The sequence below is a fragment of the Variovorax sp. 278MFTsu5.1 genome (assembly GCF_048305045.1).
Classification (GTDB): Bacteria; Pseudomonadota; Gammaproteobacteria; order Burkholderiales; family Burkholderiaceae_C; genus Variovorax; species Variovorax guangxiensis.
The window spans coordinates 3,194,260-3,641,558 of sequence record NZ_CP157622.1 but is presented as its reverse complement, the minus strand read 5'-3'; the positions used below and the strand labels follow the sequence as shown (position 1 = coordinate 3,641,558).

Here is a 447,299-nt window from a genome sequence, read left to right as displayed (position 1 = left end):
GGGCGCTGCTGCCGCTGCGGCTGATGTGGGGCCTGTGCTTCGCGGCGCTGAACCTGTCGACGCAGGCGCTGGCCACGGCCGATCCGGTGGGCGCCGCGCGGCGCAACGGGCGTTCTCGCGCCTTCATCGCGATGGGGCCGGTGCTCGCGCTGCCTCTGGGGGCGCTGCTGGCGCAGTGGACAGGGCCGCGCGCGATCTTCGGCGTCCTTGCGGTTTTCTCGCTGCTGGCGTGCTTCGTCACGCGGCGGCTGCCGGCGGCGCCGCATCCAGTGGCCAGGCCGGTGAAGCGCTTCAAGCTGCCCAACAGCCTCGACGGCTGGTCGTTCATGGAAGGGCTGGCGCTCGACGGGCTCTTCATCGTCGGTCTCTCCTACCTGGGCAAGGACCTGCTGCCGGGCGGCGCCGTGATCGTGGCCGGCGTGCTGATGGCGCTGCGCTATCTCGCGGAGATCCTGCTGAGCCCGGTCGGCGGGCGCATGGCCGAGCATTTCGGCGCCGAGCGCCTGCTGGTGAGCCTGTCGCTGGTCACCGCCATCGCGCTCATGGGCTTCGGCCTCGGCTGGCTATGGAGCTGCGCGGCGCTGATCGTGGTGCTGCGCGCCTTGCAACTGCCGCTGCTGCCGCCCATCGTGGCGCGCCGCACGCCGGGGCCGGAGCGCGTGCAGGCGCTGGCGGCGCGCTCGGTGTGGCGCGACATCGGCGCCGGTGCCGGGCCGCTGATCGCGGGGCTGCTGCTGCCGGTCGCCTCGCCGCCCTGGATCTACGGCGTGGCCGCCTTGCTGCTTGCGCTCGCGGCGCTGGCCTGCGGCTGGGGCGCGTCGACACAATCGACCAACATCCAGCAAGGAAGTGCATGACGACCTCTCACACCATCGAAACCGTCTCCCAGCTCGAAGCACTTTTCGGGGTGCCCGGCGACGCCTCACTCAAGAAGGAGGTGCCGTACCTGCACCCGAACTATCAGGCGCTGATCGCCGCTTCGCCCTTCGCGGTGCTCGCCACCATCGGTCCGGGCGGGCTCGATGCCTCTCCGCGCGGCGACCCGCCGGGGTTCGTCGTGGTACAGGACGAGAAGACGCTGCTGATGCCCGAGCGGCGTGGCAACAACCGCATCGACAGCCTGCGCAACATCGTGGCCGACCCGCGCGTGGCGCTGCTTTTCCTGATCCCGGGCGTGGGCGAGACGCTGCGGGTGAACGGCAGGGCGCAGATCTCGGTCGAGCCGGCGCTGCTGGAGCGCTTCGCCATGGAAGGCAAGCTGCCGCAATGCGTGATCCGCGTGACGGTGGAGACGGTGTTCTTCCAGTGCGCGCGGGCGATCCAGCGTTCGAAGCTGTGGGCGCCGCTGCCGCCGGATGCAAAGCGAGAGGTGCCGACGCCGGGCGCGATCCTGTCGGCGCTGACCGAATCCGCCTTCGACGGGGAAGCCTACGACCGGGAGCTGCCGGCGCGGCAGCGAGCGACGCTCTACTGAGCCGGCGCCATGACGAAAAAAGCCCGCGGAAGCGGGCTCTTTCCTGCGGTCCGTGGACCGATGGGGCGGATCAGCGCACCCAGTGGCAGACGCGGTGGTGATGGCGCGCGTCCCACTTGCACACCTTGTGCTTCTTGGGATGGTGGTACGGCGCGGCGGAGGCGGCCGGTGCCAGCAGGGCGAGGCCTGCGAAAGCGAGGATGCTGGAGAGGATGAAATGCTTGGTCTTCATGGCGTTCTTTCTAGGCAATGACATCGATGGACGGGAAATGCGTAGCTGAATGGGCGCCCTTGCAAAACGGCTGTGGGCAACATTCAGATGACGTTTGTGCTGCGCGGCGCGTGAAAAACCTCACCAACCGCGGCACATGGAATAGCGCCCGGGCAGCGTTGTTCGATCAGGCCCTTCCAGGCGATGCCGCCTGTTCGGTGCGCGCGTCGTGCCCGATGATCAGCACCAGCCCGACGGCCACCGCCGACAGCATCGCCAGGAAGAGCACCGCGTAGAAGTCGTTGCCCGTCCTGTCCTTCAGCGTGCCGAAGATGGTCGGGCCGATGTAGCCGCCCAGGTTGCCGATGGAGTTGATCCACGCGATGCCCGCCGCGGCGGCGGTACCGCTGAGGATGGCGGTGGGCAGCGTCCAGAAGGTGGGCAGGGCGCTGAAGATGCCGAAGGCGGCCAGCGTCACGGCGGCCATCTTCGGCACCGGCGCGGAGGTCTGGGCGGCCAGCACCAGGCCCAGGAAGATGCAGGCCAGCGGAATCAGCAGGAACCACTTGCGCTCCTTGCGCGCATCCGATGCCCGCGTCCAGAACAGCATGGCAATGGCGCCCACCAGGTACGGGAAGGCATTGATGAAGCCGATCTCCACGTTGCCCAGCCCGCCGAAGCCCTTGATGATCTGCGGCAGGAAGAAGCTCAGGCCGTACAGCGGCACCGTGATGCCCATGTAAACGAAGCCCAGGCCGATCACGCGCGGGTTCAGCAGCGACTGCTTCCACGAGATCTTGTTGATCGACTCGCGGTTGGCGCGCTCGGCGTCCAGCGTGCGCTGCAGCCAGTTGCGCTCCTCGTCGGTGAGCCACCTGGCGTCCTTCGGGCCGTCGGGCAGGTACATCAGCACGAAGAAGGTCAGCACCAGCGAGGGCACCGCCTCCAGGATGAACAGCCACTGCCAGCCGTGCATGCCGCCGATGCCGTCCATGTTGAGGATGTAGCCCGAGATGGGTGAGCCGATCACGGTGGAGATGGGTATGGCGAACATGAACCAGCCCACGATGCGCGCCCGGTACGCCGCCGGAAACCACAGCGTGATGTAGAAGATCACGCCAGGGAAGAAGCCGGCCTCGGCGATGCCCAGCAGGAAACGCACGACATTGAAGCTGGTCGAGCCGCCCACCCAGGCCTGCGCGGCCGAGAGGATGCCCCAGCTGAACATGATGCGGGCGATCCAGCGGCGCGCGCCGAAGCGCTCCAGCGCCATGTTGCTCGGCACCTCGAAGAGGAAGTAGGCCAGGAAGAAGATGCCGGCCGCGCTGCCGAACACGGCGGCGGTGAAGCCCAGGTCCTTGGACATGGCCGCGCCGGCGAAGCCGAGGTTCACGCGGTCGAGGTAGGCGATGAAGTAGCTCACCATCAGAAGCGGCAGCAGTCGCCAGCTGATCTTCGAGATGGTTCTCTGTTCGACGGGATTCATGGTTGGTTTGTCTCCTGTGTTGGATGGTTTTGTGGAGGCTGGTCGGAGGAAAGGGGGGAGCGGCCGCGGCCGCCGGCGTCACGCTTGTTGTTGCTGCTGTTGCTGGGCCCTCATGATCTGGTGGCGCCGCCAGTAGTGGCCGACGACGCCCTTGAAGTTCTCTTTCTGGTTGCCGAGGCCCGATAGCTTCACCTTGGTGGTGCGGGCGCCCAGCATGCCCTTGTCGTGGTGGGTGACGATGAGGGTGTCGCCGAAGCTGCCGTCCTTGTAGGTCAGGCTCTTGACCTCGTCCCACGAAATGGTGGAACCGCCGTCCGCGCTGGGGTGCATGCCCTCGTAGCTGATGTCGACGCGCTCGCCGTTCTTCAGTTCGAAGCCCACAGGCGGGAAGTGGCGCAGCACCACGGCGCGTTCTTCCTCCGTCGCCGGCTCGTAGCGGTAGGCCAGGCTCAGCTCGTGGTTCTGCACGAAGCGCTGCTCGTACTCGCTCCACAGGCGCTGCTCGATGGCGCCGGCGGTCTCGATCTCGTCGGCCCACGAGGTCTGCGGCGCGGTCGCGACGATGCCGCCGTAGGCGCTCTCGGGCACGTGGTGGCCGACGTTGCGCATGCGCTCCAGCAGCGGCGGGTGGCTGTCGTAGGGGTGCGGCACGCCGGCCGTCTTCATCGCCTCGATGAATGCTTCGGAGTTGGCGTAGGGCGGCAGGCCGTCGGCGACGAAGCGGGCGATGCCGAGCGCGCCGTCGTGCTCGCGGTCCTGCTCGAAGAGCTTCTGCTCCACGTCGTTGCGGTAGCTCGCGTAGGCCGAGATCTTGATGAGCGACTGCACGATCGCGTGCGGCGCCGTGAGGCCGGCGGCCACGCGGTCGGCCCTGTACTCGCGCTCGCGGCTGTCGCGGGCCAGCGCGAAGGCGAAGATCATGCGGTACAGCCGCAGCAGGTAGTGCGCCACGATGGTGAGGCCGCCGCTTCGCATCTTCCAGGTGTACTGGTCGAACTGCAGCAGCTTGGGGCCCAGCGCCGCGCTGCTGCGGGTGTCGCCGCCGCCCAGGTGGGCGAGCTCGTGCGCGAGCACCGCGTCGGCCTCGGTCTGGTCGAGCACGCGCAAGAGAGGCAGGCTGACGAAGAGCGTGCGCCCATGCAGCGTGCGGCCCTTGACTTCGCAGGGGGCCTCGGTCACGAAGAAGTTGGTGTCGATGCCGGCCACGATCTGGTCGGGCGGCGCCGTCTTCACGCGGCCGGCGAGCTGGCGGATGCGCTCCCACAGGCGCGGCGCGTCGGCCTGCGAGACCAGCTCGCCCTCGATCTCGTTGCCCGAAGGCAGCTTCTTGAACAGCGTGTAGATCGCATAGAACACCGCCGCGCCCGCTGCGATGCCCGCCAGCGCGATGAGCTTGACGTAGTAGCTGTGCCAGAAGTACGCGGTGAGCCAGAACGACAGCCATACCAGCATCGCGCTCTGCAGCACCACCTCGACCGCGCACGACACCGTCATGAGCCGCCAGCCCGCGACGAAGCTGGCGTAGCGCAGGCCCCGGTTGGCGAAGGCCAGCGCGCCCAGCACCAGTGCCGCGGCGAGCAGCGCGGCGCCCAACGCGATGGTCCAGATGGCGGCGCGGTCGGCCCAGTGGAACTGCCACTGCATCGAATAGGGGCTGCACACCTTGTCGTGGAAGTTCCTGTCCTCGGGCGCAGTGGCGTCGCAGGCTTTTGAGAGCGGATGGCTGCGGTAGAACGCGGTGGCTTCGGCCTTGTCGGCGGCGGACAGCCTTGCATCCTTGGCGATGCGGTTTTCCATCGCCTGCAGGAACTCCGCGTCCTGCGAGCGCAGCGCGTATTCGGTGAAAGCGAGCGTCGCCGCCGGAATGGCGAAAAGCGACACGAGCGTGAGGACGAACACGCGCAAGAGGTCGGCGTGAACCGTGCGGGCGAGGGCCATGGGCGATCTTCTCCTGGATGACGAATGCTGCGAGTTGTTATGGACTCTCCGGGAAGCCGATAGCGTAGCGGGCACGGCGCATGCAGTGAAGCCGGGTGCTGCGTCAAGCGCGACAGGGCACCACCTGCCGCCGAATATGGTTATCTCCTTTGTTTCGTTCCGCGCGCGATGGCGCGGGTATAGCCTCTGCATTCGCTTGCAGAGGAACCGTTTCGAGGAGTCACGTCGCATGAGCGTTGGGTCCAATGGACAGATGCTGGCCGCCAACCTGCCTTCGGTGGAGGCCGAGCTCAACTACCTGAAGGCGGGCCAGGGCCGGCCCGTGAGCTACACATTCGAGCCTCCGTCCGGCACGCCCTGGGTGACCGGCGAACTGGAAGCGCGCCGCGTGACCATCCGCGACGGCCGCCCGCTGGTGGCGCTGAACGAGCTGACGCTCGACCGCAGTGGCTTCACGCAGATCTCGCACCGCAGCGTGCTCGCCGATTTCTCGCAGGATGCCGCGATCCGCGACATCTACTACCGCGAGGCCGAGGCGCTGCTGCGCGACGTGACCGGCGCCGAGAAGATCGTCGTGTTCGACCACACGCTGCGCGACAGCGCACAGGGCTCGCGCCGCACGGCCGAGCTGCGCGAGCCGGTGCGCCGCGTGCACAACGACCAGACCTTCGTCTCCGCGCCGCGCCGCGTGCGCGACCACCTGCCGCCGGAAGAGGCCGAGGAGCGGCTGAAGAACCGCTTCGCGATCGTCAACCTGTGGCGCCCGCTGGCCACGGTGGAGCGCCTGCCGCTGGCACTGTGCGACGCCCGTTCCATCTCGCCGAACGACCTCGTGCCCAGCGACCTCGTCTATCCCGACAAGGTGGGCGAGACCTGGTCCTTTACCTGGAATCCGGAGCACCGCTGGTACTGGTTCCCGAGGCTTCGACCCGACGAGGCGCTGCTGCTGAAGATCTACGACTCGCTCGAGCAGGGCGTGGCGCGTTACACCGCGCACACCGCCTTCGAGGACCCGACGGGTTCGCAGGAGGCGCCGCCGCGGCGCAGCATCGAACTGCGCGCGCTGGTGTTCTGGCCCGCGGGCAAGCCGCCGCAAGGCAAGTAGCAGTAAGACGAAACGGCTCATGCACGCTGTGTTCTACAGCGCTGTGCCCGCGCGATTCTTTGCCAGGAATTAGCAAGGGCAGGGCGCACGCCGGCACAGACCCCACGCCTGCAGCGATTGCCGTGCTTCGCGACAATCGCTGCAATGCGTTCTTCCCCCTTCTTCAAGATGGCCCTGCTGCTGGGCCTGCTCTCGGCCATCGGGCCATTCGCCATCGACATGTACCTGCCGGCGCTGCCCGCCATCGGACAGAGCCTGCACGCCGACATCGGCGCGGTGCAGATGAGCCTCACGGCCTTCTTCCTTTCACTCGGCGCGGGGCAACTGCTCTACGGGCCGATCTCCGACATGGTGGGCCGCAAGCCGCCGCTGTACGCAGGGCTGTTGCTGTTCGCACTCGCCAGCATCGGCTGCGCGCTGGCGACCGACATCCAGACGCTGATCGTGCTGCGCTTCATCCAGGGCCTGGGCGCTGCGGCCGGCATGGCGATTCCGCGCGCGGTGGTGCGCGACCTGCACACGGGCACCGATGCGGCGCGGCTGATGTCGCTGCTGATGCTGGTGTTCAGCGTGTCGCCGATCCTCGCGCCGCTGGCAGGCAGCGCGGTCATCGCTTTCTCCGGCTGGCGCGGCGTGTTCTGGGCCGTGACCGTCGCCGCCGTGGCGGGCCTGGCCATGATGGTGAAGATGCTCGACGAGACCCGTCCGGCATCGGAGCGAGTCGAAAGCAGCCTCGGCAGCGCGCTCTCGGCCTACTGGCTGCTGCTGCGCGACACGCACTACCTCGGGCTGGTGTTCATCGGCAGCTTCGCGATGGCGGGCTTCTTCACCTACCTCGCGAACTCCTCGTTCGTGATGATCGACCACTACGGCCTCTCGCCCGCGCTCTACAGCGTGGCCTTCGGCGTGAACGCTGCGGCCTTCATCGGCGCCTCGCAGTTCACCGGCACGCTGGGCGAGCGCTACGGGCTGGTCAATCTCGTCAAGTTCGGCGTGGTGTGCTGCGGCGCCGCGATGATCGCGATGTTCGCCTACTTCGCGATGGGCGGCGACAGCATCTGGGTGCTGATCGTCCTGTACTTCATCGCCTCGGGCTTCATGGGCCTGGTGATCCCGACCACCGGCGTGCTCGCGCTGGAGATGCACGGCGCCATCGCGGGCACGGCCTCGGCGCTGCTGGGCACGCTGCAGATGCTCACGGGCGCGCTGGCGATGGCGGTGGTGGGCCTCTTCACCGACGGCCGGCCGCTGCCGATGGTGGCCGGCATGGCCGGCGGCGCGCTCATCGCGCTGGTGCTGACCTGGCTCACGCTGGGCGGCCTGCGCTCGGAGCCCACGGGCAAGGCAGCAAAGACAGAAAGGGCGCAGCGAGCCTGATGAACACGGTACGCGCAGGCGCCGCGCTCCCGGCCGCCGAAGACAACGACAATGGCGACAACCGCGGCGGCAACGCGGGGCCCCGGCCCGTCGACGGGCTGTCCCAGCCGGAGCGCGGCTGGGCGATGCTGGTCATCATCCTCGGGCTGATCGTGGCGGTGCTCGACGGCACCATCGTCAACCTGGCGCTGCCGGGCATCGCGCGCGAGCTCAACGCCAGCCCTTCGCAATCGATCTGGGTGGTCAACGCCTACCAGATCGCCACGCTGGTGATGCTGCTGCCGCTGGCCTCGCTGGGCGATCTCGTGGGCTACCGGCGCGTGTACCTGGTCGGCATGGCGGTGTTCACGCTGTCTTCGCTGGCTGCCACTTTTGCCAACTCGCTGGGCACGCTGATCGCGGCGCGCGCGTTCCAGGGCCTGGGCGCGGCCGGCATCATGAGCGTGAACGCGGCGCTGGTACGGCTCACGTACCCTTCGTCGCAGCTGGGCAAGGGCATGGCGATCAATTCGCTGGTGGTGGCTACTTCTTCTGTGGCGGGGCCTTCGGTGGCGGCGGCCATCCTGTCGGTGGCTTCCTGGCCCTGGCTCTTCGCCATCAACGTGCCGCTGGGCCTCGTCACCTTCGCGCTGGGCATGAAGGCGCTGCCTTTCAACCGCGTGCCGCCCGCCGCGGGGCTGCGCTTCTCGCCAGTCGACGTGGCGTTGAACGTGCTGATGTTCTCGCTGGTGTTCCTGGGCGTCGACCGGCTCGGCGTGCGCGAAGGCGCGGTTCAGGGCGGCGGCTCGCAGGCCTCGGCCTGGGGCATCCTGCTGGCGGGCCTTGTGGTGGGCTTCATCTACCTGCGCCGCCAGCGCAGGGAAGCGGTGCCGCTTTTCCCGATCGACCTGCTGCGCATTCCGGTGTTCGCGCTGTCGATGAGCACCTCGGTGGCCGCCTTCTGCGCGCAGATGCTGGCCTACATCGCGCTGCCTTTCCTGCTGCTGGAGGTGTACGGGCGCAGCCACATCGAGGCGGGCTTGCTCATCACGGCGTGGCCGCTGGCCATCGTGGTGATGGCGCCCATCGCAGGGCGGCTGATCGGCCGGTACCCCGACGGGCTGCTGGGCGGCATCGGACTGGGCCTGCTGGCCACGGGCCTGGCCCTGTTGGCGGCGCTGCCGGCGCATCCGGGCAATGCCGACATCGCCTGGCGCATGGCGCTGTGCGGGCTTGGCTTCGGGCTGTTCCAGTCGCCGAACAACCACACCATCGTGACCTCGCCGCCGGCGCACCGCAGTGGTGCGGCCAGCGGCATGCTGGGCACGGCACGGCTCACCGGGCAGACGCTGGGTGCCGTGGTGCTGGCGGGCGTCTTCAGCATCTGGAGCCCGCACGGGGGCCACGGGCCGGTGGTCGCGCTGGTGCTGGCCGCCAGTTTTGCCGCGGTGGCGGCGGTTTTCAGCAGCCTGCGGCTCAAGACGACAAGCCACGGCGGCTGAATGAGTTAGGGTACTCACCCATGACGGAAGTACCTGAAACCGTGGTTTGCCCGGGTTGCGATGCGGTCTACGGCCGCACGCCCCTGCGCCCGCGCGACGTGGCGCGCTGCCCGCGCTGCGGCACCGAGCTCGACCGGCATCCGGGCGAGCAGGAGCGCCGGATCCTTCCTCTGACGGTGGCCTGCCTCATCATGTTCGCCATCGCGAACCTGTTTCCCATCGTCGAGATCGAGCTGCAGGGCTTGCGCAGCCAGACCACGCTGGCCGGCGCGGTGGTGGCACTGAGCGCCGAAGGCATGTCGGTGGTGGCGCTGCTGGTGCTGGCCACGACCATCCTCTTTCCCTTCCTGCAGCTTTGCATCCTTGCGTACCTGCTGGTTCCGCTGAGCCGCGAGCACCGGCCCGTGGGCTTCGCACTGCTGGTGCGGGCGATGCAGTCGCTGCGGCCCTGGGGAATGATCGAAGTGTTCCTGCTCGGCGTTCTCGTGGCCATCGTCAAGCTTTCGAGCATGGCGACCGTGGTGCCGGGGCCGGCGCTGTGGGCCTTCATGGCGCTCACGGTGATGCTGACGGCGGTGCTGTCCTTCGACCCGGGTGCGTTCTGGGGAATGGCGTTCAGGCCGAAGGGCGAGGAACCTGGTGAAGAAGAGAAGGGTGGAGCATCGGCATGAAGAAGCTGCAGGGCCACCTCCGGCAGCGCCTCGGCAGCCTTGCGGCTTACGGCGAGCATTACCACCACGAACACGAGGCGGATGCGAAGGTTCCCACCGCCGCCTCGATGGGCTACATGGCCTGCCGCCATTGCGGCGCCGTCTGGAAAGACGCCGAGGAGGGCGAACCCTGCGGCCGCTGCGGCACGCACCTGCATACGCGCAAGCCGCAGAGCCTGAAGCTCACCTGGGCCTTCCTGATCGCGGCCTGCATGATGTACATCCCGGCCAACCTGCTGCCGGTGATGATCACGCGCACGCTGTTCGGCACGCAGAACGACACCATCCTGAGCGGGGTGATCTATTTCTGGGTGTCCGGCGCCTACGGGCTGGCCGCCATCGTCTTCATCGCGAGCTTCCTGGTGCCGCTGTTCAAGCTCGCGGTGCTGCTGCTGCTCGTGGTGCTGGCTCAGCGCGGCAGCACCTGGCGGCGGCGCGAGCGGGCGAAGCTCTATCACATCATCGAGATCATCGGCCGGTGGTCGATGCTCGACGTGTTCGTGGTATCGCTGCTGACGGGGCTGGTGCAGATCCAGGGCTTCGCGGTCATCACCGCGGGCGTGGGCATCGCGGCCTTCGGCTCGGTGGTGGTGCTGACCATGCTGGCCTCGCTGAGCTTCGACCCGAAGCTCACCTGGGACAGCAGGAAGGACCAGGCCATCCTGCGGGACAACGAAGAAGGCGCACAACCTGAGCAACGTGTACAGGGACATGAAAACAGGGACGAGAAACCAGCATGAGTGAAGAAGACCGACCCCAGGACAAACCGGAGCCATCCGGCCAGCCCCCGCTGCCGAAGCCACGCGTGGTGCGCCGCCGCGAATGGCTGCCGTCGCTGATCTGGCTGATTCCCATCGTGGCCGCGCTGGTGGGCATCACGCTGGTGGCGCGCATCATCATGGAGCGCGGTCCGGAGGTGGTGCTGACCTTCAAGACCGCCGAGGGCCTGGAGGCCGGCAAGACCGCCGTGAAGTACAAGGACGTGCAGATCGGCCTGGTCACCAGCCTGCGCCTGGCGCGCGACCGCTCTCATGTGCGCGTGCTGGTGCAGTTCAACAAGGACGCGCAGAGCTTCACCGCCTCCGACTCGCGTTTCTGGGTGGTGCGCCCGCGGCTGGACACCTCGGGCATCTCGGGGCTCAACACGCTGCTGTCGGGCGCCTACATCGGCGCCGACGCGGGCGTGTCGCAGGAAACGGCGGGTGAGTTCACCGGGCTGGAGACGCCGCCCACCGTCACGCGCGACGACTCGGGCAAGCAGTTCCTGCTGCGTGCCAACGACGTGGGCTCGCTCGACGTGGGCTCGCCCGTGTACTTCCGCCGCATCAAGGTCGGGCAGGTGGCGGCCTACGAGCTCGACGGCGACGGGCGCGGCGTGACGCTGCGCGTCTTCATCAATGCGCCGTACGACAAGTTCGTGGGCATGAACACGCGCTTCTGGCAGGCCAGCGGCATCGACGCGCAGCTCAGCGCCAGCGGCTTCACGCTGCGCACGCAGTCGCTGGCGACCATCCTGCTCGGAGGCATCGCCTTCCAGGCGCCCGACGACGCGATGGGACCGGTGGCCAAGGAGAACGCGTCGTTCACGCTGGCGCAGGACGAGACCACGGCCATGAAGGAGCCCGACGGGCCCTCGCAGACCCTGCTGATGTACTTCAACCAGTCGCTGCGCGGCCTGACGCCGGGTGCGCCGGTGGACTTCCGCGGCGTGGTGATCGGCGAGGTGAAGTCGATCGGCGTGGAGTTCGACCGCGCCGAGCGCGAGTTCCGCATGCCGGTGCTGGTGCAGGTCTACCCCGACCGCCTGCGCCGCCGCGCGGGCGAGAGCGGCACCGAGTCGCGCTCCACCCAGCAGGAGCGGCTGCGCTTCCTGGCGGAGAAGGGCCTGCGCGCCCAGCTGCGCAACGGCAACTTGCTGACCGGGCAGGTCTACGTGGCGCTCGACTTCTTCCCGAAGGCGCCGCCGGCGAAGATCGACCTGGCGAAGAACCCGATCGAACTGCCTACCGTGCCCAACAGCCTCGACGAGATCCAGTCGCAGGTACAGGAGATCGCGACCAAGCTCAACAAGGTGCCCTACGAGCAGATCGCGGGCGACCTGCGCACCACGCTCGCTTCGCTCAACAAGACGCTCACGGCCGCCGAGCAGACGGTGAAGCGCATCAACAACGACGTCACGCCCGAGCTGGCCGCGGCCATGAAGGACGTGCGCAAGACCGTGAACACGGCCGAACGCACGCTGGCCGACGACTCGCCGCTGCAGCAGGACATGCGCCAGACGCTGCAGGAGCTCACGCGCGCCGCAGGCTCGGTGCGCGTGCTGACCGACTACCTCGAGCGCCATCCCGAATCGCTGCTGCGCGGCAAACCGGACGACAACAAGAAATGAAGAAGAACCACCTTTCATCCGTGGCGCTGGCGGCGGCGGCCGCAGCGCTGGCGGTGCTCGCGGGCTGCGCGAGCAAGCCCGACAGCTACTACACGCTGGCAAGCCCGGTGGCCGCGGCCGATGCCGCGCCTTCGACGCTCGGCAGCGCCGCGCCGCTCTACATCGAGCTCGCGCCCGTGGCCGTGCCCGAGCGCTTCGCACGGCCGCAGATGGTCGTGCGCCAGCCCAACGGCAGCGTGCAGGTCGAGGTGCTGGAGCAGCACCGCTGGGCCTCGTCCTTCGAGAACGAGCTGCGCGACGCGCTGGCCAGCGGCATCGCCGGCCGGCTCGGCGCGCTCGACGTGACCAAGGGCGGTCGGCAGAGTTCGCAGCCGGTGTGGCGCATCGCGGTGCAGCTGCGGCAGTTCGACGCGGTCGAGGGCGGCCGCGTGGACGCGAATTTCAGCTGGACGCTGCGGCGCTCGGACGAGGCGCGCACCGTGGTCTGCCAGTTGAGCCTCGGCGAGGCGGTGGGCAGCGGAATGGACGCGGTGGCGCAGGGGGCACAGCGCGTGACCTCGGCGGCGGCCGCCGCGATGGCGCGCAGCGTGAGCGCGGCGCGGGCGAATCCGTCGGCGACCGCCTGCGCGACCTGAGTTTTCTTCTCTCCCCTTGAAGGGGCAGTGCGAGACCGGAATCCCATGAAAAGGAGACCCCATGGCACAGATCGGCAAGGCGCCCTGCGACGAGACGCTGATTCTTCATGGCCTTCATGGCTCCCGCGCGGGAGAGGGCGAGGGGAGCGACTGTCCTGAAGCCGCCAGGCCATGGGTGCTGGCTGCGGCCATCGTGGGCTCGAGCATGGCCTTCATCGACGGCACGGTGGTCAACGTGGCGCTGCCGGCCATCCAGTCCGACCTGCGCGCAACAGCCTTCCAGGCGCAATGGGTGGTCGAGTCGTATGCCTTGCTGCTGGCGGCGCTGCTGCTGGTGGGCGGGGCGCTGGGCGATCACTACGGCCGGCGGCGCATCTTCGCGATCGGCGTCGGCATCTTCGCGCTGTCGTCGGTGGCGTGCGCGCTCGCGGGCAACGTGCAGCAGCTCATCGCGGCGCGGGCGGTGCAGGGCGTGGGCGGCGCGCTGCTGGTGCCGGGCAGCCTGGCGCTCATCAGCGCGGCCTATCCGGAGAAGGAGCGCGGCAAGGCCATCGGCACATGGTCGGGCTTCAGCGGCATCACGGCTGCGGTGGGGCCGGTGCTGGGCGGCTTCCTGGTCGATCATTTCTCGTGGACCTGGGCCTTCCTCATCAATGTGCCGATGGCGCTGCTGGTGCTGTGGATCGTGTGGCGCCACGTGCCCGAGAGCCGCGGCGCTTCCGCCAGCGGCGGGCTCGACCTGTGGGGCGCGCTGCTGGCGACGGCCGGGCTCGGCGGCATCGTCTACGCCTTCATCGAGGCGCCGACGCAGGGCTGGGGTTCGGCGGCGGTGCTTGCGGCGCTGGCCATCGGCGTGCTGGGCAGCGTTGCCTTCTTCGTTGCCGAGCGCAAGGCGCGCACGCCGATGCTGCCGCTGGAGCTGCTGCGCATCGGCAACTTCAGCGGCGCCAACCTGCTGACGCTGCTGCTCTACGCGGCGCTGGGCGGCGGGCTGTATTTCTTTCCGCTCAACCTGATCCAGGTGCAGGGCTACTCGGCCACGGTGGCGGGAGCGGCGCTGCTGCCGTTCATCTTCATCATGTTCGCGCTCTCGGGCTGGGCCGGGCAGCTGGTCGACCGCTTCGGGCCGCGCATGCCGCTGGTGATCGGGCCGGCGATTGCCGCCGTGGGTTTCGCGCTGTTCGCGCTGCCGGGCGTGGGCGCGAGCTACTGGAGCGGCTTCCTGCCGGCCGTGGTGGTGCTGGGCTTCGGCATGACGGTGACGGTGGCGCCGCTGACGACCACGGTGATGAACGCGGTCGGCGCAGACCTGGCGGGCGTGGCCTCTGGCGTGAACAACGCGGTGTCGCGCGCGGCTGCGGTGCTGGCGATCGCGGTGTTCGGCGCGCTCATGGCCTGGGCCTTCGACACCGCGTTGGCCGGGCATCTGCGCGAGATGGGCGCGACGGCGCAACTGACGGCATTTCTCGAAGGCGAGCGCAGCAAGCTGGCGGGCGCGGCGATCCCTCCGGGCGCGGACGCGGCCACTGCGGCAGCCGTGAAACGCGCGGTGGCCGAATCCTTCGTCGCGGGCTTTCGCTGGGTGATGCTGTCGAGCGCGGCGCTGGCCGTGCTCAGCGCATTGAGCGCGTGGCTGATGATCCGGAGCACTCCACTGGCGGCAGGAGGCACGGACGGCAAAAAGTGAAAGGGCACGACCGATGCGGGAAGAGAGCGAGCAACAGCAGCACTTCGACGTGCTGATCGTCGGCGCCGGCCTCTCGGGCATCGGTGCCGGCTACCACCTGCAGAAGCACTGCCCGGGCCGCAGCTACGCGATCCTCGAAGGGCGTGAGCGCAGCGGCGGTACCTGGGACCTGTTCCGTTATCCGGGCGTGCGTTCGGACTCCGACATGTACACGCTGGGCTATTCGTTCCGGCCGTGGACGCAGGCGAAGTCCATCGCGGACGGGCCGTCGATCCTGAAATACCTGCGCGAGACGGCGGCGCAGCACGGCATCGACCGCAGGATCCGCTTCAACCACCGCGTGGTGCGAGCCTCGTGGTCGACGCCGGAGGCCTGCTGGAGCGTGGACGTGGAGCGCGGCCCCGAGCGGCTTCCGCTGCGCCTGCGCTGCAACTTTCTCTTCCTGTGCAGCGGCTACTACAGGTACGACGCGGGCTACACGCCCGACTTCGCGGGCATCGGCGACTACACGGGCCGCATCGTCCATCCGCAGCACTGGCCCCAGGACCTGGACTACGGCGGCAAGCGCGTGGTCGTCATCGGCAGCGGCGCGACCGCGATGACGCTGGTGCCCGCGATGGCGAAGACGGCCGGCCACGTGACTCTGCTGCAGCGCTCGCCTACCTACGTCGTCGCGCGCCCGGCGCAGGACCCGATCGCGCGAAGGCTGCGCGGCATCTTCCCGGCCGGGCTGGCCTACGGCCTCACGCGCTGGAAGAACGTGCTGCTGTCGATGTACTTCTTCCGCCTCGCCCGGCGCAAGCCCGACTACGCGAAGAAGATGATCCTCGGCGGCGTACGGCAGGCGCTCGGCCCCGACTACGACATCGCCACGCATTTCGCGCCGCGCTACAACCCGTGGGACCAGCGCCTTTGCCTGGTTCCCGACGGCGACCTGTTCGCGGCCATCAGGGCAGGGCGCGCTTCGATGGTCACCGACCACGTCGACACCTTCACGCCGGGCGGCATCAGGCTGAAGTCGGGCAGGGAGCTGGAGGCCGACGTGGTGGTCACCGCCACCGGGCTGGAACTGCAGGTGCTCGGTGGCGTGCAGCTCGAGGTGGACGGCCGTCGCGTGGAACCGGCCGCGACCTTCAGCTACAAGGGAATGATGTACAGCGACGTGCCCAACCTGGCCTCGTCGTTCGGCTACACCAACGCCTCGTGGACGCTCAAGAGCGACCTGACCTGCGTGTATGTCTGCCGGGTGCTCAACCACATGGAGAAGCAAGGCTGGAGGCAATGCACGCCGCGCAACACAGACCCGGCGCTGGCGCCCGAGCCCTGGCTCGACTTCTCTTCGGGCTATGTGCAGCGCGCGGTGGACAGGTTTCCGAAGCAGGGCTCGCGCGCGCCGTGGCGCGTGTACCAGAACTACGCGCGCGATCTGGTGAGCCTGCGCTTCGGTTCGGTGGACGACGGGGTGATGGAGTTCACGAATCGGCGTGCTGGTTAGCTATTGCCGGAGTTCGAGGAAAACGAACTGGAATTCATATGGCGTCATGCGCCAGCTGACATCACACCGTCGGCCGTGGGCTGCCCTTGCTCGAACTTGCGAGACTCAAACGAACGGCGTGTAGGGCTGTTGAGGCTGCACGTAGATTCTTTTTTCGTAGACGGTGGGGACTTTGGTTCCGCCTTCGATCGTTTTCTCGATGTGCGCGACGCTGCCCATATAGATCGCCGCACGGCTGAACAGGTGGGCTTTCCATCCATCCGGGTGAATCACGGTGATGTGGAAGTAGTCCTGCCCCCTGAAAGTCTGACGTTGGTGGAAGCCCAGTTCCACTGTGACCTTGAGCCTGTCGCTCAATACGGCAACGGCCAGTTCGTGCAGTTCGACGGCGTGCCCATTGGCAATTTCTCTGTCCGCCCATGTATTCAGCATGGCGGTTATCTGCTGGTAGCTGGCATCGCCCAGGGTGTTGTATGTGTCCTCATACCAATCGCCATGTTTTGCCCTGAGTCCATCGATGTTGTCCCAGTTTTCTGCAAACACAATGCCCATTTAGCCCTCCAGTTTCGATTGATTGCGTTACTGAAATGGATGTACCCGACTTCTTCCGGATGCGTGCCCGGGGTAGGGGGGCTGCCAGCAACCTGACCCCTTTCTGGCTTTCCGGAGAACTGAAGTCGGTGCACTGTGGCGTCCATTCGGGCACCAATCAATTTCGCACCATTACAGGCTCGGGCTGGCCGGCGCAGGGCGCGTGGCCCGTCTGTCCGGACCACGACGAGCGCCTTGCCCTCGAAAGATCGCTCGCCTGTCTGGGGCGAACCAACCGGGCGCGGCCCTTGTCAGGGCGTCGCTGCTGGGGCGCTAGAGGGCGAGAGCAGCGTGTCGAGCTCGCTCCACAGCGCATCGCATTGCCCAGCCCTGAACGCAGCTGCCCTGAAGGTAGGGTGCTCGCCGTGGTACGTGTCCCACAGCGCGCGCTGGCCGTCGGCCACGCAGGCGCGCACGTTGGCCAGCCGGTCGGCGGCCTTCACCAGCAGCGCGAGTTCCTCGTCGCCTTTCACCTCGGCCAGCGCCGCATAGGTCCTGGCCTTGCGCTCCTTGCGGTTGGCGCCGGGCGCATCGGTCAGCAGCGCGACGCAGGATGCGACCAGGTCGCCGAAGCGCGAGCGCACGTCCGCCACCGTCGCTGCCGTGTCCTCGACCACGTCGTGCAGGTAGCCGACGACGCGCGCCTTGTCGCCATAGGGCTGGAGCAGGGCGGCGACGGCGTCGAGGTGGTGCACGTACGGATGGGTGCCGTATTTCTGGTCGCCATGCATTTCGACGGCGTAAGCGCGAGCGGCGTCGGGTGTCTGCGAGGTTATGGTCATGCTGCGTCCTGTTGATTTTTCCATTCTGCCTTCGTGGCGGCGCACGGTCCTGGCGCTTGCAGCAGCATGATGCTCGCGGCCAGTCTTTCTTCCCGAACAGAAGTTTTTTCATGACCACGGTTTTCGTCAGCCATCCGCCAGCCAAGCTGGCCAACTACTTCGGCGACCGCGCCACCGCCGCCCTTCGGGCCATCGCGCAGGTTCGCCTCAATCCCAGCGACGCCGAACTTTCCTCGCGCGAGCTCGCCGATCTGGCGCAGGACTGCGACGCGATCATTTCCTACCGCCAGACGGTGGGCGACGAGGCGCTGTTCGCGGCGCTGCCACAACTCAAGGCCTTCGTACGCTGCGCCATCGACATCCGCAACATCGACGTGGCTTCCGCCAGCCGGCATGGCGTGCTGGTGACGCAGGCGAGCGCAGGGTTCATCACCTCGGTGTCGGAGTGGATCGTAGGCGCGATGATCGATCTGGGCCGGGGCATCAGTGCCTCCGCCGCGAGCTACCACGCGGGCCGCCCGCCGCCGCCCGCGATGGGGCGCGAACTGCGCGGCAGCACGCTGGGCGTGATCGGCTACGGGCAGATCAGCCGGTACCTCTGCGATGTCGCGCTGGCGCTGAACATGCGCATCGTCGTGCACGACCCGTACACGGCTACCGATCGAGCGGAGTTCGAGCAGGTGAGCTTCGAGGCGCTGCTGGCGCAATCGGACTTCGTGGTCTGCCTCGCGCCCGCCACCGAGGCGACCGAGAACATGATGAATGCCCGGGCGTTCGCCGCGATGCAGCCCCACGCCTTCTTCATCAATGCCTCGCGCGGAAACCTGGTGGATGAGCGTGCGCTGCTCGCGGCGCTGGACGCGGGCGTGATCGCTGGATGCGCGCTCGACGTGGGCCGCGCACCCGACCAGATGCCTTCGCCGGACGTGGCGGCGCATCCGCGCGTGATCGCCACGCCCCACATCGGCGGGCTCACGCCGCCGGCGGTGGAGCACCAGGCGATGGAAACCGTGTCGCAACTCGCGGAGATCTTCCAGGGCAGGGCGCCGAAGGGCGCGGTCAATGCGGCCGAGGCCTATCGCTGGCGGAAGGCCTTCGGGGCAGGCGCCTCGAAAGCCGGGCCCATGGGAACTTCCCGCTGACAGGCGTCGCACGGGTTGACAGGGGGCCTGCGACGCCTGGATACTGAACTATCAGGTTCATCGTCAGAAGCGAAGGAGTCCCATGCAGAAGATCGTTCCCTGTCTCTGGTTCGACACCAACGGAGAAGAGGCGCTGAAGTTCTACAGCAGCATTTTTCCGAACTCGCGCGTGACCGACACACTGCTGTGGGGCGACGCCAACCCCAGCCGCAAGGGCTCGCTGCTCACCGCGACCTTCGAGCTCGACGGGCAGGAGTTCATGATTCTCAACGGCGGCCCGGAGTACAAGTTCAACCCGGCCATCTCGATGTTCGTGCCGTGCGAGACGCAGGCCGATGTCGACTACTACTGGGACAGGCTGCTCGAAGGCGGTGGCCAGCCGGTGCAGTGCGGCTGGCTCACCGACCGCTACGGCGTTTCGTGGCAGGTCGCGCCCAAGGCCATGATCCGCATGTTCCAGGACAAGGACGCGGCCAAGGCCAATCGCGCGATGCAGGCCATGATGAAGATGGTCAAGCTCGACCTCGCGCAGGTGCAGCGGGCCTTCGACGGCAAGTAGCCGGCGCGCCGGCTACACCAGCCGGTGGATCGACTTCTTGCGCCACACCAGCTGGTAGTAGGCAGTCTGCAGCAGCAGCATCGCCCCGAAGGTCACCGGGTAGGCCACCCAGACCCCATCGAGCCCGATGCGGTGGCTCATGACCCAGGCCACCGGCACCTCCACGCCGAGAATGCAGAAGATCGAGATCAGCGTGGGCACCAGCACCGAGCCGCTGGCGCGCATGATCCCCGACAGCGCCGAAGCCATGCCGAAGACCACCAGGCTCCACAGCATGATATGCAGCAGCGTCTGCGCGATCTCGATGACCGGCGCGCTGGTGATGAAGAAGCCCATCAGCGGCCGTGAGAACAGGTAGCCCAGCAGCACCAGGCCGCCGGTCAGCACCAGGTTCATGAGCAGCGCCGTCTTCGCGATGGCGCCGAGCCGGTTGGCCCGGCCCGCGCCGATGGCCTGCGCGCCGAGGATCGACGCGGTGATCGCGATCGAGATCGCCGGGAACTGCACGTAGGCCACCACCTGGTTCACCGCGCCGTAGGCGGCCGTGGCGTTCGAGCCGAAGCCGTTGACCATCGACAGCAGCACCACCTCGGCCAGCGCCACCACGATCATCTGCACTCCCGTGGGTACCCCGATGCGCAGCACGGCCTTCAGCAGGTGCGGCTGGATGCGCAGGTTGCGCATGAATTCCGCGTCGGGCGCGAGCGGGCTCTTGCGCTGGTGCAGGCGAAAGCCCAGCCAGGTGGTCGCCACCGCGAACGACAGCACCGACGCCCACGCGCCGCTGGCCACGCCGAGCTGCGGCAGGCCGCCCCAGCCGCGGATGAGCGCGGGCGTGACCACCAGGCCGATCAGCGTGGAAATCAGCAGCGTGAGCAGCGGCGTGACGGTGTCGCCCACGCCGCGCAGCATCGCGGTGGCCAGCAGGAAGATGAACACGCCGGGCATCGCGATCAGCATGATGCGGGCATAGCGCGTGGAGTCGGCCAGCACGTCGGGGGGCGTACCCAGCGCGGCCAGCATCGGCGTGGTGAACGCGCCTCCGAACACGGCGATCACCAGCCCCATCAGCACGCCGACGGTGAGCGTGGTGCCGGCCACGGCCTTGGCCTTGGCGACGTCGCGCGCACCCCATGCCTGGCCGATGAGCACCGAGGCGCCGGCCCCCAGGCCGATGATGAAGGCGATGAAGAAGAACATCACCGGAAAGAAGCTCGACACCGCCGCGAGCGCGCCCACGCCGAGCATCTGCCCCACGTACACGTTGTTGAGCGTGCCGGAGAGCGACTGGAGGATGTTGCTGAGCAACATCGGCGCGAGGAAGAAGAGAAAGACCTTCCACAGCGGGCGCGGCGCGTTGACGGGCGACACGGGCACGCCCTGCAGGCCGCTCTGGCCGGCACCGGGGCTGTTGCTGCTGCCGGTGCCGGTCGTCTCGGTTGTCGTTCTCATCGATGGTTCCAGCCGGCGGCCGCGAGTTTCTGCAGATGGGCGCGCACGTCGGTGGGCCAGGGGTCGATCAGGGTGGCAAAGCGCTGCTCCTCGCCGGCGAAGAGCGCGCGGGTGGCTTCCTCGAAGCCGGGCAGGTTGCCGGCGATCGCGGTCATGAAGCGGTAGGCGGCTTCCTGCGCTGCGCGCACGGTGTCGCGCTCGGCGTTCACGCGGCGCGCGTCTTCGACCAGCTTGCGCAGCGCGACCGAGGCGCCGCCGGGCTGGCGGCCGAGCCAGTCCCAGTGGCGCGGCAGCAGCGTGACTTCGCGAGCGACCACGCCGAGCTTGGGGCGGCCCACGCCGCGCGGGGCATCGTCGCGATGCGGCTCGGCCTCGGGGTAGCGCAGCTCGGGCGGAAGCTCGCGCATGTCGAGGTCGAGCTGGGCGCCGGTCTGGTCATCGAACACGAGATACGGGCCGGGGTCGTCGCGGCGGCTCAGCTGTTCGAGCACTTCGGTCTTGCTGCCGTGTGCCACGCGCTGGAAGCCGAAGAACACGGTCAAAGTGGTTGTCGGGGTGTCGGAAGACATTCGGATGTTTGTTTGTTCCTGGGGGGTACCAAGCGAAACGAGGTGCGTAATCTACTCGCTGCCGCGCTTCGATGCGCGCCATCTCGTCGCCATGTGTCGCGCATGCGCTCAGGGTGTGTTGTAGCCGTTCGCGCCGAAGCATTGAAGCTCTTCCTGCCATAGCGAAAGAAGCTTCTCGAGCTCGGCCTTGCGATCGAAACCGGGGTCCTTGCGCTCCTTGATGCGGTCGACCACCTCGAAGCTGAAATGTTCGGCGCCATGCGCGATCCAGTCCTGGCCGAGCGCCTTGCTGCGATGGGAGCGCATGTTCAGTTCGAAGCGCGCGCGGTTCATCGCGCCATCCACATCGAGGCTGCCGGCCACGTAGACGCGGCCGCTGAGCTTGTTGCGGATCGCGTAGACGCCGGCCGGGCGCGGGTTTTCCTTGTATTGCCGGATCAGGGCGCGGCGGTTTTCCGTGGACAGGTTCATGCCTCAAATATTACCCGGATTAAATTAGAACGGCAATACATCCGGGTAAAAATGGAGTTCAGCTTTCCCTGAACCGCCGCCAGCCGCGAGCCATGCGCCTGTTCAGTGCTCGCACAAGGCGCCAGGGACGGCTCTGCCGGACGAGGTCGAGCACGCGGTCCTTCCAGGCTTTCCACCGCGGATACCAGCGGGCGAACCACGGAATGCGCATCAGCGGCCCTTCGACCAGCTGGAAGATCCGCGCCACGATGGCGGTGCCCACCAGCTTGGCCAGCACCAGCACCGTGAGGGCGGTCGCCGCATGGCCACGGCTGAAGAGAAAGAGCGCCAGCACCTTCACCGGCAGAAGCAACAGCACCGGCACGAAGAAGGCCAGGAGCGCACCCCACGGCGGCAGCCGGCGCAGCCGTTCCTCGAGCGCGGCCCAGAGGGGGAGGCGGGACAGCCGCGCAGCAAGGGCCGCGAGCGGCTCCCAGCCCCACTCCTCGAAGAGCAGCAGCGCAACGATGAGCGCGGTGCCGATGGCGCGGAGCAGGGCACGCAGTACGCGCAGCACGCGCGCAAGGAATGTCATTGCGCGAGGGTAAGGCACGCAAGGGGCCGCGGGCCGCTTCGCGATCAGCCGGCGATCAGCGAGGCGGTCCGGAATGGCCGGATATCAGCCGAAATGCTTCTTCGGCGCCCGGGAAACGGGGAGGAAAGGGCCCTGCTGGGTAGAGCGAGGCTATGGCAAAAGACATGTCGAGCAGCGCTTCAAGAGGGCAGCGGGCTGGTATTACATGCGCCGCCCAAAGGGAGAATTACTACTTTTGCTTGACACGAGTAGTCAATCGCAACAAGATGCAACCAAAGTAATCAAAAAAGCTGAAGATAAAAATCTGAGTAGAAATGAATTAACTTTTGGAAACGAACAAGATGGACTAGTTGTCACAAAGGGGCTGAAATGGAAAGCGATCTCGACGTTTCGTTGACAGATTCAAGCAACTCCGCTAGGAAATACACCAACCCTGGCCAGTTCGGCGGACTACTTTCACCGTCCGCGGATACCCTCCCTTGGCCCGACTTCCTGACCGGGCAACAGACCAAGCCGGTGCGCGTCCTGCTGGTGGACGACGACCCCTTCGTGCGCCGCGTCATCGCGCAGGAATTGCTGGGCGATCTGCGCATCCAGCTCGAAGGGCAGGCAGGCACGCTGCGCGAAGGACGGCGGCTGCTGATGCAGCACGAGTTCGACGTGCTGATGGTCGACATCCGCCTCGGAGACGGCAGCGGATTCGAGCTGATCGAAGAGGCCAAGCGCCATCGCAGCGCGGCGGAGATCATCGTCATTTCCGCCCTCGAGGACGAGCCTCAGGTGCTGCATGCCTTCGAGCTCGGCGCCTCCGGCTACCTGGTCAAGAACGCGTGGTTCCAGAGCTATGCGCAGGCCGTGCTGCAGGTGGTCAATGGCGGTGCCGCCATCACCCCGCGGCTGGCCCGCCGGCTGCTCGTGCACCTCGATCACAAGCGCTCCAACGTGAACCCGGTGCGCCCGCCGGACAGCAAGGCGACGTTATCCGCCAGGGAGCGCGAAGTGTTGCGACTTGTAGCGACGGGCTACGTAACCGAAGAGATCGCTTTGCAGCTAACCATCAGTGCCCAGACGGTTAACGCGCACGTCAAGAACATCTACCGCAAGCTGCATGCGCACACCCGCGCGCAGGCCGTGAGCTTCGCTTCCCATCGGGGACTTCTCTAGGCCATGCCATGCTCGCGCCGCAGGTCCTTCAGCTTCCGCATCTTCTGGAAGACCAGTTCGTGTGGTTGTCGATCGGCTCGTGGTGCGTACTGCTCGTCTGGCTGCGCCAGCACGTCTCGCGACGCCGGCTGCTGGCATGGGCCGCGCTCGCGGGCGCGCTGCACCTGACGCCGGTCGCAGCGCAGGCCATCAGGGCAGGCTCCGCTGTCACTGTCATGGCCAGCGACATGCCGTTCGCCTTCTGGGCCCTGCAGGCGGCCAACGTGCTGGTGCTGGGAATGATCCTGGGCATCTGGTACGTCTCGCAGCGTCGGGCCGCGCGCTTTCGCCAGGCCCAGGCGGTGATGGCCGAGCGCCGCCGCATCGCCAACGACCTGCACGACGGCGTCGGTTCCCGGCTCGTGGCGCTGCTGGCCAGCCAGGACCCGAAATCGGGCGGCCCCGGCAGCCTCTCGATGGCGCTGCAGGCCTGCCTGCTCGAACTGCAGATGACGGTGGACGACCTCGACGACCAGGGCGACAGCACCGTCGTCGAGCGGCTGGGCCACCTGCGTTACCGCCTGCGCCCCGCGTTCGAGCGCATGGGCGTCGCCTTCGAATGGAACATCTCGGCCGAGACTGAAAGCTTCCCGATGCCGGCGGAGACCGCGTCGCAGGTCTGCCGCGTGGCGCAGGAGGCTTTGTCGAATGCCTTGCGCCACTCCCGCGCGACCCGCGTCGAGCTGCGCGTCGCGCCGCAGGAGCAGGGCCGGGCGATGGTGCTCGAGGTGAGCGACAACGGCAGGGGGCTGGGCCCGGCCGGGAGCGCGCCGGCCGGGGACGCGGGCCCCTCCGGCAGTCTTGGCAAGGGGCTGCGCAGCATGCATTTGCGCGCCGAGGCGATCGGTGCCGAGCTCGACATCGGCCCCGTCGCGCCGCACGGCCTGTGCGTGCGCCTCGTGGTGCCGTGCGAAGCCGAGGCAAGGCAGGAATCCGAAAGCAAGCTGTAACACGCCCGCCGGCTTGCCCGGGGCGGATGCCGTCCCCGCCTATGGCAAACTCCCGCGCTTTGCCAGGGACGCGCTCAAGACATGCAGAAAATCATTCGCCAGCTCGCCGTCGAGATCAAGGTCGGCGAGAACCAGGTGAAGGCCGCCGTCGAACTGCTCGACGGAGGCGCCACGGTTCCATTCATCGCCCGCTACCGCAAGGAAGCCACCGATGGCCTCGACGACACCCAGCTGCGCGAGATTGAAGCCCGCCTTTCCTACCTGCGCGAACTCGAGGACCGCCGCGTGGCCGTGCTCAAGGCCATCGACGAGCAGGGCAAGCTGACGCCCGAGCTGCGCGCCGCCATCGAGCTGGCGCCCACCAAGCAGGAGCTCGAAGACCTCTACCTGCCGTTCAAGCAGAAGCGCCGCACCAAGGGCCAGATCGCCCGCGAATTCGGTATCGAGCCGCTGGCCGACAAGCTGCTGGCCGACCCCACGCTCGACCCCGCCGTGGAAGCCAAGGCCTTCCTGCAGCCCGCCACCACGCTGGACGACGGCAAGCCGGGCCCCGATTTCTCCTCCGTGCCGCTCGTACTCGACGGCGTGCGCGACATCCTTTCCGAGCGCTGGGCCGAGGACGCCGCGCTGGTGCAGAGCCTGCGCGAATGGCTCTGGAACGAGGGCCTGCTGCGCTCCAGCCTCATGGCCGGCAAGGACGAGAACAACGCCGACGTCGCCAAGTTCCGCGACTACTTCGAGTACGACGAGCCCATAGGCCGCGTGCCTTCGCACCGCGCGCTGGCCGTGTTCCGCGGCCGCGCGCTCGAGATCCTCGACGCCAAGCTGGTGCTGCCGGTGGAGCCCGAGCCGGGCAAGCCCAGCATCGCCGAAGGCCGCATCGCGCTGCACCTGGGCTGGAGCCATTCGGGCCGCCCGGCCGACGACCTGATCCGCAAGTGCGTGGCCTGGACCTGGCGCGTGAAGCTCGCGCTTTCCACCGAGCGCGACCTGTTCACCCGCCTGCGCGAAGACGCCGAGAAGGTCGCCATCAAAGTGTTCGCCGACAACCTGCGCGACCTGCTGCTGGCTGCGCCCGCCGGCCCTCGCGTGGTGATGGGCCTGGACCCCGGCATCCGCACCGGTGTGAAGGTGGCCGTGGTCGATTCCACCGGCAAGCTGGTCGAGACCGCCACCGTGTTCCCGCACGAGCCGCGCAAGGACTGGGAAGGCTCGCTGCACACGCTGGGCAAGCTGTGCGCCAAGCACGGCGTGAACCTGATCGCCATCGGCAACGGCACCGCCAGCCGCGAGACCGACAAGCTCGCCGCCGACCTCATCAAGCTGCTGGCCAAGATGGCCGCGCAGGCCGGTGCCCCTGAGCTCAAGGTCGACAAGGTGGTGGTGAGCGAGGCCGGCGCTTCGGTGTACTCTGCCAGCGAGTTCGCCTCGCAGGAGATGCCCGACGTGGACGTGAGCCTTCGCGGCGCCGCCTCCATCGCGCGCCGCCTGCAGGATCCGCTGGCCGAACTCGTGAAGATCGACCCCAAGAGCATCGGCGTGGGCCAGTACCAGCACGACGTGAACCAGAGCGAGCTCGCACGCACCCTGCAGGCCGTGGTCGAAGACTGCGTGAACTCGGTGGGCGTCGACCTGAACACCGCCAGCGTGCCGCTGCTCAGCCGCGTGTCGGGCCTGTCTGCCAGCGTGGCGAAGGCGGTGGTGCGCTGGCGCGAGGCCAACGGCGCGTTCTCCACCCGCAAGCAACTGCTCGACGTGACCGGCTTCGGCCCCAAGGCCTTCGAGCAGAGCGCGGGCTTCCTGCGCATCCGCGGTGGCGCCGACCCGCTGGACATCACCGGCGTGCACCCTGAAACCTATCCGCTGGTCGAGCAGATCATCGTCAAGACCGGCAAACCTATCGCCGAGCTGATGGGCCGTGCCGACATGCTCAAGACGCTGAAGCCCGAACTCTTCGCCAACGAGAAGTTCGGCGTCATCACCGTCAAGGACATCCTGGGCGAACTCGAGAAGCCCGGCCGCGACCCACGCCCCGACTTCAAGGTGGCGCGCTTCAACGACGGCGTGGAAGACATCGCCGACCTGAAGGAGGGCATGGTGCTCGAAGGCACCGTGAGCAACGTGGCCCAGTTCGGTGCCTTCGTCGACCTCGGCGTGCACCAGGACGGACTGGTCCACGTGAGCCAGCTGAGCCACAAGTTCGTGAACGACGCGCGCGAGGTCGTGAAGACCGGCGACATCGTCAAGGTCAAGGTGATGGAAGTGGACGTGGCGCGCAAGCGCATCGGCCTGTCGATGAAGCTCGACGCCGCTCCGGCGCGCCGCGACGGCCCGCGTGACAACCGCTTCGAAGGGGCAGGACGCGGCCAGCAGCAGCACGGCCGCCGCGACAGCTCGCCGCAACCGGCGGGGCAGATGGCCAATGCCTTCGCCAAGCTGCAGGGGCTGCGCAAGTAAGTCCTGCCGAAAGAACGATTGCCCATTAAACTAGTCATCTAACTAGTTATGAATGGGTGGTCCGCCATGAAAACCTGGCCGGTACAAGACGCCAAGGCGCGTTTCAGTGAATTCCTGGAGGCTTGCCTGGTCGACGGGCCTCAGATGGTGACGAAGCGCGGCGCCGAAGCAGCCGTGCTCGTTCCGGCGGCTGAGTGGCGGCGCCTGCACGCGAGCGCCAAGCCGTCGCTCAAGGATCTGCTGCTTTCGGAAGAAGCCCGCACCGAATTTCTCGTCCCTCAGCGGGGTAGCGCTCGCAGGCGCCGCGTCATCCCGATGCGCTGAGGTCGGCATGTACCTGTTGGACACGAACGTCATTTCCGAACTCCGCAGGCCCCGCCCGCACGGCGCGGTGCTCGCGTGGATCGCCCCCATCGCGGACGGCGACCTGCATCTCTCGGCGGTGACGCTCGGAGAGATCCAGGCCGGCATCGAACTCACGCGCGAGCAGGACGCAGCCAAGGCCGACGAGATCGAGCAATGGGCGGCCATGGTTGCCGTCTCGTACAACGTCCTGCCCATGGATGCGGAAACCTTCAGGCTCTGGGCGAAGCTGATGCATCGCAGTTCGGACACGCTGTACGAGGACGCGATGATCGCCGCCACCGCCCGGCAGCACGCGCTGACCGTGGTGACCCGCAACGTCAGCGACTTCGCCGGATTCGGCGTCGAGGTTCTGAATCCTTTCGAGCAGCCGAAGGCATGAAAGCCCTGCGGATCTACGCCGGCCCCGCGGCCCGCAAGCACATCGCGCAGCACGGCCTGCGTCCGCAGGACGTGCGCACCATCCCCGGCGCGGCGGGCGGGCCGAAGGGGCTGATCCTCGGGCCGCTGGACCGCTTCATCTTCGGCCGCTGGCTGCCGCAGTCCAGCCAGCAGGTGCACCTGGTGGGTGCGTCGATCGGCGCGTGGCGGCTGTCGACGGCCTGCCTGTCGGGTTCCGACGCGGCATTCGAGCGCTTCGAGCACGACTACGTGCACCAGCAGTTCGAGGTACCGCCGGGGCAGAAGAAGCTCAGCCCGCGCCAGCTCAGCGAGCGCTTCGCCGAGAGCCTCGAAGCCTTCTATGGCGGACGTATCGCCGAGGTGCTGAGCCATCCGCGCTACCGGCTGCACGTGGTGACATCGCGCGGCCGTCACATCCTCGGGCGCGAGGGCAGGGCGCGCACGCCGGTGGGTTACCTGGGCGCCTTCGCCACCAACAGCCTTCACCGCAAGAGCCTGGGCGCGTGGCTGGAGCGCTGCGTGTTCTCCACGCCCGGCGCGGCATTGCCTTTCGCCACGCGCGACTTCCGTACGCGCCAGCACGCGTTGAGCGAGGCCAACTTCAACATGGTGCTGCAGGCCTCGTGCTCCATTCCGTTCCTGCTGGCGGCGGTGCACGACATTCCCGGCGCGCCGCGCGGCGCCTACTGGGACGGCGGCATCACCGACTACCACCTGCACCTGGACTACCAGCCGGCCGACGAGGGCATCGTGCTGTATCCGCATTTCCAGCAGGCGGTGGTGCCGGGCTGGCTCGACAAGGGCCTGCGCTGGCGCCACAAGGCCAGCGGTTTTCTCGACCGGATGGTGGTGCTCGCGCCCGACCCGGAATGGGTGCGCACGCTGCCCAACGGCAAGCTGCCCGACCGCAAGGACTTCATCCACTTCGCGAATGACGCGCAGGCGCGCATCGCGGCATGGGGCCGCGCCACGCGCGAGGCGCGGCGGCTGTCGGACGAGTTCGAGGGCTGGCTTCAGCGCGACGGCGTGCCCGAACTGCTGCCGCTCTGACCCGGCAGCGCCAGGGGCAGGGCGCAGTCGAGCACGTTCACTTCCACCGCATCGCCTACATTGAGCCGGGCGCCCGCAGGCCATCGCCCGGTGCCCAGTGAGCGGCTGTGTACGCCACCGTTGCGGTAGCGCACGACGGCGTAGGGCACCGCGGCACCGCCGTCCGAGCCGCAATCGCGATCGACCGTGGCGGCAAGCTCGCCCGCGCGCCCGACACTGACGACCTCGGCAGCGCGCCAGCCGGCCGAGCGGTCGAACGAGTGCGCATCGAAGGCCGAGCAGCCGCCCAGCATCAGCGCGCAGAGGAGGGCCGAGCGCATCACGGCACCGGCCCTGTCGCAGCGATCGCCGCCGTGGCCTGGATCTCGACGCGGTACTCGGAGTCGATCAGCTTCGCGCCCACCGTGGCGCGCGCGGGGGTATGGCCGGCGGGCACCCATTCGTCCCACACCGAGTTCATCGCGGCGTAGTCGCCCACGGTGCGCAGGTAGATCGTCACGCTTACCAGGTCCTGCTTGGTCGCCCCCTGCGTGGCGAGCAGGCGGTCGATGTGGCGCAGGATCTCGCGCATCTGCCCGGTGATGTCCAGCGAGGGGTTCTCGGCCACCTGGCCCGAGAGGTACAGCAGGCGCGCAGCGCCCAGGTCGACGGTCACCATCTCGCTGAAGCGGGGGCCCATGTCGTGGCGGATGATGTTCATGGCGATGCGGGAGAGATGGAAGAAGACGAGACGATGGCAGCTTGGGGTGCATTCCACCAGCCACCGCCCAGCGCCTGGAAGAGGGCGGCCGCGTCGGTCAGCCGCAGCGCGCGGGCCTGAACCAGATTCAGCAGCGCCTGCTGCTGCGCCTGTTGCGCGATGCGCAGCGAGAGCGCGCTGGCGTCGCCCAGCCGCACCTGCGCCTGGGTGCGCGCCAGGCTCTGCGAGGCCGTGCGCTCGGCCTTCATCGCCGCCTGCAGCGCGCGGGTGTCGGCGTCGATGGCTTCGAGCGTGTTCGCCACGTCCTGGAAGGCGGCGAGCACCGTCGCACGGTACTGCGCGGCCGCCTGGTCGAACGATGCGCGCGCGGCGGCCTCGCGATGCTTCAGCGCGCCGCCGTCGAAGATGGGCTGCGTCACGCTCCCGGCTACGGTCCAGAAGAGCGAGGAAGCCTTGAACAGGTCCGACAGCTTGTAGGCCGACGAGCCGTACGAGTTCACGCCTAGCGTCACGCTCGGCAGCCGTGCCGCGACCGCCACGCCGATGGCGGCGCTCGCCGACTTCAGCTGCGCCTCGGCCGCGCGAACGTCCGGGCGGTGCTCGACGAGGCTGGAGGGCAAGGTCAGCGGCAATTCCGTCGGCAGATGCAGGGCATCGAGATCGAAGCGCGCCTCCACGCCCTGGCTCGGGAAGCGGCCGGCCAGCGTGGCCAGCAGGTTGCGCTGCTGCGCCAGTTGCCGGTCGAGCGGCGGCAGCGTCGCTTCGGTGGCGGCCAGTGCGGCTTCCTGAGCGTCGACGTCGGCCGGCGCCACCTGACCCAGCGTCAGTTGCTTGCGGTAGGCCTGCAGCACCTCCTTCTGGCCCGCAATGATGGTCAGCGTGGCGCTTTGCTGTGCGCGCAGCGAGGCTTCGGTGATCGCGGCGGTCACCACGTTGCTGCTGAGCGTGAGCTTCGCGGCCAGGCTCTCGAAGCGCTGCTCCTCGGTTTCCGCCTTCGCGCCTTCCACCTGCCTGCGGGTGCCGCCGAACACGTCGGGCGTGTACGACACCGTCACCTGCGCCGTGTGCAGCGTGTAGAGGCTCGCGTTGGACGACACCGGGCTCGCCACCGCGCTGGCCACGCGCTGCCGCGTGGGCGAGTAGCCCAGCGCCACGCTGGGCCAGAAGGCGGCACGGTCGGCGGCTTCGTTCTCCTGCGCCGCGCGCAGGGCGGCGTCTGCCGCCTCGATGGTCGGGTTGCCGGCGAGGCTCTGCGTGACCAGCGCGTTCAGCGGCTCGCTGCGGAAGGCCTGCCACCACTGGGCCGGCACGTCGAGCTCGGGCGACAGGCGCGCCAGCGGCACGCCTTCGGCTTCCTTGCTCGCGGATGGTGAGGAGGTATATCGCTCGGGCAGGTTCAGCTGCGGGCGGGCGTAGTCGGGGCCGGCCGCGCAGCCGGCCAGCAGCATCGCCGCAATGCCGGCCGCCACGGGCGTCGCCAGGTTTGTCTTCGTTGTCTTCACTGGTTGTTCCGCTTTCCTAGCGATCGCGCCGCGAGCGCGTGCCCCAGCCCTTGCGTTCGAACACGCGTTCCATCGCGAAATACAGCGTGGGCAGGATGAAGAGAGTCAGCAGCGTCGACACCACCAGCCCGCCGACCACCACGGTCGCCAGCCCGCGCTGCACGTCGGTGCCCACGCCGGTGGCCAGGGCTGCGGGCAGCATGCCGACCGACGCCACCGTGGCCGTCATCAGCACCGGCCGCAGCCGCTCGGTCGCGCCTTCGAGCACCGAGGCCTGCAGCGCCAGCCCTTCGCCGCGCACGCGGCGGAAGTTGGCGACCATGATGATCCCGTTCTGGATCGACACGCCGAAGAGCGCGATGAAGCCCACGGCCGTCGCCACGTTGAGCGTTTCACCCGCCGCGTGCACCGCGATCAGCCCACCCAGCGTGGCCATGGGCACCACGCCGAGGATCAGCGCCACCTGCCGGATCTTTCCGAACTGGAAGAACAGCAGCACCGCCATGATGCTGACCACGATCGCCAGCGACACGCCCAGCCGCGCCTGCGCGCGCTGCTGGTTCTCGAACTGGCCGGCCCACTGCAGGTGGAATTTCGCCGGGTCGAACTTCACTTCCTTCGCTATGCGATCGCGCGCCTCGTCGAGGTAGGAGGCGAGGTCGCGGTCGCGGTTGTCCACGCGCACCGTGATCTGCCGCTCGTTCATCTCGTGCGAGATCGTGCTTTCGCCGGTCTGCAGGCGGATGTCGGCCACCTGCGCGAGTGGCACCTTGGCGCCGCTGGAGCTGTTGAGCAGCAGCGAGCCGATGGCCTCGGTGTTGCCCTTGGCGCTCCTGGGCATCTTCACCGACACGTTGTAGGTGCGGTTGCCCGAGTAAACGGTGATGACGGGCGCGCCGCCGATGCCGGTCTGGATCAGGCTGGCCACGTCGTTCGCGTTCACGCCGAAGCGCGCCGCCGCTTCGCGGTTGAGCTGGATCACCACCTGCGGGATCGGCGGCTCCTGGAACAGCGACGCGGAGGCCGTGCCGCGCACCGTCTGGAGCAGGTCGACGATCTGGTTGCCGATGCGCCGGCTTTCCTTCAGGTCGTCGCCGTAGATGCGCAGCACCAGCGGGCTGTGCGCACCGCCCACGGCGTCGTTCACGCCGTCGATGATCGGCTGGCTGATACCCACGTCGAAGCCCGGCATGCGCGCGAAGCGCTCGGTCAGGGTGCGCACGAAGTCGGCCTTCTTCACCCCGGCCGGCCACTCGCCGTACGGCTTGAGGCCTACCGGCACCTCCATGTGCGAGGGTGTCCACGGGTCGGTGCCGTCGTCGTTGCGCCCGAGCTGCGTCACCACGTACGAGACCTCGGGGTATTCGAGCAGCACATGCCGAAGCTCGGTCGCCATCTCGCTGGCCTTGTCCAGCGACAGGCCCGAGGGCAGCTGCACCTGCAGCCACAGGGCGCCTTCGTCGATGTCGGGCAGGAACTCGCGGCCGGCCGTAGCACCCAGCACCACCACCGCGGCCAGCGCCGCGACGCTCAGCCCGTAGGCGATGGCCGGCACCTCCAGCAGCCGCGCCAGCACCCGCCGGTACGCGCCCGTGAGCCACACCAGCGGCTTGTTGACGAAGGGCTTGCTCGGCTTGCGCAGCGCCACGTAGGCCAGGCTCGGAATGAGCGTCAACGCGCAGAGCAGCGCGCCCACCAGCGCATAGCCGACCGTGAACGCCATCGGCTTGAACAGCTTGCCCTCGGCCCGCTCGAAGGCGAAGAGCGGGAAGTAGGCCGTGATGATGATCAGCGTCGCGAAGAAGATCGGCCCCGACACATGGCTCACCGTCTCGAGGATGTTGCCCTCGGTGAGCGTGGCGTGCGGCTCCTCTTCGCGGCGCCGCAGGATGGCCTCCATCACCACGATCGCGCCGTCCACGATGATGCCGAAGTCGATCGCGCCCAGCGAGAACAGGTTGGCCGGCATGCGGGTGAAGTGCATCACGATGAACACCGTCACCAGCGACATCGGAATGGCCACCGCCGCCACCACCGCGCTGCGCGGGCTGCCCAGGAAAAGAATGAGCACGAAGCACACCAGCGCCATGCCTTCGAGCACCGTGTGCGTCACCTTGTCGACGGTGAGCTTCACCAGGTCGTCGCGGTCGATGTAGGGCACGATCTTCACGCCCATGGGCGCGAGCTCGGCCTGCAGATCGTCGATCTTCCTGTGCACGCCTTCGAGCACGCGCGAGGGGTTCTCGTACTTGAGCATCAGCACGATGCCCTCGATGGTGTCCGGGTTGGTGTCCTTGCCCAGGATGCCGCCGCGCTCCTGGTGGCCGAACTGCAGCCGCCCCAGGTCGCGCACCAGCACCGGCGAGCCGCTGCTCTGCGCCACCACCACCGAGCCCAGGTCGTCCAGCGTGCGGATCTGGCCGATGCCGCGCACCACGTAGCTCTGGTCGCCGCGCGCGATGCGCCCGCCGCCGGCGTTGGCGCTGTTGTTGTTGATGGCCGTGACCACGTCGTTGAGCACCAGTCCGTACTTCTGCAGCCGCGCCGGGTCCAGCTCCAACTGGAACTCGCGGGTGAAGCCGCCGAAGTTGTTGATGTCGACCACGCCGGCCACCTGCTTGAGCGCGGGAATCACCTTCCAGCGCTGCAGCTCCGACAGCTCCATCAGGTTCTTGCTGTCCGACTCCAGCGTGTAGCGGTAGATCTCGCCGGCCGGCCCCGCCACCGGCCCCAGGCCGGGCTGCGCGCCCGAGGGCAGGCTGACCTGGCCGATGCGCTCGGTCACGCGCTGGCGTGCGAAGTAGTCGTCGGTGCCGTCCTTGAAGGTCAGCGTGATCAGCGACAGCCCGAAGGTGCTGCTGGAGCGGATCGAGGCCAGCCCCGGCGTGTTGCTCAGTGCGCGCTCCAGCGGCGTGGTGATCTGCTGCTCGATCTCCTCGGCGGCCAGGCCGTTGACCTGCGTGGTCACCTGCACGTTCACGTCGCCGAGGTCGGGATAGGCCTCCACCGTCATCTGCGTCCACGACCACGCGCCGAAGAGCACGAGCGCCACCGACATCGCCCAGGCCAGGTGCCTGCGGCGAAAGAACTGGGTGATGACGAGATTAATCATTCAGCAGCACACCACCACGGACCACCACGCGCTCGCCCGCGGCCAGGCCGCTGCGGATGCGGACCTTGTCGCCGTCTTCCCGGCCCAGCTCCACCGTGCGGCGCACGAAGGTCCAGGGCTCGGCCTCGACGAAGACGCTCACGCTGTCGTTGTTCATCAGCAGCGCCGATGCCGGCACCTGCGGCTGCGCGCCCTGCGGCACGCCCAGCACCGCCGTCGCGTACATGTTGGGCTTGAAGATGCCTTCGGGGTTGGCGAACATGATGCGCGCGCGGGCGCGGCGCGTGTCGGCGTCGAGCACCGCGCTCACGAAGGCCACCTTGCCGCTGAAGCTGCGGCCCGGGTAGGCGGCCAACGTGACCACCACGTTCTGCCCGGGCGCGACCGTGCCCACGACGCTCTCGGGCACGTTGACCGTGACCCAGACCGAATCGAGGTTCGACACCGTCATCAGCGCCGCGTTGGCGTCGTTCAGGTTCGCGCCGGCGGCCGCGTTCAGCGCGGTGATCGTGCCCGACGTGGGCGCGACGATCTTCAGCACCGGGCCGGCCTGGGCTCCGCTGCCTTCCGCGCCGAGGCTGCGCAGGCGTGCCTCGCTGCGCTGCAGTTCAGCCTTCTGCTGGGCGACGGCGCTCTGGGCCGCTTCCACGTCCTTCACGGCGTTGGAGCCGGCCTCGTTCACGGCGCGTGCACGCACCAGTGCGCGCTGCGCGAGGTCGAGTGCGTCGCGGGCCTTCTGCGCGTCGGCTACGGCCTGCGCGAGGTCGGGCGAACTCATCGTCGCAAGTACCTGGCCGCGCTTGACGGTATCGCCCAGGCGCACCTTGAGTTCGAGCAGCCTGCCGGTCAGCGGCGGGAGGATGTTGACGGTATTGGCCGGGTTGGCCTCCACCGTGGCGGGCAGACTCACCTCGTGCGGCAGCGTGTCCTGGCCCACCGTGGCAACGAGCAGCCGGTCGCGCAGCGGCGAACCGGCAGGTACGCTCAGGCGGTTGCCCTGGCGCACGAGCATCGGCGCGGGAGCGGCGACCACCGTGGTGGCGGCATGGGCGGCGCCGTCGAAGGAGTCGACGCACAGGGCCGCGCAGGTCATCACGCCGAAGACGATGCGCGCGGGAGTGATCTGGTAGAGGGATTTCTTCTTCATCGCGATACGGATCTCGCGGGACGGGCGCGCCGTGCACGGGACGCCTTCCCATGCCCTCGATCCGCTCCCGTCTCCTGCCGGGGAGCGTAAGAAAAGGCGCCTGAAGAAGCTCCCAAGAAATCCTGAAGTTCGCTTAAGGATCGGTCCGGTGGCCGGAAGTCAGGAACGCGCGGCATGATCCGCGCCATGAGAATTCTGCTGATCGAAGACGACCGCAAGGCCGCCCGGCTGCTGGCCCGGGGCCTGCAGGAAGAGGGCTTCGTGGTCGACGTGGTGCACACCGCGGAGGAGGGCGACGAAGAGGCTTTCGTCGTCGCCTACGACCTGATCGTGCTCGACTGGATGCTGCCCGGAAAGGACGGCCTCACCCTGTGCCGCGACCTGCGCCAGCGCGGCTGCAAGACGCCCGTGCTCATGCTCACCGCTCGCGATGCGCTGAGCGACCGCGTGGCTGGCCTGAACACCGGCGCCGACGACTACCTCACCAAGCCCTTCGCCTTCGACGAACTGCTGGCACGCGTGCGCGCGCTGTTGCGCCGCTCCGAACTCGTGCGCCCGACGGTGCTTGCGCTGGCCGACCTCAGCCTCGACCCGATGAGCCAGCGCGTGCTGCGTGGCGGCATGGTGCTGGAGCTGACCCACAAGGAGTTCGCGATCCTGCAGATCCTGCTGCGCCACGCCGGCGAGGTGGTCAGCCGCTCGCGCCTGGCCGAGCAGGTGTGGAAGGACGACATGATTTCCATCGACAACCTGATCGACGTGCACATCAGCAACCTGCGCCGCAAGGTCGACGCGCCGCCGGCCGCGCCGCTGATCCAGACCGTGCGCGGGCGAGGCTTCAGGCTGGCGCTGGCGGACGACGGCGCAGGTGGCGGCGGAAGCGTCGCGCATGCTTAGCTTCCGCAAGCGGCTGGCGCTGGCACACGTCAGCGTGATCGTGGTGGTGATGGCGGTCGCCGCCCTCGGCTCGTACCTGGTGTTCTCGCGCAACGTGCACCGCGAGCTCGACGCCGCGCTGCTGGCGCTGGCCGAGACCGAGATGGGCATGCTGCTGTCGGCCGGCGAGAGTGACACCGTCATCGTCCACGAGGCGCCACCCGGCCCCGGCGCGCCTTCTTTCGTGCGACTCGACAGGCTGGTGCAGATCATCGACGCCGATGGTCGCGTGCTTGCGCGCAGCAGCAACCTCGGCGAGGCGCAGCTGCCCATTCCGGCCGCGCTGCGCGAGCGGCTCGCGGCGGGCGAGACCGTGTTCGAGACGCTCGACGGCTACGGCGAGGAGCCTACGCGAATGGTCTCGGTGCCCGTGCCCGGTCGCGCCTCGCTGCTCGCGGTGCAGGTGGCGGGCTCGCTGGACGACGTGAACCGCACCGTGGCCATGGCCAGCGCGCTGTTCATCATCCTCGGCGGTGCGCTGCTGCTGGCGCTGGGCGCGGCCGGCGCGCTCATCACCCGGCGCGCCTTCGGCGCCATCGACGACGTGGTGCGGCAGGCCCACCGCATCGGCGACGCGAACCTCGGCGAAAGGCTGCCCCACCCCGGAACGCGCGACGAGATCGGACGGCTGGTCGACACGCTCAACGACATGCTGGCGCGCATCGAGCAGGGCATGGAGGCGCAGCGACGCTTCACGGCCGACGCCTCCCACGAGCTGCGCTCGCCGCTGTCGCGCCTGCGCACGGAGCTGGAACTGGCTCTGCGCAGGCCGCGCGAACCGGCCGCGTACGTGGAGACACTGCGTTCGTCGCTGGAAGAAGTCGAGTCGCTCACGCTGCTCGTCGAGGAACTGCTGGTGCTGGCCCGGCTCGACGCCGGCCAGGAACGCGATGCGGTGGAAACGGTGTCGCTGAACCAGCTCGCCGAGGAAACATTGAGACGGCTGGAGCCGCTGGCGCGCGAGCGCCGCCTTGCCCTGTCGCTGGAACCTGCACTGCCAGTGGCTGCGCGGGTCGCCCGTGGCGCGGCCAGCCTTGCACTTGCCAACCTGCTCGACAACGCCCTGAAGTTCTCGCCGCCAGGCACCACCGTGCGCGTGAGCCTGCGCGCGGACACGGAGGCGAACGAGGCGGTCATCACCGTGTCTGACAGCGGCCCGGGCATTCGCGGCGACGAGATGCCGCACCTGTTCGAACGCTTCTATCGTGGCGCCACGGCGCGCTCTGACGAGAAGACGCCGGGCCTGGGCCTCGGGCTGGCGCTTTCGCAGGCCGTGGTGCACGCGCATGGCGGGCGGATCGAGGCGGCGAACGAGAGCGGGGGAGGGGCGCGGTTCGACATGAGGTTGCCGCTGGCGGTGCCGGGCAAACCCTGACCGGGCACGCGAATGGCGCTTCGAGAATGACCCGGTCCATTCCCGAAACGACGCAATGAAAGGGTCCCCGCCGCCATGTCCCAAGCCACGCTGTCCCGCCGCCGGTTCACGCTCGCCACCGCCGCCGCAAGCCTTGCCTTGCCGTCCTTCGCGCAGACCGCATGGCCCACCAAGCCGATCCGCGTGATCGTGCCCTACACGCCCGGCGGCTTCACCGACCAGATGGCGCGGCTGGTGCAGATCGGGCTGCAGACGAAGCTCGGGCAGCCGGTGCTGGTCGACAACAAGCCGGGCGCCAACAGCCTGATCGGCGTCGATGCGATCGCGAAGGCGGCGCCGGACGGCACGACCTTCGGCGTGGTCATCGCGGCCTATGCGGCCAACACCACGCTGTACCCCAAGCTGCCCTACGACCCGCGCAAGGACCTGACGGGCGTTTCGCTGATGGGCGTGTCGCCGCTGCTGGCTGCAGTGAATGTCGATGCGCCGTTCAAGACTGCGCGCGAGCTCATCGACTATGCGCGCGCCAATCCGGGCAAGGTGAGCTTCGGCTCCTCGGGCAACGGCTCGGCCGCGCACCTGACCACCGAGCTGTGGAAGTCGCTGACGCAGACCTACATGATCCACATCCCGTACCGCGGCGCGGTGCCGGCGCTGACGGACCTGATGGGCGGGCAGATCCAGCTTTTCTTCGACGCGCCCACGGGCCTCATCAACCAGGCCAAGGCCGGCAAGGTGCGGCTGATCGGCGTGGCGGGCGACAAGCGGCTGGCGGCGGCGCCCGATGTGCCGACCTTCATCGAGCAGGGTTTCGCGGGCTTCACCGGCAGCACCTGGGCCGGCATGCTGGCGCCGGCGGGCACGCCGCGCGACATCGTCAGGCGCATGTCGCAGGAGGTGGCGAACATCATCAGGAGCGACGACACGCGCGCCAAGCTGGATGCGATGGGCACCATTCCCGCAGGCAGCACGCCGGAGGAATTCGATGCGTTCATCACCGCCGAGACGGCGAAATGGGGAAAGGTGATCCGCACCGCGGGCGTGAAAGCCGAATAACAAGCGCAGTAGCGCTTTCAAGGTAATTCAGTCGTTCAAGACAGGTTCCGAGGTCCGGAAGGTCATTCGGATGGCGCTGCACGGATAGTGCGGCCCATTGCAGGGCAATCGAGAATTTCACTGCCTCAAAAGAAGGCACGGGTCCATCCGCGCTGATTCGGAAAGAAGAGGCGGCGGCGGTGGGTTTGTGAAATCCAAATCGATACCCTGGAGACAAATCTTGAACAAGACGAAGATTTCCGGCTTTCATGGAGCAACACGGTGGCCGGGGCGGCTGCTTCGGCCATTTCTCCTCGCAATGGCCTGCGGCGCGTTCATTTCATCGGCACACGCGGCCAACGACATTTCCGGCACGCTCATCAGGACCTGTTCCAACCAGTTGAACAGCTCGCGATATGCCGATGCGGTGCTGGACGATTTCCGCGGCACCCGCTTTCCTTCGCCGAGAACGGGCGGCTTCACGGTCACTTCCGTCGAGCAGGTCTGGCTCGCATTGCCGGCCTATTGCCTCATCAAGGGAACGATCCAGCCGACTTCTCCGGGCGGTGTCGATCCGGCGGTGAAGGACCCGAGCTACCGCGTGTCCGACATCAATTTCCAGATCTATGTCCCGTCGCAATGGAACGGCAAATTCGTGCAACTCGGCGGTGGCGGATTCGCCTGGAAGACCGACGTGGTCGCCAACGGCATCCAGACCAATCTGCAGTATTCGCCCTCGCTGCAGGGAATTGCGCTGTCGAATTACGCGGTGATCCTCGCCGATGCGGGCGTCGGCGATTCGGGAAAATCCTTCGACCCCGAATTCGTGCAGGCCGGCAGGAAGCTCAGCGACGTCGCGAAGCAGGAAATGGTGAAGAACTTCGGCCAGGACTCCATCAAGAAATCGCTGGACGTCGGGCTCTATCTATTGAAGAAGCTCACGGGCAGCAAGCCGACCGACACCTATTTCGTCGGCATTTCCACCGGCGGCCGGCAGGCGTTGAAGGCCATGGCGAACTGGCCCGACGCCTACGACGGCATCGTCGCCGGAGCACCGCCCGTGGACGAGACCAACCTGCTCAAGACGATCGAGGTACCGGCGGTGGTCAACGACTGGGTGGTCAACTGGGCCGGCGCTTCGGCAATGATCATCAGCCTCTTCGGCCAGCAGGTGTCGCAGCAGACCCTGAGCGACGGGCTGGGCGCGGTCTCGCGGCACCTGGCGGACGTGGCCATCGAGTCCGGCGCGGACTACGACGGCTACAACAGGCTGCTCGACGAACTCGCGCCCGTCTGGAACGTGCGGCCCGCCGAACTGCTTGCGTTCTTCGATGCGGCCGCAAGCCAGAAGAAGGCGGGCGGAAAGGGCAAGAAGATCATCATCTACCAGGGCACCTCGGACTTCCTGGTGCCTTGCACGCAGGCCGGAGAGTTCGTCAGCAAGCTGGCGGCCTTGCCCTCGGGCGGCAAGGTGACGGCGGGCGACATCAAGGGCTCGGTGCGTGCCTATTTCATCGAGGACTACAGCCACGGCTTCTACAACACCAACTCGCTGCTCAGGCGAGTGGGGCTGACGCCGCTGCAGCTGGCCTGGAATGCCGTTGCGGATCTCGACAACTGGGTGCATGACGACCAGGCCCGCTATGGCGCGCCATCGCTTGCGAGGAATGCGACGGGCGAGATTCCGGCGAACCAGTCGCTGGGCGCGTGGAAGTGCATCGCGACACCCTGAGGCCGGGAGCGCTTCCGGGCGCCCGGAATCAGGGTGCCAGCACCAGCACCTTGAACTGGCTCGGCACGATCCGCATGCCGACGATGTTGCAGCGGTTCTGCACCGACAGGCTCGTCATGCGCGTGCACGGCGTGCCCTTCAGCAGCACGGTGAATGCACCGGTGATGTGGCGCGAGGGCCCCATCACCGTCTGCGACACCACGCCCATCAGCACCCCGGCGTTGTCGCCGTTGGTGATGGGCGTGACGGTCGCCAGGTTGTGCGCGGGAGTGCCCCCGTAGAGGATGTTCCAGGCGTTGGGGATGGCGGTCGGCCCCAGCGCGAAGTTGGGATAGGGAATCGGCAGCGCCGGCGGCGTCTTGCAGACGTCGGGAAAGGCGAGGTCGACGCCCATCATCTGTGCATTGGCGAACATGGCAACGGCTCCTTCGTTCGGGGTCAACCCATGTGGATCTGCTCGGCATCGACCTTGACCAGCCCCTTGCTGGTGAGCAGCGTGTTGTTCGAATGCAGGCGCAGGGTTTGCTCGGCCTGGATGTCGAGCTGGCCGGCACGCACCTGTTCCACTTCCTCGGTCAGGCGGAAGCTCGAGCGGGTGAGCAGGTTGAGGCGCTCCAGCACCACCTCGCAGGCGCGCCCGACGAAGCGCGACACCAGCACGTTGAAGCGGACGCGGGCGCCCTGGTAATCCATCTCGCCGATCTCGCAATGGGCCTGCCGGGCCTGCGTGCGCCACTCGGGCGCCTGCATGGCGATCGAGGTGTCCGACTCCAGCGCCATGGGGCCGGCGCTGCGCGCGCGGATGCCCCCGGAGCGCGAGACCAGCGTCAGGTCGCCGTCCACGGCCAGCGTCGCCTGCCTCGGGTCGGCCTGGGCGACCACCGCGATGACGAAGCTCTCGCCCTGGCGGGTGGAGGTGATCAGCACCGTGTCGCCCGGCGCGGGCAGCAGCAGGCAGCTGGCGACGCGGCGGCAGCGCAGCGATCCCTGGCCGTCGTCGAGGCCGACCTCGAACCAGGGATCGCCATCGCTGGCGATCACCGTGGCGGTCCGCGTGCCGGAGTCCGCGCGGGCCGCGTTGGAAGGGCGTTGCATCAGCGGATCCAGCACGCCTTGCGTTGCATGGTGTGCGGCGGCGACCGTGTCGCCGGCCGTGTTCCGTGTGGAGTTCATGGGTTGTCTTTCTTGGGGCGCCGGCCATGGATGTCGCGGTCCAGGCGGGATGCGCGCTCGGGCTGCTCCAACGCCACCATCTCGGCTTCGTGCAGCGCGGGGTCACGGTCCAGCGTACCCACGCGGGTGCTGAACCTGGCGCCGTCCAGGTCGGCGCGATGGAATACGGTGCGCAGGAAAGCAGCGTCGCGGAAATCGGCCTGTACCAGAAGGGCGTAGGAGAAGTCGGCGTAGTCCAGCCGGCTGCCGGCGAACGAGGTCTGCCCGCAGTGCGCGCGATGGAAGACGCCTTGCTCGAGCCGCGCCTGCGAGAAGTCCGCGCCGTCGAGATGGGCGTCGACCCAGATGCTGTTCTGGAAGTTGCCGCGCCGCGCATCGGCGCCGCGCAGGTCGGCTTCGGGAAAAAGGCACTGCATGGCCTGCGCCCCTGCCAGCACCGCGTTGCGCAGGTCGGCGCCCTTGAAGTTGCACTGCGTGAGGCGTGCATCGCGAAAGCGGCACGCCGTCAGCACCGCATCGATGAACTGGCAGAGATGGAACTGCTGGCCGGAGAAGTCCTGCCCCGCAAGATCCGCCTCGCTGAAGATCGCGTTCGTGAAGCTGGCTCCGGCATAGCGCGTGCCCGTCAGCGTTGCGCGGAAGAAGATGGTCGACGAGAAGGCCACCTCGTTGAAGGACGCGCCCGTCAGGTCGCACTCGGAGAACACGGCCTTTTCGAGGCTGGCACGGTCCAGGCAGGCGTCGTGCAGCTTGCTCTGGTGGAAGTTCGCCTGGTCCATGAAGGCCTCTTCCAGCCGGACGCCCGAAAGGGTGCAGCCGCTGAACACCGAATGCGGCACGGAGGCCGAATCCAGCACCGCGTCGTGCAGGCTGCACTCGTGGAAGGCGGCTCGCGTCAGTTCCGCCGCCGGCAGCTGCGCCTGGTCGAAGCGGCACTTCTCGAAGATGGATTCGCCCAGCTGCGCGGCATCGGCCCGAACACCCCTGAAGCTGCATTCGCTGAACACGCCGCCGCGCAGGTCGATGCCCCTCAGGTCCATGTCGCTGAAGTCCTTCTCGCGGATCGGCTCACCGTTGCGGACCTGGGCTGCCAGAGTCTCGGCGTTCACGCTCTGCCCGCCTCGGGGCGCCGGGGCAGTGTCTTCATCTGGTCGATGTGGGCGCCCAGGGTGAGCGTGCCCGGGCTGATGAAAACCTGGGCGACATCGGCACGGAACAGGTTGGCCTCGCCAAGATCGGCATCGACCAGGCAGGCCTTCTGGAGGTTGGCATTCATGAGATTGGCGAGCCGCAGGGAAGCACGCGTGAAATCGGCGCGGATGAAGAGGCTGTCGGGCGCAGCCGCCGCGCGCAGGTCCGCGCCCTTGAGCGACGCGGAGGAGAAATCGCAGGTGTCGAGCGTGGCCCGCCTGAAGTTCGCGCCATCGAGCGGCAGCTCGCGCAAGGTGCAGTGCACCAGCGTGGCGTCCTCGAAGTCGGCCTCGCGAAGATCGGTGGTGCCGACGAAGCTGGTGGTCTTGAGCAGGGCATGCCGAAAGCGCGTGCCCTTGTGCAGCGGCGTGTGGGCCCAGCTGCAGGCTTCGACGGTGGCGCCGGAAAAATCCACCGACTCGAATTCGGCCTGTACGAACAGCACCTTTTCCAGGCGCGCCTCGCCGAAGTCGCAGCGCGTCAGGCGGCAGCGTTCGGCCATGCTCAGGTAGCTCAGGTCGGCGTGCCGCAGGCTGCAATCGGCCAGCTCGATCCCCTGCAGCAGCAGATGGCTCCAAGTCGCTTCGTCGAGGCAGCAGCGGTCGAGGCGCAGCTTTTCCATCTGCGTGCGCTCGAAGCGGGCCTTTGCGAAGTTGGTGTTCTCGCAGCGGGCGAGGCTGAGGTTGGCGCGCTCGAGGTTGCAGCCTGTCAGCGAGGCCTGGCGCAGGTCGGCGCGCACCAGCACCGATTGGCTCAGGTCGGCGCCGTCCAGGCGGGTGCCCTGGAGGCTGGCGCCTTCGAGCAGGGTCTGGTGCATGCGGGCGCCCCGCAGATCGAGGCCCGAGAGGTCGCAGCCCGTCAGGTCCATGGCGGACAGATCGCGGTCCGCGGCCATGGCGGCGAGCACGCGTTCGCGCGCCTGCGCATTCTGTTCGGCGGCCATCGGATCGGCGGCCGCCTGGTGGTGGGCCCCCATGCGGTACAGCGCCAGCATGTCCTTCTGGCCCCGCTGTCCGAGGGCCTGCAGCTCGGAGTGCTCGGCGGCGCTCATGGCCGGGGTGCCCGTGGCCGCGGCGATGCCGCCCAGCCCCTTGAGGATGGTTTCGGCCTCGAATTTCGGCGGGCCCTTGAGCTGCGCGTTCCGGCTTTCTTCGATGATCCGGCTGCTGTCGAAGCCCGCCTTGCGCGATTCGGATGCGTTCTCCAGGGCCGCCTTCGCGACCTCCTGCCTGGCTTCCTCCAGTTTGCGTTCCTGCTCGCGCTGGTAGGCGCGCGTCTTCTCGATGAACTCGGGCAGTTCGGCCAGCGTGGGCATCCTGTCGAAAGGCTTCGGCAGCGGGCGTTCCCGGAAATGGCGCGGCTTGTGGCCGGCCTCCAGGCCGCGCGCCGTCAGTTCGGCGCGCAGGCGCTCGCCCTTGTCCTTGATGTTCCTTGCCAGGATCGATTCGCGCGCGTCGATCTGGTCCAGCCAGGGGCCGATGGCCGAGACCGGAAGCAGTTCCTCGTCGAGGAACGCATGGATCGCGCCTTTCTCGAGGTTGCAGCGGTTCTCGAAGACCGCCCCGTAGTGGGAGAGGGGGCGCGGCGGGCTGTCCGCCGACTCCATCGCCGGCATGACGTGCGTGATGTCCGCGGCGTCGTCCTCGGCGATGAGCGTCTCGCCGTGAAAGATCAGCATGACCTGCTCCACGTGCGGGAAGAACCAGGCCGTGGTCAGCCGCAGCGGCACCTCTTCCAGCGCAAGAGGCTGCGCAGACTTTCGTGCGACGAAGCCGCGTGCGCGCAGGTCCGGAAGCCGTCCGCGCAGCACCGCGTGCTCCGGGTGCATGTTCCAGATCTCATAGGGCGCGGCCGCGGGGATGGACAGTTCGTCGTTCCAGCGTTGTTCGGCAGCCGCGGCGTTGAAGAACTGCCAGTCCATGTCGCGTGCGAAGCCGGGGTAGAGCGTCTCGCGCCACTGGTCGCCGTAGTCCGTTCCGAGCAGCTTCATGCGCTCGGGCAGGTCGACGTCCATCGCACCCGGGCAGGCAGGGGCCGGACGCCGGTCGGGGCGGTCCATGCCATGGCCCGGGCGTTCGACGTTGGGAAGCCGCTGCACCAGCAGGCCGTTGACCATCTCGGGGGCGTAGCCCATGCCCGCGGGGTTGGCGGCGAAGCCTGGGCCGCCGAATGCGTGCTGCCAGTCCAGGCGCATAGTGTCGAAGGCCTGCGGCTCGGTGGCACGGCCGTCCAGCCAGTAGCGGTCGCCCGAAACGAGGAACTGGCGCCGCAAGGCGCCTACGCGCACGTCGACCGCGCAGCGCGTCTTGTCCTGCTGGTGGCAGGTGTAGGCCTGGCCGCTCACCAGGAACTCGGGCCGCAGCTTGGGAATGCCGAGATCGATCGCGGACTGGGTTCCCACTTCGGCGGAAACGGTCTTCCAGAGCTCCGTCTCCGGCAGCAGCACGCCCCCTTCGCCGAGGGTGTGCATGCCGATCACGGTGATCGCCAAACGCTGGCTTTGCCCGCGCAGGAAGGGCCGCGTCAGGACGCTCAGGCGCAGGGGTTTGATGGTCTTCACGGCTGGATCAGCGCCTTGCGCCGCGGATCACCAGCGGGGTGCGCGCGCGGTCGATGGCCAGCCGTGACGGGTCCTGCGGGTCCTGCAGCAGATGAATGTCGGGCCGGCCCGCGGAAAAGTGGGCCAGCAGATCTTCGTCGATGAGTGTCCGCAAGGTGGTCTGCTGCTCGACGCCGGCGGCATCGGTGTAGGCGACGCCCAACTGCACGGCCGTCAGGCGCTGTCCGACCGGGCCGCGCCGGGAGTAGCCGCTGGGCGAGCGCAGCACGGAAACCGCAACGCCCTGCAGCGGGCGGCCGTCGGCCTGCAGCTGCTGCCACAGCCGGCCTTCCTCGGCGTAGGCACGATGGCTCATCAGCGACACCGCCAGCACGACCCCGGCAAGCGCGATCACGCCCAGGCTGACGACGCCGAACACACCCCACAGAACGATCTCGAGCACGCTTCCCACGCCTCAGAGCAGGACCTTCAGCGCCTGGATGCCGGCGCGCAGGCCGCCCGTCCTGATCTCCGTGCCCACGAGCTGGATGAGCGCACCGGCGTCGCCCAGCGACATGGCCTTGTTCTTCCACTCCGCGCCCACGGCCTCCAGCTTCACGCCGATGGCCTGCGCCTGCACGCCCATGGCCATCGAACGCACGGCCAGCACGCCCAGCGAAATGCCCGACACGTCCATGTTCAGGCCGGTGCCACCCAGGCGGAACCACCTCCAGTCGCTGCTCTTGGAGTAGTTGTTGGTGTAGGTGGCGGAGTTGTTGGTGTAGTTGACCGTCAGGTTGTTGTACGTGTTCGACGTCGTGTTGTAGACGTTGGTGTTGATGACGTGCTGCGTCGTGTTGTGGATGTGGTTGGTCGTGTTGAAGGTCACGTCCGGCGAGGTGTGCACCGTGGGGCCGGTAACTGTGGTGGTCGACGGCCCGTTGACCAGCACGTCATTCGACGTGTTGATGGTGTCGTTGCGGCCGTCGCTGACGAAGCGGATTTCCTTGCCGTCGATGGTGCCGTGGAAGCCGCCGGTGATGGCCAGCTCGACACCGCCGGTGATGGTGTCGTTCAGTCCGCCGCTGAGCATGCGCGTCTTGCCGCCAGATATGGTCTGGTTCACGCCGCCGGTCACGGTCTCGGTGAAGCCACCGGTCACGCTGCGGGTGTCGCCGCCGGTGATGGTTTCCTTGGCGCCGGCGGTGATGTCGCGCGTCTCGCCGTACTGGTAGGTGGCCGATTCGTGGCCCTTGATGAGGGTGGTGCGGGTGCCGTCGGTGGTGTGGGTTTCGTCGGCTTCCACTTCGACGTCGAGGTTGCGCTCGGCGTGCAGCAGGATCTGCTCGGCCCCCGTGCGGTCCTCGAAGCGCAGCATGTTGGCCTGGTTGGCCGCGCCGCCGGTGCTGGAGCGCGTGAGGATGCCGCTGGCCGTGGCGTTGGCGGGCAGCTCCCACGGCGGCATCTGGTCGCTGTTGTAGACGCGGCCGGTGACGATGGGGCGGTCGGGCTCGCCGCCGATGAAATCGACGATCACTTCCTGTCCCACGCGCGGCATGTGCATGGTGCCGTAGTTGGCGCCGGCCCAGCTGCTGGACACGCGCACCCAGCAGGAGCTGTTCTCGTTCGACTGGCCGTAACGGTCCCAGCGGAACTGCAGCTTCACGCGGCCGAAGCGGTCGGTCCAGATTTCCTCGGGGCCGACCACCGTGGCGGTCTGCGGGCCGTTGGTGCGCGGGCGCGGCGTCTTGCGCGCGGGGCGGTAGGCCACGGAGGAGGGCAGCACGGTGAAGTCGAACTCGCACACCGATTCGCTGCTGCCGCCGGTGGAGTACTCGGGCTCCTGCAGGTCGTAGCGGGTCTCGGTGACGAGGTATTCGCGGTTGTCCGACTCGCGCGGGCAATGCGTCATCTGGAACAGGTAACCCGGTGCCATGCCCACCACGTTGGTGTGGCCCGAGGCCAGCTCGTGCGCGCACTGCAGTTCCTGCAGGCGGATCTTGGCGTAGGCGTCGCCCTGCTGGTGCTCCGTGTAGCCGCCGAGCCATTCGTAGACCTCGTAGGTCGAATGCTCGTGAGGCTTCGGGTCTTGCTGCACGCTCTGCAGCGACGCACGCGACTTCCTGAAGTCGAAGTCGTCGAGCATCACGCGGCCGGAGGTGATCTGCTCCGTCACGCGCCACTGGTCGATGCAGGGCTCCAGCGCATTGACCACGCGGTCGCGCGGACGGTAGGCGATGCTGGCATGGCCGGGCAGCGGCTGGTAGCTGCCCGAGTCGTCGGCCAGCACCAGCAGGTGCGAGCCGTTGCTGTGCTCGAAGTGATAGGCGATGCCTTCGTGCTCCATGAGACGGCTCACGAAGGCGAAGTCGCTCTCCTGGTACTGCACGCAGTATTCCCAGGCGGGATAGCTGCCGGTGAGGCGCTTCTCGAACTGGAAGCCGTACTTGCCCAGCACTTCGTCGAGCACCTCGGGCACGCTCTTGTTCTGGAAGATGCGGCAGTCGGTGGTGCGCGTGAGGTACCACAGCCATGGCTGCACCAGCGCGCGGTAGATGTAGTGGCGGCCGGTTTCGTTGGCGCGGCCCACGAGCTCGAAGCGCACCACGGTGCCGTTGAGAAAGCGCGGCGCGCCTTCGTCGGCCAGCTCCAGCGTGAGCGAAGTGCCGAGCAGCTGCTTCAGGTCGAGGCTGAAGCTGCTGCTGACCATGTCCACCTCGAACTCGAAAAGTTGAGAGAGGCCCTCCCGTCCACGCATCGAGCGGAACTTGAGCTGTTCGGTGCTCAGGACGGTGTGGACTTGGACTGTGCGCTGCATTCGGAACTTCCCTGACCCTTGGGTTTCTGCGGCTGAGAAACCTTCGGTGACAGTCTAGAAATCCCTTATGTCACATAAATGACGTGAGGGGCGCAGGGAGCGTCTTTTCCCTCTGAAAACGCCTCGAAAACGGTCACTGAAACAATGTGTAGAAGAAGCCCTTACAGGCCTCTTACGCGAGCCTTACATGGAGGCTTCGAGCATCGCCTTGTAATCTTCGCGCGTGGCCAGCCGGGGGTTGGTCTTGTGGCAATGGTCGGCCATGGCGCCATCGATGATCTGCTCGAACATCGCCGGCGTCACGCCCACTTCGGCCAGGCCCCTGGGCAGGCCCAGGCGCGCGTTCATGTCGCGGATGGCATCGCCGAGATCGCCGGCCGAATCGAGGTGCATGGCCTGCGCCATGCGCTGCAGGCGCTGTTCCTTGCGCACCGACTCGGCGCCTGAATTGAAATGGATCACCGCGGGCAGGAAGAGGGCGTTGAGCGTGCCGTGATGCAGTCGTGGATCGACCCCGCCCAGGCTGTGGCTCAGCGAGTGCACGCAGCCCAGTCCCTTCTGGAACGCCATCGCGCCCTGCATCGACGCGCTCATGAGGTTCAGGCGCGCCTCGCGGTCGCTGCCGTCTTTTGTCGCGCGCTCGATGTGGCCCCATGCGCGCTCGAGGCCGTCGAGGCCGATGCCGTCGGCCGGCGGATTGAACGCGGCCGACATGAAGGTTTCCATGCAGTGCGCGATCGCGTCCATGCCGGTGGCGGCCGTGAGCTTCGGCGGCAGGCCCAGCGTGAGCTCCGGGTCGCAGATGGCGGCCTTGGGCATCAGGAACCAGCTGTGGAAACCGAGCTTGCGGTGGTCGTCGACGATGACGATCGCGCCGCGCGCCACTTCGCTGCCGGTGCCGCTGGTGGTGGGCACCGCGATCAGCGGCACCACGCGCTCGGTGATGCGCGGCGAGCCGCCTTCGATGGTCGCGTAGGTCTTGAGCGGTCCTTCGTGCGTGGCCGCGATGGCGACGCCCTTGGCGCAGTCGATGGCGGAGCCGCCGCCCACGGCGATCAGGCCGTCGCAGCGGCCGCTGCGGTAGAGCTCCACGGCCGCGCGCACCGCCGCTTCGGTGGGGTTGGAGGGCGTCTGGTCGAAGACCGAGACCTCGAGGTCGGCGATGGCGTCGAGCGCCTTCTGCAGCACGCCGGCCGCGCGCACGCCGGCGTCGGTCACGATCAGCGGGCGGTTGATGCCGATGCGCGCGCATTCGCTGGACAGCAGCTTGATCGCGCCGAATTCGAACTGGATCTGGGTGAGGTATTGGATGAGGGCCATGGATGTGGGGATGTCCCGGTAGGCACGGGGCAGTACGATTGCCGACCAGCCAAATCTAACAAGAGCGAACCGTCTTGCACACGAAAGAAACCCTTGCCGCTGTCGCGCCCGGAACACCGGCCGGCACGCGGCTCACGCCGAAGATGGCCAGCGTCGTCGAACGCATGGCCCGCGCAGGCCACCCGCCACTCGACAAGCAGACGCCCGAGGAGGCCAAGGCCTCCTACGAAAAGGGCGCCGGCGTGCTCGAAGTGCCGAAGCCCGAGCTGGCGCGCGTCGAAGACTTCACCATCGCGGCGCGCGACGGGTATGCGATTCCCGCGCGGCTGTACGCACCATCGTCAGCGGTGCTGCCAGTGCTGATCTATTTCCACGGCGGCGGCTTCACGGTCGGCAACATCCGCACGCACGACACGCTGTGCCGCGTGCTGAGCGCGAAGAGCGGCTGCGCGGTGATCTCCGTGGACTACCGGCTCGCGCCCGCGCACAAGTTCCCGACCGCGTCGAACGACGCTTGGGATGCCTTCCAGTTCATCGCGAAGGAGGGTACGGGCCTGGGCCTCGATCCGTCCAGACTGGCCGTGGGCGGCGACAGCGCGGGCGGCACGCTCGCGGCAGTCTGCGCCATCCTCGCGCGCGACGCGGGGTTGCCGCTGTCGCTGCAGATGCTGATCTACCCCGGCACCACCGCGCACCAGGACACGGCCTCGCACCTGCGGCACGTCGACGGCCCGCTGCTGACCAAGGCGATGATCGATTTCTTCTTCGCGCAGTACGTCAACACCCCGGCCGACCGCGATGACTGGCGCTTCGCGCCGCTCTTGGCCGACGACGTGGACGGCGTGGCGCCGGCCTGGATCGGCCTGGCCGAATGCGACCCGGTGGTGGACGAAGGCATCGCCTATGCAGACAAGCTGCGCGCGGCGGGCGTGCCGGTCGACCTGGAGATCTACCGCGGCGTGATCCACGAATTCATCAAGATGGGCCGGGCGATTCCGGAGGCGCTGCAGGCGCAGGACGACGCGGCCCGTGCAATCAAAGAGGCACTACTGGCACCATGAGCAACACGACGACAGCTACCGAACGCAAGGACTTCCGCTTCTTCCACCGCCTGCGCGTACGCTGGGCCGAAGTCGACATGCAGAAGATCGTCTTCAACGCGCACTACCTGATGTACTTCGACACCGCCATCGCCGACTACTGGCGCGCGCTGGCGCTGCCGTACGAGGAGTCGATGCACGCGATGGGTGGCGACCTGTACGTGCGCAAGGCGACGGTCGATTTCCGTGCTTCGGCGCGCATCGACGACGTGCTCGACGTTGGCATGCGCTGCGTGCGCATCGGCAACTCGTCGATCGTGTTCGAAGGCGGGCTGTTCCGGCAGGACCAGTTCCTGGTCGGCTGCGAGTTGGTCTATGTGTTCGCCGACCCGGCGACGCAGACCTCGAAGCCGGTGCCGCCGGCGCTGCGCGAAGTCCTGCTGGGCTACGAGGCTGGCGAGGCCATGCGTACCATCGAGACGGGCGACTGGGCCACGCTCGGCGAAGGCGCCGGCGCTTTGCGGCGGGCGGTGTTCATCGAGGAGCAGAACATTCCCGAATCGCTGGAGTGGGACGAGCAGGACGCCGTGGTGCTGCATGCGGTCGCGCGCAACCGGCTCGGGCAGGTCATCGCCACGGCCCGGCTGCTGCCGGCCGAGAACGGCATCTCGCACATCGGCCGCGTGGCCGTGCATCGCAATCTGCGCAGCGGCGGCCATGGCGCCGCGGTGATGCAGGTGCTGGAGGAGGCTGCCAGGGAGCGCGGCGCCAGCGTGGTCGCACTGAACGCGCAACGCAGCGCCGAGCGCTTCTACGCGCGGCTGGGCTATGTGCCGCATGGAGACGGCTTCGAGGAGGCCGGCATTCCGCACATCGAGATGCGCCGGCCTCTTCGGTCCTCTTCTTCTCAGTAACGGCTCGGCGGATCGGGCACATAGCCCGGGTCCGAGCCGGGGAAGGGCGACGGCCCTGCGGGACGCGGCCAGCGCGGAGGGGGCGGCACCGGGATCACGCCTGCGGCGACGAGGTTCTCGCGGCTGTCGTAGCGGATGCGGACCACCTCGTCGGGCGACGACTGCGCGCGCTCGAAGGTCGTTTTGCCAACGTATGAGGTTTCGCGGCGGCCGTGTGCGGTGCCGAGGCTCGGGCTGGGCGCGGATTGGCGGGCCAGGCTGCCGGAAGATTCGGCGGTCGCAGCGGGAGCGGCGTTGTCGGCTGCGCCTGCCTTGGCTCGCGCGTCGCCCTGGGGCGACGACGATTCGCCGCGGCGCTCGCGCTCGGGGCCGTATCCGCCGTATTCATCGCGGCGCGGGAACGGCGTGACCGGCGCAGGCGGCGGTTCGGGCATGCGCTCGCGGAACATCGCGACGCCGATCACGCCCACGTCGTCCGGCCGGCCGGTGCGGCTGGCGTACGAGTTGCCGGCCGCGGCGAACTCGAAGGCGGCGATCTGCGAATCGCTCTTGCGCCAGCCGGTGATGTCGCTGCGCTCGCGGGCGCCGAAGACGTAGCCGTTCTGCCCGACGCCAGCGGTTTCGCCCGTGACCACGTTGACGCCGTCGACGGACATCACGGCCATGATGCGCTCGCCCATCGCGTTGCGCGCCCGGATGGCGTAGCGCGCGCCGGGGCGGCCGGCCACCCAGTATTCGCCCCGATGGCGGTAGATCGGCAGTTCGGCGCCGCTGCCGCGGTCGACCACACTGATCTGCATCAGCGAGCCGATGCGGCTGGGCGGCGTGGAGGGAACGTAGGGCCGTTCCGAGGTCTGCGCGCAGGCCGGGAACGACGAGGCCACCGCGCTCAGGGCCAGGGCGGTGGAAAAGAGTCTGCGCTTCATGGTGTTTCCTTGCCGGAGTTGATCGGTGCCGGCTTCTACGGCTCGGCAACGGCAACGGGGTTAGGAGACGCGCAAAAAAATGGCGCCGTCGATTTTCGACAGCGCCAAACACCCGCTTTGAGGGCGTTGGGGGTTTAAAGGGTGCGCAGGCTCAGATGTCTTCGAGCAGCGGGTAGGGCAGCGGCTCGACCGTGAGCGCCGGGCCGTCGGCCGCGCCGGCGCGCAGGCCACCGGCCTCGAGCGCGGCGATCTGCATGGAGATCAGCGCGGACCAGCCGCCATCGGGCGCCGGCGCGGCCTGCGCCACGGTGCCCACCGGCTGCTCGGCGTCGCCGGCGGCGAACACTTCCTGCCCCACGGCCACCGGCGCATCGGCCTGGACGAGGTAGGTGCGCCGCTTCAGCGTGCCGCGGAACTGGCTTCGCGCGACCACTTCCTGGCCTGGATAGCAGCCTTTCTTGAAGTTCACGCCGCCCACGGATTCGTAATTGATCATCTGCGGCACGAAGGCGTCGATGACGGGCGTGGTCAGCGTCACGATGCCGCTGCGCACCTCGCTCCATTGCCACAGGTTGTCGTCCAGAGCCGGGCCCGTGGGCGCGGCATGCCCGGCCGGCGCGATCCAGAGCGCGCGAGGCACGCCGTCGGCCGGATAGAGCGACACGGCACTGGCTTCGTCGCCGACAGCCGTGCGCTTGCCGGGCGGGGCCGCCGCGTCGAGCCCGTTGGCGGTAAGGGCGGTGCCGGCGAGGCCGTACAGCGCGTACTGCTCGGTGGCGTCGCTCAGCTTGGCCTTGGCGCGCAGCACATACATCGACAGGCGCTTGAGCGTGGCGGCAAGGATGTCGCGGCTGCACACCAGCAGGATCAGTTCCGGTTGCGGCTTGATGCCGATGAAACTCGCGATCACACGGCCCTTGGCGGTGCACAGCGCGGCCAGGCGGGCGTCGGAGGCTCCGAGCAGGGAGAAGTCCTGTGTGAGCTGGCCGTGGAGGAAACTGGCGGCGTCCGGACCTTCGGCACGGATCACGCCGAGATGGGAGAGGGCGGTCACCCCATTGAGAACGACAGTGGTCATCGCTGAATTATCATGGCCGGGCCTGTTCCTTCGAGGCGGCAGGGGCTCCAGCCCTTCGGTTCGCAAGGGCACCGTTTTTTGATTGCCTCCGGCTTTTTCCCCGTCATCCCCACATCGGACTCGTGCGCAGTTTCTTCCTCACGCTCTTCCTGCTCGCCGCCCTGGCCGTGCTTGCGCTCGGCGGCGCCGGCCTTTGGTGGGTGCATCAGCCGCTCAAGCTGCCTGCGCCCAGCGTCGACCTGTCGGTCGAGCCCGGCACCACGCCGCGCGGCATTGCCCAGGCTGTGGCCGACACGGGCGTCGACGTGCAGCCGCAACTGCTCTACCTGTGGTTCCGCGTCTCGGGGCAAGACCGCCAGATGCGCGCCGGCAGCTACGAACTGGAGCGCGGCGTCACGCCCAAGCTGCTGCTCAACATCCTGGTGCGCGGCGAGGAAGCCACCCGCAGCGTGGTGCTGGTGGAAGGCTGGAACATCCGCCAGGTGCGCGCCGCGCTGGCCAAGGCCGATCAGCTCAAGCCCGAGAGCGTGGGCATGACCGACGAGGCGCTCATGGCCAAGCTGGGCAAGCCCGGCTTGCACCCGGAAGGGCGCTTCTTCCCGGACACATACACCTACTCGAAGGGCTCGACCGACATCGCCCTGCTGCAGCGCGCGATGCGGGCCATGGACAAGAAGCTGGAAGCTGCCTGGGCCGCCCGAGCCTCCGACTTGCCGCTGAAATCGGCCGATGAGGCGCTTATTCTGGCCAGCATTGTCGAAAAGGAGACAGGCAAGGCCAACGACCGCGCGGAAATCGCGGCCGTGTTCTCCAACCGCCTGCGCATCGGCATGCCGCTGCAGACCGACCCGACCGTCATCTACGGCATGGGCACCGCCTTCGACGGCAACCTGCGCAAGAAAGACCTCCAGACCGACACGCCCTGGAACACCTACACGCGCGGCGGCCTGCCGCCCACGCCGATTTCCATGCCCGGCAAGGCGGCGCTGCTGGCGGCGGTGCAGCCTGCGCAAAGCAAATCGCTGTATTTCGTGTCTCGCGGCGACGGCACCAGCCAGTTCAGCAGTTCGCTCGACGATCACAACCGCGCGGTCAACCGCTACCAGCGCGGCGGCGACACCAAACCGAAGGCGACGACCCAATGAGTGACCAAGGCTTGTTTCTGACGCTGGAAGGCATCGACGGCGCGGGCAAGTCGAGCCATCTCGACGCGCTGGAGGCGCTGTTCAAGGCGCAGGGCCGCACGGTCGTCCGCACGCGCGAGCCCGGCGGAACGCCATTGGCCGAAACGCTGCGCGGGCTGGTCCTCGAGAAGCCGATGGACCCGCTGACCGAATCGCTGCTGGTGTTCGCAGCCCGGCGCGACCACATCGCCCAGGTCATCGGCCCGGCGCTGGCGCGCGGCGATGTGGTGCTTTGCGACCGGTTCACCGATGCCACCTTCGCCTATCAGGGCGCGGGGCGCGGTTTCGACAACGCCGTGTTGTCGACTCTCGAGCAATGGGTCCAGGGGCAGGCGGGTGGCACGAAGCTGTTGCAGCCACGGATCACGCTGTGGTTCGACCTCGCTCCCGAGATCGCCGCACAGCGGCTGGCCGGTGCTCGCGTGCCCGACAAGTTCGAGGCGCAACCGGTCGAGTTCTTCCGCCGCGTTGCCCAGGGCTATGCGGATCGTGCAAGCGCCGACGCGCAGCGCTTCGTGCGCATCGATGCCAGCCAGACGCGCGAGCAGGTCTGGCTGCAGATCGAGTCCGAGCTGAGGGCGCATGGCGTGCTGGCCGGAGGTCGCGCCGGATGAGCGCCGAGGCACTGTCTCCCTGGCTGCGCCGGCCGCTGACCGAACTGCTGCGCCAGCGCGGCCACGCCTGGCTGCTGCAGGGCCCGTCGGGCATCGGCCAGTACGAGCTGGCGCTGGCACTGGCGTCCGCCTGGCTGTGCGAGCAGCCGACGGAGGAGGGCACCGCCTGCGGCAATTGCCCGAGCTGCCATGCCATCGAGGTGCGCACGCATGCCGACCTCTGCGTGCTGATGCCCGAGGTGGCGATGCAGGAGCTTGGCTGGCCGCTCGACGAAAAGGCGCAGGCGGACATCGACGACAAGAAGCGCAAGCCCAGCCGCGAGATCCGCGTGGAGGCGATGCGCGACGCGGTCGGCTTCGCCCAGCGCACCAGCGCGCGCGGCCGCGGCAAGGTGGTGCTGGTGTATCCGGCCGAGCGCATGAACACGATCACGGCCAATGCGCTGCTGAAGACGCTGGAGGAGCCCGTGGGCGACGTGCGCTTCGTGCTCGCCAGCGAGGCCGCGTGGCAGCTGCTGCCGACCATCCGCAGCCGCTGCCTGGGCTTCACGCTGCCATGGCCCGCAACCGCCGAGGCCGAGGCCTGGCTCGCCGCGCAGGACGTGCCCGCCGCCGACGCGGCCGCCTTGCTGCGCGCCGCCGGTGGCCGGCCCAGCGATGCACTGAAGCTCGCGCGCTCGGGACAGTCGCCCAAGGCCTGGGCACTACTGCCCAAGGCCATGGTGCGCGGCGACGTCGGCGCGCTGGCCGATCACGCGCCCGCGCAGGCTGTCGGCGCGCTGCAGAAGCTCTGCCATGACCTGATGGCCGTCGGCAACGGCGCCGCACCCCGTTTCTTCGAGGCCGCCGATCTGCCCACTGCACCGCCCCGGCTGGCGCTCGCGCGCTGGTCGAAGTCGCTCGCAAGCGCCGCGAGAACCGCGGAGCACCCGTTCAACGCCGGCCTCATGCTCGAAGCGCTTGTGAGCGAAGCGCGAACCACCCTAAACTCTGCCGCTCGTCGCCGACCATGAACCAACCTGCCGCATCCGCTGCACCCGCAGCATCCTCCACACCCGCCCGGCCGAGCGTCATCCAGCTCGCCATCAAGGAAAAGGGCGCGCTGTACGCGGCCTACATCCCGCTGTTCGCCGAGGGTGGCATCTTCATTCCGACCACGCGCGAATACCGGCTCGGCGACGACGTCTACGTGCTGCTGACGCTGCCCGAAGACCCGCAGCGCTACCCGGTGGCCGGCAAGGTCGCCTGGATCACGCCGCCGCGCGCCGCCGGCAACCGGGCGCCGGGCGTGGGTATCCGTTTTCCTTCCGACGAGAAGTCGCGCCAGCTGAAGGCGCGCATCGAGGCGGCACTCGGCGGTTCGATGGCCTCCGACCGCCCCACGCAAACCATCTGAGTTTTCCGCCCGTCCTCGTGACGCGGAACTCGATCGACGGCGCCTACCTCCCATACGAAACCCGGCAGTCCGGGCCAGACAAGGGGGTGCGCCTCGCATCCCACCATTTCCGATGTTCACAGACTCCCACTGCCACCTCACCTTTCCCGAATTCGCGGGCCAGATGCCGCAGATTCGCGCCGCCATGGCCGCGGCGCAGGTCGACCGGGCGCTTTGCATCTGCACCAAGCTCGAGGAATTCGACGAAGTGCAGGCCTTGGCCGCCAGCTACGACAACTTCTGGGCCAGCGTGGGCGTGCACCCCGACAACGAGGACATCGCCGAGCCCTCGATCGAAGATCTGGTTCGGCTTTCGCAGCGGCCGCGCGTGGTCGCCATCGGCGAGACCGGCCTCGACTACTACCAGATGGAAGAGCGCAAGGGCGGCCGCAGCATTTCCGACCTGGAATGGCAGCGCGACCGCTTCCGTGTGCACATCCGCGCCGCCCAGCAGACGCGCAAGCCGCTGATCATCCACACCCGCGAAGCCTCGGCGGACACGCTGGCGATCCTGAAGGAAGAGGGCGAAGACGGCTCGCCCGGCGCTGCCGGCGGCGTGTTCCATTGCTTCACCGAGACCGCCGAGGTGGCCCGCGCCGCGCTCGACCTGGGCTTCTACATCTCGTTCTCCGGCATCCTGACCTTCAAGAAAGCGCAGGACCTGCGCGACGTGGCCGCCTTCGTGCCGCTGGACCGCATGCTGATCGAGACCGACAGCCCGTACCTCGCGCCGGTGCCGTACCGCGGCAAGACCAACAACCCGTCTTACGTGCCCTATGTGGCGCAGCAGATCGCCGAACTCAGGCAGATGGCCGTAGAGGCCATCGCCAAGGCCACGAGCGACAATTTCGAAGCATTGTTCAGGGAAGTCAAATCATGAAAAACTACTTCAAGAAATCTATCTATCTTATTGTCATTGCTGCATCTTTTGCAGCGAACGCCGGTTCGTTCGAAGACTTCTTCCGCGCCGTTCGCGGCGACAACGCCAGCGGCGTCAGCAACCTGATCCAGCGCGGCTTCGACCCCAACACGCGCGACGAGCACGGCCAGACCGGCCTGCTGATCGCGCTGCGCGAGCCCTCGCCGAAGGTGATCAAGGTGCTGATCGAAGCGCCGCAGACCGACGTGGACATCGCCAGCCCGAAGGACGAAACCCCGCTGATGCTCGCTGCGATCAAGGGCCAGCAGGACGTGGTCGCCCAATTGCTCAAGCGCGACGCTGCCGTCAACAAGACCGGATGGACGCCGCTGCACTACGCGGCCACCAGCGGGCAGATCGCGATCATGAAGACGCTGCTCGAGAACTTCGCCTTCATCGACGCGCAATCGCCCAACGGCACCACGCCGCTGATGATGGCCGCCATGTACGGCTCCAACGATGCCGTGAAGCTGCTGCTTGAAGAGGGCGCCGACACGACCATGAAGAACCAACTGGGCATGACCGCCGTCGACTTCGCCAACAAGGCAAACCGCTCGGAAGCCGCCTCGATGATCGCCGCGGCCGCCAATGCGAAAGCCAGCGCGGCCAAGGCCGTTCCCAAGGACGGCAAGTGGTGAACTTGGTTCTTCCTCGGCGCTGCTGCTGGTGAGTCGTGCAGTGGATGCCGCCGCATGCGGCGATGGCCGGTTGAGCTAGCTCCCCGCGCGGGATATTCACACAATGTGCGTTATGTTAAATAAGGCGCGCATGAGGCAACCAGGATTTCTGCCCCATTGCCGGCAAGCTACCCGGTAGAGCCTACGCGCCGTAGGCCGTCATGAAGACCCGAACAGCCTCTTGCAGAAGAGCCTGGTTCTCCCGGGTATCCGGCATCTCGAGCTTCAGCATTCCGCGGATGTGGCCGGAGCCCAGGAACATCGACAGGAACAGGTCCGCTGCCTGGAGCGGATTCCGCACCTTCAGCGTGCCCGCCGAGCTGGCAAGAAGCAGATATGCAGCCAGTTCGTCCATCACACGCTCCGGACCCTCCTTGTACAGCGCGCGACAGACTTCCGGTTGCGCCCCCGCGACGCCATAGACGGCGCGCAACGCGCCCAGGGCGTCCCCGCGCGCCAGCGCGAGAAACCGCTCCCCAATCACCAGCAGCACCTTCTCCGGCTGGTTCGGGTCCAGCGCCCCGGCCCCGGGGAAGCCAGCCATCACGGCTACCGTCCTGTCGCGCACGACCGCCTCGAACAGCCCCTCCTTGGAGCCGAAGTTGCTGTACACGGTCATCTTGGAGACGCCCGCGTCGGCAGCGATGGCATCCACGCTGGCGCGCTCCAGACCATGCCGATCGAAGTGCGTCTGCGCCGCCTCCAGGATGCGCCGGCTGCGCTCAGGATCGCGCGGCCGCCCGCGTTGAGGCTTCGGAGCAGGAATTGGAGATCGGGTCATGGGCATATTTATTGGACTTGACAGTCTACTATATGTGTTCCACATTGCTGTACTTGAAAGTCCAGTAATAACCACCCCACACGGAACCCATCACCATGAATGACGTCATCATCATTGGCGGCAGCTTTGCCGGCCTCGCCGCGGCCCTGCAGCTCGGCCGTGCCCGCCGCAAGGTCACCGTTCTCGATACCGGCCTGCCGCGCAATCGCTTCGCCGGCCATTCGCATGGCCTGCTCGGCCATGATCACAAGCCACCGCTGGACATCCTCGCCGAGGCGCGGCAGCAGCTGGCGCGGTATCCCGCGATCAAGCTGGTCAATGCACAGGCCGACAACGTCTCCGGCGTCATCGACGATTTCTCCGTTCTCACTGACGATGGCGAAAGCCTCGGAGCGCGCCGCGTGATCCTGAGCTACGGCGTCGCCGACCAGATGCCAGACGTCCCAGGCTTCGCCGAAAGCTGGGGCACGTCCATCGTGCCCTGCCCCTATTGCGACGGCTTCGAAGTCGCCGACCGGCACTGGGGCCACGTCTGGTCCGGCCCGCAGTCGCACAATCAGGCCAGGCTGTTCCGCGATTGGACCGACAAGTTGACCGTCTTCGCTGACGGTCGCGACATTGCGCCCGATATCCGGGCCGATCTGGTGAATCGCAACATCGCTGTCGTCGACGGCCGGATCATCGATATCGCCCATCACAAGGGCCGCATTGCCACAGTCAATCTCGATAGCGGCCGCAATGTCGCGGTCGACGTCCTGTTCGCCAGCCCGCGCAACAAGCCGTCCGCAAGCCTGCATGAAGCATTGGGCCTCGCCACGGCCGATACGCCCACCGGCATCGTGCTGAAGGTCGACGAGCGCCGCCAGACCAGCGTGCCCGGCATCTACGCCGCCGGCGACCTCGCCACGCCCTTCCTGCCCTCGGTCACCCAGGCATCGTCGCAGGGTGCGATGGCGGGCATCTTCGCCCAGCAATCGATGCTGGCTTGAACTCTTGAGGCGCTCGTCCGCGGAACGTGAACCTCACCCATGAAACGCCATGAAGGCGGCACCGGGCACTGCGTTCAAGCTCAACGGAGGGTCTTGCCGGCCTTGATCCGACTTTCGAGGAAATCGAGGAACGCCCGGTGAACCGCGGTGCTGTGGCGTCTTTGCAGGTAGACGGCTGAAAGCCACATGTCACTGCGCACGAAATCCGACAGCGCGGGAACCAGCCGGCCGCTGTCGAGATAGGGCTTCAGCATGACCGTCGGCAAGTACAGCACGCCAGCGCCTTGCAGTGCGGCCTGGATGAGCGGGCTGGCCTCGGTGGCATCCAGCCGGCCACGCACCGCGATCTCCAACGGTTCGCCGTCGACCTGGAAGCGCCACTTGGACGATGGATTCAGGTGGGTACTGATCAACGCATCGTGGTTGGCGAGTTCGCTGGGGTGGGAGGGGACTCCTCTGCTTTTCCAGTACATCGGGGCCGCGCACACGGTCAAACCCATCAGAAGCAACTTGCGAACGATCAGGTTTTCGTTCGCGATCGGCCCAAAGCGCAACGCAATGTCGACCCCCTCCTCTGCCAGGTCGACAAGGCGATTGGTCAGCAAGAGACTGATGCTGGCATCGGGGTAGTGACCCAGGAAGGTGTTGAAGAGCGCCGGCAACTCGGTCTGGTCGATGCCGTGGGGCGCGGAAATGCGCAAACGGCCGCTCGGAGTCAACGCGCGATCCTGCAGTTCTGCACGGGTTGCTTCCACCAACTCCAGCATGGGCTTGCTCCGCTCGAGCAAGAGCACGCCGGCATCCGTGAGGCTGACGGCGTGGCTGTTCCTGTTCAGCAGTCGCACACCGAAGCGCCCCTCGAGCTTCGCGACGTACTTGCTCACGGTGGCTCTGGACAGTTCGAGGTGCTTCGCGGCGCGCGAGAAGCTGCCCGACACTGCGACTTCGTTGAAGGTTCGCAAGAGTTCCAAGCTGTCCAAGGCCTCTCCTTCCTTGCAAGACGGTGCCAGACACCGGCCAGGCCGGCTCCGGCGGGTCGATGTATCAGGCGAGACCGAGCTTTTTTCTCAAGCTCGCGTCGACCGGGCCCGCGGGCATGAAGCGGCGAAGCTTCGCCAGGACCGAGGCCTCGCCGGGCGGCGTGCAACGCATGCGCCAGGGACCGAGCGCCGCTTCCACGATGGTGTTGGCCACGCCCTGCGGCGGCGGCGCGTTGTTGACGCTGTCGGCCACCGCGCGCTCGACCAGGCCGCGTTCGCGGTCGTAGTCCGCGATCGGCGCCTTGGCACGCGGCGCATTGATGTCGAGGTTGGTCCGGGTGAACGCCGGCTGCACCAGCGTCACGCGAACGCCGAACTGGCGCACCTCGTGGTCCAGCGACTCCGAGAGGCCCTCGAGCGCATGCTTGGCGGCCGCATACATGCCCATGTAGGGCGCCGGCATCACGCCGAACAGCGAGCTCACATTGACGATGCGCCCGCGATGCTGCTTGCGCATGGAGGGGAGCACGGCGCGCGTGACGCGCAGCACGCCGAAGACATTGGTGTCGAACAGCGCCGCGGCTTCTGCCGTCGCCGTCTCTTCGACCGCGCCGAGCATCATCATTCCCGCGTTGTTGACCAGCACATCGATGCGCAGGCCCTGCTCGATGATGGAGTCGATGCCGGCCTGCACCGACTCCTCCTCCCGGACGTCCATTTCGACGAACTCCACACCGGGCACCACGGGCGCCTTGCGCAGGTCGCGCACGGTGCCGAACACCCGGCAGCCGCGCGCGACGAAGATTTCCGCGGCAACGCGCCCGATGCCCGATGACGCGCCGGTCACGACGACAACCGATGAACTCGACATGATGTTTTCCTTCGATCTGAACAAGTGGTGAAAGCGTTGTCAGTGCGCAGCGGCTGCGGCGTCGCCGGGCCTGATCCTGAACCAGATGGAGTACATCGCCGGCAGGAACACCAGCGTCAGGACCGTGCCCGCGAGGGTGCCGCCGATCAGCGTGTACGCGAGCGCCCCCCAGAACACGGAATGGGTCAGCGGGATGAACGCCAGGATCGCCGCCAGCGCGGTAAGGATCACCGGTCGCGCACGCTGCACGGTGGCCTCGACGACCGCGTGGAACGGATCGAGCCCGTCCTGCTGGTTGTGGTGGATCTGGCCGATCAGGATCAGCGTGTTGCGCATCAGGATGCCCGAGAGCGCCACGAGGCCGACCAGCGCATTGATGCCGAAGGGCTGCTGGAAGACAAGCAGCGTCGGCACCACGCCGATCAGCCCCAACGGGCTCGTCAGGAAGACCATGACCATCGCGGAGATCGAACGCACCTGGAAGATGATGATCAGCAGCGTGGCCGCCAGCATGATGGGGAACAGCGGCAGCATGGCCCTGGTCGCCTTGCCCGATTCCTCGATGGAGCCGGCCTCGTCGATACGGTAGCCGGGGGGCAGCTTGTCCATGACCGGGCGCAACTGAGCGGTGATGGCCGTCGACACATCGGGCGGCTGCAGGCCGTCGGCGATGTCGCCGTGCACGGTGATCGTCGGCACGCGGTCGCGCCGGCGCATGACGGGTTCCTCCATGCGCACCTCAACTTCGCCCACCTGCGACAACGGAATGCGTTGCCCGTTGGCACCCGACAGCGTGAAGTCGGCGATCCTCGACGCGTCGAGGCGACTGGCGCCGGCCGAGCGCGCCACCACCTGCACCGTGCGGATGTCCTCGCGCACGGCGGTGACGGGCACACCGCTCAGGAAGAACTGCAACTGCTGCGCCACCGCGCTGGAACTCAGCCCCACGGCCTGCAGGCGGTCCTGGTGCAGGGTGAAGTGCAGCGTGGGCGTGCGCGTACCCCAGTCGGTGTTGACCGTGCGCATCATCGGACTTGCATCCATCACCTGCTGTACCTGCGCCGCGATGTCGCGCAGCTTGTCGGGGTCCGGGCCCGTGACGCGGTAGGCGACGGGGAACGGCGAATACGGGCCGAACACCAACTGGGTGACGCGCACGCGCGCTTCGGAGGCCAGGCCGCCAGCGATGGCCTCTCGCAGCCGGTGCTTCAAGGCCTCGCGCTCTTCCTGGCTGTCGGTGCGCACCACGATCTTGGAGAACGACGGATCGGGCAGCTCGGGGCCCATCGCGAAGAAGAAGCGCGGCGCGCCCTGCCCGATATAGGACGTGACGATGTGGGCCTCCTTCTGTCCGGCCAACCACGCCTCCACCTTCGCCGTGGCCTCGCTGGTGCGAGTGATCGAGGTGCCATAGGGCATCTGCACCTCTACCAGGACTTCGGGCCGGTCCGAGATCGGGAAGAACTGTTTTTTGACAAGGCCCATGCCGAGGACCGCCGCCACCAGAAGGCCGACCACCGCACCGGCCACCGCCCATTTGCGTGCGATGACGCGGCCGAGCATCCCGCGCAGCCGGTTGTAGCGCGGCGTGCCGTAGATCGCGGTATGGCCGCCCTCGATCTTCTTGAAATCGGGCAGCAACTTGACACCGAGATAGGGCGTGAAGACCACCGCGACCACCCAGGACGCGATCAGCGCGATGCCGACGATCCAGAACATGTTGCTGGTGTATTCCCCTGCGCTTGATGGCGCGAAGCCGTTGGGCATGAAGCCGACGGCCGTGACCAGCGTGCCCGAAAGCATCGGCGCGGCCGTGTGGCTCCAGGCATAGGCGGAGGCGGCGACGCGGCTGTAGCCCTCCTCCATCTTCACCACCATCATCTCGATGGCGATGATCGCGTCGTCCACCAGCAGGCCCAGCGCGAGGATCAGGGAGCCGAGCGTGATGCGATCGAAGTCCTTGCCCGTAGCAGCCATCACCACGAAGACGATCGCCAGCGTCAGCGGCACTGCGGCGGCGACGACGAGGCCTGCGCGCCAGCCCATGCTCAGGAAGCTCACGAGCATGACCACCAGCAGCGCGGCGAAGAACTTGACCATGAACTCATCGACCGCGGCGCTGATGTTGACGGCCTGGTCCGTGACCTTGGTCAGGCTCATGCCCAGCGGCTGCTCGGCATTGATCGCTCCCACCTCGCGCTCCAGCGCCTTGCCCAGGTCGAGCCCGTTCCAGCCTTCCCGCATGACCACCCCCAGCAGCAGGGCCGGCTCGCCGCCGTTGCGGATCATGAAGCTCGCCGGGTCTTCATAGCCCCGCTTGACCTCGGCGATGTCCGACAGCTTCAGGGTGCGGCCTTGCGAGGTGACCGGCGTGTCGCGGATCTTGCGCAGCTCGTCGAACGGCCCGTCCAGGCGGATGAACACCTGGGGGCCCTTCGTTTCCACGGATCCCGCCGGCGTCAGGGCATTCTGGCCGTTGAGCGCCGCGAAGACGTCCTGCGCACTGACGCCCAGGGTCGCCAGGCGCTCGTGCGAGAACTCGACATAGATGCGCTCGGACTGCTCACCGGCGATGTTGACCTTCTTCACGCCCGGCACATGCAGCAGGCGCTGGCGCAGCGTCTCGGCGTCGCGCACCAGCAGGCGCTGCGCCTCGCCCTTCGCCTTGAGGGCGTACAGCGCGAAGGTGACGTCCGCGTACTCGTCATTGAGCATCGGTCCGATCACGCCCACAGGCAGGTTGCCCGCCTCGTCGCCGACCTTCTTGCGGGCCTGGTAGAACTGCTCCTGCACCTGCGAAGGCGGTGTGCTGTCGAGCAGGGTCAGCGTCGTGAAGGCCAGGCCGGGCCGGGTGTAGGTCTCGGCGCGGTCGTAGTAGCGCAGTTCCTGCAGCCGCTTCTCGAGCTTCTCGGCAACCTGGTCCTGCATTTCCTGCGCGGTCGCGCCGGGCCACGCGGTGACGATGGTCATCACCTTGATGGTGAAGGCCGGGTCTTCCGCCCGGCCCAGCTTGAAGAACGAAACCAGGCCCGCCAACGAGATCAGGCAGATCAGGAACAAGGTGACCGAGCGCTCGCGCACCGCGAGCGCCGAGAGGTTGAAGCGGCCTGCGCTCACGGGCGGACTCCGCGCGCCGCGGTGGCGCCCGCCTGGTCGGCCACCCGTACCTGCTCGCCCTCGCGCAGCAGATGCGCCCCGAGCGCGACGATCCGGTCGCCCTGCTGGAGAGACCCGGTAACGCGCGCGCCATCGTCATCCAGGCGTTCGACCACGACCGGCCGCCAGTTGACCCTGGCCGGCTCGCCACTGACGAGCCACACCCCCGGCCCCTTGCCGGCGTCGAAGAGCGCGCCGATAGGTACCTGCAGTCCTCCCGACGCGGAGGGAAGGCCCTGAGGAATCCGGATGGTGACCGTCGCACCCAACGGCGCATCGGCGAGCTCACCCCTGAGGACATAGCGCGCCTCGAAGGTGCGCGTCTGCCGGTCCGCGGCCTCCGAGAGCTGCCGCAGCGTGGTCGCCACGCTCACGCCCTCCCTGCCGAAGAGCGTGGCCTGCCCCACGGACCCGACCGCGGGGCGCAGGGTTTCCGGCAACTGGACCACGGCTTCGCGCGGGCCGGCGCGGGCCACACGGACCACCGTCTGACCAGCGCTCACGACCTGACCGGGCTCGGCCAGCGTTTCCATGACCACCCCGTCGCCGTCGGCCACGAGTTCGGCATAGCCGCTCGCATTGCGCGCGACATCAGCCTGGGCCTCGGCCGCGCTGACCTGGGCCTTGGCCGCGTCCGCGGCCGCCTTGACCTGGTCGTAGGCCGATGCCGAGATCGCACCGGTGCCGCGCAGATCGCGGTAGCGGGCCTCGTCCTGCGCTGCTTGCTGCAAGCGCGCCCGTGCCGCGGCGACTGCCTCCTGCTGCGCATGGGCCGCAAGCTTCAGGTCGATGGGGTCGATGCGCATGAGCACCTGGCCGCGCCTGACGCCCTGCCCTGTGTCCACCAGCCGCTGCAGGACCTTGCCCGAGACCCGGAAGGCCAGGTCGCTCTGGATCCGGGCGGCTACGGTGCCCGTGAACGCACGCGACGCGGCGCCGGCGCCTTCGACGACCGCGACGCGAACCTGCGGCGCCTGGGTTCGAGGGTCGGGAGGCGCCTTCTCGCCGCAGGCGACCAGCGCGAGCGGCAATGCACAGGTGACGATGGAGATAGCAAGGCGGCGCCAAGGCATGAGAGTCCCGGTATCGAAATGATCAGGACCCGCATTCTGATACCTGTGACCAATTCAGTCAACAGTCACAGACAAATCGGCTTCACGGAGACAGGCTGCGCAGCACCAGGCTGGACAGTTGGACGGGCGCTTCAGCCGTGTGGTCGAAGCTGTACTGCAGCAGCAGCGGATTGATGTAGGGGTGCATGACGAGGTAGATGGCCGAGACTGCCTCATCGATCGGCGTCTTGCGCTCGAACTCCCCCGTCTCCCGGCCTTCGCGCAGGATGTCCTGAAGCAATTGCCGGATGTGCGCTTCGTGCGCAAACGCCACCTGCCAGCGCTCGGTGGCGGCGGAGCTCGCGATTTCGTAGAGCTTGCGATCCTCGGAGAACAGACGAAGGCTCGCCTCGACCACCGACTTGAACATCCGGCGCAGCTTCTCCGCAGGACGATCTGCCCCCTCGACCGCAGCCCGTACCTCGGCGTGGATCTCGCTCAGGCAGTTTGCGCAGATCATTTCGCCGATGGCCTGCTTGGACTCGAAGAACTTGTAGATGTACGCCTTGGAAAAGCCGATGGCTTTGGCGAGATCGGAAACGGTCGTCTTTTCATACCCGTACCGGCTGAAGTGCTCGGTCGCCGCGGCAACGATCTGGTCGCGCACGTCATGGTCGACCGGCCCGCGCGCCACGCCGGCAGAGGAGATTTCTTTGCTCATGCCTGACAGCTTACCGCGCGCCGAATGATTGAACAACGAGTGACCATTTTGATATATAGTCACAGCCCAATCGACGTTTCCTCTCCCGCTCAGGAAGAACACCATGCTCCAGCGCATCCTTGTTCCGCTCATTGCGACCGGCCTTCTTGCAGGTTGCGCGGTCGGCCCCGACTACGCACGGCCCGACATGGCGATGCCGCAGCAGTACCTGGGCCGGCAGGGCCTCGAGCAACGGACCGCCGCGGGCAGCGCCGATCTCCGCGCCTGGTGGACCGGCTTCGGCGATCCACAGCTGGTTGGGTTCGTCACGCTCGCGCTTGCGCAGAACCTCGATCTCGCCCAGGCATCCGCGCGCGTCGCGCAGGCGCGTGCTGCGTTGGGCGCGGCGAATGCCGCCCTGCTGCCTTCGGGTAACGTCAGCGCACAGGCAGCCCGGGCCTACCAGTCCGTTGAAACGCCGCTGGGACAGGTGCTGAACTCGAGGCCTGGCCTCGACCGCTACGGCAGCGCCTACGAAGCCAATCTGGGTGCGAGCTGGGAAGTGGACCTGTTCGGAGGCTTGCGCCGCGGACGTGAAGCGGCGCTCGCCGAATACCAGGCCTCGGAGGCCTCGGCCGTCGCCACGCGGTTGGCAGTGGCGGCCCAGACCGCCGATATCTACATCAGCATCCGCGGCCTTCAGACGCGCCTCGGCGTGGCGCGCCGGCAGGTGCAGACGCAGCAGCAGCTGCTGTCCACGGTCAACCTTCTCTACGGCAAGGGGCTGGCCGCCGAACTCCAGGTGCGGCAGGCCGAAGGTGCTCTGGCCCAGGTCCAGGCCTCCGTCCCGGTACTGGAGGCGGGCCTGGACACAGCGATGAACGCGCTGGATGTGATGCTGGGCGCCTCGCCGGGCACGCACCGGGCCGAATTGGCCGAGGCCGGCGCCATTCCCGTCGCGCCGCAGATCCATGACTCGGGCACACCAGGCGACCTGCTCAGGCGACGCCCCGACCTGATTGCGGCCGAGCGCCGTCTCGCCGCGTCGAACGCCCGCATCGGCGTGGCTGTCGCCGAGTACTACCCCAAGCTGTCCCTGAGCGGCATGCTGGGCAGCGCGACGTCCGTGGCGAGCGGCAATCTCTTCACCGGCGGCGCCAGCCAGGCGGCTGCAGTGCTGGGCCTGCGCTGGCGCCTCTTCGATTTCGGCCGCATCAATGCACAGATCGATCTCGCCAAGGGCCGGGACGCGGAACTGCTCGGCGCATATCGGCTGGCCGTGCTGCGCGCCACCGAGGATGTCGAGAACGCACTCTCGGCCCTCGCCAAGCGCGAAGAGCAAGCCAGCACGCTGGCCCGGGGCGTGGACTCGCTGGGCCGCGCGCGCAGCGCTTCCTTTGCGGCCTACCAGCAGGGCGTGGTGAGCCTGATCGAAGTACTGCAGGCCGACGACAGCCTGCTGCGCGCCTCCGATGCGAAAGCCCAGGCGCAGACCGAAGCGGCACGCGCCGCGGTCACGGCCTTCAAGGCGCTGGGTGGCGGCTGGGAGCCCAACGAGAGCCGCGCGATCGCAAGTCGATAGCCGCGCTTGGCCGGCCTCGTCTCATTCGCACGCGCCATGCGCCTGAAGCTGGCGAAATCGGTCCGCTAGACCTTCCTGGCCCAAGCACTACACCAGCCTTTGGCGTTGACTTGCTTGCCGGCAAACAGTGCGCAGTTGCCTTGCGCATCCGTCGGCTTGGATTGCCAAAGCGCACAGCCGTTGCACAGCTGCGCGTTGTCATGCTTCGGGAACTTCTTCACGTCGGCCTTCGCCGAGTCGGCTACATAGCTCAAGGCCACGGCCTGCGGGTCTTTTTCATCGAGCCGAGCCTGTGCGAAAGAGCCGGTGGCGGTAACGGCCGCCCCCGTTGCGGCAAGCGTGAGCATGAAAGTTCTGCGGTTGGACTTCATCGTGAGTCTTTCGTTGTGTGCGAGATGGTTTCCAGGCCGTTCGGCGAAGAATTCCGTTCATTCAAACCCGCCAGCACGAGGACACCAGTTGCCAGCAGCGTTGCGATGCAGAACCCCAGGATTTGCAGGGCTGCGTTCAAGGTGATGTTCATGGAGCGACCTCGTGATGGTTTTTCGGGAACGGCCTGCGGTCATTCTTGAGCGGCCGGCTGCGCGCGGCTTTGCGCAGGATCAACTGCGCGAAAGCCGTGCGGCCCGGGTGCAACATCGACCGGCCCCACTTCGTAGAGCAATTGCCCGTGGATGGCTGCCAGTGACAACGCCTGCGTCAGCACCGCGGCAAGGCTGGGCGCACAGAGCCGGGGCAACTGCTCGAAGGTGGCCCAGCGGAACGCGTCCATCTCGGGACGCCGCCGTCCATGGCGGTCGGTGTAGAAGCTGGAACACACGCAGCTCTTCGCCTCGAAGGGCCGCACCAGCGCCGCGAAGAGCCGGAGATCCTTGTCCTTGCGATAGGGGAAGCGCCCCAGTTCCCGCAGTTGCTCCGGTGACAGGCGGAGACCGCATTCCTCGGCCGCCTCGCGCGCAGCCGCTTGCGCGCCCTCCTCCTGCCCTTCGGCGGCGCCCTTGGGAATGTCCCAGTAGCGGCTGTCGCTCGCGTGGCACAGCAGCAACTGCCCTGCCATGTCAAACACCAGAACGCCGCAGCTGCTCGTCTTTTCCATCGCGAAAGCCTCAGGGCACAGGCGCGGCCGCCTCGCTTGCGTGCCGCGCCACCGGAGCGCGCGCGGCACTGCGCGGGAGGATCGGCACATAGCTTCGAGCCGAGCCACGCACGACGAGCAGCGCAACCGTGTCGCTCTCCGCGACGGAGCGGATCACCGTGTCGAAGTCCGCCAGGCTGGCCACCTCCACGTCGTTGACCGCGATCAGCATGTCGCCGTATCGCAGCCCCGCCATCTGGGCCGAACCGGAGACCGATTGCACATACAGCCCCGGGGACGGCAGGCTGATGCCCAGCACACCCTTGCGCTCGATGAGTTCGAGCCCGAAGCGCGTTTCCTGCTGCGCGGCGGCGCGCGTGGCCGTACGGGGCGAGGCATCGGGCGGGTTCTCGACCACGCCCACCTGCACCGTCAACGGCGTCTTGTGGCGCCAGATCTTCAGCGCGATCCGGCTGCCCGCGCGGGCAGCGGCCACGCGATTCTGTATGTCGGCGTAGCTCATCGCGGTGTCGCCTCCGGCGGCCAGCACCACGTCGCCGCTGCGAAGCCCCGCCTGCGCGGCCGGGCTGTCCGGGTCTACCCGCACGATCAGCGCTCCCTGAGTGGAGGCAAGGCCGAAGGCCGGTGCCAGCTCGGCCGTCAGGGGCTGGGTGCGGGCGCCGAGGTGCCCTCGCCTCACGTGCCCGGTCGCGCGGAGTTCATCCGCGACACGCATCGCGGTATCGATGGGCAGGCTGAACGACATGCCGAAATATCCGCCGCCGGGCGAATAGATCATCGAGTTCATTCCCACCACCTCGCCCCGTTCGTCGAACAGCGGCCCGCCCGAGTTTCCTGGGTTGAGCGCCACGTCGCTCTGGATCAGCGGCACGCCGCTTCCTCCAGGCATGTAGCGCGGATTGGCGCTCACCACGCCGGCAGTCACGCTGCGCTCGAAGCCGAACGGCGCGCCCATGGCGGCAACGCGCTCGCCGGGGCACAGCTCGCTGCCGCGGCGCGGAACGACGACCGGCAGGCCCGAAGCCGCGACCTTCAGCAGCGCGACATCGCTGAGGCGGTCGGTTCCCACCACTTCGGCGTCGAAGCGGCGCTGTTCGGCGGTGACGATGGAGATCGCCCGGGCGCCGGTCACCGCATGGGCGCTGGTCAGGATGTATCCGTCGCTGCCGATGATGAAGCCCGAGGCGAAGCCACGCGCCCACGCCCGATCCCATGGCATGGAGGGTCGCACGTCGCCGATGGCGGGCCGGTCGCCGCTGCCTTCCGTGACCATGATGCTCACCACCGCGGGCGACTGCCGCGCGGCGGCGGCCGCGAAGTCGACGGCCTGCGATGCCGGCTGGCCCCGCTCCAGGCAGGAGCGCGCCTGCGGCCACGCATTCGTTCCGCCCGCGAGCGCGAATGCGCCGAGGGCCAGTGCGGCCACGCCTTGCGCGAAGGCGGTGGTTTTCATCAGCGCACCAGCAGTACCGGCACCGTGCACGCGGCCAGGACCTTGTTGGCCACCGAGCCCAGCACCAGGTTCGTCAGGGCACCATGGCCCCTCGAGCCCATGATCACCAGGTCGAACTTCCCCTTCTGCGCAAACGCGGCGATCTCCTCGGCAGGATGTCCGATGCGGTGTTCGAAGCGCGCCTCGATGCCGTTCCTGGCCAGCAGGCCGCGCACAGGTTCGAGCACCATCCGCGCATCGTCCTCGTAGTAGCCGTGCACGATCTCCGGCCCCGCGAAAGCCGCGGCGCGATGCGGCACGGGCAGTACCACGTGGAAGACGGTGAAGTCGTGGCCCGCGCCCGACCATTCCTTGTGCGCGGTTAGGTAGGACAGCATGCGGTCCGTGTAGTCGCTGCCGTCGACGGCAAGCAGGATTTTCATGATGGTTCCTTCAGCCGGGGAGCTCCCCCGATGCAAGGATGGTCGCCGCGCGCACCGCACCGGCCCTTGATGCAGCGCAAGGCATCGGGCCCGCCCGCTGCCTACATTGGGTTTCCATGAACGCAGCAGAGGCAAGCATGAACAACGTCCTGGTGATCGTCTATTCCTACACGGGCACTTCCCGCCGCGTCGCGGAGCTGCTGTGCAGCCAGCAGAACTGGCAGCTCGCGAACATCATCGAGACGCGGCCTCGCGCGGGCGACCTGGGCAGCCTGCGCTGCATGATCGATTCCCTGCTGCGCCGCGAGCCAGCCATTCGCTACGACGGCCCGCCGCCGGGCGACTTCGACGCCGTGGTGCTGGTGTCGCCGATCTGGATGCTGCAGCTCGCCGGCCCCATGCGCAGCTTCGTCGCACGCCAGCGCGCCCGGCTTCCCGATGTCGCCGTGCTCTCGGTGATGGGCGGACAGGGAGCGCCGAACGCGGCCGCCGAGATCGCAAGGATTCTCGGCCGCGCGCCCATCCTGAGTTCCTCGGTCACGATGCGCGAGGTGGACGACGGCAGCTGCGCGGCGCGGCTGCAGGCCTTCGGCAACGCCGTGCGCGAAGCGGAGGGCCCACAGGCCGTGGTGCGCCCCGTGACGCTGTCGCCGCAATCGAGCTGAAGCCCGGCGCCGGATCGACGTGAACACGCCTTCCGTTCGCGCGAATACGCTGCCGCGCGCCGCCCGGCTCGCCTGGGCGCTTGCGGCCGGCACCACGTTGCTGTGCGCCTGCGCGGCGCCGATATCCGCGCCCGTGCCTGTGCCTGCGCCTGAGCCCGCGTCTCCTGCTCCCGCCGCCGCGCAGGCCGTCCCGCCACGCCCCGAAATGGCGGCAGGTACGGGCGACTTCTCGTCGCTGGTCGCCAGCCGCAGCAGGTCGGTGGTCGACATCAGCACCCTGCGCATCGGGCGCGACCTGAACCCGGAAGACATCGAACTCGAGATCGCACCCGAGCACGATTTCGCCGACCGCCTGGCCTGGCCCCTGCCCGCGAGCGCGCGCATCAGCCAGATCCGCGACCTCGCTTCGGGCCTGATCATCCGCAGTGACGGCCTGATCCTCACCAGCGCGCACGTCGTCACCAACATCGACGAAGTGCAGGTCCGGCTGGACGACGGCCGCCGCTTCACGGCGCGCGTGGCCGGCGTGGACCGGCGCACCGACGTCGCGCTGCTGAAGATCGATGCGACCGGCCTGCCGGTGGCCGTCATCGGCGATTCCTCGGCGCTCGCGCCCGGCGACTGGGTGGCCGCGATCAGCTCGCCCTTCGGCTTCCACGGCAGCGTGACGGCCGGCGTGGTGAGCGCGGTCGGGCGCGTCATGGCGGGCGCGGGCGAGATCCCGTTCATCCAGACCGACGTCGCGATCAACCCGGGCAGCTCGGGCAGCCCCCTGTTCAACAGCCGCGCTGAAGTGGTGGGCATCAACTCGATGATCTACAGCGGCAGCGGCGGGTACATGGGCCTGTCCTTCGCCGTGCCGATCAACCTGTCGATGCGCATCGCAGGCGAACTGCAGGAGCATGGCAGCGTGCGCCGGGCCTACCTGGGCGCCGAGTTCCAGGAAATGACACCCGCGTTGGCGCAGTCCTTCGGGCTGCAGGCCGCGACCGGTGCCCTGGTGGTCCGCGTCGAGCCCGGCAGTCCGGCGCAAGCGGCCGGCCTCGCGCAGGGCGACGCCCTGCTAGCGCTCGACGGAAAGCCCGTCGAGCGCTTCGCCGACCTTCCGCAACGGATCACCCAGCGCCCGCCCGGCAGCCGGGTACAGCTGGAGGTGTGGCGGCACGGCGCGCCTCAGGTACTGCGGGCGACGCTGGCCGTACAGCCGGCCGCTGCCGGTACATCCTTCACGGCCGCGCCCCTCGAATGGAACGACGGCCTGGGCCTGAGCGTGGGAGAGATCTCATCCGCCCAGCGGTTGCAGCTGAACATCGACAGCGGCCTGATGGTGCGCGAGGCCGGCGGCCTCGCCCGCAGCGAAGGCATCCGCGCGGGCGACGTGGTCGTGGCGGTGAACACGACGAAGCTCTATCGCGTCGAGGACCTCGGGCAGGCCCTCGCCCGCATAGCGGCCGGAAACACGGTCGCGTTGCTGGTCATGCGCGACCGCCGGCTCGCCTACGTGGCGGTGCGCATTCCAGCCTCGCGCCGAGGCCGCTCATGACCACCTGCGACCGCCAAAGCGGGGGTGCAGAGAGTTCATCCGCAGTTCATCCATCTCAATCAAGGACAAACGACCATGAAACACCTCGATGCCACCGACCGCCGCGCCCTGCACCGGCAGCTCGAGTCGATGAAGCGGCAGGTTCTCGACGAACTCCGCGCCTCGGCCCCCAGTGCCGAACTCCTGTCCGCCGGGGACGCGCGCGATGTGACGACCCATGCCGACGAAGCCGAAGCGGAGCGTGCGGCTGACGTGCGCCTGGCCGAAATCGAGATCGACCGCAACAGGCTCGATGAGATCGACCAGGCGCTCGCACGCCTGTCGGACGGCCGCTACGGCGTCTGCGCGGACTGCCGCGCCGAGATCTCGCGTGCCCGGCTGTTCGCGCAGCCCACGGCCATCCGCTGCGCCGCCTGCCAGTCGGTGGTCGAGGCGCACCGGCGCCGTTGAAAGCCAGTGGCAGGCCGCGTCGATTGGAGCCCTTCAGCCCCGAGGCTCTTCACTGGTGGCCGCCAGCGCGGCGGACCTTGGCTGCCTTCTTCGCCTTCCGGCCCTTGGCCTTGCGCCCGGACGACGGCTTCGCATCCTTGACCTGCTGGCGATTCGCGCGGTGCAGCAGCGTCTTCTCGACATTCCCGGTCGCTGCCTCGTCACGCGCGTAGCTCACGACCCGATACACCGAACGATCGGCCGCGCCGCTGCCCATGTTGCAAATCACTGTGTCGCTGCCGCCCTCGCTCACGAACTCGGGCGCCTCCTGCTCGAGCCAGTCGTGGTTCTCGATGGTTGTTTCGATCCGGCATTCGCCTGGCACCACGATGCCCAGCCTGTGCAGGAAATCGCGCGGCCGTCCCAGGTATGCCCGGAACTCGGCGGGCGTGCATTGCCAGAAGTGCGCGTTGAAGGGTTCGTCCCGGATCACCTTGGACCGGGCGGAGAAATCGACGATCTTGGCTGGCATGTTCGGCTCCGATGGATTGAAAGGGGTTGAAGGGACAAGGCGTCGAAAGCGTAAGAGCGCCGCTTCGGCAAGACCTTGACGCCGCGCAAGGGCAAGCGGCGCGCGAGGCAGCAGACTTCGGCGCGCGACACCCGTAAACCCCGCCGTCTTCACGGAAGGACCTGAAGTGACCCGCGAGCACAACGAATTCGACCGCCTGCTGCACGCTACCTGGGGGCGGTTCGGCGGCGGCATGTCGCCAGCGGCGCTGATGCTGGCGTGGTCGGACTGGGCCCTTCACTTCGCGAGCCAGCCCGGTCGCGGCGCCGGCCTGGCGCTGCACCAGGCCCTGCCCTGCGCCGATCCGCGGGCGCATGACCCGCGGCTGACAACGGACGACTGGGCGGCCTGGCCCTTCTGCGTGTACCGCGACGCCTTCGAGGCCGGCGGACAGCGGCTGCTAGAACTGGTCCGCGACGTTCCCGGCGTGGACCGGCACCACGGGCAGCTTGTCGCCTTCACCATGCGGCAATGGCTCGAGATGGTTTCGCCCGCCAACTTCCCCGCGACCAATCCGCAGGTTCAGAAGAAGACCGCAGCCACTGGCGGCATGAACCTGCTCACCGGTGCCGCCCAGGGAGCGGAGGCCATCTTCCGCGGCGCCCTCGGTGCGCCTGCGGTCGGCGCCGAGGCTTTCAGGCCAGGGCACGAGGTGGCGCTCACGCCGGGCAAGGTCATCATGCGCAACGAGCTCGTCGAGCTCATCCAGTACGCGCCTTCGACGCCGACGGTGCATGCCGAGCCGGTGCTGGTCATCAGCGCCTGGATCATGAAGTACTACGTGCTGGATCTCTCCCCGCACAACTCGCTGATCCGCTACCTGGTCGGCCAGGGCCACACGGTGTTCGCCGTTTCCTGGAAGAACCCCGGCGCCTGCGACGCCGGCTTCGGCATGGACGACTACCTGCGGCTGGGCATCCGCGCCAGCCTCGACGCCGTCGAGGCCGTGCTGCCCGGGCGCCGCGTGCATGCGGTCGGCTACTGCCTCGGGGGTACGCTGATGGCCATCGCGGCGGCGGCGATGGCGCGCGACCGTGACGACCGCCTCGCCTCGCTCTCGCTGCTGGCCGCGCAGACCGACTTCACCGAGCCCGGAGAGATCGGCCTGTTCATCGACGAAAGCCAGCTCGCCTTCCTCGAGGACATCATGGCGTACCAGGGCTTCCTGGGCGCGGCCCAGATGGCGGCGGCCTTCCAATCGTTGCGGCCCGGCGAGCTGGTCTGGGCACCGCTGGTGCGGACCTGGCTGCTCGGCGAGCGCCCCGCGCTGAACGACCTGATGGCATGGAACGCGGACGGCACGCGCATGCCCTATCGCATGCACGCCGACTACCTGCGCAGCCTCTTCCTCGACAACGCACTGGCCGAGGGCCACTACCTCGTCGACGGACGGCCGGTTTCGCTGGGCGATATCGACGTGCCGGTGTTCCTGCTCGGCACGCGGACGGACCATGTGGCGCCCTGGCGCTCCGTCTACAAGTTCAGCTTGCTGTGCGACGTTGACGTGAGCTTCGTGCTCACCGAAGGCGGCCACAACGCGGGCATCGTGAGCGAGCCCTGGCACGCGCACCGCGGCTACCGCATGTTGCGCCGGCGCAGGCATGGCGCATACGTCGCGCCCGACGAGTTCCTCGACGCTTCGGGCGAAGTGGAGGGGTCGTGGTGGCCAGCGTTCCAGCAATGGCTCGCGGCGCATTCGGGGCCCAGGCGCCGCCCGCCCGCCATGGGCGCCCCGCGGCGCGGGCTGGCTCCGCTTTGCGAAGCGCCCGGCACCTACGTGCTGATGCGCTGAGCGGGAGGCGGGAGAAAGCAATAAAAGGGAGAGCCGGCCCTACAGCGCCGGCCCCAGCCCGATGGGTGCGGGAACGATGTTGACGATGCGTGTGAAGAGCGCGTTGTATTCGAGATCGGGCACGTGCCCGGTCATCGGGTCGCGGTTCTCCGAGAAGGCGTCGTCCAGGTCGCGCCAGTCGTCCTCGGTCAGCACCCGCTCGGCCAGCGGCAGGATCTCGCGCTCCTCCAGCGCCATGTGGTCGAGATAGAAATCGACGTACTCGCCGACGGTTCTTTCGAATTCCTCGCGTCGCGGCTCGCCGAGCATCTCGAAGGCCAGCAGCGCGTGCTCCACGTTGCGGATCCGGCGTTCGCCCTTGGCATGGTCGCTGTCGAGCCTGTCCAGCAGCTCGCGCGAGATCGGCGTGCGGGCACGCAGCCTGGGAAACAGCAACTCCGTCTCCTTGCGGTGGTGGCGCTTCTCGGGGAATTCGTCCACGTAGAAAAGCATGGCCCTGAGCGTCGCGAAGTCGGGCAGCGTGCCCTTCTTGCGGTGCTGCTCGAGCAGCATGACGATGGACCGAAGCATGGCGGCGAGCGCGGCGTGCTCCTGGCGGATGATGCGGACGGTGGCGTGGGGCATGAGAGTCTTCCTGTGCATGCCCCGAGGGTCGCGCTTTCGCCGCGCGCGGGCTTGTTCCAGATCAAGGCCGCTCCTGCCGGGGAGCTGAGCGTTTGATCGATATCAAGCCGTCCGAGGCGCCCGTCCGGATACTGGTCCGACTCTTTCAACCCTCCGGAGTCGAGCCATGTACCAACGCATTCTTGTTCCCATCGACGGCAGTTCCACTTCCAGCCGCGGGCTGGACGAGGCCATCCAATTGGCCAGGCTCTCCGGCGGACGCCTGCGCCTGGCGCACGTGATCGACGAACTGTCGTTCGCGCTGGCCATGGATGCCTACGCCGGCTATGCCGGCAACTGGCTGGAGGAACTGCGCGCCAACGCGCATAAGCTGCTCGCGAACGGGTGCGCCAGGGCCGCCAAGGACGGCGTCGAGGCCGACAGCGTGCTGCTCGACAGCTTCAAGGGCAGCGTCCACGACCAGGTCATCGCCGCCGCGCAGGCGTGGAAGGCGGAGCTGATCGTCATCGGCACCCATGGCCGCCGTGGGCTCGGCCGCTGGGTCATGGGCAGCAGCGCGGAGCACATCCTGCGCATGTCGCCCGTTCCGGTGCTGCTGGTGCGCGCGCCCGAGAGCGCGAAGACCGAGCACGAACGCTTCACCCTGCCCAGCGGAGGGCTTGCCAGCCAGTGAGGATTCAGCAGCGCTCGAAGCCCGCCGAGCGCCACCGCGCCCGCAGCTGCTCGATGTCGACGGTGGCTTCGGTCGATACCTCGATGGCGGCCCTGCGCTCGTCCGCATCCAGCGGTTCGTGCGTGGCCAGCTGGCGCTCCAGCACTGCCAGCCCGGCTTCCGATGCATCCGTGCCCGCCGCGTCGCGCTCGGCCACGCGGCGGCGCAGCGTGGCCGGCGCGGCGCTGCAGTCCAGTATCGAGAAAGGCACGCGCAGTTCCGTGGCCAGTGCCTCGAAGCCGTGCCGCTCGGCGCGCCGCAGGAAGGCCGCATCCACGATCACCGGGTAGCCCGCCAGCAGGGCATCGCGGGCGCAGGCGCGCAGCTTCTCGAAGGTCCGGCGGGTCGCCTCCGCGCCGTAGATGTCCAGGCCGGCGGCGGCGGAGCGCTCCAGCGGAGCAAGGCCGAACAGGCGCTTGCGCTCCACGTCGGAGCGCACGCGCACGGCGCCGGCGGCGCACAGCAGCTGCAGGGCGACGCTGGACTTTCCGGAGCCCGAGAGGCCGTGCGCGATCATCAGCCGCGCTCCCTGCGCGCCCTCTTCCGGCTGCACCAGCAGCCGCCGCGCGCTTGCCAGGTAGTCCGGCCCCTTCTTCTTCCCGTCCCGATCGCCCGGTGCCATGCCCGAGGCCATGGCGCGCACCAGGGCCCTGTAGACCTCGTAGAAGCGCAGCACCTGCAGCCCCGCGTAGTCGCCGCTGTGCTGCAGCCAGCCATCGAGGAAGCGGAACGCGAGCTCGCCATGGCCGTGCGCCTTCAGGTCCATGGTGAGGAAGGCGACGTCGCTCATGACGTCGATCCAGCGCAGGGCCGGATCGAACTCGATGCAGTCGAAGGGCGTGAGCGCGCCGTCGACCAGCACGACGTTGGCCAGGTGCAGGTCGCCATGGCATTCGCGCACGGCACCGGCCTGCTGGCGGGCGATCCAGGCCATGCGCAGTGCCTGCCCCTGCTCCTCGATCCACGCGCCGATCACGGCGAGCGAGGCTGCATGGTCGGCCTCGCCCTCTTTCAGTTGGGCACGCAGCGAGGCCAGCACGTCGTTCGCCGCGCGGACGACCGCGTCGGGCGCGCCGAAGCCGGAAACCGGCGCCGCGCGCCGCGCCTCTCCATGCAGGCCGGCCAGCCGCTTCGCGAAGCCGTCGAGCAGCCGGGGCTCCAGCGCGTTCGACACCAGCAGATTGCGCAGCAGCGCGGATTCGGCAAAACGCCGCATGCGCACCACGTGGTCGACCGGCGTGCCGCCACCGCCGATATGGGGTGACTCGCGCGTGCCGCAGACCGGCGCCACGTCGATGTAGAGCGTCGGTGCGAAGCGCCGGTTCAGGCGCAGCTCTTCCTCGCAGAAGTGCCTGCGCGACTCGACGCTGCCGAAGTCGAGGAACGGCAGCCGCACCGGCTTCTTGAGCTTCAAGGCCTGCGTCGGAGTCAGCAGCACCCAGGAGATGTGCGTCTCGACCAGCACCACGGGTTGCCCGGTCTCTTGCTGCAGCTGCGCGCGCAAGGCGTCGATCAGTGTGGTGTCCATGGTGCGGGTTCGGGTCGAAGCCCGAAATGAATGACGGGAATGCCGGTGCCGCAAGCGACGCAGGCACCCGCAGCGCTCAGTGCGCCATCAGCACGGGCACGGTCATCTGCGCCAGTATCTGCCGCGTCACGCCGCCCAGTATCCGCTCGCGCAAGCGCGAATGGCTGTAGGCGCCCATCACGAGAAGGTCGGCGCCGAGGTCGGACACCCGCGAAAGCAACGCGTCCGCAATGCCGATCTCGGTCACCTCCGACTCGGCGCGCGCCTGCACGCCGTGGCGCAGCAGGAACTGGATCATGTCGTGCGTCAACAGGCGCTGCGCGTCGTCCCCGTCGCGCGGGTGGCGCAGAGACAGCAGCGTGACGCGCACCCCGCGCAGGGCGGGCAGCGACGCGTGGAGGGCCACGGCCGCTTCGCGCGAGCCGTCCCAAGCCACCACGATGTTCTTCGGCACGCCGGAGAACTCGCCGGCCGAAGGAACCACGAGCACCGGCCGGCCGACCTCCATCAGCACATGCTCGGCAAGCCCGTGCACCGTGGTGTCCCGCCTGGCCGACTCGTCGCTCTGCCCTACCACGACGAGGTCGCTCGCATGGCCGTACCGGACCACCGCGTCCTCCGTGACGCCGTCGACCAGCTGCACCTCGTACGACAGCGGCCCCGAGGCGGCGATGTCCTGCCTGAACTCGCGCGCGATGGCCTCGGCGCGGCGGCGCAGGTAGTCGGCCGATTCGGCGATGTAGTCGGTCATGCCGGTGGCGATGGCGTCGGCGGGGATCACGCCGTCGTACAGGCCGGTGGGAATCAGACCCGTTAGATGGCTCTCGTGCGAACGCGCCCACCGGGCCGCCAAAGCCGCGCGCACCGGGCTGCGGCCGGATCGGTCCAGGTGGACGAGGATGGTTCTGAAATTCATGTCTGCCCCGCAAGGTGGTGCGCCGAATCCCGGCGCGGGAACTGGAGGAAGGAAATGCCCGAAGGAACCGGCCTCTGCCGCATGTTCATGCGTCTCGCCCGTCCGGGGGTTGACGTCGATCAAGCCAGCGCCGGGTCAGCGCCTGAGCACGCACTTCTCGTACAGGCGAGGCGCCCGCCCCTCGGGGTCGTAGCGGCGCTTCAGCGCGTCATAGGCCTCCATGCCGTAGGCGCGGTCGAACTCCTCGCGCGTGAAGAAGCTGTCGGAGTAGAGCGACTTGATGCCCCCCAGGCGCAGCACCTCCTGCTCGACCAGCCGGTTGAAGTGCCCCGCTTCGTGCGTCTCCTGGCTCTCGACCACGTCCCAGAAGCCGAAGTTGACGTACAGCGTGCCCGCGTCGAGCGGGTACAGCACGAAGCCCGCGCCGGGGTCCGGCACGTGCACCGGGCAGATCCAGACGGGAAGGATGCCGATCTCCCGCCCGAGGAACTCCAGGAATGTGCGCGCGGAGCCGATCGGGATGTCGACGTCCTGGATGACGGATTCCACGTGCATCCCCCGCAGCGCGGCCATGCGCCTCGTCACGCCCCAGCGGGCATTCATGCGCATCAGCCGCGTGTAGGTGCGGGAGTTGAGATGGCTGCGGCCGAGCATGCGGCGCACCAGCGGATGCTGCGCCGCGAAATTGCGCGAGCACCAGAACCAGTCGGTGTCCCAGCGCCACAGGTAGTCGCGCACGGCGAGATGGTCGACCGGCATCTCCAGCAGCGAACGGTAGTAGATGCGCTCGAATTCGTAGTTGCTCGTCCACGGCGCGTCGCGCTCGAAGCGCGCGACGTTCAGCACCATCGACCGGGGGCCGAACACCACGGCGTCGACGAAGTCGGCATCGCCCTCGGCCGCCTCGGCCAGCGCCGCGAAGAATTCAGCCGGATGCTGGTACGCGACGTGTTCCACCCGCACGAAGGGCTGCACCGGCTGGGTGCGCAGCACCAGCCGCAGCGCGTAGCCCAGCGAGCCGTACGAGTTCGGAAAGCCGAAGAACAGGTCGCGGTGCTCGTTGCCGGGCGTGCAGTGGACGATGCGGCCGTCCGGCAGCAGCACGTCGAGCTCCAGCATCGTGTGGTGAACCAGCCCCTGGCGCATCGACGTGGCCTCAATGCCCACGCCCGCCACCGCCCCGCCCGCGGTGATGGTCTTGAGCTGCGGCACCACCGCCGGCATCACGCCGTGCCGCAGCGTCACGTCTACCAGCGTCTCGTAGGTGGCCATGCCCTCGACCTCGACCGTGCCGCGCGACGCGTCGACCTCGATGACATGGTCGAATTCGCCGAGATCGATTCTTCGCCGGGGGCCGGCCTCGCGGTCGCGGAACAGATTCGAGGTGCGCTTCGCCAGCGCGATCGGCGCCCCCTGGGCCGCGCCGCCTTCGCGCATGGCGTCCAGCAGGCGGCCTTTGCGCGCCTCGTGGGCCAGCGCCTCGGTGCCGGGGTTCATTGCCCGGGCTCGTACAGGTGCGCACGGTCCATCGGGTAGCTGCGCGGCGTCACGTTGCCCTTGCTGAAGACGACCTGGAACAGGTGCGTGTAGCCCGCGGCTGACCGGAACATCTCGGCGCAGCCGACCAGGTAAGTGCGCCAGACGCGCCGGAAGCGCTCGTCGAATCGCCGAGGATCGAGGCGCTGTATCGCTGGCCAGTGCTCATCGAAGCGCCGGGCCCAGGCATCGAGGGTCGGCGCGTAGTGCCGGCGGAGGTTCTCGATGTCCAGCACCTCCAGGCCGTTGCGCTCCATCTCCACGATCACGTCGGCGAGGCTGGGAATCCAGCCGCCCGGGAACACGTGCTTGCGGATGAAGAGCTCCGTCTCGAAGCGGCCCACGTGGCCGATGAAGTGCAGGATGCCGAGCCCGCCGGGCTTCAGGAACTCCGCATGGGCCCTTACCACCTCGGGCAGCTGGTCGCGCCCCGCATGCTCCAGGGTGCCGATGGAGACGACCTTGTCGTACTGCTCGTCGACGTCGCGAAAGTCGGCCTCGCGCACCTGCAGCGAGGCTTCGAGCCCGCGCCGCTCGATCTCGTCGCGCAGCCACTCGACCTGCTCCGTGGTGGTGTTGAGCCCGACGCCCGTGGCGCCGATCTTCTCCTGGGCGCGGAACATGAAGCCGCCGAAGCCGCAGCCGATGTCGATGAAGCGGTCTTCGGGGCCCAGCAGGATCTTGCGGCAGACGTGGTCGATCTTGTGGCGCTGCGCCTCCTCGAGGCTGCGCGTGCCTTCGGGCCAGTAGCCGCAGGTGTACATCATGAGCGGATCGTCGAGCCACAGGCGGTAGAAGCCCGTGCCCAGCCCGTAGTGCGCACGGGCGTTGGCCTTCGCGTGGGCGGGGTCGCGGTTGGAGTGCCGCAGCTCGTGCAGGCTGTTCTCGATGCCGTTGAGCGCGCCGGCCCGGTGGTCGAAGCCAGCCGCCATGCCAGCCGCCAGGGCCGCGCCGAAATCGCCCTCCACATCCACTTCCTGGTCGAAATAGGCCTCCATCAGTCCGATGTGGCCGCGCGTCGCGGTGGCGAACAGGGCGGCCTCGGTGTGGAAGACGACGGTGAAGGCCGGCTCGCCCTCGCCGGCGCGGTGGCGGCTGCCATCGGGCATCGCGACGGCGAAGCAGGCCGCGGACCGCCGCCCCAGGTCGTCGAGCATGTTGCGCAGGGGCTGCGACAGCGTCATGGGAGCGCCCGGTTCCGCTTTCGCCTAGCCGTCCAGCGGCACGCCGCCGCCGAACCTGCAGATCCACTGGTCGGTGAGTTCGCGCTGCACGGCACCGAAGGAGCGCTGCCAGTCGGCCATCAGCTCCAGTTGCCTCAACTGCGCCTGCAGCGCGCTCCCCGCAATCGCGATCTGCCAGTTCATGATGGCCTGGAGGTAGCTGCCGTCAGGCGGCACCGGCTGCGTCTGGATGAGAGAGAAAGGTTCCGCGGGCATGAGAAATGTCTCCAAGAGTCTTCGGTCCATCCTAGGTACATGCCGCGGGCGCAGGTTGACGCATATCAAGCCGCGTGCGGCTCCCGGCTCCCTTCAGGCCGGCACGCCGCGCATCGCGCTTCGCAGGCGCGCCGCGGCCTGGCCGACCTGGGTTTCCGCGGCCTGCCATCGGTCGGAGTCGGCGGCATCCATCTCGGCCACCTTCTCCTCCACCGCCTGCACGGCCTGCCGCAGCGCGAGGATCTGCCGCTCCAGGCCCGCGCGGGCTTCGCCGCCCTCGCCGTGCGCCAGCTGGCGCTCCAGCCGCGCGATGGTCCGGCGTCCCCTGTCGGCGTCCTGCAGTGCCTGCTCGACGATCGCGCTCTGCGTGCGGGTGACGGGGGCATGTACGAACGCGGGCTGCAACGCCAGCGCCTGGCGATCTGCGTCGGGCAGCAGCAGGCGGCCGCCGCGCACCGCGAGCTGCGATGCCGGCACGACGACCAGATGCCGCGAGCCCGAAGAGAAGGTTCCCATCTCGACGATCAGGAAGTTCACGCGCCTGTCGGTGCCGACGATCAGGTCCAGCGCCTTGCCGATCCGTTCGCCCGACGCGTCGTACACGGCGCGCCCGAGGATGCTCTGCTTCGCGCTCCATCCCGGGACCAGCTGCCCGGTTTCGGTCAGCGTCGCGCCCGCGCGCGTGGCGCCAGCCACCTGCGCGCCCGCGATGCCCGCGAGCGCGGACATCAGCCCGAGGGCGGCGAGACGGCGCAGCATCTTCACGGAACCGCTCCCGCTCAACCGGCCTTCATGGGCGCCGCCATGCCCTCGTGCATCGAGAAATACCGGCGGGCCAGGGCGACGAGCTCGTTGGTGCTCATGCGCTCCGCCGTCTCCCAGCCGACGATCTGCCCCGCCACTTCGGGCCGGTGCTTCTCGACGTAGTGACGAAAGTCGGCTTGCGCCATGTGCGAGCCGGTGACGAGCACCTGCGTGATTCCCTTCAGCGCATTGCAGACCTCGCCGAAGAATTCGTGTTCGCTGCGCACGCCGCTGCCGTGCTGGCGGGTGTAGCGCGCATGCTCCCTGACCTGCTGCGCAAGGACCTGCGAAGCATCGAACTGGAAGACTTGCGCGGCGTGGTGATCGACCCAGGCGACGGCGTGGAAAAGCGACATGGCGGAGATCCGTACGAAGAAAAATAAAAAAGAATGAGAACGGGAAAGGCAGGGAAAGGCCTTTCGGGGCGCTACGCCTCGATGAGCACCTTCAGCGCATGCGTCTCGGCAGCGCGCGCGAAGGTGTCGTAGGCATCGATGACCTGGTCCAGCCGGAACCGGTGCGTGATCAGCCGGGCCGGGTCCACCTTGCGGGACTGCACCGTCTTCAGCAGCATGGGCGTCGAAACGGTGTCGACCAGCCGCGTGGTGATCGCGATGTTCTGCGACCACAGGCGCTCCAGGTGAAGGTCGGCCGCATGCCCGTGGACGCCGATGTTCGCAATGGTGCCGCCGGGCGCCACGATGTCCTGGCACAGCACGAAGGTGGCCGGGATGCCCACAGCCTCGATGGATACGTCCACGCCACGCCCGCCGGTCAGCGCGAGCACCGCCTCCGCCGCATTGCCGCCGGTGCTGTTGATCGTGTGCGTGGCGCCGAAGCGGCGCGCGACCTCCAGCCTGCCCTCGTCCAGGTCGATGAGGATGATCTGCGAGGGCGAGTAGAACTGGGCCGTGAGCAGCGTGGCCAGCCCGATCGGGCCCGCGCCGACGATGGCCACCGTGCTGCCGGGCGCCACCTTGCCGTTGAGCACGCCGCATTCGAAGCCGGTCGGCAGGATGTCGCTGAGCATCACCAGCGCTTCCTCGTCCACGCCGGCCGGCACCGGGTAGAGGCTGGTGTCGGCGTGCGGGATGCGCACGTACTCGGCCTGCGTGCCGTCGATGGTGTTGCCCAGGATCCAGCCGCCGGTGGCGCAGTGCGAATACATGCCGCGGCGGCAGTTCCCGCACTTGCCGCACGACGAGATGCACGAGATCAGCACATGGTCGCCGGGGTGGAACGCAGTCACGCCGGTGCCCACGGTCTCGACCACGCCCACGCCCTCGTGGCCGAGGATGCGACCCGGTGTGCAGCTGGGCACGTCACCCTTGAGGATGTGCAAGTCGGTGCCGCAGATGGTGGTCTTGAGGATCCGGACGATGGCGTCGCCCGGCGCCTGGATTTCCGGCTTGGGACGGTCTTCGAGCGACTTCAGGCCGGGGCCCTGGTATACGAGTGCTTTCATGCCCCGCACGTTATGCCCCCGGTGGCGCGGCCGGCTTGATCCAGCGCAAGGAACTCTGGCGCTCGCGCCTTGACGCGGCGCGGCGGCCGGAGAGACTGCGTGCATGAACCTCCCCAGCCCTTCGGCCGCGATCGTCGGACTCGCCGTGGCCCTGGGCGTCGGCCTCGTGATCGGCATCGAGCGCGAGCGCCGCAAGGGCGACGGCGAGCGCCGCGCGGCGGCGGGATTGCGCACCTTCGCCATCGTGGCGCTGGCGGGTGCCATCGCGCAGATCCTTCCCGTGGCGGCGCTGGTGCCCATCGGTGGCGCGCTCGTCGCCGCGCTGGCCGCGGTGTCGCACTGGAAAAGCCGTGCGCCTGACCCCGGCATGACCACCGAGATCGCCCTTTTCGCCACCTACCTGATTGGTGTGCTGTGCGTTCTCCAGCCGGGGCTGGGCGCAGCCTGCGGGATGGGCCTGGCCCTGCTGCTCGCGGCGCGCCGGAGGCTGCACCTGTTCGCCACGCAGCTGCTGAGCGAGCAGGAGCTGCACGACGGCGTCCTGCTGGCGGCGCTCGCTCTGATCGCGCTGCCGCTCATACCCTCGCGGCCCATCGAGATGCTCGGCGGCATCAACCCCCGGCCGCTGGCCTCGATGGTGCTGCTGATCATGGCCATGCAGGCGGCCGGACAGGCAGCGGTGCGATGGCTCGGCGTGCGCGGCGGCCTGCTGGGTGCCGGCTTCGCGTCGGGCTTCGCCTCCAGCACCGCCACGGTGGCCTCGTTCGGCCATCGCGCGCGAGAGCAGCCGCTGCACACGGGCCTTCTGGCGGGCGCCGCGGCACTGTCGGCCGTGGCCACCTGGGTCCTGGCGCTCGCGATGACCGGCGCACTCTCTCCGCAGGCGGGCGCCGCCCTGCTGCCCGTGGCGCTTGCCGGTGCGGCGGGTGCCGTGGCCGTCGGGCTGCTGCCGCTGCTGACTTCACGCGACGCGGTGGCGGTGGCGGTGGGACCGCCCGCCACGCAGCGCAGTGCCTTGCGTCCGCGCGAAGCGCTCGCCATCGCGCTCGCCCTGGCGCTCGTCGCGCTGCTGGTGGGCTCGGCGCAGCGGCATTTCGGTGATGCCGGCCTGCAGGTCGGCATCGCGCTCGCGGCCCTGGTCGATGCGCATGCCCCCGTGGCCTCGCTCGCATCGCTGCACGCGGCCGGCACATTGCAGACGGACCATTTCATCCGGGGCGTGCTGGTGGCCGTCGGAACCAACACGCTCACGCGCTGCGCGGTGGCCCTGGGCGCCGGCGGCAAGGCCTACGCGCTGCGCGTGGGTGCCGCGCTGATGGCCAGCCTGGGCTGCGCGTGCGTCGCGGCCATCTGGCTGCGGAGCTGATCTTCATCAGGCGTGGATCAGGCCAGGCTCAGGCCGGGGCCACCGGCGCCGTGCACCCGCTGCACGCCGGCCGCACGGGGGCCTCCAGCACCGAGCCGCGCAGCGGATTGGGCCTGTAGGTAGCCAGGCCCTTGAGCCCCAGCCGCCAGGCCTGCATGTAGAGGTCCTTGAAGTCTTCGTACGGGCAGTCCTCGGGCACATTGACCGTCTTGGAGATGGCCGCGTCGACGTAGGGCGCCACCTCGGCCACCATCTCAACGTGCGCCGCGGGGCTCATCTCCAGCGCCGTGACGAAGGCGGGCCCGAGCGCCGCACGCGGGCCCCTGTACAGCCGGTACAGCCTCAGCGCGTGGTCCTCGACCTCGTACTCCTGCGTTCCGCCGTCCGGCAGCCGCTTGCGCCGCGTGAAGGTCCAGGCGAAAGCCGGCTCGATGCCGTTGCTCGCGTTGTCCGAGAAGGCCAGGCTGATGGTGCCCGTGGGCGCGATCGACAGCAGGTGCGAGTTGCGCATTCCCCAGGCGCGGATGCGCGTCTTCATCGGCTCCGGCAGCCGTGACGCGAAGCTGCCCCGCCCGAGGTACTGGCCGGCATCGAACAGAGGGAATGCCCCGCGCTCGCGGGCCAGCGCGCACGAAGCGGCATAGGCCGCATCGCGCAGCAGCCGCGCGATGCGCCGGGCGGCTGCGCGGCCCGGTGGCGCGTCGTAGCGCAGGTTGAGCATCACCAGCGCATCCCCCAGTCCGGTGAAGCCCAGGCCGATGCGCCGCTTCAGCATCGCCTCGCGGCCCTGGCGCCCGAGCGGCCAGGCGGTGATGTCCAGCACGTTGTCGAGCATGCGCACCGCCAGCCCGGCAAGGCGGGAGAAGCCTTCCTCGTCGAAGCGCGCGGCGGGCTCGAAGGGGTCCTTCACGAAACGCGTCAGGTCGATCGACCCCAGGCAGCAGCTGCCGTAGGGCGGCAGCGGCTGCTCGCCGCACGGGTTGGTGGCGTCGAGCGTCTCGCAGCTGTAGAGGTTGTTGTCGGCGTTGATGCGGTCCAGGAAGAGCGCGCCGGGCTCTCCGTGCGCGTAGGCCGATCGCATGATACGGTCCCACAGCGCCCGTGCCGGCCGGCGGGCGTACACCCACAGCCCGTCGTCGCGCCGGTGCTGCTGCTCGCTGCGGATGCGGGGGCCGGGTTCGGCCCGATGCACCAGCTCGACCTCGCTGTCGTCGAGCACGGCCAGCATGAAGGCATCGGTCAGTCCCACCGAGAGGTTGAAGTTGCTCAGTTCGCCGTCGTCCTTCGCGCCCACGAAGGCCTCGATGTCGGGATGGTCGCAGCGCAGCACGCCCATCTGCGCGCCCCGCCGCGCCCCGGCCGACTCCAACGTGCGACAGGAGCAGTCGAAGACGCGCATGAACGGCACCGGCCCCGAGGCGCTGGAACGGGTGCCGGCTACCCAGGCCCCGTGCGGGCGGATGCGCGAGAAGTCGTAGCCGACACCGCCGCCCATGCGCATGGTCTCGGCAGCCTCCGCCAGCGCGACATAGATGCCCGGATAGCCCTCGTCGTCGCCGGTGATCGAGTCGCCCACGGGCTGAACGAAGCAGTTGATCAGGGTGGCCGTCAGCGCCGTGCCCGCCGCCGACTGGATGCGCCCCGCGGGCACGAAGCCGTCGCGCAATGCCTGCAGGAAGCGCGCCTCCCAGGCTTCGCGCTCGCCGGCTTTCTCGGCCTGTGCCAGGGCCCGCGCCACCCGGCGGTGGATGTCGTCGATGCCGTGCTCGCCTTCCTGCGCGTACTTCTCCATCAGCACGTCGCGGCAGATCGGCTGGACGGGCAGCTCGGGAAGTCTGGGGCTGTCGACGGTGAAGCTTGTCATGGCCATCGGCGGAAGGTCGGGCGCCCATGATGGAAGCGCGCCCCGCCGCGGCCTTGATCCATCGCAAGGCCGTGGACGCGGCGGACTCCTAGAGTGAACCGGACCACGCGCACGCGGGCACATCCACACACACAGAGGAGAAGCGAAGACATGCCACGTCACTACCGGCTTGCCGACATCACGGTACGGGTCCCTTTCGGGACCAAGGAACAGGGGCGCATCGCCTTGCTCCAGGCCGCGGGCATTCCCGTGGATGCGGACGGCGAGCTCGCGCGGGGCTTCCTGCACGAACGGAAGCCCTTCAGGCTCGGCGCCGATTCGATCTGCCGCTGGTTCGACACCGACGGCACCGACCTCGTGCCGGCCATGCCGTCCATGGCGGCCGCCGACCACTCATCCGCCGCGCGCGCAGCCTGACATGAGCACGCTCCGTTCGATCCTCGTCCATCTCGACGGCACGGACCGCGCCGAGGTGCGCCTGCGCCTGGCGCACCGCCTCGCGGCCCTGCACGAGTCGGCCTTGACCGCGCTCTTCGCGGTGTCGCCGTCCGTGCTGGCGGTGCTGCCGATGATCGGCGGCCTGCCTCCCATGCCGATGGCCGGCGACATAGACCCCGACCACCGCGCCCATGCCGCAGCGGTGTTCGAGCGCCTGCTGCAGGACCACGCCAGCCGCAGCGACTGGCGCGAGCTGCGCGGCGAGCCTGTCGTCGAGAGCTTCGTGCAGCATGCGCTGACCAGCGATCTCATGGTGCTCGGGCAGCGCGATCCGCGCGACAAGGCGGGCTTCGACGTGCCGGCCGACTTCATCGAGGCGGTGGTGCTCGCCAGCGGCAAGCCGGCGCTGGTCGTGCCGTTCGCGGGCAGGGTGTCGCCGAACCCCGCAAAGGTGCTGGTGGCGTGGCGCGGCGCGCGCGAGTCGGCCCGCGCGCTGGAGACCGCCCTGCCCCTGCTGCGCTCGGCGCAGGAGGTCCACCTGGTGGCCCCGATGAGCGCCGCGGATCCCGCCCACGGCACGACGATGTCGAGGCTGCGCGACTACCTTCGCCTGCACGGCGTCAGGCAGACGCGGGAGCACAAGGCGCCCGCCGAAGACAGGCACGCCGGCGAGGCGCTGCTGTCGCTGGCACAAGAGACCGGCGCCGGCCTGATCGTCATGGGTGCCTATGGCCACAGCCCTGCGCGCGAACTCGTGTTCGGGGGCGCCACGCGCACGGTGCTGGAATGGGCCGCCGTTCCGGTCTGGATGGCGCACTGAAGAGCCGCCCCACCTGCCCCCACCTGCCCCCACCCGCCGGAACTGCTCATCCGGCTTCCTTCCACATCCAGGCCAGGGATTCGGGCGCCTGCTCTTCCGGCACTTCGAAGCTGATCGCCGGACGCGCCGCGATGCCGCAGTCGTCCACCAGGATTTCGACACGGTAGAAGCGCCGGTCTCCACCCTGCACGCCCGCGCCACCTTCCGAGCCGCACGATGCGGCATCGCGCAGTGCCTGCCCGATGCGTTGTCTCGCGACCGCGTCGCAGCCGCCGAGGCTGAAGCTGCGAGGCCGTGAAAGCCCGGGCGTCCAAGCAAGGCCGCCGTCCCGCGCGATGCGCACGGCCCGGATGCTGTCCAGCGGCGGCAGCTCGATCATGGCGTTGCGATCCGGGTGCCCCATGCCGTCGCGGCGAACGCCTCGACGAAGCGCTGCAGCTCGCCGCGCGGCAGCCTGTCGATGCCGGCAGCGCGCGCACGGCCGGCGCCGCCGAACCGGCTGCACAGCGCGTGGGCGCCGTCCGGGCGCGCCTGCGGAGCGCGGACGCTGACGGCATAGCCTTCGCCGCGCGCCGCGAGCACCGCATGCGCGAGCTCCGGTTCGCTGCTGGCCAGCTCGTTGGCCAGGCAGCCCTGCACGCGGCGGCTCCACGGGGCATCCGGCAGCACGCGCACGCTGCCGCCGGCGCCCTGCCAGATTGGCGCGGTGCCCACGGCCTGGCGAAGGTCGGCGTGGCGCAGCGCATCGATCTCGTCGACGATGCTCTCGTGCGCCAGCATGTCGCGCGGGTCGCGGTAGCGCACCATCAATGCGTACAGCAGGCGCGGGGCGATGCACACGTCCTGCTCATGCTCGCCGTAGGCGTTGTAGTTGATCAGCATGCCCAGCCGCCGCAGCCCCGCGCAGTCGCCGGGCTCGAAGCCGCCGCCGAGCGCCAGCCTGTCGGCCACGGCGGCCATGTTGTCGCCATGGATCCCGACCAGCGCCCAGGCGCGGAAGGCACCGCCCAGGTGGCGATCGACGAGCAGGCTGGTGCAGACAGCGCTCGCCTCGTCGATGTGCGCCTCGAGATGCGGGTGCTGCGGCACCTCGCCCGCGGCATGGTGGTCGAAGTAGCGCACGTGCGCGCCCTCGTCGAGCAGCCGCTGGAGGCCGGCGCGGTTGCGCAGCATCGAGATGTCGAACACGTTGACTTCGTCGCCGGCCCTTGCCGTGACGCCCTGCAGCAGCGCGATGTCGCGCTTGAGGCCCGTCACCAGCCGGACCGCGCCGGGCCGGTGCAGCCGCCATTGCACGGCCGCGCAAAGACCGTCGGCGTCGCCGTTGCAGACATCGAACCTCGCGGCCATCGCGCAGCCCTGCCCGCGTGCCTCAGGCGGGAATGCGCCAGGAGCCGTCGCTCTGGCGGCAGGCGCTGCCGCCGATGCCATCGAGGCGCCCGCCCACCGTCACCTCGAGCCGGAATTCGCGGCAGCGGACGCCGCCGCGCTCGAAGCTGCGCACGGGCGTGAAGACGAAGCTGTCGCCGGTATCGCGATTGCGCCAGGCCGAAGACTCGCCGTTCGAAAGGGTCTCGAGCGCACTCGCCGCACGGCGGCGGTCGCTGTCGTCCATCGACCTTGCCGCCACGCTGCCGGGTGCGGAAGCCGCGAGCGAGCCGGTGAGCATGGCGCCGCCCGGCGCGGCGGACCGAAAGCCGCCGCAGGCCGCCACGAGGGCTGCGGCCGCGATGGAAACCGAAACTGCCGCAACAGACTTCATCCGCAACTCCTCGGCGCCGGTGCTTTCGGGTACTTTCAGGCGTATGAACGCAGCCGGCGCGAAAAATCCGCCAGTGGCGCGATGCCGCTCGCCTCGGCGCGCTGGCACCAGTCCTGCAACTGCCTGGCGAGCTGTTCGCCCGTGGCGGTGGAGCGGCTCCACAGTGCGGTCAGCTCGTCGCGCATCGAATACATCGTAGCCAGCGGCTGCGAGGCCTTCAACGCCTGCATCACCTGCCGCTGCCGCGAGGGCCCGAGCAGGCCCTGGTCCTTGCCGAGCCAGGGCTTGACGGACTTCAGGGCGCGCGCGGCCTCCGGCGAAATGCCGCGCAGTCGGCCGAATTCGGCCACGCAGGCTTTCTTCAGCGAGCGCGTGTAGTTCGACAGCACGTCGTAGTGGCAGCGGATGATCGCCTGCACCGTGGCCAGGTCGACGTTCGCCTTGGGCGCGACCAGGCGCGGCGTGGGCGCCACGTGCTTCACGCGCGCCAGGCCCAGCGCCTGCAGCGTGCGGATGTAGAGCCAGCCGATGTCGAACTCGAACCACTTGCTCGAAAGCTTCGCCGAGGCCGGAAAGGCATGGTGGTTGTTGTGCAGTTCCTCCCCGCCGATCAGGATGCCGACCGGAAAGATGTTCGTGCTGGCGTCGCGGGCCGGCCAGTTGCGGTAGCCCCAGTAGTGGCCGATGCCGTTGACCACGCCGGCCGCCCAGAACGGAATCCACGCGATCTGCACGAGCAGCACCAGCGCGCCCGGCACGGCGCCGAAGAGCGCCATGTCCACGACGCCCATCAGCACGATGCCCAGGATCTTGTGCTTCGAGTAGAGATGCCGCTCCAGCCAGTCGTCGGGCGTACCGTGGCCGTAGCGTTCCAGGGTCTCGGCGTGCCGCGCCTCGCGCATGTAATAGAACACCCCGCCCCACAGCACGCGGTTGAGCCCGTGCACCTGTGGGCTGTGCGGGTCTTCGGGGGTTTCGCACTTCGCGTGATGCTTGCGGTGCACCGCGGCCCACTCCCGGGTCACCATGCCGGTGGTCAGCCAGAGCCAGAAGCGGAAGAAGTGGCTCGCCGCGGGGTGCAACTCGAGCGCGCGGTGCGCCTGGTGGCGGTGCAGGAAGATGGTGACGGACGCGATGGTGACGTGCGTGAGCGCGAGCGCGGCCAGCAGCACGCCCCACCACGGAAGATCCAGGACGCCGGAGTAAAGCAGGGATTGCATTCATACCTCTTGAACAGTGCCGGCGATTCTGCGGACCGCCGCGGCGCGGACCTTGATGCAGGTCAACACCCGCTGCCCGGTTTTGCGGCCTGCGAGACCACCCGCCGGAACTTGCCGCTGCGCCCGCACTTCGTGCTCTCGCCCGCGCGGCACTGGATGCGCACGCCCCTCGCCCCCTGCGCCTCGAGAAACGCCGCGAGCGCCTCGCGGGCCTTGTGCAGGGTCCGCCGCGCCGTCTCTCCCTCTGCACGGGTTTTCAGCAGCAGGTCGCGCGGCCCCTGCTGCACCAGCTGGAAATCGAACAGGCCGGCCTCCTCCTCGAGCACCGTGCTCACCGCCAGCGGCACCACCTGCACCGCCGGCATGCCGGCGTCGCCGGGCAGGCACAGCGTGTCGTCGTCGCGGCCATGCACCTCGATGGCCGGCAGGCGCGATCCGCATCCGCAGGGCTCGGCCAGCAGCCTGACCCGGTCGCCCAGGTCGTAGCGGATCAGCGGCTGCAGGTGGTTGGCCAGGTTGGTCAGCAGGGTCGTGCTTCCTGCGTGGCCGGGCGGCACCGCCCGGCCGTGCGCGTCGACCGGCTCCAGGATCGCCCAGTCGCTGTTCAGGTGCAGCACGCCCCGCGAGCATTCGAAGGCCAGCGACAGGAACTCCGACGCGCCGTAGCTGTTGGCCACCGGGCAGGCGAACGCCTCCCTCAGGAAGACGCGGCCTGCCTCGGAAAGCGTTTCGCCGCCGGTCCAGATCTCGCGCGGCGAGGCCTTCAGCCGGCCGGCCTCCCGCTCCTGCGCGAGCACGATGGCGGCGCTGGGATAGGTGGCCACCACCGTGGGACCGAACGCATCGATCTCGGCGCACAGCCTTTCCAGCGGCTGCAGGAAGGAAATGCCGCGCAGGCGCGGCGCGAGGCCGGGCTGCAGGCGGCGCAGCCGCTCGACCGATACGGTGCTCGCGAAATGCCCGCCGGTCGCGCCCACGAAGGCGATGCGCTCGGTCAGGCTCCACGGGTCGAACAGCCGGTCGAGGGGCCGCAGCAGCGGCCGTCGCAGCGCCTCCAGCGCGTCGTACACGGCCATCGCGCGCGCGTCCTGCACGAAGATCGCGGGCTCGCCCGTGCTGCCCGAGCTTTCCCATGCCGTGTAGGGCCCGAGGCAGTCGGCCGCGATGTTCGCCGGCTCGGCGACGAAGCGGCGCAGTGCCGGCAGCGAGAGCACCGGGTCGCAGACCCAGTCGGCGAACTCGTGCATCAGCTCCGACTTGCGGGACACCGGCAACTCTTCCAGCCGCACCGTGGCCGGATCGCAGCCGGCCAGCAGGCGCCGGTACCGCGGCGAATGTGCCGCCGCGGCGGCGACCAGTTCCGCCAGCCGCTGCGAGCGCAGCGCGGCGAGCGCTCCCGCGCCCGCGTTCGTGGCCATCGAGACCTCGGCCGCGATCACGTACGCCTGCCACGGATCAAATATCGGCGGCATCGGACGCGGCTCCAGGCAAGCGGGTATCCATGACGAATTCCTCGGCCACGGAGCTTGCGCCCTTGCCGGCGCGGCGGGTTGACGTGCATCAAGCCGGCGGGCGGTTGCGCCTTGCACGATGGCGTGCCCCGCCACTCATGCCGCCTTCAACGCAATGAGCATCCGCCACCTGGACCGTCTGCTGTCGCCGGCCTCCGTCGCCGTGTTCGGCGCTTCCAACCGGCCCGCCAGCGTCGGCGCCACGGTGTGGCGCAACCTGCGCGCCGGCGGCTTCAAGGGCGCGGTGCACGGGGTGAACCCGAAACATGGCTCGCTGGACGGCGTGCCCGTCTTCCCCGACGCGGCGCACCTGCCCGCCGCGCCCGACCTGGCGCTGATCTGTACGCCCCCGGCCACCGTGGCGCCGCTGGTCGCCGAACTGGGCGCGCTGGGCACCCGCGCGGCGGTGATCATCACGGCCGGCCTGGACCCGAGGCAGAAACAGGCCGCGCTGGATGCGGCCCGCCCCTTCACCCTGCGGCTGCTGGGTCCCAACTGCCTGGGTCTGCTGAGCCCTCACATCGGTCTGAACGCCAGCTTCGCGCACACCGACGCGCTGGCGGGCGACGTGGCCTTCGTCTCGCAGTCGGGCGCACTGGTCACGGCCGTGCTCGACTGGACGCGCAGCCGCGGCGTGGGCCTGTCGCACCTGGTCTCGCTGGGCGAGCACTGCGACGTCGACTTCGGCGACCTGCTCGACCACCTCGCCAGCGATGCGCGCACGCGATCGATCCTGCTGTACGTGGAGTCCATCGAATCGCCGCGCAAGTTCATGTCGGCCGCGCGCGCGGCGGCCCGCAACAAGCCGGTGATCGTGCTGAAGGCCGGGCGTGCCGGCCACGGAATTGCCGCCGCGGCCTCGCACACGGGCGCGCTGGCGGGCTCCGACGCGGTCTACGACGCTGCGCTGCGGCGCGCCGGAATGCTGCGCGTCGACACGCTGCAGGAGCTCTTCGTCGCCGCGGAAACCCTGTCGCGCTTCCGGGGCAACGGCCACGGCATGCTCACGGTCATGACCAATGGCGGAGGCGCCGGCGTGATGGCGGCCGACGCCGCCGCGCGCGAGGGCGTGGCGCTGGCCGACCCCGGCCTCGCGCTGCTCGCCCGCCTCGACGCACTGCTTCCGGCGAACTGGTCGCGCGCCAACCCCATCGACATCATCGGCGACGCTCCGGCCGAACGCTACGCCGAGACGCTCGGCGCGCTGCTGGCCGACGCGTCGGCCGGCGCGGTGCTCTTCGTGCATGCGCCCACAGCCATCGTGCGCAGCGAGGACATCGCGCGCGCCTGCCTGCCGCTGGTGCGCGGCCACGCCTCGCGCGTGATGAGCGCCTGGCTCGGCGACGATGCGGTGGCCCAGGCGCGCAGGCTCTTCGAGGATGCCGGCGTGGCCGACTACGCCACGCCCGAAGAGGCGGTGCACGCCTTCGCGATGCTGCAGACCTACAGGCGCAACCAGGAGATCCTGATGGAGACGCCGGGCGCCGGCAACGGCGCCGTGCCGGATGCCGCCGCGGTGCGCGCCACGCTGGGCTCGGCGCTGGCCGAGCAGCGCGAATGGCTCGGCGAACAGGAGGCCAAGTCGCTCCTGCGGGCCTACGGCATCGAGACGGTGCCCACCGTCGCCGTCGCACCGACGGCCGGGGCGGCCGTCGAGGCTGCCAAGGGGCTGGGATACCCGGTGGCGCTGAAGATCCTCTCGCGCGACATCACGCACAAGTCGGACGTCGGCGGCGTGCGGCTGGGCCTGTGCGACGAAGCCGCGCTGCGCGTCGCGGCCGGCGAGATGCTCGACGCGGTGAGGAACGCCAGGCCGCTGGCGCGGATCGACGGCTTCACCGTGCAGCACTCGGTGCATCGCCCGCATGCGCAGGAGATCATCGTCGGCGCCAGCGTCGACCCGGTCTTCGGCCCGGTGATCCTCTTCGGCCAGGGCGGCACGGCCGTCGAGGTCGCAGGCGACACGGCCGTCGCGCTGCCGCCGCTGAACCGCGCGCTCGCCGCGGAACTGGTGTCGCGCACGCGCGTGTCGCGCCTGCTGGCGGGCTATCGCGACCATCCGCCGGCCCGGCTCGATGCGCTGCACGACGTGCTCGTCGCGGTCTCGCGGATGCTGGCCGACCTGCCGCAGCTGGCGGAGCTGGACATCAACCCGCTGTGGGTCGACGAGAACGGGGCGCTGGCGCTCGACGCGCGCATGCGGGTGTCGCGCATGCCGGCGCACGGCACCGGGCGCTTCGCGATACTGCCCTACCCCGACCAGTGGGTGCGCACGCAGACATGGAATGGGCGCGATATCGTGGTCAGGCCGATCAGGCCCGAGGACGAGCCGCAGCACCGGAGCTTCCTGGAGTCGCTGGACGCGGAGGACATGCGCATGAGGTTCTTCTCGGTGCGCAAGGAAATGGCCCGCAGCGAACTCGCGCGGCTGACCCAGATCGACTACGACCGGGAGATGGCCTTCATCGCCGAGGACATCGATGCGCAGGGCCATGCCCGCACGCTGGGCGTGGCCCGCACGGTGAGCGACCCCGACAACGTCGAGGCCGAGTTCGCCATCGTCGTGCGCTCCGAGCTCAAGGGCCAGGGGCTGGGCGCGATCCTGTTCGACCGGCTGATCGAGCACGCGCGCAGCCGCGGCACGGCACGGCTGGTGGGCGTAGTGCTGCGCGAGAACACCCGCATGCTGAAGCTCGCGGCTGCGATGGGCTTCAAGGCCGATCCGGCGGAGCCGCCCTCGTCGGGCCTGCGCCGGATGGTGCTGCAGCTGAGGGCTTGAGCAGGCTGGTCGCGCTCGGCGGCGTGAAGCCGTAGAAGCGGTCGTTCAGGTAGCGGGCGACTTCCATGATGTCCTGGTCGCGCCAGCCCAGCGAGGAGGCCTGCTGCCAGCGCCGCACCTGCTCCTCCAGGCTGTCCCAGTCGTCGACCAGCTTCCTGCCGCGCCAGTGCATCTTCTCGTTGTGGCAGGCGACGCAATTGGTGTTGTAGAGCAGCTCGCCCCGGGACTGGGCCCAGGCGGGGCCGCCGAGCAGGCCCGGACCGGCCGCCAGCGCGAGCGCGACGGCCGGCATGGTCCGGCCGGCCGCGCGGCGGGCTTCGGACAGGAAGGGAATCCGGCGCATGGGGCTCTCCTTTTCGATCGTGGACGATGGATCGCATCGTCTCGCGGCGACCGCCGTTGCGCTTGATCCAGCGCAACGGAACTCCGGCGGCGAGCGCCTAGATTGAAGCTCCCTCAACCCACTCATGGAGCAAAGCGCATGAACACCGCACTGTCCCGCCTGGACCGCATCGAAAACCTCTTTCCCGACATGATGCGCCGCTGGGCACGTCCTCTGCAGCTGATCGACGAGGCCGAACTGCCGGCCGACATCCGGCTCGACATCAACGAGAACGACAAGGAATACCTCGTCACCGCCGAGATTCCCGGCGCCAAGAAGGAGGATGTGCGCGTCTCCATCGACGGCAGCTACGTCTCCATCTCGGCCGAAGTCAGGAAGGACGAGGAAAAGAAGCAGGGCCGCTCCATCGTCCGCGAGACCTATCGCGGCAGCATGTCGCGCGGCTTCTCGCTGGCCAGCGAAGTCGACGACAAGACCGCCGTGGCAAAGCTCGAGGACGGCGTGCTGCACCTCACGCTGCCCAAGCGCGAAGGCTCGGCCCGCACCACGCTGAAGATCCAGTAGCCGTCATGCGACCGGCGCCGCCGGCAGCGGGCTCCCCGCGAGGGCCGCCCGGCTTTCGAAGAAGCAAGGAGCCCGCATGCTGAGCGCCTACATCACACACGCAGATTGCGCGCGCCACGACATGGGCGCGGGCCATCCGGAAAGCCCCGAGCGGCTTTCCGCCATCCACGACCGTCTGCTGATCGCGGGCCTGCTCGACTACATGGCCCCGTACGACGCCCCGCTTGCCACGCAGGCCCAGCTGGCGCGCGCGCACACGATGTCGCATGTGCGCGAACTCGTCGCGATGGCACCCGCCGAGGGACATCGCTTCGTCGACCCCGACACCCTGATGAACCCGCACACCCTGCAGGCCGCGCTGCGCGCCGCCGGGGCCGCGGTGCTGGCCACCGACCTTGTGCTGGCCGGCGAGGCGCCCACCGCCTTCTGCAACGTGCGCCCGCCGGGCCATCACGCCACGCGTGACGCGGCCATGGGCTTCTGCTTCTTCAACAACGTGGCGGTAGGCATCCGCCACGCGCTGGACGTTCACGGCCTGAGGCGCGTGGCCCTCATCGACTTCGACGTGCACCACGGCAACGGCAGCGCAGACATCTTCCGCGACGACGAGCGCGTGCTCATGTGCTCGATCTTCGAGAAGGGCATCTACCCTTTCGCGGGCGAGGACGACAGCGGCCCGCGGATGGTGAACATCGGGCTGCCCTCGCGCTCGGGCAGCGACGCGTTCAGGGCGGCAGTCACCGGGCACTGGCTGCCGGCGCTCGAGGCCTTCGCGCCGCAGTTCGTGTATGTCTCGGCAGGCTTCGACGGGCACAGGGAGGACGACATGGGCAACCTCGGCCTGGTGGAGAACGACTACGCCTGGGTCACCCGGCAGCTCATGGAGGTGGCGCTGCGCCATTGCGGCGGGCGCGTGATCTCGTGCCTCGAAGGCGGCTATGCGCTGAGCGCCCTCGCCCGCAGCGCCGCGGCGCATGTCAAGGTGCTGATAGGCGCCGGCTGAGCCCTGCGGCGCGGATTCAAGGCCGGGCACCCGCGCGCCCGACACACCGGTTCAGTGCCCGCTCGGACCGTGCGCGCCGATGCCGGTTTCCGAACGCACCTGCTGCGCCAGGAAGCCGCCCCGGTCGACCTGCGCACGCGCGCTGCGGTCGAGCACCGAGAACAGCCAGATCCCCACGAAGGCGATGCTCATCGAGAACAGGCACGGCGAGGTGTACGGGAACAGCGAGGAGCCGGGCGGGTTGCCGAAGGTGGCCTCCCACACCGAGGGCGACACCACCGTGAGAGCCACGGAGGACACCAGCCCGAGGAAGCCGCCGATCACCGCCCCGCGCGTGGTGCAGCCCTTCCAGAGCACCGACATGAAGAGCACGGGGAAGTTGGCCGAGGCCGCGATGGCGAAGGCCAGCGACACCATGAAGGCGATGTTCTGCTTCTCGAACACGATGCCCAGCAGCACCGCCAGCGCACCGAGCGCCAGCGTGGTGATCCTGGACACCCGCAGCTCGGCCGCGCTGCCCGCGTCGCCCTTCCTGATGACGGTGGCGTACAGGTCGTGCGAGACGGCCGAGGCGCCCGAGAGCGTGAGGCCCGCCACCACGGCCAGGATCGTGGCAAAGGCCACGGCCGAGATGAAGCCGAGGAACACGTTGCCGCCCACTGCGCTCGCCAGGTGGATCGCCGCCATGTTGCCGCCGCCCCTGAGCAGGCCCTTGGCGTCGAGGAAGTCCGGATTCGTCAGCACGAAGGTGATGGCGCCGAAGCCGATGATGAAGGTCAGCAGGTAGAAGTAGCCGATCCATCCGGTCGCCCACATGACCGACTTGCGCGCTTCCTTCGCGCTGGGCACGGTGAAGAAGCGCATCAGGATGTGCGGCAGCCCGGCCGTGCCGAACATGAGCGCCATGCCGAAGGAGATGGCGGAGATCGGGTCCTTCACGAAATTGCCCGGCCCCATGATCGACTGGCCGATGCTCGCGGCCACCTCGGCGGTCTTGCCGTCCTTCAGCGCCAGGTCGGTCTTGACCTTGACCGCGCCCGCGAACATCGCCTCGGGGCTGAAGCCGAAGTGCCAGAGCACAGAGATCGCCATGAAGCTCGCGCCGCCCAGCAGCAGGCCGGCCTTGATGATCTGCACCCAGGTCGTGGCCGTCATGCCGCCGAAGAGCACGTACACCATCATCAGCGAGCCGACGATGACCACCGCCACCCAGTACTCGAGGCCGAAAAGCAGCTTGATCAGCTGCCCCGCGCCCACCATCTGCGCGATCAGATAGAAGGCCACCACCACCAGCGTGCCGGAGGCCGCGAAGATGCGCACCGGCGTCTGTGCGAAGCGAAAGGCCGCCACGTCGGCGAAGGTGAACTTGCCGAGGTTGCGCAGCCGCTCCGCCATCAGGAAGGTGATGACCGGCCAGCCGACGAGGAAGCCGATGGAGTAGATCAGCCCGTCGTAGCCGGAAGCCATCACCGCCGCCGAGATGCCGAGGAACGATGCCGCCGACATGTAGTCGCCGGCGATGGCGAGCCCGTTCTGGAAACCCGTGATGCCGCCGCCGGCCGTGTAGAAGTCGGACGCCGAGCGGGTGCGCGCAGCGGCCCACTTGGTGATGAAGAGGGTCGCCACCACGAAGAGGCCGAACATGCCGATGGCGGTCCAGTTGGTGGCCTGCTTCTGCAGCTGGCCCATGTCGGCGCCGGCCGCGAGAGCCGCCGCGCCGAGGGCCGACAGCGCGCAGAAGACCGCGGCGGATCGCGTGCGCAGGATGGTCGAGGAACGCGGGCTCATGGCTTGTTCCCCTTCACGGCCTTGACCACCGCATCGGAGAGCGCGTCGAACTCGGCGTTCGCACGGCGCACGTAGTAGGCGGTGATCGCCACGGTGAACACGATCACGCCGAAGCCGAGCGGCATGCCCAGGGTCATGACGCCGTCGCCGATGCGCCGCGCCAGGAATTCCTTGTCGAAGGCCACCAGCAGCACGAAGCCGTAGTACGCGGCGAGCATCAGCACCGCGAGTGTCCAGCCGAAGCGGTCGCGCCGGCGCTTGAGTTGCTGGTACTTGGGGTGGGCGGCGATGCGCGCGGCCAGGTCGTCTTCCATGGAGTCTCCTTGTTTGCGATGGGCGAATTAGGAACGCACGCACCGGCGCGAGGCTTGCGCTGGCGCAAGCTTTTCCCGTCGTGCGCCGGCAAGATCTCGCAACCTTCAGAAGGACACGAGACATGAACGCTCCCGATCCGCAGCCCCGCCTGCCCACCTATGCGCCGCCGCAGGCGCTCTCCCGCACCGCCCACGTCGCAGGCCGCGCCGCCTACGACGCGCTGGTGGCCGAGGCGGAAGCCGACCACGAGGGCTACTGGGCCCGCCTGGCGCGCGAGTTCGTCGGCTGGAAGACGCCTTTCACCAGGACGCTGGACAGCAGCGACGCACCGCACTACAGGTGGTTCGAGGACGGCACGCTCAACGTCTCATGGAACTGCCTGGACCGCCAGGTGGCCGCCGGCAGGGGCGACAAGGTGGCGATCGTCTTCGAGTCGGACGACGGGCAGGTCACGCGCACCACCTATGCGCAGCTGCTGGCGCAGACCTGCCGCATGGCCAATGCGCTGAAGTCGCTCGGCGTGGGCAAGGGCGACCGCGTGGTCATCTACATGCCGATGTCGGTCGAGGGCGTCGTGGCGATGCAGGCCTGCGCGCGGCTGGGCGCGGTGCATTCCGTGGTGTTCGGCGGCTTCTCCGCGCATGCGCTGCGCGACCGCGTCGCCGACACCGGCGCCACTGTGGTCGTCACCTCCGACCAGCAGGTCCGCGGGGGCAAGCGGCTGCCGCTGAAGGCGCTGGTCGACGAGGCGCTCGCGCTCGGCGGCTGCGAGGCGGTGCGCTCGGTCGTCGTCCATCGGCGCACGGGCGAGCCCATCGAGTGGACAGCGCGCGACGTGTGGATGCACGAGATCACGCAGGCCCAGGGCGACAGCTGCGAGCCCGAGTGGGTCGGTGCCGAGCACCCGCTGTTCCTGCTCTACACCTCGGGCTCCACCGGCAAGCCCAAGGGTGTGCAGCACTGCAGCGGCGGCTATCTGCTGCACGCGGCGCTCACCACCAAGTGGACCTTCGACATGCACGACGACGACGTGTTCTGGTGCACGGCGGACATCGGCTGGGTCACGGGCCACACCTACATCGCCTATGGGCCGCTGGCCATCGGTGCGACGCAGGTGGTGTTCGAGGGCGTGCCCACCTACCCCGACGCGGGACGCTTCTGGCAGATGATCGAGCGGCACCGCGTCACGGTGTTCTACACGGCTCCCACCGCCATCCGGTCGCTGATCAAGGCGGCCGAGGGCAACCCGGCCGTGCACCCCGATCGCCATGACCTCGGCAGCCTGCGCGTGCTGGGCTCGGTGGGCGAGCCGATCAATCCGGCCGCCTGGGAGTGGTATCGCCAGCACGTGGGCGGCGGCCGCTGCCCGGTGCTCGACACCTGGTGGCAGACCGAGACAGGCGGCCACATGATCACGCCGCTGCCCGGCGCCACCGATCTCGTGCCGGGGTCCTGCACCCTGCCCTTTCCTGGCATCGCGGCGGCCATCGTCGACGAGACCGGGAACGACGTGCCCGACGGCGAGAGCGGCCTGCTCGTCATCAAGAAGCCATGGCCGAGCATGATCCGCGCGGTGTGGGGCGACGACGCGCGCTACCGCTCAAGCTACTTTCCGCCGGAGCTGCGCGGCTATTACCTGGCGGGCGACGGCGCCGCGCGCGACAGGCTCACGCGCTACTTCACCATCGGCGGTCGCATCGACGACGTGCTCAACGTCAGCGGCCACCGCATGGGCACGATGGAAATCGAATCGGCGCTCGTGGCATGCACCGCGCTGGTGGCCGAGGCCGCAGTGGTCGGCCGGCCCGACGAGACCACGGGCGAGGCGATCTGCGCCTTCGTGGTGCTCAAGCAGCCGCGACCCGCCGGCAAGGAGGCCGACCGGCTGGCCGCCGAACTGCGCGCGTGGATCGGCAAGGAGATCGGCCCCATCGCCAAGCCCAGGGAAATCCGCTTCGCCGACAACCTGCCCAAGACGCGCAGCGGCAAGATCATGCGCCGCCTGCTGCGCTCGGTCGCCAGGGGAGAGGCGATCGCACAGGACGTCTCGACGCTGGAGAACCCGGCGATCCTCGATCAGCTGACCGAGACGCACTGACCCAACTGGCTATCCGCCCGCCGGGCGCCGGTGCACGGCAAGCGCATCCACCGGGATGCGCAGGTACGCGACGCCGTTGTCGTCGGCAGGCGGAAGCCGGCCGCCGCGCACGTTCACCTGGATCGACGGCAGGATCAGCGTGGGCACGTCCAGCGTCGCGTCGCGCGCCGTTCGCATCGCCACGAACTCGTCGGCCCCGATGCCGTCGCGCACGTGGATGTTGTGGGCACGCTGCTGCGCCACCGTGGTCTGCCAGCTGGCCTGCCTCGATGGCGGCGGATAGTCATGGCAGACGTACATGGCGGTGTCGGGCGGCAGCTCCAGCAGCCTGCGCATCGACTCGTAGAGCTGGCGGGCGTCGCCGCCGGGGAAGTCGGCGCGTGCGCTGCCGAGGTCGGGCATGAAGAGCGTGTCGCCGACGAAGACGGCGCCATCGACCAGGTAGGCCATGTCCGCGGGCGTGTGGCCAGGCACCAGCAAGGCGGTGGCTTCCACTTCGCCGATGCTGAAGACTTCGCCGTCCCTGAACAGGTGGTCGAACTGGCTTCCGTCGGGCAGGAAGGCGCGCTCGAAGTTGAAGAGCTTGCCGAAGGTCGACTGGACCACGCGGATGTTCTCGCCGATGGCGATCTTTCCGCCTGCATGCTGCTGCACGTGGCGCGCGCCGGACAGGTGATCGGCATGCGCGTGCGTCTCCAGGATCCAGTCGAGCTGCAGCGCGTGCTCGCGCAGGTAGGCCAGCAGCCTGTCGGCCGAGGCGGTGCCGGTGTGACCCGACTTGAAGTCGTAGTCGAGCACCGGATCGATGACCGCAGCGTGCCTGCCCGCGTGCTCCCACACCACATAGGACACCGTGCCCGTGGCGGGATCGAAAAAACCCTGGATCGTGGTGCGTGAGGTCATGGCGGTTCCCGAGACAAACAATATATATTTAAATATAATATTGAAATCGAAAACGTCAACCCGTCCCGTGAAGAAATCCTCCCTCGCCATCGATCCCCAAATGCTGCGCGGTGCCGCTGGCAAGGCGGTCACGGCACTCAAGCTGCTGGCCAATGAAGACCGGCTGCTGCTGCTGTGCCAGCTCTCGCAGGGCGAGATGTGCGTCAGCGACCTCGAGGAAACACTCGGCATCCACCAGCCCACGCTGTCGCAGCAACTGGGCGTGCTGCGCAACGAAGGCGTGGTCGACACCCGCCGCGAAGGCAAGAACATCTTCTACAGCGTGACCGACCCGGCGCTCATGGAGATCCTTCGCGTGCTCTATCGCCTCTACTGCCCCCCGGAGAAATGATGTCCATCGACTGGAACCACTTCACGCCCCTCGCCGCGCTGGCAGGCGGCGCGCTCATCGGCCTCGCCGCGGCAATGTTCGTGCTGCTCAACGGACGCATCGCGGGCATCAGCGGCGTGCTGGGGGACCTGCTGAGGCCCTCGAAGGGCGACACCGGCTGGCGCGCCGCCTTCTTGCTTGGGCTCGTGGGCGCGCCGTCGCTCTACCTGCTCTTCGCGGTACTGCCCCGCCCGCAGATCGATGCCGGCTACGGCACGCTGGTGCTGGCCGGCCTGCTCGTCGGCCTGGGCACGCGCTACGGCTCCGGCTGCACCAGCGGCCACGGTGTCTGCGGCCTCTCCCGCCTGTCGCCGCGCTCGTTCGTGGCGACCATATCGTTCATGGGCGCGGGCTTCGCCACGGTGTTCGTGGTGCGTCATCTGCTCGGCATCTGAGGAGAACGCCATGATCGCCCTCGCCTCGCTGCTCTCCGGACTCGTCTTCGGGCTCGGCCTCATCGTCTCGGGCATGGCCAATCCGGCCAAGGTGCTCGGCTTCCTGGACCTCGCCGGCCACTGGGACCCGTCCCTGGCCTTCGTCATGGCGGGCGCCATCGCCGTCGGGTCGGTCGCGTTCCTGGCGGCAAGGCGGCGCAGCATGTCCCTGCTGGGCGCGGCGATGCGCCTGCCGTCCTCACGCGAGATCGACCGGCGCCTGGTCGTCGGCAGCGTGGTCTTCGGCGTGGGCTGGGGCATCGCGGGTCTCTGCCCCGGCCCGGGCCTCGTCGCGCTGGGCATGGGCGAAGCCAAGGCCCTTGTCTTCGTGCTCGCGATGCTCGCGGGCATGGGCATCTTCGAACTCATCGAGCGCCGCGGTCGACAGTACTGACGCTACCCGGCGGTCGCCTGCTCGCCCACGGCCGCATGCACCAGCAGCACGGGAACACTGGAGCCGCGCACGATCCGCTCCGTGCTGCTTCCGAGCAGCAGCTGCCCGAGGCCGCGCCGGCCTCGGGTGCCGGCAATGATCAGGTCGGCATGCCAGCCACGCGCCTCGTCCGCGACGAGGCTGGCCACGGTACCGTCCGTTTCGTTGTAGAGCACGGTGTCGACCTCGACCCCGGCCGAACGGACTCGCTCGGCGCTGCGGGCGAGCATGCGCGAGGCTTCTTCGCGCAGCTGCTGCGACCTGTCGTGGGCATAGCCGGCACGGGAAACCGAGAGATCGTCGATGGCGTGGAGCAGCCGCACCCGGCTTCTCATCGGCCTGGCGAGGCGGATCGCTTCCTCGATGCCCTGGGCCGATGCCGGGCTGCCGTCTATGGGAACGAGTATTCGTCGGTACACGGGATGGCTCCTTGCCGGGCAAGGCTGCGTCTGCAACATCGATGCCTGCCCGCTCTTCACGCATCCATTCTGGGCATCCGCGCGGCCTCCGGATTGACGTGCATCAATCGCGGATCATGCCATCCACCACCTGGATGATGCGGTCGCAGCGTCCGGCCAGCTCGGGGTTGTGCGTGACGAAGAGCACCGCCATGCCGCGCTCGCGGTTGGCTTTTCTCAGAAGCTCGAAGACGGCGTCCGCCGACCTGGTGTCGAGGTTGCCCGTGGGCTCGTCCGCGAGCAGCAGCGGCGGGTCCATCGCCAGCGAGCGGGCCACGGCCACGCGCTGCTGCTGGCCGCCGCTGAGCTCGGTGACCATGCTGTCGCGCCATTTCGCCAAGCCCACGCTCTCCAGCAGCGCGGCCGCGCGCTGCGCCATGTCGTTCCTGGAGAAGCCGGCATCACCGAGCATGGGCATCGCCACGTTCTCCAGCGCGGTGAAGCCGGCGAGCAGGTTGTGGTACTGGAAGATGAAGCCGATGTTGTGCCCGCGTAGCCGCGTGAGCGAACGCTCGTCGAGCAGGCGCGTCTCTTCGCCGCCGATGCGCAGCGAACCGCTGGTGGGCCGGTCGAGCAGCCCGACGATGTTCAGCAGCGTGCTCTTGCCCGAACCCGACGGCCCCATGACGGCGCAGAACTCGCCGCGCGCCAGCGTGAGGTCGATGCCGTGCAGCACCTGCGTCTCGTTCGGCAGCCCGAGGTTGAAGGCCTTGTGCACGTCGCGCAGGCTGACGACGGGCTCAGCCACGGATCGCCACCACCGGGTCGAGCCGCGCCGCTCGCAGCGCCGGCGCAAACGCCGCCACCAGCCCTGTCAGCGTGGCCAGCAGCAGCGAAGCCACGAAAAGACCCGGCTCGATGGCCAGCGGAAAAAGCGGCGTGCCGTCGGGGTTGAGCGCATAGCGCTGCCACAGCAGCAGCGCCACCAGGCCCATGCCCGCACCGCCCAGGGAACCGAGCAGCCCCAGAAGCCCGCCCTGCAGCAGGAAGACCCGCAGCACCTGGCCGCGCGAGATGCCCATCGCGCGCAGGATGCCGATCTCCCGCGACTTCTGCACGACCGACACCACCAGCACGCTCGCGATGCCGAAGGCCACCGACAGGCCGACGAAGAAGCGGATGGTGGTGTTCGAAGTCTTCTGCGCCTGCACCGCCGTGAAGAACTGCGCGTTGGTGGCGATCCAGCTGTCGGCCTCCACGCCGGTGCCCGCGGTGATGCGCTGCGCGATCACGTCGGCGGCGTAGATGTCCCTCACCTTCACTTCGAGGCTGGAGACGCCGCCTACAAGGCCCAGCAGGCTCTGTGCCGTGCGCAGTGCCACGAAGGTGGTGCGCTGGTTGGCGGGCTTGCTGCCTAGGTCGAAGAGGCCGGTCACCATGAGCGTCTGGTTGCCGCCGCTGGCCGACGACACCCGCAGCTTGTCGCCGATGCCCACGCCCAGGTCGCTCGCCAGGTCGGTGCCGATCAGGATGTCGCCCGGCGTGAGGCGCGTGCTGCCACGCACGATCTTCTCGGGCAATGCCACGATGAGGAAGTACTGCGCCGGATCGATGCCGTTGACAGAGACGGCACGGCTCGCCTCGCCCCGGATCGCGAGCGCGGAGCCGCTCGCCGTGGGCGAGACGACCTCCACGCCCGGCATGGCGCGTACCTGCGCCGCGACCGACTGCCACTGGTCGATCGACTTGAGCCTTTGCAGCGGCGCCTGCACCACGGCGTCTTCCAGCGCGTCCGCCGCCCCGAGCGCGCGCGCCACCTCCTTCGGCGGCAGCAGCTGGATGTGCGACTGCGCCATGAGCACGCGGCGGATGAAGTTGGATTGCAGTCCGGTGAGCAGCGCCGACATGAACACGATCACCGCCACCCCGATCGCGATGCCGGCCACGATGAAAAGCGTCTGCATCCGCCCCTCGCGCAGGAAGCGGATCGCCACGATCCATTCGAAGGGCAGCCAGCGGCTCTTCATGGCTTCATAGCTTCATGGCTTCAAGGCCTCACGGCGACGGCGGGCGCAAGTCCGCAGGCGAGATTGCCGTGGCGCGCAGGCGGGAGCCCTCCCCGATGCCGGGAGTCTTCGCCGGCAGCACCAGGTCGCCCGGCCGCAGCCCGTCGAGCACCTCGGCGAAGCCATTGCCGCGAAGCCCCAGGCGCACCGGCTGGCGCCGCGCACGGCGGCCGTCGACCTTCAGCACCCAGGCGCCGACAAGGTCCGCGTCGCGCAGCGCATCGGACGCCACCAGCACCGCCTGCTGCCGCTGCGCGACCTGGATGTCGACCGACACCGTCATGTCCTGGCGCAGGTAGGCCGGCGGCTGCGCGACGTCGAGCTTGACCTCGACCGAGCCGCGCTGCACGTCCACGCCCGGATTGATGTAGACCAGCTCGGCCACCATCCGCTGGCCGGGATAGGCATCGGCCGAGGCGATGGCCTTCTGGCCCGGCGCGAGCATCTGGAGGTTCTTCTCGTCGATCTGCACCACCAGCTGCGTCTTGCCGGCCGGCGACAGCACCATCAGCGCCTTGCCGGGCTGCACCACGTCCCCGCGCTCCACCGCGCGGTCGATCAGCGTGCCCTCCACCGGCGCGGCGACGGTCGCATAGACCAGACGGGAGCGCGCCACGGCCGCGCCCGCCACCGCCTGCGCCAGCGCGGTCTCGGCCATCGCATGGTCGCTGCCGCCGTCGCTCGCGCTCTCGAGCTGCCTGCGGCTCGCGCGCAGCTGCGATTCGGCGAGATCCACCGCCTTGCGCAGGTCGTCCAGCGCGGCCTGCCCGACGAAGCCCTGGCGGAACAGATCGGTGTTGCGGCGCAGCTGCGCACGCGCGTTGTCCAGGTTGACCTCGGCCTGGCGCACGGCCTGCGCCGCCACCGGCGCCTGCACCTCGCGCAGCTGCCTCAGCCGTGCCCTCGCCTGCGACACGGCCGCCTCGGCCTGCGCGAGCGCGGCCGACCATTCCGCGCTCTCGAGCTCGATCAGCACCTGCCCCGCGCGCACGTGCTGGCCCTCCGCCACGGGCACGGTCTTCACGACACCTGTGACCTGCACGCCGATGTTCACGCGATGCGGCGCCTCCACGTGTCCGCTGGCAACCACCGACTGCACGAAGTCGCGCCGCACCACCATCGTCGCGTCGACGCTCGGCCCCAGCAGAAGCTGCGAACCCAGCCACGAACCGGCCGCGATCACGGCCACGGCGGCAAGCGCAATGGCGATGCGGGGCCTCACGGCCCTCCACAGCCGCACGGGCCACGCGGGGCGCGGCGGCTCAGGCTGTAGCTGCGACATCTTCGTGCGCCGACCCGGGGCCGGACTTCCTCCCCTGCGCGCCGTGCACCACCAGGCGCACGGGAATCACGCCGGCTGCCTGCACGGCTTGCCCGAGGCCCTCGCGCCGTCCGCTCGTGCCGATCACGATCAGCCCGGCCTCCCAGGCCCTGGCCTGCTCGACGACGACGTCCGCGACGCATGCCGTCCGCGCGGTGAAGAGCAGCGTCTGCGCCGGGATGCCGGCCGCTTCGGCCCGCGCCCGTCCCAGCTGCAGGATCTGCGCGCCGGCCCGCTCCATCCACGGGATCAGGTCCGCGCCGGCAGGCCTGCCGCCGCCGTCGTATCTCGCGGCCTCCACGACGTGCACGAGCCGCAACGCGCAGTTGTCGCGCACCGCGAGGCGGATGGCTTCGTCGAGTCCTCGCAGCGAAGCGATGCTGCTGTCCAGCGGAACGAGGATTCGGGGAGACATGGCGGCGTCCGGTCGTGTTCGGTAGGTGGCGGTTGGCGGTTCGGCTTCAGTCTCCATGCGCGCGCGCCGGGCGGCTTGACACACATCAAGCCGCCGCCACCGCCGCGGCGATGTTGATGTGGCGCAAGCCCGGCCCGGGCGGGCGACGGAAGAATCTGGCTGCCCGTCGCGCCGGGGCCGGCGGCGGGCATTCGTTGAAAACGGCCCGAGGAGAAACCCATGTCCGTCTACAAGCACGTGCTGGTTCCGCTGGATGGCAGCCCCACGGCCGACTGCGGCCTGCAGGAAGCCATCCGCCTGGCCGGCGAACTCGGAAGCAGGCTGCGCCTGCTCCACGTGGTCGACGACTTCCCGATGCTGATGGAGATGTCGAGCGTCTCCAGCTTCGAGGCCGGCCTGCAGAAGGCGCGCGAATACGGCGAATCGATCCTCGCGCGCGCACAGGCCAGGGCGACGGCCGCCGGGGTCGAGGCCGAGACCGTGCTGCGCGAAGTCACGCAGGAGCGGATCGCCGAGGTCGTGACCGAGGAGGCCGCGAAGGCCGCCTGCGACCTGATCGTGATGGGAACCCACGGCCGACGCGGCCTCAGCCGGCTGGCGCTCGGCAGCGACGCCGACCGCGTGGCACGCAGCAGCCCCGTGCCCGTATTGCTGGTGCGCGCGAAGACGACGCCGGGCTGAAGGCGCCTTCGCCCCACACACATCTCCACGACAACAACCCACAGGAAGAAAGAAGCATGACCTCCGACACACTGCGCAACCTGCTGGCGTCCGCGGCCCTCGCCGCCGGCGCCTGCGCATTCGCCGCCGACTACACAGCGCCCGGACAGCTCAGCCCGCCGGAGAGCGCGATGCAGAAAGCGGGTGACGCGACGCGCGCGGAAGCCGGCCGGGCCGCGCGCGACGCGGAAAAGGCCGCCCGCCAGGCCATGAATGCCGCCAAGTCCGCCGCCGACAAGAGCAAGGCCACCGCCGGCAAGGTATCGAGGGCCCTGGCCGAGGGCATCCGCCAGGCCGCGCGAAAGGCGGCCGAAGCGGCAACGCGACTGGAAGAAAAGACCGCGACATCGGCGGCCAAGGCGGTCGACGAAGGCAAGGACGCCGCGCGCGCGGCTCAGGAAGAAAGCAGCAAGGCTGCCCAGGCATCCAGGGAGGCCCTCGCCCGGGCGGAAGAATCGGTGAACCGGTCCGCGCAGGCCGGCAAGGAAGAAGCCGAGAAGGCCGCGCAGGCCACGCGCGAAGCGCTCGGCAAGGCTGAAGAAGCCATGCGCTCGGCCGCCAAGGCAGTTGCCGACGCTTCTGCGCGCACGCTCGAAGCGGCGAAGCGCAAGGCCCGTCCCGCGGGCACCGAAGGAAAGTGACGCCCGTGCCCGATAGCCGGAGAGAACGACCATGAACCCCGACATCCAACTCAGGCACGACGTCTTCGCCCAACTCAACTGGGACCCCGCCGTCAACGGCTGCGACGTCGACGTGAGCGTCAAGGACGGCGTCGTTACCTTGCGCGGCCAAGTGGCCGACGAGGCCCGGCGCGCCGCCGTGGAACGGGCCGCGCGCCGCACCGAAGGACTGACGACGCTGCTTAACAGGCTCATCGTGCTGCCGCCGCGGCAGGCGGCGCCGGAGTCCGGCCGGGCCGGCGCGCATCCGGCCTGAACACAGGGCCGAGCCTCGCACCGGCGGCTCCGCGAGGCAACGAAGGCGCCGTGTCAGTGCGCCATCAGCAGGGGGACGCCCGAGCGCATCAGCACTTCGCGGGTCACGCCGCCCAGCAACTGCTGCTGCACGCGGGCATGGCCGTAGCCTCCCATCACGAGCAGATCGCTGGCGAGCACCTCGGCGCGGTCGAGCAGCGCTTCGGCTATGCGCAGCGGCGTCACCATGCGCTCCACGCTGGCCTGGATGCCATGGCGCAGCAGCCAGCCGCTCAGGTCCTCGGGGTCGGGCGCCTGCGGCGAGGCTGCGGCGGGCTCCCTGCGCAGGGACAGCAGCGTGACATGCGTGGCACTGCGCAGCAGCGGCATCGCGCCGCGCAGCGACATGGCTGCTTCCCTGCTGCCGTCCCAGGCCACGAGGATCCTGTCGAGGTCCGCAGAGGCGCAGCGCACCGCACTCGGAACGATGAGAACCGGCCGCCCCGCATTCAGCATGACGTCCTCGGGCAGCCGGTTCGCCGCCTCGCACACTGCCGCGGCCCCGTCGGCCTGCCCGACGACGATCAGGTCGCTGGCCCGGCCATGGTGGACCACGGCCTGCACCGGATCGCCGTCCACCAGCCGTGCATCGCTGGAGGACGCAGCAGGACGTATCCGGCTGTGGAACACATGCGCGACGGTTTCGGCCCGCCTGCGCAGGTGCAGCGAGGCCTCGGCGATCGTGCGGTCCATATCTCCTGAACCACGCGGAGCCGGGCCTGTTCCGGCCGGGGCCCAGGTGGGCACGATGCCCATCAGATGGCTCCCGTGCAGCCTTGCGAGCCGCGCCGCCAGGCGGGTGCGGACCTCGCAGCACTCGGTGTGGTCGAGGTGCACCGAGATGGTCGAAAGCGTCATGCCTGCCGCCTTGCCGTGGTGGCCTTGCGGCCGGCGTTCATCCGGTGCGCTGAAGGCGCGCAGGCCAGGGCACCGTGCAGCGTGTGCAGGGCCTCGCTCACCACGGCCTTTCGCGAGGGCTGGGCCTGCGCGGCCTCGTGGGTGGCCGCAGGCACATGCGCGGAGAGATTCGGTCCCTGGCGCCGCAGCACCTGCATCGGCGCCATGGCCAGCGCGGGCCAGTCCTCGGCGCGCATGACCGCATCCGTCTCGGCGCGGGTCAGCGCGATGCAGTCCTGCAGCACCCGCGATCCGATCGTCTCGAACATCGAAAGCGCGTGCAGCCAGATGCCGTACTGGGCCTTGCACAGCGCCAGCGGGAAGGTGAATTCGGTGCTCATGGCGTGTACTCCTGGCCCGAAGGGCCTGAAACGAATGCTGGCGCGGCGCGGCCTTGCCGGGTTTGCGCGGGATCAAGGCAACACAAAGCCGCGCTTCCTGTATCGGTTGTTACGGGTTTGACCGACATCAACCCGATGCGCGCCCACGTGCCCATACTGGAGCGTCGATCCATTCCCCGGGAACTTCGACATGGCCTCTTCTTCCACCGAACCGCCAGCTCCGGACGACTTCGCGCTGCTCGACGCCTGGTGGCGCGCCGCCAACTACCTGTCGGTGGGCCAGATCTACCTGATGGACAACCCGCTGCTGCGCGAGAAGCTCGCGCTCCAGCACATCAAGCCGCGCCTGCTGGGGCACTGGGGCACGACGCCCGGCCTCAACTTCGTCTACGCGCACATGAACCGCGCCATCAACGCGCGGGATCTCGACGCGATCTTCATCGCGGGCCCCGGCCACGGAGGCCCGGGCGTGGTCGCCAACACATGGCTCGAAGGCAGCTACAGCGAGGTCTATCCGGAGGTCGGGCGGGACGCCGCGGGCCTGCGGCGGCTGTTCACCCAGTTCTCCTTTCCGGGCGGCATTCCGAGCCACGCGGCTCCCGAGACGCCGGGCTCCATCCACGAAGGCGGCGAACTCGGTTACTCGCTGCTGCATGCGTACGGCGCCGTGTTCGACAACCCCTCGCTGCTCGCCTGCTGCGTGGTGGGCGACGGCGAGGCCGAGACCGGCGCACTGGCGGCGAGCTGGCACTCCAACAAGTTCCTGAACCCCGAGCGCGACGGCGCGGTGCTGCCGGTGCTGCATCTCAACGGCTACAAGATCGCCGGCCCGACCGTGCTGGCGCGCATCGGCGAGGACGAGCTGACGCAGCTGCTGCGTGGCTACGGCCACGAACCGTACTTCGTGGTGGGCGACGAGCCCGCCGACATGCACAGGCAGATGGCGGCGGCGCTCGACACGGCGCTGGACGGCATCCGCGCCATTCAGGCCGATGCCCGCGCCAACGGCTTCCGCGTGCGCCCCCGCTGGCCGATGATCGTGCTGCGCTCCCCCAAGGGCTGGACCGGACCGCGCCACGTGGACGGCGTGCAGATCGAGGGCACCTTCCGCGCGCACCAGGTGCCTCTCGCCGATCTCGCCGCCAGGCCGCAGCACGTCGAACTGCTGGAGCGATGGCTGCGCAGCTATCGCCCGGAAGAGCTCTTCGACGCGGACGGCGCGCTTCGCCCAGAGATCGCCGCGATCGCACCCAGGGGCGATCGCCGCATGAGCGCCAATCCGCACGCCAACGGCGGGCTGCTGCTGAAGGACCTGGCGCTGCCGCCCTTTCGCGCACACGCGGTGTCCGTGGCGGCGCCGGGCGCGACCGACGCCGAAGCCACGCGCGTCGCTGGCACCTTCCTGCGCGAGGTCATGCGCGCCAGCGAACGGGAGCGCAACTTCCGCGTGATGGGGCCGGACGAGACCGCGTCGAACCGGCTCTCGGCCCTGTTCGAGGTGACCGGGCGGACCACGACCGCGCAGGTGTGGCCGGGCGACGAGAACCTCTCGCCCGACGGCCGCGTGATGGAGGTGCTGAGCGAGCACCTTTGCCAGGGCTGGCTCGAGGGCTACCTGCTGACCGGGCGGCACGGCTTCTTCTCTTGCTACGAGGCCTTCATCCACATCGTCGACTCGATGTTCAACCAGCACGCCAAGTGGCTCAAGGTGACGCGCGGCATCGGCTGGCGCCGGCCGATCGCGTCGCTGAACTACCTGCTCACCAGCCACGTCTGGCGCCAGGACCACAACGGCTTCAGCCACCAGGACCCGGGCTTCCTCGACCACGTGGCCAGCAAGAAGGCGGAAGTGGTGCGCGTGTACCTGCCGCCCGACGCCAACACCCTGCTTTCGGTGGTCGACCACTGCCTGCGCAGCCGCGACTACGTGAACGTCATCGTGGCCGGCAAGCAGCCCGCGCCCCAGTGGCTGGACATCGAGTCGGCGGCCCGCCACTGCACCACCGGCCTGGGCATCTGGGAATGGGCGAGCAACGACGAAGGCGGCGCGCCCGACGTGGTGATGGCCTGCGCCGGCGACGTGCCGACGCTGGAGACGATGGCGGCGGTCGACCTGCTGCGCGAGAAGCTGCCGTCACTGAAGGTGCGCGTGGTGAACGTGGTCGACCTGATGGCGCTGCAGTCTCCGGACGCCCACCCGCACGGGCTGCCCGATGCGGACTTCGACGCCATCTTCACCATCGACAGGCCCGTGATCTTCGCGTTCCACGGATATCCGGCGCTGATCCACCGGCTGATCTACAAGCGGCGCAACCATCCCGGCTTCCACGTGCACGGCTACTGCGAGGAAGGCACCACCACCACGCCCTTCGACATGACGGTGCTCAACCGGCTGGACCGCTTCCACCTCGCCGCCGACGCGATCGCCCGCGTGCCGCGCCTGTGCGACAGCGCGGGCCACGTGCAGCAGCACCTGCGCGACAGGCTGCTGGAACACAGGGCCTACATCACCCGCCACGGCAAGGACATGCCGGAGATCGAGGACTGGCGCTGGACCGGATAGCCCCGGAGCCGGATGCGCCCTCCGGCTACCACTGATAGCCGGCCTGCACCCGCCCCCCGACCTGCGCGCCGGAGCCGGTTGCGACGGAGAGCCCGCCGCCCACCTGCCAGTTGCTGTCGAGCTGGTATGCGAAGCCCACCCCCAGCGCGCTCTGCCCCGCATAGTGGGCCGCCGCGGCGCCGACCCAGCGGCGGCCGGCCTGCAGCATCGGCACCGACGGCATGGCCATGGCTTGCGCGACGCCGCGCGCCGCGAACTCGCGCACCGCCTGCACCTGGGCGCCGAACTGCGCGCTCGTGCGCTCCAGCTGCGAGAGGTTGACCGCGTCGGTGGGCAGGGTGCCGGGTGCGACGTTGACGATCTGGCGCGGCGCCGCCGCGCTGCCCACGCTCACCGTGGAAGGACGGTCCGCCACCGAGCCCTGCCCGAGCGCGACCGACTCCGGCGCCACGGCCCGGGCGTTCGCGCCCAGCGCCACGGCGTTGACTCCGCTGGCCAGCGAGGCCGCGCCGATGGCCGTGGTCGGGTCGGCCAGGGCCCGCGCGCCATCGCCGATCGCCAGCGAGCCCGCGTGGAGCGCCTGTGCATCGCGGCCGATGGCCTGGGCGCCGTCGCCCTGCGCCGAGGCGCCGATGCCCACCGCCACGGCCCCCATGCCGCTGGCACTGGCCGCCGCCTGCCCGGGCACCGAGCAGCGCAGCGCCCCGCCGTTCACGGTGCACACGCCGAGCTGGCCGTTCACCACCGCCTGCAACTGCACCGACTGCGTCTGGATCTGCGTCGTGTGCGTCTGCAGCTGCTGGGTCATGTCGATCACCTGTGCGCCCTGCGTCGTCGCCAGGGTCAGCGCCTGCTCGGCGGTGGTGCGCACGCCGTACAGCTGCGCGCCGTTGACCGCGTCGCTCGATGTGGCGCTGACCTCGCCGGCGACGACGCCGCCGATGCGCCCGGCATTGAGGATGCCTGCGCCCCGGTTGTCGATGCCGCCCAGCGTGACCAGCCGCCCGCCCACCTCGGCGGCGCCGCCGACGGACAGCGTGCCGGCATCGACCTGGCCGCTGGCCTCGATGCCCGCGACATTGGTCAGCGTGCGCTGGTTGCCCGTGGAGCCGAAGGACACCACGTTGCTGCGGCCGCCGTCGCTGCTCTGGGCGCCGATGGCCACCGAGTTCTGGCCGCTGGCCCATGCGTTGCGGCCCAGCGCCATCGCTCCGGCCGCGTTGGCGAAGCTGGCATAGCCCAGCGCCATGGCGCCGTCGCCGTACGCGCGCGACGCCGAGCCCAGCGCCATGCTGGCGAACCCGCCGGCGTCGCTGTCGGCTCCGACGGCGAGGCTGCGCTCCTCGCGGGCCTTGCTGTTCACGCCCAGGGCGCTGGCACGCGCGCCGATCGCCTCGCTGTCGTTGCCTACCGCGACGGCGCGCTCCCCGCTGGCCGCGCTGTCCGCGCCGACGGAGACCGCCTCCACGGCCGAGGCCGCACTGCGGTAGCCGAGGGCCACCGAGGATTCGCCGCTGGCCTTGGCCACGTTGCCCACCGCCAGCGCCGAGCCGGCGCTGGCCTCGGTGAAGGAGCCGATCGCGGTGGCCGAGTTCGCGCTCGCGTTGCTGCTCAGGCCCATGGCGGTCGCGCCGTTGCCGGCGGCCTGGGCACGAATGCCGTAGGCCGACGCATTGCCGCCATAGGCCGTGGCCGAGCGCCCGATGGCCGTGTTGCCCGAACTCAGGTCGATGCCGGCCTGCGACTCGGCGCCGCCGGCGATGTTGCTCTGGCAGTCGGCCTGTACCACGTCGCGCGCGGTGCTGAAGCCGGAATAGGCGCCCTCGTCGCGGCTGCTGTAGAGCGTTCCGCCCGGACACAGGTTGGGGTTGAGCACCTGGGCCTGCGCGGCGGGCACGGCGCAAAGACTCAGGGCGCACAGAAGCCGCGCGGTGGGCGACAGGCGCGTTGATGGTCGGGTCGTCATGTGTGTTCTCCTCTCTCGTGCGGCTCTGGAGGCCGCCCCGCCGATGCTGCAGGCGCTGCATGCCCGGCCCGTACCATGCTTTGTGGTAGCCTGCGGCGCCCTTGCCGGCCCCCCTCCTTTGCCCGGCCCCAGGTCGCGACCCGCGTGCCATGCCCTCACGGACACCACCCTCCGATCCCGACGCTCACCCCACCCGCCTCACCGGCGGAACCGAGCCGCTGTCGCTGCTGCGCCTGGCCCGCACCACCGGCAGCGAACGCTTCCAGCACGAGCTGCTGCGCCGCCTGCTGGACGAGTTCCGCGCCGACCACGGCGCCATCAACACCTGGCATCCGCGCAGCTTCGTCTCCTCGGTGGGCATCGGCTACGACCTGGCCGCGATGAGCGAGCAGTGGAACCGGATCAACGGCGCCGAGCTCGACTTCATCACCTTCGCCATGCGCGCGCAGCCCGAGCAGGCCGCGTTTGCCAACGACGACGATCCGCGCTGGAAGCGGACGCCGCCCGCCTGGCGCGAGTTCCTCTCGAGCCACGGCATCGTCCACCAGATGGGCGTGGCGATTCCCTTCGAGGGCAGCGAGACCTTCGTGCACCTGTATCTCAACCGCGGGCCCGGCTCGCCTGCGCACACCGAGCGCGATGCGCGCGCGCTGACCGCGCTCACGCCGCAGATCCGTGAATCGCTGCTGGTGAACCGCCTGTACGCGCATGCCCGGCAGGGCTTGGACGAGGAGGCGCAGCCGCTGGCCCTCACCGACGCTGACGGCTGGGTGCTGTTCGCCAACCGCGCCTTCTGCGCCGCATGGCCGGCGCTCTCGGCCCTGGCGGGCGCGACCTCTCCGCGCCTGCCGCGGGCATGGCTGTCCGGCCATCGGACGGCGTTGCGGCAGCTGGAGGCCGGCGGATGGTCGATCGAGGTCGGCCAGGACGAAAGCGGCCTGCGCGTCGCCCTGCACCGCCGCCCGGCGCGCGACGGCATCGCCGCGCTGACCCCGAGGCAGGCCGAGATCGCGCGGCTGTACTGCATGGGGCATTCTGGCAAGGACATCGGGCTTCGCCTCGGCCTGTCTCCGGCCACGGTGCGGGTGCACCTGCGCAACGCCTACAGCCGCGCGGGCGTGGGTAGCCGGGCGGCGCTTCGGGCCTGGCTGGGCCTCTGAGGCGGGAGGCCCGCGCGGGCCGGAGAGCGCGACGGATACCGCCTGCGGGCACCGTGCAGGGTACCCTCGTATGGGATGCCTCGGCACAGCGTGCGTGCTACGCTCAGCTCAGACCGGAACACCCAGGAAATTCGTGCTGTATTTCCTCGCCAGCGCATGAAAAACACACACCACATCGCGGTTCTCGACGACGAACCCGACATCACCGAGCTGCTGGCCGGCTACCTGCAGGGGTATGGCTTCCGCGTTAGCCAGGTGCATGAGGGGCGGGCTCTCACGGCGCTGATGGAAACCGACCCCGCCGACCTCGTGCTGCTCGACCTCGGACTGCCCGGCGAAGACGGATTCACCATCGCCCGCCGCATGCGCGAGAGCTGGCGCTGCGGCCTCATCATCGTCACCGGGCGCGGCGACGCGGTCGACAAGGTGGTGGGCCTGGAGGTGGGAGCGGACGACTACGTCACGAAGCCTTTCGACCTGCGCGAGCTGGTGGCCCGCGTGAAGGCCGTGCTCAGGCGGCTGGCGCCTGCCACGCCGGCACCTGTAGCGAATCAGCCGGCGTCTGCCGGCAAGCTGCGCTTTGCAGGCTGGCAACTGGACACAGGCTCGCGCAGCCTTCGCAACCCGCAGGGCGAGAGCGTCGTGCTGACCGGCGGCGAGTTCGACCTGCTGCACGTCTTCACCCTGCATCCAGGTCGCGTGCTTTCGCGCGACTTCCTGCTGGAGCAGACACGCGGACGCGAAGCCACGCCCTTCGACCGCACGATCGACGTGCAGGTCGGCCGGCTGCGCAAGAAGATCGAGTCGGACGCGGACGATCCGCAGCTCATCAGGTCGGTGCGAGGCGCGGGCTACATGCTGGTGCCGCCGGTGTCCCATGGCTGACCCTTCGGACAGCCCCCCTGTGCTGCCCGAGGCGCCCGGCGCGCCCATCCGGCGCCTGCCCTCGGGCATCGACGAAAGCAGCGTCTTCCGTTCGCTCTTCGTGGCCTATCCCGATTCGCTGCTGCTCGTGGATCAGTCCGGCAGCATCATGCTCGCCAACCCCTCGGCGGCCGCGCTGCTGGGCTACCCGGAGGGCGAACTGCTCGGGCTGAACGTCGAGGAGCTGGTGCCCGACAGCATCCGCCCGCGCCATGCCTCGTACCGCGAGGCCTACGGTCGTGCTCCGCGCCCTCGCCCCATGGGCACGCACATGGAACTGGCGGCCAAGCGCAAGGACGGCAGCGAAGTGATGGTGGAGATCGCCCTCAGTCCCCTGCAGAGCCATGGCCTGCCCTTCGTCGTTGCCGCCATCCGCGACATCGGCGCCTATCCGCGCGTGAAGCAGGCGCTGCAGCGCGCCCGCTACAGCGAGCATCTGGCCCAGCTCGGGCGGCTGGCGGTCGATACGCGAGACCTGCATGCGGTGCTGCAGCACGTGCCGGAGATCATCACCCGGGCACTGGAGGTCGAGGTGGCGATGGTCTGGCTGCTCGACAGCAACCGCCTCGAGTTCCGCGTGGCCAGCGGTGTCGGGTTGGTACCGGGCGAGGAGATCGGCGCGCATGTCGCCAACCGCCCGGACACTCCGCCGGGCTTCGTCTTCTCGCAGGGCCGGCCCGTCGTGGTGCCCGACTACGCCGACGAAGCGCGCTTTCGCGTGCCCGCGGCCTACATCGACGCCGGCCTGGTCAGCGCGCTCGCCGTGCCGCTGTCGGACCGGGGGCGCGTGATCGGCATGCTGTCGGTGCGCTCCAGGGAGTCCAGGCGCTTCGGGGACGAGGAGGTGCGCTTTCTCGAGTCGCTGTCCAGCCTGCTCGCCACCAGCCTGCAGCGCGTGCAGACGGAAGAGGCGCTCAACCATGCGCAGCGGCTCGAGAGCGTCGGTCAGCTCACGGGCGGCATCGCGCACGACTTCAACAACCTGCTGACCGTCATCCAGGGCAACCTGCAGGTCCTCGAGGAACTGCCGGAGCTGGCGCACAGCAGCCACGGACAGCGGCTGCTGGCTGCCGCCGCCCGGGCATCGCGGCGCGGTGCGGAACTCACCGGCAAGCTGCTGGCTTTCTCGCGGCGGCAGGTGCTGCAGCCCGCCGCCGTGGACACGCATGCGCTTCTGCACTCGCTGGCCGACATGCTGCGCCGGACGCTGGACCAGCGCATCCGCATCGAGATCGACACGGTGCCCGGCCATCCGCTGGTCATGGCCGATCCGGGCCAGCTGGAGTCGGCGCTGCTCAACATCGCTATCAACGCACGCGACGCCATGCCCGAGGGCGGCACGCTGCGCTTTCGCACCGGGATCTGCGACGCGCTGCCGACGGACCTGCGCAACGAGCAAAACAATCCCGGCAGCGACGGCACCACGCATTTCGTCGCGATCTCCATCACCGACAGCGGCACGGGCATGCCCGACGACGTGAAGGAACGCGCTTTCGAGCCTTTCTTCACCACGAAGGAAGCCGGGCGCGGCACGGGCCTGGGCCTGAGCACGGTGTACGGCTTCGTCAACCAGTCGCGCGGCGCCGTGTCGATCGACAGCAAGGTGGGCCAGGGCACCACGGTCACGCTCTACCTGCCGCGGCAGCAGGAGGCGGAGGAAGAAGAGTCGGACGCACCCGTCGCCATGGAAGAGCTTCCGGGCAGCGAAGCACTCCCCGCCGGACTGCGGGTGATGCTGGTCGAAGACGACGCTGAAGTCCGCAAGGTGGTCGAAGCCTTCCTGGCCGCGCTGGGCTGCGAAGTGGTCTCGGCCACCACCGCCGACCAGGCCCTGTCCGCCCTCGATGCGGGAGCGGGCCCCTTCGACCTGCTGCTGAGCGACATCGCGCTGGGCGCGGGCATGCGCGGCACGCGGCTGGCGGCGGAAGTGCAGCAGCGCTTTCCACAGATGGCGGTGCTGCTGATGTCGGGGTTCTCCTCGGAGCTGCTGGACGCCGATCGCGAGGTTCCGCAAAGCTGGGAGCTGCTGCGCAAGCCCTATTCGCGCGCCGAGCTTGCGCGCGCCATGGCGAAGGTGCTGGCCGGGCACATCTGACGCCCGGTCGCGGCGCTATTCCTACTGCAGCATGGTCGGCGCGGGCGCGAGGCAGCGCTGCACGAAAGCACTGAGTGCGCCCACGTCGGGGATCTGCACGTCGCGGCGCCCCTTCGTCGCGAAGCCGATCACGTTGTCCCTCGCCAGCCGCGACAGCGCGCGGCTCACGCTCTCGAGCGTCATGCCCAGGTAGTTGCCGATCTCGGCGCGTGTCATGCGCAGCGTGATTTCGTCGCCGCGCATGCCGCGCTCGGCCAGGGTCTGCGCCCAGTAGCGCAGGAAATCGGCCACGCGGGCATCGGCCGGCAGCGTGCACACGGACATCAGCGAATCGCGGTCATGGGCGATCTCGCGGCTCATCGCGGCGTGCAGCAATTGGAGGAGCTCGGGCTGCACGGCGCAGGTCGCAAGCAGCGCCTCGTAGGAAACGACCCAGATCTCGCCGGTGTCCATGGCCACCGCGTCACAGGCATAGCGTCCGCCGGCAATGCCGTCGAAGCCCAGCCAGTCGCCGCGGAACTTCAGGCCCACCACCTGCTCGCGCCCGTCGGCCGAGAGGTTCACGATCTTGAAGAAGCCCGAATTCAGGATGTAGAGATTGCCGAAGCGCTCGCCCGCCTGGTAGATCGTGTCGCCCGTGTGCACCACGCGCCGCTGCGGCTTGAGCTGCTCGCCCAGCAGTTTCAGCGTGTCCATGGTGTTGCGGCCCGCGCATTCCCGGCTGCCGGCGGGCAGGGTCAGGCTCGGGGAAAACTGCGCGGTGTTCGTGGGATTGGTGTTGAGCATCGAGACTCCTTGGTGGTCTGTCGCGTTTCGATGAATCGATGCTAGGGAGCCATCGAAAATGCAATACCAATGGCTCGAATCCCGGCGTGACACTTGGTCAATGCAATGTGTCCGGCATGTAACAGCGGCACGGGGCGAGGCCTCTGTCACACCGAAGCGGTCCGATGCCTTGACCTGTATCAAATGCGGCCCAGCCCGCATGCCTAACCTTGGCGAGTCACACATGACCCTTGCCATGCCCCCTACCAACATCGCCCGCAGTCCGGAGGTCGAGCCGCAGCTCTCTCCGCTGAGCGTGGCCAGCCTGCTGTCCCGCGCGCGCATCCTGCAGCGCGCCGCGCTCGGCGGGACCACCCGCCCGCTGCTGCGCGGCAAGAACCTGGGCCTTCTCTGCGAGACACCGCCCGACGAAGCGCAGGCGCTGTTCCGCCGCGCCGCGGAAGAGCTCGGCGCGCACGTGGCCGTGATGCGCTCGAGCCTCTCCGCCGAGAGTTCCCCCCAGGAAGTGCAGCACACCGCCCGCATGCTCGGCCGGCTCTACGAAGCGGTGGAATGCCAGGGGCTGGACTCCGTGCTCGTGCAGCGCATTGCGGAACACGCCGGCATTCCGGTCTTCGAGGGCGCCGCGATGAAGGCCCATCCCGCCGACCGGCTCGCCGAATTGCTCGGGGACACGACCCCCCAGGCCGACAACCGCCGCTTCGTCCTCCAGGCGCTGCTGCTTGAAGCCATCGGCTGAACGCCGCGGCGCCCGCCGCACCTGCGCTTGATCCAGCGCAATACGCGCTCCTCGACCCCTTCCTACAGTGGATTCCACGGCCGCCACGGCTGCGCCAGGACGACCGGTTCCGATCCATCCACAGCAAGGAATTCCTCATGAAGACCGATACCCAGTTGCGCAACGACATCCAGGCCGAGCTGACCTGGGCCCCCGACGTCAAGTCCCCCGACATCGGCGTGATCGTCAAGGACGGCGTGGTCACGCTCACCGGCCATCTCTCCAGCTACGCCGAGAAGTACGCGGTCGAGCGCGCCGCGCAGCGCGTCTACGGCGTGAAGGCGCTGGCGATCGAACTCACGGTGAAGCTGCCTTTCGACAATCAGCGCACCGACGCCGACATCGCCCTGGCGGCCGAGCGCGCGCTCGAATGGAACGTGCTCGTGCCCGACGGCAAGATCCACCCGATGGTGGAGAAGGGCTGGCTCAGCCTGAACGGCGAGGTCGAATGGGACTACCAGCGCAACGCCGCCGAAGTCGCCGTGCGCGACCTGATGGGCGTGACCGGCGTGTCGAACCTCGTGAAGGTCAAGCCCAGGGTGAGCCCCGCCGACGTGGAGAAGAAGATCCACGAGGCGCTCTCGCGCCAGGCCGACCGCGAGGCCCGCAAGCTCTCCATCTCGGTGGACGGCTCGCACGTCACGCTGCGCGGCACCGTCCACTCCTGGACCGAGCGCGACGCGGTGCAAGGCGCTGCATGGGCCACGCCGGGCGTCACGGTGGTGGTGAACGACCTGCTCGTGGACGCCTGAGATGCGCGTCGCGCTCGTCACCGGCGGGACCTCGGGCATCGGCGCGGCCACGGCCGAGGCACTGCAGGCGGCGGGCTACCGCGTGGCGGTGAACTTCGCGAACCGCGCGGAGGCCGCGCAGGCCTTCGCCGCGCGCACCGGCATTCCTGCCTTCTGCTGGAACGTTGCGGATCACGCCGCCTGCCAGGCCGGCGTCGCGCACGTGGAGTCCGAACTCGGCCCCATCGACGTGCTGGTCAACAACGCCGGCATTACCCGCGACACGATGCTGCACAAGATGAGCCTGGAGCAGTGGCGCGAGGTGCTCGACGTGAACCTGGGCGGCTGCTTCAGCATGTGCCGCGCCGTCATCGGCGGCATGCGCGAGCGCCGCTTCGGACGCATCGTGAACATGGGCTCGGTCAACGGCTTGTCCGGGCAGGCAGGCCAGGTGAACTACGCGGCCACGAAGGCCGGGCTCGTGGGCTTCACCAAGTCGCTTGCGCTGGAAGGCGCCTCGCGCAACATCACCGCCAACGTGGTGGCGCCGGGCTACACCGACACCCCCATGGTGGAGGCGGTCGCACCCGAGACGATGGCGAGGATTCTGTCGGACATTCCGGCCGGCCGCCTCGCCACGCCCGCCGAGATCGCGCGCGGCGTGGTGTTCCTCGTCGCGGACGAGTCGGCGTTCATCAACGGCATCACGCTTTCGATCAACGGCGGCAAGTACATGGCCTGAGGCGGCGACGCCCCTGCCCTCATCTTTCTCGGCGAGCCTGCCATGCACACCACGTCCCAGGCACACTCCTTCGACTGCGCCGAACGGCTCGCGCCGACCATGCGCGCCATGGTGCTGAACGCGGCCCTGCTGCCGCTGGAACTCGAGCGGCGCAACATTCCGCAGCCCGGCCCGGGCGAACTGCGGCTGCGCGTGCTGGCATGCGCAGTCTGCCGTACCGACCTGCACGTGGTCGACGGCGAGTTGCCGCTGCCCGTGCTGCCCATCGTGCCGGGGCACCAGATCGTGGGCGTGGTCGAGGCCCTCGGGGCGGGCGTCGAGGGCCACCGTGTCGGCGACCGCGTGGGCGTGCCGTGGCTGGGCCACAGCTGCGGCTGCTGCGCCTTCTGCACCGACGGCCGCGAGAACCTCTGCGACGCACCGCGCTTCACCGGCTATCACCGCGACGGCGGCTTCGCGAGCCATGTGATCGCCGAAGCGGCGTTCTGCCTGCCGCTTTCCACGCCCGAAACCGACGCGGCCCGCATCGCCCCCCTGCTCTGTGCGGGCCTGATCGGCTGGCGCAGCCTCAAGGCCGCCGGCGACGGCGCGCGGCGGCTGGGCATCTTCGGCTTCGGCGCTGCAGCGCACCTCGTGGCGCAGGCCGCAGTCGCGCAGGGCCGCCAGGTCTATGCATTCACGCGGCCCGCGGACAAGGCGACGCAGGACTTCGCGCGCAGCTTCGGCGCCGCCTGGGCCGGCGGCTCCAACGAAGTGCCGGCCGAAGCCCTGGACGCGGCCATCATCTTCGCGCCTGCCGGCGAGCTGGTGCCGGCGGCGCTGCGCGTCGTGCGCAAGGGTGGCCGGGTGGTCTGCGGTGGCATTCACATGAGCGACATTCCCGCCTTCCCGTACCGGCTGCTGTGGGAGGAACGCAGCGTCGTCTCGGTGGCGAACCTCACTCGCGCGGACGCCCGTGAATTCCTCGATTTCGCGCAGGCGCATCCTCTGCAGGTTCACGTCAGGACCTACCCGCTCGCGCAGGCCAACGAAGCGCTGGCCGATCTGCGCGCAGGCCGTATCGAGGGTGCCGCGGTGCTCGTGCCCTGAGCGTGCGGCACAAGGCGGGGCTTCGGTTCAGAGCTCCCGCGACTCGCGGTACTCGGGCACCGTGCACGGCCAGCCGTGGCGCTCCTCGATGGCCAGCCGCAGCGCGTCGGCGGCCACCGGCTCCCCGTGGGTCACGAACACCTGCCGCGGCGCACGCTGGCCATCGAGCCAGGCGAGCAGTTCGTCGTGGTCGGCATGGGCGGACAGCGTCTCCAGGTTGGCGACCTCCGCGCGCACGGGCACGTAGGCACCATGGATCTTGACCGCGTCGGCGCCCGCCACCATGGCAGCGCCGCGCGTGCCGGCCGCCTGGAAGCCCGCGAAGAGGATGGTGTTGCGGGCGTCGGGCGCGTAGGCCTTCAGGTGGTGCAGCACCCGCCCGCCGGAGGCCATGCCGCTGGCGGACACGATGATCGATGGAAAGCCCAGCGTGTTCAGCCGTATCGACTCCTCGATCGTGTTGACGACGATGGTCTTCCCCAGCATCGTCGCGCACTGCGGCGCGCTCAGCCGGTGCTCGTCGCAGTGCTTCCTGTAGATGCGCGTGGCGTCGGTCGCCATCGGGCTGTTCAGGTACACCGGCATGTCCGGAATGCGGTGCGCCTCCTTGAGCAGATGGATACAGTGCAGCAGCGTCTGCGCCCGGCCGACGGCGAAGGCCGGGATCACCACGATGCCGCCTCGCGCAGCCGTACGGTTGATCACGCCCGCGAGTTCGGTGAGCGTGTCGGCCACGGGGTGCCTGCGGCCTCCGTAGGTGGACTCCACCACCACGTAGTCCGCCGGGTTGGCGGCTTCGGGCGGGCGCATCAGCAGGTCCTCGCTGCGCCCCAGGTCGCCCGAGAAAAGAATGCTCGAACCGTCCCAGCCGATCCGCAGGCTGCCGGCGCCGAGTATGTGGCCGGCCCTGGACATGTGCCAGGACCAGCCGGGCCAAAGCGAACACTCCTGGCCGAAGGGAACGGCCTCGAAGCGAGCGAGGGCCGTGCGCGCCTCCTGCTCGGTGTACAGCGGCAGCGCAGGCTTGTGCTTCGAGTGGCCGTGGCGGTTGGCATAGTCGGCGTCCTCTTCCTGCAGGCGGCCCGAGTCCGGCAGCAGCAGCTCGCAGAGCTCCAGGGTGGCCGTGGTGCAGTAGACGACGCCCTTGAAGCCGAGCCGTACCAGCCGCGGAACGAAGCCGCTGTGGTCGAGGTGAGCATGCGTCAGCACCACCGCGTCGATGCTGGCGGGATCGACCGGCAGCACGTCCCAGTTGCGAAGGCGCAGCTGCTTGAGCCCCTGGAAGAGCCCGCAGTCGACCAGCAGCCGCCGGCCCGCATGGCTCAGCAGGTACTTCGAGCCGGTGACGGTACCCGTGCCGCCGAGGAAGTCGATGCGCATGGAAGCCTCAGTGGGACATCAGCACCGGCAGCGTCATCCACTGCAGCATGGACAGCGTGGCGCCGCCCAGCACCCACTCGCGCGCCCTGCTGTGGCCGTAACAGCCCATCACCAGCAGGTCGGAACTCAGGTCAGAGGCGAGGGACAGCAGCTTGTTGCCCACGTCGTCGTCCTTGTCGCCACCGGGGTGCAGGCGAATGTTGCCGACGCCCTGCATCCGCAGGTAGGCCTGCAGGCTCTGCAGAGATTCGTTCGCACCCTCGCCGTACGCGACGACGTCCACGCGGGCCGCCTTGCGCAGCCATGGCAGCGCGGAACTCACGGCACGCGCGGATTCGCGCGTCTCCTTCCAAGCCACCAGCACGTTGCGGCCGACCGGGCCGATGGGCCCCGCGTAAGGCAGCACCAGCGCCGGCCGGCCGCTTTGCACCAGCACGCTGGGCAGGAAGTCGCCGGGGAGTTCGCCGTCCATCGGGTCGTTGCGGTCGCGCTGCCCGAGGATCAGCAGGTCGGCGTACAGGGCACGCCGGCCGAAGCCCCATGGGCCGTCGCTCTCCGCCTCCGTCCAGTGCAGGCGTGGCGAGCCCGCACCATGCTCCATGAAGGTGGCGTGCATCCTGTCGCGCGCGTCCTTGTCGATCTCCTGCATGATCGCGACCGCCTCCGCGGCGGCCTCGATGGAGAACGGATAGCGCATCAGCGCGGAAAGCGTGCACGGTTGGGCCGTCACTTCGGCATCGAAAGTCTCGGCGAGCTGGCGGGCCAGCCTGATGCGCTCCACCGTGCGGGCCGAGCCGTCGAGGTGAAGCAGGATGGATTTCGGGGTCTGCATGAAGGCTCTCCTTGGGCAGGCGGTCTGCAATGGAAGCGACCTTAGGCCTGCCGCCCTCGCAAGGGCTTGCGCTGCGTCAAGCGGCGGCGCCACCCAGCGCCTCGTGGATCGACTTGATCCACCTCAACCCCCGCGCGAGAGGCGGCGCGCAAGATTTCCTTTCATCATCCAAAGGAGATTTCGCATGCCTTTCCTGACAAAGAATGTCGGAGTCCTCGACCGCGCGCTGCGCATCGGCGCGGGCCTGTTGCTGATCGCCCTGGCGGTCAGGGGAACCATCGGGTTCTGGGGCTACATCGGCGTGGTGCCGCTGCTGACGGGCGTGGTGGGCAACTGCCCGGCCTACACCCTGTTCGGCATCAGCACCTGCCCGCGCGACGGACGCTGAGATCCGGATGCGCGTCCACCGAACGACGGAGGGTCGGATGTCGATCCATCTTCTGCTGCTCATCGTGCTGTGCGCCGTATTCGGCGGCACCGTCCTGTGGCTCGTGTTCGAGCTGCTCATCAAGTGGCTCACGCTGGACTGAGCGTCCCCGGGGCCGTCCGATGTGCATGAACCTGCTGCGCAGGCTCGCCGATGCGCGGCTGCCTTGTGTCGAAGCCGATCCCGCGATGATCGACAGGCTGCGCGTGCTCGAGGCCGCCGGCCAGGTCGAGGTGATGATTCCCTCTGCCCGCGCGGGGGGCGCCGGCGACGGCCCGCCTCAGGGCGCGGCCACCGTGACCGGCATCACGCCCCGGGGATGGAAGACACTCGCCGCCGATGCGCCCCCGGGGGAAGCACCCTGCTTCATCGGCACCAGGCGTCGATCTGGCGGATGAGGTCCGACCACACCGCGTGCGCGGCCACCGCCGCCAGCAGCACGCCGGCCAGCCGAGCGCCCCAGGCCTGGCGGCCGCCGTCGCCGGCCAGGCGCAGCCAGACCCAGGGGCCGATCAGCAGCGAGAGGCCGCTTCCGATGGCGAACAACGCCATCAGCAGCGCGCCCTGCAAAGGACCGTTGCCTAGCCCGGCCAGCATCAGCGCCGAATAGAGCAGCCCGCAAGGCAGCGCCACCCACAGCAGCCCGGCGGCGAGCACGCCCAGCCCCGTGCCGCCCGCATGCGGACGAAGGCGCGATTCCAGCGAACGACCGATGCGCCGCGCCCACAGCGGCTGCCGCCCAGTGACGGCCAGCATCGCGCCCCAGGCGAACACGAAAACGTGCAGCAACACCCACAGCGGCCGCAGTGCGGCGACCTGCGCGCTGGCCAGCGCCAGGCTGTCGACGCTGGCGGCAGCGACGGCACCCGCCGCCGCGTAGCTCGCGATGCGGCCCAGATGAAAGGCTCCGGGCGCGGTAAGCGCCGGCATGGCGCCCTGCCCTGCGGCCGGGAGCGGCACGATCCGTATCACCGCCGAAGAGGCGGCGCCGCACATCGCCACGCAGTGCGGCCCGCCGGCAAGGCCCATGAGCAGTGCGGCACCGGCGAGCGCGAGTTGCATGTTCAGACCACGCGGGAGAAACGCGTGCGGTTGGAGCGACAGTACCGGTCGAACACCATCGCGACCGCGCGCACGAGGAACCAGCCCTGCTCGGTCACCACGAGGTCGTGGTCGCTCAGGCGCACCAGGCCGCTGGCGACCAGTGTCCCGAGCGCGGCGAACTCGGTGGCGAAGTAGCGGCGGAAGTCGACCGCGAAGGCTTCGCCCATGGCATCGAAATCGACCCGCCCCCGGCACATCAGCGCCATGATCACCTCGCGGCGCAGTTGATCGTCGCGTGACAGCGCAAGGCCGCGCACCACCGGCAGGCGTCCCTGGTCGAGCAGGTCGCGGTACTCGTCCAGGCTCTTGGCGTTCTGGCTGTAGGTGGCGCCCACGCGCCCGATGCCCGATACGCCGAGCGCGATCAGGTCGCCCTCGGGCCGGGTGCCGTAGCCCTGGAAGTCCCGATGCAGCCGCCCTTCCCGCTTCGCGACGGCGAGCGGATCGTCGGGCAGCGCGAAGTGGTCCATGCCGATGTAGACATAGCCCGCACCGGTGAGCTTCGTGATGGCGTCCGCCAGCATGCGCACGCGCGCCGAGGCGTCCGGCAACTCGTCGGCGCAAATGCGCCGCTGCGGCTTGAAGCGCTCCGGCAGATGCGCATAGGCGTAAAGCGCGATGCGGTCGGGCCGCAACTCGCAGACCTGCGCGAGCGTGCGCCCGAAGGAGGCGTCGTTCTGGCGCGGAAGGCCGTAGATCAGATCCACGTTGATCGATTCGAAGCCCAGCGAGCGCGCGTCGTCCATCAGCGCGAAGACCTGCGATGCGGGCTGGATGCGGTGCACCGCCTGCTGCACGGCCGAGTCGAAGTCCTGCACGCCGAAGCTCAGGCGGTTGAAGCCCAGCGTCGCGAGGTTGGCGAGCCTTTGCCTGTCGACCGTGCGCGGATCGATCTCGATGGAGCGCTCGCCACCGGGCACGAAGGCGAAGGACCGGTGCAGCAGTTCCACGAGCTCGCCGAGCTCCGCGTCATCTAGGAATGTCGGGGAACCGCCGCCCAGGTGCAGCTGGGCCACGGTGGCATTGCGGCCGAGCTGCGCGACCTGCAACTCGACTTCGCGCGCCAGGTACGACAGATACTGCCGGCCCCATTCGTGGTGCCGGGTGACGATCTTGTTGCAGGCGCAGTAGTAGCACAGCGACTCGCAGAACGGGATGTGGACGTACAGCGACAGCGGCGACGCCCCGGAGCCGGCCTCGCGGCGATGCCGCAGCGCCTGCACGTAGTCGTCGGCACCGAAGGCCTCGACGAAGCGATCTGCAGTGGGGTACGAGGTGTAGCGCGGCCCGGGCACGTCGAACTGCCGCAGCAGGTCGAGGGGCAGTGGTGCGTGCACGGGCCCGGGGGCGAGAGCGATGGAAGTCATGGGGAGGTAGTGCCTGCAGGCGCATCGGGTTGTCCAGGCACGGCCGGTCCGGCGAGCAGCACCGTGCAGGCGCTGGACGCCGCCGCCATCAGCCAGAAGACGAAGAAGGCACCGGTATAGATGCCCTGGCGCGACATGCGCAGCGCGTCGGCGCCGCAGAAGGTGTTGATGGGATCGACCAGCGCGAACACCAGCACTTCCATGCCGCAGGCCACGAGGAAGGACGGCCACAGGATGCCGGCGACCAGCCGCATCGCGTTCATGGCGCGGCCTTCCGGCCCACGGAGGGCACGTCTTCCGCGGGCGTCATCGCGTGGTTGCGGCCGGTCAGCGCGGGAAGGTGCTTCTTCGCGGCCAGGGCCTTGTTGATCTCGACGCCTTCGCGGTAGTAGTCCGGCGACACCAGCGCATCGGGGCTTCGCCAGGCCAGCCAGAAGGTCACGAAGCTCGCGATCATCACGGCCACCGGGCCACCGATCACCATCCAGAGCAACGGATGGCGCCACCAGGGCTTGTCCGCCCCGGCGGCGAGCGCGTTCATCGTCGAATCGGTTGCTGCGTTCATTCCAGACCTTTCAGCGCGGCACCAGGAAGGCCGCTTTCTCGGAAACCTGCGCCCCACCGCCCTCCTCGCGGATGCTGAAGTGCACCGTGTGCGAGCCGGGCGTCGCGGAGCCGTAGGGCACCTGCAGCCGCACGGCGACCCAGCGCGACTGGGCGGCCTCGACGCTCACCGGCTGCTCGGGCGACACGCTCAGGCCCTCCAGCCCGCTGGCCGAGATGAGGTAGTGCCGCGGCTGCTCGGTGGCGTTCATGATCTGCAGCCGGTAGACGTTCTCGAGCTTTCCGCCCTCGGCGATGCGCGCCAGCGAAGCGCGGTCGCGCACCACGTCGACCTTCAGCGGCGTGCGCACCACCAGGCTGGCCAGCAGGCCGGCCACCAGCAGCGCCAGGATCGCCGTGTAGACCAGCACGCGCGGACGCAGCACCCGCCGCAGCATCTGCCGGCGAGACCAGCCGGCCTCCATGCCGTTTTGCGTGTCGTAGCGGATCAGCCCCGGCGCGTAGGCCATCTTCTGCATGACCGTGTCGCAGGCATCCACGCAAAGGCCGCAGCCGATGCACTCGTACTGCAGGCCCTTGCGGATGTCGATGCCGGTGGGGCACACCTGCACGCACAGGCCGCAGTCGATGCAGTCGCCCAGCGCCATCGTGCGCGGGTCCGGCCCCTTGCGGCGCGGCGCGCGCGGCTCGCCGCGCCCGGGGTCGTAGGTGACGATCAGGGTGTCGCGGTCGAACATCGCGCTCTGGAAGCGCGCGTAGGGGCACATGTACTTGCAGACCTGCTCGCGCATGAAGCCGGCGTTGCCGTAGGTTGCGAAGCCGTAGAAGAACACCCAGAAGACTTCCCAGGAGCCCATCTGCGTCTGCAGGAAGGCCAGGCCGAGCTCGCGGATGGGCGTGAAGTAGCCCACGAAGGTGAAGCCGGTCCACATCGCGATGCCGATCCACACGATGTGCTTGAACCACTTCTTCACCAGCTTCTCGAGCGACATCGGTTCGGCGTCCAGCCGCATGCGCGCGACGCGGTTGCCTTCGATCTTCTGCTCCACCCACATGAAGATCTCGGTGTAGACCGTCTGCGGACAGGCATAGCCGCACCACAGCCGACCCGCCACCGCGGTGAAGAGGAAGAGCGAGAGCGCGCTGATGACCAGCAGGCCAGAGAGGTAGATCAGGTCCTGCGGGTACAGCACCAGCCCGAAGATGTAGAAGCGCCGCGCCGCGAGGTCGAACAGCACCATCTGCCGCCCGCCCCACTCCACCCATGGCATGCCATAGAACACCAGCTGGGTGAGAAAGACCATGGCCCAGCGCCAGCGCGCGAACATGCCGCGCACGGTGCGGGGGTAGATTTTCTTCGTGGCCTCGTAGAGGCCGACCTCCTCGCCGCTGCCCAGGTTCGCGCTGCTGCTCGCGTTCGCTATGGGAATGATCTTCCGGGTCATGGCGGGCTGCCGACGTCAGGGCGTGGCCGCGGCCGTGCTGTTGGAGAGGCCCCAGACATACGACGCCACCATCCGGATCTGCGCCTCGGTGAGGCGGCCTTCCTGCGCGGGCATCTCGTTGTGCTTGCCCGAATTGATCATCTGGACGATGGCTTCCTCGCCGTAGCCGTGCAGCCAGATCCTGTCGCTGAGATTGGGCGCGCCCAGCGCCTGGTTGCCGACGCCGCCGATGCCGTGGCAGGCGGCGCAGGCCGTGAACTTCGACTTCCCGAGGCCGGCGCGCACCGAGTCGTGCGGCTCTCCCGACAGGCTCAGCACGTAGTTGGCGACGTTCTTCACGTCGTCGGGCGTGCCGACGGCGGCGGCCATTGGCGGCATCACGCCCATGCGGCCCTTGGTGATGGTCTCGACGATCTTCTCGGGCGTGCCGCCATGCAGCCAGTCCTTGTCCGTGAGGTTGGGAAAGCCCTTGCTGCCGCGCGCGTCGGAACCGTGGCACTGCGCGCAGTTGCCCATGAAGAGCCGCTCGCCGATGGCTCGGGCTTGCGGGTCCCTGGAGACGTCCTCGACCGGCATGGCGGCGTACTTCGCGTAGACGGGCGCGAGCTCCTGCGTGGCCCTGGCGACTTCCGCGTCGTACTCGCCGCGCGAGGTCCAGTCGTATTGGCCGCGAAAGCTCCCCAGCCCCGGAAAGACCGCCAGGTAGCCCAGCCCGAAGACGATGGTCAGCACGAAGAGACCCACCCACCACATGGGCAGCGGATTGTTGGCCTCGCGCAGGTCCTCGTCCCAGACGTGGCCGGTGGTGTTGTCGGCACTGGACGCGACGCGCTTGCGGGCGGTGAGCCACAGCAGGATCACGCAGCCGAGGATGCTCAGCAGCGAGACCACGGCCACGTAGTCGGACCAGAAATGGTGGATGAAATCGCTCATCGTGCTTCTCCCTTCAGTCCTGCTCGAAGGGCAGGCGTGCGGCTTCCTGGAAACCGGGCGCGTTGCGGCGCGAATACGCCCAGATCACGATGCCGATGAAGAGCGCGAAGCACACGACGGTGGCGCCGATACGCAAGGTGGTGAGGTCGATCATGTTTTGTGTCCTTTGCCGCCTTGCCTACTTCAGCGCCAGGCCCAGCGACTGCAGGTAGGCCACCGTGGCCTCCATCTCGGTCTTGCCGCGGACTTCTTCCGTGGCACCGGCGATCTCGGCGTCCGTGTAGGGCACGCCGACGCGGCGCAGCGCGCGCATGTGGGCCGGCAGCGCCTCGGCGTCGACCGGCGTCTTCTCCAGCCATGTGTAGGCCGGCATGTTCGACTCGGGCACCACGTCGCGCGGGTTGTTCAGGTGGATGCGGTGCCACTCGTCGCTGTACTTGCCGCCAACGCGGTGCAGGTCGGGGCCGGTGCGCTTGCTGCCCCACTGGAAGGGGTGGTCGTAGACGAACTCGCCCGCCACCGAGTAATGGCCGTAGCGCAGCGTCTCCGAACGGAAGGGCCGGATCATCTGCGAGTGGCAGTTGTAGCAACCCTCGCGCAGGTAGACGTCGCGCCCGGCCAGCTGCAGCGGCGTGAGCGGCTTGACGCCCTGCACCGCCTCGGTGGTCGACTTCTGGAAGAACAGCGGCACGATCTCGACGAGGCCGCCGACGGCCACCACCACGAGGATCAGCACGATCATCAGCAGGTTGTTGGTTTCGATCTTCTCGTGCGTGAAGCCGCCGGAACCGGAAGCCGGGCTGGAGTTGTTCTGGTTCATCGTGCGTCCTCAGGCATGGGCCATGGCGGGGGGCGGGATCTCGGCGCGCACCGCGCGCCCGGAGATGACGGTCATCCAGACGTTCCATGCCATCAGCAGCATCCCGCTGAGGTAGAGCACGCCGCCGATCACGCGCACCAGGTAGAACGGGAAGGTGGCCTTCACGCTCTCCACGAAGGTGTAGGTGAGCGTGCCGTCGGAGTTGATGGCGCGCCACATCAGGCCCTGCATCACGCCGGCGATCCACATGGCCGCGATGTACAGCACGATGCCGATGGTGGCGATCCAGAAGTGCGCCTCGATGGCCTTGGTGCTGTACATGGCGGTGCGGCCGTACATGCGCGGGATCAGGTAGTAGAGCGAGCCCATGGTGATGAAGCCCACCCAGCCGAGCGCGCCGGAATGCACGTGGCCCACGGTCCAGTCGGTGTAGTGGCTCAGGGCGTTGACGGTCTTGATGGACATCATCGGCCCCTCGAAGGTCGACATGCCGTAGAACGACAGCGCCACGATCAGGAAGCGCAGGATCGGGTCGGTGCGCAGCTTGTGCCAGGCGCCCGAGAGCGTCATCACGCCGTTGATCATGCCGCCCCAGCTCGGCGCCAGCAGGATCAGCGAGAACACCATGCCCAGCGACTGCGTCCAGTCGGGCAGCGCGGTGTAGTGCAGGTGGTGCGGGCCCGCCCACATGTAGGTGAAGATCAGCGCCCAGAAGTGCACGATGGACAGCCGGTACGAATACACCGGCCGGCCCGCCTGCTTGGGGATGTAGTAGTACATCATCCCGAGGAAGCCGGCCGTGAGGAAGAAGCCGACGGCGTTGTGGCCGTACCACCACTGCACCATCGCGTCCTGCACGCCGGCGTAGGCCGAGTAGCTCTTCATCCAGCCCGCCGGGATCTCGGCGCTGTTGACGATGTGCAGCAGCGCCACCGCGATGATGAAGGCGCCGAAGAACCAGTTCGCCACATAGATGTGGCGCACCTTGCGCATCCCGATGGTGCCGAAGAACACGACGGCGTAGGCCACCCAGACCACGGCGATCAGCAGGTCGATGGGCCACTCCAGTTCGGCGTATTCCTTGCCGCTGGTGTAGCCCATCGGCAGGCTGATGGCAGCCGCCACGATCACCGCCTGCCAGCCCCAGAACACGAAAGACGCGAGCCTGGGTGCGAACAGGCGCACCTGGCAGGTGCGCTGGACCACGTGGAAGCTGGTCGCCATCAGCGCGCAGCCGCCGAACGCGAAGATGACCGCGTTGGTGTGCAGCGGCCGCAGGCGCCCATAGCTGAGCCATGGAATGCCGAGATTGAGTTCGGGCCACGTCAGCTGGGAGGCGATGACCACGCCCACCAGCATGCCGACCACGCCCCAGACCACGGACATGAGCGCGAATTGCCGCACGACCGTGTCGTCGTATTCCGCGGCGGGTGGATTCGGTGGTTGCATCGTGGTGCCCTTGATTGAGTTGCGGGCAGTTTCCGTGGGCACGCTGTCCTGCGGGTTGATGCAGATCAATCGCCGTGCAGGATGCGCTCGCCCTCGGCGTCGACGTCGTCGAACTGGCCGCGCTCGATAGACCACCACAGGCCGCCGAGGATCGCGAGGACCAGCGCCACGGACAAGGGAACGAGAAGGAAGAGGATGTCCATCAGTGCGCCTCTTTCGCGCCGGACGCGAGCCGCGTCGCATTCAGAACCACCACGAGCGAACTCGCGGCCATGCCGAGGCCGGCAAGCCAAGCAGGCAGCCAGCCGGCGATGGCCAGCGGCACGCACAGCGCGTTGTAGCCCGCCGCCCACAGGAGGTTCTGGCGCACCACGCGCAGCGTCCTGCGCGCCTGCGCGATGGCCTGGGGGATGGTTGCGAGCCTGTTGCCCAGCACGACGAAGTCGGCATGCGCGCGCGACAGCGGCACGCTGCGGCCGAAGGCGAACGAGGCGTTCGCGCGCGCCAGCGACGGGCCGTCGTTGAGGCCGTCGCCCACCATCGCGATCTGCCGGCCCTCGGCCTGCAGCCGCCACAGCACCTCGAGCTTGTCCTCGGGCGTACAGCCGCCCTGCGAGAAGTCGATGCCGCAACGCACGCCGATCTCCCTCGCGGCCGAATCCCTGTCGCCCGACAGCAGCCGTACCGTGAGGCCCTGCTCGCGCAGCGACGCCACGGCAGCCGCGGCATCGGCGCGCAATTCCTCGACCAGCACGAAGCTGGCGAGCCACCCCTGCTCGTCCGCGAGATGGACCTGCGCCGCATCGACTTCCAGCGGCGCCACGCTGCAGAAGGCTGGCGAGCCGAGGCGCACGCGACGGCTCGTTCCGGCGGCCGCGCGCACGCGCCGCATCCGGCCCTCGATGCCCTGGCCCGCAGTCTCAGCCACCTTGTCCGCTGCCCAGCCGGGCGCACAACGGAATTGCGCATTCCACGCATTTACCAGCGCCTGCGACACGGGATGCAGCGACTGCGCGCCGAGCGCGGCGGCCATCTCCAGCGCATCGCCGGGCCGCATGCCCTGGCGGCAGTAGATGCGCTCCAGGCGCGGTATGTCTCCGGTCAGGGTTCCGGTCTTGTCGAACACGACGGTATCGACCGACGCGAGCGCTTCCAGGGCCTGGAGGTTGGATGTCATCACCCCGCCGCGTGCCAGCGCGCCGGCACTGGCGAGCATGGCGGCCGGCGTCGCGAGCGAGAGCGCGCACGGACAGGTCACGATGAGCACCGCGACCGCCACCATCAGCGCCCTGCCCGGGTCCGTGGGCCACCAGAGCGCTGCGGCCACGGCCGCCGACACCAGCACCGCGGCGAGGAAGGGGCGCGCCACGCGGTCCGCCAGCAGTGCCAGGCGCGGCTTGCGTGAGGCGGCGCTTTCCATCAGCCGGACGATCTGCGCGAAGCGCGTGCCCTCGCCCACCGATTCGATGCGCACCCGCACCGGCGCCGACAGGTTGTGGCTGCCGGCGAGCACGCGGTCGCCGCAGGGGCGAGGCACGGGTCGGGATTCGCCGGTCAGCAAGGCCTCGTCGGCACTGGTGTCGCCTTCGATCACCACGCCGTCGGCCGCAAAGGCCTCGCCCGGCCGCACCCGCACCACGTCTCCCACGGCGAGCCGGCGCACGGCCACCCGCTTCCAGCTGCCATCAGCGGCGAGCCGGTCGACACCGTCGGGCAGCCGGTTCATCAGCGCGTCGAGCGAGCCGGCGGTGCGTTCGCGCAGGCGCGCCTCGAGCCAGCGGCCCGTGAGCAGGAAGAAGACGAACATCGTCAGCGAGTCGAAGTACACCTCGTGGCCGAGCGGTCCCGTGGCATCGAAGGTGGCCGCGGTGCTGACCGCAAAGGTCGCGAGCACGCCGAAGGCCACGGGAAGATCCATGCCGATGCGCCCCATGCGCAGGTCGCGCCAGGCGCTGCGGAAGAAGGGCCCGCAGGAGAAGAGCACGACGGGCAGCGTCAGCACCCAGGAAGCCCAGCGCAGCAGCTGCGCGGAATCGGCGTTCATGTCGCCGGGCCGCGCGACGTAGGCCGGGTAGGCGTACATCATCACCTGCATCATGCAGAAGCCCGACACGAGCCAGCGCCACAGGGCCAGCCGCGATTCGCGCCGGCGCAGTTCCCTGACGGAGCGGTCGCTGCCCGGCAGCAGCCGGTAGCCGGCCTTCGCGCTGGCCTCGAACCAGCGCGAAGGCCGGGTCTGCGCGGGCGACCAGACCACGCGCGCACGCCGGCTGGCCGCGTTGACCTGCGCCTCCATCACGCCCGGCACCTGGCGCAGCGCGGCCTCGACCGTGAAGGCGCAGGCCGCGCAGTGCATGCCCTCGACCACGACCTGCGACTCCCAGCAGCCGGCGCCGGCAGCACCCAGCTCGCGGCCGAAGGCGGGCCATTCGGCCGGATCGTCCAGCAGCTGCCAGGCCTGGTCGCCGTCCGCGGCGGGAAAGACGGGGATCGCGGCGCGATCGGGGGCGAGCGTGGCATTCATCGGGCGAGCCTAAGAGGCGGGCCGCGCGAGCCGTTTGATATGGATCAAGCCGTAGGTTGCGGGCGCGCCTAAGCTCTGCCGCAAATCACGCGGAGCCCCTCATGTTCAAACGCATCCTCGTCGCCACCGACGGCACCGCCCTTTCGAAGAAGGCCGTCGACAGCGCCATCGCGCTGGCGGTGCAGAACGACTCGGACCTGGTCGCCCTGACCGTCGTCCCCCGTTACCCGAAGAGCTATTTCGAAGGCTCGATGACCTTCTCGGCAGAAGACGTCGGCCGCATCGAGAAGCAGTGGGCGGAGAAGGCGCAGGCCATGCTCGACAAAGTGCGCGACCGCGCGCGGGAGCGCGGCGTGCGGATCAGGACGGCGCAGGCCAGCTCGGACCTGGTCGCCGAATCGATCATCGCCGCGGCGAAGAAGCACAGGAGCGACCTGATCGTGATGGCCTCGCACGGACGCAAGGGCCTCAAGCGTCTTTTGCTGGGAAGCGAGACGCAGCAAGTCCTGGTTCGATCGTCGCTGCCGGTTCTGGTGCTGCGGTAGTAGTCTCGACCGAACCCGCTACTTCAGCACCGCGCCGCCTCGCGCAAGGTATTGCGCCGAAAGGCGCGCGAACTGGCCGCCGTCCGTACCGATCGAGGTCTGGCTGCCCGCACCGGCGCTGAAGACGATCCCGACAGTGTGCATGTCGCCATACTCCTGGGTGTTGGTCAGCATGTAGTCGACGTGGTTGTCGCGATAGTGCTGGTCCGTGCCGCCGGGCGTGTCGGAAGGCACGCCCATTGGCGTCTGCCACCACAGGATGGGCAGATCGTTGCCCAGGGCCGCGCGGTAATCCGAATACTGCTTCTGCGAATCATGGAAGCTGGGGCTGGTCTTGTTGCTTGCGTCCCAGTAGAACGGAGCGCTTCCGTTCTGGCATTCCGGAGGCGGCGATGCAGCTTCGCGGCAGCCCGCGTCGCGATCGCTGGTCTGGGCGACGATGAAGTCCGCCTGGTTCGCACCGACGGTCCGCATCATCGCGGCGATCTCGGCGGGCGTGCCATTCCAGAAGGCGGGCGGGAACCCGATCAGTGCCTTGGGTGCGACCTTGCGGCCCATCTGCACGAAGCACTGGCCCAGGCCCGCCACGGTATCGGGCAGCGTGCTGCATTCGGGCTGCCCCTTCACGGAAGCGGCCATCTTCGTCAGGTCGCGGCCGGGCGCCTGCGACGCGGCGAAGCCCCAGAAGTCCGGCTCCACGTTGACGAGGGCAGGCTTGCCCCATTCCGCGATGCGCTGGTACATCAGGCGGACCTGGCCCCAGTACTTGTTCATGAAGGTCGCGTCGCTGATGCCGCTGAGATTGCCTTCGCCGTTCGCCGTCATCTGGTAGAGCGTGAACATGGGCACCGCACCATAGGCATCGGCAGCCTGCGCAGTGAAGGTGACGTAGGCCCCGTCGGGGCTGTTCCACGTCGGCCAGGCTCCCGAGCCGACTCCCACCAGGTAGCGCTCCACGATGTCGGGGTGGATGTCCTGGCTCTTCATGTCGTCGATGGAGGTCGCTCCCAGCCCAACCAGCACTCGCGAGGGTTTGCCCAGCTTGCTGGCCAGGGCGACGGTGGCCGGCACGGGCGCGGTGCCACCGCTCGTGCCGCCGGTGCCGCCCTGGGTGCCGCCGCCGGAGGTGTTGCCGGCCACCTGGCCACCGTTGTTCTGCCCGCCGGTGCCGGCCTGGCCCGTCGGGCTGCCGAACAACGGAATGCTGGCCCCTCCACCACCTCCACTTCCTCCACCACAGCCGAAGAGCAGCAGCGAGGCCAGCAGCGCGGAAACGGATCGTCGAGAAAGAATGCCCATGGAAAAGTCCGAAAGGTGAGAGGAAACAAATACCGGCGCGCCCGTGCAGGCACACACCGGTTCGGGTTCAGGGTTGTCCGGGCAGCGCGGCTGCCCGATGGCGCTCAGCGGGCGAGGTTCGCGATGAAGGCCGCGTCCTGCGCGCCGCTGTAGATGCGGAAGTCCTGCATGCGGCCCTTGAAGTACGGGTCGCCGCCGTATTGGGAGCGGCCCAGCCAGGTCTGCGTCGTGCGGCCCAGCTGGAAGGGATTGATCCAGATGCCGTCCGCGGTGGCGACCTGCGTGCCGTCCACGTAGAGCGTGCCCACGGTGCCTGAAAGCGTGACCGCCACATGCACCCAGCGCCCGGTGGGCAGCACATCGGTGGTCACGGACTCCTCGTTCCAGAACTGGTTGCGCGAGCCCGAAAAACGCAGCTTGCCGTTGCCATCGCGAGGAATCAGCGAGATGTAGGCCACGTCGTTGGAGCCGAAGTCGAAGATGCGCGTATTGACCACCGAGGCATCCCAGTAGACCCACACCGCCGCCGTGAAATCGCCCAGGGCCGACACGGCTCCGTCGGGCAACTGGACGTGGCCGCTGCGGCCATCGAGTTGCACGGCGCTACCGCCGTTGCGCCCTTCGCCCCAGCTCGTACCGCCCTTCAACTGCGCGTTCAGGCCGCGGCCGCTGGCGTCGTTGGCATCGCCATTGAGCGGCAGGTGCAGCCACAGCTCGCCGGGAACCGCCACGCGCAAGGTATCCGCACCGGTGATCTCGCCGGCGTCGGTCACCGCATCGATGCGGTAGTACCAGGTGCCCTGGTCGGCATCGTCGGTGTAGGTGCGTGGATCGGTGACGGGCGCAAGGGTCGTGAACGGACCGTTCGGTGAAGCAGCCCTCTGCACGAGGTATTGGGAAGCGCCCGCCGTGCCCCACCAGGACAGCTGCACCTTTGCGTTGTTCAGGAATGCGCTAAGGCCGCTGGGCTTTGCGGCAGCGACCGGATCGCGCGCATAGAGCAGCGTGCCGATGCCCGGCTGGTCGCCGCCGTCGACGCGCTCCGGACGAAATCTGTCGACCATCGCCTTGGTCCAGGGGGCGGAGAGACCCTTGCGGTTCACGTAGTGGTTGTAGATCAGTTCCCAGCAGGGCCGGCCGCTGCCGGTGCCCGCCGCGGCGGTAGCGGGTCCGAATACGCCGTTGTAAGGCGCGAACGGCATCGTGAACAGGGCATTGCCATTGGCATCGGTCAGGTTCGTCCTGGCCACGTACTCCGCACCGGCCAGCAGCCGGTTGTTCCAGTAGCCGTAGAGGTCCTCGCCCTGGTTCCAGGCCATTTCGCACAGCATCCCGGCCAGCGAGATGCCGAGGGTGGAGTGGCCCTGGTCGCGATGGCTTTCCTGCCATTGCCCGAGGTAACCGGGGTGCACGTAGTAGACGCTGCCGGCGCTCGTGCCGTTGCCGCGGCCGGCTTTGTAGTAGTTGCTTGCCTCGGCCCTCAGGTCGGGCCGGTCGCAGAACACGCCGATCGCGTAGACGGCGCAGATGTTGGCCAGGTCCCAGTTGGCCCAGTAGTGGGTGACCTTTCTTGTCTCGCTGCCGTTGTGGTTGACCAGGAAGTCGTGGGCCTTCGGATAGAACACGTTCATCAGCATCGCCTGGAAGCGCGCAACGTCTTCCTTCGCCCAGCCGGAGTAGGTCCGCATCAGTTCCGCGGCGTTGGCCCACTGGTTGCCGTAAAGGCCCGAGGCCAGGTAGACGTTCGAATTGCCGCCCAACTCGGTCAAGGTCGACGACCATGCATTGAGGAACTCCACCGCCTTCTTCGCGTAGCTCTCGTCGTTCGAGATCTTCCAGCGCAGTGCGTAATGAAGGGCGCGCACCATGTCGCCGACCATCTGGCCGAAGTTCTGGCCATCGACGCCGCGTATCACCACCGCCAGGGGGCGCGGCTTCGCATCGAGGCCGGTGGTGTTCGCCCTGAGCATCATGTTCAAGCCGCCCACCCATGGCTCCGCCTTGGCGGCCAGCTTGTCGCGGATGCGCTGCAGAGCGTCTTCCGTGACCAGCAGGCCGGGGTGCACGATCTTGCGTACTGCGGGCTCAGGGGCGGCTGGCTCGGGCGCGGGAGTGGCGGGTGTATCGACACCTGCGACCGCGCCGGAGCTCGCACCCGGTGATTGCTGTGATGACTGCTGCGCGGCCGCTCCCCCTATGGGCGAAAAACTACCGCTGCTGCCCCCACCGCAAGCCGTCGTGCCCAGGGCGATTGCACTCGCGGTGCCGATGAAGAAGGTGCGGCGATCCAGCAGGCCGGCGTCTTTGTCGTCGTTCGTGGGATGGGTCATTTATCGAAATGCGTAAATAAATGCTTCTGCAAAGTGCATGCCATTCGCTTCGATGGGTAGACGAAATGAAATCGGTAAAACCGATGGATGCATTGAGCGCGTTGCGAGGGACGCGCAGCGGCAAGAAGTGACATTCGTTGTCACATGAGACGCCGGCGAAACGACATTGAATGTCACTGCCTCCGGCCATGCCCGCACCGCATCGACTGCGCGACACGGCAAGCCCGATCAGTGTGACCTGTACAGAGGCGGCAACGAGCGTTGAATTGCCTCTGAAAATGAGCGACTGAATTTCATTTTCGGAATGACCGGAAGCACTGCAACTCGCTTGCGTTCATTCCATCTCGAAGACGCAGTGATGCCGACGCTTTCGCTGGATGCGGAATGGTCTTCATCCGGGTCGCTGCCGAGCCCGGTTTTTCGCCGCCGACCGCCTCATGTTGCGCAGGCGGCACGGCTATTTCGCTGCGACCCCGCCTCGTCGTCGCCGGGCATCCCCGGGGCGGGCTCGCGCAGCTTGCTTCTCGCTAGCCGGCGCCTCGCACCGCCGACACGGCAGCACGCAAGGCGAGCAGGTAGCTGTCCAGGCCGAAGCCGCAGATCTGGCCCTTCACGATGTCCGCGAACACCGAGTGATGCCGGAACTCCTCGCGCGCATGGATGTTCGACATGTGCAGTTCGACCACCGGCACCGTGAGGATTGCCAGCGCGTCCCTGATGCCGTAGCTGTAATGCGTCCATGCGCCGGCGTTGATCAGGACCGCATCGACGCCATCGACGAAGCCCTGGTGGATGCGCTCGCACATGGCGCTTTCGCTGTTGGTCTGGAAGCTCTCGACCTCCGCGCCCAGCTCCTTGCCCAGCGCCTGCAGCTTCGCGTCGATCTCGGCGAGCGTCGTGTTGCCGTATTGCTTCGGATCGCGCTTGCCGAACATGTTGTGGTTGATGCCGTGGAGCATGAGGATCTTCATCGGGGTCTCTCCTTCTTGTCGCGGCCTCAGACCAGCGGGATGGTCATGCGCTCGATGACCGCACGGGTGTCGGGCCGCACGCCGCGCCACCACAGGAAGGCTTCGGCCGCCTGCTCGACCAGCATGCCCACGCCGTCGGCGAGCTTGGGCACGCCCGCGTTCCGGGCCAGCCGCAGGAAGGGCGTCAGGCCCTTGCCGTAGGCCAGTTCGTAGGCAAGCCTGGCGTTCTGGAAGGTCTGCGCCGGCACAGGTGGCAGCTCGGCCTTGAGGCTGGCCGAGGTGCCGTTGATGACGATGTCGAAGCGCTCCCCGGCCAGGTCTGCATAGGCGCAGGCGCGCACGGGGCCATGCACCGCGAACTGCTCGGCGAGGTCGACCGCCTTCGGCAAGGTCCTGTTCGCGACCACCAGCTCGGCCGGCTCTTGCGCGAGAAAGGGCAACAGGGCTCCGCGCACCGCACCGCCCGAACCGAGCACCAGCATGCGCGCGCCCTTGAGAGAGAAACCCAGGTTGCTCTGGATGTCCCTGGTCAAACCCACGCCGTCGAAATTGTCGGCAAGGATGCGGTCGCCCTCGAACTTGAGCGCATTGGTGGCACCGGCCAGTTCGGCACGCTCCAGGCGTTCGGTCGCCAGGGCCAGCGCCTGCAGCTTGAATGGCGCCGTCACGTTCAGGCCGAGCCCGCCCGCCTTGCGAAACGCGTGCACGTCGTCCGCGAAGCGCTCGAGCGAGCCTTCGATGGCGCCGTACTCGATGTCCTGGCCGGTCGCTCGCGCAAAGCTGCCGTGGATCAGCGGCGACTTGGTGTGGCCGATGGGATTGCCGATGACGGCGTAGCGGTCGGTCATGCTTCCCTCCTCCTCATGCGCCGTAGAGCACGCCGTCGGCCTGCATCTCGGCGATCTGGGCGGCGTCGTAGCCCAGGCTCGCGGCGATCTCGGCGTTGTGCTCGCCGAGCTCCGGCGCCACCTGCGTGATCGAGGTGTCGCAGCCCGACATGCGGAAGGGCAGATTGGGCAGACGGATGTTGCCCAGCACCGGGTGCTCCTGCTCCACCACCATGCCGCGCGCCTGGATCTGCGGGTCGGCCAGCACTTCGTCGATGCGCTGCACCTTGGCACAGGGCACGTCGATGCCGTCCAGCATCTTCAGGATCCCGGCCACAGGGCGTTGCGCCACCCATGGGCGGACCACTTCGAGAATTTCCAGGCGGTTTGCGTTGCGCCCGGCCGCTGCGTGCAGGCGCGTGTCGCCTCCGAAACCCGCCGGTCCGCCGTTCTGCTCGACGAGCGCGGCGAAGCGCTTCCATGCATCGTCGACCTGCGCGGCGATGACCAGGTCGCCGTCCTGTGCGCGGAACACGCCGTACAGGGTCGAATTGGGCATGTCGTGGCCGGTCTGCACCGGTACCTCCTTGCCGCCCGAGAGCGTGTAGCACTGCACCGCGTATTCGTGCATCGACACCAGCGTGTCGTACAGCGCCATGTCGATGTGCTGTCCGCGGCCCGACTTCACGCGGCCCAGCAGCGCGGCGTTGATCGCCGCCACGGCGTGGATGCCGGTGTACATGTCGCCGAGCGATATACGCAGCAGAGGCGGCGCCTCGCCGGGATTGCCCACCATCTGCATGATGCCGCTCTTGGCTTCAGCAATCAGGCCGAAGCCGGCGCGGTGCGAGTCCGGTCCGGTATGGCCGTATGCGGAGATCGAGCAGTAGACGAGGCCCGGATTGGTCTCGGCCAGTTCCGCGTAGCCCAGGCCCAGCTTTTCGAGTGCACCGGGGCGGTAGTTCTCGACGAACACGTCGGCGCTGTCGACCAGCTTCTTCATCAGCGCGCGGCCGCGCGGGTCCTTGGTGTTGACCGACAGGCCCTTCTTGCCCATGTTCTGCTGCAGGAAGTAGCCGCTGTGGTCGCCGACGAACCAGGCGTGCTGCCGGCCGGCATCGCCGGAGCCGGGGCGCTCCACCTTGATGACCTCGGCACCTAGCGCCGCCAGGCAGCGGCCCACGTAAGGGCCGGCGAGGAAGTGGCTGTAGTCGATGACGCGGATTCCCGCCAGGGGCAATGCCTGCCGTGCCGCCGCGTTCATGCCGGCCTCCTGGGCACCATCACGCGATGCTCGCCCTTCTGCACGACTTCGTCGCGCTGGTTGATCAGTTCGGACGGCAGCACCAGGATGCCCCAGCCAGGCTTGCTCTTCGATTCGCGCTTGGACTCGACGCGGAACCTCACCCGCACCGTGTCGCCGAGCTTGATGGGCGCGACGAAGCTCCATTCCCAGCCCAGCGACATGCCGGGCATGAAGCGCATGTCGCTCCTTGTCTTGAGGCCGTCTGCGATCGAGAGGCCGAACAGGCCGTGGGCCACACGGGTGCCGAAAGGCGTGGTGCGGGCGTAGGCCTCGTCGGTGTGCACGGGCGTGTGGTCGCCCGTGAGGTCGGCGTAGGCCATCACGCGGGCTTCCGTCACTTCGTACGGCGGGCTGATGCATTCCTCGCCGACGACGGCGTCGTCCCAGTACTTGTCTTCGATGGTGAGTGTGTTCATGTCGGGGTCTCGGGTACGGACAGGGTTCAGGCGCGGGGATCGATCGCCAGCGCCTTGGCCACGGCGCCGGGGCTGGCCTGGATGAATTCGACGGCCAGGCCATCGGGCAGGCGCAGCCAGTTGCGGCCCTGGGGCATCTCGGTGACGCCGAAGGCCTTTGCGGCGGCCAGTGCGGCCTCGAGGTCTTCGCACATCACGCCCAGGTGGCCCAGCCGACCTTCGGGGCCGTCGTGATCGGGCCTGGCCATGAACTGCATGCCCCCGAGCGTCCAGTACTGGATGGGCTCCTCGATGGTGCCCTGCACTTCCCGCATCGTCATGCCGCACACGTCGTGGAAGAACTTGATGTGCCAATGGATGTCGCGCACCCAGATGGCGACGTGCTCGACGTAGGCTTTCGGTATGGCCCGGGTGTTCATTTCGCCTCCATGCGGCGTTCGATGCCCTTGATCGCTGCGACCAGCGTCTGGTTGACGGGCGTCGGCATGCCGTATTTGCGTCCCACGCGCACCACGGCGCCGTTGATGAAGTCGATCTCGGTGACCGAGCCCTTCTCCAGGCTCTGCAGCATCGAGGTCTTGAATTCGTAGGGCAGGCCCTCGGCAGCCATCAGCCAGGCGTCGCGCGGCGCCTTGATCGACAGCTTCACGCCGCTGGCCTCGGCAACCGCCATCGCTTCGGCCACCGCGGCGATGGCCGTGGCTTCGATCTCCGGCACCGCGTAGAGGCTTCCGTAGACCTGGCCGGTGATGCCGCTCAGTGCACCGGTCGCGACGTTGATCAGGAGCTTGTCCCACATCGCGCCGAGGATGTTGCCGCTGACCTCGCAAGGCAGCTCGGCGCGCTCGAACTCCGCGGCGATCGCCTTGGCGCGTTCGCTGACGCGGCCGTCGATCTCGCCGATCACCGTGCGCTTGCCCTGCGTGCCGGCAATGACATGACCGGGAGCGAGCATCACGCCGCCGACGTAGGTCTTGCCGGCGAGCACATGCCCGGCGCCCACCACTTCCGAGAGGATTTCCTCATGCCCCATGCCGTTCTGCAGCGACATCACGGCCGTGTCGGGCCCCACGATGTTTCGTGCCCCTTCGATGGCCGCACGCGTGTGGAAGGACTTGACCAGCACGACGATGAGGTCCGGTGCCTCGAGCCTCGTGCTGTCGAGCGCCGCGCGGACCCGGACGGTGCGCTCCGAATCACCGACCTTCATGCGCAGCCCGTCGCGATTGATCGCGTCGACGTGGGCCTGGAAGGGGTCGATCAGTGTGACATCGGACCCCGCTGCGGCGAGGGTCCCGCCGATGGCGCAACCCAATGCGCCGGAGCCGAGAAAGTAGATCTTCATGTGAGCCTTCGTTTGGAATGACCCCGAAGATAGGTTCCAAGGATCATGTTGACCATGGCATGGCTGCAATGATCTACATTCCAATTTGAAATGGAGACCCGGTTTGGACACTGACGACGACATCGAAGGCGACGCGTCCCTTCCCAGCATCAAGCTGCTGCGCCTGTTCGAGCTGCTCTACAGCACGAACAGCGTGACGCGGGCCGGCGAGGCGATGGGCCAGAGCCAGCCGACCGTGAGCAACTGGCTCGGACGACTGCGCCGGCAGCTGGGCGACGAGCTTTTCGTTCGCACCACCAACGGCATGCAGCCGACCCCGCGCGCGCAGGAGCTGATCGTGCCGGTGCGGGAAGCCTTGACCGCACTGCGCCGAGTGGCCGCGCCCGCCGAGCCTTTCGATCCGTCGATCGCGACACGGCGCTTTCGCATCTGCATGACGGATGCCAGCCACATCACCCTGCTGCCGCGCCTGCTCGCGCATGTGCGCGCGGTCGCGCCCGGCGTTCGCCTGGAGGCCGCGCGAATCGACGAGCAAACCGGACAGGCGCTGCAATCCGGCGAGGCGGACCTCGCGATCGGCCTGGTGCCCCAGCTCGAGTCGGGGTTCTACCAGCAGGTTCTCTACCCTCAGGACTGGGTGTGCCTCGTGAACGCGCGTCACCCTCGCATCGGCCTCAAGGGATTGGGCCTGCGCGAATACAAGGCCGAGGCCCATATCGGCATCGTTGGGGGCACCGGCGCCTTGCTGCTGGAGGCTGCACTGCAGCGACAAAAGATCGGGCGGCGCGTCCTGCTGGAGTTGCCGGGGTTCCTTGGCCTTGCGGCTGTCGTGTCCACGACCGACCTGATCGCAACCGTGCCGCGTCATATCGGCGAGACGCTCGCCAGTTCAAGTGGGAGCGCCTTGAAGGTCCACGGTTGCCCGGTGCGAGTGCCGCCGTTCACCGTCAAACAGCACTGGCACGTCCGCTACCACCAGGATCCTGCCAGCCGCTGGCTGCGCACGTTGTGCGAGGAGCTGTTCTCGCACCAGCCCTTGAGGCCCTAGTTCCTGGAGGTCCCGAGTCAACGGAATGCGCCCTCGGGAACCAGTGCCGCCCAGGGCATTGCGCTGAATGTCTCGGTCAGTTGCAGCCGGTCCGTGGCGGAAACGACCTCTCCTGTCAGCAGGTTTCGCATGGGCCCCGCGTCGAGGCCGTCCGGCAGGCGGATCGTCGTGCCGTTCCATTTCGCCGATTCCGGCAGCGTCGGTCTTGCGGCATCGCCTGAAAATGACGCGAACAGCCGGCCAGCCAGGACCAGCACCGCCTGCTCGCCATGCCGCCGCGCGAATGCGACTACATGCCGCGCCAGTGGCCCCTCGACAGTCAGCGGCTCGTAGCTGCCTTCCCCAAACAGCAGCGGCTGCGCCCGTCGCAGGGTCAGAAGCCGCCAGATGAACCAGAGCTTCGCCCGTCCATCGTGCGGCGACGCGGCCATCGCGCGGACCCGGCGGGCAAGGCCGTCCTCGCCGGCCATTCCGTCCAGTTCGTCGAGCAGCCGCTGGCGCAGCGCATAGTCCACCGGCCGCCGGTTGTCCGGATCCACGAGGCTCAGCGCAATCAGCTCGCTGCCCTGATAGAGATCGGGCACGCCCGGCGATGCGTACTTCAGCAGCATCAGCGTGAGACTGTTCCACGCACCGATCGTCGCCAGCCGGTCCGACAGCTGCCGGATGTCCCGCAGGCACTCGCCCTCCTCCCCGTTGCCGGCCGGCGCCAATATCTCGTGCACGAAATGTTCCAGCGCCGATTCGTAGTCCTCGTCGGGCTGCGTCCAGCGCGTGCGCAGCTTGGCTTCGCGCGCGGCCTTTCGCATGTACTGGCAGATGCGCTGGGTGTAGTCCGGCAGCGCATCCGCGCCGAGCCCGCCCGGTGGCAGCGTGCCCAGCAGCGTCTGGTAGAGCAGGTATTCATCGGCACGCGACGGCGACTCGCCGCCCGGCAGATTCGCGCGCGTGCCGCGGCACTTGCCGTGCCAGCGTGCCAGCGCGCGCATCCACTCGTCGGGGATTTCCGAGAGCACGTCGATCCGGTTGCGGACGTCCTCCGCGCGCTTGTTGTCGTGCGTCGATGTCGCGAGCATGGTGTGCGGCCAGCGAAGTGCGCGATCGGCGGAAAGCGCGTGGAACTGCCCGACCTCGATACCGAAAAGATCCGGCTCGCCGCCCACCTCGTTGAGCGAGCTCAGCGGAAAGTAGCGATAGAACGCCGTGTCTTCCACGCCCTTGGCCGCCACCGGCGCACTGAACTGCTGGAAACGCATCGCGAAGCGGCGCACCCGTTCGGCGAGCGCGGGGTGGGCTGCAGTGGATGGCTCGCCACGCAGCGCCCCACTCAGTGCTCCACGCACGAACTCGAACACCGACAGATCGGCCTCGCCGCTGCGCCGAGCGGCCTCGGCCACGGCCTCGTCGATGAAGCGTCTGTCCTGCCCGGACGGCTCGCCGACGATGTAGGTGCGATAGACAGTCATGCAGGCGCACACGCCAGACAAGGCCCGGCGCAGCGCATTGAGCGTGTAGTCGCGCGTGCCTCGGTCCGCCCGGGCGATGCGAAGCAGTTCGCCGGACAGCACATTGAGCTCCGACGACAACGCATTGCGCATCACCTCGCGCCGGCCTTCGCGGCAGATCGAGGCGAAGTCTTCCGCCACGCCTGTGAAGCGCTGCCAGGCGTGCAGCATGCGATCCCTGCCGGCCGTCTCGACCAGCACGCCGTTGGCCACGTTCGCGAACCGGTAGCCGGTGGTGCCATGCACATGCCAGCTGTGGGGAACGTCCTCGTGCGCCGCGGCAATCTTCTCGGCAACCACGTAGAGCGGCCGCGCGGGCCGGCCCTGCGTGTCGTGCGTCGGCAGCGCCAGTCCGGCGCGGCGCGCATAGCCTTCCTGGAGCTTGCGGAAGTAGTCCGCGGGGTCGTAGAGCCCGTCCGGATGGTCGATGCGCAGCCCGTCCACCACGCCGGAAGCCGCCAGATCCAGCGCGAACGACTGCGTGGCCTCGAACACCTCGTCGCGTTCCATGCGCACGCCGGCAAGATCGTTGATGTCGAAGAAGCGCCGGTAGTTGATCTCGTCGGCCGCCACCCGCCAGTGCGCGAGCCGATACGCCTGCGCCTCGATCAGCCGGTGCAGCGCATCGCGGGCTTGCGCCGAGGCCAGATTGAAACCCGCCACTGCTGCAGCGAGCGCATGGGCCACCGTGGGCTCGCTGCGCGCCAGCTCCGCGAGGCGCGCCTTGAAGAGTTCCTTGTCGCGAACTCGCTCGGCCTGCTCGTGCGGCGATGCCAGGCCGCGCCCGGGAAGGCGACCGAAGGCCGTGGAAAGGCTCGCCAGCCGGTGCGACGCATCCGCATCGCCCAGCCGCTCGAGCGCGCCCTCCAGCACCACCGGATAAGTCTCGGGCGCCAGCGGAAAGCGATGCTCGAAATAGCGGACGGCGAAGCCGCCCGCCGCTTCCTCGAAGCGCAAGACCAGCTCGCCGCCGTCCAGCGTCTCGCCGTAGTGCCCGCCCAGCACCGGCAGCAGCACCTTGCCGGCCAGCTCGGGGTTCAGCGGCTGCCAGTCGATGTCGAAGTGCTGGGCGAAAAGCGAGGCCGGGCCGTTTTCCAGCACGTCCATCCACCATGCGTTGTCGGCGCCGAACACGCCCATGTGGTTGGGCACCATGTCCAGAAGCTGCCCGAGGCCGTTGGCCTTCAGCGCGTCGACGAAGCGCGCGAAGCCTTCGGCGCCGCCCAGTTCGGGGTTGATCTCCGCATGCGCGACCACGTCGTAGCCGTGCGTGCTGCCCGGGCGGGCGCGCTGTATCGGCGAGCAATAGACATGGCTCACGCCCAGCTTCGCGAGGTACGGCAGCACGCGGATCGCGTCGTCGAAGCCGAAGTCCTTGTGGAACTGCAATCTGTAGGTGGCGCGTGGAATGCGCGCCCGCAGGCCGGCTGGCGCTTCATTCCGAGGCTGTCGTGGCCGTTCCTCGCGCAGCAGGCGCGCCAGGCCGTGCATCCGATCGCTCTGCGCCAGCGCCGCGACCGGCTGCGCCAGCTTGCGGCGCCAGTTGGGGTGTTCGTCGACAGTGCCCGGCATGTTGGCCTGCTCGACAGTGCCGGCCACGTCTTCCAGCTGCACCATCATCAGCGCCGACGGCGTGCGGGCCAGGAAGGCATGCGCCGCCTCCACCAGGCGCTGCGAAGGCATCGCAAGGCCGGCCGCCTCCGCCATTTCCTCGCGCGACAGCAGGCCCGCATGCTGCAGCGACTGCATCAGCTCGACGCGCTCGCGCATGCGGTCCGCCAGCTGCTTGTCGAAGATCGCCGGATCGGGAAACAGGCTCAGCGCCAGCCGCTCGCGCAGATCGGCGGCCGTCCACCAGCCCGCGAAGGTTGCCAGGTCGTGCGTGCTGATCGCGACCAGCGCGGCCGGCGGGTAATCGGCAGGGGCCTTGAAGCCGCCGCCTTGCCGCTGTTCGAAATAGAGCAGCCGGTACGAGAGCACGTCCGCGCGCGCGAGTCCTTCGCGCACCGCGTCCTCGACGGTGCCGAGATCCTCGCCCACCACCATGCAGCGCTGCCGGTGGCTTTCGATCGCAACGATGGCGAGCATCTCCTCCAGCGGGTAGTAGACATACGCGCCCTCGGCCGCGCCGCACCCCGGTGGAATCCAGAACAGCCGCATCAGTCCCATCGCATGGTCGATGCGCAGGGCGCCCGCGCCGCGCATGCTGGCGCGCAGCGTCTCGATGAAGAAGCGATAGCCGTCGGCGCGCAGGCCGCCGGGCCTCAGCGGCGGCAGCCCCCAGCGCTGGCCGGCCGGGTTGAACTCGTCCGGTGGCGCGCCGATGCTGGCGTTCTCGGCGAAGCCGTGCTGGAAGGACCAGGCATCGGAGCCCGCGCGATCGACGGATACCGCCAGGTCCGTGTAGAGGCCCACGCCCATGCCGAGCACGCGGCAGCGCGCCGCGACGTGCGAGAGCTGCCGGTCGGCCACCCATTGCAGGTACTGGTGAAAGCGCACCCGCCCCGCATGCACCCGTGCGAACGCAGCGACTTCGGCGGATTCCGGGTCGCGCCATGCGGCCGGCCATGAATGCCAGTCTCCCGAGCCGTTGTCGGTGGAAAGGAAGTGAGCGCGCAAGGTCTCGAACACGGCATGCCGCCGCAAGGCCTCGCCGCGCCGGGCGACGAAGTCAAGGAAGGCCCTGCCCGCTTCATCGGGCTCGCCTTCCGGCGGCAGGTGCCGCTCGCAGAAATGCGCGAACAGCAGCTCCAGCACTTCGAACTTCACCGCGGCCACGCCGGCGTAGTCGACCAGCGGCGCGGCGCGCAGCATGGCCAGGCGCTGCTGGAAATCCGGCGAGCCGACCTTTTCCCGCGCGGCCGCGCAGTCCGGGAAGCCATCGACCGCCTCGACGTCGATGCAGAGCACATTGAGCTGCTGCCGCGACGACGGGCTGTACGGGCTGGCATGTTCCGGCGTGCCCGCGAACAGCGCATGCAGCGGATTGAGTCCGATGAGATCGGCGCCCTGCCCCGCCACCCGCACGGCCAGATCCTCCAGATCACCGAAATCGCCGATGCCCCAGTTGCGCGGCGAGCGCAGGCCGTAGAGCTGCACGGCCACGCCCCACACGCGGCCTGCGTCCTGCACGGCCGGCGGGCGGTAGCAATGGCCCGGCGTGGCCAGCACCAGCGTCTCGCCGGGCAGGCCTTCGACGCGCAGCCGGTAGTAGCCGGCTTCGAGCGCGACAGGCATCTGCAGGATGCGCTCGCCAGGCGTCGCTTCTTCGGCACTCACGTCGCCTTCGCCTTCCAGCACGGTTCCGCACCCGTCGCTGATCTGCCAGCGCACGCGCCTCGTCGAAGACGCAATCCGCAGCCGCACCGGCCATCCGGTCGTCGGCACCTGTACGACCACAACCGGCGGCAGCGACTCGGCCCGATCCGCCTGCCGTGCTGCTTCGAGCGCGGGGCCGGCTTCCGCCACATCGCCGAGCCGCACGCCGAACTCGGCCAGCAGCGCGATCAGGCTGCACGCGCCAACTTCTCGGCGCCGTCCGAATGCGTCGAAATAGCCGGTGGCGATGCCGTGGTGCCCGCACAGGCGCGCGAGTTCATCGGTGACGGCGATCGGCGGCGGGCTTGCTTCATACGACACCCGGCGGATCCTCCAGCGTCACGTGCACGGCGCCGCGCTCCAGGCGCATCGCGCTGTCTTGGACGGCAGCGCCTTCGCTGTGGATCGCCTTGCCGGGCGGCGCAGCCAAGCCCGCCACGGGCCCATCGCCGAAGTGCGCCAGCAGGTGCAGCCGAGTGCCGGGCGCTCCGAGATCCCACGCCACCTGCAGCGTACCGTTCTCGCAGCGGTAGACGCCTGCGGCGCTCATTCCCGCAAGCCGGGGCACGATCAGCCGATGCCGAATCTCCAGCAGTTGCCGCACCTCGCACAGCCGCTCGAAGTGCGCGCGCGTGCCGCGCTCCCGCCAGCGCAGCTTCGAGGCGAGAAAAGTGGATTCGGCGTTCGGATCGGGAATGCGCGCTCGCGCCGCCTCGTCGGCGAATGCCGCGAAGCCGCCGAACTCGGAGCGCCGCCCCTCGGCAACGGCGCTCGCAAGCTCCGGGCCGAAGTCGCAGAAGTACAGGAACGGCGTCGAAGCCGCGAATTCGTCGCCCATGAAGAACATCGGCACATGCGGCGACAGCAGCAGGCAGGCCATCGCGGCGCGCACCAGCACCGGGTCGCCGAGCGCGTGGATGCGTTCGCCGAAGGCGCGGTTGCCCACCTGGTCGTGCGTCTGCAGGAACGAGACGAAGGCCTGCGGCGGCAGCCGCGTGCTCGGTTCGCCCCGGCGCTCGCCGTGCCGGAAGGCCGAGGGCTGCCCCTGGTAGACGAAGCCTTCCGCCAGCGCGCAGGCGAAGCTGGAGGCCGGGTCGCCTGCATAGTCGGCGTAGTAGCCGTCGCGTTCGCCGGTGGCCAGCACGTGCGCGGCATGGTGGAGGTCGTCGTTCCACTGCGCGGTGCCCGCCACCGGAATGCCCCGGCCGTCGCGCATCAGCATCGAGGCCTGGTTGGCGTCGTTCTCCAGCACCAGGTGCACGTGGCGGCCCCGGGCCGGCCCGTCGTCGAGCGCCTGGCGGATCTCCTGCACGATGTGCGGCCGCGTCTCGTCGTGGATGGCGTGGATCGCGTCCATGCGCAGGCCGTCGAAGCGGAATTCCTCGATCCAGTAGCAGGCGTTGTGGATGAAGAAGTCGCGCACCGTGCGCGATGCCGGCCCGTCGAAGTTGATGGCCGGGCCCCAGGGCGTCTGGTGCCCCTGGTTGAAGAACTCGGGGCAGCAGGCGTGCAGGTAGTTGCCTTCCGGTCCGAAGTGGTTGTAGACCACATCGAGCAGCACCATCAGGCCCATCGAGTGCGCCGCGTCGATCAGTGCCTTGAGATCGTCGGGCGTGCCGTACGAGGCATCGGGCGCGAATGGCAGCACGCCGTCGTAGCCCCAGTTGCGGCGCCCCGGAAAGTCGGCGAGCGGCATCAGCTCGATGGCGGTGATGCCGAGCTCGGCGAGCTCCTCCAGCCGCTGCCGCGCGGCCCGGAACGTGCCTTCGTCGGTGAAGGTGCCCACGTGCAGCTCGTAGACAACCGCTTCCTCCCACGGGCGGCCGCGCCACGCATCGTCGGTCCACTCGAAGCGGCGCGGATCGATCACCACGCTCGGGCCGTGTACGTCCTCGGGGTTGAAGCGCGAGGCCGGGTCGGGCACGCGGGTGCCGTCGGGCAGGCGGAAGCCGTAGCTGTCGCCCTGGCCTGCCTTCGGCACCGTCAGCCGGTGCCAGCCGTGGGCGTCGCGTTCCATGGGCAGCGACACGGCGGCGCAGCCGCTTGCCGCGGCGCAGTGCTCCAGCACCACGGCCTGCGCCGAGGGGGCCCAGAGGGCGAAATCCACGCCCAGCGCCTGCGCGGTGGCGCCGAAGGGCATGGTGTGTGCGTGGGTGCTCATCGGATTCTCTTTGCCCTGGTGCGGTGCTGTTTCGTGGTCATGGCCGCACGTCCGGCCGGCTCAGCACCACGAGCGAGCGGCATTGCAGCGGATAGGCGGGCTCGCTCCACGCCGGTGCGTGCGCGGCCGCGTCCTCGGTGGTCAGCGGCGGCGCGGTGTTCGCGGTGTCGACCAGCAACCGCCATGCGCCGTGCGGCGCCGCCGGCAGCGTGAAGGCGATCTCGTCGTGGTGGGCGTTGAACAGCACGATGAAGTCGTCGTCGAGCTGCGCCTCGCCGCGCGGGCCCCGGTCGACGATGCCGCCGCCGGGGATGTACATCGCGATGCAGCGCGCGTTGGCGTCGTTCCAGTCCTCGGGGCGCATCTCGGCTCCGTCGGGCCTGAGCCAGTGCACGTCTGTCACTGTCTCCACCTCCGCCGGCCGGCCCGCGAAGAAGGTGCGGCGCCGGAACGAGGGGTGCGCGCGGCGCAGCGCGACCATCCGTTCGACGAAGGTCACGAGCGCGAGCCGCTCGGGCGTGGGCGTCCAGTCGAGCCAGCCGAGTTCGTTGTCCTGGCAATAGACGTTGTTGTTGCCCTGCTGCGTGTGGCCGCGTTCGTCGCCCGCCAGCAGCATCGGCACACCCTGCGACAGCAGCAGCGTGGCCAGCAGGTTGCGCTTCTGGCGCTCGCGCAGGGCCAGCACTTCCGCATCGTCGGTCGGCCCCTCGGCGCCGCAGTTCCACGAGACGTTGTTGCTGCTGCCGTCGCGGTTGTCCTCGCCGTTGGCCTCGTTGTGCTTGTCGTTGTACGAGACCAGGTCGTGCAGCGTGAAGCCGTCGTGCGCAGTCACGAAGTTGATGCTGGCGGTGGGCTGCTTGCCCGACCAGCCATAGAGATCTTCCGAGCCGGTGATGCGCCGGGCCAGCTCGCCGAGCAGGCCGCCGTCGCCTTTCCAGAAGCCGCGCAGGCCGTCGCGGTAGCGATCGTTCCATTCAGCCCAGCCGGGCGGGAAGTTGCCCACCTGGTAGCCGCCGTGGCCCAGGTCCCAAGGCTCGGCGATGAGCTTCACGCGGTTGAGCGTCGGGTCTTGCCCGATGGCATCGAAGAAGCCCCCGAGGTTCTCCACCTTGCCCGACTCGCGCGCCAGCGCCGAGGCCAGGTCGAAGCGGAAGCCGTCGACGTGCATTTCCTCCGCCCAGTAGCGCAGCGAATCCATCACCAGCTGCAGCGCGTGCGGATGCTCCAGGTTGACGGTGTTGCCGCAGCCGGTGAAGTCGTCGTAGTAACGGCGGTTGTCGCCGTTGACGATGTAGTAGGAGGCGTTGTCCACGCCGCGCATCGAGAGCGTGGGCCCGAGCTGGTTGCCTTCGCAGGTGTGGTTGTAGACCACGTCGAGGATCACCTCGATGCCCGCCGAGTGCAGCGTCTTCACCATGGTCTTGAACTCCTTCACCTTGCCCGAGGCGCTGTAGCGCATCTCGGGCGCGAAGAAGGCCAGCGTGTTGTAGCCCCAGTAGTTGCGCAGGCCGCGCTCGGACAGGTGGCGGTCGTTGAGGAAGCCGTGCACCGGCAGCAGCTCGACGGTGGTTACGCCCAGCCGCTTGAGGTAGTCGACCACCGGCGCGCAGCCCAGTGCCGCGTAGGTGCCGCGCAGCGCGGGCGGCACGTCGGGGTGGGTCATGGTGAAGCCGCGCACGTGCATCTCGCAGATCACCATGTCCTGCCACGGGATCATGGGGCGGCGGTCGTCACCCCAGGTGAAGGCCGTTTCGAGCACGCGGCCCTTGGGCATGAGCGGCGCGCTGTCGCGGCGGTCGAACGACAGGTCTTCGCGCTTGCTGCCTACCGTGTAGCCGTAGAGCGCGTCGCCCCAGCGCAGTTCGCCCACCAGGTCCTTCGCATAGGGGTCGAGCACCAGCTTGTGGGCGTTGAAGCGGTGGCCCTCCTCCGGCTTGTAGGGGCCGTGCACCCGGTAGCCGTAGGCCTGGCCGGGGCGCGCCTCGGGCAGGTAGCAGTGCCACACGCCGTCGGTGCGGTCGCGCAGCGGAATGCGCTGCAGCTCCTGGCGGCCGCGATCGTCGAAAAGGCACAGCTCGACCTTCTCGGCGTGCTGCGAGAAGAGAGCGAAGTTGACGCCCTCCCCGTCCCAGGTGGCGCCGCGCGGGTAAGGCCGCCCGGGCCAGACGGCGGTGATGGAGGGGGTAGCGGCGTTCCTGGATGTCATCCGATGGCAGTAGGTTGAAGGGCTGTGCCGCGTTCAGCGCGGCGGGCGGTCGTTGTCGTGGCGCGGGTACAGACCCGTGCCGCCGACGACGGTCGGGGGTGGCGGAGGCGGCGGTGGCGCGGGCATGGCAGGCGGCACCCTGCCGTCCCTGGCCTCCCTCGGCCACCAGCGCTCGATGCAGGATTTCGCCCAGTCCTTGCCCGCGAGCCCGAAGGCCAGGGCCAGCGCGAAGACCGCGCCCGCGAGGATCACCAGGAAGCTCTCGCGCACGATGTCGCCGCCCACCTTCACCTGGTCGAGCGCGATCAGGATCACGAAAGCCATCACCGCGTACTGCGCGGCCTTGGCGAAGAGCGCGGCGTCCTGCATCTTCACGCCCCGGAAATAGCTGGCCACCGCGTCGCCCACGAAGCGCGCGAAGTACGAGCCGAAGGCCAGCACCAGCAGCGCCACGAACACGTTCGGCACGAACCAGACGATGCGCCCCAGCAGGTCCGCGATGTAGCTCAGCCCCATGCCGTTGAAGGCGATGAGCAGCGAGGCGAGGATCACCAGCCAGTACGCGAGCACGCCGAACAGGCTGCTGGTGTCGCCCGCCAGGCCGCCCTGGCGCAGGAAGTTGTCGAGGCCGGCGCGCTCGGTCAGCACGTTGAAGTTGATGGCGCGCAGTGCCTTCGTCACTGCGAAGCGCACCGCCTTGGCCACGAGCCAGCCGACGAGCACGACCACCAGCGCGACCAGCAGCCGGGGAATGAAGGCGCCGACCTGGTAAAGGATGGCGCGCAGCGGCTCCAGGTGAATGCCGAAGTTTTCCATGGTGGAGTTCCCTTGATTTCGCCAGGTTGGCCCGGGTTCAGCCGCGCCCCGGCCGCACCAGCGCGAGCACGCCGTGCAGCGGTACCTGTACCCAGTCGAGGCGGTTGCCGAGTTCGTAGCGCAGCTCGTAGAGCGCCTTCTCCAGCTCGAAGAGAGCAAGAAGCTCGCCATCGAGCGCGAGGCCGTAGCCGGCAAGGAAGGCGTCGCGCGTGGCCTGCTCCCAGGCGATGGCCGGGCCGGCGAGGCGCTCGGCCTCCTGCGGGCTCTGGGCCACGCGGCGCAGCGCCGACCAGCGCGCATAGTTGAAGGAACGCAGCATGCCCGCCACGTCGCGCAGCGGCGAACCCTTCATTCGGCGCTCGTCGAAGCTGCGCGCGGGCTCGCCCTCGAAGTCGATGATGACGAAGTCGTTGTCCTTCACCAGCACCTGGCCGAGGTGGTAGTCGCCGTGGTAGCGGCTGCTGATGCCGCCGCCTTCCGCGGGGCGCTTCGCCTCGATGCTGGCGCGCAGCGCCGCGCCGGCGTCCAGCAGCGTGCGCGCATCGGCCTGCGCGGCCGGTGGCAGCAGCTCGAAGCGCTCGCGCAGCAGCTCCAGCGTGGCAGCCGCGTCGGCCGTGGCCCGTGTCTTGAAGCCGGTGGCATCGGCGGCCGTGAGCGGCTCGGGGTCGAAGGCCGCCGCGCCGGTGCGGGCGGCCAGCGCCTCGTGCAGCTCGGCGGTGCGCCGGCCCAGGGTGGCCATCAGCGCGAGGAAGCCGCCGTGCACCGCCGCCACCTCCGGCGCGTCGCCGTCCGACGTGGCCACGTCGCGCAGGAAGCGCTCCAGGTAGCCGAGCGTGTAGTCCCAGCCGTCGCCCTGGTTCGCCACGTAGCGCTGCACCATCGCGAGCGTCATCGTGCGACCGTCGGCGGCCATGTATTCGAGTGCGCCCAGCACCGGCACGCAGTTGGGGTAGTGCGCCACCTCGGTGAGGAAGCGGCCCATCTCCAGCTCGGGGTTGATGCCCTCGCGCACGTGGCGGTATCCCTTGAGGAAGAGCGTCTCGCCCAGCGTCACCACCGTGTTGCTGCTCACCCCGCTGGGCCGGCCGAAGGGCAGCGCGTCGATGTCCGCCATGGTCTCGGCGAAGGCGGCCGTGGGCTTGAAGACCAGCCGGCCGTTCGCGGTCGGCAGCTCGGCTGCGCTGCGGATGGCTCGCACCAGTTCGCGGCAGAAGGCCTCGTCGTAGAAGGCATCGCCCATGAGCCCGACCTGCGCCTGCTGGCGCACCTTGGCGAGCGCAGCCTGCGCCACGCCGGCCATGCGCTCCTCGTCGCGTTCTTCCCACGCCAGCGCGAGCGGCATGAAATAGGTGGCGCCACCGGGCGGGCCGTCGAGTTCGAGCAGCGGCAGCATCCAGCTCAGGCCGTTCGCTTCCCACACGGCGTGGTCGGCCAGCCGCGCGCGCTGGATGGTCGTGCCCTTGGAGGCATACCAGCGCTGGATCTCGATGTGGCGCGGCAGCGTCTCCAGTTCGAACTGGTTGCGCATGCGCTCCGACATGCCGATGCGCCACGGCATCACGCGGTCGCGGAAGAAGCTGGTCCAGCCGTCGAAGAGCACCAGGGTGGGCCATTCCTGCAGCGCCACGCCCTCCTGGTGCCAGCTGGGCGCATCGGCCTCGGCCGTCAGCTTGAACCAGTAGAAGCCGTACGAGGCCAGCGTAAGCAGGTACGGCAGCTCGCCGATGGGCGGAAAAGGCGAGCGCCCCAGCATCTCGATAGGCACGAAGCCCTTGAACTCCGACAGGTCCAGCTCCACCGGCTGCGCCGCGCGCGAGAGGTTGAACACGGTCAGGATCACGTCGCTGTCGTACTCGCTCAGGTACGCGAGGATCTTGCGGTTGCCGGGCTTGAGAAAGCGCCGGCGGCCCCGGCCGAAGGCGTGGCTGGTCTTGCGCACGGCGAGCATGCGCTTGGTCCAGTTCAGCAGCGAGCTGCTGTCGCGCGCCTGCGTCTCCACGTTGAGCGCCTCGTAGCCGTACAGCGGGTCCATGATCGGCTGCAGGTACAGGCGCTGCGGGTCGGCGCGTGAGAAGCCGGCGTTGCGGTCGGGGTTCCACTGCATCGGCGTGCGCACGCCGTTGCGGTCGCCCACGAACACGTTGTCGCCCATGCCGATCTCGTCGCCGTAGTAGATGATGGGCGAGCCCGGCATCGACAGCAGCATGCCGTTCATGAGCTTCACGCGGTCCAGGTCGTTCTCCATCAGCGGCGCCAGGCGCCGGCGGATGCCCAGGTTGATGCGCGCGCGCATGTCCGCCGCGTACATGGTGTACATGTAGTCGCGCTCCTTGCTGGTGACCATCTCCAGCGTGAGCTCGTCGTGGTTGCGCAGGAAGATGGCCCACTGGCAGCCCTCGGGAATATCGGGCGTCTGCGCCATGATCTCGACGATCGGGTGCCGGTCCTCCTGCGCGATGGCCATGTACATGCGCGGCATCAGCGGGAAGTGGTAGGCCATGTGGCACTCGTCGCCGTCGCCGAAGTACTCGCGCACGTCCTCGGGCCACATGTTGGCCTCGGCCAGGAGAAAGCGGTTCTTGTACTGCGCGTCGATGGCCGCGCGCAGCCGCTTGATCACCGCGTGCGTCTCGGGCAGGTTCTCGTTGCTGGTGCCGTCGCGCTCTACCAGGTAGGGAATGGCGTCGAGCCGGAAGCCGTCCACGCCCATGTCGAGCCAGAAGCGCATGGTCCTGAAGATGGCCTCCATCACCGCCGGGTTGTCGAAGTTCAGGTCGGGCTGGTGGCTGAAGAAGCGGTGCCAGTAGTACTGCTTGGCGACCGGGTCCCAGGTCCAGTTGGAGGTCTCGGTGTCGGTGAAGATGATCCGCGTGCCCTGGTAGATCTGGTCGGTGTCGCTCCACACGTAGAAATTGCGCTCGGGCGAGCCCGGCGGCGCGAGCCGCGCGGCCTTGAACCACGGGTGGTCGCTGGAGGTGTGGTTGATGACCAGCTCCGTGATCACCCGCAGGCCGCGCTTGTGGGCCTCGGCCAGCATCTCGCGGAAGTCGTCCAGCGTGCCGTACTGCGGGTGCACGTCCTCGTACTCGGAGATGTCGTAGCCGTCGTCGCGCAGCGGCGAGGGATAGAAGGGCATCAGCCAGATGGTGTTGACGCCCAGCTCCTTCACGTAGTCGAGCTTGGCGGTGACGCCCTTGAAGTCGCCCATGCCGTCGTTGTTGGAGTCGAAGAAGGCCTTGACGTTGAGCTGGTAGATCACCGCGTCGCGGTACCACAGCGGATCGTCGCTGTTGTCGATCTCGACGGTCTCGAGCGCGATGTGGGAGACGGGTGCGTTCATGTGCGGGCGACCTCACAGGAAGTAGTCGAAGTCGCGCTCGTCGCCATGGCGCCTGCGGACCACGAAGATGTGGGCGGGCACGCTGCGCGGATCGAGCCGCACGTAGTGCCAGTCGCCCTGCCAGAGAAATCGCTGCCCGCTGAGCAGGTCGTGCATCTGGAAGGCGCGCGAGGGCGGGTTCACGCCCACGCTGGCTGGCTCCAGGCCCACCCAGCCTTCCTGCACGTTGTGCGGATCGAGGTTGACCACGGTCACCACCACGTTGGCGCCGTCGGCCGAGCTCTTGGCATAGGCCATCAGCTGCGGGTTGTCGATATGCAGGAAGCGCAGCGTGCGGTCCCACTGCAGCGCCGGGTTCTCGCGGCGGATGCGGTTCACCCGCGCGATGAAGGGCGCCAGGCTCGCGGGGTCGTCGTGATTCCAGTGGCGCAGCTGGTACTTCTCGGAATCCAGGTATTCCTCGCTGCCCGGGCTGCGCGGCAGGTGCTCGCGAAGCTCGTAGGCCGGCCCGTAGATGCCGTAGTTGGCCGCCAGCGTGGCGGCCAGCACCAGCCGCGACATGAACACGGCCGGCTCGCCGGTCTGCAGCTGCTCGTGCAGGATGTCGGGCGTGTTGGGCCACACGTTGGGCCGGAAGTAGTCGATGCCCGGCTCGGTCGAGAGCTCCGTGAAGTACTCCTGCAGCTCCTGCTTCGTGGTGCGCCAGGTGAAGTAGGTGTACGACTGCGAGAAGCCCAGCTTCGCGAGCCTGTGCATCACCTTCGGCCGCGTGAAGGCCTCGGCCAGGAAGATCGCATCGGGGTGCTCGCGCTTGACCTCGCCGATGGCCCATTCCCAGAACGGGAAAGCCTTGGTGTGCGGATTGTCCACGCGGAAGATGCGCACGCCCTGCCCCGTCCAGTGATCGATCACGCTCTTGAGCTCGGCCCACAGCGCGCGCCAGCCCTCGCACTCGAAGTTGAAGGGATAGATGTCCTGGTACTTCTTCGGCGGGTTCTCGGCGTATTGCACCGTGCCGTCGGGCCGCCAGCGGAACCAGTCGGGGTGCGCCTTGACGTAGGGGTGGTCGGGCGCGCACTGGAAGGCGATGTCGAGTGCGATCTCCAGCCCGTGCTCCGCCGCGCGCGCCAGCAGGTGCCGGAAGTCTTCCTCGGTGCCGAGCGCCGGCAGGATCGACTTGTGCCCGCCCTCCTCCGCGCCGATGGCCCATGGGCTGCCCACGTCGCCAGGACCGGCTTCCAGGGAGTTGTTGGGCCCCTTGCGCTGGATGCGGCCGATGGGATGGATCGGAGGGAAGTACAGCACGTCGAAGCCCATCTCGGCGATGGCCGGCAGGCGCGCTTCCACGTCCCTGAAAGTGCCATGCACGCCGGGCTCGGTGCCGGCCGAGCGCGGAAAGAGCTCGTACCAGGTGCTGAAGCGCGCCCGCTCCCGCTCCGCCACCAGCGGCAGTTCCGCCGCGTGGCGCACCGCGTGGCGGCGATCGGGGTGGCGCCGCGCCAGCACGGCGTATTCCTCGTCGAGCGCCAGCGCCTTCAAGGCGGCGATGTCCGCGCCGGGGTTGGCTGCCGTCGCGTCGAGCTCCGTGGCCCAGCGCTGCAGCGCGGTGCGATCCTCTCCATGGGCCCGGGCGGCGGCCGCGGCGATTTCCAGCGCGCCGACCTGCGCTGCAACGCGCACGTCGGCCAGGTCCACGCGTCGCGTCATCTCGTGGCGCCACGAATCGAAGGGATCGACCCAGGCCGCGGCGGTGTAGACATAGCGGCCCGCCGACGGCGGCGAGAAGCTGGCCTCCCACACGTCGTTGCCCAGCGGCTTCATCGGCACCTCGCGGAATTCGGCCTGCTCCTGCGCGCGCCAGCACAGCTGCACGCGCAGCACGTCGTGGCCGTCGGTGAAGCAATGGGCGCGCACCGTCACGCGCTCGCCGGCCACGCACTTGGTGGCGAAGCGGCCGTTGTCGATGGAGGGAAGCACCGCGTCGATGACCGCGCGGATGTCGCCGTGTGCCGCATCCGCCTCGGGGGCGCGGCCCGCCGCGGCATGCCTGGTCGAGAAAATGTTCTTCATGAGGGCCGGTGCTCCAGGATCAGCGTGGACAGCGGCGGCAAGGTGAGGCACACCGACTGCCTGCGTCCGTGGGAACCCACGGGCGCCGCCTCGACGCCCCCGAAATTGCCCCAGCCCGAGCCGCCGAACTCGGTGGCGTCGGTGTTGATCACCTCGCACCAGCGCCCGCCCAGTGGCACGCCGAGCATGTAGTTGGTGCGCGGCACCGGGGTCATGTTGCTCACCGCGAGCAGCGGCGGGCTGCCGTCGCCGGCCTTGCGCAGGAAGGCGAAGATGCTCAGGTCGGCCTCGTCGGCGGCCAGCCATTCGAAGCCGGCGGACGAGAAGTCGAGCCGGTGCAGCGCGGGCGAGGCGCGGTAGACGCGGTTGAGCTGCGACACGAGGCGCTGCAGGCCCGCGTGGCCCTCGAGCCCGCTCACCCACCATTCGAGCTCGCCGTCGTGCGTCCACTCGCGGCGCTGGCCGAATTCGCCGCCCATGAACAGCAGCTTCTTGCCCGGGTGCGCCCACATGAAGCCGTACAGCGCGCGCAGGTTGGCGAACTGCTGCCAGTTGTCGCCGGGCATCTTTCCCAGCAGCGAGCCCTTGCCGTGCACCACCTCGTCGTGCGAGAACGGCAGCACGAAGTTCTCGTGGAAGGCATACACCAGCGAGAAGGTCAGCTTGTGGTGGTGGTACTTGCGGTGCACCGGCTCTTCCTTCATGTAGGCGAGCGTGTCGTGCATCCAGCCCATGTTCCATTTCTCGCCGAAGCCCAGGCCGTCCATGTCGGTGGGGCGCGAAACGCGCGGCCAGGCGGTCGACTCCTCGGCCACGGTGAGCGTGTCGGGGTGCTCGCGGTAGACGGCGCGGTTCAATGTCTGCAGGAAATCGATGGCCTCCAGGTTCTCGCGCCCGCCGTGGCGGTTGGGCACCCAGCCGCCGTGGCCGCGCGCGTAGTCGAGGTAGAGCATCGACGCCACCGCATCCACCCGCAGGCCGTCGATGTGATACAGATCGAGCCAGAAAAGGCCGGACGACACGAGAAAGCTGCGTACCTCCGGCCGGCCGTAGTTGAAGATGCTCGAGTTCCACTCCGGGTGGAAGCCCTGGCGCGGATCGGCATGCTCGTACAGGTGCGTGCCGTCGAAATACGCGAGCCCGTGCTCGTCGGTGGGGAAATGCGAAGGCACCCAGTCGAGCAGCACGCCGATGCCCTGCTGGTGCAGGTGGTCCACGAGGTACATGAAGTCCTGTGGCGAGCCGAAGCGCGCGGTGGGCGCGAAATAGCCGGTGGTCTGGTAGCCCCAGGAGCCGTAGAACGGATGCTCGGTCACCGGCATCAGCTCGACGTGCGTGAAGCCCATCTCGAGCGCATAGGCCGCGAGCCGGTGCGCGATCTCGCGGTAGCCGAGAAAGTGGCCGTCTTCGCGGCGCCAGGAGCCCAGGTGCACCTCGTAGACCGACATCGGCGCATCGAGTGCGTTGCGCCGGGCGCGGTCGGCCATCCACCCGGCATCGCCCCACTGGTACGAAAGCTCGCAGATGCGCGAGGCCGTGGCGGGCGGCAGTTCGGCGGCGAAGGCGACCGGGTCGGCCTTGTCGACCATGTAGCCGCCGTGGCGCGAGCGGATGCGGTACTTGTAGGTCTGGCCGATCGCGGCATTCGGGACGTGCCCGCTCCAGATGCCCGTGCCGTCCGGGTCGGGCCGCAAAAGATCGGCGTCGCCGGACCAGTAGTTCCAGTCGCCGACCACCGACACGGTCTCCGCGTTCGGCGCCCAGACCGCGAACCTTGCGCCGCCGCCCTTCTCTTCGGGGTGGCAGCCCAGCAGGTCGTACAGCCGGGAATGGGTTCCCTCGCGGAAAAGGTAGGCGTCTTGCCCGCTCTGGCGTTGTTCGTTCGACGGCACCGGCGCTCCTTCGTTGAAGACCAGCGGAACGGCGCATCGAGGACCGACCTCGGTTGTTGTTGCCCGTTCACGCCTGACCCGGCTCAATTTGCGAGCGCCGGCAGGATCGTGGTTACGGCCTGCGCCGACTCGCCTTGTCGGAGAGCTGCCCGTATCGGCGGAAGCCGGAACCAAAGTCGGGCAGGCAGGACCAGGCCTACATCCGCGAAAGACGACGGTTGTTAAAAAGGAGTGCCCCAAGCCACCATGGAAGCCATGACCGACCTCGATGCCTCCGCGCTCGCGCTGATCGACAACTGCTCGCAAGCCTCGCTGGCACTTCTGGAACGCAATCTCACTTCTCACGGCATCCTGGCGGCCGCCCGCACCGAGGCCGCCGTTGCGCGGCGCTACACGCGCATCTTCGGGCGCGACGCCGCGATCTGCGTGATGGCGATGTGCGGCAGCGGCGTGCCCGCGCTGGAACAGGGCGCGGTGGCGAGCCTCGAGGCGCTCGCGGCGCAGCAGGCGGCCAACGGGCAGATCCCCAAGTACGTGGACCCGGAGGGCCGCGATGCCGATTTCTGGTACCTTGGCTGCATCGACGCCACGCTGTGGTGGCTGATTGCCGTGGACCACGTGCGCCGCCACGGGCAGGTCTGCCCTTCTCGTTGGACGGAGGAAGTTGCCCGCGCGCTCGGCTGGCTGCTGGCGCAGGAGCACCAGCACTTCCGACTGCTGCAGCAGAACGAGGCCAGCGACTGGGCGGACATCATGCCGCGCTCGGGCTATGTGCTCTACACCAACGCGCTGTGGTACGAGGTCAAGCGCCGCTTCGCGCTGGACCACGCGGAGGCGACGCACTACCACTTCAACCACCTGTTCAATCCGTTCCAGCGCGATCTGCCCGAATACCACCGGGCGCGGCTGCTGCAGCACTACGCGCGCCGCGGCCGGCGCGACCCGGGGCTGTACCTGAGCTTCGTCAACCTGGCAGTGGTCGGCGACGAGGGCGACGTGTTCGGCAACGTGCTCGCCATGCAGTGCGGCCTGGCCGATTCAGCCATGGCGCGCCGCATCGTCGACACCATCGACCGGGCGCATGCCGGCGAGCCCTGGCCGGTGCGCGTGGTGTTGCACCCGCTGCCGCGGCAGCACCCGCTGTGGAGGGCCTACATGGGCCGCCACCGGCAGAACATCGTGCACCAGTACCACAACGGCGGCATCTGGCCCTTCGTCGGCGGCTTCTGGGTAATGGCGCTCGCGAAGCTGGGAGAGCACGGCATGGCCTGGGCCGAACTCGCGAAGCTGGCGCGGGCCAATGCACTGGACGACTGGCGCTTCACCGAGTGGTTTCACGGCCGCACGCTGGCGCCCATGGGCATGGCCGGGCAGAGCTGGAACGCGGCGACCTTCCTGCTTGCGCGGCGGGCGTTGCTGAATGGCGAAGGGGCCTGGTGAACAGGCCCGGCCTCACACTGAAGCGACTGGCGTTTCCAGCGCGGATGCGGCCCCCTCTTGCCCATCGCTGACCGGAGCCCAGCGTTCGAGCAACAGGTAGAGCGCCAGCCCGCCGGCCAGCGGCACCAGGTAGTACAGCGCCCGGTAGGCCAGCACGGCTCCCATCAGCGCGCCCTGCTTCACCGTGCCCGAAAGCAAGGCGAGATACACCGCTTCCAGCACGCCCAGGCCGGCCGGTATGGGCGTGAGCACGCCGACGATGGACGCCGCGAGCAGCACGCTCAGCGTGGTGGCGTAAGGCACCTTCTGCCCCAGCAGCAGGTACATGGCAGCGCCCATCAGCGCCCAGTTGGCGGCAGACAGCGCCAGCTGCATCGACGCAATGCGCGCCCCCGGCAGACGGATGTGCCTGCCCCTGACCACCCATTCGCGCTTGCGCGAGACTGCGCATGCCACCACGTAGCCCAGCGCCAGCATGATCATCGCCAGGCCCAGCGCCTGCAGCGCGCCCTGCCCGATGTGCGCCTGCCGCGGCGGCTCGATGACGCCGGCCGCGAACAGGCCCCCTGCCAGCAGCCCATACCCCAGCCAGTTGGTCGCGAGGCTCAGGCCGACGATCTGCGCCACGGTGGCATCGTCGAGCCCGGCGCGGGCATAGAGGCGCGCACGCATCCCCACGCCTCCGACCAGCGAGCCGAGATTGAGGTTGAACGCATAGCTCGTGACCGCGATGGCCCACGTACGCCAGGCCGGCAACCGGTGCCGCAGATGGCGCCTGCCGATCAGGTCGAAACAGCCGTAGAGCGCATGGCTGGCAGTGGCGAGCCCGAGCACCGCGAGCAGCAGCCACGGCGAATACCGGTGCAGCGCGTGCCAGGCACCGGCCCAGTCGATCTTGTGGATGTGGGACAACAGCAGGCCCAGCACTGCGACGCCGACCAGCGGCAGCACCCATCGACGGCAACGCTGCCACCGTGTCGAGCCGGTGGCAGGCCGGGGGCTCATGGCGTCCGCCGGGTCAGCGAGAGTCGCGGTCGGTGCCGTGCTCATCGGCGGACCTGTCGGCCTTCTTGGCCTTCTCGGCCTTCTCGGGCGTCTTGTGTTCGGCTTCGCCCTTGTCGTGCAGCTTCCTGTTTGTCACTTCCTTCATCAGCTGCTCACCCTCGACGTCGCGGCCGTCGCTGGGAACGGACTCTTCGTTCGCGAGTTCGGGTTCCTCACGCGGGGATTGCCTGGCGGGGTTCGGCTTGTTCGACATGGATGGCTCCTCGGGCTCTGTGCATGCGCCGAGTTTTGGGCGCGAGCGGCCGGCGCGCCGCCATCCGCGAACGACGGCGGGTGCAGGACATTTGCCATAGGCCGGGCCTGCGCGAAATGGGGAGGCCGATGTCGGCATAGGCCGACATGGCTGCGCGCCGTCTGTCCTCAAGGTGCGTGTGGCGTGCGATCTAGGCTCGTCTCGAAGACGAAGAACACACCACCCGCTACCGCTGCAGGAACCCCAGCCCAGTGACGACAGACATCAGCACGCCCCCAGTCCCCGCCGGCGTACCCGGCAACAGTGCGCCCTCCGCGGCATCGACACCGCACCGATGGCTTTTCATCCGTGCCGGCGGTCTCGACCAGGTGGTGTTTCGCAGCGGCGCGGACATTGCGCACATCGCCGAGCTCGACCAGAAACTGTGGGTCGCGCTCGCCTGCCCCACGCGCGGCATCGACTTCGATGCGCGCACGCTCGATCTGATCGACAGCGACGGCGATGGCCGCGTGCGCCCGCCCGAAGTGATCGCGGCATGCCAGTGGGCCTGCGAGCGGCTGCGCAGCGCCGATGCGCTGCTCGCGGGTGGCGGAACGCTGTCGCTGGACGATCTCGACGACAACAGCGCGGCAGGCGCCGACCTTGCCAGGGAAGGCCGGCGCACCCTCGATCTGCTCGGCAAGAAGGACTCGAACACGCTCACGCTCGCCGACATTTCGGACCGCAGCGAATGGCTGGCGGCCATGCGTTTCAACGGCGACGGCGTGGTCACGCCCGACACCGCCTCCGACGACGCGCTGCGCTCGACCATCGAGGAAGCGATGCGCACCCACGGCAGCACGCCCGATCGCCACGAGAAGAAACCCGGCCTCGACCGGGCGCGCGCCCAAGCCTTCATGGCCGAAGCGAAAGCCATGCGCGACTGGTACGCGCACGGCGACAGCAGCGACGAGGTGCTGCTGCCGCTGGGCGATCGCACGCTTGCCGCCACCGAGGCCCTGCGCGCGGTCGCGGCCAAGATCGACGACTTCTTCGCTCGCTGCCGGGTCGCGGCCTATGACGTGCAGGCGGTGGCGGCGCTCAATCCTTCGCCGCAGGCCTATGACGCGCTCTCGGGCCACACGCTGGACGTGGGCGCGCAGCCCATCGCCGAGCTGCCGCTCGCGCCGGTCACGCCCAGCCGCTCGCTGCCGTTGCGCGGCACGAGCTTGAACCCGGCCTGGGCCGATGCGATGGCCGCGTTCGCGCGCTACACGGTGGCACCGCTGCTTGGCGAGCGCGATGCGCTGGAAGAAGAGCAATGGCAATCGCTTCGCAGCCGGCTTGCGCCGTGCGAGGCATGGATCGCGGCGCGGCCGGCCAATGCGCTGGCCGCACTGTCGCGCAAGCGCATCGACGCGCTGCTCCAGACGCAGGAGGCCTTGTTCTCGCTCATCGCCGAGGACGAGGCGGCGGAGCTTCACAACCGGCTGCTGGTCGACCTGGAGAAGCTGCTGCGCCTGCAGCGCGACCTGCTGGTGCTGCTGCACAACTTCGTGTCGTTCAAGGCCTTCTATCGGCGCGAAGGCGCCATCTTCCAGGCAGGCACGCTGTACCTCGACGGGCGCAGCTGCGAGCTCACCGTGCAGGTGCAGGACACCGCCCGGCACGCGACGCTGGCGGGACTGGCGAAGACCTGCCTCGCGTACTGCGACTGCACTCGCCAGGGGCAGAAGATGAGCATCGTCGCCGCCTTCACCGCGGGCGACGTCGACTTTCTCTTCGTGGGGCGCAACGGCGTGTTCTACGACCGCCAGGGCCGCGACTGGGACGCCACCATCACCAAGCTGATCGAGAACCCGACCAGCGTCGCGCAGGCCTTCTTCGCGCCGTACAAGAAGTTCGTCCGCATGATCGAGGAACAGGTGGCCAAGCGGGCTGCGGCGAGCGAAGCCGGGTCGCAGGGCGCGCTGCAGTCGCTGGCCGGCCGGGTGGCCACGGCGGATCAGGCGGCGGGCGCGGACGCCGCTTCGAAGGCTCCTGCCAAGCCCGGCGTGCCAACGGCGGGCAGCCGCATCGACGTGGGTACCGTGGCGGCGATCGGGGTGGCGCTGGGCAGCATCAGTGCGGTGCTGGTCGGCATCTTCGGCAAGTTCATCGACCTGGGGCAGTGGATTCCGGTGGCGCTGGCCGGCATCGTGATCGCGATCTCGGGGCCCAGCATGCTGATCGCCTGGCTGAAGCTGCGCCAGCGCAGCCTGGGGCCGATCCTCGACGCGAGCGGGTGGGCCATCAACGGCCGCATGAAGGTGAGCGTGCGGCTCGGGGGGATGCTGTCGCAGACGGCGCGCGTGCCGCCGGGGGCCAAGCGCATCGCGCCCGATCCGTACCGTGAACGGCATGGCCTGGCGGGCGCGCTGGCGGCCGCCTGCATCGTCGGCGCGGTGGCGCTGCTGGCCTGGCGCATGGACTGGCTCGACGACCGGCTGCCGCCACGGCTGCAGCACGATCAGGCGGCGGTGACGGCGCCCGGCGCCTGAGCGGCTGCGACGACGCTCCCGAGCCTCCTGGAGCGAGCCCGGCCGGGGTGTTGCTTCTTTACACCCAGCCAATCGGCCGGCAGTAGTCCAAAGCATTCACATTCATACTCTTGCGCAGGACAATTGAAAGCAGATCGCAACTGGCGATCTGTGCCGTCGAACCCTCTTTGAACCGCAGTTTCGGGAATATCGCTCGAATCCATGGAACATCGGCTGGACTGGACCCTTGCTGCCTGCGCCCGGATTCTCCGGCCGGTGGTCAGGCTCGCGCTCGCCATGGGGGTGAAGCACCCTCACCTCGAGGAACTGCTGCGCGACCTGCTGATCGAGGAAGCCCAGCGCAGCTGGCGCAACCAGGGGGTGGCCAACCCGAACCTGAGCCAGCTTTCGGTGACGACCGGGCTCAACCGCAAGGCGGTGACTGCCAAGGTCAGGGCAACCACTGATCCCCTGCCCCACACCGAGCTGTCGGCTGCAGCCAAGACTTTCACGTTGTGGTTGCAGATGCTTACTAAAGATGACACTTACCGGCGCCTGCCCATCACGGCGGGCCACGACGCGCCCTCCTTCGAGGCCGTCGCGCGCATGAGCAGCCGCGGCAACGTGCATCACCGCACCATCCTCGACGAACTGGTGCGCCTGAACATGGTGAGCGAGGACGAGGACAAGGGCGTGGTCGAGCTCACGACGGACGGTTTCGTGCCGGTGGAAGACCTGCAGTCGATGCTGGCCTTCCTGGGCGACAACGGGCGGGACCACCTGCTGGCGGCCGTCGCCAACACGCTGGGCGAGGAACCCCGGATGCTGGAACGCGCGGTGTACGCGCGCGGGCTCACGCTTGCGGAATGCGAGCAGATCCAGCGGCTCGTGCGCGAGCGCTGGACGGCGCTGCATCACGAGCTGGCGCAGGAAATGTCACGGGCGGTCGACGAGGCCCCCGGCGGTGCGAAGGGACGCATCCGCGTCGGCATCTACACCTACTACGAGGACGAGCGGACCGAGCGCACGCCAGCGCCGCCGCCGCCGGAAGAAAGAGGGCCCAAGCCATGAGCACGATGAAGACGCCTCGAAGGCTCCTGCTCGGACTCCTGTCCGCCGGTTTCCTGGCGCTGCTGCTTTCGTGCGGCGGGGGTGGAGGCAGCGGCGGCTCCATGGCTGGCTTCGGCGTCGGCACCGGTAGCGCGCCCGCGGCGACTGCAACCGGGGGCGACTCCACCGGAACCGGAACCGGAACGGGTTCGGGGACCGGGTCAGGAACCGGTGCCGCAGGGGATTCCGGCGGCGCGGGCGGCACGGGAAGCACAGGTGGCGACGCCGGCGCAGGCACGAGCACCGCCGGCAACAGCAACACCGACGGCTCCGGCGTGGGCTCGGGCGGCACCGGCGTGACGGCGGACGCCGCCGGCATCGGTGCTGCGGACGGCCTGGGCAGCATCATCCTCAACGGCCTGCGCTACGACACCGACAGCGCGACCTTCACCATCGAGGACGCGACCGGACTGCAGATCGGCATGAGCGCGCGGGTCGCGGGCAAGGTCGACGAGAACTTCACGAGCGGCATCGCCAACCAGGTGGTCTCCGCGGCCGAGTTGCGGGGCGCGGTCTCGAACATCGATGTTCCTGCCGGCACCTTCGTCGTGATGGGCATCGGCGTCAGCATCGACTCGGCCACGGTCTGGGGCGACGCGAACGGCCTGGCCGACGTCCAGGCGGGCAGCATCATCCAGGTGTGGGGCCTGCCGGGCGCGCCCGGCACGCTGCGGGCCACGCGCATCCAGGTCTCGCCCACGGTGGCCGACCCGCTTGCCACGGGCGCGGTGCAGAGCCTCGACAAGGCGCACAAGACCTTCATGCTCGGCCAGCTGACGGTCAACTACGGCACGGCCGTCTTCGCGGGGCTGGATGAATCGTCGCTCGCCAATGGCGTCGTCGTTCGCGCCCGGGGCACCACTGCGCCGGTCGGCGGCGTGCTCACGGCCACGAAAGTCCAGGGCTGGTACGCCATTCCGACGAGCGACGGCGTGGCGGTCCAGCTCGCGGGCGTCATCACCGACTTCGTCTCGCGCGGCTCGTTCGGGGTGCTGGGCACGCCCGTCGATGCGACCAACGCGCAGATCACAGGCGGCCCCGTGGGCTCGCTCGGCAACGGCGTGAAGGTCGAAGCCGACGGATTCATGTCGGGCGGCGTGCTGGTGGCGAAGAAGCTGCGCATCCGCAATGTGCCGGGCACGGGCGGACCGGCCTCCTTCACGCTGATCGGCGCCATCGGTGCGTATCGCTCCCCTGCGGACTTCAGGGTGCGCGGCCAGCCGGTGGATGCCGATGCGGCCGTTTTCGAGAACGGAACCAAGTTCGACCTGCGCAACGGCCGGAAGGTCACGGTCGTGGGCGACCGGGTGGTCGACGGCGTGCTGATTGCTCAGCATGTGACGTTCTCGCCCTGAAAACGAGAAATCCTTCACAAAACTAATTCTCGACAAGGTCGAGCGGCAGGAGTACAACGAAATGACTAAAGTGAAAAAATCACATTTAAAGTGTCGAAGTCCTGCCGCCCCCTTCACGACCCAAGATCGTGTTACCCCGGCATTCCACCCGCGGTAACGCTGTTACACGTCCAGAGGCGGCATCCGGGATCGGCGCTGCGATGCGGGCATCCGTCCGCAGGTCCTTCCCATTGCTCGATGTGCACCAACGACGGTGCAGACGGGAGCATGTATGCCGCTCAATCTCCTCCTCCGGCTTCTGCACGAGAAGTTTCCGGTCACGCTCACGGCTGAACCCGACATCAGGCACGCCTCGGTCCTGATGGCCACCGGGCTGGTCGAAGCCGAATTCCATCTCGATCACTTCGGATACCAGCAGTACGAGAGCGCCGTGGTGTTCGACATCACGGAGGAAGGGCATGCGGAAATCGCCAGCCTGAAAGCCGGCGCCGCAGCCATTGCGCTCGAGGACCAGAAATGGCCCGTGATGCCCCTGGACTACCTGCGCAAGATCGGGAATTCGGTCTTCCCGCTGCGCATCGACGATCCGACGGAGATCAATTCGGTGGCGGTGCTGAACGCTGCGGGCATGGTGGAAGCAACCCTGCCCCCGCCCTGCCGGACCAGGCAGAGCCCGCAGAAATTCAGGCAGGCGGTCGTGCTGCGGGTCACGCCGCTGGGCCGTACCGCGCTGGTCGAGCGCCGGGCCTGAAACCAGGAACCCGGTCGCGCCTTTCGCACTGAACAGGTACCCGCAAATAGCGCGCTTCCTGGCAGCCGGCCCGCTCGCCCTCCTCTGCCGCCACCTCGAAACGCCCCGGCCAGAGACGAATGCAACTGAATGCAACAAGAGTCACAAACTGGCGATAGACCTCGGACCCCATTGTTTTCGACTACCAAAGTAGTAATGTGAAACCTTCACATACATCCCTTTCAGGTACGAGGAGTGAATTCCAAAATGACACCGTGCCGCTTCGCCAGCAGCAGCCGCCTCGCGGCCCGCATCGCGTGATGTACCTCCTGCCGGAAATCGTCTTCCATGCTGGCCCATACCACTGCCACCCCCGACGCCGGCATCAGCGTCGCCGCGGATGCGCTCATGGTCTCGCGCATGCGGCTGGTGCTCTCGGTCTCGGCGCTGCTGGCGGTGGTGGTTGATGCCGGGGACCATCGGAACCATGTCGACGGCGCCGTCTGGCTGGCCTTCTGCGGCTACGTGCTGCACAGCCTGCTGGTGTACGCATGCACGCGGATGGGCCGCCCGTACTTCCAGGGCAAGGTCATCCACTGGTCCGACGTACTCTGGTTCACGCTCATCATCTTCGTGACCGACGGCGTACAGAGCCTCTTCTTCCTCTTCTATTTCTTCGCGATCCTCACCTCCGCCTTCCGCTGGGGCTTCGAGGAAGGCGCCCGCGTCACGGTGGCGTCGGTCGCCTCCTTCGCCGCCTGCGGCCTCGCCACCAGCACCGGCAACGACGCGCCCCAGTTGCTGATGCGCAGCACCTTCCTGCTGGCGCTCGGCCACATGATCGTGCACTGGGGCGGCTCCAAGCTGGGCCTGCAGCGCCGCCTGGCCCTGCTGGGCGACGTCAGCCAGCTCTCCAACCCGCGCTTCGGCGCCGGCCGCACCATCGCCCGCACCATGGAACGCACGCTGGCCTTCTTCCGGGCCAGCCACTGCATCCTGCTGACGCGCGACACCGCCACCGGCAACTGGGTCCTGCGCACACTGCGCAAGAACGACGCCTGCGAGCACGTCAGCGTCGAGACCATCGGCCGCATCGCCGAATCCCCGCTCATGGCCCTGCCGGCCGACCAGACCGTGCTCAGCAACCGCCTGCCCTGGCCGTTGAACCGGCTGTATGCCCAGAGCCACGCCTTCGAGGCTGGTGCCGCAGATGGCTGGCGCGTCGAGGACGAAGAAGGCGCCCGGCGCTGCGAGGCCATCACCACAATGCTGGAGGCCCGGGCCTTCATCAGCGCTCCGCTGCCCATGCGGCTGGGCGAAGGCCGCGTCTTCGTGTCCTCGCGCGACGGGCTCTTCAACAAGTCCGACGCCCTCTTCCTCACGCACCTCATGGAACAGATCTTCCCGATCATCGAAACCATCGAGGTGCTGGACCGCATGGCCTCCGAGGCAGCCACCGCGGAGCGTCTGAAGTTCGCGCTCAACCTGCACGACACGGCCGTGCAGCCCTACATCGGTCTGCGCATGGGCCTGTGCGCCCTGCGCAAGAAGGCCACCGCCGACAACCCGCTGAGCGACGACCTGGAAAAGCTCGCGAGCGTGGCCGACGGCGTCATCGCCGACCTGCGCCGCTATGCCGGCGAAGTCAGGCACGGCAGCAACAGCAGCCCGGGTGGCCTCGTGCTGCCGCAGTTGCACCGCCAGGCCGCGCGGATCAAGGGCCTCTACGGCATCGACATCGCCGTCGACGTGGACGGCCCGCTGCACCTGGACGACCGGATGACCGCGGAGGTGCTGCAGATGGTCGGCGAAGGCCTCAACAACATCTGCAAGCACACCCAGGCGCGCCACGGCAGCGTGCGCCTGGCCTGCCGCAACGGCCGGCTGCATGTGCGCATCGAGAACGAGGCCGACGGCGAGGAGAGCTTCACCCGCTTCAGGCCCCACTCCATCACCGAACGCGCAGCCGCCCTCGGCGGGCGCGCGCAGGTCCGCCAGTGCGACAGCGGCGGCACCGCCGTGCTGGTGGAAATCCCGATCTGAGCAACAACGACGAATCCCGGCAGCAAGCCGCTGCACCTGCCAAGAGACAAACCAGAGCCGAATCAAGGAGCCCACCATGCAACCAGCTGCCACCCATCCCATCGGCGTCCTGCTCGTGGACGACCATCAGACCATGCTGTGGGGCCTGTCCAGGCTGATCGACGGGGAGCATCCGCGCATGAAGGTGGTCGGCACCGCCTGCTGCTGCGAGGACGCGGTGGCCACGTCGGAAAGCCTCGCGCCCGACGTCATCGTGCTCGACCTGGACCTCGACGGCCACAGTGCCCTCGACATCCTGCCGAGGCTGGTGTCGAACGACGTCTCGCGCGTCATGGTGCTCACGGGAGAACGCGAACAGCGCACGCTCGACCTGGCGGTGTTGCAAGGCGCACGCGGCGTGATGCGCAAGGACGCGCCGGCGCAACAGGTGATCGACGCCATCGAGCGCGTGCACAACGGCGAGCTCTGCATCGACGCCCAGTCCATCGGCCGCGTCTTCTACGAGCTGACCTCGGTGAAGAAGCAGCAGCCCAAGGCCGATCCCGAAGCCGCCAGGCAGGCCAGCCTGACGCACAAGGAGCGGGAAATCATCCACACCGTCGTGAGCGGCAGCGGCGCCTCGAACAAGGCCCTGGCCGCGAAGCTCTTCGTCACCGAGCACACGCTGCGCAACCACCTCACCTCGATCTACCAGAAGCTTGGCGTGAGCAACCGCCTCGAGCTCTACATCTACGCGGTCAAGCACCAGCTCGACGCCGCCCCGCACTGAAGAAAAAAGAAAAAAGCTCGAAGCCCTGCGCGCCGTCTCCGGCGCGCAGGGCTTTTTTGATCGGAAGGCCGAAAGCGCTCAGGTCCCGTTGAGCATCGGCATGATCATCCGGATGATGCGGATCGCCGCCGGCGTCAGGATCACCAGCGAGATGCACGGGAAGATGCACAGCACCAGCGGCAGCAGCATCTTGGTGGGCACCTTCGCCGCCAGTTCCTCGGCGCGCACATGGCGCTTGTGGCGCAGGTCCTCGGAGAACACCCGCAGCGATTCACCGATGCTGGTGCCGAAGCGGTCCGCCTGCGTCAGCATGGTCGCGAAGGTCCCGATCTCCTCCACGCCCGTGCGCAGCGCCAGGTTGCGCAGCGACTTCTCGCGCGTAGCGCCGGCGCGCATCTCCAGGTTGGTCCAGTGCAGCTCCTGCGCCAGCGCCGCGCTCTTCACCTGGATCTCCTCCGTGACCTTGACCAGCCCGGCATCCAGCCCGAGGCCGGCTTCGACGCACACCAGCATCAGGTCGGCCGCATCCGGAAAATTCTCGAAGATCTCCCGGCGGCGCGAGCGGATCATCAGGCGCAGCACCAGGTTGGGCAGGTAGCAGCCGGCCAGCGCCGCCACCGCGAGCCACAGCAGCATCACCGTGCTGTCTTCGGCGGCCCCCGTCGCCCTCAGTCCGACGTACGCCAGCGCGGCAAGGCCCAGCGGCAGCAGCGTCTTCGTGCCGAAATACACGAGGTAGGCGTCCGGATGGCGGATGCCCGCGTTCAGGAAGCGCACGCGCAGCGGCGACAGCTCGGCATCGTTGGTCGGTGATGAAAGCTGCGCGAACGGCCCGACGATCTTGACGGCCTTCTCGGTCCAGGCCGACTTGCCCGCTGGCATCGCCACTGCCTGCAGGCGCTGCTCGGTGCGCGTCGGCGACAGCCATACGGCCATTCCGATGATCGCCAGCGACACGGCCACGAAGACGAGGATGGGAAACAGCATGGTCATGGCTCTTCTCCTTCAGACGCGGATCTTCACGATCTTCCACAGCAGCACGATGCCCACGAGCATCAGCCCCAGCATGTACTTGAGCACCATCTGCCCGATCGGGTCGGTCCACAGCGGCGACATGAATTCGGGGTTGAACACGTTCATGAGCGCGGCGAGTGCGAACGGCATCAGCCCGAGGATCCAGGCCGACAGCCGTCCTTCCGAGGACAGCACCCGCACCCGCGCGAGCAGCTTGAGCCGCTCGCGGATCAGCCGGCTGAGGTTGCCCAGCACTTCCGTCAGGTTGCCGCCCGAATCGCGCTGGATCAGCACCGACACCACGAAGTAGCGCAGGTCGGTCAGCGGCACACGCTCGCTGAGGTTGGTCAGGGCCTGCTGCAGCGAGACGCCGAAGTTCACCTCGTCGGCGACCATGCGGAACTCGCTGGCGATCGGATCCGCCATCTCGTCTCCGATCATCTGCACGCCGCTGGCGAAAGAATGCCCGGCACGCAACGCACGCGTCACCAGGTCCAGCGCCTCGGGCAGCTGCTTTTCCATGCGTGTCAGCCGGCGGCTGCGCTGGCGCTGCAGGTAGAGCAGCGGCAGTACCGCCAGGCAGCCTCCCGCCACCAGCGCCACCAGGAGCGACTGGTGCACCATCACCATCACGGCGAAGAAGCCGAGCACACCCAGCACGCAGGAAATCAGCAGGAAGCTGGAAACCGTCCAGTCCAGCCCGGCCTGCAGGATGAAGCGGTCCAGCCGGTGCGCCCGCGGCAGCGTGAGCAGCAGGCGCTGCATCCACGGCACCTCGCTGAGCATGCGCTCCTTGGCCAGGTGGGCCTGCGGCGTGCGGTCGACCGCGGCCGAGAACGCCTGCAGCCTCTTCTCGATCTTGCGTGCCTCGGGCCCCTTGTAGGAGCGCCACAGCATGTAGAGCCCCTCGAGCATGAGCAGCACGGTCACGAACACCAGCACGGTGACGGTGATGAGGGTGTTGCCCCCCAGGTTGTTGAGCATGATGGCCTCCTGTTCCTTGTCTGGTCAGGTCATTCGTAGTGCTTGCTCGGGTCGAACATCGTGTCCGGCAGTTCCACGCCGTAGGCATGCAGCCGCTCCGCGAACTTCGGCCTGACACCCGTCGCATGGAAGTGCCCGCGCACCTGGCCGTCGGGCCCCATGCCGGTCTGGTGGAAGCTGAAGATCTCCTGCATCGTGACCACCTCGCCTTCCATGCCGGTGATCTCCTGGATGCTCGTGACCTTGCGCCGCCCGTCCACCAGCCGCAGCACCTGCACGATCACGGTGATGGCCGATGCGATCTGCTGGCGCACCGTGCGGTGCGGCAGGTTCAGGTTGGCCATGCCGATCATGTTCTCCAGCCGCGCCAGCGCGTCGCGCGGCGTGTTGGCGTGGATGGTCGTGAGCGAGCCCTCGTGGCCGGTGTTCATGGCCTGCAGCATGTCTACCGCCTCGGCGCCGCGCACCTCGCCGATCACGATGCGGTCGGGCCGCATCCGCAGCGCGTTGCGCACCAGCGCGCGCTGCGTAATCTCGCCCTTGCCCTCGATGTTCATCGGCCGCGTCTCCATGCGCGCCACGTGCGGCTGCTGCAACTGGAGCTCGGCCGCGTCCTCGATGGTGATGATGCGTTCGCTCGGCGGAATGAAGCCCGAGAGGATGTTCAGCAGCGTGGTCTTGCCGGCGCCCGTGCCGCCCGAGATCAGCATGTTGACCTTGGCCTGCGCCAGGCCCTCGAGCATCTTCGCCATCTGCGGCGTCAGCGTCTTGAGCTCGTCCACCAGGTTCTCCATGCGCAGCGGAATCTTCGCGAAACGCCGGATCGACATCATCGGCCCGTCCAGCGCCACCGGCGCGATCACCGCGTTCACCCGCGAGCCGTCGGGCAGCCGCGCATCGACCATCGGGCTCGACTCGTCGATGCGCCGCCCCACCAGCGAGACGATCTTGTCGATGATGCGCAGCAGGTGCTTCTCGTCGGTGAAGCTCACGTTGGTCAGCTCCAGCCGGCCCCGGCGCTCCACGTAGATCTTCTCGTGCGAGTTGACCAGGATGTCCGAGACCGACGGGTCGGCCATCAGCAGCTCGATCGGCCCGAAGCCCAGCATCTCGTGCTGGATGTCGCGGATCAGAGTGCGCCGCTCGATGTCGTTGAGCGCCTCGGGCTCCTCCTGCAGCAGCCGCGTGGTCATGGTCGAGATTTCCTGGCGCAGCACGTCGGGCTTCAGGGTCTCGAGCGCCGCGAGGTCGAAGCGCTCCAGCAGCTTCAGGTGCATGCGCTCCTTCAGCAACTTGTAGGCATCCGAGGCAAAGGGCGACACCGCCTGTTCGGCGGAGTGCCCCACCGGCCGCGCGGTGGCACCTGCATCGGTTTCGACGGCACTGAGCTGTTCTCTGAATGACATGGGGACCTGCCTTGCTGTTGATTGAAATGACTGGCTGCCGGGCTCCGATCGGGCGCCGCTCAAGCGCCGATCAAGCGCGGCGGAAGAGCCGCCCGATGAAGCCGGGCTCCGCCTCCTGCCGGGGGCTGAGCGTGTGCGCGATGTCCGCCAGCTTTCTTGCGAGTGCGCTGCCTCGTGCCATCTCCGCCAGCGGCACGCCGCGGTTGATGGATGCATCCACGTCCTTGCCGCCGTCGGGCACCACCGTGAGCGTCGCGCCCACCAGCGAGCGCCGCATGTCCGACAGGCCGATCTCCCCGCCGCCGGCGCTGCGGTTCACCAGCAGCTCGACCTTGCCGGGCTGGTAGCCCAGCGACTTGAAGACATGCATCAGCCGCGTCACGTTGCGGATGTGCGGCAGGCTGGGCTGCAGCACCGGAAAGATGCGGTCGGCGCGGTCCAGCACCCGGATCGCGAGCGTGTCGATGCGCGGGCCCAGGTCGAACAGCACGAAGTCGTACATGCCCTGCGCGACGTGCAGGATCGCGTCGACGTGCTCGGCCTTCACGTCCATCGCGCGCGAGATGTCCTCCGGCGCCGGCAGGATGCTGAAAGTCGGCGACACCTTCGCCACGCTCGCCGCGAGCAGCGAGGCGTCGAGCCGGCCGATGTCGCGGGCCACGTCCGCCATCGTCGAGGTGGGCCGCAGGTCGCTCACATACGACAGCGCGTCGCCGAACTGCAGGTTCAGGTCCACCAGCAGAACCGATCGGTCCTTCGAGAGTTGGTGCGCGATGTTGGTGGCCAGGAAGGTCGCCCCGCTGCCGCCCTTGCAGGGCATGAAGGCCACCACCTGACCCGGCGCGCGCGCCTGCGTGCCGGCCATCTTCTGCGCGATGCGCTCCACGGCTGCCTCCAGCGCGGCGGTGTCGGCCGGCGACGGCAGCACCTCGCGCACGCCCGCGCGCATCGCGTGGATCAGGAACTCGGGCGTCTGCATCGCGCACAGCAGCACCACCGAGATCGCCGGGTGCTGCAGCGTGAGCTTTTCCACCAGGCTGAGCTCCTGCGGGTCGCAGCACATGCCGTCGACCAGCAGCAACTCGGGGGCCGCCTTCTCGACGACCCACTGCATCCGGCTCTTGCCGCCCTCGAAAAGCGACACGATGTGCGAGCGCGCCTCCAGCACCTTGCGCATGTCCTGCAGGTGGTTGGCGTTGGGGGAAATGATGGCGATCTTCATGGTCTTTTCCGTTGCGTTGATGGCTAGGAGCAGATGGCCGCGCTGTTCGGGTCCTTGCGCATGACCTCGCGCGGCAGGTAGGTGGAAAAGCCCGGCATCGGAATCAGCGGCGCGGTCGCGTATGCGATGGGCGAGATCCACTGGTAGTTGAGCCCGGTGATGCTCACCGTCACGCCTTCGCAGGTCGCGGCCGTGCAGCCCGAGGGCGACCACGCCACCGACACGGTGCTGATCTGCGGCAGCAGCGCCTTCATGCGCGCAAGCACCAGGGCCTGCTGGGCCGTGTCGTCGCACACCACCGCGTAGCGGGCGCCAGCGCGCGTGGCCTCCTGGGCGGCGTTCCAGGTGAAAAGCATGCGCGCGAAGTCCACGATGCCCAGCGTGAACATGAGGAAGATGATCAGGCCCAGGGCGAACTCGACCGTCGTGGCGCCACGGTTGCGGCGGGAGGTGCTTCTTCTCATGATGGCGCCCTCATGCTGGCGGTGATGTCGCTGAAGGCGATGTTGCCGTTCGCATCCGCGAAGACGACGCCCATCACCGAAGGGAACATCGAATGAAAGGTGTAGCCGCTGACCCGGATCGTCACCGTGGTGATGATCGGCGCGGCGCCGGCCGACTGCCAGGTGCAGCAGGTGCCGGCCGGCACGTTCGACAGGCTCAGTCCGCGCGCCAGCGGCGAACCCGTACCGGCCGTGTTTCCGTACACCACCAGGTTGCGCGCCTCGGTGATCTTCGTGCCCGGCGTCTGCACCGACATGTAGCGCACCGCGTCGCGCGTCGACTTGACCACCGCGTTGTACTCGTACATCGCGCGGCCGAACTCTGTGGTGATGAAGGTCAGCAACAGCAGCAGCGGGATGATCAGCGCGAGTTCGACAAGCGCTACGCCCTGCTGTGCACGACGAGACGGCTTCATGGCGTGCCTCCTCTTCCTATCTCACCAGGACCGGAACCAGCGGCCCGGCCGATCCGCCCGCCAGCCCGCTGGTGGTGCAGGGGCTGCCGGTCGCACCGGCGTTGCCGAGGAATTCCAGCTGCACGTCGGTCATCGGAATGCTCAGCGGCTGAAGCATCAGCATGCAGAGGTAGTCGATCACGTGGTTGCCGCCATCGATGACCGGCACCGTCACGAAGCGGCGGTCAAGGCCGTACTGCATGTGGCCGCCGGAGACATTGCCCGGGTTGGCCAGCTTCTGGAAACTGTTGAGCGACAGCCCGGTGATCGATTCGCAGCTGTTCGCGCCCTTCACCTTGGTGCCGGTGTCGGCGCACGACGCGAAGGCGGCCCGCTTGGTCACGAAGTTCTGCGCACTCGCGGGTGCTCCGGCACCTGGCGCGCCGTTGTAGGCGTTGAACTGTGCGGGCCAGTTCAGCGAGGTATAGGCGTAGCCGGTGTAGTCGGGACGCGCCGTGCTCGGGTCGCTGCTGTTCTTGTAGATGCCGAAGCGCTGGTTCCACACATCGGCCACCGAGGTCTGAACGCCGGGCGTGCCGATGGTGTCGCCCACCCTGGCACCGCAGCGGCCGTTGAGTTCGGCTTCGGTTTCCGAAGCACTGTTGCTGCCGTCGAGATTGGCCCAGCCGATTTGCCCGCCGGCGGCGGCGTTCTGCGCCATGATGAGCGTCACCCACTCGCCGACCACAAAGCCATAGTTCGGCGCTACGCCACCGGTCTTGGGCTTCGCCGCTACGGGAATGGGACACGCGCTCTGCGCGCTGGCACGGGTGGCGACCGCTCTTGCGGTGACGCTGCGCGTCCCGGGGTTGCCGGCCGTGTCGCCCGAGAAGGCGCCCATCGCCTTCATGAGCCAGATGCCGATGTTGGGTTGGGTATGCACGCACTGGGCATAGCGCGCGAGGGCGGGCGTCGTGGTGACGGCATAGGAGGCGTCGCGGAAGGTGATGTCGCTCGCGACGATCTGGCCCTGCCCGCTCCAGGTACTCGACTGCATGTTCACGCGGTTGGCATTGCCGGCGGTCTGGCCTGCGCTCGTTGCACGGGTGATCGCCGTGCCCTGTCCGTCGAGCTCGCGCGCAGCGGACAGGGCGCAGCTGTCTACAGCTGTCTGCAGCTCGGTCTTGACCACGAACAGATGCCCGAAGTCCAGGGCGATGCCCATGAACCCCATCAGGAACAGCAGGATCAGCGCGGCTGTGACGATCATCGCGCCGCGCTGGCGGCGGTGATGGCGGCAGGTGGACATGGTCAGCTCCCTGGTTGAGTGAGCGCGCGCAGCGGCCGGGTCAGGTGCAGCTCGTGCCGCCCAGACATGTCGTGACACGGTCGATGAGAGCGCCCAGAGCAGTGCCGTCGGACAACGCTTGCAATGCAACCACCAGCGCGATGGAAACCACGGCGATGATCAGTGCGTACTCGACCACTTGCGCACCGCTCTCGTCTGTCAGAAATGACTTGAACATGATGATGAACCCCGGTTCGTTGTTGACGAAGAATGCGTGGGAGCGAACGGGGAGATGGAACGAAGCGGGCCATGTGACATGGACCCGCTTCCCTCCCCGAAGAACTGCTTACTGGCAGTTCGTCCCCGTCAGGCAGGTCGTGACGCGAGTGATGAAACTCGTGAAACCGCCGTTGTTGGCCGTGAGGCCCTTCAGCGCGACAACCAGCGCGATCGAGACGACCGCGATGATCAGCGCGTACTCGACGACCTGGGCGCCCTCTTCTTCGCGCAGGAAGCCTTGGGTCGATTGGCCGATGGCCTTGAAAAAGTTTTGCATGATTCGTTCCTTTCGAGGTTTGAACGGTTGGAAATCAGGTTCGAGAAAACATGAATGAGGGAAGAAAGTTCGTTTCGATTCGTGTCACTCTCCTTTCCGCGTGAGTCCCGAGGAAGCGGGCTTGGCTAATGCAATGCGTGCGTTCATCACTTCGAGGCGCCGGCGCCCTGTCCGCCGATCTGGCCACCGATGTTGATGACGTTGACCGCCGGCGGCGGCGTCTTGTACGACTCCTGGTACTGGTGCATCGCCTCGCGCGATGCGCGCCCGTCCATGCCGGTGACGGGGTCGCCGTTCTTGCCGGCGTTCGGGTTGATGGTCATCTTCTTCCTTGCGTCCCGCACCGCGTCGCCGAAGCGCGCGTCGTAGTTGGGCGTGACGGTCGAGCAGCTGGCGCCGAGAAGGCAGACGAGCCCGACGGTGATCGATCTGATGATGAACATGACGGTGCTCCTCACGGGGTTTCGCTGGCGGGGGCGGCCGGGGCCGGGGTCGAGCTCTCGAGGGCGCCGTTGAGATAGACCTCGGCACGGCTCGGAACGACGTGGTTGTCCGTCGGCACCCGCGGCGACTCGGCAAGCGGACGCACCAGGCGCGGCGTGATGACGAACATCAGCTCGGTCTGTTCGTTCTGGAATTCGGTGCTGCGGAAGAGCGCGCCCATCACCGGCACCTCGCCGAGGCCCGGATAGCGCTTGATCGTCTCGTTCACGTTGCTCTTGATGAGCCCGGCGATGACGAAGCTCTGGCCGTCGTTGAGTTGCACGGTGGTGTCGGCGCGCCGCACCGTCAACGAGGGCAGCACGGCGGTGACGCCCGAGACGGTAGTGAACGGAGAGCCGGTCTGCGTCAGGTCCGACACCTCGGACACCAGCTTGAGGTTGACGCGGTCGCCGTTGAGCACGGTCGGGGTGAACTTGACCCCGATACCGAACTCCTTCTCCTCCAGCGTGATGTTCGTCCCACCGCCGCCCGCGGCGTTCTGCGCCACCGGAATGAAGATCTTGCCGCCCGACAGGAAGCTGGCCTGCTGCCCGCTGATGGCCATGATGTTCGGCTCTGCGAGGATACGCACGAGCCCGTCGTCCTTCTGGCCGTCGATGGTCAGCGAGGTCCGCCCGATGCGCAGCGCCTGCGCCAGGCCGGCGCCGGTGCTCAGGAAATTGGAGATCAGCGAATAGTTGTTCAGGCCGCCGTTGCCGGTGCGTGCGATGCCCACGCGCGAGCCCAGCCTGTCGAGCAGCGTCTTGCTGACCTCGGCGATCTTCACTTCCAGCATCACCTGCTGCGGCGTCGCCACGCGAAGCAGGTTCACCACCTTCTTGCCGTCGGCGCCGTAGGCCGAGGCCAGGCTCATCACGTCGTCGAGCTTGAGCGCGTCGCTGATCTCGCCGGTGAGCACGATGGATTTTTCGGCGCTGCGCACCTGGATGCGGCGCTCCTCGGGCATCAGTTCGGCCAGCTTGGACTGCAGGGCCATCGGGTCGATCGTGACGATGACGTCCTTGATGTAGCAGGTGCCATCGGCGCTTTGCAGCACCACGTTCATCGAGCCCGCCTGGCGGCCCCGGAAGAACAGGTCGGTCGGGCTCAGCAGCGTCACGTCGACGTCCGCGACGCCGTCGCTGGTGTTCGCGTTGGCCGCGGGTGCCGCGACGGGCTGCATGCCGGCGGGCACTGCAGCCGCGGCGGCCGCCGGTACAGGTGCGCGGCTCGGCGGCTGGCCGCTGACCACGATGCGCACCACGCGCGCCTTCAGCGGTATGACCACCGACTTGCCCAGCACGGCCTGGGTCGGCTGGTCGTCGGGAATGATGGCGGTGCATCGGCGGCTGCCGCTGGCAGCGGCAGAGGCACTGCTGCTGCCAGCCGCCGCGGCTTGCGTGGTGGCGGTGGCTGCGGCGGGCATGGCGCCCGCGGCCGAGGCGGTTGCCGCGACCTCGGCGCCCATGGCGGGAGCCGCCACTGTCGCGAAGGCCGCCAGCAGGCTGGCGAGTGTTGTGGGGATATGGCGCACTTGGTGTTCCTCCTGTCGAATGTCGAACCGGTTCAGAAACAGGTCAGCGAGCTGCCCGCGTGCTGGATGATTTCCACGCACTGGGAAGCCGGCGTCGCGGCGGGGCCCGGGCGATGGGCGCGCGGCCGGGCCGGTGCCGGAGCAGGCGCGGTCGCCGCGACCTGCACGAGTTCCTTGGCGCCGAAGAGCTGGCCCTTGGTGATGCCGTCGGTGGCCACCGTGGTCTTGTCCATCTGGTTGCGAAGCACCAGGGACAGGGTGCCTACGCTGCGGGCCAGGTCGAGCTTCTCGGAGTCTTCCAGCGAGAGCTCCAGCGTCACGGCGCTCACCACCTTCGGCTTGGTGTCGTCGCGGTTGGCTTCCTGCGCCACCGCCAGCACCAGCACCTTCTCGAGCACGGTCTTGCTGATCTGCAGCGCTTCTTCGCCGCGGCCCTTGTCCTGCTGGGCGTTGACCATCACGTCCACGTAGTTGCCCGGCAGCGCGAAGCCCGCCACGCCCACCACGTCGTTGACGCGCACCGTCATCGCCCGCTTGCCGCTGGCGATCACCGCCGAGAGCCCGCCCTGCGTGCCCACCGGCGCCAGCTTGCCTTCGATGACCGCTTCGCCGCGCAGCACGCCGACCTTCACCACGCGCTCGTCCAGCGCCTTGATGTCGCTGAACGCGCCGTTCGGCACCGAGGCGCTGGGCCAGTCGATCGTCGTGAGCATCTGCGGGTTGACGCGGCTGCCCAGCTCGATGTCTACCGCCGCCACCACGACCTTGTTGGACGCGATGCCGCCCTGTTTGGAGATCCACCCCGCCGCATAGACGGCGGCCGCCAGCCCCGTCAGCAGGGCCAGAAGGATCAGCCCGATCGCCTTGATGTTCTTCATGTGAACCTCCGTCGCAGATGAGATGAGATGAAAGGGAAAGTGAAGGGGCTAGACGTAGCCCAGCTGGTGCGCGAGCACTTCGACGACCGTGCCCGCCGCGATGCAGATGCCGTAGGGCAGCCTTCCGATGGACTGGCTGGCGCCGATGCGTCCCGAGGGACGGATGCCGACCATGCCCGACAGCATCACGCCCTGTGCCGCGTCCTTGACGTTGGTCAGCATGCGCACCACGCGGCGCTGGTGGATCGCGAAGACCATGGCCGCCACGCCGCCGGCAATGAAGGTGAAGAGCACCGCCATCAGCGCCTGCTCAGGCCCGATGAAGGCGCCGGCCATGGCCATCAGCTTCACGTCGCCGGCGCCCATCACTCCGATCACGTAGAACGGCACCATCGCCGCGAAGCCCACGCCCAGCCCGCCGAATGCGCTTGCGGCCCCCACGGCGGGGGTGCGCGCGGCCAGCGTTCCGTAGACCAGCGCGAAGAGCGCGCCGCCGAAGGTCAGCCAGTTGGGGATGCGGTAGGAGCGCCAGTCGCTCACGGCGGCCGTGGCCAGCAGCGCCAGCAGCACGAGCATGCGAAGGTCGGTGGCCAGCATCGCCAGCAGTTCGAGAACGGCGTCGAGTTCCTGCATGTCGGTCTCCACGGGTTCAGGCAGTGCGCCGGATGGCGAGCAGCAGGAGCAGGCACACGACCATCACCAGCGCGCCGATGAGCGCGAACTCCATGAACGACATGCCGGCGTCTTCGCGCAGCAGGTTCATGAAGGTCGTCGGCAGCAGTGCGAGCAGTTCCATGCGTATCCCCTGGTTGTAGTGACCGGCCTGGAGCGCCTGTTGCCCGGCTTGAGCTTCGGCGTTCGGCCATGGGGATGAATGTAGAAATCGGCCCGCTTTCGCACATGAGCAAGGCGCCCTTTTGTGGGGGAGTCAAAAACCCCGCCCGCGCGCGCCAGGAAGCAGGACAAAGCGCCCGGGTGCGGCGTGACAACGGATAGATGGCCGAACGGAGGGTCTGAAGGCCCGGCCGCCGCCGTCCGGCGCGGCCGCAGTAGAGCGCTGCGCAAGGCTTTTGTAAGCGTGGACACGGGGATACCCGAAGCGCCGCCGCAGATTCGATTACTTCGGTTGCATCTGGTTTCTAGCGCCCTTGATGCCTCCTCGAATGCCGCGATTCCGCTTGCCGCCATCGTGTGGCGCAAGCGTTTTTCCGTCTTGCCGGAAAGGCTCGCAGCCATGCCTTTCGCCATAGCCTCGCATTACCCAGCACAGGGCATTTTTCATTGCTTCCCCGGCGCAGAAACTGCACTCCGGTCGTCACGCAAGCCACTCCACACCGCGTCACAGACCGTCAGCTGATAGCCGGGTCGTCCGGCGATCGGGTTCGTTCCACATCACTCGAGGAAACATCATGAAGAAGACTCTCATCGCCATCGCCGTGGTCCTTGTCGGCAGCGTCGCCTCGGCAACGGTCGGCAGCACCGCGGTCGCCGCGACGTCCACCACGACCGGCTCTTCCAGCTCCGCCGGATCGACCGCCGCCAGCTCCGGCACGGGCAGCGCACTGAGCTACAACTCGGCCACGTCGAGTTCGGCGGCCAATGCCAACGCCTCGGGCGGCGCGTTCGCGGTTCCGGGCTTCGCCATCGGCGGCGCGACGGCGGGCGGCTCGGCAACCACCACCGGCCGCGTGACCAGCATGGCGGTGACGACCGGCAACGGCCTGGCCACCGGCGGCGCCAACGCTTCAGCCAACGCGACCTCGGCGGGCAACGCCAACTACTCCGCGGGCGGCGCCACGCACGTCAGCGGCAGCGCTGGCGGCGCAGCCTCTTCCACCACCAACAACACGGCGGCGACGGCCGCCGGCCCCGGCGGCGGCATCGCCCTGGTGACCCGTACCTCGACCACGACCTCCGGCTACAACGCCTCGTCCGGTGCGATCAACGGGCCCATCAACGGCACGAGCACCTCGGCCACGGCAGGCTCCACCGGCGGCTCCTTCGGCGTCACCAACTTCGCATGGGGCAACGCCGGCGGCTTCACCAACGGTGGCGGCACCGGCGGCACGGCGGGCGCGAGCTCGACAGCATCGGCTCCCTGAACCTTGCCTTGCGCAAACCGGTTGCTGAACCTGGAAATGGGGAGAGCGGCAGGAAACGCCCTCTCCCCGGTCCTCAAAGGAGTCGAAAAAATGAAGAAGCTGCTTTTTCTTTCACTGCTGACCTTCTCCGTGGTGGCTATCGCCCAACAGACCAACACCAACACGGGTGCGAACAACGGATCGTCGAGTTCGGCCACGACCTCGGCCCAGGGCAACAGCCAGTCGGTGACGTTTTCGAGCCCGGCGAGCGTGACCACCCAGTCGACGATGACCAGCAACCAGAACGTCAACAACACCGGCGCGACGACGAACACCGTCGACTACCGCGGCAGCTACACGATCAAGAACGTGCCGTCGGTCAACGGACCCAACCTGACGACGAGCAATGACACCTGCATGGGCAGCAGCAGCGCCAGCGCGAACGGCCCTGGCGTGGGCCTGAGCTTCGGCACCACCTGGACGGACGAGCACTGCAAGCGCCTGAAGATGAGCCGCGAGCTCTGGAACAAGGGCATGAAGGCAGCGTCGCTGGCCATGGACTGCATGGACCCGGCCGCGATGGCCGCGCTGGAGATGACCGGCACCAAGTGCCCGCAGTCGATGACGGCGGAAGAGCGCGTGACGGCCTACGGACCGCAGGCATCGGCCAGCGGCGCTGCCGCCTCGCCGCCTCGCGCGGTGGCTGCAGCGGCCCCTGCCCCGGTGGCTCCGCAGCCCGTGGCTGCCACTTCGCCGGCCGCCCCGGCTCCGCTGCCGCCGCCTCCCGCGCACACCGAGCACATCGCGCAAGCCTCGCCTGCCCCGCAGCAGCAGGCCGCGGCAGCCTCCGAAGACACGGGCGTGGTCACGATGCCCGTCGTCAGCGCCACGGTGACGCCGATCGACCCGGGCGAAGTCGCCTCCATCCGGGCCGCGTCGCGCATGCTGGACCAGCGCTCCGACGACATCGCAACCGCACCGCGCTCGGCCCCCGCCGCGCAATGACCGCACGGAGCGCCAAATGACCAGGACCGTATTCCTGCTCTGGCTGGCGGCCTGCTGCGCCGCCACCACGGCGGCGGCAGCGGCCGTGCAGCAGCCGCTGCGCGTCGAGCGGATGAACATGGGCAGCGGCCTGCAGAACGCGCGCGGCACCGAGAACGCGCTGCCGGTCGGCGCCCTCGGCGTGTGGCACGTGCCGCAGTACCTGCCGGGCTACCCCACGGCCGCGACCATCTGGCCGCGCGTGATCGTCATCCAGTGCACGGAAGACCTGTGCGCGGGCTACACGATCACGCCCGAGTTGGGGCGCGGTGAATATCTTTTCTTCGTGCCGGCGAACAAGTAGCCGGCGAGCGAATTCACTGCGTGCCGCCTTTTCCAAGGCCGGCGCGCAGCGATTGCGCGGTAGCGTCTGCCGCGTCGATCCGACGTTGCAGCTCCTCGTTGACCACGCCGACCAGCGCCGCGAGTTCGGCCCGGCTCGGATAGACCTCCTGCGTATCTCCTACCCCTTGCTGAACGATGAGCTTTTCGAGGCACGCATACGCGCGCTGCATCGATTGAAGGCTACCGATGTCGTCGCACAGCTGCAGTGCAAGCAGCTCGGCGCTCTGCGAGGCGGAGGATTCGGAAGGGGAAGAGACGCGCGCGGATGCGCGGGCGGATGCAGCCATGAATGGGCTCCAATGGTTTCGGTTTGCTGAAACCGACGCACCCGAGTCCAAGCGGAGGCGGCGGCTCGACGGGTTGGACTACCGGGAAACCACTTGCGTGAAACCGGCCGGGCTTGCGCCCGCCCATCGAGCCGCCAAAACTGGAAGCACGAACGACGAAGCCGCAGACCCTGCGGGGTGACTGCGGCTTGCGTCGCAGCGGTTTCAACGGGAGTCCAATCCCGATCACGCCTCTTTTTGACGTGACCGGCGCAGTATAGCCACGCCCAAACGAGGCGGCGGCCCGACGAGTTGGCCTACCGGGAAACCACTTGCATGAAACCGGCCGGGCTCGCGCCCGCACGTCGAGCCGCCAAAACTGGAAGACAGCCTCAGGGAATGCTTCGCGCCACCACGCCCAGATCGCGCCAGGCCTCGGGATGGCAGCTGAAGATCAGGATCTGGTGCCGCTGCGCCGCGTCGTACAGCACCCGCTTCATCTGCCGCAGGCGCTCCTCGTCGGTGTTGACCAGCGCGTCGTCGAGGATGAGCAGCGTCGGCTTGTTCGCTTCCTTCAGCAGGTCCGCGTAGGCCAGCCGTGCGACCACGCCCATCTGCTCGCGCGCGCCTACGCTGAGCTCTTCGAACTCGCCGCTCTGGGCGCCGCGCAGGCCCTGGCGCGTGATGCGGCCGGGCGAGAGATCGTCGCCGACCTCGATCTGCGCGCCGGGGAAAAGAATCTGCAGGTAGTGGTCGAGATGCTTCTGCAGCGGCGCGCGCAGGCGCCGCGCCAGTGCGGAGCGCTTCTCGCGCAACAGCTTGAGCAAGTGGTCGAGCGCCCTCGCCCGGCGTTCGAGTTCGGCGCAGCGGCGCGTGGCGTGTTCGAGTTCTCGCTGTTTCTCCGAGGCAGCTTCTTCCTGGCCCAGCGCGCCCTTGGTTTCCAGTTCGACTTCGAGCCGGGTGATCTCGGTGGCGCGCTGGCTGTGCGCGGCCTCGGCCTGCCTTGCGCTGCGCTCCAGCCGCTCCACGTCCTGCGCGAGCACGGGCAGGTTGACGGTCTGCAGGCGCTGGGCCAGTTCTGAGAGCTTGTCCTGCATGGCTGACTGCTGCGCCAGCGCGTCGGTCAGTGCGCCGCCGGCTTCGGTCTTTCTGCCGGCGCGTGCGGGGTCGTTGAGGGTGGCCTTGACTGCGGCGAGTTCGTCTTCGGCGGCCTTCACCTGTTCGCGTGCGTTGCCGGCCGCGACCTTGGCGTCGTTGAGGGCGGCGGAGGCTGCCTCCAGCGCGGCGCGCGCGGCGGCTTCTTCCGATTCGGCCGAAGGCACTGCGATGCCTGCAGCTGGCGCGGGCGGCATCGCCTGCAGCACCTGCCGGGCCTCGGCGAGACGTGCTTCACGCGTCGCCACGTCGGCGGCGAGCGTGCCCAATCCCTTGGGGGCCAGTGCTGCCAGCACTGCTTCTGCTGCGCCGGCTTCACCCTTGCGCAGCACCTGCTGCCGCGCACGCTCTTCGACCGCCGCCAAGCTTTCGGCGCGCAGGCCCTGCAGCAGCGCCGCAAGCTGGTCCCGCGCACGGTCGCGCTCGATGGCGATGCTTTCGAGGTCCGCGCCGCCCGGCAGCACGCTGATGCGGCCCACGCCTTCGATCTCGATGTCGGTGCGGGCGATGACGGTCTGGCGCTGCGAGCCCGTCAGCTCAGTTCCTGCGACGCGGACCTTGGCGCCGGGCTGCAGTTCGAACTCCAGGGCCGTCGCCACCGCGTCGAGCCTGGCCTGCGCCGTGCGAAGCGCGTCCGCGCACTGCCGCAGCCGCTTGAGCTCGCCTTCGGGCACCGCAAGCGCCTGTGCCTCGGCCTGCAGCCGGGTGACTTTCTCCTGCTCGGCCTTCGCCTTCTCGTGGCTTTGCGAGAGCGCGGCAAGTTGCTCGGCCAGGCTTTCGACGGTTTTCTCTTGTGCGATGCGTGAGGCAGCTTGTCTCGCCAGGCGCAGGTTCTCGCGAGCTTCAGCATCGGCCTTCGTGGCGGACGCATGGCGCGGCTCCCACGCCTGCAGTTCGCCTAGCGCCTTGGCCAGGACTTCCTGCGTCTTGCGCAGGTTCGTCTCCCGCTGGGCGAGAGAGCCTTCCTCGCGCTCCATCGCCTGCAGCTGGGTGCGCCATGAATTCACCTGCGCGGCGATCTGCCTGAGCGCGGCTTCCTGGGCGGTCTTCTTCTCGTCCAGGCCCCGGGCTTCGTCGAGCCGCTGCTGCGCGACGACGAGCTGCTCCCGCAATGCCGCCCACGGCCGCGCGGCTTCGTCGCGCTGGTGGTCGCGCCGCAGATTGGAGAGGCGGTCGACGCCCGACTGGTAAGACTCGATGTCGGCATGCAGCCGCTCGAGTTCGGCTTCGAGTTCCGCGCGCAGCTTGAGCGCGTCGGCGTAAGCGCCACGCGGTGTTCCGGCGGCGGGCGTCAGCAGTTCGTTGCGCTCGGCCTCCACCGCCTTCAGCACCGCATCGCCGTTGCTGGAGGCCAGTTCGCCCAGCGATTCGCCGAGCGCGTTGCGCAGATGGTCGCTGGCAAAGCCCACCGCGCTGGCGATGTCGTGCGAGGTGCCCTGCTTGATCCACAGCAGCCCCGGAATGCCCATGTGCTCGGGCGTGCTGGCGCCCTTGCCCGGAAAGCGGAAGCCCAGCAGGGCCGCGAGGTGGTCTTCGGCGACGGCGCCGTCCATGGCTCTGCCGTCGATCACCAGTTCGCAGCGCTTCTTGCCCAGGAAGGCCTTGGTGAGCCGGTAACGCTTGTCGTCGAGTTCGAAATCGACCTCGACCATCGGCGTCGCCGAGCTTTCGCCCCAGGGCCGCAGATGCTCGACTGCACTGGAGCGGTGCCGCTCGAAGAAAGCGGCGCGGATGGCCTCGGCGACGGTCGATTTGCCCGATTCGTTGGGCGCGGCGAAAAGATTGAGCCCGTCCGTCAGCCCGTCGATTTCGAGCGGCGCGCGGAAGAGCTTGAAGTTCTCGATGCGAAGGCGCTGCAGCTTCATGCGGCCGCTCCCGGCTGCGTACCGAGGATTCGCGCGAGCGTGAGCAGCGCGTCGCGCGCCAGCTCGGCATCGGTGCCGCCCTGCTGCTCGCGCAGCGCCTGCAGCGCCTCGCCGACGAAGCCGTCGGCGCGCAGTGCCTGTATGTCGTCTTCGGTCGGCTCCAGCCCCAGCGCTTCACCTTCCCACACCAGCGCGCGGGCGCGGGCGCGCGCGGCATCGAGGGCTGCGTTCAGCCGGTTGTGGCCGGCAAGGTCGCAGCTGCCCTGGGCGCGCAGTTGCAGCACGTCGCCGCTGCCGATCTGCTCGAGCTTGCGCACCAGCTCGTCGATGTCGGAGGGCACGGCGAGCCGGGGTTCCCATTGCTGCCAGTCGAACTGGCCGGTGCGGATGGTTTCGACCACGGGCGGCGCGCCGGCGCCGGCGATGCCGACCAGCAGCGCCTGGCCGGAGTCGTTGGCCCTGAATCGGTCGGTTTCGGGCGTGCCGGCGTACCAGGTGCGCTCGTCGATCTGCCGCGTGCCATGCCAGTCGCCGAGCGCGAGGTAGTCGAGTCCGGCCTGCGCGGCGCGGCCGGCGGCGATGGGGTTGGTCGAGTCGATGTCTTCCGAGAGGATGCCCTGCACGCTGCCGTGCGCGAGGCCGATGCGGGGGAGGCTTTCATCCTCCGGCTCGGCGGCGGCGAACCATTCGGTGAGGTCGCCATAGGTGTGGCGCTGCGTGAGCGGCGCGGGCAGCAGCGTGAACTTGCCGGCCACGGTGTGCGGCCTGGGTTCCAGGCAGCAGACGACGTTCGGCGCGATGGCGTCCAGCCGCTGCGCGCGGCTCCAGACGGATTCGCTCAGCGCCGAATCGTGGTTGCCCGGAATCAGCAGCCACGGTCCGGCAAAGCCCTGCATGGCGTTGAACATGCGGCGGATGGTCTTGTCCGAGACCGTCTGCAGGTCGAACACATCGCCCGCGACCAGCACGGCGTCGACCTTGCGTTCGCTGGCGATGGCGGCGAGCCGCTCGACGGCCTTGAAGCGCGCCTCGAAGAGCGCCGAGGCGTCGTCGGGCTCGAACTGGGAAAACACGCGGCCGATCTGCCAGTCCGCGGTGTGTAGCAAAGAAATCATGCGTCGTGGCCCTCCCTTTGCCTGTCGCGTCTGCATCGTCCGGGTCGGTCCCGAACAGCGAGCATCTTAGAGGGCGCGCACGATCGTCCGCGGTGACGACACCGTGCGGGGCGGACGGATCAGATCAGGCCTGGGAGTCGGCCCCGGCCGAGCACTCCTGCAGCAGCGCGGCCGACTGGGTGACCTGCTCGGCGATCTGCTCGCGCAGCGGCCGCCACTCGAGGCTGAAGGGGGCAAGGAGCAGCCACTGCATGGTCAGAGCCAGCGCGATGCCGAGAATGACGAACATCCAGTGCACGAGTTCCATCGCCGCCCCTTTTCAAGAATCAGCGGGAGTCTGATCACTTCGCAGGCATCGCGATATCGCCAATTCGGGGGATGCCGTTCGCCAGAGATCGCTCACCGCCTCCGGCCGGACGACTCACTTCAGCTCACTTCGCCGGCAGGTACTGGCGCGGATCGACAGCGTTGCCGCGGTAGCGGATCTCGAAGTGCAGGCGCGCGCGCGTGCCGTCGGAGCTGCCGATCTCGGCGAGCTTCTGGCCCTGCTTCACCTGCTGGCCCTGCTTGACCTGCACGGCGCGCAGGTTGGTGTAGACCGACATATATGAACCGCCGTGGTCGACCATCACCACGCTGCCGTAGCCGCGCAGCGTTTCGGTCACCGCCACCTTGCCCGCTCCGATGGACGCCACCGGGTCGCCGAGGCTGCCGCCGATGTCCACGCCCTTGCTGCTGGTGCCGTTGAAGCCCGCGATCACCGGGCCCTGCGAGGGCCAGGTCCAGTCGCTGCGGCGGGATGCGGGCGGCGCGACCGGTTCCGGTGCCGAGGCTCGCGGCGGCCGGGGGCGCTCCGCGCGTTCAGGCCGCTCGGGGCGCTCGGGCCGTTCGCGGCTCGGCGGCGGCTCCGACGAGCCGGCGCCGCCCGGAGGAACCACGCGCAGCACCTGGCCCGCTTCGAGCTTGTCGGGGTCCTGGAGATTGTTCCAGCGCGCGATGTCGCCGGGCGAGCGCCCTGCCCTCGACGCGATGCGATAGAGCGTGTCGCCCGGCTGGACGACGTATTCGCCCGGCCCCGCCACTGGCGCCTTGGGAGACGTGGAGCATGCCGCCACCACCAATGCCGCCACCACCAATGCCGCCGCGAGCACAGCGCCCGCGCGCCAGTTCCTTCCTGTCACAACCACCACCGGATTCCTTCCTGCACAACCTGGATTGCGCGCTGCCGGGTGCCCCGGAACCGCGCTCGAAGAATGCGCGAAGGCTAACAGCAGTCGCGGGCCGCTCCGGTGGCTTCGGGGCTTTTTCGCTGCGGGCCGCTCATTCGACAGCGGGTCCTGGCAACGGTGGCGAATTGCCTGAAAAGCCAATTTTGGAAAGCGGTTCCGGTGCCGTGGAACTACACCGGGTAATGGGATGTCGCGAAATTCATTGCAATCCCTGCAAGCTGGATTCTCCGGCCTCGCCCAATTTCCAATGCCTTTTTCAATTTTCAGGTTTTGTTTGAATATCTTTTATACGGTTACAGCCTCTGCCAATTAAAAACAGTCGGCACCGGGAGGATGTTTCATTTTTCGACGTCTTTTCCGGTGCGGTTTCCGCATGGTTCGCCGGCCCGCCGGGAGGCATCGTCCGGACCACCCCTCATGCGCCCGCCGCAGCGCCTTGGCCCCTGATTCCCCCTGAATCTCCCATTGAGTACCTTGCTTCTACCGGGCTTCCCCGATGCCTGGAGAGCGTCGTCCGGCACCCTTTTCACCGCGAACGGCGCATCAGTTACCCCGTCCGGGACGATTCGGGTAGTACGTTTTAGAAATAACTTTATCCAGTTGTAACTTAAGCCTTAAGTCCCCACATCGGCAGTTGCAAACACCCTAGGATGAAGACACGAAAAAAGCGCGGACCATCTCCTGCTCTTTCAATTAGGCGAATGGATTTTCCATTCGCCTGATTGCTTTCGCCGTATTTCTTTTGGGATATTTACGTGGAAATTCAAACTGTTTCGCAGGCGATGCAAGGTGCTCCGGAGCTCTCTCTGGAAGACCTGTTCGTGCCGCGATCCAATTCGAACGGCCTCACCGGCCGCCACGCTGGATCGGCGACGCTCTCCCCAATCCTCGCGCGCGACTGGACACGCTGGCTCGCCGCCAGCGGCCAGCTGCCCGACACACCCTTCGTGGCCGCATGGCTGCTGCTGCAGTCGCGCTGGCTCGGAAGCCCGCGGGCCGTGCATGGGCCTGTCGCCGTCGAGGTCGACGCAGCCAGGGCTGCAAGCGCCTGGCTCGCCGAACTGGACGGCATCCGCCGCTCGTTCCCAACGGAAGACGCCGACGCCCCCGTGCGCCTGCGCCTCGACGCAACCACCGTCTCACTTCACATGGACGCGGCCGCGAGCCTGATGGACCCGGCGGCGATCGACCAGCTGCTCGCAGCCCTCGCCGACACAGCCCATGACCTGATCGAGCGCCCGGACGCAGCCCTGAGCGACATCCGCACCCAGCCTCAAGCCGACCGAGCCGATCAGCTCGAAGACTGGAACACCGCCCTCACCCCCGTGGACCCGGCGCTTACCGTGCCCGCGATGTTCGCCCGCCAGGCAGCGACATCCCCCGACGCCATCGCCATCGCCCAGGGCGACGCACGCATGAGCTACGGCGAACTCGACCGCAGCTCCAGCGACCTCGCCCGGTATCTGCAAAGCCTCGGCGTCCAGGCAGGCGACAGCGTGGGCATGCTGCTCGACCGCTCGATGCCGGCCATCGTCGCCCAGCTCGCCATCCTCAAGGCCGGCGGCGTCTACGTGCCCGTGCCCACGGACTACCCGGCCGAGCGCATCGCCTACATGCTTGCCGAGGCCGGTGCGCACCGCGTGCTCGCCACGCGGGAGCACCGCCACCTCGTCCCCCCTCATCACGGCGTTTTTCTGGTCGACGAGCAGCAAGACAAGCAAAACCGGAGTTCATGGAATCCGCCGGCCATCGATGCCGAATCGCTGGCCTATGTCATGTACACCTCGGGCTCCACGGGCACGCCCAAGGGCATCGAGATCTGCCATCGCTCGATCCTTCGGCTGGTGGTGGGCGTGGACTACGTCGACCTCGCCCCGGGCCTCGCGATGCTGCACGCGGCGCCGCTGGGCTTCGACGCGGCCACGCTCGAGATATGGGGACCGCTGCTCAATGGCGGCTGCTGCGTCATCCATGACGAGCGCGTGCCCACCGGCGCGGGCCTGGCCCGCACCATCGAGCGCCACGGCGTGCACACGGCCTGGCTCACGGCCGCGCTCTTCAATGCGGTGATCGACGACGACCCGGCGCACCTCGCCGGCCTGCGCCACCTGTTCACCGGCGGCGAGGCGCTCTCGGTGCCGCACGTGCGGCGCGCCCTCGCCGCACTGCCGCAGCTCGCGCTGAGCAACGGCTACGGCCCCACCGAGTGCACCACCTTCGCAGCCACGCACCGCATCGCCGCGCCATTGCCCGAGGGTCTGCGCTCCATTCCGCTCGGCCGTCCGATCAAGGACACCGTGCTGCGCGTGCTGAGCCCATCGATGGCGCTGCTGCCGACCGGCTTCGTGGGCGAGCTCTGCATCGGCGGCCACGGGCTGGCGCGCGGCTACCTTCGGCAGCCCGCGCTCAGCGCCGAGCGCTTCGTGCCCGATCCCTTCGGCGCCCCCGGCGAGCGGCTCTACCGCACCGGCGACCTCGCGCGCTGGCTGCCCGACGGCACCATCGAATTCATCGGCCGCCGCGACGGCCAGGTGAAGATCCACGGCCACCGCATCGAGACCGGCGAAGTCGAGGCAGCGATCCTCGCGCACCCGGCCATCCAGTCGTGCGCCGTGATCGCCCGGCCCGACGAAAACGGGCAGCTGCGCCTTGTCGCCTACCTGGTTTCGCGCTCTGCGCAAGAGCGGCTTTCGTGGGACGCCCTGCGCGCCCACCTCACCGAGCGCCTGCCGGCGGCGATGGTGCCCTCGGCGCAGGTGTGGCTCGCCCGGTTGCCCGTCACCCCCAACGGCAAGCTCGACCGCAAGGCACTGCCCGATCCGGCCGGCGAACGCCCCGAGCTTGCCCAGCCTTTCGAGGAAGCGCGCGACGCCGTCGAGCAGCGCGTGTGCGATGCCTTCGCGCGCGCACTGCGCATCGCGAAGGTCGGACGCAACGACAACTTCTTCGACCTCGGCGGCGATTCGCTGCTCGTGCTGCAGGTGCTGGCCGACCTGCGGCAGGACTCGGCGGTGCCGCTGTCGGCCAATCTTTTCTTCCGCAACCCCACGCCAAAAGCGATGGGTGCGCGGATGCAGCCGGCGAGCGATCAGCCCGCCACGGCCGCTGCGCCCGGTTTCAAGGATCGACCGGACGCAGCGGCCACCCATCCTGAAGACGCCGTCGCGCTGATCGCCACCGCCGGGCGCTTTCCCGGCGCGGCCGACGTGGAGCAGTTCTGGGACAACCTCGTCGCCGGCCGCGACACGATCAGCTTCTTCGACGACGCCTCGCTCGACGCCGGCATCTCCGAAGCGCTGCGCAGCGACCCGGCCTACGTGCGCGCCCGCGGCGTGATCGACGGCATCGAGGACTTCGACGCCGCCTTCTTCGGCATCGGCCCGAAGGAAGCGCAGCTCATGGACCCGCAGCAGCGCGTGTTCCTCGAGATCTGCTGGGAGGCGCTGGAGCGAGCCGGCTACGTGCCCGACGCGGCGCCGGGCCCGGTGGGCGTGTACGCCGGCATGTACAACGCCACCTACTTCCAGCGCCACGTGAGCACCCGGCCCGACCTGGTGGAGCCGGTGGGCGAGTTCCAGGTGATGCTGGCCAACGAGAAGGACTACATCACCACGCGGGTGGCGAACCGGCTCAACCTCACGGGTCCGGCCGTCAGCGTGCACACCGCCTGCTCGACCTCGCTGGTGGCGGTGGCCCATGCCTTCCACGCGCTGCGCACGGGCCAGTGCTACATGGCGCTGGCCGGCGGCGCATCGGTCACCTGCCCGCCGCGCAGCGGCTATCTCTACAACGAGGGCTCGATGCTCTCGCCCGACGGCCACACGCGCAGCTTCGACGCGCAGGCCCGGGGCACCGTCTTCAGCGACGGCGCGGCCGTGGTACTGCTCAAGCGGCTGGCCGATGCGCAGGCCGACGGCGACACCATCTACGCCGTGCTGCGCAGCGCCTGCGTGAACAACGACGGCGGCGCCAAGGCCAGCTTCACCGCGCCCAGCGTCGACGGCCAGGCGGCCGTCATCCGCGCCGCGCTGGCGGCCGCCGACGTGGACGCGCGCAGCATCTCCTACGTGGAAGCGCACGGCACCGCCACGCCGATGGGCGACCCGGTGGAAGTGGAGGCGCTGGCCTGCGCCTACGCCGAGCACACCGACGCACTGGGTTTCTGCACGCTGGGTTCGCTCAAGAGCAACGTGGGCCACATGGTCACGGCGGCGGGCGCGGCGGGCCTCATCAAGACGGCGCTGGCGCTGCACCACGAGCAGATTCCGCCGACCGTGCACTTCAGCGCGCCGAACCCGGCGATCGACTTCGCGCGCACGCCCTTCCACGTCACCGCGAGCCTGCAGGAATGGCCGCGCACGCAACAGCCGCGCCGCGCGGGTGTCAGCTCCTTCGGCGTGGGCGGTACCAACGCTCACGTCATCGTCGAGGAAGCGCCGCCGCGCCCGGCCTCCCCACCGGCCGTGGGCGACCAGGTGCTGCTGCTCTCGGCACGCTCCGAGGCCGCGCTCGGCGTGGCCGCCGGCCAGCTCGCCGCGCATCTCGAAGCCCGGCCCGAGCTGTCGCTCGCCGACGTGGCCCACACCCTCGCGGTAGGCCGCAAGGCCCACGCCTTTCGCCGCGCGGTCGTGGCCGGCAGCACTGCCGAAGCGGTGGCGGCGCTGCGCGATGCCGCCGCGCCGGGCGGCACCAGCGGCCGCGCCGCCCAGCGCGCGCAGCAGCTCGTGCTGATGTTTCCCGGACAGGGCGCGCAGTACGCCGGCATGGGCCGCAACCTCCATGCGAACGACCCGGTGTTCGCCGCGGCCTTCGACGACTGCATGGCCGCCTTCGCCGGCGCGACCGATTTCGACCTGCGCGAGCGCATGTTCTGCGACGACCCGCAGGCGCTGGCACCTACCGCCGCCACGCAGCCGGCGATCTTCACGCTCGAATACGCGCTGGCCCGCCGGCTCCTGGCACTGGGCGCACGGCCGCATGCACTGATCGGCCACAGCGTCGGCGAGTTCGTCGCGGCCGTGATCGCCGGCGTGATGCGGCTCGAGGACGCCGCGCGGCTGGTCGCCCGCCGCGGCGCGCTCATGCAGGCGCAGCCCGCGGGCGCGATGCTGTCGGTGCGCATGGGCGCGGCCGATCTCGCCGGCCGCCTCGGCCCGAATCTCTCGCTCGCCGCCGAGAACGGCCCCACCGCCTGCGTCGCCGCCGGCCCCTTCGAGGACATTGCCGCGCTGCAGGCCGCGCTGGAAGCCGACGGCGTTGCCTGCCGCGCGCTGCAGACCTCGCACGCCTTCCACTCGGCCATGATGGACCCGGCCGTCGCGCCCTTCGAGGCGCTGGTGGCCAAGGTGGCGCTGCGCGCGCCGCAGATTCCGATCTTCTCGACCCTTACAGGCCAGCCGCTCGGGGACGCCGATGCCGCCAGCCCGGTCTACTGGGCCCGCCACCTGCGCGGCACCGTGCGCTTCTCGCCGGCGGTGCGCAGCGCGATGGCGCAGGTGCAGAACCCGCTTTTCGTGGAGGCCGGCCCGCGCAACACGCTCGCCACGCTGGTTCGCCAGCACGGCGCCGGCGCGGGCAGCGTCGTGCCGTTGCTGCACATGGAGCCCGGCGGCGATGCCGGCGAGGCCCGCACCCTGCGCCTCGCGCTCGCGCGCCTGTGGACCTGCGGCGCCGAGGTCGAACTCTCGCGCCTGACCGCCCGTGCCGGCGCGCAGCGCGTGCGCCTGCCCACCACGCCTTTCGAGCGCAAGCGCTGCTGGGTCGACATCGCCCCAGCCGCCTCTTCTTCCGTGACCCCATCTGTCGCGGCGGCGCCCGTCGCCGCCGCCGTCGTCGTCCCACCCATTGCCCTGGAGCCGATCGTGACCGCTGCTACGCCCTCGCCTCTTCCTCCACCAAACGCGTCGCCCATCGACACGCGCCTGCGCGCCCTGTTCGAGGACATCTCCGGCCTCGACATGGCGCAGACCGAGGGTCAGGCGCCCTTCGGCGAGCTCGGCCTGGACTCGCTCACGCTGACGCAGGCGGCCACGCAGATCAAGAAGCACTTCAAGGTCGCCGTCAGCTTCCGCCAGCTGATGGAGAACTACCGCAGCTTCGACGCGCTTTCCGCGTTCCTGCATGAGAGCCTGCCGCCCGAAGCGGCGCCCGCGCCGGTTGCTGCAGCGGTTGCCCCGGTGGCTGCGCCAGTCGAAAGCGCGGTCTCCGTATCGCGGGCAATGCCGCAGCCGCAGCCCGTGCCGATGCCGGTCTACATGCCGATGCAAGGCAGCGTCGCCATGGGCGAGACCCAGTTGCCGCAGCTGATTTCGCAACAGATGGAATTGATGCGGCAGCAGCTCGCGCTGCTGTCGGGCGCGGTTCCCGCTGCGCCGCTGGTGACGCTGCAACCGGTGATGCCGGCGCAGGCGACACAGGCGACACCCGTGGCTGCGGCACCGGCAACGCCGGCCGCCCCCGTCGCAACCACCGAAGAACCCGCCCAACCCGTGCGCTACGACGTGAGCAAGGCCTTCGGCGCCATCGCCCGCATCCACACCCAGCGCACCGCCGAGCCCAGCGGCCGGCAGAAGGCGCGGCTGGCGGCCTTCATCCGCCGCTACGTTGAGCGCACGCGCAAGAGCAAGGAGTTCACCGAGTCCAACCGCTCGCACATGGCCGATCCGCGCGTGGTCAACGGCTTCCGGCCGATCACGAAGGAGATCACCTACCAGATCGTCATCGAGCGCTCCAAGGGCTCGAAGATGTGGGACCTCGACGGCAACGAATACGTCGACGCGCTCAACGGCTTCGGCATGAACATGTTCGGCTGGCAGCCCGACTTCGTGCTCGACGCGGTGCGCCGCCAGCTCGACGCGGGCTACGAGATCGGCCCGCAGCATCCGCTGGCCGCCGAGGTGACGGCGCTGGTGTGCGAGCTCACCGGCAACGATCGCGCGGGCCTGTGCAACACCGGCTCCGAGGCCGTGATGGCGGCGCTGCGCATCGCGCGCACCGTCACCGGCCGCAGCACGGTGGTGGTGTTCACCGGCTCCTACCACGGCACCTTCGACGAAGTGCTGGTGCGCGCCGGCAAGGGCGGCAAGGGGCTCTCGGCTGCTCCGGGCGTGATGAGCGGCATGTTCGGCGACATCCGCGTGCTCGACTACGGCACGCCCGAGGCGCTGGAATTCATCCGCGAGAACGCGGGCGACCTCGCCGCCGTGCTGGCCGAGCCGGTGCAGAGCCGCCGGCCCGACTTCCAGCCGCGCGAGTTCCTGCACGAGTTGCGCGAGATCACCGCGAAGAACGGCTGCTGCCTGATCTTCGACGAGGTCATCACGGGTTTCCGCACCGCGCTGGGCGGCGCGCAGGAGTTCTTCGGCGTGCGCGCCGACCTGGCCACCTACGGCAAGGTGATCGGCGGCGGCTTCCCGGTCGGCGTGATCGCCGGCAAGCGCGAGTTCATGGACGCGCTCGACGGAGGCGCCTGGCAGTACGGCGACGACTCCATTCCCGGCGTGGGCGTGACCTACTTCGCGGGCACTTTCGTGCGCCATCCGCTCGCGCTCGCGGCCGCCAAGGCCTCGCTCGTGCACCTGAAAGACGCGGGGCCGGCGCTGCAGTCGGGCCTCAACACGAGCACCGCCGCCATGGCCGCGGAGCTCACGGGCTGGTGCAAGGAGGTGGGCGCGCCGGTGGAGATTCGGCACTTCGCGTCGCTGTGGCGCGTGAGCTGGCTCGAAGACCATCCGCTGCAGGACCTGCTGTTCGCCATGATGCGCAGCCGCGGGGTCCACATCCTGGACAACTTCCCGTGCTTCCTCACCAGCGCGCACAGCGCCGAGGACATCGCCTTCATCCAGTGCGCCTTCAAGGAATCGGTCGCCGAGATGCAGGAATCCGGCTTCCTGCCGCGCCGCGCCGTCCCCGTCGCCGCCTTCGACCGGCACAAGCCGGCCGAGGAAGGCTCCGTGCTGGCCCGCGACATCGACGGCCAGCCGTTCTGGTACGTGCCCGACGCGGCCGCTGCCAGCCAGCAACACGTCAACGGAAAGGTCGCAGCATGAACGCCGTCCTCAAGCCCGCCGCGAGCGGTGGTGCCGTCGAGTGCATCATTCCGACCACGGAATCGCAGCGCGAAGTCTGGCTCGGCGCGACGCTGGGTTCCGAGGCCTCCATGGCCTACAACGAATCGGTGGTGCTGCGCCTGCGCGGCGAGCTCGACCGCCCGGCGCTCTCGCGCTCCATGGCCCGGCTGCTGGAACGCCACCAGGCCCTGCGCTCCACGATCTCGCCCGACGGCACCTGCATGCTGGTGAGCCACGCGGGCGGCAGCCCGATGGCCGAGCACGACCTGGCCGGACTGGAGCCCGAGGCCCGCGCGCTGGCATTGAGCGATGCGCACGACGAGGCCGTGTGCACGCCCTTCTCGCTGGAGCACGGTCCGCTCTTCCGCGCCGCGCTCTACCGGCTCGGCGAGACCGATCACGAACTGGTGATGTCGGCGCACCACGTGGTGTGCGACGGCTGGTCGTGGGCCGTCATCACCGAGCAGCTGGGCCATCTCTACGCCGAGGAAACCGGTACCGGGCTGAAGCTGAAGGCCGCGCCGCTCTTCTCCGACTTCGCCGCCGAGGAAGCCGCCGCCGCCGCGCACCCCGACATGCAGGCGCACATCGATTACTGGCTCGGCCGCTTCCCCGGCAGCCCGCTGCCGGTGCTCGACCTTCCGATGGACCGCCCGCGTCCGGCCGCGCGCACCTTCAACTCGCGCCGCGCCGAGCGGCTGCTCGACAGGCGGCTGGTCGCCGCCGTGCGCTCGGCCAGCACCAAGGCCGGCACCAGCCTCTTCACCGGCCTGCTCAGCGGCTTCGTGGCGACGCTGCACCGCCTCACGGGGCAGGACGACATCGTGGTCGGTATTCCGGCTTCGGGCCAGCTCGCGCACGACATGCCGGGCCTGGTCGGCCATTGCGTGAACCTGCTGCCGCTGCGCATCGCCGCGCACGCCGGCATGCGCTTCGACGCGCTGATGGACGAGTGCAGCACCGCCGTGCTCGACGCCTTCGACCACCAGGCGCTCACCTATGGCGCGCTGCTGGGCCAGCTCTCGCTGGAGCGCGACCCGAGCCGACTGCCGCTGGTGAGCGTGGCCTTCAACGTCGACCCCGACGTGGCCAGCAGCGCCCAGGCCTTCACGACGCTGGACGTGGTGCAGGACACCATCGCCCGCCGCTACGAGAACTTCGAACTCTTCGCCAACCTGCGCCCGCACGAGGGCGGCCTGATGGTCGAGGCCCAGTACAACACCGACCTGTTCGACGAGGTGAGCGTGCAGCGCTGGCTCGACATGTTCGAGTGCGTGCTGCAGTCGGCCTCGCACAGGCCCGACGAGACCGTCGGCCGGCTGGAGGTGCTGTCGGCCGAGGCCGCGCGCGAGCTCATCGCACTGCAGCCGGCGCGCGTTCCGCTGGTCGGCGCGCCGCTGGCGCATGCGGGCTTCCTGGCGCGCGTGCCGATGCAGCCCGACAGCCCCGCGGTGCGCGACGGCGCCAGGAGCTGCAGCTACGGCGAGCTCGACGCGCTGTCCAACCGCCTCGCACGCGCCCTGCGCGCACGTGGCGTGGGCCGCGGCCAGCGCGTGGGCCTGTGCCTGGAGCGCAGCCTGGAAATGGTGGTCGCGATGCTGGGCGTGCTCAAGGCGGGCGCCTCCTACGTGCCGCTGGACACCGCCTTCCCGCAGGCCCGGCTCGACCACTACGCCACCGACGCCAGCCTCAGCCTGATGCTGACCTCGTCGGACATCGCGGTCGCGCCGCGCGACTGGCGTGCCGACGCGGGCGCGCGCATCTTCGAGATCGACCGCGACAACTGGCGCCAGCTCTCCGGCGAGCCGCTGCCGCCGAGCGCGGACGACCCCGGCCCCGAAGACGCCTCGTACATCATCTACACCTCGGGCTCGACCGGGCTGCCCAAGGGCGTCATCGCCCATCACCGCGGCGTGGCGCACCTGCTGCAGTGGATGCAGCGCGAATCCAGCGTCGGGCCGCACGACCGCATCGCGGCGGTCACCACCCTGTCCTTCGACATGGCCGTGCCCGACCTGCTGCTGCCGCTGGCGGCGGGCGCCGAGCTGGTGATGGTCAAGCGCGAGGTCGCGATGGACGGCACCCGGCTGTCGCGCACGCTCGACGAGGAGCAGATCACCCTGCTGCAGGCCACGCCCGGCATGTGGCAGCTGCTGCTGGATGCCCAGTGGGCCGGCGGTGCGCCGGGCTTTCGTGGCTGGACTGGCGGCGAGGCACTGCGCCCGAGCATGGCGCTGGCGCTGTGCGAACGCATGGAAGGACTGTGGAACGGCTACGGGCCGACCGAGACCACCGTGTATTCCACCGCCTGGCATGTGCGCCCCGAGGAGATCGCCTCGCGCGGCGTCTCCATCGGCAGGCCGGTGGACAACACCGAGATCTGGATCCTCGACGCCGACCTGCAGCCCTGCCCCATCGGCGTGCCGGGCGAGATCTGCATCGCGGGCGAAGGCGTGTCGCTGGGCTACCTCGACCGCCCCGAGCTGACCGCCGAGCGCTTCGTCACGGTGCGCATCTTCGGCACGCCCAAGAAGGTGTACCGCTCCGGCGACCGCGGCCGCTGGCGCAACGACGGCCTGCTCGACCACCTCGGCCGGCTCGACTTCCAGGTGAAGGTGCGCGGCTACCGCATCGAGCCCGGCGAGATCGAGGTGCGCTGCTGCGAGGTCGAGGGCGTCTCGCGCGCGGTGGTGATCGCCCGCGAGGACAACCCCGGTGACGTGCGCCTGGTGGCCTACCTCGCGCTAAAGCAGGGCGCGGGCTTCGACCTTGAGACGCTGATGGTGCACCTGCGCAAGCACCTGCCCGCCTTCATGCTGCCGCAGCACGTGGTGACGATGGATGTGCTGCCCAAGCTGGCCAACGGGAAGATCGACCGCGTCTCGCTGCCGGCTCCGCAGGCGGTGCCACGAGACGAGGTGCGCCGCGGCGCCGGCCCCTGCAACGAGCATGAGCGCAAGGTGCTCGCGCTGATGGAGAAGGTGCTGAGCCTGCCCGGGCTGGACATGCACGACGACTTCTTCACCATGGGCGGCCATTCGCTGCTGGCCGCGCGGCTCACCACGCTGCTGAGCCGCGAGTTCCAGGTGACGGTGCCGTTGCGCACCCTGTTCGAGTCCCCCACGGCCGGGAAGCTGGCGGCGTCCATCCAGGCGCTGCAGGGCGCGGGCGTGGGGCTGCAGGCGCCCATCGGCCGCAGCATCGGGCGCACCACCGCGCCGCTGACGATGGCGCAGGAGCGCATCCGCTTCATGGAGCAGCTGCACCCCGGCCGTTCGGTCTACAACGCGCCCTCTGCGCAGCGGCTCACCGGGCAGCTCGACGCGGCGCGCTTCGAGAACGTGTGGCGCGAGATCATCCGCCGCCAGCCCTCGCTGCGCACCCACATCGGCATCGACGCGGGAAGCGGCAGGCCGGTGCAGGTGATTTCGGAGTCAGCGGAATTCACGCTGCCGCTGGTGGACCTGCGCGGCCTGCCCGCCGACCAGCGCGAGGCCGAACTGGCCGAGCGCATGCAGGAGCTGGCGGACCGGCCCATCGACATCCACAGCGCGCCGATGATGCATGCGACGCTGTTCCAGCTCGACGACAACGAGCACGTCTTCCTTTTCGTTCCGCACCATCTGATCTGGGACGGCTGGTCCTTCGACCTGATGCAGCGCGAGCTTTCGGCCCTGTACGACGCGGCCGAGCGCGGCCGACCGCACAACCTGCCCGCGCTCTCCACCACCCAGGGGGACTACGCGGAGTGGCTGGAGAAGTGGCTGGCCGGGCCTGCCTGCGAGGAGCAGCTCGCCTTCTGGCGCGGCCGCCTCGAAGGCGCGAAGGCCGTGCGCCCGCCGGTGACCGACATGCCCCGGCGCGCCGGCAAGAGCGGCCAGGGCGGCGCGCACTGGATCCACATCGACCTGCAGAGCACGCAGCGGCTGCGCGAGATCGCGCGCGACATGGACGTGACGCTGAGCATGCTGACCTTCGGCGTGTACGCGCTGACCATGGCCCAGGTGACCGGCAACGACGCCATCGTCATCGCCAACCCGGTGCGTGGGCGCCAGCAGGCCGAGACCGAAGACGTGATGGGCTTCTTCAACAACGTGCTGCCGGTGTCGCTCACCATCGACCGCTCGCTCGCGCTGCCGGCCTTCATGCGCTACGTGAAGCAGGAGCTGCTGTCGATGATGAACAACCAGCAGGTGCCCTTCGAGCGCCTGATGGCCGAGCCGGGCTACGCGGGGCAGATCAAGACCTCCGGGCCCTACCAGTCGATGTTCTCGTTCCAGGACGCCCGCGAGCGCGCCCGCTCGGTCGGCAGCCTGCAGACCCGCCAGGTGCACGTGATGCAGCACGGCGCCACCGACGACATCGGCGTGTGGCTGATGGACAAGCCGCACGGCCTGGAAGGCGCGCTGATCTACAACGCCGACGTCTACCTGCGCGAGACCGGCGCCCAGCTGCGCGAGCGCTACCTCGAAGTGCTGCGCCGCGTGGCCGAGGAGCCGGGCGCCACGCTGGAGCGGATCACCGCCCCCGAGATGTCGACCAGCGCCGCCTACCTGCGCAAGATGGCGGCGGCCGATCCGGGCAAGGCCGCCGCCGCTAACGGTACCGTCGACGGCAACGGCGGCGCGGCCAGGGCGAAGCAGAGCCAGCTCGAGCCCGAGCAGGCACAGCTCGCCCGCATCTGGGCCGAGGTGATCGGCATCGACGTGGCCGACATCCGCGCCGGCGACAACTTCTTCGACCTCGGCGGCGACTCGCTTCTGGTGCTGCGCGCCGTGCAGCAGGCGGCCCTGACGCTGGGCCACCGCGTGGAGCCGCGCCGCTACCTGTTCGAGAACCTCGGGCAGATCGCCTCCTCGCCGCGCGTCGCGGCCGGGGGCGTGCCGTCGGACCTCGCCGAGCTCGCCGCCGGCACGGCCGCGCACGCCCAGCAGCATCAGCAGCAGCGCGGCGGACTGCTCGGCGCCCTCGGCGGCTGGCTGCGCAAGGGGTGATGAGCATGGCCGGCCATTCCCCCCAGCCGCTTTCCATCGACGTGCCGCTGTGCCTGTACGTCGACCTGGACAGGTTCGCGGGCCTTCCGTCGGAGCAGGTTCTCTCCGACGAGGAACGCGAGCGCGCCGAGAGCTTCCGCTCGCCGGTGGACCGCCAGCGCTACGTGGCCTCGCACCTCGCGCTGCGCCAGGCGCTGAGCGAGTACACCGGCCTGCAGCACGCCGAGCTGCATCTGTCGAAGGGCTCCTTCGGCAAGCCGTCGCTCACCGGCCATGCGCGCACGCAGTTCTCGCTGAGCCACAGCCAGGGGCTGGCGCTGATCGCCATCGGCGGGCGCGGCCCGCTGGGCGCCGACATCGAGCTGCTGCGCCCGGTGCCCGACGCGGCGGTGCTCGCGGCCGAGCATTTCACCCGCCGCGAGCAGGAAGCGCTGGCCGCCCTGCCCGCGCAGGAACGCGACCGCGCCTTCCTGACCTGCTGGACCCGCAAGGAAGCCTGCCTGAAGGCCATCGGCGTGGGGCTGCTGGTGTCGTCGCAGAGTTTCGAAGTGGGCCTGGAGCCCGACTGCCGCAGCGTGGAGCTTGCGGTGGCGGGCCGCATCCTCTGGCTGCTGCTGGGCCCGGCGCCCGAGCGGATGGACTGCGTGGGTTCCATCGCCGAATGGCGGCAGACCGAGGCGCGCGCCGGCAATGCCAGCCACTCGGGCCGCCTGCTGGAGGCGCACGCATGAGCCACCTGAAGCCGATCATGTTCGGGCCGGCCTCGCGGCAGCTCTTCGGCGTGTTCCATCCCGCCGAGGAAGACAGCGCCGGCGGCAACACCGCCGTGCTGCTGTGCCCGCCCTTCGGGCAGGAGGGCCTGCGCACCCACCGCTTCTTCAAGGTGCTGGCCGAGCGGCTCTCGCGCTCGGGCATTGCCACGCTGCGCTTCGACTTCTACGGCTCTGGCGATTCTCCGGGCGAGGAAGTCGAGGGCGAGCTCGACGGCTGGCGCCGCGACCTCTGCTCGGCGCACGAAGAGCTGCGGCGTCGCGCGCCCGGCGCTTCCATCGTGTGGATCGGCGCGCGGCTCGGTGCCACCGTGGCGGTGCTGGCGGCGCGCGGCGGGCGCTGCGACCCCGTGCGGCTGGTGCTGTGGGAGCCGGTGATCGACGGGCGCAGCTATGCGCGGCTGCTGCGCGAGCAGCACGTGGCCGCCATCGACACCACCTTCTGCATTCCCGACCTGGCATGGCGCCGAAGCCTGCTGCAGGAGCCCGAGGCGATGCCCGAGGAGGCGCTGGGCACCCTGCTCTCGCCCGCGCTGCGCGCGCAGCTGGCGGCGCTGGTGCCCGAGTCGCTGCCGCTCACCGCGCTGCACGACACGCTGGTGCTCGCCGGCCCCGACGACGAGCGCATCGCCCAGTGGGCGGCCGACCAGCAGTCGCGCCACATGCCGGTGCGCCTCGCGTACTTCAGCCACCAGCTCGACTGGACTTCCGACCCCTATCCCAACAGCGCGATGGTCCCGGCCGATGCGCTCAACCGCCTGCAGGGTGCTCTTCATGAATGACCCGACCACGACGCTTCCGGGCGCCATCGCCCAGGCCCCGCTGCAGTTCGGGCCCGGCGACGCGCTGATGGGCATGCTCACGCTGCCTGCGCGGCCGGCGCGCGGCGGCACCGCCTGCCTCATGTTCAACATGGGCGCCAACCATCGGGTGGGGCCGCGCCGCATCAACGTGAAGCTGGCGCACCTGCTGGCCGCGCGCGGCGTGGGCAGCCTGCGCTTCGACCTGGGCGGCATCGGCGACAGCGACGCGCTGGCCACCTCGCCCGACCTGCATGTGCGCGCGGTGCACAGCCTGAAGGCGGCCATGGACGCCGCGCAGCGCACGCTGGGCGTGAACCAGTTCGTGATCGTGGGCATGTGCTCGGGCGTGGAGCACGCCATGTCGGCCGCGCTGGCCGACCGGCGCGTGGTGGGGCTGTCGCTGTTCGACGGATTCGCCTTTCCCGAGTTGCGCGCGCGGCTGGAGCGCAACCTGCGCCGCGCGCTGGCCGCGCCCGCGCACCCGTCCTTTCCGGGCAAGGCCAGGCGCTGGCTGCAGCGGCACTTTCTGCGCAGCCACTCGACCACGCCCCTGCCGGGCTTCTTCGCTGAAAGGCGCGCGCCCGAGGCCAACGCGATCTGGTTCGGCGCCGCGCTGCAGCGCCTTGCCGAGCGCAACGTGGCGATGCAGCTGCTGTATTCGGGCTCGCTGCACGTGTGCGACCGCGGCCGCGACCAGCTCGGCGCCTTCGCCCGCAAGCCCTTCGCGCAGGGGCTGCAGTACGAGTTCCTCGGCGAGGTCGATCACACCGTGTGCACCGCGAGAGGGCAGCAGCTCTTCCTGCGCAGCGTGGGCGACTGGGTCGCCGAGCGCTGCCTGGCCGGCGGCACCGAGCGGCGCAGCCAGGGCAGCAGCCGGGCACCCGCCAGTCCCGAACCGGCCATGACCACCTGGGCCGCGCTCTGACAGAGCTCCACGCCGAACCATTCATTCACGCCTTGCACCACCCGCCACAACCAGCCGTCAAGGAGATCACCATGCAACGCCACGATCCAGCGACACAAGCACGCGGAACGCAACCGTCCGCGGTCCTGGCCCGGACGCCAGCGCAGGCACGGCTGCGATGGTTCGGGCTGGCCATGCTGGTCTCGATCTGGCTGGTGATGCTCGCGGGCTGCGCTCCGGGATTCGGCTCGGTGGCACCGCTGGGCTTCACCCGCGCCAACGGCGACAGCACGGCCTCGGGCAGCACCGGACAGATCATCCCGATCACGCCCGACCTGATCCGCACGCAGATCGCGCAGCGGCCCAAGGGCGTGCCCGAGAACATCAAGCGCCTGTTCACCGCGGCACCGGTCTACACCATCGGGCCGGGCGACGTGGTGGGCATCATCGTGTACGACCACCCCGAGCTGCTGCCGAACGCCGGCGCGGTGATCGCGCAGCAGTCGGACCCGACGGGGGTGACCGTGGCGCCCGGCTTCATCGTCGACGCCAAGGGCGAGATCTTCTTTCCGTACATCGGGCGCACCAAGGTGCAGGGCCTGACCGAGAGCGGCGCGTCGGAGCTGATCGCGCAGCGCATCAAGTCCTTCATCAAGGACCCGCAGGTGACGGTGCGCATCCAGTCCTTCCGCAGCCAGCGCGCCTACGTGCAGGGCGAGGTGCGCGCGCCGGGCCTGCAGATCTTCACCGACGTGCCGATGACGCTGTCGGAGGCCATCAGCCGCGCCGGCAGCTTCACCCAGGCCGGCGACCGCGCGAACGTCACGCTCACGCGCGGCGGCGTCTCGACGGTCATCAACCTGCCGATGCTCCAGGCGATGGGCGCCGACCCCAACAGCATTCCGCTGCGCAATGGCGACATCGTGAACGTCGGCACCCGCGAGGACAGCCGCGTCTACGTGATGGGCGAGGTGCGCGCGCCGTCGGCGCTGCAGATGCGCAACAACGGCCGGCTGAGCCTGAACGAGGCGCTCGGCGATGCAGGCGGGCCCGACCTCGCGACCTCCGACCCCGGCCAGATCTACGTGGTGCGCAACTCGCCCGACAACCTGGACGTGCAGCAGGTCTTCAACCTCAACGCGAAGAACCCGGTGGCGCTCGCGCTGGCCGACCGCTTCGAGCTGCAGCCGCGCGACGTGGTGTACGTCGACCGCGTGCCGCTGGTGAGCTGGAGCCGCGTGTTCAGCCTGATCCTGCCGGCCGCGCAGGTCGTCAACCTCGCCCGCGACACGGCCCGCCGCTAGGCGCCTCGCCAGTCCCGGACAGCAACAACGCCAACGCAAAAGGTGAACCCCATGAACGCGCACTGGCAACCGTCGCTTCCCGCGCCCGCGGGCACCCCAGTGACGGTGCTCGAAACCACGGCGTGGCCCCGCGAGTCCCGCTTCCACGAGTACTTCGACATCCTCGTGGACAACCGCTGGCTGATCGCCGGCATCACGGCGCTGGCGCTGCTGGCGGGCGTGGGCTACGCGCTCTTCGGCACCCGCGTGTACGAGGCCAACATCCTGATCCAGGTGGAAGACCCCGACCGCTCGGGCGGCAACTTTCCGGGCGATGCCAACGGAGGCGGCGGCATCAGCGTGAAGACGCCGACCGCGGGCGAGACCGAGATCCTGCGCTCGCGCATGGTGCTGGGCCAGGCGATGGAGAACACCCGCCTGTACATCGGCGCGAAGCCGCTCTACATACCCGTGGTGGGTGAGTTCCTGGCGCGGCATTCGAGCCGGCTTTCCACGCCGGGCGTGTTCGGCTGGGGCAACTATGTCTCGGGCACCGAGCAGATCGCCGTCGCGCAGATGGACGTGCCGCCCGCCCTGGAGGGCAAGAAGTTCACGCTGGTCGCGGGCACCGAGGGCAACTACACCCTGACCAGCCCCGAGCTCGAGTCGCCGCTGCACGGCACCGCCGGCACGCCGCTGGACGCCACCGTGCCCGGCGGCAACCTGCACCTGCTGGTGGGCTCCTTCGAGGCCCGCCCCGGCGGGGCCTTCGAGCTGGTGCGCCACTCGAAGCAGCTGACGCTGCTGGGCCTGCAGCGCAACCTGCGCGTGGTCGAGAAAGGCAAGCAATCGGGCGTGATGGACGTCAGCCTGCAGGCCGAGGACCGCAACCAGCTCGCCGCGGTGCTCAACGAGATCGCCGGCCTGTACGTGCGCCAGAACATCGAGCAGAAGACGGTGCAGGCCGAGCGCGCCCTGAGCTTCCTGGGCACCGAGCTGCCCAAGCTCAAGCAGCAGCTGGAGCAGTCCGAGGACGCCTACAACCGCTACCGCAACCAGAACGGAACCATCAACCTGGACGACGAGGCCCGCAACGCCCTGTCGCAGAACGCCGACCTGCAGACCAAGCTGCTCGACGCCAGGCAGAAGCGGCTGGAGCTGGTGGGCCGCTTCACCGCCGAGCACCCCATGGTGCGCACGCTGGACGCGCAGATCGCCTCGCTCAAGAAGGAGCTGGACGCGGTCGACGGCCGCATCCGCCGCATGCCCATGCTGCAGCAGAACGCGGTGCGCATGCAGCGCGACATCAAGGTCAACACCGAGCTCTACGCGACGCTGCTCAACAGCTCGCTGCAGATGCGGCTGGCCAAGGAAGGCAAGGTGGCCAACGTGCGCGTGCTCGACCAGGCGCTGGTGGCCGAGAAGCCGGTGCGGCCCAAGCCGGTCATCGTGGTCGCGCTGGCGCTGGCCGGTGGCCTCTTCGCCGGTGGCGCGGCGGCGCTGGCGCGCAAGAACCTGAAGCGCTCCATCGAGAGTCCGGACCACATCGAGGCGATCACCGGGTTGAACGTGTACAGCAGCATCCCGCTGAGCACGCAGCAGCGCGTGCTCGACCGCGCGGTGCGCAAGGGCAAGCCCGGCGTCAAGGTGCTGGCGGCGCTGCACGTGGAAGACCCGGCGCTCGAAGGCCTGCGCAGGCTGCGCACGGCGCTCAAGTTCGTGATGGTGGGCGCGCCCAACAACCGCATCCTGATTTCCAGCGCCACGGCCGGCGCGGGCAAGACCTTCGTGTCGTCGAACTTCGCCACGCTGCTGGCGGTGTCGGGCAAGCGCGTGCTGCTGATCGACGGCGACCTGCGCCGCGGCACCCTGACCGAAGACTTCGGCCTGCAGCGCCGCGACGGCCTGGCCGACGTCATCAACGGCGAGGTGCCGCTGGAGCAGGCCATCCACCACCAGGTGCTGCCCTACCTGGATGTGATGTCCGCCGGCACGCCGCACCCGGACCCGGCCGGCCTGATGACCAGCGACACCTTCGCGCATGCGCTGGCGCTGCTGTCGGCACGCTACGACGTGGTGGTGATCGACGCGCCCCCGGCCCTGCTGGCCTCCGAGACCGCCGCCATGGCGCCGAGCATGGGCACCGTGCTGCTGGTGGCGCGCGCGGACAACAGCGAGATGGGCGAGTTGCTCGAAAGCAGCAAGCGGCTGGCCCACGTTGGCGCGGCCTTCCACGGGGTGGTGTTCAACGCGGTCGACACCACGCAGCGCCGCAACCGCAGCTACAGCTACGGCTACTACGGCTATGCCCCGACGACCACCGCCGCCGCTCCCGCGCCCCGGCGCGATCCCGCTTACCAGCTGGACACGGCCGACACCGTGATGCCCAGGCGCATCGAACCGGAGCACGCCGAATCATGAACACGCTCAGATCCACCTCCTCCACCGGGCACGGGCCCGGCAATCCGGGCGTCGGCACCGCGGCCGCCAACACGGCGCCCTACATGCCGCTGGGCGGCGCGCCCTGGCTGCGCCGCGCCAAGCGCATGGCCGACATCCTGATGGCCGGCTCCTTCTTCCTCTTCTTCGGCTGGGCCTATGCGCTCGTCTGGCTCGGCGTGCTCTACACCTCCGGAGGCCCGGCCATCTACATGCAGCCGCGCTACGGCAAGGGCGGGCGCGTCTTCAAGTTCTACAAGTTCCGCTCGATGGTGGCCGACGCCGACGCGGTGCTGGCGCGCCACCTGCGCCAGAACGAGGCCGCGCGGCGCGAATGGGCCGTCTACCAGAAGCTGCAGAACGACCCGCGCATCACCCGCTTCGGCGCCTTCCTGCGCAAGTACAGCATCGACGAGTTCCCGCAGTTCTGGAATGTGCTCAAGGGCGACATGAGCATGGTTGGCCCCCGCCCCTGCATGTTCGCGCAGAAGGACCTGTACGGCGACTACTGGGACCACTACTGCGCCGTGCGCCCCGGCATCACCGGCCTGTGGCAGATCAGCGGGCGCAACGAGATCAGCTACCGCCGCCGCGCCGCGATGGACGCGGAGTACGTCGCGCACCTGTCGCTGTGGCGGGATTTCGTGATCCTGCTGAAGACCTTCGGGGTGGTGACAGGCGCGCGCGGGTCGCGCTGATCGGCTTCGATTCCCTACCGAAAGAACATATGCGGATATTTGTTGCGGGACACCGTGGAATGGTCGGCCAGGCCCTGGCGGGCCAGCTGCGCGGGCTCGGCCACGAGGTGGTTTGCCGCCAGCGCTCCGAGCTCGATCTTCTGGACCAGCGAGCCGTAGGCCGCTTCTTCTCGGACGAGCAGATCGACCAGGTCTACCTGGCGGCTGCCAAGGTCGGCGGCATCCATGCCAACACGAGCTATCCGGCGCAATTCATCTACGAGAACCTCATGATCGCGGCGAACGTGACGCATCAGGCGTTTCTTGCAGGCATCAGGCGGATTCTCTTTCTCGGTTCGAGCTGCATCTACCCGCGCCTGGCAGGACAACCCATACACGAGGAATACCTGCTCGACGGCAGGCTGGAGCCGACCAACGAGCCCTACGCGATCGCCAAGATCGCCGGGCTCAAGCTGTGCGAGAGCTACAACCGGCAGTACGGGGAAAGCCACGGCGTCGACTACCGCAGCGTGATGCCGACCAACCTGTACGGGCCGGGCGACAACTATCACCCCGAGAACAGCCACGTCGTGCCGGCGCTGATCCGCCGCTTTCATCAGGCGAAGCTGGACGATGCGCCGAGCGTGCAGATCTGGGGCAGCGGCCGGGTACGCCGCGAGTTCCTCTACGTCGACGACATGGCGCAAGGGTGCATCGCCGTGATGAACCTGCCTCGCGCGGCCTACGAGCTTCAGACGGACCCGATGCGCAGCCACATCAACCTCGGCACCGGCGAGGACGTGTCGATCTCGGAGCTTGCGGAACTGATCCGCGACGTCGTCGGCTACCGCGGAGACATCCGCTACGACCCGACGAAGCCCGAGGGCACGCCGCGCAAGTTGCTGGACGTGTCCCGCGCGGGAGCCATCGGCTGGAAGGCCCGCGTGCCGCTCGCCGAGGGTTTGCGCCGTACCTATTCCGCCTATCAGGCATCCACCCGCCTCACCGAGGAGATCGAACATGTCTAAGCGCGCTCTGATCACCGGCATCACCGGCCAGGACGGCTCCTATCTTGCCGAGTTGCTGATCGAAAAAGGCTACGAGGTGCACGGCATCAAGCGGCGGACCTCCCAGTTCAACACGGGACGCATCGACCATCTCTACTCGGACGTCCATTCGAAGGCGCAGCGACATCTGCACCTGCACCACGGCGACCTGTCCGACGGCAGCAACCTCACCCGGATCATGCAGGAGGTGCAGCCCGACGAGGTCTACAACCTGGGGGCGCAGAGCCATGTGGCCGTCAGCTTCGAAAGTCCCGAGTACACGGCCGACATCAATGGCCTGGGCGCGTTGCGCCTGCTCGAGGCCATCCGGCTCCTGGGCCTTCAATCGAAGACACGTTTCTACCAGGCCAGCACGAGCGAACTCTACGGACAGGTGCAGGAGTCCCGCCAGAGCGAAGCGACTCCCTTCTACCCGCGCAGCCCCTACGGTGCGGCGAAGCTCTTCGCCTACTGGATCACCAAGAACTACCGCGAGGCCTACGGCTTCTACGCCTGCAACGGAATCCTGTTCAACCACGAGAGTCCGCGCCGCGGAGAGACTTTCGTGACCCGCAAGGTCACGCGGGGCCTGGCGAACGTGGCGCAGGGCCTCGAACAGTGCCTCTTCCTCGGCAACATGAACGCATTGCGCGACTGGGGCCACGCCAAGGACTACGTACGGATGCAGTGGCTGATGCTGCAGCAGCCCACGGCCGTCGACTACGTGATCGCGACCGGAGCGCAATACAGCATCCGCGACTTCGTGACCCGCGCCGCGCGGCAACTCGGCATCTCCCTGGTCTTCGAGGGCGAAGGCATCGACGAGGTGGCGATCGCCGCCGATGTCACCGGCGAAGACGCACCTGCGGTCTGCCCGGGCGATGTGCTGGTCCGCGTCGATCCGCGCTACTTCCGCCCCTCGGAAGTCGAAACACTGTGCGGCAATCCCTCGAAGGCAGCGGATGAACTCGGCTGGGTACCGGAGATATCCCTCGATCAGATGATCGCCGAGATGGTGGCCAGCGATCTCGAACTGGCCAAGCGCCAGGCGCTGCTGCAGCGTCACGGCTATCACACGCCGCAGAGCATCGAGGCCTGAAAGCGGCACGAGCGGCTTCCATCCCCACACAGCAGGCCCGCCATGCGCCCCCTCGCCTTCTGGTCCGGCATCGTCTGCGCCGCGCTGTGCGGCCTGGTCGATCCGGTTTGGGGCTACGCGGCGGTGTTCGTGCTGTCGCTGGTGCAGATCGCGATGCTGGGATCGGCCGGCGGCAGCGTGTTCCTGCTGATCCACTACGCGGCCATCCTGACCTACTTCTCTATCGCGCCGGCGATGCAGATATCGCACGACATCGACTTCTGGGACGCGGGCGTGATGCGCGCCGATTCGCACACGCAGGCGCTGATGCTCTTGCTGCTCTACATGGCGGGCGTGGAGGCCGCGCGGCTGGGGGAGCGCGATGCGCCCGCCGACGCGATGGCGCGGCGCGACGGCCGCATGGCCGAGCTCGCCAACGCCCAGTTGCTGCTGCTGGGCTGCGCGGTGTTCGCCTTCGCCGCGCTGCTGGTGAAGCCGGAGCTCAACTTCGTGGCGCGTGGGGTCGCGGGCCTGGGCAGCGAGGACAACAACCTCGCCATCGACTTCATCTTCTATTCCACGCTGCCCAAGCTGGTGGTGCTGATGTGCTTCGTGGCGCTGGCCATCCAGGCGTTGCGCCGCCGCACGCTGTGGTCGTGGGGCGTGGCGGGCATCGCCTTCGGGCTGGCGGCGATCGCGGCCAACCCGGTGAACACGGCCCGGCAAGTCCTGCTGATCGGGCTGCTGCCGCTGCTCGTCCATGCGCTGGCGCGCAGCCGGCGCTGGCTGCTCGCGGGCCTGATCTTCGGCTCCATCGCGGGGCTGGGACCGGTGCTGAACCTGATCTCGCGCGGCAGCATCTGGGGCGAGGAGCTGCGGACCTTTCCCTTCAGCCAGGACTTCGACGCGATGTTCGTCGTCGCGGGCATCCTGGAGCGCGCGCCCATTCCGGACCTGGGCTGGGGCCGCTACCTGCTGTCGGCCTTCTCGTTCTTCCTGCCGCGCAGCCTGAAGATGTTTCCCGACTTCGACCCGCTGGGCTGGTCGGCCATCCTCGGCAACTTCTCGCAGGCCAATCTCTCGCTGCCGCCCTTCACCACGGCGTATTTCGACTTCGGCCTGGCAGGGCCGGCGCTATTCGGCTTCGCGGTATCGGCCGCCTTCCGGGCGGTGGACCGCGCCGTCCAGGCCGGGCGGCCGGTGTCGGGCTCCTACCTGGCGGCGCTGGTGCTGCTGGCCGCCTACGTGCCGTTCATGCGCGGCCCGATCCTCGGCTGGGGGCCGTTCGCGGCCTCGGGCGTGATCGCCGCATTCATCGCGGGCTCTCTGAGCTCCCGCACCCGCCGCGCGATGACGCGCGTGGTGCGGCGCCGCCTGCCGAGCGCATGAAGGAAGAAGAAAGAAAAGAAAGAAGTACCCATGGCCGCTTACCTCTACTACGACACCGTGCGCCTCAACAAGGCAGCCGGCGGCGTGCTCAACGTGTCGCAGGTGCTGCTGCGCCACATGCGGCTTTCGCCCGACGACCGCGTTGTGCCGGTGAGCGAACGGCATCCACGCCTCTTCGCTCTGGCGCAGCGTCTGAAGATCAGCCGCTTCGTGCTCGACACGCTGCTCTACAACTTCCACCGGCTGCGCACGCTGATCACCGGCGAGCAGCTGTTCTCGATGTTCCCCAACTACTACCTGCCGCTCACGCTGCTGGGGCGGCATCGCGACTCGGTGGTGATCGTGCACGACCTGCAGTACAAGGCCTATCCGCAGTATTTCGGGCGCCTCAAGCGGCTCTTCCTCGACTGGAATCTCTGGCGCGCGGCGCGCAGCGCGGCCGACGTGGTCTTCATCAGCCGCAGCAGCCAGCGCGACTTCGAGCGCCACTTCGGCCGCGGCGCGCGTTCCAGCGTCATCTTCAACCCGGTGGACGCGCCGCGAGTCGCCCCGGCCGCCGTCACGGCGCCCGGCGCGCGCTATCTGATCGCGGCCTACCACTACTACCCGCACAAGAACTTCGCCGGCATCCTCGCGCTCTTCGAGCGCATGAAGGCGGCCGGGCTGGTCGACTACCTCGACATCACCGGCAACGGTGCGGCGGAAGTGCAGCGGATGGTGTCGGCGATGTCGCCCGAGGTGCGCGAGTACGTTCGGCACCGCGGCCTGGTGCCGCGCGACGAGCTGCTGCGGCTGTACCAGGGCGCCACCGCCTTCATCTCGCTCTCGACCTTCGAGGGTTTCAACCTCTCGGCGGCGGAGGCGGCGACGCTGGGGGTGCCGCTGCTGCTGTCGGACATTCCGGTGCACCGCGAGCTGTTCGCGGACTACGCCTTCTTCGCGGGCAGCGACGGCGACGATCCGGAGCAGATCGCGCAGTACCTGGCGCACCACGAGCACGCCCGCCCGGCGTGGGTGCACGCCGGCACCTGCGCACCCGCCAACGTCGCGAGGCGCTACCTGATGCTCAAGCGCGGCACGCTTTCGCTCGCGGGGGCCGTGCCATGACCGCATGCCTGCCGCACGTCGTGCGATTGATCGCGAAGCTGCTGCTGGCGGTGGCGGTGGCGCTGCCGCTGGCGGCCCATGCCCAGCCCGCATCGGCGCCGACGCCGGGCTTCGGCGTGATGGTTCATTACCTGCCCGACAAGCAATCGATCGGCGAGATCAGGCGCTTCGACGTGGAAGCCTTCGCGGCCACGCTGGCGGAGATGCGCGTCTCGCACCTGATCCTGACGCTGGGGCAGAACAGCGGCCAGTACATCGCGCCCAACGCGGCGCTGGAGGTGCTCTGCCCGGCCAGCGCCGCAAACCGCCCGCCGCGCGACCTGCCGCTGGAGATCGGCCGGGCCCTGCGCAGCCGGGGCATCGCGCTGATCCTGTACCTGCCGTTCCGTGCGCCGCAGGCCGACCGCGCGCTCATGGATTGCCTGGGCGACGTGTCGGAGCAGGAGCCGCCGCCGGCCCGTTTCATCGCGGCGTGGTCCAGCGTGATCCGCGACTGGTCGCAGCGCTATGGCGCGCTGGCCAGCGGCTGGTGGTTCGACGGCACCTACAACACCAAGGGCATCACGCCCGCCGGCTGGGAGATGCTGTGCAGCGCCGCGCGCGCGGGCGCCACCAACCGCTGGCTGGCCTTCAACGCGGGCGAAGGCGCGGAGCGCTTCAGCGCGAAGTCGGCCCCCTGCCAGAACCTGATGGCCGGCGAATACATGCAGCCGCCGCCGCACCTGACCGGCCCGCCCTCGGAACTCGTCCTGCACGTGCTGACGCCGCTGACCGCCTCGTGGGGCCGCGACGCGCCAGCGCGATTCACGGCCGCGCAGCTTCGTGCCTGGATCGCCGACGCATCAGCCGCGCGCGGCCTCTTCACGCTGGACATGCCCATCGACGCAGCCGGCCGCTTCGTTCCCGCGCATGTCGCGCTCATCAAGAGCGTCACGGCGGCGAGCAAGCCCTGAATCAGAGAAACGCTGTCACACCTGCCTCAACCCAACCCGATCACCATGAACCCGCCCCTGCCCTTCATCGTCGTGGAAGACCGCCAGAACAAGACCCTCGCGCTGTGCCGCGAATCGGCGGAGCTGGCCGGCGAGCCGCTGCTCGTGCTCTCGGACACCGACGCGGGTCCGGCCTACGAGCGCTTCTGCCGCTCCTACGTGCACCTGTCGAGCAACACGCCGGAGTTCGAGAAGATCTGCTTCCGGCGTTACTTCCTGCTTGCGCGCTTTCTGGAATCCAACCCCGAAGTGCGCGATTTCGTGCTGATCGACAGCGACGTGCTGCTTTTCCAGGGCGCGGGGCAGCACATCAGGCGGCTGGTGGGCAGGGCCGATTTCTCGGGTTCCAGCATGCAGTCGGCCGACGGCTGGAACCCCTGCCAGATCTCGCCGCACGTGAGCTACTGGACATCGAGCGGACTGCGCCGCTTCGTGGCCTGCGTGCTCGACACCTATGCCACGCCCTCGGGGCGCCGGAAGCTGCGCGAGATCTCGGCGCGCTTCGCCGCGCGGGGCGTGCGCGGCGGCGTGTCGGACATGACGCTGCTCTACCTCTGGGCGCACGCCACCGGCAACGACGAGCCCATCAATCGGGTGCTCGAGGGCACGGTCGTCGACCACAACATCAACGGCATGCACAACCTGCATCGCGGGGAGTTCAAGGTGCTGGGCGGCGCCAAGCGCATCGCCTACCGCGAGGGCAAGGCCTGGCTGACCAGCACCTCGGGCGAGCTCACGCGCGTGGTGGCGCTGCACTTCCAGGGCAGCGCCAAGATGGCCATGCCCTACGCCCTGCGCGGCCACATGCTCACCGTGGCGGCCGTGACCTATGGGCTGCAGATCGCCCGTCGCGCGAAGAACAACGCCTTTCGCGCGGGCGCCTTCGCGCGCCGGCTGTTCGACACGCGCCGCGTGCACCGCGTGCCGGCCGGCAAATGAGCACCAGCGAGCCGACGCCATGAAGCACTTCAGCCTGCCACTACCGCTGCCCGGGGCGCGCATGGCATGGCTGTCGGGCCTGGGCGCGCTCGCTTCGCGGCTCTACGTGTACCTGTCGGGCTTCCTGGCCATCTTCCTGATGGCTGCGAGCGTTCCGCCCGCGCGCTTCGGCGAGTACTCGGTCTACCAGTCGGTGCTGGAGGTGGCGCTGGTGGTGGCCACGCTGGGCAGCTCGCTGCTGTTCTCTCGCAACGCGGCCTCGGCGCCGCCGGGCGTGACGCGCGGCGACGTGGTGCGCACGCTGTCCATCGGCCTGCCGCTGGCTACCGTGCTCGCGACGGTGATCCTCACGGTGCAGCGCCTGCCGGTGGGCGACGCGCCCTTCGCCATCCTGGTGGTCACGCTGGCGGTGTTCGCATTCAACAGCCTGCGGCTTTCCTTCAGCCGCGGCCTCGGGCACTCGGGGCTGCTGAACCTGGAGGCCGGAATCCGCTCGACCGTCCTGGTCGCGGGCGTGGGCGTCTGCGCCGCGGTGCATTTCGACCTGGGCGTGGCGCACCTGCTGCTCATCAACCTGATCGCGGTGGTCGTGGTGTGCCTGGCCGTGGGCCTGCCGGCCAACGGCGAGGCGCCGCCGGTGGGGCGCGCGGCGCTCGGGCTGGCCTCGCAGGCCGGGGCGACGGTGTATTCGCTGCTCATGTTCCTGCTGCGCAAGTCGGACCTGCTGATCGTGGCCTCTTTCATGCCGCTGAGCTACGTGGGCGCCTTCAAGCTCGCCTTCCTGCTGGCCGAGGCGCCCTCGCAGTTCGTGCAGGCCTTCCTGGTCACAAAAACGCCCGCGATGCTGGAGACCGAGGCCGGCAACTTCACGGCCGCGAAGCTGCGGCTCGCGCGGCACTCCTTCCTGCTGGGCTGCGGGCTCTTCGTCGGGCTGGCCGCGCTCATCTCGGTGGCCGCGCCGCTGCTCAAGCTGGGCAACGAGGCGCGCACCATCTTCCTCTGCATCGCGCCCTACTTCCTCCTGCGCACCTACACGATCCACCACGAGATGGTGCTGTCGCTGAAGACCTCGATGGGCTCGCTGGGCCAGTGGGCGCTGCTGGAGGTCGCGCTGCGGCTGGCGTCCTACGTGCTGGTGGTGGCGCTCTTTCCGGACAAGCCGCACTACGTGTTCTTCATTGCCTGCCTGAGCGACTTCGCGCTGTACGAAACGCGCATGCGCCTGCATTTCGGTTTCTTCCCCATCGTGCGCCTGCTGGCGTGGAGGCGGGCATCGTGAAGATCCTCCTCTACTCGATGAACTTCGCGCCCGAGCTGGCCGGCATCGGCAAGTACTCGGGCGAGATGGCCGAGTGGCTGCAGGCGCGCGGGCACGAGGTGCGGGTGATCGCGTCGCCGCCCTTCTTTCCGCAGTGGTCGGTGTTCGAGGGCTACTCGGCCTGGATGTACCGCAAGTCCGACTGGAACGGCGTGACGGTCTGGCGCGCGCCCACCTGGGTGCCGTCGCAGCCGCGCGCGCTAGGGCGCATCGGGCATCTGCTGTCGTTCACGCTGTCGAGCATTCCGCTGCTGCTGGCCCAGATGTTCTGGCGGCCTGACGTGGTGTTCGTGGTCGAGCCGCCCGTGTCCTGCGCGCCGGCCGCGCTGTGCCTGGCCAAGCTGCTGCGCGTGAGGTCGTGGCTGCACATCCAGGACTACGAGGTGGACGCGGCCTTCGGCCTGGGCTGGCTGCGCGGCGAGCGGGTGCGGCGCTTCGCGCTGGCCGCCGAGCGCTGGCTGATGCGCAGGTTCGACCGGGTGTCGACCATCTCCAGCGCGATGCGCTCCAAGGCGCTGGAAAAGGGCGTGGACGAATCGCGGCTGGTGCTGTTCCCGAACTGGGTCGACGTGGAGGCCATCCGGCCCCTGGAGCGGCCGGCGCTGGTCTCAGGTGCTTCCGCGCAGGGCTACCGGGCCGAACTGGGCATTCCGGCCGACGCGGTGGTGGTGCTCTATGCGGGCAGCCTCGGCAGCAAGCAGGGCATCGAGCTGCTGGCCGAGGCGGCGCGGCTGCTGGTGTGCTCGCACAACATCCACTTCGTGTTCTGCGGCAACGGGCCGAGCCGCTCTTCGCTGATGAACGCCTGCGTGCGGCTGGGCAACGTGCACTTTCTCGACCTGCAGCCGGCCGAACGCTTCAACGAGCTGCTGGGCATGGCCGACCTCCATGTGCTGCCGCAGCGTGCCGACGCCGCCGACCTGGTCATGCCCTCGAAGCTGGGCGGCATGCTGGCGAGCGGCCGCGCGGTGATCGTGACCGCGCATGCCGGCACCGCGCTCAGCGAGGCGGTGTGGGGCCGCGGCGTGGTGGTCGAGCCCGGCGACGCCGCCGCGCTGGCCGACGCCATCGAGCAGCTTTCCATGTCGCCAGCCACGCGCGAGCTGATGGGATCGATCGGCCGGCGCTTCGCCGAGGCCGAGCTCGACCGCAACGTGATCCTGCAGCGCCTCGAAGAGCAGCTGCAGCGCTGCGTCACCGCCTGACGCGACGACCGGCCCGCCCCAAGGAACACCACCATGCCCGCACCCAGGATCCTCGTGACAGGCGGCGCAGGCTTCATCGGCAGCCACACCTGCGTGGCGCTGATCACGGCGGGCTACCAGCCGGTGGTGCTCGACACGCTGGTCAACAGCGACGCGCGCTCGCTGAAGCGGGTGGCGTGCATCACCGGCGTCGAGCCCGTGCTGGTGCGCGCCGACGTGCGCGACGGCGCCGCGCTCGACCGCACCTTTGCCGCGCACGGCGTGCAGGCGGTGGTGCACCTTGCGGGACTGAAGGCGGTCGGCGAATCGGTGGCCGATCCGCTGGGCTACTACGACGTCAACCTGGCCGGCAGCCTGGTGCTGGCGCGTGCCATGGACCGTGCGGGCGTGCGTACGCTGGTGTTCTCGTCGTCGGCCACGGTGTACGGCGACTCGCAGCCCTCGCCCATCGCCGAGGCCGCGCCGCATGGGCCGGTCAACCCCTACGGCCGCACCAAGTCGATGGTGGAGAGCATGCTGGCCGACCTCTCGCACGCCGATGCGCGCTGGGGCATCGCCTGCCTGCGCTATTTCAACCCGGTGGGCGCGCACGAGAGCGGCCTGCTCGGCGAACTGCCCAACGGCCCGCCCAACAACCTGATGCCCTACATCTCGCAGGTCGCGGCCGGCGAGCGCGAGTGCCTGGTGGTGCACGGCGCCGACTACGACACCGCCGACGGCACCGGCGTGCGCGACTACGTGCACGTGATGGACGTGGCCGAGGGCCACGTGGCGGCGCTGCACCGCGCGGCGCGACGGCCCGGCATCCTCATGGCCAACCTGGGCACCGGCCACGGCGCATCGGTGCTGGAGGTGGTCTCGGCCTTCGAGCGCGCGAGCGGCCGGCGCATCGCGCTGCGCATCGGGCCGCGCCGCCCGGGCGACGCACCCGCCTACTGGGCCGATGTGCGCAGCGCATGGCGCACGCTCGGCTGGCGGGCGCGCCGCGACCTCGACCAGATGTGCGCCGACAGCTGGCGCTGGCAGTGCGCCAGCCCGCGCGGATTCGACGACCCGGTGCCCACCCTGGTGCCCGGTGCCGTGCTGTTCCAGAACAAAGACAGAGCCATCAACATCCACTCCAACCGGGGGCACACCCATGTCTGAACAAGCTACACCCCCAGCCGTCGAGCTGGGCGCCGGCCAATCGGGCTATCCGCCAGGGGTCTGCGCGCCGGCCACGCCGCTGTGGCCCGGTTTCCTGACCGGGCAGGAAGACGCGCCGGTGCGCGTGCTGCTCGTGGACGACGACGAGTTCATGCGCCGCGTGATCGCGCAGGAGCTGCTGTCGGACCTGCGCATACAGCTCGAAGGCCAGGCCGGCAGCCTGCGCGACGGCCGGCGGCTGGTGGCCACGCACGAGTTCGACGTGCTGATGGTCGACCTGCGGCTGGGTGACGGCTCCGGCTTCGACCTGATCCAGGAAGCGCGCGAGCACCGCCGCTCGGCCGAGATCATCGTCATCACCGTGCTGGAGGACGAGGCGCACGTGCTGCACGCGCTGGAACTGGGCGCCACCGGCTACCTCTTGAAGGACGCCTGGCTGCAGAGCTTCGCCCAGGCGGTGCTGCAGGTGGTCAACGGCGGCGCGGCCATCACGCCGCGGCTGGCACGCCGGTTGCTCTCGCGGCTGAGCCACCGGCCGATGGGCGCGCTGCCACCGGCTGCGCAACCCCTGCCGCGCGAGACGACGCTGACGGCGCGCGAGTGCGAGGTTTTGCGCTTCGTCGCGCGCGGGCACGTCACGGAGGAGATCGGAAACAGGCTGGGCATCTCGGGGCAGACCGTCAACGCCCACATCAAGAACATCTACAAGAAGCTGCACGTCCACTCGCGCGCGCAGGCCGTGAGCTATGCCGCGTATTCCGGGCTGATCTGAAGCGGCCCTTTCCTCTCTTCTTCATCAACCTGCACGCAACCCCAACGCTGGCGACCGATCATGAAAACCGCTCCCTCCATCCATCCCGTGGTCCTGTGCGGCGGCAGCGGCACGCGGCTTTGGCCGCTGTCGCGCAAGGCCCTGCCCAAGCAGTTCGCGCCGCTGGTCGGCGGCAAGAGCCTGCTGCAGCTCACGCTGGAGCGGCTGGCTCTGCTGAACGCCGACATCACCTGCGTGACCTCGGAAGACCACCGCTTCCTGGTGAAGGAAACGGTGGAGAACGCCGGTGTCACGGGCCGGCAGATCCTGGAGCCGGTGGCGCGCAACACCGCTGCAGCGATGGCATCGGCCGCGCTGATGGCCGAGCCTGACGACCTGCTGCTGTTCGCGCCTTCGGACCACCATATCCCCGACGCCGCCCTCTTCGCCCGCACCGTGCATGCCGGCGTCGATGCGGCACTGGCGGGCCGGATCGTCACCTTCGGCGTGGTGCCCAGTTTCCCGAGCACGGCCTACGGCTACATCGAGGCCGGCGAGGCGCTGGCCGACGGGCACAGCCAGGCGGTGGCGCGCTTCGTCGAGAAACCGACGGCAGCGGTGGCCGAAATGCTGATCCTGAACGGCGGCTACAGCTGGAACGCGGGCATCTTCCTCGTGCAGGCGCGCACGCTGATCGCCGCGCTGCGCGAGCACGCAGGCGACATCCTGCAGGCCTGCGAGAGCGCCGCGGCCAACGCGACCCGCGACGGCAGCTTCGTGCGGCTGGACCGCGCGGCCTTCGAGCAATGCCGTGCCGACAGCATCGACTACGCGGTGCTCGAGAAGCATCGCCAGATCGCGGTCGTGAAGTTCGAGGGGCTGTGGAGCGACGTGGGCAGCTGGAACGCGGTCGCCAGCCTGCACCCGGCCGACGATGCCGGCAACCGGCTCAGCGGCAAGGCCAGCGCGCTGAACTCGCGCAACACCTTCGTGCATGCGCCGCACCGGCCGGTGGTGGCGCTGGGCACGCAGGACCTGATCATCGTGGATACGCCCGACGCCGTGCTCGTGGCCGGCGCGGGCTGCGCCGAGCAGGTGGCGGAGGTGGTGCGCAAGCTCTCGCTGGAAGGCTGCGCGGAAGCCACCGAGCACCGCCGCGTGGTGCGGCCATGGGGCGCCTACGACAGCATCGACCTGGGCGAGCGCTTCCAGGTCAAGCGCCTCACGGTCAAGCCCGGCGCCAGGCTCTCGCTGCAGATGCACCACCACCGCTCCGAGCACTGGGTGGTGGTGAAGGGCACGGCGCGCGCCACCTGCGACGGCAAGGTCAGCCTGGTGCACGAGAACGAGTCGATCTACCTGCCCTCCGGAGCGGTCCACCGGCTGGAGAACCCCGGCAAGACGGTGCTCGAAGTGATCGAGGTGCAGACCGGCGGCTACCTGGGCGAAGACGACATCGTGCGTTTCGACGACACCTACGGGCGCTGCGCGGCGCAGGCGACCACGGCGACAACGGACCTCATCGCGGCAGATACGGCGTGATGTTCCTCAGAGCGTTGGCCACGTAGGCCTCCTTCTCGCCCACTGGCGCCACGTAGTGCAGCGCCGCCTCGGCGGCCTCGATGCCCTCGGTGCGCGCGATGACCCAGCCGGCCAGGTAAGGCGAAGCGAAGCAGCCGCCCGCGGTGGCGACGTTGCCGCGCGCGAAGAAGGGCTGGTTCAGCACTTCCACGCCGGCTTCCTGCACCCAGGGCTTGGTCGTCAGGTCGGTGCAGGCCGAAACGCCTTCGACAAGGCCGAGCTTGGCCAGGACGAGCGTGCCCGAGCATTGCGCCGCGATCAGTTGCCGCTGCGGATCGAGCGACAGGCGTCCCATCAGCTCCGGGCTGGCGACCACCTCGCGCGTCTTCACACCGCTGCCGACGACCACCGCGTCGGCGGAGCGCGCATCCTCCAGCAGCGACTGCGCGCGGATGGTCACGCCGTTCATCGACGTGACCTCCGGCGTCGGGCAGCAGATGCTCACGCGCCAGTCCGGTTTCTTGATGCGGTTGAGCACGCCCAGCGCGATGAGCGAGTCGAGTTCGTTGAAGCCGTCGAAGGTGAGGATGGCGATGTGCATGGCGTCCTGTATTGGTGTGATCGTGGGCGGATGGAGCCATCGTAGGAGAGGCGATCAATACAATCAAAGAATTGTCATGGATACATCGAGCTCACGATGGCCGAAGCCCGCTACAAGCAACTGGTCGACGAACTTGCCGCCGAAATCCGCGACGGCCGCCTGCCACCCGGCACCCGCCTGCCCACGCACCGCAAGCTGGCCGAACGCCACGGGCTGGCGCTGGTCACCGCGTCGCGCGTCTACGCCGAGCTGGAAGCCATGGGCCTCGTCAGCGGCGAGGTCGGCCGAGGCACCTTCGTGCGCGAAGCATCGCTGCGCATGGGCCCCGGCGCCGAGCAGCGTGCGCTGCCGGCGGACCTGGTCGACCTGAACTTCAACTACCCTGCCCTGCCCGGACAGGCCGAACTGCTGCGCGGCGCACTGCGCCAGCTCGCGGCCGGCGGCGAACTCGACGCCATGTTGCGCTACGCACCCCACGGCGGACGGATGCACGAGCGCACCTGCTTCGCCCGGCACCTCGCCTCGCGAGGGCTGACAGTGGAGCCGTCCAACGTGCTGATCGTCGACGGCGCGCAGCATGGACTGGCCGTGACCGCAATGGCCCTGCTGCAACCCGGCGACGTGGTCGCGGTGGACGCCCTCACCTACCCCGGCTTCAAGGTATTGGCCGAGGCGCACAAACTGGAACTGGCGCCCCTGCCCGCTGCCGGCCAGGGGCCCGACCTCGACGTGCTGGAGCGCCTGTGCGCGCGGCGGCGTGTGCGAGCCATCTACGCCATGCCGACCATGCACAACCCGCTGGGCTGGGTGATGGGCACGAGCCGCCGCAAGCGCCTCGTGGCCATCGCGCGGCGGCACGGGCTGCTCGTCATCGAGGACGCGGCCTATGCCTTCCTGGCCGACGATCCGCCTGCGCCACTGGCTGCGCTGGCGCCCGAGACGACGGTGTATGTCTCGGGTCTCTCCAAGAACGTCGCGACCGGGCTGCGCGTGGGTTTCGTCACCGCGCCCGATGCGTGGGTGCCGAAGCTCGAACGTGCGATCCGGGCCACGACGTGGTGTACACCGGGCGTGACCACCGCCATCGCGTGCTCATGGCTGGAAGACGGCACGGTCGAGCGGCTCGAATCGCAGAAGCGGCAGGACGCGTCTGCGCGGCAAGCCATCGTCGGCGAAGTGCTTGCCGGGATGGGATGCATGCGGCATCCGTCGTCGTACTTCGCGTGGCTGCCGCTGCCGGAGGAGACGCGGGCCGACCTCGTTGCCGCGGCGCTGATGCGTGAAGGCGTTTCGGTGTCCACGGCCGAGCCATTCGCTACGTCGAAGCATGTGCCGCATGCACTGCGGCTGGCGTTGGGGTCGGTTGGATTGGACGGTTTGCGCAGTGCGCTGGGAACGGTGCGGCGGGTGGTGGAGGAGCAGTCTTTCTGAGAATCTGAATGAAGGCTCCCGGCGTGCTCACGCGCCTTCGCTCACTGCAGCGCACGGAGGCGTGCGGGCCAGGCGGTCGGCTTTGCGCGCCTCACCAGCCGTGAAAGCGCCCCCATGCCCGCAGCGTTCCGTCTTCCGACAACGCCTGATATTCCGGAAACTGCGCCCCCGTCGCACAGGCATGATTCGGCAGGATGCGCAGCCGCGTGCCCACGGGAAAGCGCACCGCAATGTCCGCATCCGCCTCGCCCTCCCGCGAAAGAATGCCGTGCTCCTGGTTCGCACCAATGAGCACATAGCCATCGAGCACCCGTCCCTGCGCATCGCACACCTGCCCGTACCCGAAGTCCCGCTTCTGCTTCTGTGTCCCCCGGTCGCGGCTCATCGCCATCCAGCCTGCGTCGACGATGGCCCAGCCCTTGTCGGCCTGGTGGCCGATCACGGTGGTGAGCACGCTCAGGGCGATGTCGTCCTCGGTGCACACGCCGATGTTGCGCATCACTAGGTCGAAGAAAACGTACACGCCGGCCCGTACTTCGGTCACGCCGTCCAGCGCATCCGCAGCCAGGGCGGTAGGCGTGGAACCCACGCTGACCACCGGGCACGGCAGGCCCGCGGCGCGCAGCCGCTGCGCGGCGCGCACGCAGCCTGAGCGTTCCTGCTCGGCCATCGCCTTCAGGGCCTCGGGCGTATCCAACTCGTAGCTGGAGCCCGCGTGGGTCAGCACACCGCCGAGGCGCATGCCACCTTCGTGCAGCACGCGGCCGACTTCGAGCAGCGCGTCTTCCTCCGGCTTGATGCCGCTTCGGTGGCCGTCGGTATCAATTTCGACCAGCACATCGAAGGCCTCGCCGTTCGCGCGGCCGAACTCGGCAATAGCCCTGGCCGAGGCCACGCTGTCGGTGAGGATGCCCAGCGCGCAGCCGCGCCGGCGCAGTTCCAGCGCATGCGGCAGCCGGTGCGGCGCCATGCCGACGGCATAAAGGATGTCGGTGAAGCCTGCGGCGAAGAACTGTTCGGCCTCCTTCAGCGTGGAGACGGTGATGCCCTGCGCTCCCGCCTCGCGCTGGGCTTTGGCGACCTCGATGCACTTGCTGGTCTTCACATGCGGTCGGAAGCGCACGCCAAGTTCGTTCATGTGCCCTTGCATGCGTTCGATGTTGCGCCGCATGCGCGTGCGTTCGATGAGGGCCGCGGGCGTGTCGATGGTGGCGAGGGTGTTCATTCTGGAACTCGTCATTTCTTTTCGAAGGATTGCAGCCAGGGCAGCGCCGGTGCGAGCGTCGGCGCCTGAAGCTCGGGCGACGGCGCTCCTTGCGGCAGTGCAAGGCCGACCCGGTTGTGCCAGTAAGTGCGCAGGCCCACTACCGAAGTGCCGAACATGTCGTAGCCCGAGCCGGCGACGAAGGCCGCGTCATGCGCCTCCACCCCAAGCCGTTCGAGCGCCACGCGGTACGGGCGCGGATCGGGCTTGTAGAACCCGGCTTCCTCCGAGGTGACGACCGCGTCCCAATCGATGCCCAGCCGCGCCGCCGCGCGGTGGCCCAGGCGCCTGGAGCAGTTGGTGACCACGGCGAGGCGGCAGTGCGGCTTGAGCGCCAGCAGCAACTCGCGCGCGCCGCTCCACACGGGCAGCGTGTCCCATTGCGCTTCGAGCGCGTCGGTGGCGGAGCCGGGCATGCCGGTGTTGCGGGCAGCCTCCTTCACGAGCCGTTCGTAGGGCACGTAGGCGCCGCAGCCGTAGGTGAGCCGCAGGTACTCGGCGCGCCAGGTGCGGCCTTTCTCCTCGGAGCCGGCGGCGGCGTTCCAGACGGTCCAGGAGTCGAGCAGCGCGGTGAGCAGGTCGAAGAGCACTGCGCGCGGATAGGCGTTGGGAGATTGCATGGCCTGCGACTGTACGTTTCGAGGCCATGCCTGTGCTTCAATGCGGAGTCATCAATCGTTAAGCACAAGTTAATGACGACGATCCAGATCGAGGACCTGCAGCTCGCTGCCGCCCTGCTGCGCGAGCCGTCTCTGAGCGCGGCGGCGCGGGCGCTGGACGTTACGCCGCCGGCGCTGTCGATGCGGCTGCGCAAGCTGGAGGCCGCGCTGGGACTGTCGCTGGCGACCCGCACCGCGCGCAAGCTGAGCCTCACGCCCGAGGGCGAGCGCTTCGCGCGCGAGGCGGCCGCGCTGCTCGGGCAGATCGAGGGGCTGCGCGAATCGATGCAGCGCGACGACCGACGCCTCACCGGCACGCTGCGCATCGCCGCGCCCTTCGGCTACGGCCGCCAATACATCGCGCCCATGCTCGCGCGCTTCGCCAGGCTGCACCCGGGGCTGGGCGTGCAGCTCGACCTGCGCGAGACCCCGTGGCCCGACCGGCACGACGCCGACGCGGTGATCCACATCGGCACGGTGCGCGATTCGTCGTGGGTAGCGCGCACGCTGAGCGCCAACGAGCGCTGGCTGTGCGCCAGCCCCGCCTACCTGCGCCAGCGCGGCGTGCCCCGCGTGCCGCGCGACATTCCTGCACATGACTGCATCTGCATCCGCGAGAACGACGAGGACGTGACACTGTGGCACCTGCGCCCCGCGGGCCGGGCGGCGGCCGCCAAGGGCAGGCGCGAGACCCTGCGCATTTCCCCCGCCTACCTCACCAACGACGGCGGCGTGGCGCGCCAGTGGGCCGAACAGGGGCTGGGCCTGGTGCTGCGCTCCGAATGGGACGCGGCCGATGCCGTGGCGCGCGGCACGTTGGTGCGCGTGCTGGACGATTGGCAGTTCGACAGCGCGCCGGTCACGCTGCTGGTGCCGACGCGCAAGGGGCGCACGGCCCGGGTGCAGGCCGTCGTCGAGTTCCTCGCCGAGAGCTTCGGCAGCAGCGCCGCCAAGGGAAAGTAGCTGCGCGCATATCCATAGCCGCATTCCTTCGTTGGCCGCGCCGCCATGGTCCGCCAACACTCGCAGCTTCGTATTTCCGGATAAGAAGCCTGCGATGACCCTTGCTCTCGATCATTTGCCGCCCTCGCGCCACAGCGTGCTGCAAGGAGGCGCCGCACCGCCCGCCAAAGAGCAATCGCAGGCACAGCCGCGGCGTCCGGCCGCCCCCGCAGGCATCTGGAGCACAGGCCTGCTCGCCTCTGCCGCATGGGTCGCGCTGGGCCTGCTCACGCTGCTTTGGCCGAACAAGGAAGCCGGCTTCAGCGACTGGGCCTTCACGCAGGAGTTCGGCATCGCGACGCTGGTGGTCGCCGTGCTTTTGCTGGCGATCGCGCTGCTGGGCGGCCGCACCGGGCGGCTGATCCGCACGCTGCGGCCCGCCGGGCAATGGCTTGTCGCGCTGGCCGTGGGCCTCGCGCTGTGGGAGGTGTCCACCGCCAAGCTCGGCGTGCTGCCCTCGCCTTTCTTCGCGCCGCCGCAGAGCCTGATCGACGTGGTGCACGAGGACTGGCAGCGCCTGGGCCTGTCGACCGTGCATTCGCTGCGGTTGCTGGCCAACGGTTTCGTGCTGGGCGCGCTGGTGGGCTTCGGCACCGGCGTGGCCGTGGGCTGGTCGCGCATCGCGGGGTACTGGGTGCATCCGCTGCTGCGCTTCCTCGGGCCGGTGCCCGCGTCGGCGCTGCTGCCGCTGGCCTTCTTCTTCGCGCCTTCGAGCTATTCGGCGGCGGTGTTCCTCGTGGGCCTGGCCACCTTCTTCCCGGTGGCGGTGCTCACCTGGTCGGGCGTGGCCTCGGTGCACAAGAGCTATTACGACGTGGCGCGCACGCTGGGTGCTTCTGAACGTTTCCTGGTGCTGCGCGTGGCGATCCCGGCGGCGCTGCCGCAGGTGTTCGTGGGCCTCTTCATGGGTCTGGGAGCGTCGTTCTCGGTGCTCATCACCGCCGAGATGATGGGCGTGAAGGCCGGGCTTGGCTGGTATCTGCAATGGGCCCAGGGCTGGGCCGCCTACGCCAACATGTACGCGGCGCTGCTGGTGATGGCGGCACTGTGCTCGGGCCTCATCACGCTGCTGTTCAAGGTTCGCGACCGCGTGCTGTCGTGGCAGAAGGGAACCGTGAAATGGTGACCGAGACGCCCCCGAACGCGGTGCTTCCGCCCGCCCCTGCACCAACCACGGGCGCCGGGGCCCATATCGGCATACGCGGCGTCAGCCACTGGTTCGAAGTGTCCGGCGGCGTGCTGCAGGTGCTCGACGGCATCGACCTGCAGGTGCGCCCCGGCGAGTTCGTCGCGCTGCTGGGGCCCAGCGGCTGCGGCAAGTCGACGCTTCTGCGGCTGGTGGCCGGGCTGGAGCCCGCGACCACCGGCGCCATCACGCAGAACGGCGAGCCGATCTCGCGGCCCGATCCGTCGCGCATCGTCGTCTTCCAGGACCCGACGCTCTACCCCTGGCGCAGCGTGTGGGACAACGTGGCACTGGGCCTGCAGGCACGCGGCGTGCTGAAGGAGCGGCGCGCCCGCGTCGACGAAGCGCTCAAGCTCGTGGGCCTGACCGAGTTCGCGAAAGCCTTTCCGCACCATCTTTCCGGCGGCATGGCGCAGCGCGTGGCGCTGGCGCGAGCGCTCGTCAACGATCCGCAGCTGCTTGTGCTCGACGAACCGCTGGGCAAGCTCGACTCGCTCACGCGCATCGCGATGCAGAGCGAGCTGGTCAATCTCTGGCAGCGGGCCGGCTTCTCGGCGCTGCTGGTGACGCACGACGTGGAAGAGGCGCTGTTCCTCGCCAACCGCGTGATCGTGCTGAGCGACCGGCCCGCGCGCATCGCGGCGGAGCTGGTGGTCGAGCTGCCCTACCCGCGCCATCGCGGCGATCCGAAGCTGGCCGAGTTGCGGCACGAGGCGCTCAGGCACCTGGGGCTCGATGCGACGTGGTGAACTGAAGAGATGAGCGGTCCGCCCGAGGCCGGCTGGCTCAACCTGCTGATCGGCCTGCTGCAGGGCGCGCAGCTCTGGCTTCTTCGCCTGCTCGACGCACTGGGGCTGTCCGGGCAATCGCACGGGCAGCCGGCATGGCCGTGGGCGCAACGGCTATCCGGCGAAAACCTGCTGATCGACCTCGGACAGGCCCGGCGGCTCGGCCTCACGCTGGTGGTGCTTGCCGTGGCGCTGCTTGTCCTGCTGGTCGCGCTGCTCTGGCGCCGGCGCCGCATATGGCTTGCCACCGGAGCCGCGCTGCTGGCGGCATTGGCACCATGGCCGGAGGCCAGCGTGGTGCTTGTACCTGCGTACCCAACCAGCTTCCACGCATCGCCCTCCGGCTTCACCGCCGACAGCATCGAGCGCGGCCGAACGCTGTACGCGGCACAGTGCGCCGCCTGCCACGGAACCAATGGCCGGGGCCACGGGCCGCTGGCCTCGGCGCAGGCTGTGTGGCCTCCGGACCTGGGCGGTCCGCTGCTGTGGCGGCGCGCCGATGGCGACGTGCTGTGGCATGTGATGAACGGCATGCGCGACCGCCGTGGTGCGCAGACCATGCCCGGCTTCGGCACCGCGCTGAGCGACGCGGACGCATGGGCGCTGATCGATTTCATGAAAGCCCAGGGCGCCGGCGAGAGCCTGCGCGCGGCCGGTCTCTGGGCCCAGCCCATAGCGCCGCCGGATGTGACGGTGCAATGCGGCGACAAGCCACCGCGCAGCCTTTCGAGCTGGCGCGGCCAGCGCCTGCGCATCATCGCGTCGGAGCCTGGCCGCGAGGCATCGCCGCTACCCGACGATCCGCGCCTCGTGACCGTGCTGCTCGCGCCTCAGTCCACGGAGGTGGCGCCGCAGTCGGCCAACTGCATCGCCACCTCGCCCGCCGCGTGGGCGGCCTTCTCGCTCGTCGCCGCGACAACGCAACTGGCGGGCACGCAGTTCATCGTGGACCGCGACGGCTGGCTGCGCGCACGCGGCGAACCCGGCAAGAGCGCGTGGAGCGACGACGATCTTCTTTGCCGCACCGAGCAGCAGCCTTACGCGACACCCGGCGAACGCCCGCTGCCGCCCGACGGCCTCGGTGCCCTCATCGCGCGCATGGACGCCGAGCCCGTGCGCTTCGTCAAGGGCGGGTACGTCCACTGACACCTGTGTCCGCAACGGGACTACGATGTTCTTCCGGGCCCCTTGCTATCAATCGATCGATCAGTCCATCCCCTCAACCCCGAAGGAGACAGCCCATGTCCAGCCACGTCTACAAAACGCTAGAACTCACCGGTTCCTCGCCCACCGGCATCGAAGATGCGGTGCGGACCGCCATCGCGAAGGCGCACGAGACGGTGCGCAACATCCAGTGGTTCAACGTCACCGAGACGCGCGGTCATGTGGTCGACGGAAAGGTGGCGCACTGGCAGGTGACGTTGAAGATCGGGTTTACGCTGGAGTGAGCCCGCTCCGGCCGGCGGGAGCGGCTAGCGCATGTACCCCAGGTCGCGCACGTCGGACCGCACGGCCGACCGGTCCGCCCCCTGCATCGGCAGGCTCACCAGCAGTTCGAGCCTGCGGCGCAGCGAGAACAGCATCTGCACCGCGTCGTGCGCGACCCTGTCGGGGTCGCGGCCGTCGAGCACGTCGGGGTAGGCCCACAGCGCCGCATCGGGCTGGCCGGGCCATGAGGGCTGGCGCGGCTCGGTGGATTCGTCGAGCGTGATGACGAAGTCCGCGGCGTGGGCATTGGCGCGCGCGAGCTCGTCCCAGCCGCGCGGTTGCCGGTTCGGCAAGGGAATGCTCGCGCTCTTGAGCGCGGCGATGGCGGCGGGATGGAATTCGCGGGCGACCTGCCCGGGCTGACCGCAGGAAGATACCGAGAACCGCTTCGGGTCCAGGTGCGTGAGGCACGCTTCTGCCAGGATGCTGCGCAATGAATTTCGTCGCGAGACGAAGATCACGCCGATACGTTTTTGCATGGAACCCTGACTATAGCCCTGCGTTCTTAACCCGTCCTGACCATTCGCCGAGCAGTGCCGCCATGCTGCACAGCAGCGTCCGAACGGTGCAGACTCGGGGGCATGGACAAGCATTTCCTGACACCGCTTTTCGCGCCCGCTTCCATCGTCGCCTTCGTCGGCAATGCCGACGGTCCCGGCGGACAGACGCCGGCAGGCCACACGCTGCGCGAGGCCTTCCGCGCGCAGCGCTTCGACGGAACGCTGCGCTTCCTGGACGTGCGCACCAAGGGCACGCTCGAAGAACTGGCGCAGACCCATGCCGACCTCGCGCTCATCGCCCTGGCACCTGGCGACGTGGCGGCCGCGCTCGAGATCGCGGGGCGCATCGGCTGCAAGGCGGCGGTGGTTCTCTCGAGCGGCATCGGCGCCGAGCAGGCGTCGCAGTGGCGCAAGATCGCGCGCCGCGAGGGCGTGCACCTGCTGGGGCCCAACTCGCTGGGCTTCCAGCGTCCGCTGCTGCACCTGAATGCCAGCGTGGCCGGTCCGCTGGCCGGCAGCGGGCCGCTCGCGCTGGTGGCGCAGTCGGGGGCGCTCACGGCCTCGATGCTCGACTGGGCTCGGCAGAACGGCGTGGGTTTCTCCAGCGTGGTGTCGCTGGGTCCGCACACCTCGGTCGACATTCCGCAGGTGCTCGACTTCCTGGCCAACGACCAGGCCACGCACAGCATCATCATCTACCTCGAAGGCATCGCCGACGCGCGCCGCTTCATGAGCGCGCTGCGCTCGGCCTCGCACGCCAAGCCGGTGGTGGTGCTCAAGGCCGGGCGCAAGCCTGCCGGCAACGAGGCCGCGCAGACGCACAGCGCCGCCATCGTGGGCAGCGACGACGTGTTCGACGCCGCACTGCGCCGCGCCGGCGCGGTGCGCGTGCGCTCCTTCGTCGAACTGTTCTCCGCCGCCAAGTGCCTGGCCTCGCGCTACCGGCCCGTCGGCAAGCGGCTGGCCGTGGTCACCAATGGCGGAGGCCCCGGCGTGCTGGCGGCCGACTGGATCAACGAGATCGGGCTCGACCTCGGCAAGCTCTCCGCCCACGCGCAGAAGGTGCTGCAGCCAACCCTGCCCCCGCTCGCCTCGCTGGCCGACCTGATCGACCTCTCGGAAGAAGCTCAGCCGGCGCACTATCGCGCCGCCATCGACGCGGCCTCGTCCGACAGCCAGGTCGACGGCGTGCTCGCCATCTTCTCGCCCAAGGCCGGCATCGACGCGGCTGCAACGGCAAAGGCGCTGGCCGACATTCCGCGGCCGATGAACAAGCCGCTGCTGGCCTGCTGGATGGGCGACTCCTCCGTGGGCAAGGCGCGCTCGGTGCTGGCCGAGGCGACCATCCCGAGCTTTCGCACGCCCGAGGCTGCCGTGGGCGCCTTCGGCAACATCGCGGCCTTCTACCAGAACCAGCAGCTGCTGCAGCAGACGCCGCCGCCGCTGTCGGCACTGGCCAAGCCCGACATCGAGGGCGCGCGGCTGCTCATCGAGAGCGTGCTGGCCGAGCGGCGCCATGTGCTCACGGAGATGGAGTCGAAGTCGCTGCTGTCGTCCTTCCACATTCCGATCACGCGCACGCTGCTCGCGCGCAGCCCCAGCGAGGCGATGATGATCGCGACGCAACTGGGCTTTCCGGTGGCGCTGAAGATCGATTCGCCCGACATCCCGCACAAGTCCGACGTGGAAGGCGTGGCGCTCAACGTGCTCAACGGCACCGGCGCGCGCGACACCTACGTCGAGATGATGGAGCGCGTGGCCCGCCTCGCGCCCGAGGCGCGCATCAACGGCGTGACGGTGCAGAAGATGGTGCGCGCGCGGCGCGGGCGCGAGATCTACGTGGGCATGGTCACCGACGAGCCCTTCGGCCCCGTCATCGTGTTCGGCGCGGGCGGCACCATGATCGAGCTGCTGAACGACCGCGCGATGGAGCTGCCGCCGCTCAACCAGTTTCTAGCGCGCCGCCTCATCGAGCGCTCGCGCGTGGCCGAGACGCTGGGCGAATGGCGCGGCGCCCATTCGGTGGACATGGAAGCGCTCGAAGACCTGCTGCTGCGCGTGTCGGAAATGGTGTGCGAGCTGCCCGAGCTGCGCGAGATGGACATCAACCCGATCATCGTGGACGAGAACGGCGCCATCTCGGTCGACGCGCGCATCGTGGTGGGCAGCAGCTCGCAGGCGGTGGCTGCCCACGTGGGCAACGCGGTCAACGGCTACCAGCACCTGGCCATCATGCCGTACCCCGCGCGCTACCGGCGCGAATGGCCGCTGGCGGGCACGGGCGGCGGCACCTACATCGTGCGGCCGGTGCATCCCAACGACGCGCAGATGCTGCAGGCGCTGGTGCAGGGCCTGTCGCCCGAGAGCCGCTGGTTCCGCTTCGTCTCGCGCTTCCACGAGTTGCCGCCGACCATGCTCTCTCGCTTCACGCTGATCGACTACGACCGCGAGATGGCGCTGGTGGCGGTGATCATGGAACGCAGCGTGTCGCCCGAAGGCACGGTGCTCGAGAGCGAGCGCATCGTGGGCGTGTCGCGCTACGTGACCAACCCCGACCAGACCAGCTGCGAGTTCTCGCTGGTGGTGGCCGACGAGTTCAGCGGCAAGGGCATCGGCTCGCGGCTGATGGAAAGCATCATCGACGTGGCCCGCGACAAGGGCCTCGCCGAGATGGACGGGCTGGTGCTGGCCAACAACCCCGACATGCTGAAGCTGGTGCGCCGGCTGGGCTTCACGGTGAAGCCCTTTCCGGAAGACCCGGACTTCAAGCTCGTGACCTACATGCTGTAGCCATGGACGCCCGTCGTAAGCTCGGCGGGTCGCATTCCTGGTTTTGCCTTTCATGATCCGAACGCTCCTGCGTCACGTCGGCCGCATTCTGCTGTCGCTCATCGTGCTTTCGACCTGCCTCTGGGCCTGCCTCGCGCTCTGGTACCAGTTCCCCGGGCCGGCCGCGGTGAAGATCGGCGCGGGCGTGCTCTGGGCCGCCTTCGGCCTCGCGGCCATCGCGCTGACGTGGCGCAGGCGGGCTGCGCGCGCCCTGCTCTCCTATGTGATCGGCTTCGCGCTGCTGCTGGGCTGGTGGAGCACCATCCTGCCGTCGCAGAACCGTGTGTGGGCCGACGATGTTTCGCGCCAGCTGCACTCGCACATCGACGGCAGCGTGGTCACGCTGGACAACGTGCGCAACTTCGAATGGCGCAGCGACACCGACTACACCCAGCGCTGGGAAACGCGCGAGTACGACCTCGACCGGCTGCGCACGGTCGACGTGTCGCTCTCCTATTGGACCGGCCCCGCCATCGCGCACACGCTGGTGTCCTTCGGCTTCGACGATGGCCGGTTCCTCACCTTCTCCATCGAGATACGCAAGGAGCGCGGCGAGGCCTTCTCGTCCGTCGGCGGCTTCTTCAGGCAGTTCGAGAACAGCCTGATCGCGGCCGACGAGCACGACATCCTGCGCGTGCGCACCAACGTGCGCGGCGAGGACGTCTACATGTACCGCGTGAGCCTGCCCCGGGCCGAGATGCGCTCGCTCTTCCTCGCCTACCTCGGCGAAGGCGCCGCGCTGGCGCGCGAGCCCAGCTTCTACAACACGCTCACCGCGAACTGCACGACCATCGTTTACGCGCTGGCCAGGCGCATCGTGCCCGGCCTGCCGATGGACTGGCGGCTGCTGGCCTCGGGCCACCTACCCGACTACCTCTTCGACGTGGGCGGCCTCGCGCCCGGCTACAGCATGGAAGCGCTGCGCGCGGCGGGCCGCATCACCGACCGCGCCCTCGCCGCGGACAAGACGCCGGCCGCGAATTTCTCGCAGGCGATCCGGCAAGGCCTGCCGGGCACGACGGCCAATGCGGGAGCGGCGCAATGAAAGGCGCATTCCGCCTTGTCGCCTCCCTGCCCGCGCTCGCGTGCGCCGCCGCGCTGCTGGCCGGCTGCGCGGGCGTGACGGTCGGCTCGATCTCCCCGGCCGAATACCTCGCCCAGCGCAGGGGCGACGTGCTCACCACCGGCAGGCTCAGCACCTCCGCGCAGGAAGTGCTTCGGGTGATCGGCTCCGACGCCGACATCTGCCGCAAGGACGGCCAGGCATGCCGCAATGCACTGGCCGACTCCTCGGGGCTGAGCGATGAACAGCGCCTTTCCGCGCTGTCCGAAGTCTGGCTGCAGGTAGCGCTCGCGGCGGAGAAAGGCGGCGGCGCCGCCGATGCCACTGCCATCGAGGCCTGGTTCGAAACCGCGCGCCACGCCTACGCCTACCTGTTCTTCACCCCCCGCAAGCCGCGCGACCGCGCCTTCGAGGACCGGCAGACGCAGGTGCGCGACTACTACAACTACGCGGTGCAGCAGGCCATCACCGGCCTGTACCGGGACATCCAGCGCACGGGCTCGCGCAGCGGCGCGGAGCCCGAGATGCCGAAGGTGGGCGACTGGCGCATCGAGACAGACGTCTCGGGCCTGCGCCTGCCCTCCGACCCGCCACTGCCCGACGAGCTGATTCCCGCCGCCTCGCTGACCTTCTCGGGCCTGCGCAATATCTACCGGCGCGACGGCTTCGGGGCGGAGCTGGTAGCCGCGACCAACAAGCGCACGGACGACGAAAGACCGCGACAAGTTCAGATCGATCCCGCGGAGAAGCAGAAGCCGCGTCCGCCCTACCGCGAGATGCCCTTCCCCGCCGTCACCGCGCTGCTGCTCTTCGACGGCGCCAGCCTCGGCGAGGTTCTGGGCACGCGCACGCTGCGCATCGCCGCCTACGACCCATACCGCACCGCCAACGTGCAGCTCGCCGGCCAGGAAGTGCCGCTGGCCGCCAACTTCACCTCGGGCTACGGCCTGTGGCTCGCGCGCTCCGACTTCGCGCTGCAGGCGCTGCGCAGCCTCTTCGGCGGCCGCGAAGGCCTCACGCAGCCGCGCATCTACCTGATGCAACCCTACGACCCGAACCGCCGTACGGTCATCATGCTGCACGGGCTGGCCAGCAGCCCCGAGGCGTGGATCAACGTGGCCAACGAGGTGCTGGGCGACGAGACATTGCGCCGCCGCTACCAGATCTGGCAGGTCTACTACCCCACCAACGCGCCGCTGCCGATCAACAACTTCGCGATCCGCGAAGCCGTCACGCAGACGCTCGCGCACTTCGACCCGACGGGCAAGGCCGTGGCCTCCAACAACATCACGCTGATCGGCCACAGCATGGGCGGCGTGCTGTCGCGCCTCATGGTGTCGTCGTCGGAAGACAAGCTCTGGGAGGCGCTGCTCGCGAGCTATCCGATGCAGGGCGCGCAGCAGCAACGCATGGAGGAAAAGCTCGCGCCCTACCTGCGCTTCGAGCCGCTGCCGCAGGTGAGCGACGCGATCTTCATCGCCTCGCCGCACCGCGGCACCGACTTCGCCAACAACCGCATCTCGCGTTGGGTGGCCAACCTCATCACCCTGCCGGTGGCCATGCTCGGGCAGCTGGGCGACATCTCGCGCGAGCTGATCCGCATCGCGCCCGCGCGGCAGGACCAGGGCACGCTGCGCATACCCAACAGCATCGACAACCTCAGCGATCGCGATCCCTTCGTGCGGCTGTCGTCGGGCCTGCCGATGAACCCGCGCGTGCGCTTCCACTCGATCATCGGCAACGACACGCCCGGCGTGGCGCAGGCGCTCTCCAGCGACGGCATCGTGCCCTACGCCAGCGCGCACCTCGACGGCGCGGCCTCCGAGCTGGTGATTCCGTCGGCGCACAGCGTGCAGGAGAACCCGCTGGCGATCCTGGAGATACGGCGCATCCTCAGGGAGCAGCTGCGGCCCGAGGCTGCGCGCTAGGCGACTGCCTTCTTGCCAGCTACTTGTTTCCCGAGCGCTGCTGCGCCCGCACGCGCCCGAGGAACTCGCCGAAGAGCGCCTTCTTACCCGGAAAGCGCTCCATGCCCTCGGCGAAGATGGCCTCCGCCGCCGCCAGCTCGCCAAGCCGCATGAGGCATTCGCCCTTCGAGAAGAAGGCGGCCTCTCCATCGGGGTTCACCTGCAGCGACTGCTCGAAGTCGTCGAGCGCCTCCTGGAAATTGCCGAGCTCCATGCGCGTGAAGGCCCGGTTGTCGATGGCCTCGAAGAAGAGCGGAAAGAGTTCCACGGCCGCGTCGTACTCTGCAATGCCCTCCTCCTTGCGACCCCGCTCGCAGAGCTCGTTCCCGCGCAGGTAGTGCGCGTTGGCCTGGCGCACGATCTCCTGGCCGTCCTGGCCCATCAGCTCCAGATACCTCGGGAAGTCGGTGAGCTTCAGGTACTCGGCGAAGCCGACCAGATCGTCCTCGGCGGGCTGCCGGTTGCCGATGAGCTCGCTGCCCTGGCTCACGCCGTCGGCGTCGATGGGCGAATGCCATATCAACACCTCGGCGTGCTTCAGCGATTCGACGGTGGGCTTCTCGTCCAGCTGCTGGTAGCTCAGGCAATGGGCCACCGATGTTCCGTCGGGCCACGGATCGACTTCGAGAACCCAGACGGCCCGCCAGGCGTTTGCGTTCCTGTAGGCGAGTACGTCGCCCTTCTTCAATGTCGATGTCGATGTCGCTGCGGCGCCCTTCGCCGGCGGTTCGGGTGGAGGCGCCGAGCCCGTGAGGCGTGCAGCGAGACGCTGAAGGAATCTGGGCAGCATGGTGTCGGGTGTCCGTGCGGAGATTGGATGTGCGATGGCAGGCAACAGCGTGCCACTTTAGCCGCAGTGCTTTGGCCCGATCCGTACGTTGACCTCCGGAAGCTTGCCTGCGAGCGACTGGGGTTCGCTGCTGCTGTGGGCCATTCGCCTGCGCAAGACGCCCGCGGCATCCAGTCGGCCCCCGGCATCGTCGGCTCGCTCGCCGAAGCGTGCAGCCGGCCCCCGAGAGCCCGGACAGCGTGCTCATCCGCGGGCGGCGCTATGTGTTCTCGGACGAAGTCACCGGTTTCCTGCTCGGCGCATCCACCGCGCGATGCTGAAGAAAAAAACGGGCCCGAAGGCCCGCACAAAAGCCGTCCATCGAATCTGCGAAAAAGCCAATCCGACTCCGACTCACCTCGAACTCAACTCCAGGGGACTTCTGCTCCTTCTTCCTCCGTCCTTCGGGAGGGATTCTGCGGAGCATCGCGCGAGTTGCTTGCGCTGATTTCCTATATCGATATCCGCTCGCCGCATGCCGGGCGGGCAGCGCCGCTCACCACGAATGCGGCAGCAGGCTCAACATGGCGGCCGCATGCAGGCGCCGAAGCACCCGCACCGGCACATAGCCATGAGGCGCGCGGCGAGCCAGCGCATGCGGCGAAGCCGGCGGAACGCGCCAGACCTTCGCGGTGAGGGCCAGGACATGGCGTGCCTGGGCGGCCGGAGAAACGTAGTGCGTGCGCAGTTGCATGGCTGTCAATGAATCGAACGAATGCTTGCGCCGATTCTGCAAAGCGCACCCGCCTTTGCCAAAGACGGATTCCAAGTTACCTGATGCGATCCGTGATGAGCGAATGGCCGGTTTGGCAACTCAGGCGAAGTCCGTCGAGGGCTTCTCCCAAAGGTTCACGCCGCCTTCCACCGCGTACTTGTCGATCTCGGCCAGCTCCTCCGCGCTCAGCGGCGCGTGCGACAGCGCCGCCACGTTGTCGACGATCTGCTCCGGCCGGCTCGCGCCGATCAGCGCCGAGCTCACGCGCGGATCGCGCAGCGTCCAGGTCAGCGCGAGCTGGGCCAGCGACTGGCCGCGGCGGCGCGCGATCTTGTTGAGCTCGCGGGCACGCTCGATGTTGGCGTCCGACAGGTGCTCCTGCTTCAGCGAGCCGCCGCCGGGCCGGTTGATGCGGGAGTCGGCCGGAATGCCGCTCAAGTACTTGTCGGTCAGGAGGCCCTGCGCCAGCGGAGTGAAGGCGATGACGCCGGCGCCGAGTTCGTCGGTGGCATTCAGAAGGTCCTTCTCGATCCAGCGGTTGAACAGGTTGTAGGCCGGCTGGTGGATCAGCAGCGGCACCTTCCACTCGCGCAGCAGCGCGGCGATCTCGCGCGTCTTGCCGGCGGAGTAAGAAGAAATGCCGATATACAGCGCCTTGCCCTGCTGCACGGCCTGGGCCAGCGCGGAGGCCGTTTCTTCGAGCGGCGTCTCGGGGTCGAAGCGGTGCGAATAGAAGATGTCGACGTAGTCCAGGCCCAGGCGCTGCAGGCTCTGGTCTAGGCTCGCGAGCACGTATTTGCGCGAGCCGCCGCCCTTGCCGTAGGGGCCGGGCCACATGTCCCAGCCGGCCTTGCTGGAGATGATGAGCTCGTCGCGGTAGGGCTTGAAGTCTTCGCGCAGCAGACGGCCGAAGTTGGTCTCGGCGCTGCCGTAGGGCGGGCCGTAGTTGTTGGCGAGGTCGAAGTGGTTGATGCCCAGGTCGAAGGCGGTGCGCAGCAGCTGGCGCTGGGTGGCGATGGAGGTGGTGTCCCCGAAGTTGTGCCAGAGCCCGAGCGAGATGGCCGGCAGCACGAGCCCGCTGCGGCCGACGCGGCGGTAGGGAATGGCGTCGTAGCGCTTGGGGTCGGCGTGGTAGGTCATGGGGGTTTTGTCCTGGCGGAGTGAGAGTAAGGAGAGCTGCCAAGAATGCCCGCGCGTGCGTATGCTTGCAAGCATGCCCACGGCGCAGGATCACGTATCGAGCACCAGGTTGGCAGGCGGTCGAGCGAAGCTATCCGTGGAAGACGCGGCGCACAACGAAAGAAAGCGCGGATCGATATGCGGCCTGTGCGTGCGCGGGCAGAATGCCGCCTCCGCAAGACAGAGGCAGCGCCAGCCATGAACAACATCACCCTTGCGCCCCCCACCGAGGAACAGCTTCGCTCCGGCGAACTGGGCCTCAAACTGCGCCACTACAACTATGGCTTCGTCGGCGAGTACCCGAAGCAGGAGTACATCCGGCTGGACGCAAGGGGCGAGAACGGCCGCCTGCTCGGCGGACTGCGTGGCTTCGTGTTCCTGTACTGGCTCGATGTCGAAGTGCTGTTCGTGGAGGAAGACGCCCGGGGCGCGGGCCTGGGCAGCCGCCTGCTGGCCGAAGCGGAGCGGCAGGCCATCGCACTGGGCGCGAAGAACGCAAAGCTGTCCACCTTCGAGTGGCAGGCGCGCGGCTTCTACCTGAAGCAGGGCTACGAGGAGTACGCCCGCATCGACGACTACGCGCCCGGCTTCTATCTCGCGTACATGAAGAAAGCGCTGCAGGCGCCCTGACCCGGGCTACTTCGGCGCAGCCTCCCCTGCTGCAACCGCCCTGCTCTCCACCAGCCCTTCCCGGGGCAGCAGCAAGGCCAGCGCGATCACGCCCAGGCTCACGACCAGCATCATCACGAAGGTCAAGTGCAGCGATCCGCCCAGCGCGAGGCGGATGGCCGAATCGCCCGCGACGGAGCCGTGCATGCCCTGCAGCAGCATGCGCAGCTGCTCGTCGGAGAACATCGGCCGGCCGTCGCCGTGCGTGAGCCCGAAGTTGAAGACCGCCCCGAAGAAGGCCGCGCCCAGCGCGCTGCCGAGGTTGCGCGAGAACACGTTCGATGCGGTGGCCACGCCGCGCTGCGCGAGATCGACGCCCTCCTGGATGAGGATGAGCGAGCTCAGGCTCATCACGCCCATGCCGAGGCCGATGATGAAGGAACCGACCGCGGGAAGCACAGGCGAACTGCCGGCACCCAGCAGCACGAATGTCGAGGCGCCCACCGGAATCAGCGCCGCGCCGGTCACCACCATGCGCCACAGGCCGATGCGATGGAAGGTGCGCGAGGTCAGGGTCGCGCCGATGGGCCAGCCGAGCATCACCATGGTGAGCGCGAGGCCGGCGGTGACGGAGGAGCGCTCCAGCACCACCTGCACGTACATCGGCAGGAACGTGGTGATGCCGATCAGCACCATGCCGGCGAGCATCGCCGCGCCGTTCACTGTGGCGATCATGCGGCCGCCCCACAGGCGAAGCGACACCATCGGGTCGGATGCGCGGCGTTCCTGCGCGATGAAGAGCACCAGCGTGACCACGAAGAGCCCGGCCCACGCGAGCGCCACGCCCGAGTTGCCCACGCCGAATTCGGTGAGCGCGATCATCAGCGCCGCGATGCCGACGGTGAAGAGCACCGCGCCCACGATGTCGATGGACGAGCGCCGCACCGTGGGCGCCTCGTGCAGGAAAAACCAGAATCCGGCGGCAGCCGCCAGCCCGATGGGCACGTTGACCCAGAAGATCCACGCCCACGAGAGCTTCTGCACGATGAGCGCGCCGATCATCGGCCCGACCACCGCCGACACCGCCCACACGCTCGCGAGCCAGCCCTGCACCTTGCCGCGCTCGCGCACCGGATAGAGGTCGCCGACGATCGTGAGCGCCACCGGCTGGATCGCGCCCGCGCCGATGCCCTGTATGAGCCGGAAGCAGATCATGGCCGGCATCGACCACGAGAAGCCCGCCAGCACCGAACCGATGACGAAGACGGCGATGCCGACGAACATGATCGGCTTGCGGCCGTAGAGGTCGGAGAGCTTGCCGAACACCACCGTCATCGCGGTCTGCGCCAGCAGGAAGGAGGCGAAAACCCAACTGTAGAGATGCAGCCCGCCCAGCTCGGAGGCGATCTGCGGCATCACGGTGGAGACGATGGTGGCTTCGATGGCCACCATCGCCATGGAGGCCATGATGGAGGCGATGACCAGTGGGCGGCTTGTTGTTCTGTGGGTCGTGGAGGTCATGAGCCGTGCATGCTATAGACGGCATGAGCCCCTGTCGCTGGCTCGGGCTCTCAGGCGCCCGGGCCGTGCGCGCTCAACCCGCGTTCAACCCGCGTTCAGCGCCGAAGTGCCGTCGTAGATGTAGCGGCGCGACCAGGGCAGCGTCTTCGCCGGCCGGCCGGCCTTGCGCCCCACGATCTGGTAGATCGCCACGTCGTCGTTCTCGAAGGCATAGGCGCAGCCCGCGAGGTATACGCGCCAGATGCGGAACTTCTCCTCGTCGACCAGCGCGTGCGCCTGCTCGCTGTTCGCCTCGTAGGCGTCGCTCCAGCAGCGCAGCGTCTGCGCGTAGTGGCGGCGCAGGTTCTCCACGTCGAGGGCTTCGAGCCCGCCCTGCTGCATGGCCTGCAGCGCGAGGCTGATGTGCGGCAGCTCGCCGTTGGGGAATACGTAGCGGTCGATGAAGTCGCCGCCGCCGTAGGACACGCCGCCGCCTTCCGGGTCGGACGAGGTGATGCCGTGGTTCATCACCACGCCGTCGTCGGCCAGCAGCTGCTGCACGCGCCTGAAGTATTCGGGCAGGTTCTTGCGGCCAACGTGCTCGAACATGCCCACGCTGGTGATGCGGTCGAACTGGCCGGTCACGTCGCGGTAGTCCTGCAGGCGGATCTCGATGCGGTCTTCCAGGCCCGCGGCCTTCACGCGCTCGGTCGCGAGGTCGAACTGGTTCTGCGACAGCGTCACGCCCACGCAGCGCGCGCCGAACTTCTGCGCCGCGCGAATCACCAGTGCGCCCCAGCCGCAGCCGATGTCCAGCAGGGTCTGGCCCGGCTTGAGCTCGATCTTGGTGAGGATGTGGTCGATCTTCTTGAGCTGCGCGGTGGCGAGGTCTTCGTCGCCGTTCTCGAAGTAGGCGCACGAATACACCATGTTCGGATCGAGCCAGAGCTTGTAGAACTCGTTCGAGACGTCGTAGTGGTATTGAACGGACTTCTTGTCCGAGGACTTGGTATGCGTGAAGTAGCGCGCCATGTTCTGCAGCGCGCCGCCGGGCTTGTCGACCGAGGTTCGGGCGAGGCCGTAGGCGATGTCGATCACGTCGCTGAGCTTGCCCTCGATGTCGATCTTGCTCTTGACATAGGCCTCGCCCAGGTTGTCGAGGGTGGGCTGCAGCATCAGCGACAGCGCGGCCGGCGACTTCACGTGCAGCGTGACGGCGGGTCCGCTGAAGGTGCCGAAGTCGAAGGACTGGCCATCCCACAGGGTGAGCCGCGCCGGCAGGTTGGCGCGCTCGCGGACCGCGGCGCTCCACTGCGCCAGCTTCTTTTCCCAAAGCATGCATTTCTCCGTGTTGTTGAGTTCTCCCGCCCGGGCGGGTCGTCGCTGCAGCGCGCCAGAAGATAGCGAAGTTCGGCGAAGCCTGCATGGCCGCGACGACGCAAGAAATCGCGGCAAGTGCTACAAGGCGCCGCTGGTCCTGGCGGGAACGGGCGCCTCGCTCGCCTCGATGAAGATTCGCCTGATCATCGGGAACCGCGCACGCGCCTGCTTCTCGATGGCCGCGATGGCATCGGCCGCTTCGCCGGTGGGCGTGTCGTCCTTGAAGTTGACATCGACGATCACGAGCACCTCGTCGGGGCCGATGTACATCGAGAGGATGTGCCCCACCTCCTCCACGCATTCCTGCTCCATGGCCATCGCGCGGATGGCGCGGGCGGTCTCGGGGCGGATGCCCTCGCCGATCAGCAGCCCGCGTGCCTGCGCGACCAGCACCACCGCCACGCCCGCCAGCAGCAAGCCGATGATCACCGAGGCCGCGCCGTCGAGCTCGGGCATGTTCAGCGCATGGCTCAGGTAGATGCCGAGCGCGGCCACCGCCAGGCCCACCAGCGCGGCGGAATCTTCCGCGAGCACGGTGTAGGTGGTCGGGTCCTTGCTGCGGTCCAGCGCCTGCCAGAAGGGCAATCCGCGTGCCTGCGCGCGGAACTGCCTGAGCGCGATGAGGAAGCTCGTGCCCTCGAAGAGCGCCGCCGCGGCGAGCACGACGTAGTTCCAGGTGGGATCGCGCATCGGCTCAGGCTGCCGGATGTGCTGCACGCCCTCGTAGAACGACACGCCGCCACCCAGGCCGAAGATCAGCACCGCGACGATCAGGCTCCAGAAGTAGAGCTCCTTGCCGTGCCCGAACGGATGCTCGGGCGTCGCGGGCCTCTTGCTCAGGTGCAGGCCCACCAGCAGCAGCACGCCGTTGAAGGTGTCGACCGCCGAGTGCACGCCCTCCGACAGCATCGCCGAGCTGCCGGTGATGCCCGCGACGATGAACTTGGTGGCCGCAATCGCCACGTTGGCGCCGATGGCGCCGTAGATGGCGATCTTCGATTCAGCCACGCGGCGCAGCTCCGCGTGCCGGCAGGTTCACGCAGCCTCCATGGAAGCGGCGCCCATCGCGTCGTTGCCCGCCTCGCCCAGCCAGCGGCGCTTGTCGCGCAACGGCGGCGCGCCGAACATGCGCCCGTACTCGCGCGCGAACTGCGAGGTGCTCTCGTAGCCCACGCTGTGCGCGGCGCTCGCCACGTCGGCGCCGGCGATCAGCATCTGCCGGCGCGCCTCCTGCAGCCGCAACTGCTTCTGGTACTGCAGCGGGCTCATCGCGGTCACCGCCTTGAAGTGGTGGTGGAACGACGACACGCTCATGTGCACCGCGCGCGCCATGTCTTCCACCCGCAGCGACTGGGCGTAGTTCATGCGCAGCGCGCTGATGGCCTTGGTGATGCGCTGAGTGTGGCTGTCCTGCAGGGCGATCTGCCGCAGCCGGGCGCCCTCGCCGTTGACCAGCAGGCGGTACATGATCTCGCGCTTGATCAGCGGCGCCACGATGGGCACGTCTTCCGGCGTGTCGAGCAGCCGCAGCAGGCGCAGCACCGGCTCCAGCACCGGCATGGCGATGCGGTTGACGTACATGCCGCGCGAAGCCGGCGCATTGGCCTTGGCCGGCAGTTTCTCGTCGCCGATGAGGTCGCCGATCTCGTCGATGGCCAGTTCGAGCCGCACGCCCAGGTAGGGCTCGTCCTCGCTCTTGACGCACACCTGGCCGCAAACGGGCAGGTCGACGGAGGTCACGAGGTAGTGCATCGGGTCGTACACGTAGATGTCGTCGCCCACGATGATGCGCTTGGAGCCCTGCGCGATCAGCCCCAGCGCGGGGGACGCGAAGCCGTGCTTGGGCCCTTCGGGCTTGCGGATGCAGAACACCTGCAGGCCGGGAACGGCGGTGACGACGGTGCCTTCCTGCCCCTGCGTGATGTGCTCGATGAGCGCCACGAGCTGCTTGCGGGCCTCTTCGAGTTCGGGTTCGAGCGGCATCGGCTGGGCGATGGCGGCGGCGATTTCGGGTGTTTCGTCGGACATGTTTCTGGAGCCTTGTCGCGATGGGGAGCCGCGGAAACGACCGGACGGCCCCTGGAGGAATGAGCGAGCGGAAGCTTAGCGCTCCTCCCGCCGCTTCGCACGCCCCGCGCGGGAGGTCTGGAGAATCAGGCAAATACTTTGCAGGAACGCGCTCGCTGCGGGGCAGAAGGCGGCAGGATACTTTTTCCGGCGGATCCCGTTCCCCTCCCCCGCATTCCCCTTCTGCCTGCAAAGGAACCTCTCCATGCAATACCGCAAATTCGGCCGCACCGGCCTTTTCGTTTCCGAGCTGTGCCTGGGCACCATGACCTTCGGCGGCTCCTCCGGCATCTGGGGCCAGATCGGCAACCTGCAGCAGTCCGAGGCCGAAGGGCTGATCGGCCGCTCGCTGGACGCCGGCATCAACTTCATCGACACGGCCGACGTGTACTCCGAAGGCCAGTCGGAAGTCATCACCGGCCAGGCGCTGAAGAACCTCAAGGTGCCGCGCGACAGCTTCGTGCTGGCCACCAAGGTGCTGGGCGAGACCGGCAGCAAGGGCGTCAACTCGGCCGGCGCCTCGCGCTTCCACATCATGGATGGCGTCAAGGCCAGCCTGCGGCGCCTGCAGCTCGACCACATCGACCTCTACCAGATCCACGGCTTCGACCCGGTCACGCCCATCGAGGAGACCGTGCACGCGCTCGACAACCTGGTGCGCCAGGGCCACGTGCGCTACGTGGGCGTGTCGAACTGGGCCGCCTGGCAGATCGCCAAGGCCCTGGGCATCGCCGAGCGCGACCGGCTGGCACGCTTCGAATCGCTGCAGGCCTACTACACCATCGCCGGGCGCGACCTGGAGCGCGAGCTGGTGCCGCTGCTGCGCAGCGAGAACGTCGGCCTGATGGTGTGGAGCCCGCTCGCGGGCGGCCTGCTCAGCGGCAAGTACGGCCGCAACACCGAGGCCGAGAAAGGCAGCCGCCGCACCAGCTTCGACTTTCCGCCGGTGAACGTCGAACGCGCCTACGACTGCATCGACGTGATGCGCGGGCTGGCCGAGTCGCGCGGCGTGTCGGTGGCGCAGATCGCGCTGGCGTGGCTGCTGCACCAGCAGGTGGTGACCAGCGTGATCATCGGCGCCAAGCGCGTCGAGCAACTGGACGACAACATCGCCGCCACCGCCATCAAGCTCACGGCCGACGAGCTCGCCACGCTGGACAAGGTGAGCGCGCTGCCGGCAGAGTACCCCGGCTGGATGCTGGAGCGCCAGGGCGGCGTGCGCGGCAAGCGGCTTGCGGAATCAGGCCTGCGCGGCTGAGGTCTCCTCGGGCGATGCGGCTCGGCGCGCGGCATGTGCCGCCGTCGCCCGAAGCGCGCGCAGGTCGATGTGGCGGGCCGCGCTGGATGCGTCGGGCTTCTCCAAGTGCGGCACGATGCCGAGCAAGGGCGCGCCAAGCCGCGCGCGCAGCGTCTGCAGATTGGCCTGCGGCGCGAGCATCGACGGATCGACCATGCTCGCCACCCAGCCCGCCAGCACCAGCCCGCGCGCGCGGATCGCCTCGGCGCTCAGCAGCGCGTGGTTGAGGCAGCCCAGCCGCAGCCCCACCACCAGGATCACAGGCAGTTTCAGAGCCACGGCCAGGTCGGCGCTGTCGAAGTCGTCGCCGAAGGGCACGCAGAAGCCGCCCACGCCCTCGACCACCACCGCGTCTGCGATAGCCGAGAGCTGCTCGAAGGCCGAGAGCAGCGGCTGCAGCGTGATGCTCACGCCCTCCTGCCTTGCCGCGAGATGCGGCGACATCGGTGCGCGCAGCAGATAGGGGCAGCGCAGCTCCAGCGGTGCATCGACGTTGCCGGCGGCATGCAATTGCTCCACGTCCTCGTTGCGCCAGGCGCCGTCGACCTCTTCGAGGCCAGCCGCCACCGGCTTCATGCCGACCGCGCGCAGGCCTGATCCGGCCAGCAGGCTCAGCATGGCGCTGCTGACCAGCGTCTTGCCGATGCCGGTGTCGGTGCCGGTGACGAACCAGCGGCGCTGCTGCGTCATGCCGCCTCCGTCAACTGCTGGCTGGCGAGGGCCTCGCCCAGCGCATCGACCAGCCGCGCGACATCGGCCTCCGTGTGGCTGGCCGACAGCGCAATACGCAGCCGCGCCGTGCCGGCCGGCACCGTCGGCGGGCGGATCGCGCCGACGCGCAACCCGCGCGCATCGAGTTGCGCCATGGTCAGCATCGCGCGCGCGTTGTCGCCCACGATCAGCGGCTGGATCGCGGTGGGCGATTGGGGCAGCCGCGCGCCGCCGTCCGCCGGAAGCACGGACTCCAGCCCCAGGCGAAGCTGGGCGATGCGCTCCTTCAGTTGCGCGCGGCGCTGCGCGCCCTCCTCGCCCCCGATCAGCGCCAGGCTCGCAAGCAGCGCGTGCGCGACGGCCGGCGGCGCCGCCGTGGTGAAGATGTACGGCCGCGCGCGCTGCACCAGGTAGTCGATGACCGTGCGATGCGCCGCCACGAAGGCCCCCGACACGCCCGCCGCCTTGCCCAGCGTGCCGACCAGCACCAGCCGCTGCGAATGCAGGCCCAGTGCCTCGGGCACGCCGCGCCCGGTATCGCCTAGCACGCCGAAGCCGTGCGCGTCGTCGATCACCAGCCAGGCATCGTGCTTCTCGGCCAGCGCGAGCAGCGCGGCCACCGGCGCGATGTTGCCGTCCATGCTGAACACCGCGTCGCTCACGATGAGCTTCAACGGCGCGTCGCAGGCGGCGAGCTGCGCGTCGAGCGCCGCCACGTCGCAATGCGCGTAGCGCTCCACGCGCGCCTTGGCCAGCCGCGCCCCGTCGATCAGCGAGGCGTGGTTGAGCGACTCCGAGAAGATGACGGCATCCGCCCCGCCGAGCGCCGACAGCACCGCGAGGTTGGCCATGTAGCCGGTGCAGAAGAACAGGCTGCGCGCCTCCGGGATGAAGGGCGACATCCAGCCGGCGAGTGTTTCCTCGAGCTGGGCGTGCGCGCGCGAGTGCCCGAGGATCAGGTGCGAGCCGCCGCTGCCCGTGCCGTACAGCGCAGCGCCTTCGGCCCATGCCTTCGCCAGGGCGGGATGGGCCGCGAGCCCGAGGTAGTCGTTGCTGCTGAAGCAGAGCATGGTGCGCGCTGCGCTGCTGCCGGCCAGCGTCAGCGTCTGCAGCGGCGCGCAGGCTGTCTCGGCGATCTGCCTGCGGCGGCGCAGCGACTGGGCGTCGAGCGCGTCGATCTCGCCCTGCAGGCGGTCAAGCAAGCGCGACATCGCGGGCTCCTTCCTTTTTCGGGTTCGTGGCCAGCACGGCATCCAGCGTGGCGAGCGTGCCGTCGACCAGCAGGTCGATCTCGCCGTCGCCGATGGCGTAGGGCGGCATCAGGTACACGGTGTTGCCGATGGGCCGCATCAGCAGCCCCTGCGCGCGCGCCGCGAGGTGGAAACGCTCCGCGAAGCGGGCACCGGGCTCGCGCACGTCGAAGGCGGTGATCATTCCGCGTTGCCGCAGATGGCCGACCGCGCGGCCTTCGAGTCCGCCGCTCAACCGCTGCAGCAGGCGCTGTGCCCTGCCCCGGTTGCGCCGCAAGGCGTCCTCGGCCTCGAACAGGTCCAGCGTCGCCAGCGCCGCGCGGCAGGCCAGCGCATTGCCGGTGTAGGAATGCGAATGCAGGAAGCTGCGCGCCGCGTCGTCGTCGATGAAGGCGTCGTGGATGGCGTCGCGCGCCATCACCAGCGCCAGCGGCAGGTAGCCGCCGCTGATGCCCTTCGAGAGGCAGAGAAAGTCGGGCCAGATGCCGGCCTGCTCGCAGGCGAAGAAGCTGCCGGTGCGCCCGCAGCCCACCGCGATCTCGTCGGCGATGAGGTGCACGCCATGCCGGTCGCAAAGCGCGCGCACGCGGCGCAGGTATTCGGGGTCGTGCATCGCCATGCCGGTGGCGCACTGCACCAGCGGCTCGACGATCACGGCGGCGATGGTGTCGTGCTGTTCGGCCAGCAGCGCTTCGAGTTCGGCGGCGGCGCGGCTGGCGACATCGGCCGCGCTCTCGCCCGCAGCAGCATTGCGCGCGTCGGGCGAGGCCACCAGATGCGCGTTCGCGAGCAATGGCGCATAGGCGTCGCGGAACACCGGCACGTCGGTCACGTGCAGCGCACCCAGCGTTTCGCCGTGGTAGCCGTGCTTCAGTGCGACGAAGCACCGCTTGTCGCCGCGGCCGGCATTGCGCCAGAAATGAAAGCTCATCTTCAGCGCGATCTCCACTGCCGAGGCGCCGTCGGACGCATAGAAGCAATGCCCGAGCGCGCCACCCGTGAGCGCGGAGAGCCGCTGCGCCAACTCCACCGCCGGCGCATGGGTGCAGCCTGCGAGCATCACGTGCGAAAGCGTGTCGAGTTGCTGCTTCAGCGCGGCGTTGATTGCCGGATGCGCATGTCCGAACAGGTTGACCCACCACGAGCTGGTGGCGTCCATGTAGCGCCGGCCTTCCTGGTCGATGAGCCACACGCCCTCGCCGCGGGCGATGGGCAGCGGCGGCACCGCTTCGAGCCGGATGCTCTGCGTGCACGGATGCCACACATGTCGCCGGCTGCGCCGTTGCAGGTCGGCGTTGGAAGATGAGGAAAAAGCAGTTGTCGGAGGCACCCGCGCAGTCCTTTCGTGAGGGCAAGGCGCGGGATCGTATCGACGCGTTCAGGGGGCGGCAAACCGCTCTCAAGCGTGTGAAATGAAGGCCGGTTCAGCGATGTTGCCCGGCGTAGCGCGCGCGTTCGGAGCAACGTCGTGAAACAAGCCGGCTTCTTGCCTTCTCGGCCGCATGGCCGCAAAGCGCAAGTTGTCCGGCTGACGCCAGAAACAGGTCACGAATGTCCGGTTCTCGGGACTCGGCGACGAAGCGCGCGAATTTCGGACATCCATCGTGGCCGGTTTCAGCAGGCCTCGCGGACCGCCTGGCTCAGCCCGGACTCTTGTTCACCAGCCTGCCGATGTAATCGCGCAGCGAGATCGTCCCGCGCACCGGCTTGCTGGCCGGTTCGTAATGCTGGTCCATCGTGGCGCGCGTCATCGCGGCATAAGACTTCGCAGCGGCGTCCGAGAAGCCCAGCTTCCCGAAGGCCTGCTCCAGCTGTTCGCGCGGCGTCTCCACCACTTCGATCGGCTTTCCGAGCGCCTCGGAGAAAGCCCGCGCCACGTCGCCTGGCGAATAGCGCTCGGGCCCTTCGACGTGGTGCGGCCCCGACGATTCGGCGGGGCCCAGCATCAGCTTCGCGGCGTACTGGCCGAGGTCGTGCGGCGCCACCATGGGCAGCGTGAAGTCGGCGGGGAACATGCTGTGGACCTTGCCTTCCTTGCGCGCGGTTTCCAGCGCGGTGTCCCAGTTGCTCATGTAGTACGCGGCTCGGAGCGCGCTGAACGGCACCGGGCCCGCGGCGAGCGCCTGTTCCAGGTCGTACAGCACGCTGAGGTCGCCGATGCCTTCGCCCGGCTGCGCGCCGTAGGCCGATTCGGCGACGATCTTCTCGAGCTTGCAGCCTTCGAGCGCCGAAACGATGGCGCGCACACTCCTGTGCTCCTCGGCCACCGTGTCCGAAGACGGCGGCGCGGGCGGATTCAGCACGAACACGCGCTTTCCGCCCCTGAACACTTGGTGCAGCGCGTGTGTGTCGAACACGTCGACCTGCGCCACGTGCGCGCCTTTGGTACGAAGCGCCTCGGCCTTGTGCGCGTCGCGCGTGACCACCGTGACCGGCTCGCTGCGTTCGAGCAGGGCTTGCGCCAGCGCCGAGCCGACGTGGCCGGTCGCTCCCAGGATGATGTGCATCGTCAGCCTCCGCGTTCCGTTCAGCCGCGCTTCTCGGCGTTGCGCTTGCGCGTGGCGGCGGCCTTCTTCGCGGAGGCCGATCGCTCGGCCGCGGTGCGGTGCGCCGCGGCCGCACCGCCCAGCTTTCCGCCCTTGCGCGAAGGCCCGTGGTTCTCGGCCTTGCCGCGGCCACCACCGCTCTTCTTGCCACCGCCGGTCTCGGCGTTCACCGTGGCCCACGCGCGGCGCTCAGCCTCGCCCTTGCCGACGCCGCGATGCTCGTAGCCCTTCTCTATGTGCTCGGCCTGCCGCTTCTGCTTGTCCGTGTAGGACGACTTGTCGCCTCTTGGCATGTGGTGCTCCTGCAGTTGGTTGAGGAGCTTTCATGCTGGGCGCGGCCTGTGCGCCGTGGGTAAGAAGACGGTCATGCCGGGCGTCGGCGTTGTCCGGCGTTGCTGATTGCCCACTCGGGCCTGACCAGGAAGCCGGCTTGCCCTCCGGGGACGACGCACGGGGTCGGCCCATTCCCACATGCATGCCTCGCGGGACGCAGCAGAAAGACCATGACGAGCAGTTTTTCAACCCGTTCTTTCGAAGGAGTTCCGTCCCCATGACATCCCCCAAACAGACCCCGCACCAGAATCCCGACGCCGTCACCACCGACGAGCACGACAGCTTGCCCACGCAGCACAACAAGGCCGGCAACCAGCCGGCCACCCCGAAGAATGAGCCGCGGCGCACGCCCGAGAGCCGCAGCGACCGCGAGAGCCACGTAGGCGGCAGCAATCAGCTGCAGGCCCGCCGCGGAGGCGCGCAATGACCACCGCGGCACTCAACACGAGCGACGCCATGGATCGCTGCATCGCGGCGTGCAATGACTGCGCGCTGGCGTGCAATCGCTGCGCGGCCGCCTGCCTGGCTGAAGGCAGGAGCGGCATGGCGCGTTGCATCGCGCTGGACATCGACTGCGCCGCGGCTTGCGCCTTCGCCGCTGCCGTGATGGCGCGCGGCGGCGAGAACATCGTTGTCACATGCGGCATGTGCGCCGAGATCTGCCAGCGCTGTGCCGCCGAATGCGGCAGCCATGACATGGACCACTGCCAGCGCTGCGCCGAAGCCTGCCGGCAGTGCGAGACCGAATGCCGGAGCATGGCGGCGGCCGCCTGAGCAGCCAGGGCGGCATGCGCGGCCGACGGATTTCCGTGCGCGACGCGCAAGCCGGGCTGCGCACGCTCTCCAGAGCGACCGACGCGTGCCGCGAATGCCCCATCGGGCAGTACGCGACGCAGTCGGTGTTCGGCGAAGGCCCGGTGCGGCCGGTGCTGATGGTGGTCGGCGAGCAGCCCGGCGACAAGGAAGACCTTGCCGGCCGCCCCTTCGTCGGCCCGGCCGGCAGGCTCTTCGACCGGGCGGTGGCGCAACTCGGCTGGTCGCGCGAGAAGCTGTACGTGACCAACGCCGTCAAGCACTTCAAGTACGAGTGGCGCGGCAAGCGGCGGATGCACAAGACGCCGGGGCAGCGCGAAGCCGAGGCCTGCCATCACTGGCTGGAAAGCGAACTGGAACTGGTGCGGCCCCACGCCATCGTGGCGCTGGGCGCCGTGGCGGCCCGATCGCTGCTCGGGCGCCCGGTGGCCGTGACCAGGTTGCGCGGCCAGTGGCTTGAAGACCCGGCGGGACGGCGCGTGCTGGTCACGCTGCATCCCTCGGCGCTGCTGCGTGGCGACCCTGCGCAGCGCGAATCGGCGTGGGAAGCGTGGATCAGCGACCTGTCGGCGGCAGCCCCGCTGTTCGCGCCGCGGAAGAACGAGAAGAAGGAGAAGGCGCGGGAGAAGTCCGGACACGATGAGCCCGCGTACGCAGGGTGATGGAGTAGCGCAGCGCCTCGGTCGGCGCGATCGCGTGCTGCCATGCCCATCGCGCCGGCCCGCGCAGCAGGTACACGGAGCGCGGCTCGATCAGGAATTCGAGCGTGGCCGGCCCCGACGCCGCCGCGCCCGGCACGTAGGGCCTGAACTGCATCACGGCGTCGTTGTTCAGCGAAACGCCGACGATGTCCTCGAAATCGGGCACGTCGCGATGCCAGCCCAACGGCGTGCCGGGGCGGTATTCGGCGATCAGCATGTGCGTGAGTTCTTCGGGCGCGATGCCGGCCCAGGCCGCGGCCTTGTCGCGAAGTGGATGCAACTCCGGAGGCAGCGGTGCGCCGGGCTTCAGGCGGTTGGTGTCGAAGTCGTAGCTGCCGCCGAAGCTCGTGCCCCTGCGGCGGGCGGTGTATTCCTTGTAGCGCATCTCCTTGAGCGGAAGGGCCTGCACGATGGCCAGCAGGCTGGCCTCCTCCTCGCGCGACAGGAATCCGTTCTCGTAGCGAAGCCCTTCGATGGCAGCCACCGGCGCCTCGCCGAACAGGTCGGGCTGTCCGGCGTGTTCGAGGCGTCTGGCGGCGCGCGTCATGTCAGGCGGCCTGCCAGACGCGGACCCAGTCGACTTCCATGGTCGCGTTCGTGCCGGCGCCCAGGGGGCCGTAGCCGCTGGAAGGAATATTGCCTGCCCAGCCGTTGTCCTTGATCTCGCACGTGAGCTTGATGTACTGATTGCTCAGCGACACCCCCTCCTTGATGGTGGCGTAGGGTGTCGCCGCGCCGTCGAGGTAGAACTCGTAGCCCTCCGGGGTCCACAGCAGGCCCACGGTGTGCCATTCGGAAAACGACTGGCCTGCCGGCAGCTGCTGCTGGCCGGTGTTGCGGCTGATGGTCTTGCCTGTCTCGTAGCCGTTCCAGTGCACTGCGCTCGAGAACTGGTTGTTGATCTTCCCCGCGTTATTCTCCGAGAACTCCCGGTGCTCGATGATGTCCACCTCCACGCCGGCGGCAGGATCGGGCGGCGTGGCCGCCTTGTTCGCATTGGACATCAGCCAGAACGCGCTCCACTGCCCCGGCTTCGATGCGAAGCGCACGCGTGCCTCGATGTAGCCAAAGCGGAATTCGTAGAGCCGGGCCGTGCGCAGGAAACCGGTGTGATGGGTGCCGGCCGAAGGGTCGGTGAAGGTCGAGATCTTCAGGACGCTGTCCGCCACCGTGGCGGCTTCGGGCGTCTGGACCGCATTGGCGCGCACGCCGGTGACCGCGGCCCATTTGGCGGGGTCGAGCGCGCTGCCTTCGAACTCGTCGTGCCACGCGAGCCGATAGTCCCTGGCCGACTCCGGCACCAGCGCGACTTCGAATTTGCGGCTCGATCTGGCTTCGCCGCCGGCGGTACGGACGATGATTTCCGCGTCCTTTGCCGAATCGGGCACGAAAACCGAAATCTGGTTCGGGGAATCGACGCTGAGTCTGGTCGCAACGACCTCTCCAAAGCAAACCGAGGCACTCGAGTCGAATTCGGCGCCGCTGATGACAATTACCTTGCCTCGCTTTTCCAGGCCCGGAGAAAAGGAATGGATGACCGGGCTTTTTGCCAGGGCCGGCATTGCGGCCGCTGGCGGTGCGGCGGAAGACTCGGGCGAAATCGGACCCGCAGGATTTGCCGAGGCAGGCAGCAGGGCTGAGAGATTGGAGGTGCTGGCCGCTCCACTGCCTCCATCACCACCACCGCCGCCGCAAGCGCTTATGACCGAGGTGCCCAGGAGCGCCGTGGCTGCCTGCGCACCCTTTTGCAGGAATTGCCTGCGCGATTTTTCAGAAATGGCTGATTGTTCGATCGGGCAATCTGATTGCATGGAATTTCCTCCTCATTGAATTCGGTTTTTAATTCTAGATTCGCCCAAAAGTTTACAATTCAGTCCAGCAATTGAATTGAGTTCTCCTCTGAGATGTTTTTCAATTGAGAGCGCGCCAGGCCCCGATAGTTTGCAATTGCGCCCGCCCGAAGGCGAATTCCTCCGGCCGGCACCCATCGCATCAGTCCTTCACCATTCGCACGTCCCACCAGCGCGGCAGCAGTTCACGGATCTCGGCGCGTGCGAAGCGGTCGTCCAGCAGGTGCAGCACGCCCTGGTCTTCCTCGGTACGAATGACGCGGCCGGCGGCCTGCACCACTTTCTGCAGGCCGGGGTAGAGGTACGTGTACTCGTAGCCCTTGCCGAAGCGCGCCTGCATGCGCTCGCGCGTGATCTCATTGAGTTCGTTGTATTGGGGCAGGCCCAGGCTGGCCACGAAGGCGCCGATCAGGCGGCTGCCCGGCAGGTCGATGCCCTCGCCGAAAGCGCCGCCCAGCACCGCGAAGCCGACGCCCTGCCCACCCTCTTCGAATCGCGCCACGAAGCCTTGGCGTTCGGCCTCTCGCATGCCGCGCGTCTGGGTCCACACGGGAACGCCGGGGTGCCGCAGCGAGAAGGCGGCGCAGGCCTTCTCCAGGTAGTCGAAGCTGCTGAAGAAGGCCAGGTAGTTGCCCGGCAGGCGCTCGAACTGGGCGCCGATGATGTCGGCCACGTTGCGCAGCGAGCCCGCGCGGTCTCGAAAGCGCGTCGACACGTGCATCGCCACCTCGACGCGCAGCTGCGTGCTGTGGAATGGCGAGGCCACGTCCAGCAGCGCGGCGTCCTCGGGCATGCCGAGGGCGTCGCGGTAGAACCCGAAGGGTGACAGCGTGCCCGAGAAGCAGGTGACCGAAGCCGCTTCCGCGAAGCGGTTCTGCAGGAAAGGCGCCGGCACCAGGTTGCGGATGGCCAGGCGGCGCGCCTGCTGCGTGGCACCCAGCGTGCGCTCGAACACCGAGTGGTCGCCGAAGGCTTCGGCCAGCCGCGCGAAGTGCAGCGCGTCGAAGAAGAAGCGCTGCAGCGGCCCCTGCGAGGCCTCGGGCGTGGCCGCGAAGTGCTCGGCCATGGCGGTGTTGGCGGCCTGCAGGGTACGCAGGAAGCGCTCGGGGATCTCGTCGGCGGTTTCGTAGCCGGCCTGCTGCGACTGCTGCACCGTGTCCCACTCGCGGAACACTCGCGCGAGCGGGCCGCGCAGCACGGCGGGGGCTGCGCGGTGGGCCTCCTCGAGCGCGCCGCCGTCGAGCTCGGCCGTGTACATGCCGCGCGCGCGTTCGAGCAGGTTGTGGGCTTCGTCGACCAGCACCGCGGCACGCCAGTCGTCTTCGCGCATGGTGGCGTAGAGAAAGGCGCTGCTGTCGAAGTAGTAGTTGTAGTCGCCGACGACGGCATCGGCCCAGTGCGCCATCTCCTGGGCCAGGAAATAGGGGCAGACCTCGTGCGCGAGGCCGATGTCGCGTAGCGCCTCGCGGTCCAGCCACGCCATCTGTGCGGCCTGCTCGCGCGCGGCGGGCAGGCGGTCGTAGAAGCCCCGGGCGAGCGGGCATGCGTCGCCGTGGCAGGCGCGGTCGGGGTACTCGCAGACCTTCTCGCGCGCCGCGAGCTCGAGCACGCGCAGCCTGCCCTGCCCCCGGCCCTTGTCGAGCACGCGCAGCGCATCGAGCGCCACGGGCCTGCCCGAGGTCTTGGCCGTGAGGAAGAACAGCTTGTCGATCCTGCGGGCCGCACGGGCCTTCAGCAACGGGAAGATGGTGGCCAGCGTCTTGCCGATGCCGGTGGGCGCCTGCGCCATGAGGCAGCGCCCGCCCGCACCGGCGCGGTAGACGGCCTCCGCAAGTTCGCGCTGCCCGGCGCGGAAGCTGCCGTACGGGAATTCCAGCCCGGCCAGCGTGCCGTCGAGCGCGGCACGGTGAGCCGCCTCGCTCGCGGCCCAGGCGGCGTAGCGGCCGCACAGCAGCTCGAAATGCTCGCGCAGGGCCTCTCGGGTGTGATGCTCCTCCAGCACGGTCTCGTCGCCCGTGGCGAGGTCGAGGTAGACCAGCGCCACCATCATCTCGTCGTGGCCGTCGCGCTCGCACAGCATCCAGCCGTAGGTGCGGGCCTGCGCCCAGTGCAGCGCGCGGTGGTTGCCGCGGATGGCGTCGAAGTCGCCCCGGAAGGTCTTGATCTCCTCGACCCTGGCCCGGTGGAATTCGTAGCCGTCGGCACGACCGCGCACGTGAACCGCACCGCAGGTGGCTTCGAGCGCGACCTCGCACTCGTATTCGCCGCCGCGCCGGTGCTGAACCAGCGCATGCCCGGCCATGCCTTCGAGCGCGCTGGGCGCGGGCACGAAGCGCAGGTCGAGGTCGCCTGCCTTCGCGCCGAAGGCGCACAGGGCCTTGACCGACACTACGTGCCTGGCAATGGCGGGAGCCGCGTCTTGCGGCTTGAAGGGTTCGGAGCCCATCTGGCGTCTACTGTATGAAATAACAGTATAACGAGGCACTCCACCCTGCACGCCCCGCCTTGGTGCCCTGTCGGGATGTTTTCCGACAGGGTCACGCGCATTTATCGGCCAGACTTCACAAGTTTTGCTTACAAATAGCACCGATGACGAAAACCCCCACCGCGATCGACCCCGACGATTTCGAGCGACTGCTGAGCCGCAACATCAAGCTCCCCCTGATCGGCGGTGTGTTCGGCGCCGTGGTGTTCGTCGGGCTGATCCTGTTCCTGCTGTCCACCATCGGCTGGGTCGAGCACACCGACCGCGTCACCCGCGCCGCCAGCGAACTGCAGCGCCAGAGCATCGACATGGAAACCGGCATGCGCGGCTTCCTGATCACCAACGACGAGAGCTTCCTGGAGCCCTACCAGAACGCCCTGCCCCGCGTGAAAGCCGATACGGCGATGCTTCGCGAGCTCGTGGCGGACAACCGCCAGCAGGTGGAGCGCGTCGACCGCATCGCAGCCATCCAGGCCAGTTGGAACGACTACGCCGCCGACCTGATCTCGGCGCACCGCAACGGCCAGGACACCCAGATGCAGGTGCGCCTGGGCCGGGGCAAGCGGCTGACCGACAGCATGCGCGCCGAGTTCACCGCGTTCATGGAAACCGAGCAGGCCCTGCGCTTCCAGCGCAACAACGAGGCAAACCGCACCGCCTGGTGGGTGGTCGGCCTGTTCCTGCTGTTCACGCTGGGCTTCACGGGGCTGGTGGCCTACTTCGGACGCAGGCAGCTGGTGCGGCTGTCCGACAGCTACGACGTGGTGCTGCAGGAACAGGCGGGCCATAACGACCGGCTGGCGCACGAGGCCTGGCTGCGCGGCGCGCAGACCGAACTGGTGGGCGACCTGGTGGGCGAGCTCAGCGCGCCGGACATGGGCCGCAAGATCCTGTCCTTCTTCTCGCGCCACCTGGGCGCCTCGGTGGGCGCCATCTACGTGCGCGAGCGCCATGGCCCGCTGCGCCGGGCGGCGAGCTACGGTTTCTCCAGCGCCGCGGAGGCCATGCCGCAGGTCTTCTCGCCCACAGAAAGCCTGGTCGGCCAGGCCGCGGCCGAGAACCGGCGCATGCTGATCGACCCGATCGACGCCGAATACCTGAGAGTCAACTCCGGCCTGGGCGAGATGGCGCCGAAGGCGGTGCTGCTGGTGCCGGTGGCCAGCAGCGGCATGGTCAACGGCGTGGTCGAGCTCGGACTGCCTGGCGCGCTGGACGAGCGCGGCAGCCAGCTGGTCGAGATGGTGTCCGACGACATCGGCACCTCGCTGGCGGCGGCGCGCTACCGCGAGCAGTTGCAGGAGGTGCTGGCCGAGACCCAGCAGCTCAACGAGGAGCTGCAGGTGCAGCAGGAAGAGCTGCGCACCGCCAACGAGGAACTGGAAGAACAGTCGCGCGCGCTGCGCGCCTCGCAGGCCATGCTGGAGAACCAGCAGGCCGAGCTGGAGCAGACCAACAGCCAGCTTTCGGAGCGCACCGAGGCGCTCGACCAGCGCAACACCGCGCTGCGCCGCGTGCAGCGCGACCTGGAAGACCGCGCCGACGAACTGCAGCGCGCCAGCCGCTACAAGTCGGAATTCCTCGCCAACATGTCCCACGAGCTGCGCACGCCGCTCAACAGCGCGCTCATCCTCGCCAAGCTGCTGGGCGACAACCCGCAGGGCAACCTGACCAGCGAGCAGGTGAAGTTCGCGGAGTCGATCTATTCGTCGGGCAACGACCTGCTGGTGCTGATCAACGACATCCTCGACATCGCGAAGGTCGAGGCCGGCAAGCTCGAGGTGGTGACCGAGGACGTGCCCCTGGCCCGGCTGGCCCACAGCCTGGAGAGCACCTTCGGCCCGCTGGCCATGCAGAAGAACCTGAATTTCAGGCTCGAACTGCGGCCCGATGCACCGGTCTCGCTGCTCACCGACCGGCAGCGGGTGGAGCAGATCCTGAAGAACCTGCTGTCGAACGCGATCAAGTTCACCGACAGCGGCGAGGTGAAGCTGGTGATCTCGCCGGCGGCGGGCGGCGGCGCGGCCTTCGCGGTATCCGACTCGGGCATCGGCATCGATCCGCAGCAGCACGAGCTGATCTTCGAAGCGTTCCGCCAGGCCGACGGCACCACCAGCCGGCGCTACGGCGGCACCGGGCTGGGCCTGTCGATCTCGCGCGACCTCACGCAGCTGCTGGGCGGCACGCTCACCGTCGACAGCACGCCGGGCCAGGGCAGCACCTTCGTGCTCGAACTGCCGGCCAGGGCGCCGCAGGCTTCGCCGGACTACCAGCAGCAGCAGAAGCCGCCGGCCGTCTACACGCCCCGCTCCGCGCACTCGCCTGCCGCCCACGCGCAGCCCACGCTGGCGCCCAACCCTCCCGCGCCGGTGCCTGCGCCGCAGTTCGCCGACGACCGCAGCCTGCCGCGCGACCAGGTGCGCCGCGTGCTGGTGATCGAGGACGAGCCGCAGTTCGCGCACATCCTCTACGACCTGGCGCACGAGTTGGGCTACCGCTGCCTGGTGGCGCATGGCGCGGCCGACGGTTTCGAGCTGGCCTCGCAGTTCCTGCCCGACGCGATCCTGCTGGACATGCGCCTGCCCGACAGCACCGGCCTCGACCTGCTGCAACGGCTGAAGGATTCGCCGCACACCCGGCACATCCCGATCCACGTGGTCTCGGCCGCCGAGAGCGCGCAGGGCGCGGCGCTGCAGATGGGCGCCGTCGGCTATGCGCTGAAGCCGGCCACCCGCGACGAGCTGATGAAGGTGTTCGGCCGGCTGGAAGAAAAGCTCACGCAGAAGGTCAAGGTCGTGCTGCTGGTGGAAGACGACGAACTCCAGCGCGAGAGCGTCATCAGGCTGATCGGCGACGACGACATCGAGATCGTCGCCGTCGGCTCCGGCGAGGAGGCGCTGGAGCTGCTGCGCACCCGCGTGTTCGACTGCATGATCACCGACCTGAAGCTGCCCGACATGCAGGGCAGCGAGCTGCTCAAGGCCATGGCGGCGGAGGAGATCGTGTCGTTCCCGCCCGTCATCGTCTACACCGGGCGCAACCTCACGCGCGACGAAGAGACCGAGCTGCAGCGCTACTCGCGCTCGATCATCATCAAGGGCGCCCGCTCGCCGGAACGCCTGCTCGACGAGGTGACGCTCTTCCTGCACAAGGTGGAGGCCGAGCTTTCGAGCGAGCGCCAGGGCATGCTGAAGACGGCACGCGGGCGCGACCGCATCTTCGAGGGCCGCACCCTCCTGCTGGTGGACGACGACGTGCGCAACATCTTCGCGCTGACCAGTGCGCTGGAGCAGCGCGGCGCCATCGTCGAGATCGGCCGCAACGGCCGCGAGGCGCTCGAAAAGCTCGACCAGGTCAGCGAGATCGACCTGGTGCTGATGGACGTGATGATGCCGGAGATGGATGGCCTGGAAGCCACCCGGCGCCTGCGCGGCGACCCGCGCTTCGCCCATATGCCGGTGATCGCCATCACCGCCAAGGCCACCAAGGACGACCGCGAGCAATGCCTGGCCGCCGGCGCCAACGACTACCTCGCCAAGCCGGTGGACCTGGAGCGCCTGTTCTCGCTGCTGCGCGTCTGGCTGCCGAAGATGGAGCGGCTGTGACCACGAGCCCGCGCAATCCGAAGAACGGCAACGGCGCGGCGCCGCTGCCGCCGCTGAGCGACACCGAGATCGAGCTGCGGCTGCTGATGGAGGCGATCTACCTCAAGTACAGCTACGACTTCCGCAACTACACGGTGGCCTCGCAGAAGCGCCGCGTGCTGCACGCGCTCGACCAGCTCGGGCTGCCGAGCATCTCGGCGCTGCAGGAGCGGGTGCTGCGCGATGCGGCCCTCTTCGGCCGGCTTCTGCAGTTCCTGACGATCCCGGTCAGCGAGATGTTCCGCGACCCGTCGTACTTCCTGGCCCTGCGCCAGCACGTGGTGCCTATCCTGCACACCTACCCTTCCGTCAAGGTATGGGTGGCGGGCTGCAGCACGGGCGAGGAGGTGTTCTCGCTGGCCATCCTGCTGCGCGAGGAAGGCCTGCTCGCGCGCACGCAGATCTACGCCACCGACATCAACCCGGCTTCGCTGGAGAAGGCCAGGCAGGGCATCTTCCCGCTGGAGGCCATCCGGGGCTACACCACCAACTACCAGCGCGCGGGCGGGCGCAGCGAGTTCTCCGACTACTACACCGCCGCCTACGAGGCCGCGCGCTTCGACCCCTCGCTGTGCGCCGACGTGATCTTCGCCGACCACAGCCTGGCGACCGACAGCGTGTTCGCCGAGACGCAGCTGGTGTCGTGCCGCAACGTGCTGATCTACTTCAACCGCGAGCTGCAGGACCGGGCGCTGGGCCTGTTCCACGAGTCGCTGTCGCACCGCGGCTTTCTGGGACTGGGCTCGAAGGAGAGCATCGACTTCTCGGGCTACGCCGACCGCTTCGACGCGCATGCGCGCGCCGAGCGCATCTACCGCAAGAAAGCCGCATGACGGGCCAGATGAAACGCCAGCTGCGCTTCCCCATCCGCAAGCGCGTGGACGCCGTGGTGCTTGGCGCCTCGGCCGGCGGCATCGACGCGCTCTGCGTCCTGCTCGAAGACCTGCCGCCCAGCTGGCGCCTGCCGATGGCGGTGGTGCTGCACCTGCCCGAGGAGCACGAGAGCCGCCTGGCCGAGATCTTCGCGCAGCGCCTGCCTATTCCCGTGCACGAGGCCAACGACAAGATGCCGGTTTCGGCCGGCAGCCTGTACTTCGCGCCGCCGGGCTATCACCTGTCGATCGAGCGCGAGCGCACCTTCTCGCTGAGCTGCGAGCCGCCGGTGCTGTTCTCGCGTCCGTCCATCGACCTGCTGATGGGCTCGGCCGCCGATGCCTACGGCCCCGCCCTCGCCGGCTTCCTCCTGACCGGCGCGAACGACGACGGCGCGCAAGGCCTGCACCGCATCCACCTGGCCGGCGGGCTCACCGCCGTGCAGGAACCCGGGGAAGCCCAGATTCCCACCATGCCCCAGGCCGCCATCGCGCGCCATATCCCCGACTACGTGCTGCCCCTGCGCGAACTGCGCAACCTGCTGCTCCAACTGGAAGCCGTCCATGAACATTGACATCGAAAGCAAGCTGCTGCTCGTGGACGACCTGCCCGAAAACCTGCTGGCGCTGGAGGCGCTGATCCGCGCGCCCGGCCGCATCGCCTACCGCGCCGGTTCGGCCGACGCCGCGCTGGCGCTGCTGCTGGAGCACGAATTCGCGCTCGCCATCGTCGACGTGCAGATGCCCGGCATGAACGGCTTCGAGCTGGCCGAGCTGATGCGCGGCACCGAGCGCACGCGGCACATCCCCATCATCTTCGTGAGCGCCGCGGGTCGCGAGCTGAACTACGCCTTCCAGGGCTACGAGAGCGGCGCGGTCGACTTCCTGCACAAGCCGCTGGACCCGCACGCGGTGGTCAGCAAGGTGAACGTGTTCGTCGACCTCTACCAGCACCGCAAGGCGCTGCGCCACGAAATGGATTCGCTCGCCGCCGCCCACAAAAAGCAGGAGGAACTGGTGCAGCAGCTGCAGCAGACGCAGCACGACCTGGAGCGCGCGGTGCGCATGCGCGACGATTTCATGTCGATGGTGTCGCACGAGTTGCGCACGCCGCTGAACACCCTCTACCTCGAGGCGCAGCTGCGGCAGCTGCATCTGGCGAAGGGCAATCTCGCCAGTTTCTCGCCCGAGCGCCTGCCCGCGATGATCGAGCGCGACCAGCGGCAGATCCGCAACATGGTGCGGCTGATCGACGACATGCTCGACGTCACGCGCATGCGGCGCGACGCGCTGTCCATCAAGCCCCAGCCGACCGATCTGGCGGCGCTTGCGCACGCGGTGGTGGAAAACCTGCGCCAGCAGGCCGAAGCCGCGGGCGCGGCCATCACGCTCTCGGCGCCTGCCGAACTGCGCGGCGCATGGGACGAGTTCCGCATCGAGCAGGTGCTGACCAACCTGCTGACCAACGCGCTGCGCTACGGCGGCGGCAAGCCGGTCGAGATGGTCGTTCGGCGGCTGGGCAACACGGCCCAGGTGAGCGTGCGCGACCAGGGCATCGGCATCGCGCCCGAGGACCAGGCCCGCATCTTCGAGCAGTTCGAGCGCACCGACGACAGCCGCAAGCACGCGGCCGGACTGGGCCTCGGGCTCTTCATCACCCGCAAGATCGTGGACCTGCACGGCGGGCGCATCGGCGTGGAAAGCGCACCGGGCGAAGGGTCGCGTTTCACGGTCGAGCTGCCGCTGCAGGCGCCCGCCATACTTCCCAATCAATCTGACGCCCAACCTGACGGAAAGAAGAACCCCCAGTGAACGTGCTGATCGTCGATGACAACCAGGCCTCGGCCGACCTGCTGCAGGAGCTGCTGAGCCTGCACGACCACACCGCGCAATGCACCTACACGGCACGCCAGGCGCTGGACGCGGCTACCGCCGGGAGCTTCGACGCGGCGCTGATCGACCTCAGCCTGCCCGACCTGCCCGGCGCCGAGGTGGCGCGGCGGCTGCGCGAGAGCACCGGCGAAGGCACGCCGAAGCTGCTGGTCGCCATCTCGGGCTTCTCCGCGCAGGACGCGGGCGGCCGCTCGGCCGAGGGGCTCTTCGACCATCACCTGCAGAAGCCGGTCGACATCGAGAAGCTGGGGCAAATCCTCGCATCGGCTGGCTAGGCGCGATCGGTCTTCCCCGCTGCGCCTTTCTTGCTCTTGCGGGGGCTGCGCATGGCTTCGTAGCGATACACGCGGAAGCCGTCGCGCTGCATGAAGCTGACCGGCTCCCAGCCGCGCGCCAATGCGCAGTCGGTGATCTGCGCCATCTGCACGCCGAGGTAGTCCTGCAGGCTGTCGGCCACCGCGAGCTCGAACTTCTTGAGATCGCGGTCCAGCGATTCCACCGCCGCGACGGCGGCATCGACGCTGGTGAAGGGGCGCACGTGGGTCACGCCCTTGTTGCGCGCGGGGGCGTGTGCCTGCTCAGGCGGGTCGGCGCTGAAGTTGACGCTGGCGCCGCCCTCCATGCCGTTGAGGCCGCCGATGGCGCTAATGCTGGCCATGCTGCTCATTGCTGTGTTCATGTCATGAACCCCATGTCGCGCGGGTAGCTGATGCCGCTCGGCGCGGTGATGTTGTTGAAATTCTTCAGGTTCGGCAGGATGCCGTTGAGGTCTTGATCAGGCACGCCGAACCACTTGGCCAGCGTCGCCGCGTACTGGTCGACCGAAGTGGTGGGCAGCAGCCGGCCCTGGCCGACGTGCCACTGGTCGTCGTCGGCCGATGTGTTGCCCACGCTCACCGGCGGCGGCGTGCCGTAGAAGGCCTTGCCTTTCACCGCGCCGCCCACCACGAAGTGATGGCTGCCCCAGCCGTGGTCGGAACCGTTGCCGTTGCTCGAGAGCGTGCGGCCGAAGTCGGAGGCGGTGAAGGCGGTCACCTTGTCGGAGACGCCGAGAGTTTCCATCTGCCGCTGGAAGGCGGTCATGGCCTCGGACAGACGCTGCATCAACGGCCCCTGCTTGGTGTCGAGGTCGTCGTGCAGGTCGTAGCCACCCATGGAGACGAAGAACACCTGGCGTTTCACGCCCAGCGAGGTGCGCCCACGGATCAGGCGCGCCACCATCTTGAGCTGGTCGGCCAGATTGTTGCCGGTCGGGAAGTTGCCGTTCAGGTCGTTGGCCTGAATGGCAGCGGTGATCTTGCCTTCGGCCTCGACGGCGCGCAGCGTGACCTTGTTGTATTCGTTCTCCAGCGTGTGGCTACGCCCCTGCTGCGCCAGCTGCTGCATGGCCGCCTTGACGGCCGACGAGCCGTAGACGCTGCCGGTGGCCGGGCTCACGCTGTTGATGCGTACCGCGCCGCCGGTGCCGACCTGGTATTGAAGCGCCTCGTCGCCCGAGAGGAACACTGCATTGCCCGCCACCGAGATGCAGGTGAACAGCGAAGCATTGCGCTGCCCGCCGAGCATCAGGTCGCCGAGGTTGCCGCCCCAGCCGATGGTCGAGCCCTCGGGCGATGACGACTGCCAGATCGACTGCTGGTCGTTGTGCGAGAACAGCTTGGGCGGGATCGGGAAGTCCCTGCGGTTCGTGCCGTTGAACTGTGCGCGCGTGAGCGGCTTGACGAGCGGGCCTACGTTGAGCTGCACGGCCATCTTGCCTTCGTCGAACAGCGTGGTGAGCCTGGTCATTGCCGGGTTCAGCGCGTACTTGCGGCCGTTGGCGAGCGAGACGGCGGGCTTGAGTTCGGTGGCCGCGAGCGCCGCGTCGGAAGGCAGCGCGATGGCGCCACGGATGGCGCTGTACTTGGCGTAGCTGTCCGTGTCGTAGTTGACGAGCGTGTTGGCGTAGTCGTTGCCGCCGAAGAGGAAGACGCAGACCAGCGCCTTGTAGTCGTCGCCCGGCGCGGCCTGGGCGGCCGCTTCGCCCATGGCGGCGAGGTTGAGCGCGAACGGCAGCGCGGTGCCGGCCATCGCGAGTTGGCCCGAGCGGCGCAGGAAGGCGCGGCGCGTGTGGCGGGCAGGATCGATCAGGTGCATGTTCGGTTCGCTCCGGCTTCTTTCTTCTTCATTTCTGCACGAGGTATTCGGGCGAGCCCATCACCAGCAGCACGCCGGCGCAGATGAGGTCGAGCCTTCGGGCGTCGGTGGAGGGGTTCACCAGCGGCGCCTTGCTCAGGGCGTCGGTGATCAGCGCGACCGTGGCGGCCGAGAGCTGGTTGCCGGTGAGCAGCAGGTTGAGCCGGCGCACCAGCGCGGCGGGGTCGTTCACCAGCGCCTTCTCGGCCGTATAGGTGGCGATCACGTCCTTGTTGTCGAAGCCGTTCTGCAGCCTGCCTTGCAGGAAGTTGAGATAGCCGCCCACGCTGGTCTCGTTGACCAGCTGGAACTCGGGCGCGACCATCTTGTTGCTGGCGATGGCGGTCGAGGGCGGCACGTAGCCGGGCCGGAAGAAATTGAACACCGAGGGCGAGCGCAGCGGGCACTGGCCCAGGCTCGAACTGGGGTCGGAGGTGTTGCCGATGTTCCAGTTGTCCGATGTGCAGCCGATGCCGAAGGTACGGCCCCATTGCACGAACCGCAGCATGGGCTCGCGCAGATGGCCGAAGTTCGGATCGGAAAGGCCCGCGGGACCGCGCGCCTCGTCGTCGAGCAGCACTGCGGCGAACACGCTCTTCATGTCGCCGCGCACGCCCGCGCCGTTGTTGGCGAAGATGTCGGCCACGCGCTTCACGTAGGCGGGGCTCGGGTTGCTCGTGACCAGCCGCTGGATCAGCTGCCGGCCGATGAAAGGCCCGACGTTCGGATGGTTGAAGAGCGTGTCGAGCGCGATCTTCAGCGCCGCCGGACCGTCCGTGCCCGCGGGCACCGTGGCGCCCAGGAAGCGCGCCTCCAGCATCGAGTGATTGGAGGCCTTGTAGGCCATGGGACGCGTGGTCCACGCGTTGGTCTCGATGGTGTAGCTGGCTCCGGGCGGAGTGAAGGCGTTGCGCTCGGACGAGCGGATGTCGAGGTCGTAGCCGGTGAAGACGCGCGCCAGATTGGTCACGTCGTTCTGCACGTAGGTCTCGATGGGCTGGCCGTCGGCGCCGGTCCTCACCGTGCCGTCGCCCTCGAGCTGGTAGAGGCCGATGGTCATGAGCTGCATGACCTCGCGCGCGTAGTTCTCGTCGGGCTGGCGGCCGGAGTTGTCTTCCTTTCTGTTGCCGCGGGTGTTGAGATAGAAGCCCATCGCGGGGTTGAGCGTCACGTCTTCCAGCAGCTGGCGGAAGTTGCCCGTGACGCCGTTGGCGAGCATGTCCCAGTACTGGGCCATCATGGCCGTGGGCCAGCTCGAGCCGATCTCCGTGCCCGAGACCACGAAGATCTCGCTGAGCGCCAGTGCCATGCGCTTGCGCACCGGGTCGGCGGCCGTCATGAGCTGGCGCCAGATCATGGCGTCGGTCTCGACGTCTGCGTACTCCTTGCTGTTGACCCACTCCCAGGCCGAAGGCTGTCGCGCCGCGCCGAGCTGCTCGCTGAGCCACGGCAGGTAGCCTTTGGCGCGCACGGCGGCGATCTCGTCGTCGGAGGCCGAGAACTGGGCCTGCAGCAGGAAGCGCGCGGCTTCGGCGTCGTTCTGCGCCTGGGGGTAGTGATACGGACCGGTGTCGGGCGTGGTGCCCGGGTTGGCGCCGGGCGTGCCGCCGCCGATCGGGAAGCCAAGGCCCCCGGCGCCGCTCCCACCCCCTCCTCCGCCGCCGCCGCATGCGGCCAGCGCCGCCGAAATGGAAAACGCGGCTGCCGCCTTCAGCGAGCGGGAGCCGTCGGGCGCCGCCTCGTTTTCATGGGTGGCCGCCGTCTCCGCGACGTACACCACCTCGTCGGCCGGTCTTGTGTGCTCGGCCTCCAGCTGTTCCAACATGATCCTCGCTCCTGCGGCGTATCGACGCCTGTTGGAGCGTTAAAGGCAAGCGGCATGCCCTCCAAAAAACAGCAAGGCAAGTGTCCAGGACGGGCCAAGTCACCACAAAAATGTGTGTCAATGTGACTTTTTAGTCACTCCTTGAAACAAAATTGGCATGCCAGAGGGCATGCCAATGCTTCAGAAAACATTCAGGTGACAGTGTCAGTCGCGCTCGTCGTCCCAGTCGTTCGGCGGGCGGTAGGGATAGCCGGGCCCGTAGTAGATGCGGCCGGGCGGCGGCGTGTAGATGGGTGCCGGGCGGTAGTACACCGGAGGGGGCGGCGGCCGGTAGTAGACCGGCGGCGGCGGCGCGTAGTAGATGGGTGCCGGATAGCTGTAGACCGGTGGCGGCGCGTAGTACGGCGCCGGGTAGCCGCCGGCCACGTAGCCGGGGGTGCCGATCTGCACCGACCAGCTTCCGCGCGCATTCGCGGCTCCCGCCGCCAGCAGCGCGCCGGCGATGACGGCACCGATGGCCGCCAGCTTGAAAACAGAAGATCGAGATTTGAAGTTCACAGTGGCTCCAGGCCTGGGGCGGACAGCGCCCGAGTGGATACGCAACGCCCGACGCGTGCTCGCGGTGCACCCGATTGCATCCAGCCATGGTAGCCAAACGTCACCGCTTCGGGCGGTGCGCGGCCGCATCAGCGCGCGATTTCGCGCCGCGACAGCATCACGTCGCCGCTGCTCGTGTTGAAGGCGATGGTCGGCGCACTGAAATCGCTGAGCGGCGCGCCCAGGCCGATCTCTCCACGGCCGTGCAGCACGCACTCCTCGCGCCGCAAGGCGATCTCGGTGCTGGGGCCGTCGTTGCCGTGGAAACGCACCCAGGTGCCGTAGGTGCTGACGTCGATCAGCACGCAGCTGCCCTGGCGCAACTCGATGCGCGCATGCAGGCGCGAGACGCGCGGGTCGTTGACGACGAACTGGGCGTCGTCGACGCGGCCGAGGTGGATCGGCAGCTCCTCCGTGCGGAACATCGAGCGCACGTCGAGCCACGCGAGTTCGATCTGGCCGAACGAGGAATCGGGCATGCGCAGCGGGGCCAGCGCTGCAGGCACGGTGAGGAACGAGGTCACGTCCTCCTGCCAGTCGATCCGGTGGACGACCGACATCTCGCTGCGCCCGCGGATGTTGATGAGGCCAAGGTCGCGGTGCTGCACCGAACCTTCGCGCAATTGGGAGATGACCGCGGCAGTCACCCAGATCTGGCCCGGGCCGGCCAGGTCGCTCAGACGCGAGGCGAGGTTGACGGCATCGCCGTAGCAATCGCCCTCGACTTCCACCACCTCGCCGCTGGCCACGCCGATCTGCAACGCCATGCGCAGGGGCGCGGGCCACGCGAGCAGCCGCTTCTGGTGATAGCGCTGCAGCTCGATGACCGCATGCGTGGCCGCGGCACCGCTGGTGAAGATGGCGAACACGCCGTCGCCGAGCGACTTCACCACGCGGCCGCCGTGCGCCTGGCACACGCCGCCGATCCATTGCGTCAGACGGGTCACTGTCTCCGTGGCCCGCGCATTTCCCATGGCCTCGAAGACCCTCGTGCTCCCCGTCAAGTCCGCGAATACGACTGTGGAATTGACACCCATACTTTTTGCTCTTCTCGATTTCTACCGATGGTTGTAATTGCCCGGGGCCCTTCGCACTTCCATGTCCATGCGGCCGGCGCTGCGTACGCGCGCCCGCTCACACACGGAATATGCAGCTTGCGTGCCCCTTTTGTTGTCTTCTCGGGTATACGCCGCTGCCGACAGGGCGAATGCAGACAGAGTCATTCATCGGCTTGTAGTACTTTGGAAAACAAAATTCAATGACTAGTGAAAACGATAAGTAAAGCGTGTTGTTTGCAAACAAGAAACAACGTTTCAGATCTTGTGGAATGGTTAACTCAGGCTTAAGGTAGCGGCCGTTCTCGGTTCCGGCAACACACTTCCCGTCCCATGCTCTTTCGCCGTCTTCTCCGTCTGCTGAACGTACCCGGCTCCGGATCCCGTCAAGCGACGGAGAACCAGCTGGGGCGCATCCGTACCGCGATGCTGTCGGCGCTCCAGGGCCATGGCGGTCATTCCGTGCAGCGCGTCAGCCAGCGCGTGCGCTTTGCCGCCGACGTCGAAGCTCTCTGGTACCTGCGGCAGGACGTGATGATCGCGCTGAGCGCCATCGACGGAGAAACCGCCGCGCGCCGCCAGATGAAAGCCATCAACAGCATGTTCAAGGGCGGATTGCCGGGCTCGATGGGGCCGCGCGCGCATCAGCGCTTCACCAAAAACAACTGAAACTGCAACGGCCCCTCGGGGCCGTTCTGATTTTTAACGTTCTATTTCTCTTTGTGTCCGGATCGATGGGCGTGATGATGGTCATGTCCATCGTGGTCGTCATGACCATGTGCATGCCTGTGGCCCCAAACGAGAAAAATATCACGCCCTTCCGCGGCCATCGACACCTTCGCACCCACGGGCAATAACACCTTCGTCTGCACGTGCCCGAACGGCAGGCCCGCGAGCACGGGCACCTTGAGCGTTGCGCGCAGCCGGTCGATCACGGTGTTGAGGCCGAATCCGCGGTCGTAGCCCGGCACCGGCCGGATGCCGGTGAACTGCCCGAACACGATGGCACGCTGGCGCGCCAGCACACCGGCCATCTTCAACTGATCGAGCATGCGTTCGACGCGGTACGGGTGCTCGTTCACGTCTTCGATGAAGAGCACGCCCTTCTCCACCATCGGAAAGTACGGCGTGCCGAGCAGGCTGGTCAGCACGCAGAGATTGCCGCCCCACAACGTGGCGTCCTGCATGGGCTTGAACTTCAGATCGACATCGCGCGCCGGCATGCGCCAGCCCGTGCCTTCGCCCTGCCCTGTGAGCAGGTCGTCGAAGCAGGCTTCCATGATGTCGTCGGGGCCGGCCTCCGCACCGAAGTCCTCGCCGACGGCGGGGCCCGACCAGGTCACCGCGCCGGTCTTTGCCAGCAGCGCGTTCTGCAGCGCGGTGAAGTCGCTGCAGCCGACGAACTCCGTGCCCTTCTCGATCGCCTTCGTGAGCGCCTTGTACGGAACCGCATCGAGGATGCGCGTGAGCCCGTAGCCGCCGCGTGCTATGAGCGCCACGTCCGCGCCGCTGGCCGCGGCACGCGAGATCGCGGCGAGCCGCGTGGCATCGTCGCCCGCGAAGCGCTGGTGCACCGACAGCGCCGCGTCGTCGACTTCGACTTCATGACCCAGCGCTCTGAGCCGCTTCACGCCGCGCCGGAAAGCGGCCTTGTCCCGGACCGCGCTGGAGGGAGAGTAGATATAGATGTGTTTGGTCACGCGTTCGAGTATCCCATTGCGTTTCGCACTTGCAGAACGACCGTTCGGGCCTGCTCCGGCGTCGGCCCTGAGGAAGTGGCAAGAGGCCCCAGTGCGCGCAGCGCTGCTTCGTATCCCCGGTCGGGGAAAGGCGCGCGCCATGCGCCCTTGATGTTCTCGTGCCCTTCCGGCGCGACCAGTGCCGCCGCGAACCGACCGGGCGCTGCCGCCTGCAGCAGCACGGCGAGTTCGGAAGCGGCCTCGCTATGCACGAGCGCCACCGACTCGACTCCCACCCGCGCCATCCATTCGAGCAGCACGTCGCGATGCCATTGCAGGCTATGTGCCGCCTCGCGCTTGGGCTTGTCGCTCCTGCCGAAGCCGATCAGGTCGGGCACCAGCGTGCGCAGCCCGGGCAGGCCCACGAGATGCCTGAAGAAGTAGCCCCATTCGCCGGGACCGTGCAGGCAAAGGCAACAGGCCGCATCCTCCGCACCTTCATCGACGTAGTGCATGCGCCAGCCCTGCAAGCTCGGCAGGTCCTGCACGTAATGCGGCGCGAAGTCATAGCCGGCCAAGGCCTCGAAGCGCTCGGGCGACGTGCGCAGTGCGTCGTCGCGCAAGGGCTCGGCAGTCGCGCGCGCAGCGTTCCGGCGCTGCTGGAAAAAAGCCTGCAAGACCGCGCTGCACTCCTGCGCCAGCACCCCGCCCTGCACCACCGTGCGATGGTTCAGCCGTGGCTCCGCGAAGAGATCGAGCACCGAGCCGGCCGCGCCGGTCTTCGGATCGGACGCGCCGTACACCACGCGCGCGAGGCGCGAATGCAGCATCGCCCCTGAACACATCGCGCACGGTTCGAGCGTGACGAACAGCTCGCAGCCGTCGAGCCGGTAGTTGCCGAGCGCGAGGGCTCCCGCACGCAGCGCGTTGATCTCGGCATGCGCACTCGGATCGTTCTGCGCGACCGGCGTGTTGCGCCCCGTCGCGACCAGGCGGCCGTCCTTCACAAGCACCGCGCCCACCGGCACCTCGCCCGCTTCGGCGGCAAGCCGCGCCTCGGCGAGCGCGAGCGCCATCCAGTGCGTGTCGTCGTGCACGTCCGGCAATGGAGTCGCCTCAGTTGTCATCGGGCATCTGGCGTGTCTTGACCGCGGCGTCCAGCGCTTCCTTGACCTGCTGCTGCACCTGCTGCGGATTCATTCGCGCATCGCCCGCGGCGGGTGCTGCAACGCCAGGCACGGACGGTTGTGCGGAAGAGGCCATGCTGCTCATCTGCTTCTTCGCGACCAGCCCGACGATCGCCAGCACGAGCACAAGGCCGATCAGACCCAGTCCGCGCATCTCAGCCGCCCTCCGCCACGGGAGCCTCGGCGGCCATGCCCAGGCGGCCCATCCACACGGCGAGCGCCCGCTCGTCCGGCGTGCCAGCGCTGTAGACCGCGTGCATCGCGGCATGCGATTCGCGGCGATGCTGGTTGAGCTTGATCTTGCATTGCAGGGCAGTCACGCGCAGCTCGAAGCCCACGATGCCGGCCAGCATCTTGAGCTGGAACTCCTCGCCCAGGTCGCGCCACTGCTGCGCGTAGGCGGGCTCGTGGTCGTGAATGAGCTTCTTGAGCAGCGCGTCCTTGTCGGCGGGCTCCTCGATCAGCCGTGCCTCGACGGTGCAATGCACCGCCAGGTAGTTCCACGTCGGCACGCGGGCCAGGTCGGGGTAGACGGAGGGAGAGAGGTACGAATGCGGCCCGAGAAAGGTGGCCACCGCCCGGGGCCTGGCCTGCAGGTAGCGCCAGTGCGGATTCGGCTTGGCGCAATGGCCCCACAGCACCAGTTCGTCGCCCGCGCGCTGCTCGGCGACCAGCGGCAGGTGCGTGACGTACGGCAGCCCGTCGTCGTCGTTCGAGATCAGGCTCGCGAAGGGATGCGAGCGCATCAGCTCCAGCGCGATGGCCGGGTCCTTCGCATTGAACTGCGGGGGCATGTACATGGGGCGGTTTCCTCGTGGCGCCTCGTGGCGAGGCCCCATTCTCCCCGAGCCGCCTACTTTGCGCGCGGTGTCTCCAGCAGCTTCGCCATCGCGGTGTAGCCGCGCGCCTTCGCCAGCTGCAGCGGCGTGTTGCCCTGGCGGTCCGTCAGCCTGATGTCGGCGCCGGCGTCGACCAGCGCAGCCAGCGTACGCTGGTGGCGCGGGCCGCCGTCGCCGAGCACGATGGATTCGATCACCGCCGTCCAGTGGAGGTTGTTGACGTGGTCCAGCGGCGCGCCGGCTGCAATAAGCCTGCGCACCACCTCATCGTGCCCGAGATGCGCGGCCGCGATGAGCGCCGTGCCGTCGTACCGGCTCGTGGTCTGCCCGGCCTTGGCACCGAGCGAGAGCAGCACCGAGAGCGTCGCGGCATCGTCGGCCACCGCGGCGATGGTGACGGCGTCGTAGCGGTCGTCTTCGAGCAGGTCGAGGTCGGCGCCGGCCTTGGCCAGCAGCTTGATCGCCTCGCGCTGGCGGGCGAAGGTGGCAACGTGCAGCGGCGTGCGCCCGCGCGTGTCGCGTGCATTGAGATTCGCCCCCGAGGCGATCAGCGCCTTCAGCTTCGGCGCATCGCCATGCCAGGCGGCCTGGTGCAGCCCGTCGAAGGCCAGCACCTCGGCCGCCAGCGGCGGCACCTGGGCGAGCGCACCAGCCGGCACGCCCAGCCCGAGCGCGACCGCCAGCAGGCCCGGCCAGATACCGCGCGCCGTCATCAGAGGGAGCCCTTGACCTTCTCGAGCGCCGCGTTGGCGCACTGGTCGTCGAGATGGCCGCCGGGCGCGCCGCCCACGCCGACCGCGCCGATCACTTCATTGCCCGACTTGACCGGCACGCCGCCGCCCAGCAGCAGGAAGCCCGGCAGGTACACCAGGTTGGCGGCGCCCGGGTTCTTCTGCGCGCCTTCCATCATGGCCTGCGTGGGGCTCTTGGCCGAAGCCGAAGTCCAGGCCTTGCGCTCGCTCGATGCCAGCGTGTGCGGGCCGGCGTTGTCGGCGCGCTGCACGGCACGGACGGTGCCGGCGCGGTCGACCACGGTGGCGGCCACGTTGTAGCCGTTGGCGGCGCAGGCGGCCACGGCTTCGGCGGCGATCTGGTTGGCCAGGGCGAGCGAGATGTTCTTCTCGGTACGCACAGCCGGTGTGGGGGCCTGGGCCTGGGCTTGTGCCTGGGCGACGGATGCTGCGAGCAGGACGGCGGCGCCGCCGAGGCGGAGGATGGATTGCATTGTTCGTTATCTCCAGTGGATTCGGGTTGTTGCGCCGGCTGTTGCCGACGGCTGCGCCACTGTAGAAAACGCCGCCCGCGCGTGCCATTCGTACGGCTACGCCCGGCGCTCCGTAGTTCTACGGAGCGCCCTCCCCGTCCACCAGCACCGCATAGCGCCGGATCAGCTGCGCCAGCGAATCGCAGCCGAGCTTGGCGAACAGGTTGGCCCGATGCGTCTCGACCGTGCGCGGCGACAGCGCGAGCGTGCGCGCGATCTCCTTGTTGGTGAGCCCCTGCACGATGAAGGCCAGCACCTCGCGCTCGCGCTCCGACAGCTGCGCCACCCGCTCGCGCGCGGCGTTGTCGGCCTGCGAGCGTTCGCGCGAGCGCACGTGCTGGCGCACCGCCTGCTGCAATGCCTCGAGCAGCTGTTCGTCGTCCACCGGCTTTTCGAGGAACTCGGCCGCGCCGGCCTTGAAGGCGCGGCGGCACATCTCGACCGTGCCGTGGCCGGTCAGCATGATCACCGGCTGGTCCACGCCCTGCGCCACCAGCCGGTCGAGCACGGTGAGCCCGCTGATGCCTGGCATGCGCACGTCCAGCACGATGGCGCCGACGCTCGCGCGGTCGAACCCGTCGATGAAAGCCTGCGGATCAGCCCAGGCCTGCACGCGCAGCCCGACCGTGCCGATCAGCAGCGAGAGGCCGTCGCGCACCGCCTGGTCGTCGTCGATCAGGTGGACCAGCGGGGACTGCGGCGGATGGGTGTTCGGATGGGTCACGGCGAGGGTGCGACGAGTGGGAGCAGCAGCGTGAAACGCGCGCCGCGCGGCGAGACGTTGACGGCGCTCAGGCTGCCGCCCATGCCGCCGGCCAGCGTCTCGCTGAGGCTAAGGCCGAGGCCCAGCCCGCCCTCGCGTGTGCTGAAGAAAGGTTCGAAGAGGCGCGGCAGGGCTTCGGGGGCGATGCCGCGTCCGTTGTCCGTCACGGTCAGCACGCCCTCCTGCCCGTTGCGACCGACGGACACCACGAGGCGCCGCTCGGCCGCCGGCACGAGCTCCAGCGCCTGCAGCGCGTTCATCAGCAGGTTGTGCACGATCTGTTCCAGCGCCACCGCCTCGGCCTGCACGCGCACCGGCGCCTGGGCCGTGGCATCGAACTGCGCGGCGACGTCGTGCTTCGCGAACTCGGGCGCCAGCAGGTGCATGGCGCTGCGCACCACCTCCTGCAGCACCAGTGGCCTGGTATCGCCGCCGGCCTCGGGCCGCTCTATCACGCGGCGCAGGCGTCCCACCACGCCGGCCGCGCGCCGGGCCTGCTCGACGGCCTGCCCCATGGCGCCGCGTGCGGTGGCCAGGTCGGGCGGCTCTTCGTCGAGCAACCGGCGGGCGGCCTGGGCGTTGGCGAGCACCGCCGTCAGCGGCTGGTTGAGTTCGTGCGCCAGGCCTGCGGACAGTTCTCCGAGCGCATTGAGCCGCGCGACCTGACCGAGCCGCAGCAGCTCCTCGGCCCGCCGCCGCGCCACGCGCTGGCGCTGCGCGGCCCACAGTCCCGCCACCAACACCGCCATCGCCAGGGCCCAGCCCGCGATGGCGCGCCATGGCAGCTCTCCCCATCCCACCTGCCGCTCGGCCACCAGATCGAAGGGCTGGCTCGGCGAGGCCAGCGCCTTGCTCAGGGCGAAACGCCATCCGCTCTCCGGGCTCGCGGACAGGGCGCCGGGTTGCAGCACCAGTTGCTGGCCGTCGCGCTGCAGGCTCAGCCGTACCGGGCTGCGCTGCGGATTCATCGGCCAGTCGCGCCACGGCACGGAGCCTGCAAGGTCGATGTCGAGCGCATAGCTGAAGGGCGTGGCGCCGATCACCAGCGTGTAGCGGCCACGGGCCAGATCGAGCGTGGCCAGATCGGCGCGCTGAAGGCTGCGCGAACGCGCCTCGGCGGCTTCCAGTGCGCCGGCGCGGGCGCTGTCGGGCCACGGCTGGTCGCGGTCGCGCCGCTGCACGCGCAGGATCGATGAATAGACGGAAGGCAGGCGCTGCTCGGGATGTTCCGCGCCCGTACTGGGCTCCAGCAGCGCGAGCGTGGCCAGCACGGCGTCGTACTGCACCATCTGCTGGCTCATGAGGCGGTGCGCGATGCGCACGTCGGTCTCGAAGTCCTGCTGCATCTGCGCGAGCTCTGCGCGCGCGATCCACACAGCGCCCACGGCGGTAAGGGCAAGCCATGCCAGCCACCAACCACCTTGCGCGCGCAACCACTGTTTCATGGCGCGGATTGTGCCCGGCGCGGCGAAGCCATTCGCCTGGCCGAAAATGCGGAACCAGCCATGGCCGACGTACAGGACTCCCTCTTTCCCGATCTTCCGCGCCCCGAGGACGCTCCTTCGGCCGCGCCGCCGCCCGCCGAGCCAGCCGCGAAGAAGAAGCCACGCGCCGCCACGGTCGAGCCCGCGCCCAGCGATCCGGAACTGGTCGAGCTGGCGGCTGCGCTGCCGCCCAACCTGCGCCTCGGCACCTCATCGTGGAGCTACCCCGGCTGGGCCAACCTGGTCTGGGACGGCGAATACGCCGAGACAGTGCTCTCGAAGAACGGTCTCTCGGCGCTCGCCAAGCATCCGCTGTTCCGCACCGTGAGCGTGGACCGCAACTTCTACCGCGCCCTCACCGCCAGCCAGTACGCCCGCTACGCGGGCATGGTGCCCGACGACTTCCGCTTCATGGTGAAGGCGCCGAGCCTCGTGACCGACGCGACGGTGCGCGACGAAAGCGGCCGCGGCATGCAGGCCAACCCGGTGTTCCTCAGCAGCGAGATAGCGCGGCAGGAATTCGTGCTGCCCGCGCTCGAAGGGCTGGGCCATCGCATCGGCGTGCTGGTGTTCCAGCTGAGCCCGATTCCGGGGCACATCCTGGCCGACCAGCCCGCGCTGCTGGCGCGCATCGCGGCGATGCTCGAATCGCTGCCCGACATCTCGTCGACCGCGCCGGACGCCGTGATCGCCGTCGAAGTGCGCGACCCGCAACTGCTGAACCCCGCCTTCGCCGAAATGCTGCGCAGCGTGGGCGCCACCTTCTGCATGGGCCTGCACGCGAAGATGCCGCCGATCGAGGACCAGCTTCCGATGCTGCGTGCCATGTGGCCCGGTCCGCTGGTGTGCCGCTGGAACCTGCACCGGCGCCACGGCCGTTTCGGGTACGAAGACGCCGAAAAGCTCTACGGCCCCTTCGACAAGATCGTCGACCCGGATCCGGAAACGCGCGCCGCGCTCGCCAAGGTGATTGCCGGCACCACCCGCGCGGGCCAGAACGCCTTCGTCACCGTGAGCAACAACGCCGAAGGCTGCGCGCCGCTGACGATCGCGCAGCTGGCGCGGGACATCCTGGCCATCGCGCCGCGCTAGCCGATGTTCTGCTTCGCGGCGACCGTCATCTCCACCTCGACGGTCGCGTTCTTCGGCAACGCATAGACGCCGACCGCCGTGCGCACATGCACGCCGGCCTCGCCGAAAACGCGGTGCAGCAGGTCGGAAGCGGCGTCGGTCACCTCGCTGTGCTGCGTGAAATCGGCCGTGCATTGCACGAACACGCCGACGCGCAGGACCTTCTCCACCGCATCGAGCGAGCCGAGCGCGCGCCGCAGCAGTGCGAGGCTGCGCAATGCGCAGATCTGCGCGCCCTCGCGCGCCTTGTCGAGCGACACCGCATCGCCCACGCGACCGGTGACGACCACCGTGGTGCCCACGCGCGGCACCTGGCCGCTCAGGTAGATCGTGCGGCCGTCGCGCACCAGCGGCACGTAATGGCCACCGGCAATGATCTCGCCGTCGAAGCTGTGGCCCAGCTCGGCGGCAATCTGGTCTGCGATCTGGTCCCGGGTCATTTCTGCTGTCATGTCGATTCCGTGAAAGGGAGTGCCATTGTCATCAGCGCGTGCGAGACGAAACAGATACAGAAGGCGTCGATGCGAGGCAGAACAGAGCGCAGAGCTCCATTTTTTCAGGCCGCATCGGGCCAGCGGCCCAGCACTTCGTGCACGCCCTCGCCCACGTGGCTGTCGATCAGCACCAGCGAACCTGCCGACCACCGGACCGGCGCTTCGAGCGCATGCCTTTCCAGCTTGCGCCGTGCGTAGGCCAGCGTCATGTGCGGCGTGAAGGAGCGCGCGGGCTTCAGGCCCGCATCGGCGAGCGCCTCGCCCAGGCGCTGCCTGAAGGCCTTGAGCGCGGAGGTACCCTCCTCGTCGTCGGAGCACAGCGCGAGCGCGCCTTTGGCGAAGCTCATCGCCTTCTCGAAGACGATGTCGAACGCGGGAGGCGGCACCAAGGCGGCTGCCTTCGTGACCAACGCGACCTTGTCGGCCGGCACCTCTGCGTGCTCGCCCAGATCGAAGAGCGTGACGTGCAAGCGATGCGCCGCGACCAATGTTCCTTTCAGTGCGTGCTGCGAGTTCATGCGCTCGCCCAGCGCGGCGATCGAAGCGGCATCCTGCGGGCCCGGAAGAATTGCGAAGAAGAGAGAGTGCTCCGGCGCCGGAGCCTTGCTGCTGCGCGCTTTGCTCCGAGGGCGCGGCAAGGGTTTGGGCGGAGGCTCGATACCGGGAAGAAGAAGCTGATCTGACATGCCTCGATCATCGCCCATGGCATGCGCCCTTCATCTGCTCTTCAGCAAGCGACAAGCACTCCTTCAGGCTGCGTTTCGAGAATCGTCTCACGCTGGTGGCACTGCGGCAGTCAATGCACGGAAGCCACCTGTCGATCGATCTCAATCAACCATCCAACCAGGAACTTCATCTTGACGAAAACGCAAGCCTGCACCGTCCTCGCAACAGCTCTTCTGCTAGGTACCGTCTCCATGACTGCGAGCGCCGCCGGCCAGAACCAGGACTCCGGCATCTATGCGGGCGGCGCCATCGGCCGTTCGAGCTACAGCCTCTCGTCCTCCAACCGCGTGCCCGTGCCATGGGGCGGCGAGAAGAGCAGCAAGAGCGGAACGGCCTACAAGCTGTACGGCGGGTATCGCTTCACCGAAACCTTCGGCGTCGAAGCCGGCTATGCACGCCTTGGCCGCGTGAGCCAGTGGAGTTCGAACGGCGCCTATTCACGACTGCAGTCCGGCACCGGCCAGGTCTTCTACGCGGCCGCCACCGCCCGGCTGCCGCTGGGCGAATCCTTCGCGCTCAACGGGCGCCTGGGCATCGCGCGCGGGCGCGTCTCCGGCGACAACAACTGGGTGCTGCCCAGCCAGCGCATCTCGGGCAGCTCGACCGGCATGATGGCCGGCTTCGGCGCCGAGTACCGCATGACGCAGAACCTGTCGGTCACCGCGGACTACGACTACTTCGGCAAGCTGTCGAAGCAGGCGAAGGGCGGGATGTTTACGGTGGGTTTGAAGGCGAGCTTCTGAGAGTCCGCTTCTTCCGAGGCCTGATCGACGCGGCCCTGCATCAGCGCAGCCGCGTTGCGTCGTTCGTCACTCCCACTCGATCGTCGCCGGCGGCTTGCTCGACACGTCGTAGGTCACGCGATTGATGCCGCGCACCTCGTTGATGATTCGGCCCGACACCTTCTTCAGCAGCGCGTACGGCAGCTCGGCCCAGTCGGCGGTCATGAAGTCGCTGGTCTGCACGGCGCGCAGTGCGACCACGTAGTCGTAGGTGCGGCCGTCGCCCATCACGCCCACGCTCTTGACGGGCAGGAACACGGTGAAGGCCTGGCTGGTGAGGTCGTACCAGGTCTTGCCGGTGGCTTCGTCGGTGAAGTTGCGCAGCTCCTCGATGAAGATCGCGTCGGCGCGGCGCAGCAGGTCGGCGTATTCCTTCTTCACTTCGCCGAGGATGCGCACGCCCAGGCCGGGACCGGGGAACGGGTGGCGATACACCATCTCGGGCGGCAGGCCGAGGGCCACGCCCAGTTCACGCACTTCGTCCTTGAACAGGTCGCGCAGCGGCTCCAGCAGCTTGAGACCGAGCTGTTCGGGCAGGCCGCCCACGTTGTGGTGGCTCTTGATGGTGACGGCCTTCTTGCTCTTGGCGCCGCCCGACTCGATGACGTCGGGGTAGATGGTGCCCTGCGCCAGGAAGGTCGCGCCCTTGTGTCCACCACCGCCCGCCTTGAGCTTCGCGGCTTCCTGCTTGAACACGGTGACGAACTCGCCGCCGATGATCTTGCGCTTGGCTTCCGGGTCGCTCACGCCCGCGAGCTTGCCGAGGAAGAGATCGCTGGCATCGACGCGGATCACCTTCGCGTGCAGCTTGCCCTCGAACATCTCCATGACCATGTCGCCCTCGTTCAGCCGCAGCAGGCCGTGGTCGACGAACACGCAGGTCAGCTGGTCGCCGATGGCGCGGTGGATGAGCGCGGCGGCCACGCTCGAATCGACGCCGCCCGAGAGGCCCAGGATGACTTCTTCATCGCCCACCTGCTCGCGGATCTTCTCGACGGCTTCGGCGATGTGGTCGCGCATGACCCAGTCGGGCTTCGCGCCGCAGATGCCGAGCACGAAGCGCTCGAGGATCGCCTTGCCCTGCATGGTGTGCGTGACTTCCGGGTGGAACTGCACCGCGTAGTAACGGCGCGCCTCGTCGGCCATGCCGGCGATGGGGCAGCTCTCGGTGCTGGCCATGAGCTTGAAGCCCGGCGGCAGCTCGGTGACCTTGTCACCGTGGCTCATCCATACGTTGAGCATGCCGTGGCCCTCGGACGTGGTGAAGTCGGCGATGTCCTTCAGCAGCGCGGTGTGGCCATGGGCGCGCACGGCCGCGAAGCCGAACTCGCGCTTGTGGCCGCCCTCGACCTTGCCGCCGAGCTGGTGAGCCATGGTCTGCATGCCGTAGCAGATGCCGAGCACGGGCACGCCGAGATCGAACACGGCCTGCGGGGCCTTGTCGGTGGTTTCCTCGTACACGCTGGCGTGGCTGCCGGAGAGGATCACGCCCTTGAGGTGGCCGTCGGCGGCGTATTCGCGCACCCACTCGTCGGTGACGTCGCAGGGATGCACTTCGCTCAGCACATGGGCTTCGCGCACGCGGCGTGCGATGAGCTGCGTGACCTGCGAGCCGAAGTCGAGGATGAGGATCTTGTCGTGTTGCATGGCGAAAGGACTCAGAGCGTTGAAATGTCGAGCAGCTTCACTCCCGCCTGGGGTGCAGCCTGGATGAGTTGCTCGTCGAAGGTGGCGAGCGGGAGATTGAGCGATTTGGCGAGCCAGAGATAGCCCGCGTCGTAGAGAGACACGCCGGCGTCGATGGCCACGGCGAGCACGGCCTTGTGCTGGGCCGGCGCGAGCTCGTGCAGTTCGACCCGGTGGCGGATGGCGTCGAGCACGCTCCACAGCCCTTCGACGGCGGACGACGGAATGCGGCCGCTGCGCACGCCGTTGGCGAGGATGTTGGCGCACTCCCATTGCCAGGCGTTGGGCGCCTGCGGCTCGACCTCGTCGCGGCGGATGGCGGCGTAGAGCCTGCGGGTATGTTCGCTGGCCATGTCGGGAAGCAGCCAGGCGGCGGTGACCGAGGCGTCCATGACGAAGGCCGTCATTGCTGGCGCCCTTCGTCGAGCAGGGCACGCGGCTGCGGCCCGGGCTGGATGGTGGCGTGGAGCGCGTCGATCTGGCCCAGCTCGCGCTCGATCTGCTCGTCGGTGATGACCGGCTTGCGGCGCACCGGTAGCATGCGCACGACTTCCTTGCCGTGGCGGGTGATGCGAACCTCCTCGCCCTTTTCGACGGAGTCGATCAGGGCGGAGAAGTTGTTCTTGGCTTCGGCGATGCCGATGGATTGCATTTGGGCCAGAAAATTTGAATCTGGCCCGAATTTTAAACCTAGTCTGGCCTGACTTTCAAGGTCTGGCCAGATTGTGGTCAATCAGCGCGGTAGTTCGGCGCTTCCTTCGTGATCTGCACGTCGTGAACGTGGCTCTCACGAATGCCGGCCGTGGTGATCTCGACGAACTCGGCCCTGTTCTGCATGTCCTCGATGGTCGCGCAGCCACAGTAGCCCATGCTGGCGCGCACGCCGCCGGCCATCTGGTAGACGATCGAGACGATCGAGCCCTTGTAGGGCACGCGGCCTTCGATGCCTTCGGGCACCAGCTTGTCGGTGTTGGGGTTGCCGGTGGTCGATTCCTGGAAGTACCGGTCGGCACTGCCCTGCTGCATCGCGCCGATGGAGCCCATGCCGCGGTAGCTCTTGTAGCTGCGGCCCTGGTACAGCACGATTTCGCCCGGAGCCTCTTCGGTGCCGGCGAACATGCTGCCCATCATGACGGTGCTGGCGCCGGCCGCGATGGCCTTGGCGATGTCGCCCGAGTACCGCACGCCGCCGTCGGAGATCAGCGGAATGCCCGTGCCCTGCAGCGCGGTGGCGACGCTGTCGACCGCCATGATCTGCGGCACGCCCACGCCGGCCACGATGCGGGTGGTGCAGATGGAGCCGGGGCCGATGCCGACCTTGACCGCGTCGGCGCCGGCATCGGCCAGCGCGCGGGCGGCGTCGCCGGTGGCGATGTTGCCGCCGATCACGTCGACCTGCGGATAGTTCTTCTTGACCCAGCGCACGCGCTCGATCACGCCGGCGCTGTGGCCGTGGGCGGTGTCGACCACGATGGCATCGACGCCGGCCTTCACCAGTGCCTCGACGCGTTCCTCGGTGCCGTCCCCCACGCCCACCGCGGCGCCCACGCGCAGGCGGCCGTTGGCGTCGCGTGCGGCGTTGGGGAAGCTGGTCTGCTTGGTGATGTCCTTGACGGTGATGAGGCCCTTGAGCTCCCAGTCGCCGTTGATGACGAGCAGGCGCTCGAGCTTGTGCTTGTTCAGCAGCGCCTTGGCCTCGGCCAGCGTGGTGCCGTCGGGCACGGTGATGAGCTTCTCGCGGCGCGTCATGATTTCGCTGACGGGCACGTCGTAACGGCTCTCGAAGCGAAGGTCGCGGCCAGTGACGATGCCGACCACCTTGCCGGCGTCGACCACCGGGAAGCCCGAGATGCCAAGCTGGTCGGACAGGGCCATCACCTGGCGCACCGAGTGCGTCGGCGTGATCACGACCGGATCGCGCAGCACGCCCGACTCGTAGCGCTTCACCCGGGCCACTTCTGCGGCCTGCTGCTGCGCGGTGAGGTTCTTGTGCACGATCCCGATGCCGCCTTCCTGCGCGATGGCGATCGCGAGGCGGGCTTCGGTCACGGTGTCCATGGCCGCGGAAACGAGCGGCAGGTTCAACGTGATGTTGCGGGAGAACTTGGTGGCGAGGGAGGTGTCCTTGGGCAGGACCTGGGAGAAGGCTGGCACCAACAACACGTCGTCGAAGGTCAGCGCTTTGCCGAGAAGGCGCATGGGTGAGGCTCCAAAAGAAGGATTGTAACGAGGCCGCCAATGGGTTTGCCGGCGTGGGCGATTGACGAACGTTGCAAAACCACCCTACCCGGATGTTGCAAAAAGTAAGGCACGGCTAAACTTCAGGGATGAAATTCGTGCACTGGCTGGTACTGGGATGTGTCGTTGCGCTGCCGATGTCGGCAAGCGCCCAATGGCAATGGCTCGACAAGAACGGCAAGAAGGTCTTCAGCGACCAGGCCCCGCCGCCCGACGTGCCGGAGAAGAACATCCTGCGCCGCGTGGGCCCGCCGCCCGCGGCGCGCTCCACCGCCAACCCGAACGTCGACGCGCCACCGGCCGCGGAAGGCACCGCCGAAGCCCCCGCTGCCGCGCCGAAGGCCGCCGCAGCGCCGAAGCCCGCCGGCGTGGACAAGGAACTCGAGGAAAAGACCAAGAAAGCCGAAGCCGAGCAGAAGGCCAAGCAGGCTGCCGAAGAAGCCAAGGTGGCCAAGGCCAAGGCCGACAACTGCGCCCTCGCCCGCCAGAGCAAGGCCACGGTCGACAGCGGCATCCGCCTCGCGCGGGTCAACGCCAAGGGCGAGCGCGAGATCATGGATGACAACGCTCGCGCCGCCGAGCAGAAGCGCATCCAGGACGTGATCAACAGCGACTGCAAGTAAGCCGCGGTCAAACGATCAATAACCGGCCTTGCCGCCCTTGCGGCGATTCGCGAACAGGCCGGTGCCCCGCGCACCCTGGCGCTGGAAGCGCTCCCGGCGCGCCACTTTCGGATCGACCGTGAGCGGCCGGCACAGCTCGACGCGATCGCCGTCCTTGAGCGTCTGGTCCCAGTCCACGGCCTTGCCCCAGATACCGGGCGTCATGGCGTGGCGCCAATCGAGATCCGGAAAGCGCTGCGAGAGGTCGCTGGCCTTCGCGGCATCGGCCAGTGTCGCCTCGGAAGGAAGATGCAGCACCTGCTCGAACACCTCGCGGGGCGCGGGCGAGCAGCTCAGTGTGACCTCGATGGTCATCGTCGCGCTCAGGACGAGCCGTAGACCTGCTCGGCGCGCTTGACGAAGGCCTCGACCAGGCTGGACGCGATGGTGTCGAACACGGGGCCCACGAGCGCCTGCAGGGCGAAGTTGCTGAAGCCGTAGCTCAGATGCAGCTCGACGCGGCAGGCGCGCTCGCCCTGCTCGCCCACGGGCGTGAACTTCCATTTGCCGTCGAGGTTGGAGAACGGGCCGTCGACCAGCTTCAGCTGCACCTCACGCCCCGGAACATGAGTGTTGCGGGTGGTGAAGCTCTGGTGCAGGCCGGCGAATGCGAGACCGACTTCGGCCGTCATGCCGGCCTCGTCTTCCTCGATGACGCGCGACTTGTCGCACCACGGAAGAAACTGCGGATACTTGGCCACATCGGTGACGAGCGCATACATCTCTTCGGCGCTGTACCAGATGAGGACGGACTTGTTGACTGTTTTCATAGAATCGGCACAGCGTGCGCGACGGATTGTATTGAAGCCATGCAGCCCCCATATTTCCGAGTCATGGCCACCAAAAAACAAGATACCTCCTCCTCCCGCATCGCAGACAACAAGAAGGCTGCGTACAACTATTTCTTCGAAGAGCGCTTCGAGGCCGGCATGGTCCTGGAAGGCTGGGAAGTCAAATCGCTGCGTGAAGGCAAGGTGCAGCTGACCGACGGCTACGTCGTGATCCGCAACGGCGAGCTCTTCGTGCTGGGCTGCCAGATCAACCCGCTCAAGAGCGCCTCCACCCACGTCAACCCGGACTCGGTGCGCACCAAAAAGCTGCTGCTCAAGAAGGACGAGATTCGCCGCCTGATCGGCAAGGTCGAACAAAAGGGCTACACGCTGGTACCGCTCAATTTGCACTGGAAGGCCGGCAAGGTGAAGTGCGAGATCGCGCTGGCCAAGGGCAAGGCCGAGCACGACAAGCGCGACACCATCAAGGACCGCGAAGGCAAGCGCGAGGTCGAGCGCGCAATGAAGAGCCGCAACCGCTGAACTTTTTTTGCGGGGTGGTGGAATAAAGGTCCGGCCGCGGGCGTTTGTGCGGATGTCACCGGAACGCCGGTGTCGCCAACACAAGGAGTTCTCCATGTCGCCTTTCCGTGCATCTTCGGCCGTTCTGCTCAGCGCCGTTCTCGCGGTCCCCGCCTTCGCCCAGCCCAAGCCCGCCGACGGCGCGCTCGTCGGGCCGAACGGCATGACGCTCTACACCTTCGACAAGGACACGGCCGGCAACGGCAAGTCGGTCTGCAACGGCGCCTGCGCCACCAACTGGCCGCCCTTCATGGCCGCCGATGGTGACAAGCCCGGTGGCGACTTCACCATCGTCACGCGCGACGATGGCAAGAAGCAATGGGCCGCCAAGGGCTGGCCCCTGTACTACTGGGCCAAGGACACGAAGCCTGGCGACAAGACCGGTGACGGCGTCAACGGCACCTGGAAGACCGCCAGGCCCTGACCAGCCAGCCACCCCATGGACGCCCGCCTGCTCGTAGAGCACATCCCGAGCCTGCGCCGCTACGCGCGGGCGCTCACGGGCAATGCCTGGGCGGCCGACGACCTGGTGCAGGACACGCTGGAGCGCGCCTGCGGCAAGTGGCGACTGTGGGTGGTGGGCAGCGACCTGCGCGCCTGGCTCTTCACCGTCATGCACAACATCTTCGCGAGCCAGGTGCGGCGCACGCCGCCGCCCCACGCTGTGGTGCCGCTCGACGACGTGGCGCACGAGGTGCAGGGCCTCGCCGATCCCGGCCGCGACCAGGGCACGGGCCTGGACCTGCAGCGCTGCCTGATGCAACTGCCCGAGGAGCAGCGTGCCGTGCTGCTGCTGGTGACGCTCGAAGACCTGTCGTACGCCGAGGTCGCCAAGGTGCTCGGCGTTCCCGTCGGCACGGTGATGTCGCGCCTCTCGCGCGCCCGCGTCCGGCTGCAGGAGCTGATGGATGGCGCATCGGCCCCGGCACGCCCGGGCCTGCGCCGCCTCAAGTGAACGAACCCACCGCAGCAAGACCATGAACCGCCCCGCCCCGCCCCCTACCGAAGACGAACTGCATGCCTGGGTCGACGGCCAGTTGGCCCCCGATCGCCGCGAGGCGGTCGAGGCTGCGATGGTGCGCGATCCCGCCGTGGCCGCCAAGGTCGCCGCGTGGCATTCGCAGCGCGATGCGCTGCGCCGGCTGCACGGCGAGTTGCTCGATACGCCCATTCCCACGCCGCTGATGGGCGCGCTCGATCGCAACCCAGGCGGCTCCTGGATGCGCTGGGGTGGCCTGGCTGCCGGCCTGCTGGTGGCCTTCGCCGCCGGCTGGATCGGGAATGCGCAATGGGCCCGATGGTCCGCGCCGCACGCAGGCGCGCAGTTGGCCCGAGCGCCGGCCCTGCGCGAATTCGTGCACGACGCCTCGGTGGCCCATGCCGTCTATGCGCCCGAAAAACGGCACCCCGTCGAAGTGGCCGCGTCCGAGCAGCAGCACCTGGTCCAGTGGCTCTCCAGGCGCCTCGACCGGCCGCTGAAGGTGCCCGATCTCTCCAGCCAGGGCTACACGCTGGTCGGCGGCCGCCTGCTGCCCGGCGAGACCGGCGCGCGCGCGCAGTTCATGTTCGAGGATGCCGCCGGCGAGCGCGTGACGCTCTACGTCGGCACCCTCGACGCGCGTGCCGCCGGCGGCCCCGCCGGCAACGAAACCGCCTTCCGCTTTGCCTCCGAGGGCCCCGTGCCGAGCTTCTACTGGGTGGACCAGGGCTTCGGCTACGCCATCGCCGGCAAGCTGCCGCGCGACCTTTTGCTCAAACTTGCGACGCTGGCCTACCGCGATCTGTCTTGATGACCGCATAAACTGCCGGCTCGCGCATCCCCCTCGTCCGGTGCTTCGCCACCGGTCCTGGTTTTCGCGATTTTTCAACCGAAGGAGAAACTGCATGAAATTGCTCAGCGCCTCGATCCTCGCGGCGGCCCTGCTTGCCGGCTGCGGCAGCATGTCCAACAAGACCGCAAGCGCACCCGACACGCCCACCCGCACCGCCGACGGCGTGCTGGTCGGGCCGAACGGAATGACGCTGTACACCTTCACCAAGGACACCGCCGGTGCCGGTACCTCCGCCTGCAACGGCCAATGCGCCGCCAACTGGCCTCCGCTGGGCGTGGCCGACACCGCAAAGCCCATCGGTGGCTACACCATCATCATTCGCGAAGACGGCAAGCGCCAGTGGGCCTACAAGGGCTGGCCGCTGTACTACTGGGCCAAGGACGCCAAGCCAGGCGACAAGACCGGCGACGGCTTCGCGAACGGCGCCTGGAAGATCGCCCGTCCCTGATCGACATCAGGCTCGACTTGCAAACGCCGGCTCCCGCCGGCGTTTTTCTTGCCGGTTCCCCCGGTACGGGGCCGGCGCCGCACACGGCAGAATCCCCGCATGACTCCCGACGCCAACCTGGACGCGTTCCGCGCCCTGCTGAACCAGGGCCTGATCAGCGATGCGCAGCACGACGCCGTACTCGCCCACCCCGAGACCGCCGCACTCCCTCCGCTGCCGAGCCCGGCCCATGCACTGGCATGGATGCGCGTGCGCGCCCTCGTCACCGAGGCAGAACAGCACGCCGCGGTCGACCGTATCGACGAGGACGCCCCGCACTGGGACGACGCCACCGACACAGCCATCGACGCCGACGACCTCTTCGAACTCGCGGAACAGGGAATCACGCACGAAGCCGTCGAATCGCTCTGCAAGGACTCCCTGATCGACGCCGAGACGCGCGACATGGCGCTGATCGAAACGCCCGTCGTGGGCACCGTGCCCGCCTCCCCCATCGCCACGCTGGCCTGGCTGGCCACGGAAGGTCCGCTCGAAAGAGAGCGCTTCGACGCCCTGCGTGCCCAGGTCGCGGCCGAGCCGGCCTTTGCCACGGCCGTCGAGCGCGTGCGCATCGTGGCCGGCGCGCAGGCACTCATCGAGGCGGACGAGCAGGCCGTGAAGGCATGGCAGGCGCGCCAGAAACGCACCAGCCGCATCGGCGCGCTGAAGTTCGCCGTGGCGGTGGCGGTGATCGGCGGCGGGATCGGCTGGTATGCCTTCGCTCCGGCCAGCGTGCCCGCCTGCGATGCCGCGTCCACCCGGAAGACGCTCGACAGCCTCATGCGCCGCGTGAGCATGGACGTGCGCATGCGCCGCCTCGATCCCGACGCGGGAGCCGTGATCGAAACGCCCACCGTCGGCGGCATGCGCGAGGTCGGCTACCGCAAGCCGGAGCGCATCCGCGGCTGCACCGCGGTCATGACCCAGGGCGACAGCAGGGAGCCGATGGCCTACACCATCGGCCCCACCGAACCGAAGGGCGACGACATGGTGGTGCGAGGCGCGGATGTGGCCATCGTCGAGGCCCGCTTCGGGAATCTCGACGCCGACGGCCGGCCGCTCTACAACGCCGAGCCCATCGGCCGCGAGGCGATGGAGAAGGCTTTCCGCGAAGGCGCGGCGCCGCTCGGCTCCGCGCGGACGGCCTCGGCCGCGCGCATGCGCCCGCGCACCGACTCCGGCCTCGTGCGCAAGGACCCCAACCGTTCGCGGGCAATTGCCGAGATCGAGCCCACCGGCCCCTGCCGAAAGCTGGAGGACGGCACGGGTCATGCCTGCCCGCTGGTCGTCGAATACAACGACAGCCTGATGAGCGCTCTTTCCGGCAGCGACAGCTCGCTGCCGGTCAAGGGTGAATTCACCTTCGTGGAAGACGACAACGGCGGCTGGCGCGTGGGCGACGATTTCGCCCAGACCTTCATGCGCAAGGTGCTCGAGGCGCGCATGGGCAGCATCGGCGTGCCGAATCCAAGCCTGCGGCAGTAGCGAAAAAAGTCAGTGCGCGCCCGGCACCGCGGTGTCGGCAACGGCGGTGCGCCGTCCGCGCAGCGCCAGGAGCTCGTTGAACACAAGGGCGCCGATCACCAGCGCGCCCCCGGCCAGCACGCTTGGCGCAGGTTGTTCGCCTGCACCGATCCAGGCCAGCGCGATGCCGAAGATCACTTCCAGCAAGGCCAGCAGCGCGACCTCGGGCGCCTTCAGCACCTGGGCGCACAGCACCGAGAGCACGCACGGAATGGCGAGCTGGAACACGCCCAGGAAAGCCAGCAGCCCGAGATCATGCGCGCCGGCCCGGAACGGCCACGCCAACGGGAGCGTGAAGAGCGCCGTGATCACCGCGCCGATGAGCACCGCCGGCACCAGGTCGATCTTGTGCCCCTTGGCCTGAGCGTGCTGAACCACGGTCCAGTTCGCCGCGCCCGCCAGCGGTACGCACAGCGCGAGCAGCGTGCCGGCCAGCGATCCACCACCGCCCGCCATCAGCTGCGTGCCATACATCCAGCCGATGCCCGCCCCCGCGACCACGATGGCCAGCCAGGTGCGCGCCGGCAGCCGGTGCCCGATGAAGAAGCGCGCCGCCAGCGCGGTGAACAGCGGCCCGAGCGACATGGTGACCAGCACGCTGGCCGTCGAAGCCAGCGTGAGCGCGACCATGAAGGCCGTGAACATCACGGCCCAGCACACGCCGGAGATCCAGATCTCGCGCCCGCCGCGGCGCAATTGGGAGAACACGGCGCGTCCGCGCCAAAGCGGCAGGATCACCAGCAGCGCCAGCGTCGTGAAGAGGCTGCGCCAGAAGGTGATCTCGAAGCTGTGCGCCTGCGTCAGATGCCGCGTGACGACGCCCGCCGTGCCCCACATCAGGGTCACGACGACCATCAGCCAGACGGCGCCGCCGTGCGTCAGGCGCATGGAGAGAGAAGAAAAAGAACAGTGCCTTGCGAGCGGCCGTTCGATCTCAGCCCTGCATCAGGTCGCGGCTGGCGCGCTTGCGCTCGTGCTCCTTCAGGAAGCGCTTGCGCAGGCGCACGCTCTTGGGCGTGATCTCGACCAGCTCGTCGTCCTCGATGAACTCCACGCCGTATTCGAGCGTGAGTTCGATCGGGGGCGTGATCTTGACCGCGTCTTCCTTGCCCGAGACGCGGAAGTTCGTCAGCTGCTTGGTGCGCGTGGCGTTCACCACCAGGTCGTTGTCGCGGCTGTGGATGCCGACGATCATGCCTTCGTACACCGGGTCGTTCGCCTTCACGAACATGCGGCCGCGGTCGTCCAGCTTGCCCAGCGCGTAGGTGAAGATTTCACCGTCGTCCATCGAGATCAGCACGCCGTTCTTGCGGCCGCCGATGTCGCCCTTGTGCGGCTCGTAGCTGTCGAAGATGTTGCTGATGAGGCCCGAGCCGCGCGTGAGGTTCAGGAATTCGTTCGTGAAGCCGATCAGGCCGCGCGCCGGAATGCGGTATTCGAGGCGCACGCGGCCGCGGCCGTCCGGTTCCATGTTGACCAGTTCGCCCTTGCGCTCGCCCAGTGCCTGCATCACGCCGCCCTGGTGGCCTTCCTCGATGTCGGCCGTCACCAGCTCGATCGGCTCATGGCGCTCGCCGTCGATTTCGCGGAACACCACGCGCGGCTTGGACACGGCCATTTCGTAGCCTTCGCGGCGCATGTTCTCCAGCAGGATGGTCAGGTGCAGTTCGCCGCGGCCCATCACTTCGAACACGCCCTCTTCGCTGGTCTCGTTCACGCGCAGAGCGACGTTGTGCTGCAGCTCCTTCTGCAGGCGGTCCCAGATCTGGCGGCTGGTGACGTACTTGCCTTCTCGGCCAGCCAGCGGGCTGGTGTTGACGCAGAAGTTCATCGTCAGCGTCGGCTCGTCGACCTTCAGCATCGGCAGAGGAGCCGGGTTGGCCGGGTCGGTGACGGTCACGCCGATGCCGATGTCGGCAATGCCGTTGATCAGCACGATCTCGCCCGGGCCGGCTTCGGTGGCCTGCACGCGGTCCAGGCCCTGGAAGGTCAGCACCTGGTTCACGCGGCCCTTGATGGTCTTGCCATCGGGGCCTTCCATGACCAGCACGTCCATCATGGGCTTGAGCGTGCCCTGGCTGATGCGGCCCACGCCGATGCGGCCGACGAAGGTGGAGAAGTCGAGCGCGGAAATCTGCAGCTGCAGCGGCGCGGCCGGGTCGCCCTTCTGCGAGGGCACGTGCTTCAGGATGGTGTCGAACAGGGCCGACATGTCGGGGCCCCACTGCTCGCCCTGCGCGCCTTCTTCCAGCGACGACCAGCCGTTGATGCCCGAGGCGTACACCACCGGGAAGTCGAGTTGCTCGTCGGTCGCGCCGAGCTTGTCGAACAGATCGAAGGCGGCGTTGACCACCTTGTCGGGGTTGGCGCCCGGCTTGTCGACCTTGTTCACCACCACGATGGGCTTCAGGCCCAGCGCCAGCGCCTTCTTGGTCACGAAGCGGGTCTGCGGCATCGGGCCTTCCTGGGCGTCGATGAGCAGCAGCACGCCGTCGACCATCGAGAGAGCGCGCTCCACCTCGCCGCCGAAGTCCGCGTGGCCGGGGGTGTCGACGATGTTGATGTGGGTGCCCTTCCAGCTCACGGCGCAGTTCTTGGCCAGGATGGTGATGCCGCGTTCCTTTTCGATCGCGTTGTTGTCCATCACGGTGTCGACCACTTTTTCGTGCTCGGCGAAGGTGCCCGACTGGCGCAGCAACTGGTCGACCATCGTGGTCTTGCCATGGTCAACGTGGGCAATGATGGCGATATTGCGGATTTGCTTGGTACTCATGGTGTCGCTTCGGTCTGTTGTGCGTTCAAAAGAATTTGCTGGATTTCGATGGGGTTCAGCAAGCGCCCCGGAATCAGTTCGCCGGCCTTGACGTGGGCCGTGCCGAGAAAAGCCGGCGGCTGGGCGCCGAAGACGGCTACCTCGTCCGCATCGGTCCAGGCCCCGCAGCGGCGCAGGCCCGAAAGAAAGCGTGCCGCATCTTCCGTGCCCAGCGTGACGCGGCTGTGGCCGCCCACGAGCGATTCGGCCGGCAGGAGCTGCGCGAGACGCTCCTCCTCGTCCATGGCCTCCAGCGCCTCGATGGTGACGCACTGGGCCTCGGCGAAGCCGCCGGTCGCGACGCGCCGCAGCGAGCTCAGGTGCGCGCCGCAGCCGAGCGCCTCACCGATGTCCTCGCCGAGGGTGCGGATGTAGGTGCCCTTGCTGACGGAGGCGAGGATGCGGATGGTGTCGCCGTCGATCGCCCGGAGTTCGAGCTTGTGGATGACGACGTCGCGCGGCGCCCGCTCGACCTCCACCCCTTCGCGGGCGTACTCGTACAGCGCCTTGCCGTCTTTCTTGAGCGCGCTGTGCATCGGCGGCACCTGACGGATCGGACCGGTGAACTGCGCCTCGACGCGAGCCAGGTCCTCAGGGGTGACATGGACGGGACGCCGGGAAACAACCTCGCCCTCGGCATCGCCGGTGGACGTCTTCACGCCAAGGCGTGCCGTGGCCACGTAGGTCTTGTCGGCATCCAGGTGCAGCTGGCTGAATTTGGTGGCGGCGCCGAAGCACAGCGGCAGCACGCCGGTGGCCAGCGGGTCGAGCGTGCCCGTGTGGCCCGCCTTCTCGGCGCGCAGCAGCCACTTGGCTTTCTGCAAGGCCTGGTTGCTGGAGAAACCCAGCGGCTTGTCGAGCAGCAACACCCCATGCACAGGGCGCCGCTGCACCCTTGTGCGTGGCGCGTTCATGGCTAGTCGTCTTTCGAGCGCGAAGCGACGGCTTGTGCGATGAGCGCGTTCATGTCGGCCGCACGCTCGGTGGTGCGGTCGAACACGAAGTGCAGCGTCGGCACGGTGTGGATATGCAGGCGCTTGAACAAGCCGTTGCGCAGGAAGCCCGCGGCCTGGTTCAGTGCTTCGGTCGTCTCGGCCACGTCGCCCGTGAGCAGGCTGAAGAAGACCTTCGCGTGCGCATAGTCGGGCGTGACCTCGACGGCCTGGAGCGTGACCATGCCCACGCGCGGGTCCTTCAACTCGCGCGCGATCAACTCCGTCAGATCACGCTGGATCTGATCGGCGACCTTGAAGGCACGGTTGGGGGCGGCGGCTTTTTTCTTCGGCATGGACAGGGGTGCTCCATACGCTTCTTACAGCGTACGCGCGATCTCCTTGATTTCGAAGAACTCGAGCTGATCGCCCTCTTTGATGTCGTTGAAGTTCTTGAGCTTGATACCGCACTCGAAGCCTTCGCGGACTTCGCGCACGTCGTCCTTCATGCGCTTGAGCGAGTCGATCTCGCCGGTGTAGATCACCACGTTGTCGCGCAGCAGGCGGAAATGCGCACTGCGGTTGACAGAACCCGAGGTGATGTACGAACCCGCGACCGTACCGATCTTCGAGGCAACGAACACCGTGCGGATTTCGGCCGAGCCGATGATTTCCTCGCGGCGCTCCGGCGCCAGCATGCCCGACATCGCGACCTTGATCTCGTCCACGGCGTCGTAAATGATGCTGTAGTAGTTCAGCTGCACGCCGTTGCTCTCGGCCAGCTTGCGCGCACCGGCGTCGGCGCGCACGTTGAAGCCGATCACGACCGCCTTCGAGGCGATGGCGAGGTTGATGTCGCTTTCGCTGATGCCGCCCACGCCGGCGTAGACCACCTGCACCTTGACCTCGTCCGTCGCCAGCTTGAGCAGCGACTGCGACAGCGCTTCCTGCGAGCCCTGCACGTCGGCCTTGATGATGATGCGCAGCGTCTGCACTTCGCCCGCCGACAGGTCGGTGAACATGTTCTGCAGGTTCGCGGCCTGGGCCTTCGCCAGCTTGGTGTTGCGGAACTTGCCGGCACGGTAGGTGGCGATTTCGCGCGCACGGCGCTCGTCGCCCATCACCATGAACTCGTCACCGGCCTGCGGCACTTCGGTCAGGCCCTGGATCTCGACCGGGATCGACGGGCCCGCGGACTTGGTCGGCTTGCCATCCTCGTCCAGCATGGCGCGCACGCGGCCGTAGGTCGAGCCGGCCAGCACCACGTCGCCGGTCTTCAGCGTGCCGGACTGCACCAGCACGGTGGCGACCGGGCCGCGGCCCTTGTCGAGCTGGGCTTCGATGACCAGGCCCTTGGCGGCGGCATCCACCGGCGCCTTGAGTTCCAGCACTTCGGCCTGCAGCAGGACCTGCTCGAGCAGGTCGTCGATGCCCTGGCCGGTCTTGGCCGACACGCCGACGAACGGAACGTCGCCGCCGTACTCCTCGGGCACGACTTCCTCGGCCACCAGTTCCTGCTTCACGCGGTCCAGGTTGGCATCGGGCTTGTCGATCTTGTTGATCGCGACCACGATCGGCACACCAGCAGCCTTCGCGTGCTTGATGGCTTCCTTGGTCTGGGGCATGACGCCGTCGTCGGCCGCCACCACCAGGATCACGATGTCGGTGGCCTGCGCGCCGCGGGCACGCATGGCCGTGAAGGCCTCGTGACCCGGGGTGTCCAGGAACGACACCATGCCACGCTCGGTTTCCACGTGGTAGGCGCCGATGTGCTGCGTGATGCCGCCGGCTTCGCCCGCGGCGACCTTGGCGCGGCGGATGTAGTCCAGCAGCGAGGTCTTGCCGTGGTCGACGTGACCCATGACGGTCACGACCGGAGCGCGCGGCAGCGGCTCGGCGATCTGCGCCGACACGTCCTCGTCGGTGAAGGCTTCGGGGTCGTCCAGCGCGGCGACCACCGCGTTGTGGCCCATTTCCTCCACCAGGATCATGGCGGTGTCCTGGTCGAGCGACTGGTTGATGGTCGCCATCTGGCCCAGCTTCATCAGCTGCTTGATGACTTCCTGCGCCTTGACGGCCATCTTGTGCGCCAGTTCGGCCACGGTGATGGTTTCGGGCACGTGCACTTCGAGCACGCGTGCCTCGACCGGTGCGGCCGGCACGTGCTGCTCTTCATGGCCTCCGCGGTCGTTGCCACGGCGGCCGCGCGGGCCACCGCGCCAGTTGCTGCGGCCCACGCCGCCGCTGGCGTCGCCGCGGGTCTTGATTTCCTTCTTCTTGGCCGGATCGCCAGCCCAGCTCGACGAGAGCTTCGCGGACTTGACTTCCTTGCCGCTGCCGGGCGCGGCGGGAGCCGCTGCAGCGCCGGGAGCCGCGGGCGCACCCGCGCGCGCTGCCGGAGCGGTCGGCTTGTGCAGCGTGCCCTTGACGCCACCGGCCTTCTCGGCCTGCTGCTTCTCGGGCGCCTTGTGCGGCACCAGCACGCGGGCCGGCGCGTTCATCATGGCGCGGATGGCCTCGGCCTCGGCCAGGGCCTTGCGGCGGCGCTCGTCCAGATCGCGGGCGCGCGCGGCTTCTTCCTCGGCGCGGGCCTTGGATTCGGCGGCGGCCTTGGCCTTCGCGTCTTCCTTGGCCTGGGCGGCCTTCTGCTCGGCTGCTGCCTTTTCGGCAGCAGCAGCATCGGCGGCAGCATTGACCGCGGCAGCCGCAGGCGCAGGGGCAGCGACCGGTTTGGCGGCGGCAGCAGCAGCCGCGGCCGCAGCGGCAGCCTTCTTCTCGGCTGCTTCGGCGGCGGCGCGCGCAGCTTCCTGCTCGGCTTTTTCAGCCTTCTCGGCCTGCTCGCGTTCGCGTGCCTCGGCCTCCTCGCGCTGGCGGCGCTTCTCGGCCAGTTCTTCTTCCTGGCGGCGGATCAGTTCGGCCTGGCGGCGTGCCTCTTCCTCGCGGCGGGCCAGTTCGGCCTCGTCGATGCGAGGGGCCGCGGGAGCCGCAGCGGGCGCCTCGACGGCGGCAGGCGTCGTCTCGGAGGCGGCGGCCAGGTGGCCGTCGTCGCGCTGGATGAAGGTGCGCTTCTTGCGCACCTCGACCTGGATGGTGCGGGCGCGGCCGGTGGAGTCGGCCTGCTTGATCTCGCTGGTCGACTTCTTGGTCAGCGTGATCTTCTTGCGCTCGGGCTCGACAGTGCCGTGGCTGGCCTTCAGGTGGCCGAGCAGGCGCTGCTTGTCGGCCTCGGTGAGGGCGTCGGCGGCGGAAGCCTTGGGCACGCCTGCGCTCTTGAGCTGGTCAAGCAAGGTTTCGGGAGTCTTCTTGAGCTCGTTCGCGAACTCGGCGACAGTGGTACTGGACATATTGGTTTCGTGCCTCCATGACCGTCACTCTTGGCCGGCGAACCAGTGTTCGCGGGCCTTCAAGATGAGGGCTTTGGCGTCATCGGCGCTCTGGCCGGTGATCTCGGTGAGTTCATCGACCGCGAGGTCGGCAAGGTCGTCACGGGTGTTCACGCCCGCTTCGTGCAGCTTGGGAATCAGCTCGGGGTTCAGGCCTTCGAGGTCGCGCAGGTCCTGCGACACCGCGGACTGCGACTCGACGCCCTCTTCCTTGGCGATTTCCATGGTCAGCAGCGCATCCTTGGCACGCGCGCGCAGCTCGTTGATGGTGTCTTCGTCGAAGGCCTCGATCTCCAGCATCTCGGAGATCGGCACATAGGCCACTTCCTCGAGGCTGTTGAAGCCTTCCGAGATGAGGATGTCGGCGATCTCCTCGTCGACGTCGAGCTTCTCCATGAAGAGCTTGCGGCTGGCGTCGGTTTCGCTCGCCTGCTTCTGGGCCGACTCGTTGGCGTCCATGATGTTGATCTTCCAGCCGGTGAGGTCGGAAGCCAGGCGCACGTTCTGGCCGCCGCGGCCGATGGCGATGGCGAGGTTCTCCTCGTCGACCACCACGTCCATGGCGTGCTTCTCTTCGTCGACCACGATCGACGACACGTTGGCCGGAGCCAGCGCACCGATCACGAACTGGGCGGGGTCTTCGCTCCACAGGACGATGTCCACGCGCTCGCCGGCGAGCTCGTTGGTCACGGCGTTGACGCGGGTGCCGCGCACGCCGACGCAGGTGCCGATCGGGTCAACGCGCTTGTCGTGCGAGAGCACGGCGATCTTGGCGCGCGAGCCCGGGTCGCGGGCGCAGCTCTTGATTTCGAGCAGGCCCTGCTCGATCTCGGGCACTTCCTGGCGGAACAGCTCGATCATGAACTCGGGCGCCGAGCGCGACAGGATGATCGGCGCGCCGCGCAGCGTCAGGTCGACCTCCATGATCATGGCGCGCACGCGGTCGCCGTTGCGCAGGTTCTCCTTGGCGATCATTTCGCTGCGGCGCAGACGGCCTTCGACGCGGCCGGCCTCGACGATGATGTCGCCCTTGTCCAGGCGCTTGACGGTGCCGACGAAGATCTTGTCGCCGCGCGACATGAAGTCGTTGAGCAGCATTTCGCGCTCGGCGTCACGGATCTTCTGCAGGATGACCTGCTTGGCGGCCATGGCGCCGATGCGGCCGATGGGCACCGAGTCGACGGCCTCCTCGATGTACTCGCCGACCTCGATGTCGGGCATTTCTTCCTTGGCTTCGAACAGCAGGATTTCCTGGTCGGGCAGCTGCAGGCCGGCCTCGTCGGGCACGACGTGCCAGCGGCGGAAGGTTTCGTAGTCGCCGCTGTCGCGATCGACCGAGACGCGGATGTCCACATCGCCCTGATGGAGCTTCTTGGTGGCCTGCGCCAGCGCGGACTCGACCGCGCCGAAGACGACGTCACGCTCGACGTTCTTCTCGCGCGAGATCGCATCCACCAACATCAACATTTCGCGATTCATGCCACCACTCCTCTGGTCAGTCCGGAACCTGCGTTCCGTCGTCAATATCCGAAAAACCCGGCTGGGTTCTGGCCTTGCGGCCCTTGAAATCCACAATTGGCGCGAGCCGCGCCTCGCGCAGTTCGTCCAGCGCGAAGCCGAGCGCCTGCAGCGTTGCGGGCGCGCGCTTCTTGCTCACTTTTTGACCCGGCTTGGGCTCGGGCGCATCGCTCCAGACGATCTGCCAGCCCGGGGCGCCGGCGCCCTCTACCTGTGCGGCCCGCTCCAGCGTGCCGCGAAACTTCTTGCGGTTGGCCGCCACCTGGCCGGCCGCGGCGGCACCCATCGGCGCCTTGAGCGTGATGTCGATCACCTCGCCCACGAAACGCTCGAAATCCTGCTCATTGCGCAGCGGCCGGTCAATACCCGGCGAGGACACCTCGAGCCGCTTGTAATCGACGCCGTCGACCTCGAGCGCGAATTGCAGCTGGCGGGTGACCTTCTCGCAGTCCTCGACGGTGACGAAAGGTTCCGGCAGGCCAGCGGCCGCAGCTTCGGAGTTGGGGCCTTTCCAGGGCAAATCAATCGTCACGCGCAGCAATCCCCCGGCCGAACGCTCGATCTCGACCAGGTCGTAGCCGAGGCCGGCCACGGTTTGTTCCACTACTTGCTGCAATGCCACGTGTTCGAAAGTGCCTTTTTAAATGCCCGGCCCTGCCATCCGCCCGCCACGGATGCCAGATAGCCATGAATGAAAGCCCGGAATGGATGGACCAAAAAAAACGGGCGGTTGGTACCCGCCCGTTTGGTCGTGAGCCTTGAATTATATGCTATTTGCGCAATTAATGAAGGGCTTCCAAGCGCCCTGACACGCTATTGCGGGGTCCCCACGGCCGCGCGACGCGATTTGAACCAGACGAAGGCGAACAGCACCGCCCCGAGCGCCAACGCAGCCGCCGCAACCAGCAAGGGCAATTGGAACGACCCGGTCCGCTGCGCCAGCGGCGCGGCGAACAGCGGCCCGATGATCTGCCCCACCCCGTACGAGGCAGTCGCATAGCCGATCAGCCCCGCCGCCGCGTTGCCGCGCAGCCGGCGTGCATCCCGCATCGCAAAAAGAGTGATGGCGGTGAACGGCATGCCCAGCAGCAGGCTGCCCAGCGCGAACCCGGGAATGCTGGGCCACGCCACCGAAAGCACCACGCCCAGCGCTTGCAGCGCATAGGCGACGGCCAGCAGCAGCCGGTTGTCCCAGTGCGTCGGCGCACGGGCACCGATCAGCGCCCCCGGAATGATGGCCGCTCCGAACAGCGGCCAGAAGAAATCCGGCCAGGACGACCCCGGCAGCGCCTGCCGGGCGATCACCGGCAGGAAAGTGGCCGTGATGATGTAGCCGAAGCCCGCCAGTCCGTAGAGCACGACCAGCCAGATCGCGTCGCTGCGGTCGTCCGGCCCGGCAATACGGGCCGCCGCAGCCGGCGCCGGAGCCGCCGCACCGCCGGCCGACGCAATTTCGCCGTCGTCGAACACCCGCCAGATCAGGGCGATCAGCACCACCGCGAGGATGCCCAGCCCGATCCAGCCCGCGTCCGAGCCCCACCGCCCCAGCGCACCGCCCAGCAGCCCGGTCATGGCGATGCCTATCCCCGGCCCCGTATAGATCACTCCGGCCAGCGTCGGCGCATTCGTCTCCGCCAGCCGGCGCAGCCCCCAGCCCGAGGCGAAGACGAAGACCCAGGCGCTCATCACGCCCGCCGCCGTGCGCAACACGCCCCAGCTCGCGAAGCTGTGCAGCAGCCCCATGCCCACCAGCAGCGCGGCCGTGGCCAGCAGGCCGCCGCGCACCATGCTCGATGCCTTGATGCCGATAGCCGCGCAGCTCACGGCGCCGAGGAAGTAGCCCAGGTAGTTGAGCGACGCCAGCACCCCGCCGGCAGCCAGTTCGAGCTTTCCTTCGTGCAGCATGATGGGCAGCATGGGCGTGAAGGCGAAGCGCCCCAGGCCCATCGCCACCGCGAGGGTGACCATGCAGGCAAGCGCCGCGCGCCATGCACCGCGCCGGTCGCGTCCGATTTCCGACATTCTTCTTGCAGTCTCCGTCTTATTCCAGCAGCGCGGCGGCCACCAGCTTCTTCGTATACGGGTGCTCGGGCGCGTCCAGCACCTGTTCGACCCGCCCGGTTTCGAGGATGGCGCCGTCCTTCATCACGATGACGTTGTGCGCCATCGCACGGATCACCTCCACGTCGTGCGTGATCAGCAGGTAGCTCAACCCCCGCTCACGCTGCAGCCGCTGCAGCAGGCCCAGCACCTGCTTCTGGATCGTGACGTCGAGCGCGCTCGTGGGCTCGTCGAGCACCAGCAGTTGCGGATCGACGATCAGCGCCCGGGCGATCGCCAGCCGCTGCCGCTGCCCGCCCGAGAACTCGTGCGGATAGCGATCAAGCAGCGCCGGAAACTGCGCCTCCGTCAGGCCGACGTCGGCCAGCGCGGCCAGCGAACGCGCGCGGCGCGCCTCGACACCTAGCGCCGGCGCATGCACCCGCAGCCCTTCGCCCACGATCTGCTCCACCGTCATGCGCGGAGAAAGCGAGGAGAACGGATCCTGGAACACCACCTGCATCACCCGGCGCAGCGCCAGGTCGGAGGCCCGGTCCACCGCCCAGCCCTTGCCGGCGACCGTGAGCGCACCCTTGTGCTTCAGCAATCCCAGCGCTGCCAGCGCCAGTGTCGATTTGCCCGAGCCCGACTCGCCGACCACGCCCAGCGTCTCGCCGGGCGCGATGCGGAAATCGGCGCCCTGCACCGCCACGAATTCGCCCTTGCCGAACCAGCCGGCAAAACCCGGTTTCGGCACCGGATAGCTCACGCGCAGCGCCTTCGCCTCGATCAGCGGCGACGTGCCGGCGTTCACGGCCACGGCTGCCACGTCACGCTCGGGATGGCTGTCGATCAGCTTGCGCGTGTAGGGATGCTGCGGCGCTTCGAACACCGAGGCCACCGGGCCATGCTCGACGATGCGGCCGCCTTCCATGACCACCACGCGATCGGCGAAGCGGCGAACCAGGTTCAGGTCGTGCGTGATGAGCAGCACCGCCATGCCGTGCTTGCGCTGGAGGTCGGCGAGCAGGTCGAGGATCTGCGCGCGCACGGTCACGTCGAGTGCGGTGGTCGGCTCGTCGGCCAGCAGCAGGCGCGGCTTACAGGCGAGCGCCATGGCGATCATCGCGCGCTGGCGCTGGCCTCCCGAGAGCTGGTGCGGAAACGCCCTGGCCCGCCGCGCCGGCTCGGGAATGCCCGTATCGGCCAGCAACTGGACCGCCGCCGCCTGCGCCTCCCGTTTCGAGAGGCCCTCGTGCAGCTCGAGCACCTCGGCGATCTGGTCGCCCACGGTGTAGAGCGCGTTCAGCGCGGTCATCGGCTCCTGGAAGATCATGGCGATCTCCTTGCCGCGGATGCCGCGCAGTTGACGCTCGGGGATCGACAACAGGTCGCGCGGCGCCTGCTGTTTCTGCTCCTTCTGCCCGTTGCCGAAGAGCCGAGCGCTGCCCGAAAGCTCGGCGTTCTGCACCAGCCGCAGCAGCGACAGTGCGGTGACGGTCTTGCCCGAGCCCGATTCGCCGACGAGCGCAAGCTTCTCGCCCGCGGCCATCCGGAAGTCGATGCCGTGCACGACCTCCTTGCCGCCGAAGGCGATGCGAAGGCCATCCACTTCGAGAAGAGGCTGCCGATTGCCGGCGGTTTGTTGTGCGTCGCTGCTCATCACTTGTCGGCCTTCCGGGGATCGAGAGCGTCGCGCAGGGCGTCGCCCATGAAGGTCAGCAGCATGAGTGTGACGACCAGCACAACGAAGGTCGACAGCGAAATCCACCAGGCATCGATGTTGCCCTTGCCCTGGCTCAGCAACTCGCCCAGCGACGGCGTACCGGGCGGCACGCCGAGCCCGAGGAAGTCGAGCGAAGTCAGCGCAAGGATCGCCGCGCTCATGCGAAACGGAAGGAAGGTAACGACCGGCACCATGCTGTTGGGAAGGATGTGGCGCCACATGATCTGCAGGTTGCCCACGCCGAGCGCCCTCGCCGCGCGCACGTAGTCCATCTGCCGGTTGCGCAGGAACTCGGCACGAACGTAGTCGGACAGCCCCATCCAGCCGAACAGGCTCAGCAAAATCAGCAGCAGCGCCACGCTGGGCGTGAAGATGGCGCTGAAGATGATCAGCAGGTACAGCTCCGGCATCGCGCTCCATATCTCGATCAGTCGCTGGAAGGTCAAATCGGTCTTGCCGCCGAAGAAGCCCTGTACCGCGCCGGTCGCAACGCCCAGCACCACGCCGATCACCGTGAGCGCCAGCGCGAACAGCACGCTCACGCGGAAACCGTAGATCAGCTGCGCCAGCAGGTCACGCCCCCGCTCGTCCGTGCCGAGCAGGTTTTCGCCCGAGGGCGCCGCGGGGTTCGGCGGTTTCGAGAAGTAGTTAAGCGTGCTGGGACCGTAGCGGTTGGGCGCGTAGATCGCCCAGTTGCCGCCCTGCGTAATGCGCTGCTCGATGAATGGATCGAGGTAGTCGGTCGGCGTCTCGAAATCGCCGCCGAAGGTTTTCTCGGAATAGTCGCGCAGTACAGGGAAATAGGTCTGCCCCTCGTAGCGCACGATGAGCGGCTTGTCGGTGGACAGCACGTCGGCGAAAAGGCTCAGCACCACAAGCGCCGAGAAGATCACCAGGCTCCAGAACCCGAGCGGATTGCGGCGAAAGCGGCGCCAGGCGCGGCGCCCCGGGCTCACCGACACCACGGCGGGTGCTTCGTTCTTCTTGTCAGTCAAACTTTACCCTCGGATCGACCCAGACGTAGCAGAGATCGGAGATGAGCTTGGTCACCAGTCCGATCAGCGTGAACAGATAGAGCGTGCCCAGGAACACCGGGTAGTCGCGCCGCAGAACGCTCTCGTAGCTCAGAAGGCCCATGCCGTCGAGCGAGAACAGCGTCTCGATCAGGAGCGCACCCGCAAAGAAGGCGCCGATGAACGCCGCCGGGAAGCCAGTGATGATCGGAATCAGCGCATTGCGCAGCACGTGCTTCCACAGGACCTGGCGCTCGGCCAGCCCCTTTGCGCGCGCCGTCAGCACGTACTGCTTGCGGATTTCCTCCAGGAAGGAATTCTTGGTGAGCATCGCGGTGATCGCGAAGCTGCCGAGCACCATCGCCGTGACCGGCAGGGTGATATGCCACAGGTAATCGACGATTCGCGCGCCCCAACTCAGCGACTCCCAGTTCGGCGAGGTCAGTCCGCGCAACGGGAACCACTGGAGCTGGCCGCCGAAGATCACCAGCAGCGCCACGCCCAGCACGAAGCCCGGAATGGCATAGCCGACCAGCACCAGAAGCGTGGTCAGGAAGTCGAAGCGCGAACCGGCGCGCACCGCCTTTGCCACGCCGAGCGGCACCGCTATGAGGTAGCTGATGAAGAAGGTCCAGAGCCCGAGGCTGATGGAGACTGGCAGCTTCTCCTTGATGAGCTGCCATACGTCCTTGCTCTGGAAGAAGCTCTTGCCCAGGTCGAAGCTGGCGAACTGCTTGAGCATCTGCCAGAAACGCTCCGGCGCTGGTTTGTCGAAGCCGTAGAGCGCCTTGATTTCCGCCACCTGCCTGGCATCGAGGGCGCGCCCGGCGGGACCGCCGGAGATGCGGTTCTCCTTGTTCGTCAGCTGCGACAGCAGTTGCTCGGCGGGACCGCCCGGAACGAATTGGACAATGATGAAATTGATCAGCAGCACCCCGAACAGCGTGGGAATGATCAGCAGAAGGCGTCTGAGGAGGTAGGCGGCCATGCGGTCTGGTCTGCTCGTGTCTCGGTTTGCTTATGGGTTGCTGGTCCGTCCGCCCGGCTACTTCGCGGCGGGGTCGATCCACCACATCGTCAGCATCGCCGAGCCGGCGAGCAGGCGCTGCGGCAGTGGGGCCTCCGGCCGGCGCAGCTTGCGCTTGTGGGCAATGAAATACTGCTTGCCGTAGTACATCGGGATCACGTAGTTCTGGTGGAGCAAGTAACGGTCCAGCAAGCGCGCGCCAGCGGCAAGCGACTTGCGGTCGGGGGAGTTGACGATCACCTCCAGGATCTCATCGATCACCGGATCGCTGATGCCGCCAAGATTTTGGCTGCCCTTCTCGTTGGCCGACTTGGAGCCGAAGTCGTCGAAGAGCTCGTTGCCCGGGCTCGACGAGCCACCGGCGATGTTGATCGCCATGTCGAACTCGAGGTCGTCCTGCTTCTTCTTCAGCAGGCTCGGATCGCGAAGGCGGTAGTCGAGCGTGATCCCGAGCTTGGCGAGGTTGCGCGCGTAAGGCGCGAGCACCACGCCCGAGCTTCGATCCGCGATGTCGAAGTTGATGACGAAGGGCGTGCCGTCCTTGTCGCGCAGGGCGCCGTTCCTGTAGGTCCAGCCCGCCTCCCGCAGCAGTTCCTGCGCGCGCACGAGGTTGCGGCGCAGGCCCTCGGCCGTGTCTCCGCTTGCGGCCGGGCGCGGCAGCTCGCCCCTGGTGTTGTCGATGTAGCGCTTCCTGCTTTTCAGGTGATCCATGAGCGCCTGCTCTTCCGGAGTGACCTCGGGCTGCGCCATCAGGTCGTCGCTGTTCTGGAAGTAGCTCGTGGTGCGCGCCCGGCGCCCATAGAACAGATGCTGGTTGAGCCAGTCGAAGTCGAAGGCCAGCGCGAGTGCCTGACGCACGCGCATGTCCTGGAAGCGGGGCTGCCGCAGGTTGGGCACCAGGCCCTGCATGCCGGTGAAGCGGCGGTGCGAGATCTCTTCCTTGATCAGCTCGCCGGAGTCGAAGCGGCGACCCTTGTAGCGACGCACCCAGGCGATGATCGAGCCCTCCTCCATCGCATCGAGCGAGCCGGCCTTGAGCGACTCTTCCTCGCCGAGCTTGTCCTTGAAGTACTGGTAGGACACCGAGCCGAAATTGAACATGCCCTTGCGTACCGGCAGATCGGCGGCCCAGTAGTCCGTCCGCCGGCGGTACGAGATGTACTTGCCGAAATCGACCTTGTCCACCACGTAGGGCCCGCTGGCGATCGGCGGCTCGCTCACGATCTGGTCGAAGGGCTTGCCCTTGCCCCAGGCGCTGGAGAACACCGGCAACTGGCCGATGATCATGTGCAACTCGGAGTTCTGGCGCTTGAAATCGAAGCGGATCGTGCGCTCCCCGACCACCACGGCGTCCTTGATGTCCACCCAGTAGGAGCGGAAGGTCGGGCCGGCCTGCTTGCTCATCAGGGTGTCGAAGGAGTACTTCACGTCCTTCGCGAGCACCGGGGAACCGTCGGAGAACTTCGCTTTCGGGTTCAGGCGGAAGGTGACGCTCAGGCGGTCCGGCGCCAGCTGCACATCCTCGGCGAGCAGGCCGTAGTTGGAGAAGGGTTCATCCTCGCTGGGCGTCATCAGCGAGTCGAAGACCAGGCCGTACTCGGAAAACACGAAACCGTTGGAGCTGTAGCCCATGCCCACCGGCGGCACACCCCTGAGCGTGAACGGATTGAGCTTGTCGAAGCTCCCGCTGGACGACAGGACCAGGTCGCCGCCCTTGGGGGCGTCGGGGTTCACGTAGTCGAAATTCTTGAAGGACGCCGGGTACTTGGGCTCGTAGCCCATGCCCAGACCGTGTGCCGCCCACGAGGTGGGCGCCAAGAGAGCCATCGTCAGAAGCAGCCAACCTCGCATGCGAGAATTCTGCCCAAGATTTTCACAAGGCAACCCCATGGGCTTTCTTTCGGGCAAGAAACTGCTGATCACCGGTGTACTGAGCAATCGCTCCATTGCTTATGGCATTGCCAAGGCCTGTCACGACCAGGGCGCGGAGCTCGCCTTCAGCTACGTCGGCGAGCGATTCAAGGACCGTATCACCGAATATGCCGCAGACTTCGGCTCGAAGCTGATTTTCGACTGCGACGTGAGCGACGACGCCCAGATCGACAAGCTCTTCGCCGACCTCGCCCAAACCTGGCCCAAGTTCGACGGCTTCGTGCACAGCATCGGCTTCGCGCCGCGCGAATCCATCGCGGGGGACTTCCTCGACGGGCTCTCGCGCGAGGGTTTCAAGGTCGCGCACGACATCAGCGCCTACAGTTTCCCGGCCATGGCCAAGGCGGCCCTGCCCTACCTCAACGACAAGTCGGCCCTGCTCACGCTGACCTACCTGGGTGCCGAGCGCGCGCTGCCCAACTACAACACCATGGGCCTGGCCAAGGCTTCGCTCGAAGCCTCGGTGCGCTACACGGCCGCCTCGCTGGGCCCGAAGGGCATGCGCGTCAACGGCATCAGCGCGGGCCCGATCAAGACGCTGGCGGCCAGCGGCATCAAGGGCTTCGGCAAGATGCTGGCGGCCGTGGCCGACGCATCGCCGATCCGGCGCAACGTGACCATCGAGGAAGTGGGCAACGTCGCCGCCTTCCTGCTGAGCGACCTGGCCAGCGGCGTGACTGCCGAGATCACCTACGTGGACGGCGGCTTCAGCAACGTGGTCGGAGGCATGGCCGAGTAGCCCGCCCAACGCCCACCAAGACGGGCCGCGCAAGCGGCCTTGCTTTTTTTGCTCTCTATTTCATAGCATCGTGTTGAACCGCCGCTCCCTGCTGCTCGCCGCTTTCGGCCTGGCCATCGCGCCGGCCGCGCTCGCGCGCGAGCCCGCGCCGCCGCTGATGCTGGCCGAGACCTACCGCCGGGACATGTCGCTGGCGGACTACTGGGTCAGCGAGAAGTACGACGGCGTGCGCGCTTTCTGGGACGGCAGGCAGCTCTGGACGCGCGGCGGCGAGCGCATCGTCGCCCCGGCATGGTTCACCACTCCGCTGCCGAAGCAGCCGCTCGACGGCGAGCTCTGGGCCGGCCGGGGCCGGTTCGCGCACGCGGTGTCGACCGCACGCAACCAGACGCCCAACGACATCGCCTGGCACGAGATGCGCTACATGGTCTTCGACCTGCCTGCGCAGCCCGGCGACTTCACGACGCGGCTGGCTGCCTTGCGCAGGCTGCTGCCCATCACCGACGCGCCGTGGGTCGTGCCCGTGCCACAGGAGCGCGCCACCACGCACGAAGCCCTGCAGGCGCTGCTCGACAAGACGGTGAAGATGGGCGGCGAAGGCCTGATGCTCCACCGCGGGGCTTCGCTCTACAAGGGCGAACGTGGCAACGACCTGCTCAAGGTCAAGCCCTACGAGGACGCCGAAGCCCGAGTGATCGAGCACCTGCCCGGCAAGGGCAGGCACAGCACCCGGCTGGGCGCGCTGGTGGTCGAGACGCCCGAAGGCAAACGCTTCAGGCTCGGCACCGGCCTGACCGATGCCGAGCGAGAGAATCCGCCCACCATCGGCACCTGGGTGACCTACCGCTACAACGGCCTGACCGCCAAGGGCCTGCCCCGCTTCGCACGCTTCATGCGGGTGCGCGAAGGCTGATTACCCCTCTCGCCCCTTACCTGGATTCCTTGACGCAGTCCGCGTAGTAGCGCTTCTTGCCCGTCTCGTCGACGCGCGCCACGAGGCCATGGATGTCGGTCTCGAAGCCCGGGCACTGCGTGTTGAACTCGCGCGAGAACTTGAGGTAGTCGACGATCTTCTTGTTGAACACCTCGCCCGGGATCAGCAGCGGAATGCCCGGCGGATACGGCGTGATCAGGCTGGTGGTGATGCGGCCCTCGAGGTCGTCGATTTCCACGCGCTCGGTCTTGCGGTGGGCGATGTGGGCGAAGGCGTCGCTGGGCTTCATGGCCGGCGTCAGGTCGCTCAGGTACATCTCGGTCGTGAGGCGGGCCACGTCGTAGCGCGCGTACAGCTGGTGGATGTGCTGGCACAGGTCGCGCAGGCCCAGGCGTTCGTAACCGGGGTGCTGCTGGCAGAACTCCGGCATGATGCGCCACATCGGCTGGTTGCGCGCATAGTCGTCCTTGAACTGCTGCAGCGCAGTCAGCAGCGTGTTCCAGCGGCCCTTGGTGATGCCGATGGTGAACATGATGAAGAAGCTGTAGAGGCCGGTCTTCTCGACGATCACGCCGTGCTCGGCGAGGAACTTGGTCACGACGCTGGCCGGGATGCCGGTCTCGGCGAAGTTGCCTTCGAGGTCCAGGCCCGGCGTGACGATGGTCGACTTGATCGGGTCGAGCATGTTGAAGCCGTCGGCCAGCTCGCCGAAGCCGTGCCAGTTGCGCGACGAGTTCTTGCCCTTGCCGGTCTTCTGCTGGCCGTTCTTCTCGCCGTGCATGATCCAGTCTTCGGCACGGCCGATGCCCTCTTCGACCAGCTTCTCGGGGCCCCAGACCTTGAACCACCACTCGTCCTTGCCGAACTCCTCTTCCACCTTGCGCATGGCGCGGCGGAAGTCCAGCGCCTCGAGGATGCTCTCTTCCACCAGCGCGGTACCGCCGGGCGGCTCCATCATGGCGGCGGCCACGTCGCAGCTCGCGATGATCGCGTACTGCGGGCTGGTCGACGAGTGCATCAGGTAGGCCTCGTTGAAGAGGTCGCGGTCGAGCTGGCGGTTCTGCGAGTCCTGCACCAGCACATGGCTGGCCTGGCTGATGCCGGCCAGCAGCTTGTGGGTGGACTGCGTGGCGAACACCAGCGACTCCTTCGGACGCACCCGGCGCTTGCCCATCGCGTGGTAGGCGCCATAGAACGGGTGGAAGGCCGCGTGCGGCAGCCATGCCTCGTCGAAGTGCAGCGTGTCGACGTAGCCGTCGAGCATGTTCTTGATGGTCTCGGTGTTGTAGATGACGCCGTCGTAGGTCGACTGCGTGAGCGTCATCACACGCGGCTTGACCTTGTCGGCGTCCACGTCGGCCAAGAGCGGGTTGGCCTTGATCTTGGCCTTGATCGCGCTCTGCTCGAACTCGCTCTTGGGAATGGGGCCGATGATGCCGAAGTGGTTGCGCGTGGGCTTCATGAACACCGGAATCGCGCCGGTCATGATGATCGCGTGCAGGATCGACTTGTGGCAGTTGCGGTCGACCACCACCACGTCGCCCGGCGCCACCGTGTGGTGCCACACCATCTTGTTACTGGTGCTGGTGCCGTTGGTCACGAAGAAGCAGTGGTCGGCGTTGAAGATGCGCGCCGCGTTGCGCTCGCTGGCCGCCACAGGGCCCGTGTGGTCGAGCAGCTGGCCCAGCTCTTCCACGGCGTTGCAGACGTCGGCGCGCAGCATGTTCTCGCCGAAGAACTGGTGGAACATCTGGCCCACGGGGCTCTTCAGGAAAGCCACGCCGCCCGAGTGGCCCGGGCAGTGCCACGAGTAGGAGCCGTCTTCCGCGTAGTCGATCAGCGCCTTGAAGAACGGCGGCTGCACGCTCTCGAGGTAGCTCTTGGCCTCGCGGATGATGTGGCGCGCCACGAACTCGGGGGTGTCCTCGAACATGTGGATGAAGCCATGCAGCTCGCGCAGGATGTCGTTGGGCAGGTGCCGCGAGGTCTTGGTCTCGCCGTAGATGTAGATCGGCACGTCGGCGTTCTTGCGCCGCACTTCGCCGATGAAGGTGCGCAGGTTCAGCACGGCCGGGTCGAGGTCGGGGCCGATGGTGAACTCCTCGTCGTCGATCGACAGGATGAAGGCGCTGGCGCGGCTTTGCTGCTGGGCGAACTGGCTCAGGTCGCCGTAGCTGGTGACGCCCAGCACCTCGAAACCTTCCGTCTCGATGGCCTGCGCGAGAGCGCGGATGCCGAGGCCCGAAGTGTTTTCGGAGCGGAAGTCCTCGTCGATGATGACGATGGGAAAGCGGAATTTCATGAGCGGGGCTCCGGACGGTCAGGCTGGAAAGGACACACAGGGCAATGTAGCGAGGCGCGAAGTGTACGGAATTCGGATGACGGATCCGGTCAGCTTCGCGCAAGACATCCGGTGCCGTCGGACAAGACCGGTTTTTCCCTTTCCTGCCCAGTATCCCTACGTAGGACAAGCGCTTGGATCGGATGCCTCAGAATGGCGCGCATCGAACAAGCAAAAACGAGGAGTCGACATGGCAAATTCCACTGTCTGGTGGCTGATCGCGGGGGCGGCCGTCGTGCTCGAACTGCTCTCGGGCACCGTCTATCTCCTGCTGCTGGCGGCGGGCTTCGCGGCTGCGGCGATCTCCGCGCACCTGGGCTTCGGCACCGTCACTCAGCTGATCGTGGCGGCCGTCATCGGCGTGGGGGCCGTGCTGGTCTGGTACACGATCCAGCGCAGGCGCCCCCCTGCCCCGCCCACCGAAGCCAACCGCGACGTGAACCTCGACATCGGCGAGAGCGTGCAGGTCGATGCCTGGAACGCCGACGGCACGGCGACCGTGCGCTACCGGGGCGCTCAGTGGACGGTGGTCCAGCGTGCGGGGCGAACGCCGTCCACTGGCGAGCATCGCGTGGTCGAGGTGGTCGGCAGCCGGCTGGTGGTCGACAAGGTTTAGTCAGTCAGTCTGTCGTAGGTAGAACTCAGAAAAGGAAGCGCACCATGGAATTTTCGGTACCCCTCATCATCCTGGTCATCGCGATCATCTTCATCAGCCAGTCGGTCAAGTTCGTGCCGCAGCAGAACGCCTGGATCCGCGAGCGGCTGGGCAAGTACCACGGCACGATGACGCCCGGCCCCAACTTCCTGATCCCGTTCATCGACCGGGTGGCCTACAAGCACAGCCTGAAGGAAATCCCGCTCGACGTGCCGAGCCAGATCTGCATCACGCGCGACAACACGCAGTTGCAGGTGGACGGGATCCTGTACTTCCAGGTGACCGACCCGATGCGTGCCAGCTATGGCTCGTCGAACTACATCGTGGCCGTGACGCAGCTCGCCCAGACCTCGCTGCGCAGCGTGATCGGCAAGCTGGAACTCGACAAGACCTTCGAGGAACGCGACGTCATCAACGCCCAGGTGGTGGCGGCGATCGACGAGGCGGCGCTGAACTGGGGTGTGAAGGTGCTGCGCTACGAGATCAAGGACCTGACGCCACCGAAGGAAATCCTGCAGGCGATGCAGCGCCAGATCACCGCCGAGCGCGAGAAGCGCGCGCTGATCGCGGCTTCCGAAGGCCGCCGCCAGGAGCAGATCAACATCGCCACCGGCGAGCGCGAGGCCTTCATCGCCCGCTCCGAAGGCGAGAAGCAGGCGCAGATCAACAACGCCCAGGGTGAGGCCGCGGCCATCACGGCGGTGGCAACGGCGACGGCGGATGCCATCGAGCGGGTGGCGGCCGCCATCCGCCAGCCGGGCGGCGAGCAGGCCGTGCAGCTCAAGGTGGCCGAGCGCGCCGTCGACGCCTACGGCAAGGTCGCGGCCGACTCCAAGACCACGCTGATCGTGCCGAGCAACATGACCGAGACCGCCTCGCTCATCGCTTCGGCGATGCGGATGGTGCAGGCCGGCAAGTCTTCGGCGCAAGGTCAGGCGAATCAGGGCTGATCTGACTGCTACAATCGTGGGCTTCGGAGCGGTGGATGAGCGGTTTAAGTCGCACGCCTGGAAAGCGTGTGAGGGTTAATAGCCCTCCGCGGGTTCGAATCCCGCCTGCTCCGCCAGAGAAACAAGAAGCCCAGGTTGCCCAAAGCACCTGGGCTTTTTTTGTTTTTGCCATCCGGGTCGCGCCCTCGGCTTGAAAGGCAATGCGTTGCTTTGCAACAACCAGCCATGGCCTCCCGAGCCCCTCGTCTGGCAGTACGATCCAAAGGTTCTACTTCCAAGCCCCCTAAGGAACTCCGATGGCCGGAAAACCCAAAAACCCGCCGCGCGGCACCACAACGCTGGACCACACACTCGAGAAGAGCGAGCAGGTGGCCGCCGAAGTGCAGCGGGCATCGGACAACCTCGCCGTGGTGAACACGGTGCTCGAGCAGGAGCTGCCCGAGGAAGTGCAGGTCGGCGAGGTGGCGCAGGCCATCGAGCACACCAGCCAGCTGGAGGAAAAGCTGGCCCAGTCTGCCGAGAAGCTCGCCGAGGTGAATGCGGCCCTGAGCGAGGAAATCGAGAAACGGCTCGAGGTGACGGCCGAGCGCGACGAAAGCCAGGCGCTGGCCGAGAAGCTAAAGGCGAAGATCCGCGCCGAGGGTTCGGACTGACGGGGCGGCGCACCGCGTCCATATCCTTTCTCCTACGCGTGGGCAGCGTCAGGCACGCTACGCTATTCGTTCTCAAAGCGAAACCACGGCATGGCCCTCATCACGTTCCTCGTCGAGGACAACAAGACCATCAGGGACAACCTGGTCCCGGCACTCGAGGATTTGGTCAATGGCCGTGTGGTCGGCTTCGCCGAGACCGAGAGCGACGCCCTCGCCTGGCTCGCTGCGCATCCCGACGACTGGCAACTGCTCATCGTCGACCTGTTCCTGAAGGAAGGCTCTGGCCTCGGCGTGCTCGGCGGCTGCAAGGAGCGCAAGCCCAGCCAGCGGGTCGTGGTCCTCAGCAACTACGTGACGGCCGACATCCGGGCGCGCTGCACCGCCTTGGGCGCCGACGCGGTGTTCGACAAGTCGCGGGACCTCGACGCCTTCATCGAATACTGCAACGCCAACCGTCCGTCTGGCCTGGCGCCGCTCTGACGCCACTCTGATCCACAGCCCCCGCAAACGGAGCGGGAATGAAAAAGGGCCCGAAGGCCCTTTTCTCTTTTCGGCTGGAGCGAATCAGCGCACCACGGCGATCTGGGTACGCGCACCACCCTTGTAGGTGTACAGCGTCAGGGCGCCGTTCTTGATGTCGCCCTTCTCGTCGAAGGCGATCGGGCCGGTCACGCCCTTGTACTGGACCTTGCCGACCTCGGGCAGGTACTTGGCGGGGTCGGACGAACCGGCCTTCACCATGGCTTCTGCCAGCACGTTGACCGCGTCGTACACGTACGGTGCATAGATCTGCACGTCCACGCCGTTCTTGGTCTTGAACTTGGCCTTGAAGTCTTCCAGGGGCTGCTTGAAGTCGCCGTCGACGCCGCCGGCTTCAGCGCACACCACCATGTCTTCGCCGATGGCATCGCCAGCCAGCTTCGGCAGTTCGCCGGTGCACAGGCCGTCGCCGCCCATGAACTTGACGTTCAGGCCGAGTTGCTTGACCTGCTTGAGCATCGGGCCGCCCACGGCGTCCATGCCGCCGAAGAACAGGACGTCGGGCTTGGCGGCCTTCAGCTTGGTCAGGATGGCGTTGAAGTCGGTCGACTTGTCGGTGGTGAACTCGTGGCCCACGATGGTGGCGCCAGCTGCCTTGGCCGACTTCTCGAATTCTTCTGCGACGCCCTGGCCGTAGGCGGTGCGGTCGTCGATCACGGCGATGTTCTTGCCCTTGAGCGTTTCGACGGCGTACTTGCCCAGCGTGCCGCCGAGCTGCGTGTCGTCAGCCACGACGCGGAAGGTGGTCTTGAAGCCCTGGCGGGTGTACTTCGGGTTGGTTGCCGAAGGCGAGATCTGCGGAATGCCAGCGTCGCTGTACAGCTTGGAGGCGGGGATGGTGGTGCCGGAGTTCAGGTGACCGACAACGCCATTGACCTTTTCGTCCACGAGCTTCTGGGCGACGGCCGTGCCCTGCTTCGGGTCGCCAGCATCGTCTTCGGGAACCAGTTCGAACTTGGCGACCTTGTCACCGATCTTGATGCCCTTTGCATTCAGGTCTTCGATGGCCATCTTGGCGCCGAACTCGTTGTCCTTGCCGAGGTGGGCGATGGGACCGCTGGTAGGTGCCACGTGACCGATCTTGACGACCAGGGTGTCTCCGGCAGGTGCGGGTGCAGGCGCAGCAGCCGGGGCCGCGGCCGTTGGCGCGGGCGCTGCCGCAGGGGCAGCGGCTTCTTCCTTCTTGCCGCAAGCCACAAGCGTGATTGCAGCCAGTGCGACCGCAGTCCATTTCAATTGCATGGGAACCTCCAGAACTTGGATGAAAAGAATAAAAACACCGGTCGTGTGATCCGGGCGCGCAGACCTCGCAAGTTTCGCGCCGCAGACCAGCGGCACCCTCACGCCCTTCCGACCTGCGGCGCAGTTTAGCCCAGTATTCAGGCCCCGGAAGCTGGCGTAGACCCGGTGTTTTCGCTGAGTTCCGCGGCCATTGCCTCGATCACGAGCGCACGCAGAACAGCCTCGATTTCATTGCGCAGACGCGGCACCATCGCATCGAGTTGATGCTGAACGGCAGCTGACACGGTGTCGCTCAAACGCTCTTCCAGAGACAGGTCGACGCGCTGCAGGACGCGATGCAGCAACTGCTCTTCGAGGCTGACGATTTCCGCCTGCGATAGCTGTGCCGCAGGCGGCAATGCCATCGAGTTCGCGGGGTCGGGCTGGGGCACCGGCTCGGGCTGCGGCTCGGGACTCGCAGGCTCCGCGGGAATGTCGAGCACCGTCGTCAGTGTGGGAACGAACCGGGGCGGCGTGCGCAGCGTGCTGGCCATGTCAGGAACTCTTTGCGAAGTCGTGCGGCTGGATGGTGTAGCCACGATCGGCATAGTGGCGCCAGCGCGACCGGCCGACCTGCCGGTCGTTGGCCTCGTCGCTCACGATGTCGATCATGCGTTCGTAGCGCTCGAAGCCCGCGGGCACTTCGAGGCCCAGGTTCACCAGCATCTCGCGGTGCGGCAGCGAGGCCGCGTCGGCGCCTTGCGACGACAGCACCACGGCCGAGCGCGCGACCACGTGGGCCGGCGCATCGTCGCGGCAGTGCGCGACGAAGTCCACCGGCGACAGCTGCCAGAGCGCCGCATCGACCACATCGAGCGAGCGCGTATCGCCCACCACCACCACGCGCAGGCCGCGCGTGTTCACGGCCTTGCGAACCAGCCGGCAGGCGTAGTTCAGCTTGTCGCGCGCGTTGTAGTGAAAGCCGATCTCAGTCACTTCTCGGTCCGGGTCTTTCCAGCGGGAGCCGCGGCGGCCTTGCCGGCCTTCTTGCCGGACTTCGCCTTGGCACCGTCGGCCTTGCCCGCTGCGTCGGCGCTGCCCGCGCGGCCCATGAGGTAGGACACCAGCAGCCCCACCGGCCGGCCGGTCGAGCCCTTGGCCGCCCCGCTCTTCCAGGCCGTGCCGGCAATGTCCAGGTGCGCCCATGCGAAGTCGCTCGTGAAGCGCTGCAGGAACTTGGCGGCGGTGATGGCGCCGCCCGCACGGCCGGCGATGTTGGCCACGTCGGCGAAGTTGCTCTTCAGGCCCTCGGCGTACTCGTCGTCCAGCGGCATGCGCCAGCAGCGGTCCTGCGAAGCTTCGCCGGCGGCTTCGAGCGCGGCTGCCAGCGTGTCGTCGCTGGCGAACAGGCCGCTGCGCACGCCGCCCAGGGCGATCACGCAGGCGCCCGTCAGCGTGGCGATGTCGATCACGGCGGCGGGCTCGAAGCGCTTGGCGTAGGTCAGCGCGTCGCACAGGATGAGCCGGCCCTCGGCGTCGGTGTTGAGCACTTCGATGGTCTGGCCGCTCATGCTGGTCACCACGTCGCCCGGCTTCACGGCACGGCCGTCGTTCATGTTCTCGCACGAGGGAATGAGGCCGACCACGTTGATGGCGGGCTGGATGTCGCCCAGCGCGCGGAAGGTGCCGAGCACACTGGCCGCGCCGCACATGTCGAACTTCATCTCGTCCATTTCGGCCGCCGGCTTGAGCGAGACGCCCCCGGTGTCGAAGGTGATTCCCTTGCCGACCAGCACCACGGGTGCCTGGCTCCTGGGCGCGCCGTGGTAGCGCAGCACGATGAAGCGCAGCGGCTGCGCCGAGCCCTGCGCCACGGCAGCGAAGGAGCCCATGCCGAGCTTCTCGACTTCCTTCGGCCCCAGCACCTCGCACTTGATGTTCGGCAACTTCGCCAACTCCTTTGCTGCCTCGCCCAGCAGCGTGGGCGTGGCGTGGTTGGCGGGGCGGTTGCCCCATTCCTTGGCCAGTTCGATGCCCCGGACGGTGGCCCGGGCTTCATCGTAGGCGGCGGAGACCGCCCCGGCGTCGGCCACGCCGATGGTCAGCTGGCGGATGCTGCGGGGTTCGGCCTTCGACTTGGTGGTGGTGTAGACATAGCTGGCGTCGGCCGCCGCGGTGACGGCTGCGGCCACCGCCGCGCCATCGGCGGGCTGCACGAAGGCCAGGGTCACGCGCTTGGGAGCCTGCGCCTTGGCGGCACTGATTGCCGCCGCGACCCCGCTGCGCACCGAGGCGGGCTTGCCGTCACCGATGGCGGCGAGCACCACGCGGCCCGCGACCACGTCTTCAGGACGGTAGAGGCCGAGCAGCTTGCCGGCCTTGTCGGGCAGGTCGCCGGCCTTGCGGGCGCTGGCGGCGAGCACGGAAAGCGGGTCTTTGGAAGTGATGGGAGCGCTGCCGACGAGCACGATCAGGACATCGGATTTCTCGGCTGCGGCCTGGGCGACGGTGAGGGTCTTGAGTTGAAAGTCCATAATCCTTTTTTTCCTCGAACGATGTTATTCCATTCTTCCCTACGCAAGGAGCTGTCCCGCAGCTTCGGAGCGACCCTCGTGGTACTGGTCACCATCGTGATGACCATGATGCTCATCCGCACCCTCGGGCTCGCGTCCAAGGGCAGTGTGAATCCGCAGGAGGTGTTCCTGGTGATGGCCTACACGGTGCTCGGCTACATGCCGACCATCCTGAGCCTGAGCCTGTTCATCGCCATCGTCGGCACCCTGTCGCGCATGTACCGCGACAGCGAAATGGTCATCTGGCTCTCCAGCGGACAGGGCATGGCCGACTTCGTCAAGCCGCTGTTCCGCTTCGCCTGGCCGGTGCTGATCCTGATCGCCGTGATGGCGCTGGTGGGCTGGCCCTGGGCCAATTCGCAGACCATCGGCATGCGCAAGCAGTACGAGCAGCGCAGCGACATCGAGCGCGTGGCGCCGGGTGAATTCCGCGAATCCGCCGGCCGGGTGCGCGTGTTCTTCATCGACAAGGAGACGCCCGACAACTCCAGGGCCACCAACGTCTTCATCTGGTCGATCGAGCGCAACATGCAGATCACGACCTCGGCGCGCAGCGGCAGCATCGAGAACATCGGCGATTCGCGCTACCTGCTGCTCAACAACGGCCAGCGGCTCGAGCAGCCGATGACCGCCACCGGCCTGAAGATCAGCGAATTCAAGACATACGGCACGCGCGCCGGCGGAAGCTCCGGCCTCACGGGAGACGCGACGCCTCCGCGCGCGCGCACCACGCTGTCGCTGCTGACCGACGCAAGCGATGCGAGCCGCGGCGAGCTGGCCTGGCGCATCGGCATGCTCCTGGCGGCCATCAACTTCGTGCTGCTGGCGCTGAACGTCTCCAGCGGCAATCCACGCGTGGGCCGCAGCGGCAACCTCCTGCTCGCCCTCTTCGCCTTCGTCGTCTACTACAACATGCTCAACCTCGGCCAGAGCTGGATCAGCTCGGGCAAGTTCGGCATGGGTGGCTTCATGCTGCTGCTGCACGGCGGCGTGCTTCTGATCAACCTGGCATGGCTCGGCGCCCGCCAGAACAACTGGGGACGCCGGATCAGGAGGAGCCCGTCCGCCACCCCGGCCATGCCGCCTTCCGCTCCCAGGATCGAACCCACGTGAAAACGATAAGACGCCTGATCTACGTCGAGGTGCTGAAGGCCGTCGCGTTCGTGACGCTCGGCTTCCTGAGCCTCTTCTTCTTCTTCGACTTCGTCGACGAACTCCAGTCCATCGGCAAGCCGGACAGCCTGAACTACGGACCCGCGCAGGCGCTCGTCTACGTGGCCCTGCTGGTCCCGAGCCATCTCTACGAGCTGCTGCCGATCACGGTGCTGATCGGCTCGATCTTCGTGATGGCGCGGCTGGCGCAGAGCTCCGAATACACCATCCTGCGCACCAGCGGGCTGGGTCCCTGGCGCGCGCTGCGCACGCTGCTGCTCATGGGCATCGGCTTCGTGGTGCTGACTTTCGCCATCGGCGACTACGTCGCGCCGCTGTCCGAGCGCACCGGCCAGCTGCTGAAGGCCAAGTACCAGGGCACCTACTCGCTGGCCGGCAACACCGGCGCCTGGCTCAAGGAGAAGCGCGACAACGTCTCCTACGCGGTGAACGTGCTGGCCATCGACCGCAAGGGCGCGCTGAAGAGTCCGCGCATCTTCGAGTTTGACGAGAACGGCTACATCAAGACACAGATCACCGCGGCCTCGGCCGCCATCGGCAACGACGGCCACTGGATGCTCACCGGCGTGGAAGAGCAGAAATACGACACGCGCAGCTCGGCCGAGCAGGCGCACATCGTCACCACCAAGATCCCGCAGCTGAACTGGCCGACCTCGCTGACCGGCGAGATGGTGTCGGTGGCGCTGCTGCGGCCCGACCGGATGAGCACGATCGACCTGTTCGACTACATCCGCCATCTCGACGCCAACGGCCAGACCGCGCAGCGCTACGAGATCGAGTTCTGGCGCAAGGTGTTCTATCCGCTGTCGTGCCTGGTGATGGTGGTGCTCGCCCTGCCCTTCGCCTACCTGCACTTCCGCCAGTCGGGCATCACGACCTACGTGTTCGGCGGCGTGATGATCGGCATCAGCTTCTTCCTGCTGAACAACGTGTTCGGCTACCTGGGCAACCTCAGCAACTGGTCGCCATGGCTCACTGCGGCGGCGCCGGGGCTGATCTACTCGGTGATGTCGCTCACGGCCTTCAGCTGGCTGGTGCTGCGACGATGACCGCAGCCCAGGACATCCGGGGCATCGTCCTGCTGGCGCATGGCTCGCGCGACGAGCGCTGGCGCCAGCCCATCGAGGCCGTCGCCCAGCGGGTGCGCGCCGACGATCCCGACGCCCGCGTGGCCTGCGCCTACATGGAGCTGGCCACGCCTGACCTGCCCACCGCAGTCGAGACGCTGATCGCCGGCGGCGCCACCGCCATCCGGGTGGTTCCGCTCTTCCTCGGCATGGGCAAGCACGCGCGCGAAGACCTGCCGCTGCAGGTCGAGGCGCTGCGCCAGCGCTGGCCCGTCGTCGGCTTCTCTCTGGCCCGCATTGTGGGCGAGGAGCCAGAACTGGTCGATCTCCTGGCCCGGATTGCGGTCAAATCATGAACATTCGGCAATTTCGATAGATTCCGAAGGCATAATGAATTCCGCAATAAGACGGAATTTGATATGAATCTGCATCAGTTCAAGTTTGTTCAGGAAGCCGTGCGGCGCAACCTGAACCTCACCGAGGCGGCCAAGGCACTGCACACCTCGCAGCCCGGGGTCTCCAAGGCCATCATCGAACTCGAGGAAGAACTTGGCGTCGAGATCTTCGCGCGCCACGGCAAGCGGCTGAAGCGCGTCACCGAACCCGGCCAGCACGTCATCGCCAGCATCGAACTGATCATGCGCGAGGTGGGCAACCTCAAGCGCATCGGCGAGCAGTTCAGCGCACAGGACAGCGGCACGCTTTCCATCGCCACCACCCACACCCAGGCGCGCTACGTGCTGCCGGTGCCCGTGGCCAACCTGCGCGAGGCCTACCCCAAGGTCAACGTCAGCCTGCACCAGGGCTCGCCCGACCAGGTAGCGCGCATGGTGATCGACGAAATCGCCGAGATCGGCATCGCCACCGAGTCGCTCGACGGCTACGCCGAGCTGGTGACCCTGCCCTGCTACGAATGGCAGCACGTGCTGGTGCTGCCCAAGGACCACCCGCTGGCCTCCAAGGAGCGCGTCTCGCTCGAAGACCTGGCGAGCGAGCCGATCATCACCTACCACCCCTCGTTCACCGGCCGCACCCGCATCGACCACGCCTTCGCGCAGAAGAAGCTCACCCCGCGCATCGCACTCGAGGCCATCGACTCCGACGTGATCAAGACCTACGTGCGCCTGGGACTGGGCGTGGGCATCGTGGCCGAGATGGCGGTGCGCGACGAGTCGAACGCCGACCTCGTGGTGCGCCCCATGGGCCATGTGTTCGGCCAGAACATTGCGCGGGTCGCGTTCAAGCGCAGCGCGTACCTGCGCAACTTCGTGTTCAAGTTCGCCGAGCTTCTCTCGGACCGCCTCGACCGCAACCTGATCGCCAAGGCCCTCAGCGGCCATCAACAAGACTACGAACTATGAGCACAGCTTCGTCCCCACGCACGCCCGACATCGTCACCAAGCTGCCGGCCGTCGGCACAACCATCTTCACCGTGATGTCGGCGCTGGCCGCGGAGAAGAACGCGGTCAACCTGGGCCAGGGCTTCCCGGACTTCCACTGCGATCCGAAGCTGCTCGAAGACGTGACGGCCGCCATGGCCGCGGGCCACAACCAGTACCCGCCGATGCCCGGCATCCCGGCGCTGCGCGATGCCATCGCCGCCAAGATCTCGGCGCAGTACGGCCACAGCTACAGCGCGGCGACCGAGATCACCGTCACCGCCGGCGCCACGCAGGCCATCATCACGGCCATCCTCGCCGTGGTGCGCCCGGGCGACGAGGTGATCGTGCTGGAGCCCTGCTACGACAGCTACGTGCCCAACATCGAGCTCGCCGGCGGCAGCGTGGTGCGCGTGACGCTGGTGCCCGGCACCTTCCGCCCCGACTTCGACAGGATCGCCGCCGCGCTCACGCCGCGCACGCGGGCCATCATCATCAACACGCCGCACAACCCGAGCGCCACGGTCTGGACCGAAGCCGAGATGCGCAAGCTGGAGGAACTGCTCGCGCCCACCGACGTGTTCGTGATCAGCGACGAGGTCTACGAGCACATGGTGTTCGACAGTGCCCGCCACGAGAGCGTGGCGCGCTTTCCGGGGCTGGCCGCGCGCAGCTTCATCGTCAGCAGCTTCGGCAAGACCTATCACGTCACGGGCTGGAAGGTCGGCTACGTGGCCGCGCCCGCCCCGCTCATGGCCGAGTTCCGCAAGGTGCACCAGTTCAACGTGTTCACCGTGAACACGCCGATGCAGCACGCGCTCGCGCAGTACATGGCCGAGCCGAAGCCGTATCTCGAACTGCCGGCCTTCTACCAGCGCAAGCGCGACCTGTTCGCCGCCGGACTGGCCGAGAAGACCCGCTTCAAGCTGCTGCGCAGCGAAGGCAGCTACTTCCAATGCGTCGACATCTCGGCGGTGAGCGACTTGTCGGAAGCCGAGTTCTGCCTGTGGCTCACGCGCGAGATCGGCGTGGCCGCCATTCCGCTGTCGGCCTTCTACGGCAATGGTTTCGACCAGCGCGTGGTGCGCTTCTGCTTCGCCAAGAAGGACGAAACGCTGCTCGCGGCGCTGGAGCGCCTCGCGCGCCTCTGACGCGGCGGCGTTGCCCGGACGACGCTGCCCGATGAAGAACAACCCGGTTGCGATCCTGAGGCTCGTTTTCGGTGCGGTCGGCCTCGTGCTGTGCGCCGTCGCCTGGCTGCTGCACCACAACACGGCAACCTTCATCGCCTCGGCCAGCCGCACGCAGGGCGAGGTGATGCGGCTGCTCCACGTCGAAAGCTCGAAGCGCAACGAGTCGGGCACCTGGAAGCCGCTGGTGCGCTTCAAGGCACCGTCGGGCGAGATCATCGAGTTCGCGCCGTCGAGCAGCAGCAGCCCGCCGGCCTACGAGGTCGGCGAAACGGTCGACGTCTTCTTCGACCCGAACGACCCGCAGGACGCCATGCTCGACGGCTTCTTTTCGCTGTGGGGTGGCGCGGCCATCACGGGCGGCCTGGGCCTTGTTTTCCTGCTGGTGGCGGCGGGGCTTCTGTTCATGCCTGCGAGCACGCCGGCAAAGCGCCGACGCCCACGGTAGGACGTTGCCTGACCACCGGAGGGGCTACCCTCCGGCCCTCCGCGCGATTCGATGGGGCCAGCATGAAGACTCATCGCAACAACGCCCTGGAGAGAAAACATGTCGCTCTCATTCATTCTGCTGATCATCCTGATCCTGCTGCTGATCGGCGCCCTGCCAAGCTGGGGCTACAGCCGCTCCTGGGGCTACGGACCCAGCGGCGGCCTTGGCCTCGTCGTGCTGATCGTGGTGATCCTCGTGCTCATGGGACGCATATAGCCTTTGCGGCCAACGCGTCACGTTACGGAGGGAACCAAGGGAAAGCCCGCGCAAGCGGGCTTTTCTTCGTGCCATCAGGCCTGCAGCTGCGCCCAGGCCTTGTCCAGCCGCTTCACGCTCACCGGCTGCGGCGTGCGCAGCTCCTGCGCGAAGAAGCTCACGCGCAGCTCTTCCAGCAGCCAGCGGAATTCGAGCATGCGCTCGTCCACCACCCCCTTGCGCTCTGCGACCAGGCGCCAGTAGCGCTGATCCTGCGGCTTCAGCTCGGCGAGCTTGCTCGCGTCGCGTGCGGGATCGGCGCGCAGCTTGTCCAGCCGCAGCACGATGGCCTTCAGGTAGCGCGCGAAGTGCTGCAGCTGCGTCCAAGGCGCGTCGGAGATGAAGCGCTTGCCGACAAGGCGCTGCAGCTGCTGCGCGGCGTCCTGCACGGCCTCGGGCTGGATCTTGGTGTCCTTGATCTTGCGCGCGGCTGCGGCGTATTCGACGAGGATGGCCGACGCGAGCCGCGCGACCTCGTTGGCGATCAGCGTGAGCCGGCCGCGGCCCTCCTCCAGCCGGCGCTTGAACGCGAATCCGTCGGTCGGCAGCGGCTCCTGCAGGAAGGCGCGGTCGATCGCCACGTCGATGATCTGCGCGCGCAGTTCCTCCGACGTGCCCAGCGGCATGTAGGCCACCGACATCTTCTGCAGGTCGGGGATGTTCTTTTCCAGGTACTTGAGCGCGTCCTTGAGCTGCAGCGCGAACAGGCGGCGCAGGCCGGCGCGATGCTTGGCGGCCGCCACGGCCGGTTCGTCGAACACTTCGATGGTCACTGCGTCGCCCTCGTCGCGCAGCGCCGGGAAGCCAATCAGCGACTGCGACCCGCGGCGCACTTCCATCAGTTCAGGCAGCTCGCCGAAAGTCCAGGCCGTGTAACGCTGGCCGGCGGGCAGCGCGGCGGGGGCCTCGGCCGCCTTCGCGGGAGGTGTCTTCGACCGGTCGTCCGGCGCGGCGGCGGCTGCCTTCTTCTGCGGCGACGCCTTGACGTTCAACCCCGCCAGCGCCTGGAAGGCACCGCGCGCCTGCGCGCCCAGCTCCGCCTTCAACGCGCCGAGGTTGCGCCCCATGCCCAGCTGCCGGCCGTGCTCGTCGACCACGCGCAGGTTCATGAACAGGTGCGGCGCCAGCATGTCGAGCTTGAAGTCGGCGCGCTTGACGTCGATGCTGGTCATGTCGCGCACGCGCTTGAGCAGCACGTCGGTCAGCGAGCCGGTGCCGAACACTTCGGGCGCCGACAGTTCTTCAGCCAGCTTCGAGGCCGACTCGGGCAGCGGCACCAGCCGCGAGCGCGGGCGCTGCGGCAGGCTCTTGAGCAGCGCCTGGATCTTGTCCTTGAGCATGCCGGTCACCAGCCACTCGCAACGCTCCTCGCTCACCTGGTTGAGCACGAAGAGCGGCACGCTGACGGTGAGGCCGTCCTTCGCGTCGCCAGGCTCGTGCAGATAAGTCGCGGCGCAATCGACGCCGCCCAGCCGCAGCGTAGGCGGGAATGATTGCGTGGTGATACCCGCCGCCTGGTGGCGCATGAGCTCGTCGCGCGTCAGGTACAGCAGGCGCGGCTGGTCCTTGGAGGCCTGGCGGTACCAGTTCTCGAAACTGATCCCGCTGGCCACATCGGCGGGCAGTTGCGCGTCGTAGAAGGCGAAGATCAGCTCGTCGTCGACCAGCACGTCCTGCCGGCGCGACTTGTGCTCGAGGCCCTCGACCTCGCGCACCAGCTTGCGGTTGGCCTGCAGGAACGGGAACTTGCTTTCCCACTGGCCGCCCACCAGCGCCTCGCGGATGAAGATCTCGCGCGCGGCGACCGGGTCGACCCGCGTGAAGTCGACGCGCCGGCCGCTGTAGACCACGAGGCCATAGAGCGTCGCGCGCTCCAGCGCCGACACCTGTGCGCCCTTCTTCTCCCAGTGCGGATCGAGCAGCTGCTTCTTCAGCAGGTGCCCGGCCACTTCTTCGAGCCATTGCGGCTCGATGTTGGCGATGCCGCGGCCGAAGAGCCGCGTGGTCTCGACCAGCTCGGCCGCGACGATCCAGCGCCCCGGCTTCTTCTTCAGGTGCGCACCGGGGTGCTTGTAGAACTTGATGCCCCGCGCGCCGAGGTAGGCCTCGTCGTCCTCCAGCTTCCAGCCGATGTTGCCAAGGAGCCCCGACAGCATCGACATGTGCAGCGCCTCGTAGCCGGCAGGCTGGGCGTTGATGCGCCACTTGTGCTCGGTGACCACGGTGAGCAGCTGCGAATGGATGTCGCGCCACTCGCGCACGCGGCGAATGTTGATGAAGTTCTGGCGCAGCAGCTGCTCGTACTGGCGGTTGCTGAGCTTGTGGGTGTCTCCATGCCCGCCGCGCGCGTCGGCGATCCACTTCCACAGCCGCAGGTAGCCGCTGAACTCGCTCTTCTCGTCGTCGAACTTCGCATGCGCCTGGTCGGCCTGCTGCTGCGCGTCCATCGGGCGGTCGCGCACGTCCTGCACGCTCAGGGCCGACGCGATGACGAGCACTTCTTCCAGCGCGCCGCGCGAGCGGGCCTCCAGGATCATGCGACCCACGCGCGGGTCGAGCGGCAGCTTCGACAGCTCCGCGCCTGTCGGCGTGAGTTCGTTGGCGTCGTCGACCGCGCCCAGCTCGTTGAGCAGCTGGTAGCCGTCGGCGATGGCGCGCGGCGACGGCGCTTCCAGGAACGGAAAGCGCGCCACGTCGCCCAGGCGCAGCGACTTCATCCTCAGGATCACGCCTGCCAGCGAGGAGCGCAGGATTTCAGGGTCGGTGAAGCGCGGACGGCCTTCGAAATCCTTCTCGTCGTACAGGCGGATGCAGATGCCGTTCGCCACGCGGCCGCAGCGGCCCGCGCGCTGGTTGGCCGCGGCCTGGCTGATCGGCTCGACCAGCAGCTGTTCGACCTTGCTGCGGAAGCTGTAGCGCTTGACGCGCGCGGTGCCGGTGTCGATCACGTAGCGGATGCCCGGCACGGTGAGCGAAGTCTCGGCCACGTTGGTGGCCAGCACGATGCGCCGGCCCGTGTGGCCGTCGAAGATGCGGTCCTGCTCGGGGCCCGAGAGCCGCGCGAACAGCGGCAGCACCTCGGCGCTGCGCAGCAGCGGCTGGTGGCTCAGGTGGCGGCGCAAGTGGTCGGCCGCCTCGCGGATCTCGCGCTCGCCGGGCAGGAAGACGAGGATGTCGCCCGCGTTGTGCGGATCGCGCCAGAGTTCGTCGACCGCGTCGGCGATGGCGTCGTTCAGGTCGTGTTCGCGCGATTCCTCGAAGGGGCGATAGCGCTGCTCCACCGGATAGGTGCGGCCCGAGACGAAGATGGTGGGCGCCGGCCCCTTCGCCGAGGCGAAGTGCTGGGCAAAGCGATCTGCGTCGATGGTGGCCGAGGTGACGATCACCTTCAGGTCGGGCCGGCGCGGCAATATCTCGCGCAGGTAGCCCAGCAGGAAGTCGATGTTCAGCGAGCGCTCGTGGGCCTCGTCGATGATGAGCGTGTCGTAGGCCTTCAGCAGCGGATCGGTCTGCGTCTCGGCCAGCAGGATGCCGTCGGTCATCAGCTTGACGGAGGCGTCGCGCGAGAGGCGGTCCTGGAAGCGCACCTTGAAGCCGACCACGTCGCCCAGCGGTGTCTTCAGTTCTTCCGCGATGCGCTTGGCCACCGAACTCGCGGCGATGCGGCGCGGCTGCGTGTGGCCGATGAGCCGGCCCTTGCCGGGCTCGGCGTTGAGCTTGCCGCGGCCCAGCGCGAGGGCGATCTTCGGCAGTTGCGTGGTCTTGCCCGAACCCGTCTCGCCGCAGACGATCACGACCTGGTGCGCCGAGATGGCGGCCATGATCTCGTCGCGCCTGCTGGAGACAGGAAGCGATTCGGGGAATTCGATGCGAAGGGGTGTGGTGGTCGTCAAGGGAAAACAGTCGTCGGGCCGGCGCGGCAGGCAAACCGTCGATTATCGGCGCGCACCACCGTTGTTGCACGGCATCCACAGCCGCAGTCCGATTGCAGCAAGATCGCGACACGATCCGTAAATAGTCTTTACTCGATTGCAAACCGCCACTACGATCGCGTCCATGTCCTGCCGCCTTGCCCTCACCACCTTGCGCCGTCGCTGCGCAAGCCGTGCGCCCCGTGCGCACGGAAGGGTCAAGTTGCCTCGCCCGGCCTGAAGCCCGCGCCATCGACACGGTCGGCGCGCTTCGCAGACCGAAGCGCCGCAACCGACACCCACAGCGTCACGCCCGCCGACTCCTTCATGGTGAAGGGGCGGCCGCATTCCTGTTCCCGTCAGATATCCAAGAAGAAAAACATGTCCAAAGACATCCGTACCCAACTGCATGCCGAGCTCGCCGAGCGCACTCGCCACCTGCAGACCGTCGCCGAAGCACTGAAGACCGAGCTCTTCGGCATCGACGACATCATCGATCGCGTGATCGACTCGATCCGCGCCTGGTATGTGCTGCCGCAGCTCATCAGCCGCCCCGTCATCGTCTGCCTCTGGGGCCTCACCGGCACCGGCAAGACGCAGTTGGTGCGCAGGCTCGCGCAGCACCTGGGCTTCTACGACCGCTTCATCGAAGTGCAGATGGACGGTTTCAGCCATGGCTCGGGCCATCACAGCCGCGGCTCCATCTCGGCGATGCTGGCCGAGTCGGGCATCGCCGAGGGCATGCCCGGCATCCTGGTGCTGGACGAGTTCCAGCGCTTCCGCACGGTCGACAACGGCGGCAACGACGCCAAGGTAGAGCGCTACCAGGACGTGTGGGCGCTGCTGTCCGACGGCCGCCTGCCGCCCGCGCTTTCGATGCTCGGCGAGATCGAGTCGTCGCTGGCCTACGCCGAATACACGCAGGACCGCGATGGCACCGACAAGAAGAAGTACGACAAGAAGCGCAAGCTGCACCTGTCGCCCTGGGAGGCGCGCGAGGTGAAGCGCTGCCTGAAGCTGTCGGAAACGCTGCTGCAGATCATGGCCTGGAAGCCCGCCGAGGTGCACGCGCGCCTGCGCGCCTTCCGCGACACCCAGCAGAGCTGGGAGACCGACTACAGCAAGCTGCTGGTGTTCGTCTCGGGCAACCTCGACGAGATGTATGCCGAGACGGCCCAGCGCGTCGAAGACTGCGACACCGACGCCGACATCTTCCACGCCCTGACGAAGAAGCTCTCCGTCATCGACGTGAAGAAGGCGCTGGCCGAGCGCTTCCGACCCGAGCAGATCGCCCGCCTCGGCAACAACCACGTGATCTACCCCTCGTTCAACCGCGCGACCTACGTGCGCCTGATCCTGTCGATCTGCGACCGCTACGTGGCCGAGATCCAGGAGAGCTCCGGCGTGCGCTTCGTGCTCGATGCGAGCGTGTACGAGCAGATTTACGCCAACGCGGTGTTCCCGGCGCAGGGCACGCGGCCGCTGTTCTCGTCGATCCACGCGATCCTGAGCGCCACGCTGGTCAACGCCGCGCTGTGGGCGCTGGAGCAAGGCGCCAACGGCAGCGAGCCGGTATGGCTCTCGCTGGACGCGGGCGTGTCGGCCATCTCGGCGAAGTACCGCAAGGCGCGCCGCCAGTTTCCGGTGGCACTGGAGCTGAACCGCCTCAAGCAGCGTTCGAGCGAGGACTTCCGCGCCCTGCTCGCGGTGCACGAGGCCGGACACGGCGTGGCGTACGGCCTGCTCTTCGGCCGCGCGCCGCAGGAGATCAAGATCAACGTGGCCTCGTTCGAGGGCGGCTACAACAGCTACGAGCAGCGCAAGGCCTGGTCGAAGGAGAACCTGCGCGACCGCATCTGCGTGAGCCTGGCTGGCCGCGCCGCCGAGCAGCTGGTGTTCGGCGAGCAGGCCTGCACCTCGGGCGCCACGCAGGACTTCATGCAGGCGACCGCCAATGCGGCGCAGTACGTGCGCCACTTCGCCTTCGGCACGCGGCTGAGCCGCACCGACGTCGCGAACGACCCGGGCGACAACGTCAACACCGATATCGCGGCCACCAACCCCGAGATCGAAGCGCTGCTGGCGCAGGAGCACGAGCGCGCGCTGGCGCTGCTGGAGGCCCACACGCCGGCGCTGATGACGGTGGTCGATGCGCTGCTGCGCGACGGCTCCATCGCGCCGGCAGCGCTGGCGGCAATGCTGGGGCTGCCCGATCCGGGCTCGGGCGAGGCCAACGCGGCCACCGACGCCTACGCGGCGCTGCTGGCGGGCTTCCGTGCCCGGCACGGGGGACTGCCGCTGCCGCCGCCTCCCGCGCCTCGCGCAGGCGGCGGCTCGGTCCCCGCCAGCGCGGCCCGCGTGCTGCGCGCGATCGCCTGATTCGCCTGACCCGGCCCGGGTCGGGCCGAGTCGGCCGAGTCAGGCAAATGCCCCTTCATGAATGCACAATCACGCCCCATGTCCACCGTCTTCAATTTCACCTTCGTGCCCTGGTTCCGCTCGGTCGCGCCCTACATCCACACGCACCGCGGTAAGACTTTCGTGGTCGGGCTCGCGGGCGAGGCGATCGCGGCGGGCAAGCTGCAGAACATCGCGCAAGACCTGGCGCTGATCCAGAGCATGGGCGTGAAGATCGTGCTGGTGCACGGCTTCAGGCCGCAGGTCAACGAACAGCTCGCGGCCAAGGGGCACGAGGCGAAGTACTCGCACGGCATCCGCATCACCGATGAAGTGGCGCTCGACTCCGCGCAGGAAGCCGCCGGCCAGCTGCGCTACGAGATCGAAGCGGCCTTCAGCCAGGGCCTGCCCAACACGCCGATGGCGGGTTCCACGGTGCGGGTGATCTCGGGCAACTTCATCACCGCGCGGCCGGTGGGCGTGGTCGACGGGGTGGACTTCAAGCATTCGGGCCTGGTGCGCAAGGTGGACGCCGCCGGCATCCGCCGCACGCTCGACTTCGGCGCCATGGTGCTCATGTCGCCCTTCGGCTTCTCGCCCACGGGCGAGGCCTTCAACCTGACGATGGAAGAAGTCGCCACCAGCGTGGCCATTTCGCTGCAGGCCGACAAGCTGATCTTCCTGACCGAGATCCCCGGCATCCGCATCGACAGCGAACTGCCCGAGAGCGAGGACAACCCCATCGACACCGAACTGCCGCTGGACGCCGCCGAGAAACTGCTCGCCTCGCTGCCGCCGCCGCAGAAGCCCACCGACACCGCCTTCTACCTGCAGCACTGCGTGAAGGCCTGCAAGGCCGGCGTGGAGCGCAACCACATCCTGCCCTTCGCCCTCGACGGCTCTCTGCTCCTGGAGGTGTACGTGCACGACGGCGTGGGCACCATGGTGATCGACGAGAAGCTCGAGAGCCTGCGCGAAGCCTCGGTAGACGACATCGGCGGCATCCTGCAGCTGATCGAGCCCTTCGAGCGCGACGGCACGCTGGTCAAGCGCGACCGCACCGAGATCGAGCGCGACATCCACCAGTACACGGTGGTCGAGCACGACGGCGTGATCTTCGGCTGCGCGGCGCTCTACCCCTACCCCGAGGCGCGCACGGCCGAGATGGCAGCGCTCACGGTGTCGCCGCAATCGCAGTCGCAGGGCGACGGCGAGCGCATCCTCAAGCACATCGAGCATCGCGCCAAGGCCATCGGCCTGGAGAGCATCTTCGTGCTCACCACGCGCACCATGCACTGGTTCCTCAAGCGCGGCTTCCAGCAGGTCAACCCCGACTGGCTGCCCGAGGCCCGCAAGCGCAAGTACAACTGGGACCGCAAGAGCCAGGTGCTGGTCAAGAAGATCTAAGCCCCGGTTTCCACCAGGAACTCACCAAGGAGACTGCCCCGATGACGCTCGCCACCGCCCTGCTCTTCGCCATCGTGGCCTTCGCCGCCATCGCCACGCCCGGGCCCACGGTGCTGCTGGCGCTCAGCAATGGCTCGCGCCACGGCGTGCGCCGTGCGCTGCCGGGCATGCTCGGCGCGGTGCTGTCCGATTTCGTGCTCGTCGGTGCGGTGGCGCTGGGCCTGGGCGCCTTGCTGGCCACGTCGGAATTCTGGTTCTCGATGCTGAAATGGGTGGGCGCCATCTACCTGGCCTGGCTGGGCCTGCGCATGCTGCGCTCCAGGGGCGGCTTCCACCTGCCGCCCGCCGATGCGGCGCCCTCGGCCACGGCGGGCGAGAGCCGGCGCATTTTCTTCAAGTCGTTCCTGGTGGCAGTGACCAACCCCAAGGGCTACATCTTCTGCTCGGCGCTGCTGCCGCAGTTCATCGACCCGTCGGCGGCTCAGGCGCCGCAGTACATCGTCATCGCGCTAATCTTCGCCGGCCTGGACATGGCGGTGATGCTGGCCTACGCCTTCGTCGGCGCCCGGGCGATCCGCCTCTTGACCGTGTCGGCCACGCGCTGGATCGACCGCGCCTGCGGCGGCATGCTGCTGGCCCTGGCCGGCTCGCTGGCTTTCTATCGCCGCAGCGCCGCCTGAGCCTTGCTGCCGGCCGCCGCGAGTAGCCGCTTCGCCGGGAGCGGTAACACCTGTCACCGATAATCCCGGCCATGAATCCCCTGCTTTCCCGGTTGCAACCCTACCCCTTCGAGCGGCTGAAGCAGCTGTTCGCGGGCGTCACGCCCAACCCCGAGTTCACGGCCATCAGCCTGGGCATCGGCGAACCCAAGCACGCCACGCCGGGCTTCATCAAGGACGCGTTGAGCGCCAGCCTCGGCGCGCTGGCCGCCTACCCCGCCACCGCCGGCGACCTGAAGCTGCGCACCGCCTTCACAGACTGGCTCAAGACCCGCTACAGCCTCACCCTCGACCCGGCCACGCAGGTGCTGCCCGTCAATGGCTCGCGCGAGGCGCTGTTCTCGCTGGCCCAGACGGTGGTCGACCCGACGGCCTCGCCGCAGCCGGTGGTGATGTCGCCGAATCCGTTCTATCAAATTTATGAAGGCGCGGCCCTGCTGGCCGGCGCCGAGCCGTACTACGTGCCCAGCGTGCCGGAGCGCAATTTCGCGGTCGACTGGGACAGCGTGCCTGAGGAGGTCTGGGCCCGTATGCAGCTGGTGTTCGTCTGCTCGCCGGGCAACCCCACGGGCGCGGTGATGGCGCTGGACGAATGGAAAAAGCTCTTCGCGCTTTCCGACCGCCACGGCTTCGTGATCGCGGCCGACGAGTGCTACAGCGAGATCTACTTCCGCGACGAGCCCCCGCTCAGCGGCCTCGAGGCCTCGGTGAAGCTCGGCCGGCCCGACTTCCGCAACCTGATCGCGCTGACCTCGCTGTCCAAGCGCAGCAACGTGCCCGGCCTGCGCAGCGGCTTCGTGGCGGGCGACGCGGCCATCATCAAGAAATTCCTGCTCTACCGCACCTACCACGGCAGCGCCATGAGCGGCACCGTGGCCGCCGCCAGCATCGCGGCCTGGGGCGACGAGTCGCACGTGGTCGACAACCGCGCCCAGTACCGCGCCAAGTTCGCCGCCGTCACCCCGCTGCTGGAGCCGGTGCTCGACGTGCGCCTGCCCGACGCCAGTTTCTACCTGTGGGCCGGCGTGCCCGAAGTGTGGGCTGGCGACGACGAAGCTTTCGCCCGGGCGCTTTACGCTCAATACAATGTGACGGTTCTGCCGGGGAGCTATCTGGCGCGCCAGACCACCTACGGCGTGCACAGCGTCAACCCCGGCCGGGGCCGCATCCGCATGGCGCTTGTGGCCGAAACGGCCGAATGCGTGGAGGCCGCACAGCGCATCGTGCGCTTCTGCAAGGAAGCCCGCCGCTGATCCGCCTCTCCTGGCCCCTGCTCCCATTTTTCACCCGAGACCCTCCATGACCCAGCAACTGCAACAAATCATCGACGCCGCGTGGGAAGACCGCGCCAACATCTCGGTCACCTCGTCGCCGGCCGAAGTGCGCGACGCCGTCGAGCACGTCATCACCGAACTCAACAACGGCAAGCTGCGCGTGGCCACCCGCGAAGGTGTGGGCAAGTGGACCGTGCACCAGTGGGTCAAGAAGGCCGTGCTGCTGTCGTTCCGCCTGAAGGACAACGAGCAGATGCAGGCCGGCTCGCTCGGCTTCTACGACAAGGTGCCCACCAAGTTCTCGCACCTGTCGGCCAACGAGCTGAAGGACTCCGGCGTTCGCATCGTGCCGCCGGCCGTGGCCCGCCGCGGCAGCTTCATCGCCAAGGGCGCGATCCTGATGCCCTCGTACGTGAACATCGGCGCCTACGTGGGCGAAGGCTCCATGGTCGACACCTGGGCCACCGTGGGCTCGTGCGCGCAGGTCGGCGCCAACGTGCACCTGTCCGGCGGCGTGGGCCTGGGCGGCGTGCTGGAGCCGCTGCAGGCCAACCCGACCATCATCGAGGACAACTGCTTCATCGGCGCGCGCTCCGAAGTCGTGGAGGGCGTGATCGTCGAAGAGAACTCCGTGCTGGGCATGGGCGTGTACATCGGCCAGAGCACCCCGATCTTCAACCGCGACACCGGCGAGATCTCCTACGGCCGCGTGCCGTCGGGCAGCGTCGTCATCAGCGGCAACCTGCCCAAGAAGACCAAGTCGGGCCAGGACTACAGCACCTACGCCGCGATCATCGTGAAGACGGTCGATGCGCAGACCCGCTCCAAGACCAGCCTGAACGACCTGCTGCGCGACTGATCGCCTCCCGCCGGCCCCTCCTTTGCGGGGCCGGTCTTCTTCAGAGCCCCAGAGAAAACAAACAGCACCCGAGGAGAGAGACCGATGAACATGATGGAACGGCTTCTTCGTCTGATGGCCGAACGCAAGGCCTCCGACATCTATCTCTCGGCCCACTCGCCGGTGCTGATCCGCATCAATGGCATCTGCCTGCCGGTCAACGCGCAGGTGCTGCCGCCCACGGCGCCGCTGGCACTGCTGTCCGAGGTGGTGCCCGCCGGGCGCATCCAGGAGCTGGAGAGCACGGGCGAGCTGAACATGGCGGTGCACATCGAAGGCGCCGGCAACTACCGCATCAGCGCCATGCGCCAGCGCGGCACCTACGCGGTGGTGGTGCGGCACATCGCCTCCACCATTCCCAGCTTCGACGAGCTGAACCTGCCCGACATCCTGAAGACGCTCATCATGGAAAAGCGCGGGCTGATCCTGATGGTCGGCGCCACCGGCGCGGGCAAGACCACCACGCTGGCCTCGATGCTGGACTACCGCAACGAGCACGCCAGCGGCCACATCCTCACGGTCGAGGAGCCGATCGAGTTCACCTACACCAACAAGAAGTCGGTGGTGAACCAGCGCGACGTGGGCAGCGACACCACCTCGCTGCAGACGGCGCTGAAGAACGCGCTGCGCCAGGCGCCCGACGTGATCCAGATCGGCGAGATCCGCGACCGCGACACCATGTCCGCCGCCATCGCCTACGCGCAGTCGGGCCACCTCTGCGTGGCCACGCTGCATGCCAACAACAGCTACCGCGCGCTGAACCGCATCCTGAGCTTCTACCCCGTCGAGGTGCGCCCCACGCTGCTAGGCGACCTGGGCGGCGCGCTGCGCGCCATCGTGTCGCAGCGCCTGCTGCGCACGCCAACCGGCGGCCGCGTGCCGGCGCTCGAAGTCATGCTCAACACCGCGCTGGTGGCCGAGCTGATCGAGAAGGGCGACTTCTCCGGCGTGAAGGAGGCGATGGAAAAGTCGATGGCCGAAGGCTCGCAGACCTTCGAGGAAGACATCGCCCGCCTCATCGTCGAAGAGCGCATCACCCGCGAAGAGGGCCTGTCGCAGGCCGACTCGCCCACCAACCTCATGTGGCGCCTGCAGAACCGCGCGGCGCCCAAGCAGCAGGTCGACGACCGCCACCTCACGGACCAGGTCGACGAACCCACTTTCACCGACATCACGCTAGACGTCAAATTCTGACTCTCCCCCAGGCTGCGCGCACTTCGTGTCGCTTCGCCACCCCCTCGCAGGGGGCAACACCAGCGGCCCGGCAAAGCCGGTTCCGCGGTGTTCCTGGAAGAGTCACCCTCCATTCCTGTGCCATGTCCCGAACTCTCCAGCTAGCCGAACAACTCATCTCGCGCCCTTCCGTCACCCCCGACGACGCGGGCTGCCAGCAGATCCTCGGCGAGCGGCTGGCGCGGCTGGGCTTCACGCTGGAGACCATCGAGAGCGGCCCGGCCGACTTCCGGGTGACCAACCTGTGGGCGGTGCGCCGTCCCGCGAACGCCCAGGCCGCCACGAAGACGCTGGTGTTCGCCGGCCACACCGACGTGGTGCCCACCGGTCCCGTCGAGCAGTGGACCAGCCACCCCTTCACGCCCACACACCGCGACGGCAAGCTCTACGGCCGCGGCGCCTGCGACATGAAGACCTCGGTCGCGGCCTTCGTGACCTCCATCGAAGACTTCTTGCAGGCCGTGCCCGAGCCGCGGCTCACGCTGGCCCTGCTGCTCACCAGCGATGAGGAAGGCCCCGGCGTCGACGGCACCGTCGTGGTCTGCAACGCGCTGGCCGCGCGCGGCGAGATCATCGACTACTGCATCGTCGGCGAGCCCACGGCCGTGGAGCGCTGCGGCGACATGATCAAGAACGGCCGCCGCGGCACCATGAGCGGCAAGCTCACGGTCAGGGGCGTGCAGGGCCACATCGCCTATCCGCACCTGGCGAAGAACCCGGTGCACGCGGTCGCGCCAGCGCTGGCCGAGTTGGTGGCCATCAACGCCGCCGGCGGCTGGGACGCGGCGAGCAACCCGTACTTCCAGCCGACCAGCTGGCAGATCAGCAACTTCCACGCGGGCACCGGCGCGAGCAACGTGATTCCGGGCAGCGCGGTGATCGACTTCAACTTCCGCTTCTCGACCGAATCCACGCCCGAATCGCTGCAGCAGCGCGTGCACGCCGTGCTCGACGCGCACAAGGTCGACTACACCCTGGCCTGGACCATCGGCGGCCTGCCCTTCCTGACCACGCCGGGTGAGCTGGTGGAGGCCGTGCAGGGCGCCATCCGCGAAGAAACCGGCATCGAGACCGAGCTGTCGACCAGCGGCGGTACGAGCGACGCGCGCTTCATCGCCAAGATCTGCCGGCAGGTCGTCGAGCTGGGCCCGGTGAACGCCAGCATCCACAAGATCGACGAGCACATCGAGGTGGCCGAGATCGAGACGCTGAAGAACATCTACCTGCGCGCCCTGAAGCGGCTGGACGCCGCGCTCGCCGGATGAGCACCGTCATCGAACTCATCGAGTCGGGCGCGAAGCGGCTGGAAGAAGCCGGCGTCGCATTCGGCCACGGAACCGCCAACGCCTTCGACGAAGCTGCCTGGCTGGTCTTGTGGCGCCTGAAGCTGCCGCTGGACGACCTCGACGGCGTGGCCGACACGCCCGTGTCGCCCGCCGACGCGGGCAAGGTGGCAGCGCTCATCGACGAGCGCATTTCCACGCGCAAGCCCGCCGCCTACCTCACCAAGGAAGCCTGGCTGCAGGGCGTGCCCTTCTACGTGGACGAGCGCGCCATCGTGCCGCGCAGCTTCATCGCCGAGCTGATCGCCGACGGAACCATCGACTACTGGCTGGGCGAACACACGCAGCGCGTGCTCGACCTGTGCACCGGCAACGGCTCCCTTGCCGTGCTGGCCGCGCTCACCTACCCGGAAGTGACGGTGGACGCGGGCGACCTGTCGGTGCAGGCGCTCGAAGTGGCGGCCATCAACGTCACCCGCCACGAGCTGGACTCGCGCGTGAGGCTGGTCGAATCCGACGGATTGAAGAACCTGCCCGGCCCCTACGACCTGGTGCTGTGCAACCCGCCCTACGTGAACAGCGCCAGCATGGCCGCCCTGCCCGCCGAATATCGCGCCGAGCCCGAGCTGGCGCTGGCCGGCGGCACCGACGGCATGGATTTCGTGCGCCAGCTGTTCGCCGATGCGCCCTCGCGCATGAGCGAGCGCGCAGTGCTGGTGCTGGAGATCGGCAACGAGCGCGAATACTTCGAGGCGGCATTTCCTCAGCTCGAAGTCTTCTGGCTCGAAACCTCGGCGGGCGAAGACCAGGTTCTGCTCGTGACGCGCGATGCCCTGGTGGCCGGCGCCGGCGTGCGTTAGCTGCGCCCGCCGCGCCCCTTCAGCCGCCTTCTCGCAGCCATTGGCTGCGAAACCCCATTCACCGGGCGATCAATGCCGATTTCCCCGTGCCTTTGCCCCTTTTTCCGGGGCTCCGGAGGCCGGGCGGGATAATCGCCCCTACGGTTCCTCTTTCATGATCACTCTCAAGAACGTCATTCTTCGCCGCAGCGCCAAGGTCCTGCTCGACGGCGCCACGGTCACCCTCAACCCCGGCGAGAAGGTCGGGCTGGTGGGCCGCAACGGCGCCGGCAAGTCGACCCTTTTCGCCCTGCTCAACGGCACGCTGCACGAAGACGGCGGCGATTTCTCCATTCCCAAGCAGTGGCGCATGGCCCAGGTGGCGCAGAACATGCCCGAGACCGAGGAGTCGGCCACCGACTTCGTGGTTGGCGGCGACACCCGCCTGACCGAGCTGCGCGAGCAGCTGGCCGCCATCGAGGCCGCCTACGCCGAGAACCCCGACGACGCGGACATCGGCATGCAGCTGGCCCACGCCTACACCGACCTGGCCGACGCCGGCGAGCACGACGCCGTGCCGCGCGCGCAGGCGCTCATCCTGGGCCTGGGCTTCAAGACGCATGAGCTCGACGCGCCCGTCAACAGCTTCTCCGGCGGCTGGCGCATGCGCCTGCAGCTGGCTCGCGCGCTGATGTGCCCGAGCGACCTGCTGCTGCTGGACGAACCCACCAACCACCTGGACCTGGACGCGCTGGTGTGGCTCGAAGCCTGGCTGCAGAAGTACCCGGGCACCATGATCGTCATCAGCCACGACCGCGAGTTCCTCGACGCCGTGACCGACGTCACCCTGCACATCGCCAACGCCCAGCTCACGCGCTACGGCGGCAACTACAGCAAGTTCGAGGACATGCGCGCGCTGCAGATGGAGCAGCAGCAGCAGGCCTTCGCCAAACAGCAGGAAAAGATCGCCCACCTGCAGAAGTTCATCGACCGCTTCAAGGCCAAGGCCAGCAAGGCCAAGCAGGCGCAGAGCCGGGTCAAGGCGCTGGAGCGCATGGAACGCGTGGCGCCGCTCCTGGCCGAAGCCGACTTCAGCTTCGAGTTCAAGGAGCCGGGCAACATCCCGAACCCGATGCTGTCGATCAGCAATGCGAGCTTCGGCTACGTCGTGGAAGACGCCGAGCCCAAGACCATCCTGCGCGGCGTCAACCGCTCGGTGCTGGCGGGCCAGCGCATCGGCATCCTGGGCGCCAACGGCCAGGGCAAGTCGACGCTGGTGAAGACCATCGCGCGCGAGATGGGGGCGCTGGCGGGCCAGGTCACCGAGGGCAAGGGCCTGAACATCGGCTACTTCGCGCAGCAGGAACTCGACGTGCTGCACCCCGGGAGCAACCCGCTGGAGCACATGGTGCGCCTGGCGCGCGAGCTCGGCGGCAACGCCAGGGAGCCCTCGGGCGAACAGGCGCTGCGCGGCTACCTGGGCAGCTTCAATTTCAGCGGCGACATGGTCAAGCAGCCCGTGGGCACCATGAGCGGCGGCGAGAAGGCCCGCCTCGTGCTCGCGATGATGGTGTGGCAGCGCCCCAACCTGCTGCTGCTCGACGAGCCGACGAACCACCTGGACCTCGCCACCCGCGAGGCACTGGCCGTGGCGCTCAACGAGTTCGAGGGCACGCTGATGCTGGTGAGCCACGACCGCGCGCTGCTGCGCTCGGTGTGCGACGAGTTCTGGCTCGTGGGCCGCGGCGTGGTCGGCGACTTCGAAGGCGACCTCGACGACTACCAGCGCTACCTGCTCGACGAGTCCAAGCGCCTGCGCGAGGAAGCCAAGGTGGCGGTGCGCGAGGCCGAAGCCGCCGCGGCACCGGCCGCCGCAGCCACGCCCGCGCCCCAGCAGCGCAAGCAGGATGCCCAGGATCGCCAGCAGCGCAGCGACCAGGCCAAGCCGATCAAGCGCGAGATCGCCCAGATCGACGAGCGCCTGGCCAAGGCCGCCACCGAGCGTGCGGAGCTCGAAGCGCGGCTGGCCCAGCCGCTGCCCGCCGGCGAGATCGCCGAAGCCGGCAAGCGGCTGAAGGCGCTCAACGACGAAATCGGCCGCCTCGAGGAGCGCTGGCTGGCCCTTTCGGACCAGCTGGAAGCCCTGGCGGCCTGAACCGCAAGGCCACGCAGGCAGGAAGAAGGAAGGGAGTCGCCGGATGCCGTCAGCCATCGAACTGGCCCGGGGCGATGAAAAGCTCATCGCCGCCGTCCACCGCAGCCGCCGCCTCATCAGCCGCAAGGCGCTGATGGCGGCAGCGGCCAGCGCGGTTCCCCTGCCCGGCCTGGACTGGATGGCCGACGCCGCGTTGCTCTCGCGGCTGGTGCCGCAGATCAGCGCCGAGTTCGGCCTTTCGGTCACGCAGGTCGAGAAGCTCGCGCCGCACCAGCGCGAGCGCATCCAGAAGGCCGCGACCACGGTGGGCGCGCTGCTGGTCGGCAGGCTGGTCACGCGCGACCTGCTGCTGCGCCTCGCCAGGCACGCGGGCGTGCGCCTCACGGCCAAGCAGGCGACCAAGTACGTGCCCATCGCCGGGCAGGTGGTGTCGGCCGCGCTCGGCTACGCGGCGCTGCGCGCCCTCGGCGAACAGCACATCAAGGACTGCGTCCGGGTCAGTACCACCCTCGCTCTCGCGCCGCCCGAACCGCACGCGAGCGCCTGAGCGCCTCGCCGTCGAAGAGCACCTGCGCCGCCCACGCCGCGCAGACCAGCCCGAAGCAGCCGCCGCCCGCAAAGGCCGGCCGCGCCGCGATCAGCCCGAAGGCAAGCCCCGCGAGGGACAGCAGCGCCAGCAGCACGCAAAGCGTGCGGTCGAGCCACAGGCCCGACGGCCATCGTTGACGGCGCATCGCGCGCTCATCGCTATGGCTGCTTTTTCTTCTCGGGCTGGCGGAAAGCCTCCGGCCCGGGCTTGAGCGCTTCCTCCTTCACCCGCTGCTCGTAGGCGGCCACCAGCGCGACATAGTGGCGCGACATCACGTCGGCCACCCGGCCCAGGCCGATCTTGGAGACCGTCGGCTGGGGAATTCCCGTTCTCTCTTCGATCTGCTTCTGCGTGAGGCCCATGGCCCTCAGCGCCAGAACCAACTCCCGTGGCTTCATTCTTTCCTCCCTTTTCTTACTATTCTAGAGTTTGAGAAGAATATTCGTTTGGGCTTAAATCCCCACTCGATGGACAGCATTGCCAAACGCGCCCTTGCCGCGCGCAAATTCGCCAAGATGACGCAGAAGCAGGCCGAAGCGGTCTCGGGCGTCAAGCAATCCAGCATTTCCAAGATCGAACGAGGCGACGTCACCCGCTCCATGAGCGTGCTGGCCCTGGCGCGCGCCTACCGTGCCGATCCGAACTGGCTGGACACCGGCGACGGCCCCGCCCCGTGGGACGAAGACCAGCTCCGCCAGGCCCGCGACCGGGTCAGCGAGCCGCTCGGCCCCTATCGGGTGACGCACACGCCGCCGTCCATTCCCAGCTTCAACCCGCGCACGCCCGGCACGGTGCCGCTCATCTCCTGGGCCGACGCAGCCAACTGGGACAGCCACGAGATCTCGCAGCAGCCGCACGCCGAGCGCTGGATTCCCTGCATCGCCCACCACAGCCTCCAGAGCTATGCGCTGCGCGTTCGCGGCGACAGCATGACCTCCACCAGCGGCCTGCTGAAGAGCTACCCGCCAGGCTCCATCGTGTTCGTCGATACCGCGCTGAGAAAGCCCGACGACGGTGAGCGCGTCATCGCGAAGCTCGATGACAGCGACGAGGTCACCTTCAAGGTGTTCAAGCAGGACGACGGCCGCCGCTGGCTGCTGCCGCTGAACCCGAAGCACGAGCCGGTACGCACATCCTTCACCGTGCTGGGCACCGTTGTCGGCAAGTGGGAAGACGAAGACTGAGCGAGCACCGATCGCGAGCGCGATTGACGCGTCCGGCGAAGAATGAGCCGGAAATTAGCGTGGAACAGGATTCCGTCGAGGTCAGGTTGCGTGCAGGTTCGGAAGCGATATTCATGGCTCTCCCTGTGGCCTGCATCCTCTGATCCTCCCTCCTCCAGCAGGTCACCTTCGAGCCCGCCTTCGTGCGGGCTTTTTTTTTGGGGCGTTGCTCGCCCCCAGGCTGCGCGGCACTGCGTGCCGCTTCGCCAACCCCCTACCGGGGGCAACACCTGAGGCCCGGCAAAGCCGGTTCCTCGGTGTTCCTGGCATAGGGGCAGCGGTGAGGCTTGTGCCGCGTCTCGGGGTGGTGCGTTTGGCGCCTTGCCCGTACATTTCGCGCCGTGCAGATCCTGTTTCGTCGCAACGGCCTCGCAACGCGGGGCGACGGCTACGAGACTTCGGGAAAGTCAGGCAGCCCGGGCGTTCCGGGTGTACAACCGCTGCCCCATGCAATATCAAGAAAACAATGCGTTGGAGGATCACCCCGGTTCGTCGTTGCGCGCTGCGCCTGCGCGCTCACGGCCGGGGTGGCCCGTTCAGGGTGCCGTGCTCGGCGTCGTCCTGCTGCTGGTGGGCGGCTGCGCGGTCGGGCCGGATTTCAAGACGCCCGATCTTCCCGCCGCCGCCAGCGGTGCCGACTACACCCCCGCGCCGATGCCGGCGCGCACCGCAAAGTCCGACGTGCCGGCCGGACAGGCCCAGGAACTGCTGCCGGGCCGTGACATCCCGGCCCAGTGGTGGGAGGTGTTCCGCTCCGACCAGCTCGACCGGCTGATCCGCGCCTCGCTCGAACAGAGCCCCACGCTGGCGTCCGCGCAGGCCGCGCTGCGGCAGGCCGAAGCCACCTATGACGCGAAGTCGGGCAACCTGCTGTGGCCGCAGGTCACGGCACAACTGGGCGCGCAGCGCGAGCGGGCCTCCGAGGTCAGCACGCAGGTGCCGGGCGGCCAGCTGCTCACGCTGTACAACGCATCGGTCAACGTCAGCTACAACCTCGACGTGTTCGGCGGCTCGCGCCGGCAGATCGAGGGCGCGCAGGCCGCCGTGGAAGCGCAGCGCTACCAGGTCGAGGCGACCTACCTCACGCTCACGTCGAACCTGGTCACCACCGCGATCCGCGAAGCCGCGCTGCGCGGCCAGCTGCAGGCCACGCGCGAGGTGCTGCAGGCGCAGCGCGAGCAACTGGGCGTGATCGAAAAGCAGTTCGACACCGGCGCGATCCCGAAATCGATCGTGCTGCAGCAGCGCACGCAGGTCGCGCAGACGCAGGCGGCGATCCCGCCGCTGGAGAAGTCGCTCGCGCAGACGCGCCACCAGCTCGCGGTGTTCGCGGGCCGCCTGCCGTCTGAGCAGGGCCTGCCCGAATTCGATCTCGCCAGCCTCTCGCTGCCGCAGGAGCTGCCGCTGTCGCTGCCCTCCGAGCTCGCGCGCCAGCGGCCCGACGTGCGTGCCAGTGAAGCCCAGCTGCACCAGGCCAGCGCGGCGGTCGGCGTGGCCACGGCGAACCTCTATCCGCAGATACAGCTGAGCGCCAGCTACGGCAACACCTCGCTGCGCGCGCGCGACCTGTTCACCGGGCCGACCACGCTGTGGAACATCGGCGCCGGGCTCACGCAGCCGATCTTCAACGGCGGCGCCCTGCGCGCGCAGCAGCGCGCGGCCGTCGCGGCCTACGAGTCGGCGGCGGCGCAGTACCGCAACACCGTGCTCGGCGCCTTCCAGAACGTGGCCGATGCACTGCGCGCGCTCGAACTCGACGCCGCCGCGCTGCAGACCCAGGCCACGGCCGAATCGCTCGCCAGGCAATCGCTCGACCTGTCGACCGCGCAGTTTCGCGCCGGCGCGGTGAGCTACGTGACGCTGCTGACCGCGCAGCAGGCCTGGCTGCAGACGCACACCGCGCTGGTGCAGGCGCAGGCCGCGCGCTATGCCGACACGGCCGCCCTCTTCCAGGCGCTGGGGGGCGGCTGGTGGAACCGCGGCGCGCTCGCCAATGCGGCCATCGCGCCCGGACAGCCGGCGCAATCGGCGCAATCGGCGCAATCGGCGCAATCGGCTCAACAGGCTTCCCAGGCAGCAGCGCCGCAGAACTGAGCGGCCCCGAACACTCCAAAAACTCCAAGAAAAGCCAATTTATGACCCGAAGAATGATCATCATGATCGGCTGCGTACTGCTGCTGGTCGCCGTGCTCGCGTTCGGCAAGTTCATGCAGATCCGCGCGCTGATTGCGGCCGTGCCCAAGCCGGCGCCGCAGACGGTGTCGACGGCCGAGGTGCAGAAGCTTCAGTGGCAGTCGCAGTTCACCGCGGTCGGCACGCTGAACCCGGTGCGCGGCGCCGACCTGAGCACCGAAGTGGCCGGGCTGGTGCGCACGGTGCATTTCAAGTCGGGCCAGGACGTGAAGGCCGGCACCCTGCTGGTCGAGCTCAACGCCGATTCCGACATCGCCCTGCTGCACTCGGCCGAGGCCGCCGCAGCGCAGGCCGCCACCGTGCTCAAGCGCGACCAGGCGCAGCTCGCGGTGCAGGCGGTGAGCCAGGCGCAGATCGACGCCGACACCAACGACCTGAAGGCCAAGCGCGCGCAGGTCGAGCAGCAGGCCGCGGTGGTGGCGAAGAAGTCGATCCGCGCGCCCTTCTCGGGCCGCCTGGGCATCACCACGCTGAACCCCGGCCAGTACGTGAACGCGGGCGACAAGCTCGTCACGCTGCAGACGCTGGACCCGATCTACGTCGACTTCGCCCTGCCCCAACAGCAACTCGCGGGGCTGGCGGTGGGCCAGGTGGTGAACCTGACGGTGGACACCTTTCCGGGCCAGGCCTTCAGCGGCAAGATCAACGCGATCAGCCCGAAGGTGGACGCCGCCACGCGCAACGTGCAGGTGGAGGCCACCGTCTCCAACCCGAAGCAGCAGTTGCTGCCCGGCATGTTCGCCAACGTGAAGATCGACGTGGGCGGCGTGCAGGAGCAGCTCACGCTGCCGTCCACCGCCGTGACCTACAACCCGTACGGCTCGACCGTGTACGTGGTGAAGGAGGCCGAGCCGCCCAAGGCAGGATCCGCTGGCGCCGCGGGTGCTCCCGCCCAGCCCGCCAATCCGCCGGGCGCGAAGCAGCTCGTCGCGCAGCAGGTCTTCATCGAGACCGGTCCGACGCGCGGCGACCAGATCGCCATCGTCAAGGGCCTCACGGCCGGCCAGGTGGTGGTGAGCAGCGGCCAGAACAAGCTGAAGAACGGTACGCCGGTGGTGGTGGACAACAGCGTCCAGCCCGCCAACAACCCGGCGCCGACGCCGCAGGAAAAGTGAGGTCGCCCGCATGAACTTCACGGACATCTTCATCCGCCGGCCGGTGCTGGCGATGGTGGTGAGCATGCTGATCGTGGTGCTCGGGCTGCGCGCGCTGGCCGGCCTGCCGGTCAACCAGTACCCGAAGACCGAGAACGGCGTGGTCACCATCACCACCGCCTACTACGGCGCGGACGCGGCCACGGTCGCGGGCTTCATCACGCAGCCGCTGGAGGCCGCCGTGTCGCAGGCGCAGGGCATCGACTACCTGTCGTCGTCCAGCAGCCTTGGCGTGTCGACCATCACCGCCACGCTGCGGCTGAACTACGACTCCAACCGCGCGCTGACCGAGATCAACACGCAGGTCAATTCGGTGCGCAACCAGCTGCCGCCGCAGGCGCAGCAGCCGGTGCTGACGGTGGCCACGGGCCAGACCACCGACGCGATGTACATCGGCTTCTACAGCGACACGCTGCCCAACAACAACGTCACCGACTTCCTGGTGCGGGTGGTGCAGCCCAAGCTCAACGCCATTCCGGGCGTGCAGACCGCCGAGATCCTCGGCGCGCGCACCTTCGCGCTGCGGGCCTGGCTCGACGCGCAGAAGATGGCCGCCTACGGCGTGACCGCCACCGACGTGAGCGCGGCGCTGGCCGCCAACAACTACCTCGCGGCCGTCGGCCAGAGCAAGGGCCAGATGGTGAGCGTGCCTCTGACGGCCGGCACCTCGCTGCACAGCGTGGACGAGTTCAAGCAGCTGTCGGTGAAAAGCTCCAACGGCGCGATCGTGCGGCTGCAGGACGTGGCCAACGTGACCCTGGGCTCGGAGAACTACGACTTCAACGTGGCCTTCAACGGCGTGCGCTCGGTGTTCATCGGCATCAAGGTCGCGCCCGAGGCCAACATCCTCGACGTGGCCAAGCAGGTGCGCACGGTGTTCCCCGACATCCAGTCCCAGCTGCCCACGGGCCTGACGGGCAAGATCGTCTACGACTCGACCGACTTCATCAACACCTCCATCAGCGAAGTGATCAAGACGCTGGTGGAGGCGCTGGTCATCGTGACGGTGGTGATCTACCTGTTCCTGGGCAGCCTGCGCGCGGTGGTGGTGCCGGTGATCGCAATGCCGCTGTCGCTGATCGGCACCTTCTTCATCATGCTGGCGCTGGGCTACTCGATCAACCTGCTCACGCTGCTGGCGCTGGTGCTGGCCATCGGGCTGGTGGTGGACGACGCGATCATCGTGGTGGAGAACGTCGACCGGCACATGCGAGAGGGCAAGTCGCCCATGCAGGCCTCGCTGCTCGCGGCGCGTGAACTGGGCGGGCCGATCCTTGCCATGACGGTGGTGCTGGTGGCGGTGTACGTGCCCATCGGCTTCCAGGGCGGGCTGACCGGCTCGCTCTTCACCGAGTTCGCCTTCACGCTGGCCGGCTCGGTGGTGGTGTCGGGCATCGTGGCGCTCACGCTGTCGCCGATGATGTGCTCGCGCTTCTTCAAGCCCGAGCAGGACAGCGGCAAGTTCGCGATGAAGATCGAGCACGTCTTCGAGCGCGTGCACCACCGCTACCAGCTGATATTGCGCGGCGTGCTAAAGACCTGGCCGGTGATGATCGTCATGGGCGCGATCCTGGTGGCGCTGCTGTTCGTGATGTTCAAGATGTCGAAGTCGGAGCTCGCGCCCGAGGAAGACCAAGGCATCGTGCTGTCGCAGGTGGTGGGCGCGCCCACGGCCACCATCAACCAGATGCAGACGTATGCGGACCAGATCTTCAAGATCGCGCACGACACGCCCGAGTACGCGCAGCTCTTCCAGCTGACCGGCGTGCCCAGCACCAACGCAGGCATCGCGGGCGTGCTGCTCAAGCCCTGGGACGAGCGCACGCGCAGCGCGCACGACATCCAGACCGACCTGCAGAAGCGCTGGAACGGCATCGCCGGCGCGAAGGTGGTGGCCTTCCAGTTCCCGGCGCTGCCGGGCGCCTCGGGCCTGCCGGTGCAGTTCGTCATCAAGACGACCGAGCCCTTCGAGAACCTGAATGCCCTCGCCCAGCAGATCATGGACAAGGCGCGCGCCGACGGAAAGTTCTACTACATCGACGCCGACCTGAAGATCGACCTGCCGCAGGCCTCCGTGGTGGTCGACCGCGACAAGATCGCCACGCTGGGCATCACGCAGCAGGACGTGGGCAACGCGATGGGGGCGGCGCTGGGCGGCGCCTACGTCAACTACTTCTCCATCTCGGGCCGCTCGTACAAGGTGATCCCGCAGGTGCAGCAGGTCGACCGGCTGAACCCGTCGGACGTGCTGAACTTCTACATCAAGACGCCCAGCGGCGTGGTGCCGGCCAGCACGGTGGCGAGCCTGAAGTACAGCGTGCAGCCGGAGACGGTGAACCACTTCCAGCAGCTGAACTCCGTGACCATCCAGGGCGTGCCCAGCGGCACGCAGGGCGAGACGCTGGAGTACCTGCGCGGCCTGGTGCAGCAGATGGCGCCCAGCGGCTACACGGTGGACTACTCGGGCCAGTCGCGACAGTTCGTGCAGGAGTCGGGCAACTTCGCCATCACCTTCGTGTTCGCGCTGATCATCGTGTTCCTGGCGCTGGCGGCGCAGTTCGAGAGCTTCCGCGACCCGGTGGTGATCCTGGTGTCGGTGCCGCTGGCGCTCTTCGGCGCGATGATCTTCATCTTCTGGGGCTTCGCCTCGATGAACATCTACACGCAGGTGGGCCTGGTGACGCTGATGGGCCTCATCAGCAAGCACGGAATCCTGATCGTCGAGGTGGCCAACCGCCTGCAGAAGCAGGGCCTGAGCAAGCTCGACGCCATCGTGGAAGCCGCCGGCACCCGACTGCGCCCCATCCTGATGACGACCGCCGCCATGGTCTTCGGCGTGCTGCCGCTGGTGATCGCCTCAGGCGCCGGCGCCGCGGGCCGCAAGGCGATGGGCATCGTGATCTTCAGCGGACTTTCCATCGGCACGCTGTTCACGCTCTTCGTGGTGCCGGCGATGTACCTCTTCATCGCCGCGCAGCACCAGAAGGAAGAAGGCCCGGGCGAGGAACCTGCCAGCGGTGCAACGCCGCCGGCCGCGCTGCCGGGCAGCGTGGCACCCGAGGCCTGAGCGGCTGGCTCGGGTCTTCAGTTCGGCGGCGCGGCCAGCAGCTCGAATTCCGAGAGGCTGACCGCCCCGCCCCCACCCACTCCTCCCCCGATCTCCAGCCGGTAGGTCGAATAGGCGCCCGGCGCCTTCACGACGAAGGGCCGTACCTGGCGGCGCCAGGCGAACACTTCGCCCTGGCGCGTGTCGAGCGTGGTCCAGTCGATGCCGTCGTTCGAGCCCTTCAGTGTCCAGCCGGCCGGGTCCTGCCCGGTCTTGCTGCTGGAGGTGAGCGTGTAGATCGCCACCTTGCGCGCCGTACCGGCCGTGCTGCCCTGGATCCACGCCGCGCCGGCACCACTGCTCCATTCCGTGAGCGAGGTCCGGTCGTTCAGGTTCTTCAGCCCGGTCGTATTGCTCGCGGTCGTGGAGAAGGCCGAGGTTGGCAGCAGCGACTGCAAGGGCGAAGGCCTGGCAGCGTCCTTGGTGACGGACGAAGGCGCATCGTCGTCGCCAGTGCCCCATGACGACGGGTTCGGCCCCATCTGGAACTCCAGCGTCGCGCCCTCCACCAGTTCGGCGTGCGTCAGGTAGGTGCGCGTGATGCTGGTGCCGTTGAGCTTCAGGCCCTGCACGTAGCGATTGGTGCTGCTCACGCCGGGTGCGCTGATGGTGATGGCGCGCGGCTCGCCCTTCGCGTTGGGCACCAGCACGCTCATCTTCGGAAAGTAAGGCGCGCCGATCGTGTACTCGGGCCGTCCCGTGGAGGCCGGATAGAAGCCCATGGCGCTGAGCACGTACCAGGCCGACATCTCTCCGTTGTCCTCGTCGCCCATGTAGCCGTCGCCGTTCGGCACGCCGTTCTTGTCCAAACCCGAGAAGTAGAGCTTGTCCATCACGTCGCGCAGGTACTTCTGGCCGGAGGCCGGGCTTCCGGCGTGGCTGTACATGTAGATCGTGTGGTGCACCGGCTGGTTGGAATGCTGGTACTGCCCGACGCCTGCCAGCGCGTCCACGTCGTAGGCCGACTTGATCTCGGGCTTGATGCCCGTGTGCGAGCCGTTCGGATCGGTGCCGTCGTAGCCGAGGCCGGGCCTGGTCGTGAAGAAGGCATCCAGCTTCGCCTTGAGCGCGGCGCGGCCGCCGTAGAGGTTGGCCAGGCCCCGGCCGTCCTGCGGCGTGGCGAAGGCATAGGTCCAGGCGTTGCCCTCGGTGTAGCCGTAGTACCAGGCCATCGGGTTCGGCGCGCCGCCGCCGAAGGCGCCGCCCGTGCTCTTCTGGCGGAACCAGCCGCCGGCCCAGGTGCCGGTGGAGGCGCCGTCGAAGATGTTGGCGTAGCCGGTCGCGCTGTTGGCGAAGTAGGCTGCGTCGTCGGTCTTGCCCAGCGCCTTCGCCATCTGGCTCACGCCGAAGTCGTTAAGGTAACCCTCGAGCGACCACGACACCGACTCGCCGTAGACCGTCGAGTAGCCGTAGAACGGCGTCTTCTCCATTCCCTTGCGGCCGCGGTCGCTGTTGGGGCTGTAGACGGACGCGTTCTTCAGCATCGAGTCGTAGGCTGCGTTGACGTCGAAGTTGCGCACGCCCTTCAGGTAGGCATCGGCAAGGATGATGTCGGAATTGGTGCCCACCATCATGTCGGCATAGCCCGGGCTGGCCCAGCGCGTGGTCCAGCCGCCGTCCTTGTAGCCGTTGACGAAGCCGTCGAGCATCTCGCCGGTCTGCTGCGGAAAGAGCAGCGTGTACAGCGGCCAGGTGGTGCGGTAGGTGTCCCAGAAGCCGTTGTTGACCCACAGCTTGCCGGGCCGCACCGTCATCGGGCTCACGTAGGGGTTCAGGTATGACGGCGTGCCGTCCACGTTCTCCCAGGCCGAGTTGGGGTACAGGAAGGCCCGGTACATGTTGGAGTACAGGATGGTCTTCTGGTCCTCCGTCGCGCCCTCGACCTGGATGGTGTTGAGCCTGTCGTTCCAGGCCTCCTTGGCCGCGCCCAGCACGTCGTCGAAGGACCTGGCGCCGATCTCCTGCATCAGGTTGGCCTTGGCCTGCTCCACGCTGATGAAGGAGGTGCCGACCTTCAGGCCCACCGCCTGCCTGCCCGCGGAGGCGGTGTCGAAGCGCAGCCATGTCGGGAACGAGGCCGCGCCCGAGGCCTTCACCGGTGCGTCGGCCACCGCATGGAAGTACATGCGCGGCGAGCCCTGGTCGGTGTAGCCCGAGACCGTGCCGTTGGCTGCGTCGACGTTCAGCGAACCCGGCACGCCCTTGAACACGTCGAACACCACCGCCAGCGAAGGCTGGTTCGCGGCGGCGGTGAAGCGGAAGTACGCCGCGTGGTCGGTGGGGGTGATCTCGGTGCGGGTGCCGTTGTCGAAGGTCACGCTGTAGTAGTGCGCATGCGCCACTTCGTTCCCGTGGCTGAACTTCTCGCCGCGCGAGGCCTTGTCGAGCACCGGGTTGCCAGCGCTGTCGGTCTGCGTGACCGGCATGAACTGCAGCGACTGGCGGTTGCCCATCCACGGGCTGGCCTCGTGGACCGCCGCGAAGGCGAAGATGCGGTCCAGCGGCTTGGTGTCGTTCTCGTCCTCGAAGAAGGTGTAGAAGAAGTCGTTGCCCATGTAGCCGTCATAGGGCTTGGTGTTGCTCCAGCCGGAGCTCTCGTCATCGGGGTCGATGCGGTTGACGGGCGACCACATCGTGAAGCCGAAGGGCACGGCGGTGGCCGGGAAGGTGTTGCCGCGCGAATAGCCGTCGTAGATGTAGGCGTTGGAGTGGGAGCCGCGCAGCGTGTTGACATAGTTCGCGAGGTCCTGCTTCTCGCGGGCCGGGGCGCTCCCGCTCGTGCCGCCCGTGGTGACGGTGGTAACGATGGTGTTGCCCGCGCCTGTGCTGCCGTTGCCCTCGCCTCCATTGCTTCCGGCGACCTGCTGCTGATCGCCGGGTGCTCCGCCCTGCGGCGACGGCACCGAGAAGCCCCCGCCGGAGCCGCCTCCGCACCCCCACAGTGCTGCCGCGACAACCCATGCGGCAGCCCGGGCAGCCCTGCCCGCGAACCGTGCCGGGGCGCTCACATCGCACCCGCGGAGGTTGCCTTGGTGTAGTCCGCGGCTGGTCCCGAGGGCGGCGTCAGCGACGGATCGGAAGCCCAGTCGGTGGGCGTCGTCGACAGCTTGAAGGAGAGCGTTCCGCCGTCCTTGATCCTGTCGAGCGGCAGCCACGAGCCCGCGTAGGTCGTGCCGTTGAGCTTCATCTCGCCGATGTAGCGCACGTTGTCGATGAGCGCCTGCCGGTCGGCCTCGATGCGCAGCTTCTTCCCGTTGCCCAGCCAGAGGGTCATGCCCGAGAACTGCGGCGTGGACACGGCCAGTCCGGGGGCAGAAGGAATCACCGGATACAGCCCCATCGAAGCCCACACGAACCAGCCCGAGGTCGCGCCCATGTCGTCGTTGCCAGGCAGTCCGCCCGAGCCGAGGCTGAAGTTCTTGCGAAGGATGACCGGGATGACGTACTGCGCGTATTTGGCGGAGCCGATCCAGTTGTAGGCCCACGGCGTCTGGAAGGCGGGTTCGTTGCCGATGTAGTAGTTGTCGGAACTCTCCCCGCCGTTCAGGTCCTGCCCGCTGGGCTCGGTGCCGTTGAAGGCATCGGCGGTATCGAGCGAGAACAGGCTGGCGAGCCGGTCGAGCGTGCCCTTCTGGCCCCCGAGCTTCTGCGCGAGACGGGTCCAGTCGTAGGCGAAGGTCCAGAGGTAGTTGGCTTCGGTCGATTCATGGAACACGCCGCCGGCCCAGTCGCCCGCCGCGGTCTTCGACTTCAGCGTCTTGCTCGTGTCGTCGAAGATGTTCTGCCAGTTGCCCGCGCGCCTGAACACCGTGTCGATCACGCTCTTGTCGGTGGCACGGGTGGCGGGCAGCGCATCGAGGAAGGCACCGACGGAGCGGTCGGTGGTGATGGCCTCCAGCGTTGTCGACGAGGGGTTGTCGTAGCCCCTGTCGGAGGGAATCCAGCCGAGGCTCATGTAGTCGGCCAGGCTGTCGCCGGGCTTGCCGATGGAGAACTTGTCGTTGCACTGGCCCCTGGGGTTGGTGACGGCCTGCAGCATGTACTTGCGCGCCGTATCGAGGTCGAACTTGCGCGCGCCGAAGATGTAGGAGCCGGCGACGACGTTGGGCGCATGGTCGCCGTTCATCGGCGTGGTGTCCTCGCTGCCGTCCACCCAGTGCGGGAAGGCGCCGCACTGCTGCGCGTCGGCCACCAGCGACTGCATCATGTCGCTGGCCTCGTCGGGCGCGATCATGGCGAGCAACTGGGCCTGGCTGCGGTAGGTGTCCCACATCGAGAAGCCGCTGTAGTGCGTCTTGTAGCCGGCGTCCTTGCCGTCAAGCTTGAACCTGTAGTTCGCGACGTTCTCGGTGGCCCTCGCCGGCAGCACGTTGTTGGACTGCGAGAGGTCGGCCTGCTTCATGCCGCGGTAGTCGCCGTTGACGTCGCTGTAGACGGTCGGCCCGCTGTAGACGCGGTAGAGCGCGGTGTAGAACTTCGCGAGCTGGGTGGTCGCGTCGTCCTTCTTGCCGGCATCGAGCTTGTCGAGCTCGCCGGTCCTGGCGAGGTCGAGCTGCACGACGTTGAGCCGGCTGTTCCAGTTGCTGTCGGCCGTGGCCTTGACGGTGTCGAAGGAGGCGTCGAGGTTCTCGGCCTCGAGGTTGGCCTTCGCGTTGGCTACGCTCACCGAGGAGATGCCGACCCTGAGCTGCACCGAGAGGTCGTTGTCTTTCAGGTCGAACTGCAGCTGCGCGGCCTTGCCCGAGATGGCCGAGCCGGCTTTCAGCGGCTTGTCGAAGCTCGCGTAGTAGTAGACGGGCTGCTTCCAGGTGCCGCCGCAGAATTCGTTGGCGACCGCCGTGCCCGACACCGACCTGAGATCGGCGCCCAGCGCGATGTCGGTCAGGCCGCTGTAGGGCACGCCGCTCTGGTTGGGGTTGTTGCGCGCGGAGTCGATGACGAGAAAGGCCTTGTCCTTGTCCGCGTAGCTGAACCTTGCCATGCCGGTGCGCGTGGTCGCCGTCAGCTCGCTGGTGATGCCGTTGTTGAACTTCACCCTGTAGTAGCCGGGGCTGGCCGACTGGTTGGCCTTCGTGTAGCCAAGGCCGCCCGAGGGAATGCCGCCGCCGGCGTTGTTCGGCAGGATGGCCACCGCGCCCTGCCCTCTGCAGCCCGGGCCGTTGAGATGGGTCATGCTGAAGTAGCGGATGGCGTTGTCGCCGTCGTAGTAGCCGCCGGAGCCGTAGCCCCAGGGCGAGCCGCTGCCGCGCGTGTCGGGCCCGAAGCTCACCATGCCGAAGGGCGTCTGCGCGCCGGGGTTGACGTTGCCGGAGTGGCCGCTGCCGGTGTCGGAGATCTTCGTTCCGACGAACAGGTTGACGTACTGCGTGAGCGGGATGTCGATGCGTTTTTCCTGCACCGGCACGGTCGGCGTCGACGCACCCGCATCGGGGCCAGGGCTCGTGCCCGAGGCGACGGTGCCGGGGTCGGAACCGTTCGCGGCCGGAGGAGCCGTGGCCGTCCCGCCTGCCGCCGTCGGCAGGGGCATCGAGTAGCCACCCGAACCACCGCCGCCGCAGCCCCAAAGCAGCGACGCACCGATCACGCTCGCGGCCAGGGTCCTGCCGCATGCGAGCTTCTTTTCCATGTTGTCTGTCTCCCTGGTTGTCTGTACATCGCTCACGGTCGGAGCGCCGGACGGCCGCAGTGTAGGTACGGCCGCGGCCGCGGCGGTCTTGTGATTTCCCGAACGAAACATGGCGTTGGCAGGGAAACAAATCAGCGCGCTTCCCCTTCCAGGCAAAGGCTTCGCGCGTGCAGCAGTGCCTCGACAAGGCCGCGCCGCCCACCCCAAAATGGCGCCCTTTCTCACCGCGACAGCCCATCCCAAGGAGATCCATGCCCGTAACCATCCGCGATGTGGCCGAGGCCTCCGGCGTCTCCATCAGCACCGTATCGCGCGCATTGAAGAACCAGCGCGGCCTCTCCGACGAGACGCGCCGCATGATCCGCCAGGTGGCGCGCGACATCGGCTACAACGCGGCGCGCCTGCGTGGCGCCAAGGCCAGGCAGCTGGCCTTCATGGTGCACAGGCAGCACAGCCACTTCTCGACCAACCCCTTCTTCTCCGACGTGCTGCATGGCGTGGAGGAGGCGTGCCGCAGGTTCGGCATCGTGCCCACGCTGCTGACCTGCGGGCCCACCGATCCGATACGCGAGCAGCTGCGCATGCACGAGCCCGACATGATCCTCGCGGCCGGCTACTTCGAGAGCGAGGTGCTGCAGATGGTCGCGGGGCTGGAGCTGCCGATCGCGCTCATCGACTTCTCGCAGGGCGACCTTCCCTCGGTGAACCCCGACAACGCGGTGGGCGGCTACATGGCCACGCGCCACCTGCTGGACATCGGCCGCAAGCGCGTCGCGTACATCGCGGGCTCGCTGGCGCACGTGAGCATCCTCGAGCGCGCGCAGGGCTACCGCCGCGCGCTCTTCGAGGCCGGCATCCTCGCCGACCCCGAGCTCGAAGTGGTGGCGCCCACGGGGCAACTGCACGACCTGGGCGCATCGGCCGCGATGCAGCAGCTGCTGCGGCTGCGCAGGCCGCCCGATGCGGTGTTCGCGTACAACGACGCAGCGGCGCTTGCCGCGCTGCGCACCTGCAGGCAGGCAGGCCTCTCGGTGCCGGGCGATATCGCCATCGTCGGCTTCGACGACACACTCGCCGCGGCGCAGTCCGATCCGCCCATCACCACGCTGCGCGTGGACCGCCAGGAACTCGGCCGCTTCGGTGTCGAGCTGGTGCTGCAGGGCTCCTCGATGCCCCGGCTCAACACGCTGCCCGTCGAGCTGATCGTGCGCGCGAGCACGAGCGGCTGAAGCGCTTTTCTTCCGCCACAGCAGGCTCTTCACCCCGGCGCTTTTTGCGCTGGCAACGCTGTGTTTCGTCCGGGAAATCACAAGATCGCCGCGCGAAACCCCGCTCCTACACTGCGTGCCGTCACACGTCGGGCCCCTCGGGAAGCCGGCCTTCCGACAAAGAGCGACACGGCAAACGCAGCACAACAAGAGGAGACACAGCACATGGCAGCGACCTGCATGCACGACCGGCAAATGCCTGAACGCAGGCCTCATTGCCGCATCGCCGTGCGTCACTTCTTTCGCGAACGCCCTGTGCTGTGCGCCCGCCCTGCCTGTCGCCCGATGAAGCGATAGCGCCTCCCCCGCTCCCCCTCTCCCCCTTTCCGTTCGAACGCGTCTGAACGCGAAACGCCGGCTCCCCGACCGGTGCGGGACCGCTTTTGCCCAAAGCGGCCGGACGGCCTTTTTTTCTCTTTTTTCTTTCCCGCTTCTTTCACGCCTTCACAACAACCCTGACCAAGGAGACTCCCGTGAGACCCAAGCTGAACCGAATCACCGCCGCGGCCGTCGTGCTGCTCGCCGGCCTGCACGGCCTGGCGCATGCCCAGACTGCGGAGACGCCGACGGACGCACCGCCCGAGGCGGCGGTTAAGTCCGACCCCACCAAGGACTTCGTCAAGAAGGTCAATGAGGCCACCGGCCTGGAGTTCTGGGGCTACGGCCGCGGCGGCTTCTACAGCGCCGGCAACGGCAAGCCCAAGGGCGGCTACTCGCTGGGCGGCGACCTGCAGAAGTACCGCCTGGGCAACGAGGGCGACAACTACCTGGAGTTCGGCATCGGCAAGCGCTTCGACCTGGGCGACGGCATCAAGTGGGGCGTGTTCTACATGCCCACGATCTACAACGGCAAGAGCGGCACGGCGCAGGCGTACTTCTCGCTCAGCGGCATCTTCGGCAACAGCGCCACGCTGTGGGCGGGCCAGCGCTACCACCGCGTGCAGGACGTGCACATCGTCGACAAGTGGGTGGTGGAAGACGGCGACAACTACGGCGCCGGCATCGACGACATTCCGCTGGGCGGCCTCGGGCGGCTGAACGTGGCGTTGCACACGGCCGACTCGGTCGACAACAGGAGCGGCAACCCCAACAACGCCAAGCGCATCAACGTGCAGTGGCGCGACATCCCGACCAACCCGGACGGCAAGCTCACCGTCACGGGCGGGCTGATCTCGGGCAACTTCGCCAAGGGCAAGGACGGCGGCGCGCTGGGCCTGATGCATGTGCAGAAGAACTTCCTGACGCCGGGGCTGAACAACATCTTCATCGCGCAGGCCTCCAACGGGCATTCGTCGCTCAGCGGCAAGTTCTACAACCTGGACAACAGCACGACGACCACCGGCTTCCTGCTGCCGGCGGGCATCGGCCAGTCGGACAGCTTCTTCTTCGCACCGCTGGTGGAGCGCACGGTGATCACGCCGCAGGCGGGCGCGAAGCAGCGGCGCATCCTGGACTCGATGGACTTCCAGATCGGGCGCTTCGGCGGCCAGACGCTGATCGGCTACCAGACCACGCGCCCCGACGACGGCCCCGAGACGCGCGACTTCACGCTGGGCGGGCGCGTGTCCTACGGCATCGCCAAGTACACGAAGCTGCTGGCCGAGCTGGGCACGACGCGCCGCAGCATCGACGGCCAGCCCAGGCAGACGCTGAACAAGGGCACGATCGCCGTGGCCTTCTCGCCGAACACCGACTTCTGGACCCGGCCCGAATTCCGCATCTACGCCACGCGCGCGAGCTGGAACAAGGCAGCGGCCGATGCCAACGCGGGCACTTTCGGGGCCAACGGGCGGCGCAGTGCCACCGTGTTCGGCATCCAGATGGAAGCCTGGTGGGAGTGAACCAGGCAATGGCGATCCCGCACACGCTCCTGGCGGCGCTCTTGTTGCGCTCGCAACGCTGTGTTTCGTCCGGGAAATCACAGCGCGCGGCCCCGGAGGGGCTGCCTAAACTGCCGCCGGCTCCGGCATCCAACACTGCAATGAGAAGAGACAAGCACATGAAAACCTCATCCCGATTCACCGCAGCCGCCCTCAGCCTCGCCATGGGCAGCGGTGCCGCCATGGCCCAGCAACAGCAGAGCGTGGAAGTCCTGCACTGGTGGACCTCCGGCGGCGAGGCCGGCGCGCTCAACGTGCTCAAGGGCAACCTCGAGAAACAGGGCGTCAAGTGGAACGACATGCCCGTGGCCGGCGGCAGCGGCGAGGCCGCGATGACCGCGCTGCGGGCACGCGTGACCGCGGGCAACCCGCCCACGGCCTCGCAGATGCTGGGCTTCGACATCCTCGACTGGGGCAAGCAGGGCGTGGTGGCCGACCTCAACGCGCTCGCCCAGAAAGGCGGCTGGGACAAGGTGGTGCCGCCCGCGCTGCAGAAGTTCTCGAAGTACAACGGCAAGTGGATCGCCGCGCCGGTCAACATCCATTCGACCAACTGGGTGTGGGCCAACCAGGCGGTGCTGGCCAAGGCCGGCGTGACGGCCGAGCCCAGGACATGGGACGAGTTCATCGCCGCCGCCGAGAAGGTGCAGAAGGCCGGCTTCGTCGCCATCGCCCATGGCGGCCAGCCGTGGCAGGACGCGACGCTGTTCGAGAGCGTGGCGCTCTCCACGGGCGGCATCGACTACTACCGCAAGGTCTTCATCGAGCTCGACGGCAAGACCATCGGCTCGCCCACCACCGAGAAGGTGTTCCAGCGCATGAGCCAGCTGCGCAAGCTGGTCGACAAGGACTTCTCGGGACGCGACTGGAACGTGGCCTCGGGCATGGTGATCGGCGGCAAGGCCGGCTTCCAGGTGATGGGCGACTGGGCCAAGGGCGAATTCGTCAACGCCAGGCAGGTGCCGGGCAAGGACTTCGCCTGCTTCCGCTTCCCGGGCACGCAGGGCGTGGTCACCTTCAACACCGACCAGTTCGTGATGTTCAAGATGAAGGACGCCGACAAGGAAGCCGCGCAGCAGAAGCTGGCCACCGCGATCATGGAGCCGGGCTTCCAGTCGGCCTTCAACGTGGTGAAGGGCTCGGCGCCCGCGCGCACCGACGTGCCGGACACCGCCTTCGACGCCTGCGGCAAGAAGGCCATCAAGGACGTGGCCGAGGCCAGCGCGGGCAACACGCTGGTGGGCTCGATGGCGCACGGCCACGCGGTGCCCGCGTCGATCAAGAACGCGTTCTACGACGTGATCACCCGGCACTTCAACGGCCAGCTGGACGACAGGAAGGCCGTCGCGGCACTGGTGTCGGCGGCGAAGAACTGAAGACCTCACCGACGCCTGCTGCCGCCCTTGAAATCCAACCTGCTCCCCCGGCTCCTGCTGAGCCCCAGCGCCCTGCTCGTGCTGGTCTGCGTGTACGGCTACATCATGTTCACGGTGTACCTGTCGTTCACGACGTCGACCATGCTGCCCACCGCCGAGTGGGCGGGCACGGCGAACTACGAACGCCTGCTCGGCCTGGAGAACTGGGAGGTGTCGCTGCGCAACCTCGCGGTGTTCGCCAGCCTCTACATCGTCATTGCGATGGTGCTGGGGCTGGCGCTGGCGATACTCATCGACCAGAAGATCCGCGCCGAGGGCGTGCTGCGCTCCATCTTCCTCTACCCGATGGCGCTCTCGCTCATCGTCACCGGCACGGCCTGGAAATGGCTGCTCGACCCCGGCGTGGGCCTGGAGCACACGCTGCAGAGCCTGGGCTGGAGCAGCTTCGCCTTCGGCTGGATCAAGGATGGCGACATGGCCATCTACTGCGTGGTCATCGCCGCCGTGTGGCAGACCTCCGGCTTCGTGATGGCGATGTTCCTGGCCGGCCTGCGCGGCGTGGACAGCGAACAGATCAGCGCCGCGCGCGTCGACGGCGCGCGCACCTGGCAGATCTATGCGCGCATCGTCATTCCGCAGCTGGGGCCGGTGTTCGTCTCGGCATTCGTGATCCTGGCGCACATGGCGATCAAGTCCTACGACCTGGTGATCGCGCTGACCAACGGCGGGCCCGGGCGCTCGACCTGGCTGCCTTCGGTCTTCATGTACCAGTACACCTTCGCGCGCAACGAGATGGCCGTGGGCGCGGCGAGCTCGGTGCTGATGCTGCTGGCGATCAGCGTCGTGGTGGTGCCCTATCTGCTGCGCGAGATGCGGGGAGCGAAGAACAATGGCTGAGCGGAGCCTGCGCATCGCGCTCTACGCGCTCCTGGCCGTGATGGCGCTGGTGTTCCTGATGCCGGTGTACGTGATGGTCGTCAACTCGCTGAAGCCGCTGGAGGAGATCCGCAACGGCAACCTGATGACGCTGCCGGTGGACTGGACCCTCGCGCCCTGGCGCGCCGCCTGGAGCACAGCGCAGATCGGCGTGCAGCCCACCGGGCTGAAGCCCTACTTCATCAACTCGTTCCTGCTGGTTGTGCCGGGCGTGGTGCTGTCGACGCTGATCGGCGCGGTGAACGGCTACATCCTCACGCAGTTCAGTGTGCGCGGCGCGCACCTGCTGTTCGCGGCGATGCTGTTCTCGGTGTTCATCCCGTTCCAGATCGTGCTGATCCCGATGGCCAAGACGCTGGGCCTGCTGGGCATCGCGGGCACGGTGACGGGGCTGGTGTTCGTCAACACGGTGTACGGCATCGGCTTCACCACCCTCTTCTTCCGCAACTACTACGCGGCCTTTCCGCAGGAGCTGGTGCGCTCGGCGCGCATGGACGGCGCGGGCTTCTTCGGCGTGCTGTGGCGCATCCTGCTGCCCAACAGCACGCCGATCATCGTGGTGACGGTGATCTGGCAGTTCACCAACATCTGGAACGAGTTCCTCTTCGGGGCCTCGTTCAGCGACTACAGCTCTTTCCCCATCACCGTGGCGCTGAACAACCTCGTCAACAGCTCCACGGGGGTCAAGGAATACAACGTGCACTTCGCGGGCGCCTTCATCGCGGCGCTGCCGACGCTCATCGTGTACCTGGTCTCCGGCAAGTATTTCGTGCGCGGCCTCATGGCCGGCTCGGTCAAAGGTTAGTTGGGTAGGTGAATGGCTTCTCTGGACTTGATTGGCATCCGCAAGAGCTTCGGCCCCGTGCACATCCTGCACGACATCTCCATCGCGCTGGAAGACGGCGAATTCATCGTGCTCGTCGGCCCTTCGGGCTGCGGCAAGAGCACGCTGATGAACATCATCGCGGGGCTGGAAGAGCCCAGCGAAGGCCGGCTGCAGCTCAACGGGAGCGACATCACGCACGCCGCGCCGGCGGAACGCAACATCTCGATGGTGTTCCAGTCGTATGCGCTCTACCCCAACATGACGGTGGCGAAGAACATCGAGTTTCCGCTGGAGATGCGCAAGGTCGACAAGGCCACCCGCGCCGAGCGCGTGAAGAAGGTGGGCGAGCTGCTGCAGATCGGCCACCTGATGGACCGCAAGCCGCGCCAGCTCTCCGGCGGCCAGCGGCAGCGCGTGGCCATCGGACGCGCTTTGGCACGCGAGCCGCAGCTCTACCTGTTCGACGAACCGCTCTCGAACCTCGACGCCCAGCTCAGGCTGGACATGCGCACCGAGATCAAGAAGCTTCACCAGCGGCTGAACGCCACCATCGTTTATGTCACCCACGACCAGATCGAGGCCATGACGCTGGCCACGCGCATCGCGGTGATGAAGGGCGGCGTGCTGCAGCAACTGGGCACGCCGCACGAGGTCTACAACCGGCCGGCCAATACCTTCGTGGCCAGCTTCATGGGATCGCCGCGCATGAATCTGCTGCGCATGCGGATGGCGAGCGAGCGGCATGGGGAGCTGCGGCTGGTGGCTGCGGATGGTGGTGCCGGGGAAACGGCGATCAATCTGCCGGCGGAGGTGTTGGCGGCTGTGCCGCAGGCGGTCTGCGCTGGGCAGGATGTCATCGTCGGGTTGCGCGCCGAGGCGGTGAGCCTCGTTGCTTCGGATGCGGTGCCCGGTCCCTCGCAGTGCCATCTGGAAGCGCGCGTGCAGGTGGTCGAGCCGACCGGGGCGGACACGCTGGTGCTGCTGGACATCGACGGGCATGACTTCACGGCGCGGCTGGCGCCGGATGCGGCGTTGACGGCCGGGGCGCGGGCGCGGTTTTCGGTCGATCTGTCGAAGGTGGTTTTCTTCGATGTGGAGAGTGAAGAGCTGATTGCGTAGGTGAAAGCCGAGTGCTTGCCGGGCCAGGCGACCGCTCTGCAGGAGCCTTCAACGCAGATACTACGGCTCCATGAGCACCGAAGACGAACACGATCCGATGCGCGAACGCCGGGAGGCCATGGCCGCCTGGGAGCGCAGCTTGCGACAGCCCCAGCCGGAACGTCGCCTGGGGCTGTGGCTGGTTGTGGGCGTTGTGGTGGTGTTCGTGTTCTACCTGCTGGCCGAGTGGCTGCTGACCCAGCCTGTCGGCCCGCATTCCATCCCGATGCCCTCGCCCGCCACGCCGCCGTCGGCGAGCAATCGTCCTGCACCTACGGCGACGCCGTCGCTTCCCCAGGAAAGAACGACGACACAGGACACCTTCGAGGTCACGAAGTGCCTCACGCCTTCCGGCAAGGCGGCGTACTCCGACGGACCGTGTCCCGAAGGCTCACGCGCCACGACGGTGCGCCTGCGGCGCGACGTGAACATCGCCGATGGGATGAGTCCGCAGGAGCGCGAGGCATCGCGGCGGAACAACGCGGTCATCGCGGCGCAACAGCAGGAATACGAGCGACAGGTGGCGCAGAACGTCGATCAAGGTTTCGCCGATGAGTGCAGCGGACTTGCCGAGCGCATCAAGTGGCTGGACGCACTTGGGAGGCAGCCGCAAGGCATGTACACCCAGGATTGGCAGCGTGCCGAACGGCACCGCACGCGGGACAGGCAGTTCAGGCTGGGGTGTCCTCAGCAGCGGCCTTGAACACATGTCGCCGGGCAAGGCGTATTGAAGCGGCCAAGAAAAAATCCTCGCGTGCACAAGGCAGGCGAGGATTTCGAAGAAGGTCTGGTAGGACGTACTGGATTCGAACCAGTGACCAACGGATTAAAAGTCCGCTGCTCTACCAACTGAGCTAACGTCCCGGAACCATTTTTCTGTTCTTTGCCGAAGTGATATCCGGCAAAGCCAAAGATTATAGCGCGACGTTGGACGCGATTTTGTCCAGAACCCAACCTGCCGCACATTGGCCGAAAGTCGCGGTCACGCTGACCACCGATCCATAGCCATGGCAGTTGAGCGTGCCGTCGCCGCTTTCGATGGCGCACGAGGCGTCCGGCGGAGCCACGCTTTCGCGGCTGAAGACGCAGGCCACGCCGATCTTGCGGCCCTCGCGCGGGGCGCCATGCTCCTTGCGCAGGCGCTGGCGCAGTTGGGCCAGCAGCGGGTCGTGCGTGACCAGCGAAAGGTCCTCGATGTCCACCTTGTGCGCCTGCCGCTTGCCGCCCGCCGCGCCCACGGTGACGAAGGTGGCGCGCGAAGCACGCGCCCAGGCCGCCATCGCCACCTTGGCCTTCACCTGGTCGCAGGCGTCGATGACGGCCGTTGCCGGCCCGTTCGCAGCCTGCGCGGCCTCGAGCAGCGAAAGCCAGTTGCCGGGCTCGACGAAATCGTCGATGGCCTGCACCTTGCACTCGGGGTTGATCTGGGCGATACGCTCGCGCATGGCCTCGACCTTGGCCTGCCCGACGGTCGCGTCGAGGGCATGGATCTGGCGGTTGATGTTCGACTCCGACACGTGGTCGAGGTCGATCATGGTCAGGCGCCCCACTCCGCTGCGCGCCAGGGCCTCGACCGCCCACGAGCCCACGCCGCCGATGCCGACGACCAGCACGTGCGCATCGCGGATGCGCGCTGCGCCGGCCACGCCGTAGAGCCGCTCGAGCCCGCCGAAGCGGCGCGCAAAGTCAGGCGCCGCGGTGTCTGTGACGACGTCCGCGGCGGCTGTGGGAGGAGTGAGAGATGCGGTAGCGATGATGGCGCTCAAGCGGAATGCTCCGCCCGCATCAGCGCAGGCGCGAGAGACGCTCGCGGCCGGCCTGCGCGGCTTCGGATTGCGGATAGGCCTTGGTCAGGTCTTCCAGCGTACGGCGCGCGGCGCGCGTGTCCTTCAGCTCGATCTGGCAGTTCGCGATCGACAGCACGGCCTCGGGAGCCTTGGCATGGTCGGGCGCGAGCGAGAGCATGGAGCGGAAGTTCGCGATGGCCTCGTTGTAGTTGCGCGTGGCGTACTGCGCGTTGCCAAGCCAGAAGAGTGCCGAGGCGTTGTAGCCGCTTTGCGGGTAGCGCTTGACGAATTCGGCGAACGCGGTCTGCGCCTGCGCGAACTGGCCCGAGCGGAACACGCCGAGGGCAGCCTCGAAGTCGGCCTTCTCCTTGGGATCGGCGGTGAATTCGCGGCCGTCCACCGACACCTTCGAGGGCTCGCTCTGCTTGAGCTTGTCGTCGATGGTGGTCTGGCGCGACTGCATTTCGCTCAGCGTGCGCGTGAGCTGCTCGTTCTGGCCGGTCATGCGGGCCAGGTCGCCACGCATCTGCTCGATCTGGTTCTGCAGGTCGAGCAGGCTGCGGCGCAGCTGGCCGTTCTCGTCGGTGAGCCGCTGGTCGGTCTGCTGGCGCATGGCCTCGACGCGCTGGCGCAGGTCGAGGATGGCGCGGCGAGCCTCGTCATCCTCGAACAGCGCGGCCTGCGAGGCCGCCGAGACGCAGAGCAAGGCGGCGGCCAGCGCCGCGCCTCGCAGTAGGGCGCGTGGCATCACCGGGTGTAGCGGATTTCGGCGCGGCGGTTCTGCGCCCAGACTTCCTCACCCGAGCCGGTCACGGCCGGCTTTTCCTTGCCGAAGCTCACGGCTTCGATCTGGTTGTCGTTCACGCCCAGCAGGGTCAGTGCGCGACGCACGGCTTCGGAACGCTTCTGGCCGAGGGCCAGGTTGTACTCGCGGCCGCCGCGCTCGTCGGTGTGGCCTTCGATCGAGATGCGGCGCTGAGGGTTGGCCTTCAGGAAGCGGGCATGGCCGTCAATCAGCGACTGGAACTCGGGCTTGACCGTGTAGCTGTCGTAGTCGAAATAGACGATGCGCTCGACGCCCACCGGACCTTGCGCGGTGCCCGCGGTCGGATCGATGGTGACAGGTGCCACGGTGCTGGCGCCCTGCTGGCCGCCAGCCGTGCCCGAGCGGTCGGTCACCGGCGTTTCGTTGAGCTTGGTGCCCGACGAGCAACCGGCGATGAGAGCCACGATGGCCAGCGAATAGAGCGTACGTTTCAACATTTTTTCAAACTCCTCAAATAAACCTTGGTCATTGCTTTTGGAACGGACCCCAGTCCGGTTCCCTGATGTCTCCCGCCTGTCCCGCCAGTCGTGCCTTTATTTTTCCATCGAGCGTGGTCGTCATCAGGGCTTCGCGGCCCTGGAGCTGGGTGGCGTAGACGATCAGCTTGCTGTTCGGAGCAAAACTCGGACTTTCGTCCGCGGAGGTGTCGGTGATCGCGCTGACGTTGCCGGTTGCCAACTCCATCACATGGAGTTTGAAGGCGCCGCCCACTCGCGAGATGTAGGCCAACCACCGGCCATCGCCGCTGACAGATGGAGAGATGTTGTAGGTGCCGCTGAAGGTCACCCGCGTCGGGCTGCCGCCGCCGGCGCTCATCTTGTAGATCTGGGGAGCGCCGCCGCGGTCGCTCACGAAATAGATCGTGCTGCCGTCGGCCGAGTACACCGGCTCGGTGTCGATGCTGGAGCTCTGCGTCAGGCGGCGCGGTTCGCCGCCGCTGGCGGGAATGGAGAAAAGCTGCGAACCGCCGTCGCGGCTGAGCGTGACGGCCAGCGAGTTGCCGTCGGGTGCCCAGGCCGGGGCGCTGTTGGAGCCCTTGAAGTTGGCAAGCAGGCGGCGCTGGCCGGTGGCCACGTTGTGCACGTACACGACGGGCTTGCGCGACTCGAAGGACACGTACGCGAGCTGCTGGCCGTTGGACGACCAGCACGGCGAGATGATCGGCTCGGGGCTGGCGAGCGCGGCCTGCGCGTTCTCGCCGTCGGCGTCGGCCACCCACAGCGAGTAGCGGCTGCCGCCCTTGGTGACGTAGGCGATGCGGGTCGAGAAGATGCCCTTTTCGCCGGTCAGCTTCTCGTAAACGTAGTCGGCGATGCGATGCGATGCCAGCCGCAGGTCGCCCTGGGGAACGGTGTAGCTCTGGCCGCCGAGGTCCTGACCCTTCACCACGTCCCACAGGCGGAAGCGCACGTCGAAGCGGCCGTCGGCCAGACGGGTGACGCTGCCCGCCACGAGCGAATCGGCGGTGCGCTGGCGCCACAGCGAAAGATCGGGGCGCGATGCCTCGTCGAGGGCCTGCCCCGAGGCATCGACGCCGCGGAACTGGCCGCTGCGCTCCAGGTCGGCCTGGACGATGTCGGAGATCTTCTGCGGGGAGGATTCCTGCCCCTTGAATGGAACGAGCGCGATCGGCAGCTGCGTGAGCCCCACACCGGAAACCTCGACCCGGAACTGGGCCAGAGCGGGAATCATGGGGGTGGCAGCGAGAGCCGCGATGACGGTGCGGCGTGCAAATAGCGATGAAGAAGGAGTTGGAATTTGGGCTGGCAACGGCTTGTTCATGCGGTTCGGAGAGGTTTCGGGGTGAAAAAGTTCTCCCCGGCTTCAACGGCCGACATGTTACACACTGGCCAGGGCCTGCCGTCACAAAACGTTTATCCGTCGATCCGGTCCTACAGACGTGGCAGCACCGGGCCTGCAAAGGCCCGCCCCGTAAAATCCGCCGCCATGCAAGCATCCCCCGGCGCCGAGAACGCGCGCCCTCCCCTGATGCGCCGCCTGGCGCGACTCATGACCTGGTTTGGCGGCTCCCGTCAATGGTGGGCCCTCGGACTGATCGGGGCACTGCTCGCCGCCGTCACCGAACCGCTGATGGCTGCCTTGCTCAAGCCGCTGCTCGACCGCGGCTTCACGCGCGGCCAGATGCCCCTGTGGTTCGTGCCCGCCGCCGTGCTGCTGCTGTTCGCGGTGCGCGGCATCGCCCAGTTCATTTCGCAATACGCGCTCTCGCGCATCGCCAACGAGGGCATGCAGAAGCTGCGGCGGGTGCTGTTCGAGCGGCTGCTGGGCGCCGAGCTCGCGCTGTTCGCCCGTCAGTCGGCCAGCGCGCTTTCGAACACGGTCGTCTATGAAGTGCAGACCGGTGCGATGCTGCTGGTGCAGGCGCTGCTCGGGCTCACGCGCGACGGTTTCACGCTGATTGCGCTGCTGGGCTATCTGGTCTACCTGAACTGGAAGCTCACGCTCATCGTCGCCTTCCTGGTGCCCAGCATCTCCTGGATCATGAAGGTGTTTTCCAAGCGGCTCTACCGCCTGACGCAGCAGGGCCAGCAGGCCACCGACGAGCTGGCCTACGTGGTCGAGGAAAACGTGCTCGCCCACCGCGTGGTGCGGCTGCACGGCGCCGAAGGCGCACAGGGCCGCCGCTTCGAGCAGCTCAGCCAGCGCCTGAACCGGCTGGCCGTGAAGTCGACCATCGCCCAGGCGGCCACCACGCCGCTCACGCAGATGATGGCCTCGCTCGCGCTCTCGGTGGTGGTGATGATCGCGCTGTGGCAAAGCGGCAAGCAGGGATTCACCGTGGGCGGCTTCGTGGCCTACATCACGGCCATGCTGATGCTGATCGCGCCGATCCGCCGCCTTGCCGAAGTGGCCGGCCCGATCACGCGCGGCCTCGCTGCGCTGGAGCGCGGGCTGATCCTCATCGACGAAGTGGCGCCAGAGTCGCAAGGCAGCTTCAGCCTCGAACATGCCCAGGGCCGCATCGAGCTGCGCGACGTGCGGGTCAGCTACCGCGGCGACGACGAGCAGCGCGCGCTCGACGGCGTGAGCCTGACCATCGAGCCTGGCCAGGTGGTGGCCTTCGTGGGCCCCTCGGGCTCGGGCAAGACCACGCTGGTCAACCTGCTGCCGCGCTTCGTGCAGCCCAGCGGCGGCCAGGTGCTGCTCGATGGCCACGACACCAGCGAATGGCAGCTCAAGAGCCTGCGCGCCCAGTTCGCGATGGTGAGCCAGGACGTGGTGATGCTCAACGACACGCTGGCAGCCAACGTGGCGCTTGGCGCCGAGATCGACCGCGAGCGCGTGCAGCAATGCATAGCAGCGGCCAACCTGAGCTCGCACGTCGAGAACCTGCCCCAGGGCATCGACACCGTGCTGGGCCATAACGCCACGCAGCTCTCCGGAGGTCAGCGCCAGCGCCTGGCTATCGCCCGCGCCCTCTACAAGAATGCGCCCGTGCTGCTGCTCGACGAGGCGACGTCTGCCCTCGACACCGAATCCGAGCGCCTGGTGCAGGACGCGCTGCAGCGCCTGATGCAGAACCGCACCACGCTGATCGTGGCGCACCGCCTTTCGACCATCCAGCACGCCGACCGGATCATCGTGATGGAGCAAGGCCGCATCGCCGAGCAAGGCAGCCACGAACAGCTCATGGCGCTCGACGGGCTGTATGCGCGGCTGCAGACGCTGGCCGTGCGAAGCGCACCGCCGGGGCAGGATCCGACGCTCTGATCCTGCCCGGTCAGAGCAGCACGATGTCGTACTGCCCCTGCCCGATCGCCGGCTCGGCCTGCAGCGAGATCGGCTTGCCGATGAAGTCGCTCAGGCCCGCCAGGTGCTGGCTTTCCTCGTCGAGGAAGAGCTCGATCACCTGCGGCGACGAGACGATGCGGAACTCGCGCGGCGTGAACTGACGCGCCTCGCGCAAGATTTCACGCATCACGTCGTAGGCCACGCTGCGCGCGGTCTTCACGATGCCCTGCCCGCCGCAGGCGATGCAGGGTTCGCACAGCATGTGCGCCAGCGATTCGCGCGTGCGCTTGCGCGTCATCTCCACGAGCCCCAGCTGCGAGAAGCCGCCCGCCGTGGTCTTCACGCGGTCGCGCGCGAGCTGCTTGCGGAACTCCGCCAGCACCTGCTCGCGGTGGTCGTCGCGGCCCATGTCGATGAAGTCGACGATGATGATCCCGCCCAGGTTGCGCAGCCGCAGCTGCCGCGCGATGGCCTGAGCAGCCTCGAGGTTGGTCTTGAAGATGGTGTCGTCGAAGTTGCGCGCGCCGACGAAGCCGCCGGTGTTCACGTCCACCGTGGTCAGGGCCTCGGTCTGGTCGACCACCAGATAGCCGCCCGACTTCAGGTCGACCCGCCGGCCCAGCGCCTTGGCGATTTCCTCGTCGACCGAGTACAGGTCGAAGATCGGGCGCTCGCCCTTGTAGTGCTGCAGCTTGCCCGCTGCCTTGGGCATGTATTCGAGGCCGAACTTCAAAAGCAGCTCGAACTGCTCGCGCGAGTCGATGCGGATGGTCTGCGTCTCCTCGCCCGTCATGTCGCGCAGCACGCGCTGAAGCAGGCTCAGGTCCTGGTGCAGCAGCGACATCGGCGGCATGCGCATCGAGGCTTCGCGGATGCGCGACCAGGTCTTGCGCAGGTAGGCGATGTCTTCAGCAAGCTCCGCGTCGCTGGAGTCTTCGCCGTTGGTGCGCAGGATGAAGCCGCCCGTGTTGGCCGGCACCACGCCGCCGCTGTCGGCCGCGGCAGCCGCCTCGATGAGCGCCAGCATGCGGGTGCGCAGCGACTCGCGCTGCTCGGCCGGGATCTTCTGCGACACGCCGATGTGGTTGTCCTGCGGCAGGAACACCAGCAGCCGCCCGGCGATGCTGATCTGCGTGGAAAGCCGGGCGCCCTTGGTGCCGATGGGATCCTTGATGACCTGCACCAGCAGCGACTGGCCTTCGAACACCTGCTTCTCGATGGGCACCATCGGTCCGCCGTTGCGGTGGTCGCGCTCGGGTGCCGGGGCGCTGGGGCGCGAACCCGGCGTGAACGGCGCGACGATGTCGGCGACATGCAGGAAGGCAGTGCGCTCCAGGCCGATGTCGATGAAGGCCGACTGCATGCCCGGCAGCACGCGCGACACCTTGCCCAGGTAGATGTTGCCGACCAGCCCGCGCTCCAGCGTGCGCTCGACGTGCAGTTCCTGCACCGCACCGTGCTCGATCAGCGCCACGCGGGTCTCCTGCGGAGACCAATTGATCAATATGTCTTGACTCATAGGTTCGCCCCCCAGGCTGCGCGCACTTCGTGTCGCTTCGCCCACCCCCCTGCAGGGGGGCGCCGCCAGCGGCCCGGCGAAGCCGGTTCCGCGGCGGCCCTGAAAAAGAATGCGGTCTTGAGTGTCATGGCGTATTCACTTGAGCATCCCCGCCTGCCGCAAGAGTTGTGCGGTCTCGAACATGGGGAGGCCCATGATGCCCGAATAGGACCCGCTGATGTGCTCGACGAACGCCGCCGCCGCGCCCTGGATGGCGTACGCGCCGGCCTTGCCCAGCGGCTCGCCGCTTTCGGCATAGCGGGCGATCTGCGGCTTCGTGATGTCGGCGAAGCGCACGCGCGACACGCTGAGCGCGGCATGGCTCCTTCTGCCGTGATGCAGCGCCACGGCGGTCAGCACGCGGTGGGTGGTGCCCGAGAGCATCCGCAGCATGCGAGCGGCGTCCTTTTCGTCCTCCGGCTTGCCGAGGATGGTGCGGCCGAGCGCGACCGTAGTGTCGGCGCAAAGCACCGGCGCGTCGGGCAGGCCGCGCCTGCGCATCCGGGCCACGGCGGCGTCGAGCTTCAGGCCGGTGACGCGCTGCACGTAGGTGGCCGGGGCTTCGTTGGGCAACACGGCTTCCAGCGATTCGGCATCCTCGTCGGCATCGGCCAGCAGCAGTTCGTGGCGCACTCCGAGCTGGCCGAGCAACTGGGCGCGGCGCGGGCTCTGCGAGGCGAGGTAGATGAAATCGGGCAAGGTTCAAGTCTCCCGTGGACTCGGCTGATCGCCGGTCACCGTGTGGTTCCAGGCCAGCCCGTGCGGCAGGCCCGGAGGTCCGAAAAGAAAATGAAGGACGCGGCGACGCGCCGGCGATTTCGCGCGCGACGAGGCATGCAGCAGCAAGGGGCGCATCAGCAAGACATCGCCTTGCGCCGCGGTGCAGACGGTTTCTCCATGGGCGGCTCGCAGCGCCAGCGCTTCCTCGCCATCGAGCCGACCGGCGCGGTGGCTGCCCGGCACGACGCGCAGCGGTCCTGCGTCGGCGCCGCACTCGTCCAGATGCACCCGCACTGCGAGCAGCGACTGCAAGACGTCGATCGGAGGCTGTACGTAGGGCTCACCCTCCTTGATGACGGCAGGCATGCCGGCGCCCGAGGCCGGGACCGACGTGTCCTGGTGCAGCGCGACCAGCCAGTTGCTGTCGGGCGTCTTGTCGAAGAGCGTACATTGCACGGCTACCGACCGGGCATCGAGCAGGCCCATGCCGCACAGCCGCGCTTTCAGGCGAACCGCGATGTCGCTGCAAAACGGATGGGCCAGCAGGTTGCGGCTGCCCGCCGCCTGCCCCAGCCGGTCGTCGAGCGACCGCGCGGCGGCATCCAGGAGTTCGGCCGGCAGCAGCGCCGGCACCAGCGCATGGCCCCGTTCGTCGAGCAACGCGACGTGCCCGGCGGCGTTCGTCATTCGCGGTGGTAGGGATGGCCCGCGTTGACCGACCACGCACGGTACAACTGCTCGACCAGCAGCACGCGCGCCATCGCGTGCGGCAGCGTGAGGTCGGACAGCCGGATGCGTTCGTGGGCCGCGGCCTTGAAGGCCGGGTCGAGCCCGTCGGGCCCGCCGATGACCAGGGCGACGTCGTCGCCCTCGCCCTGCCAGGTCTGCAGACGCGCGGCGAGCGCCTTGGTGGTCAGCGCCGTGCCGCGTTCGTCGAGCACCACGATGCGCATGCCGCGCGCAATGGCGCCTTCGATGCGCTCGCGCTCGGCGGCGTAGAGGGTTTCCAGCGTCTTTGAACCGCGCGGCTCGGTCTTGACCGCGCGCAGTTCGAGCTTGAGCTCGGGCGGAAAGCGCTTGGCGTAGTCGTCCCAGGCAGTCTGTGCCCAGTCGGGCATGCGCTGCCCGACGGCGACCACCAGCAGCTTCATGCGCGGCGGGCTGGCGCCTTCCTGGCGGCCGTCGTCTTCTTTGCCGCCGGCTTCTTGGCGGCGGGCTTGCCCACGACCTTGACCGGCACGCGCGCAGTGGTGGTTGCGGCCTTCTTGGCGGGAGCCTTCTTCGCAGCCGTCTTCTTGGCCGGGGCCTTCGCGGCCTTGGCTTCCTGCTCGGCCGCGCGGATCGCGGTCTTGGCGGCGCTCGAACGGCGCAGCGTCGGGGCCTTGGCGGCGGCCTTCTTCTCTTCGGCGCCGGCCTTGGAGGCGGTGGCTACCGCGGGCTTGGTGCCGCCGAGCTTGGCGCGCACCGGCTTGTCGCCCCAGATCTCTTCCAGGTGGTAGTACTGGCGGATGGCGGGCTGCATGATGTGCGCGACGGCCGAACCGCAGTCCACGATGATCCACTCGCCGTTGTCCTCACCCTCCACGCGCGGCTTGGCGAAGCCGGCCTCGCGTACCGCGTCGCGCACGCTGGCGGCCAGCGCCTTGGTCTGGCGGTTGGAGGTGCCCGAGGCAACGATCACACGCTCGAACAGCGGCGAGAGATGCTCGGTGTCGAATACCTGGATGTCCTGCGCCTTGACGTCTTCGAGGCCATCGATGATGGCTCGCTGGAGTTTCTGGGTGTCTTTCTTTGCGGCGGCTTCAGTGGTCATCAGGCAGTGCGGTAGAGGTGGTGTTGGTCAATATAGCGTGCAACCGTGGGCGGAACCAGCGAGGAAATGTCCACGCCGAGCGCCGCGCGCCGCCGGATCTCGGTGGCGCTGATGTCCATGGGAGGCAGTTCGAGCGCCTCGAAACGCGCGCCAGCAGGAAGGCCGGGCAGTGATTTCGGATCAAAACGGGCAGTGTTACCCGTCGATAGTGCGCGATACGCTACAGAAACAATAGCAATGCCAAGTATATCCTGCCAGCCGTGCCAAGTCGGCAGCGCGCTGGCCTGGTCGGCTCCCATGATCAGCACCAGCTGGGCACCGGGCTGCTCGCGCTGCAGTTCGTGCAGGGTGTCGAGCGTGTAGGTGGGGCCGTCGCGCAGCACCTCGCGGCTGTCGACGACGATGGTGCCCTTCAGGTCGCCGAAGGCCAGCCGGGTCATGGCGAGCCGGTCTCCCTTCGGCGTGAGCGCCCTGCTCTTGTGCCAGGCCTGGCCGGTGGGAATCACATGCAGCTCGTCGAGATCGAGCTGCGCCATCGCGGCTTCGGCAAGGGCCACGTGGGCGTTGTGCGGTGGATCGAACGCGCCGCCAAACAAGCCGATGCGGCGTTGCGCCTTACCGGGAGGAGAGTTCACAACCAATCTCGCCGCACGATGAAGTCGCTGTAGAGCGCGGCTTCGGGGCTGCCCGGCTCGGGCTGCTGCTGGTAGGCCCAACTCGCCAGCGGCGGCATCGACAGCAGGATCGATTCCGTGCGCCCGCCCGATTGCAGGCCGAAGTGCGTGCCGCGGTCCCACACGAGGTTGAATTCCACGTACCGGCCACGCCGGTAGAGCTGGAAGTTGCGCTCACGCTCCGTGTACGGCGTGGCGCGGCGGCGCTCGACGATGGGCAGGTAGGCCGGCAGGAAGCTGTCGCCCACCGAGCGGATCATCGCGAAGCCGTTCTCGAAGCCGCCTTCGGAGAAATCGTCGAAGAAGATGCCGCCGACGCCGCGCTGCTCGTTGCGGTGCTTGAGGAAGAAATACTCGTCGCACCAGGTCTTGAAGCGCGGGTACTTGTCGTCGCCGAAAGCGGCGAGCGAATCGCGGCACACGGTGTGGAAGTGCACCGCGTCTTCCTCGAAACCGTAGCAGGGCGTGAGGTCCATGCCGCCGCCGAACCAGCAGACCGGTTCCTTGCCCTCGGGGAGCGCGGCGAGCATGCGCACGTTCATGTGGACGATCGGCACGTACGGATTTCGCGGATGGAACACCAGCGACACGCCCATCGCCTCGAAAGGCGCGCCGGTCAACTCAGGACGGTTCTGCGTGGCCGAGGGCGGCAGCTTCGGCCCGCGCACCTGCGAAAAGCCGCAGCCCGCGCGCTCGAAGAGCTCGCCGCCTTCGAGGATGCAGGTCAGGCCGTTGCCCTGCAGCGGCTCGCCGGGCGCCTTCTGCCAGGCATCGCGCACGCAGGTGCCGCCGTCGGCCTTCTCGACAGCCGCGATGATCGACTGCTGCAGTCCGCGCAGGTACTCGCCGACCGCCGCCGGATTGGCCTGCTGCATCAGCTGCCGTGGGGGTTGCGTGCGTGCACCGCGCGGAAGCCGATGTCCTTGCGGTACTGGGCGCCATCGAAGCTGACGCGCGCCGCGACCTCGTAGGCCCGCTGCTGCGCCTGCTTCACGCTGTCGGCCAGAACGGTCACGCACAGCACCCGGCCGCCGCTGGTCTTGAGCTCGCCGTTGTCGAGCGTGGTGCCCGCGTGGAATACCACCGCATCGGGCGCCTCGGCAGGGATGCCGGTGATGCGGTCGCCCTTGCGCGGCGACAGCGGATAGCCGTGCGCGGCCATGACCACGCCCATCGCCACGCGGCGGTCCCACTGCAGCTCGACCTGATCGAGCGTGCCGTCGGTGGCGTGCCAGAAGACTTCGAACAGGTCGGACTTGAGCCGCATCATGATCGGCTGCGTCTCGGGGTCGCCCATGCGGCAGTTGAATTCGAGCGTCTTGGGATGGCCGGCCGCGTCGATCATGAGGCCGGCGTACAGGAAGCCGGTGTACGGAATTCCGTCCTTTTCCATGCCGCGGATGGTCGGCAGGATGATCTCGCGCATGGCGCGCGCATGCACCTCGGCCGTGACCACCGGCGCGGGCGAATACGCGCCCATGCCGCCGGTGTTGGGGCCTTCGTCGTTGTCCAGCAGGCGCTTGTGGTCCTGGCTGGTGGCCAGCGCGGTCACGTTCTTGCCGTCGCACAGCACGATGAAGCTGGCTTCCTCGCCCTGCAGGAATTCCTCGATGACGACGCGCGCGCCGCCTTCGTTGTGGGACACGCCGAACTTGTTGTCGACCAGCATGAAGTCGACGGCCTCGTGCGCTTCCTCGGCCGTCATGGCGACCACCACGCCCTTGCCGGCTGCCAGGCCGTCGGCCTTGACGACGATGGGGGCGCCCTTGGCGTCGATGTAGGCGTGCGCGGAAGCGGCGTCGGTGAAGGCCTCGTACTCGGCCGTCGGGATCTTGTGGCGCTTCATGAAGGCCTTGGAGAAGGCCTTCGAGCTTTCGAGCTGCGCGGCGGCCTGGGTCGGGCCGAAGATGCGCAGGCCATGCGCGCGGAACTCGTCGACCACGCCGGCCGCCAGCGGCGCCTCGGGACCGACCACCGTCAGCGCGATCTTTTCCTTGATGGCCCACTCGCGCAGCGCGGCGGGCTCGGTGATTTCGATGCAGTCGTAGCGCTCGTCGCTGGCGGTGCCGCCATTGCCCGGCGCCACGTACACGCGGCTCACCCGTGCGGCCTGCGCCAGGCGCCATGCCAGAGCGTGTTCGCGGCCCCCTCCCCCAATTACCAGTACCTTCATTCGCGGGCCTTCATTTCTCGCTGTGATTCAACAAACATTCATTCGACGACGGCAGCTCACTCGGACAGCGAGGCGTTGTGATAGACGTCCTGCACATCGTCCAGGTCCTCGAGCACGTCGAGCAGCTTCTGCATTCTTGCGGCGTCCTCGCCGGTCACTTCGACCGTGTTCTCGGCGCGCATGGTGACTTCGGCGGCGTCGGGCTTCAGGCCGGCGGCTTCGAGCGCGTTCTTCACCGCCTCGAATTCGGCTACGGAGGTGATCACCTCGATGGCGCCGTCGTCGTCGGTGACGACGTCTTCCGCGCCCGCCTCGAGGGCCGCTTCCATCACCTTGTCCTCGCTGGTGCCGGGCGCGAAGATGATCTGGCCGCAGTGCTTGAACTGGAAGGCCACCGAGCCTTCGGTGCCCATGTTGCCGCCGTGCTTGGAGAAGGCGTGGCGCACCTCGGCCACGGTGCGCACGCGGTTGTCGGTCATGGTGTCGACGATGATTGCCGCGCCGCCGATGCCGTACCCTTCGTAACGAATTTCTTCGTAATTGACGCCTTCGAGGTTGCCCGTGGCCTTGTCGATGTTGCGCTTGATGGTGTCGATGGGCAGGTTGACGGCCTTGGCCTTTTCAACCGCCAGCCGCAGCCGGGGGTTGGCGCCCAGATCGGCGCCGCCGGCGCGGGCGGCCACCGTGATTTCGCGGATCGCGCGGGTCCAGAGCTTGCCCCGCTTCTCGTCCTGGCGGCCCTTCCGGTGCTGAATATTCGCCCACTTGCTATGTCCGGCCATGGCTTTCTATCTCGCTGTCCTGTGTTTCTGTGTCAATCCGAGCAGCCCCGAGTTTACTGTCCGGCGCACACAACGCCGGCCCTGGAGGCCGGAATTCGGGTCAATGCTTTTGGTGATAATTGTTCGATGACGCCATCGCCTTCCGTCGGGCCCGGGAATCCCGACACCCCGTCGCACGCCACCTTGCCGCAGCGCCACGAGACCCATCTGCGCGTCGAGCGCCTGTCGCTGCCGGCCAGCCTGGCGCTGGCGACCGACGGCAAGGCCCCCTTCGCCGCGCTCGGCTACGGCACGCCGCACGGCGTGGCCTGGATGCCGACGGTCAACGCGCGCGTGCTCTCCGACAGCGGCGCCATGGCCGACGTGTGGCACGCGGGCGGTGCGCAGATCAAGTCGGGCACCACCGGCATCGCGCGCTGGCGCACCGACGGCCACTGGCTGCTCGGCGCCATCGACCTCGACGAATCCGCCGAGAAGCAGGGCCTGGCCGAACTCGCGCACCGCGCCTACCGCGATCTTTTCAAGACGCTGGACCAGGCCGGCACGCCGCACCTGCAGCGCATCTGGAACTACCTGCCGCAGATCAACGCCGACGGCGGCGGCCTGGAGCGCTACCGCCAGTTCAACCTGGGCCGCCAGGAAGCTTTCCTCGAAGCCGGCCGCGCAGCCTTCGAAGGCGCGCCGGCCGCCTGCGCGCTGGGCATCCACCAGGGTGCGCTGTCGATCCGCTTCCTGGCCGGCCAGCAGGCGCCGCTGCCGGTCGAGAATCCGCGGCAGGTTTCGGCCTACCGCTATCCCGAAACCTACGGCCCCCGCTCTCCGACCTTCTCCCGCGCCGCGCTGGCTGACACCGGCGACGGCAACCTCGCCCTCTTCATCTCCGGCACCGCGAGCATCGTCGGCCACGAGACCGTGCACCATGGCGACGTGCAAGAGCAGACGCGCGAGACCTTGCGTAACCTGCAGGCCGTCATCACAGCCGCGAACGAGCGCTGCAGCGCGACCTTCTCGCTGGCCGGGCTCGACTGCGTGGTCTACGTGCGGCACCCTTCCGACACCGCCACGGTGCGCGCCGTCATCGAGGAAGCGCTGGGCGCCGACGCGCCGATGGCTCGCCACGCCGTATATCTCGAGGCGGACATCTGCCGCAGCGACCTGCTGGTCGAGATCGAGGCCCACGCCGTCGCCGCGGGGCAGCTGCGGGCCTGACCGGCTGTTGCCCGGCCGTTCCGTCCTTCCGTCCGATTGACCGATTCAATGAACCGCGTGCTGAGATTTCTCACGTCGATTCCGCTCGCGGTGATGCTCTATGCGCTGCTGCTGTTTCTCGGCCTGATTTCGCTGGTCTGGAACATCTTCGCCATGCTCATCCATCCGGTGATGCCGGCGGCGCCCGCCCGTGCCCTGGGCCGCATGACCATCGCCTTCGCCTACCGCATGTTCTGGTGGCTGGCCTCGGTGACCGGCATGATGCGCATCGACGCCAGCTGCCTCGACCCGATGAGCAAGGAGCCCGGCGTGATCTTCGTGGCCAACCACCCGACCATGCTCGACGCGCTGCTGCTGGTGGCGCGGCTGCCGCGCAGCGCCTGCATCATGAAGGCCGACCTGATGGGCAACATCTTCCTGGGCGCGGGCGCCCGGTTGGCGCGCTACATCAGCAACAAGTCGGCGCGCACCATGGTGCGGCTGGCAGTGAACGACCTGCGCAACGGCGGCCAGCTGGTGATCTTCCCCGAGGGCACCCGCACGGTGACGCCGCCGCTCAACCCGTTCCGCCCGGGCACCACGCTGATCGCCAAGCTGGCGCAGGCGCCGATCCAGACGGTGTTCATCGACACCGACTCGCCCTACCTCGCCAAGGGCTGGCCGCTGTGGCGCGTGCCGCCGCTGCCCATCGTCTTCAGGCTGCGGCTGGGCAAGCGCTTCGCGCCCACGCAGGACAGCGACGTGCTGCAGGCCGAGCTCGAACAATACTTCCGACAAAACATGGAGCAGCGCGCCACCGACGCGTCCCCCGAATGCCAGACGCCTCGCGCACACACCTTGTCCTGATTCCCAGCTACAACACCGGCGAGCGCCTGTTCTCCACAGTCGCCGCCGCGCGCGCGCAATGGAACCCGGTGTGGGTGGTGGTCGACGGCAGCGACGACGGCACCGGCGAGCGCCTGCAGCAGATGGCCGAGGGCGACCCGGGCCTGCGCGTGTGGGTGCTGCCGCAGAACCAGGGCAAGGGCTCCGCCGTGCTGCACGGCCTGCGCGCCGCGAAGGAAGCCGGCTTCACCCACGCGCTGACGATGGACTCCGACGGCCAGCATCCGGCCGACCTGATCCCCGCCTTCATGCAAGCCTCGCTGGCTCGCCCCGAAACCATGGTGCTCGGCCGCCCGGTGTTCGACGCCAGCGCGCCGCTGCTGCGCGTGCGCGGCCGGCGCGTGTCGAACGGGTGGACGCAGCTCGAAACGCTGTTCGCGGGCGTCGGCGACTCGCTCTACGGCTTTCGCGTGTATCCGGTGGCCGACCTGATCGCGGTGATGGCGCGCCAGCCCTGGATGCGCCGCTTCGACTTCGACACCGAGGCCGTCGTGCGACTGGCCTGGCGCGGCGTGAAGCCGGTCAACATCGACGCGCCGGTGAAATACCTGACGGCCGAGGAAGGCGGCGTCTCGCACTTCCGCTATGGCCGCGACAACGTGCTGCTCACCTGGATGCACACGCGGCTTATGGTCGAGTTCGTGCTGCGCCTGCCCCTGCTGCTGCTGCGCAAGCTGGCGAAGAAGCCGCCGTTCCAGGACTGATGTCTTCTTCCCTCTCCCTCTGGGAGAGGGTCAGGGTGAGGGCACTGTGCAGCCGATGAAGCGCGGCCTCGACTTGGAGGCCGATGCCCTCACCCCAACCCTCTCCCAGAGGGAGAGGGAGCAAATGCGCTACGAAGCCACTGCCGCCCCGCCCAGCGCCTTGTAGAGCGTCATCGTCGCGTTGAGCTGGTTCAGCCGGTTCTGCGCCAGCGACACCTCGGCCGCGCGGCGCCTGTCCTTCGCGTCGAGCACCGGCTGCAGCGCGGTCGCCCCCGCGCGGTAGCGCACTTCCGACAGGCGCTCGGCGCGCTGTGCCTCCTGCAGCGCCAGCACCAGGCTCTCGCTTTCGGCACGCAGCTGCGTGCGTGACGACAACGCGTTCTCGACCTCCGACAGCGCCGTGTACAGCGACTGCCTGAAGCCCACCACCGCCTCTTCGTACTGCGTCTGCGACACGGCCACCGTCAGCCGCGCGGTATTCCATTGCAGGAACGGCAGCGACAGCCCCGCGCCCAGCGTGCCGACGGGGTTCTTCAGCAGTTCGCCGAGCGCGGTGCTTGACGTGCCCAGCGTGCCCGTCAGGCTCAGCGTGGGATAGAAGCCGGTGCGCGTAGCGTCTACGTTTGCCAGCGCACTGCGCAGGCGCTGCTCGGCGGCGCGCAGGTCGGGGCGGCGGCCCAGCAGGCTCGCGGGCACGCCGGCATCGATGGAGGGCAATGCGATGTCGGGCAGCTGCGCGGGCTCGGCAGCCATCGGCTCAGGTGGCTGGTCGAACAGGATCGCCAGCGCGTTGCGTGCCTCCACGCGCTGCTGCAGCAGTTGAGTGTGGGCGGCTTCCTGCGTCGCGAGGTTCTGGCCAGCCTGCGCCACGTCCAGCCCCGACACCGCGCCCGCCGCGTATTTGACCCGCGCCAGCGCGAGGATGCGCCGGCCGTCTTCCATGCCCGCCTCGCTCAGCGCAATGCGCTGGTTCAGGTAGCCGGTCTGCCAATAGAGCCCCGCCACGGTGCCGATCAATGACAGCGCAGTCGCCTGCCGGTCGGACTCGGTGGCCTTCAGCTCCCAATCGGCGGCGCTACGCAGCGCCGAGAGCCGGCCCCACAGGTCGAGTTCGTAGCTCAGCGCCACCGACGAGTTCGACGCCGAGCCGGCCACGCCGCCGCGCTTGAGGTCGTAGCTGCGGCTGGTGCTGGCCTGCCCGATCACGCCCGGCGTGAGATTCGTGTTCGCGAGCCCGGCTTGCAGTTGCGCGCGCTGCACGCGGATGCCGGCCACCGCCAGGTTGTTGTTGGTGCGCAGTGCGTTGTCGATCAGCCGGTCGAGCTGCGGATCATCGAAGGCCGTCCACCAGTGGGCGGACAGCGCCACCGCGGCCCCGGTGGTCGCGGGCGAAGCCGACTGCTGCCAGCGCGGCGGAATGTCGAACGGCCGCTGGGCGCGCTGCTCCGGCTGGAACAGTGTGCAGCCGCCCAGGGCGAGCACCGCGATGGCCACCGAGGCCAGTGAAAGAACATGCGCCTTACTCACGAGCCAGCGCCTCGATGGGGTCCAGCCGCGCCGCGTTGCGCGCCGGCAAGTAGCCGAACAGCACGCCTATCAGCGATGCACAGAGAAACGCCGAAACCACGGCGCCGATTGAAAAGATCATCTGCCATTGCTTGACGAGAAGCGAGAACAGGAAGCTGATGCCGTACGAGAGCGTCACGCCGATCAGGCCGCCCACCAGGCACACCAGCACCGCCTCGGTCAGGAACTGCTGCAGCACGTCGCTCTGGCGCGCGCCCACGGCCATGCGGATGCCGATCTCGCGCGTGCGCTCGGTCACCGACACCAGCATGATGTTCATCACGCCGATGCCGCCCACCACCAGCGAGATCACCGCGATGAGCGACAGCAGCAGCGTCAGCGACTGGCTGGTGCGTTCCGCCGTCTTGACGATGCTGTCCATGTTGAAGGTGAAGAAATCCTTGGTGCCGTGGCGCAGCGTGAGCAGCTTGACGATGCTGTCCTCGGCTGCCTTGGTCGGCTGGTCGTCGCGGATGCGCACCGTGATGTTGTCGAAGTGCTGCTGCCCGAAGAGCCGGCTCGCGCCCGTGCTGTAGGGCAGCCAGAGGTTGAGCGACTTGTTGCCGTCGCCGAACACCGTCTTCTTCTCCTGCGCCACGCCGATCACCGTGCATGGCAGGCTGCCCACGAGGATGATCTTGCCCACCGGTTCGGTTCCGTCGGGAAACAGCTTGCGCCGCGTGTTCTGGTCGATAACAACCACCTGCGACTGGTGGCGCACGTCGGAGGCGGTGAAGGCCGCGCCGCTGGCCATCTGCATGTCGCGCACGCGGAAGAAACTGTCGCTCACGCCGTTGACCGTGCCGTTGATGTCCACGCTGCGGTAGCGCAGCCGCAGGCTGCGCGAGGTCACGGGCGTCACGCTGTGAACGTAGGGCTGCGCCGCGATGGCGTCGAGGTCGGGAGGTATCAGCGTGCGGATGCTCGACGCCTTGTCGTCGCCGAAGTCGCGGCCCGGGTACACGTCGAGCGTGTTGGTGCCGATGGCGCGGATGTCCGACAGCACGTAGCGCTTGGCGCCCTCTCCTATCGCCACGATCGACACCACCGAAGTGATGCCGATGACGATGCCCAGCATGGTGAGCGCCGTGCGCATGCGGTGCGCCATCATCGAGCGCCAGGCCATGCGGAAGGCTTCGGCGAAGCGGGCCCAGCCGGTGTTGAAGCGGGCGATGCCCAGCCCGGGCTTCGTCATCGCAGCCGAAGGGTCGCCTTCGGCCTGCGAAGCCTCCTGCGCCGGGGCCGCCACGGTCGGCACACTCGGCACGTTCGGCCTGTCGCCCACGATCACGCCATCGGCGATCTCGATGATGCGTTCGGTGCAGCTCGCCACCTGCATGTCGTGCGTCACGATGATGATCGTGTGGCCCTGGGCATGCAGCTCGCGCAGGATGCCGATCACCTCCTGGCCGCTGCGGCTGTCGAGCGCACCGGTCGGCTCGTCCGCCAGGATCACCTGCCCGCCATTCATGAGCGCGCGCGCGATGCTCACGCGCTGCTGCTGGCCGCCCGACAGCTGGCTGGGCCGGTGCTCGGTGCGGTCGCCCAGCCCGAGCCGCGCGAGCAGCTGGCGCGCACGCGAGTCGCGCGCCTGGCCGTCGGTGCCGGCGTACACCGCGGGCACCTCGACGTTGCCGGTGGCCGTCAGGTGCTGCATCAGGTGGTAGCGCTGGAAGATGAAGCCGAAGTGCTCGCGCCGCAGTTCGGCCAGCGCGTCGCTGTCGAGCGCCCCCACGTCCTGGCCGGAGACGGTGTAGGAGCCCGTGCTCGGCCGGTCGAGGCAGCCCAGGATGTTCATCAGCGTCGACTTGCCCGAACCCGAGGCGCCGACGATGGCCAGCATTTCGCCGCTGCCGACGTCGAGGTTCACGTCCTTCAGCACCTGCACTTCCTGCTCGCCCGAGGGAAAGCTGCGGCCGATGCCGCGCAGGCTGAGCAGCGGCTGCGTCATTGAGGCTTGCCTCGTCCGCCGCCGTTGTCGGCGGTCTCGCCGCGCTCGGGTACCGCCGAGGCGTCGCCGGTGATGACGCTGTCGCCCTCCTTCAGGCCTTCGAGCACCTGCGCCTGGAAGTTGTTGGAGATGCCGACGCGCACCTTGCGCGTCTCCACGGTCTGGTCGGGCTTGAGCACGCGCACCTCCTGGCGGCCGTCCTTGTCGCGCGCGCCCAGTGCGGTCAACGGCACCGTCAGCGCCTGTTTCGCTTCGCCCAGCAGGATGGCGACCTGCGCCGTCATGTCCACGCGCAGCGTGCGGTCGGGGTTGGGCACGTCGAACAGCGCGTTGAAGAACACGGCGTTGTTGATCTTCTCCGGCGAAGGCTGCACCGCGCGCAGCGTGCCGTGATAGCGCTTGTCGGGGTCGCCGAGGATGGTGAAGTACACCGGCTGCCCCGGCTTCACGCGCACCACGTCGGCTTCCGACACCTGCGCCTTCACGGTCATGGTCGACAGGTCGGCCAGCTTCATCAGCGTGGGCACCTGGAAAGCGGCGACCACGGTCTGGCCTTCGAGCGTGTTGATGGAGACGACGTCGCCGTCGATGGGCGCGACGATGCGCGTGTAAGAGAGGTTCTGCTGCGCCGAGGCGACGGCCAGCTTCTGCTGGCGGATCTGCGCCTCGAGCGACACCGCGTCTGCACGCAGCGCACGCAGTTCAGCGTCGGCGCTCTCCATGTCCTGCCTGGCGGCGGCGTCCTGCGCGAGCATTTCCTGCTGCCGGGTCCAGGTGAGCTGCGCCTGCCTGACGCGCACTTCCTTCGCGAGCTTCTGCGCCTGCAGGTTGTCGAGCCTGGCCTGCTCCTGCGCCAGGGTGTTCTGCGAGATGACGGGGTCGATCTCGGCGAGCCAGTCGCCCTTCTTCACCGTCTGCCCGAGCACCACCTTCAGCGACTTGAGCTGGCCGCTCACCTGAGCGCCCACCTCCACCTGCTTGAGCGCCTGCAGCACGCCGGTGGCGAGCACCGCGTTCTCGAGATCGGTGCGCTGCACCGTGGCGGTGAGGTATTCGCTTTTTTTCGCCGGCCGCAGCCATGAAGAGGCGATGACGACCAGCACGATGAAAACGGCAATGCCGATCAGGTATTTGCGCGATCGCCGGGGTGGGTTATTGGGCATGCGGAAGGAAATGGATGAAAGGCTCCGGGGCGGGCCGCTTTCCTTCAAGAAGAATTCGGCGCCGGAAAGGAAGTTCCGGAGAAGCTCCACGGTTGTCGCACGATCCTAGCCGCGTTTGCTGAAGGACTTTTAAAGACCTGCGCAGTGCATTGACACCATCCTCTTACAAGGGAACGCCCTGCGGCTTACACCCCGGCCGGATCGTGACTTTAGGCACTGTATGCACGCGAATTCCCCTCCTACATTGGCAATTGGGCAGTGCACTGAAAGCCGCCCGCCACAGCAGATGCCAATGGGCCCGCGAATATCTTTTTTCGCGGCCGGGGCATCACTTTTCCGACGTATTCAATTAAGGGAAACGACCATGAAATTCAAACAGTCGAACACGCTGCTGCGCAATGCAGCCCTGGCCGGTGCAATTGCGACGCTGCTGGCTTTCAGCGGTATTGCGGGCGCGGCACATACCCCGCAGGACAGCGACATGCTGCAGACGACGGGCGTCATCGCCAGCGTCGGCGCGCCCGCTTCGAAGACGAAGGTGGAAGAGGTTTCGGTCCAGCAGGACTTGCTGAGCTTCGTCGCACCTGCCGCCAAGACCGAAACGGCTCAGCCCATGAACACCGCGATGGTCAACAGCTGCTCGGCCCGCTGGTACTGGCGCAGCCTGCTGGAAGAAATGGCTTGCGGCTTCTCGGGCCAGGGCTGGTTCAACTGAGGCGAATCCGCCTCGCTCTCTTCGAGAATGCAAAAACGCCGCCCGTCGGGCGGCGTTTTCTTTGCGCGACCGTCTCAGCGCGCGCGACGCGAGCGAACCAGCAGCGTGATCAGCATCAGCGAGAGAACCACGAACGCGATGAACGACCAGTTCGCCAGCGTCAGGCCGAAGAGCGACCAGTCGACCTTCGAGCAGTCGCCGCCGCCGCGGAAGATCATCGGCAGAGCGCGCTTCAGCGGGAAGGTCTCGATCATCCCGTAGAGGTCGCGCCCGCAGGTGACGACTTCGGGCGGATACCACTGCAGCCAGCTCTGCGAGGCCGCCGTGTAGGCGCCGCCGAAAGCGGCCAGCAGCGCCAGCACGCCGCTCACCACACGCAGGCCCACGTTGCGGAACACGCCGGCCAGTCCGGTGAACAGCGCCACCAGCACCAGCGCGTAGCGCTGCACGATGCACATGGGACAGGGTTCGAGCCCGACCACGTGCTGCAGGTAGAGCCCGAAGGCCAGCATCAGGACACAGGCCAGGCAGATCAGCCCGAACGCGCGGCGCGGCGCGCCGAAGTACCAATCGATCAAGGAGATACCCAATCTTCTTCTACGAACACTCTGGCCTTGCGCGGATTGGCGACGACCGTGTCGCCCTCCTTCAAGCCCAGATCGCGGAACTGTTGCGCAGGGAGTTGCGCTTCGATGATGGTTCCGGAGCCCGGATTATCTGGATTCGATTCCGTGGGCTCAAGTTCCAACCGCGCAATGGGTCCGACGACGATCGCGCGCGACAGCGTGGCGACGATGCCCGAGGCGCCGTTCACGTAGGGTGTCACGTCGATGTCATGCGGGCGCACATAAGCACGCGCCTTGGCGTCGCGCGCGCCGCTGTGTTCGGGAGACTCGAGGCGCATGCCGTCGAGCTGCACCGCGCCGTTGTCGGCACGGCCGTGGAACAGGTTCACGTCGCCGAGGAAGCCGTAGACGAAGGGGCTGGCGGGCTGGTCCCACACTTCCTGCGGCGAGCCGACCTGTTCGATCTGGCCCTTGTTGATGACCACCACGCGGTCGGCTACCTCGAGCGCCTCTTCCTGGTCGTGCGTGACGAAGATGGAGGTGACATGCAGCTCGTCGTGCAGCCGGCGCAGCCAGCGGCGCAGTTCCTTGCGCACCTTGGCGTCGAGCGCGCCGAAGGGTTCGTCGAGCAGAAGCACCTTGGGCTCCACCGCCAGCGCGCGGGCCAGCGCGATGCGCTGGCGCTGGCCGCCGGAGAGCTGCGAGGGATAGCGGTCGGCCAGCCAGTCGAGTTGCACCAGCTTGAGCAGGTCTGTCACCTTCTGCCTGATCTGCGCGTCGCTCGGGCGCTCCTTGCGCGGCTTCACGCGCAGGCCGAAGGCCACGTTCTCGAACACCGTCATGTGGCGGAACAGCGCGTAATGCTGGAACACGAAGCCCACCTGCCGCTCGCGCACGTGCACGTCGGTGGTGTCCTCGCCCGAGAAAAGAATGCTGCCGGTGTCGGCCGTCTCCAGCCCCGCGATGATGCGCAGCAGCGTGGTCTTGCCGCAGCCCGAGGGGCCGAGCAGCGCGACCAGTTCGCCCGAATCGACGTCGAGGCTCACGTCGCGCAGCGCGCGGAAGTCGCCGAACTGCTTGCTGATGTTGCGGATTTCGATGCTCATGATTTCTTCTCTCTCACTCTCTCAGGCCGCGGTGGCTTCAGGGGGGCGTTCCGGGGGCAGCTCGGCAATGGCCTTCATCTCGCGCTCGTGGCGCCATTCGATCACCGACTTGATCACCAGCGTGACCAGCGCCAGGATCGCCAGCAGCGAAGCCACGGCAAAGGCGGCCACCGACTGGTATTCGTTGTAGAGCACTTCCACGTGCAGCGGCATGGTGTTGGTCTGGCCGCGGATGTGGCCAGACACCACCGACACCGCGCCGAACTCGCCCATGGCGCGCGCGTTGCACAAAATGACGCCGTACAGCAGGCCCCACTTGATGTTGGGCAGCGTCACGCGCCAGAAGGTCTGCCAGCCGGTCGCGCCGAGCACGATGGCGGCCTGCTCCTCGTCGGTGCCTTGCGCCTGCATCAGCGGCACGAGCTCGCGCGCGATGAACGGGAAGGTCACGAACACGGTCGCCAGCACGATGCCAGGTACCGCGAAGATGATCTTGATGTCGTGCTCGGCCAGCCACGGGCCCAGCCAGCCCTGTGCGCCGAACACCAGCACGTAGATCAGGCCCGCCACCACCGGCGACACCGCGAACGGCAGGTCGACCAGCGTGGTCAGCAGCGCCTTGCCGCGGAACTCGAACTTGGCGATGGCCCAGGCGCCGGCCACGCCGAACACTAGGTTCATCGGCACCGCGATGGCGGCCGTGATCAGCGTGAGGCGGATGGCGCTCCAGGCATCGGGTTCCCTAAGTGCGTCGAGGTAGGCGGTGACGCCCTTGCGCAGCGCTTCGGTCGCCACGGCGGCCAGCGGCAGCACGAGGAACAGGAACATGAACCCGAGCGCGAGGCCGATCAGCAGCCAGCGCACCCAGGCGGCTTCGGTGGTGCCGGCCTGAGCACGGCGAACGACTTTGGTTGGTGCGCTCATGTCAGGCCCCTCCGCGACGGCGCTGCCATGCCTGCAGGCCGTTGATGACCAGCAGCAGCACGAAGGAAATGACGAGCATCACCAGCGCGACTGCGGTGGCGCCCGCGTAGTCGTACTGCTCCAGCTTGCCGATGATGATGAGCGGCGTGATCTCCGAGATCATCGGCATGTTGCCGGCGATGAAGATCACCGAGCCGTACTCGCCGATGGCGCGGGCGAAGGCCATGGCAAAGCCCGTCAGCAGCGCAGGCGCGATCGACGGGAAGATCACCTTGGTGAAGGTCTGCAGACGCGTCGCGCCCAGCGAGGTGGCGGCTTCTTCCAGTTCCTTCTCGGCGTCTTCCAGCACCGGCTGCACCGTGCGCACCACGAAGGGCAGCCCGATGAAGATCAGCGCGATCACCACGCCCGCCGGCGTGAAGGCCAGCTTGATGCCGTGCGGCTCCAGCAGCTGGCCGATCCAGCCGTTGCCCGCGAGCAGCGCGGTCAGCGAAATGCCGGCCACGGCCGTGGGCAGCGCGAAAGGCAGATCGACCAGCGCGTCGACGATGCGCTTGCCCGGAAACTTGTAGCGCACCAGCACCCAGGCCACCAGCAGGCCGAATACCGCGTTCACGATGGCGGCCAGCAGCGATGCGCCGAAGGTCAGCCGGTAGGAAGCCATCACGCGCGGCGCGGTCACGGCCACCCAGAACTGCTCCCAGCTCAGCGTGAAGGTCTTGAAGACCAGCGCCGACAGCGGGATCAGCACGATCAGGCTCAGATAAAGAATCGAAAAGCCCAGCGTGATGTGGAAACCGGGCAGCACGCGCTTGGCGCCGCCTGCCCGGTTGGCACGAGAAAAAGGCGCTCCCGCCGACGGGAGCGCCGAAGTCACAGCGCCGCTCATTTACTTCGCGCCGGGCGTGTACAGCTTGTCGAACTGGCCGCCGTCGTTGAAGTGCACCTTCTGCGCTTCGCCGAGGCTGCCGAAGAGTTCCTGCACCGTGAAGAGCTGCAGCGGCTTGAAGGTCGCGGCGTACTTCTTGAGCACCGTCTGCGAGCGCGGGCGCAGCGCGTGCTTGGCGGCGATTTCCTGCGCTTCTTCGGAATACAGCCAGTCGAGGTAGGCCTTGGCGAGCTCGCCGGTGCCCTTCTTGTTGACGGTGCGCTCGACCACGGCCACCGGGTTCTCGGCCACGATGCTGATCGACGGATAGACCGAGTCGACCTTGCCGGTGCCGAATTCGCGGTCGATGGAGACCACTTCCGATTCGAAGGTGATCAGCGCGTCGCCGATGTTGCGCTGCAGGAAGGCGGTGGTCGCGTCGCGCCCGCCGCGTGCCAGCACCGGCACGTTCTTGAACAGCTTGCCGACGAACTCGGCGGCCTGGGCATCGGTGCCGCCCTTCTTCTTGATGTAGCCCCAGGCGGCCAGGTAGGCGTAGCGGCCGTTGCCGCCGGTCTTGGGGTTGACGATCACAACCTGCACGCCGGGCTTGACCAGGTCGTCCCAGTCCTTGATGCCCTTGGGGTTGCCGTTGCGCACCAGGAACAGCATGGTCGACGTGGTCGGCGATGCGTTCTCGGGGAATTTCTTGTTCCAGTCCTTCGCGACCACACCGGCGTTGGCGAGGAAGTCGATGTCGGTGGAGGTGTTCATCGTCACCACGTCGGCGTCGAGGCCGTCGGCCACCGCGCGGGCCTGCGCGCTGGAGCCGCCGTGCGACTGGTCGATCTTCACGTCCTTGCCGGTGGCCTTCTTGTAGTGCGCCACGAAGGCCGCGTTGTAGTCCTTGTAGAACTCGCGCGCCACGTCGTAGGAGGCGTTCAGCAGCGAGGTGCCCTGTGCGAAGGCGGTGCTGCCGGCGAGTGCGGAGGACGCCAGCGCGAGCACGGCGACGAAGGTCTTGATTCTGGAAGTCATGTGGTTGCGAGGTTCTCTGAAAATTCACGGCCCGCCGACCATGCGGCGGGCTCGTCGGTCAGCGACTGGAGCAAGGCAAGGCCCAGCGGCCAGTCCCCGTGCCCCGAATCGATGTTGATGTGGCCCGCATTCTGCATCCGGACGAATTCGCTGCCCCAGGCGCGCGAATATGCGCCTGCCAGGCGGATCGGACAGTACGGGTCGTTGCTGCTGGCCACCACGATGCTGCGGTACGGCAGCGCGGCATAAGGCACGGGTGCGAAATCGGACAACACGGCGCGGCGCTCGGGGTCGGCCGGCGCCACCAGCAGCGCGCCGCGGATGCGCGCGGCCGCCTCGGGCGGCAGGTGCGCCGTGGCGATGCAGCCCAGGCTGTGCGCGGCGATCACCACCGGGCCGGGGCTGTCGAGCACCAGCCTGGCCAGTGTGCTCACCCAGGCTTCGCGCTTGGGCGAGGCCCAGTCGTCCTGCACCACGCGCGCTGCGCCCGGAATGCGCTCTTCCCACAGGCTCTGCCAATGGCCGGGCCCGGAGTCGCGCCAACCAGGCACGATGACAACACGAGTCTGCATGACCGAGCTGCCCTGCCCGCTTGCTTACTTGTTCGGCTGCGGCGTGATGCGCAGGTACGGGCGCACGGCCTTGAAGCCCTTGGGGAAGCGCTCGGCGAGCTCGGCCGGGTCTTGAATGGCCGGGATGATGACCACGTCGTCGCCGTCCTTCCAGTTCACCGGCGTGGCGACCTTGTGGCTGTCGGTGAGCTGCAGCGAGTCGATCACGCGCAGGATCTCGTCGAAGTTGCGGCCGGTGGACGCCGGGTAGGTGATGGTCGTGCGGACGATCTTCTTCGGGTCGATGATGAACACGCTGCGCACGGTGGCCGTGGCCGAGGCGTTCGGGTGGATCAGGTCGTACAGGTCGGCCACCTTACGGTCTGCGTCCGCGATGATGGGGAAGTTGACCGTGGTGTTCTGCGTGTCGTTGATGTCCCCGATCCACTCCTTGTGCCTGGTGGCCGGGTCCACGCTCAGCGCGATGGGCTTCACGCCGCGCTTGGCGAATTCGCCCGACAGCGCCGCGGTCTTGCCGAGTTCGGTGGTGCACACGGGCGTGAAGTCGGCGGGGTGCGAGAAGAACACGACCCACGAATCGCCGGCCCACTGGTAGAAGTCGATGGGGCCTTCGCTGGAATCCTGGGTGAAATTGGGGGCGGTGTCGCCTAGACGCAGAGTAGCCATGATCGCTCCTGGATGGGGATGGGAGTCCCGGATTGTGCGAACCCTTGCTTCAATGCCAAACGAATATCTGCTTGTTTGGATATGACGTTTTCCGCATAACGAGGGCAACCCGGCCCCAGATCGGCCGGGCGCTAGAACATCCGCATGTCTGCGCTCTGCAGGTGTTCCATCAGGAAATCGATCAGCTTGCGCACCGCCGGCACCAGCGCCCGCCGCGCCGGAAACACCATGTGCGCCACCACCGGCGGCGGCCCCCAGCCCGGCAGCAGCCGTACCAGACGGCCGGCTTCCACGTCGGCACGGCACATGTAGTCGGGCAGCATGGTCGCGCCGATGCCGCCCAGCGCGCCGAACTGCAGCGTGGCGAGGTCGTCGGCCACATAGAGGGGCGTGTGCGAATGGACGAGGCTCTCGCCGTTCGGGCCTTCCAGCCGCCAGTCGCTGCGCCCCTCCCCGTTGACCGACATGGCCGCCGTGGGCAGCTTCCCCAGGTCGGCCACCGTCTGCACCGGCCCGTGTCGCGCCAGCAGCCCCGGGCTCGCCACCAGCACGCCTCGGCTGTAGCCGAAGGTCTTGGCCACCAGCACCGTGCTGTCCTCGATGGCCGGCCGCACGCGCAGCGCGATGTCGATGCCCTCCTCGATCAGGTCCACCGGCCGGTTGATCACCTTCATGTCGATGCGCACCGCGGGGTAGCGCTCCATGAACACCGGCATCAGCTGCGCCAGCCCGCTGTGCGCGATGGTGACCGGGCAACTCAGCCGCACCAGCCCGCTGGGCTCGGTCTGCACCTGCGCCACCGCCTCGGCCGCCGCCTGCGCCGCGTCGCGCATCGCGGAAGCGTGCCGCAGGTAGATCTCGCCGGCCGGCGTGAGCGACAGCCGCCGGGTGCTGCGCTGCATCAGCTGCACGCCGAGGCGCTCTTCCAGCTCCGCCACCCGCCGCGAGAGCCGCGACTTGGGAATGCCCAAGGCCCGGCTGGCGGCCGCGAAGCCGCCGCGCTCGGCCACTTCGGCGAAGAAAACCATGTCGTTGAGGTCCTGCATGGCGGCCATTGTCCTGCAATCAGGACGATCTATGCAATTTTTGGCTACTTATCGGCAACTCGACCCAAAAATAGAATTACGCCATCGCCGGCCGATTTTGAGTGCCGACAGCCAACACAGAAAGTGATCGATTGAAATGAAGCTGCTCCACATCGACTCCAGCATCCTCGGCACCAACTCGACTTCGCGCCTGCTCTCGGCCGAGATCGTGACCGCATGGCGCGCCGCCCACCCCGACACCACCGTGGAGTACCTCGACCTGGCTGTCGACGCCCCTCCGCACTTCAGCGCCGACGCGCTGGGCATCAAGGTCGGCGTGCAGGCCCAGCCCACCGAAGCCCAGGCGCGTGAAAACGCCCTGTCCGAAAAGCTCGTGAGCCAGTTCCTGGCCTCGGACGTGGTCGTCATCGGCACGCCGTTCTACAACTTCTCGATCCCGACGCAGCTCAAGGCGTGGATCGACCGCCTCGGTCAGGTCGGCCGCACCTTCAAGTACACCGACAAGGGCCCCGTGGGCCTGGCCGGCGGCAAGACCATCATCGTGGCCTCCAGCCGCGGCGGCGTCTACTCGACCAGCGAAGGCGGCCAGGCCATGGAACACCAGGAGAGCTACCTCAAGGCAGTCTTCGGCTTCTTCGGCATCACCGACGTGCGCATCGTGCGCGCCGAGGGCGTGGCGATGGGCGACGAAGCCCGTAACAGCGCCCTGGCGGCTGCCCGCGCTGACATCCTGGTGGCGACGGCAGAAGCCGCGAACCAGAAGAGCGTCGCGCAGGCTGCCTGAGCACGTTCAGCCTCGCACCATGAAAAAACCGCCCGATGGGCGGTTTTTTCGTTCCGGCCTGCGCGGAATCTCAGGCCGAGTGGCTCTTCACCCAGGCCACGTACTTGTCCATCCAGCCCTGCAGGAACTTCTTCGAGCCCTCGTTGCCGATGTGGCCCTTGTCGTCGAACAGGTCGTCCTTGGCCTGCAGGAACACTTCGGGGGCGCCAAGCGTGGGCACGTCGAGGTAGGCCAGGATGTTGCGCAGGTGCTGCTGCGCCAGCGCGGTGCCGATGGCGCCGACCGAGATGCCGACCACCCCGGCCGGCTTGCCCGCCCAGGCGCTCTGGCCGTAGGGGCGCGAGGCGTGGTCGATGGCGTTCTTCAGCACGCCGGGAATGGAGCGGTTGTACTCGGGCGTGACGAACAGCAGGCCGTCGGCCGCCGCGATCTCGGTCTTCAGGCGCTTCACCGAAGCGGCTTGGTTGGCGTCGTCGTCCTGGTTGTACAGCGGCAGGTCGTCGATGCGCAGGCTTTCGAAGGTGAAGTCCGAGGGCGCGAGCTGCGCCAGCGCGAGGGCCAGCTTGTGGTTGAACGAATCCTTGCGCAGGCTGCCGACTATGACGGCGATGCGGGTCTGTGCCATGGGTGAAGCTCCTTTGATGAGGGGGTCGGAAATGACGAACGCGATTATGCGAAGCGCCCAAGACCTTATCCGGAAAAGTTCATGCATTTACACCGTGGCACCCGATCGCTGCCTCGCGATCGATGCGCTCGGGGCATGTCGAACCTGCCCTGCGCCCAGGCCTGCCGGGCGATGCCATCGCGCATCATGTGCCGGACCGCCCGCGCGTGTTCCACCTCTTGCCATTTGCCCGCCGCCGACAGCCGGGGAAGGCGCCCGCTCGAAGCAGGCTGCGGCGATCCCGGGCATCATCGCGGCCGGTCTTTTTTCCTCTGTCGAATACAGGAGCGAAACGCGATGAGATTTCTGGTGGTGGGTGCCGGCGCACTCGGTGGTTATTTCGGCGGCCGTCTGCTGGAGGCGGGACGCGACGTCACCTTCCTGCTGCGCCCGCGCCGCGCGGCCCAGCTCGCCAAGACCGGGCTGGTGGTGCAGAGCCCCTTCGGCAACCTGCAGTTGCCATCTCCGAAGCATGTGCTGGCCGATGGCATCGACGGCACCTACGACGTGATCGTGGTCGGCAGCAAGGCCTACGACCTCGGCTCGACCATGGACTCCTTCGCGCCAGCCGTGGGCCCGAACACCGTGATCCTCCCGTTGCTCAACGGCATGAGCCACATCGACAGGCTTGCCGATCGATTCGGCAGCGAGCGCGTGCTGGGCGGACTGTGCATGATCTCCGCCACCCTCGACGACGAAGGCCGCGTGCTGCATCTCAACGACATGCACGGCCTGAGCTTCGGCGAACGCTCGGGCGGCCGCTCGGCGCGGGTCGACGCCATCGCGGCGCAGTTCGCCGGCGCGAAGTTCGATGCCACCGCCAGCGAGAACATCTCGCAGGACATGTGGGAGAAGTGGGTCTTCATCGCCTCGGCCGCCGGCCTCACCAGCCTGATGCACGCCTCCATCGGCGACATCGTGGCCGCCGGCGGGCAGGACGTGGCACTGTCGATCTTCGACGAGTGCTGCGCCATCGCCGCCCACAATGGTTTCGCGCCGCGTCCCGCCGCCGTGCAGCGCGGCCGCGCCATCATCACGGCCGCCGGCTCGCCGATGACGGCCTCGATGTACAAGGACATGGCGCGCGGCGCGGCCGTGGAAGCCGATCACATCGTCGGCGACCTGCTGAGCCGCGCAGCGCCCGGCAACGCCACGGTGCCCACCGTGCTGCGCACCGCCTACGTGCACCTCAAGGCCTACGAGGCGCGACGCGCACGCGAGGCTGCCGCGGCTGTCTGAGGATCCGATGAAAGACGCGCTCGCCTTCCTGCACACGGCACAGGTCCACGTGCCGACATTCGAGCGGCTGGTGCGCGAGAACGCGCCCGCGCTGCGTGTGCGGCACGTGGTGCGCGAAGAGCTGCTGGCTGACGCGCGCGTCACCGGCGTCGACGACGCCGACCTCATCGCCCGCGTCAACGAGGCGATGCACGAAGCCGCCGCGGGCGGCGCAAAGGTCGTGGTGTGCACCTGCTCGACCATCGGCGCCATCGCGGAACGCACGCCCTCCGGCGATGCATTCAGAGCCCTGCGCATCGACCGGGCCATGGCCGACAAGGCCGTTCGCACCGGGCCTCGCGTGCTGATCGCCGCAGCGCTCGAAAGCACGCTGGCGCCTACGAAGGCCCTGATTCTTTCCGCCGCACAGAACGCTGGAATCGCCGTCCAGCCGGCCCTGCTGTTCGTCGAGGACGCATGGCCGCATTTCGAAGCCGGAGCCCACGCGCGCTACATCGAGACACTGGCTGGCGCGATCCGTGCGGCGGCAATCGAGGCCGACGTCGTCGTGCTGGCCCAGGCCTCGATGGCCCCCGTGGCCGATACGCTCGCCGACCTGGGCATCGACGTGCTCAGCAGCCCCGCGCCAGGCACCGCCCACGCGGTGGCCCTGGCCCTGGCGCTCAGTCCGACTTGAGGATGGTCTCGCCCTTCAGCATCCCCATGTCGCGGATGTTGAAGCGGTGGCGCTTCCAGCCTTCCCAGGTGCGGCGCATGTTGCCGATGGAGATCAGGTAGTACAGCACCTTGAACATGCCGACCGGGCCGCGCATCGGCGTGCCGCGGTAGATGTCGCCGGCCAGCAGCGTCATCAACCCTTCCTTCACGCGAAACGGGTTGCCCGGATGCATGAACATGTCGCGGATGGTCGGGTTGGTCACGCGGTAGATGAACCACGAGTACTCGCGCGGGCCCTTGCGCATCATGGCCTCGAAGCCCTTGCGTACCGCGGCCAGCTGGGCCGGCTTGTCGAGCGCTGTCGCCACCAGTTCAGCACCGTCGAAGGCGCTGTGCATGGCGAGGTATACGCCCGAGGAGAACATCGGGTCGATGAACGTGAAGGCATCACCCAGCATCAGGTAGCGATCGCCCGTGGCGTGCGTGCTGGAGTACGAGAAGTTGCCGGTGGCATGCACCGCGTCGTCGACCAGCGTGGCGTTCTTCAGGCGGTCCACCAGCACCGGACAGGTCGCGATGGTGTCGTAGAAGAACTCCTTGAGCGGCTTGTCGCGCGTCTTCAGGTAGTACGGCCAGCACACCGCGCCCACGCTGGTGGTGCCGTCGGCCAGCGGAATGAACCAGAACCAGCCGTGCGGAAACCAGCAGATGCTGATGTTGCCTTCCTTCTTGCCCTCCAGCCGCTCGGCGTTGGTGAAGTGGCCGAAGAGCGCGGTGCTGTTGTGGTCGGGGTTCTTCTGCTTGCAGCGGAATTTGTTGGCCAGCAACGTGTCGCGGCCGGTGGCATCGACCACGAAGCGGGCGCGCCAGCTGCGGCGCGCGCCGTCGTCCATCTCGGCCTGGACCGTCGCGCCCTCGGCGTCGAAGGCCACGTCGCGCACCTTGCAGCCTTCGATGGCCTGCGCACCGCAGGTGGCGGCGTTGCGGAACAGAAGCTCGTCCAGCTCCGAGCGGCGGACCTGCCAGGCCGAGTCGAGCGACTTGTCCAGGCCCTCGCCGAATTCCACGTAGCTGCGGTGCTCGTGCTCGGGCGAGACGAACTCGATGCCGAACTTCGGCATGCCGATCTTCTCGACCTGGTCGCGCACGCCGAGCTTGTCGAACAGCTCCACGTTCGCGGGCAACAGCGATTCGCCGATGTGAAAGCGCGGGTGGTGCGCCTTCTCCAGCAGCACCACCTTGCGGCCCTGCCGTGCAAGCAGCGTGGCGATGGTCGATCCGGCGGGACCGCCGCCGACGACCAGCACGTCGCAGGATTCGTCGGCGGCCCGGGGCGCGGGAGAAGAAGCTTGGGACAGGGACATGCGAAGGCAGGCAACGTTGTTAACAATCGCAAGCATAGCGCGGCGGCCTGCGAAGACCGCAAAGCCTGCTAAGCGGCTCGCCGGCTGGCGCCGCACACTGGGGCAATGCGCCTCCTCCATCTTCTGCGCCCCTTCTGCCTCGCCGCCGCATGCCTGTCGGCGGTGTTCGCCCATGCCGCCGGCTTCAGCACCATCGATATACCTGCCGACCGCGAAGGCCCGGCGATGCAGGGCGCCGTATGGACACCGTGCGCCGCACCCGCGGGCGAAATCAAGCTGGGCCGCAACACGATCCAGGGCGTGCGGGACTGTCCGCTCCCGCCGGGCAACGCCCGGCTGCCGCTCGTCGTGATCTCGCACGGCTACGGCGGCTCCTTCCTCGGCCATCACGACACGGCGCAGGCGCTCGCCGACGCGGGCTTCATCGTCGCGGCCATCAGCCATTCGCAAGACAACTTCCAGCTCCGTGGCGGCCCGGACGACAGGATCGTCGCGCTGGCGACGCGAACCACCGACATCAAGCGGCTGATCGACCACATGCTCCAGAAGTGGCCCGCGCACGGCAGGATCGCGGCCGACCGGATCGGCTTCTACGGTTTTTCGAGGGGCGGCTACACGGGCCTCGTGCTCGCGGGAGCGCGCCCGGACTTCGAGCGGCTGCCGCCGCTGCCCTCATCCCCGTGCGCAACGCAGCCCGAAGGCAAGGCGTGCGAATGGGTGAAACAGGGCTTTCAGGAACTGCTGGCCACGCCACTGACGCACGACACCCGCATCAAGGCGGCCGTGATCGCCGACCCGCTCGGCATGCTCTTCGACGCCCGGGGCCTGAAGAACGTGAAGATCCCGATCGAGCTCTGGGCGTCGACCTACGGCGGCGACGGCGTCACGCCCGAGAGCGTGGCCGCCGTTCGCAGCAACCTGCCCCTGGCGCCCGAATGGCATGTGGCCGACAAGGCCGAACACTTCGGCTTTCTCGCACCGTGCTCGCAAGCACAGCTCGATGCCAGGATCGAAATCTGCCGCGATGCGCCCGGCTTCGACCGAATCGCCTTTCACAAGGCGTTCAACGCCGAGGTAGCGGCCTTCTTCAACCGCCACCTCGGGCCAACGCACTGACCTTCACTGACCAGTCTTCAGCCCGCGCGCCGCTGCGACGCCAGCCGCCGCACCACCGCCACCAGCCGGTCGATCTCGTCGAAGGTGTTGTAGAAGGCCAGCGAGGGCCGCACCGTGGTTTCCACGCCGAAGCGGCGCAGGATGGGCTGCGCGCAATGGTGGCCGGTGCGCACCGCGATGCCCTCCTCGTTCAGCGCCTGCCCCACCTCCTCGGTGGTGTAGCCGTCGAGCACGAAGGACATCACGCTGGCCTTGTCGGCCGCCGTGCCGATCAGCCGCACGCCCGGAATCGCGCCGAGCTGCGCCATGCCGTACACCAGCAGGTCGTGCTCGTAGCGCGCGATGTTCTCGATGCCGATCTTGTTGACGTAGTCGATGGCGGCGCCCAGCCCCACGGCGTCGGCGATGTTGCCGGTGCCGGCCTCGAACTTGTTCGGGATCGGCTGGAACACCGTCTTCTCGAAGGTCACGTCGGCAATCATGTTGCCGCCGCCCTGCCACGGGGGCATGTCTTCGAGCACCTCGCGCTTGCCCCACACCACGCCGATGCCGGTCGGGCCGAACACCTTGTGGCCGGAGAAGACGAAGAAGTCGGCGCCGATGTCCTGCACGTCCACGCGCATGTGCGAGACCGACTGCGCGCCGTCCACCAGCGCCTTCGCGCCAGCGCGGTGCGCCAGCTCGACGATCTCCTTCACCGGCACCACCGTGCCCAGCGCGTTCGAGACCTGCGTGACGGCGACGATCTTCGTGCGGTCGTTCAGCAGCTTGCGGTATTCGTCGAGCAGCACCTGGCCCGAGCCGTCCACCGGAATCACGCGCAGCTTCGCGCCCTTGGCGGCGGCAAGCTGCTGCCACGGCACGATGTTGGCGTGGTGCTCCAGGTTCGACACGACGATCTCGTCGCCCTCGCCCACGTGCTGTCCGCCCCAGCTCTTGGCCACGAGGTTGATGGCCTCGGTGGTGCCGCGCACGAAGATCACCTCTTCGACCTCGGGCGCATTGATGAACCTGCGCACGCGCTCGCGGGCACCTTCGTAGGCGTCGGTCGCGCGCGCGGCCAGCTCGTGCGCCGCTCGGTGGATGTTGGAGTTCTCGTGCTCGTAGAAATACGAGATGCGGTCGATGACCGTCTGAGGCTTGTGCGTGGTGGCCGCGTTGTCGAACCACACGAGCTGCTTGCCGTTCACGCGCTCCTGCAGGATCGGGAAGTCGCGCCGCACGGCCTGGATGTCGAAGGGAGGATGCTGGCCGCTGTCGGCCAGCGGCACGGCGCCGGGCCCGCGCGGATCGGGCTTGGCGGGCGTGACGAAGCCGCTGGGCAGGCGCACCGCGTCGACGAAGTAGAACTGGGGTTCACTCCCTCCCCCCTCTGGGGAGAGGGTTGGGGTGAGGGGCAGCCCCGCACCTTGCGTCGTCCGCTGGCCCTCACTCCAGTCCTCACCCGCAAGCGGGAGAGGGGGCGAGACCACGGGAGTCGCGCCGGCCGACGGATGCCCGTAGCCGTTGTCCAGAAAGTAGAACGACGAAGCCGCGGCTTGCGGTGCCACTGCCCCATTCAGCTGTGGCACGCCCTGCACCGTGCCACCCGAGCGCGGCTCGAAGGCCGGCGCCACCGAGAGCACGCTGTCCGGCACGCCGTTGCCCGCCACCGCGTGCGGCACCAGCGCCGGCGCGCGGTTCGCGAGCGAAGGCACCTGCGTCGGCGATGCCGGCACCAGGTTGGCGCCCGGAATCTGCCCTTGTGGGAAGGGCGTACCCGGCACGCTGGGCCCGAAGCCGGCAGGGCTCGCCAGCGGCGAACCCGCGGGCGCGACGTTGGCCGGAAACTGCGCTCCCGGCACCAGCCCGTTCGCCACGCCGGGCACCGAGTCGGGCGGCGTGCCCGGCAGTGCGGAAAACATGGCGCTGGCCATGCGCGCGAGAACCGCCGGGTCGAACGGCGCCTCGCCCGGGATCGATGGAGTGCTGCTCACAGCGGCTTACTTGTAGGTGTCGGCGTAGTCGTGGTACTTGCCGATCTCGACATCGTCGAGCACCGCCAGCGCGTCCGTCGTCAGCACCGCGAGCGAGCAGTACAGCGAGATCAGGTACGACGCGATCGCGTGGTTGTTGATGCCCATGAAGCGCACCGACAGCCCCGGCCCCTGCTCGCCCGACAGACCCGGCTGGAAGAGGCCCACCACGCCCTGGCGCTTGTCGCCCACGCGCAGCAGCAGGATCTTGCTCTTGCCATCGGCCACCGGCACCTTGTTCGACGGGATCAGCGGAATGCCGCGCCAAGTGATGAACTGCGAGCCGAAGAGGCTCACCGTCGGCGGCGGCGTGCCGCGGCGCGTGGCCTCGCGGCCGAAGGCGGCAATGGCCAGCGGGTGCGTGAGGAAGAAGGCGGGCTCCTTCCACACCTTGGCCAGCAGCTCGTCGAGGTCGTCGGGCGTGGGCGCGCCGGTCAGCGGGAAGATGCGCTGCTCTTCGCTCACCTGTGCCAGCAGGCCATAGTCGGGGTTGTTGATGAGCTCGCTCTCCTGGTTCTCCTTGATCGTCTCGATCGTCAGGCGCAACTGTTCCTTGATCTGGTCGTGCGGGCTGCTGTAGAGGTCGGAGATGCGGGTGTGCACGTCGAGCACGGTGCTCACGGCGTTCAGGTAGTGCTCGCGCGGGTTCTCTTCGTAGTCGACGAAGGTGCGCGGCAGCTGGTTCTCTTCTTCGCGCGACGTGCAGGTGACCTTGATGGCCTCCGGGTTCTTGACCTTGTTGACGCGGTAGATGCCCGCCTCCACCGGAACCCACTGCAGCAGGTGCGTCAGCCAGCGCGGGCTGATGGTCTCGAGTTGGGGGACTGTCTTGGTGGCATTGGCCAGCTGTCTTGCGGCGTTGTCGCCAAGGGCGGTGGTACCACCAACTGTTGCGCTCATGGATCAGGCTTTCGTGGTTGAGAAAAAAGTGGCCGCCAGTGTCCGGCGGCCACGGGTTTTCCCTCAACAGGCTATAGCCGCCAAGTTGATCCTTCGCGCGAGACGCGACTGCTCCAACTGCTCGCAGCGCATGAGCAGGCCGACCATGTTGATACCCAGCGCGGTAGCCAGCTTCTGCGCGGTGACGATCGATGGAATGACGCGGCCGCGCTCGATCTCCCCAACGTAGGAGCGGTTCAGATCCGATCGCTCGGCCAGTTCCTCCTGCGACCAGCCCTTGTCCTCGCGCAGCTGACGGATGGTCACGCCGAAGTCTTCGACGAACGCCTTCATACGCCACCTGCCTTCGGTGCGTTCTGCAAGCTGGCCTGCGTGACGCTCGCGCCCGGCGGCACGTCGTCGGTGATCCACACGTTACCGCCGATGACGGCGCCCTTGCCGAGCGTCACGCGCCCGAGGATGGTCGCGCCGGCGTAGATGACCACGTCGTCCTCCACCACCGGATGGCGCGGCAGGCCCTTCTGCAAGTTGCCTTCGGTATCTGTCGGGAAGCGCTTGGCGCCGAGCGTGACCGCCTGGTAGAGCCGCACGCGCTTGCCGATGACGGCCGTCTCGCCGATCACGACGCCCGTGCCGTGGTCGATGAAGAAGCCCGCGTCGATCTTCGCGCCCGGATGGATGTCGATGCCCGTCTGCGCATGCGCCAGCTCGGCCACGATGCGCGCCAGCAGCGGCAGTCCGAGCTTGTAGAGCTCATGCGCAAGGCGGTGGTGGATCATCGCGAGCACGCCCGGATAGCACAGAAGCACCTCGTCGACGCTGCGCGCGGCCGGATCGCCCTGGTAGGCGGCGAGCACGTCGCTGTCGAGCAGGCTGCGCAGGCCCGGCAGCGCATTCGCGAAGCGGCGCACGGCCTCGGTGGCGATATCGTCGATTTCGCTGGCAGGGCGCGGCTCGTGGCGCGCATTGAAGTTCAGCTCCAGCCGCGCCTGAACCAGCAGCGCCTGCAGGGCCGAGTCGAGTGTGTGGCCGACGTAGAAGTCCTCGCTCTCGTGGCGCAGGTCCGGCGGGCCGAGCCGCATCGGAAAGAGCGCGCCCTTGAGCGACTCGACGATCTGCGCGAGCGCATCGCGCGACGGAAACTCGCGCGCGCCGGGCTCGCGCGAGCGCCGCTGCGAATCGCGCCACTCGTCGCGCACGCCATGCAGTGCGCGCACGATGTCGCTCACCTCGAAATGGGCCATCTGTATTTCCTCCCGGAGAAGTAGTGTTCGGGTGCGGTCTCAGTCCTGCACCCAGGGCAGCTTGTGGAAGCGCCAGCCGTCGGAGCCGCCGCGGTGCTGCTGCGCATCGATCTCGCCCTCGAAGCCTTCGAGCACGTTGAAGACGTTCGTGAAGCCGGCCTTTGCCGCAGCCTCGGCCGCCAGCGCGGAACGCTTGCCGCTACGGCACAGCAGCAGCACGACGGCTTCCTTGCCGCCGTCCTTCGCGAGCCTGGCTTCGAGCTCGCGCACGAAGCGCGGATTGCGCGTGAGCGCCGTGCCCGTGGCCCAGGCCACGTGCTGGCTGCCGGGCACATGGCCGACGAACTTGCGCTCCTCGCCGGAGCGCACGTCGACCAGTACGGCCTGGCCGTTCTGTACCAGTTCCCAGGCTTTCTGCGGCGCGACGCCGCCCGCATAGGGCAGATTGCTCCCGGCGGCCCTGGCGCGCGCCTGTTCGAGTGCTTCGGGCAAGGCGATGACTTCTTCTTCAACTTCCACTGACATGCTGTGAGGCTCCTGTTGTGCGTTGGATACGCCTTGGTGGCGATAACCACCACTGTAGGAGCCGGGCGCCGAAGCTCAAACAACCGAAAAGTCGATTTCTAACAACCAGCCGTTGTAAAGGATCGATTCAGGCGCGATCAGGCGACGGCTCGTGCAGCTTCGGCCGCACGCACGGCCGGGGCCGTCAGGTCCACGCTCTTCGCACCGTCCACGCCATACGGCACGTCGCCCGCGATGGTCACCCGGCGCACCACGCGGTGCTGGTCGCCGTAGTCGTTGATCGCGTAGTGCTGCGTGGCACGGTTGTCCCAGATGGCGACGTCGCCCTGGGTCCAGCGCCAGCGCACCGTGTTCTCCAGCCGGTGCACATGGCTCTGGAGCACGTTCAGCAGATGGCCGGAATCGTGCGTGGAATGCCCGGCCAGCCGCTTCACGAAGTGGCCGAGCACGAGGCTGCGTTCGCCGGTCTCGGGGTGCACGCGCACAACCGGATGCTCGGCCTCGAGCAGGCGGCGAGTGAAGACATCGCGGTAGCGCTTCGTGCCCTCCTCGTCCAGATCGGCCGGTGAGCGCGTGGCGGCGTAGTCGTAGTCGTTGCCGTGGATGGCGCGCAGCCGGTCGGCCAGCGCCTTCAGATCGTCGGGCAGGCTCTCGTAGGCCGCCACCGTGTTGGCCCAGACCGTGTCGCCGCCATGGGCCGGGATCACCACCGCCCGCAGGATCGACACCTGCGGATAGGCGACCTCGAAGGTCACGTCCGTGTGCCACGAATTGGCGCGGCCGCCGTGGCGCGAGTCGAGCTCCAGCAGCCGTGTGCCGTCCCTCGAAGGCACGGTGGGATGCGGCACCAGTTCGCCCCACAAGCGTCCGAAGGCCTCCTGCTGTGCGTCGTCCAGATGCTGCTGGCCGCGGAAGAAGAGCACCTTGTGCTTCAGCAGCGCGGCCTTGATGGCGCCGAACACCTCGGGCTGAAGCGAGCCCGAAAGGCGCACGCCGCGCACCTCTGCACCAATGTGGCCGGCCTGGCGGACGACGTCGAGTTCGTGGTGATGCTCGGCTTGCGCGGGGGTTGTGGAAGAAGGAATGGCGCTCATCGGAGGTCCTTTTTTCGGGGGATCCGGAAGATTCTGCGAGGCGCCTGTTGGGGGTGGAAGGAAGGTGTTTGCAATTTCTAATGCACAGGGCAACTAAGAGGGGCGTCGATGAAGGGTTGGCAAAAGAAAACCCGCCGTGGCGGGTTTTCGGATCGATCGATACCTCACTCAGGGCTTGTCGCGCGAATCTCGAGCCCTCTTCAGCCGGGTCTGCGCTTCGCTGGCGGAGAGCTGGCCTTCTACGACCAGCTTCTTCAGCCTTCGCTCATCTGCGCGGTACAGCGCATCTTTCAGGAGAGCCATCTTGCGGTCTCGGCATGGAACACACTCATAGAAGCTCGTGGAGCCCGAAACGATCTTCATCTGCGCGTCGTACTCCGCAGTACCGATCCGTCCCGTGGGCTCGATGCCCATGGCGAGTACTTGCCCGTTCTTGAACGTCACGAGTGCCTCCCCTTCGCATCCGGTGGCGTCCACCTTTTCCGGGTCATAGCCTTTCCACGAGACTCTCCGCATATGCCGCAAGGCGTAAAGGACGTCCTCCTGCGTCAATACAACGTCATCGCAGTTCAAGAAATCCTTGTTCTCCCAGGCAATGTTTCGCTTTGATGGCTCGGTGACTTTCACCTTCCGCACGTATTCGATCGGATATCGCTTGTCCGCCGCTTGCGCCAGGAGCGCCGCAGCCATTGCGATAAGCGCGGCTGCGATTTTGGGAATGCTGATGTTGTTCATGGTGTCGTTACGGCCGGACTCCAGTTCGCGCCTTGTGCCTCCGTGATGTTCTTTCTGCTGACCACCGGATGACGAAATACTTCGGTCGATCCGATCTTTATCGACTCCGCGAGCACGCTGACGAGCCAGGAGAGCGCTTGATTCTGGGCTGCGGTAGGCTCATCGAAGATGCCGTGTTCGCCTCGAATTTTCTCGAGCGACCATTCGATCTGCTTGCCAGCTGGTTTGAACCCCGCAGGCAACCTGGCTCTACCGACTATCTCGATTCCGATTGCCTCCATGTTGCTCGGATAGCGTTCACCTGGTGGCTTGCGCATCTCGATGCGATGCATTCCCTCGGCTCCTACGCTCTTGAAATCGCCCAGGCTGCATTTCCCCGCGTTCAGACATCTTGCCTGCAACGGCCCCACATGATTCGTCCTCTGATAAATCGCCGCCGTCTGATAGATCGTTCCATCCTTGTCGATCAGAAAGTGCGCCCCGTTCGCCTTCGGCCGCTTGTAGCTGTCCAACGAAGACGCCGAAGTATCGGCGTCCGTCTGGTGCACGACGATGCCGGTGATCGCCCCGGCCCTCTTCCCTCGTTCGATCTGTGGACTGCGAGCATGTCTCACTCGCGCGTGGCTGATCATTCCATGTTCGTCAATCTCAACGAGCATGCGGTTCCTCCCTGAAGTGTCTGTTTGAATGCATTCACGAAGCCGTGATCGACGCATCGATGTGCGGATCACGACTTCGCGGCGCATGCTATGGCGACGACTTCAAGGAAGATTCAGGTCTTTGAAAGATTCGAACGATTTCCGGAATTAAGCACAGTCGATGAGCTCGCAGCCTGTAAACCGCTGAAAACTCACACTTCACAAACAAAAAAACCCGGCGCCATCACAGCGCCGGGTCGTCGCAGATGCCCGAGGGTCCGTCAGAGCTTCGCGATCGAAACCTCGGTGGACTTCACGAGGGCAACCACGTCGGAGCCCACCTTCAGCTGCAGCTCGTCGACCGAGCGCGTGGTGATGACCGAGGTGACGATGCCCCAGGCGGTTTCGACGTCGACTTCGGAGACGACGTCGCCGCGGATGATTTCGCGGACCTTGCCCTTGAACTGGTTGCGGACGTTGATGGCTTGGATGGACATGATGGGTTCTCTTTCAGGTTGATGAGGGAATTCGTTGAGGAAAAGCACGGCGGACTGGTGGCGCTCAGACGATCTCGGCCACGTCGTCGAACGCCAGCCTCGGCCCGCGCTCGAAGGTGCCCGCGTGGTCGGCCACGCCGAGGTTGACGAGGAAGTTCGCGCGATAGCGGCCATCGGGGAAGAAGGCCTTGTCGATCAGGTCGGCGTTGAAGCCCGACTGGGGCCCAGCATCGAGCCCGAGCGCTCGCGCGGCCAGGATCAGGTAGGCACCCTGCAGGCTGCTGTTGCGGAAGGCCGTGGCCTGCGCGGCCTCGGCGCTCTTCTCGAAGAGCGGCTTGGCGTCGTAGGCCGGGAACTGGCTGGGCAGGTGCTCGTAGAAGCGCGTGTCCTGCGCCACGATCACCGTCACGCCGGCGGCCAGCGTCTGGGCGGTATTGCCCGCCGACACGGCCGGCTTCAGCTTCGCCTTGGCCTCCTCGCTTCGCACGAACACGTAGCGTGCCGGTTGGGCGTTGAAGGCGGTCGGGCCCCACTTGAGGAGGTCGTACAGCTTGTGGATGAACTCGTCGGTCACGGCCACGGGCTTGAACGCGTGCACAGTGCGGGCCTTGCGGAACAGCTGGTCCAGCGCGGCTTCGGGGATGGCTTGCAGAGTGGTCATTGCTTCAAATGAAATGTTCTTCAGTTCGACGCCGCGGCGAGTGCCTGGTCGAGGTCGGCGATCAGGTCGTCGATGTGCTCGATGCCGACCGACAGGCGCACCGTGTCCTCGGTCACGCCAGCCCTGGCCAGCTCCTCGGGCGAGAGCTGCCGGTGCGTGGTCGATGCGGGGTGCGTGGCCAGCGAGCGCACGTCGCCGATGTTGACCAGGCGCGTGAAGAGCTTCAGCGCGTCGAGGAACCTGGCGCCGCCCTCGCGCCCCGAGCCGATGCCGAAGGTCAGCACGCCGCTGGCCTTGCCGCCGAGGTACTTCTTCGCCAGCGCATGGTCGGGGTGGTCTTCGAGCGCCGCGTAGTTGACCCACTTCACCGCCTTGTGGGTCTTCAGGTGCTGCGCAACGCGCAGAGCGTTGTCGCTGATGCGGTCGACGCGCAGCGCCAGCGTCTCGATGCCCTGCAGGATCAGGAAGGCGTTGAACGGCGAGATGGCCGCGCCCGTGTTGCGCAGCGGCACCACGCGCGCGCGGCCGATGTAGGCGGCCGGTCCCAGCGCGTCGGTGTAGACCACGCCGTGGTAGCTCACGTCGGGCTCGTTCAGGCGCTTGAAGCGCTGCTTGTGCTCCGCCCACGGAAACTTGCCCGAGTCGACGATGGCGCCGCCGATGCTGGTGCCGTGGCCGCCCAGGTACTTGGTGAGCGAGTGCACCACGATGTCGGCGCCGTGCTCGATGGGCCGGCTCAGGTATGGCGAGGGCACCGTGTTGTCGACGATCAGCGGCACGCCGTTGCGGTGCGCGATCTCGGCGATGGCCGCGATGTCCGTCACGTTGCCCGCCGGGTTGCCCAGCGATTCGACGAACACGGCCTTGGTTCGCTCGTCGAAGAGCTTCTCGAAGCTCGAAGGATCGCGATGGTCCGCGAAGCGCGTGGTGATGCCGAACTGCGGCAGCGTGTGGGCGAACAGGTTGTAGGTGCCGCCATACAGCGCGGTGCTGCTGACGATGTTGTCGCCGGCCTCCGCGATGGTCTGGATCGCGTAGGTCACAGCCGCCTGCCCCGAGGCCAGCGCGAGCGCGGCAATGCCGCCTTCGAGCGCCGCCACGCGCTGCTCCAGCACGTCCTGCGTCGGGTTGTTGATGCGGGTGTAGATGTTGCCCGGCACCTTCAGGTCGAACAGGTCTGCGCCATGCTGCGCGCTGTCGAAGGCGTAGGCCACCGTCTGGTAGATGGGCGGCGCCACGGCGCGGGTGGTCGGATCGGGCGAATAGCCGGCGTGGACCGACAGGGTTTCGAATTTCCAGTTCTGCGACATGCGGAATACCTTTCAGGGTTGAAGGAAAGAACGGGCTGACGGGTTCATCCAGGAATACCGCGGAACCGGCTCTGCCGGGCCGCTGGTATTGCCCCCGGCGAGGGGGTTGGCGGCCACACGAAGTGGGCAAGCCTGGGGGTGGACATCAAATCGCCCAGCGCAACGCGTGCGCGGGCGTGGCGAGCCAGCTGGCGTCGGTGCTCTCGGCTTCGGTCTCTCCGGACTTCTGCAGCACCCTGTCGAGGATTCGTTTTTCGATCGCGGCGAAGGCCGGGTCGCCCTGCGAGCGCGGACGGGCCAGCGCGATGTTCTCGTCGAGCGCGATGCGCCCGTCCTCGATCAGGATCACGCGGTCGGCCAGCGCAACGGCTTCCTGCACGTCGTGCGTCACCAGCAGCGCGGTGAAGCGGTGGCGCTGCCACAGGTTCTCGATGAGGCGATGCATCTCGATGCGCGTCAACGCGTCAAGCGCGCCCAGCGGCTCGTCGAGCAGCAGCAGCCGCGGGTGATGCACCAGCGCGCGCGCCAGGGCCACGCGCTGGCGCTGGCCGCCCGACAGGCGCGCCGGCCATTCGTTCTCGCGGTCGGCCAGGCCGACCTGCGCCAGCACTTCCTTGCCGCGCGCCTTGGCGTCGCTCGGCAAGCCCAGCGTCACGTTGTCGAGCACGCGGCGCCAGGGCAAGAGGCGCGCCTCCTGGAACATGATGCGGGTGTCGTCGTGCAGGCCGTTCACGGCCTTGCCGTCGGTGTAGAGGCCGCCGGAGCTCGGCTCCTCCAGGCCCGCGATGAGCCGCAGCAGCGTGCTCTTGCCGCAGCCGCTGCGCCCGACGATGGCAATGAACTGGCCCGGCTCGATGGCGAGGCGCGTGTTGCGCAGCACCTCGCGCGCGCCATATCGCTTATGCAAGTTGCGCGCCTCGAGGCGCACGCCGCCCGCAACGCCTTCGTGCGAACGAGCCAGGGGTTGGATGTCTTTCAGTACGGCACTCATGGTTTCTTCAGGCTCCGGGCTTGAATAGCGCCACGTTCGGCGCGTCGATCGTTCGGTGAAGCAGTCTTTCGGCGAGGACGGCGGCACGACGAGTGATGGGGGCTGACGACTGCATCATTCCCCTGCCCTCACTTCGCCTTCTTCTGGTAGCCGGGGTGCCAGCGCAGCCACCATTGCTCCAGACCGCGGGCGAACAGGTCGGCCAGCTTGCCGAGCAGCGCGTACAGCAGGATGCCCACCAGCACGATGTCGGTCTGCAGGAACTCGCGGGCGTTCATCGTGAGGTAGCCGATGCCGGCCTGCGCCGAGATCGTCTCGGCCACGATCAAAATCACCCACATCAGGCCCAGCGAGAAGCGCAGCCCCACGAGGATCGACGACAGCGCGCCCGGCAGGATCACCTCGCGGTACAGCTGCCAGCGCGACAGGCCGTAGGTGCGCCCCATCTCGATGAGCTGCGGATCGACGTTGCGGATGCCGTGGAAGGTGTTCAGGTAGATCGGGAAGAACACCGACACCGAGATGAGAAAGAGCTTGGCCGACTCGTCGATGCCGAACCACAGGATCACCAGCGGAATCAGCGCCAGCGCCGGGATGTTGCGCACCATCTGGATGGTGGAGTCGAGCAGCGTCTCGAAGAACTTCACCGAGCCCGTGAGCAGCCCCAGCACCAGCCCCGCGCCGCCGCCGATGGCCAGCCCCGCGAGCGCCCGGCCCGCGCTGACCTTCACATGCGTCCACAGCTCGCCGGAGACCGTGAGGTTCCACGCGGCCTTCACCACGTCGACCGGCGCCGGCAGCACGCGGGTGCTGAGCCAGCCCAGCGACGACGCGATCTGCCAGAAGACGATGAGCCCCACCGGCACCAGCCACGGCACCAGCCGCTTCGCGACGCTGGCGGCGAAGGCCTTGAATGCGTTGTTGCCCGCGTTCTCCGCCGGCACCACCGCCGGCAGTTCCTGAACCTGTTCGGTCATGGCAGTCCTTCAACTTTGGGAGACGAGGCGCGAAGGCGCATCGAGATTGGCGACGACTTCGCCGAACGGGCCGCTCAGCGAGCCGCCCGCCAGCCGTGTCTTCGCCCTGCGCGAGAGCAGCGGGAACACCAACTCGGCGAAGCGGTAGGCCTCTTCGAGATGCGGGTAGCCCGACAGGATGAACTTGTCCAGGCCCAGCGCCGCATATTCCTCGATGCGCGCCGCAACCGTCTTCGCATCGCCCACCAGCGCCGTGCCGGCACCGCCGCGCACCAGGCCCACGCCGGCCCAGAGGTTCGGCGCGATCTCCAGCTCGGCGCGGGTGCGCTTGGCGCCGCCCGCGTGCAGCGCGGCCATGCGGCGTTGTCCTTCCGAATCCATGCGCGCGAAGGCGGCCTGCGCGCGGATCACGGTCTCGTCGTCCACGCGGCTGATGAGTTCCTCGGCGGCCTTCCAGGCGGCGTCTTCCGTCTCGCGCACGATCACATGCAGGCGGATGCCGAACTCGACCCGCCGGCCCTTGCGCTCGGCGCGCGCCCGCACGTCAGCGATCTTCTTCGCGACCTCGGCGGGCGGCTCGCCCCAGGTAAGGTAGGCATCGACCTGCTCCGCCGCCAGCTCGTGCGCAGCCGCCGAAGAGCCGCCGAACCACACTTGCGGATACGGCTTCTGCACCGGCGGGTAGAGCAGCTTCGCGCCCTTCACGCTCAGGTGCCTGCCCTCGTAGTCGAAGGCCTGCCCGTCGTGGCTGCGCGCGATGATCTCGCGCCAGATGCGGATGAACTCGGCCGACTGCTCGTAGCGCGAGGCATGGTCCAGGTACACGCCATCGCCTTCGAGCTCGGCCTGGTCGCCGCCCGTCACGAGGTTGACGAGCAGGCGCCCGCCCGAGAGCCTGTCGAAGGTCGCTGCCATGCGCGCGGCGAGGCTGGGCTGGTGCAGCCCCGGACGCACCGCCACCAGGAACTTGAGCTTCTTCGTCGCGCCGATCAGGCTGGAGGCGATGACCCACGGGTCTTCGCAGGAGCGGCCCGTCGGTATCAGCACGCCCTCGTAGCCGAGGTTGTCGGCCGCGCCGGCGATCTGCTGCAGGTAGGCCAGGTCGATCGGGCGCGCGCCCTCGCTGGTGCCGAGGTAGCGGGCGTCGCCGTGCGTGGGGAGGAACCAGAAGATCTGCATCACGCGACTCCCGCGCCGGCCGCTTCGAGCACGTTGATCCTCTTCGGGATCAGCTTCAGCTCGAAGAAGGTGTCGGCGATCTTCTGCTGCTCGGCCAGGATGGCCTTGGTGATGGGCGTGGTGCCGTACGCCGAACGGTTTACCGACAGTTCGGCCACAGGCTTGGGCAGGCCCCAGAGAGCGGCGAGCTCGCCGGCCAGCTCGCCCTTGTTCGAGGCGCCCCATGCGTCCACCTTGTTGAGCTCCTCGATCGCGATGGACAGCACGTCGGCGTTCTTCGCCACGTAGTCCAGCGACGAGAAGTAGTAGGCGCGGTTGCCGACCACGCCCGTGGCATCGGCGAGCACGCGTGCGTCGAGCGACTTCTCGGCGGCGGCCAGGAACGGGTCCCAGATCACCCAGGCATCGACCGAGCCCTTCTCGAAGGCCGCGCGCGCGTCGGCGGGCGGCAGGTAGACCAGGTTCAGGTCGGTGTAGGAGAGGCCGTGCTTCTCGAACAGCTTGACGATGAAGTAGTGGACGTTCGAGCCCTTGTTGAGCGCGATCTTCTTGCCCTTCAGTTCGGTCACCGTCTTGATGGCCGAGCCCTTGGGCACCAGCACCGCTTCGGACTGCGGACGCTGCACGGTCGCGCCCACGTAGGCCAGCGGCGCGCCGGCGGCCTGCGCGAAGATCGGCGGCGCCTCGCCCACGTCGCCGAAGTCGATGGAGCCGACGTTCAGCGCCTCGAGCTGCACGGGGCCGGCGGTGAACTCGGTCCACTTCACGCTCACGCCCAGCGGCGCGAGGCGCTTCTCGAGCGTGCCGCGGCCCTTGAGCAGCGTGAGGTAGCCCTTCTGGTGGCCGATGCGGAACTGGCGCGCCGGCGACTGCGCCAGTACACCGAACGAAGGCAGCGCAATGGCGGCGGCAACGCCCTGCAGCAGGCGGCGGCGGGGTGCGGAGATCAGTGTCATGAGAAGGCTTTCGACTGTGTTGGCCGCGCGCTCAGGCAGCGGCGATGAAGCTCACGATCAGCGCGACGGCGCTGACGACGATCACGCTCGCGGCCAGGTCGCCCAGCGCATGCCAGAGGGAGCGCGGGGTCGTGTCGAGCACGGAGTCTTCGGTGGCAACGGGGGTCATGCGTAGGTTCCTTGGTGTTGCGAAACGAAAGGCAAAGGCTGTCCCGCACCGCGCACAGGCGGTGTTCAAAAAGGAAAGCGGGATGACCGGCGGAAGAGTTCCGGAAAAGCCGGGCTCGCGCTGGCGCGCGGCCCGTGCTTTCAGACGCTACATCGCACGCGCGAGAACGGCACCGGCTCGAAGCCGTGCGTCGCCGGCAGCTTCAGGCCCTCGGTGGCCAGTACCTCGACGGCCTCGTTGAGTCGTTCGGCCAGGTCGTTGTGCACCTGGTAGGCGTTCTCGGGCGTCAGCGCGATCTGCGATTCGCTGGCGTATACGCCCGGAAGAATGTGGCGCGCAGACAGCGACTGCAGCACGGGCCGCAGCGCGTAGTCGAGCGCGAGCATGTGGTGCGGGCTCCCGCCGGTGGCCAGCGGCAGCACCGTCTTGCCCTTGAGCGCGCTCTGCGAAAGCAGGTCGAGAAAAACCTTGAGCAGGCCGCTGTAGGCCGCCTTGTAGACCGGCGTGGCCACCACGATCACGCGGGCCGCCGCCACCTGGGCGATGGCGCGCTCGATGGCCGGATGGTTCCACTCGGCCAAGAGCAGCGCCTGCGCTGGCAGTTCGCGAACGGCGAGCCGCTCGATCCGCGCATGGCGCCGGGCCAGCCGCTCGCCCACCGCATCGAGCAAGGCGGTGGAACGGGACGGGGCCGTCGGGCTACCGGCAATCAGGAGAACGGACACGGAAAACCTCAGTTCGATGAAAAAAAGCGCGAATTCGCGGGGCCGCCGCGCACGGCCGCCCGAAGCGGCCGGCCCGCCCTCCGGCAGGGGGTGGGCGAAGCGACACGAAGTGCGCGCGGCCGGGGGGGTTACTTTTGTTTCGCTGTGTAGATCTGGTCGAAGGAGCCGCCGTCGGCGAAGTGCTCCTTGTCGGCCTTCGCCCAGCCGCCGAAGGCCTGGTCGATGGTCACCAGCGTGAGCTTGGGGAACTGCTTGTCGTACTTGGCCTTGGCCTTCTCGGAGGTCGGGCGGTAGAAGTTGCGGCCCGCGATGTCCTGGCCTTCGTCGGAGTACAGGTACTTCAGGTACTCCTCGGCGACGGCGCGCGTGCCCTTCTTGTCGACGACCTTGTCGACCACCGACACGCTGGGCTCGGCCAGGATGGAGATCGACGGCACCACGATCTCGAACTTCTCGGGGCCGAATTCCTTCAGCGCCAGGAAGGCTTCGTTCTCCCAGGCCAGCAGCACGTCGCCCACGCCGCGCTGCACGAAGGTGATGGTCGCGCCGCGCGCGCCGGTGTCGAGCACGGGCACGTTCTTGAACAGGTTGCCGATGTATTCCTTGGCCTTCGCGTCGCCGCCGTACTTGCGCTTGGCGAACTCCCACGCAGCCAGGTAGTTCCAGCGGGCGCCGCCCGAGGTCTTGGGGTTCGGGGTGATCACCTGCACGCCGGGCTTGACCAGGTCGTCCCAGTCCTTCAGGCCCTTGGGGTTGCCCTTCTTCACCAGGAACACGATGGTCGAGGTGTAGGGCGCGGAGTTGTGCGGCAGGCGCTTCTGCCAGTCGGCCTTGACCAGGCCGCCGTGCGAAACCAGTGCATCGATGTCGCCGCCGAGCGCCAGCGTGGCCACGTCGGCATCGATGCCGTCGATGATCGAGCGGGCCTGCTTGCCCGAGCCGCCGTGCGACTGCTTGACCGTCACGTCTTGGCCGGTCTTGGCCTTCCAGTACTTGGCAAAGGCCTGGTTGTAGTCCACGTAGAGCTCGCGTGTCGGGTCGTACGACACATTCAGCAGCGTCACGGGGCCCTTGGCCGCCGCGGCGCCCTGCGCGAACGTCGGCAACGCCGACAGGGCCATGGCACCGGCCACGCCGGCACCCAGGGAAAGCTTGATAAAGTCGCGGCGAAGGCTCATGGTGTCTTGCTCTGAAAAGGCATATCGATGAAGCTGCGTATTCTCAATACGACATATAGAAACTGGAACGACCAAGTTTTCAGTTCTAAATAGCCAAATCAACTAAGCAGCCCTTTCCCGCTTTTTTTCCCGTATCCCCACTTTTCCCGTTCAAAAGGCAACAGAAATGGCACGCATGGTTCAGTGCATCAAGCTCGGCAAAGAAGCCGAAGGTCTCGACTTCCCGCCCTACCCCGGCGAGTTGGGCAAGCGGATCTGGGAAAGCGTCAGCAAGGAAGCCTGGGCTGCCTGGCTGAAGCAGCAGACCATGCTGGTCAACGAAAACCGCCTGAACCTTGCCGATCTGCGCGCCCGCCAGTACCTGGCGCGGCAGATGGAAAAGCACTTCTTCGGCGAAGGCGCCGACGTGGCCCAGGGCTACGTTCCCCCATCTGCCCCCTGACGGTCACCCCTGCGATTGCCGCCCACCTCTTCTTCGGGAAACACTGCAGAACCGGCTTCGCCGGGCTGCAGGTGTTGCCCCCTCGAAGGGGGTGGGCGAAGCGACACGAAGTACGCGAAGCCTGGGGGTGAGCCTGTTACCTGGCGCGCCGACGGCGTTCCCCGGAGCGAACGCTTCGACGACATTTATCACACCGAAACCGGCGCACTGGCTCAGTCGCGCCATGTTTTCCTCGGCGGCTGCGGCCTGCCCGAGGCCTGGGGCGGACAGCCCCAATGGCGGATTCTCGAAACCGGCTTCGGCCTGGGCCTCAATTTCCTGACAACCTGGCAGGCGTGGCGCGCCGATCCGGCACGGCCTCGGCTGCTGCACTTCGTCTCGGTCGAGGCCCATCCGGTCTCGGCCGGCGATCTGGTGCGCGCGGCCGGGGCGTACCCCGAACTCGCACCCCTTGCTGGTGAACTGGCCGCGCAGTGGAACGGCCTGCTGCCCGGCTTCCATCGGCTGGCCTTCGACGAGGGCCGCGTGCTGCTCACGCTGTGCGTCGGCGACGTGCAGCCGATGCTGCGCGCACAGCGCTTCGAGGCCGACAGCATCTTCCTGGACGGCTTCAGCCCGCAGCAGAACCCGGCGATGTGGTCGGCGGACACGCTCAAGGCCGTGTCGCGCTTCGCCCGCCAGGGCACACGCATCGCCACCTGGACCATCGCTCGGGCGATCCGCGATGCGCTCGCGCAGCAAGGCTTCGCCGTCGAGAAGCGACCCGGCCTGCCGCCCAAGCGCGACTGCCTGCGCGGCACCTTCGCCCCCGCCTGGACCGTGCGCCGCCGCGAACCCGCGCCGGAGCGCATCGAGGCGCCGGGCCGCTGCGCCGTTATCGGCGCGGGCCTCGCAGGTGCGGCCGTGGCGGCCAGCCTGGCACGGCGCGGCTGGCAGGTGACGGTGCTCGACGCGGCCGAATGGCCCGCATCCGGCGCCTCGGGGCTGCCGGTGGGCATGCTCGCGCCGCATGTATCCCCCGACGACGCCCTGCTCTCGCGGCTCACGCGCGCCGGCATCCGTGCGACCTGGATCGAACTGACACGGCTGCTCGAAGAAGGCCGGGACTGGCGCGCCAGCGGCGTGCTGGAGCGCCGGCCCGATGGCGATGTCCGCGTGCCCGCCGGCTGGAGCAGCCAGGGGCCGAACGAATCGTGGCCTGCCGGTGCTGATCAGCTGGCAGCGGCAGGCTTGCCCGCCGATGTTCCCGCGATCTGGCATGCCCGCGCAGCCTGGGTGAAGCCGCAACGCCTGATTGCCGCCTGGCTGCGCCAGCCGGGCGTCGAATTCCGTGGCGGTTGCCGGGTGGCGCGGTTGGAGCACCATGAAGACGGCTGGCAGCTGTTCGACGCGGCGGGCGAACTGCTGACCGAAGCAGATCGCATCGTCATCTGCGCCGGCTTCGAATCGGGCCGCTTCGCTCCTGCGCTCCCCTTGCAGCCAGTGCGCGGACAGGTCGCCTGGGGCCCGATGCCCGACGACAGCGCCCTGCTACCCACGACGCCGGTCAACGGCGACGGTCATCTGGTCGCTCACGTCCCCGGCGAGCACGGCGATGCAGCGATGTGGCTGGCCGGTGCCACCTTCGATCGCGACAGCACCAGCCTCGACCCCACCGAGGCGGACAGCAACGCAAACCGCGAGCGCCTCGAGCGTCTGCACCCGGACGCCGCCAGGGCGTTGGCCGGCGGCGAGAGCCACACATGGGTCGGCGTTCGATGCGCTTCGGGCGACCGGCGCCCTCTTGCAGGCCCGGTCGATGCCGGCCTCTGGACCTGCACAGCCCTGGGCTCGCGCGGCCTGAGCTTCGCCGCTCTGTGCGCCGAGCTGTTGGCCGCGCAATGGCACGCCGAGCCGCTGCCCTTGCCGGCCGCGCTGGCCAAGGCGCTCGGCACTCAGCGGCTCTGAGAATCAGCCCGTGGCCGGGGTCACGCCCAGCAGGCCACCATGGCGCCCGGGAAGATGCCGATCGCCGGCCCGCCGAGCACCTGCAAAGGGCCGAATGCTTCGGGCATCGGCTGCCTGCCTGACTACCCGGCGCTGTGCACCGAGGGCGCCAGCATGTGGTCGATGCGGCTGTCCCCGTAGGTGCGCAGCACTTCGGAGATCACCACCTTGTAGCCGTCGAGCCAGTTCGCCTGCGCGGCCTTGGCCTGCTGGTGCGCGGGGTGGCTGATCAGCGCCTGCAGGCTGTCGAGCGAATCCCAGTAGTAGACGTTCGACACGAGCCCGTTGCCGGGGTTTTCCCACATCTCCTCGCCCAGGTAGCCGGGCAGCGACCTGGCGGCTGCGGCGATGGTCTGGTCGAGGCGGTGGAACTCGTCGTCGAACTGCTTCTTGGCGAAGATGAAGGTGGCGCAGTACATGGCGGGCCGGAATCTCCTGGGTGGCGCAACGGATGTGCGAGCCGGACGGTCGAATGGACTGGCGCCGATTCTGCGGCATCGACGCCCGTGCGTTCCACACTTTTGCCGCGCGAAGGCACGAGAATGCGGCGCATGGCCACCCAGTACGACATCAGGCACACCACCGTCTACCGCTACAACCAGCCGGTCAGCTTCGGCCTGCACCGGGTGATGTTCCGCCCGCGCGACAGCCACGACCTGCGCGTGCTGGCCACCGACCTGCAGGTGAGCCCGGAGGCGAACACGCGGCTCATCCAGGACCCGTACTCCAACTCCGTCGCGCTGGTGCAGCCGCTGGGCGAAGCCACCGAGCTGCGCATCGTGTGCTCCTTCACCATCGAGCACGTGCCGCCGTCGCAGCGCGACCTGTTCACGCTCGATCCGTCCGCCGAGTTCCTGCCCTTCGCCTACTCGGTGCAGGAGCGGCTCGACCTGGAGCACTACCTGCGCCCGCACCACGACGACGACGAGCAAGGTACGCTGATCCGCTGGGCCCACCAGTTCCTGCAGGCCGACAAGCCCAACAGCACGCGCGAGGTGCTCACGCGCATGAACGCGCACATCGGCCGGAGCTTCGAATACAAGGCGCGCGACGAGGAAGGCACGCAGACGCCGCTGGAAACGCTGGCGCTGGGCAGCGGCAGCTGCCGCGACTACGCGCTGCTGATGATGGAAGCCACGCGCCGCCTGGGTATCGCCACCCGCTTCGTCTCGGGCTACCTCTACGACGCGGCACTCGACACCGCCGCGCGGGCTCAGGGCGAGCCCGACTCGATGACCGGCGCCGGCACCACGCACGCCTGGCTGCAGGCCTACCTGCCGGGCGTGGGCTGGCTCGCCTTCGACCCCACCAACAACCTCATGGGCAGCGGCCAGCTGATCCGTGTCGGCGTGGCACGCGACCCTTCGCTGGCGGCGCCGATCTCGGGCAGCTGGTTCGGCGACCCCGAGGCCTACGACGGACTCGAGGCCACGGTGGTCGTCACGCGCCGCGAGGGTTGAGCACCGCGGCAGCGGTGCTCAACTGCGCGCCGCCAGCTTCGCTTCAAGTTCGGCGATGCGCGCCCTCGCCTCGTCGCCTTCCGGAATCGGCCGGCCGCTGTCGCGCCACTGCACCGCGCTCTTGAAGCCTTCGGCCTCCGCCTGGCGCCTGAACCACATGCCCTCGGGGTTGTGGCGCGTGATGCCGTCGAACACGGTTGCGAACATCTGGCTCTGCTCCAGCCCCATCGAATGCCAGACCTGGTTGACGACCAGCTTGTGCATCATGAGATGCGAGCTCGGCACGCCCGCGATGCGCTGCGCGAGCTGCATCGTGGCCTCCTCGAGCCGCTCGGCCGGCACCGAGAGATTGGCCAGCCCCCATTCGGCTGCCTGCGTGCCGGTGATGGTGTCGCCGGTGAACATGAGCTGCTTGGCGCGCATGGCGCCGAGGCGGTAGGTCCACATCGCGGTGGTCGGGCAGCCCCACACGCGCGTGGGCATGTAGCCGATGCGCGCATCGTCGGCCATGGTCAGCAGGTCGCAGCACAGCGCGATGTCGCTGCCGCCGGCCACCGCGTAGCCGTGTACCTTGGCGATGGTGGGCTTGCGGCTGCGCCACAGGGCCATGAAGTCGTCGGTGTTGCGCTTCATGGCGGCGTAGTCGAGCATCGGGTCCCAGGGCGTCTTTTCCTGCCGGCAGGGGTGGTCGCCCTGGTCACCGTCACCCTGGCGGCCATGGCCTTCGGCGTAGTCGCCCAGGTCGTAGCCGGCGCAGAAGGCACGGCCTGCGCCCTCGACCACGATCACGTGCACCTCGTCGTCGGCCTCGGCCCATTCGACCGCCCGGCGTATCTCGCCGGGCGTGGTCTCGCCGATGGCGTTGAGCTTGTCGGGCCGGTTGAGCACGAGGCGCGCGATGCGCGGGTGCTGCGGGTCCTTGTCGATCAGGACGGTTTCGAAGGCTGGCATGGCGGGCTGTCTCCTTGTGTTGAGGGGCGGTCGCGCTGCTTTTTTAGCATCGACCGCCTCGCACGCCCAGACCCGGAAAGAGCCTTCAGCCCGCTGTTGCCCCACCCAGCTGGAAGCGGAAGACCGCGCCCTTGTCGGCCTGCTGCACCAGCCGGATGTCGCTGCCGTGCAACTGCAGGATGCGCTTGACGATCACCAGCCCCAGCCCGCCGCTGCTCGCCGTGCCGTCGGCGCGCGAGCCGCTCATGAACACCGGGCGCGTGAAGATCGCCTTCTGCAGCTCGCCCGGAATGCCCGGCCCCGTGTCGCTCACCTGCACCGTCACGCCGCCGTTCTCGGCGCGCAGCTGCACCACGATCTCGCCGCCCTCGGGCGTGTGGCGGATGGCGTTGTCCAGCAGGTTGGTCAGCACGCGCTCGATCATGCCGAGGTCGGCCGACACCACCGGCAGGCCCGGCGCGATGTCGGGCTTCAGGCGCTGATGCCTGGCCTCGGCCGCCAGCTCGAACTTCTGGAACACGTCCTGCACCAGGTCGGCCAGCGCGAAGCTCTCCTTCTCGGGCTTGACCACGCCGTATTCGAGCCTCGCCAGTTCGAAGGCCTCCTGCGCCAGCCGGCCGACCTTGCGGCTCTGGCCGAGGGCGATTTCGAGATAGCGCCGCCGCTCCGCCTCGTCGAGCGTGCCGGCCTTGAGCAGCAGCGTTTCGAGGTAGCCATGCAGCGAGGTGAGCGGCGTGCGCAGGTCGTGCGAGATGTTGGCGAAGAGCTCGCGGCGCTGCTGGTCCTGCAAGGTCAGCTCGCGCCATTGTTCGGCGATGCGCTTCGTCATCTGTGCAAAGGCCTGGCCCAGCTGGGCGATCTCGTCGCTGCCGCGCGAAAGCCGCTCCAGCGTGGGCGCCTCGCCTTCGAGCGATGCGATGCCTTCGGTCTCGAAGCGCTTCACCGCCGCCGTCAGCTCGCGCAGCGGCCGCGTGATGAGCCGGAATGCCGCCAGCCCCGCAAGCAGCCCGAGCAGCGCCACCAGCCCCATCGCCCACAGCGTGGTGCGCAGCACGTTGTCGGCCGCCACGTTGGCGACCAGCGCGTCGTGGTCCTCGCCCTGGAGCACCACATAGACATAGCCCGCGTCGCGCCCGCCCATCTGCAGCGGCGCGGCGCTGAATACCTTGGCGCCGCTCGGGCTGCGCGGGTCGTCCCCCGCGATGGGCAGCGGCGCGCCCGAGAGCAGCTTGCGGACCGGCCCCAGATCGACCCTGTCGCGCTTCAAGTGTCCCGGCGGCGCGGCCTGCGCCTCGATGCGGCCGTCCAGCCCGAGCAGATAGACCTCCACGCTGGGGTTGACGGCCATCAGCTTGTCGAACAGGTCCTTCACCGCCGCCTGGTCGAGCCCGCCGGGCTTCATGAGTTCGGAGTTTTCGGCGATGTGTGCCGCCAGCCCGAGCGAGAGGCGCTGCACCACTTCCTGCTCGTGCATGCCGTTGGAGCGAACCTGCAGCCACACCGACGCGCCGCAGCACACCAGCAGCAGCACCGCGAACACGGCCGACAGCCGCCGCGAAAGCGTGGCCCAGGCCATCGTCATGCGGCCTCCTCCGCGCTGCCGGTGGCCGAGAGCTTGTAGCCGCGCCCCCACACGGTGAGGATGCGCTTCGGCTGCGTGGGGTCGGCCTCCACCTTGGTTCGCAGCCGGTTGATGTGGGTGTTGACGGTGTGCTCGTAGCCGTCGTGCTGGTAGCCCCAGACCTGGTTGAGCAAGTCGAGCCGCGAGAACACCTTGCCGGGATTGCGCGCGAAGAAGTACAGCAGGTCGAACTCGCGCGGCGTGAGCTCCACCGGCTTGCCGTCCACCCGCACCTCGCGCGCCAGCGGCTCGATGTCGAGGTTGCCCAGCGTGAGGCTGCCCGAGTCCATGCGCGCGTTGCGCGCCATCGCGTCAGTGCGCCGCAGCAGCGCCTTTACGCGCGCCACCAGCTCCAGCACCGAGAAGGGCTTGGCCAGGTAGTCGTCGGCCCCCAGTTCCAGGCCGAGGATGCGGTGCACCTCGCTCGAGCGGGCGCTGATGATGATGATCGGCGTGTATCGCGCCATCGCGCGGGCTCGGCGGCAGATCTCGAGGCCGTCGATGCCGGGCAGCATCAGGTCGAGCACCAGCGCGTCCCAGTTGCCCCGCTCCAGCTCGCGAAGGCCGGCGTGGCCGTCGGCGGCGTGCTCGATGGCGTAGCCCTCGTCGCGCAGGTGCATGCGCAGCAGTTCGGCAATGTGGGCGTCGTCCTCGACGATCAGCACGCGCTTGGGAGTGTCCATGGTGGCGCCATTGTCCCGCCATCCGGCCGGCGGAGTTATCACGATTAATTGAACTTTGCGTGATGAATCGGCCATGGGGTGCGCCGAACAATCCGCCCCATGAACAGCACGACAGCCACCGCCCCCATCCCCGCCACGGCCGAGGCCGGGCCGGTACATCCGCTGTGGATGCGCATCTCGCACTGGCTCAACGCGCTGGCCGTGGTGATCCTGGTGACCAGCGGCTGGCGCATCTACGACGCCTCGCCCTTCTTCCCCTTCACCATCCCGACCGTGGTCACGCTCGGCGGCTGGCTCGGCGGCGCCCTGCAATGGCACTTTGCGGCGATGTGGCTGCTGGTGGCCAACGGCCTGTTCTACCTGTTCATGAACATCGCCACCGGCAGGCTGGCCACGAAGTTCTTTCCGCTGACGCCGCGCGGCGTGCTGCACGACGCACTGGCCGCGCTCAAGGGCAGGCTCTCGCACGCCGACCCGCGCCACTACAACAGCGTGCAGAAGCTGGCCTACCTGTTCGTGATGCTCGACCTGATCGTGATCGTGCTCTCGGGCTTGGTGCTGTGGAAGTCGGTGCAGTTCCCGGTGCTGCGCGAGCTGATGGGCGGCTACGAGTCGGCGCGCCGCGTGCACTTCTTCGGCATGGCCGCGATCGTCGCCTTCGTCGTCGTGCACCTCGTGATGGTGGCCCTGGTGCCCCGCACGCTCCTCACCATGATCCGCGGCCGCGCCGCCAAAGCCCGATGAAGATATTCAAAGCCCCCACCCTGAGCGGCATCGACGGCGACGCCGTGCTGCGCGAAGCCCGCACGCTGATCTCGAAGAAGCTCGACGAGCCCTCGCGCCGCGTCTTCCTGCGGCGCTCGCTGACCCTCGGCGGCCTTTCGCTGCTCACCGGCTGCAGCATCAGCGACAACGCGCAGGTGGAGGCCGCGCTCACGAAGATCTCGCGCTTCAACGACAAGGTGCAGGGCCTGATCTTCAGCCCCACGCAGCTCGCGCCGACCTACACGGAGGCCGAGATCACCCGCCCCTTCCCCTTCAACGCCTACTACGGCGAGGACGAGGTGCGCGAAGTCGACGAGGCCAGCTACAGGCTGGAAGTGACCGGCATGGTCGCCGACAGGCACGCCTGGACGCTGGCCGAACTGCGCGCCATGCCGCAGCAGGAGCAGATCACGCGGCATATCTGCGTGGAGGGCTGGAGCGCCATCGGCCGATGGGGCGGCGTGCGCTTCGCCGACTTCCTGCGCCACATCGGCGCCGACCTCACGGCCAAGTACGTCGGCTTCAAGTGCGCCGACGACTACTACACCAGCATCGACATGCCCACCGCCCTGCATCCGCAGACGCTGCTCGCGCTGAGCTACGACGGGCAGCCGCTGCCGCCGAAGTACGGCTTTCCGATGAAGCTGCGCATGCCCACCAAGCTTGGCTACAAGAACCCGAAGCACATCAAGGCGATGTTCGTCACCAACACCTATTCCGGTGGCTACTGGGAAGACCAGGGCTACAACTGGTTCGGAGGGAGCTGAGGGGCCGATAGCCACTCGACTGCCGAAGAAAGCGAAAGGCGGAGTTCCACCGGGACCGAGCCGACATTGAAGACCCAACCTCAACTCACTCAGGAAGACGCCAAATGAACAAGCTCACCGCAACCCTTCTCGCCACCTGCATGGCCTTCGCCGGCGCCTCGGCCTTTGCCGCCGACGAAATGGCGAAGGACGGCATGGCCAAGGACTCGATGTCCAAGGACGGCATGAAGAAGGATTCGATGGCCAAGGACTCCATGTCGAAAGACGCGATGAAGAAGGACTCGATGGCGAAGGACTCCATGTCCAAGGACGGCATGAAGAAGGACGCCATGGGCAAGGACGAGATGAAGAAGTAGGCGCCCCGCCGCGCTGCCGCCCCACAGCGCTACCGCATCACCATTGACGCCGGGGCGATTCGGCGTCAATGTCACCTCCCTCAAGGAATCCGCACCATGAAGAAATCCTTCGCACTCACCGCCGGCACGCTGGCTGCCGCAGTCCTCGTCTGGCAGGCGGCACCCTCCTTCGCAGAAACCGCGCGCCGCGTGCCCGCGCCCACCGCCGACCTGGCCGCGGCACCGGGCGCGAAGACTGAAACCGCAGTATTCGCCGGCGGCTGCTTCTGGGGCGTTCAGGGCGTGTTCCAGCGCGTCAAGGGCGTGAGCAACGCCGTGTCGGGCTATGCCGGCGGCGAGGCGAAGACGGCGCGCTACGACGAAGTCGGCTCGGGCCGCACGGGCCATGCCGAGTCGGTGCGCATCACCTACGACCCGCAGCAGGTCAGCTACGGCAAGCTGCTGCAGATCTACTTCTCGGTGGCGCACGACCCTACCGAGCTCAACCGCCAGGGCCCCGACGTGGGCACCCAATACCGCTCCACCGTGTTCGCCGAGAACGCCGAGCAGGCCCGCATCGCCAACGCCTACATCGCGCAGCTCAACCAGGCGAAGACCTTCGGCAAGCCGCTGGCCACCACGGTCGAGCTGTCGAAGCCCTTCTACGCGGCCGAGGACTACCACCAGGACTACCTGACGCTGCACCCGAGCCAGCCCTATATCGCGATCAACGACATGCCGAAGATCGACGACCTGAAGAAGCTCTTCCCCGAGAGCTACAAGGCCACGCCTTCACTGGTGAAGGCGGCCAAGGCAGGCTGAGCGGGCGCCAGGTCATTCCTTGTATTCGCCGCGGCGCGCGGCCCGGTTGGCGCTGGTGCGCTCCACCAGCGCCCGCTGTGCAGTCGCCACGTTGGCCGCATCGCCCTTCCATGCATCGAGCGCTGGCTGCTGCACCGCGCGGGAGAACGAGAAGGTCAGCGCCCATGGCAGGCGCGATTTGTAGCGGCGATTCATTTCGTTGAGCCGCGCCGACGCCAGCTGCGCAGGCTGGCCGCCCGAGAGAAAAGCCACGCCGGGCACCACGGCCGGCACGGTGCGCAGCAGGCATTGCACAGTCGCCTCTGCCACTGCCTCGACGGAATCCTGCACGGCAGCCTTCAACCCCGGCAGCACCATGTTGGGCTTCAGCAGCATGCCTTCGAGCAGGACGCCCTGTGCGCGCAATTCAACGAAGGTGCGGTGCAAAACCTCCTCGGTGACCTCTGCGCAGCGCGCGAGCGAATGGTCGCCGTCCATCAGCACCTCGGGCTCGACGATGGGCACCAGCGCGGTCTCCTGGCACAGCGCGGCATAGCGCGCCAGTGCATGTGCGTTGACGCGTATGCAGGCGCGGCTCGGCAGGCCGACGCCGATGGCGATCACGCCGCGCCACTTGGCGAAGCGCGCGCCCATCGTGGCGTATTCGGCAAGGCGCTCGCGCAAGCCGTCCAGCCCTTCGGTAACGGTCTCGCCCGGGTGGCCGGCCAGCGGCTTGGCGCCCGTGTCGACCTTGATGCCGGGAATGATGCCGGCGTCGGCCAGCGCCTTCGCAAAGGGATGGCCTGCGTTGGTCTTCTGCCGGATCGTCTCGTCGAAAAGGATCGCGCCAGAGATGCTGTCGGCCAGGCCCGGCGCAGTGACGATCAGCTCTCGCCAGTCGCGCCTCGCAGCCTCCGTCTGCGGTATGCCGAGCGCGGCGAAGCGCTTGTTGCAGGTGGCATTGCTCTCGTCCATCGCGAGCAGGCCCTTGTCGTCCGCGACGAGCGCGCGGGCAGTGTCGATCAGTGTTCGTTCGGTCATGCGGGGCACCTCTCTGGCGGGCATGGTACGCCCGTGGCCTTCCGTTCTTCTACGGCAGGCTGGTCGCGGTGCTCAATGAAGGCCAATCCGCGCTGGGCCAGCAAGGGCCGTTCACCGCGCTGGCGATGCCCTGACGAAACAGGACCTAGATCACGTTCTTCTCGAGCAAGGGCCTGTTCTCGAGAATCCGCGCGAAGGACACCGGCGACAGATCGAGGCTGCGGTATTCGCCGAAGCGGATCAACTCCGCCACGCCGCGCCCCGCCGCCGGGCACTGCTGCAGGCCGTGGCCCGAGAAGCCGTTGGCGAAGTAGAGGTTGTCGCAGTCGGGGTGCAGGCCGAGGATGGCGTTGTGGTCGAACACGTTCATCTCGTAGTAGCCGGCCCAGGCGCCGGTCATGCGGATGGCTTCGAAAGCGGGCACGCGCTCGGCCAGCGAGGGCCAGATGAAGCTGTCGAAGGCTTCGTACTCGACCTCGAGCGGCGCGTCATCCAGGTCATGGTCTTCCTGCGGCGCGAAGCCGCAGATGAACTGGCGGCCCTCGGGGCGCAGCCAGATGCCGGAGGTGTCGATCACCAGCGGGCAGCCGGGCAGCGTCTCGGGGCACGAGAAGCTGAACACGCTGCGGCGGCGGCCGCGCACCGGCAGGTCGATGCCGGCCCATTGCGCCACTTTCGCGGCCCAGGCGCCGGCGGCGTTGACGACGAAGTCGGCTTCCAGCGTCTCGGCGCTGTCGAGCTGCACGCCGGTCACGGTGCGGCCGTGTCGGCGCAGGCCTATCGCATGCGCCTGCACGTAGCGCACGTCCTGCGACACCGCCTTCCTGCGGAAAGCCTGCAGCAGGCTGTAGCCGTCGTACCAGCCCTCGCCCGAGAGGCCGAGCGAGGCAAGTTCGACGCCTTCGGTCGAGATCCACGGAAAGCGCGCCTTCAGTTCATCGGGCGTGAGCAGCGCCACGTCCACCGCGTGCGCCTTCTGCATCGCGTGGTTCTCGCGCAGCACCTCGACGCCGGCCTGCGAGGCCAGGTACAGGTAGCCGGGCTCGACGAGGCCGATGTCGGGCACCTCATCGCCCACGCACAGGGTCTCGCCAAGATTGCGGAAGAAGTCGATGCCGTAGAGCGACATCTGGATGTTGATGGCGGTGGAGAACTGCTGGCGGATCGAGCTGGCCGACAGCGCCGACGATGCCTGCTTGTAAGAGAAGTCGCGCTCGACCACCGTGACCTCGAAGCGCTCGCCGTCGGAGTCGCGGGTCAGGAAGTAGGCGATGGCGGAACCGATGGCCCCGCCGCCGATGATCACCACACGCCGCATGAATTGCCTTCCTTGCTGCTGTCTGCCTTCATTGATTCAGCCCTGCCCTTCATGGGCCAACTGCGCCGCCGCGAGGTCCCACAGTGCATGCCCCACCGTCTTGAGCAGCACCGGGCGGCCCGGCGACGCCGGCGATGCATCGCGGAACGCCTGCACCGCCGCCCAGTCCACGCCCGCGCGGATCAGGTCGCCCGCCTCGTTGCGCGCGCCCTCCAGCGTATCCACAAACACGGCGCAGCGGCGCACGAGTTCTGGCGGCACCTCGGCCATGTCGGGGCGATAGGCGCCCACGGCGATGAGGGTGGCGTCCGGCCTCACGCCTGGCGGCACCACGGGCTCCTGCGAATTGGTCGCGGCGACGATCAGGTCGGCCTCTTCCACTGCAGTTGTCGGGTCGTCGATTGCCTGGGCGTCGACGCCCCGCGAGCGCATGTGCCGGGCCAGCGTCTCGGCGTGTTCGGGCGTCCGTGCCTGGATCTTCATCTGCCGCACGCCCCAGACCTCCGCGAAGGCCTCGGCATGCGCGCGAGCCTGCACCCCGGCGCCGATCAGCAGCATGCGACGCGCCTCCGTGCGTCCCGCCCTCGCCGCTCCGGCCAGCGACAGCGCCGCCGTGCGACGCGCCGTGAGCACGTTGCCATCCATCGCGAGCAGCCGGGTGCCGGTGGCCGCATCCATCAGCGTGACATCGCCCTGCACCACGGGCAGGCCGAGTTCCGCGTTGGCGGCGTGCACGGTCACCGTCTTCAGGGCGGCGAAGCGCCGGTCGGCGGCCGGCATCAGCAGCATGACGCCACCTCCGGCGAGCTGCACGCAGGTGCGCGGCGATGCATGCGCCTCGCCAAGCCGCTCGCGCTCGAACATCTGCAGCAGCGCTTTCACCAGCGCGCTGTAAGGCAGCGCGGCGGCGGTCTGCGCGGCATCCAGCGTGCGCATGCGGGCCGCCCTCTTCAGGAGCCCGCCACGCGCACGCGCTTGCCGTCCTTGTAGGTGAAGACGGTGAAGTCGGGCTTCTGCAGGTTGCCTTTGGCGTCGAAGCTGATGGTGCCGGTGACGCCGTCGAACTTCACCTTGCGCATGGCCGGCAGGTAGGCCTGCGGCTCGACCGAGTTGGCGGCGCGCATGCCGGCGGCCAGCGCCATCATGGCGTCGTAGAGGTACGGCGCGTAGGTCAGCACCTCGGTGCCGTAGCGGGCCTTGTAGCGCTGCTCGAACTCGGCGCCCCTGGACGTCTTCTCGACCTCCTTGCCGCCGCGCGTGCAGTACAGCAGCCCGTCGACCGCGCCGCCGCTGATCTTCGCGACCTCGTCGGTGCACAGCCCGTCGGTGCCCAGCAGCTTGGCCGTGATGCCGAGCTGCTTCATCTGGCGCGCGATGAGCCCGCCTTGCGCGTCCATGCCGCCGTAGAACACCACGTCGGGCTGCCTGCTCTTGATGGTGGTGAGGATGGCCATGAAGTCGGTGGCCTTGTCGCTGCCGTACTCCTGCGCCACGACGTTGCCGCCCAGCGCCTTCACGCCGCGCGTGAACACCTCGGCGGCGCCCTGGCCGTAGGCAGTGCGGTCGTCGATCACCGCGATGTTCTTCGCCTTCAGGTCCTTCACCGTGTAGCTGGCGATGGCCATGCCCACGTCCTCGTCGCTCGCGAGGATGCGGAAAACGTTGTCGTAGCCCTGCTTCGTGAAGCTCGGGTTGGTGGCGGTGGACACGTCGGGCAGACCCGCGCGGCTGTAGACCGCCGAGGCCGGAATGGCCGCGCCCGAGTTGAAGTGGCCCAGGATGCCCTTCACGCCCATGTCGGTGAGCTTGTTGGCGACCACCATGGCCTGCTTGGGGTCGGCCTGGTCGTCCTCGGACTGCAGCACGAACCTGATCTTCCTGCCGCCGATGACGAGGCCCTGCTTGTTCAGGTCTTCGACCGCGAGGCGCGCGCCGTTGTCGTTGTCCTTGCCCCAGTGGGCCGCGCCGCCGGTGAGCGGGCCCGCGTGGCCGATGGTGACGGTCTGCTCCGCCGCGGCCTGCGCGAACGCGGCGGCGGGCAGACCCAGGGCGGAAGCCAGCGCGATGCCAATGGCGGCATTGCGACGGGTGCGCGAAACAATCATCGGAAGTCTCCTCGTATCGTTGGCAGGGGTCGGCACGCAGAATAGAGTCGCGGGCGGACACGGAACAAACGCTAAAAACTCACAACGTTGTGCGAGCCGGGAAGGAATCCGACCCGGGCACGACCGGTGCTTCGGCACCGGCAACGAGACAACTGCTGGCTATCGATCGATGAGAAAAGACATTCCCAACCTCGGCGCGCTGCAGGCCTTCGAGGCCTCGGCGCGGCTGGGCAGCTTCACCCGCGCGGCGAGCGAACTGGCGCTCACGCAGAGCGCCGTCGGCCGGCAGGTGGCCATGCTGGAGCAGCGTCTGGGCGTGCCGCTGTTCTCGCGCGTGCGGCGCCGCCTGACGCTCACCGACACGGGGCGCGAGTATGCGGCCCGCATCCGCCGCCACCTCGACCAGATCCGCCGCGACACGCTGGAGATCAGCGCCGGCCACGAGATGGGCTTCGTGCTGGAGCTTGCCGTCGTGCCCACCTTCGCCACGCAGTGGCTCATACCGCGCCTGCCGGAGTTCAGCCGGCTTCATCCGAACATCACGGTGAACCTGTCGGCGCGCTCGCAGCCTTTTTCCTTCCAGGAAAACGCCTACGACGCGGCCATCTACTTCGGCGACCAGTTCTGGCCGAACACGCGCGGTGGGCTGATCTTTTCCGAGGGCGAGATGGTGCCCATCTGCAGCCCCGCCTTCCGCGACGCGCACGGGCCGTGGGACGAAGCCGGCTTCGAGCGCTGCCGCCACGTGCACCTGAGCACGCGCGCCCATGCATGGCGCGACTGGTATGCGCAGCAGGGCTGGGAGTACACGGTGCATGCCTCGCGCGGGCCGCGCTACGAACTCTTCACCATGGTGGTGGCGGCCACGGCCGCCGGCATGGGCGTGGGCCTGGCGCCGCGCATCCTGATCGAGCACGAGCTGCGCACGGGCGAACTCGTGATTCCGGTCGACCGGCACCTCGACGTGCCCCAGGGCTACTACTTCGCGTACCCCGAGGGCCGGCCGGCCTCCGGGGCGCTGGAAGACTTCAAGCGCTGGGTGCTCGGGCTGACACCCGGCTAGGAAAGGCGCTAGACCGGGTTCGGGTTGCGTTCCAGGAAGCCCTGCTGGTGCCAGTAGGGATAGGCCCGCGTCGTCGCGCTGGCCGCGTCGAGCTCGGCAACCTGTTCGGGCGTGAGGTTCCAGCCCACCGCGCCGAGGTTCTGCCGCAGCTGCGCCTCGTCGCGCGCGCCGACCACCACGCTGGACACCGTCGGGCGCTGCAGCAGCCAGTTGAGCGCCACCTGCGGCACCGTCTTGCCGACTTCGGCGCCGATCTTTTCCAGCGCATCGACCACGCGGTACAGCAGCTCGTCGTGCACCGGCGGGCCCATGTCGGCCGTCGCGTGCAGTCGGCTGTTGGCGGGCAGCGGCTGGCCGCGGCGGATCTTGCCCGTGAGCCGGCCCCAGCCCAGCGGGCTCCACACCACGGCGCCGATGCCCTGGTCGATGCCCAGCGGCATCAGCTCCCATTCGTAGTCGCGGCCGACCAGCGAGTAGTAGGCCTGGTTCGCGACGTAGCGCGCGAGGCCGTGGCGCTCCGACACGGCCAGCGACTTCATCAGGTGCCAGCCCGAGAAGTTCGACACGCCGATGTAGCGCAGCTTGCCCGCGCGCACCAGGTCGTCGAGCGTGGAGAGCGTCTCTTCCACCGGCGTGCTCGCGTCGAAGCCATGCAGCTGGAACAGGTCGATGTAGTCGGTGCCCAGCCGCTTGAGCGAACCATCGACCGCCTGCACGAGGTGGTGACGCGAAGAGCCCACGTCGTTCGGCCCCTCGCCGCTGCGGAAGGTGGCCTTTGTCGAGATCAACAGCCTGTCGCGCGGCCGCCCCTTGATCGCCTCGCCGAGCACCGACTCGGCCGCGCCGGACGAATAGATGTCGGCGCTGTCGAACATGTTCACGCCGGCTTCGAGACAGATGTCGATGAGCTTGCGCGCCTCGGCCACGTCGGTGCTGCCCCATGCGCTGAAGAACTCGCCCTTGCCCCCGAAGGTGCCGGTGCCAAAACTCAGTACGGGGACCTTGAGGCCGGATTTGCCCAGATGACGGTATTCCAAAGTGGTGCTCCTTGGTGCTTGCGGATTCGGGATGAAGAAAGGTGGCCGACAGACCGGTCGGACTGCCGCGCGGCCATTGTTGGTTGGCGCGTTCAACCCTGCGGACGAATGGGCTTTGCGCAGCGGGTCACAAGTGGTTGACGAAGTCATCAACCAGTTCACTTTTTAAGCCTTTAGCATGCGCCGCGAGGTCGTGACCTCGCGCTCATCCGATGCGCGAGGCCTGGCTTCTGCAGAGAGTCGATAACCAACAAATTCTTCAGGGAGGAAAACCCATGCTTGTCGAAATCGACGAACACGGAATGATCAGTCACGCGCGCGTGCGACATGCGCGCAGTCCAATCGGGATCGAGATCGTCGGAAGGGCCAGATTGCCTGCGGGATTTAAAGCTGTTGGGAAAGAAGCAGAACTGACTCTTGATGAATTGCGCGGCAGGCGTGGAATCTATGACGAGCCGACTGCGGCGCAGAATCAATCGCTCTCATGGCTTGTCAGCGTGCTTCAGGAGGCAATTCGAATCGATAGCGAGGAAGTTTTTCGCCATCCTCTGGTCAGCCGCAAGAACCCGACAGAGGCTCAGGGGGCAAATTGGAAAATGCTGGTGCCAACGCCATGAAACGAAGCATCGATCTCTTGATTCCAGCGGCAGTGCTGATTGCGGCTGCGGTGTTTCCGGCGCAAGCGTCCGACAGGCGATATCCCATCAGCCGTGTACAGAAGGTTGAGATCACAGAACCTTCGGGCAGAACGGTATGGGAGAACAAGGATTTTCTCGATTGCGATGATGTCGTTTTGACGGAAGAGGACGTTCTTTTTGCCCTGCGGCATATGCGCCGGATTTCGCGCAGTGCCTACGCCCCTGAAAAAACCGATACCACGGGGTGCGAAGGAGGTGCCAACGTTACGTTCAAAAACGGAAAAATCCTCGTCATGGGTATCGAGCCTAACGGACGAACTCTTGCTCTTGAGTACGACGCACGGATGAACCTAATGAACAGTCCGACGAGCTTCTACGAATGCAGCCCTTGCCGGGACCGCAAGATGGCGCTCCTGAAAGATGCGCTGGACAGAGCAGACGAGCGACGGCTCAAAAGGCTGGAGGCAGAAGGAAAAATCCCTCCCGGCGAGGCCGAGCGCCGGCTGAAAGCCTTGCGAATCAGCCGCTGAGCGACTACACCCAACCCGCTTCGGCGGGTTTCTCTGGCTCCGACCCTCGCAACCTCTCGCATTGGGCAGACCAGCGTCTGGCTACCATCACCCGATGCGAATCTCCCTCGAAAGCCCCGCCCAGCCCGACGTCATCCAGCTCATCGACGACCTCGACGCCTACCAGAAGCCGCTGTATCCACCCGAGTGCCACTACGGCATCGACATTGCGGCGCTGTCTGCGCCGAACGTGCTGTTCGCGGTCGCCCGCGATGGCGAAGGCACGGCCGTCGGCTGCGGGGCCATCGTGATGGAGCCGGAGTTCGGCGAACTCAAGCGCATGTACGTCCGGCCGGAGAACCGGGGGCAAGGCGTCGCAGCGAAAGTGCTGGGTTTCCTCGAGGGCGAAGCGAAGGCGCGCGGCTGCGCGATGTTCAGGCTCGAAACGGGCGTGAGCCAGCCGGAGGCGCTCTCGTTCTATGCGCGCGCGGGCTATGCGCGGCGCGGACCGTTCGGGACGTACCCGGACGATCCGCTGAGCGTGTTCATGCAAAAGGAAGTCGCGGGCTGAGAGGCCGCAGCCTCCATCGCCGATGAATCCGGTCAGCGCCTGATCCGCACCAAGGCCGCGCTGCGCTCAGCCTGCCTCCGGCCCCGACAACGCCGCACGCATCGCGCGGGTCGCGCTGTCGGCAGCTTCGATGCGACGGCTCATTTCCTCATTGACCAGACGCACCAAGGAGCCGAGTTCGGTGCGCGTGGGACCGAGTTGTTCTGTATCGCCCACCTCCAGCGGCGCGATGAGCTTTTCAAGGCATGAATAGGCGCAGAGCACTTCGCGAAGACTGTCGGTGTCGTCGCAGGCTTGAAGAGCGAGGGCTTCGGCAGCGTCGAAGCGGGTTGATGCGGATGGCGTACGCGAGCGAGTAGAAGCAGCCATGAATGGCCTCCGGTGAACGCAGAGATGCTTCGAGACGCCAATCCCGAGCACCCCGAGCTTTCGGCGTGCGGGGCGCAGTTTATCGCCCGGATGAAGAACTCATCGAAGCGAACTCAAAGCCGCATTCCGAGCCAGATTACCGTCTCGGTCGAGGCCGCAACAACCGGGCTCAGCAACTTCGTCCACACATGGCCCGCACGCACATGCGACGCCGACTGGTCGTGATGCAACTGCTCCTCCTCGACGATTTGCGAGATGACATGGACGGCCGTTTCGTCCTTGCCAGCCAGTTCGCGCAATTGCGTCTTCAGGTGTCCCAGCACCACGCGCTCGACAGCCACTGTGGTCGCAGCGATGGCATCGCGACCCAGCAGCCCGGTGAGCAGACCCAGTACCCATCCGCCGATGCCGCACAACCAATAGCTGCGGCAACTGCGCAATCCCCGTCTCTGCAGTTCTGCCCAGAACAGAGCCCGGTGTCTTTCCTCGTGGGACTTGAACTCACGCAACTCCGGTACGAGCGAGGGTGCGGTCCATTGCGCCACGAAGATCTGCGCCCTGTAGATGTTGACCGCGCCTTGCTCGCCCGCATGGTCGACCTTGAGGATCCGTCCGCCCAGCGTCGAACCCCGGTCCGGTTGCTTCCCCTCATTCATTGCAGATCCCTCATTTGCCGAGGATTTTGACGTGTCGGGCCTTCAGCCGGCGCAAATCAGCGACATCAGTGGAAATACCTAGAGACCACGCCGTCACCGGCCCGGGCGTTCCCTCCACGAGGGAAACGGCGCGCCTCTACACCTCCCGAACCCCCTTCCCGCTGGCCCGCTACTTGCGATCGTGATCAAAAATGACAGAAAATTTTCTTATCTGACTTATATTTGTAAACTGGTTTTCAAAAAACGCACACTTTCGGGCGCAACGCACCCTTCATGAGCACACCTTTCGATACCCCAGGCACCACCGTGGCACAGCGCATCGCGCAGGCCTTGCCGCGGCTGTCGCGCTCGCACCGGCAGGTGGCCGACTACGTGCTGGAGCATCCGCTGCAGGTGGCGACGCTGCCCATCGACGAGCTGGCTGCGGTGGTGGGCGTGTCGGTGGCCACGGCCAACCGCTTCGCTCGGGCGCTCGACTTCGACGGCTACGCCACCTTCCGTGCAGAGCTGGTGCGGGGCTTCGAGCCGCTGGTGGCGCCGGTGGAGCGGCTGCGGGGCAACCTGGAGCGGCCGACCACGGTGGCCGAGGTGTTCGCCACGGCGCTCGACGAGAGCCGCCGCAACATCGACGCGACGCGTCAGACGCTGGACTACGCCGCCTGCGAAGCCGCAGTGGCGCGCATCGGCAAGGCGCGCTCGGTCTATATCGGCGGCTTCGGCGCGAGCGCGTGGCTCGCGGGCCTGCTTCAGCACGGGCTGGACGGCAGCTGCAGCGACGTGCGCATGCTCTCCAGCGTGAGCGGCGTCACGCATGCGGCGCGCACGCTGATGCACGCTGGGCCGCAGGACGTGTTCATCGGCCTGACCTTTCCGCGCTACCTGACGGACACCATCGCGCTGGCGCAGCTCGCGCGCAGCCAGGGCTGCGCCGTCATCGCCCTCACCGACCGGCCCAGCTCGCCGCTGGCCCCCTTGGCCGACGTGGCGCTGTTCTGCCAGACCGAAACCAGCTACCGCCCGAACTGCGAGACCAGCGTGCTCGCGCTGATCGAGGCGCTGACCAGCGCGGTGTCGCTGCGCGCGCCCGACCCTGTGCAGTCGGCCGGCCGCATCCTGCAGGCGGTGCGCCCCTGGCTGCATGGCGCCAACGGCCTGCAGCGCATCAGCGGGACCGCCGCGGCAGCACCCCAGACACCCGATGCCCCCGCCCCCAGCGGCGCGGGCAGCAAGAAGAAGAAAGCTTCCCGATGACCCAGACCCATGTGCCCGTGATCGCCATCCATGGCGGCGCCGGCACCATCAGCGCCGCGACGACGAGCGCGGAACAGGCGCAGGCCTATCACGATGCTTTGAAGAACATCGTGGCCGCCGCGCAGGCGATGCTGCTCAAGGGCGCCTCCGCGCTCGATGCCACCTGCCTCGCGGTGGAGATGCTCGAGGAGTGTCCGCTCTTCAACGCCGGCCACGGCGCGGTGTTCACGCACGACGAAACCCATGAGCTCGACGCCGCCGTGATGGACGGCGCCACGCTCGCCGCCGGCGCGATCGCGGGCGTGTGCCACATCCGCCGCCCGGTGCGCGCCGCGCGCGCCGTGCTCGAAGACGGCGCCCATGTGCTGCTGGCCGGTGCCGGCGCCGAGACATTCGCGCGCGAACGCGGGCTGGAGATGGTCGAGCCTTCGTTCTTCTCCACCGAGGCGCGCCGCCAGCAGCTCTACCGCGTGCGCGGCACGGGCCGCGTGGTGACGGACCATGAAGGCGCGACGATGGCGGCGGCTGCAGCAGCAACTCCGTCCCCGCTCGACGAGGACAAGAAGTTCGGCACAGTCGGCGCGGTCGCGCTCGACATGCACGGCCACCTGGCCGCTGCCACCTCCACCGGCGGCATGACCAACAAGCGCGTCGGCCGCATCGGCGATTCGCCGCTCATCGGGGCCGGCACCTACGCCGATGACCGCACGGCCGCCGTGTCGTGCACCGGCAGCGGCGAGATGTTCATCCGCGTCGCCGCCGCCTACGACGTCTGCGCGCGCATGGCCTACGGCGGCGCGACGCTCGAAGCCGCCACGCACGCCGTGGTGCAGCAGTCGCTGCCGGCCATCGGCGGCTCGGGCGGGCTGATCGCCGTGGACCGCCACGGCAACCTGAGCCTGGCCTTCAACAGCGAAGGCATGTACCGCGGCCACGCGCGCGGCAACGAAGCGCCGCAGACAGCCATCTTCTCCTGACGCCGTACGCGCTCGCAGCCCCCTCTTTTCCTCGCACTCCCATGTCCACCCCTTCCCTCGCCCTGCCGGACGGCCGCGTTCTCGCCGTCGACGACCTCACCGTTCGCTTCTCGACTTCCGAGCGCACGGTCGATGCCGTGAAGAAGCTGTCATTCCACGTCGACCACGGCGAAACGCTCGCGGTGGTGGGCGAATCGGGTTCGGGCAAGTCGGTGACTTCGCTGGCGCTGATGCGCCTGGTGGAGCACGGCGGCGGCCGCATCCTGAACGGCAGCATGATGTTCCGCCGCCGCAACGGCGAAGTGCTCGACCTGGCGCAGGCGCGCGATAGCGCCATGCGCAACATCCGCGGCGCGGACATCGCGATGATCTTCCAGGAGCCGATGACGTCGCTGAACCCGGTGTTCACCGCCGGCGACCAGATCGCCGAGGCCATCCGCATCCACCAGGGCAAGAGCGACGCGGCAGCGCGCGCCGAGGCGCTGCGCATGCTGGAGCTGGTGCGCATTCCCGAGGCGCGCAACGTGCTCGACCGCTTTCCGCACCAGCTCTCGGGCGGCATGCGCCAGCGCGTGATGATCGCGATGGCGCTGTCGTGCAAGCCGCAGCTGCTGATCGCCGACGAACCGACCACCGCGCTGGACGTGACCATCCAGGCGCAGATCCTCCAGCTCATCCGCGAACTGCAGAAGGAGATGCACATGGGCGTGCTCTTCATCACGCACGACATGGGCGTGGTGGCCGAGATCGCCGACCGCGTGCTGGTGATGTTCCGCGGCGACAAGGTGGAAGAAGGCGTCTCCGACGACGTGTTCGCAGCGCCTCGGCACCCCTACACCCGCGCGCTGCTGTCGGCCGTGCCGAAACTGGGCGCGATGCAGGGCACCGACCTGCCTGCCAAGTTCGAACTGCTGCGCACCGAGGCCAGCGCCGACGCCGCGGCGCCCCATCAGGCCACCCCGCAGGACACGGTGCGCGCAGACGCCGGCCCGATCCTGCGCGTGCGCGACCTCGTCACCCGCTTCGACGTGCGCAGCGGCCTCTTCGGCCGCGTGAAGCGCCGCGTGCATGCGGTGGAGAAGATCAGCTTCGACCTGTACCCCGGCGAAACGCTGGCGCTGGTGGGCGAATCGGGCTGCGGCAAGTCGACCACCGGCCGCTCGCTGCTGCGCCTGGTCGAGAGCCAGAGCGGCGCGATCGAGTTCGGCGGCAAGAACATCCGCGAGCTGCCCACGCGCGAGCTGCAGGCGCTTCGCCGCAACATCCAGTTCATCTTCCAGGATCCGTTCGCCTCGCTCGATCCGCGCGTGACGGTGGGTTTCTCGATCATGGAGCCGCTGCTCATCCACAACATCGCCAAGGGCGCCGAGGCGCAGCAGCGCGTCGACTGGCTGCTGCAGAAGGTGGGCCTGCCGCCCGAGGCGGCGCAGCGCTATCCGCACGAGTTCTCGGGCGGCCAGCGCCAGCGCATTGCCATCGCGCGGGCACTGGCGCTCAACCCCAAGGTGGTGGTGGCCGACGAATCGGTGTCGGCGCTGGACGTGTCCATCCAGGCGCAGATCGTCAACCTGATGCTCGACCTGCAGCGCGAACTGGGCGTGGCCTTCCTCTTCATCTCGCACGACATGGCGGTGGTGGAGCGCATCAGCCACCGGGTGGCCGTGATGTACCTGGGTCAGATCGTCGAGATCGGCCCGCGCCGCGCGGTGTTCGAGGCGCCGCAGCACCCCTACACGCGCAAGCTGATGGCCGCGGTGCCGGTGGCCGACCCGGCGCGCCGCCACAAGCCGCGCGCGCTGCTCGAAGGCGAGATTCCCAGCCCGATCCGCGCCGTGGGCGACGAGCCCGTGGTGCCGCCGCTGGTGCAGGTCGCGCCGGGTCACTTCGTCGCGCAGCACGCCATCGGCGGTGCGTTCTGAACGGTCAATCAATTTTTTCAACCCGCAGGCCCTCCTGCTTTTTTCCTCGAACCGACTGGAGTTCTTCCATGACGCAACAAGCTTCCTCCTCCCTGCGATGGGCATCCGCACTGCTGGGCCTGGCCGCGCTGGCCGCCTCGGGCACGGCACTGGCCGCGAAAGACGTGGTGCTGTCCATCGGCTACCAGCCGGAAACGCTGGACCCGTACAACACCAACACCACCATCACCACGGCCGTGACCAAGACCTTCTATGAAGGCCTGTTCCAGTTCGACAAGGACCTGAAGGTGCAGAACGTGCTCGCCGAGGGCTACGAGGTGTCGAAGGACGGCCTGGTCTACACCATCAAGCTGCGCACCGGCGTGAAGTTCCACGACGGCACCGACTTCAACGCCGACGCGGTGAAGTTCACGCTCGACCGCGTGCTGAACCAGGACAACAAGCTGCTGCGCTACAACCAGTTCAACCGCGTGAGCAAGGTCGAGGTGGTCAACCCGAGCACCGTGCGCATCACGCTGAAGGAGCCCTTCGGTCCCTTCATCAACTCGCTGGCCCACGCATCGGCCGCCATGATCTCGCCCACCGCGCTGAAGAAGTGGGGCAACAAGGACATCGCCTTCCACCCCGTGGGTACCGGCCCCTTCGAGTTCGTCGAGTGGAAGCAGACCGAGGCCGTCAAGGCCAAGAAGTTCGACGGCTACTGGAAGAAGGGCTACCCGAAGGTCGACAACGTGTCGTGGAAGCCGGTGCTCGAGAACAACACCCGCGCCGCGATGCTGCAGACCGGCGAGGCCGACTTCGCATTCCCCATTCCCTATGAGCAGGCCGAGCTGCTGAAGAAGAGCGACAAGCTCGAAGTGGTGGCAACGCCCTCGATCATCACGCGCTTCCTGGCATTCAACATGCTGCAGAAGCCCTACGACAACCCGAAGGTGCGCGAGGCCATCGGCTACGCCATCAACAAGGAGGCGCTGGCCAAGGTGGCGTTCGGCGGCTATGCCTTCCCGGCGCAGGGCGTGCTGCCCCAGGGCGTGAAGTACGCCGAGAAGATGGCTCCCATTCCCTACGACCTGAAGAAGGCCAAGGAGCTGATGAAGGAAGCCGGCTACCCCGACGGCTTCGAGTCGGTGCTGTGGAGCGCCTACAACAACACGACCTCGCAGAAGACGATCCAGTTCGTGCAGCAGCAGCTCGCGCAGATCGGCATCAAGCTGCAGGTGCAGGCGCTCGAAGTGGGCCAGCGCACCGAGCAGGTGGATGCATGGCCCGATCCGAAGACGGCCAAGGTCCGCATGTACTACACCGGCTGGTCGTCGTCGACCGGCGAGGCCGACTGGGGCCTGCGCCCGCTGTTCGCCTCGGAAGCCTGGGCTCCGAAGCTGAACAACATGTCGTTCTACAAGAGCGAGGTGGTCGACAGCTCGCTGGCCAAGGCGCTGGTGACCACCGACGAGAAGGAACGCGCCGCGCTGTACAAGACCGCGCAGGAAGAGATCCGCAAGGACCTGCCGCGCGTGCCGATGATCACCGAGCAGAACCTGTCGGCGCACGCCAAGCGTCTGTCGGGCGTGTTCGTGATGCCTGACGGCAACATCAACATCGACGCCATCGCCACGTCGAACTGATCCCGGCTCCTCGTTTCCTGACTGACTGCCCGACGGGCGATGGCATGCCGCCATCGTCCGATCGCGGCAACCGCACCCCATGCTGAATTACTTCCTCAAACGACTGTTGGGCCTGATCCCCACGCTGCTCATCGTGGCGGTGCTGGTGTTCCTGTTCGTCCACATGCTGCCCGGCGATCCGGCGCGTCTCGCCGCCGGCCAGGACGCCGACGAGCAGACCGTGGCCATGGTCCGCGCGGAGCTCGGGCTGGACAAGCCGCTGCCGCAGCAGTTCGTGAACTTCTTCACCCACATGCTGCAGGGCGACTTCGGCACCTCCATCCGCACGCGGCGGCCGGTGGCGACCGAGATCGGCGAGCGCTTCTTCCCGACGGTGATGCTGACCATCACCAGCATGGTGTGGGCGGTGATCTTCGGCATGGCCATCGGCATCGTCTCGGCCGTGTACCGCAACAAGTGGCCCGACCGGCTGGGCATGACGCTCGCGGTTTCGGGCATCTCCTTTCCCGCATTTGCACTCGGCATGCTGCTGATGCAGATCTTCTCGGTCCAGCTCGGATGGCTGCCCACGGTGGGCGCCAGCAGCTGGAAGCACTACATCCTGCCCTCCATCACCCTGGGCGCGGCCGTGGCGGCCGTGATGGCGCGCTTCACGCGGGCCTCCTTCGTCGAGGTGATCCAGGAAGACTTCGTGCGCACGGCACGCGCCAAGGGCGTGCGCGAGCGCGCCGTGATCATCAAGCACTGCCTGCGCAACGCGCTGATTCCGGTGGTGACGATGATGGGCCTGCAGTTCGGCTTCCTGCTGGGCGGCTCCATTCTTGTGGAGGCGGTGTTCAACTGGCCCGGCCTCGGCCGCCTGCTGGTCGATGCGGTGCAGATGCGCGACTACCCCGTGATCCAGACGCTGGTGCTGCTGTTCTCGCTCGAATTCATCCTGATCAACCTGGTGGTGGATGTGCTCTATGGCTACATCAACCCGACTATTCGATACAAGTGAGCAAGCAGCCATGACGCAACAAGCTTCCGGCGTGCCTGCCGAAACCATCGCGCCACCGGTCGTGGCCGTCCAAACCGCCGGCAAGGTCCGCACGCCCTGGGGCGAGTGCTGGCGCCGCTTCAAGAAGCAGCCGGTGGGCATCGTCGCCGCGCTCTTCGTGCTGCTGCTGGTGTTCGTCGCGGTGTTCGCGCCGTGGATCGTGCCCTTCGATCCGGAGAACTTCTTCGACTACGACATGCTGAACACCGGCCCTTCGGCCGCGCACTGGTTCGGCGTCGACCCGCTGGGCCGCGACATCTTCAGCCGCATCCTGATGGGCGCGCGCATCTCGCTGATGGCGGGCTTCCTGTCGGTGGTGCTGGGCGGCATCGTCGGCACCGCCTTCGGCCTGCTGGCGGGCTACTACGAAGGCTGGTGGGACCGCATCGTGATGCGCATCTCGGACGTGCTCTTCGCCTTCCCCGGCATCCTGCTGGCGCTGGGCGTGGTGGCCATCCTGGGCAGCAGCATGACGAACGTGGTGGTGGCTGTGTCGGTGTTCAGCGTGCCGGCCTTCGCGCGCCTCGTGCGCGGCAACACGCTGGTGCTGAAGCAGCAGACCTACATCGAGGCCGAGCGCAGCATCGGCGCCTCGGACTGGACCATCATCGTGCGGCACATCCTGCCGGGCACCATCTCGTCGATCGTGGTGTATTTTTCGATGCGCGTGGGCACCTCGATCATCACGGCCGCCAGCCTCTCGTTCCTGGGCATGGGCGCGCAGCCTCCGACGCCCGAATGGGGCGCGATGCTCAGCGAGGCCCGCGCCGACATGGTGACCTCGCCGCACGTGGCACTCTTCCCCAGCCTGGCCATCTTCTTCACCGTGCTCGCCTTCAACCTGCTGGGCGATGCACTGCGCGACGCGCTCGATCCGAAGATCGACCGCCAGTAAATCCGGTTCTCCTTCTTCATGTCTTCCAGCAAGCAGCAGGCCTCCCTTCCCTTCATCGGCAGCCTGCTCCAGGGCGAACGCAACGCCATCACCGACGTCGCGGGCGTCACCGTGGGCCACCGCACGCTGGCCGACGGCCCCGTGCAGACGGGCGTGACCGTCGTCCGTCCGCACGCGGGCGATCTCTTCCGCGACAAGGTGCCGGCCGCCGTGGCCGTGCTCAACGGCTTCGGCAAGAGCGTCGGCCTGCTGCAGGTCGAAGAGCTGGGCGTGCTTGAAACGCCCATCGCGCTGACCAACACCTTCTCGGTCGGCGCGGTGGCGGCGGCGCAGATCCGCCGCTGCGTGGCCGACAATCCCGAATGCGGACGCACGCTGCCCACGGTCAATCCGCTGGTGTTCGAGTGCAACGACGGCTTTCTCAACGACATCCAGCGCATGGCCGTGAGCGAGGCCGACTACCTGCACGCGCTGGCCGGCGCCACCCCTGACTTCGAGCAGGGCTCGGTCGGCGCGGGGCGCGGCATGTCGAGTTTCCAGCTCAAGGGCGGCATCGGCAGCGCCTCGCGGCGGGTGTCGGCGCGCGAGGGCCTGTGCCACACGGTCGGCGCGCTGGTGCTGGCGAACTACGGGCGCCAGCCGCAGCTGCTGCTGGCCGGCCACGCCGTGGGCGAACGGCTCGCCGCGCTGCAGGCCGAACGCAGCCTGCCGGCGGTGAACGAGGCCGAGAAGGGCTCGATCATCATCGTGGTGGCCACCGACGCGCCGCTGGACGCGCGCCAGCTGCGCCGCCTCGCGCTGCGCGCCGGCGCCGGGCTGGCCCGCACGGGCTCGGTCTTCGGGCACGGCAGCGGCGACATCGTGCTGGCCTTCTCCACCGCCTACACCGTGCCCGACAGCGTCGAGCGGCCGATGCCCGCCGTGGCGATGCTGCACGACGGTTTGCTCGACGGCCTGTTCCAGGCCGCGGCCGACAGCACCGAGCAGGCGATCATCCATGCCCTGTGGCGCGCCACCGCCGTCACCGGCCGCGACGGCAACCACCGCGCCTCGCTGGCCGACGTGCTGCCCGCCTCCACCCTCTTCTCAAACCACGCCTGAGCGCGAGCCTTCACTCATGAAAGTCCTGATCTCCACCGACATCGAAGGCGTCGCCGGCGTCTATCACTCCGAGCAGGTGCGCGCGGGCAACCCCGAATACGAGCGCGCGCGGCTGCTGATGACGCACGAGGCCAACGCCGCCATCGCCGGCGCCTTCGACGCGGGCGCGACCGAGGTGCTGGTGAACGATTCGCACGGCGGCTTCCGCAACATGCCGCCGGATTTGCTCGACGCGCGCGCCCGCGTGATCCAGGGCAAGCCGCGGTACCTGAGCATGGTGGCGGGCGTGGAAGAAGGCGTGGACGCTCTGTGCATGGTCGGCTACCACTCGCGCGCGCAGGGGCGCGGCATCCTCGCGCACACGATCAACAGCTTCGCGTTCGCGGGCATCTCGCTCGGCGGCGAGGAACTGGGCGAGGCAGGGCTCTACGGCGCGCTGGCCGGCGAATACGGCGTGCCGGTGGTGATGGCCAGCGGCGACGACGTGTTCATCGCCGAGAACCGCCCGCTCTTCCCGCACGCCACCTTCGTCGAGACGAAGAAGGCCACGGGCTGCACCAGCGGCGTGTCGCTCTCGCCCGAGCAGTCGCGCCGGGCGATCCGTGCGGGCGTGGAAGAAGCATTGGCGGCCCGCGCGAATGCCAAGCCGCTCGTCTTCGAAGGGCCGCAGACGGTGACGCTGCGCGCCCAGACCTCCGCGCTGGCCGACCTGTTCTGCCAGTGGCCGAGCTTCGAGCGCGTGGACGGCGTCACCCTGCGCTTCACCGCGCCGACGGTGGAGGCGGCCGTGCGCATGCTGAACTGCTGCTCGGCGATGTCGTCGATGCTGCGCTGAGGCGCGACGACCTAATCCAAACAACTCAGGCCGACGCGGCCTTGAGCGCCAGCAGGCTGTCGCGCAGCGCCTGCATCAGCGGCGACCACGATGAGCCCGGGCGCGAAAGCAGCACAACCGCGCGCGGCACGCGCAGTGCCGGCACTGGCAGCACCGCGAAGCGGCTGTCGTCGGCATGCCGCATGAAAGAGCGCGGCACCAGCGTGACCAGATCGGTCCCGGCCAGTACCGACAGGTTCAGCTCGGACGCGAACGGCACTTCCATCACGACCCGGGGCGCAGCGAGGTTGTTGCGCGCGAAGATGTCGGTGATCGCCTTGAAGGCCGCCGACGTGGCCGGCCCCGAGATCCATCCGTAGGCCGTGACATCGGCCAGCGAGACGCGCGAGCGCTGCGTCAGCGGATGGCCGGTTCGCACCAGCGGCAGCATCGGGTCGTTGTCGACCTTGGTGCGCTCGGCGTCCAGCGGCTGGCCCTCGTAGGCGGGCACCAGCGCCAGGTCGAGCTCGCCCTCGCGCACGAGTGTGGCCAGCGTGTCGGAGCGGTCGACGCGCAGGCGCACCCGCAGCCCCGGGCGTTGGTTCAGCAGTGTGCCCAACGCAGCGGCGACGCGGTTGCCCGAGGTGGTGTCGGTCACGCCCACGCGCAGCAGCCCGGCTTGCTGCGCCCGCATCTCGTTGGCCAGCAACACGGTGTCGGCGTAGTCGGCCTGCAGGCGCCGCACCTGTTCGGCGACCCGCTGCCCGGCCGAAGTCAGCACCATGCCGCGCGCGCTGCGCTCGAACAGCTGCAGCCCGAACTCGCCCTCGACCCGGCGCACGGCCTTGGTCAAGGCGGGCTGGGTCACGCCCTGCTCGTCGGCCGCGGCGGAAAGCAGGCCGGTCTTGGCCACGGCGAGGAAATACTGGACATCGCGCATCGACAGGGACATTCCCCGATTTTATGACTCAGTGATGACTTGGGAATGAGTCTGGGAAGCACCGGCACTTAGATTCCGAAAACGCCAATCCCGGAGCCCATCGCCATGCCCTCACCCTCCTCCTCTCCCAACATCGTGCTCATCGTCGCCGACAACCTCGGCTGGGGCGAGCTGGGCTGCTACGGCGGCGGCGCGCTGCGCGGCGCACCCACGCCGAACATCGACGCCCTCGCAAAGCAGGGCCTGCTGCTGCAGAACTTCAATGTGGAGAGCGACTGCGTGCCGACCCGCTCCGCGCTGATGAGCGGGCGCCACCCAATCCGCACCGGCTGCCTGCAGTCGGTGCCGCCGGGCCTTCCGCAGGGGCTGACGCGGCGCGAGATCACGCTGGCCCAGCTGCTCTCTGCCCGGGGCTATGCCACCGCGCACTACGGCAAGTGGCACCTGGGCGACGTGCCGGGGCGCTTTCCGTCGGACCGAGGCTTCGACGAGTGGTACGGCATTCCGCGCACCACGGACGAGAGCCAGTTCACCTCGACGGTGGGCTTCGACCCCAGCGTGGTGGAGCTGCCCTGGATCATGCGCGGCCGCAGCGGCGAGCCCTCGGAAGGCGTGAAGGTGTACGACCTGGAAGCGCGGCGGCAGATCGACGCCGACCTGGTCGACATGTCCATCGGCTTCATGCGGCGCCAGCGCGAGGCCGGCAAGCCCTTCTTTCTATATCTGCCGCTGGTGCATCTGCATTTCCCGACGCTGCCGCACCCCGAGTTCGCCGGCCGCACGGGCGCAGGCGACTTCGCCGATTCGATGGTGGAAATGGACCACCGCGTGGGCCAGGTGGTGCGCGCGCTCGACGAACTGGGCGCGGCCGAAGACACGCTTTTGATCTTCTGCAGCGACAACGGCCCCGAGTTCCGCGCTCCCTACCGGGGCACGGCCGGCCCCTGGAGCGGCACCTATCACACCGCCATGGAAGGCAGCCTGCGGGTGCCCTTCATCGCGCGCTGGCCGGGCCGCATCGCAACCGGCCGGGTGAGCAACGAGATCGTGCACGTGGCCGACCTCTTCACCACCCTGGCGGGCGTGGCCGGTGCCGAGCTGCCGCAGGACAGGCCTATCGACGGCGTGGACCAACTGCCCTTCCTGCTGGGCGAGCAGGAGAAGTCGGCCCGCGAGGGCTTTCCCTTCTACATAAAGAACGAGTTGCGGGCAGTGAAATGGCGCGACTGGAAGCTGCACTTCTACTGGGAGCCCGAGGTCAACGAAGGCAAGGGCAAGCTGGAGTCGCCTTACCTCTTCAACACCACCCGCGACCCGAAGGAGACGACCGACGTGCTGGTCTACAACACCTGGGTGCTGGGGCCGGTGCTCAAGCTGGTGAAGGCCTTCCAGGACAGCTTCGCGCGGCATCC

The 447,299-nt window shown here is 68.1% G+C and carries 414 protein-coding genes, 2 tRNA genes and 1 pseudogene (2 of these 417 only partly in view); 186 read left to right on the top strand and 231 right to left on the bottom strand.

What is annotated here, in order from left to right; all coding sequences use genetic code 11:
* Together ABL844_RS16950 and ABL844_RS16945 are read left to right on the top strand one after the other, a co-directional pair.
* Positions 1 to 857: the 3' portion of an MFS transporter gene (locus tag ABL844_RS16950; RefSeq protein WP_418128272.1), read on the top strand. 310 nt of this gene lie to the left of the window's left edge; only the last 857 of its 1,167 coding nucleotides appear in the window; its start codon lies off the left edge, out of view; the stop codon is at positions 855 to 857.
* Positions 854 to 1,474: a pyridoxamine 5'-phosphate oxidase family protein gene (locus ABL844_RS16945; protein WP_418128271.1), complete on the top strand. Its 621-nt coding sequence runs from the start codon at positions 854 to 856 to the stop codon at positions 1,472 to 1,474. Before ABL844_RS16950 ends, ABL844_RS16945 begins: the two co-directional genes overlap by 4 nt.
* A gap of 70 nt (positions 1,475 to 1,544) precedes the next feature.
* Here the strand turns inward: ABL844_RS16945 and ABL844_RS16940 are convergent, their stop codons facing one another.
* The 3 genes from ABL844_RS16940 to ABL844_RS16930 all read right to left on the bottom strand — a co-directional run bounded on the left by ABL844_RS16940 (position 1,545) and on the right by ABL844_RS16930 (position 5,109).
* Positions 1,545 to 1,706 (bottom strand): HHHH-motif protein, encoded by a 162-nt coding sequence (locus tag ABL844_RS16940; protein ID WP_165909549.1) that lies wholly within the window; start codon positions 1,704 to 1,706, stop codon positions 1,545 to 1,547.
* 166 nt (positions 1,707 to 1,872) lie between these two features.
* Positions 1,873 to 3,171 carry an MFS transporter gene (locus tag ABL844_RS16935; protein WP_418128270.1) on the bottom strand — a complete coding sequence of 433 codons (1,299 nt, stop codon included), beginning with the start codon at positions 3,169 to 3,171 and terminating at the stop codon, positions 1,873 to 1,875.
* Between the two features lie 78 nt (positions 3,172 to 3,249).
* A complete protein-coding gene (locus tag ABL844_RS16930; protein WP_418128269.1) occupies positions 3,250 to 5,109 on the bottom strand; it encodes a M48 family metallopeptidase in 1,860 nt (619 codons plus the stop codon).
* 229 nt (positions 5,110 to 5,338) lie between these two features.
* On the opposite strand from ABL844_RS16930, the gene ABL844_RS16925 reads away from it, so the two are divergent.
* The 9 genes from ABL844_RS16925 (at position 5,339) to ABL844_RS16885 (ending at position 15,988) form a co-directional block, all read left to right on the top strand.
* Positions 5,339 to 6,214, top strand: coding sequence for a CmcJ/NvfI family oxidoreductase (locus ABL844_RS16925; protein WP_418116460.1), 876 nt, complete (start codon positions 5,339 to 5,341; stop codon positions 6,212 to 6,214).
* A gap of 144 nt (positions 6,215 to 6,358) precedes the next feature.
* Positions 6,359 to 7,591: a multidrug effflux MFS transporter gene (locus ABL844_RS16920; RefSeq protein WP_418128268.1), complete on the top strand. Its 1,233-nt coding sequence runs from the start codon at positions 6,359 to 6,361 to the stop codon at positions 7,589 to 7,591.
* Positions 7,591 to 9,072 carry an MFS transporter gene (locus tag ABL844_RS16915; protein ID WP_418128267.1) on the top strand — a complete coding sequence of 494 codons (1,482 nt, stop codon included), beginning with the start codon at positions 7,591 to 7,593 and terminating at the stop codon, positions 9,070 to 9,072. The genes ABL844_RS16920 and ABL844_RS16915 overlap by 1 nt, the downstream gene beginning before the upstream one ends.
* A gap of 20 nt (positions 9,073 to 9,092) precedes the next feature.
* Positions 9,093 to 9,743, top strand: coding sequence for a paraquat-inducible protein A (locus tag ABL844_RS16910; RefSeq protein WP_184637782.1), 651 nt, complete (start codon positions 9,093 to 9,095; stop codon positions 9,741 to 9,743).
* A 107-nt stretch (positions 9,744 to 9,850) separates the two neighbouring features.
* Positions 9,851 to 10,522 carry a paraquat-inducible protein A gene (locus ABL844_RS16905; protein WP_418131914.1) on the top strand — a complete coding sequence of 224 codons (672 nt, stop codon included), beginning with the start codon at positions 9,851 to 9,853 and terminating at the stop codon, positions 10,520 to 10,522.
* Entirely contained in the window at positions 10,519 to 12,171 is a 1,653-nt protein-coding gene (locus ABL844_RS16900; protein ID WP_126020052.1) for an intermembrane transport protein PqiB, read from the top strand. Before ABL844_RS16905 ends, ABL844_RS16900 begins: the two co-directional genes overlap by 4 nt.
* Positions 12,168 to 12,806, top strand: coding sequence for a PqiC family protein (locus ABL844_RS16895; protein WP_418128265.1), 639 nt, complete (start codon positions 12,168 to 12,170; stop codon positions 12,804 to 12,806). The genes ABL844_RS16900 and ABL844_RS16895 overlap by 4 nt, the downstream gene beginning before the upstream one ends.
* A gap of 61 nt (positions 12,807 to 12,867) precedes the next feature.
* Complete coding sequence (locus ABL844_RS16890; protein WP_418128264.1) at positions 12,868 to 14,493, top strand: MFS transporter; 1,626 nt, start codon at positions 12,868 to 12,870, stop codon at positions 14,491 to 14,493.
* 13 nt (positions 14,494 to 14,506) lie between these two features.
* Positions 14,507 to 15,988: a flavin-containing monooxygenase gene (locus ABL844_RS16885; RefSeq protein ID WP_418128263.1), complete on the top strand. Its 1,482-nt coding sequence runs from the start codon at positions 14,507 to 14,509 to the stop codon at positions 15,986 to 15,988.
* Positions 15,989 to 16,093: 105 nt separating this feature from the next.
* On the opposite strand, the gene ABL844_RS16880 is transcribed toward ABL844_RS16885, so the two are convergent.
* Together ABL844_RS16880 and ABL844_RS16875 are read right to left on the bottom strand one after the other, a co-directional pair.
* Positions 16,094 to 16,540 (bottom strand): hypothetical protein, encoded by a 447-nt coding sequence (locus ABL844_RS16880; RefSeq protein ID WP_126020044.1) that lies wholly within the window; start codon positions 16,538 to 16,540, stop codon positions 16,094 to 16,096.
* A gap of 290 nt (positions 16,541 to 16,830) precedes the next feature.
* Entirely contained in the window at positions 16,831 to 17,361 is a 531-nt protein-coding gene (locus ABL844_RS16875; RefSeq protein WP_418128262.1) for an HD domain-containing protein, read from the bottom strand.
* 110 nt (positions 17,362 to 17,471) lie between these two features.
* On the opposite strand from ABL844_RS16875, the gene ABL844_RS16870 reads away from it, so the two are divergent.
* Complete coding sequence (locus ABL844_RS16870) at positions 17,472 to 18,503, top strand: hydroxyacid dehydrogenase (RefSeq protein ID WP_418128261.1); 1,032 nt, start codon at positions 17,472 to 17,474, stop codon at positions 18,501 to 18,503.
* Between the two features lie 82 nt (positions 18,504 to 18,585).
* Complete coding sequence (locus ABL844_RS16865) at positions 18,586 to 19,062, top strand: VOC family protein (protein ID WP_126020037.1); 477 nt, start codon at positions 18,586 to 18,588, stop codon at positions 19,060 to 19,062.
* 12 nt (positions 19,063 to 19,074) lie between these two features.
* Here the strand turns inward: ABL844_RS16865 and ABL844_RS16860 are convergent, their stop codons facing one another.
* The 4 genes from ABL844_RS16860 to ABL844_RS16845 all read right to left on the bottom strand — a co-directional run bounded on the left by ABL844_RS16860 (position 19,075) and on the right by ABL844_RS16845 (position 22,128).
* Positions 19,075 to 20,514: an MATE family efflux transporter gene (locus tag ABL844_RS16860; RefSeq protein ID WP_418128260.1), complete on the bottom strand. Its 1,440-nt coding sequence runs from the start codon at positions 20,512 to 20,514 to the stop codon at positions 19,075 to 19,077.
* Positions 20,511 to 21,083 carry a DUF2239 family protein gene (locus ABL844_RS16855; RefSeq protein ID WP_126020032.1) on the bottom strand — a complete coding sequence of 191 codons (573 nt, stop codon included), beginning with the start codon at positions 21,081 to 21,083 and terminating at the stop codon, positions 20,511 to 20,513. The genes ABL844_RS16860 and ABL844_RS16855 overlap by 4 nt, the downstream gene beginning before the upstream one ends.
* Positions 21,084 to 21,191: 108 nt before the next feature.
* Positions 21,192 to 21,554, bottom strand: a complete 363-nt coding sequence (locus tag ABL844_RS16850; RefSeq protein ID WP_418116453.1) for a GIY-YIG nuclease family protein — start codon at positions 21,552 to 21,554, stop codon at positions 21,192 to 21,194.
* A 58-nt stretch (positions 21,555 to 21,612) separates the two neighbouring features.
* Entirely contained in the window at positions 21,613 to 22,128 is a 516-nt protein-coding gene (locus ABL844_RS16845; protein ID WP_369662275.1) for a hypothetical protein, read from the bottom strand.
* Positions 22,129 to 22,201: 73 nt separating this feature from the next.
* On the opposite strand from ABL844_RS16845, the gene ABL844_RS16840 reads away from it, so the two are divergent.
* The 7 genes from ABL844_RS16840 (at position 22,202) to ABL844_RS16810 (ending at position 28,553) form a co-directional block, all read left to right on the top strand.
* Entirely contained in the window at positions 22,202 to 22,525 is a 324-nt protein-coding gene (locus ABL844_RS16840) for a hypothetical protein (protein WP_418128259.1), read from the top strand.
* Positions 22,498 to 23,292, top strand: coding sequence for a LuxR C-terminal-related transcriptional regulator (locus ABL844_RS16835; RefSeq protein ID WP_126020026.1), 795 nt, complete (start codon positions 22,498 to 22,500; stop codon positions 23,290 to 23,292). The genes ABL844_RS16840 and ABL844_RS16835 overlap by 28 nt, the downstream gene beginning before the upstream one ends.
* 8 nt (positions 23,293 to 23,300) lie before the next feature.
* Positions 23,301 to 24,281, top strand: a complete 981-nt coding sequence (locus ABL844_RS16830) for a sensor histidine kinase (RefSeq protein ID WP_418128258.1) — start codon at positions 23,301 to 23,303, stop codon at positions 24,279 to 24,281.
* Between the two features lie 81 nt (positions 24,282 to 24,362).
* Complete coding sequence (locus ABL844_RS16825; RefSeq protein WP_418128257.1) at positions 24,363 to 26,738, top strand: Tex family protein; 2,376 nt, start codon at positions 24,363 to 24,365, stop codon at positions 26,736 to 26,738.
* A gap of 66 nt (positions 26,739 to 26,804) precedes the next feature.
* A complete protein-coding gene (locus tag ABL844_RS16820; protein ID WP_369662278.1) occupies positions 26,805 to 27,062 on the top strand; it encodes a type II toxin-antitoxin system Phd/YefM family antitoxin in 258 nt (85 codons plus the stop codon).
* A 7-nt stretch (positions 27,063 to 27,069) separates the two neighbouring features.
* On the top strand, positions 27,070 to 27,483 hold the full coding sequence (locus tag ABL844_RS16815; protein ID WP_369662279.1) for a type II toxin-antitoxin system VapC family toxin: 414 nt from the start codon (positions 27,070 to 27,072) through the stop codon (positions 27,481 to 27,483).
* Positions 27,480 to 28,553: a phospholipase gene (locus ABL844_RS16810; protein WP_418128256.1), complete on the top strand. Its 1,074-nt coding sequence runs from the start codon at positions 27,480 to 27,482 to the stop codon at positions 28,551 to 28,553. The genes ABL844_RS16815 and ABL844_RS16810 overlap by 4 nt, the downstream gene beginning before the upstream one ends.
* On the opposite strand, the gene ABL844_RS16805 is transcribed toward ABL844_RS16810, so the two are convergent.
* The 5 genes from ABL844_RS16805 to ABL844_RS16785 all read right to left on the bottom strand — a co-directional run bounded on the left by ABL844_RS16805 (position 28,517) and on the right by ABL844_RS16785 (position 35,014).
* A complete protein-coding gene (locus ABL844_RS16805) occupies positions 28,517 to 28,873 on the bottom strand; it encodes a hypothetical protein (RefSeq protein ID WP_418116448.1) in 357 nt (118 codons plus the stop codon). The genes ABL844_RS16810 and ABL844_RS16805 overlap by 37 nt on opposite strands.
* On the bottom strand, positions 28,873 to 29,253 hold the full coding sequence (locus ABL844_RS16800; RefSeq protein ID WP_369662282.1) for a RidA family protein: 381 nt from the start codon (positions 29,251 to 29,253) through the stop codon (positions 28,873 to 28,875). The genes ABL844_RS16805 and ABL844_RS16800 overlap by 1 nt, the downstream gene beginning before the upstream one ends.
* A complete protein-coding gene (locus ABL844_RS16795; RefSeq protein ID WP_418131913.1) occupies positions 29,250 to 30,701 on the bottom strand; it encodes an efflux transporter outer membrane subunit in 1,452 nt (483 codons plus the stop codon). Before ABL844_RS16795 ends, ABL844_RS16800 begins: the two co-directional genes overlap by 4 nt.
* Before the next feature lie 70 nt (positions 30,702 to 30,771).
* Positions 30,772 to 33,867, bottom strand: a complete 3,096-nt coding sequence (locus tag ABL844_RS16790) for an efflux RND transporter permease subunit (RefSeq protein WP_418128255.1) — start codon at positions 33,865 to 33,867, stop codon at positions 30,772 to 30,774.
* Positions 33,860 to 35,014, bottom strand: coding sequence for an efflux RND transporter periplasmic adaptor subunit (locus ABL844_RS16785; RefSeq protein ID WP_418128254.1), 1,155 nt, complete (start codon positions 35,012 to 35,014; stop codon positions 33,860 to 33,862). Before ABL844_RS16785 ends, ABL844_RS16790 begins: the two co-directional genes overlap by 8 nt.
* Before the next feature lie 186 nt (positions 35,015 to 35,200).
* On the opposite strand from ABL844_RS16785, the gene ABL844_RS16780 reads away from it, so the two are divergent.
* From ABL844_RS16780 to ABL844_RS16765, 4 genes are all read left to right on the top strand, one after another.
* On the top strand, positions 35,201 to 35,911 hold the full coding sequence (locus ABL844_RS16780) for a response regulator transcription factor (RefSeq protein WP_418128253.1): 711 nt from the start codon (positions 35,201 to 35,203) through the stop codon (positions 35,909 to 35,911).
* Positions 35,904 to 37,325: a sensor histidine kinase gene (locus ABL844_RS16775; RefSeq protein WP_418128252.1), complete on the top strand. Its 1,422-nt coding sequence runs from the start codon at positions 35,904 to 35,906 to the stop codon at positions 37,323 to 37,325. Before ABL844_RS16780 ends, ABL844_RS16775 begins: the two co-directional genes overlap by 8 nt.
* A gap of 75 nt (positions 37,326 to 37,400) precedes the next feature.
* The gene (locus ABL844_RS16770; RefSeq protein WP_369662288.1) at positions 37,401 to 38,381 is read left to right on the top strand and encodes a tripartite tricarboxylate transporter substrate binding protein; all 981 of its coding nucleotides are present in this window, start codon (positions 37,401 to 37,403) and stop codon (positions 38,379 to 38,381) included.
* Positions 38,382 to 38,760: 379 nt separating this feature from the next.
* Positions 38,761 to 40,092, top strand: a complete 1,332-nt coding sequence (locus tag ABL844_RS16765) for a tannase/feruloyl esterase family alpha/beta hydrolase (protein ID WP_418128251.1) — start codon at positions 38,761 to 38,763, stop codon at positions 40,090 to 40,092.
* Positions 40,093 to 40,120: 28 nt separating this feature from the next.
* Here ABL844_RS16765 and ABL844_RS16760 read toward each other — a convergent pair whose 3' ends face one another.
* The 7 genes from ABL844_RS16760 to ABL844_RS16730 form a co-directional block, all read right to left on the bottom strand.
* Positions 40,121 to 40,507: a DUF4150 domain-containing protein gene (locus tag ABL844_RS16760; RefSeq protein ID WP_126019990.1), complete on the bottom strand. Its 387-nt coding sequence runs from the start codon at positions 40,505 to 40,507 to the stop codon at positions 40,121 to 40,123.
* Positions 40,508 to 40,530: 23 nt separating this feature from the next.
* A complete protein-coding gene (locus ABL844_RS16755; RefSeq protein ID WP_418128250.1) occupies positions 40,531 to 41,265 on the bottom strand; it encodes a DUF3540 domain-containing protein in 735 nt (244 codons plus the stop codon).
* On the bottom strand, positions 41,262 to 42,374 hold the full coding sequence (locus ABL844_RS16750) for a pentapeptide repeat-containing protein (protein WP_418128249.1): 1,113 nt from the start codon (positions 42,372 to 42,374) through the stop codon (positions 41,262 to 41,264). Before ABL844_RS16750 ends, ABL844_RS16755 begins: the two co-directional genes overlap by 4 nt.
* Entirely contained in the window at positions 42,371 to 45,016 is a 2,646-nt protein-coding gene (locus ABL844_RS16745; RefSeq protein WP_418128248.1) for a DUF2169 family type VI secretion system accessory protein, read from the bottom strand. The genes ABL844_RS16750 and ABL844_RS16745 overlap by 4 nt, the downstream gene beginning before the upstream one ends.
* 7 nt (positions 45,017 to 45,023) lie before the next feature.
* Positions 45,024 to 45,458, bottom strand: a complete 435-nt coding sequence (locus tag ABL844_RS16740; RefSeq protein WP_418121104.1) for a hypothetical protein — start codon at positions 45,456 to 45,458, stop codon at positions 45,024 to 45,026.
* Positions 45,459 to 45,470: 12 nt separating this feature from the next.
* Positions 45,471 to 47,813 (bottom strand): type VI secretion system Vgr family protein, encoded by a 2,343-nt coding sequence (locus tag ABL844_RS16735; protein WP_418128247.1) that lies wholly within the window; start codon positions 47,811 to 47,813, stop codon positions 45,471 to 45,473.
* A gap of 183 nt (positions 47,814 to 47,996) precedes the next feature.
* Complete coding sequence (locus ABL844_RS16730; RefSeq protein WP_126019977.1) at positions 47,997 to 49,133, bottom strand: iron-containing alcohol dehydrogenase; 1,137 nt, start codon at positions 49,131 to 49,133, stop codon at positions 47,997 to 47,999.
* A 143-nt stretch (positions 49,134 to 49,276) separates the two neighbouring features.
* Between ABL844_RS16730 and ABL844_RS16725 the strand changes: the two genes are divergently transcribed.
* Together ABL844_RS16725 and ABL844_RS16720 are read left to right on the top strand one after the other, a co-directional pair.
* Positions 49,277 to 50,194, top strand: coding sequence for an alpha/beta hydrolase (locus tag ABL844_RS16725; RefSeq protein ID WP_418131912.1), 918 nt, complete (start codon positions 49,277 to 49,279; stop codon positions 50,192 to 50,194).
* Complete coding sequence (locus ABL844_RS16720) at positions 50,191 to 51,087, top strand: YbgC/FadM family acyl-CoA thioesterase (RefSeq protein WP_418116436.1); 897 nt, start codon at positions 50,191 to 50,193, stop codon at positions 51,085 to 51,087. The genes ABL844_RS16725 and ABL844_RS16720 overlap by 4 nt, the downstream gene beginning before the upstream one ends.
* Here ABL844_RS16720 and ABL844_RS16715 read toward each other — a convergent pair.
* A complete protein-coding gene (locus ABL844_RS16715) occupies positions 51,081 to 52,013 on the bottom strand; it encodes a hypothetical protein (RefSeq protein ID WP_418128246.1) in 933 nt (310 codons plus the stop codon). The genes ABL844_RS16720 and ABL844_RS16715 overlap by 7 nt on opposite strands.
* A gap of 151 nt (positions 52,014 to 52,164) precedes the next feature.
* The gene (locus ABL844_RS16710) at positions 52,165 to 53,091 is read right to left on the bottom strand and encodes a YgfZ/GcvT domain-containing protein (RefSeq protein WP_418121099.1); all 927 of its coding nucleotides are present in this window, start codon (positions 53,089 to 53,091) and stop codon (positions 52,165 to 52,167) included.
* Between the two features lie 122 nt (positions 53,092 to 53,213).
* Between ABL844_RS16710 and mltG the strand changes: the two genes are divergently transcribed.
* The 6 genes from mltG to ABL844_RS16680 all read left to right on the top strand — a co-directional run bounded on the left by mltG (position 53,214) and on the right by ABL844_RS16680 (position 57,881).
* Positions 53,214 to 54,236 carry an endolytic transglycosylase MltG gene (mltG, locus tag ABL844_RS16705; protein WP_184637839.1) on the top strand — a complete coding sequence of 341 codons (1,023 nt, stop codon included), beginning with the start codon at positions 53,214 to 53,216 and terminating at the stop codon, positions 54,234 to 54,236.
* Complete coding sequence (tmk, locus tag ABL844_RS16700) at positions 54,233 to 54,889, top strand: dTMP kinase (RefSeq protein WP_418128245.1); 657 nt, start codon at positions 54,233 to 54,235, stop codon at positions 54,887 to 54,889. The genes mltG and tmk overlap by 4 nt, the downstream gene beginning before the upstream one ends.
* Entirely contained in the window at positions 54,886 to 55,902 is a 1,017-nt protein-coding gene (locus tag ABL844_RS16695; protein ID WP_418128244.1) for a DNA polymerase III subunit delta', read from the top strand. The genes tmk and ABL844_RS16695 overlap by 4 nt, the downstream gene beginning before the upstream one ends.
* Positions 55,899 to 56,285: a PilZ domain-containing protein gene (locus tag ABL844_RS16690; RefSeq protein ID WP_126019960.1), complete on the top strand. Its 387-nt coding sequence runs from the start codon at positions 55,899 to 55,901 to the stop codon at positions 56,283 to 56,285. Before ABL844_RS16695 ends, ABL844_RS16690 begins: the two co-directional genes overlap by 4 nt.
* A gap of 112 nt (positions 56,286 to 56,397) precedes the next feature.
* A complete protein-coding gene (locus ABL844_RS16685) occupies positions 56,398 to 57,204 on the top strand; it encodes a TatD family hydrolase (RefSeq protein ID WP_418128243.1) in 807 nt (268 codons plus the stop codon).
* Positions 57,201 to 57,881 carry an ankyrin repeat domain-containing protein gene (locus tag ABL844_RS16680; protein ID WP_418128242.1) on the top strand — a complete coding sequence of 227 codons (681 nt, stop codon included), beginning with the start codon at positions 57,201 to 57,203 and terminating at the stop codon, positions 57,879 to 57,881. Before ABL844_RS16685 ends, ABL844_RS16680 begins: the two co-directional genes overlap by 4 nt.
* 181 nt (positions 57,882 to 58,062) lie before the next feature.
* Here the strand turns inward: ABL844_RS16680 and ABL844_RS16675 are convergent, their stop codons facing one another.
* Positions 58,063 to 58,701, bottom strand: coding sequence for a TetR/AcrR family transcriptional regulator (locus ABL844_RS16675; RefSeq protein ID WP_418128241.1), 639 nt, complete (start codon positions 58,699 to 58,701; stop codon positions 58,063 to 58,065).
* A 95-nt stretch (positions 58,702 to 58,796) separates the two neighbouring features.
* Between ABL844_RS16675 and ABL844_RS16670 the strand changes: the two genes are divergently transcribed.
* Positions 58,797 to 59,690: an NAD(P)/FAD-dependent oxidoreductase gene (locus tag ABL844_RS16670; protein WP_418121095.1), complete on the top strand. Its 894-nt coding sequence runs from the start codon at positions 58,797 to 58,799 to the stop codon at positions 59,688 to 59,690.
* A gap of 80 nt (positions 59,691 to 59,770) precedes the next feature.
* On the opposite strand, the gene ABL844_RS16665 is transcribed toward ABL844_RS16670, so the two are convergent.
* The 5 genes from ABL844_RS16665 to ABL844_RS16645 form a co-directional block, all read right to left on the bottom strand.
* Entirely contained in the window at positions 59,771 to 60,670 is a 900-nt protein-coding gene (locus ABL844_RS16665) for a LysR substrate-binding domain-containing protein (RefSeq protein WP_418121093.1), read from the bottom strand.
* A gap of 64 nt (positions 60,671 to 60,734) precedes the next feature.
* Entirely contained in the window at positions 60,735 to 61,541 is an 807-nt protein-coding gene (locus tag ABL844_RS16660) for an oxidoreductase (RefSeq protein ID WP_418128240.1), read from the bottom strand.
* 39 nt (positions 61,542 to 61,580) lie between these two features.
* A complete protein-coding gene (locus ABL844_RS16655) occupies positions 61,581 to 64,658 on the bottom strand; it encodes an efflux RND transporter permease subunit (RefSeq protein WP_418128239.1) in 3,078 nt (1,025 codons plus the stop codon).
* Entirely contained in the window at positions 64,655 to 65,770 is a 1,116-nt protein-coding gene (locus ABL844_RS16650; protein ID WP_418128238.1) for an efflux RND transporter periplasmic adaptor subunit, read from the bottom strand. Before ABL844_RS16650 ends, ABL844_RS16655 begins: the two co-directional genes overlap by 4 nt.
* A gap of 82 nt (positions 65,771 to 65,852) precedes the next feature.
* Complete coding sequence (locus ABL844_RS16645) at positions 65,853 to 66,470, bottom strand: TetR/AcrR family transcriptional regulator (RefSeq protein WP_418131911.1); 618 nt, start codon at positions 66,468 to 66,470, stop codon at positions 65,853 to 65,855.
* Positions 66,471 to 66,573: 103 nt separating this feature from the next.
* On the opposite strand from ABL844_RS16645, the gene ABL844_RS16640 reads away from it, so the two are divergent.
* The gene (locus ABL844_RS16640) at positions 66,574 to 68,031 is read left to right on the top strand and encodes an efflux transporter outer membrane subunit (RefSeq protein ID WP_418128237.1); all 1,458 of its coding nucleotides are present in this window, start codon (positions 66,574 to 66,576) and stop codon (positions 68,029 to 68,031) included.
* A 65-nt stretch (positions 68,032 to 68,096) separates the two neighbouring features.
* On the opposite strand, the gene ABL844_RS16635 is transcribed toward ABL844_RS16640, so the two are convergent.
* Genes ABL844_RS16635 through ABL844_RS16615 form a run of 5 tightly spaced genes read right to left on the bottom strand, consistent with a single transcriptional unit; the run spans position 68,097 to position 71,002 of the window.
* Complete coding sequence (locus ABL844_RS16635) at positions 68,097 to 68,402, bottom strand: high-potential iron-sulfur protein (protein WP_184637863.1); 306 nt, start codon at positions 68,400 to 68,402, stop codon at positions 68,097 to 68,099.
* Positions 68,399 to 68,554, bottom strand: coding sequence for a hypothetical protein (locus tag ABL844_RS16630; protein WP_184637865.1), 156 nt, complete (start codon positions 68,552 to 68,554; stop codon positions 68,399 to 68,401). The genes ABL844_RS16635 and ABL844_RS16630 overlap by 4 nt, the downstream gene beginning before the upstream one ends.
* 39 nt (positions 68,555 to 68,593) lie before the next feature.
* The gene (locus ABL844_RS16625) at positions 68,594 to 69,127 is read right to left on the bottom strand and encodes an NUDIX domain-containing protein (RefSeq protein ID WP_418128236.1); all 534 of its coding nucleotides are present in this window, start codon (positions 69,125 to 69,127) and stop codon (positions 68,594 to 68,596) included.
* 10 nt (positions 69,128 to 69,137) lie between these two features.
* Positions 69,138 to 70,580, bottom strand: coding sequence for a trypsin-like peptidase domain-containing protein (locus ABL844_RS16620; protein WP_418128235.1), 1,443 nt, complete (start codon positions 70,578 to 70,580; stop codon positions 69,138 to 69,140).
* Entirely contained in the window at positions 70,580 to 71,002 is a 423-nt protein-coding gene (locus ABL844_RS16615; RefSeq protein ID WP_418128234.1) for a universal stress protein, read from the bottom strand. Before ABL844_RS16615 ends, ABL844_RS16620 begins: the two co-directional genes overlap by 1 nt.
* Before the next feature lie 137 nt (positions 71,003 to 71,139).
* On the opposite strand from ABL844_RS16615, the gene ABL844_RS16610 reads away from it, so the two are divergent.
* From ABL844_RS16610 to ABL844_RS16600, 3 genes are all read left to right on the top strand, one after another.
* On the top strand, positions 71,140 to 71,667 hold the full coding sequence (locus tag ABL844_RS16610; RefSeq protein WP_418128233.1) for a flavodoxin family protein: 528 nt from the start codon (positions 71,140 to 71,142) through the stop codon (positions 71,665 to 71,667).
* Between the two features lie 19 nt (positions 71,668 to 71,686).
* Positions 71,687 to 73,210: a trypsin-like peptidase domain-containing protein gene (locus ABL844_RS16605; protein WP_418128232.1), complete on the top strand. Its 1,524-nt coding sequence runs from the start codon at positions 71,687 to 71,689 to the stop codon at positions 73,208 to 73,210.
* A 75-nt stretch (positions 73,211 to 73,285) separates the two neighbouring features.
* Positions 73,286 to 73,660 carry a TraR/DksA family transcriptional regulator gene (locus ABL844_RS16600; RefSeq protein ID WP_126019942.1) on the top strand — a complete coding sequence of 125 codons (375 nt, stop codon included), beginning with the start codon at positions 73,286 to 73,288 and terminating at the stop codon, positions 73,658 to 73,660.
* A gap of 49 nt (positions 73,661 to 73,709) precedes the next feature.
* Here ABL844_RS16600 and ABL844_RS16595 read toward each other — a convergent pair whose 3' ends face one another.
* Entirely contained in the window at positions 73,710 to 74,171 is a 462-nt protein-coding gene (locus ABL844_RS16595) for a hypothetical protein (protein ID WP_126019940.1), read from the bottom strand.
* Between the two features lie 166 nt (positions 74,172 to 74,337).
* Between ABL844_RS16595 and ABL844_RS16590 the strand changes: the two genes are divergently transcribed.
* Positions 74,338 to 76,002, top strand: coding sequence for a PHA/PHB synthase family protein (locus tag ABL844_RS16590; RefSeq protein WP_418128231.1), 1,665 nt, complete (start codon positions 74,338 to 74,340; stop codon positions 76,000 to 76,002).
* Positions 76,003 to 76,041: 39 nt separating this feature from the next.
* Here ABL844_RS16590 and ABL844_RS16585 read toward each other — a convergent pair whose 3' ends face one another.
* Entirely contained in the window at positions 76,042 to 76,626 is a 585-nt protein-coding gene (locus ABL844_RS16585) for a hemerythrin domain-containing protein (RefSeq protein WP_418128230.1), read from the bottom strand.
* A 166-nt stretch (positions 76,627 to 76,792) separates the two neighbouring features.
* Here ABL844_RS16585 and ABL844_RS16580 point away from each other — a divergent pair, with 166 nt between their 5' ends.
* Complete coding sequence (locus ABL844_RS16580; protein WP_418128229.1) at positions 76,793 to 77,299, top strand: universal stress protein; 507 nt, start codon at positions 76,793 to 76,795, stop codon at positions 77,297 to 77,299.
* A gap of 4 nt (positions 77,300 to 77,303) precedes the next feature.
* Here the strand turns inward: ABL844_RS16580 and ABL844_RS16575 are convergent, their stop codons facing one another.
* The 8 genes from ABL844_RS16575 to ABL844_RS16540 form a co-directional block, all read right to left on the bottom strand.
* Positions 77,304 to 78,866: an AAA family ATPase gene (locus ABL844_RS16575; RefSeq protein ID WP_418128228.1), complete on the bottom strand. Its 1,563-nt coding sequence runs from the start codon at positions 78,864 to 78,866 to the stop codon at positions 77,304 to 77,306.
* Positions 78,867 to 78,942: 76 nt separating this feature from the next.
* The gene (locus tag ABL844_RS16570; protein ID WP_418128227.1) at positions 78,943 to 79,782 is read right to left on the bottom strand and encodes a universal stress protein; all 840 of its coding nucleotides are present in this window, start codon (positions 79,780 to 79,782) and stop codon (positions 78,943 to 78,945) included.
* A 135-nt stretch (positions 79,783 to 79,917) separates the two neighbouring features.
* A complete protein-coding gene (locus ABL844_RS16565; RefSeq protein ID WP_418128226.1) occupies positions 79,918 to 81,279 on the bottom strand; it encodes an FAD-binding oxidoreductase in 1,362 nt (453 codons plus the stop codon).
* Positions 81,276 to 82,502: an SAM-dependent methyltransferase gene (locus tag ABL844_RS16560; protein WP_126019922.1), complete on the bottom strand. Its 1,227-nt coding sequence runs from the start codon at positions 82,500 to 82,502 to the stop codon at positions 81,276 to 81,278. The genes ABL844_RS16565 and ABL844_RS16560 overlap by 4 nt, the downstream gene beginning before the upstream one ends.
* Positions 82,503 to 82,526: 24 nt before the next feature.
* Positions 82,527 to 82,757 (bottom strand): hypothetical protein, encoded by a 231-nt coding sequence (locus tag ABL844_RS16555; protein WP_418128225.1) that lies wholly within the window; start codon positions 82,755 to 82,757, stop codon positions 82,527 to 82,529.
* A gap of 93 nt (positions 82,758 to 82,850) precedes the next feature.
* Entirely contained in the window at positions 82,851 to 83,516 is a 666-nt protein-coding gene (locus tag ABL844_RS16550) for a PRC-barrel domain-containing protein (RefSeq protein ID WP_418131910.1), read from the bottom strand.
* 20 nt (positions 83,517 to 83,536) lie between these two features.
* Complete coding sequence (locus ABL844_RS16545) at positions 83,537 to 83,917, bottom strand: hypothetical protein (protein WP_418128224.1); 381 nt, start codon at positions 83,915 to 83,917, stop codon at positions 83,537 to 83,539.
* Between the two features lie 71 nt (positions 83,918 to 83,988).
* Positions 83,989 to 85,026 carry a zinc-dependent alcohol dehydrogenase family protein gene (locus tag ABL844_RS16540; RefSeq protein ID WP_418128223.1) on the bottom strand — a complete coding sequence of 346 codons (1,038 nt, stop codon included), beginning with the start codon at positions 85,024 to 85,026 and terminating at the stop codon, positions 83,989 to 83,991.
* A gap of 103 nt (positions 85,027 to 85,129) precedes the next feature.
* Between ABL844_RS16540 and ABL844_RS16535 the strand changes: the two genes are divergently transcribed.
* On the top strand, positions 85,130 to 86,392 hold the full coding sequence (locus tag ABL844_RS16535) for an MgtC/SapB family protein (RefSeq protein ID WP_418128222.1): 1,263 nt from the start codon (positions 85,130 to 85,132) through the stop codon (positions 86,390 to 86,392).
* A gap of 67 nt (positions 86,393 to 86,459) precedes the next feature.
* Here the strand turns inward: ABL844_RS16535 and ABL844_RS16530 are convergent.
* A pseudogene (locus tag ABL844_RS16530) lies at positions 86,460 to 88,256 on the bottom strand (adenosylcobalamin-dependent ribonucleoside-diphosphate reductase); the annotation flags it as partial.
* A gap of 150 nt (positions 88,257 to 88,406) precedes the next feature.
* Between ABL844_RS16530 and ABL844_RS16525 the strand changes: the two are divergent.
* Positions 88,407 to 88,673, top strand: coding sequence for a hypothetical protein (locus ABL844_RS16525; protein WP_418128221.1), 267 nt, complete (start codon positions 88,407 to 88,409; stop codon positions 88,671 to 88,673).
* A gap of 1 nt (position 88,674) precedes the next feature.
* Positions 88,675 to 89,514, top strand: coding sequence for a universal stress protein (locus tag ABL844_RS16520; RefSeq protein ID WP_418128220.1), 840 nt, complete (start codon positions 88,675 to 88,677; stop codon positions 89,512 to 89,514).
* Positions 89,515 to 89,560: 46 nt separating this feature from the next.
* Here ABL844_RS16520 and ABL844_RS16515 read toward each other — a convergent pair whose 3' ends face one another.
* From ABL844_RS16515 to ABL844_RS16495, 5 genes are all read right to left on the bottom strand, one after another.
* Positions 89,561 to 89,893 (bottom strand): protealysin inhibitor emfourin, encoded by a 333-nt coding sequence (locus tag ABL844_RS16515; protein WP_418128219.1) that lies wholly within the window; start codon positions 89,891 to 89,893, stop codon positions 89,561 to 89,563.
* Positions 89,890 to 90,864 (bottom strand): hypothetical protein, encoded by a 975-nt coding sequence (locus tag ABL844_RS16510; protein WP_418128218.1) that lies wholly within the window; start codon positions 90,862 to 90,864, stop codon positions 89,890 to 89,892. The genes ABL844_RS16515 and ABL844_RS16510 overlap by 4 nt, the downstream gene beginning before the upstream one ends.
* A 22-nt stretch (positions 90,865 to 90,886) precedes the next feature.
* Entirely contained in the window at positions 90,887 to 91,276 is a 390-nt protein-coding gene (locus ABL844_RS16505; protein WP_418128217.1) for an RT0821/Lpp0805 family surface protein, read from the bottom strand.
* 35 nt (positions 91,277 to 91,311) lie between these two features.
* Positions 91,312 to 92,496 (bottom strand): fatty acid desaturase, encoded by a 1,185-nt coding sequence (locus tag ABL844_RS16500; RefSeq protein ID WP_418128216.1) that lies wholly within the window; start codon positions 92,494 to 92,496, stop codon positions 91,312 to 91,314.
* 62 nt (positions 92,497 to 92,558) lie between these two features.
* Positions 92,559 to 93,968 carry a phenylacetate--CoA ligase family protein gene (locus ABL844_RS16495; RefSeq protein WP_418128215.1) on the bottom strand — a complete coding sequence of 470 codons (1,410 nt, stop codon included), beginning with the start codon at positions 93,966 to 93,968 and terminating at the stop codon, positions 92,559 to 92,561.
* Between the two features lie 154 nt (positions 93,969 to 94,122).
* Between ABL844_RS16495 and ABL844_RS16490 the strand changes: the two genes are divergently transcribed.
* A complete protein-coding gene (locus tag ABL844_RS16490) occupies positions 94,123 to 96,786 on the top strand; it encodes a GNAT family N-acetyltransferase (protein WP_418128214.1) in 2,664 nt (887 codons plus the stop codon).
* Here the strand turns inward: ABL844_RS16490 and ABL844_RS16485 are convergent.
* On the bottom strand, positions 96,719 to 97,129 hold the full coding sequence (locus ABL844_RS16485; protein WP_418128212.1) for a cytochrome C: 411 nt from the start codon (positions 97,127 to 97,129) through the stop codon (positions 96,719 to 96,721). The genes ABL844_RS16490 and ABL844_RS16485 overlap by 68 nt on opposite strands.
* A gap of 138 nt (positions 97,130 to 97,267) precedes the next feature.
* On the opposite strand from ABL844_RS16485, the gene ABL844_RS16480 reads away from it, so the two are divergent.
* Positions 97,268 to 97,693, top strand: coding sequence for an Hsp20/alpha crystallin family protein (locus tag ABL844_RS16480; RefSeq protein ID WP_418128210.1), 426 nt, complete (start codon positions 97,268 to 97,270; stop codon positions 97,691 to 97,693).
* Between the two features lie 76 nt (positions 97,694 to 97,769).
* Entirely contained in the window at positions 97,770 to 98,696 is a 927-nt protein-coding gene (locus ABL844_RS16475) for a histone deacetylase family protein (RefSeq protein ID WP_418128209.1), read from the top strand.
* A 51-nt stretch (positions 98,697 to 98,747) separates the two neighbouring features.
* Here ABL844_RS16475 and ABL844_RS16470 read toward each other — a convergent pair whose 3' ends face one another.
* Both ABL844_RS16470 and ABL844_RS16465 read right to left on the bottom strand, forming a co-directional pair.
* The gene (locus ABL844_RS16470) at positions 98,748 to 100,484 is read right to left on the bottom strand and encodes a cation acetate symporter (RefSeq protein ID WP_418128208.1); all 1,737 of its coding nucleotides are present in this window, start codon (positions 100,482 to 100,484) and stop codon (positions 98,748 to 98,750) included.
* Complete coding sequence (locus tag ABL844_RS16465) at positions 100,481 to 100,798, bottom strand: DUF485 domain-containing protein (RefSeq protein WP_126019879.1); 318 nt, start codon at positions 100,796 to 100,798, stop codon at positions 100,481 to 100,483. The genes ABL844_RS16470 and ABL844_RS16465 overlap by 4 nt, the downstream gene beginning before the upstream one ends.
* 122 nt (positions 100,799 to 100,920) lie before the next feature.
* Here ABL844_RS16465 and acs point away from each other — a divergent pair, with 122 nt between their 5' ends.
* Entirely contained in the window at positions 100,921 to 102,897 is a 1,977-nt protein-coding gene (acs, locus tag ABL844_RS16460; RefSeq protein ID WP_418128207.1) for an acetate--CoA ligase, read from the top strand.
* A gap of 9 nt (positions 102,898 to 102,906) precedes the next feature.
* Here acs and ABL844_RS16455 read toward each other — a convergent pair whose 3' ends face one another.
* Positions 102,907 to 103,800 carry an MBL fold metallo-hydrolase gene (locus ABL844_RS16455; RefSeq protein WP_418128206.1) on the bottom strand — a complete coding sequence of 298 codons (894 nt, stop codon included), beginning with the start codon at positions 103,798 to 103,800 and terminating at the stop codon, positions 102,907 to 102,909.
* Between the two features lie 100 nt (positions 103,801 to 103,900).
* Here ABL844_RS16455 and ABL844_RS16450 point away from each other — a divergent pair, with 100 nt between their 5' ends.
* Genes ABL844_RS16450 through ABL844_RS16440 form a run of 3 tightly spaced genes read left to right on the top strand, consistent with a single transcriptional unit; the run spans position 103,901 to position 105,058 of the window.
* Complete coding sequence (locus tag ABL844_RS16450) at positions 103,901 to 104,191, top strand: ArsR/SmtB family transcription factor (protein WP_240650531.1); 291 nt, start codon at positions 103,901 to 103,903, stop codon at positions 104,189 to 104,191.
* Positions 104,191 to 104,625: a YeeE/YedE family protein gene (locus ABL844_RS16445; protein ID WP_418128205.1), complete on the top strand. Its 435-nt coding sequence runs from the start codon at positions 104,191 to 104,193 to the stop codon at positions 104,623 to 104,625. Before ABL844_RS16450 ends, ABL844_RS16445 begins: the two co-directional genes overlap by 1 nt.
* 10 nt (positions 104,626 to 104,635) lie before the next feature.
* Entirely contained in the window at positions 104,636 to 105,058 is a 423-nt protein-coding gene (locus ABL844_RS16440; RefSeq protein WP_418128204.1) for a DUF6691 family protein, read from the top strand.
* Positions 105,059 to 105,060: 2 nt separating this feature from the next.
* On the opposite strand, the gene ABL844_RS16435 is transcribed toward ABL844_RS16440, so the two are convergent.
* The 5 genes from ABL844_RS16435 to ABL844_RS16415 form a co-directional block, all read right to left on the bottom strand.
* Positions 105,061 to 105,516, bottom strand: a complete 456-nt coding sequence (locus tag ABL844_RS16435) for a universal stress protein (RefSeq protein WP_126019861.1) — start codon at positions 105,514 to 105,516, stop codon at positions 105,061 to 105,063.
* A 103-nt stretch (positions 105,517 to 105,619) separates the two neighbouring features.
* Positions 105,620 to 106,303, bottom strand: a complete 684-nt coding sequence (locus tag ABL844_RS16430; RefSeq protein WP_418128203.1) for an ABC transporter ATP-binding protein — start codon at positions 106,301 to 106,303, stop codon at positions 105,620 to 105,622.
* Positions 106,296 to 107,522: an ABC transporter permease gene (locus ABL844_RS16425; RefSeq protein WP_418128202.1), complete on the bottom strand. Its 1,227-nt coding sequence runs from the start codon at positions 107,520 to 107,522 to the stop codon at positions 106,296 to 106,298. Before ABL844_RS16425 ends, ABL844_RS16430 begins: the two co-directional genes overlap by 8 nt.
* Positions 107,523 to 107,550: 28 nt before the next feature.
* Positions 107,551 to 108,783, bottom strand: a complete 1,233-nt coding sequence (locus tag ABL844_RS16420) for an efflux RND transporter periplasmic adaptor subunit (protein WP_418128201.1) — start codon at positions 108,781 to 108,783, stop codon at positions 107,551 to 107,553.
* A 40-nt stretch (positions 108,784 to 108,823) separates the two neighbouring features.
* On the bottom strand, positions 108,824 to 109,297 hold the full coding sequence (locus ABL844_RS16415) for a universal stress protein (protein WP_418128200.1): 474 nt from the start codon (positions 109,295 to 109,297) through the stop codon (positions 108,824 to 108,826).
* 219 nt (positions 109,298 to 109,516) lie between these two features.
* On the opposite strand from ABL844_RS16415, the gene ABL844_RS16410 reads away from it, so the two are divergent.
* From ABL844_RS16410 to ABL844_RS16400, 3 genes are read left to right on the top strand one after another with little or no spacing between them, the layout of a single operon-like run.
* Positions 109,517 to 109,978, top strand: coding sequence for a universal stress protein (locus ABL844_RS16410; protein WP_418128199.1), 462 nt, complete (start codon positions 109,517 to 109,519; stop codon positions 109,976 to 109,978).
* Positions 109,979 to 110,034: 56 nt separating this feature from the next.
* Positions 110,035 to 110,658, top strand: coding sequence for a hypothetical protein (locus ABL844_RS16405; protein WP_126019849.1), 624 nt, complete (start codon positions 110,035 to 110,037; stop codon positions 110,656 to 110,658).
* 31 nt (positions 110,659 to 110,689) lie between these two features.
* Positions 110,690 to 110,953 carry a BON domain-containing protein gene (locus ABL844_RS16400; RefSeq protein ID WP_418128198.1) on the top strand — a complete coding sequence of 88 codons (264 nt, stop codon included), beginning with the start codon at positions 110,690 to 110,692 and terminating at the stop codon, positions 110,951 to 110,953.
* 53 nt (positions 110,954 to 111,006) lie between these two features.
* Here the strand turns inward: ABL844_RS16400 and ABL844_RS16395 are convergent, their stop codons facing one another.
* Positions 111,007 to 111,849, bottom strand: coding sequence for a universal stress protein (locus ABL844_RS16395; RefSeq protein WP_418128197.1), 843 nt, complete (start codon positions 111,847 to 111,849; stop codon positions 111,007 to 111,009).
* Positions 111,846 to 112,229 carry a hypothetical protein gene (locus ABL844_RS16390; protein WP_418128196.1) on the bottom strand — a complete coding sequence of 128 codons (384 nt, stop codon included), beginning with the start codon at positions 112,227 to 112,229 and terminating at the stop codon, positions 111,846 to 111,848. Before ABL844_RS16390 ends, ABL844_RS16395 begins: the two co-directional genes overlap by 4 nt.
* Positions 112,230 to 112,419: 190 nt before the next feature.
* On the opposite strand from ABL844_RS16390, the gene ABL844_RS16385 reads away from it, so the two are divergent.
* Entirely contained in the window at positions 112,420 to 114,792 is a 2,373-nt protein-coding gene (locus ABL844_RS16385; RefSeq protein ID WP_418128195.1) for a phosphoketolase, read from the top strand.
* A gap of 25 nt (positions 114,793 to 114,817) precedes the next feature.
* Here ABL844_RS16385 and ABL844_RS16380 read toward each other — a convergent pair whose 3' ends face one another.
* Complete coding sequence (locus tag ABL844_RS16380; RefSeq protein ID WP_418128194.1) at positions 114,818 to 116,758, bottom strand: YadA family autotransporter adhesin; 1,941 nt, start codon at positions 116,756 to 116,758, stop codon at positions 114,818 to 114,820.
* 149 nt (positions 116,759 to 116,907) lie between these two features.
* Here ABL844_RS16380 and ABL844_RS16375 point away from each other — a divergent pair, with 149 nt between their 5' ends.
* The 3 genes from ABL844_RS16375 to ABL844_RS16365 all read left to right on the top strand — a co-directional run bounded on the left by ABL844_RS16375 (position 116,908) and on the right by ABL844_RS16365 (position 120,937).
* Complete coding sequence (locus tag ABL844_RS16375) at positions 116,908 to 117,918, top strand: response regulator transcription factor (RefSeq protein WP_418128193.1); 1,011 nt, start codon at positions 116,908 to 116,910, stop codon at positions 117,916 to 117,918.
* Between the two features lie 156 nt (positions 117,919 to 118,074).
* Entirely contained in the window at positions 118,075 to 118,803 is a 729-nt protein-coding gene (locus ABL844_RS16370; protein ID WP_418128192.1) for a response regulator, read from the top strand.
* A complete protein-coding gene (locus tag ABL844_RS16365) occupies positions 118,796 to 120,937 on the top strand; it encodes a PAS domain S-box protein (RefSeq protein WP_418128191.1) in 2,142 nt (713 codons plus the stop codon). Before ABL844_RS16370 ends, ABL844_RS16365 begins: the two co-directional genes overlap by 8 nt.
* A 21-nt stretch (positions 120,938 to 120,958) precedes the next feature.
* On the opposite strand, the gene ABL844_RS16360 is transcribed toward ABL844_RS16365, so the two are convergent.
* Positions 120,959 to 121,723 (bottom strand): Crp/Fnr family transcriptional regulator, encoded by a 765-nt coding sequence (locus ABL844_RS16360; protein ID WP_184637887.1) that lies wholly within the window; start codon positions 121,721 to 121,723, stop codon positions 120,959 to 120,961.
* Positions 121,724 to 121,958: 235 nt separating this feature from the next.
* Here ABL844_RS16360 and ABL844_RS16355 point away from each other — a divergent pair, with 235 nt between their 5' ends.
* The 4 genes from ABL844_RS16355 to ABL844_RS16340 all read left to right on the top strand — a co-directional run bounded on the left by ABL844_RS16355 (position 121,959) and on the right by ABL844_RS16340 (position 125,063).
* Positions 121,959 to 122,462 (top strand): ornithine carbamoyltransferase, encoded by a 504-nt coding sequence (locus tag ABL844_RS16355; protein ID WP_418128190.1) that lies wholly within the window; start codon positions 121,959 to 121,961, stop codon positions 122,460 to 122,462.
* A 137-nt stretch (positions 122,463 to 122,599) separates the two neighbouring features.
* Positions 122,600 to 123,253 (top strand): BON domain-containing protein, encoded by a 654-nt coding sequence (locus tag ABL844_RS16350; protein WP_418128189.1) that lies wholly within the window; start codon positions 122,600 to 122,602, stop codon positions 123,251 to 123,253.
* A gap of 1 nt (position 123,254) precedes the next feature.
* Positions 123,255 to 123,974, top strand: a complete 720-nt coding sequence (gene phbB, locus ABL844_RS16345) for an acetoacetyl-CoA reductase (protein ID WP_418128188.1) — start codon at positions 123,255 to 123,257, stop codon at positions 123,972 to 123,974.
* A gap of 99 nt (positions 123,975 to 124,073) precedes the next feature.
* On the top strand, positions 124,074 to 125,063 hold the full coding sequence (locus ABL844_RS16340) for a zinc-dependent alcohol dehydrogenase family protein (RefSeq protein WP_418131909.1): 990 nt from the start codon (positions 124,074 to 124,076) through the stop codon (positions 125,061 to 125,063).
* Positions 125,064 to 125,090: 27 nt separating this feature from the next.
* Here the strand turns inward: ABL844_RS16340 and ABL844_RS16335 are convergent, their stop codons facing one another.
* Positions 125,091 to 126,443, bottom strand: coding sequence for an MBL fold metallo-hydrolase RNA specificity domain-containing protein (locus ABL844_RS16335; protein ID WP_418128187.1), 1,353 nt, complete (start codon positions 126,441 to 126,443; stop codon positions 125,091 to 125,093).
* A gap of 7 nt (positions 126,444 to 126,450) precedes the next feature.
* Positions 126,451 to 127,275, bottom strand: coding sequence for a universal stress protein (locus ABL844_RS16330; RefSeq protein ID WP_418128186.1), 825 nt, complete (start codon positions 127,273 to 127,275; stop codon positions 126,451 to 126,453).
* Positions 127,276 to 127,459: 184 nt separating this feature from the next.
* On the opposite strand from ABL844_RS16330, the gene ABL844_RS16325 reads away from it, so the two are divergent.
* A complete protein-coding gene (locus ABL844_RS16325) occupies positions 127,460 to 127,663 on the top strand; it encodes a DUF2892 domain-containing protein (protein ID WP_418128185.1) in 204 nt (67 codons plus the stop codon).
* A 167-nt stretch (positions 127,664 to 127,830) separates the two neighbouring features.
* Positions 127,831 to 128,100, top strand: a complete 270-nt coding sequence (locus tag ABL844_RS16320; protein WP_418128184.1) for a hypothetical protein — start codon at positions 127,831 to 127,833, stop codon at positions 128,098 to 128,100.
* On the opposite strand, the gene ABL844_RS16315 is transcribed toward ABL844_RS16320, so the two are convergent.
* The 11 genes from ABL844_RS16315 to ABL844_RS16265 all read right to left on the bottom strand — a co-directional run bounded on the left by ABL844_RS16315 (position 128,069) and on the right by ABL844_RS16265 (position 137,908).
* A complete protein-coding gene (locus tag ABL844_RS16315; protein WP_418128183.1) occupies positions 128,069 to 128,764 on the bottom strand; it encodes a sulfite exporter TauE/SafE family protein in 696 nt (231 codons plus the stop codon). The genes ABL844_RS16320 and ABL844_RS16315 overlap by 32 nt on opposite strands.
* A gap of 2 nt (positions 128,765 to 128,766) precedes the next feature.
* Positions 128,767 to 130,173 carry an oxygen-independent coproporphyrinogen III oxidase gene (hemN, locus tag ABL844_RS16310; RefSeq protein WP_418128182.1) on the bottom strand — a complete coding sequence of 469 codons (1,407 nt, stop codon included), beginning with the start codon at positions 130,171 to 130,173 and terminating at the stop codon, positions 128,767 to 128,769.
* Positions 130,170 to 130,436 carry a hypothetical protein gene (locus ABL844_RS16305; protein WP_418128181.1) on the bottom strand — a complete coding sequence of 89 codons (267 nt, stop codon included), beginning with the start codon at positions 130,434 to 130,436 and terminating at the stop codon, positions 130,170 to 130,172. The genes hemN and ABL844_RS16305 overlap by 4 nt, the downstream gene beginning before the upstream one ends.
* Entirely contained in the window at positions 130,433 to 130,738 is a 306-nt protein-coding gene (locus tag ABL844_RS16300) for a FixH family protein (protein WP_240650491.1), read from the bottom strand. Before ABL844_RS16300 ends, ABL844_RS16305 begins: the two co-directional genes overlap by 4 nt.
* A gap of 10 nt (positions 130,739 to 130,748) precedes the next feature.
* The gene (ccoG, locus tag ABL844_RS16295) at positions 130,749 to 132,182 is read right to left on the bottom strand and encodes a cytochrome c oxidase accessory protein CcoG (protein WP_418128180.1); all 1,434 of its coding nucleotides are present in this window, start codon (positions 132,180 to 132,182) and stop codon (positions 130,749 to 130,751) included.
* A gap of 15 nt (positions 132,183 to 132,197) precedes the next feature.
* Positions 132,198 to 133,115 carry a cytochrome-c oxidase, cbb3-type subunit III gene (gene ccoP, locus ABL844_RS16290; RefSeq protein WP_418128179.1) on the bottom strand — a complete coding sequence of 306 codons (918 nt, stop codon included), beginning with the start codon at positions 133,113 to 133,115 and terminating at the stop codon, positions 132,198 to 132,200.
* 13 nt (positions 133,116 to 133,128) lie between these two features.
* Complete coding sequence (locus tag ABL844_RS16285; RefSeq protein WP_184637899.1) at positions 133,129 to 133,269, bottom strand: cbb3-type cytochrome oxidase subunit 3; 141 nt, start codon at positions 133,267 to 133,269, stop codon at positions 133,129 to 133,131.
* Positions 133,270 to 133,293: 24 nt separating this feature from the next.
* Complete coding sequence (gene ccoO, locus ABL844_RS16280) at positions 133,294 to 133,935, bottom strand: cytochrome-c oxidase, cbb3-type subunit II (protein WP_418128178.1); 642 nt, start codon at positions 133,933 to 133,935, stop codon at positions 133,294 to 133,296.
* A 9-nt stretch (positions 133,936 to 133,944) separates the two neighbouring features.
* Positions 133,945 to 135,384, bottom strand: a complete 1,440-nt coding sequence (ccoN, locus tag ABL844_RS16275; RefSeq protein ID WP_184637903.1) for a cytochrome-c oxidase, cbb3-type subunit I — start codon at positions 135,382 to 135,384, stop codon at positions 133,945 to 133,947.
* Between the two features lie 65 nt (positions 135,385 to 135,449).
* On the bottom strand, positions 135,450 to 135,587 hold the full coding sequence (gene ccoS / locus ABL844_RS16270) for a cbb3-type cytochrome oxidase assembly protein CcoS (RefSeq protein WP_126019806.1): 138 nt from the start codon (positions 135,585 to 135,587) through the stop codon (positions 135,450 to 135,452).
* On the bottom strand, positions 135,587 to 137,908 hold the full coding sequence (locus tag ABL844_RS16265; RefSeq protein ID WP_418128177.1) for a heavy metal translocating P-type ATPase: 2,322 nt from the start codon (positions 137,906 to 137,908) through the stop codon (positions 135,587 to 135,589). Before ABL844_RS16265 ends, ccoS begins: the two co-directional genes overlap by 1 nt.
* Positions 137,909 to 138,009: 101 nt before the next feature.
* On the opposite strand from ABL844_RS16265, the gene ABL844_RS16260 reads away from it, so the two are divergent.
* Positions 138,010 to 138,453, top strand: coding sequence for a universal stress protein (locus ABL844_RS16260; RefSeq protein ID WP_369662327.1), 444 nt, complete (start codon positions 138,010 to 138,012; stop codon positions 138,451 to 138,453).
* An 18-nt stretch (positions 138,454 to 138,471) separates the two neighbouring features.
* Here the strand turns inward: ABL844_RS16260 and ABL844_RS16255 are convergent, their stop codons facing one another.
* From ABL844_RS16255 to ABL844_RS16220, 8 genes are all read right to left on the bottom strand, one after another.
* Complete coding sequence (locus ABL844_RS16255; RefSeq protein WP_418128176.1) at positions 138,472 to 139,752, bottom strand: hypothetical protein; 1,281 nt, start codon at positions 139,750 to 139,752, stop codon at positions 138,472 to 138,474.
* A gap of 104 nt (positions 139,753 to 139,856) precedes the next feature.
* Positions 139,857 to 142,082, bottom strand: coding sequence for a LamG-like jellyroll fold domain-containing protein (locus tag ABL844_RS16250; protein ID WP_418128175.1), 2,226 nt, complete (start codon positions 142,080 to 142,082; stop codon positions 139,857 to 139,859).
* 527 nt (positions 142,083 to 142,609) lie between these two features.
* The gene (gene aroQ, locus ABL844_RS16245) at positions 142,610 to 143,053 is read right to left on the bottom strand and encodes a type II 3-dehydroquinate dehydratase (protein WP_184637911.1); all 444 of its coding nucleotides are present in this window, start codon (positions 143,051 to 143,053) and stop codon (positions 142,610 to 142,612) included.
* Positions 143,054 to 143,079: 26 nt separating this feature from the next.
* Positions 143,080 to 143,901: a shikimate dehydrogenase gene (gene aroE / locus ABL844_RS16240; protein ID WP_418128174.1), complete on the bottom strand. Its 822-nt coding sequence runs from the start codon at positions 143,899 to 143,901 to the stop codon at positions 143,080 to 143,082.
* A gap of 13 nt (positions 143,902 to 143,914) precedes the next feature.
* Positions 143,915 to 145,144 (bottom strand): CaiB/BaiF CoA transferase family protein, encoded by a 1,230-nt coding sequence (locus tag ABL844_RS16235; protein WP_418128173.1) that lies wholly within the window; start codon positions 145,142 to 145,144, stop codon positions 143,915 to 143,917.
* Positions 145,141 to 145,602, bottom strand: coding sequence for a MaoC family dehydratase (locus tag ABL844_RS16230; RefSeq protein WP_126019792.1), 462 nt, complete (start codon positions 145,600 to 145,602; stop codon positions 145,141 to 145,143). Before ABL844_RS16230 ends, ABL844_RS16235 begins: the two co-directional genes overlap by 4 nt.
* Positions 145,603 to 145,628: 26 nt before the next feature.
* Positions 145,629 to 146,021 carry a VOC family protein gene (locus ABL844_RS16225; protein WP_418128172.1) on the bottom strand — a complete coding sequence of 131 codons (393 nt, stop codon included), beginning with the start codon at positions 146,019 to 146,021 and terminating at the stop codon, positions 145,629 to 145,631.
* Positions 146,018 to 146,947, bottom strand: a complete 930-nt coding sequence (locus ABL844_RS16220; protein ID WP_418128171.1) for a ketopantoate reductase family protein — start codon at positions 146,945 to 146,947, stop codon at positions 146,018 to 146,020. The genes ABL844_RS16225 and ABL844_RS16220 overlap by 4 nt, the downstream gene beginning before the upstream one ends.
* A gap of 103 nt (positions 146,948 to 147,050) precedes the next feature.
* Here ABL844_RS16220 and ABL844_RS16215 point away from each other — a divergent pair, with 103 nt between their 5' ends.
* Positions 147,051 to 147,995 carry a LysR family transcriptional regulator gene (locus ABL844_RS16215; protein WP_418128170.1) on the top strand — a complete coding sequence of 315 codons (945 nt, stop codon included), beginning with the start codon at positions 147,051 to 147,053 and terminating at the stop codon, positions 147,993 to 147,995.
* Positions 147,996 to 148,012: 17 nt separating this feature from the next.
* Here the strand turns inward: ABL844_RS16215 and ABL844_RS16210 are convergent, their stop codons facing one another.
* The 7 genes from ABL844_RS16210 to glgB are packed head-to-tail and all read right to left on the bottom strand — an operon-like array spanning position 148,013 to position 165,303.
* A complete protein-coding gene (locus tag ABL844_RS16210; protein WP_418128169.1) occupies positions 148,013 to 153,139 on the bottom strand; it encodes a malto-oligosyltrehalose synthase in 5,127 nt (1,708 codons plus the stop codon).
* Positions 153,129 to 154,979, bottom strand: coding sequence for a malto-oligosyltrehalose trehalohydrolase (gene treZ / locus ABL844_RS16205; RefSeq protein WP_418128168.1), 1,851 nt, complete (start codon positions 154,977 to 154,979; stop codon positions 153,129 to 153,131). The genes ABL844_RS16210 and treZ overlap by 11 nt, the downstream gene beginning before the upstream one ends.
* A 37-nt stretch (positions 154,980 to 155,016) precedes the next feature.
* Positions 155,017 to 157,185: a glycogen debranching protein GlgX gene (gene glgX / locus ABL844_RS16200; protein WP_126019781.1), complete on the bottom strand. Its 2,169-nt coding sequence runs from the start codon at positions 157,183 to 157,185 to the stop codon at positions 155,017 to 155,019.
* A 33-nt stretch (positions 157,186 to 157,218) separates the two neighbouring features.
* Positions 157,219 to 158,001 (bottom strand): mechanosensitive ion channel family protein, encoded by a 783-nt coding sequence (locus tag ABL844_RS16195; protein ID WP_418120424.1) that lies wholly within the window; start codon positions 157,999 to 158,001, stop codon positions 157,219 to 157,221.
* A 37-nt stretch (positions 158,002 to 158,038) separates the two neighbouring features.
* Positions 158,039 to 161,341, bottom strand: a complete 3,303-nt coding sequence (gene treS, locus ABL844_RS16190) for a maltose alpha-D-glucosyltransferase (protein ID WP_184637929.1) — start codon at positions 161,339 to 161,341, stop codon at positions 158,039 to 158,041.
* 12 nt (positions 161,342 to 161,353) lie between these two features.
* A complete protein-coding gene (locus ABL844_RS16185) occupies positions 161,354 to 163,411 on the bottom strand; it encodes an alpha-1,4-glucan--maltose-1-phosphate maltosyltransferase (RefSeq protein ID WP_418128167.1) in 2,058 nt (685 codons plus the stop codon).
* Positions 163,408 to 165,303, bottom strand: coding sequence for a 1,4-alpha-glucan branching protein GlgB (gene glgB, locus ABL844_RS16180; RefSeq protein ID WP_418128166.1), 1,896 nt, complete (start codon positions 165,301 to 165,303; stop codon positions 163,408 to 163,410). The genes ABL844_RS16185 and glgB overlap by 4 nt, the downstream gene beginning before the upstream one ends.
* Before the next feature lie 255 nt (positions 165,304 to 165,558).
* On the opposite strand from glgB, the gene ABL844_RS16175 reads away from it, so the two are divergent.
* Positions 165,559 to 166,743, top strand: coding sequence for a glycoside hydrolase 100 family protein (locus tag ABL844_RS16175; protein WP_418131908.1), 1,185 nt, complete (start codon positions 165,559 to 165,561; stop codon positions 166,741 to 166,743).
* Positions 166,744 to 166,755: 12 nt separating this feature from the next.
* On the opposite strand, the gene ABL844_RS16170 is transcribed toward ABL844_RS16175, so the two are convergent.
* On the bottom strand, positions 166,756 to 167,748 hold the full coding sequence (locus tag ABL844_RS16170) for a lysylphosphatidylglycerol synthase domain-containing protein (protein WP_418128165.1): 993 nt from the start codon (positions 167,746 to 167,748) through the stop codon (positions 166,756 to 166,758).
* 13 nt (positions 167,749 to 167,761) lie between these two features.
* The gene (locus ABL844_RS16165) at positions 167,762 to 168,001 is read right to left on the bottom strand and encodes a hypothetical protein (RefSeq protein ID WP_418125820.1); all 240 of its coding nucleotides are present in this window, start codon (positions 167,999 to 168,001) and stop codon (positions 167,762 to 167,764) included.
* 251 nt (positions 168,002 to 168,252) lie between these two features.
* On the opposite strand from ABL844_RS16165, the gene ABL844_RS16160 reads away from it, so the two are divergent.
* From ABL844_RS16160 to ABL844_RS16135, 6 genes are all read left to right on the top strand, one after another.
* On the top strand, positions 168,253 to 170,520 hold the full coding sequence (locus tag ABL844_RS16160; protein WP_418128164.1) for a hypothetical protein: 2,268 nt from the start codon (positions 168,253 to 168,255) through the stop codon (positions 170,518 to 170,520).
* 201 nt (positions 170,521 to 170,721) lie between these two features.
* The gene (locus ABL844_RS16155) at positions 170,722 to 171,570 is read left to right on the top strand and encodes a DUF6502 family protein (protein WP_126019763.1); all 849 of its coding nucleotides are present in this window, start codon (positions 170,722 to 170,724) and stop codon (positions 171,568 to 171,570) included.
* Positions 171,567 to 172,964, top strand: coding sequence for a DUF5666 domain-containing protein (locus ABL844_RS16150; RefSeq protein ID WP_418128163.1), 1,398 nt, complete (start codon positions 171,567 to 171,569; stop codon positions 172,962 to 172,964). The genes ABL844_RS16155 and ABL844_RS16150 overlap by 4 nt, the downstream gene beginning before the upstream one ends.
* Positions 172,965 to 173,235: 271 nt before the next feature.
* Entirely contained in the window at positions 173,236 to 173,715 is a 480-nt protein-coding gene (locus ABL844_RS16145) for a hypothetical protein (RefSeq protein WP_184637939.1), read from the top strand.
* A 327-nt stretch (positions 173,716 to 174,042) separates the two neighbouring features.
* Entirely contained in the window at positions 174,043 to 175,737 is a 1,695-nt protein-coding gene (locus ABL844_RS16140; protein WP_418128162.1) for a sensor histidine kinase, read from the top strand.
* Between the two features lie 76 nt (positions 175,738 to 175,813).
* Positions 175,814 to 176,506, top strand: a complete 693-nt coding sequence (locus tag ABL844_RS16135) for a response regulator (protein ID WP_126019753.1) — start codon at positions 175,814 to 175,816, stop codon at positions 176,504 to 176,506.
* A 78-nt stretch (positions 176,507 to 176,584) separates the two neighbouring features.
* Here ABL844_RS16135 and ABL844_RS16130 read toward each other — a convergent pair whose 3' ends face one another.
* From ABL844_RS16130 to ABL844_RS16065, 14 genes are all read right to left on the bottom strand, one after another.
* On the bottom strand, positions 176,585 to 177,499 hold the full coding sequence (locus ABL844_RS16130) for a type II secretion system F family protein (protein ID WP_418120415.1): 915 nt from the start codon (positions 177,497 to 177,499) through the stop codon (positions 176,585 to 176,587).
* Between the two features lie 12 nt (positions 177,500 to 177,511).
* Complete coding sequence (locus tag ABL844_RS16125; RefSeq protein ID WP_126019748.1) at positions 177,512 to 178,504, bottom strand: type II secretion system F family protein; 993 nt, start codon at positions 178,502 to 178,504, stop codon at positions 177,512 to 177,514.
* A 29-nt stretch (positions 178,505 to 178,533) separates the two neighbouring features.
* Positions 178,534 to 179,910 carry a CpaF family protein gene (locus tag ABL844_RS16120; protein ID WP_126019745.1) on the bottom strand — a complete coding sequence of 459 codons (1,377 nt, stop codon included), beginning with the start codon at positions 179,908 to 179,910 and terminating at the stop codon, positions 178,534 to 178,536.
* A 70-nt stretch (positions 179,911 to 179,980) separates the two neighbouring features.
* Positions 179,981 to 181,132 (bottom strand): AAA family ATPase, encoded by a 1,152-nt coding sequence (locus tag ABL844_RS16115; protein WP_418128161.1) that lies wholly within the window; start codon positions 181,130 to 181,132, stop codon positions 179,981 to 179,983.
* Positions 181,133 to 181,155: 23 nt separating this feature from the next.
* Positions 181,156 to 181,596 carry a TadE/TadG family type IV pilus assembly protein gene (locus tag ABL844_RS16110; protein ID WP_369662350.1) on the bottom strand — a complete coding sequence of 147 codons (441 nt, stop codon included), beginning with the start codon at positions 181,594 to 181,596 and terminating at the stop codon, positions 181,156 to 181,158.
* A complete protein-coding gene (locus ABL844_RS16105) occupies positions 181,593 to 182,051 on the bottom strand; it encodes a TadE/TadG family type IV pilus assembly protein (RefSeq protein WP_126019737.1) in 459 nt (152 codons plus the stop codon). Before ABL844_RS16105 ends, ABL844_RS16110 begins: the two co-directional genes overlap by 4 nt.
* 16 nt (positions 182,052 to 182,067) lie before the next feature.
* The gene (locus ABL844_RS16100) at positions 182,068 to 183,339 is read right to left on the bottom strand and encodes a pilus assembly protein TadG-related protein (protein ID WP_418128160.1); all 1,272 of its coding nucleotides are present in this window, start codon (positions 183,337 to 183,339) and stop codon (positions 182,068 to 182,070) included.
* A gap of 40 nt (positions 183,340 to 183,379) precedes the next feature.
* Entirely contained in the window at positions 183,380 to 183,556 is a 177-nt protein-coding gene (locus ABL844_RS16095) for a Flp family type IVb pilin (protein WP_176664064.1), read from the bottom strand.
* Positions 183,557 to 183,664: 108 nt separating this feature from the next.
* On the bottom strand, positions 183,665 to 183,874 hold the full coding sequence (locus ABL844_RS16090) for a Flp family type IVb pilin (RefSeq protein ID WP_176664063.1): 210 nt from the start codon (positions 183,872 to 183,874) through the stop codon (positions 183,665 to 183,667).
* A gap of 146 nt (positions 183,875 to 184,020) precedes the next feature.
* Positions 184,021 to 184,317 (bottom strand): hypothetical protein, encoded by a 297-nt coding sequence (locus ABL844_RS16085; protein ID WP_184637951.1) that lies wholly within the window; start codon positions 184,315 to 184,317, stop codon positions 184,021 to 184,023.
* Between the two features lie 11 nt (positions 184,318 to 184,328).
* Positions 184,329 to 185,825 (bottom strand): type II and III secretion system protein family protein, encoded by a 1,497-nt coding sequence (locus ABL844_RS16080; RefSeq protein WP_260319305.1) that lies wholly within the window; start codon positions 185,823 to 185,825, stop codon positions 184,329 to 184,331.
* Positions 185,826 to 185,923: 98 nt separating this feature from the next.
* Complete coding sequence (cpaB, locus tag ABL844_RS16075; RefSeq protein ID WP_418128159.1) at positions 185,924 to 186,769, bottom strand: Flp pilus assembly protein CpaB; 846 nt, start codon at positions 186,767 to 186,769, stop codon at positions 185,924 to 185,926.
* A gap of 48 nt (positions 186,770 to 186,817) precedes the next feature.
* Complete coding sequence (locus tag ABL844_RS16070) at positions 186,818 to 187,402, bottom strand: A24 family peptidase (protein WP_184637954.1); 585 nt, start codon at positions 187,400 to 187,402, stop codon at positions 186,818 to 186,820.
* Between the two features lie 16 nt (positions 187,403 to 187,418).
* A complete protein-coding gene (locus ABL844_RS16065; protein WP_165909544.1) occupies positions 187,419 to 187,565 on the bottom strand; it encodes a hypothetical protein in 147 nt (48 codons plus the stop codon).
* Positions 187,566 to 188,178: 613 nt separating this feature from the next.
* Here ABL844_RS16065 and ABL844_RS16060 point away from each other — a divergent pair.
* The 3 genes from ABL844_RS16060 to ABL844_RS16050 all read left to right on the top strand — a co-directional run bounded on the left by ABL844_RS16060 (position 188,179) and on the right by ABL844_RS16050 (position 190,198).
* Entirely contained in the window at positions 188,179 to 188,871 is a 693-nt protein-coding gene (locus ABL844_RS16060; RefSeq protein ID WP_184637956.1) for a hypothetical protein, read from the top strand.
* 90 nt (positions 188,872 to 188,961) lie between these two features.
* Complete coding sequence (locus ABL844_RS16055; protein ID WP_418120410.1) at positions 188,962 to 189,855, top strand: hypothetical protein; 894 nt, start codon at positions 188,962 to 188,964, stop codon at positions 189,853 to 189,855.
* 16 nt (positions 189,856 to 189,871) lie between these two features.
* Complete coding sequence (locus ABL844_RS16050) at positions 189,872 to 190,198, top strand: hypothetical protein (protein ID WP_126019720.1); 327 nt, start codon at positions 189,872 to 189,874, stop codon at positions 190,196 to 190,198.
* A 13-nt stretch (positions 190,199 to 190,211) separates the two neighbouring features.
* Here ABL844_RS16050 and ABL844_RS16045 read toward each other — a convergent pair whose 3' ends face one another.
* The 5 genes from ABL844_RS16045 to ABL844_RS16025 all read right to left on the bottom strand — a co-directional run bounded on the left by ABL844_RS16045 (position 190,212) and on the right by ABL844_RS16025 (position 195,827).
* The gene (locus ABL844_RS16045; RefSeq protein ID WP_418128158.1) at positions 190,212 to 190,526 is read right to left on the bottom strand and encodes a hypothetical protein; all 315 of its coding nucleotides are present in this window, start codon (positions 190,524 to 190,526) and stop codon (positions 190,212 to 190,214) included.
* A 371-nt stretch (positions 190,527 to 190,897) separates the two neighbouring features.
* Positions 190,898 to 193,525 carry an AAA family ATPase gene (locus tag ABL844_RS16040; protein WP_418128157.1) on the bottom strand — a complete coding sequence of 876 codons (2,628 nt, stop codon included), beginning with the start codon at positions 193,523 to 193,525 and terminating at the stop codon, positions 190,898 to 190,900.
* Positions 193,522 to 194,640, bottom strand: coding sequence for a metallophosphoesterase (locus ABL844_RS16035; protein WP_418128156.1), 1,119 nt, complete (start codon positions 194,638 to 194,640; stop codon positions 193,522 to 193,524). The genes ABL844_RS16040 and ABL844_RS16035 overlap by 4 nt, the downstream gene beginning before the upstream one ends.
* Positions 194,641 to 194,764: 124 nt before the next feature.
* Complete coding sequence (locus tag ABL844_RS16030) at positions 194,765 to 194,947, bottom strand: hypothetical protein (protein ID WP_126019712.1); 183 nt, start codon at positions 194,945 to 194,947, stop codon at positions 194,765 to 194,767.
* Positions 194,948 to 195,071: 124 nt separating this feature from the next.
* Positions 195,072 to 195,827, bottom strand: coding sequence for a peptidoglycan DD-metalloendopeptidase family protein (locus tag ABL844_RS16025; protein ID WP_418128155.1), 756 nt, complete (start codon positions 195,825 to 195,827; stop codon positions 195,072 to 195,074).
* Between the two features lie 863 nt (positions 195,828 to 196,690).
* On the opposite strand from ABL844_RS16025, the gene ABL844_RS16020 reads away from it, so the two are divergent.
* From ABL844_RS16020 to ABL844_RS15930, 19 genes are all read left to right on the top strand, one after another.
* Positions 196,691 to 203,917 carry an amino acid adenylation domain-containing protein gene (locus tag ABL844_RS16020; protein WP_418128154.1) on the top strand — a complete coding sequence of 2,409 codons (7,227 nt, stop codon included), beginning with the start codon at positions 196,691 to 196,693 and terminating at the stop codon, positions 203,915 to 203,917.
* On the top strand, positions 203,914 to 208,932 hold the full coding sequence (locus ABL844_RS16015) for an amino acid adenylation domain-containing protein (RefSeq protein ID WP_418128153.1): 5,019 nt from the start codon (positions 203,914 to 203,916) through the stop codon (positions 208,930 to 208,932). Before ABL844_RS16020 ends, ABL844_RS16015 begins: the two co-directional genes overlap by 4 nt.
* A gap of 5 nt (positions 208,933 to 208,937) precedes the next feature.
* Complete coding sequence (locus tag ABL844_RS16010; protein ID WP_240650485.1) at positions 208,938 to 209,663, top strand: 4'-phosphopantetheinyl transferase family protein; 726 nt, start codon at positions 208,938 to 208,940, stop codon at positions 209,661 to 209,663.
* Entirely contained in the window at positions 209,660 to 210,484 is an 825-nt protein-coding gene (locus tag ABL844_RS16005) for a serine aminopeptidase domain-containing protein (RefSeq protein WP_418128152.1), read from the top strand. Before ABL844_RS16010 ends, ABL844_RS16005 begins: the two co-directional genes overlap by 4 nt.
* A complete protein-coding gene (locus tag ABL844_RS16000) occupies positions 210,477 to 211,430 on the top strand; it encodes a hypothetical protein (protein WP_184637971.1) in 954 nt (317 codons plus the stop codon). The genes ABL844_RS16005 and ABL844_RS16000 overlap by 8 nt, the downstream gene beginning before the upstream one ends.
* A 71-nt stretch (positions 211,431 to 211,501) precedes the next feature.
* A complete protein-coding gene (locus ABL844_RS15995) occupies positions 211,502 to 212,713 on the top strand; it encodes a polysaccharide biosynthesis/export family protein (protein ID WP_418128151.1) in 1,212 nt (403 codons plus the stop codon).
* A gap of 51 nt (positions 212,714 to 212,764) precedes the next feature.
* Complete coding sequence (locus tag ABL844_RS15990) at positions 212,765 to 215,113, top strand: polysaccharide biosynthesis tyrosine autokinase (RefSeq protein WP_418131865.1); 2,349 nt, start codon at positions 212,765 to 212,767, stop codon at positions 215,111 to 215,113.
* On the top strand, positions 215,110 to 215,829 hold the full coding sequence (locus ABL844_RS15985) for a sugar transferase (RefSeq protein WP_126019695.1): 720 nt from the start codon (positions 215,110 to 215,112) through the stop codon (positions 215,827 to 215,829). The genes ABL844_RS15990 and ABL844_RS15985 overlap by 4 nt, the downstream gene beginning before the upstream one ends.
* 59 nt (positions 215,830 to 215,888) lie before the next feature.
* Entirely contained in the window at positions 215,889 to 216,836 is a 948-nt protein-coding gene (locus ABL844_RS15980) for a GDP-L-fucose synthase family protein (protein WP_418131864.1), read from the top strand.
* Positions 216,829 to 217,953, top strand: coding sequence for a GDP-mannose 4,6-dehydratase (gene gmd, locus ABL844_RS15975; protein ID WP_184637979.1), 1,125 nt, complete (start codon positions 216,829 to 216,831; stop codon positions 217,951 to 217,953). Before ABL844_RS15980 ends, gmd begins: the two co-directional genes overlap by 8 nt.
* 42 nt (positions 217,954 to 217,995) lie before the next feature.
* Positions 217,996 to 219,321, top strand: coding sequence for a hypothetical protein (locus ABL844_RS15970; RefSeq protein WP_126019686.1), 1,326 nt, complete (start codon positions 217,996 to 217,998; stop codon positions 219,319 to 219,321).
* A gap of 30 nt (positions 219,322 to 219,351) precedes the next feature.
* Complete coding sequence (locus ABL844_RS15965; RefSeq protein WP_418131863.1) at positions 219,352 to 220,428, top strand: glycosyltransferase; 1,077 nt, start codon at positions 219,352 to 219,354, stop codon at positions 220,426 to 220,428.
* Positions 220,425 to 221,381: a hypothetical protein gene (locus tag ABL844_RS15960; RefSeq protein WP_418131862.1), complete on the top strand. Its 957-nt coding sequence runs from the start codon at positions 220,425 to 220,427 to the stop codon at positions 221,379 to 221,381. The genes ABL844_RS15965 and ABL844_RS15960 overlap by 4 nt, the downstream gene beginning before the upstream one ends.
* Before the next feature lie 45 nt (positions 221,382 to 221,426).
* Positions 221,427 to 222,359, top strand: a complete 933-nt coding sequence (locus ABL844_RS15955; RefSeq protein WP_418125795.1) for a hypothetical protein — start codon at positions 221,427 to 221,429, stop codon at positions 222,357 to 222,359.
* A gap of 19 nt (positions 222,360 to 222,378) precedes the next feature.
* On the top strand, positions 222,379 to 223,638 hold the full coding sequence (locus tag ABL844_RS15950) for a polysaccharide biosynthesis protein (RefSeq protein WP_418131861.1): 1,260 nt from the start codon (positions 222,379 to 222,381) through the stop codon (positions 223,636 to 223,638).
* A complete protein-coding gene (locus tag ABL844_RS15945) occupies positions 223,635 to 224,882 on the top strand; it encodes a glycosyltransferase WbuB (protein ID WP_418131860.1) in 1,248 nt (415 codons plus the stop codon). Before ABL844_RS15950 ends, ABL844_RS15945 begins: the two co-directional genes overlap by 4 nt.
* Positions 224,883 to 224,915: 33 nt before the next feature.
* The gene (galE, locus tag ABL844_RS15940) at positions 224,916 to 226,028 is read left to right on the top strand and encodes a UDP-glucose 4-epimerase GalE (RefSeq protein WP_418131859.1); all 1,113 of its coding nucleotides are present in this window, start codon (positions 224,916 to 224,918) and stop codon (positions 226,026 to 226,028) included.
* Complete coding sequence (locus ABL844_RS15935) at positions 226,021 to 226,800, top strand: LuxR C-terminal-related transcriptional regulator (protein WP_184637992.1); 780 nt, start codon at positions 226,021 to 226,023, stop codon at positions 226,798 to 226,800. Before galE ends, ABL844_RS15935 begins: the two co-directional genes overlap by 8 nt.
* A 60-nt stretch (positions 226,801 to 226,860) precedes the next feature.
* A complete protein-coding gene (locus tag ABL844_RS15930) occupies positions 226,861 to 228,321 on the top strand; it encodes a mannose-1-phosphate guanylyltransferase/mannose-6-phosphate isomerase (protein ID WP_418131858.1) in 1,461 nt (486 codons plus the stop codon).
* Here the strand turns inward: ABL844_RS15930 and ABL844_RS15925 are convergent.
* A complete protein-coding gene (locus ABL844_RS15925) occupies positions 228,299 to 228,901 on the bottom strand; it encodes a DJ-1/PfpI family protein (RefSeq protein WP_418131857.1) in 603 nt (200 codons plus the stop codon). The two genes, ABL844_RS15930 and ABL844_RS15925, sit on opposite strands and share 23 nt — an antisense overlap.
* A gap of 96 nt (positions 228,902 to 228,997) precedes the next feature.
* Between ABL844_RS15925 and ABL844_RS15920 the strand changes: the two genes are divergently transcribed.
* Positions 228,998 to 230,332: a PLP-dependent aminotransferase family protein gene (locus ABL844_RS15920; RefSeq protein WP_418131856.1), complete on the top strand. Its 1,335-nt coding sequence runs from the start codon at positions 228,998 to 229,000 to the stop codon at positions 230,330 to 230,332.
* Between the two features lie 91 nt (positions 230,333 to 230,423).
* Here the strand turns inward: ABL844_RS15920 and ABL844_RS15915 are convergent, their stop codons facing one another.
* Together ABL844_RS15915 and ABL844_RS15910 are read right to left on the bottom strand one after the other, a co-directional pair.
* Complete coding sequence (locus tag ABL844_RS15915; protein WP_418131855.1) at positions 230,424 to 231,557, bottom strand: DSD1 family PLP-dependent enzyme; 1,134 nt, start codon at positions 231,555 to 231,557, stop codon at positions 230,424 to 230,426.
* A gap of 11 nt (positions 231,558 to 231,568) precedes the next feature.
* Positions 231,569 to 232,216: an HAD family hydrolase gene (locus tag ABL844_RS15910; RefSeq protein ID WP_369662374.1), complete on the bottom strand. Its 648-nt coding sequence runs from the start codon at positions 232,214 to 232,216 to the stop codon at positions 231,569 to 231,571.
* A 72-nt stretch (positions 232,217 to 232,288) separates the two neighbouring features.
* On the opposite strand from ABL844_RS15910, the gene ABL844_RS15905 reads away from it, so the two are divergent.
* The 5 genes from ABL844_RS15905 (at position 232,289) to ABL844_RS15885 (ending at position 236,679) form a co-directional block, all read left to right on the top strand.
* A complete protein-coding gene (locus ABL844_RS15905; protein ID WP_369662375.1) occupies positions 232,289 to 233,218 on the top strand; it encodes a LysR family transcriptional regulator in 930 nt (309 codons plus the stop codon).
* 94 nt (positions 233,219 to 233,312) lie between these two features.
* Entirely contained in the window at positions 233,313 to 234,383 is a 1,071-nt protein-coding gene (locus tag ABL844_RS15900) for an ABC transporter permease (RefSeq protein WP_418131854.1), read from the top strand.
* Positions 234,377 to 235,192 carry an ABC transporter ATP-binding protein gene (locus tag ABL844_RS15895; protein WP_369662377.1) on the top strand — a complete coding sequence of 272 codons (816 nt, stop codon included), beginning with the start codon at positions 234,377 to 234,379 and terminating at the stop codon, positions 235,190 to 235,192. Before ABL844_RS15900 ends, ABL844_RS15895 begins: the two co-directional genes overlap by 7 nt.
* Positions 235,193 to 235,201: 9 nt before the next feature.
* Positions 235,202 to 236,377, top strand: coding sequence for a c-type cytochrome (locus ABL844_RS15890; protein ID WP_369662378.1), 1,176 nt, complete (start codon positions 235,202 to 235,204; stop codon positions 236,375 to 236,377).
* Between the two features lie 95 nt (positions 236,378 to 236,472).
* Entirely contained in the window at positions 236,473 to 236,679 is a 207-nt protein-coding gene (locus tag ABL844_RS15885; protein ID WP_126019649.1) for a dodecin, read from the top strand.
* 24 nt (positions 236,680 to 236,703) lie between these two features.
* Here ABL844_RS15885 and ABL844_RS15880 read toward each other — a convergent pair whose 3' ends face one another.
* A complete protein-coding gene (locus ABL844_RS15880; RefSeq protein ID WP_369662379.1) occupies positions 236,704 to 237,198 on the bottom strand; it encodes a low molecular weight phosphatase family protein in 495 nt (164 codons plus the stop codon).
* A 102-nt stretch (positions 237,199 to 237,300) separates the two neighbouring features.
* On the opposite strand from ABL844_RS15880, the gene ABL844_RS15875 reads away from it, so the two are divergent.
* The 3 genes from ABL844_RS15875 to ABL844_RS15865 are packed head-to-tail and all read left to right on the top strand — an operon-like array spanning position 237,301 to position 243,039.
* A complete protein-coding gene (locus ABL844_RS15875; protein ID WP_369662380.1) occupies positions 237,301 to 240,009 on the top strand; it encodes a GNAT family N-acetyltransferase in 2,709 nt (902 codons plus the stop codon).
* 52 nt (positions 240,010 to 240,061) lie between these two features.
* Positions 240,062 to 241,093 (top strand): DUF4105 domain-containing protein, encoded by a 1,032-nt coding sequence (locus tag ABL844_RS15870; protein WP_369662381.1) that lies wholly within the window; start codon positions 240,062 to 240,064, stop codon positions 241,091 to 241,093.
* Positions 241,090 to 243,039 carry an esterase/lipase family protein gene (locus tag ABL844_RS15865; RefSeq protein WP_418131853.1) on the top strand — a complete coding sequence of 650 codons (1,950 nt, stop codon included), beginning with the start codon at positions 241,090 to 241,092 and terminating at the stop codon, positions 243,037 to 243,039. The genes ABL844_RS15870 and ABL844_RS15865 overlap by 4 nt, the downstream gene beginning before the upstream one ends.
* A 19-nt stretch (positions 243,040 to 243,058) precedes the next feature.
* Here the strand turns inward: ABL844_RS15865 and ABL844_RS15860 are convergent, their stop codons facing one another.
* The 3 genes from ABL844_RS15860 to mgrA form a co-directional block, all read right to left on the bottom strand.
* A complete protein-coding gene (locus ABL844_RS15860; protein ID WP_418131852.1) occupies positions 243,059 to 243,868 on the bottom strand; it encodes a tetratricopeptide repeat protein in 810 nt (269 codons plus the stop codon).
* A 535-nt stretch (positions 243,869 to 244,403) separates the two neighbouring features.
* Positions 244,404 to 244,601 carry a hypothetical protein gene (locus ABL844_RS15855; RefSeq protein WP_418131851.1) on the bottom strand — a complete coding sequence of 66 codons (198 nt, stop codon included), beginning with the start codon at positions 244,599 to 244,601 and terminating at the stop codon, positions 244,404 to 244,406.
* Between the two features lie 120 nt (positions 244,602 to 244,721).
* Positions 244,722 to 245,762, bottom strand: a complete 1,041-nt coding sequence (mgrA, locus tag ABL844_RS15850) for an L-glyceraldehyde 3-phosphate reductase (RefSeq protein ID WP_126019635.1) — start codon at positions 245,760 to 245,762, stop codon at positions 244,722 to 244,724.
* Positions 245,763 to 245,999: 237 nt separating this feature from the next.
* On the opposite strand from mgrA, the gene ABL844_RS15845 reads away from it, so the two are divergent.
* Positions 246,000 to 246,431 carry a GNAT family N-acetyltransferase gene (locus ABL844_RS15845; RefSeq protein ID WP_418131850.1) on the top strand — a complete coding sequence of 144 codons (432 nt, stop codon included), beginning with the start codon at positions 246,000 to 246,002 and terminating at the stop codon, positions 246,429 to 246,431.
* 6 nt (positions 246,432 to 246,437) lie between these two features.
* Here ABL844_RS15845 and ABL844_RS15840 read toward each other — a convergent pair whose 3' ends face one another.
* The 4 genes from ABL844_RS15840 to ABL844_RS15825 form a co-directional block, all read right to left on the bottom strand.
* Positions 246,438 to 247,931, bottom strand: a complete 1,494-nt coding sequence (locus tag ABL844_RS15840; RefSeq protein ID WP_418131849.1) for an MFS transporter — start codon at positions 247,929 to 247,931, stop codon at positions 246,438 to 246,440.
* 84 nt (positions 247,932 to 248,015) lie between these two features.
* Positions 248,016 to 249,248 (bottom strand): class I SAM-dependent methyltransferase, encoded by a 1,233-nt coding sequence (locus ABL844_RS15835; protein ID WP_418131848.1) that lies wholly within the window; start codon positions 249,246 to 249,248, stop codon positions 248,016 to 248,018.
* Between the two features lie 120 nt (positions 249,249 to 249,368).
* The gene (locus ABL844_RS15830; RefSeq protein ID WP_418131847.1) at positions 249,369 to 250,298 is read right to left on the bottom strand and encodes a cation diffusion facilitator family transporter; all 930 of its coding nucleotides are present in this window, start codon (positions 250,296 to 250,298) and stop codon (positions 249,369 to 249,371) included.
* A 27-nt stretch (positions 250,299 to 250,325) separates the two neighbouring features.
* On the bottom strand, positions 250,326 to 251,318 hold the full coding sequence (locus ABL844_RS15825) for an AraC family transcriptional regulator (protein WP_184638033.1): 993 nt from the start codon (positions 251,316 to 251,318) through the stop codon (positions 250,326 to 250,328).
* 244 nt (positions 251,319 to 251,562) lie between these two features.
* On the opposite strand from ABL844_RS15825, the gene ABL844_RS15820 reads away from it, so the two are divergent.
* Positions 251,563 to 252,615 carry an aldo/keto reductase gene (locus tag ABL844_RS15820; RefSeq protein WP_418125776.1) on the top strand — a complete coding sequence of 351 codons (1,053 nt, stop codon included), beginning with the start codon at positions 251,563 to 251,565 and terminating at the stop codon, positions 252,613 to 252,615.
* Here the strand turns inward: ABL844_RS15820 and bioD are convergent.
* The 5 genes from bioD to ABL844_RS15795 form a co-directional block, all read right to left on the bottom strand.
* Positions 252,598 to 253,344 carry a dethiobiotin synthase gene (gene bioD / locus ABL844_RS15815; RefSeq protein ID WP_418131846.1) on the bottom strand — a complete coding sequence of 249 codons (747 nt, stop codon included), beginning with the start codon at positions 253,342 to 253,344 and terminating at the stop codon, positions 252,598 to 252,600. The genes ABL844_RS15820 and bioD overlap by 18 nt on opposite strands.
* Positions 253,341 to 254,576, bottom strand: coding sequence for an 8-amino-7-oxononanoate synthase (gene bioF, locus ABL844_RS15810; protein WP_418131844.1), 1,236 nt, complete (start codon positions 254,574 to 254,576; stop codon positions 253,341 to 253,343). The genes bioD and bioF overlap by 4 nt, the downstream gene beginning before the upstream one ends.
* Positions 254,560 to 255,945: an adenosylmethionine--8-amino-7-oxononanoate transaminase gene (gene bioA / locus ABL844_RS15805; RefSeq protein WP_418131843.1), complete on the bottom strand. Its 1,386-nt coding sequence runs from the start codon at positions 255,943 to 255,945 to the stop codon at positions 254,560 to 254,562. Before bioA ends, bioF begins: the two co-directional genes overlap by 17 nt.
* Before the next feature lie 310 nt (positions 255,946 to 256,255).
* The gene (locus ABL844_RS15800) at positions 256,256 to 257,122 is read right to left on the bottom strand and encodes an NmrA family NAD(P)-binding protein (protein WP_418131842.1); all 867 of its coding nucleotides are present in this window, start codon (positions 257,120 to 257,122) and stop codon (positions 256,256 to 256,258) included.
* Positions 257,123 to 257,142: 20 nt separating this feature from the next.
* Positions 257,143 to 257,454, bottom strand: coding sequence for a plasmid stabilization protein (locus ABL844_RS15795; RefSeq protein ID WP_126019609.1), 312 nt, complete (start codon positions 257,452 to 257,454; stop codon positions 257,143 to 257,145).
* A 257-nt stretch (positions 257,455 to 257,711) separates the two neighbouring features.
* Here ABL844_RS15795 and ABL844_RS15790 point away from each other — a divergent pair, with 257 nt between their 5' ends.
* The 3 genes from ABL844_RS15790 to ABL844_RS15780 are packed head-to-tail and all read left to right on the top strand — an operon-like array spanning position 257,712 to position 258,969.
* Positions 257,712 to 257,921, top strand: a complete 210-nt coding sequence (locus ABL844_RS15790) for a hypothetical protein (RefSeq protein WP_184638047.1) — start codon at positions 257,712 to 257,714, stop codon at positions 257,919 to 257,921.
* Complete coding sequence (locus ABL844_RS15785; protein ID WP_240650482.1) at positions 257,918 to 258,268, top strand: four-helix bundle copper-binding protein; 351 nt, start codon at positions 257,918 to 257,920, stop codon at positions 258,266 to 258,268. Before ABL844_RS15790 ends, ABL844_RS15785 begins: the two co-directional genes overlap by 4 nt.
* Complete coding sequence (locus tag ABL844_RS15780; protein WP_418131841.1) at positions 258,241 to 258,969, top strand: UdgX family uracil-DNA binding protein; 729 nt, start codon at positions 258,241 to 258,243, stop codon at positions 258,967 to 258,969. Before ABL844_RS15785 ends, ABL844_RS15780 begins: the two co-directional genes overlap by 28 nt.
* On the opposite strand, the gene ABL844_RS15775 is transcribed toward ABL844_RS15780, so the two are convergent.
* The 3 genes from ABL844_RS15775 to ABL844_RS15765 form a co-directional block, all read right to left on the bottom strand.
* Positions 258,863 to 259,555 carry an alpha-ketoglutarate-dependent dioxygenase AlkB gene (locus ABL844_RS15775; RefSeq protein ID WP_418131840.1) on the bottom strand — a complete coding sequence of 231 codons (693 nt, stop codon included), beginning with the start codon at positions 259,553 to 259,555 and terminating at the stop codon, positions 258,863 to 258,865. The genes ABL844_RS15780 and ABL844_RS15775 overlap by 107 nt on opposite strands.
* A 1-nt stretch (position 259,556) precedes the next feature.
* Positions 259,557 to 260,819 (bottom strand): family 16 glycosylhydrolase, encoded by a 1,263-nt coding sequence (locus ABL844_RS15770; protein WP_418131839.1) that lies wholly within the window; start codon positions 260,817 to 260,819, stop codon positions 259,557 to 259,559.
* A 181-nt stretch (positions 260,820 to 261,000) separates the two neighbouring features.
* Entirely contained in the window at positions 261,001 to 263,304 is a 2,304-nt protein-coding gene (locus ABL844_RS15765; protein ID WP_418131838.1) for a helicase C-terminal domain-containing protein, read from the bottom strand.
* A gap of 143 nt (positions 263,305 to 263,447) precedes the next feature.
* On the opposite strand from ABL844_RS15765, the gene ABL844_RS15760 reads away from it, so the two are divergent.
* The 5 genes from ABL844_RS15760 (at position 263,448) to ABL844_RS15740 (ending at position 270,024) form a co-directional block, all read left to right on the top strand.
* Positions 263,448 to 266,945, top strand: a complete 3,498-nt coding sequence (locus ABL844_RS15760) for a response regulator (protein ID WP_418131837.1) — start codon at positions 263,448 to 263,450, stop codon at positions 266,943 to 266,945.
* A gap of 86 nt (positions 266,946 to 267,031) precedes the next feature.
* Positions 267,032 to 267,817 carry a CheR family methyltransferase gene (locus ABL844_RS15755; protein WP_184638772.1) on the top strand — a complete coding sequence of 262 codons (786 nt, stop codon included), beginning with the start codon at positions 267,032 to 267,034 and terminating at the stop codon, positions 267,815 to 267,817.
* A complete protein-coding gene (locus ABL844_RS15750) occupies positions 267,814 to 268,431 on the top strand; it encodes a chemotaxis protein CheB (RefSeq protein ID WP_369658198.1) in 618 nt (205 codons plus the stop codon). Before ABL844_RS15755 ends, ABL844_RS15750 begins: the two co-directional genes overlap by 4 nt.
* Positions 268,421 to 269,668 carry a hybrid sensor histidine kinase/response regulator gene (locus ABL844_RS15745; RefSeq protein ID WP_418131836.1) on the top strand — a complete coding sequence of 416 codons (1,248 nt, stop codon included), beginning with the start codon at positions 268,421 to 268,423 and terminating at the stop codon, positions 269,666 to 269,668. The genes ABL844_RS15750 and ABL844_RS15745 overlap by 11 nt, the downstream gene beginning before the upstream one ends.
* Positions 269,665 to 270,024, top strand: a complete 360-nt coding sequence (locus ABL844_RS15740; protein ID WP_418131835.1) for a response regulator — start codon at positions 269,665 to 269,667, stop codon at positions 270,022 to 270,024. The genes ABL844_RS15745 and ABL844_RS15740 overlap by 4 nt, the downstream gene beginning before the upstream one ends.
* Here the strand turns inward: ABL844_RS15740 and ABL844_RS15735 are convergent.
* The 5 genes from ABL844_RS15735 to ABL844_RS15715 form a co-directional block, all read right to left on the bottom strand.
* A complete protein-coding gene (locus ABL844_RS15735; RefSeq protein WP_418131834.1) occupies positions 270,021 to 270,407 on the bottom strand; it encodes a hypothetical protein in 387 nt (128 codons plus the stop codon). The genes ABL844_RS15740 and ABL844_RS15735 overlap by 4 nt on opposite strands.
* Positions 270,408 to 270,424: 17 nt before the next feature.
* Positions 270,425 to 271,885, bottom strand: coding sequence for a DUF1501 domain-containing protein (locus ABL844_RS15730; RefSeq protein WP_369658201.1), 1,461 nt, complete (start codon positions 271,883 to 271,885; stop codon positions 270,425 to 270,427).
* A gap of 28 nt (positions 271,886 to 271,913) precedes the next feature.
* Positions 271,914 to 273,749: a DUF1800 domain-containing protein gene (locus ABL844_RS15725; protein WP_418131833.1), complete on the bottom strand. Its 1,836-nt coding sequence runs from the start codon at positions 273,747 to 273,749 to the stop codon at positions 271,914 to 271,916.
* 204 nt (positions 273,750 to 273,953) lie between these two features.
* On the bottom strand, positions 273,954 to 274,307 hold the full coding sequence (locus ABL844_RS15720; protein ID WP_126019588.1) for a hypothetical protein: 354 nt from the start codon (positions 274,305 to 274,307) through the stop codon (positions 273,954 to 273,956).
* Between the two features lie 128 nt (positions 274,308 to 274,435).
* Positions 274,436 to 275,383, bottom strand: coding sequence for an adenylate/guanylate cyclase domain-containing protein (locus ABL844_RS15715; protein WP_126019586.1), 948 nt, complete (start codon positions 275,381 to 275,383; stop codon positions 274,436 to 274,438).
* Positions 275,384 to 275,734: 351 nt separating this feature from the next.
* Here ABL844_RS15715 and ABL844_RS15710 point away from each other — a divergent pair, with 351 nt between their 5' ends.
* On the top strand, positions 275,735 to 276,070 hold the full coding sequence (locus tag ABL844_RS15710) for a hypothetical protein (RefSeq protein WP_126019584.1): 336 nt from the start codon (positions 275,735 to 275,737) through the stop codon (positions 276,068 to 276,070).
* 41 nt (positions 276,071 to 276,111) lie between these two features.
* Here ABL844_RS15710 and ABL844_RS15705 read toward each other — a convergent pair whose 3' ends face one another.
* From ABL844_RS15705 to ABL844_RS15670, 8 genes are all read right to left on the bottom strand, one after another.
* On the bottom strand, positions 276,112 to 277,101 hold the full coding sequence (locus tag ABL844_RS15705; protein WP_418131832.1) for an LD-carboxypeptidase: 990 nt from the start codon (positions 277,099 to 277,101) through the stop codon (positions 276,112 to 276,114).
* The gene (gene tadA, locus ABL844_RS15700) at positions 277,098 to 278,207 is read right to left on the bottom strand and encodes a tRNA adenosine(34) deaminase TadA (RefSeq protein WP_418131831.1); all 1,110 of its coding nucleotides are present in this window, start codon (positions 278,205 to 278,207) and stop codon (positions 277,098 to 277,100) included. Before tadA ends, ABL844_RS15705 begins: the two co-directional genes overlap by 4 nt.
* Entirely contained in the window at positions 278,197 to 278,421 is a 225-nt protein-coding gene (locus ABL844_RS15695; protein ID WP_126019577.1) for a hypothetical protein, read from the bottom strand. Before ABL844_RS15695 ends, tadA begins: the two co-directional genes overlap by 11 nt.
* A gap of 1 nt (position 278,422) precedes the next feature.
* Positions 278,423 to 279,067: an FMN-binding negative transcriptional regulator gene (locus ABL844_RS15690; RefSeq protein ID WP_418120348.1), complete on the bottom strand. Its 645-nt coding sequence runs from the start codon at positions 279,065 to 279,067 to the stop codon at positions 278,423 to 278,425.
* Positions 279,068 to 279,120: 53 nt separating this feature from the next.
* A complete protein-coding gene (locus ABL844_RS15685) occupies positions 279,121 to 279,819 on the bottom strand; it encodes an ankyrin repeat domain-containing protein (protein ID WP_418131830.1) in 699 nt (232 codons plus the stop codon).
* Positions 279,819 to 280,331 (bottom strand): GlcG/HbpS family heme-binding protein, encoded by a 513-nt coding sequence (locus tag ABL844_RS15680; protein WP_369658206.1) that lies wholly within the window; start codon positions 280,329 to 280,331, stop codon positions 279,819 to 279,821. Before ABL844_RS15680 ends, ABL844_RS15685 begins: the two co-directional genes overlap by 1 nt.
* 118 nt (positions 280,332 to 280,449) lie before the next feature.
* On the bottom strand, positions 280,450 to 281,094 hold the full coding sequence (locus tag ABL844_RS15675) for a response regulator transcription factor (protein ID WP_418120346.1): 645 nt from the start codon (positions 281,092 to 281,094) through the stop codon (positions 280,450 to 280,452).
* Positions 281,091 to 282,578 (bottom strand): sensor histidine kinase, encoded by a 1,488-nt coding sequence (locus ABL844_RS15670; RefSeq protein WP_418131829.1) that lies wholly within the window; start codon positions 282,576 to 282,578, stop codon positions 281,091 to 281,093. The genes ABL844_RS15675 and ABL844_RS15670 overlap by 4 nt, the downstream gene beginning before the upstream one ends.
* A 60-nt stretch (positions 282,579 to 282,638) precedes the next feature.
* Here ABL844_RS15670 and ABL844_RS15665 point away from each other — a divergent pair, with 60 nt between their 5' ends.
* Positions 282,639 to 283,709 carry a DUF72 domain-containing protein gene (locus tag ABL844_RS15665; protein ID WP_126019565.1) on the top strand — a complete coding sequence of 357 codons (1,071 nt, stop codon included), beginning with the start codon at positions 282,639 to 282,641 and terminating at the stop codon, positions 283,707 to 283,709.
* On the opposite strand, the gene ABL844_RS15660 is transcribed toward ABL844_RS15665, so the two are convergent.
* Positions 283,706 to 284,200: a RidA family protein gene (locus ABL844_RS15660; RefSeq protein WP_418131828.1), complete on the bottom strand. Its 495-nt coding sequence runs from the start codon at positions 284,198 to 284,200 to the stop codon at positions 283,706 to 283,708. The two genes, ABL844_RS15665 and ABL844_RS15660, sit on opposite strands and share 4 nt — an antisense overlap.
* Positions 284,201 to 284,304: 104 nt before the next feature.
* Positions 284,305 to 284,760, bottom strand: a complete 456-nt coding sequence (locus ABL844_RS15655; protein WP_418131827.1) for a 2'-5' RNA ligase family protein — start codon at positions 284,758 to 284,760, stop codon at positions 284,305 to 284,307.
* A gap of 399 nt (positions 284,761 to 285,159) precedes the next feature.
* Here ABL844_RS15655 and ABL844_RS15650 point away from each other — a divergent pair, with 399 nt between their 5' ends.
* On the top strand, positions 285,160 to 285,711 hold the full coding sequence (locus ABL844_RS15650) for a porin family protein (RefSeq protein WP_418131826.1): 552 nt from the start codon (positions 285,160 to 285,162) through the stop codon (positions 285,709 to 285,711).
* A gap of 66 nt (positions 285,712 to 285,777) precedes the next feature.
* On the opposite strand, the gene guaA is transcribed toward ABL844_RS15650, so the two are convergent.
* From guaA to guaB, 4 genes are all read right to left on the bottom strand, one after another.
* Positions 285,778 to 287,397 carry a glutamine-hydrolyzing GMP synthase gene (gene guaA / locus ABL844_RS15645; protein WP_418120341.1) on the bottom strand — a complete coding sequence of 540 codons (1,620 nt, stop codon included), beginning with the start codon at positions 287,395 to 287,397 and terminating at the stop codon, positions 285,778 to 285,780.
* Between the two features lie 11 nt (positions 287,398 to 287,408).
* The gene (locus ABL844_RS15640) at positions 287,409 to 287,843 is read right to left on the bottom strand and encodes a type II toxin-antitoxin system VapC family toxin (protein ID WP_184638092.1); all 435 of its coding nucleotides are present in this window, start codon (positions 287,841 to 287,843) and stop codon (positions 287,409 to 287,411) included.
* Positions 287,840 to 288,088, bottom strand: coding sequence for a type II toxin-antitoxin system Phd/YefM family antitoxin (locus tag ABL844_RS15635; protein ID WP_093195299.1), 249 nt, complete (start codon positions 288,086 to 288,088; stop codon positions 287,840 to 287,842). The genes ABL844_RS15640 and ABL844_RS15635 overlap by 4 nt, the downstream gene beginning before the upstream one ends.
* 77 nt (positions 288,089 to 288,165) lie before the next feature.
* Positions 288,166 to 289,635 (bottom strand): IMP dehydrogenase, encoded by a 1,470-nt coding sequence (gene guaB, locus ABL844_RS15630; protein ID WP_369658211.1) that lies wholly within the window; start codon positions 289,633 to 289,635, stop codon positions 288,166 to 288,168.
* Between the two features lie 128 nt (positions 289,636 to 289,763).
* On the opposite strand from guaB, the gene ABL844_RS15625 reads away from it, so the two are divergent.
* A complete protein-coding gene (locus ABL844_RS15625) occupies positions 289,764 to 290,297 on the top strand; it encodes a DUF4124 domain-containing protein (RefSeq protein WP_418131825.1) in 534 nt (177 codons plus the stop codon).
* A gap of 15 nt (positions 290,298 to 290,312) precedes the next feature.
* Here the strand turns inward: ABL844_RS15625 and ABL844_RS15620 are convergent, their stop codons facing one another.
* Positions 290,313 to 290,651: an RnfH family protein gene (locus ABL844_RS15620; protein ID WP_126019551.1), complete on the bottom strand. Its 339-nt coding sequence runs from the start codon at positions 290,649 to 290,651 to the stop codon at positions 290,313 to 290,315.
* Between the two features lie 8 nt (positions 290,652 to 290,659).
* Positions 290,660 to 291,106, bottom strand: a complete 447-nt coding sequence (locus ABL844_RS15615) for a type II toxin-antitoxin system RatA family toxin (RefSeq protein ID WP_126019549.1) — start codon at positions 291,104 to 291,106, stop codon at positions 290,660 to 290,662.
* Positions 291,107 to 291,169: 63 nt separating this feature from the next.
* Between ABL844_RS15615 and smpB the strand changes: the two genes are divergently transcribed.
* From smpB to ABL844_RS15585, 6 genes are all read left to right on the top strand, one after another.
* Entirely contained in the window at positions 291,170 to 291,649 is a 480-nt protein-coding gene (smpB, locus tag ABL844_RS15610; protein ID WP_126019548.1) for an SsrA-binding protein SmpB, read from the top strand.
* A gap of 94 nt (positions 291,650 to 291,743) precedes the next feature.
* Positions 291,744 to 292,112, top strand: a complete 369-nt coding sequence (locus tag ABL844_RS15605; protein ID WP_184638094.1) for a hypothetical protein — start codon at positions 291,744 to 291,746, stop codon at positions 292,110 to 292,112.
* Positions 292,113 to 292,127: 15 nt separating this feature from the next.
* Positions 292,128 to 292,643 carry an RNA polymerase sigma factor gene (locus ABL844_RS15600; protein ID WP_369658212.1) on the top strand — a complete coding sequence of 172 codons (516 nt, stop codon included), beginning with the start codon at positions 292,128 to 292,130 and terminating at the stop codon, positions 292,641 to 292,643.
* 22 nt (positions 292,644 to 292,665) lie between these two features.
* A complete protein-coding gene (locus tag ABL844_RS15595) occupies positions 292,666 to 293,478 on the top strand; it encodes an anti-sigma factor family protein (RefSeq protein WP_418131824.1) in 813 nt (270 codons plus the stop codon).
* A 94-nt stretch (positions 293,479 to 293,572) separates the two neighbouring features.
* Complete coding sequence (locus ABL844_RS15590) at positions 293,573 to 293,968, top strand: ATP-binding protein (protein WP_126019540.1); 396 nt, start codon at positions 293,573 to 293,575, stop codon at positions 293,966 to 293,968.
* A gap of 99 nt (positions 293,969 to 294,067) precedes the next feature.
* Positions 294,068 to 295,492: a hypothetical protein gene (locus ABL844_RS15585; protein ID WP_418131823.1), complete on the top strand. Its 1,425-nt coding sequence runs from the start codon at positions 294,068 to 294,070 to the stop codon at positions 295,490 to 295,492.
* 9 nt (positions 295,493 to 295,501) lie between these two features.
* Here ABL844_RS15585 and ABL844_RS15580 read toward each other — a convergent pair whose 3' ends face one another.
* The 12 genes from ABL844_RS15580 to ABL844_RS15525 form a co-directional block, all read right to left on the bottom strand.
* Positions 295,502 to 296,419 (bottom strand): DMT family transporter, encoded by a 918-nt coding sequence (locus ABL844_RS15580; protein WP_126019536.1) that lies wholly within the window; start codon positions 296,417 to 296,419, stop codon positions 295,502 to 295,504.
* A 46-nt stretch (positions 296,420 to 296,465) separates the two neighbouring features.
* Positions 296,466 to 298,304, bottom strand: coding sequence for a translational GTPase TypA (typA, locus tag ABL844_RS15575; protein WP_126019534.1), 1,839 nt, complete (start codon positions 298,302 to 298,304; stop codon positions 296,466 to 296,468).
* Positions 298,301 to 299,257: a tRNA pseudouridine(55) synthase TruB gene (gene truB / locus ABL844_RS15570; RefSeq protein WP_418131822.1), complete on the bottom strand. Its 957-nt coding sequence runs from the start codon at positions 299,255 to 299,257 to the stop codon at positions 298,301 to 298,303. The genes typA and truB overlap by 4 nt, the downstream gene beginning before the upstream one ends.
* A 2-nt stretch (positions 299,258 to 299,259) precedes the next feature.
* Positions 299,260 to 299,631, bottom strand: coding sequence for a 30S ribosome-binding factor RbfA (rbfA, locus tag ABL844_RS15565; protein ID WP_019652808.1), 372 nt, complete (start codon positions 299,629 to 299,631; stop codon positions 299,260 to 299,262).
* 24 nt (positions 299,632 to 299,655) lie between these two features.
* Positions 299,656 to 302,619, bottom strand: coding sequence for a translation initiation factor IF-2 (gene infB / locus ABL844_RS15560; RefSeq protein ID WP_418131821.1), 2,964 nt, complete (start codon positions 302,617 to 302,619; stop codon positions 299,656 to 299,658).
* 24 nt (positions 302,620 to 302,643) lie between these two features.
* Positions 302,644 to 304,137, bottom strand: coding sequence for a transcription termination factor NusA (gene nusA / locus ABL844_RS15555; RefSeq protein WP_184638110.1), 1,494 nt, complete (start codon positions 304,135 to 304,137; stop codon positions 302,644 to 302,646).
* 16 nt (positions 304,138 to 304,153) lie between these two features.
* A complete protein-coding gene (rimP, locus tag ABL844_RS15550; RefSeq protein WP_184638112.1) occupies positions 304,154 to 304,798 on the bottom strand; it encodes a ribosome maturation factor RimP in 645 nt (214 codons plus the stop codon).
* Positions 304,799 to 304,989: 191 nt separating this feature from the next.
* Entirely contained in the window at positions 304,990 to 306,198 is a 1,209-nt protein-coding gene (locus ABL844_RS15545; protein ID WP_418131820.1) for a YbfB/YjiJ family MFS transporter, read from the bottom strand.
* 19 nt (positions 306,199 to 306,217) lie between these two features.
* A complete protein-coding gene (locus tag ABL844_RS15540) occupies positions 306,218 to 307,879 on the bottom strand; it encodes an ABC transporter ATP-binding protein (RefSeq protein WP_418131819.1) in 1,662 nt (553 codons plus the stop codon).
* Positions 307,879 to 308,937 carry an ABC transporter permease gene (locus ABL844_RS15535; RefSeq protein ID WP_240650478.1) on the bottom strand — a complete coding sequence of 353 codons (1,059 nt, stop codon included), beginning with the start codon at positions 308,935 to 308,937 and terminating at the stop codon, positions 307,879 to 307,881. The genes ABL844_RS15540 and ABL844_RS15535 overlap by 1 nt, the downstream gene beginning before the upstream one ends.
* The gene (locus ABL844_RS15530) at positions 308,930 to 309,943 is read right to left on the bottom strand and encodes a microcin C ABC transporter permease YejB (protein WP_126019520.1); all 1,014 of its coding nucleotides are present in this window, start codon (positions 309,941 to 309,943) and stop codon (positions 308,930 to 308,932) included. The genes ABL844_RS15535 and ABL844_RS15530 overlap by 8 nt, the downstream gene beginning before the upstream one ends.
* Before the next feature lie 57 nt (positions 309,944 to 310,000).
* On the bottom strand, positions 310,001 to 311,809 hold the full coding sequence (locus tag ABL844_RS15525) for an extracellular solute-binding protein (protein ID WP_418131818.1): 1,809 nt from the start codon (positions 311,807 to 311,809) through the stop codon (positions 310,001 to 310,003).
* 61 nt (positions 311,810 to 311,870) lie between these two features.
* On the opposite strand from ABL844_RS15525, the gene fabI reads away from it, so the two are divergent.
* Positions 311,871 to 312,653, top strand: a complete 783-nt coding sequence (gene fabI / locus ABL844_RS15520; RefSeq protein ID WP_126019517.1) for an enoyl-ACP reductase FabI — start codon at positions 311,871 to 311,873, stop codon at positions 312,651 to 312,653.
* Positions 312,654 to 312,723: 70 nt separating this feature from the next.
* A complete protein-coding gene (locus ABL844_RS15515; RefSeq protein WP_418131817.1) occupies positions 312,724 to 313,566 on the top strand; it encodes a DNA ligase in 843 nt (280 codons plus the stop codon).
* A 16-nt stretch (positions 313,567 to 313,582) separates the two neighbouring features.
* Here ABL844_RS15515 and ABL844_RS15510 read toward each other — a convergent pair whose 3' ends face one another.
* Entirely contained in the window at positions 313,583 to 315,889 is a 2,307-nt protein-coding gene (locus ABL844_RS15510; protein ID WP_126019512.1) for an arginine/lysine/ornithine decarboxylase, read from the bottom strand.
* A 229-nt stretch (positions 315,890 to 316,118) separates the two neighbouring features.
* Here ABL844_RS15510 and ABL844_RS15505 point away from each other — a divergent pair, with 229 nt between their 5' ends.
* The 5 genes from ABL844_RS15505 to ABL844_RS15485 all read left to right on the top strand — a co-directional run bounded on the left by ABL844_RS15505 (position 316,119) and on the right by ABL844_RS15485 (position 318,666).
* Complete coding sequence (locus ABL844_RS15505) at positions 316,119 to 316,544, top strand: NfeD family protein (protein WP_184638126.1); 426 nt, start codon at positions 316,119 to 316,121, stop codon at positions 316,542 to 316,544.
* A gap of 44 nt (positions 316,545 to 316,588) precedes the next feature.
* Positions 316,589 to 317,533: an SPFH domain-containing protein gene (locus ABL844_RS15500; protein WP_126019508.1), complete on the top strand. Its 945-nt coding sequence runs from the start codon at positions 316,589 to 316,591 to the stop codon at positions 317,531 to 317,533.
* 25 nt (positions 317,534 to 317,558) lie between these two features.
* Positions 317,559 to 317,649: transfer RNA gene (locus ABL844_RS15495), tRNA-Ser, on the top strand.
* A gap of 180 nt (positions 317,650 to 317,829) precedes the next feature.
* Entirely contained in the window at positions 317,830 to 318,186 is a 357-nt protein-coding gene (locus ABL844_RS15490) for a hypothetical protein (protein WP_126019505.1), read from the top strand.
* 90 nt (positions 318,187 to 318,276) lie between these two features.
* On the top strand, positions 318,277 to 318,666 hold the full coding sequence (locus tag ABL844_RS15485; protein WP_126019503.1) for a response regulator: 390 nt from the start codon (positions 318,277 to 318,279) through the stop codon (positions 318,664 to 318,666).
* An 84-nt stretch (positions 318,667 to 318,750) separates the two neighbouring features.
* Here the strand turns inward: ABL844_RS15485 and ABL844_RS15480 are convergent, their stop codons facing one another.
* From ABL844_RS15480 to ABL844_RS15465, 4 genes are all read right to left on the bottom strand, one after another.
* Complete coding sequence (locus ABL844_RS15480; protein WP_126019500.1) at positions 318,751 to 319,968, bottom strand: branched-chain amino acid ABC transporter substrate-binding protein; 1,218 nt, start codon at positions 319,966 to 319,968, stop codon at positions 318,751 to 318,753.
* Between the two features lie 137 nt (positions 319,969 to 320,105).
* Positions 320,106 to 320,501: a hypothetical protein gene (locus ABL844_RS15475; protein WP_126019498.1), complete on the bottom strand. Its 396-nt coding sequence runs from the start codon at positions 320,499 to 320,501 to the stop codon at positions 320,106 to 320,108.
* Between the two features lies 1 nt (position 320,502).
* A complete protein-coding gene (locus ABL844_RS15470) occupies positions 320,503 to 320,943 on the bottom strand; it encodes a DNA polymerase III subunit chi (protein WP_418131816.1) in 441 nt (146 codons plus the stop codon).
* Positions 320,940 to 322,481, bottom strand: coding sequence for a leucyl aminopeptidase (locus ABL844_RS15465; protein WP_418131815.1), 1,542 nt, complete (start codon positions 322,479 to 322,481; stop codon positions 320,940 to 320,942). The genes ABL844_RS15470 and ABL844_RS15465 overlap by 4 nt, the downstream gene beginning before the upstream one ends.
* 21 nt (positions 322,482 to 322,502) lie before the next feature.
* Between ABL844_RS15465 and lptF the strand changes: the two genes are divergently transcribed.
* The 7 genes from lptF to ABL844_RS15430 all read left to right on the top strand — a co-directional run bounded on the left by lptF (position 322,503) and on the right by ABL844_RS15430 (position 328,035).
* Positions 322,503 to 323,633 carry an LPS export ABC transporter permease LptF gene (lptF, locus tag ABL844_RS15460; protein ID WP_369658223.1) on the top strand — a complete coding sequence of 377 codons (1,131 nt, stop codon included), beginning with the start codon at positions 322,503 to 322,505 and terminating at the stop codon, positions 323,631 to 323,633.
* Positions 323,630 to 324,742: an LPS export ABC transporter permease LptG gene (lptG, locus tag ABL844_RS15455; protein WP_126019490.1), complete on the top strand. Its 1,113-nt coding sequence runs from the start codon at positions 323,630 to 323,632 to the stop codon at positions 324,740 to 324,742. The genes lptF and lptG overlap by 4 nt, the downstream gene beginning before the upstream one ends.
* On the top strand, positions 324,739 to 325,116 hold the full coding sequence (locus ABL844_RS15450) for a sirohydrochlorin chelatase (RefSeq protein ID WP_418131814.1): 378 nt from the start codon (positions 324,739 to 324,741) through the stop codon (positions 325,114 to 325,116). Before lptG ends, ABL844_RS15450 begins: the two co-directional genes overlap by 4 nt.
* Positions 325,117 to 325,179: 63 nt before the next feature.
* Positions 325,180 to 326,121, top strand: a complete 942-nt coding sequence (locus ABL844_RS15445; RefSeq protein ID WP_125950822.1) for a CysB family HTH-type transcriptional regulator — start codon at positions 325,180 to 325,182, stop codon at positions 326,119 to 326,121.
* Positions 326,118 to 327,290: a pyridoxal phosphate-dependent aminotransferase gene (locus ABL844_RS15440; protein ID WP_418131812.1), complete on the top strand. Its 1,173-nt coding sequence runs from the start codon at positions 326,118 to 326,120 to the stop codon at positions 327,288 to 327,290. The genes ABL844_RS15445 and ABL844_RS15440 overlap by 4 nt, the downstream gene beginning before the upstream one ends.
* A gap of 31 nt (positions 327,291 to 327,321) precedes the next feature.
* Positions 327,322 to 327,777 (top strand): DUF3592 domain-containing protein, encoded by a 456-nt coding sequence (locus tag ABL844_RS15435; protein ID WP_126019484.1) that lies wholly within the window; start codon positions 327,322 to 327,324, stop codon positions 327,775 to 327,777.
* A gap of 99 nt (positions 327,778 to 327,876) precedes the next feature.
* Positions 327,877 to 328,035 (top strand): DUF3309 family protein, encoded by a 159-nt coding sequence (locus ABL844_RS15430; protein WP_126019481.1) that lies wholly within the window; start codon positions 327,877 to 327,879, stop codon positions 328,033 to 328,035.
* 74 nt (positions 328,036 to 328,109) lie between these two features.
* Here ABL844_RS15430 and hrpA read toward each other — a convergent pair whose 3' ends face one another.
* On the bottom strand, positions 328,110 to 331,967 hold the full coding sequence (hrpA, locus tag ABL844_RS15425; RefSeq protein WP_418131811.1) for an ATP-dependent RNA helicase HrpA: 3,858 nt from the start codon (positions 331,965 to 331,967) through the stop codon (positions 328,110 to 328,112).
* 399 nt (positions 331,968 to 332,366) lie between these two features.
* Here hrpA and ABL844_RS15420 point away from each other — a divergent pair, with 399 nt between their 5' ends.
* The 10 genes from ABL844_RS15420 (at position 332,367) to ABL844_RS15375 (ending at position 344,737) form a co-directional block, all read left to right on the top strand.
* Entirely contained in the window at positions 332,367 to 334,364 is a 1,998-nt protein-coding gene (locus tag ABL844_RS15420) for an AAA family ATPase (protein ID WP_418120324.1), read from the top strand.
* Between the two features lie 78 nt (positions 334,365 to 334,442).
* Positions 334,443 to 335,789: an amino-acid N-acetyltransferase gene (gene argA, locus ABL844_RS15415; RefSeq protein WP_126019475.1), complete on the top strand. Its 1,347-nt coding sequence runs from the start codon at positions 334,443 to 334,445 to the stop codon at positions 335,787 to 335,789.
* Between the two features lie 41 nt (positions 335,790 to 335,830).
* The gene (locus ABL844_RS15410) at positions 335,831 to 336,469 is read left to right on the top strand and encodes a LysE family translocator (protein ID WP_418131810.1); all 639 of its coding nucleotides are present in this window, start codon (positions 335,831 to 335,833) and stop codon (positions 336,467 to 336,469) included.
* Positions 336,470 to 336,540: 71 nt separating this feature from the next.
* Positions 336,541 to 337,761, top strand: a complete 1,221-nt coding sequence (gene dapC, locus ABL844_RS15405) for a succinyldiaminopimelate transaminase (protein WP_418131809.1) — start codon at positions 336,541 to 336,543, stop codon at positions 337,759 to 337,761.
* Between the two features lie 46 nt (positions 337,762 to 337,807).
* A complete protein-coding gene (gene dapD / locus ABL844_RS15400; RefSeq protein WP_418131808.1) occupies positions 337,808 to 338,641 on the top strand; it encodes a 2,3,4,5-tetrahydropyridine-2,6-dicarboxylate N-succinyltransferase in 834 nt (277 codons plus the stop codon).
* A gap of 84 nt (positions 338,642 to 338,725) precedes the next feature.
* The gene (locus ABL844_RS15395; RefSeq protein WP_126019465.1) at positions 338,726 to 339,874 is read left to right on the top strand and encodes a PilT/PilU family type 4a pilus ATPase; all 1,149 of its coding nucleotides are present in this window, start codon (positions 338,726 to 338,728) and stop codon (positions 339,872 to 339,874) included.
* Positions 339,875 to 339,996: 122 nt separating this feature from the next.
* Positions 339,997 to 341,178, top strand: a complete 1,182-nt coding sequence (gene dapE / locus ABL844_RS15390) for a succinyl-diaminopimelate desuccinylase (RefSeq protein ID WP_418131807.1) — start codon at positions 339,997 to 339,999, stop codon at positions 341,176 to 341,178.
* Positions 341,175 to 342,056, top strand: coding sequence for a 50S ribosomal protein L3 N(5)-glutamine methyltransferase (prmB, locus tag ABL844_RS15385; protein ID WP_418131806.1), 882 nt, complete (start codon positions 341,175 to 341,177; stop codon positions 342,054 to 342,056). The genes dapE and prmB overlap by 4 nt, the downstream gene beginning before the upstream one ends.
* 154 nt (positions 342,057 to 342,210) lie before the next feature.
* A complete protein-coding gene (locus ABL844_RS15380) occupies positions 342,211 to 344,190 on the top strand; it encodes an ABC-F family ATP-binding cassette domain-containing protein (protein WP_418131805.1) in 1,980 nt (659 codons plus the stop codon).
* Between the two features lie 43 nt (positions 344,191 to 344,233).
* A complete protein-coding gene (locus tag ABL844_RS15375; protein WP_126019457.1) occupies positions 344,234 to 344,737 on the top strand; it encodes a hypothetical protein in 504 nt (167 codons plus the stop codon).
* Here the strand turns inward: ABL844_RS15375 and ABL844_RS15370 are convergent.
* Complete coding sequence (locus tag ABL844_RS15370) at positions 344,688 to 344,924, bottom strand: hypothetical protein (RefSeq protein WP_184638158.1); 237 nt, start codon at positions 344,922 to 344,924, stop codon at positions 344,688 to 344,690. The genes ABL844_RS15375 and ABL844_RS15370 overlap by 50 nt on opposite strands.
* Positions 344,925 to 344,937: 13 nt before the next feature.
* Positions 344,938 to 345,177, bottom strand: a complete 240-nt coding sequence (locus tag ABL844_RS15365; RefSeq protein WP_126019452.1) for an XRE family transcriptional regulator — start codon at positions 345,175 to 345,177, stop codon at positions 344,938 to 344,940.
* A gap of 69 nt (positions 345,178 to 345,246) precedes the next feature.
* Here ABL844_RS15365 and ABL844_RS15360 point away from each other — a divergent pair, with 69 nt between their 5' ends.
* From ABL844_RS15360 to ABL844_RS15345, 4 genes are all read left to right on the top strand, one after another.
* Positions 345,247 to 345,963: a helix-turn-helix domain-containing protein gene (locus ABL844_RS15360; protein WP_126019449.1), complete on the top strand. Its 717-nt coding sequence runs from the start codon at positions 345,247 to 345,249 to the stop codon at positions 345,961 to 345,963.
* A 486-nt stretch (positions 345,964 to 346,449) separates the two neighbouring features.
* Complete coding sequence (locus ABL844_RS15355; RefSeq protein ID WP_418131804.1) at positions 346,450 to 348,096, top strand: efflux transporter outer membrane subunit; 1,647 nt, start codon at positions 346,450 to 346,452, stop codon at positions 348,094 to 348,096.
* A 41-nt stretch (positions 348,097 to 348,137) separates the two neighbouring features.
* Positions 348,138 to 349,310: an efflux RND transporter periplasmic adaptor subunit gene (locus ABL844_RS15350; protein ID WP_221297481.1), complete on the top strand. Its 1,173-nt coding sequence runs from the start codon at positions 348,138 to 348,140 to the stop codon at positions 349,308 to 349,310.
* A gap of 10 nt (positions 349,311 to 349,320) precedes the next feature.
* Positions 349,321 to 352,416, top strand: a complete 3,096-nt coding sequence (locus ABL844_RS15345; RefSeq protein WP_418131803.1) for an efflux RND transporter permease subunit — start codon at positions 349,321 to 349,323, stop codon at positions 352,414 to 352,416.
* A gap of 17 nt (positions 352,417 to 352,433) precedes the next feature.
* Here the strand turns inward: ABL844_RS15345 and ABL844_RS15340 are convergent, their stop codons facing one another.
* Positions 352,434 to 355,463 carry a GH92 family glycosyl hydrolase gene (locus ABL844_RS15340; protein WP_418131802.1) on the bottom strand — a complete coding sequence of 1,010 codons (3,030 nt, stop codon included), beginning with the start codon at positions 355,461 to 355,463 and terminating at the stop codon, positions 352,434 to 352,436.
* Complete coding sequence (locus ABL844_RS15335) at positions 355,460 to 358,081, bottom strand: GH92 family glycosyl hydrolase (RefSeq protein ID WP_418131801.1); 2,622 nt, start codon at positions 358,079 to 358,081, stop codon at positions 355,460 to 355,462. Before ABL844_RS15335 ends, ABL844_RS15340 begins: the two co-directional genes overlap by 4 nt.
* 251 nt (positions 358,082 to 358,332) lie before the next feature.
* On the opposite strand from ABL844_RS15335, the gene ABL844_RS15330 reads away from it, so the two are divergent.
* The 7 genes from ABL844_RS15330 (at position 358,333) to ABL844_RS15300 (ending at position 366,228) form a co-directional block, all read left to right on the top strand.
* Positions 358,333 to 359,310 carry a LacI family DNA-binding transcriptional regulator gene (locus ABL844_RS15330; protein ID WP_184638165.1) on the top strand — a complete coding sequence of 326 codons (978 nt, stop codon included), beginning with the start codon at positions 358,333 to 358,335 and terminating at the stop codon, positions 359,308 to 359,310.
* A gap of 512 nt (positions 359,311 to 359,822) precedes the next feature.
* Complete coding sequence (locus tag ABL844_RS15325; protein WP_418131800.1) at positions 359,823 to 361,190, top strand: carbohydrate porin; 1,368 nt, start codon at positions 359,823 to 359,825, stop codon at positions 361,188 to 361,190.
* Between the two features lie 158 nt (positions 361,191 to 361,348).
* Positions 361,349 to 362,605 (top strand): ABC transporter substrate-binding protein, encoded by a 1,257-nt coding sequence (locus ABL844_RS15320; RefSeq protein ID WP_184638169.1) that lies wholly within the window; start codon positions 361,349 to 361,351, stop codon positions 362,603 to 362,605.
* Between the two features lie 27 nt (positions 362,606 to 362,632).
* The gene (locus tag ABL844_RS15315; protein ID WP_418131799.1) at positions 362,633 to 363,502 is read left to right on the top strand and encodes a carbohydrate ABC transporter permease; all 870 of its coding nucleotides are present in this window, start codon (positions 362,633 to 362,635) and stop codon (positions 363,500 to 363,502) included.
* Complete coding sequence (locus tag ABL844_RS15310; RefSeq protein WP_418131798.1) at positions 363,495 to 364,346, top strand: carbohydrate ABC transporter permease; 852 nt, start codon at positions 363,495 to 363,497, stop codon at positions 364,344 to 364,346. The genes ABL844_RS15315 and ABL844_RS15310 overlap by 8 nt, the downstream gene beginning before the upstream one ends.
* 12 nt (positions 364,347 to 364,358) lie before the next feature.
* Positions 364,359 to 365,486 carry an ABC transporter ATP-binding protein gene (locus ABL844_RS15305; protein WP_418131797.1) on the top strand — a complete coding sequence of 376 codons (1,128 nt, stop codon included), beginning with the start codon at positions 364,359 to 364,361 and terminating at the stop codon, positions 365,484 to 365,486.
* Positions 365,487 to 365,556: 70 nt separating this feature from the next.
* Positions 365,557 to 366,228 (top strand): hypothetical protein, encoded by a 672-nt coding sequence (locus tag ABL844_RS15300; RefSeq protein WP_418131796.1) that lies wholly within the window; start codon positions 365,557 to 365,559, stop codon positions 366,226 to 366,228.
* An 85-nt stretch (positions 366,229 to 366,313) separates the two neighbouring features.
* Here ABL844_RS15300 and ABL844_RS15295 read toward each other — a convergent pair.
* From ABL844_RS15295 to tolB, 5 genes are all read right to left on the bottom strand, one after another.
* Positions 366,314 to 366,389: transfer RNA gene (locus ABL844_RS15295), tRNA-Lys, on the bottom strand.
* Between the two features lie 50 nt (positions 366,390 to 366,439).
* Positions 366,440 to 367,291 carry a ThiF family adenylyltransferase gene (locus tag ABL844_RS15290; protein WP_418131795.1) on the bottom strand — a complete coding sequence of 284 codons (852 nt, stop codon included), beginning with the start codon at positions 367,289 to 367,291 and terminating at the stop codon, positions 366,440 to 366,442.
* 19 nt (positions 367,292 to 367,310) lie between these two features.
* Positions 367,311 to 368,060, bottom strand: a complete 750-nt coding sequence (ybgF, locus tag ABL844_RS15285; RefSeq protein ID WP_126019439.1) for a tol-pal system protein YbgF — start codon at positions 368,058 to 368,060, stop codon at positions 367,311 to 367,313.
* Positions 368,060 to 368,575, bottom strand: coding sequence for a peptidoglycan-associated lipoprotein Pal (pal, locus tag ABL844_RS15280; RefSeq protein ID WP_126019437.1), 516 nt, complete (start codon positions 368,573 to 368,575; stop codon positions 368,060 to 368,062). Before pal ends, ybgF begins: the two co-directional genes overlap by 1 nt.
* Before the next feature lie 28 nt (positions 368,576 to 368,603).
* A complete protein-coding gene (gene tolB / locus ABL844_RS15275; RefSeq protein ID WP_221297482.1) occupies positions 368,604 to 369,830 on the bottom strand; it encodes a Tol-Pal system beta propeller repeat protein TolB in 1,227 nt (408 codons plus the stop codon).
* A gap of 255 nt (positions 369,831 to 370,085) precedes the next feature.
* On the opposite strand from tolB, the gene msbA reads away from it, so the two are divergent.
* Positions 370,086 to 371,870 (top strand): lipid A export permease/ATP-binding protein MsbA, encoded by a 1,785-nt coding sequence (gene msbA, locus ABL844_RS15270; protein WP_126019432.1) that lies wholly within the window; start codon positions 370,086 to 370,088, stop codon positions 371,868 to 371,870.
* A gap of 10 nt (positions 371,871 to 371,880) precedes the next feature.
* Here msbA and rng read toward each other — a convergent pair whose 3' ends face one another.
* The 9 genes from rng to ABL844_RS15225 form a co-directional block, all read right to left on the bottom strand.
* Entirely contained in the window at positions 371,881 to 373,410 is a 1,530-nt protein-coding gene (gene rng, locus ABL844_RS15265; RefSeq protein WP_126019430.1) for a ribonuclease G, read from the bottom strand.
* 135 nt (positions 373,411 to 373,545) lie between these two features.
* Complete coding sequence (locus ABL844_RS15260; protein WP_418131794.1) at positions 373,546 to 374,148, bottom strand: Maf family protein; 603 nt, start codon at positions 374,146 to 374,148, stop codon at positions 373,546 to 373,548.
* 3 nt (positions 374,149 to 374,151) lie between these two features.
* Positions 374,152 to 374,856: a phytanoyl-CoA dioxygenase family protein gene (locus ABL844_RS15255; RefSeq protein WP_418131793.1), complete on the bottom strand. Its 705-nt coding sequence runs from the start codon at positions 374,854 to 374,856 to the stop codon at positions 374,152 to 374,154.
* Positions 374,853 to 375,320 carry a 23S rRNA (pseudouridine(1915)-N(3))-methyltransferase RlmH gene (gene rlmH / locus ABL844_RS15250; RefSeq protein ID WP_070060813.1) on the bottom strand — a complete coding sequence of 156 codons (468 nt, stop codon included), beginning with the start codon at positions 375,318 to 375,320 and terminating at the stop codon, positions 374,853 to 374,855. The genes ABL844_RS15255 and rlmH overlap by 4 nt, the downstream gene beginning before the upstream one ends.
* A complete protein-coding gene (gene rsfS / locus ABL844_RS15245; RefSeq protein WP_126019424.1) occupies positions 375,317 to 375,982 on the bottom strand; it encodes a ribosome silencing factor in 666 nt (221 codons plus the stop codon). The genes rlmH and rsfS overlap by 4 nt, the downstream gene beginning before the upstream one ends.
* Positions 375,982 to 376,617 carry a nicotinate-nucleotide adenylyltransferase gene (gene nadD / locus ABL844_RS15240; RefSeq protein ID WP_184638191.1) on the bottom strand — a complete coding sequence of 212 codons (636 nt, stop codon included), beginning with the start codon at positions 376,615 to 376,617 and terminating at the stop codon, positions 375,982 to 375,984. Before nadD ends, rsfS begins: the two co-directional genes overlap by 1 nt.
* Positions 376,614 to 377,531, bottom strand: coding sequence for an oxygen-dependent coproporphyrinogen oxidase (gene hemF, locus ABL844_RS15235; RefSeq protein WP_184638193.1), 918 nt, complete (start codon positions 377,529 to 377,531; stop codon positions 376,614 to 376,616). The genes nadD and hemF overlap by 4 nt, the downstream gene beginning before the upstream one ends.
* Positions 377,531 to 378,829: a phosphoribosylamine--glycine ligase gene (gene purD, locus ABL844_RS15230; RefSeq protein ID WP_418131792.1), complete on the bottom strand. Its 1,299-nt coding sequence runs from the start codon at positions 378,827 to 378,829 to the stop codon at positions 377,531 to 377,533. Before purD ends, hemF begins: the two co-directional genes overlap by 1 nt.
* Before the next feature lie 56 nt (positions 378,830 to 378,885).
* Positions 378,886 to 379,611, bottom strand: a complete 726-nt coding sequence (locus ABL844_RS15225) for a YebC/PmpR family DNA-binding transcriptional regulator (RefSeq protein ID WP_126019416.1) — start codon at positions 379,609 to 379,611, stop codon at positions 378,886 to 378,888.
* A 126-nt stretch (positions 379,612 to 379,737) separates the two neighbouring features.
* Between ABL844_RS15225 and ABL844_RS15220 the strand changes: the two genes are divergently transcribed.
* Genes ABL844_RS15220 through ABL844_RS15210 form a run of 3 tightly spaced genes read left to right on the top strand, consistent with a single transcriptional unit; the run spans position 379,738 to position 382,409 of the window.
* Positions 379,738 to 380,820: a Rid family hydrolase gene (locus ABL844_RS15220; RefSeq protein ID WP_240650476.1), complete on the top strand. Its 1,083-nt coding sequence runs from the start codon at positions 379,738 to 379,740 to the stop codon at positions 380,818 to 380,820.
* Between the two features lie 48 nt (positions 380,821 to 380,868).
* Positions 380,869 to 381,666, top strand: coding sequence for a lysophospholipid acyltransferase family protein (locus ABL844_RS15215; RefSeq protein WP_126019414.1), 798 nt, complete (start codon positions 380,869 to 380,871; stop codon positions 381,664 to 381,666).
* Positions 381,633 to 382,409, top strand: coding sequence for a glycosyltransferase family 2 protein (locus tag ABL844_RS15210; protein ID WP_184638195.1), 777 nt, complete (start codon positions 381,633 to 381,635; stop codon positions 382,407 to 382,409). The genes ABL844_RS15215 and ABL844_RS15210 overlap by 34 nt, the downstream gene beginning before the upstream one ends.
* A 129-nt stretch (positions 382,410 to 382,538) precedes the next feature.
* On the opposite strand, the gene ABL844_RS15205 is transcribed toward ABL844_RS15210, so the two are convergent.
* From ABL844_RS15205 to macA, 3 genes are read right to left on the bottom strand one after another with little or no spacing between them, the layout of a single operon-like run.
* Entirely contained in the window at positions 382,539 to 383,936 is a 1,398-nt protein-coding gene (locus ABL844_RS15205) for an efflux transporter outer membrane subunit (protein ID WP_418131791.1), read from the bottom strand.
* Positions 383,929 to 385,926, bottom strand: coding sequence for a macrolide ABC transporter ATP-binding protein/permease MacB (macB, locus tag ABL844_RS15200; protein WP_184638199.1), 1,998 nt, complete (start codon positions 385,924 to 385,926; stop codon positions 383,929 to 383,931). The genes ABL844_RS15205 and macB overlap by 8 nt, the downstream gene beginning before the upstream one ends.
* Complete coding sequence (gene macA, locus ABL844_RS15195; protein WP_418120298.1) at positions 385,923 to 387,089, bottom strand: macrolide transporter subunit MacA; 1,167 nt, start codon at positions 387,087 to 387,089, stop codon at positions 385,923 to 385,925. The genes macB and macA overlap by 4 nt, the downstream gene beginning before the upstream one ends.
* Positions 387,090 to 387,453: 364 nt before the next feature.
* Between macA and ABL844_RS15190 the strand changes: the two genes are divergently transcribed.
* Positions 387,454 to 387,804: a hypothetical protein gene (locus tag ABL844_RS15190; RefSeq protein ID WP_418131790.1), complete on the top strand. Its 351-nt coding sequence runs from the start codon at positions 387,454 to 387,456 to the stop codon at positions 387,802 to 387,804.
* Positions 387,805 to 387,878: 74 nt separating this feature from the next.
* On the opposite strand, the gene ABL844_RS15185 is transcribed toward ABL844_RS15190, so the two are convergent.
* The 8 genes from ABL844_RS15185 to ABL844_RS15150 form a co-directional block, all read right to left on the bottom strand.
* A complete protein-coding gene (locus tag ABL844_RS15185; protein WP_126019397.1) occupies positions 387,879 to 388,382 on the bottom strand; it encodes a disulfide bond formation protein B in 504 nt (167 codons plus the stop codon).
* The gene (locus ABL844_RS15180) at positions 388,379 to 389,476 is read right to left on the bottom strand and encodes a sulfate/molybdate ABC transporter ATP-binding protein (protein ID WP_126019394.1); all 1,098 of its coding nucleotides are present in this window, start codon (positions 389,474 to 389,476) and stop codon (positions 388,379 to 388,381) included. Before ABL844_RS15180 ends, ABL844_RS15185 begins: the two co-directional genes overlap by 4 nt.
* 21 nt (positions 389,477 to 389,497) lie before the next feature.
* Positions 389,498 to 390,400 carry a sulfate ABC transporter permease subunit CysW gene (gene cysW / locus ABL844_RS15175; protein ID WP_418131789.1) on the bottom strand — a complete coding sequence of 301 codons (903 nt, stop codon included), beginning with the start codon at positions 390,398 to 390,400 and terminating at the stop codon, positions 389,498 to 389,500.
* A 1-nt stretch (position 390,401) separates the two neighbouring features.
* The gene (cysT, locus tag ABL844_RS15170) at positions 390,402 to 391,289 is read right to left on the bottom strand and encodes a sulfate ABC transporter permease subunit CysT (protein WP_126019390.1); all 888 of its coding nucleotides are present in this window, start codon (positions 391,287 to 391,289) and stop codon (positions 390,402 to 390,404) included.
* Complete coding sequence (locus tag ABL844_RS15165) at positions 391,290 to 392,306, bottom strand: sulfate ABC transporter substrate-binding protein (RefSeq protein ID WP_418125701.1); 1,017 nt, start codon at positions 392,304 to 392,306, stop codon at positions 391,290 to 391,292.
* Positions 392,303 to 392,878, bottom strand: a complete 576-nt coding sequence (locus ABL844_RS15160) for an RBBP9/YdeN family alpha/beta hydrolase (RefSeq protein ID WP_184638215.1) — start codon at positions 392,876 to 392,878, stop codon at positions 392,303 to 392,305. The genes ABL844_RS15165 and ABL844_RS15160 overlap by 4 nt, the downstream gene beginning before the upstream one ends.
* 24 nt (positions 392,879 to 392,902) lie before the next feature.
* Complete coding sequence (locus ABL844_RS15155) at positions 392,903 to 393,544, bottom strand: peroxiredoxin (protein ID WP_126019383.1); 642 nt, start codon at positions 393,542 to 393,544, stop codon at positions 392,903 to 392,905.
* 131 nt (positions 393,545 to 393,675) lie between these two features.
* The gene (locus tag ABL844_RS15150) at positions 393,676 to 394,590 is read right to left on the bottom strand and encodes a LysR family transcriptional regulator (protein ID WP_126019381.1); all 915 of its coding nucleotides are present in this window, start codon (positions 394,588 to 394,590) and stop codon (positions 393,676 to 393,678) included.
* Between the two features lie 136 nt (positions 394,591 to 394,726).
* Between ABL844_RS15150 and ABL844_RS15145 the strand changes: the two genes are divergently transcribed.
* The gene (locus ABL844_RS15145; protein WP_184638217.1) at positions 394,727 to 395,374 is read left to right on the top strand and encodes an FMN-dependent NADH-azoreductase; all 648 of its coding nucleotides are present in this window, start codon (positions 394,727 to 394,729) and stop codon (positions 395,372 to 395,374) included.
* A 70-nt stretch (positions 395,375 to 395,444) separates the two neighbouring features.
* Here the strand turns inward: ABL844_RS15145 and ABL844_RS15140 are convergent, their stop codons facing one another.
* Positions 395,445 to 395,999, bottom strand: a complete 555-nt coding sequence (locus tag ABL844_RS15140) for an NADPH-dependent FMN reductase (RefSeq protein ID WP_126019377.1) — start codon at positions 395,997 to 395,999, stop codon at positions 395,445 to 395,447.
* A gap of 336 nt (positions 396,000 to 396,335) precedes the next feature.
* On the opposite strand from ABL844_RS15140, the gene panE reads away from it, so the two are divergent.
* Positions 396,336 to 397,277 (top strand): 2-dehydropantoate 2-reductase, encoded by a 942-nt coding sequence (gene panE / locus ABL844_RS15135; RefSeq protein WP_418131788.1) that lies wholly within the window; start codon positions 396,336 to 396,338, stop codon positions 397,275 to 397,277.
* A 7-nt stretch (positions 397,278 to 397,284) separates the two neighbouring features.
* The gene (locus ABL844_RS15130) at positions 397,285 to 397,953 is read left to right on the top strand and encodes an Asp/Glu/hydantoin racemase (RefSeq protein ID WP_418131787.1); all 669 of its coding nucleotides are present in this window, start codon (positions 397,285 to 397,287) and stop codon (positions 397,951 to 397,953) included.
* Here the strand turns inward: ABL844_RS15130 and ABL844_RS15125 are convergent.
* Positions 397,940 to 399,298 (bottom strand): NAD(P)/FAD-dependent oxidoreductase, encoded by a 1,359-nt coding sequence (locus ABL844_RS15125; RefSeq protein WP_184638225.1) that lies wholly within the window; start codon positions 399,296 to 399,298, stop codon positions 397,940 to 397,942. The two genes, ABL844_RS15130 and ABL844_RS15125, sit on opposite strands and share 14 nt — an antisense overlap.
* Positions 399,299 to 399,403: 105 nt before the next feature.
* On the opposite strand from ABL844_RS15125, the gene ABL844_RS15120 reads away from it, so the two are divergent.
* The gene (locus tag ABL844_RS15120) at positions 399,404 to 400,414 is read left to right on the top strand and encodes an alpha/beta hydrolase family protein (protein ID WP_418131786.1); all 1,011 of its coding nucleotides are present in this window, start codon (positions 399,404 to 399,406) and stop codon (positions 400,412 to 400,414) included.
* 17 nt (positions 400,415 to 400,431) lie between these two features.
* Here the strand turns inward: ABL844_RS15120 and ABL844_RS15115 are convergent, their stop codons facing one another.
* From ABL844_RS15115 to ABL844_RS15030, 18 genes are all read right to left on the bottom strand, one after another.
* On the bottom strand, positions 400,432 to 402,330 hold the full coding sequence (locus ABL844_RS15115; RefSeq protein WP_418131907.1) for a family 2A encapsulin nanocompartment cargo protein cysteine desulfurase: 1,899 nt from the start codon (positions 402,328 to 402,330) through the stop codon (positions 400,432 to 400,434).
* 66 nt (positions 402,331 to 402,396) lie between these two features.
* Entirely contained in the window at positions 402,397 to 403,329 is a 933-nt protein-coding gene (locus ABL844_RS15110; RefSeq protein WP_184638231.1) for a family 2A encapsulin nanocompartment shell protein, read from the bottom strand.
* Between the two features lie 63 nt (positions 403,330 to 403,392).
* Positions 403,393 to 403,662, bottom strand: coding sequence for a helix-turn-helix domain-containing protein (locus tag ABL844_RS15105; RefSeq protein ID WP_418131785.1), 270 nt, complete (start codon positions 403,660 to 403,662; stop codon positions 403,393 to 403,395).
* The gene (gene epsC / locus ABL844_RS15100) at positions 403,659 to 404,573 is read right to left on the bottom strand and encodes a serine O-acetyltransferase EpsC (protein WP_126019365.1); all 915 of its coding nucleotides are present in this window, start codon (positions 404,571 to 404,573) and stop codon (positions 403,659 to 403,661) included. The genes ABL844_RS15105 and epsC overlap by 4 nt, the downstream gene beginning before the upstream one ends.
* 39 nt (positions 404,574 to 404,612) lie before the next feature.
* Positions 404,613 to 405,098, bottom strand: a complete 486-nt coding sequence (locus tag ABL844_RS15095; RefSeq protein WP_418131784.1) for a rhodanese-like domain-containing protein — start codon at positions 405,096 to 405,098, stop codon at positions 404,613 to 404,615.
* Positions 405,099 to 405,235: 137 nt separating this feature from the next.
* On the bottom strand, positions 405,236 to 406,192 hold the full coding sequence (locus ABL844_RS15090; RefSeq protein WP_418131783.1) for a TauD/TfdA dioxygenase family protein: 957 nt from the start codon (positions 406,190 to 406,192) through the stop codon (positions 405,236 to 405,238).
* Between the two features lie 168 nt (positions 406,193 to 406,360).
* The gene (locus tag ABL844_RS15085; protein ID WP_418131782.1) at positions 406,361 to 406,927 is read right to left on the bottom strand and encodes a hypothetical protein; all 567 of its coding nucleotides are present in this window, start codon (positions 406,925 to 406,927) and stop codon (positions 406,361 to 406,363) included.
* A complete protein-coding gene (locus ABL844_RS15080) occupies positions 406,924 to 407,586 on the bottom strand; it encodes an N-acetylmuramoyl-L-alanine amidase (RefSeq protein ID WP_184638239.1) in 663 nt (220 codons plus the stop codon). The genes ABL844_RS15085 and ABL844_RS15080 overlap by 4 nt, the downstream gene beginning before the upstream one ends.
* A 260-nt stretch (positions 407,587 to 407,846) precedes the next feature.
* Positions 407,847 to 408,062, bottom strand: a complete 216-nt coding sequence (locus tag ABL844_RS15075) for a TOBE domain-containing protein (RefSeq protein ID WP_007829250.1) — start codon at positions 408,060 to 408,062, stop codon at positions 407,847 to 407,849.
* A 64-nt stretch (positions 408,063 to 408,126) separates the two neighbouring features.
* Positions 408,127 to 408,723, bottom strand: coding sequence for a malonic semialdehyde reductase (locus ABL844_RS15070; protein ID WP_418131781.1), 597 nt, complete (start codon positions 408,721 to 408,723; stop codon positions 408,127 to 408,129).
* Between the two features lie 20 nt (positions 408,724 to 408,743).
* Positions 408,744 to 410,033: an O-acetylhomoserine aminocarboxypropyltransferase/cysteine synthase family protein gene (locus ABL844_RS15065; protein WP_369658266.1), complete on the bottom strand. Its 1,290-nt coding sequence runs from the start codon at positions 410,031 to 410,033 to the stop codon at positions 408,744 to 408,746.
* A 145-nt stretch (positions 410,034 to 410,178) separates the two neighbouring features.
* A complete protein-coding gene (locus ABL844_RS15060) occupies positions 410,179 to 411,024 on the bottom strand; it encodes an ATP-binding cassette domain-containing protein (protein WP_418131780.1) in 846 nt (281 codons plus the stop codon).
* Between the two features lie 128 nt (positions 411,025 to 411,152).
* Positions 411,153 to 412,001, bottom strand: a complete 849-nt coding sequence (gene ssuC, locus ABL844_RS15055) for an aliphatic sulfonate ABC transporter permease SsuC (protein ID WP_126019346.1) — start codon at positions 411,999 to 412,001, stop codon at positions 411,153 to 411,155.
* A 9-nt stretch (positions 412,002 to 412,010) separates the two neighbouring features.
* Positions 412,011 to 413,180, bottom strand: coding sequence for an FMNH2-dependent alkanesulfonate monooxygenase (ssuD, locus tag ABL844_RS15050; RefSeq protein ID WP_418120281.1), 1,170 nt, complete (start codon positions 413,178 to 413,180; stop codon positions 412,011 to 412,013).
* A complete protein-coding gene (locus ABL844_RS15045) occupies positions 413,180 to 414,136 on the bottom strand; it encodes a sulfonate ABC transporter substrate-binding protein (RefSeq protein WP_418131779.1) in 957 nt (318 codons plus the stop codon). Before ABL844_RS15045 ends, ssuD begins: the two co-directional genes overlap by 1 nt.
* A 31-nt stretch (positions 414,137 to 414,167) precedes the next feature.
* Entirely contained in the window at positions 414,168 to 414,305 is a 138-nt protein-coding gene (locus ABL844_RS15040; protein ID WP_165909539.1) for a hypothetical protein, read from the bottom strand.
* Positions 414,306 to 414,445: 140 nt separating this feature from the next.
* Entirely contained in the window at positions 414,446 to 415,030 is a 585-nt protein-coding gene (gene ssuE / locus ABL844_RS15035; protein WP_418131778.1) for an NADPH-dependent FMN reductase, read from the bottom strand.
* Between the two features lie 128 nt (positions 415,031 to 415,158).
* On the bottom strand, positions 415,159 to 416,208 hold the full coding sequence (locus ABL844_RS15030; protein WP_184638257.1) for a sulfate ABC transporter substrate-binding protein: 1,050 nt from the start codon (positions 416,206 to 416,208) through the stop codon (positions 415,159 to 415,161).
* Positions 416,209 to 416,374: 166 nt separating this feature from the next.
* Between ABL844_RS15030 and ABL844_RS15025 the strand changes: the two genes are divergently transcribed.
* On the top strand, positions 416,375 to 416,650 hold the full coding sequence (locus tag ABL844_RS15025; protein WP_126019332.1) for an oxidative damage protection protein: 276 nt from the start codon (positions 416,375 to 416,377) through the stop codon (positions 416,648 to 416,650).
* Positions 416,651 to 416,833: 183 nt separating this feature from the next.
* Positions 416,834 to 418,597: an FAD-dependent 5-carboxymethylaminomethyl-2-thiouridine(34) oxidoreductase MnmC gene (gene mnmC / locus ABL844_RS15020; RefSeq protein ID WP_418131906.1), complete on the top strand. Its 1,764-nt coding sequence runs from the start codon at positions 416,834 to 416,836 to the stop codon at positions 418,595 to 418,597.
* A gap of 122 nt (positions 418,598 to 418,719) precedes the next feature.
* Here the strand turns inward: mnmC and ABL844_RS15015 are convergent, their stop codons facing one another.
* A complete protein-coding gene (locus ABL844_RS15015; RefSeq protein ID WP_418131777.1) occupies positions 418,720 to 419,055 on the bottom strand; it encodes an antibiotic biosynthesis monooxygenase family protein in 336 nt (111 codons plus the stop codon).
* A 132-nt stretch (positions 419,056 to 419,187) separates the two neighbouring features.
* Between ABL844_RS15015 and ABL844_RS15010 the strand changes: the two genes are divergently transcribed.
* Positions 419,188 to 420,096, top strand: coding sequence for a transglutaminase family protein (locus ABL844_RS15010; RefSeq protein ID WP_260319278.1), 909 nt, complete (start codon positions 419,188 to 419,190; stop codon positions 420,094 to 420,096).
* 18 nt (positions 420,097 to 420,114) lie between these two features.
* Here ABL844_RS15010 and ABL844_RS15005 read toward each other — a convergent pair whose 3' ends face one another.
* From ABL844_RS15005 to ABL844_RS14995, 3 genes are all read right to left on the bottom strand, one after another.
* Positions 420,115 to 421,047: a crotonase/enoyl-CoA hydratase family protein gene (locus ABL844_RS15005; protein WP_418131776.1), complete on the bottom strand. Its 933-nt coding sequence runs from the start codon at positions 421,045 to 421,047 to the stop codon at positions 420,115 to 420,117.
* An 85-nt stretch (positions 421,048 to 421,132) separates the two neighbouring features.
* Positions 421,133 to 422,629, bottom strand: coding sequence for an ATP-binding protein (locus ABL844_RS15000; protein WP_418131775.1), 1,497 nt, complete (start codon positions 422,627 to 422,629; stop codon positions 421,133 to 421,135).
* A complete protein-coding gene (locus tag ABL844_RS14995; RefSeq protein ID WP_184638267.1) occupies positions 422,626 to 423,351 on the bottom strand; it encodes a response regulator transcription factor in 726 nt (241 codons plus the stop codon). Before ABL844_RS14995 ends, ABL844_RS15000 begins: the two co-directional genes overlap by 4 nt.
* 99 nt (positions 423,352 to 423,450) lie before the next feature.
* On the opposite strand from ABL844_RS14995, the gene ABL844_RS14990 reads away from it, so the two are divergent.
* From ABL844_RS14990 to msrA, 4 genes are all read left to right on the top strand, one after another.
* Complete coding sequence (locus tag ABL844_RS14990) at positions 423,451 to 424,095, top strand: cytochrome b/b6 domain-containing protein (protein WP_418131774.1); 645 nt, start codon at positions 423,451 to 423,453, stop codon at positions 424,093 to 424,095.
* Positions 424,092 to 424,883 carry a molybdopterin-dependent oxidoreductase gene (locus tag ABL844_RS14985; protein ID WP_369658277.1) on the top strand — a complete coding sequence of 264 codons (792 nt, stop codon included), beginning with the start codon at positions 424,092 to 424,094 and terminating at the stop codon, positions 424,881 to 424,883. The genes ABL844_RS14990 and ABL844_RS14985 overlap by 4 nt, the downstream gene beginning before the upstream one ends.
* A gap of 104 nt (positions 424,884 to 424,987) precedes the next feature.
* Positions 424,988 to 425,239, top strand: coding sequence for a pentapeptide MXKDX repeat protein (locus tag ABL844_RS14980; protein ID WP_184638273.1), 252 nt, complete (start codon positions 424,988 to 424,990; stop codon positions 425,237 to 425,239).
* A gap of 96 nt (positions 425,240 to 425,335) precedes the next feature.
* Positions 425,336 to 426,040 (top strand): peptide-methionine (S)-S-oxide reductase MsrA, encoded by a 705-nt coding sequence (gene msrA / locus ABL844_RS14975; protein ID WP_418131773.1) that lies wholly within the window; start codon positions 425,336 to 425,338, stop codon positions 426,038 to 426,040.
* 12 nt (positions 426,041 to 426,052) lie between these two features.
* On the opposite strand, the gene ABL844_RS14970 is transcribed toward msrA, so the two are convergent.
* The 4 genes from ABL844_RS14970 to ABL844_RS14955 all read right to left on the bottom strand — a co-directional run bounded on the left by ABL844_RS14970 (position 426,053) and on the right by ABL844_RS14955 (position 430,483).
* Positions 426,053 to 427,060 carry a class I fructose-bisphosphate aldolase gene (locus tag ABL844_RS14970; protein ID WP_418131772.1) on the bottom strand — a complete coding sequence of 336 codons (1,008 nt, stop codon included), beginning with the start codon at positions 427,058 to 427,060 and terminating at the stop codon, positions 426,053 to 426,055.
* Positions 427,061 to 427,205: 145 nt separating this feature from the next.
* Positions 427,206 to 428,378: an NAD(P)/FAD-dependent oxidoreductase gene (locus ABL844_RS14965; protein ID WP_418131771.1), complete on the bottom strand. Its 1,173-nt coding sequence runs from the start codon at positions 428,376 to 428,378 to the stop codon at positions 427,206 to 427,208.
* A gap of 36 nt (positions 428,379 to 428,414) precedes the next feature.
* Positions 428,415 to 429,314 (bottom strand): delta(1)-pyrroline-2-carboxylate reductase family protein, encoded by a 900-nt coding sequence (locus tag ABL844_RS14960; RefSeq protein WP_418131770.1) that lies wholly within the window; start codon positions 429,312 to 429,314, stop codon positions 428,415 to 428,417.
* A 14-nt stretch (positions 429,315 to 429,328) separates the two neighbouring features.
* Positions 429,329 to 430,483 carry a branched-chain amino acid ABC transporter substrate-binding protein gene (locus ABL844_RS14955; protein ID WP_418131769.1) on the bottom strand — a complete coding sequence of 385 codons (1,155 nt, stop codon included), beginning with the start codon at positions 430,481 to 430,483 and terminating at the stop codon, positions 429,329 to 429,331.
* Positions 430,484 to 430,652: 169 nt separating this feature from the next.
* Between ABL844_RS14955 and ABL844_RS14950 the strand changes: the two genes are divergently transcribed.
* A complete protein-coding gene (locus tag ABL844_RS14950; RefSeq protein ID WP_126019298.1) occupies positions 430,653 to 431,546 on the top strand; it encodes a LysR substrate-binding domain-containing protein in 894 nt (297 codons plus the stop codon).
* 8 nt (positions 431,547 to 431,554) lie between these two features.
* On the opposite strand, the gene ABL844_RS14945 is transcribed toward ABL844_RS14950, so the two are convergent.
* On the bottom strand, positions 431,555 to 432,583 hold the full coding sequence (locus tag ABL844_RS14945) for an aldo/keto reductase (RefSeq protein ID WP_184638289.1): 1,029 nt from the start codon (positions 432,581 to 432,583) through the stop codon (positions 431,555 to 431,557).
* Positions 432,584 to 432,858: 275 nt separating this feature from the next.
* Here ABL844_RS14945 and ABL844_RS14940 point away from each other — a divergent pair, with 275 nt between their 5' ends.
* From ABL844_RS14940 to ABL844_RS14930, 3 genes are all read left to right on the top strand, one after another.
* Positions 432,859 to 433,200 (top strand): hypothetical protein, encoded by a 342-nt coding sequence (locus ABL844_RS14940; protein WP_418131768.1) that lies wholly within the window; start codon positions 432,859 to 432,861, stop codon positions 433,198 to 433,200.
* Positions 433,197 to 433,751 carry a hypothetical protein gene (locus ABL844_RS14935; RefSeq protein ID WP_418131767.1) on the top strand — a complete coding sequence of 185 codons (555 nt, stop codon included), beginning with the start codon at positions 433,197 to 433,199 and terminating at the stop codon, positions 433,749 to 433,751. Before ABL844_RS14940 ends, ABL844_RS14935 begins: the two co-directional genes overlap by 4 nt.
* A 94-nt stretch (positions 433,752 to 433,845) precedes the next feature.
* Positions 433,846 to 434,301, top strand: coding sequence for a GNAT family N-acetyltransferase (locus ABL844_RS14930; protein WP_418131766.1), 456 nt, complete (start codon positions 433,846 to 433,848; stop codon positions 434,299 to 434,301).
* Positions 434,302 to 434,367: 66 nt separating this feature from the next.
* Here the strand turns inward: ABL844_RS14930 and ABL844_RS14925 are convergent, their stop codons facing one another.
* Complete coding sequence (locus tag ABL844_RS14925) at positions 434,368 to 434,670, bottom strand: hypothetical protein (RefSeq protein ID WP_184638295.1); 303 nt, start codon at positions 434,668 to 434,670, stop codon at positions 434,368 to 434,370.
* 113 nt (positions 434,671 to 434,783) lie between these two features.
* Positions 434,784 to 435,326, bottom strand: coding sequence for a demethoxyubiquinone hydroxylase family protein (locus tag ABL844_RS14920; RefSeq protein ID WP_184638297.1), 543 nt, complete (start codon positions 435,324 to 435,326; stop codon positions 434,784 to 434,786).
* Positions 435,327 to 435,599: 273 nt separating this feature from the next.
* Here ABL844_RS14920 and ABL844_RS14915 point away from each other — a divergent pair, with 273 nt between their 5' ends.
* The 8 genes from ABL844_RS14915 to ABL844_RS14880 all read left to right on the top strand — a co-directional run bounded on the left by ABL844_RS14915 (position 435,600) and on the right by ABL844_RS14880 (position 444,968).
* Positions 435,600 to 436,577, top strand: coding sequence for a MurR/RpiR family transcriptional regulator (locus ABL844_RS14915; protein ID WP_418125672.1), 978 nt, complete (start codon positions 435,600 to 435,602; stop codon positions 436,575 to 436,577).
* On the top strand, positions 436,574 to 437,554 hold the full coding sequence (locus ABL844_RS14910) for an isoaspartyl peptidase/L-asparaginase family protein (protein WP_418131764.1): 981 nt from the start codon (positions 436,574 to 436,576) through the stop codon (positions 437,552 to 437,554). The genes ABL844_RS14915 and ABL844_RS14910 overlap by 4 nt, the downstream gene beginning before the upstream one ends.
* Before the next feature lie 41 nt (positions 437,555 to 437,595).
* A complete protein-coding gene (locus ABL844_RS14905; RefSeq protein WP_418131763.1) occupies positions 437,596 to 439,473 on the top strand; it encodes a dipeptide ABC transporter ATP-binding protein in 1,878 nt (625 codons plus the stop codon).
* Positions 439,474 to 439,541: 68 nt separating this feature from the next.
* The gene (gsiB, locus tag ABL844_RS14900) at positions 439,542 to 441,098 is read left to right on the top strand and encodes a glutathione ABC transporter substrate-binding protein GsiB (protein WP_184638302.1); all 1,557 of its coding nucleotides are present in this window, start codon (positions 439,542 to 439,544) and stop codon (positions 441,096 to 441,098) included.
* Positions 441,099 to 441,177: 79 nt separating this feature from the next.
* Positions 441,178 to 442,098 (top strand): glutathione ABC transporter permease GsiC, encoded by a 921-nt coding sequence (gene gsiC, locus ABL844_RS14895; protein ID WP_126019272.1) that lies wholly within the window; start codon positions 441,178 to 441,180, stop codon positions 442,096 to 442,098.
* Between the two features lie 10 nt (positions 442,099 to 442,108).
* Positions 442,109 to 443,032 (top strand): glutathione ABC transporter permease GsiD, encoded by a 924-nt coding sequence (gsiD, locus tag ABL844_RS14890; protein ID WP_184638303.1) that lies wholly within the window; start codon positions 442,109 to 442,111, stop codon positions 443,030 to 443,032.
* A gap of 18 nt (positions 443,033 to 443,050) precedes the next feature.
* On the top strand, positions 443,051 to 444,133 hold the full coding sequence (locus ABL844_RS14885; RefSeq protein WP_418131762.1) for a P1 family peptidase: 1,083 nt from the start codon (positions 443,051 to 443,053) through the stop codon (positions 444,131 to 444,133).
* Positions 444,134 to 444,149: 16 nt separating this feature from the next.
* The gene (locus ABL844_RS14880) at positions 444,150 to 444,968 is read left to right on the top strand and encodes a M55 family metallopeptidase (protein WP_369658294.1); all 819 of its coding nucleotides are present in this window, start codon (positions 444,150 to 444,152) and stop codon (positions 444,966 to 444,968) included.
* Between the two features lie 25 nt (positions 444,969 to 444,993).
* On the opposite strand, the gene ABL844_RS14875 is transcribed toward ABL844_RS14880, so the two are convergent.
* Positions 444,994 to 445,899 carry a LysR family transcriptional regulator gene (locus ABL844_RS14875; RefSeq protein ID WP_418120258.1) on the bottom strand — a complete coding sequence of 302 codons (906 nt, stop codon included), beginning with the start codon at positions 445,897 to 445,899 and terminating at the stop codon, positions 444,994 to 444,996.
* Positions 445,900 to 445,992: 93 nt separating this feature from the next.
* On the opposite strand from ABL844_RS14875, the gene ABL844_RS14870 reads away from it, so the two are divergent.
* On the top strand, positions 445,993 to 447,299 hold the 5' portion of the coding sequence (locus tag ABL844_RS14870; RefSeq protein WP_418131761.1) for an arylsulfatase. The gene runs 31 nt beyond the window's last position; the window shows 1,307 of its 1,338 coding nt (coding positions 1-1,307); the start codon lies at positions 445,993 to 445,995; the stop codon falls past the right edge of the window.

Bases quoted from the DNA above. Each gene is read 5' to 3' on its own strand.
- ABL844_RS16185 (WP_418128167.1), bottom strand. From the start codon at position 163,411: ATGAAGAACATTTTCTCGACCAGGCATGCCGCGGCGGGCCGCGCCCCC.
- ABL844_RS16080 (WP_260319305.1), bottom strand. From the start codon at position 185,825: ATGGGCGCCGAGGTCGCGGCAACCGCCTCGGCCGCGGGCGCCATGCCC.
- ABL844_RS16810 (WP_418128256.1), top strand. From the start codon at position 27,480: ATGAAAGCCCTGCGGATCTACGCCGGCCCCGCGGCCCGCAAGCACATC.
- ABL844_RS16805 (WP_418116448.1), bottom strand. From the start codon at position 28,873: ATGCGCTCGGCCCTCCTCTGCGCGCTGATGCTGGGCGGCTGCTCGGCC.
- ABL844_RS15145 (WP_184638217.1), top strand. From the start codon at position 394,727: ATGAAGCTGCTCCACATCGACTCCAGCATCCTCGGCACCAACTCGACT.
- ABL844_RS16690 (WP_126019960.1), top strand. From the start codon at position 55,899: ATGAACCAACCTGCCGCATCCGCTGCACCCGCAGCATCCTCCACACCC.
- ABL844_RS16760 (WP_126019990.1), bottom strand. From the start codon at position 40,507: ATGTTCGCCAATGCACAGATGATGGGCGTCGACCTCGCCTTTCCCGAC.
- cysT (WP_126019390.1), bottom strand. From the start codon at position 391,289: ATGAGCGGCGCTGTGACTTCGGCGCTCCCGTCGGCGGGAGCGCCTTTT.
- ABL844_RS15775 (WP_418131840.1), bottom strand. From the start codon at position 259,555: ATGACGCGCGCCGCCAGACGCCTCGAACACGCCGGACAGCCCGACCTG.
- ABL844_RS15110 (WP_184638231.1), bottom strand. From the start codon at position 403,329: ATGAGCGCAACAGTTGGTGGTACCACCGCCCTTGGCGACAACGCCGCA.
- ABL844_RS15755 (WP_184638772.1), top strand. From the start codon at position 267,032: ATGGAGGCGATCTACCTCAAGTACAGCTACGACTTCCGCAACTACACG.
- ABL844_RS16045 (WP_418128158.1), bottom strand. From the start codon at position 190,526: ATGGCTGCATCCGCCCGCGCATCCGCGCGCGTCTCTTCCCCTTCCGAA.
- hemF (WP_184638193.1), bottom strand. From the start codon at position 377,531: ATGCAGCAGGCCAATCCGGCGGCGGTCGGCGAGTACCTGCGCGGACTG.
- ABL844_RS16815 (WP_369662279.1), top strand. From the start codon at position 27,070: ATGTACCTGTTGGACACGAACGTCATTTCCGAACTCCGCAGGCCCCGC.
- ABL844_RS16675 (WP_418128241.1), bottom strand. From the start codon at position 58,701: ATGACCCGATCTCCAATTCCTGCTCCGAAGCCTCAACGCGGGCGGCCG.
- ABL844_RS16145 (WP_184637939.1), top strand. From the start codon at position 173,236: ATGCCGCTCAATCTCCTCCTCCGGCTTCTGCACGAGAAGTTTCCGGTC.
- glgX (WP_126019781.1), bottom strand. From the start codon at position 157,185: ATGACATCCAGGAACGCCGCTACCCCCTCCATCACCGCCGTCTGGCCC.
- ABL844_RS15590 (WP_126019540.1), top strand. From the start codon at position 293,573: ATGAAATTGCTCAGCGCCTCGATCCTCGCGGCGGCCCTGCTTGCCGGC.
- ABL844_RS15855 (WP_418131851.1), bottom strand. From the start codon at position 244,601: ATGCAACTGCGCACGCACTACGTTTCTCCGGCCGCCCAGGCACGCCAT.
- ABL844_RS15680 (WP_369658206.1), bottom strand. From the start codon at position 280,331: ATGCAATCCATCCTCCGCCTCGGCGGCGCCGCCGTCCTGCTCGCAGCA.
- ABL844_RS16895 (WP_418128265.1), top strand. From the start codon at position 12,168: ATGAAGAAGAACCACCTTTCATCCGTGGCGCTGGCGGCGGCGGCCGCA.
- prmB (WP_418131806.1), top strand. From the start codon at position 341,175: ATGAGCACCGTCATCGAACTCATCGAGTCGGGCGCGAAGCGGCTGGAA.
- ABL844_RS16885 (WP_418128263.1), top strand. From the start codon at position 14,507: ATGCGGGAAGAGAGCGAGCAACAGCAGCACTTCGACGTGCTGATCGTC.
- ABL844_RS15375 (WP_126019457.1), top strand. From the start codon at position 344,234: ATGCCGTCAGCCATCGAACTGGCCCGGGGCGATGAAAAGCTCATCGCC.
- ABL844_RS16525 (WP_418128221.1), top strand. From the start codon at position 88,407: ATGCCACGTCACTACCGGCTTGCCGACATCACGGTACGGGTCCCTTTC.
- ABL844_RS16790 (WP_418128255.1), bottom strand. From the start codon at position 33,867: ATGATTAATCTCGTCATCACCCAGTTCTTTCGCCGCAGGCACCTGGCC.
- bioD (WP_418131846.1), bottom strand. From the start codon at position 253,344: ATGACGCAGCAGCGCCGCTGGTTCGTCACCGGCACCGACACCGGCATC.
- ABL844_RS15765 (WP_418131838.1), bottom strand. From the start codon at position 263,304: ATGGGCTCCGAACCCTTCAAGCCGCAAGACGCGGCTCCCGCCATTGCC.
- ABL844_RS15585 (WP_418131823.1), top strand. From the start codon at position 294,068: ATGACTCCCGACGCCAACCTGGACGCGTTCCGCGCCCTGCTGAACCAG.
- ABL844_RS16400 (WP_418128198.1), top strand. From the start codon at position 110,690: ATGAACCCCGACATCCAACTCAGGCACGACGTCTTCGCCCAACTCAAC.
- ABL844_RS16945 (WP_418128271.1), top strand. From the start codon at position 854: ATGACGACCTCTCACACCATCGAAACCGTCTCCCAGCTCGAAGCACTT.
- ABL844_RS14960 (WP_418131770.1), bottom strand. From the start codon at position 429,314: ATGCGCACGCTGGATGCCGCGCAGACCGCCGCCGCGCTGCCTTACAGC.
- ABL844_RS16250 (WP_418128175.1), bottom strand. From the start codon at position 142,082: ATGACCCATCCCACGAACGACGACAAAGACGCCGGCCTGCTGGATCGC.
- ABL844_RS15485 (WP_126019503.1), top strand. From the start codon at position 318,277: ATGGCCCTCATCACGTTCCTCGTCGAGGACAACAAGACCATCAGGGAC.
- ABL844_RS16010 (WP_240650485.1), top strand. From the start codon at position 208,938: ATGGCCGGCCATTCCCCCCAGCCGCTTTCCATCGACGTGCCGCTGTGC.
- ABL844_RS15435 (WP_126019484.1), top strand. From the start codon at position 327,322: ATGAAGAACAACCCGGTTGCGATCCTGAGGCTCGTTTTCGGTGCGGTC.
- ABL844_RS15715 (WP_126019586.1), bottom strand. From the start codon at position 275,383: ATGGGTGTCAATTCCACAGTCGTATTCGCGGACTTGACGGGGAGCACG.
- ABL844_RS14885 (WP_418131762.1), top strand. From the start codon at position 443,051: ATGTCTTCCAGCAAGCAGCAGGCCTCCCTTCCCTTCATCGGCAGCCTG.
- dapE (WP_418131807.1), top strand. From the start codon at position 339,997: ATGTCCCGAACTCTCCAGCTAGCCGAACAACTCATCTCGCGCCCTTCC.
- ABL844_RS15440 (WP_418131812.1), top strand. From the start codon at position 326,118: ATGAGCACAGCTTCGTCCCCACGCACGCCCGACATCGTCACCAAGCTG.
- ABL844_RS16340 (WP_418131909.1), top strand. From the start codon at position 124,074: ATGCGCGCCATGGTGCTGAACGCGGCCCTGCTGCCGCTGGAACTCGAG.
- ABL844_RS15420 (WP_418120324.1), top strand. From the start codon at position 332,367: ATGTCCAAAGACATCCGTACCCAACTGCATGCCGAGCTCGCCGAGCGC.
- ABL844_RS15410 (WP_418131810.1), top strand. From the start codon at position 335,831: ATGACGCTCGCCACCGCCCTGCTCTTCGCCATCGTGGCCTTCGCCGCC.
- ABL844_RS15525 (WP_418131818.1), bottom strand. From the start codon at position 311,809: ATGGCTCTCTTGGCGCCCACCTCGTGGGCGGCACACGGTCTGGGCATG.
- ABL844_RS16635 (WP_184637863.1), bottom strand. From the start codon at position 68,402: ATGAAGTCCAACCGCAGAACTTTCATGCTCACGCTTGCCGCAACGGGG.
- ABL844_RS15685 (WP_418131830.1), bottom strand. From the start codon at position 279,819: ATGACGGCGCGCGGTATCTGGCCGGGCCTGCTGGCGGTCGCGCTCGGG.
- ABL844_RS15835 (WP_418131848.1), bottom strand. From the start codon at position 249,248: ATGCTTTGGGAAAAGAAGCTGGCGCAGTGGAGCGCCGCGGTCCGCGAG.
- ABL844_RS16520 (WP_418128220.1), top strand. From the start codon at position 88,675: ATGAGCACGCTCCGTTCGATCCTCGTCCATCTCGACGGCACGGACCGC.
- macA (WP_418120298.1), bottom strand. From the start codon at position 387,089: ATGCCCAATAACCCACCCCGGCGATCGCGCAAATACCTGATCGGCATT.
- ABL844_RS16090 (WP_176664063.1), bottom strand. From the start codon at position 183,874: ATGCAAAACTTTTTCAAGGCCATCGGCCAATCGACCCAAGGCTTCCTG.
- ABL844_RS15885 (WP_126019649.1), top strand. From the start codon at position 236,473: ATGTCCAGCCACGTCTACAAAACGCTAGAACTCACCGGTTCCTCGCCC.
- ABL844_RS16440 (WP_418128204.1), top strand. From the start codon at position 104,636: ATGATCGCCCTCGCCTCGCTGCTCTCCGGACTCGTCTTCGGGCTCGGC.
- purD (WP_418131792.1), bottom strand. From the start codon at position 378,829: ATGAAGGTACTGGTAATTGGGGGAGGGGGCCGCGAACACGCTCTGGCA.
- ABL844_RS16125 (WP_126019748.1), bottom strand. From the start codon at position 178,504: ATGCTCAACAACCTGGGGGGCAACACCCTCATCACCGTCACCGTGCTG.
- ABL844_RS16095 (WP_176664064.1), bottom strand. From the start codon at position 183,556: ATGTTCAAGTCATTTCTGACAGACGAGAGCGGTGCGCAAGTGGTCGAG.
- ABL844_RS15345 (WP_418131803.1), top strand. From the start codon at position 349,321: ATGAACTTCACGGACATCTTCATCCGCCGGCCGGTGCTGGCGATGGTG.
- cpaB (WP_418128159.1), bottom strand. From the start codon at position 186,769: ATGAAGAACATCAAGGCGATCGGGCTGATCCTTCTGGCCCTGCTGACG.
- ABL844_RS16035 (WP_418128156.1), bottom strand. From the start codon at position 194,640: ATGATTTCTTTGCTACACACCGCGGACTGGCAGATCGGCCGCGTGTTT.
- ABL844_RS14980 (WP_184638273.1), top strand. From the start codon at position 424,988: ATGAACAAGCTCACCGCAACCCTTCTCGCCACCTGCATGGCCTTCGCC.
- ABL844_RS14905 (WP_418131763.1), top strand. From the start codon at position 437,596: ATGTCCACCCCTTCCCTCGCCCTGCCGGACGGCCGCGTTCTCGCCGTC.
- truB (WP_418131822.1), bottom strand. From the start codon at position 299,257: ATGAACGCGCCACGCACAAGGGTGCAGCGGCGCCCTGTGCATGGGGTG.
- ABL844_RS15965 (WP_418131863.1), top strand. From the start codon at position 219,352: ATGGCCGCTTACCTCTACTACGACACCGTGCGCCTCAACAAGGCAGCC.
- ABL844_RS15990 (WP_418131865.1), top strand. From the start codon at position 212,765: ATGAACGCGCACTGGCAACCGTCGCTTCCCGCGCCCGCGGGCACCCCA.
- ABL844_RS16265 (WP_418128177.1), bottom strand. From the start codon at position 137,908: ATGAATGCCACGCTCGCCCCCGATCGCGCCGCGATCCCCGTCTTTCCC.
- ABL844_RS15605 (WP_184638094.1), top strand. From the start codon at position 291,744: ATGTCGCCTTTCCGTGCATCTTCGGCCGTTCTGCTCAGCGCCGTTCTC.
- ABL844_RS16565 (WP_418128226.1), bottom strand. From the start codon at position 81,279: ATGAACCCCGGCACCGAGGCGCTGGCCCACGAGGCGCGCAAAGGCCGC.
- gsiC (WP_126019272.1), top strand. From the start codon at position 441,178: ATGCTGAATTACTTCCTCAAACGACTGTTGGGCCTGATCCCCACGCTG.
- ABL844_RS15165 (WP_418125701.1), bottom strand. From the start codon at position 392,306: ATGACTTCCAGAATCAAGACCTTCGTCGCCGTGCTCGCGCTGGCGTCC.
- ABL844_RS15030 (WP_184638257.1), bottom strand. From the start codon at position 416,208: ATGAGCCTTCGCCGCGACTTTATCAAGCTTTCCCTGGGTGCCGGCGTG.
- ABL844_RS16470 (WP_418128208.1), bottom strand. From the start codon at position 100,484: ATGAGCCCGCGTTCCTCGACCATCCTGCGCACGCGATCCGCCGCGGTC.
- ABL844_RS15540 (WP_418131819.1), bottom strand. From the start codon at position 307,879: ATGAGCAGCGACGCACAACAAACCGCCGGCAATCGGCAGCCTCTTCTC.
- ABL844_RS16505 (WP_418128217.1), bottom strand. From the start codon at position 91,276: ATGAAGTCTGTTGCGGCAGTTTCGGTTTCCATCGCGGCCGCAGCCCTC.
- ABL844_RS15080 (WP_184638239.1), bottom strand. From the start codon at position 407,586: ATGCTCGTTGAGATTGACGAACATGGAATGATCAGCCACGCGCGAGTG.
- ABL844_RS16890 (WP_418128264.1), top strand. From the start codon at position 12,868: ATGGCACAGATCGGCAAGGCGCCCTGCGACGAGACGCTGATTCTTCAT.
- macB (WP_184638199.1), bottom strand. From the start codon at position 385,926: ATGACGCAGCCGCTGCTCAGCCTGCGCGGCATCGGCCGCAGCTTTCCC.
- ABL844_RS16850 (WP_418116453.1), bottom strand. From the start codon at position 21,554: ATGAACCTGTCCACGGAAAACCGCCGCGCCCTGATCCGGCAATACAAG.
- ABL844_RS16840 (WP_418128259.1), top strand. From the start codon at position 22,202: ATGGCCGGATATCAGCCGAAATGCTTCTTCGGCGCCCGGGAAACGGGG.
- ABL844_RS15780 (WP_418131841.1), top strand. From the start codon at position 258,241: ATGCCGGAGCATGGCGGCGGCCGCCTGAGCAGCCAGGGCGGCATGCGC.
- ABL844_RS15220 (WP_240650476.1), top strand. From the start codon at position 379,738: ATGACGCCATCGCCTTCCGTCGGGCCCGGGAATCCCGACACCCCGTCG.
- ABL844_RS15920 (WP_418131856.1), top strand. From the start codon at position 228,998: ATGGCCGAAGCCCGCTACAAGCAACTGGTCGACGAACTTGCCGCCGAA.
- ABL844_RS15595 (WP_418131824.1), top strand. From the start codon at position 292,666: ATGAACCGCCCCGCCCCGCCCCCTACCGAAGACGAACTGCATGCCTGG.
- ABL844_RS15505 (WP_184638126.1), top strand. From the start codon at position 316,119: ATGGCAAATTCCACTGTCTGGTGGCTGATCGCGGGGGCGGCCGTCGTG.
- ABL844_RS15015 (WP_418131777.1), bottom strand. From the start codon at position 419,055: ATGTACTGCGCCACCTTCATCTTCGCCAAGAAGCAGTTCGACGACGAG.
- guaB (WP_369658211.1), bottom strand. From the start codon at position 289,635: ATGCGCCTTCTCGGCAAAGCGCTGACCTTCGACGACGTGTTGTTGGTG.
- ABL844_RS16230 (WP_126019792.1), bottom strand. From the start codon at position 145,602: ATGAACACACTCACCATCGAAGACAAGTACTGGGACGACGCCGTCGTC.
- ABL844_RS15085 (WP_418131782.1), bottom strand. From the start codon at position 406,927: ATGAACAACATCAGCATTCCCAAAATCGCAGCCGCGCTTATCGCAATG.
- ABL844_RS16335 (WP_418128187.1), bottom strand. From the start codon at position 126,443: ATGCGCATCGACTTCCTCGGCGGCACGGGTACCGTCACCGGCTCGAAG.
- ABL844_RS16715 (WP_418128246.1), bottom strand. From the start codon at position 52,013: ATGAAGCGCAGACTCTTTTCCACCGCCCTGGCCCTGAGCGCGGTGGCC.
- ABL844_RS15880 (WP_369662379.1), bottom strand. From the start codon at position 237,198: ATGCAAAAACGTATCGGCGTGATCTTCGTCTCGCGACGAAATTCATTG.
- ABL844_RS15695 (WP_126019577.1), bottom strand. From the start codon at position 278,421: ATGCGCGGACTGGGTCTGATCGGCCTTGTGCTCGTGCTGGCGATCGTC.
- ABL844_RS15255 (WP_418131793.1), bottom strand. From the start codon at position 374,856: ATGACGAACGCCGCCGGGCACGTCGCGTTGCTCGACGAACGGGGCCAT.
- ABL844_RS16940 (WP_165909549.1), bottom strand. From the start codon at position 1,706: ATGAAGACCAAGCATTTCATCCTCTCCAGCATCCTCGCTTTCGCAGGC.
- ABL844_RS15970 (WP_126019686.1), top strand. From the start codon at position 217,996: ATGCGCCCCCTCGCCTTCTGGTCCGGCATCGTCTGCGCCGCGCTGTGC.
- ABL844_RS15120 (WP_418131786.1), top strand. From the start codon at position 399,404: ATGCGCCTCCTCCATCTTCTGCGCCCCTTCTGCCTCGCCGCCGCATGC.
- ABL844_RS15475 (WP_126019498.1), bottom strand. From the start codon at position 320,501: ATGGCCAGCACGCTGCGCACGCCGCCCCGGTTCGTTCCCACACTGACG.
- ABL844_RS16315 (WP_418128183.1), bottom strand. From the start codon at position 128,764: ATGCAACTCGCGCTCGCCGGTGCCGCACTGCTCATGGGCCTTGCCGGC.
- ABL844_RS15710 (WP_126019584.1), top strand. From the start codon at position 275,735: ATGCTCTTTCGCCGTCTTCTCCGTCTGCTGAACGTACCCGGCTCCGGA.
- ABL844_RS15930 (WP_418131858.1), top strand. From the start codon at position 226,861: ATGAAAACCGCTCCCTCCATCCATCCCGTGGTCCTGTGCGGCGGCAGC.
- ABL844_RS16055 (WP_418120410.1), top strand. From the start codon at position 188,962: ATGAAGAAGCTGCTTTTTCTTTCACTGCTGACCTTCTCCGTGGTGGCT.
- smpB (WP_126019548.1), top strand. From the start codon at position 291,170: ATGGCCACCAAAAAACAAGATACCTCCTCCTCCCGCATCGCAGACAAC.
- ABL844_RS15950 (WP_418131861.1), top strand. From the start codon at position 222,379: ATGAAGCACTTCAGCCTGCCACTACCGCTGCCCGGGGCGCGCATGGCA.
- ABL844_RS16545 (WP_418128224.1), bottom strand. From the start codon at position 83,917: ATGTCGCTTTTCCACGCCGTCGCCTGGGTCGATCACCACGCCGCGCAA.
- ABL844_RS16085 (WP_184637951.1), bottom strand. From the start codon at position 184,317: ATGTTCATCATCAGATCGATCACCGTCGGGCTCGTCTGCCTTCTCGGC.
- ABL844_RS15900 (WP_418131854.1), top strand. From the start codon at position 233,313: ATGACCCTTGCTCTCGATCATTTGCCGCCCTCGCGCCACAGCGTGCTG.
- ABL844_RS14880 (WP_369658294.1), top strand. From the start codon at position 444,150: ATGAAAGTCCTGATCTCCACCGACATCGAAGGCGTCGCCGGCGTCTAT.
- ABL844_RS16130 (WP_418120415.1), bottom strand. From the start codon at position 177,499: ATGACCATGCTGTTTCCCATCCTCGTCTTCGTGGCCGTGTCGCTGGCG.
- ABL844_RS16450 (WP_240650531.1), top strand. From the start codon at position 103,901: ATGCTGCGCGGTGCCGCTGGCAAGGCGGTCACGGCACTCAAGCTGCTG.
- ABL844_RS16155 (WP_126019763.1), top strand. From the start codon at position 170,722: ATGGAACATCGGCTGGACTGGACCCTTGCTGCCTGCGCCCGGATTCTC.
- ABL844_RS16120 (WP_126019745.1), bottom strand. From the start codon at position 179,910: ATGTCATTCAGAGAACAGCTCAGTGCCGTCGAAACCGATGCAGGTGCC.
- ABL844_RS15580 (WP_126019536.1), bottom strand. From the start codon at position 296,419: ATGCGCCTGACGCACGGCGGCGCCGTCTGGCTGATGGTCGTCGTGACC.
- ABL844_RS15660 (WP_418131828.1), bottom strand. From the start codon at position 284,200: ATGACAGCAGAAATGACCCGGGACCAGATCGCAGACCAGATTGCCGCC.
- ABL844_RS16540 (WP_418128223.1), bottom strand. From the start codon at position 85,026: ATGAAAGCACTCGTATACCAGGGCCCCGGCCTGAAGTCGCTCGAAGAC.
- ABL844_RS15095 (WP_418131784.1), bottom strand. From the start codon at position 405,098: ATGTCAGTGGAAGTTGAAGAAGAAGTCATCGCCTTGCCCGAAGCACTC.
- cysW (WP_418131789.1), bottom strand. From the start codon at position 390,400: ATGAGCGCACCAACCAAAGTCGTTCGCCGTGCTCAGGCCGGCACCACC.
- ccoS (WP_126019806.1), bottom strand. From the start codon at position 135,587: ATGGACATCCTCTTCCTTCTCGTTCCCTTGTCCGTGGCGCTGGTCCTC.
- ABL844_RS16670 (WP_418121095.1), top strand. From the start codon at position 58,797: ATGAATGACGTCATCATCATTGGCGGCAGCTTTGCCGGCCTCGCCGCG.
- ABL844_RS15225 (WP_126019416.1), bottom strand. From the start codon at position 379,611: ATGGCCGGACATAGCAAGTGGGCGAATATTCAGCACCGGAAGGGCCGC.
- ABL844_RS15060 (WP_418131780.1), bottom strand. From the start codon at position 411,024: ATGAGTGCCGTACTGAAAGACATCCAACCCCTGGCTCGTTCGCACGAA.
- ABL844_RS16415 (WP_418128200.1), bottom strand. From the start codon at position 109,297: ATGTCTCCCCGAATCCTCGTTCCGCTGGACAGCAGCATCGCTTCGCTG.
- ABL844_RS16140 (WP_418128162.1), top strand. From the start codon at position 174,043: ATGCTGGCCCATACCACTGCCACCCCCGACGCCGGCATCAGCGTCGCC.
- ABL844_RS16630 (WP_184637865.1), bottom strand. From the start codon at position 68,554: ATGAACATCACCTTGAACGCAGCCCTGCAAATCCTGGGGTTCTGCATC.
- ABL844_RS15090 (WP_418131783.1), bottom strand. From the start codon at position 406,192: ATGAGCGCCATTCCTTCTTCCACAACCCCCGCGCAAGCCGAGCATCAC.
- ABL844_RS16260 (WP_369662327.1), top strand. From the start codon at position 138,010: ATGTTCAAACGCATCCTCGTCGCCACCGACGGCACCGCCCTTTCGAAG.
- ABL844_RS15600 (WP_369658212.1), top strand. From the start codon at position 292,128: ATGGACGCCCGCCTGCTCGTAGAGCACATCCCGAGCCTGCGCCGCTAC.
- ABL844_RS15865 (WP_418131853.1), top strand. From the start codon at position 241,090: ATGAAAGGCGCATTCCGCCTTGTCGCCTCCCTGCCCGCGCTCGCGTGC.
- ABL844_RS15105 (WP_418131785.1), bottom strand. From the start codon at position 403,662: ATGAAGGCGTTCGTCGAAGACTTCGGCGTGACCATCCGTCAGCTGCGC.
- ABL844_RS16480 (WP_418128210.1), top strand. From the start codon at position 97,268: ATGAACACCGCACTGTCCCGCCTGGACCGCATCGAAAACCTCTTTCCC.
- epsC (WP_126019365.1), bottom strand. From the start codon at position 404,573: ATGGCCCATTTCGAGGTGAGCGACATCGTGCGCGCACTGCATGGCGTG.
- nusA (WP_184638110.1), bottom strand. From the start codon at position 304,137: ATGAATCGCGAAATGTTGATGTTGGTGGATGCGATCTCGCGCGAGAAG.
- ABL844_RS16835 (WP_126020026.1), top strand. From the start codon at position 22,498: ATGGAAAGCGATCTCGACGTTTCGTTGACAGATTCAAGCAACTCCGCT.
- tmk (WP_418128245.1), top strand. From the start codon at position 54,233: ATGAGTGACCAAGGCTTGTTTCTGACGCTGGAAGGCATCGACGGCGCG.
- ABL844_RS16920 (WP_418128268.1), top strand. From the start codon at position 6,359: ATGCGTTCTTCCCCCTTCTTCAAGATGGCCCTGCTGCTGGGCCTGCTC.
- ABL844_RS16390 (WP_418128196.1), bottom strand. From the start codon at position 112,229: ATGAGCACCGAATTCACCTTCCCGCTGGCGCTGTGCAAGGCCCAGTAC.
- msbA (WP_126019432.1), top strand. From the start codon at position 370,086: ATGCAAGCATCCCCCGGCGCCGAGAACGCGCGCCCTCCCCTGATGCGC.
- ABL844_RS16405 (WP_126019849.1), top strand. From the start codon at position 110,035: ATGACCTCCGACACACTGCGCAACCTGCTGGCGTCCGCGGCCCTCGCC.
- ABL844_RS14995 (WP_184638267.1), bottom strand. From the start codon at position 423,351: ATGGACACTCCCAAGCGCGTGCTGATCGTCGAGGACGACGCCCACATT.
- aroQ (WP_184637911.1), bottom strand. From the start codon at position 143,053: ATGAAGATCCTCATGCTCCACGGCATCAACCACAACATGTTCGGCAAG.
- ABL844_RS15350 (WP_221297481.1), top strand. From the start codon at position 348,138: ATGACCCGAAGAATGATCATCATGATCGGCTGCGTACTGCTGCTGGTC.
- msrA (WP_418131773.1), top strand. From the start codon at position 425,336: ATGAAGAAATCCTTCGCACTCACCGCCGGCACGCTGGCTGCCGCAGTC.
- ABL844_RS15445 (WP_125950822.1), top strand. From the start codon at position 325,180: ATGAATCTGCATCAGTTCAAGTTTGTTCAGGAAGCCGTGCGGCGCAAC.
- ABL844_RS16555 (WP_418128225.1), bottom strand. From the start codon at position 82,757: ATGCCCGCGGAACCTTTCTCTCTCATCCAGACGCAGCCGGTGCCGCCT.
- ABL844_RS15935 (WP_184637992.1), top strand. From the start codon at position 226,021: ATGTCTGAACAAGCTACACCCCCAGCCGTCGAGCTGGGCGCCGGCCAA.
- ABL844_RS16625 (WP_418128236.1), bottom strand. From the start codon at position 69,127: ATGGAAAAGACGAGCAGCTGCGGCGTTCTGGTGTTTGACATGGCAGGG.
- aroE (WP_418128174.1), bottom strand. From the start codon at position 143,901: ATGACCGACCGCTACGCCGTCATCGGCAATCCCATCGGCCACACCAAG.
- ABL844_RS14955 (WP_418131769.1), bottom strand. From the start codon at position 430,483: ATGATTGTTTCGCGCACCCGTCGCAATGCCGCCATTGGCATCGCGCTG.
- gsiD (WP_184638303.1), top strand. From the start codon at position 442,109: ATGACGCAACAAGCTTCCGGCGTGCCTGCCGAAACCATCGCGCCACCG.
- ABL844_RS15430 (WP_126019481.1), top strand. From the start codon at position 327,877: ATGTCGCTCTCATTCATTCTGCTGATCATCCTGATCCTGCTGCTGATC.
- fabI (WP_126019517.1), top strand. From the start codon at position 311,871: ATGGGCTTTCTTTCGGGCAAGAAACTGCTGATCACCGGTGTACTGAGC.
- ABL844_RS16595 (WP_126019940.1), bottom strand. From the start codon at position 74,171: ATGCCAGCCAAGATCGTCGATTTCTCCGCCCGGTCCAAGGTGATCCGG.
- phbB (WP_418128188.1), top strand. From the start codon at position 123,255: ATGCGCGTCGCGCTCGTCACCGGCGGGACCTCGGGCATCGGCGCGGCC.
- ABL844_RS15365 (WP_126019452.1), bottom strand. From the start codon at position 345,177: ATGAAGCCACGGGAGTTGGTTCTGGCGCTGAGGGCCATGGGCCTCACG.
- rbfA (WP_019652808.1), bottom strand. From the start codon at position 299,631: ATGCCGAAGAAAAAAGCCGCCGCCCCCAACCGTGCCTTCAAGGTCGCC.
- ABL844_RS15790 (WP_184638047.1), top strand. From the start codon at position 257,712: ATGACATCCCCCAAACAGACCCCGCACCAGAATCCCGACGCCGTCACC.
- ABL844_RS16445 (WP_418128205.1), top strand. From the start codon at position 104,191: ATGTCCATCGACTGGAACCACTTCACGCCCCTCGCCGCGCTGGCAGGC.
- ABL844_RS15330 (WP_184638165.1), top strand. From the start codon at position 358,333: ATGCCCGTAACCATCCGCGATGTGGCCGAGGCCTCCGGCGTCTCCATC.
- ABL844_RS16375 (WP_418128193.1), top strand. From the start codon at position 116,908: ATGCCCTCACGGACACCACCCTCCGATCCCGACGCTCACCCCACCCGC.
- ABL844_RS16795 (WP_418131913.1), bottom strand. From the start codon at position 30,701: ATGCTGCTGGCCGGCTGCGCGGCCGGCCCCGACTACGCCCGCCCGCAG.
- ABL844_RS16320 (WP_418128184.1), top strand. From the start codon at position 127,831: ATGAACCTGCTGCGCAGGCTCGCCGATGCGCGGCTGCCTTGTGTCGAA.
- ABL844_RS14875 (WP_418120258.1), bottom strand. From the start codon at position 445,899: ATGTCCCTGTCGATGCGCGATGTCCAGTATTTCCTCGCCGTGGCCAAG.
- ABL844_RS15730 (WP_369658201.1), bottom strand. From the start codon at position 271,885: ATGCACCTGATCGATCCTGCCCGCCACACGCGCCGCGCCTTCCTGCGC.
- pal (WP_126019437.1), bottom strand. From the start codon at position 368,575: ATGTTGAAACGTACGCTCTATTCGCTGGCCATCGTGGCTCTCATCGCC.
- ABL844_RS15130 (WP_418131787.1), top strand. From the start codon at position 397,285: ATGAAAGACGCGCTCGCCTTCCTGCACACGGCACAGGTCCACGTGCCG.
- ABL844_RS16755 (WP_418128250.1), bottom strand. From the start codon at position 41,265: ATGAACTCCACACGGAACACGGCCGGCGACACGGTCGCCGCCGCACAC.
- ccoN (WP_184637903.1), bottom strand. From the start codon at position 135,384: ATGCAACCACCGAATCCACCCGCCGCGGAATACGACGACACGGTCGTG.
- ABL844_RS16330 (WP_418128186.1), bottom strand. From the start codon at position 127,275: ATGCAGACCCCGAAATCCATCCTGCTTCACCTCGACGGCTCGGCCCGC.
- ABL844_RS15125 (WP_184638225.1), bottom strand. From the start codon at position 399,298: ATGTCCCTGTCCCAAGCTTCTTCTCCCGCGCCCCGGGCCGCCGACGAA.
- argA (WP_126019475.1), top strand. From the start codon at position 334,443: ATGTCCACCGTCTTCAATTTCACCTTCGTGCCCTGGTTCCGCTCGGTC.
- ABL844_RS16060 (WP_184637956.1), top strand. From the start codon at position 188,179: ATGAAGAAGACTCTCATCGCCATCGCCGTGGTCCTTGTCGGCAGCGTC.
- ABL844_RS15760 (WP_418131837.1), top strand. From the start codon at position 263,448: ATGACGAAAACCCCCACCGCGATCGACCCCGACGATTTCGAGCGACTG.
- ABL844_RS15825 (WP_184638033.1), bottom strand. From the start codon at position 251,318: ATGTCCGACGAAACACCCGAAATCGCCGCCGCCATCGCCCAGCCGATG.
- lptF (WP_369658223.1), top strand. From the start codon at position 322,503: ATGTTATTCCATTCTTCCCTACGCAAGGAGCTGTCCCGCAGCTTCGGA.
- ABL844_RS16050 (WP_126019720.1), top strand. From the start codon at position 189,872: ATGACCAGGACCGTATTCCTGCTCTGGCTGGCGGCCTGCTGCGCCGCC.
- ABL844_RS16925 (WP_418116460.1), top strand. From the start codon at position 5,339: ATGAGCGTTGGGTCCAATGGACAGATGCTGGCCGCCAACCTGCCTTCG.
- ABL844_RS15490 (WP_126019505.1), top strand. From the start codon at position 317,830: ATGGCCGGAAAACCCAAAAACCCGCCGCGCGGCACCACAACGCTGGAC.
- ABL844_RS15995 (WP_418128151.1), top strand. From the start codon at position 211,502: ATGCAACGCCACGATCCAGCGACACAAGCACGCGGAACGCAACCGTCC.
- ABL844_RS15745 (WP_418131836.1), top strand. From the start codon at position 268,421: ATGAACATTGACATCGAAAGCAAGCTGCTGCTCGTGGACGACCTGCCC.
- ABL844_RS16865 (WP_126020037.1), top strand. From the start codon at position 18,586: ATGCAGAAGATCGTTCCCTGTCTCTGGTTCGACACCAACGGAGAAGAG.
- ABL844_RS16915 (WP_418128267.1), top strand. From the start codon at position 7,591: ATGAACACGGTACGCGCAGGCGCCGCGCTCCCGGCCGCCGAAGACAAC.
- ABL844_RS16165 (WP_418125820.1), bottom strand. From the start codon at position 168,001: ATGTCGAACAAGCCGAACCCCGCCAGGCAATCCCCGCGTGAGGAACCC.
- ABL844_RS16175 (WP_418131908.1), top strand. From the start codon at position 165,559: ATGACCGACCTCGATGCCTCCGCGCTCGCGCTGATCGACAACTGCTCG.
- ABL844_RS16005 (WP_418128152.1), top strand. From the start codon at position 209,660: ATGAGCCACCTGAAGCCGATCATGTTCGGGCCGGCCTCGCGGCAGCTC.
- ABL844_RS14965 (WP_418131771.1), bottom strand. From the start codon at position 428,378: ATGCGGCGTGTGGTGATCATCGGCGGCGGGGCCATCGGTTCCGCCATC.
- ABL844_RS15980 (WP_418131864.1), top strand. From the start codon at position 215,889: ATGGTCGGCCAGGCCCTGGCGGGCCAGCTGCGCGGGCTCGGCCACGAG.
- ABL844_RS16855 (WP_126020032.1), bottom strand. From the start codon at position 21,083: ATGTCTTCCGACACCCCGACAACCACTTTGACCGTGTTCTTCGGCTTC.
- ABL844_RS15845 (WP_418131850.1), top strand. From the start codon at position 246,000: ATGAACAACATCACCCTTGCGCCCCCCACCGAGGAACAGCTTCGCTCC.
- ABL844_RS16580 (WP_418128229.1), top strand. From the start codon at position 76,793: ATGTACCAACGCATTCTTGTTCCCATCGACGGCAGTTCCACTTCCAGC.
- ABL844_RS15615 (WP_126019549.1), bottom strand. From the start codon at position 291,106: ATGAAAACAGTCAACAAGTCCGTCCTCATCTGGTACAGCGCCGAAGAG.
- ABL844_RS15160 (WP_184638215.1), bottom strand. From the start codon at position 392,878: ATGCAGACTCGTGTTGTCATCGTGCCTGGTTGGCGCGACTCCGGGCCC.
- ABL844_RS15820 (WP_418125776.1), top strand. From the start codon at position 251,563: ATGCAATACCGCAAATTCGGCCGCACCGGCCTTTTCGTTTCCGAGCTG.
- ABL844_RS15770 (WP_418131839.1), bottom strand. From the start codon at position 260,819: ATGCAATCAGATTGCCCGATCGAACAATCAGCCATTTCTGAAAAATCG.
- ABL844_RS16800 (WP_369662282.1), bottom strand. From the start codon at position 29,253: ATGAACATCATCCGCCACGACATGGGCCCCCGCTTCAGCGAGATGGTG.
- ABL844_RS16550 (WP_418131910.1), bottom strand. From the start codon at position 83,516: ATGCTGCGCCGTCTCGCCGCCCTCGGGCTGATGTCCGCGCTCGCGGGC.
- ABL844_RS16150 (WP_418128163.1), top strand. From the start codon at position 171,567: ATGAGCACGATGAAGACGCCTCGAAGGCTCCTGCTCGGACTCCTGTCC.
- ABL844_RS15480 (WP_126019500.1), bottom strand. From the start codon at position 319,968: ATGCAATTGAAATGGACTGCGGTCGCACTGGCTGCAATCACGCTTGTG.
- ABL844_RS16285 (WP_184637899.1), bottom strand. From the start codon at position 133,269: ATGATCGACCTCACCACCTTGCGTATCGGCGCCACCGTCGTGTGCTTC.
- ABL844_RS14990 (WP_418131774.1), top strand. From the start codon at position 423,451: ATGAACAGCACGACAGCCACCGCCCCCATCCCCGCCACGGCCGAGGCC.
- ABL844_RS16720 (WP_418116436.1), top strand. From the start codon at position 50,191: ATGAGCAACACGACGACAGCTACCGAACGCAAGGACTTCCGCTTCTTC.
- ABL844_RS16930 (WP_418128269.1), bottom strand. From the start codon at position 5,109: ATGGCCCTCGCCCGCACGGTTCACGCCGACCTCTTGCGCGTGTTCGTC.
- ABL844_RS15690 (WP_418120348.1), bottom strand. From the start codon at position 279,067: ATGTACATGCCCCCGCAGTTCAATGCGAAGGACCCGGCCATCGCGCTG.
- ybgF (WP_126019439.1), bottom strand. From the start codon at position 368,060: ATGCCACGCGCCCTACTGCGAGGCGCGGCGCTGGCCGCCGCCTTGCTC.
- ABL844_RS16065 (WP_165909544.1), bottom strand. From the start codon at position 187,565: ATGGAACTGCTCGCACTGCTGCCGACGACCTTCATGAACCTGCTGCGC.
- ABL844_RS16620 (WP_418128235.1), bottom strand. From the start codon at position 70,580: ATGAAAACCACCGCCTTCGCGCAAGGCGTGGCCGCACTGGCCCTCGGC.
- ABL844_RS16040 (WP_418128157.1), bottom strand. From the start codon at position 193,525: ATGAAGCTGCAGCGCCTTCGCATCGAGAACTTCAAGCTCTTCCGCGCG.
- ABL844_RS16645 (WP_418131911.1), bottom strand. From the start codon at position 66,470: ATGAGCAAAGAAATCTCCTCTGCCGGCGTGGCGCGCGGGCCGGTCGAC.
- ABL844_RS16585 (WP_418128230.1), bottom strand. From the start codon at position 76,626: ATGCCCCACGCCACCGTCCGCATCATCCGCCAGGAGCACGCCGCGCTC.
- ABL844_RS16600 (WP_126019942.1), top strand. From the start codon at position 73,286: ATGAAACACCTCGATGCCACCGACCGCCGCGCCCTGCACCGGCAGCTC.
- ABL844_RS15725 (WP_418131833.1), bottom strand. From the start codon at position 273,749: ATGTTGGAACAGCTGGAGGCCGAGCACACAAGACCGGCCGACGAGGTG.
- ABL844_RS15500 (WP_126019508.1), top strand. From the start codon at position 316,589: ATGGAATTTTCGGTACCCCTCATCATCCTGGTCATCGCGATCATCTTC.
- ABL844_RS16785 (WP_418128254.1), bottom strand. From the start codon at position 35,014: ATGAAGAAGAAATCCCTCTACCAGATCACTCCCGCGCGCATCGTCTTC.
- ABL844_RS16510 (WP_418128218.1), bottom strand. From the start codon at position 90,864: ATGGCCGCGAGGTTCGATGTCTGCAACGGCGACGCCGACGGTCTTTGC.
- ABL844_RS15620 (WP_126019551.1), bottom strand. From the start codon at position 290,651: ATGACCATCGAGGTCACACTGAGCTGCTCGCCCGCGCCCCGCGAGGTG.
- ABL844_RS16560 (WP_126019922.1), bottom strand. From the start codon at position 82,502: ATGACGCTGTCGCAGCCCCTGCGCAACATGCTCGACGACCTGGGGCGG.
- ABL844_RS16170 (WP_418128165.1), bottom strand. From the start codon at position 167,748: ATGAGCCCCCGGCCTGCCACCGGCTCGACACGGTGGCAGCGTTGCCGT.
- tolB (WP_221297482.1), bottom strand. From the start codon at position 369,830: ATGATTCCCGCTCTGGCCCAGTTCCGGGTCGAGGTTTCCGGTGTGGGG.
- galE (WP_418131859.1), top strand. From the start codon at position 224,916: ATGCCCGCACCCAGGATCCTCGTGACAGGCGGCGCAGGCTTCATCGGC.
- ABL844_RS14950 (WP_126019298.1), top strand. From the start codon at position 430,653: ATGAGAAAAGACATTCCCAACCTCGGCGCGCTGCAGGCCTTCGAGGCC.
- ABL844_RS16610 (WP_418128233.1), top strand. From the start codon at position 71,140: ATGAACAACGTCCTGGTGATCGTCTATTCCTACACGGGCACTTCCCGC.
- ABL844_RS15910 (WP_369662374.1), bottom strand. From the start codon at position 232,216: ATGCAATCTCCCAACGCCTATCCGCGCGCAGTGCTCTTCGACCTGCTC.
- ABL844_RS16900 (WP_126020052.1), top strand. From the start codon at position 10,519: ATGAGTGAAGAAGACCGACCCCAGGACAAACCGGAGCCATCCGGCCAG.
- ABL844_RS16135 (WP_126019753.1), top strand. From the start codon at position 175,814: ATGCAACCAGCTGCCACCCATCCCATCGGCGTCCTGCTCGTGGACGAC.
- rlmH (WP_070060813.1), bottom strand. From the start codon at position 375,320: ATGAAGCTGCTGGTGGTCGCCGTCGGGCAGCGCATGCCCGACTGGGCA.
- ABL844_RS16680 (WP_418128242.1), top strand. From the start codon at position 57,201: ATGAAAAACTACTTCAAGAAATCTATCTATCTTATTGTCATTGCTGCA.
- ABL844_RS16030 (WP_126019712.1), bottom strand. From the start codon at position 194,947: ATGGAACTCGTGCACTGGATGTTCGTCATTCTCGGCATCGCGCTGGCT.
- ccoP (WP_418128179.1), bottom strand. From the start codon at position 133,115: ATGAGCGATTTCATCCACCATTTCTGGTCCGACTACGTGGCCGTGGTC.
- typA (WP_126019534.1), bottom strand. From the start codon at position 298,304: ATGAGTACCAAGCAAATCCGCAATATCGCCATCATTGCCCACGTTGAC.
- treZ (WP_418128168.1), bottom strand. From the start codon at position 154,979: ATGAGCACCCACGCACACACCATGCCCTTCGGCGCCACCGCGCAGGCG.
- ABL844_RS15155 (WP_126019383.1), bottom strand. From the start codon at position 393,544: ATGGCTACTCTGCGTCTAGGCGACACCGCCCCCAATTTCACCCAGGAT.
- ABL844_RS16305 (WP_418128181.1), bottom strand. From the start codon at position 130,436: ATGAACGCGATGCGGCTGGTCGCCGGCATCCTGTGGCCGTCCTTCCTC.
- ABL844_RS16360 (WP_184637887.1), bottom strand. From the start codon at position 121,723: ATGCTCAACACCAATCCCACGAACACCGCGCAGTTTTCCCCGAGCCTG.
- ABL844_RS15955 (WP_418125795.1), top strand. From the start codon at position 221,427: ATGAACCCGCCCCTGCCCTTCATCGTCGTGGAAGACCGCCAGAACAAG.
- rsfS (WP_126019424.1), bottom strand. From the start codon at position 375,982: ATGACCACTGAAGCCGCCGCAAAGAAAGACACCCAGAAACTCCAGCGA.
- ABL844_RS14925 (WP_184638295.1), bottom strand. From the start codon at position 434,670: ATGGCTGCTTCTACTCGCTCGCGTACGCCATCCGCATCAACCCGCTTC.
- ABL844_RS15310 (WP_418131798.1), top strand. From the start codon at position 363,495: ATGGCTGAGCGGAGCCTGCGCATCGCGCTCTACGCGCTCCTGGCCGTG.
- ABL844_RS16105 (WP_126019737.1), bottom strand. From the start codon at position 182,051: ATGAAGCCGTCTCGTCGTGCACAGCAGGGCGTAGCGCTTGTCGAACTC.
- ABL844_RS15025 (WP_126019332.1), top strand. From the start codon at position 416,375: ATGGCACGCATGGTTCAGTGCATCAAGCTCGGCAAAGAAGCCGAAGGT.
- ABL844_RS15650 (WP_418131826.1), top strand. From the start codon at position 285,160: ATGACTGCGAGCGCCGCCGGCCAGAACCAGGACTCCGGCATCTATGCG.
- ABL844_RS15450 (WP_418131814.1), top strand. From the start codon at position 324,739: ATGACCGCAGCCCAGGACATCCGGGGCATCGTCCTGCTGGCGCATGGC.
- ABL844_RS16500 (WP_418128216.1), bottom strand. From the start codon at position 92,496: ATGCAATCCCTGCTTTACTCCGGCGTCCTGGATCTTCCGTGGTGGGGC.
- ABL844_RS14910 (WP_418131764.1), top strand. From the start codon at position 436,574: ATGACCCAGACCCATGTGCCCGTGATCGCCATCCATGGCGGCGCCGGC.
- dapD (WP_418131808.1), top strand. From the start codon at position 337,808: ATGACCCAGCAACTGCAACAAATCATCGACGCCGCGTGGGAAGACCGC.
- ABL844_RS16860 (WP_418128260.1), bottom strand. From the start codon at position 20,514: ATGAGAACGACAACCGAGACGACCGGCACCGGCAGCAGCAACAGCCCC.
- ABL844_RS16380 (WP_418128194.1), bottom strand. From the start codon at position 116,758: ATGACGACCCGACCATCAACGCGCCTGTCGCCCACCGCGCGGCTTCTG.
- ABL844_RS16735 (WP_418128247.1), bottom strand. From the start codon at position 47,813: ATGCAGCGCACAGTCCAAGTCCACACCGTCCTGAGCACCGAACAGCTC.
- ABL844_RS15215 (WP_126019414.1), top strand. From the start codon at position 380,869: ATGAACCGCGTGCTGAGATTTCTCACGTCGATTCCGCTCGCGGTGATG.
- ABL844_RS15735 (WP_418131834.1), bottom strand. From the start codon at position 270,407: ATGGCCAGCATTAGCGCCATCGGCGGCCTCAACGGCATGGAGGGCGGC.
- ABL844_RS16730 (WP_126019977.1), bottom strand. From the start codon at position 49,133: ATGGCCCTCATCCAATACCTCACCCAGATCCAGTTCGAATTCGGCGCG.
- ABL844_RS15655 (WP_418131827.1), bottom strand. From the start codon at position 284,760: ATGAACTCGCAGCACGCACTGAAAGGAACATTGGTCGCGGCGCATCGC.
- ABL844_RS15870 (WP_369662381.1), top strand. From the start codon at position 240,062: ATGATCCGAACGCTCCTGCGTCACGTCGGCCGCATTCTGCTGTCGCTC.
- ABL844_RS15305 (WP_418131797.1), top strand. From the start codon at position 364,359: ATGGCTTCTCTGGACTTGATTGGCATCCGCAAGAGCTTCGGCCCCGTG.
- ABL844_RS15355 (WP_418131804.1), top strand. From the start codon at position 346,450: ATGCAATATCAAGAAAACAATGCGTTGGAGGATCACCCCGGTTCGTCG.
- rng (WP_126019430.1), bottom strand. From the start codon at position 373,410: ATGAGTCAAGACATATTGATCAATTGGTCTCCGCAGGAGACCCGCGTG.
- ABL844_RS15530 (WP_126019520.1), bottom strand. From the start codon at position 309,943: ATGGCCGCCTACCTCCTCAGACGCCTTCTGCTGATCATTCCCACGCTG.
- ABL844_RS16300 (WP_240650491.1), bottom strand. From the start codon at position 130,738: ATGAACGCAGCAACCGATTCGACGATGAACGCGCTCGCCGCCGGGGCG.
- hemN (WP_418128182.1), bottom strand. From the start codon at position 130,173: ATGACTTCCATCGCTCTCGCCCCCGGGCCCGTGCACGCACCACTGCCC.
- ABL844_RS14920 (WP_184638297.1), bottom strand. From the start codon at position 435,326: ATGAATGAGGGGAAGCAACCGGACCGGGGTTCGACGCTGGGCGGACGG.
- ABL844_RS14935 (WP_418131767.1), top strand. From the start codon at position 433,197: ATGAAACGAAGCATCGATCTCTTGATTCCAGCGGCAGTGCTGATTGCG.
- ABL844_RS16875 (WP_418128262.1), bottom strand. From the start codon at position 17,361: ATGACCATAACCTCGCAGACACCCGACGCCGCTCGCGCTTACGCCGTC.
- ABL844_RS16255 (WP_418128176.1), bottom strand. From the start codon at position 139,752: ATGGGCATTCTTTCTCGACGATCCGTTTCCGCGCTGCTGGCCTCGCTG.
- ABL844_RS16710 (WP_418121099.1), bottom strand. From the start codon at position 53,091: ATGACCACTGTCGTTCTCAATGGGGTGACCGCCCTCTCCCATCTCGGC.
- ABL844_RS16780 (WP_418128253.1), top strand. From the start codon at position 35,201: ATGAGAATTCTGCTGATCGAAGACGACCGCAAGGCCGCCCGGCTGCTG.
- ABL844_RS15380 (WP_418131805.1), top strand. From the start codon at position 342,211: ATGATCACTCTCAAGAACGTCATTCTTCGCCGCAGCGCCAAGGTCCTG.
- ABL844_RS16870 (WP_418128261.1), top strand. From the start codon at position 17,472: ATGACCACGGTTTTCGTCAGCCATCCGCCAGCCAAGCTGGCCAACTAC.
- ABL844_RS15370 (WP_184638158.1), bottom strand. From the start codon at position 344,924: ATGCGCCGTCAACGATGGCCGTCGGGCCTGTGGCTCGACCGCACGCTT.
- ABL844_RS16825 (WP_418128257.1), top strand. From the start codon at position 24,363: ATGCAGAAAATCATTCGCCAGCTCGCCGTCGAGATCAAGGTCGGCGAG.
- ABL844_RS15360 (WP_126019449.1), top strand. From the start codon at position 345,247: ATGGACAGCATTGCCAAACGCGCCCTTGCCGCGCGCAAATTCGCCAAG.
- ABL844_RS15960 (WP_418131862.1), top strand. From the start codon at position 220,425: ATGACCGCATGCCTGCCGCACGTCGTGCGATTGATCGCGAAGCTGCTG.
- ABL844_RS16515 (WP_418128219.1), bottom strand. From the start codon at position 89,893: ATGATCGAGCTGCCGCCGCTGGACAGCATCCGGGCCGTGCGCATCGCG.
- ABL844_RS16830 (WP_418128258.1), top strand. From the start codon at position 23,301: ATGCTCGCGCCGCAGGTCCTTCAGCTTCCGCATCTTCTGGAAGACCAG.
- ABL844_RS15045 (WP_418131779.1), bottom strand. From the start codon at position 414,136: ATGACACTGATCTCCGCACCCCGCCGCCGCCTGCTGCAGGGCGTTGCC.
- ABL844_RS16725 (WP_418131912.1), top strand. From the start codon at position 49,277: ATGGCCAGCGTCGTCGAACGCATGGCCCGCGCAGGCCACCCGCCACTC.
- ABL844_RS15750 (WP_369658198.1), top strand. From the start codon at position 267,814: ATGACGGGCCAGATGAAACGCCAGCTGCGCTTCCCCATCCGCAAGCGC.
- ABL844_RS14930 (WP_418131766.1), top strand. From the start codon at position 433,846: ATGCGAATCTCCCTCGAAAGCCCCGCCCAGCCCGACGTCATCCAGCTC.
- gmd (WP_184637979.1), top strand. From the start codon at position 216,829: ATGTCTAAGCGCGCTCTGATCACCGGCATCACCGGCCAGGACGGCTCC.
- ABL844_RS15795 (WP_126019609.1), bottom strand. From the start codon at position 257,454: ATGCCAAGAGGCGACAAGTCGTCCTACACGGACAAGCAGAAGCGGCAG.
- ABL844_RS15890 (WP_369662378.1), top strand. From the start codon at position 235,202: ATGAGCGGTCCGCCCGAGGCCGGCTGGCTCAACCTGCTGATCGGCCTG.
- ABL844_RS15000 (WP_418131775.1), bottom strand. From the start codon at position 422,629: ATGACGATGGCCTGGGCCACGCTTTCGCGGCGGCTGTCGGCCGTGTTC.
- ABL844_RS16485 (WP_418128212.1), bottom strand. From the start codon at position 97,129: ATGCGCCGGATTCCCTTCCTGTCCGAAGCCCGCCGCGCGGCCGGCCGG.
- ABL844_RS15875 (WP_369662380.1), top strand. From the start codon at position 237,301: ATGGACAAGCATTTCCTGACACCGCTTTTCGCGCCCGCTTCCATCGTC.
- ABL844_RS16100 (WP_418128160.1), bottom strand. From the start codon at position 183,339: ATGTCCACCTGCCGCCATCACCGCCGCCAGCGCGGCGCGATGATCGTC.
- ABL844_RS16575 (WP_418128228.1), bottom strand. From the start codon at position 78,866: ATGGACACCACACTGATCGACGCCTTGCGCGCGCAGCTGCAGCAAGAG.
- ABL844_RS15210 (WP_184638195.1), top strand. From the start codon at position 381,633: ATGCCAGACGCCTCGCGCACACACCTTGTCCTGATTCCCAGCTACAAC.
- ABL844_RS14970 (WP_418131772.1), bottom strand. From the start codon at position 427,060: ATGACCGAACGAACACTGATCGACACTGCCCGCGCGCTCGTCGCGGAC.
- ABL844_RS15635 (WP_093195299.1), bottom strand. From the start codon at position 288,088: ATGCAATCCATCGGCATCGCCGAAGCCAAGAACAACTTCTCCGCCCTG.
- ABL844_RS16650 (WP_418128238.1), bottom strand. From the start codon at position 65,770: ATGCCTTGGCGCCGCCTTGCTATCTCCATCGTCACCTGTGCATTGCCG.
- ABL844_RS16325 (WP_418128185.1), top strand. From the start codon at position 127,460: ATGCCTTTCCTGACAAAGAATGTCGGAGTCCTCGACCGCGCGCTGCGC.
- ABL844_RS16355 (WP_418128190.1), top strand. From the start codon at position 121,959: ATGCCCCCTACCAACATCGCCCGCAGTCCGGAGGTCGAGCCGCAGCTC.
- ssuD (WP_418120281.1), bottom strand. From the start codon at position 413,180: ATGCAGATCTTCTGGTTCCTCCCCACGCACGGCGACGCCCGCTACCTC.
- ABL844_RS14940 (WP_418131768.1), top strand. From the start codon at position 432,859: ATGCTTGTCGAAATCGACGAACACGGAATGATCAGTCACGCGCGCGTG.
- ABL844_RS15395 (WP_126019465.1), top strand. From the start codon at position 338,726: ATGAACATGATGGAACGGCTTCTTCGTCTGATGGCCGAACGCAAGGCC.
- ABL844_RS16775 (WP_418128252.1), top strand. From the start codon at position 35,904: ATGCTTAGCTTCCGCAAGCGGCTGGCGCTGGCACACGTCAGCGTGATC.
- bioF (WP_418131844.1), bottom strand. From the start codon at position 254,576: ATGTCGCGCTTGCTTGACCGCCTGCAGGGCGAGATCGACGCGCTCGAC.
- ccoG (WP_418128180.1), bottom strand. From the start codon at position 132,182: ATGACCCGGAAGATCATTCCCATAGCGAACGCGAGCAGCAGCGCGAAC.
- ABL844_RS16220 (WP_418128171.1), bottom strand. From the start codon at position 146,947: ATGAAGATCTACTTTCTCGGCTCCGGCGCATTGGGTTGCGCCATCGGC.
- ABL844_RS15625 (WP_418131825.1), top strand. From the start codon at position 289,764: ATGAAATTCGTGCACTGGCTGGTACTGGGATGTGTCGTTGCGCTGCCG.
- ABL844_RS15005 (WP_418131776.1), bottom strand. From the start codon at position 421,047: ATGCCAGCCTTCGAAACCGTCCTGATCGACAAGGACCCGCAGCACCCG.
- ABL844_RS15070 (WP_418131781.1), bottom strand. From the start codon at position 408,723: ATGACCACTCTGCAAGCCATCCCCGAAGCCGCGCTGGACCAGCTGTTC.
- ABL844_RS15895 (WP_369662377.1), top strand. From the start codon at position 234,377: ATGGTGACCGAGACGCCCCCGAACGCGGTGCTTCCGCCCGCCCCTGCA.
- treS (WP_184637929.1), bottom strand. From the start codon at position 161,341: ATGAACGCACCCGTCTCCCACATCGCGCTCGAGACCGTCGAGATCGAC.
- ABL844_RS15665 (WP_126019565.1), top strand. From the start codon at position 282,639: ATGGCCGACGTACAGGACTCCCTCTTTCCCGATCTTCCGCGCCCCGAG.
- ABL844_RS16880 (WP_126020044.1), bottom strand. From the start codon at position 16,540: ATGGGCATTGTGTTTGCAGAAAACTGGGACAACATCGATGGACTCAGG.
- ABL844_RS15140 (WP_126019377.1), bottom strand. From the start codon at position 395,999: ATGGCACAGACCCGCATCGCCGTCATAGTCGGCAGCCTGCGCAAGGAT.
- ABL844_RS16495 (WP_418128215.1), bottom strand. From the start codon at position 93,968: ATGCCGCCGATATTTGATCCGTGGCAGGCGTACGTGATCGCGGCCGAG.
- ABL844_RS16910 (WP_184637782.1), top strand. From the start codon at position 9,093: ATGACGGAAGTACCTGAAACCGTGGTTTGCCCGGGTTGCGATGCGGTC.
- ABL844_RS15320 (WP_184638169.1), top strand. From the start codon at position 361,349: ATGAAAACCTCATCCCGATTCACCGCAGCCGCCCTCAGCCTCGCCATG.
- ABL844_RS16235 (WP_418128173.1), bottom strand. From the start codon at position 145,144: ATGAACGCGGCGGCACGGCAGGCATTGCCCCTGGCGGGAATCCGCGTC.
- ABL844_RS15465 (WP_418131815.1), bottom strand. From the start codon at position 322,481: ATGGACTTTCAACTCAAGACCCTCACCGTCGCCCAGGCCGCAGCCGAG.
- ABL844_RS16115 (WP_418128161.1), bottom strand. From the start codon at position 181,132: ATGAAGATCGCCATCATTTCCCCCAACGCCAACCACCTGCAGGACATG.
- ABL844_RS16370 (WP_418128192.1), top strand. From the start codon at position 118,075: ATGAAAAACACACACCACATCGCGGTTCTCGACGACGAACCCGACATC.
- ABL844_RS15510 (WP_126019512.1), bottom strand. From the start codon at position 315,889: ATGAAATTCCGCTTTCCCATCGTCATCATCGACGAGGACTTCCGCTCC.
- ABL844_RS15150 (WP_126019381.1), bottom strand. From the start codon at position 394,590: ATGCAGGACCTCAACGACATGGTTTTCTTCGCCGAAGTGGCCGAGCGC.
- gsiB (WP_184638302.1), top strand. From the start codon at position 439,542: ATGACGCAACAAGCTTCCTCCTCCCTGCGATGGGCATCCGCACTGCTG.
- ABL844_RS15925 (WP_418131857.1), bottom strand. From the start codon at position 228,901: ATGCACATCGCCATCCTCACCTTCGACGGCTTCAACGAACTCGACTCG.
- infB (WP_418131821.1), bottom strand. From the start codon at position 302,619: ATGTCCAGTACCACTGTCGCCGAGTTCGCGAACGAGCTCAAGAAGACT.
- ccoO (WP_418128178.1), bottom strand. From the start codon at position 133,935: ATGAACCAGAACAACTCCAGCCCGGCTTCCGGTTCCGGCGGCTTCACG.
- ABL844_RS16905 (WP_418131914.1), top strand. From the start codon at position 9,851: ATGGGCTACATGGCCTGCCGCCATTGCGGCGCCGTCTGGAAAGACGCC.
- ABL844_RS15010 (WP_260319278.1), top strand. From the start codon at position 419,188: ATGGCCACCCAGTACGACATCAGGCACACCACCGTCTACCGCTACAAC.
- ABL844_RS15115 (WP_418131907.1), bottom strand. From the start codon at position 402,330: ATGGCCAGCGCCATGTTTTCCGCACTGCCGGGCACGCCGCCCGACTCG.
- ABL844_RS16410 (WP_418128199.1), top strand. From the start codon at position 109,517: ATGTCCGTCTACAAGCACGTGCTGGTTCCGCTGGATGGCAGCCCCACG.
- ABL844_RS16395 (WP_418128197.1), bottom strand. From the start codon at position 111,849: ATGACGCTTTCGACCATCTCGGTGCACCTCGACCACACCGAGTGCTGC.
- ABL844_RS15860 (WP_418131852.1), bottom strand. From the start codon at position 243,868: ATGCTGCCCAGATTCCTTCAGCGTCTCGCTGCACGCCTCACGGGCTCG.
- panE (WP_418131788.1), top strand. From the start codon at position 396,336: ATGAGATTTCTGGTGGTGGGTGCCGGCGCACTCGGTGGTTATTTCGGC.
- ABL844_RS16000 (WP_184637971.1), top strand. From the start codon at position 210,477: ATGAATGACCCGACCACGACGCTTCCGGGCGCCATCGCCCAGGCCCCG.
- ABL844_RS16615 (WP_418128234.1), bottom strand. From the start codon at position 71,002: ATGAAAATCCTGCTTGCCGTCGACGGCAGCGACTACACGGACCGCATG.
- ABL844_RS16695 (WP_418128244.1), top strand. From the start codon at position 54,886: ATGAGCGCCGAGGCACTGTCTCCCTGGCTGCGCCGGCCGCTGACCGAA.
- ABL844_RS16225 (WP_418128172.1), bottom strand. From the start codon at position 146,021: ATGAACACCCGGGCCATACCGAAAGCCTACGTCGAGCACGTCGCCATC.
- ABL844_RS15065 (WP_369658266.1), bottom strand. From the start codon at position 410,033: ATGTCGCAGAACTGGAAATTCGAAACCCTGTCGGTCCACGCCGGCTAT.
- ABL844_RS14985 (WP_369658277.1), top strand. From the start codon at position 424,092: ATGAAGATATTCAAAGCCCCCACCCTGAGCGGCATCGACGGCGACGCC.
- ABL844_RS16015 (WP_418128153.1), top strand. From the start codon at position 203,914: ATGAACGCCGTCCTCAAGCCCGCCGCGAGCGGTGGTGCCGTCGAGTGC.
- dapC (WP_418131809.1), top strand. From the start codon at position 336,541: ATGAATCCCCTGCTTTCCCGGTTGCAACCCTACCCCTTCGAGCGGCTG.
- ABL844_RS15545 (WP_418131820.1), bottom strand. From the start codon at position 306,198: ATGTCGGAAATCGGACGCGACCGGCGCGGTGCATGGCGCGCGGCGCTT.
- ABL844_RS15800 (WP_418131842.1), bottom strand. From the start codon at position 257,122: ATGCACATCATCCTGGGAGCGACCGGCCACGTCGGCTCGGCGCTGGCG.
- ABL844_RS16820 (WP_369662278.1), top strand. From the start codon at position 26,805: ATGAAAACCTGGCCGGTACAAGACGCCAAGGCGCGTTTCAGTGAATTC.
- ABL844_RS16350 (WP_418128189.1), top strand. From the start codon at position 122,600: ATGAAGACCGATACCCAGTTGCGCAACGACATCCAGGCCGAGCTGACC.
- ssuC (WP_126019346.1), bottom strand. From the start codon at position 412,001: ATGACCGAACAGGTTCAGGAACTGCCGGCGGTGGTGCCGGCGGAGAAC.
- ABL844_RS16570 (WP_418128227.1), bottom strand. From the start codon at position 79,782: ATGAATTTCAGAACCATCCTCGTCCACCTGGACCGATCCGGCCGCAGC.
- ABL844_RS16475 (WP_418128209.1), top strand. From the start codon at position 97,770: ATGCTGAGCGCCTACATCACACACGCAGATTGCGCGCGCCACGACATG.
- ABL844_RS16845 (WP_369662275.1), bottom strand. From the start codon at position 22,128: ATGACATTCCTTGCGCGCGTGCTGCGCGTACTGCGTGCCCTGCTCCGC.
- ABL844_RS16535 (WP_418128222.1), top strand. From the start codon at position 85,130: ATGAACCTCCCCAGCCCTTCGGCCGCGATCGTCGGACTCGCCGTGGCC.
- ABL844_RS16770 (WP_369662288.1), top strand. From the start codon at position 37,401: ATGTCCCAAGCCACGCTGTCCCGCCGCCGGTTCACGCTCGCCACCGCC.
- ABL844_RS16685 (WP_418128243.1), top strand. From the start codon at position 56,398: ATGTTCACAGACTCCCACTGCCACCTCACCTTTCCCGAATTCGCGGGC.
- ABL844_RS16465 (WP_126019879.1), bottom strand. From the start codon at position 100,798: ATGGAAGACGACCTGGCCGCGCGCATCGCCGCCCACCCCAAGTACCAG.
- ABL844_RS15915 (WP_418131855.1), bottom strand. From the start codon at position 231,557: ATGAACACCCTCGCCACCATCGACACGCCCGCGGCCCTCATCGAACGC.
- guaA (WP_418120341.1), bottom strand. From the start codon at position 287,397: ATGCAACACGACAAGATCCTCATCCTCGACTTCGGCTCGCAGGTCACG.
- ABL844_RS14915 (WP_418125672.1), top strand. From the start codon at position 435,600: ATGAGCACACCTTTCGATACCCCAGGCACCACCGTGGCACAGCGCATC.
- ABL844_RS16110 (WP_369662350.1), bottom strand. From the start codon at position 181,596: ATGAGAAGAAGCACCTCCCGCCGCAACCGTGGCGCCACGACGGTCGAG.
- acs (WP_418128207.1), top strand. From the start codon at position 100,921: ATGAACGCTCCCGATCCGCAGCCCCGCCTGCCCACCTATGCGCCGCCG.
- mgrA (WP_126019635.1), bottom strand. From the start codon at position 245,762: ATGACCTACCACGCCGACCCCAAGCGCTACGACGCCATTCCCTACCGC.
- ABL844_RS16195 (WP_418120424.1), bottom strand. From the start codon at position 158,001: ATGGAAAACTTCGGCATTCACCTGGAGCCGCTGCGCGCCATCCTTTAC.
- ABL844_RS15040 (WP_165909539.1), bottom strand. From the start codon at position 414,305: ATGACCCCCGTTGCCACCGAAGACTCCGTGCTCGACACGACCCCGCGC.
- ABL844_RS16385 (WP_418128195.1), top strand. From the start codon at position 112,420: ATGGCCTCTTCTTCCACCGAACCGCCAGCTCCGGACGACTTCGCGCTG.
- ABL844_RS16935 (WP_418128270.1), bottom strand. From the start codon at position 3,171: ATGAATCCCGTCGAACAGAGAACCATCTCGAAGATCAGCTGGCGACTG.
- ABL844_RS15785 (WP_240650482.1), top strand. From the start codon at position 257,918: ATGACCACCGCGGCACTCAACACGAGCGACGCCATGGATCGCTGCATC.
- ABL844_RS16455 (WP_418128206.1), bottom strand. From the start codon at position 103,800: ATGACCTCACGCACCACGATCCAGGGTTTTTTCGATCCCGCCACGGGC.
- ABL844_RS16640 (WP_418128237.1), top strand. From the start codon at position 66,574: ATGCTCCAGCGCATCCTTGTTCCGCTCATTGCGACCGGCCTTCTTGCA.
- ABL844_RS15670 (WP_418131829.1), bottom strand. From the start codon at position 282,578: ATGAAACAGTGGTTGCGCGCGCAAGGTGGTTGGTGGCTGGCATGGCTT.
- ABL844_RS16425 (WP_418128202.1), bottom strand. From the start codon at position 107,522: ATGAAGAGCCGCTGGCTGCCCTTCGAATGGATCGTGGCGATCCGCTTC.
- ABL844_RS15840 (WP_418131849.1), bottom strand. From the start codon at position 247,931: ATGACCTCCACGACCCACAGAACAACAAGCCGCCCACTGGTCATCGCC.
- ABL844_RS16660 (WP_418128240.1), bottom strand. From the start codon at position 61,541: ATGTCGAGTTCATCGGTTGTCGTCGTGACCGGCGCGTCATCGGGCATC.
- ABL844_RS16490 (WP_418128214.1), top strand. From the start codon at position 94,123: ATGAGCATCCGCCACCTGGACCGTCTGCTGTCGCCGGCCTCCGTCGCC.
- ABL844_RS15300 (WP_418131796.1), top strand. From the start codon at position 365,557: ATGAGCACCGAAGACGAACACGATCCGATGCGCGAACGCCGGGAGGCC.
- ABL844_RS16365 (WP_418128191.1), top strand. From the start codon at position 118,796: ATGGCTGACCCTTCGGACAGCCCCCCTGTGCTGCCCGAGGCGCCCGGC.
- ABL844_RS16070 (WP_184637954.1), bottom strand. From the start codon at position 187,402: ATGCAGGAACTCGACGCCGTTCTCGAACTGCTGGCGATGCTGGCCACC.
- ABL844_RS15190 (WP_418131790.1), top strand. From the start codon at position 387,454: ATGAAATTCAAACAGTCGAACACGCTGCTGCGCAATGCAGCCCTGGCC.
- ABL844_RS15905 (WP_369662375.1), top strand. From the start codon at position 232,289: ATGACGACGATCCAGATCGAGGACCTGCAGCTCGCTGCCGCCCTGCTG.
- ABL844_RS15075 (WP_007829250.1), bottom strand. From the start codon at position 408,062: ATGTCCATCCAAGCCATCAACGTCCGCAACCAGTTCAAGGGCAAGGTC.
- tadA (WP_418131831.1), bottom strand. From the start codon at position 278,207: ATGACAACTGAGGCGACTCCATTGCCGGACGTGCACGACGACACGCAC.
- ABL844_RS15335 (WP_418131801.1), bottom strand. From the start codon at position 358,081: ATGGAAAAGAAGCTCGCATGCGGCAGGACCCTGGCCGCGAGCGTGATC.
- ABL844_RS15985 (WP_126019695.1), top strand. From the start codon at position 215,110: ATGAACACGCTCAGATCCACCTCCTCCACCGGGCACGGGCCCGGCAAT.
- ABL844_RS15640 (WP_184638092.1), bottom strand. From the start codon at position 287,843: ATGACGGCCTTCGTCATGGACGCCTCGGTCACCGCCGCCTGGCTGCTT.
- ABL844_RS15180 (WP_126019394.1), bottom strand. From the start codon at position 389,476: ATGAGCATCGAAATCCGCAACATCAGCAAGCAGTTCGGCGACTTCCGC.